Here is a 461373-nt window from a genome sequence, read left to right as displayed (position 1 = left end):
GATTATGATTATCAAAGAAAACTTGGAGCAATTCCTCATACGTAATAATCGCTGGATTATATTCGATATGCACCGCTTCAGCATGACCAGTAAGTTCTTTATAGACTTCTTCATAAGAAGGATCGATCGTACTTCCACCTGTAAATCCTACTGAAGTAGAAACGACACCGTTCAACTGCTGAAATAGTGCTTCTACTCCCCAAAAACATCCTGCTGCAAATACCGCTTTTTCCATTGTTTCCACTCCATTTCTCCAAGTGTTGTTGCTATCTTGAACAGCTTTCTCTGTATATACCTTCTCAAGTTCACTCAGAGTTAACATATAAAGCTGTTTGCCTTGTTCCTTATAGATACCTTTTCCTAGAAGATGGTTGATTATCATTTGTTTTTTGTCTGACGTTTTCTGCAATTCCATTCACTCCTTGAAGTAGATTGTCTGATGAGGAGTGCATATAAAAAAACCCTCATCTGTCCGAACAGAAGAGGGTTTGGATTTACCGATCGCCTCTTCTTATTTTCCGACTTTCGCCGCAGGAATTGGCACGGTGCTCCCGTATAACAATTATAGGAATCCGTTGCCGAGGTATCAAAGGGCCAGTCCCTCCACCTCTCTGAATAAGAAGATCCTTGAAAAGGATTATTAAGTTAATGACAATATTAAAGGTTGTAACAGTAGGTGTCAATAGAAAAGCTTGCATTAGTGTGCTAAACGAACAAAGAAATTAAAAAATACCCTATTGCTGATACGCTAGCACCGATCAGTGCAGGTTTAAGCTTAAATGAAGCATAAGCCATCGTGTTCAACTTAAGTATTTTTGCTATTGTATTCGTATTATCGCTAAGTGGTGACGAAAAAGCACCAAACGTTCCACTAGCAAACACAGCACCGATCACGAGTGGCAATGACGTTCCTGTAGTAGCACCGAGAGAAACTCCTAAAGGCATTAGAATTCCCCATGTCCCCCATGAAGAGCCAATAAAGTATGAAATGAATGACCCCACCAGGAATAACACCGGTGGCACGAATAATGCAGGAATCCAGTTTAAGTTCGTCGTTACAAACTGAGAAAATCCTAATGCTTCAGCAGAAGAAGCAAGTCCCCAAACGATCGTTAGTAATACGATGACGGACATCATATCGTTACCGCCTTCAATAAAGAACGTGACAAGGTTTTTTAATGAGAACCTCTGAAATAAATAAAATAGAAAGGTTAACAAAACGGTTGTCATTAAAGCGAAGACCATCGCATCGAGTACATCTGCTTCGATGAATGCTTCAACTGGGCTTTTGAACCCTTTCTCATACCCACTCCAATACGTGATCAAAAGCGTTAGGAAGATTACTCCTCCTAGTGGCAGCAAAAGGTTCATAGGTTTTGCTGGAAGATCTTTTGAAACGACAGGATGACAATCTTCCCATTTGTCATCAATTTCTTTCTCCATATTCCCTGCATCAGTAGCCGGGGTTTTCGTATGATGAAAGAAACTTAAATAAAATCCGATGATAAGAATCGATATTGAGAAGAAATTGTACGGAATGCTTTGCAAAAACAACCTGTAGCCATCTCCCTCAAGACCCTGTCCCCTTAAAGAAAGGTCGACAACAGAGGACATATAGCCAACGAACGCAGTCGCAATCGGCATTAGAACAATTACTGGAGTTGCTGTGGTTTCAATTACAAAGCCTAGTTCCTGAGGGGTCATCTTTACTTTCTTCAAGAGTGCTTTCATAATTGGCGCAACCGTTACGATTCGAAAGCTCGGAGCACTAAACGTACCGAGCGTTGATAACCATGTTAAAAATAACGCTCCCTTTTTTGAAGTGATTTTTCCAGAAGCGAATCGTACGAATCCTTTTATTCCACCAGTATATTTCATCATTCCGATGAGACCAGTAAACATGTACAAAAAGATGATGATTTTAATGTTGCTCTCATCTTTTAAACCACTCATAATAAATTGATAAAACTGCTCGAGTCCTTCTATAGGTTGAGGCTTATGTATAAACGAAGCTGTTAGTAACCCTGCTGTTAATCCAGGTATAACGAGTTTCGTCTTCATCGCTACGAGAATAACGACCAAGAACGGTACGATCGAAAGCCAATCCATTCATCACTCCCCCTTTCCGGTTAGTTTGTGCTCGGAAAAGGGTGCTATACAAAAAGCCGGAGTAAATTCTCCGGCTACGATTGACGAAGCAAATTTGTTTTTTTGAGTTGCGCGATCGAAGACGCGCCAATTCCAAACATAGCGGTTTGTAGTTCGAACTGAATTCGTTTCAGCTGGTCTGATAACGCTTCTTCACTGTCGTCTACTGCGCTATGAAGTAGTGCACGGCCAAACCCTGCAAGATCAGCCCCCAAAGCAATACTTTTGGCGGCATCAACACCGTTTTTAAGACCGCCACTTGCAATGATTGGCGCCTGTGGGAGTTCATTTCGAACTTCGATCAAACATTCAGCAGTAGCGTTCCCCCAGCTTTGAAACGCTTCAGCTGCTTGTTCTCTCATACTCTGATGTGATCGATAGCTCTCGACCTGAATCCACGATGTTCCACCTGCACCGGCTACATCAATAAAGCCTACTCCGCTTTCTACCAACCGTCTTGCAGTATTTCCATCGATTCCCATTCCTACTTCTTTAATCCCGACCGGAACATCGAGTGCCTTCGCAACACTTTCAATTTTAGGCAATAGTTCTTTAAAGTTCGTATCTCCTTCAGGCTGAAACACTTCTTGCAGCGGATTTACGTGAAGAATAAGACCATCTGCATCAACAAGTTCGATTGCTTTTTTACATTCATCAATAGTGAATCCATAGTTTAACTGAACGGCCCCAATATTTGCGAAGATGGGGATCGTAGGTGCATATTTCCTAACTTCGAAAGAATAAGCTGAACGGTCTTCTTGAATCGCTGCCCGCATTGATCCTACACCGAGAGCCCATCCTTCCGCTTCAGCAGTTTTCGCGAGGCGCTTGTTGATCTCCCATGCCCTTTTCGTACCACCAGTCATCGAACTGATCAAAAAAGGCGAAGATACCTTTTTACCGAGAAATGATGTTGAGAGATCGATCTCATCAAAAGCAATCTCAGGCAGAGCTTGGTGTTTAAATCTAAACTTCTCGAGTCCGGTTGTAATCCCTCGCCCTTCTACTTCTTCAGTAAGACATATATCAATATGTTCATTCTTTCGTTTTTCTGTAAGATCATGTTCCATAGGTTTCAACGGTAGACCTCCTGCGTTGTTCTTTTTTCTTCAATTTAGGTAAAAGTAGTCCAAGTCTGTTTCGATTGTACCGCTGAATCATGATGAAAGGGATATTTACAACGAGTGCATACCCGACCATAATCCAACCTACTAGAGGTGGGTTCCAGAGGAAAAATAATAGTGAAGGCGGTATTAACATCCAGTGGTTGATTTCCGCTCGTTTTGTTTCAACAATGAACTTGCATACGTAAGTAACCGTAAGCGCTTTAAGTTCTTTTTTTCGAAAACCCCCTCTGAACACGCCACCACCATCAGGTAAGATTGTTTTCCAATACCTGATTTTCAATCTCTCATATAAACTAGCTTCCCAGTTTTTTATACGATTCCTTCCTATGATGGACTCATAGAAGGAATCAGGGACTCTCAAACAGAAATAAGAGATACAAACATGTATGGCAAGCCACGCAAAAAAGTTTGTTACGATCAATCCGGCAATCGATAGATGAAATACTTGCATGGGCTACCCAACTTTCATTATTTGTTTACAGTCTTTCATTTAAGGTAATAGTTCAGTCATACGTTTTCGCAGAATGAACACACCGAGACTGTCATCTTACTTTCACAAAGGTTATACTTACACTATACAGCCGCATGTGGAAAAAGTCGACGTATAGACCTTATTTACACTGAGGAGGAGAAGAGTATGGGAAAAAAAGCAATTGTAATCGGTGCAGGACTAGGTGGACTATCTGCTGCCATTCGTTTAGCCGCAGATGGTCATGATGTAACGGTACTCGAAAAGAATGAAAGACCTGGCGGGAAACTTAACAAACGTTCTGGAAAAGGTTTTAACTTTGATACAGGACCCTCTATTCTCACAATGCCGTGGGTTTTAGAAAGATTATTTAAAAGTGCTGATCGAAATGTAAGTGATTATATGAGTATCACACGGATCGAGCCTCAGTGGAGAACGTTTTTTGAAGATGGTGCTGAGATCGATGTAACGAGTGATTTAGCAGTAATGCTTTCTGAGGTACATAAACAATCAGAGAAAGATTATTCAAACTTTCTTTCTTATTTAGATTATTGCAAGTCGATGTTTGACCTGAGCTTAAAAAGCTTTTATAGCAAGAGCCTTTCTGGAATACAAGATATGCAAAAGCTTCATTCGTTTAAGGACTTGCTCGCGATGGATCCAATGAAATCGATGAATCAGGCAACAGAAAAGTATTTAAAAGACAAGCATCTTCGTCAACTGTTCAACTTCTTTGTCATGTACATCGGGTCATCTCCATACCATTCTCCTGCAATTTTATCACAGCTAGTCTATGTGCAGCTTGGGCTTGGAATCTATTACGTCGAAGGTGGCATGTATAACATTGCCAAAGGGATGCTGAAGCTCCTAGAAGAGTTAGATGTTGATGTTGAAGTGAACACTGAGGTTACTCAAATCATGACAAAGGATAAGAAAGCTGTTGGAGTGAGATTAGCTAGTGGTCATATTATGGAAGCTGATTTAATCGTCAGTAACCTTGAAGGCATTCCAGCTCACGATACTTTATTGAAGCAAGAACCCGGTGCTGACAAAGTGAAGCAAGATTTGAAGAAGTACACTCCTACTGTATCAGGTCTCGTCCTTCTACTTGGAGTCAATAAGACGTTCGATCAGCTTCAACACCATAACTTCTTCTTTTCAGAAGATCCAAAGCGTGAGTTTCAGCAAATCTTCGATGAGGGTGTTCCGGCTGATGACCCAACAGTTTACATTGGTGTTTCTTCTAAATCGGATCCTACACAAGCACCCGAAGGGAAAGAAAATCTTTTCGTGTTGACTCATGTTCCTCCACTTCAGGACGGAGAGAGTTTTGAAGAATACCGAGGGAGATACCGAGAAACTGTTCTCGATAAGTTAGAACGAATGGGAATGGAAGGTCTCAGGGAATCGATTGAGTTTGAATATCAATTTATTCCTGAAGATATCCGTGAATTATACGGTTCAAACGGTGGTTCGATCTACGGTGTTGCGACTGATCGCAAAGTCAATGGCGGCTTCAAGATTCCTTCTAGAAGTTCACTTGTAGAGAACCTCTACTTTGTTGGTGGATCGACACACCCTGGTGGAGGCGTACCGATGGTAACATTATCTGGTCAGCTAACAGCTGATTTAATCGCTGAAGACCTTAAACTATCTGAAGAACAAACTGGCTAAGAAGGGATCTTCATTACATGCTCAAACTAGATAAAATCGTCTTTAATTTATTTCTATTTTGGTATGGATGTGGAATCATCCTCGTTGGATTCGACATCCTCCCCCCATTTCTTGAATGGGCAAATGCTTTCTTCCTCATTCTTTGTGGCGTGTTAGCATCATTTTATTTTGTTCGAACGTTCGGTAAAGTTCTAGGAAGTTCGATCAGCATTTTCATATTTATTCTGAGCATGGCAGCAGAATCACTTGGTGTTCATTACGGATGGATCTTTGGTCAATACAACTATTCAGGAGACTTTGGCTATAAAATCGCTGAAGTTCCGATTGGAATTGGATTTGCATGGGTGATGGTCGTAGCTGTTACCCATGTTCTTTCTGCTCAGTTTTTGAGGAAGATGAATGACTCACTCCTTAAATGGTTTGCATATTCACTAATAGGAGCACTTATTGCAGTTCTGATCGATTTGATTATCGATCCTGTTGCATACCTTGTAAAGGGTTATTGGGGGTGGGAAGGAGACAGCTTCTATTATCAAGTTCCGTTACAGAACTTTTCGGGCTGGTTTTTTGTTTCCTTGTTCTTTCATATCCTGCTATATCCCGTTTATAACAGGGTTTCCCCTCAATCTCAAGAAAGTTTCTTATTCTGGAAGCATCGTATGGTCGCCCTATTTGGGATGGTGATGGGCTTTTTTATCTTCCTAGGCCTTCTAGACCAACTCTGGTTAGCCGTAACGATTACTGGGTTACCTACTTATGCTTTCTTATATGCATATCGAAAAAGTATAAAGAACTTTGAGCTGTCTTCTTCTGAAAAGGTGATCGTCTGATGGTGATTAGTTATATTCTCATACTAGCGAGCTTCCTTCTATGGACCATAATAAATTCATTGTTCATGCCAAGTCTGCGAAACGAAAGACCAATCAGGGGTAAGGAGGAACTGGTTTCCGTCCTTATCCCTCTTCGTAATGAAGAAGAAAATGTAGTCGATCTTATCACGAATTTAAAAGCGCTCTCTTATCCCAACATCGAAATACTAGTATTAAATGATAACTCTGAGGATCATACATTACCTCTACTCACCGAACATACAAGACGTGATGATCGGTTCACGATACTTGAGGGTGAAGAACTTCCTCCTTCGTGGAATGGTAAAGTGTTTGCATGTCACCAATTAAGTGAACGAGCTAAAGGAAGGTACCTACTCTTTATCGATGCTGATATGCGACTACATAAGGACACGATTCAAGCATCGCTTGAAATGCTTAGGAGAACGAAAGCATCAATGTTATCTGGATTTCCAGCTTTTCCAGTATCATTATTATTAGAGAAATTGCTCGTACCTCTTCAGCATTTCGTCGTTAACTTCCACTTGCCTCTTTTACCAGCAAACCATACAACAAGACCAGCTTTCACTGCTGCTCATGGGGCATTTATTTTAGTCGATCACAAGGCTTACAAGCGTATCGGTGGACATCGTTCCATCCAAAACAGTTTAATCGACGACGTTCACCTATCGCGTACATTTAAGGTACATGGATACCGCTCCATTTTAGCGAATGTAACCAAATTTACAGCATGCTATATGTATCGTTCTAACAAAGATGTGTGGGAAGGGTTTACAAAAAACTTGTTTCCAGGACTCGGTCGGTCTCGTTTGCTCGTTAGTATTCTATTTCTCTTTTACGGCTGTTTTTACTTATTGCCTGCCGTACTGCTGATCATAGGGGTTGTAAGCTATTCGATAGGTGAGCCAATGTACTCTCTTTTCATTCCTTACATATTGATCACGCTACAAAAAGCCTGGGTGGATTGGAAAACCAATCAGTCCATTCTACTCTCATTCATGATGCCGATTAGTTCACTTGCATTTATGTGTCTTCTGATCAATTCGATGATGAAAGGGATAAAACAAAAAGGATATGTTTGGAAAGGAAGAACCTACTCATGAAACAAATTGCAATCGTAGGTGCAGGACTCGCAGGCCTTGCTGCATCGATTAAATTAGCAAGTGAAGGATACAAAGTTGATGTGTATGAAAAAAACGGGTACGCTGGCGGCAAGATGATGCCGGTATCGTTAGGAACATACCATTTCGATTTCGGTCCAAATACGATGACGATGCCTGAAATCTTTGATTCAGTATTTAAAGAAGCCGGTGTTGATCCAAGGAATTACTTTGATTGGATAAAAATTGAACGGCACACTAGAAACATTGATCATGATGGCAGTTCATTCATGATGAGTACAGTTCCACAAGATATGGTCGAGCAGTTTGAAAAGCTAGACTCATATGCAGCAAAAAACTATCAATCTTATCTTGAGGAAGTCGATCGATTATACCAACTATCAAAATCGTCATTTTTCCCAAGGATGTTTCTTTCATGGAAGGATTACTTGTCCCCTTCCCTTTTTCAATCCATGCTAAAGGTGAGACCATTAGAGAAGATGAATCATTTTCATGAACGATATTTTAAACACCCTCTTATTCTAAAAGCGTTCAATCGCTATGCAACTTATATAGGTTCATCACCTTTTTTATCACCTGCAACGTTTGCAATGATCGGATATTTAGAAATGGTACAAGGCGTTTATTATGTGAAAGGTGGAAACACCTCACTTGCACGGGGGATGGAAAAACTAGCATCAGAACTAGGGGTTACAATTCATTTGGAAACTCCAGTGAAGACTATTCATGTTAGTAATGGTCGAGCAGAAATGATCGAAACGGTTGATGGTAAGGTGCAAAAGATAGAAGAAGTCATCATCAACGGAGATCTATTAGAAGTTTACCCTTCTCTCGTCAAAGAGTCTGATCGACCATCTTTTCAAGATACAAGAATTCAAAGCGTATCCCCTTCTATTTCCGCCTTTGTTATAATGGTAGGTTTGTCTTCAAGACTTGATTTAGTACACCACCAAGTGTATTTCTCAGAAGACTACCAAAAAGAATTCGAAGAGTTGTTTAACGGGCAGTGGCCTGAAGATCCTACAGTTTATATTTCAAATTCTTCTCATTCAGATCCTAACGTTTCGCCTGATGGCGATAATCTTTTCATTCTTGTTAATGCACCGCCTCTTTCTAATCAGGATGAGATGCCTGAAGAAGCGTACAAAGAACGGATTTATGACAAACTTGAAAAACATGGGCTTCCCATTCGAAAACTAAAAGTTGTAGAGAAAGTTATCGGTCCATCTCAAATTAAGGACCGCTTTAATGCTTATCGAGGAGCTTTATACGGTATCTCCTCCAACACTCTCCGAAATAGCTTTTTACGTCCTTCAAACCGTTCAAAAGACATAAAGAACGTCTATTTCGCAGGAGGAAGCACTCACCCTGGTGGTGGATCTCCTATGGTTGTCATCAGCGGAAATAATGTTGCGAATCATATCATATCGAAACACGCAAAAAAAAGTTCCACAGTGTCTTACAACTAAAAAAGCATGGAAGCGCCGACGCTTCCATGCTTTTTTATCATTATGTAATATGGCTAAAGGGTATTTTTAAATTTTTCTGGGTTCTTCACATAGCTTTCTATTATAAAACCACAATCCGTACATAGGAGATGTTCTATCTCCGAACCTAAACTCAGTTTTCTTCTCATTGGAGTCATGACAGCATACCCTGAATGCTTTCCTTTTCCAAGATCTGTTCCACCACATTGTGGGCACGTTGTAGTAGGAATTTTACTCAATAAGATCCCCTCCTCATTATCCGATTTCCACTCACTGTACCTCCAATTTTATCACTGATGTAATCATAGGTACACATCGAAACATGTTATTGACTAAGTAGTCAATGAGGTGTATTCTGAAATTGACTTCAGAGTCAATTATGGTTTACAGGGGAGGAAAAGATATCATGGAAGCGGTTGAATTAAGAAACCTTTCAAAATTTTACAAGAAGAGCCGTGGAATTGAGGATGTATCACTTACGATTCATGAAGGAGAAATCTTTGGATTTATTGGTCCGAACGGCGCGGGTAAAAGTACAACGATTCGTACGCTATTGAATTTACTACAGCCGACAGGTGGAAACGCGACAATTTTCGGTAAAGATATCGTGTCTGAATCGAAGGAAATTAAGAAGATCGTAGGTTATCTTCCTTCAGAAGTCCATTATTACGATGATATGAAAGCAATCGATTTACTGCAGTATTCTGCTAAATTTCATCACTACAAAAATACGAATCGAATCTATGAACTTGCTGAAAAGCTTCAGTTGGACTTAAACAAGAAGATGGAGGATCTTTCTTTTGGTAATCGCAAAAAAGTTGGAATCATTCAAGCGATCCTCCATGAACCTAAACTTCTCATTCTTGACGAAGCTACCGGTGGCCTCGATCCACTGATGCAAAACACGTTTTTTGAATTGATTTCTAAAGAAAGGGAAAAAGGAGCAACGATCTTCTTTTCATCTCACATTCTGAGTGAAGTTCAAAAAATGTGCGATCGCGTAGCCATCATTAAAGATGGGAAGTTAGTTACTGTGGAGAAAGTTGAAACCTTAATCAAAAATAGTCTTAAGAAAATTAGTCTCACCATAGAGAATGGTGATGACGTTCAATTCCCTTTCGAAGGTGTCAAAGATAAACAAACTCATGATAAGAACACAACGTTCCTTTATCGTGGAGACATGAACGTGCTCTTAAACCATCTAGCAACTCTGGACATTATCGATGTGCTCATCCAAGAACCTTCTCTTGATGAAGTATTCATGCACTATTACGAATGAAAGGTGAGTGAACCAAATGATGATTTATAACCGTGAGATGAAGAAAAATATGAAGTCACTTTTGATTTGGTCCATCATTTTAGCTGGAATCATCTTGATGACGCTCAGTATCTATCCTCAGTTTACCCAAGATCAACAGACAATGAATGATTTGTTAAGTGCTTACCCAGATTCATTTAAACAAGCTTTTGGCATGGATCGACTAAATATTGGCTCACTACTCGGCTTCTACGGGATGCAAATTCATTTCATGACAACATTGTTTGGTAGTATTTTTGCAGTCATGCTTGCATCGAATATGATTGCTAAAGAAGAAAATGAGAAAACGGTTGAATTTTTACTATCAAAACCAATTTCAAGAACTCGAGTAATCGCCGAGAAGCTACTAGCTGTCTTGACGAATATTGTGATTCTCAATGTCGTTATTATGTTCGTTTGTATAGTCGGGTTTCAATTTGCAGATGAAGATGTTCCTATGAAAACATTCGGGCTATTGATTATTGGAACTTTACTTATGCACATCACGTTCGCAGCAATAGCCCTTTTATTATCAGCGATCATGAAGAAAGCGAGAACAATAACTTCTGTTTCGCTTGGTCTTGTATTAATTTCGTATTTTCTCAGTGTGGTGTCAGGTATTACAGATCGTTTGGAGTTCCTAACGTATTTTAGCCTATTTAAATACATTGACCCAGCAGATATTATTTCTAACGAATCGCTGAATTCCTTATATGTTGGCATTATGTTAATCGTTATCGGTTTAAGCATTTGGGGTACATTTAATTATTATCGTAAGAAAGATATCGCCATTTAGGAAAGGAGGAAATCAGTTTGTATTCAAACTTCGAAAAACTGACAGATGAAAAGAAAAAGCGAATTCTCACCATTTGTATCGAAGAGTTTGCCGATAATGGATATGAGAAAACGTCGACAGATACAATTACAGCACGTGCAGGCATTTCGAAAGGAATCTTGTATCATTATTTTAAAAACAAGAAAAACCTTTTCATCTATGTTGTCGACTATTGCCGAAAGCTGATTGGGGACAACATAATGGCCGAATTACAACATGTCGAGTCAGAGGATTTCTTTGACCGAGTAAAAGAGGTTGTCTTAATCAAAAAGCGAGTTCAATTCCATTTCTTAAAAGAAACGGAGCTTGTCACACAAACGCTCCTTAACCCACCTCAAGGTATGGAAGAGGAAATTCGATCCATGCTTCAGAAAAACATCGACGTGTATAGTGACCAATACCTTGAAAAGCTTATTGACCCAAGTCTTCTTAAGGAAAATACAACCCCAGATAAAGTGATCAATCTCACAATGACGATTCTAGAGCAAATCGCTCAAAAAAACCTAAAAGCATATCAAGAAAATGCAATGAGCTTTTCAGAAATACTTGAAAAAATTGAACCTGAGTTAGATGAATATATCGATATCATTAAATACGGAGCGTTGAAAGGAACCTAAAAAAATCGCGCGAGGCGCGATTTTTTTATTAAGCTTCGTTCAATCGAGAGATTTCCGTGGATTTACTATACGATAATGCGGCCGTTCCCATAACTTTAGCTGCGACTAACATCGCCCGTTCATCAATTGAAAAACGAGGATGGTGATGAGGGTATACTTGTTCTGCATCTTGGTTTAAAGCACCTGTAAAGAAAAAGGTACCCGGCACATGCTGCAAATAATAAGAGAAGTCTTCTCCACCCATTTGAGCTTCGTGTTCAGTTACTTCTTTTACATCAGGAACTAGTTTTGCATAGTTTTTCAACAGCTCTGTTTCCGCTTTATGGTTGATAAGTGCAGGATAGCCATGAACATAGTTAAGCTTATAGTCGACATCCGCCGCTATGCATGTCCCTCTAACTATCCTTTCAATCTCTTGTTCCATTAACTCTTTTACGTCCTTTTTGAATGTCCTCACCGTTCCTACTAGTTGAACAGTGTTTGCGATTACATTGAATGCGTTCCGTGCATCAAAGGTTCCAACTGATAGTACAGCAGATTCCAGGGGGTTCACTCTTCTTGATACTAACTGCTGCAAATTGACTACTAATTGCGAAGCGATCACGATACTGTCCTTTGTTAAATGTGGCTGTGCACCGTGACCGCCTCGTCCGATGATTTCAATCTCGAACCGGTCAGCTGCAGCCATAAACGGACCTTCTTTATACATGATCTTCCCAGTTTCCTCTGTCGCCCTCAGGTGTGTGCCGAACACGACATCTACCCCTTCTAGGCAACCATCTTCAATCATTGCGATTGCACCACCAGGCTGATATTCTTCTGCATGCTGATGAATAAAGACGATGGTCCCTTCTAACTCATTCTGTATCGCATTTAGCGCTTTTGCTAAACAAAGTAATGTAGCCGTATGTCCATCATGACCACAAGCGTGCATCACACCATCCACCTTCGATTTATATGGAACCTCATTTTCTTCCTGGATTGGCAGCGCATCAAAATCGGCTCTCAAAGCAACGGTTTTACCAGGCTTCGTTCCTTTTAACGTTGCAACTACTCCTCTACCACCAACGTGCTCTCTGACATCATGACCTAACTCACGATGATAGTTCGCTATGAATTTAGGAGTTTCAACTTCTTCGAACGAAAGCTCCGGGTATTGATGAAAATGTCTTCTTAGTTCTACCATTTCACTATATAAATCTTCTAGCTTATTAAATAGTTGATTCATAGAATTCTCCCTTCAAAATGAAATGATCTGTTATCTTTATAAACTAAAGTTTACCATCTTCAGAATAAAGAATATAACAAGCAAAAAAACCCTCACGTCTTCAGTGAGGGTTCTACCATCTAACTTCCACTTATTGCAGATAATAGTTCTTCTTTTTCGTCATCTGTCACATATGCGCGCTGATCAAATACATTGTAGTCTTTTTTTCGGATCGATTTCAGAATCGCTCGGTAGAAAAGTGCTGAACTTTTAACTGGGAGACGAGCGTCGAGAGGGTAAAGGTCGATCGTAGCAAAAGCATTCTCATAGTGATATTCCGCTCGAGCAGCTAGCTTTTCCCACAATTCAATAAATTCTGGTGTTACCTTTCGATTAAAAAGATCTGTCGATGATACACCGCTAGCGTTCATTTCATCAGTCGGAATATAAATACGATCTCGATCAAGATCTTCAGAAATGTCTCTTAAAATATTTGTAATCTGCATCCCAATGCCTAATGAAACCGCGCCATCTGAAAGTGAATCAACCTTTTTCGGTGCTAAGATCGGGAGAAGCATCAATCCAACGGTACTTGCAACGTGATAAGAATAATGTTCAAGTTCACTCAACGTTTTATATCGAGATTTATACAGGTCCATCTCCTGTCCGACGATCATATCTTGGAAAGGTTGATGGTCCATCTTGAATCTCTGAAAAACATCGTGGAGAGCAATCCACATAGGATCATTCAACAATCTTTCACCGTTTAAAAATCGAGCGAATTGAGCTCTAAATTCAGTTAATTCTCTCTCTGGATCAGTGCCTTCATCTACAATGTCATCGACTCTCCTACAAAAACTATAAACGGCCCAGACTGCTTTCTTTTTGTTTGAGGGTAACAAGGAAAAAGCTTTATAAAATGTTTTGGAATGATGTTTTATAATCGCTTCACAATGTTTATACGATTGCTCCAGCATTTTCACTCACACCCTTTCTATTTCTTTTACTAAGAGATCGGCACCTTGCATCACGATCGGAATTCCACCGCCTGGGTGTACAGATGCTCCAACTGCATATAGGTTTTTGTAATTTAATGGTTTAACCTGAGGACGAAATGCACCAGACTGTGTTAACGTTGGTGCTATTCCAAAACTGCCCCCTTCAAATAATCCATCCACTTCTGCATCTAGTGGGGTCCGAATTTCCATCCATTCGATTGCTTCCTTCAAATTTGGGAAGCCTCTTTCTTCTAGTACTCGGATGATTTCATTTGCTAACGAATCTTTTTCTTCCCAGCTAGTAGCAGTACCTGAAGGCACCGGGATTAGTGCATAGAGGACACCTTTACCTGGAGGGGCAAGAGAATGGTCTATCTTTGAAGGGTGGAACGTGTAGATCGCTGGATCCTTTGAAATCGATCGTTTTTTGAAGACATCTTTCATATGAGCTTTAAACTCATCCGTCATAAAAAATTGGTGGACATCGACTTCTTCATAGATTCGGTCGAGTCCAAAATAAAGGAGCAAGCATCCAGATGATGGTGTATACTTTTTCTTCGGTGGCTTCTCGGCTTTAATCAATTTGTGAATCATTGGAAAATCACCGTTAAAAACTACCTTATTATAATAAAATTCACCATCTAAGGCTCGAAATCCTTTACAATCGTTCTGATTTATTATCAACTCTTCAACTGCAGAACCGAATTTAACGGTAATCCCTTCTTTTTGGATATGTTTTTCTAATAGGGATATGAGGCTGGCATACCCACCTTTGATATACCAGATACCATGCTCATATTCACTAAAAGGTACTAGTGAATAGAGCGCTGGAGATCCAGATGGATCGCCACCGATGTATAACGTTTGTAGTGAGAATGCATCCTGTAAACGCTCGTCCTTAAAATATCTTGAAGCCTGCGAACGAACGTTTTGATGAGCTTTAAGTTCTAAAAGGAGCTTCATATTTTTAAAAGTAAAAAATTCTCTCTTATGAATAAAAGATTTTTCTAGAAAAGCTTTTTTTCCTTTATTAAATCTTACTCTCATATCATCTAGATAGCGTAAAAAGCCTTCTTCCTCTCCAGGAAACATCGTTCTAATTTCTTCTACCTGATTTTGAATATTACTCGTTTTGGTGAATGAAGAACCATCAGGATATATCATTCGATAAAGTGGATCGCAGCGGATCATTTCTACTTCTTCTCTATCAATTCCCGCTTTATTTAAAAACTCATAAATCATTTCTGGCAATAGTACGATCGTTGGGCCTTTGTCGATCTTGAAACCTTCCCTTTCAACAAAGGCGAGTCTACCACCGAGAACGTTAGCTCTTTCGTGTATCGTAACGTTGTGCCCTTTTCTGGCAAGCATGAGAGCAGACAACATGCCACCAATCCCGCCACCAATAATTCCTATGTTCATGTGCCGCTCCTTTCATGTGGCATGCTTTCTTGATGGAGAAGATTTGTCGTGATCCTTGCCGATTCCATAATCGTAGGAAGACCACTTCCTGGGTGTGTTCCACCACCTACAAGCCAACAGTGGTCGAACTCTTTAAACTGGTTTGGAGGTCTGAAGAACATCATCTGAGGAAGGTTATGAGCTAGATTAAACGTCGCACCTTTGTAAACGTTCATGTCGTACTCCCAATCAGTAGGCGTATACATTTCTTCTACCTCAATGTGATCTTCAAGATCGTTAAAGCCTGTTTTTTCTTTTATTTGATTTAATACTAACCTTCTGAAATCCTCTTTATGTTTTTCCCAATCTATTAAACTAAAGTTGTTAGGTACTGGAGCTAGAATATAGATAGAAGATTTCCCTTCAGGTGCCAACGTTTTATCCGTTACGCTAGCATTTTGAATATAAATAGAGGGATCTTCTGAAAGCATCTTTTGTTTAGTGATTTCCTCGACATTTTTCTTATAATCATCAGAAAATACAACTGTATGGTGAGATAAGTCATAAGATTTGTTAACACCTAGGTAAAGCATGAATGCTGAACAAGAATATTTCTTCCGTTCCATCTTTTTAGGTGAGTATCTTTTTCCTTTTCCTTCTGGAAATAAGTGATTTACGGCGTGTGCAAAATCAGCATTAATGATAACCTCGTCAGCATATTCCTTTCTTCCATCTGCAAGTTCAACACCCTGTACACTCGATCCATCGATAAGAATGCTTTTAACTGCTGTTCCGACATGAATGGAACCGCCTTCTTCTTCGATGACCCTAGCCATTGCTTTGCAAATTTGGTTCACGCCTCCGATCGGGTGAAAAATACCATATTCATGCTCCATATACGATAAAATGGTAAACGCTCCAGGGCACTCCCATGGTGACATACCAAGATATTTCGCTTGGAACGTAAACGAGAGTCGAAGACGCTCATCATCAAAATATGTGGACAAGCGTTCATATACGCTATCCGTTACGGTAAGCTTAGGTAAGGCTTTTAAAAACCGCCACCTTCCATAATCAAATAACGAATCGTGCTTGTTTTGTAAAATTGGCATAAGAGCCTCGAACTTCTCTTTTTCTTCTTTCATAAACCTTCTATACCCTTCACCGTTCCCAGGGAATAAGTTTTCGATTTGTTCGACCATTTCTTCCCTCTTACGTGTTGGGAAAAAAGAAACGTTACCGAATTTCAACTCATACATAGGATCAACTTCAACTAAATCAATATAGTCATGAACATTACGACCAGATTGTTCAAAGACTTCTTCTAGTATATGCGGCATATTAAGGAAGGTTGGACCTCTATCGAATACGTAACCCTGACGCTCGAATGAGGATGTACGTCCTCCTACAAATGATTGTTTCTCATATATCGTCACTGCATATCCTTTACTGGCTAATAACATTGCTGCAGTTAGTCCGCCTGGCCCAGCACCTATTACAATGACACTCTTGTTTTTACTCATGAAAACTTCCCCTTCCAGCTTATCCGCAAAAAGTCGTACAATAGTTATACAAACATTATACATTCCCGCGAAGTTTTGTTCAATTATTTAAATGATTCCTATTCACTTTCACAAAAAAATACATGCTCAAGTGTGAAACATCCATCTTCTGCTATCTTTAATATTCCAAAAGAATACTTTGGTTGTCTTCGCTTATAGGTTGGTGAGCCAGGATTAAAAACGATTTTCCCATCATATTCTTTATGAACAGGGATGTGTGAATGACCAAAGATGACGATGTCTACCCCATCACTTTGAAATAATTCGACGGCACGTTTCTCAGTTGTTTTACTACGCCCGTGTCCATGAGTAATCCCGATTCGCAGTGGTCCTTTCTCAATGATGCACTTTAAATCGAACTTTTCTTTGATCTTGTCATCATCAACGTTCCCATATACTCCTGAAATTGGAGCATACTGTACTAATTCTTCGTATACATCAATTGTTTGCCAGTCACCAGCGTGGATGATGAAGTCAGCATCTTCAAGCTCATTCACTAGCTTTAAAGGTAAGCTTTTCTTTCTTTTTGGTAGATGAGTATCTGCGATAATTACGATATTCATTACATTCGCTCCTTTGTCGACTATTCCTACATCCTACGAGAGGTGAATTATCTTGAAGCACACTGTTCTTGCTGGTGAGACTCTAACGAGCATCTCGGAAGATTACCGCGTCCCCCTTTGGAAAATACTACAAGTAAATACTTTGCCTGATCCTAACCTTATCTATCCAGGTCAAATCATCATGATTCCTGGGTATCCAGACCCTTCTACTATTCCCTATACGATTTATGTATCACTCTCTACCCGAAAACTATCACTATATAAAAATGGTGTCCTTGTTAAGGTATACCCTGTTGGTGTCGGTCGTATGCTTCATGAAACCCCAAAAGGTTTGTACATCATCATTAATAAAGCGCCTAATCCAGGTGGACCATATGGTACTATGTGGATGAGCATTTCAAAAAAACACTATGGGATACATGGTACCAACGACCCTTCATCAATAGGTAACTATGTATCTAGAGGATGTATCCGAATGTATAATGAAGACGTTGAAGAGCTTTCTAGAACGGTTCCGATTGGAACGCGAGTAGAAATAGGTACTTAAACGAAGAGACATCGTCGTTCTGACGATGTCTCTTCGTTTATTATACTTTTTCACTATAGTAATCGTATAGCAATCTGCCTGCATTTGCGATCGCTTCTCTTCCATATCGATTTTCAATCAGTCCAGCTGTTAAAAACGCGTAAAAAACAGGGCCATGCTGAGTGAATAATATCCCTACATCATGCTCGACGCCATCTAATTCGCCTGTTTTATGAGCGAGTTCCCCTTCTGAAAGATGAGTAATCTTTGAAGGAAATTTATCCTGAAATTGTTGTTTTGTTAATACTGATAATGCCCATTCTTTAGACTCATTTGATAGCATATTGCCAGATTGAATTGCCTGTAATAATGTCACTGTGTCGCTAGCACACATCAAATTGTCTTTTCCTAATTTCAGAGATTCATGATCCATCATCTTTCTCATCAATGTAGAATGGTAACACCCTAATTTTCTCATCGTATTGTTAATAGTGGAAATCCCTAATAGATCGATCAACTGATTTGTTGCTGTATTATCAGAGGAAATGATCATCAAGGTAATGAGATCGGATACCTTCCATCCATCTTTTATAGAAAGATGAGATAGCACCCCTGATCCCTGAACACGATTATGGTCCTCTACTTTAATCGGGTCGTCTAAATGAATCCGTCCATTTTCTACTTGATGTAATGCTTCAATCATTATAGGAATTTTTATGATACTAGCAGATGATACAGGCTGTTTGGATTGTAATGTAATATCGCCATCCGGACCTTTGATATAAATTGAATGATTACCTTCAAGACCGATGAAACAGTCTTTTACTTTGTTTGAGATCATACTGAAATCTAACATCAATTTCCCCAATATCTCCTAACACCACAGAGCTCCTCTTCGTAGATCGTTCCTTTTAAAGGTGTTATTTCGATAATGCGGCCTGTACTTGGAGAGTGAATCATCTTTCCATCACCATAATAAATCCCGACATGGTGAACGCTCCCTTTTCCTTTCTCATAAGCAAAGAATAATAAATCTCCCACATCCCAACTTCCATCTTGTACATGCTCACCTGACTTCATCTGATCATGAGCGTCTCTTGGGATGGTGCAACCGATTGAACGTGCCATGTTATAACTAAAACCTGAACAATCATAGCCATAAGAGGACATCCCTCCCCAGAGATAAAGAAGTCCAATAAATTTTTCTGCGTTTTTTACTAGCTCATCTCCATTTCCAACATCACCATTTACTTCAACTAATTCTGAGTGCTCCTTTTTGATCAAACTATCACCATCAGGTGTCCAAACTCTATATTCATCAGTCGTGCGATCAATTAAAGGAAGTCTAGTTTGATAGCTTAGATGCATCGTATCATCAGCTTGATTGGTTACCGCAGCACCATGTTTTATTATCGATACATATACTCCATCGCCATCATAAACTTCTTCCGAGAGTTGCTCAGTAGGAATCCAGCCAGGATAGCCTCTTGGATCCTTCGATGATGGCTGAGAAGGAACGATAACATGAGACCAGTCATTTTTTTCTTCTAAAATCAATACCTCATCCCCATAAAGGACCTGAGATTGAACTCGGTTTTCCTCGCAAAGTGCAAGGCTCGATGAATAGGAAAGTTGATCTAACCAGCCTTCTAGATCTACTGGGTTATGTATCGCTTTTTCATCCACGGTTCTAGCACTTTCCGGATTAGACCACAAAGTTGCTACTGTAACACTTACTGTTTTTCTAGTTAATTCCAATTTGTAATCCTCCTCTTTTAACTGAATGTATCCCTAATCCTGTGTATGAGTTAAATGTTATCATACTTTTGTTGTAGGCTACCCCTCCATCAACATTCTCTTCTTTAAACATTAGGGGAGCATCAAAATCGAAACGCGTAATATTTTTCTGACTTGCAGCAAAGTGAGCCGCTGCAGTAATTCCTAGTTTTGATTCGATCATGCTCCCAACCATACACTCTATTCCCGCGCTCTCCGCTATGGCATTTATCTTCAAAGCCTGATGGATTCCACCTGCTTTCATTAGCTTAATATTAATCAAGTCAGCTGCACGTAACGAAACTACCTGTAACGCATCTCGCGCTGAAAAGACGCTCTCATCAGCCATGATAGGAGTATTCACAGAATCCGTCACTCTTTTAAGCCCTTCGATGTCGTGGGCAGGGACAGGTTGTTCAACAAGGTCGAGATTAATTCCTTCTTGCTCTAATTTCGTTATTGCGTAAATCGCTTCTTTAGCTGTCCAGCCTTGATTGGCGTCTAATCTGATACTTGCCTTATTACCAGTGCGATTTTGTACCTCTTTCATCCTCTCTAAATCCCGTTCGATCGTATCCTTGCCTACTTTTACTTTTAAAATGTTAAAACCCTCACTAACATATTGAGAGGCATCTTCTCCCATCTCCTTAGGAGAATTCACGCTTACTGTGTAGTCTGTTTCGAGCAGATCTCGAAACCCGCCAAGGTATTGATAGAGAGGTAGATTGGACTGTTTCGCAAGAAGGTCATAAATAGCCATATCAACAGCAGCCTTTGCACTTGTATTTCTTACTAAAGACGTGTGCAAGACTTTAAAGATGGTCTCGTAAGAAGATAACTCTAATCCAATCAATTTAGGTGAAATATGATTGTTGATCGCTGAAATCACACTTTCCTTACTTTCCCCTGTGATCGCAACGGTAGGTGGTGCTTCTCCGAAGCCGATCTCATCTTCTGCAGTGACTTTCACAATGACAGATTCTGCCGTAGTAACCGTTCGAAGTGCTGTTTTAAAAGGTTTTTTTAATTGTGCACGTACAGCAAATGTTTCGATATTAGTTATTTTCATCATGATGCTCTCCTTGCTTTTGATTGTCTGCAATTTCATAAGAAAGAGCCTGGGCGCAAACGCACCCGGCTCTCTAAACTATTTGATATCTGCCGTTTTAAGCTCCATATAACCAACAGGGTGTCTAACGATCCCTGTTACATCTTCACTTTGTAAATAAACATGATTATAGAAGTGAATTGGGAAAATTGGCATTTCATCGAATAAAATCGCTTCTGCTTCGTGCATCAATTCAAATCGCTTTTCTTCATCTGTTTCATTCTTTGCTTGTTCGATCAAGCGATCAAATTCGTCATTGCTCCACCCAGTTCGATTCATAGAATGCCCAGTTTGGAAGCTTTCTAAGAAGTTAATTGGATCAGCGTAGTCAGCAAGGAACGAACTACGTGAGAACTGTAGTTTTAATGCTTTCTGCTCTGTTGAGAAGACGTTCCATTCCTGGTTCGCAAGCTCCACATCGACTCCTAGCGATTCTTTATACATTTGTTGAAGTGTTTCAGCAATCTTCTTATGAGAATCACTCGTATTATAAGTAAGTGTTACAGCAGGAAGTGTGTCGTACCCTTCTTCTTCCATTCCTTTTTCAAGCAGTTCTTTCGCTTTTGCTGCATCGGTAGAAACCAGATCTCCTCCGACTTCTCTAAAGTCTCCTCCTGATGGGTCTTCAAATCCGTATGCTACAAAGCCTTTAGCTGGTTTTTCTTGTCCTTTCGTTACGAATTCTACAATTTGCTGCTGATCGACAGCCATTGCGAATGCTTTACGAATGTTTGCATTTTGGAAAGGCTCCATTTCAGTATTAAAGCGATAGAAGTACGTTCCAGACTGGTCTTCTACTTGTGCTTTTCCTTCGTCGAATAACTGTTCACTCAAGTCTGCAGGTACGTCAGATGTATGAAGATCTCCTGTTTTATACATTTGATACTCTGTATTTGTATCATCTACCATCGCCCAATGAACTTCGTCAAGGTTTACACTTTCTGCGTCCCAATATTCTTCGTTCTTCTCGAAAACAAACTCCGTTTCATGAGTCCATTTTGAAAGTTTGAATGGACCATTACTTACATAGCTATCTGCTTCTGTATGCCATTCAGGGTTTTCTTCTACTGTCTCTTTATGAACAGGGAAGAAAGCAGGGTTAGAAATTAAAGTTGGAAAGAACCCAACAGGGCTAGTAAGTTGTACTTCAAGCGTTTTCTCATCAACAGCAGTTACCATCATATCTTCAGCGGAACCTTCGCCAGTATTGTAAGCTTCTGCTCCTTCAATAAAGTAAGCAAGAAAAGCAGCTGGTGATGCTGTATCTGGGTTAGCAAGTCGTTTCCACGCGAACTCGAAATCTTGTGCAGTTACAGGCTCCCCATTCGACCAACTTGCGTCTTCTCTAATGTTGAACGTATAGGTTTTTCCATCTTCTGAAACGTCCCACTCTTTTGCAGTAGCTGGTTGTGGCTCATCATTATCATCGAGCCTCGTCATACCCTCCATCAAGTTATTCAATGCATTCCATGATACACTATCAAATCCGATCGGTGGATCAAATGACGTAGGCTCTGCTCCATTGTTTAATTTAAGAATTTTTGAACTTTGTTCTTGGCTATCTCCTTCACTTCCACTATTCGAATTACTAGAGCTGTCTTGCGTTGTTGTACAGCCTACAATTCCAATAAGAAGAAGAAGCGAAAGAAACATGGTGACTATTTTTTTCATTTCGTTTCCCCCTAAACTAGTTTATAGAAAAGTCGCTCATAATGAGGACTCTACTATCCTATTATTTTCTTAGCTTTGGATCTAATGCATCCTGTAATCCATCTCCTAAAACGTTAAAAGCAAACATCGTTAATGAAATGAAAAATGCAGGAAAGAATAATCTCCACCAATGTCCTGACAGTATGGCCGATAGTCCGTCATTCGCCATGACTCCCCAGCTCGCAATTGGAGCTTGAACGCCAAGCCCGAGAAAACTCAGGAAGGCTTCGGCAAATATTGCTGTAGGAACAGTTAAGGTCATCTGTACAATGATCGGTCCCATTGTATTTGGAAGCAGGTTTTTTCTGATAACACGACCTGCACTAGCTCCAAACGTTCGAGATGCAAGAACATGTTCAGAGTTTTTTAACTGCAATACTTGTCCTCGAACGATCCTCGCCATACCGACCCATCCTGTAACGGTCAAAGCGACAATAATGGTAAATAATCCTGGTCCCATCACAACCATCAGTAGAATAACCATCAAGAGATAAGGAAGGCCATAAAGGATTTCAATGATTCTCATCATAAAATTATCTACACGTCCACCTTTATATCCTGAAAAGCCGCCGTAAGCTACACCTATAATGAAATCGATGAACGCAGCCATAAACCCTACAAACAACGATATTCTTGCACCATTCCATGTTCGTGTGAACATGTCCCTGCCAAGGTTGTCGGTGCCAAACCAATGTTCAGAAGATGGTGCCTGGTTCCCATTCGTAAGTACTTGATGGTCATACGAATATGGTGAGATGATCGGTCCAAATATGGCCATCAAAATTAATAGGATCAATACGATTAATCCTGCCATCGATAACTTATTTTGTCTTAAGCGAATCCATGCATCCTTCCAATAAGAGACAGACGGCTTCGCAATATGATCGACATCATATGAAGAGTTTTCAAGAGGCACGAACAAGTCGTCAGGTGTATATGGCGTACCTTTGTTTGTTTTTTCTGGTAACGACATCTCTAATTCCCCCTCTTGTGAAGCTTAATTCTAGGATCGAGAATGCCGTAAGCGATATCTACGATAAATAACATCATGATTAAAAACGCACTATAAAACACCGTTGTTCCCATGATAACTGGGTAGTCTCGATCATTAATCCCATTGATAAAGTATTTACCCATACCTGGAATTGCAAAAATTTTCTCGATAACAAAGCTTCCTGTCAGTACACCTGCGACTAGCGTACCTAAAATCGTGATGACAGGTAGTAGTGCATTCCTCATCGCATGCTTGATTACGATCTGATACGTTGACATTCCTTTTGCTTTTGCTGTTAGTATATAATCTTGATTCAAAACCTCTATCATGCTCGACCGGGTTAAACGAGCAATGATCGCCATCGGACCTGTAGCAAGCGCAACTGCAGGAAGCACCATATGCATCGGTGAAGACCAAGTGGCCACGGGGAAGATCTCCCAGTTTACAGCTAACTGTTGAATGAGTAATGTAGCCATTATAAAGTTTGGAACAGATATCCCTATAACTGCAAACGTCATTGCTATGTAATCGATCGTGCCATTATGCTTTAAAGCAGCAAATATCCCTAGAATCACTCCAGAAATAACTGCAATCGCTAATGACAGCATTCCTAACTCCGCTGAAACAGGGAATCCCCTACCAATCATCTCATTTACAGAAGTTGATGATTGTTTGATAGAAGGTCCGAAGTCTAACGTTGCAAGTGATTTTAAATAGATAAAGTATTGAACGAATACTGGTTCATTCAAATGGTAGTGTGCTTCAAGATTTCGTTGAACAGCTTCGCTAGTATTACGTTCCTGGTTAAACGGTGATCCAGGAATGGCATGCATTAAAAAGAATGTAATCGTCACGATAATCCACAGAGTAATTAGCATGGCGAATAATCGATTTGCAACGTATTTCGCCAATAAAATCCCTACTTTCTAACTAAATGTCGTTCTTGATGCTAGTTCTGTCATGACAAGCATAGCTTGGTAGGCTTCTAACATATCTTTTGCCTGGAACTTTACTGTTGTACCAGTTTCAATCTCAGCTCCTGGCATGATACTCGCCCATTCCGCCTGTCCATAATTCGTAAATTCGATACGGAAGATCGGTTTCTTTGGAGGAACTAAAGGATCTACTCGATGACGACTTTCGATGGCAGCAGTCGTTTGCTCCCTTAGTAGTTTGCCAGTTTTGTTGGGTGATGGAACGAATCCAGATGAACGCGAAATCGACTCTTTTACTGTAGCAGTGGTAACGTTTGAAATAAGCGCTTCTGCTTCTGCTGTCGCTCTGTCATCTCCAGCTACTAATAAAACAGGAACGCCGTAGTACCCAGCTACGAACGCATTCAACCCTAGTTCTCCAACGGTTATGTCATCAATATAGAAATTTTTCACTGCATGTATCATTGAATGAGACATGATTCCTTTTAATGATGCCCGAGCATGATAGCCTATGAATCCTGCCCCGTCATATGTATGGTCTAATCCTTCAACCATCGAAAACGGTTTTACATCTCCAGAAATAAGTTTTGCATCTTCATGTAGCTTTTCTACTAAAAGGTTGTTCATCTTGGAATGACTGTCGTTTACAATAACGTCTTCCACTCTACTTGCTAGAGCAGCCTCAACTACGTGGTTTGTTTCTTGCGTCATCAACTCTTGACCGCGACGATAGTTATGTTTCGATGAATCCACAAACGTATCATCTACGATCCCAGAAATCCCTTCCATATCGACTGATAAATATAGCTTCACTCTTTCCCTCCTTCCACTCAATTCTCAACTTTCTGAATAATTATATCATGAATTCTCAAAATTTACTAAAAAAGAAAAACCACCTGTTTCCAGGTGGTTATCATTATTCGATCTTCTCAGATAGCTCAGACCAACGTTCAATTTTTTCCTCTAATTCCATCGTTAACGCTTGCTCTTCTTTGTATAAGGTATCTACCTTTTCAAAGTCGCTGCCGGATTTAGTGATCTCTTCCTTTACGTTCTCAATTTTCGATTCGATTTCTTCAATCGTTTGTTGAATGGTCTCCCATTCTTTCTTTTCGTTATAGGACATCTTATTTTTCTTCGGTTTGTCCTCTTTCTCTACTACTTTCGTGCTAGCAACCTTCTTTTCTTCAGCTTCAAGCTCTTTTTCTCTTTTCTTCACATCTAAATAGTCAGTGTATGAACCATAATAATGATCGATCACACCGTCTCCTTCAAATACAAAAAGCTGTTCTGCAACTTTATCTAAAAAGTATCGATCGTGAGAAACCGTAATAACCGCGCCAGGAAAATCAGACAAATAATCCTCTAATACCGAAAGCGTTTGTACATCGAGGTCATTTGTTGGCTCATCTAAGAAAAGAACATTAGGCTCTTCCATCAAGATTCGAAGCAAGTAGAGTCTTCTTTTCTCTCCACCAGAAAGCCTGGATACATACGTCCACTGTAATTCGGGTGAAAAAAGGAAGCGTTCTAGCATTTGTGAGGCAGTAATACTTCCACCTTTTTGAAGGCGGATTTGTTCTCCTCCTTCTCGAATGTATTCAATCACTCTTAAAGATTCATCCAGCCCTTCATTTTGCTGGGTATAGAACCCAATCTTCACAGTTGTTCCAATATCGATTGTACCGCTATCTGGTTTTGTTCGTCCCGCAAGCATGTTTAACAAAGTCGTCTTTCCAGAGCCGTTCGCACCAATGATTCCGATGCGATCTTGAGGAAGAACAAGATAGCTAAAATCGTTTGTAATATAATGATCATCGAACATTTTAGTAACATCTTCTGCTTCGATAACTTTCTTTCCTAGGCGGCTAGAACCAATCGCCATTTCAACGTTACCGTCCGTCTTATGTTCTGGTGCTTCCTGCATCGTCTCAATTCGTTGCTTTCTCGCTTTTTGTTTCGTGGTTCTAGCTTTTGCCCCACGTTTTAACCATTCTAATTCGCTTTGTAACAATTTGTTTTGTTTATGAGCTTCTTTTTGTTCTCTTGCTTCTCGTAATGCTTTTTGTTCTAAGAATGTTTCGTAATTCCCTGCATATTCAAACAAACGTCCTTTATCAAGCTCAAAAATACGGTTCGTAACACGATTTAGGAAATATCGATCATGTGTTACTAACAGCAGTGTTCCTGCATATGTAGAAAGATATTGTTCTAACCACTCGACAGTATCATGGTCAATATGGTTCGTAGGTTCATCTAAAATCAGTAAATCTGCTGGTTGAATAAAAGCTTTTGCTAAAGCAACTCGTTTTTGTTGGCCACCAGATAGTGTATTCACTTTAGATTCAAATTTCGTTAATCCAAGCTTTGTAAGGATCGTCTTCGCTTTTGTACTAAAATCCCATGCATCCAATCGATCCATTTCCTCTTGAGCCGTAAGAAGACGCTCTTGATAACTTGTTTTATCAGGATTCTCTGTTACGTTTTGAAGTGCTACTTCATAATTCCTGACAGCATTAAACAATGGTACATCACTGTCAAAAACCGTTTCAAGGATTGTTTTTCCTTCATGAAATACTGGATCTTGTGGAAGATACTCCACTTGAAATGAATTTGCGTGATATATACTCCCACTGTCTGCTGATTCGAGCCCAGCTAAGATTTTAAGAAGCGATGATTTTCCCGTTCCATTTACGCCTATTAAACCAATCCTCTGTCGTTCTTCTAATGAAAAAGATATTTCATCGAAGAGAGTTTTTTCTCCATAAGATTTGGTAATATTCTCAGCCTGAAGCAAGCTCATGACACTCATCCTTTTCTCTCTATAGTCTGCTTTCTATTTTACCCTTTTTGTCTTTAGAAAGGAACTAATTCACAATAATCGGTGGATGTAGTGTGATTTGCTCATCACTCTCTCGTACTGTGTTTTGAAAGTGGCGGACAGTTATATTGCATAGCGAAAGGCTCTCGAGATTCTCTCGAAAGCCTATTTTTAATATTACTTACGCGTTCTTTTTTTGCTTCTTGTTTTTCTTATGTTTTTTGTTGTTGTTTTGGTCAGCAGAAAGTTCACTTGCAAACTCAGTTTCATGCTTATGAGCTTGTTTTGGATTTTTCATTCGTCTTCACCTCCACTATTAATAAGGTGTTCTGAATGTTATCATCTTATACTTAGTACGGTATGTGAAATTTTATAAAACAAAACCTCAGACACGGTCATCTTCTTTCGATCGTTCTAGCAACGATAGCTGAGGGTTAAGCGTCACATTTTCCTGCCCTTCTTTCCAATAAAGCTCTACCTCTTCACCGTTCAGAATAGCAGGAAATGCAATTAAACCACTTTCGATATCGATGATCTTAACTCCCAAACTAAGTAGGTTCCTAATAAACGTTTGAGCCTCTAATTCCATAAATTCCATTCTTGACTCTTTCTTAAATAAAATATCTTCATCTACTTTTGTCTTGTGACGATATAACAAGGTTTTCTTATGTTGCTCTAGCTGTTCATACTGTTCACCAAAAGATTGAGTCACGCTCTTTAGACCGGCCAGCTCTCGCCTTACTTTAGGGATCATCTCATTCGCTTCGTGCTCTGTAAAATATCTCTTGTTCATGTGAATTCTCCTCCATCCGATTATTCAATAGTATGTATTTACCCTTACTTGACATCTTTAAGCATAATTCGACGTATTTTTGCTTTTTGTTGTAAACCCTATAAATAGCTCTACAAATCCGCTATGATGGATAATGAGGGGAACATTATACAATAAGGAGGAATTTCTCTTGGCAAAAGTTACTGTACCAGATTATGGAACATTTGATGTTGAGGAAGGAACGAAGCTAACACTTGCACTTGAAGACAACGACGTACATATTCTTCATCGATGTGGTGGTAAAGCTAAATGCACAACGTGTCGCGTTGAAGTGCTAGATGGCGATTTTGGAGAACTTACTGATATCGAAAAAGAAGCTTTTAAAAGAAAGGGTGTAGAAGAGAACCTACGCCTCTCATGTCAAGTCCGAGTAAACGGCGATTGTGAAGTTAAGCCAGCTATGACAATCGAAAGCTCCGGCCTTGATGATCCAGGCCCTCGACCAGAGAAATAAAGAGTAAAACGCCGGTTCCTAGGAACCGGCGTTTTGCTTTTTTATCTTCTTTCATAAGTAACAAAATCATAATCGTAAGGATTCTTTTCATCCTTTTTATTTATATCTCTAGATTTCTCAATCCAATCCTCGCTCTTTAGGTCAGTAAAGTATGCATCGCCTTGAAATTCATGATGAATTTCTGTAATGTAAAGCCGATCTGCGTAAGGTAGGAGCTGACGATAAATCTCAGCACCTCCGATTACAAACCATTCCTTTTCGTTATCTTCTTCAGCCATTTTTAAAAATTCTTCGATAGAATGCAGGATTGTTACGTTTTCGATGGAAAGGTCACGCCTTGTAATCACGTAACTTTCTCTTCCTGGTAGAGGCTTCCCAATTGATTCAAACGTTTTCCTACCCATTACGATTGATTTTTGCAGCGTCATTTTTTTAAAGTATGCAAGATCAGCTGGTAGATGCCAAGGCAAATCATTGTTCTTACCGATCAAATGATTTTCATCCATTGCAAGTAAAAAAGAAATCATACAGATACCTCTCCCTTTATGTGTGGATGCGGATCATATTCTGTAAGTTCAAAGTCTTCAAAAGAAAAACCGAACAATGATTTAACTTCAGGATTAATTTTCATTTTAGGTAATGGTCTTGGTTCTCTTGTTAACTGTAATTCAACTTGCTCAAGGTGATTATTATAAATGTGAGCATCTCCTAATGTATGGACGAATTCTCCAGGCTCAAGATCGCATACCTGCGCCATCATCATCGTGAGTAAGGCGTAGGATGCGATGTTGAATGGCACGCCAAGGAAGACATCTGCCGAGCGCTGATAGAGCTGACATGAAAGTTTTCCATCAGCTACATAAAATTGAAAAAGACAATGACATGGAGGAAGCGCCATCTCATCCACTTGTGAAGGATTCCATGCTGTAACGATCATGCGTCTTGAATCAGGATTCGTTTTAATTTGATCGATTACGTTTTGAATTTGATCTACTGTTTCACCATCAGCTCCAGTCCAAGACCTCCACTGGTGACCGTATACAGGTCCTAGTTCTCCATCTTCATCCGCCCATTCGTTCCAAATGCGGACGCCATTATCTTGAAGATATTTTACATTGGTATCTCCTTTAATAAACCACAGTAATTCATGAATAATCGATCGTAAATGAAGCTTTTTCGTAGTTAACGCAGGAAAGCCTTCTTGCAAATCAAATCTCATCTGGTGACCAAAAACGCTAATAGTACCAGTACCTGTTCGATCAGACTTCTTTGTGCCGTTATGTAGTATTTCTTCGCATAATTGTAAGTATGTTTTCATCTATGCTTCCCTCCCAAACATTTGCTAATAGTTATTGTACCACTGGAACGTTCTCATTCACACATCATATGTTATATGAGAAATTAAGGAAAGGATGAATATGTGATGGGAAAAGGAGACAAACTTCCAAAGATTCTTCAGGACCCTAATCTTCAAAATTGGTTAAATACGTTCGATGACTTTTTTAAGGATCCATTTTCTAATTTACTTCCAAACCAGGCATTCCGTGTCGATCTATATGAAACGAATTCTGCTTTTATCGTTGAAGCTGAACTACCTGGTGTATCAAAAGAACAAATCAAAGTAGAGCCATTAGGAGATAGCATCCGTATTTCCATTGAATCAGACAGCTTTCAAGAAGAACGGAATGATAAACAAAAGTACTATAAACAGGAAAGAGCGTATTCGAGTACTAGCAGATTGATCAAACTGCCCTATTCCTTTTCAATGAAGAATGTGAAGGGGAAATATGAGAACGGTATCCTCGAAATCATGATACCTAAGAAAGACCGTATAAAAGATACCATAAACTATTTAGATATCGAATAAAAAACGGAGGGGAATCCCCTCCGTTTCTTAATTACATGCTCCAATCGATGAAAGCATTTCCTTCAAGGAATCTTTCACAATCCATCGCTGCCATACACCCAGTGCCTGCTGCTGTAATTGCCTGCCTGTAAGTAAAATCTTGCACGTCTCCACACGCGAATACACCTGGAAGGTTCGTACGAGTAGTTCCTGGTTCAACATTGATGTAGCCTTTGTCATCCATGTCTATTTTTCCTTCAAGAAAATCAGTGTTTGGCTTATGACCGATCGCTACAAAGATTCCATCTGTCTCAATCGTTTCTTCATTTCCTGAATCACTTTCTTTTACTCTAATACCGCTTACTTTCTTTCCATCTGAAACAACTTCAACAGGGGAGTAGTTAAGCTTCCATGTGATCTTTTCATTATTACGCGCTCTTTCTTGCATGATTTTTGATGCTCTAAGTTCGTTTCTTCGATGAAGAATTGTAACTTCCGAAGCGAACTTAGTAAGGAAAGTGGCTTCCTCCATCGCAGAGTCTCCTCCGCCAACAACAACAATCTTCTTATTTCTAAAGAAGAACCCATCACACGTAGCGCAAGTGCTTACACCTCTACCCATATTCTCGGATTCTCCTGGTATTCCAAGTAACTTTGCGGAAGCACCAGTCGAAATCAATACCGCATCTGCTTCTACATCACCAAGCGTATCGGTCTTTAAAGTATAAGGTCGTTTTGAAAAATCGATATCCTTAACCCAACCTCTTTCAATTCGAGCACCGAAGCGTAACGCTTGTTTCTTCATGTTTTCCATTAATTCTGGGCCAAGTATTCCATCTGCGAAGCCAGGAAAATTTTCTACATCTGTCGTTAAGGTCAACTGACCACCTGGCTCTGGTCCTTCAATAACGAGAGGCTCCATATTTGCTCTTGCTAAATAAATTGCAGCTGTTAAACCTGCTGGTCCCGTTCCTACGATTACTGGTTTATTCATAATGACCCTCCTCAATAAGCTTCATTATTTTATTTTTCCTTATTTTAAAGAAATAAACCCTCTATACGCATTTAGTATATCGTATTTACTGAATATTGCTTATTATTCTGCTCAGTTGCAAAAGGTTGTTCATTACCATTCCTTCTTGATAAAATGAACAAGTGTAGAACTTGCAATCAGCATTGAGGTGATAATAGCATGAATCCTATCGTTGAGTTTTGTATGAGTAACCTATCAAGCGGTTCACATAAAGCGATGGAAATACTTGAAAAAGACCATGATCTAGATGTATTAGAATATTCTTGTCTAGGACATTGTACGTTATGTAGTCAGGAGATGTATTGTCTCGTTAACGGAGAGCGCGTTACTGCTACATCTTCAGATGAACTCGTACGTAACGTATATCAATTTATTGAAGAAAATCCTATGTTTTAATTTAAGTTTGGTCTGGGCATAGTATTGAGTGACACCTAAAAGGAGGATTGCTCAATGAAAAGTCGCAATGGCTACGATCCCAAAACAGGGGCTCAGGGTACTAAAAGCGGTGAGGATGCTCTCCAAATGAATAAAAAAAGAGGCCCGCAACAAGCGCGCCCTAAAAAGAAGTAATACGGCGCTGCTCAACTGAGCAGCGTTTACTTATGCGATTCTAAAACGATACAAAAACCAGAAGTCTTCTATCGGCGACTCACCACTCGCAATGATATGATGCTCCCCTTCGTCATCAACTGTTATCCAATTCTCTTCATCATCCTGATAGGCAGGATAAAAATTTCCTTTTTTAAATAATTTCCGTTCATTTTCAGTACCTGTTAAAGGATCTTCTTCAAATACGTCTCTTATACACTGAACGAGTTCCATCTCTATTCATTCCCTTCCAATCAAACAGAAACACCCCGCATGCCTCATTACGAGAGCCATTTTGGCGGAGTGTTTTTATCCCAATAAATCTTCCCAACTTCATGATGCTCACTGAAATTATCTTTTTCGTCGTGATAATGAAAGTTAAACCAGTATCCATCCTGAGGTGGATGGTCTCTTCTCACATGAAACCTCATCAAGTCATTCCCTGTTTTCTCGTTGTACACGTGCATGATACGTTCACCATAACCACCAGATGGATTATCAGTCAAACGAAGTGAACGAACGAAATCTACATCTAATTCTTCGACTTTAGATGTAATCACCTCGTTTACTTTCGGAACGATCAAATTTATGTAATCAGACCCAACACGGTTAGCAATCGTGTCGCCAAACTTTCTTATTCCTAATTCTTCAGTTTGTAGTGAAGCATAGGTAATGAATTCTTCTACTACCTCAGATGACGAAGATCGTTCTGCAATCTCAGGCCAACGTAGAGGCTCAATCTCAACTTCTTCAAATGATAATTGAGGAGGCTCGTCCGTTTCAACCACGTGTGAAACGTCTTTTTGGTAGTTAGCTTCAGTCTTTTGTCCAGGTTTAAGATCTTGTAAATACTCTGTTGGTATAACTGTACCAAGCGTAATAACAGCAATGAATGCTACAAAAAGCTTTCTTGACCATAACGGAAAGCGCAATCGTCTACACCTGACTTTCTCAAATAAAAGATTTCTTACATTGTCCCATGAAGACGATGAAAATGCCAGATAATTTTTTAACTATTCTGTTACATGTTTTGAGCGCTTCGTTAAAAGCGCTCATCCACTCAACAAGTAAACATTTCAATGCGATTAAGATCTATTCCTGTATATACCCATCTTCTTCCCGTCCATCGAAATCCAGATACAGATCTTCTGCCAACAAAAACAGGCCAGAACCAGAAGCGATTTCCACCTTTCATCCATATATACGTGTAGCGGTATAAACATCCTCTAATTGCAAACGGATCTACGGCTTGTGTTCCTGCCTGTGCTGACATAGGCATCTGTGGTGTTGTTGATGGCGGACTAGAAGGTGGCTGCATCACTGGCTGCTGTTGACGAGGAGCCTCATAGGTATGAATGTGGTATTCGATGTGTTCATGCTCTTCACTATACATCATTTCCATCCCTTCTCACTTGATATAGACACTGTATGCCCTTCTTAGGTGAGAGGTTCATTTGGACAACAAAAAAAGCACCTCTTTGAGTGTGCTGTCGCTTCATAATCAAATAAAATTATTATAAGAAATGGTGACCCGTACGGGATTCCGACGCGTTAGCTAGTCCTGCTGATTTCTCTTCTTCGAGAGAACTTCTGCAGGGGAACCCTTGGGTGAGAAGCCCGTAAGCTTCTTTGAAATGGTGACCCGTACGGGATTCGAACCCGTGTTACCGCCGTGAAAGGGCGGTGTCTTAACCGCTTGACCAACGGGCCACTAAATTGGAGCGGGTGATGGGAATCGAACCCACGACATCAGCTTGGAAGGCTGAGGTTTTACCACTAAACTACACCCGCAAATGGCGGAGGAAGAGGGATTCGAACCCCCGCGGGCCGTTAAGCCCCTGTCGGTTTTCAAGACCGATCCCTTCAGCCAGACTTGGGTATTCCTCCAATATGGTGGAGCCTAGCGGGATCGAACCGCTGACCTCCTGCGTGCAAGGCAGGCGCTCTCCCAGCTGAGCTAAGGCCCCAAGTATGTATGGCGCGCCCGAGAGGAGTCGAACCCCTAACCTTCTGATCCGTAGTCAGACGCTCTATCCAATTGAGCTACGGGCGCATATCTATATGATTCTAATGGTGCGGGTGAAGGGACTCGAACCCCCACGTCGTAAGACACTAGATCCTAAGTCTAGCGCGTCTGCCAATTCCGCCACACCCGCGTGTGTGGTGCCGGCCAGAGGACTTGAACCCCCAACCTACTGATTACAAGTCAGTTGCTCTACCAATTGAGCTAGACCGGCGAAGTATTTTTATAGAGAAAAAATGGTGGAGGATGACGGGCTCGAACCGCCGACCCTCTGCTTGTAAGGCAGATGCTCTCCCAGCTGAGCTAATCCTCCAAATAAACAGCGACCTCTATATTATATAACTACTTGTCCATTCACGTCAACACTTTTTTTCAAGAACATTGTGTCGAAAAACGTTGTTTATGAGGACAAGATTTATATTATCAATTATCTTACTAGATTGCAATAGTTTTTTTACATAAAAAAAGCAAGGGATATAATCCCCCTGCTTATACTGATGTTTGAACAAGAGTTTTATTTTTCTTTGGAGGCGCACTGCGTTCAGGATATTTCTTGGCTACCACTTCAACATCTACCTTACGATACTCTCGAATATTAGAGGCTTCCCTTAGTAGCTGATCTTCAACATAGTGACGCTTTCGTTTCAATAAAACCCCTCCTCATACTTAGTAACCCCTAGTTACCCTCTTTAGACCAATCATAAACCTGGTCTTTATTACCATATATAAGCTGGTAATGATAGGTAGGATATAATGTATTCCTCTAGAGCACGTATTATGAACGGTCGATTGAAAAATGAAACTTGTTTATTTTTTCACCAGTAGCTTTTTCAAGGAACGTCACTTCTCCTTCGTTAGAGACCATCACGATCGTTTGTGCTCTAGTACCATACTTTTCAGATGTAATATAGATAGGTGACAAAAGTCTTTCCCATTCTAGCGGGATACCTGTGTTTGGAAGATCTTTATCTGGTGCCGGTTCAGCATGATCAAGTAGTTTGAACAGCTGATCAGAGTCAATCTCTTCTGTTTGGTCAAGATAATCTGATAGTTCTCTCTTGATTCGATCCACTTTGGGCCAGCTTGTATTCAACAGGTGATTACTTACAGCATGAATGCCTGACTCAACTTTCCTAACCTCATCCTCACGATTTGAATAGTAAAAGAACTCATTTGCACTACCCACAAACAAGTTGAAACCATTGTAGTGATCTCTTTGTTCCTGCACACTCTTTAAATAATCGTATGGATGAATAGACTGCGTGAGAAATTTGACTGGTAGTTCCCCTCTTGACCGCTCCTTTCGTTCTTCATTAGGCTCTCGATAATTTGTCAATGCAGCAATGTTACCCTCTGTCGTAACACCAAGCCATGTACCTTTTGCTCTTAGGTCTCTTCCAGCTAAAAGGTTAGTATAATCAGCCCAATAATGAGCCCTTTCAGTGGGTCGTTCGTAGAATTCATCTCGATTAGCAATTAAAATGAATGGATATTTTGGATTAACATCGATTGCAACTGCGATTAAACACATACGATTTCCGCCTTCCGATAAGCAGAGGAGCACAGTGTTAACCACTGTGCTCCTTCAACCCTTTATTGTATCAACTTAACCAGCACAAGATGATGAACAGTAACGTTGTTGTGAGTCCAAGCACTCATCACAAACGATGTGTAGTTTATCACACTCTACATTTGCGCAGTTAATGTAAGTGTCTGCATGTGTGCCGCAATGATAGCATGTTCCAACTACCTTAGCATCATCCGTTTGATTTACATCAACAGCTAAGCGATCGTCAAACACAAAACACTTACCATCAAAATATTTCCCCTGTACATCTGGGTCTTTGCCATATGTTACGATTCCACCATGAAGCTGAGATACATCATTAAAACCTTTTTTCTTCAAATACCCGGAAAACTTTTCACAACGAATCCCGCCTGTACAATAAGTGAGGACTTTTTTGTCCTTTTGATCTGATAAGTTCTCTTCGATCCACTCAGGTAATTCACGAAACGCTTTTATATTCGGTCGAATTGCATTTCTGAAGTGACCGATATCATATTCATAGTCATTTCTTGCATCAATAACAATAACATCATCTTGTTCGAGTGCATTCATAAACTCTTTTGGCTCGAGATAATTTCCCGTAAGCTCATTTGGATCGATATCCTCATCAAGACGGAGTGATACGATCTCATTTCTAGCTCGTACGTGCATTTTTTTAAACGTGTGAGCTTCCGCTTCATCGACCTTAAACTCAATGTCAGAAAAACGTGGATCGTTTCTTAACTCTTGCATGTATTGCTCAGTGTATTCTTTTGGTCCTGAGACGGTACCATTTATGCCTTCTTTACCTACGAGTATTCTACCTTTTAAGTCTAGAGACTTACAGAATTTCAAATGCTTTCTAGCAAAATACTCGGGATCTTCAATTTCTACATACTTATAATATAACAGCACTTGATATGCTGAAGCTTCTGATTGCAAGTCAAAAACCACCTTCTGCGTATTCTAAAATCAGTATTAAATCTTACCTGATTTATGATGTGATGTAAAGATGATCCTCACGATGTAAAGTAATCATCCTTTAGTTTTTCCAACTCGATTAAAGAAGCCTCTGCCCATCTCCCACCTTCGTGTTTTAGTTCATTAACTTGTGTGTCTACCGCTTCCTTTAAGGATTCGAGGTAACCCGGGATTTCTTCATCATAGTGGTTGATCGCGGAAATAGGGACAAGCGCTTTTTCGTATTGTGATAGCGCCTTACGCTGGTGAAATAATGGCACGTCGAGCTGCTTCGGGTTGTGCAGGTCCCCTTGTGTTGGGTGCTTGATGACCGCAAGAACCTTTACGACTGCTTTGGGAGATTTCACATCGACGATCTCTCCAATATATCTCCCTGTTTTATAACCTGCTGTAACGATTTCACCTTGTTTAAATGACTTTTTATCTGCCATGATGTCTTCACTCCTTCACCAATGCTTTTACAACCTGATGATATCACAAAATCCTCCAGGGTCTGGAGGATTTCATCTTGTGAATACATGTTTTCCAATTGTCTTAATGACATGTCTGCTTCGAATCCAATCATCAGTGGCTGTTTTTGGATTATAGTAAAACAAAGCCCCTGAGCTTGGATCTTCACCTTTTAATGCTTCATATGCTGCAAGGTACGCCTTTTTTCCAGGTTTCTTGCTATATTGACCGTCAGATACTGCTGTATATGCTCCACTCTGGAAGATAACTTCTTTGATCGAATTAGGAAACTTTGATGAACGAACACGGTTTAGCGTTACAGCCGCAACTGCCACTTTCCCTTCGAACGATTCTCCTCTAGCTTCACCGTTGATCAATCGTGCTAGCATTTCAACTTCTTTTACAGAGTATTTTTTTACTGATAATTGGTCACCTTTTACTTCTTTTACATCATTCATATTATTAATAGGTAGGTTCATTCGTAATGCTACCTGGTGCTTTGTTTCTGGATCAGGTTTTGTCTCTTTAGGAGTATCTAATGCTCGAGTAGGCAGTTTCGTTTCTGCTTTAACCGAAGTAACTGCTTCAACCTGATGTGATTGATAAGAGATCAGATTTATGAAAAGAGTCATAATCATTAACAATGATACATGTTTTTTCACTTCGCCTCACCCTTCCTATCTCTCAAAATCGTCACAGTTAGAAAGGTTAGAGCATATTCATCATCATTTCAATAGGAAATCGAAGGCCTTATTTCCAGAAAACCTTACAACATGAAACTTATTCCACCTTATTTAAGCTCACTATTTGCTAATACTTGCAACGTTAATTCGTCACTAGGTGGATTATGGAGTCCCGCTCGTACGTCTCTATATAAACGTTCAATCTTGTTCTTTTTCATTAAACTTCTACCACCGATTATCCTCATAGAAAGGTCGACTACGTCGATCGCCGCATTTACTGCTTGATGTTTCGCAGCGAATAGCTGTGACTGCATCTTCATTCGCTCTTCAGGATACTTATCCCATTGATCGGCAACAGAATATAGAAAATGGCGTGCACTCAATAGATTTAACGAAATTTGTCCAATCTTATCTTGAATATGAGGCACTTCACTTAATGGTTTATCCAAACTGTTCGGCTGATACGTATTTACAAATTCGATCGCTTCCTGCTTAGCTGCTTCAGCAATCCCAAGGTAAACCGCAGGTATATGCAACAGCCATCCAGGTGGTATCGCTTTCGTTTTCCGCTCTTTGTCATACACTTCTAATAATCGTTCTGCAGGGACATGAACATCTTTAAGAACAAGATCATCACTCCTCGTACCCCGCATGCCAATTACATCCCAAGTTTCTTCAATAGTAACTCCTTCATCTTTCATAGAAATGAGGAAATCGCAAGCTTCCTCACTGTCTTCCAAAGTCGCTTTTACAATCACCTGATCAAGATGAGTACTAAGTGTTGTAAAGGTCTTTCTACCTGTCAAACGATATCCTGAATCAACTCTCTTAGCAATCGTTACAGGTAGCCCTCCTCTCGTAGGGTCCCCTGTCTTTTCTTCTGTTTGAGCACGATTAATGATCGTTCCTTCCACAACATCTCTAGAAAGTCTTCCGAAGGTAATGTCGTTCCACGGTCGTCGGTCGTTTAGATCTTTCAAAATACCAAGATGCCAGCCGATCGAAAGTGCAGTTGCCCCCTCTCCTTTACCTAGCTCTTCTTGAATCAAAACAAGCTCATATAAAGAAAGGTCTTCTCCACCATATTGCTTTGGAACAGGTAGCGCTGAGTAACCAGATGTTCTGAACCGATCTAGAATCGATGTTGGAATATTCGCTTCTTCATCGATTTTCGATGCGAGTTCCTGTAACTCTACACTTAAATCCTGCGCTAAATGATGGAGTTTTTCTTCACGCTCATTACGAATAAATTTTTCTATCAAATTAGTCACCTTCCTTTAGTTGACTACTTATCACCGTTGAATTACGATAAAAGCAAATTAAGTTCTTATATTTAACAGTTCATCGATTCGATTTTGCTTGAAGCCGATAATTACTTCTTCATCGATCACGATTGTAGGCGTAGACATCGAATTATGAGTATTGATCAATTCATCACGAGCCCTTGCATTTTCTTTGATATTAAGCAGCTCATATTCTATTCCATTCACATCGAAATATTGTTTAACAAACTCACACGGCGGACAAGCAGGCTGCGTGTATACTTTTACATTCTTCATAGACGTCACTTCCCTAATAGAATCTTTTCCGTATAAAACATATCACCAGCGTTTCATACTTGCAACACATCTGTTCTTTAAAACGTTTGTTCCCGATCGATGAAGGGAATGATGCCGACAAGTAGTTGAAACTTTTTTTGAAGATAGAACGTATAAGGTATTACATGGTACCCAACTTTTCATTCTTTTGAAGGAGTGACATATATGAACAACTTATCTGAACAAAATGATAGACAACGAGAAAAAGCGGAAGAAATTATCCAGAGCTTTTATAATGAAGATGACTCTGATAAAATCCTACAATCTTTATCAGGATTAGGAGAAGATGCTCAGAGGAACGCAGGTCAATCCTTAGAAGCGTTAAAACGTCCCGTTAAAGGAATGATCGACCAACCAGATAATGATCTTCCTGAAAACCTCCATAAGCTACGGGAGCATGTATCTGAACTAGAGCCGACTTATTTAAAGAAAACTAAATTCAATAAGCTAATGAACAAAGTTCTTGGACGTAATGAAATCGAACAGTATGCAAAAAAGTATAAGACAGTGGAATCTCAAGTAGAGGTTATTGTTGAGTCATTATTAACAGGTAGAGACAAACTTCAAGAAGACAACTTGATGTTGAGAGAACTCAAAGATGTTGCACGTGAAAGAATCGGCGGGTTAGAAGAGCAGATGGAACTTGGACAGACATTGATGACGATGCTTGATGAAGAAGCTGCGAAAGATGAATGGAAGGAAAATCCTCTACCCATTCAAAAAGCTCAACAAAAAGTGGTCAGCCGCGTAAAGAACATGTCACAAGCTGTAATGGTATTAAGACAATCGATGGCTTCTGTTGATCTAATCATAGAAAATAACGAAAAGTTAGAAGAAGCGATTTTCAATGCTGTTACGATGACGAAAAACATCATCACAGTTACCGCTTCCATCCAGCTTGCACTTGGTAATCAGCAGAAAGTTATCTCTGCTGTTCAAAATGTGAATGAAGCAACAGAATCAATGCTGCTTCGAAATGCAGAAATGCTCAAACAGAACACTGAGGAAACGATTAAAACTCTTGAAAAACCTGCAATTGCGATCGAATCTTTCCGCAAAGCTTATAACGACGTATTCGAAGCGATCGATCTCACAGAAAAATCGAACGCTAGAATCATCGATAGTGGAAAACTCTTTATTACTGAGATGGAACAACTCAACAATGAAATGAAGCTTAAGCTTGACGGATCAACTGTAAAGCAAAAGCAGCTTTCTGAAGCTGCAGACCGTCTATAAGACTGGAGGTTATGAACGTGGGGCTACTAAACTCTCCTGAATATCAATGGGTGGAGAAATTTTTGCCTCCCAGATTTAAAACCGTGGAATCATCGTTATTACAAGACGTAGGTTCCTATGAATTTTTAAATTTTGCAGAGCAACTATTAGATGAATTTATTCATAAAATCTCAAACGATTCTCACAAACAAGAAAAGTGGAAGCGAACAGAAAAAGGATTTACTGTTTTCTTAAAGATAAAACGTAATCTTATTCTTTTTTCTGGATATGACAGCCAAAAAACTCGCTCTTCTACCCCAAAAAAATTCTTTATCCAATGGCAAAGACAAGTTAAGTCTTCGAGTGAACATGGTAAATGTAAACAGGGATTGATCTTAATCAATGATCGCGGACGTATCATCAAGCGAAGTGTCAAACGGTCCCCTTATTTTTCGGGCATCTTTCATCGTATTAAACAATTAGACCGAGCTCTATTAGGTCCAAAGTACGTAGCTCATGCCCCTCAAATCGATGCTACACTACAAGAAAATGTACAGTTGGTCGAACAGCTTTTGAAAGATCCATCTATCAAAGGGGTTATTTATTCAAGAGCAAACCGACTGTTAAATCTCATCAGTACAATGTTACCTGAATTAGACCTTCTTGATATCGAGGAAAGACACACTGTGAAACGAATGCTATCCACTGAAATCCCTGACCTTTTAGGAGGATATATCGGTTTATCTAAGGATAATAAAGAATTAAGACACGGTGATCTGTTTCAGGCGTTATGTAAAATGGAACTAACACTTCACCATCTGTTGGAAAAGTTAGAACAACTAAGATTATCTAAAGTCGACCACCTCTTAAAAGTTAACAAGATGAGGTACGATAACGAATAAAAGCTAGCTGTCAAAAAAAGACAGCTAGCTTTTATTATACTTCTTGCTCTATATTTTCTTTCATGATCGCTTGAATGCGTTCTGTTACTTCATCTTCTGTTAGACCGTGCTCTTCCACATAGCGATTGCGTGGAGATACTCGGCATTCATGAGAACACCCTCGCAAGTATTTATGCTCATTCTCTTCAGAAGTAATGATTTGCTTATTACAATCTGGATTTGCGCAGTTAACGTATCTCTCACAAGGCTCACCAGTGAAATGGTCTTTACCAACGATCACGTGCTCTTTTTGATTGATCGGAACAGAAATCCGCTCATCGAATACGTAACACTGACCGTTCCAGTATTCACCTTTCGTTTCCTCGTCTTTACCGTACGTGACGATGCCACCATCAAGCTGGTTCACATCTTCAAAGCCCTGATTGATCATCCATCCAGTGAATTTTTCACAACGAATACCACCAGTACAATAAGTTAGGATTTTCTTGTCTTTTTTATCAGCAAGATTTTCCTGCACCCACTCTGGTAAATCTCGGAAGTTCTTGATATCTGGATTGATCGCACCTTTGAAATGACCAAGCTCATACTCATAGTCATTACGAGTATCTAGGATAATGACGTCCTCATCCTGCATCGCTTCACGCCATTCTTTAGGGGATAAGTGCTTTCCACCTACTTTGGTAGGATTGTGGTTATCCTCTAATCGAAGAGTGACCAATTCAGGCCGTTCACGAACGTGCATCTTTTTAAACGCATGCTCATCTGCTTCATCTATCTTAAAGAAAAGATCAGAAAAACGTTCGTCAGCATGCATCATATCCATATAAGCTTGAGTTTGCTCAACTGTTCCAGAAAGCGTTCCATTGATGCCTTCTTCAGCAACGAGGATTCTACCCTTTAATTCATGTTCGTCACAAAACTCCTGGTGTTTCTCAACAAACTCTCCAGGATTATCGATTTGTACATATTTATAATACAATAATACGCGATAGTCTTTCTTGCTCATAATCGTATCTCCTTTATTTCACTGTTTCCATAACAGGCTCAACCTCTCCAAAATATTATTATAATAAATTCTCGCTAGAATGCAAATAGATGGTTTTGAATTACCATAAGGTTTCAGGGATGAGCACAGTAAGGAAGCTAAACGATTTCAATTGAAGGTTTTACAAATACCTTCACATTTCCTTTGATGGCGCGTGTGATCATGCACCCTTCTTCTGCTCGGTCTGCAATATCCATAATCTGTTCTCTTAGTGATTCATCAGGAGATTCCTTCAGATAGACAACTGGAAAATGGTGAATTGACTCAACATGTATTCTTCCTTCTTCACTTACAATTAATTTAGATGAAATTTGAATATCGTCAAAAGGAATCTTTTTTGCTTCAAGATAAAGTCCAAGCGTCATAAAATAACAAGCTGCAGAAGAGCTGAGCAATAGTTCATCAGGGTTCGTACCTTCATCTAAGCCCCCCATTGACGTTGGGATCGTAACACTTGCTGAAAGATTTTCAGAATGAATTTCACCTTTCCCAGTTCTCCCGCCTTTGTAGCTTCCCTTTAGCTCAAATACGTGTTCCATCCTACATACCTCCATCTAATTTTTTTTATAAGAAAACTCCACTCTTGGAATAGAGTGGAGATTGAGTTAACAATATTGCTCGAAAGCTCCTGTCAAGTTTTGCACGATGTCTTCAACTTCGTGATCTTCAATTTCTTCACGAGGAATGAAATGGAGAACCTGTCCATCTTTCATCAATGCCATGGATGGTGAAGAAGGTTCGTATCCTTCTAGATACTCTCTCATTTGGGCAGTTGCTTCACGATCTTGTCCGGCAAACACTGTCACAATATGATCTGGTTTCTTTTCATGTTCAATTGCTTCACGAGCTGCTGGTCGCGCTAAACCTGCCGCACAACCGCAGACAGAATTGATTACAACTAGTGTTGTACCTTTCGTGCCTGTTACAAATTCTGCAACATCTTCAGCAGTGGTTAGTTCTTTAAAACCTGCAGAAGTTAATTCGTCTCGCATCGGCTGAGCCATTTGTTTCATATATTCTTCATATGGATTCATGATGAGAACCTCCTCTTATTTCGATTTCCGTGCTTGCGTCATTTGGTGCCATACTGAGCCTTTTGCTTCTTCGCCACCTTGAATCCGTTCAAGCGCCATCCTTGCTTGCATCTTTACTTCAAACTCTGGATCTTCTGTTGCCTGTTCTAAAGCAGGTACTGCTGATTCATCGCCGACTTCGTATAAGAACATGGCAGCCCTCCAACGAACAAGCTTGTTTTTATCAGATAGGGCTTCCACCATTTCAGGTATTGCTTCTACATAACCTAAATCAGACATACAGTCTCCTGCAGTTCGTCTTACAGTCACAGACTTATCTTTTAACGCTTTAAATAGTAGCGGCAAGACGTCTTTTGATTCGATCATCCCAAGATAAACAGCAGCTAGTCTACGTATAGAAGCCTTTTCGTCTTGTAACGCTTTTTCTAATAAAGGAAGATCAGTAATCTCAGGATCTAGTCGATCTAGAGCAGCATATCTTTCCTTCCATTCTGGATGATCGAGCATTTCAAGCGTAACATGCTTTTTTTCTTGTTGTCGTGAATCAGGTTGTCCTGGTTCAAAAGCATCTTTCACAAGTGCCTCAAGTCTATTTTCATTATAAGTTGCAGATATTTCCTCAGTGACCTCAACGCCAACTTCTTCCGGAGAACCATAGCGAGGATTTTGCTCTTTCCACTCTCGTTCCATCACCATATTGTCAGAAGCTGAAGAAGCATCCATCGCCGCTTTCATAAATCGATCAGGAAGACCGAAACGTTGTTCTTCTTCACCATCGAGCAGCTTTACCTGCATAGGAATACCTCTAAACATTTGGATGAACACTTTTACTTCACCGAAATCATCTTCAACGGCTTCCTTCGTAGTGTTCGTTTCATTTGTTTCTTGTCCGAAAGCTTCTCTTGCTCCTGGTAAAATATCTTCCCAGGCAAACTTTGCATTTCGTTCCAAAGCAATAAAGTCCATTACATGATAAATTTCTTTAACACCAGGAACGTCCATTAGCTTTTGAATATAATCCGGAGCGTCAGTAAGGTCGCTCCCCTGCTTATACTGGCGCGTATCCCCAGCGGCTAATGATTCGTTCAGATTGATTTTCATCGAATTTGGACTCGGTGTTGGTTCGATCGATACGATCTTCATAGAACCTCCCCCTTCTTCAAGTGATTTTATCATAAGTAATTAACATGTACCATTAAGACCCATCACTCATTAAGTGTAACAACCGTGGCATTTTCTTTGTACTCGTCATAATAACTTAACACATCATCCACATATTCATCACTATGGTTGTACGCATACAGAGCGGTTTCTAACTTACCTTCGCTCGCTCCGTTAGCTGATAGATAGCTTGCGGCTGTGAATGCTGCATCAGTGATGTTGTATGGGTCTGCTTTACCATCGCCGTTTCCGTCTTTTCCATAGCCGCCGTATTTATTTATTAAGGCAGGATCCGTGATATCGATATTGTCACCTTCATTTAATTTTCCTAAGGCACTACCTTCATATTGCCAACCAAGCCACGTTCGCGGCATAAACTGATAATGTCCGATTGCCCCTTTTGGACTTTCTAGAGACTTCATCGTTGAAAATTTGGTTTCTACGCGATGCACCGCAGCAAGTAATTCCCATTGTATGTCATACTCTTCAGCAGCTTTTTTATACGTATCGACGTATTCTTCTGGAATATGAGACTTCGATAATTGAAAACGGAACGGTTCACTATTGCCTTGCAGAAAAAGCGCGATTATGACACTTGTTATAATCGTAGTTATTATCAATCGTGCAGGTCGTTTCAACGTTGCCCTCTTCCTTCCTATTTTCGTTCGTTGATGTCTGTAAATTCTTCGCTTGGAAGATGAATCCACTTCCCTAAATAACCGTGATCGTAAAGAGCCTTTATTAGGATTAATAGAATCGGCGAGAGAATCACTCCTGCAATTCCAAACAATGATAAAGAAATAATCATGAAGGACAAAATTGTGAACGCAGACACACCTAATGAATCACCAGTGATTTTCGGCTCCATAATCTGTCTAACAAGCATGACGACTCCTAATAAACCGATTAACCAAAATGCTAGTGTAGTCTGACCAACAATAAACAAATAAATCGCCCATGGTAAAAAGATTGCAGATACCCCTAGCAATGGAAGAATATCAAAAAACGCTGCTAACAATGCGATTGTAAACGCATTATCTACTCTTAATATCCATAGCCCGCAAAGAACAAGAACAAACGTGATCATGATTAGCTTTAGCTGAGCTTTAACATAAGCACCAATCCCACTAAGTACGTTTTCTTTTAAGAAATAATATGCTTTCTTAAATGTGTTAGGCGTGCGTTTGTTCGCGATCCGTTTCCACATTTCGATTTCAACACTCAAAAAATACGCAAGAACGATGCCGATCACAAAATTGATAATTAACGTAGGGATCGATGTCACAAAAGAAAAGATGCCATTAAGAAATCCAGTTAATAAAAAAGAAGCTTTCTCAACAACGGTAACGGAGTATTCCTGTGCTTTAAGTAAAACATCAGGTGGTAATGCATTCATCTGGAGCTGAGCCCATTCAACATAATTCATTACCTGCTCTTGAAAAATGTCTACATAGCTAGGAATCAATGAGATTAGGTTTTGTAATTGCACGACGAAAATGGCACCAGCAAGAAAGACTACACTTAATACGACTAAAACAAATAGCAGGGTCGAAATTGTTGTTGCTACTGTTTTCCCCAAACCTTTTCTATGTAAAAACCTAGCGAACGGTTCGATGATCAAGAAGATAACGTATCCAACAAAGATAGGAGCTGCAATATCAAACAAAAAGCTAAAAACAAACATGATTAAAAATACTGTTAAGACGATCAAACCAATATCGAAAGCAGTACGAGCATATTGTCTATAAAATGTTAACATTTCTTCACCTCTTGTCACTCTTATGACGTAAGCATATCTTTTTTACGCTCTCTTTTCCATAAAAAAAGGGCTTCAGTCTCTATTTTTTATGTGTGCAAATGAAATAATGGCCTGTCAGATGGTTTCCCGAAATAATAGCCTTGCCCAAGTGTAATCCCGATATCATTACAGAATTCAGCTTCTTCTTTTTGTTCGATTCCCTCAGCTAAAAGTTGGATTCCTTCTTCGTTTGCAAGTTTTGCAAGTTCGCGCAATGCATCCTGTTTACTCCTATTCCTATAACATTGATCGATAAATTGTCGATCGATCTTTGCGTAATCTGGCTTTAAGGCTAGTAAAATTTCCTTTGTTGCATACCCAGTCCCTAAATCATCAAGAGCGACTTTCATACCTTCTTGTTTATAAGAAGTAAAGATTTTCTTCAAATGGTCGATGCGTTGAATCTTTTCCGTTTCTACTACTTCAAACACAAGATCACCAGGATTTACGTTATAGTCTTCAACGGCTCGAAATGTCGTCTTCAAGCAGTGAGCAGGGTCATAAATAGAAGAAGGTAAAAAGTTAATAAATCTCTTGATTCCATTCGGAAGGAACTTTGAACTGATTTCAATCGCTTTGGTTCGAGCAGCGCTATCTAGAAAGGATTGTAAACCAGAGTTTCGAGCCATTTCGAAAAGTTTATAGGGCTGAAATGAGTAATCCTCATTAGTGGGTCTCAAGAGAAACTCATACGCAACGGTTTCGTTTCTTTCAAGTGATAAGATCGGCTGCATGTGTGCGGTAAACAGTCCTTCTTGCATGATCGTAATATAGTTCAAATTCTTCAACCGAACATTAAAATGTGGAAAAGCTACTGTTGGTTTCTTATCCATACGTGAAGATAATGTTGCACACCTAAATGTTTTTGTAGCGTTTGAACTAAATTGATCATCAATACGGTTACAGATGTCTTTCAATTCAGCAAGGTTGTTGTACGGCATGAAAAAGATTTCTCCTGACCGATTAAATAAATCGTTTAAACTCTCTAATAAAATAGGTGAAGGCGTTGTAATCTCCAAGATTCCTTTCGACAAGACGTCCGGTATAAATAGGCACTTTTCACAATACAAGTTTATCATCATCTCCTCATAAGAAAAGACAGGGGAGCGCCCCTGTCTTCCTAAGCTTTTACTCTACTTTAAGAGATTATCATATAGGTCTGAATATGTCTCAGCAGACTTTTCCCAAGAGTAATTCAATCGCATTGCTCGTTCAACGAGCTTTCTCCATGTAAGACTTTCATGATGATAGTAGTGTAATGCGAGTCGAATCGTACTTAGCATATCGTGAGCATTGTAATCAGCAAAACTGAAGCCATGCCCTTCACCCGTATATTTATTGTAAGGTTGTACCGTGTCTTTCAGTCCACCTGTTTCTCGAACGATCGGTAAACTTCCATAACGTAGTGCTATGAGCTGACTGATTCCACACGGTTCAAATTGAGAAGGCATGAGAAACAGATCTGATGCTGCATAAAGCTGTCTTGCAAAGTCATCGTTAAAATAAATGTTAGCTGAAAATCTACCTGGGTATCGATGCTCAGCTTCTCTAAGCATGTGCTCGTAGTGTTCATCTCCAGTTCCAAGAACGACAACCTGTACTTTTTCTTCCATGATCTCCGGAAGTACCCTGAAGAATAGATCCATTCCCTTTTGCTCAACAAGGCGAGTGATCATGGATATCATAGGAATACCTTCACCTTTTTGAAGACCAAGCTTTTCCTGAAGATCGACTTTGTTTTTTTCTTTTAGTAGAAATGATGCATGGTACGTATACTTTAACGCAGCATCTGTAGATGGATCATAAAGCTCGCTATCGATTCCGTTAATGATTCCTTTGAAATCATCTTCCCTCTTCCTTAAAATCCCATCTAGATATTCTCCAAAATAAGGCTGCTTGATTTCATCAGCATAAGAAGGACTTACAGTCGTAATATAGTCCGAATATGTAAGCCCGCCTTTCATAAAACTTACGTTACCGTGAAATTCTACACCCTCATTGGTGAAATGTAATTCACTCAAGTCCAAAAGATCATGAAGGATGTCTTTCGGAAATATCCCTTGATAGCGTAAATTATGAATCGTGTACACGGTCTTGATGCTTTCGTAGTGAGGATGATTACGGTAATGCGCTTTTTTCAATACCGGTACCATCCCAGTTTGCCAATCATGGCAATGGAGGATATCTGGTCGTTCATCCAAGTAAGGAATCGCTTCTAAGACCGCTCTACAGAAGAAAGAAAACCTCTCTCCGTCATCGTAATATCCATAGCTACCACTTCTTTTAAAGTAGTATTCATTGTCGATAAAGTAATACGTAATACCATTGTACCGTAGTGTTTCGATACCACAATATTGATGTCGCCATCCAACTGGTACCGTGATTGCTTCTTTTAGCTCAAGTTTTTCTTTAAACGATTCATTCATATCCTCATATTTCGGGAGGATGACAGATACGTTGATCCCTTGCTTTTGTAGTTCTTTCGGTAAAGCACCGATCACATCACCAAGGCCTCCCGTTTTAATAAACGGGTGGCCTTCGGATGCGGCAAACAATACATTCATGAATTGTTCCCTCCTGCTAAATAACTGTAGACTTTGCAATTACTCTCGGTTCATCTTCAGATGTCACTTTTTCATGTGGTGAGACGGATACATCCTTATCAAGGATAACGTTCTCAATAACAGCGCCCTCACCGATTTCACACTTCTGCATGATGATACTGTTACGAATAATCGCACCTTTTCCTACTCTGATTCCTCTAAATAAAATACTATTTTCGACTGTCCCTGAAATCGTGCAACCATTGGCAATCAAGGAATTAGCAACGGTTGAAGACTCATCATACTTAGCAGGTGCCTCATGCTTTACCTTCGTATAGATCGGACCTTTGTTGTAAAAGAGTTCCTGAGTTACATTTGGGTCAAGCAGTTCCATGCTATAGCGGTAATAGCTCTCAACATTATCGATAAATGTTACGTAGCCACCGAAATGACAGCCGTGAACATTGTAACGCTCTAAGTTACTCGCTATTGCCTCATTAACTGACTTGTATTTACCCGTCTTCATGCTCTCTTCAACGATTGAAATAAGAAGGGATGACTTCATCACGAAGGTATTCAGGTATACATCGTCCCCAGGTAGTGGCTCTACATCAAGATTTAGCTTTTCTACGCGATTTTCTTCATTCGTATAAAGAACGTTGTACGTATTGCCACTTACATACGGATCATCACATGGTTTATATACTAACGTAATATCCGCACCGTTTTCTTCGTGTTCATCGATCACGCTGTTAAAATCTACGTTCCATACTAACTTTCCATTCGTTACGACAACATAGTTTGAAAGACTACGCTTAAAGTATGATAGATTCTCATAAAATGAACGGATATCACCATTTTCAATTCGTTCCTCACTTGCTGGAGGCTGGAAGAACAATCCGCCTTGATGTCTATCTAAATCCCATTCTTTCCCTGACCCTAGATGATCTAGTAAAGAACGGTATTTCTCTCTTGTGAAAACAGCAACCGTATTAATACCTGCATTCGTCATGCTCGACAGTGAAAAATCGATCAATCGATATCGCCCTGCAAAAGGAACAGAGGCAAAGCTCCGATGACTTGTTAATTCGCTAAGATCATTCTTTTCATCGATTAAGTTAATGACACCTACTACTTTTCTCATCGTTAATCCTCCTGTTCTATTTTGGTACAGAGACTATTTCGCCGTCAGCAATCAAGGAGATAGATCCATCCTTATTTCCAAGCTCCATGCCATCTTCAATCACTGTACCACTCTCAATGATCGCATTCTCGATCTTAACATTCGCACCAATCTTCACATCTGGCATGATAATTGAATTTTTGATCGTCGTTCCAAGGCCAACGTGCACCCCGTAAAATAGTACTGAACGATACACATCGCCATACACTACGCATCCTTCGTTCACCAGTGAACGGCTCACGTTCGCCTTTGGAGCGATGTATTGTGGTGGCTGGTTTGGATTTACAGAATAAATTCTCCAAGATGGGTCATTTAGGATTAAATCTGGATCGTCATCTAACAGATCCATGTTAGCTTCCCATAGACTTTGAAGCGTTCCAACGTCTTTCCAGTACCCGCTAAACGAATACGCATAAAGGTCCTTTTCGTCTTCGATCATCGCAGGGATGATATCTTTACCGAAGTCGTTCGAAGAATTCGGATTTTGCTCATCTTCAGTCAAATACTTTTCTAACGCTTTCCAACTGAAAATGTAAACGCCCATAGATGCTAGATTTGTTTTTGGCTCGTCTGGTTTTTCTTGGAATTCAACAATGCGATCCTCGTCATCTGTATTCATGATTCCAAAGCGGTTTGCTTCATTCCAAGGTACTTCGAGCACCGCGATGGTAGCATCCGCTCCCTTTTCTTCATGATAATCTAGCATTTCAGAATAATCCATTCGGTAAATATGGTCACCTGAAATCACAAGAACGTATTCAGGATCATATTGACGAAGGTAATACATGTTCTGATAAATCGCGTTCGCTGTTCCTTTGTACCATTCTCCACCTTTTTGGCCTAGGAATGGAGGCAATACCGATACGCCTCCGTTCTTTCTATCAAGATCCCATGCACTTCCGATACCGATGTAAGAGTTGAGTATGTAAGGTTGATACTGTGTTAATACGCCAACGGTATCAATCCCTGAATTACTACAGTTACTTAACGTGAAATCAATGATTCTGTACTTACCACCAAACGGGACAGCAGGTTTAGCGAGGCGCGTTGTTAACTTTCCGAGTCTCGTCCCCTGTCCTCCAGCTAATAGCATCGCTACACAACGTTTTTTAGACATATCGATTTCTCCTTTCAAGGTTGCTTTTATTTTTTTTGCCGAGAACCACGATACCTAATGGTGGAATTTTAAGCTGAAGACTATATGGCTGATTGTGATATGGTTGTTTTTCACTAAGCAACTTGTCTGCATTAACCTGCCCGGATCCCCCATATTTTTTCTGATCGCTATTAAACATTTCTACGTAGTGTCCAGATGAAGGAACGCCAATTCGATAATCGTAGTAGACATTTGCAGAAAAATTACAAATAATGATGTCGCAATCACCCTTCGCCTTTCCTTTTCTCATGAAAGAGAGTACAGATTGTGAACTGTCATTCGCATCGATCCATTCAAATCCTTCTGGCTCATGGTCGATTCGCCATAACGCCCTTGATTCCAAGTAAAATCGGTTTAAGTCTTTCACATAACCATTCATTTTGTTATGAAGATCATAGTCAAACAACATCCAATCGAGTTCACTTAAATCTTTCCATTCATCAAACTGCCCGAACTCTCCTCCCATAAACAGTAGTTTTTTGCCTGGGTGAGACATCATATAGCCATAAAGCGTGCGAAGATTAGCAAATTTCTGCCAATAGTCGCCTGGCATTTTGTTCAGAAGTGATTTCTTTCCATGTACCACCTCATCATGAGATAGCGGCAGGAGATAGTTTTCAGAGAACGCATAGAAAAATGAAAATGTGAGTAGATTATGATGATGTTGTCGATCATCCATATGAAGTTCCATGTACTTTAAGGTATCGTTCATCCAGCCCATATTCCATTTATAATTAAACCCAAGACCACCTTCATGGACTGGGGCACTTACGAGTGGATAGTCTGTCGACTCCTCAGCCATCATTAAAGCATTTGGGAAGTGTTCAAAAATCGTTTTGTTTAATTTCTGAATGAATTCTTTAGCTGCATGATTTTCGCCTACCCCGCCAGCTCCCTCATGATGATATAAAATCATTTGAGAAACAGCATCTATTCTTAAACCATCGATATGATATAAATCAAACCAAAAAAATGCATTAGAAATTAGAAAGCTAACGATTTCGGGTTTACTATAATCAAAGTTATATGTTCCCCAATTCTTTCTCTCAGCAAGCTCTGGATCTGATGGTTCGAAAACTGGACCACCATCGAACTGCCCGAGACCATGAGCATCTTTACAGAAATGAGCAGGAACCCAGTCTAAGATAACTCCGATATCCTCTTGATGGCACCGATCAATGAATGCCTTCAAGTCGTCTGGCTCACCAAATCGACTTGTTACAGAGTAATAACCTGTGATCTGATATCCCCACGAACGGTCGAACGGATGCTCCATCACCGGCATGAGTTCAATATGAGTATACCCATGCTCTTTCACGTAAGGAATCAGTTCTTTCGTAAGGTCATCGTAAGAGTAATAAGAGCCATCCTGTTTTTTTCGCCAGGAACCTGGATGTACCTCGTAGATTGATATTGGAAGGTCATACGGCGGTGTTTTCTTCCTTTTATTCATCCATCTACTATCTCGCCAATCGTACTCATCGACTTTCTTTACGATTGATGCAGTTTTGGGCTTATGCTCTGAATAAAAAGCATACGGGTCGGATTTCATTAAAAGTGAGCCATCTTGTGAAGTAACGCCGTACTTATAAAGTTCACCTTCACGAAGACCTTCAATAAACGAAGACCACAAGCCAGATTCTTCAATCTTGGTCATTTCGTTCCTTGTTGCATCCCAATCGTTGAAATTTCCAACAACAGCTACTGATTTTGCGTGCGGCGCCCAAACGGTGAAACGTACCCCAATCTTGCCATCCTCTTCTGCTAGATGAGCACCCATCGATCGGTAAGCTTGAAATAAGTTCCCTTGATGAAATAAATACCGATCGTAATCTGTCGGCATCGAAACTGTCATTGCGACACCTCTCTCTCATGCTAATGGTAGCGATTTACTTATGTACTCCGCTACTGTTTTATCATTCGACAGCGTCATTCCAATTCCTTTTCAATTCATGTATTTTCATGAAAAAAAAGTTGAAATTAATATTGATTCGTCGAAATGTTTTTTCAATGTAAAGAAACCGTGGAATCCCCCACAGTTTCTTTACAATTACGATACATTCTCTTGTGATTGAGCCATTCTTTCTAATAGTTGGTATGTCATGGATACTGACCAAGCTAATGGTGTATTCTTATTCGGAACATCCGTTCCACCAATATATAACTCAGGTATCTTCCCGCTTTCTGGCGTAATCGTCATCGTCTTCTCGAAATATTCGTTCATCTTATCTACTTGACCGATTTGACCATAACAGAGACCTAGCCACGGAAATCCAAAACACCATTCTGCTTCACTGCCTCCATTATAGTATTGATCACCTTCGTAACGGAGAACGCCACGTTCCCTTTCAAGTCGTTCGGTAATGCGTTCTAAGATTTTTATGGCTGTTGATCTAGATACGACCCGCAGCGGATAGATCAATGATAAAAGCGAAAGGTCAACTTCCTTTGTAGCACTTTCTGCTGGAAGAAGACGATCAAGGGTTCTCTCTCCTTTTTGAATGAGCTCTTGCGGCACTTCGACTAACGTTCTTACTGCTTTTAATCCAGCTACACAGGCCCCGACACTTGAAGCATGAATCTCTACATTTTCTTCCCACATGCCATTATCAGGGTTTTTCCAATACTCGAGACATTCAAGGTAATTCACTAGCTTTTGAACGATACGATAGTCAACTTTATCACGTAATATTGGTTTTCCTACTTGTATTCCTTGGCCTATTCCAAACAGTAGTATGCCAATCGCATCGTTTTGAGCATGACCCCATTCGACAGGAATTTCCTCTAAGTCTTTTGAATATCTAGAATGAATGTATTCATGTAAATATACTGGCTTCTGTTCTGTATGGATATCTAGCTTCCATTCGTATTTTCTAAGTAATGAAAGAAGGGAATGATAGGCCTTCTCGTACCTTGTACATTTCGACGTTAAATAGGGCATTACAGTATAACAGACGTCTCGGATCCAGATATAATCATAATCATCAGATGTACTCGCAACGTATGCGCCATTCGGTAACCTCATACTTTCGAGTACGTTATGCAATTTATATTGGTTCATCCCACTCACCTGCTCCTTATTTTTTACTATAATTGTTACCCTATTCGACATTTTTTTAATCACAAAAAAACCGACCCCATTTTTAGGGTCAGTCGATTGTACTAGTTATCGCTGTGATTTCGTCATCAACAGGCTCTAGTCGATAAACATAATCGATGTATGTGAGCAAGTTGTCGCGTGCTTCTTTAACTTTAACGAATTCTGTTTCACGTATGAATGCATGTACGAATTTTTCAATTCGTTTTGCAAGGATATCGTCATCAGTTTTCATCATCAGAACGCTTAGATCGATACAAGCGCAGTGATGAGTGTAATAAAGAGCTTTGTCATAGTCGGTAATATCCAATGACTTGCCCCCTTTCTAGGAGCTTACCTATAGTATTTGCAGGGGCACTCTACATACACGAAGAAAAAGATAACAATGATTTCTTAAAGGACGAAGGTATAACCGTCCTTCTGCTCAACTTTCTTTTCTTTCAAAAGCTTACCCATCGCACGTTTAAAAGCAGCTTTACTTATGTTGAACTCACGCTTGATCGCTTCTGGGTCGCTTTTATCTGTAAAAGGCATCTTTCCTCCGCGATCCACCATATACTGATAAAGTTTGTCTGCATCTTCAAGTCGTGCTTCTTTCACCAAAGGACGAGTCGAGACATTGATCCTGCCGTCTTCTCTAACGAATGTAATACGGACCTGAACCCTTTCTCCAAGTCGCACACTTTGCTTCATTTCATCATTGTGAAGAAATGCAAGGTAACCGTCATCTGTGAAAACTGAAGCTCCTTCATCAGAAAAACGGTAAACGACACCTTCCGTTTCTTTATTTTTAAGATCCTCGCTAGCTTCTGTTGAAAGTTCTTTGATTTCTTCAAAGTTGCTTAAATCTGCAAACAGCCGATTCTTTTTATCGAGCTTAAGTCCACAGTACAACTCGTCTCCTACATCTGGCCATCTCGTGCGGTCTGTTGGCAAATCGTCCTTTGAAAGGAGCATGTCCTTTTGAATGCCAATGTCTACAAAAACACCTAGTCGAGGTTGCACACCGACCACTTTAAGGATTGAAAACGAATCGAGCGTAACGACAGGCATCGTCTCAGTCGCAGACAGCCTGCCTTCGTGGTCATGATAAAGAAAAACTTCTACTTCATTTCCTTCGTCATGTTGCTCTACCGCCTCATTCTTGTGCAGCAAGACATCTTCGTTCCCGTTCGTTAAAAAATATCCATATTCTTGTTTACGAGCTACTTTTAGCTTCGTTATTTCTCCAGCGTATAATTGTGTTGCCAACTTATTTCACAGCCTTTCATAATCCTTTACTTAGTATATCACTACACCAATATGTATTCTCTATTTATCATAAATCTTTTCATCCTGTAAATACTAACATGGACTTCAATCAAAGGAGAGGTGCACCATGTCAACTTACAGAAAACTTGAGGAAATGCTTAAAAATGCCGATGAGCTCGTTGAATATGCAGGTGAGCAGCTTGAAAAAGCTACTCAAGTCGCGCCAGGAATCACGGATAAAGAATACACAGAAACTCAGCAGCTTCTTGAGAAAATGGCGATCGATATCGATAAAATGATTCATAGTGCAACACCTGAACAACGCGATGCATTAACACGTGCGAGACAGCAAGTACAAGATCGTCAAAACGATTTCATCTTAGGCTTCGATACGTAAAGGTCTGCATTTCTGCAGACCTTTTACTTTTATTATCCTGAATACCCGAAGGAACCAAACTCACTTGCTAATTTCTCAGAATGCTTGCGACGTGCTTTTCTTGCTTCCATCCTTTCTTCTCCACCATCGTAAACAAATTTTTCTTCCTTCGTTTCTGGCAATGCTTCTGGTACCATCGTTGGTTTACCTTCTTCATTTAACGCTACGAACGTTAAAAACGATGTCGCACAAACTTTTTTCGCACCTGTGATGACATTCTCAGCGAAAATTTTCACCAATACCTCCATGGAGGTGTTGTGTGTCCAGCTGACATAAGACTCAAGACTAACGACTTCACCCTCACGGATTGGCTGAAGAAAATCGATCGAGTCCGCTGAAGCCGTCACTACAGCTGACCTAGCGTGCTTTGACGCAGAGATCGCAGCGATATCATCGATGTATGACATGAGTCTGCCACCAAAAAGAGTTCCGTGTGTATTTGTATCTGATGGAAGAACAAAGCTTGATTTCGTTGTTCTAGAAACGCGTATTAATTTTTTTGTTAACTGGGTATCTGACATTACAACATTCACCTTTTCTAAAACAGACCGACTGCTTGACCGTCTTCTGTTACATCCATATTTAACGCGGCAGGCTTCTTTGGAAGTCCTGGCATCGTCATTACATTCCCTGTTAGTGCTACGATAAAGCCAGCGCCGATCGATGGTCTAAATTCCCTCACATTAATGGAGAAACCCGTCGGTCGTCCGAGTAATGCGGCGTTATCAGACAAAGAATACTGAGTCTTCGCCATACATACTGGTAAGTGAGACCATCCATTTGCTTCAAACTCTTTTAGCTGCTTGAGAGCCTTAGGACCGAATTGTACCCCATCAGCACCATAAATCTCCTGAGCGATCATAGTAATTTTATCCTCGATAGGTGCATCTAGATCATAAAGTGGCGAGAAGTTGTTTTCGGAATGCTCGATTTGATCGATAACTGTTTTAGCAAGGACTTCTCCGCCTTTACCACCCTCTGCCCAAACATCAGTAAGAGCAACTGGCACATCATTTTCGTTACACCAATCGAGAAGCGCGTTCACTTCTAAATCAGTATCTGTCATGAACCGGTTGATCGCAACGACGAAAGGTACGCCGAATTTTCTTATAGAAGAAATATGCTGCTGTAAATTCGTTAAGCCTTCCTGTAGCGCAGCGACGTTTTCTTCTTTTAGGTTATCTTTTGGAACTCCACCGTGCATTTTTAACGCGCGGATTGTAGCAACGATAACGGTGGCTGCAGGATCGATATCGCCAGCTCTTGTTTTGATATCAAAGAACTTTTCTGCGCCTAAGTCCGCCCCGAACCCTGCTTCCGTCACGACATAGTCAGAAAGCTTTTGAGCCATTTTTGTCGCTGCTACACTGTTACAGCCATGAGCAATGTTCGCAAAAGGACCACCGTGTATTAATGCGGGGGTGTTTTCTAAAGTTTGAACGAGATTCGGATTCATAGCATTCTTAAGAAGGAGTGTTAATGCACCCTGCACCCCTAGGTCAGCTACTGTAATTGGAAGTTTTGAACGGTTGTAGCCGATAACGATTCGTCCGATTCTCTGCTTAAGGTCCGTTAAATCTGATGCTAAACAAAGGATCGCCATTAGTTCAGAAGCCACAGTGATATCGAACCCATCTTCTCGTGGAACACCCTGAGTTGGACCACCTAACCCGATCGTGACTTGTCTTAAAGCTCTGTCATTAAGATCCAAAACTCTTTTCCATGTTATTCGTCTAGTATCAAAATCGAGTTCATTACCTTGATGGATATGATTATCGATCATCGCTGACAGTGCGTTATGTGATGATGTGATCGCGTGAATGTCTCCTGTGAAATGAAGGTTGATATCTTCCATAGGCATTACTTGAGAATAACCTCCACCAGCAGCCCCTCCTTTAATTCCCATACTAGGACCAAGAGAAGGCTCTCGCATTGCAACGATTGCTTTCTCACCGATTCGGTTGAGCGCCTGAGCAAGTCCAACTGTAACGGTGCTTTTCCCTTCACCAGCCGGTGTAGGATTGATAGCCGTTACAAGGATCACTTTCCCAGATGGATTCTTGCTCAGCCTTTTCATGCTTGATAGTGAAATTTTTGCTTTGTAATGTCCATAAGGCTCCCATTCATCTTCCGTTAAGCCTAAGCCGCTTGCTATTTCGTTTATTCGTTTCATTTTTGCATCTTGTGCAATTTCAATATCACTCTTCATTCGAACTTCCGACTTCATCAAATCCCTCCATACCCTATACTATTTCCATATATATCTTAACTAAGTTTATTAATTACGTTAAGAATAATCAACTGGAGTCTTTGAAAGCTTGACACTTCTCTTAAAATACAGTATATTTTAAACAACCGTTTATATTGCTGATTATTTATTGAATTTAGTCAGACCTTCTCGATTGTGCATGACGTACATAAAGATCGTTGCTTGATTCACGAACACACAATGTAAATGGGGAAAATTAAGTTGCACGAAGAACGTGCTAAGTTTTTAGGAGGAACAAACATGCAAAACGGAAAAGTAAAATGGTTTAACGCTGAAAAAGGTTTTGGATTTATCGAAGTTGAAGGTGCTGACGATGTATTCGTACACTTCTCCGCTATCGAAGGCGAAGGCTTCAAAACTCTAGAAGAAGGTCAAGAAGTTTCTTTTGAAATCGTTGAAGGAAACCGCGGACCTCAAGCTGCTAACGTAAACAAGCTTTAATTAATATACGTTTGGAAGGGACTGATGAATACATCAGTCCCTTTTTAAGTTGAAACGATTAACGGTTATTCTTTTTGGTCATACTATTCCAGAACAATACGTAAAGGTGGGATAGTATGTCAGAACCGTATTCTGATCTTCAACAGATCGAAATGTCGATAAAGTCCGCTCAACACCTCGTTGGACAAGCTACTAAAAGCATGAACGACAATCAGTTGAAGGCCGCACAAGATGCGTTAAATCAAGCAAAACAACAATTTCAACAAGCAGTAGCACATAAAACAGGCGTAAACGAGAATTTCTTTGAGTTTTCCAGTGAACTCATTGAAAAATGCGATACGCAGCTAAGGGAAGCACAAGAATAAAAGCAGCCACTCGGCTGCTTTTTCTATGTTTAGTTATCATCAAGTTCGATCACACTGTCGATTTCAGTACCTTTTAAAGCTTGTACAGCGAGTCTATGCGATTCTTTATTTTCATTACGTGTAACGTGCTCATAAATTGGCTGCAGCCTTAATTCCTTCAACGTAGCTTCAATGCGATCCATCCATTTTGTTAGAAGCGGCTCATATACTGCCCATTCTCCTGAGAGCTGGCTGATCACTACTTTTGAATCTCCTTTGATCATGATCTCGGTATCATCGACTTTGATGTTCTTTAGCTCCTGTAAGCCAGTCCAAAGCGCTGCGTATTCAGCTTCATTGTTATTTTCCAGATAGCTAAGAGCTTTATTCACACGAATCCTTTTTTTCTTTCTTCCTTCAAAGAAATAAATGACAGCGCCACAGCCAGACTCTCTAGATTCCTTATCAAAGCTTCCATCAAAAAAAATCTCCACGGAAGAAAGGCTTTCTTCTTTTTTTGATGTGAATTTTTCAAATTCTTTCAGTGACCATTTCATTCCCCGAGTATCAAGGAAATAAAGGTCGATGGAACGTCCGGTTTTTTCAATATCTTTTGCCATTATTATCGCTTGATGTGCAGGTATCTCATCAGATGTCATCCATGCTTGAATTCCTCTAGGCGTCTTGTATTTCCACTTTACAATCACGTTCATCATTTAAACTCCTTATTCATGTAAGGTGCTTTCCGAGCTGCTTTAATTCATCACCCACAGAACATTCCGTAATACAAAAACGCTGGGCATGGCACTTGCCATAGTCATGTTGATTCACTCTTTTTAATAAACACCCATCGCAGTATGTATCTAGAATTAGCCCCACTTCCATCATAACTTCTTTTTTCTTCATTTCTTTCACTCCTACACTCGTCCCCTTCTATATCAAGTTTCTCCATTTACCTTAAATGTATGTCTTCCAGTGCTGTTGATGTATATGATAGAATACAAAAAGACTTGATCAGGGGGGAGGAAACAAAAGTGATTGAAGTTTATATAGATGGAGCAAGTGCTGGTAACCCAGGACCATCAGGTGCTGGAATCTTTATAAAAGGGGATGGAGAAGTCATTCGCTCTTCGGTTCCCCTTGGCACACTTTCCAACCATGAAGCAGAGTTTCAGGCGTTGATCGAAGCTCTACGCATTTGCCTTGAAAAGAAACATCGAATCATTTCGATTCGAACGGACTCTCAGCTTGTGAGTGATGCGATCGATCGAAGGCAAACGAAAAAGCGAACGTATGAAACTTACCTCTCCAGTGCCCTCGCATTGGTAGATGAATTTGATCTATGTTTTATTAAATGGATTCCTAGTTCTAAGAATAAAGTAGCAGATGAGCTTGCTAGAAAAGCCATCCAATTAAACACAGCAGGATAACCTATATTCTTATCCTCAATCCCAATGCATCTAGCTCCGTTTGTAACTTCTCATAATCCAGAGTCAGCTTAATATCATCAAACGAATGTTCAGCAAGGTCTGGTATTTGTTTTTCGATTTTTACGAGTTGAAGACTCAACATAGCTGATTCTTCTCCCTCTATTAACTTCTTTCGATATCTGTTATATTTTGCATCTAATGTTTCGATACTCGTATATACTCCTTGAACAGAGCCGTATTGTTGTACAAGTGGCAATGCTGCTTTATCTCCTACCCCAGCAACCCCAGGGATATTATCACTTTTGTCTCCTAATAATGCTTTCACATCGATCCACTGATCTGGCGTAATTCCATACTCCGTCCTAAAATGGTCTTCCGTGTACACCTTGTCTCCTTCTTTACGAATCGCGATAATTTGTGAAACGTTCTTATTCAGAAGCTGCAACAAGTCTCTATCATTGCTATAAATAAAACAGTCTCCCATTTCGTCGAGACTCCACCGATGAGAAAGAGTTCCCATCACATCGTCCGCCTCAAACCCTTCTACAGTTAATTGAGGAATTCCTGTTGCTTCAAAAAAATTCACTGCAGTTTGGTATTGCTGAATCAATGGTGGAGGAAGTTCACCTCGAGTACCCTTATATTCTTTGAAAAGCTCCCTACGCTTTGATTCATCTCGTTTGACGTCCCATGCAACTGCAAAGTGAGTTGGATTATAATCATTGATCAACGACATGATTTTTTGAAATTTCACCCTTAGCGCATTCGTATAAAGTCCTTCAGGTGTTTGTGTTAACTGATCTTCTGATTTCCCGTAAGCAGTCGCGAAATATCCTCTACTTAGTAAATTAAAACCATCTATCAAAATTAATCGGTTCATGAATTCGGTCATCCTTTCATTACATACCTTCCTTTATGGTAACATAAACCGTCTGCATGAACTTTTCCAATTTTTTAGTGATCTATCCTTCATGCGAAAAGAAACAGACTGCCGATAATCGGCAGTCTGCGTTGTACTTATTGTTGAGGATTCTTTAATTTTTGAGCTTCGATCTCTGCATATGACGGGATGTTCTGTTCCTTCTTGGCATTGTTGTTACGCTGAGCATTTGCATTTCCTTTTTTCTGACGACCCATGATGACACTCCTTTATTTATCATTACAATTAGTGTGTGTCAGAGTCGCCCATTTCTATTCAAGAATTAATGAAGCGCCTGCTTGTAGGAACGTAGAAACGTGACGTATTGTTCTGATGCTTCCTGAAATGCTTTTTCGTCTCGGCGATCAAGGGCTAAGTTGATCGTGTCTTGATAACGGTTTTTCTGGAAGGTAAAGACAGCTTCATCAAGGATTAATTGGGCGTACAATTCCAACTCAAACGTTTCTTGATCTTTCTTCTTTTTCATCGCTTTTTCTTTCATGTTGTCTCTATACGATTTATGATGGTTGTTCATGTTGCTCTCCCCCCTTAGAAGCTCTTTTTATTATTATACGAGGGAATCGTCAAAATATCAATATTTTTCAGAATATTCCGATTAAATTTCGTTTGTAGTTGGTCAACCTCTTCTATTGCTTGCTATTTAAGAGGATAACGATCGATGTCAAAGTAATTCTTTTTTAAAAGCCTCGGTTGATCCATCAATTCCTTAAAGGTAAATGATGAAGGAAGCTTGGAAGTATCGATCAACATCATTTGCTCTTCAACATCCCCAACAAGTTCATCAGTTTGGTAACACATCCCGCAATCAATACATTGAACAGAGGGTAAATCTTTTATTTCAACAGCACGGGAACCATCAGGGAGTTCCCAATACCCAGTGCCTAGAGTCTCGAAAGCTCCTTCTGTTTCACACCATTTACACCTCATGAACTTTCCTCCTCAGCCTCATCCTTCTTGTTGTACTTTGCTTGCTCAGCTTTAAACTTCTTTTCTTTCATTAAATCTCGCTTCTCTCTTTGATCTTTTAAAGAAGCATGATCTGGGTCTTCTCCATATTTACTTCTTCGGTTCAGCCTTTGCAGTCCTTCAGGTACAAGGTTGAATCGTTCATCCGTCATCAATGAACTTATTCCGATCGCTGGTTTCTTTTCCGTCTGGTAGATACTATTAAAATAAGAATCGGCCGTTCCAGGCGTATAGTTTTCTGGTTCTGGGTATGACGTGATCACGCCTTCGAAATTACGCAGGATAACCTTATTTGCACTTTGGGATATCATATAGTTCGGTTGAAGGGCGATCTTCCCTCCTCCACCTGGTGCATCCACTACAAACGTAGGTACTGCGTAACCTGATGTGTGCCCCCTCAATCCCTCGATGATTTCGAGTCCTTTTGATACAGGAGCTCTGAAATGTCCAATGCCTTCAGATAAATCACATTGATAAATATAGTATGGTCGAACCCTAATCTTGACTAGGTCATGCATCAGCTTCTTCATAATCGCCACACTATCGTTAATTCCTGCGAGAATAACAGCCTGATTTCCAACCGGCACGCCAGCATTTACGAGCATCTCACACGCTTTCTTTGATTCCTCGGTTATCTCAATACTCGTGTTGAAGTGAGTATTCAGCCAGACAGGGTGGTATTTCTTCAGAATGTTGCAAAGGTCCTCCGTTATTCTCTGCGGAAAAACAACAGGTGCTCTCGTACCGATTCGAATGATCTCTACGTGTGGTATCGCACGTAAATTTTTTAAGATGTATTCAAGAATTTTGTCATTGATTAACAGTCCATCTCCACCGGAGATAAGAACGTCTCTTACTTCTGGCGTTTGGGAAATGTAATTGATCGCTGCATCTAATTGTTTCTTCGGAACACCCATTCCGATTTGTCCTGAAAAACGTCTCCTCGTACAATATCTACAGTACATAGAGCACTGATTCGTAACAAGAAAAAGAACACGATCTGGATAACGATGGGTTAAGCCAGGAACTGGAGAGTCTTCATCTTCATGAAGTGGATCTTCAAGGTCGTATTTTGTTTTGTGCATTTCTTTTGAAATAGGGATCGACTGCATTCTCACTGGACACCTAGGGTCATCTGGATTCATTAAAGACGCGTAGTAGGGTGTGATATTCAACGGAATCGTTTTCGTTGCAATTCTAACTCCTTCTTCCTCATCAGGAGTAAGGTTAACGACTTTACGAAGGTCGTCAAGCGTTCGAATCGTATTTGTAAGCTGCCAGATCCAATCGTTCCATTGATCTTCCGTAACATCTTTCCAAAGTTCGATATCCTTCCAATGTCGTGCTGGCTTATAGAGTTGCATAAGCATCGTACATTCCCCCTTCTTGGAATCTACTGATATACTATGCAAGTTTGATGCCAGCTCCATTATTTCTTTAAAACTCTTTTAAGCTTACATTTATTACTGACCTTTTCTTACGCATAAATCATTTATGCTCAATTTTCGGCACCTTCGTATTTTGAGAGCTTGTATTGCAATGTTTGCCTAGGGATCTGTAGCTGCTTGGCTGCTTTTTGAATGTTTCCTCCTGCGCTTTCCATAGCCTTCTCGATCAACCGAACTTCTGTATGGCGTAGCACGTCCCTAAGTGATCCAGACGACTGCATAGGAGTCTCGCTTATTTGTATAGCAGGAAAATCCTCTATTAACAATTTGTCGGTCTCTGAGAAGTTCATCGCTGATTGGATAACATGCTCAAGCTCTCGAACATTACCTTGCCACTTCCGATCACACAGTAGCGATAAGGCTTCTTTTTCAATGCCTAGAACATGTTTGTTTAATTTATGATTATATTTTCGAATAAAATGATAGATTAAATCAGGAATATCTCCTCGCCTTTCTCTCAAAGGCGGAATCTTCAAATACACGACGTTTAATCTGTAAAACAAATCTTCTCGTAACCTTTTTTCTTTTAGGGCTAATTCAGGCTCTTCGTTTAACGCTGCGATGATCCGAACATCGACACGACGTGTTTTGACTGCTCCCACTCTCCTAATAACACCATCTTCAAGAACACGCAGCAATTTTGCTTGTATTTCTATTGGCATCGAATTGATCTCATCGAGAAACAACGTTCCTTTATCAGCTAACTCAAACAAACCAGGTCGTTCTTCAGCACCTGTAAACGTCCCTTTAGATGTACCGAACAAAATAGATTCTAGAATACTTGAAGGCAACGCTGCACAATTTTGAGCGATAAATGCACCTTTTCTTCCTGAAGCATTATGGATCGATTGAATAATTAGCTCTTTACCTGTACCTGTTTCCCCATACACGAGAACAGGCGATACTTGTTGTGCGGCCATCCGTGCCCATTTCTTCACTTTCAGAAACGTTTCATCTGATGTGATGATGTCTGTAAACGTGTATGACGTACCATTATCAAATTCCTTTGAAGTATTGTTCGTCAACTTAGCTTGGAGTTCCATCACTTTATCAGAAAGTTTCTTTATTCTACTGATATCCCGCGCAATTTCAACAGCACCTACTAGCTCATCGTTCACGATGATCGGAAGAGTGGTATTTATGGTAGAGACAAGACTTCCTCTTACATTTCTATATGTTTGATCTTTATTAAAGATCGGCTTCTTTGTTGAAAGAACATATGAAAGTGTGCTCGTTTCTTTAGAAAGTGAAGGGAATGCTTCAAGATAGTGTTTTCCTAAGACATCTTCAACATTCAATCCATCATGCTTCGCGGCGATTTCATTATAATAGATCGTCAAACCCTCACTATTAACAGCATGAATTCCTTCATCTATGCTTTCTAATATAGCTTGAAACATTCCATCCGTCATAGCGCTTTGTTTGACCATAATTTCCCCCTCCCGCCCATTTTCCGTCTACATCGCCAATTATTCGGCACTAACTCCAAGAGATTTACTCCATAGATTCATATCTTCCCAATCGGAATAAATCTTCACATTATTTGTGAGCCTTCCACCGTATTCATATCCAAGCTGGCAAAAGACTGCATTCATCCCAAACGACAAGCTCCTCGCGATCGAGTAGGCGTAGTAAATTTCTTCTTCTAACAGGGTGGATTCAAGGGCGTGAATCAGATGTCTCATCGTACCACCTTTTCGACTATCAGGTAACGTTGCACAATCTGTAATCTCGGCATTCTGGAACGTTCTGTTTACTTCTGCAGATGCCGCACTCGTTATTTTTTTATCATCTTCGACCAAATAAAAGATCGTGCCTTCCTTCATTACTTTTCGTATATACTCCGGTTGGTCCATCGGAGTTGGGTATACGTCGAATACCTTTTTATACAAGGTTGATAGCTTTTCTGCATCTTTCTCAGACGCTCGTCTCATGTTTGGTTTTTCAGAGAGAGGTGAAGGTGTTTTCGCAAAAACTCCATCGATAATTTTTTCTTCTTCTTCCCAGCGCTTCGAATTACGGCGCCAGCTTTGTTTATACTTCGTCATCACATGCATATCGACACCAGAAAAGTAGCGATTGATTGTTCCTTCGTATGAAAAACCCATGCTGATAAATGTTGAAAAGTCTCCTTCTTTCACTTTGACTATACATTTGGAGTAATCGTTTGTAAAAAGACGAAGCACATGAGCGATCACATGCTTTACATTTCCTGAGTAGTGTTCAATTCTAATACGTTCATTAAAAAGATCGTGATTACAATGAAATGCATAGTCAGTCCCTTTATAGTGCTGGTCCATCGCTAATTCTCTATGCTCTCCCATACCTTCCCCCACCTTTATTTCCTTTTTGTTTTTTTCGCTTTTTTCTTACCGAAATCCTCCACGATAAAAAGAATAAGAACGGTTCCCCGTTCTTATCAAGCTAAACGTCTTCATATTATTGGATGCTTACGCTAATAACCTACCTCACTGAAAGAATTGCTAACTATATCTTTTTATGTTTGGCCACACCATTCTATAATGGTATGAACGTAAATTTCTGCAACGAGCATCATTTTATCAATGTCTACATATTCATTCGAATAATGTGCAAGAGCTGTTTCTCCAGGACCAAAGATTAAAGAAGGGGTATCTGCCAGTTCAGTAAGTAGGCCTCCATCAGTCCCCCAAGGAGATGCTTCGATTTGTAATTCTTCGCCAGCGCTCTTCTTATAGTTACGCTGTAAGATAGCTAGCAATGGATGTTCAACAGGTACTTCTCCTGGGAGCCATCTAGCTCCAAACCACTCGAGTTCGACGGGATGCTTCTTTAACCATTCATCATCGATCGCGTTAAGCGCGCTCGCCATCTCTTCCTTGGCATCCTCTAAAGTCTCCCCTGGAATAACACCCATCCTTCCTTCGATCGTAATTTGATCAGGAACAGAAGACGGCCAGTCACCTCCTTTTATTGTTCCTAAATTGATCGGAACTGGAATCGGAATATCTTTATATAGTGGGTCGTTTATCTTTTGGTTGCGATTTCTTTCGAGAGCTTGAACCGCGTTGATGACAATCAAACTTTTCTCTAACGCTGAAACTCCTTCATATCGTGTTCCCCCGTGAGCTGATTGGCCGTTAATCCGCAATCGAAACCACATGGAACCCTGTTGCTTCGGAAACACTTTCAAATTAGTCGGTTCAGGAATGAGTGCAGCGTCTGCTTTATAGTCTCTTTGGATGGTTGAAAGGGTCCCTGTCCCACCGCTTTCCTCTTCTACGACGCTTTCGAAGATCAGGTCTCCTTTTAGAGAAACACCTAGTTCTTTCAGACATTTAAGAGCGAGTAACATGGAGGTGTTGCCCCCCTTCATGTCTGTCGAACCTCTTCCGTAAAGCTTTCCGTCTTTTACCTCACCGCTGTATGGATCACTAGTCCAGTCTTCTCTCTTACCAGGGGGCACAACATCAACGTGACCATTTAATATCAATGAACGTCCTCCACCCGTACCTTTTCTTACACCTACGACGTTCGGGCTATCTGAAAAGTCAGTACGGTTCGCACAAAAGAAAGGGTGAGATGTCGTTTCCTCCCCCGGAACAAACCGATCGACTTGTAACTCTAACTGCTTAAGTTCTGCTTCAACGATATCTTGTACATGCGCTTCGTTCCCTTGCACACTGTCACATGTAACAAGCTTTCGTAAGAGTTCTATTCCATACTCTTTGTTTCTCTCCATCCATTCCTTTACGTTTTTTCCCATGCTTCAATTCCTCCTGACGAGCTCGATTTCAATTTCCGCTTCAGTTGAATTAAGGATGTCTTCAACGGTGTATCCTGGCATAATTTCAATCAGCTTCAGTCCATCACTCTCGATCTTAAGGACAGCCCTTTCTGTTATGATCATGTTAGCTCCTTCCTTTACAGTAAGAGGAAGCGAACAGTTAGTAAGTATTTTGGGTTTGCCATCCTTTGTGGTATGACTCATCAGAACGATCACCTTTTTTGCTTTTTGAGCGAGGTCGATCGCTCCTCCCATACCTGGCACCCGCTTTCCTGGGACGATCCAGTTTGCAATATCACCTTTAACACTTACTTCTAATGCGCCAAGAATCGTAATATCGAGATGCCCCCTTCGAACCATCCCAAACGCTTCAGCACTATCGAAAAATGAAGCTCCTTTAATGATCGATACGGGATAGCCTCCCGCATTAGAAAGATTTCCGTCTTCATGTCCTTGTTCAGGACTTCCTCCCATTCCTAATATCCCGTTCTCCGTGTGGAGCATGACCCCTAAAGAATCCGGAATATAATCAGCTACGAGAGTAGGAATACCGATTCCAAGATTAACCATCATTCCGAATTCAATCTCTTCTGCTGCTCGCTTCGCGATCAACTTTCTTGTTTCAGCTCCCATACCCATTTCCAATCAACCCCCTTACTTTGTACGACATGATCCACGAAAACACCCTGTGTGATGATCTCTTCAGGGTGCAGCTGTCCAATATCCACAACTTCATCAGCTTCTGCTATCGTAATATTCCCTGCTGAAGCGACGAGGGGGTTGGTATTTCTAGCACTTTGATCATATATGAGGTTCCCATACCCATCGGCCTTTCTACACGAAACTATCGCTAAATCTGCTTGTAATGCAGGTTCAATCATAAATTCTCTTCCATTCACGGTAACTTTCTCTTTTCCTTCTTCAATCGACGTTCCTAGTCCAACGTCCACCAAGATTCCTCCGAGTCCCATGCCGCCTGCTCGAATTTTCTCAGCAAGGGTTCCTTGAGGGTAAAACGTTACCTCAAGGTCTCCGTTATGCATCTGCTTCCCAGCCTCTGGATTCGACCCTATATGCGAAGCGATCAACCTTTTCACACGCTTCTCAGTGACGAGCTTTCCTGGTCCGATCCAGGGAAACCCTGCATCGTTAGAAATCAATGTAATCCCCTTTATGCCAGAATCCAATATCCAATCGATCAAGGTTGGTGGAGAACCAACGCCTCCAAACCCACCACACATGATCGTCATTCCATCTTTCAAGAGGTCAAGATCATCTAGATGGCAGAGTTTACTCTTTCTCATTTTCTTCCTCCCCTTTATCAACTGATCGACCTTGCTTCATAAAGTCCTTGATCCATCAGTTCTTTCATCAAGCTCGTGAATCCTTTATGAAGTTTATCGAGTACCAACTCTATTTCTTTTTCGTTTATGATGAGGGGCGGTGCAACGAGTATCGCATCGCCTGCCGATCCGTTTAGTCCTCCTGCAGCAGTATAGACGAGTAACCCAGCATCGTAGCAATGACTGATCAACCTGTTGGTTATTTGATGTTCAAGTTGGAAGGGTTCTTTTGATATCGTATCTTTCACAAGCTCTATGCCAGTGAGTAGACCCTTTCCTCTTACATCTCCTATGATTGGGAAAAGGGATTTGAGCTTCACTAGACCTTTCATAAGAAGGTCACCTTGTTTTTCAACATTATTGATGACGTTATTACGTTCTAAATAGTCAAAGACCGCTAGACAAACTGCCGATGATAGGGGATTTGCGCTAAACGTATGACCACTCAGTACAATCTTCGACCCATTGTAGATCGTTTCGATGATTCGGTCTGATACTAACGTTCCTGCCATCGGTGTAAATCCTGCACTCATTCCCTTCCCTAATGCGATGATGTCAGGTTGAACACCCCAGTGTTCCATCGCATACATCTTTCCTGTTCTACCAAGTCCAGTCATCACTTCATCAGCAATAAATAAAATATCATAGCGATCACAAACTTTTTTCATCGCTTTAAAATAGTGATCAGGTGGTACAACTGCTCCTCCGGCTGCGCCGATCACTGGCTCACAAACAAATGCTGCGATCGTATCAGCACCGAGTCTCTGAATCGTTTGTTCAAATTCTGCCGCATAAAGCTCAGAGCAGTTCGGGCACTTCCCCTCAAACGTACACCGATAGCAATATGGCGGAGAGAGAGATGGGTAATGTTCTAGCATGGAAGAAAAGCGACTTCTACGTATCACATGTCCTGACATCGATAATGCCCCCATCGTAATCCCATGGTAGCTCATCCATCTTGATATTACCCTGTTCTTCGTAGGTCTCCCTTGCTCCTGCCAAAATTGAACGGCGATTTTCAGCGCTGTTTCCATCGCTTCAGATCCACTATTTACAAAGAAGATATAATTTAAATCCCCAGGTGCTGAGTCGCATAATTTTTCGGCTAATTCTTCCGCGGGACGACTAGTGAACTGTGAACGGTAAACAAACGAAACTTTCTCAGCTTGCTTGATCATCGCTTCAGTGATTTCCTTAACGCCATGACCTAAGTTCGCAGTAATGGCACCAGAAGAACCGTCTATAAACGTGTTGCCATCTTCGTCATACAAGTAAATTCCCTTACCGTGCGAAATGACCCCATAGTCCAATCCGAGAAGTGGTTTGATTAAATGAGTTCTATTCATAAAATCACTTCCCCTTTTTCTTTTTATTATTAGCCTATGATGAAAAACAAGAATTTTCTATCTACTTTTTATACAAAAAATTCTGACTTTATTGTACGATTTGGATAAGAGAATGGGGGGACATCCATGTCGATCACAGTATATGAAGCGCTTCAACTACCAGAGATGAAAGAAATAAAATTGATCGCAGGAAAACAGGGGCTTCACAATAACATTAAATGGATCACGATTGTAGAAGTGATGGAGGATGTTTCACGATTACATGAAGGTGAGTTTTTAATTACAACTGCGTATGGATGGCATGAAGCAGAAGGATTTTATACAGATTTAATCGATACGCTAGCGAGCAGGAAACTTTCAGCACTCGCCATTCATACTGGCTTCTATCTCGATGTGATTCCGACCAGTATGATCGCAGCCGCTAATCGTACAGGGCTACCTTTACTCGAGATACCTAGAACGATGAACTTTTCAACTGTGACGAGGAGTATTCTCGAACAGCTCGTTAACAAACAGCTTTCTATTCTCGCATATACGCAGCGAATACAAGAAGATTTAACTTCACTCGTTTTAAAAAATGTGGGACTCTCTGTCATCTCACGATCTCTATCGAAGCTTATCAACGGAAATGTGTTCTTATACGATAAAGACCAAAACCTATTAGCAAGTTCATCACTCGTTCATAGAAAAATTCACGTAGAAGAGACGGATCATATAAGAGGAGATGGACGGGTCATCGGTAAGATGGTGATTCAAAAAGAAGGTGAAATCACACCTTTAGACCGTCTGGCGTTAGAACAAGCTATTCCAATCTTTGCTATCGAATTTCAAAAACTACAAATTATTCATGATACGAAAGTTCAAATTCAAGCTGATTTCTTAGATATATTGCTTACAAAGAACTATGAAAGTGAAGAAGCCATCCTAAAGAAAAGCAATGAATTAGGATTTGACTTCAAAGGAAAGAATCGAATCGTCATCATTTCCTCACATAACCTTGAACACCTTGAAAAGTTCGTTCACGAACGGCTTATAACCAAGACAAAAGGCATTGCAAAAAGGAAAATCGATCACCTTATCCTTTTACTCACAGGAGATTTCACTGACTTCGATGCATTTCAAACACAGAGCTCTTCTTCAGGCATCAGCTCCTACGTTGTCGGAATTCATGATCTCGACAAGGCACTCAAAGAAGCTTATGCCGCTCATTTATTCTCAAAGTATAAAGGTAATCCAATCGTCAAGTATGAAGAACTTGGCGCATATCAAATGTTTATACAGCTAAAAGACAATGGCGTAGACCTCAATACGTACTACGAACCTCTATTGCTTCCTATTATCCATTATGATGAAAAACACCAGTCAGAACTTCTTAAAACACTTGAGACGTTTCTCGAAAACAATCTCGTCATCAATCGAACCGCAGAAAAACTTTTTATTCATCGCCATACATTAAACTATCGAATCAAACAGCTTGAGAAATTAACGGGAATCAACATTTATTCCTACGAGCTTCGCATACACATTCAAATTGCACTGTTAGCTTATCTAACCGACCGAATTCTTTCAAATTAAAGTCCGCACGCATTCAAGCGTGCGGACTTTTTAATTATCGTCAGAAAATTGGTTATCCACAGAATTCTGTGGGTAATTACTCACCGGTCATGATACCCCCTAAACTTTCAAAAATACCTATATGGGGTATATAGTTTTACCTGTTGATAAGTGTCAGAAAGCTTATCATACTAAGGTTTCCTCTATTTATCAACAGGTGAGAAAAAAAGGGATTGTGGAAAAAAAGATCGATTCAGTCCGTTTCGACGATACCAATAAAACTATGCTACAATTATGTTTATATTGTTCTCTGAAAGGAAGACGCGACTATGGAACACCTCCTCAACCCAAAAGTAAAATCAATTGAAATATCTGGTATAAGACAATTCTTTAATATGGTTGCTGATTATAAAGACATGATTTCACTCACGATCGGTCAGCCAGACTTTCATACTCCAGAGCACATTAAAGATGCTGCGAAAGTTGCGATCGATAACAATAAAACTACGTATACACACAATGCTGGTATGATTCAGTTACGGAAAGCAGTTGGACATTTTGTCCAATCAAAATACGGGTTATCTTATGATCCAAATCATGAGATCATTACAACTTCAGGAGCGAGTCAAGCAATAGACATAACGTTACGTACGATTTTAACGGAAGGCTCAGAAGTTCTATTACCTGGACCTGTGTACCCAGGATATGAACCGATCATTACACTCTGTGGAGCAACACCTGTTCATGTCGATACAAGACAAAATGACTTTAAGCTTACACGTGACTTAATTGAAAAATCTTTGACTCCAAAAACAACATGCATCATTCTTCCTTCGCCTTCGAATCCAACAGGCGTTGCTCTTTCTGAGCAAGAATTAGCTGATCTATCCGAGTTATTGAAAGATAAGGAGATTTTTGTTTTATCTGATGAAATTTATTCAGAGTTAGCATTTTCCGGAAAGCATACCTCGATCGCACAATTTGAAGGGATGCGAGATAAGACGATCGTCATCAACGGATTATCTAAATCGCACTCAATGACAGGGTGGCGAATCGGATTCCTATTCGCCCCAGAGAATATCGCAAAGCATATATTAAAGGTTCATCAGTACAACGTTTCGTGTGCTTCATCCGTATCACAGCATGCTGCATTAGAAGCTCTCGAGCATGGGGCAACTGATGCCATTCCAATGAGGACAGAATATGAAAATCGAATGAACTATGTGTTTAACAGACTTGTAGACATGGGCCTCTCTCCTGTTAAGCCTGATGGCGCTTTTTATATCCTGCCATCGATCGAACAATTTGGCATGTCTTCCTTTGACTTCGCGATGAAGCTTGCAAAGGAAGGAAACGTTGCTGTAGTTCCAGGAAGTGCGTTTTCAGCATATGGTGAAGGCTATGTGAGGATTTCCTTCGCGTACGATATGGAGATTTTAAAAGAAGGTATGGATCGTCTCGAGTCATTCCTCTCTAAGTTGTAAAATAAAAAAGCGAGTCCTGATTGTTGAATCAGGACTCGCTTTTTTTATGGTTTGATAGGATTGTCTTCGTAACTAATCCAGTCACTAAAACTGCCGGGATAAAGCTTTGCGTCAATTCCTGCATCGTGATAGGCCAGTAGGTTCACACAAGCGGTTACACCTGAGCCACAGTAGATGATCGGGGCATTATTTTCTTTCGTTACCCCTCCCCTACTCTCTTTGTCTTTCCACGTATGATCTGAATTTAAGTGGTTTTTCCAAAACAGGTTCGTCGCAGTTGGGATATGGCCAGCTCGATTATCGATCGGTTCATTTTGTCCTAAATACCTTTCTTCTGCTCTTGAATCGATAATTTTTTCTCCTCGCTTGATTGCGTCTCTTACCTCTTCCATCGTAACGATCATTTTCTCATCAAGTGTAATGTGATAAGAGGTACGCTCCACTTCCACTTCTTCTGATTCAAGTCTATATCCAGCATCTGCCCATGCTTTTATTCCACCATCGAGAACTGCTCGATTCGCATGACCAGCGTAGCCAAGTAGCCACCATAACCTTGAAGCCATAGCGCCCATCTGTCTGTCATAGGCAATTACGTTTGAGTTCTCGTTGATTCCAAGCTTTTCTAATGTAGCCTGTAGCTTGTCCCTGTTCGGGAGGGGGTGCCTACCGCCATGCTTTTTTACTGGTCCTGATAGATCCTTTTCTAGGTCAGCATAACGAGCACCAGGGATATGGCCATTAAGGTATGCGTTGTATCCACTTTCTTTGTCAGATAAATCATATTGGCAGTCTACTACTATAGTATCTTCATCACCGAGGTGTTTCTTTAACCAGTCAACTGATACAATATTGTTCATCTGTCTCCCTCCTCTACTTTGCTAGGTACTTAAGTTCGTTGATCTTACTTGCAAGCTGCTTTTTATCAATAGAGCTCATTTTCATTTCGATTTGAGACTCTACAAACTGATCTACACTCTTCTCAATGTTTTTTCTTACATTGATCACTTGCTGATCATAAAAGCGATGAGCCTTGCTCTCTAAACTGTCTTTAATACGTTCCACATATTGTTTCACCGGCTCATCTAGAAGAGCTGAGAGTTTTGTTTGAAGGTTTGCACTACCTTGTTGTTCAAAGAACTGCTTTGAACTTTTAAATTCTGACCGAGCAGTCTTCATTAGTTCTTCACTAGGAATCCATTTTTCTAAAGAAGCTGTGAATTCAGGAGTTTCCATCTCCTCAATTTTATCCATCTCACTTAAGAAATCTGGCAACTCTTTGTTGATCAAATTGAATAATTCTCGGTGATTTGATTTCAACTCATGTTGAATAAAATAGTCCATCCTTAACGAAGCTGCTCTCATTTCTTGAATCAGATCTTTTTCTAAGTCCCCAACTAGGTTGGTTATCGCTTTACCTAATCCCTCTTTTCTAGTAAGCATGGATGGGTTGAATGCTTCCTTGTAAAAATCACCAAACCGATAAAAAAGACGTTGAGGAATATAATGAATTAGCTCTTCAATTTCTTGTTTGATCTTACTTTCTGTAGACTTAACAGAATACTCATTTATCTTCTTGACCGCATTTGACTTCGCTGTTTTTAACCGCTCGATATCCTCTTCCTTCTCAACACTATTACTATCAAAATTCGTTAACCATGACTCAAGCATCACAATCATTCGGTTAAGCTCACTCCAGTTCGACTGGATTGCCATTTTCGATAGATCAGACTCAATGAACGTATAGAAACGATCTTCAAACCGTTTCACCCCGCCATTTTCTTGCAATACGTCCGGAAGTGTTGAAACGCCAGATTCATCGCTCATGGCAACTAAACTCGATACTGGAAATAACGTAGGCTGTCGTATCCCGTATTGACCAAGTTGGTCCTCAACATGTTCTTCAACAATCGAAAGTTCCTCACTATCTTTTGCAAGGTCTGCCGCATTCAACAAGAAGAACATCTTATCCATTTCAAAAACGTCTTTAACTCTACCGAGCTGGATGAGAAACTCTCTGTCAGCCTTTGAAAAGGCGTGATTATAATAGGTAACATAGAGAATTGCATCTGCTTCCTTGATGTATTGAAAAGCAACCCCTGTATGCCTCGCATTGATCGAGTCAGCCCCTGGCGTATCGACTAAAGTAATTCCTTTTCTAGTAAGAGCGTTATCATGGTATAAGGAGATGGAAGCGATAAAACAAGCTCTAGATTCGTTAACAACTAAATCTTTGTACTCTTCTATCGCAACAGTACGACGTTTTCCTAAGTATTCAAGCTGTGATTTACCTTCCAAAACCGCTCTTAAAAACAATGCATGTGGTTTTGTATCTGAAGATTCTCTCGCGAATATTTTTCCATTTTCAATCAAACGTAAACTATCTTCAATCGAGAAAGTTTTCTCACCGAAGAACGAAAGTGAATGCTGAATATCTTTTAGCAGTTCTTCCTCAGTTTTATAGAACACATCAGCTGTTTCGTGCACGTGTTCCGAGCTTACGGGACATACTCTGTTTAGAGTTGCCGTCGTAGGATTTGGAGATGAAGGAAGAACTCTTTCACCGATCAGCGCATTAGCAAATGAAGATTTACCAGCGCTAAATGCCCCAAAGAGAGCAACCGTGTACGATTTGTGCTCAAGCTTTTCTGCCCTCGACAGCAGTGAACGACGACTTTGAGTAAGTCCAGGAACGTCTTGAATGATCTCGGCAGCCTTATTCAGTGCGGTGACCGTTTCTTTACGAGACGGTAGTTCATCATGAGAGCTAGTATTCGCAATCGATTTCTTTCTCTCAACATGCGTTCTTTTTATAGATTGAGTCGAGTGATCAGGCTCTACATAAATGACCTCTTTGTTAGGATGCTCAAGAATCTCTTCCTTGTCGATTCTTTTAGCTTCTGAATCGCGCTTCCCTGTTAAAAGATCTTCCAATCCTTCTCTCGTTTTAGACGCTGTATCTACTAACTTAAAATATTCCATCGCTTTTTCTTTACCTACTGCATTAGAGAATTTTTCTTTCTCTTCTTCTTGGAAATTTTGTGCTTCTTTCTCTAACTTCTCTATTATAGCGTCTTTTTTTCGTTCTGATTGTACTTTGACCTGAGACTTCAAATTGTTTGAGATATTCTCTGTAAAATGTAGAACAGCCTCGCCCGTTGCCCCTGTGCCTTTTTCAGCTTCTTGCTTCACAATTGAGTAATCAACTGAAACGGCATAGTCAGCTAATTCATTCTTTTGAACCATCCCTGCCTCTTCTTCTAGTGAAAGTAGCAACTGTTGAAAGTGCCATTCTAGTTGAGACTTGACCTGTTCTTTTAGTTTCTCTACGAAAACGTCATACCGCTGTTCTCTTTCTTGCTCTGTTTTTTTATCGCGAAAAATGAGTCCGACTTTAAAGCCAGGCTGTATGGATTCGAGGTATCCCCTTCCTGCCTCTCTTACCTCATAAGGCATCAACATAGCACCTTTTGTAATGTTTGTTGCCTCTGAATCAAACGTTTCCTCCATTTGAGCGATTCTTTCTTTTTGTGATGCGATTGCTTTTGACATAGAAGACACAGCGTCGCTCACTTCATCATCTTCTGGATGAACCGACGTCACTTCGTTAATCAATGATTGAGCAGACTCGTATACGCTCAAAATCTTGTCTTCTTTTGATTTTTTAGCAAGCCCTTCGATATAAACCTTCAGTTGCTCAAACTGGTTATGTGGATGTGAACGGTCCCTGAGTGAGATGAAGAAGAAGGACTCTAACGTCATCCCCCATGCTTGAAAAGAAGAAGCTACAGACTTTTTAAACGCGCTAAAGGATAATTCTGATTCTTTATGCTTATCGATTTGATTCACGATTAATATAATTTTCTTTTTCTGTCGATGGAGCTCACGGATGAATTGATAGTTTACTTCCGATTGAACATGGTTGTAATCCATTACATAAAACACAACATCAGCTACATACATCGAATTTTCAGTCGCTAATCGGTGCGCTTCATCCGTTGAATCGATTCCTGGTGTATCAATTAGAATAACGTCCTCTTCAAGAAAAGACGACGGAGCACTCAATTCGACTTGAGCTACTTCATCACCGTTTAAGCAGTAGTTTTTTACTGTGTCAATATTGTAAGGTGCTTGAAAAATCATTCTTTTTCCATTAAAGAAATCTACGGCTGCCCCCTGCTCTCCACTTCTTACCCTTACTGTGTTTGCACTAGCAGGTATTGGACTCGATGGTAATAGATCTTGATCGAATAAAGAGTTGATTAAAGTAGACTTTCCGGCAGAGAAATGACCAGAAAATAAAAAGTGCTGCTCGCCACTCTCAATCTTCGCAATTAGCTGGTCGATCTTAGAAGCTTCTTTAGAATCTAACTCGTTTTTGATTAGTGCTAGCCGCTTTATCAGTAATTCTGTATTTCTTAGTTGTACTGTTTGCTGACTGTTTTTCATATCGTTCCGCTGCCTTTCGAAGTAGTGTCTCTATAAGGATAACGTTTTCAAAGGGTTTTTCCCAGTATTTATATATGAAAAAAAGCCGGGAATGGCCCCGGCTATGATAATTAAGAGTTTTTCTTTTTGTCGTTAAACTTACGGCGCTTTGCACCAGAACTACGGTCTTGACGGTAGTTTCCTTTACGTCCACCGCGGTCGTTGCGGTTACGACGGTCGCGGCCGCCGCCACCACCACCTCGGCCATGGCTTTTCTTCGCACGTAGAGGTGCGATGTCTGTAATTTTAACTGGCGTTGTATCTGGTTCTCTAGTTAGAAGCTTAAGAGCTGCAGATACAAGCGTTACTGGATCGTGATCGTCTAGAAGCTGCTCAGCTGAAGAACGATATCCACTGTGATCTTGTTCTTCAATCGTGCTTTGAAGCTGTTGAATAGCAGACTGCTGCTGTCCTTCCATCGCTTCAGCAAAGCTTGGGATCGAACGTTTTTGCATCGAGCGCTTCGTGATCTTTTCGATCGTCTTAAGGTGATCGTATTCACGATGCGTGATAAATGTTGAAGCAAGACCGGACTTACCAGCACGTCCTGTTCTACCGATACGGTGAACATAGCTTTCTGGGTCTTGAGGAATATCGAAGTTATAAACGTGTGTCACTCCGCTGATATCAAGACCACGAGCAGCTACGTCTGTTGCTACCATGATATCGATCGTACCGTCTTTAAACTGCTTGATTACCTGGTCACGCTTCCCTTGAGGAAGGTCACCATGGATGCCTTCTGCCATATAGCCACGTTTCTTAAGGCCTTCCGCTACTTCATCAACACGCTTTTTCGTTCTACCGAACACGATTGCGAGCTCAGGAGCCTGAATATCAAGAAGACGACAAAGTAGGTCGAACTTCTTCGGTTCACGAACATCGTAGTAATGCTGATCGATTTGAGGAACAGTCATTTCCTTTGATTTCGTTCTAACCGTCTCAGGGTTCGTCATGAACTTTTCTGCAAGGATCGCGATACGCTTAGGCATCGTCGCTGAGAAAAGAAGCGTTTGACGCTGTTCAGGAACACCTTTTAGAATTTTTTCGATATCTTCGATGAAGCCCATGTTAAGCATTTCATCTGCTTCGTCAAGGACAACGAAGGAAACGTCTTGAAGACGGATCGTCTTACGTTCCATGTGATCGATTAGGCGTCCTGGTGTTGCTACAACGAGCTGAGGGCGCTTTTTAAGGGCTTTGATCTGATGACCGATACTTTGACCACCGTAGATCGGAAGCGCACGTACACCCTTTGCTTGGCCGATACGATTCAATTCTTCAGCTACCTGTACAGCAAGCTCACGAGTAGGTGCAAGGACGATTCCTTGTACATGTGATAGCGATGTGTCGATCTTCTCGATCATAGGAATACCAAATGCTGCAGTTTTACCTGTCCCCGTTTGAGCCTGTCCGATCACATCTTTGTTCTGTAGTCCTAGAGGGATCGTACCAGCTTGAATTGGCGTCGTTTCTTCGAAGCCCATCTGATTTAAAGCTTCGAGTATTGTATTACTTAATCCAAGGTCTTGAAATTTTTTCAACGTATAAAAACTCCTTTTTACATTTAAATGCTATAAACTGGAGAATGCTCTCCACATCATTTTTAAAAAGAGCATTTTCCTTATGTTGGAAAATGCTCTAAACAAGCAATTCTTCATTCACATATAGCGCTAATTAACAGTACCACTATCGCATTAAAAATTCAACTGCGAGAAAAAAATATTTTACATTTATGAATTAGCATTCGGAAGTCGTTTTTTGAATTCCTTTTGCAGGAGAGCGGTTACATCCCCCATGGTTCCTGCTCCGATTCGATTGCCACTCACTTCGATAATAGGTCTAACTTCCTGTGTTGTACTCGAGATGAAAACTTCATCGCTTTCAAGTAGTTGTGACTTACTGAACGTTTTTTCAACAGTGGTGATCCCATAATCCTCGGCAGCACGTAAGATTGCTCTTCTCGTAATGCCATCAAGGATGAATTGATTAGCAGGGTGCGTGTAAAGAACGCTGTCCTTCACCATGAATACATTCGTAGAACTTCCCTCTGTCACGATTTCTCCTCTATGGAAGATTGCCTCATCAAAGCCTTGTTTTTTAGACTCTTCTTTTGCTAGAACATTTCCTAGCAAGTTTAAGCTTTTAATATCGCAGCGCAGCCATCTAATATCTTCTGTGAACATGGCCTTCCCAGGTGGAGGTGTTTCATTACTTTCATATTCTTTTGTATATGCCACTACCACAGGTTCAGCTTTTAAAGGGAATGGATGATTACGAGGTGCGACGCCTCGAGAAACTTGCATGTAGAGGTGTCCATTCGTAACGTTATTCCGTTCGACTAGCTCATTCACTCTCTTAGTAAACGTTGTTTGATCAAACGGCAGATCAATATGAATTTCCTTAGCACTTCTTACTAATCGCTCAAAATGACCTTCTAATTCAAAGAATCTACCATCATAGATTCGTATCACTTCATAGACACCGTCACCGAATTGATACCCTCTATCTTCTATATTAATAGAAGCGTTTTCTTTTGAGATAATTTCATCATTTAATAGAATCATGTTAATCCACTCCCGTCTAACATATATACCATTTCACCTTAACATATTCTTTGTGGTGAGAGTAGAAACACAATTTTTAATTTTAATACAAATTATCTATTTACAAATTGTGCCTATTAGACTAGTATTTGTATCTGTAGAGAACATTCTAAAATATCAGGAGGTTACACGGTATGAAAAAGGTTTTATCTCTAACAATGCTTCTGGTTCTAGTATTCGCAGCAGCTTGTAGCAACGGTAATAGTGCTAACGAAAATGCTTCTGAGAATAACGGCCAGAACAACGAGCAAGCTAGCTCTGAAGAAAATGGTGATCAAACTGATGTTAAAGGTGCATTACTTGACTTCCAAATGAACCTTACGGGTATGATCAATGAAAAAGATGCCCCGATCGCCGCTTTTGAAGCTGCTAAAGCGCAAGAAGAAAAGCCATCTGATGAAGAGCTTGCAACGATGAAAGAAGAAGCAAAAACTGCTGCAAACACGATTGCTGAAGATATTCGTGGCATGGAAATTCCTGCTGAACTTGAAGCTCACAAGAGTGACCTTGAAGCAGCTCTAGAAGATCTTGCAAAAGCATATGAAACAAAAGCATCAAACCTATCTGATGAAGCTGGTTATGTTTATGAAGAATCAGATAACCTATTCGCTTCAGCTGAAGAAAAGTTAGCAACAGTTTACGAAGACGCTGGACTTACAGCTCCAAGCATCTCTGCAGAAGTAGCTGACTAATATAAAAAACCGTTACTCTGTAACGGTTTTTTATATTGACTTCATAGAGATCAAAATCCATAGATCGTCATGCCACCATCTACAAACAATGTTTGCCCCGTCATATAATCTGAGGCTTCAGAGGACAAAAACACGGCAGCTCCGACGAGATCTTTCAACTCTCCTACTCGATTCATCGGTGTCCTAGATAAGATATCTTCAAGGTATTCCTTATTCTCAAGCAATTGATCCGTTAATGGTGTTCTGAAATACCAGGGACCGATCGCATTAACTGAAATACGATCTTCTGCCCACTCAAGCGCTAAATTCTTCGTCATTTGTATCATGCCTGCTTTTGTTGCAGCATATACGACACCCGTACGAAGAGCTACATGTCCGGCAACTGAGGAAACATTGATTATCTTTCCTCCTCCATTTTCTCTCATGATGGCTGCGCATGCTTGCGACATAAAAAACGCCCCTTGAAGGTTCGTTTGGAAAATCTTATTCCATTCATTCTCCGTTACATCGGAAGCTTTCGATCGGATGTTCATGCCAGCATTATTGATCAATACATTGATCTTCCCAGCTTCTTGATAGACTTCAGATACCGCTTCTTCAATTTCTTGTTTACTCGTTATATCTGTTTGAATCGGATAAGCCTTTCTCCCCTTATCTCTGATCAAACCTGCCGTTTCTTGAATATCAGAAGAGGTCCTTGCAAGGATTGCTACATCTGCACCTGCTTCAGCCGCACCGATCGCAACGGCTCTTCCAATCCCTTTTCCTCCTCCTGTTACCACTACTACTTGATCTGTCAATTCGAATGAAGGTAAATAATTCACAAAAGCCCACCCCTTGTAAAAATTGTGTCACATGAATTTCTTCTAGATATCGGGCGAACTTCCTGCAACCATTTAATTAACATAATGTTGTTATGGTAATCAAAACAAAAAGATTATGTATGGATAATATTTCCTTATGATATAATCAAATTAAAAGGGGGATAGCAGATGCGACAGGATACACTCGGAACTTCTTTACGTGAACTTCGAATGTACCTTGGGCTATCACAGGCCGATTTAGCAGATGGCATCTGTACTCAAGCATTGATCAGTCAAATTGAAAACAGTGACGTTTCACCTTCAGCAGAACTTCTCTATCACCTTGCATCTAGACTAGGAGTAGACATCAACTACTTTTTTAACATGATAGAAACGCCTCGCCTGGATTATGTGAACGAAGTATGTCGTCAGGTAAGGCGACACATTAAGAACCGTGAGTATCATACCGTCGCTGAAATCCTCTCGGATGAAGAAAACAATCCTCTCTTTTCTACGATTAAAAATCGTCAGTTCTTGTTGTGGCATAAAGCGATCTGCTGCTATTATATCGAGCATGATCCTCACAGTTCATTCCAGTTACTTAAGGATGCCCTTCTATTAACTGCAACCACCTCAAAAAATTTTTCTGAGCGAGAAATAGAAATATTAATCAGTATGGCAATTTTACATTGTGAAGAAAAAGAATGGGATCAAGCGCTTCCTTTGTATAAGAAAGCATTCTATCATGTTCGCTTTTACCCGATCATCAATGATGAGACGATCGAGATCAGACTTTACTATAATTATTCTAAAGCTCTCTCCTCGACCGGTGATTATGAAAAATCGCTATCGATCGCAAAAGATGGCGTGCAAATTTGTCGAGAGAAACAGCGGTTTTATTTATTTGGTGAGCTCACCTTTCAATGTGGAAAGCTACATCACCTTCTTGGGAACAAGGATCTTGCACAAGCATACTTGTCCACCTCATCCACCATTTTTCAGTTAGAAGAAAATACACCCTACAAAGAACACGTCGAGACGTTTGTTAAAAAGATTGGGTGTTAATCCTATTTATGCTTCGTTTTTTCAATTAAAATTACGATGAAGTTAAACAAAGATACAAAGAATAAACCAGCAGTGATGAATAACATTAGCTCTTCCATCATGCTACCTCCTTTCATATGAGGCTATGGACTATTCATCTTTCTACGATCGTATTTCAATTTTACAGGCACATGAAAGACCCCTTTTCATTAATTAATGACAGTATGGTAGATCGTCTTCATCCAGTTGAACCATCACTCCCTGGGCCACTTCATTTGAATGTACCGGAGCAATGGCATAGCCTCCAAATAGAACGATAGAAACAAGCAGCATTAACGGCCATCTTTTCATCACTTCACCCCCCTTTTGTTACACTTATATTACAACTTTGGGAAAAATTATGCGTTTGTCCTATTCTATGAGAAGTCACACAAAAAAAGCCTTATCCTAACAAGGATAAGGCTTTTGGATCATTTCGATAAACTTACTTATACTTTATGACGATTTAACGCTTCGATCACTTGTGAAACAGGCTCTTGATATCGCTCTCGACTCCAAGAATTATAAGATGGATGTGGTACTCCTTCGATAACCGTCCAGTTCTCACTCGAAACGTCCGCGAGACGGAAGAATTTTTGTGCGAATCGTCCACAAGGTACAAGAGTCACATCTTTTTCTATTAATGTAGAAAGCCGCTCTCTAAATTTTTCGAGTATGAACGACTGAACGATGTTGAGCTCTTCTTCTTTAAAAGCGTCTTTATGGTTATATTTACGAATCGTTTCTAGGCGGTCTAATAAATCCGTAGCCGATTTGATATCATTTTGATGATAAGGACGTTTTTGCATTGGGATGTTACATACGTTCAACAGCCCGATTGTGTCTAGTGAAGGCCGATTGACGTCATCCTCTTCATGCTTCTTTAACAATAATCCTAGCGGCTTGTTGTATTCCTCACCAAATAGCTTTTTTGCCATCGTAGCCCCTGAAGCTCCAGCTACAGGGACGCCATTTTTAACCTCCGCAACATGAGGTGATTCAAGGATGAAAATCAATTTAGACTTAGGTGAAATATATGGTTCAACGCCATAATGTTCAGCCAAACGATTATATTCTTCTTCATATTGTTTTAGCAAATAACCACTGCCTTTTTTCATTTCTTTTCAATTTCTCTTCATTCGACCGGTATATCATCCATGATATCATTTTGATTCAAGTGATATTGGATTTGACGTGCCATCAATTCATAGCCATCATCATTTGGATGAAACTGATCCTCAAAGAATAGATTTTCATCGACCGAATTGAAAAGTTCATACACAGGGACAAACGTTGTATTTTCATCTTTTTCTGCAGTCATTTGCGTTATGCCATTCCACCTCTGAACAATCTGATCAATTTCGGTAATCGACTGAAAACTTTCTAATAAAGGATTATAAAGACCAATAAATATAATCGGCGCATCACTGTTCAAAGAACGAATCCGCTTCATGATCTTATCAAGTCGATCGACATAAGAAGACTGCTCTCTTTGAAAATCTGCCATCTGTAAGTCTAAGAAATGTTCTTTAACGACTTTCATCAAATCGTTGCCACCGATACTCATTAAAATAACATCAGCTTCACTCACGGCATTTTCAACTTCTTCTTCAAAGAGTATCTTGTATAGTTTTGGTGTTCGTCTACCATGGACTGCGTAGTTTTGAACTGAAACACTTGAATCCGTATCACTCTCTATATTAGATGAAAGACGCCCGATATAGCCTTGACCAGTAGAATCTCCGCTTCCTTTTGTAAGCGAATCCCCTAGTCCAACCATTTTTATATCAGCATCTTCAATATCTTCAGATTCATTTTCATTTTTTGCTGTGGCCGTTTCCACTTCTTGTTGAGAATCAGCTTCCTCTTTTTCGATATCATTTCTCTCAGCGATAGAAGAAATGACAGTTTCATTTGGAACCTCATTTACGACCATCATCGAAGCTGCTTGTTTAAGTTCGTTTAACCGCTGACTCCTGTGCTCCATGATGGGCTTGATACTCAATAGGATGATGCCAGCGAAGGTGAGGAAAACGATCAGCCATATATTTTTCTTACTCAAGTTAAAGCCCTCCTCAATTCAATACCTTCTATACCCTTATTATATCTTTTTGTAACTACTAATTCTAACAGATGTATTCCTTTGCAAGTTAACATTACATCTTTATAATGAATATGTAACGTAGTGTAGTGTCAGGAGGAATATTTATGATGATAACGATTACCCAGCCAGCATTAAACTGGTTCAAACGCGAAATGGCATTAGAGAAAGGTGATTCCCTCCGCTTTTTTGTACGTGTTGGAGGATGCAGTACCGTTCAAGATGGTTTCTCGCTCGGAATGACCGTTGAAGCCCCAACTGAACCCGCTTTATCCACCGAAGAAGAAGGGATCACGTTCTTTGTTGAAGAAAAAGACATCTGGTTTTTTGAAGAGCTTGACTTCACTGTTAAATATAGCAGAAAAAAAGACGAAATCGTTTTTCAACACGGGAAATAGTGATCAAAAAACGCGAAAGCATTGAAGCTTTCGCGTTTTTAAATCAGCTTAAACCTTTCTAGATGGCTGATGAGTCCTTCGCTCTTAAGCACTCTCACTTGCTCATTCCCAAGTAAGTCAAAATGCGGGTATCCCTCTCGATCGTGAATCCATTCGCCTTTAAAGTTGTATTTCTTCCCCCACTCCACTAATTTAGCTATATCCCTACAGCCAGCCTTTGTTACAGTTTTGTATTGAGGAAATCGAGGATCGTACCAATAATGAGTGAGAAACGCAACTTCTCCATTCGCAACGTTTTGTTTCCATTCTTTTAACTCTGCTTTTGAAAGTCCAAATGCCATCGTTTTATAATCCCTTACTCAACGGTTTTTTCACTTTTTCATATTCTTCATGCCACTTCGGAAAACGTTTTTTGATCGAGATCGGTCGAAAAGATTCCTTCTTCACACAAGTATGTACAGATTTGCCTGTTACACAAATCGTATCGTCTTCCTTTGTCACTTCATATCCATAAACGACTCTAATCCCATCATAGTGTTCAACCCAGGTTTTGACTTGTACTTCATCTCCGTAACGCACAGGCCGTTTATAGCTTGCTTCAATATCAACGACAGGAGATAAAATCCCTTCTTCTTCCATATCAGCATATTTAAATCCAAGGTCATTTATTAGAGTAGTTCGTCCGAGCTCAAACCAGATCAAGTAGTTGGCATGATAAACAACGCCCATCTGATCCGTTTCAGCATAGCGGACAGTAATTGGTGTAGTTGATATAAACACTGGATATCCTCCTTAAATTATAGCTAACCATCTCTAGTTTATCACAATTGCACGTTACGTAATGAAAAAAGCCGAATGGAAATCGCCATTCAGCTCCAATCGGTACCCGATTACTTATGTTCTTCGTCCTTAATTTCATCTCTCATCGCATCGATGCTATCGGCACGACGCTCGTTTTTTGCTTGAATTTGCTGTTTTTGTTGATCACTATCGGTAAATTCAATCGATGCTTCTGCATCATGGATATTTTCAATCGTATCCTGTACCATTCTCTTCAACTTTTCAGCATTATCACGACGATCATCAGGTTTTGCTTTCATCATGTTGCCCTCCCTATTCATACAGTCCTGCAACTCAAAGTTGCCCTACTAGTATGTGTGAGAAAGGGTGGTACTATCCTGTTATCCTTTAGTTTTGCAAGCTTTGTGGAAGGGTTCCATAAAGGGCATTTTCGTAAGCTAGCATGTCTTTTCGCATTTCTGCACTGCAACCGTTTGAAAGTAAAATGTTTTCCGCTGCTTCGAATACTTGCCTCAACAACCGCATCGCCATTCGATAGTCGACGACTACGTTTTGCTTTATGTCTTTTTCATACTGTGAGAGTTCCAGCATAAGGCGATACGTACATTCTAATAGCCTCATCGGTACATCGTTTAACGTTTGAGCACTGCCTTTCTCTAAAAATTCTTCGAATTGCACATCATCTTCATCACATAGTAAGAAGTATGTTCGAGGTACATCTTCGAGGTCGTGCTCGATCCCTGAAATCGTTAACGTCATAACCGCTAGTCTTGAGGCGAATCCTCCAGTCAACGCGGCTGTTCCGCAACCATACGGAGGTCCGGATGCTTCAAACATTTTAAAGATTTCACTGCCTAATAAATCTTTTCTTTCCATGAACATCACCCACCTTACGAAACCTTTACCCTTTTTTTAATGAAAAAAATCGTCTAAACGGCTTCTTCAAAGATAATTGGGCTCATAAAGTCGATACTTTTTTGAGTGATATCGATGAAGTTCCGCCAATATTCTTTCACATTCTCATCGTATTTTCCTTGGTCAAAACTAATTTGTAACCATGACAATTCTTCAAGCAGCCTTATTGATGATCCTACCCAAATTTTTTGACCTTCGATTTGAAGTGTAAACGGTTCTTCAAACCGAAAAGGAAGATAAATCCCTGTATGGTTTGGATGAAGGATTAAATTTTGAAAAATCGTACCTTTAAAAAGCTTCGCATACGTTAATAACACACGGTCATTCTTCGCAGCAGCTTTTTTCAAGCTATGCAACGTTTTGCTTTCTCCTAATTCTAGGCTAGCGATCGCCTTTTCCCAATTTAACTCTTCACGGTAAGGTACCAAGTAACCCATCTGTTGCATCTTTATTTCTAATTCCTTTATAAGGAGTCCTGTTTCTAGTGCTTCTTTGGAACTAAAATTTGAAATTGGTTCAATTCTTGCTGTAATCGTCATAAAGATCCCCCCGAAAAAACATATCTACTGTAATCATTCGCTTTTCTTATTACCTTTAAGACGTTTTTACAAACTTTGTTATAAATTGTTATAAATGAAATAAACCAGAAAGATCACTCCTTCTGGTCTAGCAAACATTATTTCCCTTTAGGGGGAGCATAGTCTGGCTTTGGATTCCCTTTCGTTTGCATCTGCTTCCCTTTGTTTCCTTCTGCTTCTGGGTGAAGGGAAGATAAATGGTTAGGAGCAAAAGATTTCGGAAATCGCTTTGGATTACTCATAAAAGATCTCCTCCTTTACAGTTATGCTGTGCAATAAGAGGAGAATTATCAGGTTTTCGTATTAATTTTTTGCGTGTTTTTTTTCAAACTTGTCTTCAATACGCTCGATTGCTTCTTTGTCGTTCATGAGTTCCTGCTTATACTGAGAGACCAGTTCTTTGAAAGTAATCTTTTGTGTTTTTCTCATCATGTTCTCCTTTCGTAACGCATCGCTTTATTGCAAGTATTCCCGAATTCAGAATATTTAATACAAAAAACGCAATTTTTTTGTGAAATGATACAAAAAAAGACCGTCGAGCTTTACTCGACGGTCTAAAACTTTAATTAATTTGCTTGTAGCTTGTCACGAAGAACCATTTGTAGAATTCCACCGTGACGGTAGTAATCGATCTCTACTTCACTATCGAAACGAGCGACTACATTAAACGTCTTCTCATCACCTTCTGGAGAAATAGCCGTTACTTTAATTTCTTCACGAGGCTTAACATTTTCAGCAATTTCTACTGCGAATGTTTCTTTCCCAGTTAGGCCAAGAGAGTCTGCAGAATCTCCCTCTTTAAATTGAAGTGGTAATACACCCATCAATACGAGGTTACTTCTGTGAATTCTCTCGTAGCTCTCTGCGATGACTGTTTTAATACCAAGAAGGTTTGTTCCTTTTGCTGCCCAGTCACGAGAGCTTCCCATACCGTAGTCTTTACCTGCAAGAACAATTAGGTCAGTTCCGTCTTCTTTATACTTCATCGCTGCATCGTAGATTGGCATAACATCTTCTGTTTTCCAATACGTCGTCCAGCCACCCTCAGTGTCTGGTGCGATTTGGTTACGAATACGAATGTTTCCGAACGTTCCTCTCATCATGACTTCATGATTTCCTCGGCGAGAACCATAGGAGTTAAAGTCAATAGGACGAACACCTTTGTCCTGAAGATATTGACCTGCTGGCATATCCTTAGCGATGGCACCTGCTGGAGAAATGTGGTCCGTCGTTACTGAATCGCCAAACTTCGCGATGGCTCTCATGTTTTTGAGCTCGTGAATCGCTTCTGGATCTTTTGAAAGGTTCTCGAAGAAAGGAGGGTTTTGGATATAAGTTGACTCTTCGTCCCAGTTGTAAAGATCGCCTTCACTCGTGCTCAACTGATTCCAACGCTCGTTTTCTTCAAAAACAGTTTTGTATTGACGCTTAAACATTTCAGGAGTAACTGTTTCTGCTACGGCTTCTTTTACTTCTTCAGGAGATGGCCATAGGTCTTTCAAATACACGTCATTACCATCTTTGTCCTTACCGAATGATTCATTGTGAAGGTCAAAGTTTACACTTCCTGCAAGTGCGTAAGCAACGACTAGTGGTGGTGAAGCAAGATAGTTTGCTTTAACTAATGGATGAATACGACCTTCAAAGTTACGGTTACCAGAAAGAACAGATGTTACTGTTAGATCGCTCTTTGCTACCGCGTCTTCGATTTCTTCTTTAAGTGGACCTGAGTTACCGATACATGTTGTACAACCATAACCTACAAGATGGAATCCAAGATCTTTAAGATATGGCATTAGTCCAGACTTCTCGAGGTAATCGGTTACGACCTTAGATCCTGGAGCAAGACTTGTTTTAACATATTCAGGTACTTGGAGTCCTTTTTCGACTGCTTTCTTCGCAAGAAGTGCAGCACCAAGCATTACGGATGGATTCGACGTGTTCGTACAGCTTGTGATCGCAGCGATTGCAACCGCACCTGTTTTCATCGTTACTTCATTTCCATCATGGAATTTTACAGTTGCTTCTTTCTTAATTTCGTCCTTATCCATGCCTAGCCCCTGGTTACCTTGAGGAGCAACAAGCGCTTTATTGAACTCTTCTTTCATGCTAGAAAGAGGGATCAAATCTTGAGGACGTTTAGGTCCAGCTAAACTTGGCTCTACTGTAGAAAGGTCAAGTTCTACAACGCTAGAGAATTCAGGATCCTCTGATTCTGGCGTATAATAAAGACCGTTTGCTTTACAGTACTCACGCACAAGGTTGATGTGCTCTTCAGAGCGTCCTGTTAAGCGCATATACTCAAGAGCTTCTTCGTCTACAGGGAAAAAGCTACATGTTGACCCTTGTTCAGGAGCCATGTTTGAAATCGTCGCACGGTCTGCAAGCGGCATGCTAGATAGACCAGGACCGAAGAATTCAACAAACTTACCTACTACTTTCTTTTCACGAAGTAGCTGCGTAACTTTTAGCGCAAGGTCAGTTGCAGTCGTTCCACTTGCAAGTTCACCCGTTAGCTTCACACCGATAACTTCTGGTACTGGGAAATAGGAAGGCTGACCAAGCATTCCAGCTTCAGCTTCAATTCCACCTACACCCCAACCAAGAACACCTAGACCGTTGATCATCGTTGTATGTGAATCTGTTCCAAACAAAGTATCTGGATAAGCGACATTTTCACCGTCAAAGCTGTTTTCTTGTACAACATTTGCTACGTACTCCAAGTTAACTTGGTGAACGATTCCAGTTGCTGGTGGAACAGCGCGGTAGTTATCGAAGGAATCTTGCGCCCATTTAAGGAATTTATAACGCTCAAGGTTACGTTCGAATTCTTTATTCATGTTAAATTCTAATGCATCTTCAGAAGCATATTTATCAACTTGAACCGAGTGGTCAATAACAAGGTCAACCGGAATTTCAGGGTTGATCTTATCAGGATCTCCGCCCATATCAGCCATCGCTTTACGAAGTGACGCAAGGTCAACGACTGCTGGTACTCCAGTAAAATCCTGTAGAATAACGCGAGAAGGCTTAAACGGTACGTCGATATCAGTCTTTTGCTCGCTAGTTCCCCATTTAGCGAGGTTTTCAATGTGCTCCTCTTTAATTACCTTACCGTCGTACTGACGCAGCACGGATTCAAGTAAGATCTTAATCGTGTAAGGGAGCTTGCTAACATTTGCGATGCCTGCTTCTTCTAGCGCTTGTAAGCGGTAGAATGAATATGTTTTACCATTAGCATCGAACGTTGATTTCGAATTATAAAGTTCATGATTTGCCATATGTAGTTCCCTCCTTCAAATTGCATAACAAAGCGGTAGTTGCAAAAACGCTTTCAACTTCCCTTTATCCATATTAGTAGTTTTTCAAACATAAGTAAATAACAAGATTGTTATTATACTTCATAAGTTTACCTTATCACTACATATTTTGACGGCCTGAGGACAAAGTAACATCGTGGAGGTGAAAGCTGATGGGTAAGCGTAAAGCGAATGGCGTACGTCCTGGAATGAACGATGCTGATGCACAGGGGAACGGAGCGGGATCTGATAATGAATATGCTCACGAGCATCTATCCGCAGAACAGCGTGCGTTCAACAAAAAAACGAAGAAACGTCAATAGATGAAAAACCAAACCCGTCATCAGAAAATGACGGGTTTTCCGTTTAAACGTCTTTGTTCATTTCAGCTTGTATGGATTGTAAATCTTTCTGAAATTGAAGCAGCTGTTCACGCTGATGTTCTGACGCGTTCACTAGTGCTCCTTCAATTTGTGACATCGCTTCCCCTACTTCTTGTTGAAGATGTTTGAGGTCTTTTCCGTAATCACTGCTCGTATCGACGATTTCCTTGCTCGCGTCGATCGCCTGATCATATCCTTGTTGAGCTGCTTGAAATGCCTGCTGTTTGTCTTTGTTATATGGCATCGCTCGGCCTCCTTATCCAATGGTTTCACCATAGTTTTATCCAAAATAAGGCTTGCTATTCCGGTCGCATAAGATGAACCTCCATGCAGATACTAACCGTAAAGGAGGGATAAGCCATGACAGAAAGCAACACGTTTAAAGACATGCGTAAAAATGCCCCCAAAGGTCAAACTGGCCAACAAGAGCCAATGAAAGGCTCACATAAAGTTAAGAAACGTAATCAGACGAGACAAAAAAATGGTGAAGGGTTTTAACTTTTAGTTCTTATTCAAAAAAGGCGACCTATTCGTCGCCTTTTTTTGATGAGATCGAGCGTAATGCGTCGATGATATGCATTTCTTCATCCTTGCTTACCGTTCTGAGGTCCAGTAGGATTCGATCTTCTTTTAGCCTAGCAATCACCGGAACTTCTGATTCCCTCAAGGCTTTCTCAAGCTCGTTACTTGTAAGCAGGTCAGAGGTAATCGCAATTACGAACGTATCGAGGTTGACTTCAGGCATGGTACCACCGCCTACTTGAGAAACATCTTCTAGAATTTCGGTATGGTACCCCGTTGTTTTTTCATGTAAGGTTTCGATAAAGTCACGCGATCTTACGTTTATTTCCTCTTTTGATAGTAAGATATCCCTCACTGCAGGAATGTCCGTTTCTTCATTCATCAAGTGCTGCTGTAACGTACTTTCAAGCGCTGTTAAAGTAAATTTGTCCACTCGTAATACTCTTGCTAATTGATGCTTTTTCAGCTGATCGATGAGCGCCTTTTTACCAGCGATAATCCCTGCCTGCGGTCCACCAAGCAGCTTATCGCCACTAAACGACACAACGTCTGCGCCTTCTTTTAATACAGTCGGTACGGTAGGTTCTTCACCGATTCCATATTCATGATAATCAAAGATTGCACCGCTCCCTAAATCTTCGTAATAGATAACCTGATTACTTCTTGCAAAACTCGATAATGTTTTCCGCTCCACTTCTTCAGTAAACCCGACGATAGAAAAATTACTGCGGTGTACTTTCATAATCATGGACGTATTTTCAGAAACGGCCTCTTCATAATCATAAAGATGTGTTTTATTTGTTGTACCAACTTCTTTTAATAATGCTCCACTCTCTCTCATGATTGAAGACACACGAAACGATCCTCCGATTTCAACGAGCTCGCCTCTTGAAACAATCACTTCTTGTTCATTCGCTAAAGCACGTAGCACTAGGTAAACCGCCGCAGCATTATTATTAACGACAATGGCTGCTTCAGCTCCAGTAGCTTCACAAATCAAGCTTTCAGCGATATCGTGCCTAGAACCTCTCTTTCCTGTAGAAAGGTTATACTCCAAAGTCGAGTAGCTACGTGCAACGTTTGTTAGACCTGTTAGCGCACGTTCACTAAGGCGAGCACGGCCTAGATTCGTATGTAATACCACTCCTGTTGCATTGATTACTGGACGAAGATTTGGAGTAAGTTTTGCTAACGCGCTCTGTTCTAATTTCTCGATTATCTCTTTTTGAAATTCCTCTCTTGTCCTTGAACTACCAGAATAATTCTCATTAAGTAAATTACTACGAAGTTTATTAACCTCTTCCTGGATTAGGTGGGTTAGCCTTTCTTCTGGATAGACTCCAGCAAGGTCACTTCGTCTGAAAGCATGCTGTATTTGATGAATGGGAGGAAGCTCCCTAACTAGTGTTTTCAACGGTATCAACTCCTAATAATGAAGGAAAGACACCCTTCCTGGGGTGTCTACCTACTCCTTCATCTGTTCCATCTCTTTAATAAAGCGATCTAATTCAGGATATTCTCCTGTTTCATGCTTAGAATGAAGCTTGTTACCATTCACGGTAACCTCAAATGCGCCTTTAAATCCTGGTTTCATTTCAAGAGTAGCAATGTCATGGCGGAAATGATTGAAAAGTTCCTCCGCGAAACTCGCGGCTTTAGGTGCATAGTTTCACTGCATGCAGAATTCGATTGAAACAGTATACTTCAACTTGTGTTCCTCCTTTTTTTATTATGTTGTCCATACTATATCATTTCAAAAATCGAAACAAAAGAATTATACTTATGTGAGGAGGTGGTACGATGTCGAGTGAAGAACAAATTCGTCTTACGTCTCTCTCAACAAAAGGTGGTTGAGGATGTAAGCTTGGTCCTGAGGACCTGGCGCAAGTTTTGCGTCACTTACCTAATAAAAAGACAGATCCAAATTTACTAGTTGGAGTCGAAACCTCCGATGATGCAGGCGTGTATCGATTGACAGATGAAATCGCCATGATCCAAACTGTCGATTTCTTCACACCGATCGTAGATGATCCATATATGTTTGGTCAGATCGCAGCTGCGAACTCATTAAGTGACGTGTATGCGATGGGCGGTGTGCCGAAGACAGTATTGAACATTGTAGGCTTTCCAATTAAAAAACTCGCTCCTGAGATTTTGTCTTCTATTTTAAAAGGAGCTAGCGATAAAGTAGAAGAAGCAGGGGCCGTGATTGCTGGAGGTCACTCTATTGATGATCAAGAACCAAAATTCGGTTTGTCCGTGACTGGTATTGTACACCCTGACAAGTTCTATGCGAATGTTGGTGCAAAACCAGGTGATGCGATTGTCCTAACAAAACCGATTGGCGTAGGCATCCATACGACAGCAATCAAGCCACAAAAACTATCAAGCGAAAGGCTTGATATCGTCTCAGACACAATGGCAGAACTAAATAAAGTTGCCTCTGAAGAACTCGTTCATTTCGAACCGAATGCTGTGACAGATGTTACAGGATTTGGCTTACTCGGACATTGCTATGAAATGGCAACAGGAAGTAATGTCAGTATCGAAATTGATTTTGAAAAAGTACCAGTACTTGAAGGTACACACGAGTTAGCCGAACAAGGCTTCGTTCCTGGTGGCTCGAAAGCGAATCATCGCTGGATCTCTCAATCTGTTCAGTATACGAACCTAAGCGAACTAGAAGAGCTTATCTTATGTGACGCAGTTACGTCTGGCGGCCTTCTGATCAGTATGCCTGAAAGCCAAGCGCACGCATATGTAGAGCATATGAAAAACAAAGGAAAAAAGGCAGACGTCATTGGGAATGTTACAGAAAAACAATCATCATTCATTCATGCATATCGTTAAAAAAAAGCCGTAGGAATTGGATCCTACGGCTTTTTAACGTTCATACAACGCGTTCTCTATATCCTCTGTAAATTTCTCAGGCACATCATCAAAGACAACCCTGCCATCCTTTAATGCTATGATCCGAGTCGCATACCGAAGGGCAAGCTTTACACTATGGACATTCACGATCGTTAGTAGCTTTCGTTCTTCATGAATTTTTTTGATTAAAAGGAAAATCCGATCTGCAGTACCAGGATCTAAGCTAGCAACAGGTTCGTCCCCTAAGAACACGTATGGAGACTGCACAAGAGCTCTTGCAATACCGACTCGTTGTTTTTGTCCACCACTCAGCTGATCAGCGCGCTGGTTTTGAAACGGTAACAGTTCGACTTGTTCAAGCACCTCTTGTGCTTTCAATTTTTCTTCTTTAGAAAACAATCCGAGTACGTTTTGAAGTGTTGAGTGATAGCCAAATAAACCGGTATAAACGTTTTGCAAGACAGAAAGCCGGGGGATCAATTGATGTTGTTGAAAAATCATCCCCATATTTCTTCGAATCCTACGTAACCCTTCATCATCCAGTCGATCGTATGACTGGTTTTGATAAGAAACCGTACCTTTTGAAAGAGGCTCGAGCCCATTCAGTGTTCGGATTAAGGTAGACTTTCCTGCCCCTGTTTTGCCTAAAACACAAACAAACTCTCCTCTAGAAAATGTTAAAGACACACCCTCAATCGCGGCGGATTCTGTTTGACCATACGACACTGTACCGTCCGTAATTGTTAACAGTTCATTCTTACATAACATCTTGCCTCACCCGACTTCCTATAAAATCAACGGCAATCACAATCACCATGATGATGAGAACATCAACGGCTACAGTCGAATACTGAAAGGTTTTAAAATGAACAAATAACTGCTGTCCAATGCCTCCTCCGCCGACAAGGCCAAGAATTAATGATGTTCGAACCGCTACTTCAAATCGATAAAAGTAATGTGAAAGGACGTTCGGCCATATTTGCGGAAAAATCCCGAACAAAGCACGCGTAATTGTTGGCGCACCAACAGCTTTCATAGCTTCTTGTTGCCCCTTATCCGCCGCCTCGATCAATTCTCCAATCAACTTACTCAATACACTCGCGTTATGAAAGATGATCGCAAGTGTTGCAGCAAACGGCCCGGGACCAACAACTGTAAGGAACATCAAGCCTAGTACGATTTCAGGAATCGATCGAAAAAAGCTTAATAGTATCCGAGTGCCTTTATAGAATCTGCCCGCTGTATTTTTTGCAGCGAGGAGACTAAGCGGGAGAGCTATTAGTAGCCCAAGAAAACTTCCTAAGAAAGCCATCCCTAGTGTCACTAAACTTGCTTCTAACATTCGAGGAACAACCTCTAAATTGAGAGGAAACCAGTTTGAAAGAAAGTCAACCATGTTGGTTAATGCACGAAGTTTGCGTAGATCAAAGTCAGTTATACTAATACTCCATATCGTCGCAGCCGTGATCAGTATTACCCCTACTACGTGCTTCCAATTGAACCAAACCATCATTATTCTGTCATAAGCCCCTGTTTCACAGCGGCATCTCTTATACTTTCATAGTCCTCATTACGAGCTTCAGTAAATCCAGAAGCACCGAACGCATTTAAAATCGTCTCATTCTCGATCGATAAAAAGACCTCTTGCAATTTCTTTTTCGTTTCCTCATCTGTACCTTTCCCAACAGCCCATGGGTACTGAAATAGCTTGTCTGACTCCCAGATCACTTTTAGTTTTTCTTCGTCTATTTTTCCTGACTGGATCAGTTGATGGTAGATCGCGCTGTCGATTGCGCCCGCATCTACTTGCTTATTCTGAACGGCTAGTGCAGTGGCATCGTGTGATCCTGTGTACGTAACCGAACGAAATGAATGATTATCTTGATCTTGGAATACTTCTCTGTCTTGCAGTTCAATCGATGGGATCAATGAACCAGACGTCGAGTTAGGATCACCAAACGCAAAGCTTCGTTCATTACTTCTTTCTAAAAAGTTTTCTAGTGAGGTCCAGCTGTTCGAGCTGTGCGTGATCACGTAAGAGTGATAAAACGGTTCGCCATCGATAAGCTGGGTGACAATCGCTTCTGCCCCACTCTTTTCATGTGCGATCACATAAGTTAGTGGACCAAAGAACGCCATATCGATCTGTTCATAATTCATTGCTTCTACGACACCATTGTAGTCTGGAAATGTTGTAATCTCTACGTCCTGATCGAGCTCATCTGTAAGTACGTCTTGTAATTCATCCATCGCTTGATCGATTTCACCTTCTGTTTGAGCTGGAATAACCCCAATCGTAAATGAGTCGCTACCTTCTTTTTCATTCTCTTGATCGGTGCATCCAGCGATAACACTAGCTAGCAATACTATACTCAATAGTCGTTTCATCCGCCATCACTCCGATTTTCCTTGTTTACGTCGATCGAGCCATCTTCTTTCTTGTCCATCTCGTACGGTATAGCCTTTTTCATCGAGGCTTTCGAGGAAAGGAACGAGAAACTTCCGGCTCACACCTAGAACTTCCTTTGCAGTCTGCAGTGTGAAAGAGGTTGACGTTTCATTCTTCAACAAATCCTTTGAATTCTCCCACGCTGAGTGATGGATCATCAAATCTTTCGTTAGCTCCATCGCTACCGATTCCTCTACTAAATATTGCTTTAACTCGGCCTTTTCCTCTGATGGAATGCCTTCATTATCAATAAGCACATCGATTGGTGAAACGTTCATTCCCTGATCTCTCAGAGAAACTACGACATTCTCCATTCTCGTTTTCCAAGCTTTTGGAAAGGATGGGATAAAACTCTCTATCGAAAAATATGGTCCCTTTTGTATGACATTCTCCGTTTCAACTAACGTTCGTTCGATCAGCTTACCAGGGTACTTCGCCTTTAGTTCCTGAATCAATTCTGCCTTCGGTATGCCGGGTCTCATCGGATATTTATCATGATAATGCTGTAACCGCTCATCGATTTCAGAGCTAACGCTGTTAAGAATACCTTTGGTTGTAACATCCTCCTCAACAAAAACAAACTCAGGCGTCTTCTCTAGCTCTAAAAGAGTTTCATCATCCATACCAAGTGTTTGTTGAATCTCTTCTTTCGTAAGTAGCAGCTCTTTGTCAAGCAGCTGCTGAAGCTGTTCTGAAGGTGTCCCCATACTCATTCTCTCAAGCATTTCGACAGTCTCTTTACCAAATTTATACTTCTGTCCCATTACGTTTACAATCGATCCACCACCGATCGTTTCAACAGGTGATGGCCTTCGAATGATCACTCTGTCGCTTTTTTTCGCTAAGACGGGAGTTTGAAGACGTATCTGACATAAGACCTTTTCGTCCTCTTCGTACTCTAAAACATTCCGATCAAAAAATACGATCGTTCCCCTCACTTCAGCAGTTCCAATATGAACGGTAACGGTTGATCGTTGCTTTAATTCATAAGACATCGTTTTAGCCATCTTCAAACTAATGTCCACTGTAGACGTAGTATGATAATAATCGCTCGCTACAACAACTTGACCTCTATCAATATCATCGCGGTCAACGCCAGCAAGATTGATCGCAACCCTTTGTCCAGCATATGCCTTGCTTACTTTTTCATTATGAGACTGTATTTGTCTGACCCTTGCTTCGATCCCCTTTGGAACGATCGATACGGCTTGTCCATCTTGTAACTCTCCGTCAAAAATCGTCCCTCTCACGACAGTTCCATGTCCTTGCAGAGTAAAAACTTGGTCGATCGGCATGCGAAACGGTCCAACTTTATTTCTTGAAGGCACGTTCAATAGATAAGCATGGATGCTGTGTTTTAACGCCTCGATGCCTCTTCCAGACTTACTGTCAACTACATGAAAAGTAGCGTCCTCAAAGGCAGACCCAGATATGTATTCGATAATATCTTCTTTAACAAGTTCAATCATTTCGTCGTCAACAGCATCTGCTTTAGTAATAACGATGATTGAGCGTTCAATGCCAAGAAGCGATAAGATTTCTAAATGTTCCTTCGTTTGAGGCATCACACCCTCATCCGCTGCAATAACAGGTATTACTATATCGATCCCTGCTACACCAGCGATCATTTGCCTGACAAATCGTTCATGACCAGGTACATCGATAATTGATACTTTCATGTCATCTGATAATTCGAAAGGTGCAAATCCTGGCTCAATCGAAACATTCCGCTCTTTTTCTTCCTTGAGACGGTCTGTATCAACCCCTGTCAGCGCTCCAGTTAGCGTGGTTTTTCCGTGATCGATATGTCCCGCAAGACCTATTGTGTAATAATTCATTCTTCTCACCTGCCTAAATGAAGTCATCCTTCACTAACATTAATGAAATAATGTTCCCTACGCAACTGAAAGCCCTTCTACTTTAAAACCTTGAATATGCATCGATGTATGTTTATTCAACCATGTATAAGAAAAAAGTTATGCACATTTATCCACACCAGCATCTGTTATACTGATTAATTTACGCTGTACCAACCCTCATCCTGTTATAGTTCTCAATCAAGAACTGTACCACTCACTCTTAATGTCGAACAATGTCAGAAGATAGATTTCATCGAGGTTTGTCGTAATTTCTGGTTTCTGAAATGAATTAATTCTTAATCGTTCTTTTTCTTGCTAATTCGACATAACCTCACAAAATATCCAATTAAACGAAATCAAATCGTTCAAATTAGTTGATTCTATGAAACGTATGCTTTATCATTCTAATAGCAATGGGGCTGGTTGTACGTCTGGTGAGTGCCACGGTCTTCAAAACCGCTTGTGACCTGCGTGCCAGGTCAGCTGGGTTCGATTCCCAGACGGTCCCGCCAATTTTTATCACCTCAGTTCTCTAATGACGTTTCATTAGAGTTTTTTTATGCAATTTATCTCGTTTTTTCAACTACCGAATGAAATTGTACTGATTGTTTAGCCTATTCATTAAATACGTACAACGAGGTGAATAAAGTTATTATGAACTCTTCACATACACTACTCTTCCTCGTAGTCCTATTTAGTTTAATAGGACTACCCTACAATAAAACTCATGCCTTTCAACAGCCACATTCAGCTACACTAAATTTTATAAAATCAGAAACAAATAAAGACGAGAAATTAGAAGAAGCTTTCAGTAAAATCTTTCAATTACAGCCCGGTGATGTTAACTACTATTACAACCGGATCGATTTAAATGAGGATGGCACCCCTGAAACGTTCGTCTATTTGTCAGGACCTTCAGTTTGTGGAACTGGAGGCTGCAGCGCACTCATCTTCCAAAAGATCAATGAAGAATACAAGGTGCTTTCGCGATTCAGTCTAGTTAGAACTCCAATAATCATTAGTGAAACATCCACTAACGGCTGGAAGGATCTCATTATGTATGTAACAGGTGGTGGTATAGAGCCCAGTTATAAGAAGCTAACTTTTGCCGAAGGAACGTACCCTCTAAATCCATCGATACAACAAGATGTAGAAATCGATGAAGTGAAAGGCGTTGGAATAATAAGTGACAACATGTCAGAGGATACAGGAATCACCTATTAAGCTTTATTACTCTAGGAAAATGAAAGAAGTAAGAATGTTTCCCGACAATTCCTTTCAGACGACCTAAATTGTAGCCCCCACTCCCCTACTCCACTTGATTTATGCGTGTTTTGAGCGTATAATGTGACCGAGTTCAAAAGCATGAGAGGTGAATGCGATGGCAGGTTGGTTTCAGTATTTTATCGTCGGTTGGACAGTCGTGTTGATCTCGCTAATGGCGATCGGCGGTTTCTTCATGTTCCGAAAATTTTTAAAGCGTCTCCCTAAAGAAGATGGAAAATCCATACTGGATTGGGAAGACTATTACATCCAGCAAACAAAACACATGTGGAACAATGATCAAAAAAAGCTTTTAGAAGAATTGGTATCCCCTGTCCCAGAACTATTTCGCGATATTGCTAGAAATAAAATCGCTGGAAAGATCGGTGAACTTGCGTTGAAAGAGAACAGCAAGGAAATGACGCAAGACCTCATTATTAGAGGATATATCATTGCAACTCCAAAAAGAGATCATAAATGGCTTATCAAAAAATTACACGATAAACGGATCGATGTTACACCTTATCAGCATTTATTCCATTAAAAAACTCGTTTAGCATGATGCTAAACGAGTTTTTTATAATGTACTTTGATGTAATTTCGGGTTATGGCTTCTCTCTGTTTTACGAAACTGATAATACATAGCGACTCGCCACGGCACAATCATTCCAAAAGCAAGTATAAAAAACAGTGAGCTCGTTTGGAGGACAGGGATCGACTGACCGATTATGGTTTTAAAAGCGATCCTTACAACGAGTAATCCGAGCAAGATAAATACAAACGCTTTCGAACGTGTTAAATAAATCTTATTGTTTTTAATTTCAAATTTAGAAGTACGAATCAATAGTAACGAAAATGCCGCACCAACAAGAAGTGCTTCCATCGCTTCATATAATGGTACTCTAGCTTCTGGTAATACAAACATAAAAAAGCCTGTCGCCATAAAAAAAGGCGGTAGGATAATTTTCTTTATCGTTGCAGGTTTTTTCGAAGCCTTTAACCTGATCATAATCACACCTAGAGCCATCAATACTCCTACTACTGTACTGAAAATCAGCATATTTTCATCCCTCACCTATCAGGTTACTGCTTATCATTTCCATTGTATGTGTAAGAACAGAAAAAAACAAGCGCACATAAAAGAACAGGACAAGCGTCCTGTTCTTATCATTGCGTATTTTGTTTGGAAAGCTCCTCTTCACCTTCATCTGCAGCAATGTTCAAAATAATCGTCATCGTAACACCAACTACTGTAAAATACACCCCTAAATCAAACAAAATCGCCGTCGCCAAGTGAGTGTGCCCAAGGATTGGAAGCTCAAAGTAAGCGTCCGTATGGCTTAAAAAGGGTTGGCCGAAGAAAAACGAGCCGATTCCAGTTAAAACCGCTATCAACAATCCGATCGGAATAAAGTTTTTGAAGTCAAACCGAATGACGCGTTCCATCGTTTTAAATCCATAGGAGACATAAAGCAGCACTAACGCTCCAGAAGTCATTAATCCACCGATAAATCCGCCACCTGGCGCATTATGACCAGCGAAAAAGAGATAGATCGAGAACCCCATGATGATAAAGACGATGATCGTCGTTGTTGTTTTTAAAATAAGATCGTTGCTACGTTGCATCGAGTCGCATCCTTTCTAGTTAGAATCCTTGAAAACCGTTAAAGAGATTGTTAACAAGGAATGAAGTGAACATCGTCATGAAATTAAAGTATAGCAATACTCCCATAACGATCATTAAATATCCGCCTGCTTTCATAATGACTGTGCTGTTTCTCTTAATCCACTGTAACTTTCCGATAAAGAATGATAACAGGAAGAACGGAATGGAAAACCCTAGCGTATAGGCAACCATATAGAAGAGACCAGCTCCAGGGTTCGAAACCCCAAGTGCGATTACTGCTGCTAAAATCGGTCCAGTACATGGAGTCCAACCAGCAGCAAAGCCCATTCCGATCAACACAGATCCAATGAAGCCTGATGGACGATTCCGAATCGTTAACCGCCGATCTTTCAAAAGGAAAGAAGGTTTCCAAAATCCTACGACAACGAGTCCGAAAACTACAATTAAGATCGCCCCTACTTGTCTCAATAAGTCTTTATATTGAACAAACAAGTTTCCAATAAGTGAAGCAGACATCCCTAGAACGAGAAAAATAATTGAAAAGCCTAATAAGAAGAATACTGTATGTAGGATTGCTCTTCGCTGCATCATTCCCCGTTCTTCTTTTAAGTCATTTACCGATACCCCTGTAATGTATGAAATAAACGCCGGATAAAGCGGCAATACACAAGGAGAGATAAAGGACAGGAATCCCGCTCCAAAAGCTAAGAAAATATTTAAATCAGCCATAACCTAACTCCCGTTCTATGCACGCACTTAGCATGCGCATTCTGAAATCGTTTCAACCCCATTGTACCGGTTTTCACATTAAATTGTGTGAACATTACGTAACGATTTACTTTGCAAAGAATTCTTCAAGAGTTATTCCAGCTTCATGAACTTCTTTGGCAGCTTCTTTTCCTACATACCGTACATGCCAAGGCTCATATTGATACCCAGTAATGTCTTCTTTTCCTTTAAGGTACCTCACGACAAACCCGTATTTGTATGCATTTTCAGCTACCCATTCACCTTCAGGGGTACTCCCGAACTTCTCAGTTAACGCACCATTCAGTGAAGGTGTACTAATATCCATCGTTAATCCAGTCTGATGTTCACTCTGCCCTGCATGTGCACTTACCTGATTTGCTTTCTCGGCACCGTATCTTTCTGCGTTGTAAGCAAAAATCGCTTCCTGTCTTTCATAAGAACGGTAACCAGAGACAGCTTTGATTTGCATATCAGCTTCTTCTGCAGCTGCAAACATTTCTTCAAGCGCCTTTGCTGCTTCGTCTACCATCAGTCTCTTCGGATCTCCTTCATTTGCATAAAAAGGGACGTCAGGTTCTACAAGATTCTTCGGAACGAAATCAGCCGGCAAATTTCTATTTTTGTTTGCTACTACATAGATACTATCAGGATTTGTTACGACTTTTTTGCCATTTTCTTCAGTCACCGTTTCACCCATAGCTGGATACGCATTTTGTTGTGACTCATCAGGTTCGTTATTTGCACCATCATCTTTATTCGCATCTTCATTTGAAGAACCATTTTCTTCGTTCGCTTCACTATTGGTCTTGTTATCTTGATTTTTTTCTTCTTGATCAGGCTCAGTCTGCTCCGACTTTTCATCGTTCATCGTCTGATCACTCTGCTCATTCGATGAACAACCTGCCACAAGTGCGAGCGATAGCCCTGATACGAATACTAGCTTTCTTACCGTCATGTCAACACTTCCTAATAAAATATAGTCTATCTTATCATATCATCATCTAGAATATGCCCGTCAACCAAAACCTCTCCATATAAAAAGCACTCTGTTCCCAGAGTGCCAGTACATTATTTGTTATTATCCATTTGACTATTCATAGCCTTCATCATCTGATTAATCTTCTTCTGAGAAGGTTTTTGCCCCATTTGCATCATCATTACACGAAGCATATTTTCATTGATAGGGGGATTTTTCTTTAGATAATCCATCATATATTTGCGGGCAATAAAAAAGCCAAGCGCAGCCCCAGCAATTAATGCTAGAACGCCCACAAGCGTATACATCCACCACATGCTGTATTTCCTCCTTATTCTTTCTCTTCCATTAGTGTACTACAACCCTTCCTGATTATACAATAACGTCTACTAAAATAGTAGGGTTTGTTTAAACTAGCTTTTGTTTTTTAAGCGGGTTGAGCCACCCATATCGATTCGATTGATGATCGATGGCAAAGAAAGTAGGAGTGAGCTTTCTTAGCACCTCAAAGAAGATCGTCTCTGCTTCATATGTACCGTTCGAATATACGTTGATTTTCTTTTGGTTTACAAACAGAGAGCCGTCACTTTTCGATTGTAAAATCGTTAAACAATGCCCTCCATTTCGATATTCATAATTCCGAAACCCACCTAATTCTGAAACAAGATAGCGATTCACATCTATTACAGGGATAGACTCTGAAATAAATTCAATTTGTTTGTCTAGCAATTCTTTTGCTTCTTTCTGAAGCGTACGTTTTCTTTCATTAAATAGTTGATATAACAGGAGTTCTTTTCCACCATATTGGACGGCTACTTCTTGCTTGATCAAGTGCATCTCATAATGCCTCATATCGATTCCCCCTGTCTACCTTGTATAATAAACATAAGTATAAAGGAAATTCATTAAGATGATTGTCTATACCTGTAGTTCAGTTTCCACTAGTTTTGTCGAAACCAAAAAACCTGTACTATAACATCTATGTTATAGTACAGGTTTATGTTATGCCATGCTCGGTAGGTCGCAAAGAACGCCACCGCACTTCGCATCATAATCTAGTTTCATTCGATCAACGAACCATTCATCTCCTGGCTTCACGAAGTAAGTGATTCCCCCAACTTCTTTTTTGAAATCGTCTGTAGCAGGCTTATCAGACATTACTCCTAGTGAAAACCCACCGCTATCTCCACTCCCAGCGTACCTTACAAAAAGTCTTAAACAATCCCCATTATTAAGCTCCATTTCATTCTTGTAAAACTCAGCCGCTGAATCCGTTACAACAAACATCCTATCCATCCTCTCTCTTTGTAGTATAACACCTTGTTATAGTACAGTATAACGAATTTTCTAAAAATTGCAACCAAAAAAATAGCCTAATTTTGCGAAATGCAAAATTAGGCTATTTTTACTGAATCGGACCTCTATTTTTCTTACTCTCTTTTAATTTGTCAGGTGTAACGTCATCGCCCGTCTCATCAACTACCTTAATCGAATGAAGTTGGTTTTCAAAGGAAGAACGAAGACTTTGAAGATATTCTTGACGAAGATCTTTTTGTTCTTTTTTCTCTTGATCTGTTAGTTGAGACTCTTTTGATTTTCTAGAGAGCTCATTAATTCGCTTTATTTTATCCTGTGATAACATACAGAAATAACTCCTTTATAACATCTAATTACTTTTATCCTAACGTAAGTCGTTGCCACAGGCAAGTTTATAGCTTCTTCTCCAATTCGTCAACATGCTCCTTATAGCGCCTATGAACCGTTGCTTTTGATGCTTCATAACCAAACCCTTTTAACGTAGCGGCAATCTCGTGGAACGTTAACCCTCTATCACGTAAATTCACTATTTCTTCGATGGGAACAATCTTTCGTTCCCTTCCCCCGTGACGTCGGTCACTTAAATTCCGCTGAGGCTTATACCCCTCTCGTACCGCTTTCTCCATTCCTCGCTTTATTTTAAGGTTATGTAGTTTCCTCTGAAACTCCTCAACGATACTTACGATTTCAAGGACCATCGAATCAGCTTCAGATAGCTGTAGCTCACCGTTCTGGTTTACTGTATAAATCGTTCCGCCATACTTATGGACTGCATGAAGCAAGGCGATCTTAGCATTTCCTCTTCCTAATCTTGTTTCATCTTGAATAAGAAGAACGTCTGCTGAGCCTTCTTTCAACAAATCTAACACTTCTAAGATGCCATTTCGATCAATGTCATATCCACTGTGCTTTTCCTCGATCACTTTATGTACTGTAAAACCAGATTGAGCTGCAAATCTTTGCAGCTCTTCTTTTTGCCTGGCAAGTGATGATTCCTGTGTTTCTTTCTTTGTACTTACCCGACAGTATATGATTGCATTCATTACTTTTCCTTTACCCCCAGCGCTGTTGCATTTGCCTCAACAGGAATGATAAGTGTATCTCCTGCTACTATTCGATCTGCATCTATTTTGTTCGCTTCTTCCACCCAGCTGATAAAATTACGGTCAGACAGCTCATGTGCGTCACGATATTCTTCTGCGATTTCAAGAACAGTATCTCCCCGCTCTAATTCAATTTCAGTATAACGATCATACCCTTCAGCAGCTGCAGCTCTCAATGATACAAACACGAATATTAATACGGCCACAAAAGATATAATGACAAGAAAATCAACTCCAGACAAGCCTCTAGCTTGTTTTCTCATCCCAATCACCCCGAATACGAATATTTGTTCTGGTTTTAGTATAAACAGAACCTCTGTTCGTGTCAACTGAATTTTCGAACTTATGTTTGTATGCGAACAAAAATTCTGGTATACTACTAACAAATAGATAGATTGGAACGAGGTGCCAGAGATATGAAACTATCAAACCGTCAGCAGGATATTCTGGACTTTATTAAAGTCGAAGTGAAACAAAAGGGTTATCCACCCTCCGTTAGAGAAATTGGTGAAGCTGTAGGACTCGCTTCAAGCTCAACTGTCCACGGACACCTTGCAAGACTTGAGAAGAAAGGTTACATCCGACGCGACCCAACGAAACCAAGAGCAATCGAAGTACTCGGACTAGATGAAACGATCGATATTCCTCGTCCAGAAACGGTGAACATTCCGGTCATTGGTAAAGTAACTGCCGGCCAACCGATAACGGCGATCGAAAATGTTGAAGAGTATTTTCCTCTACCAGAACACTTTGTACAAGATGACGAGCACACGTTCATGCTAATCATCGAAGGTGACAGTATGATCGAAGCTGGCATTTATAACGGTGACATGGTAATTGTGAAACAACAGCCAACTGCGAACAATGGAGATATTGTTGTCGCGATGACGGAAGATAGCGAAGCTACGGTTAAGCGTTTCTTTAAAGAAAGCAACTACTTCCGCCTACAACCAGAGAATTCATCGATGGAGCCAATCATCCTTGATTCAGTTTCCATTCTAGGTAAAGTCATCGGTGTATTTCGTTCAATCCACTAGAAGCGCAAATTGCGCTTCTTATTTTTTTATTCTAAAAAACATGAATCCTTTCTTTATCTCTTATCGTATAATCAGGAAACAGCTAATTAGGAAAGGTGGAAAAACATGCTTAAGAAGTTTCTAGCAAGTGTCGGAGTAGGTGCTGCAAAGGTTGATACGCAGTTAGAGAAGGATTATTTCGTTCCGGGGGAAACCGTTAATGGTAAAGTTGTCATAAAGGGTGGTGAAATCGAGCAATCGATCGATGCGATTCATATCTTCCTTATGACAGAAGCTATCCGTGAAGTGGATGATAAAAAAGTAAGAGAAAAAGTAGCGCTAAAGAAATATAAGGTTGCTGATCAGGAGAAGATCTCAGAAGGTGAAACGAAAGAAATCCCGTTTTCCATTCAACTTCCATACGACACGCCAGCTTCACTCGGAAGGCTTCCAGTATGGTTTGAGACAGGGCTAGACATCCCGATGGCGCTTGATCCAAAAGATAGAGACCTAATTCAAGTTTCTCCACATCCACATGTAAAAAAAGTAATCGAAGCATTAGAAAGCTACCTGGGCTTCCATGTGAAAAAGGTGGAAATGGAGCAGTCTCGCTACGGCTATGTTCAAGAGTTTGAATTTACGCCTAGCGGGGAATATCGCGCTTACTTAGATGAACTCGAAGCGATCTTCTTTTTACACGATAACCATTTAGATGTCATGCTTGAAGTCGATCGCCGCGCTCGCGGACTCGGAGGATTGTTCGCAGAAGCTTTGGAAATGGACGAAAGCATCGCAAAAGTGACTTTAACGAACCAAGAACTGAACGATTCATCTGACGTTATCGCAAGGAAATTACAGCTGAAAATTGATCAATATAAAAAGTAATATTATAGATTCACAAAAAGCTGTCTCGGTTGTTTATCGAGACAGCTTTTTTGATTACGGAAAGTTCACGTTATTTTAATGGTATTACTACCTTTGTGATATTTCCTACTGTTTCATCGATTCCGTTATACAATTCCTTAAGCACTTCCAATGCTCTCTCGTTCGATTCAAACGTTCCTAACGTCTTTTTCCATTCGATGAAGAATCTTCTCTCTATGACCCCTTCGATCATGTTATTCTTTACAGTTATTTCTTTCACATTCACGAAGCTCTCAAGATTTTGAGTCATAACCCATATCATTCTCTTCTACCGCCTTCACATTATGATTCTTACTCTTTTTCTAAAATCTAGAACTGAAACTTTTTTTATAGTTATTACGTACTACAGTTACAAACCCTTGGAGGTGCGTAATGAAAGATACCTTTAAATTGATCCTAGTCGTAATCACAAGCATAGCTTTATGGGAGGGAATAAAGTACATATTCAATTCATTTGCTTAAATAGAAAAACAACTGCGTCTAGTAGTTGTTTTTCTTTCAAATCAGATAACCCCCTATTATTTTAAAGGCTGTCTATAGATTATAGGAGCATCAAAGCCTTCATCATCTACCAATTCAATAAGTGCAATTTCTTCAACTCTTCCTTCAATCGTTTGAATTCGTTTCATACAATAGTTAAATGCTTCAGAGAGTTTATCGGATGATAAGTTATTTGCCAACGTACAATGCGGTATCCATTGATCAGGTTCATAGTATGGATTGGCATTCGTACTAAACTCACTAAAAAAATCATGGTGATTTGAATGCAATTCTAATAGTTTTTTTGTATGTGTAGGTGATAGAAATAGGGTTTGATAATTTAAAAAGGATCCAATCGTATTGAATGTAATTTCGAAGCAACCTTTTGTTTCATAAAATGTTTTCATTCCTTCAATGAATGCCTCTTTATCTAATTCATAATAATGTCCCAATGTGAGATGAGGCCTCGCGTCTTTCACTTCTTCTGAGTAAAAAGAAATGGAGTTTTGCTTTAACTCTTCCCATATCGCTTTGATTTCTTGTTCTGTTTTTTTATCAAATAACGCTACAACCCAAAACATGAAATTAGCCACCTTTAACAACGTTTATCGTTCACTAAGTCTTCACGCTTTCTTTATGTTCGATAATCAACTCATAATACGTTAAGGTTTGATCACTAAGCTCAAACTCATTACCCCACGTGTCCTGTAAAAAAAGTTCCGCTATCGCATGCTTTCTCATGCCGCCTGCTGCGGCATCTCTTAACGAAATCACACTTTCATAGATAGATGTCATTACGTTAGTAATTCGCTTACAGTGCAGAGTCTGTCTCGCTTCATCCAACTTCTCTAATTGTGTTATTTTCTTCTCAAGCACTGAAATACCACTGTAAACAAGTTCTTTCCTACCTGCTTTCTGTGGAATTTGCTCTAACTCATGCTTCATTTTATCAATAAAGACCCGATGGACTTTGTGCTTTTTGATCAGCCTAAGCACCTCTAAACCAAGAATATTCGCTGTTCCTTCCCAAACCGTTAATACTTGAGCGTCTCGTAATAGTCTTGGTGTGACGAAGTCTTCTATGTACCCATTCCCCCCGTGCATTTCAATCGCTTCGTGCGCGAATCGAACTGCTTGCTCTGCGGATTCTTTTTTCACAAGAGCGATGAGCAACCGATTTAAGGCTTCGTCCTCTGTCGTCACATGTGATTGTTTATCCATCACACGGTCAAATAGCGAGATTGCAGAAAAAACGCTGCTGAGTTCAACCTCTTGTTTCACCTTTAACTTTACTAAACTTTCTTTTATCATTGGAAAATCTTTTAACTGCTTTCTAAACGCTTCACGCCTGTACGCATACTCCTTCGCTTCTAAATACGAACGCTGCATGATTCCTACTGAGGCGATCGCATTGCAAAGCCTTGAGAGGTTCAACGCTTCCATCATATAATAGAATCCCCTGCTCGCATCTCCAACTAGAAATCCTTTCGATCCTTCAAATACTACTTCAGCTGAAGGAACCGCTCTCACTCCTAGCTTATCTTTCAGCCTTCGTATATTTAAGTCATTTACTTTACCATCTTCTTTTTTCCACGGAACTAGAAAGAGGCTTAATCCCTTCGTTCCCTCAGGGGCACCTTCGAGTCTAGCAAGTATCATCGCTACACCGCACGTACCTGCATTACTAGCGAAGTATTTTTCTCCGTACAGCCTATAATGGTCCCCTTCTTTAATGGCTTTCGTTTCGTTCGCACCTACATCAGATCCTCCCTGTCGTTCCGTTAAAAATGTCGCTCCTTCATAAAGCTCGACGTCACCAGTAGAAAGAACATGTGGCAGGTATTTCTTCTTGAGCGCTTCACCTCCATAGTGATCGAGAAGATACGCAGTCGCCATCGTTAATGTGACAGGACAATAAAACCCTGGTTCTGACTGTGACAAAAGGTAGCCTTGCGCGAACGAATAAAGATAGTTCCCTTTCGTACCGAGGTCTGGAATCTCTTTATGTACGTATGCTACGATGCCACGATTATACGTCTCTTCAACCGTTTTCTTGTACCCTTCGTTCACCCATACTTCAGATATATCGTTGCCCATCTTATCGTACTTGATGAGCTTTGGCTGGCCTTCTCGGTCCGTATGTACTGCACGTTCATCGATTTCGGTCCCACAACGTTCTCCAAACTTGTGTAACTCTTTCTCAGCCCACTTATAAAAGTTGGGTTCTAAGTACTGCTCCAAAACAGATGATAGATTTGGATCTTCTTTATAAAAGTTCATAGCTGACCCCCCTTTTAATTTTAAATTTTCAGATAGTTCCATTCTACACTAACCTCTAGTTATGTTCCATAAAATGTTAAGTATAATAAAAAGCTACAGGAGGTCCTGTAGCTTTTTATTTCACTTCATAATGCAGTTGTGCAAACTGACCATACTGCTTAACGTCCGTTAACAATAAATCTTGCTCGATGTCAGATTCCTTGAACAGTGGTATCCCTTTTCCAATAAGAGAAGGTGCAATCGAAATGATAAACTCATCGACTAGTTTTTCCTCCATCAAGGTATGGATGATTTCTCCACCGCCTACTAGCCAAATCGTCTTGCCTTCTTGTTTCTTCAGCTCCCGTGTGAATGTTGAAATATCTTCGTTAATAAACGAGACATGCTCCGTATTTTCCTGTGATCTTTTTGTAAATACATAACTTTCAATGCCCTTGTAAGGATAGTTCCCTTTTTCCTGATCCATTACCCAATCGTACGTTCTTCTACCGATCAATACGGTATCCACACTTTCAAAGAACTCGGAGTAGCCAGCATCTCCTTCAATCTCTCCTCGAAACAGCCAGTCTAACGAATCATCGTTCGTTGCAATGTATCCATCTAGACTCGTTGCTATGTACACGACTACTTTTCTCACCCTCATTACCTCCCTTGGTAATACTGTCCATAAACTAGTTTACCTAATCTTTCAACGGAACGCTAACTAACAATCCAAAGAAAAAACTCCTAACCACTAGAAGGCGGTTAGGAGCTTTAAAAAATATTAGTAAGTCGTCATATACTGTTCGCGTTCCCAAGGGTGAACTTGCGTGCGGAACATATCCCACTCGATTTCTTTCGCTTCGATGAAGTGTTCAGAAGCGTGCTCACCAAGAGCGTTCATCATCACTTCGTCTTTCTTAAGCAATTCAAGTGCATCGTGAAGCGTTGCAGGAAGATCAGTGATGCCTTCTGCTACACGCTCATCTTTGTCCATCACGTAGATGTTACGCTCTGTTGGAGCTGGAGGCGTCATGTTGTTCTTGATACCGTCAAGACCAGCTGCAAGTAGTGCTGCCATCGCTAAGTACGGGTTCGCTGATGGATCAACGCTTCGAACTTCGATACGCGTGCTGATTCCGCGAGATGCAGGAACTCGGATAAGCGGGCTACGGTTACGAAGAGACCATGCAACGTAACAAGGTGCTTCGTATCCTGGAACAAGACGCTTGTAAGAGTTGACCGTTGGGTTTGTGATCGCTGTGAATGCTTCTGCGTGCTTCATCGTACCGGCGATGAATTGACGCGCTGTTTCACTTAGGCCAATTTCGTCGTTCGGATCGTAGAATGCGTTCTTTCCATCTTTGAATAATGACATGTTCGCATGCATTCCGGAACCGTTAACGCCGAATAGTGGCTTAGGCATGAACGTTGCATGTAGTCCGTGCTGTCGAGCGATCGTCTTTACAGCCAATTTAAACGTTTGAATGTTATCACACGTTGTGATTGCATCTGCGTATTTGAAATCAATTTCGTGCTGACCAGGTGCAACTTCGTGGTGAGACGCTTCGATCTCAAAGCCCATGTCTTCAAGCTCAAGCACGATATCACGACGGCAGTTTTCACCAAGGTCTGTTGGTGCAAGGTCAAAATAGCCACCTTTATCGTTTAGTTCGAGCGTAGGCTCACCGTTTTCATCCATTTTGAATAGGAAGAATTCCGGCTCAGGTCCGATATTGAAGTCAGAGAATCCAAGCTCTTCCATCTCTTTAAGTACACGTTTCAGAACGGAACGTGGATCGCCGTCGAAAGGAGTGCCGTCAGGGCTATAGATGTCACAGATCAAACGTGCAACTCTACCTTTTTCAGATGACCAAGGGAAAACGACCCAAGTATCTAGATCAGGATAAAGGTACATGTCCGATTCCTCGATACGTACGAACCCTTCGATAGAAGAACCATCGAACATCATTTTATTATCAAGAGCTTTTTCAAGCTGATCGACTGGGATCTCAACGTTTTTGATAATTCCTAGTAGATCTGTAAATTGTAAGCGAATAAATTTAACATTTTCCTCACTTGCGAGGCGCTTGATATCATCTGCTGTGTATTTGCTAGCCATGTAAATTAAATCCTCCTTAGAAATAAAAAGTTTAGAAATTGGGATAACCAAACCTGTGTTTTACAGACAACGGAAACAAAATCTTTCTGAATTCATAGAACATTCCCAATTGCCGATCCCTTTCTCACTTATACTATACTATACACTAGACCGTTTGTCGTCGTGACAGAGTATGTTAGATTATCTAACATACTTTTAGGGCGAATAAAAAGCAGGGGATTTCCCCTGCTTTAGCCGATCGATACGAGACCTCTTGTTAGAAGGTCATCAACTGCTCTCAATACACTAATTTTCACATGTTCATATGTTAACCCACCTTGAACATACGCCACATAAGGTGCTCTTAGTGGTCCGTCGGCAGACAGTTCGAGGCTAGCTCCTTGAATAAATGTTCCTGCAGCCATGATGACGTCGTCTTCATATCCTGGCATATAAGCAGGCTCTGGACGGACGTGCGCGTTTACTGGTGATGCTGCTTGAATCGCCTGGCAGAACGACACCATCCGCTCTCTGTCGTTAAACTGAACAGATTGAATCAAATCCGTTCGTTTACTATCAAAAGAAGGGCTCGTATTGAAGCCCGCGGATTCTAGCAGCGCAGAGCTATAAACGGCTCCTTTTACTGCTTGTCCTACAGTATGAGGAGCAAGGAATAGCCCCTGGTACATTTCCTGGAGCGAATATAGTGACGCTCCAACCTCTCTACCGATACCAGGCGAAGTTAACCGATAACCACAAAGTTCGATTAGGTCTTCTCTTCCGACTATGTATCCACCGGTTTTCACGATTCCTGCACCTGGATTTTTAATTAATGAACCTGCCATTAAATCTGCTCCGACATGACAAGGTTCACGTTCTTCAACGAATTCTCCGTAGCAGTTATCAACAAATACGATCACATCTTCTTTGATCGATTTAACAAATGAAATCATCTCACTGATTTCATCGATCGTGAATGAAGGGCGGTTCGCATATCCTTTTGAACGTTGGATACCGATCATTTTCGTTTGTTCTGTAATCGCAGCTTTAACAGCTTCATAGTCGATCGCATCATTCTTTAATGGGATAGCTTGATAGCCGATATGGAAGTCTTTTAAAGATCCGTGACCTTCCCCTCTTGTACCAACAATTTCTTCAAGTGTGTCATAAGGTGCTCCTGTAATATAAAGAAGCTCGTCTTTAGGACGCAATACCCCAAATAAGGCTGTCGATATTGCATGCGTACCAGAAACGATTTGAGGTCTAACAAGTCCTGCTGCTGCTCCAAAGACATCACCGTAAAGTTTCTCGAGTGTGTCTCTCCCATCATCATCATATCCATAGCCAGTTGATGGAGTGAAGTGGTAGTCGCTAATCTTATTGTTATGGAAGGCTTCAAGTACGCGGTATTGATTGCTTTCAACACGTTGATCGATTTCTTTCAGTATTGGGTAAATTCTTTCTTCTGCTTCAGTTGATAGCTGTTTCAATTTCTCTTGGTGTGTAAAGTGATTAAACATCGTTTCTTCTCCTAATCGTTGTTCCATTCTGTAGCAATACGTTGATAGAGGTGCGCTGGGGTGTAGCCTTTGCACCTGTAATGCTTATGATCTTCATCCCACTTTCGTTCTATGAGAATCGTATTTCTCTGAAGGAATGCGAGTTTATCTCCTTGATCTGCCTTTAGCGAGATCGAATAGTACTCCATTTGCTTTAACACTTGACTTTGAAGTGTCTCGTTCAGTTTACTTAGATCTTCTTTTTTCTTAGCTGAGATATGGATCTGCTCGTTCATGCTGCTTCTTACACCAGGTTCTGCGCGATCGATCTTGTTGAACACGGTGAGAACAGGGATATGAGAAGCGTCGAGCTCCTTCAGTAGATTGAGTACGATTTCTTCATGACGCTCCCGATCTGGATGAGATGCATCGATCACATGTAGGATCAAATCTGCTTCCTTTGCTTCTTCAAGCGTCGACTTAAAGGAAGCAACGAGCGTCGTAGGGAGGTCTTGAATAAATCCTACCGTGTCTGTAAGCAGTACGTTGTATCCATTCGGCAGCTTTAGCTGTCTTGTCATAGGATCGAGAGTAGCAAATAACTTATCTTCTTCATAAGAGTCAGCCTTGGTCAGTCCGTTAAAGATCGTAGACTTTCCAGCGTTCGTGTATCCGACAAGTGCAACTTGAAGGGTTTCATTACGCTTTCTGCGAAGCCTGTATTGCTCTCGATGCTTCACAGTATTGTCTAGCTGCTTCTTAAGGTCAGAGATTCGGTTTCTGATGTATCGGCGATCGGTTTCTAGCTTCGTTTCACCTGGTCCTCTTGTCCCAATTCCACCACCGAGTCGAGATAAAGAAGATCCCTGGCCAGCAAGTCGAGGCAGCATGTATTGCAGCTGTGCGAGCTCCACTTGCAGCATCCCTTCTCTCGACCTTGCTCTTTGAGCAAATATATCCAGTATAAGCTGCGTGCGATCGATCACTTTCGCTTCGAGCTGTTCTGAGAGATTACGAAGCTGACTTGGTGAAAGTTCACTATTAAATATAATGACGCCAGCTTCGTTCTCATCGATCAGGTGAGACAATTCTTCTACTTTTCCTTTCCCGATATAGGTTGCTGGATGGATGCGCTCTCTTTTCTGAGAAAGCGTTTCTAACACTACTCCTCCAGCCGTTTCTGTTAATGCAGCAAGTTCATCCATCGAATAGGCAAACTGCTCATCTGTTTGATCTGGAAGCTGACAGCCGATCAAGATTGCTGGTTCAGCTACTTCAATGCGGTCTTTTTTCAACGGTACGTTCCCTGCCTTTACTTATCAGTCTGCTCTCATCATACCAGATGGCCCTTTAATCTTCTATAGGGATGTCTTCTGGCAGGATTAGCTCGAGTGACGTTCGGTCGATCACTTCCGCTCCGAGGAGACGAACAGCCTGCTTTCGAATGGCTTTTTCGATAATATTACGAACAAATCTACCGTTACTAAAAGCTCCTGTCTCATCGATTCTCTTCATGATGAATGACTTTTTCAACTTCCATTCTGCTTCCTTAGAAAAACGATACTGACGCTCCGTTACCATCTTTCTTGCGATTTCTAACAATTCATCATTCGAATAGTCCGGAAAGTCGATCATAAGTGGAAAACGCGATGGCAGCCCAGGGTTGAGAGATAGGAAGTTATCCATTTCTTCAGAATAACCGGCAAGAATTAAAATAAAGTCCTCATGGTTATCTTCCATCGCTTTCACCAATGTATCGATCGCTTCTTTCCCAAAATCTTTCTCGCCACCACGTGCAAGGGAATAAGCTTCATCGATAAAAAGGATGCCTCCCTTCGCCTTCTTAACGAGCTCTCTTGTTTTCTGAGCGGTGTGTCCGATATATTCACCAACAAGATCCGCTCTTTCCACTTCGATCAAATGACCTTTCGATAGGACGTTCATTTCTAAGAAAAGGGTACCCAGTAACCTTGCGACTGTAGTCTTCCCTGTTCCGGGATTCCCTTTGAACATCATGTGAAGGGCTTGAGGATTTTGTTTCAAACCATTTTCTTGACGGCACTGGTTAACGAATAACCATGCATATACTTCTTTTAGCAGGTGCTTCACTTCTTTTAACCCGATAAGCTGTTCCATTTCTTTTTGAATCCGTTCAAGAGGAATATGCTTTCTCGCTGCTTCAGCAAGCGCAGAGTCAGCTGCTTCCAATTTCTCTTCAGCATGATGCAAAACAATATTAATCTGACTTTTTCGCTGAGTGATGGATTGCTGCAAGATGCTCACCTCGTTTTATTCTGACACGATAGTATACGCACCCGCCCAAAAAGCGTGACAAATGCCCAAAAGAAAAACACTCCTATTCGAGTGTTTTCCCTTGTATCATTCGATCCACAAACTTCTCTGGAATGGTTACTTTTTGGTCAGCAGAGTTCTTCTCGAACGATCTGTAATGATGAAGGTAGCGATCGTTTTCAGTGATGTCTAATTCGAGCACATTTCCGTCATCATGTTCGAGCTGCCTCACAAAAACGTCATCGTCCTTATACGTATACCTCTTGAACCCTATTCCAAGGTATGAAAATTCTTCAGACTTTACGCCAGAGAGGTCTTTGAAGACGGTAGAGAACCGCTGCTGAGGGATGACGTGTTTCCCCTTCCCTTCAGCTTTTGTAATGCTGAGCGCTTTATCAACTAATTTTTCGATCAGTTTATTCATATCACAGCCTCCGTTTACTTAATCTCAGGGAGGTTACGTACTTCACTCGCCATCTCACCGCCACATAACGGACAAGAAGGTGTGTCTGAGAAGGAATAATCTGCTCTCATCCAACCAGAACAGTCCCCACTTGAACATGACCACACATCAGTGTCAACTTCAGGAATTGGTTCTTGTTGCTGTTTTGAAAAAAAGGCCATTGCAACCGCTCCTTTATTGTTTAGTATTGTTAGCATTCCCAAAAAAACCAAAATCATGTAATTCATTTCACGTTGTTTGTTATAATGGAAAAAAGAAAGGGGTAACGCAATGGAACTATTTGAGCAACCGCTACCTGATTTTCTAGAGGAGTACCTTACCTCCCTTGAAAGAAAGGGACGCCGGGCGTCAACCATCCGGCGTTATCGGTATGACCTTGTCGACTTTACAACCTGGCTCAAAACATTTCATCGAAAAGTTGAATTTCAAAACTTTAGTGAGCTATCGACAGAACAGCTACAATCATACATTCGTTACTTACATTTAGAACGTCATTATTCTGAGCGAACTCTCAAACGAATCATGACAGTATTGAATCAAGTATACCGTTATTATATGTCATTAAATCGGACAAAGAACAATCCTATGAAAGAAGTTGTCCTCCCCACGAATGAAGAAAGTGGATTTAAGGAAGAAGATTTTGTGGGAGAAAGCGAAAGCGAGCGCTTATTAGAAACAATCGTTTCTCTTGCTGACTTAACTGAAAACCAATTAAAAGCACGTGAGTTCCTAATCGATCGAAACCTTATCATCGCACGTTTGTTTCTTAATTACGGCCTAAGCTTACAAGAGCTCTGCAAGTTATCCATGAAGCACGTAACTTTTGAACAAAACGAATTAGAAGTTAATTCAGCTTCAGGTAACAGGACGATCAAGCTCGATCCAGAACATAAGAAGATCTTATTCAGTTACTACCAAACGATACCTGCCCCTGTTCGTCCTCGGTTAAAAAGTGATGATCCCCTCTTCGTCGCATTTGATTTTCAACGTCAAACGTACCGATGGAGTTATGAAGTGGATCGACCGAAGCGACTGACAGAAATCGCCGTACAAAAGATGATCCGCTTAGAAGTACAGCGAGCAGGTATTCGAAAAGGAGTTTCGGCTCAGCACATGCGAAGGACGTGTGTGATCAAAGCGATTGAACAGGATGCTTCGATCGAACATCTACGGAGTAAGTTTGGACTGAAATCAGAGTTAACTCTCAAGAGATACTTCGATTATCTTGAAACTCACCAACCATCTTAGCTCTCATAAAGAAGTCCCTCGTCCTACCTAGAACGAGGGACCGGTATTACTTTTCAGAATCAAAATTTATTTCAACTGTACGCTGAGGAGCGAAAGTAGAAATCGCGTGTTTATAAATCAGCTGCTGCTTCCCATCGGACTCAAGAATGATCGTAAAGTTATCGAACCCTTTGATCGTCCCCTTAAGTTGGAATCCATTCAGTAGGTACACTGTTACAAAAACATTATCTTTGCGCAGCTGGTTCAGAAATTGATCCTGGATGTTAATCTGTTGCTTCATATTCAGTCCTCCTCTTTTTCTCTAAAGGCATTCAATATGTACAGTTCTAGTTATCTGCTAACTTTCCTGCAACAGAGTGTAATATTTTTCGTATTTTTTCTTCTCTATTCTCCGTCATATCAAACCAGTCGATGTCCATCTGATGTCGAAACCATGTTAGCTGACGCTTGGCGTACCTTCTTGAGTTTTGCTTTAGTTCATCGACAGCATCCTCGTAGGATACCTTTCCTTCAATGTACCGATAGATTTCCTTATAACCGATCGCTTGGATCGATTGACAGTTCCTCACGCCTTGATCGTAAAGGGTGCGCGCTTCGTCCAAAAGCCCCTCTTCCATCATTAGATCTACCCTCTTGTTGATTCTGTTATAAAGCGTGTCTCTTTCCATCGTCAACCCAATATTAACTAGATGATAAGGTGAGTGCTCAGGTTGAGAATCTTTCGAGGCGGACACTGGCTTTCCCGTCACATGATGGACTTCTAGCGCACGAATTACTCGCCGAATGTTGTTCGGATGAATCGACTCATAACTCTTCGGATCGATTTCTTTCAACCTCGAGTGAAAGGCAACTGGACCTTCCTCGTTTGCAATCTGCTCTAGCTTTCTCCTATACGCTTCATCTTCTTTCACTTCAGAAAACGAATATTGATGCGTAACAGCTTTCACATAGAGACCTGTCCCCCCAGCGATGATCGGAACTTTCCCTCTTTCATTAATTTCTCGAACAAGATTTGTCGCGAGTTCTTGAAATTCTGCCACTGAGAAGTTTTCTGTTGGCTCTTTTATATCGATCAGATGATGAGGGATGCCTTCCATTTCTGACTCCGTTACTTTGGCCGTCCCAATATCCATCCCTCTGTATATTTGCATCGAGTCACCGCTGATCACTTCTCCGTTCAACGCTTTCGCTAACTCGATGCTTGTTTTTGTTTTGCCCACTGCAGTAGGACCTAAAACCGTTACTAATTTTTGATCGTTAGTCATTACCTATTCACGTTCTTTCCACTGAGTTTGTTCTCATTTTCGACGTTACATCACTCGCTTAAACATTTTTTCCATCTCGTATGTGGAGTAATGAATGATGATCGGCCTTCCGTGAGGACACGTATACGGATCGATCGCTTTTCGAAGCGTTTCAAGAAGTGTAAACACTTCATCATCCCGTAAGTGACGATTCGCTTTAATCGACTTCTTACAAGACATCATGATGGCTGCTTCTTCTCTTAGCTTTTTCACATCGATCGCGCGATTGTCGATCACCTCTTGGACGAGTTCTTCGATCGTCTCCTGTTCAGCCCCGCTTGGAAACCATACAGGATGAGAGCTGACGAGATAGCTGTTGCGACCAAATGATTCTAAAAACACCCCAACAGTCTGAAGATCTTCAATTCGACTATCGATGATCGCACATTCTGAAGTCGTATATTCAAGCGTGATCGGTACGAGAAGTTCTTGTACTTCCGGATCGATCTCGCCGACCTTCTTACGGTAAAACTCATATTTGATTCGCTCTTGAGCAGCGTGCTGGTCGATGATGTAAAGACCGTTCTCATTTTGAGCGAGAATGTAAGTCCCATGCATTTGTCCGATTGGATAAAGCGGAGGGATTCGTGTTTCCTCACTCTTCTCCTTAACGTAGTCGATTGCACGTTCTAACTCATCGACTTTGCTTGTTTCCATAGTTTTTACGGGCGACTCATAGTTTGATAGTGACAGCTCTTCTTTTACACTAAAAGGTTCTACAAACGAATCGTTAGCCTCTTCAGTCGTAACTTTTTGAGGCGAAGGAGTTGCTTCTTCAATCGGACGCTTTTCAGGCACGTCCTGTTTTTCATGCTGAAAGTGAAAAGCCGGCTGCTCGCTCTCCTTTTCTTTCTGCTTCAATGGTTTTTGTTCTGGTATAAGCTCCGTTTTCTTGAATATTGCAGTGATTGCGTCTTCAATCGCTTTCGCGAGCTCTTGTTCTTTACTAATACGCGCTTCTAATTTCGATGGGTGCACGTTTACATCGATCAACGTTGGATTCATCTTGATATGAAGCACGACGATTGGATACCTTCCGATTGGAAGCAGCGTATGGTAGCCCTGCTGAATCCCCTTCGAAATCGGATAGTTCTTGATGTACCGACCATTGATGACGAGAGAGATGTATTGCCGCGAAGCGCGCGTTAGTTCTGGCTTTGCAACATACCCCGTCACGTTGAAATCAATCGTTTCTGTTTGTAACGGAAGCATTTTTCTAGCAGTATTGTAGCCGTAGATCGCTGCGATTACTTGTAACAACTCTCCACTGCCATTCGTAGACAACAGTTTTTTACCATTATGAAAGAACCTGAAAGCGATCTCTGGATGAGCCATCGCCTGTCTGTTTACAACATCTGCAACGTTCGCAAGCTCTGTGTGTACGGTCTTCATATGCTTCAATCGAGCGGGTGTATTGTAAAAAAGTCCTGAAATCGTCAGTTCAGTCCCTTTCCGACTATCTGTCGCCTTAAATTCGGTTACTTCTCCTGCTTCAATCTTCACATATGTGCCAGCACGCTCACCTGTCGATGTCTTTAACTCGAGATGAGAAACTGCAGCGATACTTGGGAGTGCTTCTCCTCGAAACCCTAACGTTTCAATCTGAAACAAATCTCGCTCATTTCGAATCTTGCTCGTAGCATGTCTAAAAAATGCAAGTTTACAATCCTCTTCGTCCATGCCCGTTCCGTTATCGACGATTCGGATCTTGGAGAGACCGCCTTCTTCGATTTCGATCCTGATTTCACTGCTTTCCGCATCGATCGCGTTCTCTACAAGCTCTTTCACAACTGAGGCTGGTCTTTCGACAACCTCACCTGCTGCTATTTTATTTGAAAGCTGATCATCAAGTTGAACGATCTTCCCCATTTTCCTCACCTTTCTTTCATTCCTACTTTAGCTGTTTCTTTAATTCATAGAGTGTGTTGATCGCATCCATCGGGGTCATTTCCATAATATCAACAGATTTTAGTTTCTTCAGTATCGCTTCTTCACCGGATGACTTAGAACGACCCTTCTTTACATTTAGTTCATCAAAGAAAGCGAGTTGTGCGTCTTCATCCACACTCGTCGCGGACTCTTGTTTTGGTTTTGCACTCGCTTCAGTCGTTTCTGTACTCGACTCGAACTCAGACAAGATCGTTTGAGCTCGCTTAATGAGTTGGTCTGGTAGGTTTGCAAGTTGAGCGACATGAATCCCATAACTCTTATCAGCCGAACCATCGTGTACACGGTGCAAAAATACGACGCGTCCTTGTTCTTCAACGGCCTTAACATGCACGTTCTTTACGCGCTGTAGCTCTTCTTCAAGGGATGTTAATTCATGATAATGTGTTGAAAACAGTGTTTTAGCTCGAACATGATCATGAATGTACTCGATGATGGACTGCGCGAGGGCCATTCCATCATACGTAGAAGTTCCACGACCAATTTCATCTAGTAGAATCAAGCTATTTTCTGTCGCTTTCGTGATCGCATAGTTCGCTTCAAGCATTTCCACCATAAATGTACTTTGACCTGCAGCAAGGTCGTCTGCTGCTCCAATTCTAGTGAAGATTTGATCAAAGATCGGAAGTACAGCAGATTCCGCAGGAACAAAACAGCCGATTTGACCAAGTAGAGAGATGAGCGCTAACTGCCTCATATACGTACTCTTACCGCTCATGTTTGGTCCTGTAATCAATAGGATTTCGCGATCTTCATTCATCATTACATCGTTAGCAACATACTCTCGCCCTTTTAGCATCTTTTCTACAACCGGATGGCGCCCCGCTTCGATCGCTACTTGTCGATCTTCAGAAAAGGACGGTTTTGTAAAACGATTTTCTTCACTAACGACTGCAAATGCTTGCAATACATCGAGTTCACTAATCTTCTTTGCTAGTTTTTGCAGTTCTGGAATATACTGTTTCACTTGTTCTCTTAGATTCGTGAATAAGTCATACTCCAAGTCAACAATTTTTTCTTCAGCTTCAAGTATAAGAGATTCTTTTTCTTTCAGTTCAGGAGTAATAAAACGCTCTGCGTTAGAAAGCGTCTGTTTCCTTTCATACCTTCCTTCAGGAAGATTCTGAAGGTTAGATCTCGTCACTTCGATATAATATCCAAAGACTTTATTGTAACCGATCTTAAGCGAACGAATGCCTGTTCGTTCTCTTTCTTGCATCTGCAAGGAAGCGATCCAATCCTTCCCATTTCTGCTCGCATCACGATAGCGATCGAGATCGCTATTATAACCGTCTCGAATCATCTGCCCTTCTTTTACTGAGAGAGGTGGGTTGTCTTCGATCGCTTCACTCAAAAGCTCAGTCAGCTCATCGCATGTTAAGATCTCATCTCCAAGCTCATTAGCATACGTATTATCAAGTTCTGTTACGGCTTGTTTGATCCCAGGGATTTTCTCTAATGATTTACGAAGCTGGACGAGGTCTCTCGCATTCAGGTTTCCAAATGCAACTTTACCAGCTAATCGCTCGAGGTCATAAACCCCCTGCAGCTGTTCACGAATCGTTTCACGTTCGAAAAACTGCTTCATCATCGTTTCAACAAGTTCCTGTCGCTTCACGATTTCACGATGCTGCAATAGCGGTCGTTCTACCCATTGTTTGAGAAGACGCCCTCCCATAGCCGTGACAGTACTATCTAAAAACCATACAAGAGAGCCTGTCCGTTTCTTGTCTCTGATCGTTTCAACGAGCTCTAGGTTTCGTTTTGAATTCACATCGAGCTTCATATACTGTGAAACGTGATAATGACGTAATGGCTGAAGATGATCCATCGAGCGTTTTTGAGTTCGAATCAAGTAATGCAACAACCGGCCAAATGCACTCAGTAGCTTGCTCTGATCGATGTGCTTAGAAAGTTCCTGAAACTGTTCTGGAATCGTAACGTTACCCTCGGTCGAAACGGTAAGAGACATTCTTTCACGGATCGCAGTTGCTAACGGACCATCTTCAGTTCCAAGAATCACCTCTTTTGGAGATAGATTCGAAAGCTCACCAAGTACTTCATGATGGTCACCAGTTAAGATCGTGGCCATGGTTTCACCTGTCGTTAAATCGTTCGCAGCTAGGGAATATGTGCTATCTTCAAATTCCGATATCGCCACTATGTAGTTGTTTTCCTTTTCTTTTATCAAACGATCTGACATGACTGTTCCTGGTGTAATAAGTTGAACGACTTCTCGTTTCACCACGCCTTTTGCATGCTTCGGGTTTTCAGTCTGTTCACATATCGCAATTTTAAATCCTTTTTCTACTAGTTGAGAAATATAGTTTTCTGCAGAATGATAAGGAACACCGCACATCGGGATACGGTCCTCTCCCCCGCCATCTCTACTCGTTAACGTTATTTCAAGCTCTTTCGATGCACGCGTCGCATCTTCAAAGAACATTTCATAAAAGTCACCTAATCTAAAAAATAAAAAGGCATCTTGGTACTCTGCCTTAATCCGTAAATATTGTTCGATCATAGGGGTATATCGAGCCATACTTCTTCTCCACCAATCTACATTTCTATTCAGCTAACAGTATATCACATCATTCTTCTACGCTTCTATGATAAAGAAGGTCGTGACTCGGCAAAAAAATAAAACCAGGAAGAAGAACCCCTTCTCCCTGGTACGACTATTCTTCAAGATCACCAATTAAAAAGTTCGGATCTAAATCTTCAAACTCTTCATCTTCTACTTCATATTCCCAATCGTCATCATCATCTTCACAGCCATCAGGATTCACGTAAACGCAAATTTTTGTTTCTCCAATGACTTCTACGAGAAACTCCCTTTCGACTTGAACGATAATTTTATTTCCGTTCGGTGCAATGGTAGCTTCAAGACAGTTCGGCTCTTGAATCGCTTTTGCAACCACTTCGTCCGTTTTGCAATCTTTATCCTTGTAGCGAAGAGGGATTTCTTCACGATATTTAACGTTTTCCGTTACGACTTCTGTTTTTGTGTTATGACTGTATGAGTACCAGATATTAATGTCATAAGAGCCTTCAACAATGACGCAATCATGGTGCTTTTTCGCCTTGAATTTGTTGTTGATGATCCAGCAACCAAGAATACTTGAAGGTTTGTGCTCTGGAGTAACTGTGTTTGTATCCTGAGTAAATTTACGCCCTTTTCCGCAAACAGCTTTGGCGAATATCTCTCTGTAATTATAATCCTCTGACATCGATCATACCTCCTCTTCCAATCTTCATTCTCATCCTATGCATGACAAATGACTAGTGTGCCTTTTTTTTATTAAGGCTGTTCCACTATCAGTCTATGACCCTTATGTACAATGCTTTACAACCTTTTGTAAAATTTCTAAAAAAAATACGGTGAATGAAATTAAAAACGGAATAGGAGCACGAATATCAGCATAACAAAGCATAAAAAAAAGCCGGGAAAACTCCCGACTTTTACTTACTACAACCAGATCCTTGTGCAGAGCCAGTCGTACCTTCTAGTACGTTACCACCAGTCGCTTCGATGATCTCATCTGTGACGGTGTTTGAGATTGTATTTGCGATAAGCTGAAGAAGATCATTCACATCTGACTGAGAACGTTTGAATTCCTGAACGACAGGAATTTCATCAAGCTGCTCCATCAGTTTGTCGATACGCTCGTCTTTTTCTTTCAACGCCTCATGCTTACCATAATGCTGAAGGTTAACCGCTTCTTTTTGTTCAAGCTTAATGCGAGCGATTAAACTTTGCACTTTCTTGTTTTCATTTATCTTTTCTTCTGCACGCTTGAAGAAATCAACTTCTTCCGTCTCAGATACGAGCTTAGCTAGCTCTTTTGCTTTTACGATCACTTCTTGTCTTGAAATCATTATGCTTTCACCTCTGCAGTATTTTCTATATATTCTCCGTCTAACGACCAGGTTTTTGCTTTCGTAATTTTCACTTGAACGAGCTCACCGATAAGAGACTTCGGTGCTCTGAAGTTAACTACTTTGTTTCTGCTCGTATAGCCCGATAGGACGTCAGGATTCTTTTTACTTTCACCTTCGACGAGCACTTCCACGATTTCCCCTTCGTAGGCTGCATTTTTCTTCGCTGCCATATCATTTACAAGGGCATTCAAACGCTGTAAACGCTCTTTCTTCACTTCCATCGGCACGTTATCCTTCATTTTTGCTGCTGGCGTACCATCTCGCTGTGAATAGATGAATGTATAAGCGCTATCAAACTCTACTTCCCTTACGAGTGACATCGTTTCTTCAAACTGTTCATCTGTTTCGTTTGGAAAGCCGACGATAATATCCGTCGTGAACGTTGCATTTGGCATCGCTTCCTTAATTTTATCAACAAGTTCTAAATACGTTTCTCTCGTATAACGACGGTTCATGAGCTTAAGAACATCATTGCTTCCGCTCTGAACAGGAAGATGAATGTGATCGAGCAGGTTACCGCCTTGTCCAAGAACTTCAACGAGACGATCGTCGAAATCTCTTGGATGACTTGTAGTAAATCGCACTCTTGGGATGTCGATCTTATGAATTTCATTCATTAGATCACCTAGGCCATATTCCATATCCTCAAGGTCTTTTCCGTACGCATTCACATTCTGTCCTAAAAGCGTCACTTCTTTATACCCTTTTGCTGCGAGGTGCCTTACTTCCTGAATAATGTCTTCAGGTCGGCGGCTTCGCTCCTTACCTCGGGTATAAGGCACGATGCAATATGTACAGAATTTATCGCAGCCATACATGATATTAACCCACGCTTTGATCTCACCTTTACGGGTTCTTGGAAGGTTCTCAATGATATCGCCTTCTTTGGACCACACTTCCATAACCATTTCTTTACCGAAGACGGCTTGCTCCATCAATTGCGGCAGTCTATGAATATTGTGCGTTCCGAAGATCAAATCTACGAACTGATGCTTTTGCATGATTCGATTGACGACCGACTCTTCTTGAGACATACAGCCACATACCCCGATGATCAAATTCGGATTCTCCATCTTAAGAGGTTTTAAGTGACCGAGCTCTCCAAACACTTTGTTTTCCGCGTTCTCTCGTATCGCGCACGTGTTTAGCAAGATAACATCAGCTTCTTCCACAACGGTCGTTGCTTCAAAGCCCATTCCCTCATAAATTCCAGCCATGATCTCAGTATCATGTTCGTTCATCTGACAACCATACGTTCGGATCAAGTACTTCTTATCTTGACCAAGGTTTCGTATATTCTCAGGAATCTCGAAGTCATAATGTACGTTAACGTTTTCTTTTCCGCGCTTTTTCGCATCTTTTAACGAAGGCGGCTGATAGGTAGTCTGAAAATACTTCGCAAAGTCCTCAGTCGTTTTCTCCGTTTTCTTTGGTGCTTGAATTTGCGACGACGCAAGCCGCTGTTGTTCGTTCATATGTTACGTCTCCTTTCCAGTCAAAGGATAACTCTGCTATGAAAAGGAGCATGTTGCTCCTAAACTTAGAAAAAACAGGCAATGCACATCGTGCTAGCCTATGTTCTTTATGTTTGATCCTTTAATGTTTAACGGTGGACATTACCTTATTATAAGGGGTTGTACGTATTTAAGCAATAAGACCGGATGATGAAAAGGCTGTATCGCTCTAGAATCTATTAAATTGTCGAACGAGTACCATTCTATACACCGTAAACACTTAACAGATAAAAAATCAGACTGCCGAGGTCGACAGTCTGAGTATGCTGCTTATTTTAAAATGCCTAATTCTTTTGCTGATTTTTCGAAAGCGTCTAACGCCTCTTGTAGCTCTTCTTTTGAATGCTGTGCAGTTACGATCGTTCTTACACGTGCTTTCCCTTTCTGCACTGTTGGGAATGCGATACCTTGTGCAAATACTCCATTCTCAAACAGCTTGTCAGAAAACTTATGTGTCAAGGCTTCGTCACCAATGATAACAGGAGTGACTGGCGTTTCACTGATCCCAGTATCGAAACCAAGCTTCTCTAGACCGTCTTTGAAGAATTTCGTATTGTCCCATAGCTTTTCGATCAGCTCAGGCTCTTCTACGAGAACATCGATCGCTGCAGAGCATGCTGCGGTTACAGCAGGTGGATGGGATGTGCTGAATAAGAATGGACGGCCTTTATGAATCAAGTAGTCACGAAGTGTTTTTGAGCTTGCGATATAGCCGCCTAACACCCCGATCGCCTTACTTAATGTTCCTACTTGAATATGAACGCGACCGTTAAGGTCAAAATGGTCGACTGTTCCACGGCCATTACGCCCAAGTACGCCGCTTGCGTGAGCGTCGTCAACCATTACGAGCGCATCGTATTTTTCACAAAGCTCTACGATTTCAGGAAGAGGCGCAATGTTACCATCCATTGAGAATACACCGTCTGTTACAACGAGACGAGTGCGGTATTCTTGCGTTTCTTTAAGAGCATTCTCTAAATCTTCCATATCCGTGTGCTTGTAAATACGACGACCAGCTTTCGTTAAGCGGATACCATCGATGATTGAAGCGTGATTAAGCTCATCAGAAATAACCACATCTTCTTTCGTCAAAATTGCTGATAGCACAGCCTGGTTTGTTGCGAACCCAGATTGCAGCACGAGAGCTGCCTCAGTGTGTTTAAATTCAGCAAGCTTTTGTTCAAATTCTTCATGCATCGATAGCGTTCCTGCGATGGTACGAACAGAACCTGTTCCCGCTCCGTATTTTTCGACAGCTTCGATTGCAGCTTGCTTCATTTTAGGATGATCTGTTAATCCAAGATAGTTATTAGAGGATAGCTGAATAACTTCTTTCCCTTTGATCGCAACACGAGATCCTTGTGCTGATTCTAGAGGGATCAAATTACGGAAAACACCCTCATCTTGCATTTGGTCAAGCTCTTCTTGGAGATATTCAAAACCTTTCATGTGACCTGCCTCCTTCTAATTATGTAAAAGCTCAACATGAGCTTTATGGATGTAATACTACCTTACCACATTTCCCTTCGAGCATTAATTCGAAGCCTTTCTCGAACTCTTCTAATGGGAAGTGATGCGTGATCATCGGCTCGACATCTACTTGTTCAGATTGTAGCAAACCTGACACCTGACGCCATGTTTCAAACATCTTTCTCCCTGTTATCCCTTGAACGGTAATACCTTTAAATACGATATCGTTTGTCACATCGATTTCAACTGGGCGTACAGGTAAACTCAATATGGAAACACGTCCGCCGTTCGTAACCATTTTAAAGCCCTGGTTCATCGCGATCGGGTGTCCTGACATTTCACATACAACGTCAACCCCATGACCATCTGTCAGCTCTTTTACTTTTTCAAGAGGATCTTCGTGACGAGAGTTCACAACAGTTGTTGCGCCCATCTTCGCAGCAAGATCTAGTCTGTAGTTATTAAGGTCGAAGGCAATAATCTGAGAAGCACCGGCAGCCTTCGCTACCCCAACTGCCATAATCCCAATCGGACCACAGCCGATGATGGCAACTGTTTTACCAGCAACATCACCTGCAAGAACAGTGTGTACAGCATTTCCCATCGGCTCCTGTACTGAAGCGACATCAAATGAAAGAGACTTAGGGTTCTTCCAAATATTTTGAGATGGTAGTGCCACATATTCTGCAAAGCAACCATTTGTATCTACACCGATGATCTTCGTATTCTCACAAATATGAAACTTGCCAGTTAAGCATTGTGGACACTGGTTACATACGATGTGCGTTTCAGCAGATACATGATCGCCAACCTCTACATTTGTTACTCGCTCTCCCTTTTCAACGACGACCCCAGCAAATTCGTGACCGAATACGTACGGAGGATTCACACGACTTTGAGACCACTCGTCCCAAGCATAGATATGTACGTCTGTTCCACAAATGGAAGTCGCTTTCACCTGTATAAGAACTTCATTTTCATCTATTTGTGGAATATCGACTGTTTGCAACTGCGCGCCTTTAGCTCGCTCGTGCTTTACAATCGCTTTCATCTTTCCTTCCACGACAAACACCTCTCTTTTTTCAAACCTTCTTACAATACTGTTACCACAATCATAGTACCACTTTTCCTATATATCGTAAAGGAAAAGTGTCCACCCTTCGCGGACACGTATAGTTTTATTTCTGGACTTTATTATCTCTTTAATAAACGAATAAAATCCCTCGTTTTTCAACGAGGGACGACCGATCATTACATGAATTCTGCCATTAATTCAGTGAACTTTTCTTCAGATAATGTCAGGTTTTGTTTGGACAGAGGTGATTCACTATAACCTGTCACTGATTCCTGATAGGATGGTTTCGTTGGATTATGATAGATCAACCCTTTTACAAGGCCATCATGCTCCATGAGGGTTTGCATCGCCAACATCCGATTCGTAGGATCATAGCCTTCAATATCTTTTAAACTGATCAAGTTTTCTTTGAACCAATCATACGTGTTGATCTTATTAAATGTTACGCAAGGGCTAAAGACGTTGATCAATGAGAATCCTTTATGCTGAATTCCTTGTTCGATAAGTGCTACTAAATCTTTTAGATCGGTTGAAAAGCTCTGCGCTACGAAGCCACAACCGCTCGATAGTGCTAATTCCATGATGGAGAGTGAAGATTCGATCGAGCCTGACGGTGTACTCTTCGTTTTAAACCCTTCAGCACTCGTAGGAGACGTTTGACCTTTTGTCAAACCATAGATCTGGTTATCCATGACAATATAGGTGATGTCAATATTCCGGCGCATCGCATGGATCGTGTGCCCCATTCCGATCGCAAACCCATCACCGTCCCCACCGGAAGCGATAACAGTCAAGTCTCTGTTTGCCATCTTAACACCTTGCGCGATCGGAAGGGAGCGACCGTGAATTCCGTGAAATCCGTAAGCGTTAATGTAGCCACTGATTCTTCCTGAACAGCCGATTCCTGACACAACTGCTAAATCATCTGGTTCAAGACCAACGTTCGCAGACGCACGCTGTATAGCCGCCTGAACAGAAAAGTCTCCACAGCCTGGACACCAGTTTGGCTTCACCTGATTTCGAAAGTCTTTAAATGTTGCCATCAGTTAACAGCTCCTTGCATTGTTGATGAATATCACCTGGTAAAAATGGATTACCATCATACTTTAGGAGACTTTCAATCTTATCAGCATATCCTACGTTCATCTTCACCAAGCTCGCTAGCTGACCCGTTGCGTTATGCTCGATGATCACAACCTTCTTAGCAGCTGCAAGCATCGGTCTCAGCTCATCCGATGGGAATGGGTGTACGAGTCGAATGTGCGCATGATTTACGTTGTACCCATCTTCTTCTAGGCGAGGGATGACCTCTTCGATCGAGCCTCTCGTAGAGTTAAAGCCTACCAATAGCACGTCAGGTTCTTTATGCTTCTCATCTTTATAGACAGGCGTGTCGAACATAAGTCCACTGACCTTACGAAGACGTTTTTCCATCTGATCTTTCCTGTTCTGAGGCACTTCAGAAGGTTTACCTGTCTCATCATGCTCTACACCCGTCACATGAAAGATTCCGTTCTTCGTGCCTGGAATGACGCGGGGTGACACACCGTCTTCCGTTACTTCAAAACGCTTGAAATACGACTTATCTTCTCTTTCAGGCAAATCATAATCCGCTAGTTTCCCTCTTCGGATTTGAATTCTTTGATAATCTAAAGGTTCCACCGTTTGTTTTCCTAGAGATAGTTGTAGGTCAGAGAGTAATATGACAGGGCACTGGTACTCTTCAGCGAGATTGAACGCTTCGATTGAATCATAGAAAGCTTCTTCTACTGTACTCGGTGCGATCACAATTTTAGGAATCTCTCCATGCGTACCATAGATCATCGCAAGGAGATCTGACTGTTCCTGCTTTGTAGGAAGACCGGTACTAGGCCCGCCACGCTGTGTATCGACGATGACGAGAGGCGTTTCTGTGATACCAGAAAGCCCGATTGACTCCATCATGAGCGATAGTCCAGGTCCAGCTGAAGCAGTTAGTGTCCTTACCCCTGCATAGTTTGAACCGATCGCCATCGTAGCAGCTGCGATCTCATCTTCTGTCTGAATAACCGTTCCGCCGAATTCCGGGAGCTTCTTGATTAAGTATTCCATGATCTCTGATGCTGGAGTGATCGGATAAGCAGCCATAAGCCTAGCACCACCAGCGATTGCACCAAGCGCGATCGCATCGTTCCCAATCATGAACATGCGATTCTTCCCATCAGCTTTCTTAAGAGAAAGCGTCTTAAGATTTGAGTCAGCTGTCTGTTTAAATGCTTCAGCTCCGCGCTGAATCGCTTCCATATTACTATTGACGACTTTTTCACCTTTTCTTCCAAAGATTTCATCGACAACTGCCTTATATGTCTCCGTATCGATCCCAAGAGCTGCGCTAGTTGCACCAATCGCTACCATATTCTTCATGAGTGAGGTACCGAGCTCTGTTGCAATTTCTGTAAACGGAACAATTACGAGTGTTGCTTTGCAATCATCTGGTTTAACAGGCTTGAACTTTGCATCTGCGATGATGATCCCATCTCCATGCAATTCGTGGCCGTTAACATCGATCGTTTCCTGATCAAATGCGATGAGCATGTCCAGGTCATCTGACACAGCGCGGACTTCCTTCGTGCTCACCCGTATCTTATTATTCGTATGTCCACCTTTAATACGGGAAGAAAAATGTCTATACCCGTACAAGTAATAACCCATACGATTAAGTGCTATCGCAAAAATTTCACCTGTGCTGTCGATACCTTCCCCCTGCTGTCCGCCAACTTTCCATGAAAGTTGTTCGATCATATTGCCCCACCCTTTCTAGTCTAGTGAGAGAATCACTTGCATATAGTACTAGTTCGAAATAGGAACGGTTTTCCCTGCTCTATCATATTTATATTGTTAATTTCTACCTTAAGAAGGGATTCGTTCTTGCAAGTTCCTCCATAAAAAGCCTTCCACTTCCTTATTCGAATATCGCATACGTAATTCCTCTATCAACTTTGGGTAATCTCCATAACTTCTTAAGTCTCTAGGTACTTGATCGATGCCATCAAAATCTGAACCAAGCGCAATATTAGCAACTCCACCGAGTGACACGATGTATTCGATATGATGTAAAATATCTGCGATGCTCGCATTCCGATCGTTTCGAAGGAACTTCGGTACAAACGTAACGCCTATGACTGCATCTTTCTTAATAAGAGCCTTTAGCTGCTGATCATCAAGGTTTCTCGGATGCGTACATATTTTCTTTACGTTTGAATGAGAAGCGATAATAAGATCTGTTTCCTCTAACACATCCCAAAATGCCTGTATCGATAAATGGGACACGTCTGTCCAAATACCATTTTCATTATGTAATCGAACGATACGCTTACCAAAATCAGTAAGCCCTCCACCGCGTGTTTCAAGAATCCCATCACAAGCGGCGTTTCCATAATTCCATGTCAGCCCTACTGAACGTACGCCAAGTCTAATGAGTGTCTTTAACCTCGTAATCTCTCTACCAATCGCGTCACAGCCTTCTAACGTGAGCATCGCGCCAATCTTACCAGAAGGTAATCGTCTCGCTTCTTCCCTTGAATAAACGGCTACAACGTCATCGTATGGTCTTATGATACGATCATAAAAAATATCGACCATCTCGAGCGCACAATCAAACTTTGCAGCATCTGGTACGCTTTCTGGTATATAAATCGCAAACAGCTGCAAACCGGCTCCCGCACTTCTCATTTGCTGTAAGTTCGTATGAAGGTCTGCTCCATCGAGAAATGAGAGTGAAGGATCATTCCACATCTTACTTAGTACATCACAATGTGCATCGTATATTTTCATAGATATCCTCCAATGCCTATGTATTTCTCTAAACCGTATAAAAAAACCTGTTTGTAAAAACAAACAGGTTATCTTAACGGAATCACTTATCGCGGTTCAACAATTAACTTGATAGCCGTTCGTTCCTCGCCATCAATTTGAATGTCGGTAAAAGCAGGGATACAAATGAGATCAACTCCGCTCGGTGCTACGAATCCTCTTGCAATTGCTACAGCTTTGACAGCTTGGTTAAGCGCTCCTGCTCCAATTGCTTGAATCTCAGCATTACCTCTCTCTCGCAGGACGCCAGCAAGTGCACCAGCTACAGAATTTGGATTGGATTTTGCTGAAACTTTTAAGATTTCCATTTTGAAAGCCCCTCCTTAATTTGAGCATCCATTACCACTCTAGACTATATTCCTTGCCATAAGCTTGTATTCCTGCTGATTCCGTTAATTTTTCAAGCTTTCAAACCTATTCGTAGAATGGATGATCTTCATTGATTGCAATTCGTTCGATAGCTTTAGCTGTTCCAGTTTTTGGGTCAACTGTTAAAAAGACCCCACTAAGTTGTTCCCGACCTTTGGTTACTTCAAACCTTACGGGCATCGTTGTTAGGAACTTTTTAATAACGGCTTCTCTCTCCATCCCAAGAATACCATCATACGGTCCCGTCATCCCAGCATCAGTCAAATAAGCTGTCCCTTGAGGTAAAATCCGTTCATCTGCAGTTTGAACGTGAGTGTGCGTTCCGATTACCGCAGACACTCTTCCATCTAAATACCAGCCCATCGCCAGCTTCTCGCTAGTTGTTTCAGCGTGAAAATCCACAAAGATAACGGACGTACGCTTTCTCATTTCCTCTACAAGTTCATCCGCTTTTGTAAATGGATCATCGATTGCAGGAAGAAACGTTCTTCCTTGTAGGTTGATGACGCCAACTTCCGTACCATTTATATTAACGATCGTAGAACCGTTTCCCGGTGTACCTTCCGGAAAGTTCGCTGGACGCACAAGCTTTGGCGCACGGTCGATAAACTCGAAGATTTCTCGATTATCCCACGTATGGTTTCCCATCGTGATGACTTGAGCTCCCGACTCTAGGAAATTACGGTAAATCTTCTCAGTAATTCCTCTTCCTCCAGCAGCGTTTTCACCGTTTACAATCGTAAAAGTCGGTTTGTACTTTCGTTTTAAACGAGGTAAATAGTGAGATACCATATCTCGCCCCGGCGATCCAACAACATCTCCAATAAATAATATCTTCATAATACAACTCCAATCTGTCTAGTCTTACTTAGTTTATCAAATGCTTCGTCGCTTTTTAAGCTTTATAGAAATAAATAAAGCGATGCACGAGGCATCGCTTTATTATTTCGCATACTCTACTGCCCTAGTTTCACGAATGACCGTGACTTTAATGTGTCCTGGGTAGTCGAGTTCATTTTCGATTTTTTTGGTAATTTCTCTTGCGAGTCTGTAGGATGTTACATCATCTACGATATCTGGCTTAACCATGATTCGAATCTCACGACCAGCCTGAATCGCAAATGACTTTTCAACACCGTCGAACGACTCAGAAATTTCTTCGAGTTTTTCAAGGCGTCGAATGTACGTTTCGAGTGTCTCTCGACGTGCACCTGGACGAGCTGCGGAAAGTGCATCCGCTGCTGCAACAAGTGTCGCGATAACCGAAGTAGCTTCCGTATCACCGTGGTGTGATGCAATCGCATTAATGACGACCGGATGCTCTTTATACTTCGTTGCAAGCTCAACGCCAATCTCAACGTGACTTCCTTCAACTTCATGATCGATCGCTTTACCTAAATCATGTAAGAGACCTGCACGTCTAGCTAACTGCACATCTTCTCCAAGTTCAGCTGCCATCAGTCCAGTTAAATACGCAACTTCCATAGAATGCTTCAATACGTTCTGTCCGTAACTTGTACGGAATTTCAAACGACCAAGAATTTTGATCAGATCTGGATGTAGCCCATGTACCCCAATTTCGAACGTGGACTGCTCTCCTACTTCTCGAATGTATTCATCCACTTCCCTGCGAGATTTCTCGACCATTTCTTCAATTCTCGCTGGGTGAATTCTACCATCCTGTACGAGTTTGTCCAGAGCATTTCGTGCGATCTCTCTTCGAATCGGATCAAAACCGGAAAGAATAACTGCTTCCGGCGTGTCATCGATGATAAGATCGATCCCAGTCAGCGTTTCAAGAGTTCGAATGTTTCGGCCTTCACGACCAATGATTCGACCTTTCATCTCATCATTTGGCAGGTTAACAACGGATACCGTCGTTTCTGCTACGTGATCTGCTGCACAGCGCTGAATCGCAAGGGAAAGGACCTCTCTTGCTTTCTTATCAGCTTCTTCTTTCGCATTGTACTCACGCTCTTTTACCATCTGCGCAAGTTCATGTTCGAGTTCCTGCTCACTTTCACGCATGATGATCTGCTTCGCTTCTTCCCTAGTTAAACCGGAAATCCGCTGCAGTTCACGCTGTTGCTCTTGAAGCATCTCCTCCACTTTGCTTTCCATCTCTTCAATATGTCGTTGTTTTTTGGCGAGAGCGTCCTCTCTTCTTTCGAGGGAATCCTCTTTTTTGTCTAGAGTCTCACTTTTTCGATCAAGGACCTCTTCTTTTTGAACCAAACGATTCTCTTGTTTTTGTAACTCATTTCTGCGTTCACGAATTTCACGCTCTGCTTCAACACGAAGATTATGATTCTCATCCTTCGCTTCGAGCAAAGCTTCCTTCTTCATAGCTTCCGCATCGTTTTTACCTTCTCTGATAATCCGTTGCGCTTCTAATTCTGCACTGGAGATCTTCGCTTCAGCAATCGTTTTGCGAACAAGAAATCCAACAACTGCTCCGACGATTACAGAGACAAGCACAGTGGAGATGATGATAAATATATCCATCGAACTCACCTCCTCCTGCTATTAACTTGTTGGTTTGCTGTCATGTTAGTTCTTAGTACCACTTGCAAGATTTCAATCCAGCACATTTCATGTGTTAAAGTAAAGTTATAATTTTGCTAGAAAATTATAATTATACACTTAATATTGTAGCTTTCACCATTCAGGTTGTCAAGAGAGTGTCAGAAGGTGAAATTGCTTTAAATCCCTCTTTGTTACTCATTTTTCCTTACCATTTAACAAGATAAGGTGATTCCTAGTATTGCCAACATTTCCTATGCTAGACGTTTTTACTAGTTTTCATAGGAACATCATCTATGATATGCACCTTTATCTAATAAGAAAGAGCCGATCGAATTCGATCGGCTCGGTTTATTTTACTCATCTTCAAGAAGTGAATCTTGTCCAGCAGCTGTTTCGTCCACCTGCTTATCAGCATCTAAGTTATGATGCGCGCGAACACGTGCATTGATTTCGTCTTGAATTGCAGGGTTTTCCTTCAAGAATTGCTTCGCATTCTCACGACCCTGTCCTAGACGTTCGCCTTCGAATGAGAACCATGCTCCACTCTTTTGAACGATCTCAAGGTTAGAACCAATATCAAGGATTTCACCTTGCATAGAGATTCCTTCACCATACATGATGTCCACTTCAGCTTGCTTAAATGGAGGTGCTACTTTGTTCTTTACAACTTTAATACGTGTTTTGTTTCCGACCATATCATTTCCTTGCTTGAGCGTTTCTGCACGACGAACTTCAAGACGTACAGAAGAGTAGAATTTAAGTGCTCTTCCACCTGGCGTTGTTTCAGGGTTACCAAACATAACCCCTACTTTTTCACGAATCTGGTTAATAAAGATAGCCGTTGTTTTCGACTTACTGATTGCTCCAGACAGCTTACGAAGCGCTTGAGACATCAAACGTGCTTGAAGACCAACGTGTGCATCTCCCATTTCCCCTTCGATCTCGGCTTTAGGAACTAGTGCTGCTACAGAGTCGACGACCACCATATCTACTGCTCCACTTCGCACAAGTGCTTCAGCGATTTCAAGCGCTTGCTCACCTGTATCCGGCTGTGAAAGCAATAGTTCATCTATATTAACGCCTAGCTTTTCTGCATATACCGGGTCAAGAGCGTGCTCTGCATCAATGAAAGCAGCCTGACCGCCACCGCGCTGAACTTCTGCGATCGCATGAAGTGCAACAGTCGTTTTACCTGAAGATTCAGGTCCGTAAACTTCGATAATACGACCTCTTGGATATCCACCTACACCAAGAGCAATATCTAGAGCAAGTGAACCACTGGATACTGTGGAAACACGCTGCTCAGCTTGTTCGCCAAGCTTCATGATCGATCCTTTACCGAATTGTTTTTCTATTTGTCTCAATGCCATATCTAAGGCAGCTTTGCGATCACTCACGAAAAATTCCTCCTCGTTATTAAACTATCACTATCATATCTCTTTTTAGACGATTTGCCAATAGAAAACCGAACATTTATTCGTCTTTTTTTATATCGACTTCTTCTACTTCGCCATTCTAGCTTACCATAGGTACTTTAAAAAGAAGAACGATCAGCTCTTGAGCTGATCGCCTGGCATTATACTCTGCTTTTTTGAGGTTTTGCAGGTTCAAGGTGGATTGATTTACCACTTACTCCGCCTGCTCGAAGTGCTTCGTATACGAACGGTGCTACGTCTTCAGGTACTTCAAAGAAAGAGAACTTTTCAAAGATATCGATTCTCCCAACAGTTGATGTGTTTACACCAGCAAGTGTTGAAAGCTCTTCAAGAAGCTTTTTCGGATGCAGGTCAATATTTCTTCCGACGTTTAAGAAGAAACGAACCATGCCGTTTTGTCCGCCTGTTTCACCGAAGTTGTACTCAGAAGGCGTCGTGTTTTGTTTCTCCTCGATGGCATTCTCAAGAAGTGACTGAACGACGCTATGTGCATCGTATTTAGAAAGAAGCAAATCTGCAATTTCACTAGCAGTCGAATCTTGTTTGAGTGACTTCATCTGCTTTTCAACAGATTTAACGATATTCTCAAGGTCGACCGTTTCATCTTGGAGTGGCTCTGCTGATAGGTTCAACTTGATCTTTGATTCGATCGACTGTAGAAAACGCATATCTTTAGGTGTGACTAACGTTAATGCAACACCTTTGTTTCCAGCTCGACCCGTACGCCCTATTCGGTGAACATAGCGCTCAGGATCTTCTGGAATGTCGTAGTTGATCACGTGACTAACGTGCGCTACGTCGATACCACGAGCTGCAATATCTGTCGCAACTAAGAAGTTAAGCTGCGAACGTCTAAACTGCTTCATAACACGTGTACGCTGCTGTTGTGTAAGGTCTCCGTGTAGCTCCTCTGCACGATAGCCGCGTTTTTTAAGAGACTCCGTCAGCTGAGAAGCGCCCTTTTTTGTTTTTGTGAAAATAATACCGAGACGAACTTGTTCATTTTCAATAACACGACAGAGCGTATCGAATTTCTCACTATCGAACGTTCGATAATAGACCTGCTCAACCGTATCTGCAGTCACATCACCTTTTGAAACGGAAATCGTAAGCGGATCCTTCAAGTACTTTCCTGAAAGCTTACGAATCGGTGCTGGGATCGTAGCTGAAAACAGTAAAGACTGGCGTTTGTCAGGTAGTTGCTTAAGAATCAATTCGATGTCGTCGATAAAGCCCATATCCAACATTTCATCGGCTTCATCTAGGATTGCTGTATGAACGTGGTCCGTTCGTAGCGTTTTTCGTTTCAAGTGGTCGAGCATACGCCCTGGTGTACCTACGACGATATTGACACCTTTTTTTAGAGCACGGATTTGATGGTAGATCGGTTCTCCACCATATACAGCCAGGACATTTAAACCTTTGTAACGAGAAATCTTCTGAAGTTCAAGCGCAACTTGAATTGCGAGCTCTCTTGTTGGCGTTAAGATGATCGCTTCCGGTCCGCCTCGCTTCGATACTTTCTCAACGAGAGGAATACCGAACGCAGCGGTCTTACCAGTTCCTGTTTGAGCCTGGCCAATCATGTCTCTACCTTCTAAAATTGGTTCAAGAGCCTTTTCCTGTATAGGAGTAGCCTCCTTGAACCCCATTTCTAGAACCGCTTTTCTTACTTCTGGTGATAAATCAAAGTCTTCAAAATTCTTCATACGTCCGTAATTCACCTTTCTAGCTTCAATAATGTATTAAATCCATATTTTACTGTTCGTTTTCGGATAGCATCTCGATTACCAGCAAGCTTTAAGCAAATGACTTCCTCACCACGAGGAGATGCCATTCCAATAAAAACAGTGCCGGCTTCCTTTCCTTCAATTGAGTCAGGTCCGGCCACGCCGGTGAAACTAATGCCGATGTCTGTGTTATACGTATTCTTGATACTTCTAGCAAGTTCGATCGCACATTCTTCACTAACAGCGCCGTGAGAAGAAAGCGTTTCAGATGAGACGCCCACCTTCTGTTTTACTTCGTTAGAGTAACACACAATTCCCCCATAAAAAAGCGATGAAGCTCCGGATATACTCGTGAACTCCTGACTGAACATACCTCCTGTGAGGCTTTCTGCAACAGCGATCGTCCAGTTTTGCTTTTGTAATAGAGAGAATGCTTCCAACGAGAGAGAGGTCTGATCGTACCCATAAAAATACTTACCAACTCTTTTCTGGATTTCTTTCTCTGTCTTTTCGATCAGCTTACTCGCTTCTTCTTCAGAAGCAGCTCTAGCAGTTAGTCTTAGCGTTACTTCCAAATCACCAGCTAACGGGGCAATTGTTGGATTCGTCTGTTGATCGATTAAATCTTCAAGCTCAGTCTCTAGGCTAGATTCCCCGATACCATAGAAACGGAGGACGCGAGAAATAATTCTCTCCTCCTGCTTCATTTCCTTCAACAAAAATGGTTCAGCGTAATTTGTGAACATCGGATAAAGTTCTTTAGGTGGTCCTGGGAACAGCATATATGTACACTCATTATTCGAGAATGCCATTCCAGGTGCCATCCCATTATCATTTGGAAGAACAGTAGACCCTTCGATGACAAGAGCCTGCTTACGGTTATTCTCTGACATGGTGAGACCAGTCTTCTTATAGTATGCTTCGATGTTATCCATTGCTTCCTGGTTATAAACGAGCTTTTTTGAAAGAGCATTCGCGATCGTTTCTTTCGTGAGATCGTCTTTCGTAGGACCTAGCCCTCCAGTGAATACCAATAAATCTGAACGCCCCTCAGCAACTTCGATCGCCTGTTTAAGACGAGTGCTATTATCCCCAACAGCAGTGTGGTAAAACACATTTATTCCAAGGTCTGCAAGACGCCTCGAAATAAACTGAGCATTCGTATTAGCGATTTGTCCTAATAATAATTCTGAGCCAATTCCAATAATCTCTGCATTCATAAGCTAACGCTCCTCCTCAAAACTTAAGCATAGTTCCTTTATATGTTGCGGGAGACAAAAAGGAACAGAAGAGTCTGTTCCTTTTTGACATCAACGAGACTTTAGTAGAATCTCTTTGTTCTTATTAAAATAATCCCATCCTGAATAAACTGTGATGACTAACGCAGCCCATAGGGAAATCGTTGCAAAAGGAAATCCTATCGCTTCAAACGGTATGTTATTGATCAACAGTGCTGAGATCGCTACGATTTGAATCCAAGTTTTGAGTTTACCGAGATTACTCGCAGCAAGAACCTCACCTTCAGATGCCGCAACGAGTCGAAGTCCTGTTACTGCAAATTCACGGCTCAAGATGAATACTACGATCCAAGCAGGAGCTGATCCGAGCTCTACTAGTGAAACAAAAGCAGATGTAACAAGTAACTTGTCAGCTAGCGGGTCAAGAAACTTCCCAAGATTCGTAACGAGATTATGCTTCCTCGCGATGTAACCATCCACCCAGTCGGTTACAGAAGCCACAATAAAAATAATGGCAGCGATAAGCTGAGAATTTGAAATGAGTGCACCTGCAATTTCGGTTTCTCCTAGCGGAAGTGGCGCTAATAAGAATAGAAGAAAAACAGGGATTAGAAATATTCGAGATACTGTAATTTTGTTAGGCAAGTTCACGTGTGTTCCTCCTAGAGATCATTTAGCAAAATCGTTATCTATTCTATCATTGTTCCCTAAGACCACAAAGGAAAACATATCCAGATCCTTTTTAAAAGAAGCAGGGGCCATCTCAAGAAAGATGACCCCCAAGCTGCTACTCTGCTTTTTTGTAATTAAAGGTAACATTCTGGACTACTGGTTCGTTAGGGATATCGATCTTCTCACCGTTTACAAGAACGGTAATGTTTGGCGAACTGCCGATTCGTAAGGAAGCAGAAGCTACGTTCGTTAAATCATGAGTGACCTTTTTATCTTTCTTAAGGCTTTCATAGATATATTTCTTATTATCTCCACCGATTAAGGCAACCCAGCTACTTCCTTTTGCTTCAACGGTAATCTCAAACTTCTCGGCATTTGTAATTTCATATGTTGAACTAGAAGCATTGCCTTCTGTTTTATTGATTTCCATTGCAGGAGCTGGCTCCTCTTCTGGCTCTTCTTTTTCTTCAGACTCTTTTTCCTCTTCGGCTGAAGGCTCTTCGTCAGCTGCTGGCTCTTCTTTCGAGTCATCCTTTGGCTCGTCTTTCACTTCATCAGATGCAGGAGCATTTCCACTATTTTCGTCGCTCGAGACCTGCTCTTCTGTTTGGTTCGACGCACCGTTTTGACTTGTTGTCGCATCATTTCCTTGAACGACAAACCATATGATACAGGCCACCCCTATAATCAATAAGATAACAAGAACGGAAGGAAATACGGATGACCACCTGTTTGGCTTACTTGGAACAGTCGGTCTCGTACGCCTAGGGGGAAGGTTTTCTGGTACATCTGAGTTTGATTTTGGTATTTCTGAGGCATACTCCTCCAGCAGTTCTTCACCGTGAAGGCCAACTGCTTCCGCATAGTTTTTAATGAATGCACGCGTATAAAAATTACCTGGAAGCAGTTCGTAGTTCCCTTCTTCTATTGCAAGAAGATAACGTTTTTGAATTTTTGTAATGGATTGAATTTCATCGAGCGATAAATCTTTATCGTTTCGAGCACTCTTCAATCGTTGACCTAGCTCTGTCAATGGAAAACACCTACCAATTAATTAAAGTCAAAACCACCCGAAAACCCAGAAGCTTGATTGTCGATAACTTGATATGTAATCTCTTGCTCTGGATCATCACGCAATTCAATTATATAATCAAAATCATTCATCGTATACTCTGTTTCTCTCACAAAAATATCTGGATGTTCTACAACCTTCGTTGCAGGTAATCTCATCATATCACGTAGCAATTGCCAATGCTTCTCAGAAGACCTCTTAGCAGATACGATTCCATCGATGATAAAAATATGGTCGCTATTCATCTCATCATCAGCTATTTGCTGACGTACCGTTTGCTTTAACATCGTGGACGAAAGAAAAACCCATCTTCTATTCGCACAAACGCTTGATGCTACGATCGATTCTGTTTTTCCAACTCGCGGCATACCTCTGATGCCAACGAGCTTATGGCCATCCTGCTTAAAGATTTCCGCAAGAAAATCAACGAGTAATCCTAACTCATCTCGAATAAATCGAAACGTCTTCTTATCATCTGCATCACGCTGTATGTATCGGCCATGACGGACAGCGAGTCGATCACGAAGCTTTGGCTCCCGTAGCTTGGTTACTGTAATGTTGTCCATCGTGTTCAAAATCGATTCTAACCGCTCGATCTGTTCAATTTGTTCAACGAGTAATAGCATCCCTCTTCGCTGATTGTCAACACCATTGATCGTGATGATATTAATCCCGAGCATACCTAATAATGATGCTATGTCACCGAGAAGACCCGGTCTATTTTTGTGTATTTCGTATTCCAAGTACCATTCCTTCTTCTCCATATAGCAACTCCTTACACCTACACATTTTCCTATGTTTATTTAATCATAAATGATTTTAGGTAAGGTTAAAAGAGATGATTCACTATTTTGTTTACTTTTCTTGTCTGCATTGGTAAATAAATAAAAAAAGAAGGGTGATAGCACCCCTCTCGCACTTATTATTTATTTTGACCTTGAACAAGTTTCACCATCATGTTGGCAATCGCATGCTGTTCTTCTTCATCAGCAACATGCCATAGATCAGCTAGTAACTGTTCTTCTTCATTCTTTGCTTTAACGCCATCAGCTAAATAACCGCCGATTTGGTATGCAACATCAGAGATTACTTCTTGAGAAAGTCCCTGCTGTTGACCTTGAGATAGGCGGTCATGCAGAAAACCCTTCCAGCTATCAAAGTTATCGAGTACAGACATCTTTGTCCCTCCTTTACTAGGTCATCACCTATATGTTGTCTAGAAGGGATTCCAATTATGCACTGATCTTTTTAAATCCAAGCTCCATCAACAGAAATAATTTGTCCACTTATATATGATGAGTTCGTGGAATCTAGAAACGTAATAACGCCTGCGACTTCTTCAGGTGTTCCCGCTCGACCTAAAGGAATCTCATCGATCAAATTTTGTTCATCCTCACTCGATAGAGAATCGTTCATACTTGTTGAAATGTACCCTGGAGCAACTGCATTCACACGAATTCCGCTTGGTCCGAGTTCTTTCGCAAAGCTTTTCACAAAGGCATTCAATCCACCTTTTACAGTGGAATACACCACTTCACAAGATGCACCGGTTGCCCCCCATACGGATGAGACGACGATGATACTTCCACTTTTTTGTTGCACCATCGATGATGAGTAATGTTTCGCAAGCTTGACCGAAGACGTTAACTGCAGCGTGATCATGTGATCGATGTCTTCATCATCCATATCTGTTAAAAGTCCAATAAAGCTTGATCCGGCATTTAAGATCAACGTATCGACTTTCTCAGCAATTCGATACACGTGATCTAGATCAGCATTATTAGATAAATCTGCTTGCACAGGAATAATATCTGCATTCGGATATTCAGCCATTAGTTCCTTAATAATTCTTTCGTTCGAATGAAAATGAGCATAAACGCGATAGCCCCTATGTACATACTCCATCATCGTAGCTCGCCCGATCCCCCCGCTTGCTCCAGTAATCAAAACGTTCTTCATCACTACTCTCCCTTTCTACGTTAAAAAAAGCACCGCGCGGGTGCTTTTTTTACTTCGGAACTACTTGACATACCGTAAATGACTCTTCTTTGAAATGGTTTTTCACGGCAGCTTCTACATCTTTCGCAGTCAATTCTTCAAGTACCGGAACAACTTCAAAAAGATCCATGTCGTTGAAGCGGTAACGTGTAAACTGATTTGCGATAAATTCTGGTGAGTTCAGAGCTCTTAAAAAGCTTCCGATCTTTTTCTTTCGTATACGCTCAAGCTGGCTCTCATCGATCGGATTCTTAGAAAAGTCTTGAACCATCTTATACAATCGATCGGCAAGTTCATCTGGAGAACTCGTGTTACTTCCCATTACTGAGAAACCGAACTTTTCTTCTTCTGTAAAATCATAAGAAAAGCTTTGGTCGATCAGTCCTTCATTATACAATGCTTCATAATTCTCAGAGCTTTGACCGAACATCAAATCGAGGGCAAGATTGATCGAAAGCTCATGCTTTAGAAGTTCTCTCCCTTGACGGCCAGGATTAGGTTCCTTAAATCCTACGAGGCACTTCGCCACTTGAACGGACATCGGCAGTACCTTCTTCTTCTCTGCCACGCTCTCAGGCTCATTATCAAAGAAACGCTCGATCGGTGGTTGATCACTGTATGATTTTGAAGCCTGGTTACTTTCCACAAACGTCATGATTTCTTCAGGATCAACGTTTCCAACGACAAAGAGCAGCATGTTAGAAGGGTGGTAGAACGTCTCATAACACGTATAAAGAGACTCTTTTGTAATCTTAGCGATCGAGTCAACCGTACCAGCGATATCAATTTTCACAGGATGCTTATGGAACATGTTTTCGATCACGCCAAAATATGCACGCCAGTCAGAGTTATCGTTGTACATTTCGATCTCTTGCCCGATAATGCCTTTTTCTTTCTCTACGCTTTTGTCGCTGAAATAAGGAGCTTGAACGAAATCGACAAGCGTCTCAAGATTCTGCATCACATTTTGGGTTGTTGAAAAAAGATAAGCCGTTCGCGTAAACGAAGTGAACGCATTTGAGGATGCACCTTGTTTACTGAAATCCTGAAAAACATCACGATCTTCTTTTTCAAATAGTTTATGCTCAAGAAAATGAGCGATTCCATCTGGAACTTTTACATCTTCAGAGCCATTTAATGGAACGAAATGGTTATCGACGGAACCGTATTTCGTCGTAAACGTGGCATATGTTTTATTAAACCCTTTCTTTGGGAGTACATACACATCAAGGCCGTTATCCATCGTTTGATGGTAAAGGGTTTCCTGTAGCTGATTAAATGGAATAGTTCTCATCTCTATGCCTCCTCCCCTTTTAAGAAATACACGGTGTCGAGCTTTACTTGAGCCGCTACCTTTTTAATATCTTCTTCAGTGACCGCATCGATTCCGTCCAGCCAATCTTCTAGCGATCGAAGCTTCTGAGAAACAACGCCATGATAAAGGAGCTCTACCATTCCTTTTGCGTCGTCTACTGTTTCGAGAAGCTGATTTCGAATCATTGTTTTCGTTTGCTTCATTTCACCATTATTAAAATCGCCATTCTGCATTGCAGTTAACTGTTCTTTGATGATGTCGACTGTTTTATTATAGTTCTTAAACTCAATACCAGACATGACGATAATCAAGCCTTTATGACTTTCATATCTTGATGCCGCGTAGTAAGCAAGGCTCTCTTTCTCTCGAACGTTTCTAAACAGTTTCGAATGAGAGAAGCCTCCAAACATTCCGTTAAACACTTGAAGTGCATAATAATCGTCATCTGCGTAACTAATCCCAGACCGAAAGCCCATGTGGAGCTTACCTTGCTTGATCTCCTGCTCTTCTTTCACTTCTTTTTCTTTCACTTCTAGCGATGCTTTTTCAGTAATGTCTGTTGAAGATTGCGTTCTTTCATTAAAAGGAAATAGATCCGTTACTAAATCCTTGATGGAAATTTCGTCTATATCTCCAACGATATAGAGATCAACTTCGTCTTCGTTACAAACTTTTTCGTAATACTCGAATAAGTTGTTCGCATCGATGCCATCAATTTGGTCTTTTACTCCATACACATGCAGACCAAAAGCCTCATTTGGGAACATTTCCTCTGTAAGTCTCATATTGGAATATCTCATCTTATCATCGTAGATCGATTGAATACGCTGTTTAAGCGTACGTTTTTCTTTATCGACGATTGAAGAATCAAAAGCCCCATCGACCTTCTTAGGGTTCATCACCACTTCTGCAAACAAACTAAGCGCTTTCTCTAGAAGTGGTTTATCCTCTGATAGGAACTTCTCATTGGCAAAATCCATTCTAAACGTCATGATATGGAAGTCGCCTTTCTTTGCTAAATCCACACCTAACGTTGCACCGTAAAGCTTTTCAAGCTCCGTACGAAGAGCCTTCGAGGACGGATAATTTTCCGTTCCACTTTGAAGCACATATGGCAGAAGTGCACGCTTCGTCACAGTATCTTCGCTTAACCGAGACTTAAACTGCAACACCACAGTGGTCGTCTTATACTTCTCAGTCTGAATCTTATGTAGCGTTAAACCGCCGCATGAGCTCTTCTCATGAGGGATAATTGCCATACAACTCACTCCTTTTCATCTCTCCATCGTTTTCCAACACAGGAAACCAATTCTTATTCCCTTTATACCATAGTATGTGTCAATGTGTAAGTAATTAACACTTGAAAAGCGGAAGTAGCCGTTTAGGACCGACAAGCGCTGGAGGCTTTATGAAAGAACACGCTTTTTGTGTTCATTATTCATATCAAACCAGGTCAACTTCACAACTACTCAACACGTTATTGTCCAAATTCTTCTTTTATTATCTAAAATCTATTTTTATTGTCCAAAATCGCGTTTTATTAGCCAAAATCATTTTTTATTGTCTAAACTAATATTTCTGATCAGTTTACTAGCTGCCATACAAAAAGAACCCTCCACAAATGTAGAGGGTTCTTACTTTCACCTAACGTTTACCTTTTTCATAAGGTTGACCGATTGCTTTTGGTGCATCTGCTCGTCCAACGAGTCCTGCTAGTGCGAGGATTGTTAAGACATATGGTGAGATGAGGAGGTAAACTTCAGGAATTTCTTTTAGCCCAGGAATTTGTTGCCCTGTAATACTCAGTGACTGAGCTAGTCCGAAGAATAAAGCTGCTCCCATTGCACCAAGAGGATGCCACTTACCGAATATCATCGCTGCAAGTGCCATGAACCCTTGGCCAGAAATCGTTGCATGACTGAAGTTACCTGCGATAGATGTTGCATAAACAGCTCCACCTAGCCCCGCAAATCCACCACTTAGCATCACGGCAACATAGCGCATTTTGGTTACGTTGATTCCCATCGTGTCTGCAGCCATCGGATGTTCCCCAACAGAACGTAAGCGCAAACCGAACGGCGTCTTATAGATCACCCACCAAACAAGAACAGCAAGAGCAATCGCGATGTAAGACGTATAGTAAGCATTTGAGAAAAATAGTGGTCCGATAAAAGGAATGTCACTTAAAAACGGTACATTCGTTTTATAGATACGTTCTTGAATGATAGGCGTCTGACCTGCATCAAAGATCTTCTTCACTAAAAAGATCGCAAGTCCTGCTGCTAGAAAGTTAAGTGCTACACCACTTACCACTTGGTCCGCTCGTAACGAAATACTTGCAACCGCATGGATTAGTGAAAACAGCGCTCCGATAATGATTGCGACGATCAGTGAGAACCAAGGTGAAGCTGCACCCATTCCCCACTGTTCCCCTAAGTATGTGAATAATGCTCCAGTAAATGCTCCCATTAGCATTAAGCCTTCCAAACCGATATTAACAACACCGGACCGTTCACTGAATACACCACCTAATGCGGTGAAGATCAGGGGAGCGGCTGAAAAGATAGCTGCAGGAATGACGATTTGTAGAATCTGCATCACATCCATTTAAATTTTCCCCCTTTTGTTCACCCTATTGCTGATCCAGTGAATGAGATAGCTTGATGCAACAAAGAAAATAATCATGGCAATAACAATTTCAACGAGCTGAGTTGGCACTTGTGCAACAGACTGCATGTTCAAAGCACCGATTTTCAATCCTCCGAACAAAGCAGCAGCTAACACGACACCTAGTGCACTATTGGCACCGAGCAATGAAACTGCGATCCCATCGAATCCTACTCCAGTAAAGGCTGGCATGATCGTCATATATCCATATGTTCCAAGTCCCTCCATCGCACCTGCAGCTCCTGCAAATGCACCTGAAACGACCATGGAAAGGATGATGTTACGACGCACGTTAATACCGGCATATTCTGATGCATACTTATTGAATCCTACAGCTCTTAGCTCGTAGCCTGTAGACGTTTTCCATAGTAAGAACCACATGATGATCGCACCAATAATCGCGACGATAATGCCATAATGTAGTCGCGAGAAGTCTGTGACACTTTCAAGAAATGCTGATTGAAGTGACGCAGATTGATGAATTTCTTCTGTTCTTTCCCCAGGTGCTAGAAGATAAGTACGAATGATGGCATTGACTACATGAAGCGCAACATAGTTCATCATAATCGTTGTGATTACTTCATGAACGTGATATTTTGCTTTTAATAAACCAGGCACAAATGCCCAGATTGCACCAGCCACTCCAGCTGCCAAAATCGCTAGCGGAATGTGAACGAATGGACTTAATCCTTCAAATTGAAGACCAACGTACACAGATGCTAACCATCCTACTAAAAGTTGCCCTTCAACACCGATGTTGAAAAGTCCAGTACGAAAAGCAAACGCAACTGCGATCCCTGAGAGGATCAGGGGCGTCATTTGACGAATCGTTTCTCCAAGAACATACGTATTTGAAAAGATTCCGTTAAAAAGGGCAGCATATGCTACGAAAGGGTTGTAACCGCTCACTAGCATAATGATTCCGCCGACGAATAAACCGAGCATTACCGATAGAAGCGGGACTGTTATTCCTGACCATTTCCCATTTAGTATTTTCAAGATGTCTCACCAGCCTTTTTCCGCTTTCCGCCGGCCATAAGTAACCCAAGTTCCTGTTCGGTCGTTTCTTCCGGCTTTACGATCGCAACGATTTTCCCTTCGTAGATGACAGCGATACGGTCACTTACGTTCATGATTTCATCAAGTTCGAACGAGATGAGGAGTACGGCCTTTCCTTTGTCTCGTTCCTCTATTAACTTCGAGTGGATAAATTCGATCGCGCCCACGTCTAGTCCACGAGTCGGCTGTGCTGCAATTAGGAGATTTGGACTACGGTCGATTTCCCTTGCGATAATCGCTTTTTGCTGATTCCCCCCCGACAATGCTCTCGCTGGTGTTGATTCACTAGGAGTACGAACATCATACTCACTGATCAACGACTTCGCTTTATTTACAATCGTAGAAAAGTTAAGGATTCCATTTTTCGAAAAAGGTCTTTTATAGTAGGTCTGAAGGACCATGTTTTCGCCAATTGAAAAATCCAATACAAGGCCATGCTTATGTCTATCTTGAGGGATATGACCAAGACCACTTTCAGTTACACGACGTGGTTTCCAGTTCGTGATGTCTTTTCCCTTTAGCATAACGTTGCCGGATTTTGTTTTTCTGAGGCCTGTAATCGCCTCGATCAGTTCAGATTGTCCATTTCCATCTACCCCAGCGATACCGACGATTTCTCCAGCTTTAATCGAGATGTTTAGCCCGTTCACAGCTGGCACGTTCCTGGCATCTTCTACGACGAGGTTTTGTACTTCTAAAACGCTTTCTTTTGGTTGTGAAGGTTGTTTTTCAACTGAGAAATTCACTTCTCTACCTACCATCATCGAAGCTAAATCGTCCGGGTTCGTTTCAGAAACGTCGACCGTTCCAATTCCTACACCACGCCTTATTACAGTACATCGATCGCATACTTCCATAATTTCTTTTAACTTATGAGTAATCAAGATGATCGATTTTCCTTCTGAAATCAATTTCTTCATGATCTCGATCAACTCTTTGATCTCCTGTGGTGTTAGAACTGCAGTGGGCTCATCAAAAATCAGGATATCCGCACCGCGATAAAGTGTTTTGAGGATTTCAACTCGCTGCTGCATACCAACGGAAATGTCTTCTATTTTTGCAGTAGGATCGACTGCAAGACCATATTGTTTTGAAATGGCTTCTACTTCTTTTTCAGCTTCTTTCAAGTTGACCTGCCCTTGCTTTGTTGGTTCGTTTCCTAGAATAATATTTTCAGTAACCGTAAACTTTTCTACAAGCATAAAGTGTTGGTGTACCATTCCGATCCCAAGCTCATTTGCTATGTTTGGATCTGTGATCTTAACCTTATCTCCCCGAACATAGATATCACCTTTTTCAGGCTGATAAAGTCCAAATAAAACGTTCATCAAAGTTGATTTTCCAGCACCGTTTTCACCAAGAAGAGCGTGTATTTCGCCTTTTTGCAGCTGAAGGGTGATATTATCATTCGCAACAATTCCAGGGAACTCCTTACGAATGTTTCTCATTTCAATAACATACTCCATACAGATTTCACTCCCTTATGCGCTAACATAAAACAAAGGCTAGCCTATGAAAGTACTAGCCTTCGACATGCTATTTTCAAGATGAGACTTTCTCCAGAACCGACGTTGTCAGGTCGATTCTCCTTATAGAGAGCTTTCGAACGCTTCGTATTCTTCGTCAGTTTTAGGTACTTCTAATTCGCCACTCTGGATCTTCTCTTTATACTCTTCTACTTTTTTCAATGCTTCTTCAGAAACGTTTTCTTGTGTTTCAGCGATACCTACACCGTCTTCTTCAAGACCAAACTCTGTTACTTTACCACCTGGGAAGTTATCTTCCATCGTTTGTTTTGAAACTTCCATAACTGCAGTATCAACACGCTTAACCATAGAAGTAAGCGTTACGTTCTCAGGCATACCTTCTTCATGCTGGTCACGGTCTACACCGATAACCCATACTTCTTCTCCGTTTTTCGCACGGTTCTTCGCTTCAGTGAACACGCCGTTTCCTGTTCCACCTGCAGCATGATAAATGATATCTGCACCTTTATCGTAAAGTGTTCCAGCAATTGCTTGTCCCTTCTCAGCTGCGTTAAAGTCACCAGCATACTGTTCGAAGATCTCAGCGTCAGGATTTACAGATTTAACTCCTGCTTTAAATCCACTCTCAAATTTCTTGATAAGCTCGGAATCTACTCCACCGATAAAGCCTACTTTATTTGATTTAGTTTGCATTCCAGCGATAACTCCAACTAGGAATGAACCTTGATGTTCTTTAAATGTAATACTTGCTACGTTCTCTAGAGGCTCGCCACTCTCGTTAACTGCTACACTATCTACTAAAGCTAGCTGAGATTCAGGCTTTTGCTGTGCAATCGCTTGAATATCTTGCTGCATTAAAAATCCAATTCCGAAGATCAAGTCATAGTTATCACGCACAAGACCTGATAGGTTCGGTTGATAATCACTCGCTGCAGTAGATTGTACGTACTTGTACCCTTTATCTTCTTCTAGTCCATTCTCTCCACCAAACTCTTGTAGGCCTTCCCAAGCTGATTGGTTAAAGGACTTATCATCTACACCGCCAGTATCTGTAACCATAGCAACTTTGAAGTTATTTTTGTCTCCTTCTCCGCTACCACCGCCAGCGTTCTCACCACTCGTGTCGTTCGAACCACACGCTGATAACAGCGTACCCGCAGCTAAAACAGCTGACATCATAAATCCATACTTCTTTCTCATCTTCTTAATCCCCCCAATGGTAATTAACTTAAGCCTAGCAAGCTAGGAACAAGTTTGTATCCGTTTTCATAGTGATCAAAATATTTTTGGATAAAATATCCTTGTATGAAAACGATTTGAAAAATAAGTCATTTTTCGACATAACTATACCATTATTAATAAGATAAATAAATAGTTTTTTGAAAAAAAGCTCGATTACTAATATTTAAAATCGGAGGTGAATTCTCCTCCTTCGCCGACTTTTTCGCAAAAAAAAGAAGCATAGTCCTTATGGACTGTGCTTCTCAGCTTGTCGAGAAACCTAAGTTATTATTCTGAGCTCCCAATGCCGTAGTCGATGACGATCGCATGCTTTCCGCGGACGAACGTCCAAGCCCGAGGTGAAACCCACACCCCGGTCTCGGCCGCCCGTTCTACCGCAGGAGTCCGCGATCGTCTCTCCTACTTGATAAGAATTAATTCAAAACGAACATTCCGTTCCAATGGTTTAGGAGAAGGATATTGCGATTCTGACCTTCCATTTATCCATCAATGTAATTTTTGAAAGGAAATATCGAATTCTCTCATTTCAACACAGCGCATTTCTCACCACTGTAAGAAGTATAGTACTTAACTAGACTGTGCTTCTTCTTCTTTACTTACAAGAACTTCTCTTGGTTTACTGCCTTCATACGGGCCAACCACTCCCCTTGCTTCCATCGCATCGATCAACCTAGCTGCTCTTGTATAACCAATTCTAAATCGACGTTGCAGCATCGACACAGATGCTGTTTGCATCTCTGTGATGAGCTGAACGGCATCATCGTACAAGTCATCTTCCACTTCAGGTTGGTCTTGTTCAGGCTTATCAGTTGGAATCATTTCTTCTTGATACTGAGCTTTTTGCTGCGCAATGACAAAATCGACAAGCTCCTCTACTTCTTCATCTGATAAGAATGCGCCTTGAACTCGTTTAGGTTTATTAGCGCCTACTGGTAGGAAAAGCATATCCCCTTTTCCGAGTAGCTTTTCGGCGCCGCCCATATCTAGGATCGTTCTAGAATCTGTTTGGGATGATACGCTAAACGCAATACGAGACGGGATATTTGCTTTGATTACGCCAGTGATAACGTCAACAGATGGTCGTTGTGTAGCGATGATCAAGTGGATACCAGCAGCACGGGCCATTTGTGCGAGCCTTGTAATCGCATCTTCCACATCACTCGAAGCAACCATCATCAAATCAGCTAACTCATCCACGATAACGACGATATAAGGCAACGTTGGTTGCTTTGATTCAGCAGTTTCGTTGTGGCGCTTGATGTAATTGTTGTACCCTTCGATGTTTCTCGTTCCACTATGTGAAAAGAGCTCATAGCGCCGCTCCATTTCACTCACTACTTTTTTCAACGCTTGTGAAGCTTTCTTTGGATCAGTAACAACAGGAGCGAGCAAGTGCGGAATCCCATTGTAAACATTTAGTTCGACCATTTTCGGGTCGATCATCATCATCTTCACTTCATGAGGTTTCGCTTTTAGCATGATGCTCGCAATGATTCCGTTAATACAAACACTCTTCCCACTCCCTGTCGCACCTGCGACGAGAAGGTGAGGCATGCGTGAAAGGTCTGAGATGACCGCTTCGCCAGAAATATCTCTTCCAAACCCAATCGCAACTTTAGAATCGTGAGACTGATACTCTTTAGACTCTAACACTTCACGGAGCGTCACCATCGCCACTTCTGAGTTTGGTACTTCGATTCCAATAGCAGACTTTCCTGGAATAGGAGCCTCTATACGTAGATCTCTCGCAGCTAAAGCTAATGCAAGATCGTCAGTGAGGTTTACAATTTTACTAACCTTTACACCAGTGTCTGGGTACACTTCATACTTCGTAACAGCTGGTCCAAGATGCACTTTCATTACCTTCGCTTTTACACCGAAGCTTTCAAACGTCTTCTCTAGTTTTCTAGCGTTTGCTGAGATTTGTTGACGCTCATTCTCTTGCGTGATTTTCTTCGGCGGTTGGAGTAGTGAAAGGGATGGTAATTTATAATCTTTGTTCTCAAGTTCTCCAACTGTGAGTGTTTGAAGAGGCTTATCCTCTTGAGGTTCTTTCCGTTCTGTTTTTACTTGTTCAGGCTTTGATTCGGTAGCCTCTTGCTGTGGCTCTTGGTTTGCGTAAGCACTTTCAGTAAATGTACGAATTTCTGGCTCAAAATCCCCTTCTTCATCAGATGAGAGATCGTACGTTTTTTGTTCTTCAGGTATTGCTTCTTCTTCTTTCTTAAGCGCTTCCTGACGTTCTTTCTTATCTTTTCGTGACTTTTTACTATCTGCTAGCAGCGTTTTTGCTTCATCGTACGTATTAAGGACAAAGGCTTTCACCCATTCGATCGCTTTTCCAAATACGTCGCTGAAAGACTTTCCTGTAATAAGAACGAAGGAAAGTAGTATCAAAAGAAATGCGATCACTTGTGTACCCGCAGCATCGAAAAGCCTATAACAGAATGCGAATAGAAGTGCACCGATCATGCCTCCACCAAGTGGCCCTGGATTAGCTGGGTCTGTTACGCCCATTTGGAAGAGTTCGTATGTATTGAGAATCACAGATGCATTTTCCCACTCTCCATTTCGAGACAATGTTTCAAATAGACCCACATGGCTTAACAGTAATAATGAGACGCTCAATAAATAAAATCCCGAGAGTCTTCTTGTCCAAAAGCTCGGCATTTTTCTTTTAACGATTAAGTAACAAGCAAATAGAACTAATCCAGCTACGATTAAGCCGTACCATTCTCCTGCGAAAAATCGGAACATATGATAGAACGCTCGACCAACAATCCCCATCTTTAATACACCTAGAATTGTGAATGCAAGAATAGTCAGTCCGATAAATTCCATTTTTACTTGTGATTGCCAGGCCTGTTTTTTCTTTGTTGTCGTCTTTTTTCTTTTTCGTCTTTTTGCCATATTCTCACCTCATTACAAGCCGTAGCTGGTGCGAAAAAGCAGCCGTTTCCGGCTGCTTTTTTTTCTCACCAATCTATTCCTAGTATACCACATGTTACCGTGGTGCTATAGGCTCTATTTTTGAGGCGGCGTTAACGTCAACATCTGCCCAGGCTGTGTCGATTCATCTAAAAAATCTTGAGGATCTGTACTCAGTACTTGAACGACCCGACATTCACTGTGTGAGGTACGTTCAACAACGAGCTGTACACCGTTCCAGTCGATTACCTGTTGCTGGTCGTAAGCACTTTGTTCAGCGGGAAACACCGCTTCATTCGGTAAAATCGTATAAAGGATCACTGTACGACTTCTCCTTCCTGTGTACCTTTATAGTCCTCAATCAAGCCGTTCAGCTTTCTCATCGCCTGTCCTACTGCTCCAACTTCATCGATCAACCCGTAATTCACCGCATCTTGACCGACTACATTTGTCCCGATATCCCTCGTCAGATTCCCTCTAGAAAACATAAGCTCTTTGAATTTATCTTCTGAAATGTTTGAGTGTCTTGTGACGAAGCTCACGACACGCTCTTGCATCTTATCTAAGTATTCAAACGTTTGTGGAACACCGATCACGAGACCTGTTAAACGGACTGGGTGAATGGTCATCGTTGCAGTTTCAGCGATAAATGAATAGTTTGCTGCTACTGCAATCGGAACGCCGATCGAATGCCCTCCTCCTAAAACAATCGATACACAAGGTTTAGATAAAGAAGCGATCATTTCTGAAATTGCGAGACCTGCTTCTACATCTCCACCTACCGTATTCAATAAAATTAAGACTCCTTCAATTTTTGGGCTTTGTTCGATTGCTACGATCTGGGGGATAAGGTGTTCATACTTTGTTGTTTTATTTTGTGGTGGGAGCTGAACATGACCCTCAATTTGACCGACTATTGTTAAACAATGGATATTCGAGTGCTCCATGCTCGGGACATTCGTCTGTCCTAACTGCTGGATTTTATCTACGAGAGTAGATTTCGACTGATCATCTTTCTTAGGATCAGGCTGAGTCGATGGATTCGGTGTTTCATTCTGTTCGAAATTCATACTGGGTTCTCCTTCCTCACTCTGGTATTAGTAGTATGAACGTCGACTTGTTATTCAATTCAAAAAGAAAAGCAGACGCATGGGCGTCTGCTCTTAACCTTTATTTGTTTATCACTGCTGCTAATGAAGAACGTTCTTCAGCTGTTAGAGGCAGCATCGGTAGACGAACGCTACCAACATCTAACCCCTTTAGCTGTAGTGCAGTTTTAACTGGAGAAGGACTTGGAGCTTTGAACAGCTCATTCATAATTGGAAGAATCTTTCTATGAATTGCGGCTGCTTCCTTTACTTCTCCTGCATGGTACGCTTTAATCATTTCTTGCATTTCATTCCCTAAAATGTGAGATGCGACAGAAACAACACCATCACCGCCTACTGAAACGATCGGAAGTGTAAGACCATCATCACCACTGTATACAGTAAATGAATCATCTGTACGGCTAATGATATCTGTGATTTGGTCGAGATCACCGCTAGCCTCTTTCACTGAAACGATGTTCTCAATTTTTGATAGCTCTACAATCGTATCAGCCGTCATGTTGACCACTGATCTTCCTGGGATATTGTAGATCATAACTGGAAGTTTTGTTGACTCTGCTACAGCTTTAAAATGCTCGTATAGGCCTTTTTGACCTGGTTTGCTGTAGTAAGGAGAAACGATCATAACAGCATCGACACCCGTATCTTCAGCTTTTTTCGTAAGTTCGATGGTGGCATGTGTGTTGTTACTTCCTGTTCCTGCGATAATTGGAATTCTTCCGTTAGAAGCTTTCACTGAATGCTTGAACAACGCGACCTTTTCTTCTGAAGAAAGCGTTGGTGATTCTCCAGTAGTCCCTGCTATTACGAGACCGTCTGAGCCGTTCTTAATCAGGTAATTGATCAACTGCTCTGTTTTGGTGAAATCCACGTATCCTTTACGATCGAATGGCGTCACCATTGCTGTAAGTACTTTTCCAAAATTCATTATTACCCACTCCTTGCTTCTGGGTTACCGCTGATCCATCATCGGTTCTACTTCTTCTGTACCTGGTTCTAAGTGTAGATAAAACGTTTCATGCAGTGCATTGACAGCTGCAGAAAGGTCGGTTTGTTTTACTAGAACCCAGATGGTGGTATGAGAATCTGCAGATTGTAGAATGTCAATGTTTTGCCCCGCTAATGCCTCGACGATTTTTGAGGTAACCCCTGGGACTCCGCTCATTCCTGCTCCTACTGCAGATACTTTAGCACAGTTTTCGATGACGACTGGATCGTAACCCATATCGTTTAACGTTTTTACTGCTTTTTCCGTCATTTCTTCCATGACAGTGTAGACGACTCCTGTTGGACTAATGTTGATGAAATCAACACTAATCCCTTCGATCGCCATTGCTTTAAACACTTTCGACTGTAAATCGTATTGCCCTTCTTTTGCAAATACTTTTATTTGTGAAACGCCATTCACATGGGCGATTCCTGTAATGAGCCGATCAACAACTTGCTCTCCTGCAGGATTACCCTTCATAGAAGTAACAAGCGTTCCTGTTGAAGATGAGTAAGTTGAACGGATCCTCATCGGAACCTTGGATTGCATCGCGATTTCAACTGCTCGAGGATGGATGACCTTTGCTCCTTGATATGCCATGTTGCACACTTCGTTGTATGTGACGATTGAAAGAGGACGTGCCTTCTCTACTAGTCGAGGGTCAGCTGTCATAATTCCTTCTACGTCAGTAAAGATATCTACCCATTCAGCTGAAAGAGCCGCTCCTAAAGCAGCAGCTGACGTATCGCTTCCTCCTCTACCGAGCGTCGTCACATCTCCTTTTTCTGTTATTCCTTGGAAGCCGGTAACGACAACAACGTCCATCGTATTTAACTCTTCAGATAAACGCTCTGTTCTCATCTCGAGAATTCGGGCTTTACTATGTTCACCGGTCGTGATGAATCCAGCCTGCCCTCCTGTATAAGCAGTAGCTTTCAATCCTTCTTCAAGAAGCATGTTAGAGAACACGACAGATGAAATACTTTCGCCACAAGATACGAGTAGATCATATTCTCTTGACGTTACTTTTCGATTACGATCACCTATCAGTCCAAGCAGCGTGTCCGTTGCATATGGGTCGCCGAATCGGCCCATTGCTGATACAACGACGACGACTTTGTATCCATCTTTAACTGCATCTTTTATATGATTTACTGCTCTATTTCTTCCGTCTTCACTTTTTAATGAAGTGCCACCAAACTTCTGGACGATGACTTTCATTTCGCACACCTTCTTCAGTCTATTTCAATATATTTAGGGCCGCAAGACTTTCAGCGATTTGCACCGAGTTCCACGCTGCCCCCTTCAGTAGATTATCAGAGACAATCCACATATGAAAGCCATTTTTTCGGTCTAGATCTTGTCTTATGCGTCCAACGAACACATCTGGTTTACCAACAGCATCGACAGGCATCGGATATACTTGATTCGTTGGATCATCTTGAAGGGTAACACCAGGCGCATTGCTCAATAGCTCCCTGATCTGCTCTACCGAAACATCCTCGCTCTCAAGCTCCACGTATACGGATTCAGCGTGACCTGTTTCAATCGGTAGGCGTACACATGTCGCAGCTACTTCAAGCTCAGCATCATGCATAATCTTCTTCGTCTCGTTTATCATTTTCATTTCTTCGAAAGTAAATCCATTTTCTTCAAACATATCTATTTGAGGAATTGCGTTAAACGCAATTGGATAGTGTTTCTTATCACCTTTTACTGGTAGGTACTCAGGAGTATGAGTCTGACCTTCTAATACGGCTTTCGATTGTTCTTTCATTTCCGTAACCGCATTTGCTCCTGCACCACTAACAGCTTGGTACGTTGATACGATAATCTTATTTAGGCCGTATGCTTGCTTTAAGGGCTCGAGTGCTGCGACCATCTGGATTGTCGAGCAATTAGGGTTTGCAATGATTCCCTTATGATCGTTTAAATCTCTTTCATTCACTTCTGGTACGACGAGAGGTACATCTTCGTTCATTCTGAATGCACTCGTGTTATCAACAACAATCGCACCATGCCTCACTGCAGCAGGTGCTAATTGTTTTGAGATACCGCCTCCTGCACTAAATAAAGCCAGATCGACGCCAATGAATGATTCAGGTTTTGCTTCTTGAACTGTCACTTCTTGGCCCTTAAAGGACACTTTCGTTCCAGCTGAACGTGATGATGAAAGGAGCGTTAAGGTCGAGATCGGAAAATCTCGTTCTTCTAGTGTTTTAATCATTTGTTGTCCGACTGCACCTGTTGCTCCAACTACTGCTACGTGAAATTGTTTAACGCTCATGTTAATAATTCTCCTTCCATATTCCAATCATTCAATACCCAGCACAACAGAAGGAGAAACCTACGTTTCTCCTCAAGATCTGGTGATTTTATTCTCTATTCTATCATAAACCTGTTTTAAAGAAAGAAAAACTGTTCTTTAATCTAAATAACGTTCGACTAAGACAGGCTGATATTGTTTTCCATTCATGGCATTCTCAATCGTTTCAGTTAGTGAGGTCATTCTTGCGACAAGGGAGTTTGGTTTCTTAACAGGATCATCTTGACCAAAAGGAATGAAATATATATTTTTAGTCGACATCAATCTTAGGATGTTAGTTCCATTCAGGCCGAGTCCATCATTGGTTGAGATCCCAAGAACAACGGGCTTTTCATTCCTTAATGTTGCTTTTGCTCCCATTAATACAGGAGAGTCTGTCATAGCATTCGCAAATTTACTGATGGAATTGCCCGTAATCGGAGCAATTACCATACAATCTAATGGAGTTCTAGGACCGAATGGCTCAGCTTTCACAATCGAATCCACCGCTTCATTACCGGTAATTTCTACAATTTTAGAAACCCAGTCTACTCCATCTCCAAAACGTGTATTTGTCGATGTTACAGTATGAGAAACAAAGGGCGTTACCTTTGCCCCTAACTGCACGAGTTCTTCTATCTGTGGAACAACAGCGTCGTACGTACAATGAGATCCTGTCAAACCAAATCCAATGTGTTTTCCTTTCAAACTCATGGATTCTTCTCCTCCCCTTCTTTAAGCTGTTCAATAAGCAGCTGCGTCAAAACTCCAGCTATGATTTTCCCAGCTGTTTTTGGAGCGACAATTCCCGGTAGTCCTGGAGCTAATAGCGCTTTGATCCCCCGTTTTTCTGCAAATCGAAAGTCTGTACCGCCTGGTTTGGATGCTAGATCGATAATCAGCGTATGAGACGGCATTTTGGAAATGACCTCTGACGTAACGATTTGAGCTGGAACGGTATTGATGCACACATCGATGTTTGCAACTTCAGTAGCGAGCGATGATAAATGGAACGGTTTTAACCCCATTTCCGTTATTCTCGCAAGGTGTTCGGGCTTTCTGGCTCCAACGCTGACGTTTGCACCGAGAGCATCGAATGATCGCGCTACTGACATTCCGACCCTTCCAAGTCCAAGTACAGCGATGTTCGATTGGTGGATCGTAATATCAGTATGCTGAATGACCATCATGATCGTTCCTTCTACAGTAGGAATCGAATTGTATATTGCAATATCATCTCGTTCGAATAATTTTACGAGTTTTCTTGACGCTTTCGTAGCCATCCCCTCGAGGTGGCTATTACTAATACCACTATAAACAACGCAGTGTGAAGGAGTTTTACTGAAGTGCTCTGCAGTCAATACGACTTTTTCATTAGAAAAAATACTATCGACTTCACCTTCCATATTGGTTCCGGCAACTGGAAGGACAATGGCATCGAGCTTTGTAAGGTCTACTTCATCGACCGAGCATTTTGTTGCTCCTGTGAATCCATGATCTAACTGATCAAAGCCGATTAAAAATAAATCAGCGTTCATCTCTGTTAACTTTCGAATGATTTCAAGCTGGCGGGCATCACCGCCGATTACTGCGATATGTTGATTCGTTAGCATCGTTCCTCCCCTTTCTTTTTCCACGTCTACCTACGGGGATTTATTGTAATTTCTCAACATTCTATGTGGTTGATGCCCGCTTGGTGAATTATCAATCTTGCTCAATTTTACCTTCATTTTTATTTTGAACAATGATCATATCTCGACCGATCGTTTGAATATTTTCCCAAGGTATCGATATCGCGTTTTCAGTCCGTTTTAGTCCACCCCATGATGTTTTTGGGATGATCAGCGCCTTCAAAGATCCGTTTGTTTCATCGAATAATAAATCTGTCTGTCCAAGTACGCCAAGCCTTTTCCCCTTTTCAACGTCCACAAGCTCTTTCCCACTCAACTGACTAAGTCTCATTCGAAGCCCTCCCTGAGCATTATCCTTACCATAGTCTATGTTTGAGGCGAATGTAGAAGACGTGATAAACGAGTCGATTTCGGATGATAGAAAAAAGCTGCCGAGTTAAACTCGACAGCTTCGAATCACTTCTCCATGCCTTTTGGAAACAATCCGTTCGGGCTGATTAAAGAAGAAGAGAAATCGTCTGTAAACGTTGCCTGAACCATGTTGTTCACTTTTTCGTGGTCAACGTTTTCAATGTTTTTGATGATATCATCAAGGGTGCGGTGTTGATTTAGCAGAAGTTCATTCTTACCGTTACGGCTCATTCTACTATTCGTACTTTCTAAGCTGAGCATCAAGTTACCTTTTAACTGTTCTTTACAGTTCTGAAGCTCTTTCGTCGTGATGCCTTCTTGTTTGAACTGAGAAAGCGTGTTCTGAATCGTTTCATAAAGACGATCTAGTTGATTTTGAGCTGTACCTGCATAAATGGTTAACAACCCGCTATCTTGGTATGCAGAGTGATAGGAGAACACAGAGTAAGCCAGACCCTGTTCTTCACGTACTTCTTGGAAAAGTCGACTACTCATGCTACCGCCTAACACATTGTTCATAACGATCAAGCTATAAATGTCGTCTGTTCCGAACGGAAGCCCTTTATACCCTAGACAAAGATGTGCCTGCTCTGTTTCTTTCTTTCTAGCGATATGACCAGGTTCAAACGTCGGTGCTTGAACTTCTGGTTTTCCTGCAGGTGTCTCCCAGTTCTCGAACGCTCTCTCTACTTTTTCCATGAACGATTTGTCCACATTACCAGCGATCGAGATTACGATGTTGTCAGGTGTGTAATGAGTTTGCATATACTCACGAAGCGTGTCGCCTGAGAACCCTTTTAACGTTTCTTCTGTACCTAGAATTGGCATCGCAAGTTCATGATCCCCGTAACTCGCCTGACTGAGAATATCATGTACGATGTCATCAGGGGTGTCTTCATACATCTTAATTTCCTCATAAACAACGTTTTTCTCTTTCGCGAGCTCTGATGCTTCAAACTGTGAATTGAAAAACATATCACTTAGCACGTCTAACGCATATTCAGAATGATCATCGAGAACCTTCGCATAATAGCACGTGTATTCTTTTGAGGTGAACGCGTTCACCTGTCCACCGATGCTATCGAAAGATTCAGCAATTTCCTTTGCGTTTCGCTTGTCAGTACCTTTAAAAAACATATGCTCAAGAAAGTGAGAAACTCCATTAAGTTCTTTAGGTTCAAAACGAGATCCAGTTCCGATCCAGATTCCTATAGCTACTGAACGAACGGTCGGAATATTTTCTAATACTACTCTTACTCCATTTTTACAAGTTACTTTGTTAATCAAGCTTGTTCCTCCTGTAATGTAACCTAGTCATTCTGTTCCAAAAACACTATATCATTAAAACAGATTGGAAACAATTTTATGGAATCTTCGAAACTCGTTTTGAATCCAAAACTTGAGAGACCGTACCTAAGTGATAGCCTCGATCTTTAATTCCCCTTATCATTGCTTCCAAGCTTTTCTCTGTTGGCTCAGTAGGGTGCATCAGAACTAAAGCGCCTGCATGAACCTTCTGTAGAACTCTCTGTGAAATCACATGAGGTGATGGTTTTTTCCAGTCCACCGTGTCAACACTCCACAGCACCGTTTGCATACCGAGCTTATGTGCAATTTCTACACTATTATAAGCGTAGCTTCCGCTAGGTGGTGCAAAAACGACGGGCTTTTGATCGATCGCTGCTTCGATCACTTTATTCGTATCTTCGAGCTCCTTTTGAATAGCAGCATCATTCATTTGCTTCAAATCTGGATGTGAATAAGCGTGATTCCCTATTTCATGCCCTTCTTCATGTATCATACGCACAAGATCCGAATTTTTCTTAGCCCAGGAACCATCAAGAAAAAATGTAGCATGCACTTTATGTTTCTTTAGATGCTTCAACATGTCTGGTAAAAATTCTTCTCCCCATGCGACGTTGATCATCAAGGCCACCATCGGTTTGTTTGGGTTCCCTTTGTAGACAGGTGCTGGTTTCAGGTCTTCTAGCTGGATTTCAGGTTCGATTTCTCTTTTAACTAACATCGCTTCGTCAAACTTCTTCCCTTGCATTTTTTCAAGAGATGCTTTTACTTCTACCTCTACTCCATTGTACCCAGGAATGCCTTTCCATACCCGATCAACGACGGCATTTACCGGCTTTATATCGTATTTTTCTTTCGCATCTAAAATCTCATTATGTAGTGAGTTGCTGCCACTCACCATGATCGCTTCTTCTTTTAGTGAAGTTAAATACATCGTTGTGTAGGGGTTTTGAATGGTTTCTGCTGTCATTGCCAGAATGATCACAAATACAACAATGTGTATCCAGGTTTTCTTCATCAACATGACCCCCTTTTGTACAAAGGTTATGTGAAAAAGGCAAGCCCTAGAACTAGTGTGAACAGAAACTAAATTGAAATAAAAAAAGAATTCGGCTGAGCCGAATTCTTAGCTTTGTTGACTTTGTTCTTCTCTTTCACGCGCTTCTTTCAATAATGCTTTGCGAGAAAGGTTAACGCGTCCTTGCTTGTCGATCTCTTTTACTTTAACCATTACTTCATCACCGATCGATACAACGTCTTCAACCTTGTTCGTACGCTCTTCAGCGAGCTCAGAAATATGAACGAGACCTTCTTTTCCTTGGAAGAGTTCAACAAACGCGCCGAACTTCTCAACACGCTTAACTTTACCAAGGTAAGTTGCGCCTACTTCTACTTCTCTTACAAGATCTTCGATGATCTTCTTCGCTTTTGCGTTCATTTCTTGATCAGTTGATGAGATGAAGATCGAACCATCTTGTTCGATATCGATCTTGACGTTTGTTTCCTCGATGATCTTGTTGATGATCTTCCCGCTTGGTCCGATCACGTCACGAATTTTATCTGGTTTAATAGACATCGTTAAGATCTTCGGAGCATATGCAGAAAGCTCAGTACGTGGCTCGCTGATCGCACTCATCATGTTCTCAAGGATATCTAAACGCCCTTTTCTAGCTTGTTCAAGTGCTTGACGAAGGATATCTTCGTTGATACCTGAAATCTTGATATCCATTTGAAGTGCCGTTACACCTTGCTTCGTTCCGGCAACTTTAAAGTCCATATCGCCTAGTGCGTCTTCCATGCCTTGAATATCAGTAAGTACGGTTACGTCTTCTCCGTCGCTTACTAATCCCATTGCAATTCCAGCGACAGGTGCTTTGATCGGTACACCCGCATCCATCATAGCAAGTGTGCTTGCGCAGATACTTGCTTGAGATGTAGAACCGTTCGATTCAAGAACTTCTGAAACAAGACGGATTGTGTATGGGAAGTCTTTTTCAGTTGGGATAGCAGGTTCAAGAGCACGCTCACCTAGCGCACCGTGTCCAATTTCACGACGACCAGGTCCTCTCATAGGTCCAGTTTCACCAACACTAAACTTAGGGAAGTTATAATGATGCATGAAACGTTTGGATTCTTCTGTCCCTAAACCATCTAAGATTTGAACATCACCGAGTGCTCCTAACGTACAAATACTTAGTGCTTGCGTTTGTCCTCTAGTGAACAATCCAGATCCGTGTGTTCTTGGAAGAATGCCAACTTCTGAGTTTAGTGGACGAATTTCATCCACACCACGTCCATCAGGTCTCACTTTATCCTTAAGGATCAAGCGACGAACTTCCTGTTTTACGAAGCTATTCATGATCGAACTTACTTCACTTTCAGGAACTTCTTCATTGTCTTCGTAAGCTTCGACAGCACGATTCATTACTTCATCGATCGCTTCTTGACGCGCATGCTTTTCAACTACTTTTACTGCCTCTTTAACGTCAGCTAGAAACTTTTCGCTAAGTTCAGCTTCAAGCGTTTCATCCGCTTTCTTCAGAACGACTTCACGCTTTTCTTTACCGCAAGCTTCAATGATTTCTTCTTGGAACGTAATCAGGCGTTTGATTTCCTGATGTCCGAATAGGATTGCTTCAAGCATCGTTTCTTCAGGAACTTCATCTGCACCTGCTTCTACCATGTTGATCGCTTCTTTTGTTCCTGCAACCGTTAAGTTGATATCACTTTCTTCAAGCTGCTCAACGCCAGGGTTTACGACAAACTCCCCGTTGATACGTCCAATTACAACGCCAGCGATCGGACCATCGAATGGTAGATCACTGATACCTAAACAAAGAGAAGAACCGAACATTGCTGCCATTTCAGAAGAGCAGTCTTGATCAACGCTCATTACAGTACTTACGACCTGAACCTCATTACGGAATCCATCTGGGAACAATGGACGAATCGGGCGGTCGATCAATCTGCTTGCTAAGATTGCCTTTTCACTAGGACGGCCTTCACGTTTAATGAAACCTCCTGGAATCTTACCAACTGCATATAGTCTTTCTTCATAGTTAACTGTAAGTGGGAAGAATGGAAGGTCCTTTGGTTCCTTCGAACCTGTTACTGTTGATAGTACAGCTGTATCGCCATAACGAATCATGGCTGCACCGCTCGCCTGTTTAGCCAATTGACCGATTTCTACAGTCAGCTGGCGGCCAGCCCACTCGATCGAAAACACTTGCTTATCTTGTGCCATTACTGTGAGAACTCCTCTCATCCTATAAAATCATTTCTTTTAGTATACATTATACCCTAACCTTTTATCTTCTAAAAAGAAAGGACGAAATCTATGTATTTTAAACCTAATAAAAAAGCGGGAAAGAATCCCGCTTTTTAACTCATTATCTACGTAGACCAAGTTCTTTGATTAGTTCACGGTAACGAGTAACGTCCTTGTTACGAAGGTACGTTAGTAGGTTACGACGTTTACCAACCATCTTTAGAAGACCGCGACGAGAGTGGTGGTCTTTCTTGTGGAAACGAAGATGACCGTTCAAATTGTTAATTTCCTCAGTTAGGACAGCGATTTGAACTTCTGGAGAACCAGTATCATTCTCGTGAGTTTTGAACTTAGTGATAAGCTCTTGCTTACGCTCTTGTGTGATTGCCATCCTTTTCACCTCCTTCAATTCTTAATCCCCTGTTACCGCGCAAACGTCGGAGAGTCGATTGCCCAGTAAAGGTTGTGTACATATCGTACAGATATTAGACTACATGTTTTTGTAGTAAAATGCAAGAGGAATCTATTCTAGGATTTTTCTTGCAAGATCTGCATCTTTCCCAATCTGTTCGATCAATGCGTCAACGGATGAAAATTTCACTTCACCACGTATCTTTTTATAAAACTCGACCGAAACTTCTTTTCCATACAAATCTTCTTCGAAATCAAAAACATGAACTTCTATTGAAGGTTTGTCTGGAGCATCATCATAAAAAGTAGGTTTATAGCCTATATTGCAAACGCCATTTCTCCACTGCCCATCGTGTTTCAGCCTTACAGCATATACACCCGTTGCAGGAACAAGGTATTCGTTATCAAGCTGGATGTTTGCTGTAGGAAATCCGATCGTCCTTCCTCGCTGATCACCTTTGATGACATTCCCAGAAATCACGTATCTACGACCTAAGACTTCTTCGATGTTTTCTACTGCGCCCTCTCGAATATAAGAGCGGATAAGAGTAGAGCTCACTTTTTCATCATCCTTTGACACTTTTTCAATAACCGTCTGGTCGAATTTATTTCGTGCATGGAATGGCATCGACTCCATCGTTCCTCTGCCTTTACTTCCATATGTAAAATCGAATCCAGCTACAACATGAACCACCGACAGATTGATGATGTAGTCATCAACGAATTGCTGTGGCGTCAATCCTGCAATGGTTGTATCGAACTTCACAATATATAGTACGTCGATTCCCATTTCGTCGATCAGGTCGATCTTCTCATCAAGCGGCGTAATCGCTTCAACTTGAGGGGACGACTTTCCAAGAACGACTGATGGATGCGGATAAAACGTCATGACTGAGGAAGCAACGCCTTTTTCCTCTGCGATTTTCTTCGCTGTAGATATCACCTTTTGATGACCTCGGTGAATGCCATCAAAATATCCGAGCGCCATGACGGATGGTTTATTCGATTCAATAAAATGCGGATGAGATAAATAAATTGTTTTCATAGCTTTCACCTTCTAACTTCATCTCGAGAACACTTTTTCAGGTTTCATAAGCCCTGGCTTATCTGGGTGTTTCTGATAAATGGCGATGGCATTACCTTCTTCACTATACATAACAAGTCGATCATCTGTCATCTCTTCAACTTCAGGCAGTACGGAACCATTTTGCAGCTTCGATTCCATCTCTTTGTCTACCGTAAGAGAAGGCATAGAAGAAAGGGCATATTCCAGGGGAAAAAGTCTTAACGTTTCTTCTTCTATCATCTGTGTAATCTCATCAAATGTCAAACATTCTTCGAGCTTAAATGGGCCAGAAGCAGTCCTGATTAATGATGACATATGAGCCGGATATCCTAAAGAAGCTCCGATATCGACAGCAAGCGTTCTGATATACGTTCCTTTACTACATACGACACGAACAGGGATATCCACTGTACCGTCCTTATAGACGATTTCTCCGGTTCGTTCGATTTCGTGTATCGTGACATGACGAGAAGGTCGTTCGACCACTTTTCCTTCAAATGCGTATTCGTACAGTCGCTTCCCATTCACTTTAACCGCTGAATACATCGGTGGAACTTGTTCGATTTCTCCTTTGAAGGCTTCTAGAGCAGATGCGATTTCTTCCGGTTCGAAATTGGTCGTTATGCTTTTTTCTTCAATTTTCTCCCCAGTTGCATCTTCAGTAGAAGTCGAATAGCCAAGAGTAATAACAGCTTCATATGTTTTAGAGAAATCCGTCATATATTGTGCAACCTTTGTTGCTCTTCCAATACAGAGGGGCAACACACCCGTAACTGCAGGATCGAGCGTTCCTGTGTGACCTACCTTCTTTGTCATAAGAATTTTGCGTACTTTGGCAACGCAGTCATGTGACGTCATCCCAGCAGGTTTCTTTAATGGTAAGATCCCTTCCATCACTTTTCCTCCTTTCTAAACATAGAGAAAGGATAGACATTCCTGCCTATCCTAACGTTCTCTATTCATCAGATTGATTTAAATCCGCAAGAAGTCTCTCTATTTTATTACCGTAATCGATGGATTCATCGAATTCGAAATAAATTTCAGGTGTTTTGCGAAGACGAATTCTCTTTCCGATTTCTGAGCGAATAAAACCTGTCGCTTTTGCAAGACCGTTAAGAGTAGCATCTTTCTTCTCTTCATCACCTAAAACAGTAATGAATACTGTTGCTTGTTGAAGGTCGTTTGTAACCTCAACAGCTGTTACTGTAACGAAACCTACACGAGGATCTTTTATCTTTCTGCTGATGATATCCCCAAGTTCTTTCTTCATCTGTTCACCTACGCGGTGCGCGCGAACATTGCTCATCGTTACACCTCATTTCTTCCTAAAGCCATTCATAAGTTGTTCGGGTAAGCTCAATGTCAGGATTTGAATCGATCAATGCGATAGCTCTCTGTAATTCTCGCTCACAGGCTGTCTTACATGAAGCAGTCGTTACAATCCCTATCACAGTTCGTTGCCACAAATCCTGATTATCAAGCTCAGAAACTGCTAAATTATAGTGCTTCAGCCGGCTTATCACCGACTGTAGCACTGATCTTTTCTGTTTAAGTGACTGCGCATCATAGATTATGCATTCGCACTCAATGTAGCCGATCACTTAGGTTTTACTTCCTCCATTACGAATGCTTCAATGATGTCGCCTTCCTTCACATCGTTGAACTTCGCAAGTGTAATACCACACTCATAGCCTTTAGCAACTTCTTTTGCATCATCTTTAAAACGCTTCAACGTATCGACTTCACCTTCGAAAACGACGATGCCGTCACGAATTACTCGTACGCCAGAGTTTCTAGTGATTTTACCTTCGATGACGTAAGAACCTGCGATCGTACCAACTTTAGAAACTTTGAACGTTTCACGAACTTCAGCTTGACCGATAACTTTTTCTTCATAAACAGGATCAAGCATCCCTTTCATAGCTGATTCGATTTCTTCAATCGCTGTATAAATTACACGGTGAAGACGAATGTCGACTTGCTCTGCATCTGCAACTTTCTTCGCATTGTTATCAGGACGTACACTGAAGCCGATAATGATCGCATTCGAAGCAGAAGCAAGGATGATATCAGATTCAGTGATCGCACCTACGCCTGTATGAATGATGTTGATCTTAACACCTTCAACTTCGATCTTCTTGAGAGAACCTGCAAGTGCTTCAACGGAACCTTGCACATCTGCTTTAATGATGATGTTGATGTCTTTCACATCACCTTGTTGAATCTTCTCAAATAGATCGTCAAGGTTCATCTTAGAAGATTCTTTACGCTGTGCTTCGATTTGTTGCTGAGCACGCGCTTCACCTACTTGGCGAGCCTGCTTTTCATCTTCAAATGCTACGAAGCGGTCTCCAGCTTGAGGAACATCACTAAGTCCAGTTATTTCAACCGGTGTAGATGGTTCAGCTGTTTTCACGCGTTTACCAAGATCGTTGACCATTGCACGCACACGTCCGAACGTATTACCAACAACGACAGGATCTCCTACTTTTAACGTACCTTCTTGTACGAGAAGTGTTGCAACTGCTCCACGACCTTTGTCTAGCTGAGCTTCAATAACAGATCCAGAAGCTAGCTTATCAGGGTTCGCTTTGAATTCTTCTACTTCAGAAACTAGAACGATCATTTCAAGGAGATCATCGATTCCTTCCCCTTTGATCGCAGAAAGATTAACAGTGATCGTGTCTCCACCCCATGCTTCTGGAACTAGCTCATACTCAGTAAGTTCCTGAAGGACACGGTCAGGGTTTGCACCTTCTTTATCCATCTTATTAACTGCGACGATAATTGGCACTTCTGCAGCTTTCGCATGGTTAATCGCTTCGACAGTCTGAGGCATAATACCGTCATCTGCCGCTACAACGATGATTGCGATATCTGTAACTTTCGCACCACGTGCACGCATTGTTGTAAATGCTGCGTGACCAGGTGTATCTAGGAAAGTGATTTTTTTGTCTTTGTTATCGATTTGGTAAGCACCGATGTGCTGTGTGATTCCACCAGCTTCACCTTGCGTTACTTTCGTATTACGGATGCTATCTAGTAGAGTTGTTTTACCATGGTCAACGTGACCCATGATTGTTACGACAGCAGGACGCTCTACAAGCTTCTCGCTATCATCTTCTTTTGTATAATTATCAAGGTCTGTAATTTCAAAGATTTCTTCTTCTTCTACTTTTACGCCGTAATCGTCACAAATAAGTTCCATTGTATCTTTATCGAGCTCTTGGTTGATTGTTGCCATTACACCAAGACCCATTAGTTTCTTGATGATTTCAGAAGCATCTTTACCAAGCTTCTCTGCAAGCTGTCCAACTGTTAATGAACCAATAAACGTTACCTTTTCAGGCAATCTTCTTGGAGCTGCAGTGTTCTTAGGTGGTTGTCCTTTGCCACGACGATTTGGGCGTCTGCCACCACGACGTGCATTGTTTGGTTTATTTGTGTTGCTCTTTTGGTTTGAGTTTGCTTTTGGGTTATTTCTGTTGTTTTTATTTTCCATACTGTTTTTGTCGCTTCCCTTTTTGGATTGTTTCGAATTGCTATTAAGCTTCTCCACTGTTGAATCATCGATCACTGACATATGATTCGTGACTTTTATATTCATGCTTTTTAACTTTTCGATAACATCCTTACTTGTTGTATTGTGTTCCTTTGCATATTCATAAATTCGCATCTTACTCATACGTTCACCCCCGAGTTATTGATCAAGAATAGCAAAAAGTTTCTTTGCAAATCCTTCATCAGTGACGGCTATCGTCACTCGCTGTGCTTTACCGATCGCATGCCCGAGTTCATAGCGTCCTGCTACAATACATAGTGGGATTCCATAAGTAGTTGCTTTATCTGTGATTTTCTTCTTTGTATTGTCGGATGCGTCATCCGCTAACAGTACGAGTCTCGCATGTTTTCGTCGGATTTCCTTAACTACTAATTCTTCACCCGATACGAGTTTGCCTGCACGTTGAGCAAGTCCCAGAAGTGATTCCCAATTTCCTCTCATGAACGTAGCTCTTCAAGATGGAGATAAACGTCATCTGTTACTTCTGCTTTAAGATGTGCAGAGAGTGCGTTCTTTTTTCTAGCTAGTTTAAAACACTCTTCACTATTGCAGAGGTATGCCCCACGGCCGTTCATCTTTCCAGTCGGGTCAATCGCTATTTCTCCTTCTTTAGACCTGACAACGCGTACTAGTTCTTTCTTTGGCTTCATTTCTTGACAGGCTACACACTTACGCATCGGAATCTTACGGTTTTTCACGATGGACACCTCTCCTGATCCTACTATTCGTTATCGTAGTCAGTTTCTTCCTCTTCGAAGAGCGGAGTGTCATCCTCAGTATAAATGCCTTCTTCTTCCGCTTCTGACTGACTTTTTATATCAATTTTCCAGCCTGTTAGTTTCGCAGCAAGACGTGCATTCTGACCACGTTTTCCAATTGCTAGAGATAGTTGATAATCAGGTACGATCACCTGAGTCATTTTATTTTCTTCATCAACATTCACTTTAAGTACTTTTGAAGGACTTAGAGCGTTCGCTACGTATTCAACGATATCTTCTGACCAGCGGACGATATCGATCTTCTCGCCTTTCAATTCGTTAACGATCGCCTGTACTCGCTGTCCACGCTGACCTACACAAGAGCCAACCGGATCGATTTCAGGATCTTCTGCATGTACAGAGATCTTTGAACGATCGCCTGCTTCGCGGGAAATCGACTTCACTTCCACTGTACCATCATAGATTTCTGGTACTTCAAGCTCGAAGAGACGCTTCAAAAGACCAGGATGTGTACGTGAAACCATCACCTGTGGTCCTTTTGTCGTTTTTTCAACTTTTGTCACATACACTTTTATTCTATCATGCGATTTGTATGTTTCGTTCGGCATTTGTTCGCCAGTTGGTAGAAGGGCTTCGATCCGACCGAGGTCTACATAGATGAAGCGGTGATCTTGACGCTGTACGATACCTGTCATGATATCGTCTTCACGCTCGATAAACTCACTAAAAATAATACCGCGTTCTGCTTCACGAACTCGCTGAGTGACAACCTGCTTCGCTGTCTGAGCGGCAATTCTACCGAAGTTACGAGGCGTTACTTCAATCTCAACAACATCTTCTACTTCATACTGTGGATCCATATCCTTCGCATCTGCAAGAGAGATCTCTAAGCGGGAGTCTTCAACTTCTTCCACAACATCTTTACGTGCGAACACACGAATCGACCCTGTATCCTGATTGAAGTCTACTCTTACATTTTGCGCTTGGTGGAAATTACGCTTATAAGCGGAGATCAACGCTGCTTCGATTGCCTCCACGATAATATCCTTACTGATGCCCTTCTCCTTTTCAAGAACGGTCAGTGCATCCAATAGATCACTACTATTCATTTTCATTCTCCCCTTTAATTAAAAAACAACTGCAAGCCTTGCGCTTGCCACTTTGTCATAAGGTACTTCTACCGTTATTGTTCTTGTTTTAACCTTCTGCTCGACGACAACCGTCTCACCATCAAAGTTTACAAGCTTTCCTTCAAAGCTCTTTTCGCCATCAATGGGTTCATAGGTTGTAATGTATACTTGCTTACCTACCACTTTTTCGAAATCGGAAGGTTTCTTAAGTGGACGCTCGGCACCTGGCGAAGATACTTCAAGGAAGTATGGTTGCTCGATCGGATCTTGCTTATCAAGTTGTTCACTTAATTTCTCGCTCACAACACCGCACTCCTCGATATCAACGCCCCGCGGAGAATCGATATAGACACGGAGAAACCAGTTCTTTCCCTCCTGTGTGAATTCTACATCTACAAGTTCCAGGTTCATTTCATCTGCTATTGGTTTTACTAGTTCTTCTGTAACCGTGATCACATGTTCAGTCATTGGTTGTCCTCCTTTCTGATCCTGTCAAGCAGGGTCCCAATCGAAAACGAAAGAGTGGGTTAGCCCCACTCTTTCGCTGCGTGTGTATTCACTAGTATTTCCACAATTACTATACCATACTCATTTAGCCAATTCAACAAAGAAGAGAACGTGTCTTCCTTTAGAAAAGACTGAGCTGATTAGCATCTGGCAGCCCTTCTAGACAGCCATGGTCGTCGAGATACTCTAGGACCGTTTTCGAAATCTTGCTTCGCTGTTGAAGATCTTCCTTCGAGAGGAATTCGCCATCCTCTTTTGAAGCTTCGATATTCAGTGCAGCGTTCGTGCCTACTCCAGGCAGTGAGTTGAAAGGAGGAATAAGAGAATCCCCATCTACGATAAACTCTGTTGCCTTCGATCTATAGAGATCAACTTTCTGCATACGAAGACCTCTCTCTGACATTTCAAGCGCAATCTCTAGGACGGTGAGTAGGTTCTTCTCTTTTGGAGAAGCATCGAGACCCTTCTCATTGATTTCTTCAATCCTCGATCGAATGGCATTTGATCCTTTTACCATCGTATCGATATCAAAGTCATCAGCTCTTACTGTGAAGTAAGCAGCATAGAAAAGAATAGGATGATGCACTTTGAAGTATGCGATTCTCACCGCCATAAGGACATATGCTGCCGCATGGGCTTTAGGGAACATGTATTTGATCTTCAAGCATGAATCGATATACCAATCAGGCACATCGTGTTTCTTCATTTCGTTGACCCATTCCTCTTGCAGACCTTTTCCTTTACGAACGAACTCCATGATCTTAAATGCAAGTGATGGTTCAAGCCCTTTATAGATCAAGTACACCATGATATCGTCACGACACCCGATCACTTCACTCAGTGAACATGTACCGGCCTGAATGAGCTCCTGTGCATTCCCAAGCCATACATCCGTGCCGTGTGATAGACCAGAGATCTGTACGAGTTCTGAGAACGTACTCGGTTTCGTGTCTTCAAGCATCTGTCGAACGAAGCGCGTTCCGAATTCAGGAATGCCGTACGTTCCAGTTTTACACATGATTTGATCTTGCGTAACACCGAGCGATTCTGTTCCACTGAATAGCTTCATCACTTCTCTGTCATCGGTCGGGATTGTCTTCGGGTCGATTCCACTTAAATCCTGCAGCATTCTGATAACAGTAGGATCATCGTGTCCTAGGATATCGAGCTTCAAGAGGTTATCGTGGATCGAATGGAAGTCGAAATGAGTTGTTTTCCAAGCCGAAGTTTTATCATCAGCCGGAAATTGAATCGGTGAAAAGTCGTAGATGTCCATGTAATCTGGTACTACGATGATTCCACCAGGGTGCTGACCTGATGTACGTTTCACGCCTGTACAGCCTGATACGAGCCGGTCGATTTCAGCACCTCTGAAATGGAGGTCGTTATCACCCATATACCCTTTCACATATCCATACGCCGTTTTTTCTGCGACAGTACCTATAGTTCCTGCTCGATAGACGTTGTCTTCCCCGAAGAGTTCTTTCGTATAATTGTGTGCTCTTGGCTGATATTCACCTGAGAAGTTCAAATCGATATCGGGTACTTTATCCCCCTTAAATCCTAGGAACGTTTCAAACGGAATATCATGTCCGTCTTTAATGAGCGGAACGCCGCACGTATCACACTCTTTATCAGGTAGGTCAAACCCTGAGCCTACGGAACCGTCATCAAAGAATTTGGATTCTTTACACGTCGGACATACGTAATGAGGCGGCAATGGGTTTACTTCTGTAATTTCTGTCATCGTTGCTACGAATGATGACCCGACTGACCCACGTGAGCCTACGAGGTATCCATCATCAAGTGATTTTTTAACTAGCTTTTGAGAGATTAAATAGATTACCGCAAAGCCATGACCGATAATACTTTTTAGCTCTTTTTCTAATCTTTCCTCAACGATCGTCGGTAGTTCATCACCATAAATACTTCTAGCACGATCATAGCTCATTTTTCTCATCTCTTCATCGGCACCTTCGATCTTAGGCGTGAAAAGATCATCCTTGATCGGCTTGATGTCATCGATAAGACTCGCGACATGCTGAGGTTTCTCAACCACGATTTCTTTTGCTTTCTCTGAACCAAGGAAATGGAAGCAGTCGAGCATTTCGTTCGTTGTTCTAAAATGAACTTGAGGCAACGTCTGTCTGTTCAATGGATTACCAGCTTGTGCTTTGATCAGTACCTTACGATAGATGTGATCTTGAGGGTCTAAATAATGCACATTCCCTGTCGCAACGACTGGCTTATCTAATTTCTCTCCAAGCTTTACGATATTTCCGATAACGTCTCTCAGTGCCATTTCATCTTGTACAAGCTCTTTTTCTATAAGATGCATGTAGTTCTGAGGCGGCTGAACTTCTAGATAGTCGTAAAACTTTGCAATCTCCTCAACCTCTTCAGGAGATTTTTGCATCATGCCTTCAAATACTTCACCTTTATCGCACCCTGATCCGATTAATAGACCTTCTCGATACTTCTCAAGCTTTGACCTTGGAATACGTGCTGTCCGATAAAAGTAGTCGAGATGGGAAAGTGATACAAGTTTGAAAAGGTTTTTTAGTCCTACATCGTTTTTAGCTAGAATGATCGTGTGAGATGGTCTTGTTCGCTGGAATCCTGTCTGTCCCATATTCTCATTAAGCTGATTATGGTTTGTAATCTCTCTTTCAAGCGCATCTTTTAAAAGTTTCCACATCAGATAGCCTGTCGCTTCAGCGTCATAGATCGCTCTATGGTGCTGCGTAAGGTTGATATCAAACTTCTTACAAAGCGTATTGAGTCGGTGGTTTCTCATTTCTGGAAACAGGAATCGCGCAAGCTCTAGCGTATCGATAACTGGATTTTTTGCTTCACCTAAGCCGATGTTACGGAACCCAACGTTCAGGAATCCCATATCGAAACTAGCGTTATGGGCAACGAGGATATCGTCGCCGATAAACTCATGAAAATCCTTTAAAACGTCTTCTATTTCAGGTGCATTCTCCACCATGTCATCTGTTATGCCAGTAAGTTCGATCGTAGTCGACGATAGCGGATGATGCGGATTTGCGAATCGCTCAAACTTATCGACGATCTCTCCGTCCTTTACCTTAACTGCGGCAAGCTCGATGATCTTATTATAAACTGCGGATAAACCTGTCGTCTCCACGTCAAATACGATATACGTACTTGATTCAAGATCTCGATCTGCTTCATTATATGCGATAGGAACACCGTCATCAACAAGATCAGCTTCTAATCCGTAAAGGATTTTGACTCCATTTTTCTTCCCTGCTGCGTATGCATCAGGGAACGACTGTACGTTGTTATGGTCCGTAATTGCAATAGCCGGGTGACCCCAGTTAGCAGCCTGACTGATCAGATCACCAACAGAACTCACAGCATCCATTTGACTCATCTGTGTATGTGCATGCAGTTCTACACGCTTCTCATCTTCAGGTGCTTCATCTTTACGAAGCTCCGGCGTTACTTGAGTGAGGTCGTTTCCAATCATGACGAGATCTCGAACGAACGTATCGTTTTGAATACCGCCTCTCACTTTTACCCAAATTCCTTTTCGAACCGCTTCAAGAATCGGCACATCTTCTTTGTCGCGAGAGAACATCTTCACTAAGATCGAATCCGTGTAATCTGTAATTTTAAATGTTAAGAGCGTACGACCACTTCGAAGCTCCTTCGTTTCTGCATCGAACACATAACCTTGAACAGCGATTCTTCGTTCTTCATCTTGAATGGTTTCGATCGGGACAGGATCTTCCTTGATTTTATAGCCGATAACGAGCGTATCAGGCGTCTGACCTTTGCTTTCAGCTGTATCAGCTTTTTGCTTTTCGATCAATGCTTCCATCATCTTGGAGTGGTCTTCTTGCTGCTTCTGCTCCATAAACTTATCGTAATCTTGCTTAGATTCTTTTACTTCGACTTCTAGCATGTATTTAGGAAAGCCAGCTGCTTCATAGCACTCTGCTAATGGGCCTGTTAGCTTCTTCTTTGCGATGGCTGCTTCCGTCTCGTTTCGAACATGAACGAGCAGCTTGTTTCCATTGATTCTCGGTGTTTGACTCTTCAATAGTGCCGTTAAGGAAGCGGAGTGGTCCTGCATGAGTTCCACTATGTTTTCCCAGTAGCTAGAAGCTAGCTCTTCAGTTGCTTCACCATCTGTCGTAATCGAAAAGTCAACTGTAGCGATATGCTTTAACCCATCGACCAATCGACTTCGAAATAGTTCATATATATGAAATGGTAGGATTGTAGGTAAATGAAAGTGGAAATGCCACTTCCTCGTTTCCTTGTATACTGTTAGTTTCGAGATATATCCTTCTTTAAAGAATTCTTCAAACTTATCCGGAAACGATATTTGCTGAAGGAGTAGCTGAAGTCGTTCCTTCCTTACCGTTAACTCCTGATCCATGTCATAACCCCCTTTTTTGACATCCTTTTGGGCAAACGAAAAAAAAGGTGGCAGGACCCAATAAAGGGCACCTGTCCACTATTTAACCCAATTGTTCAAAGAGCTTTTGTAGTTCTGAATTCAATTCATCTACAGCCACTTCGAATGATTCACCTGTATCTCTGCGTTTTACTTCAACGATGCCGTCTGCTGCCTTTTTACCAACAACAACGCGAAGCGGTACTCCGATTAAATCGGCATCCTTAAACTTCACTCCTGCTCGCTCTTTACGGTCGTCGTAAAGAACATCGTAACGCTCATTACGCAGCGTTTCATAGAGCCTGTCCGACAATTCTTTTTGATCATCATTTTTTACATTGACTGCAATAAGATGAACATGGAACGGCGTGACACCCATCGGCCAGTTGAGTCCGTTTTCGTCCGCATTTTGCTCTGCGATCGCTGCTAACGTACGAGAGATCCCGATTCCATAGCAACCCATGATGATCGGCTCAGCTTTTCCACCCTCGTTAAGATAATTCGCTCCCATCGCTTCGCTATATTTTGTACCTAATTTAAAGACTTGTCCAATTTCAATTCCTTCAGCAAAGACCACTTTGCCTTTTCCGTCTGGAGAAGGGTCGCCTTCTTGGATAAATCTTAAATCTTCATAGCGTTCGATGTTAAGGTCACGTTCAGGGTTCACATTATGATAAGGGTTACTACCATTAACGCTTCCGTTAACGATCGATTTGACCGCATTGTCAGCAATGACCGTGCCTTCGAATTCTCTTACATCGATCTCTTTATTTATTTTTTCTACAAGGTCTGTACCGAATAAGTTCTTCACTTTAATTTCATTAAGGTCATGGTCGCCTCTAACAAGAACGAGCAGCTCTTCATCGTTTACATTCAAAAGTGTTGCTTTCAGTTCACGATCAGGAGATGTTTCTTTTTCACCTTTAGCTAAAGCTTCTTCCGCTTCACTAGGCTTAACGTATTCGACTTTCACTTCTGCCATCTCGATGTTCGCTGCATAATCGGATTCATCGCTATACGCGATCGTATCTTCTCCAACGCTTGAGAGAGCCATAAACTCTTCTGTATCTTGTCCACCCATGGCCCCAGAATCTGCCACTACAGGACGGAAATTAAGTCCGAGTCTAGTAAAGATTTTGCTATAGGTTTTGTGCATAAGATCATACGCTTCATCTAATTGCTGTTCAGATGAATGGAAAGAATAAGCATCTTTCATGATGAACTCTCTACCTCTTAAAAGCCCAAAGCGAGGACGACGCTCATCTCGGTACTTTGTCTGAACTTGATAAAGAATAACCGGCATCTGCTTATAAGAGCTAAGCTCATCTCTGACAAGGCTCGTAATCAATTCTTCATGCGTTGCACCTAGTGCGAACGGTCTGTCATGACGATCTTTAAGCCTCATAAGCTCTGGTCCATAAACATCCCATCGACCTGTTTCTTGCCATAGTTCAGCTGGTTGAATAGCAGGCATAAGAAGCTCCTGTGCACCAGCCTCGTTCAATTCTTCTCGAACAACTTCTTCAATCTTCATCAATACTTTCTTACCTAAAGGAAGGTAAGAATAAATGCCTGCTGCATTCTGTCGTATAAAACCCGCTCGGACAAGCAGCTGATGACTTATTATCTCGGCATCAGCTGGGTTGTCTCTGAGGGTAGGATTAAAATAACTCGATTGTTTCATGACCTGCACCTCATTTCATTTAAAAGGACATCTGCCCCTACTTTCTTACAAAAAGAAACGTTGAATATCATTCCATGTTACAACGAGCATAAGTAACATGAGGAAAGAGAATCCAATAAAATGTACAAGACTTTCTTTTTGAGGGTCGATCGGCTTGCCTCTTAATGCTTCGACACCAATAAATAATAATCTTCCTCCATCTAGAGCAGGTAAAGGCAGGAGATTAAAGATTCCTAGGTTGATGCTTAGAAAAGCAGCCCATCTCATCAAAACGTACACACCTTTTGATGCCGCTTCTTCTGTATAGCTATAAATCCCAACTGGTCCAGAGAAAGCATCGATCGAAAGCTGACCTGTTACGAGCTGACCTAGACCTACAAAGATTGCTTTAGAGAATTCATAAGTAGATGTAAAACCAAAGGCAACTGAATCAAGGAAGTTCACTTGATATGCCGGTGCCACTCCGATTCGACCCACCGACTGATTCTCAGTCAACTCTTGCTTTTCGGGAGTTATTGAGAGTGATACTGCTTCTCCTTCACGATCCACGGTGAAACTTAGCTGGTTTTCTGCATTACCTTGAATGATCGAGGTCATTTTGTCCCAGCTCGTTATTTCAGTTCCGTTGATCTCAGTGATCACATCTCCATTCATCATACCTGCTTGCTCAGCGGGGCTTCCTTCAACAACCTCATTCACTTGATTCGTAGGTGTTCCTTGAAGCAAACCAAGTAGGAAGAAAATCACGATAGCAAGCAAAAAGTTCATGACTGGTCCAGCGAAAATAGCTAGGAAGCGATCCCAGAGAGACTTAGATCCGAATTGACGATCATATGGCGCAATCTGAAATTCAGATCCGTCCATCACGTAGTGTGACTGCTCATCAAGTGGATAGACGACCGCTGGTTCATCTTCACCTTCGTACCCTTTAATAAAAAGTTTGTGTTCTAAATCGGCTTCTTCAACCGTGATTTCTTTTAAGTTCGTATAAGCAGATTTCTGATTAATAACGATTTTTTCTATTTTGTTTTTGTTATTGAATAGCAAGCCTACGCGTTGACCGGGTTTTAATTCGATCATTTCCGGATCTTCTCCGGCCATTCGAACAAACCCACCAAGTGGCAATAGTCTTATCGTATATACCGTTTCACCTTTTTTAATCGTGAAAAGCTTCGGCCCAAATCCGATCGCGAATTCACGGCATAGAATTCCTGCACGTTTTGCAAGGAGCAAGTGACCCAGTTCATGGAAAAAGACCAGTGCTCCGAATATGATAATGATCGAAATCACAGTATTCATATCCACTTAACCACCTTTATTTAATTAATGACTGAACTCTCGATCGCGTATCAGAATCGATCTCAAGAATCTCTTCTAGCGATGCGTTCTGAATCGAATCGTGTTGTTCTAGCGCTTTTTCAACGAGCTCTTCAATCGTCAAGAAATCGATCTTGCTCTGGAGAAATGCAGCAACTGCCGTTTCGTTCGCAGCATTCAACACCGCTGGCATTGAGCCGCCGGTTCGACCAGCTTCATAAGCGAGTTTCAAACTACGGAAACGCTCGAAATCTACCTTTTCAAAGTGAAGCTTACCAACTTCCCATAAGTTTAACTTTTTTGCATTTCCCATTTCAAGCCGATCAGGATAGCTAAGTGCATATTGAATCGGAATTCTCATATCCGGAGTACCTAGATGAGCCATTACGCTTCCGTCTATGTACTCGACCATCGAGTGGATGATACTCTCTTTATGAAGCAGAACGTCGATCTGATCATAAGGAGTTCCAAATAACCAATGAGCTTCGATGACTTCTAGACCTTTGTTCATCATAGTCGCTGAATCAATCGTAATTTTTGCTCCCATTGACCAATTTGGATGATTTAGCGCATCTTCTACGCTGACACCTTGTAACTCTTTTCTTGTCTTGTCTCGAAAACTTCCTCCTGAAGCAGTAAGGATCAATCGGTCCATCTGATCGATCTTCTCTCCATTCAAACACTGAAATAGTGCTGAATGTTCGCTGTCTACAGGCAACAGAGCTGAGCCGTACTTTTTGGCTGCTTCCGTCACGAGATGTCCTGCAGTGACAAGTGTTTCTTTGTTTGCGATCGCAATCGTCTTACCTTGTTCGATTGCAGACAACGTTGGAGTAAGACCAATGCTTCCAAGAACCGCATTTACGAGGACGGTTGATTCCGGATGACACGCTACTTCAAGCAATCCTTCTTCCCCATAAACGATCTTCGTTTGTCTTGAAATACTTCTTCTCAAGCTTTCTGCGTCTTCCCTTAATTGAACCGATAGCAACTTAGGTTGGAATTCATCTACGATTTCAGCTGCTTTTTCGATGTTTCTACCTACTGAAACCGCAACGAGGGAAAACAACTCAGGGTGCATTCTTATGATATCAAGAGTCTGGGTACCAATGGACCCAGAAGCTCCCAGTAAGCTGATTTTTTTCAAACGATCTGTTCCTCCAATCCATTCTGTTGATCCAGTTGCACATTTATACCAGGTGTAGCAAATGTAGAATTGGGAGTACAAAGATCAGGCTATCAAACCGGTCTAATATCCCTCCGTGTCCTGGTAAAATGCTTCCAGAGTCTTTTACGCCATAATGACGTTTAAACGCCGACTCTACTAGATCACCAATCTGTCCAAAAACAGAGGTTAATACTGAGACGATAATCACGATAGAAATTGATTCATAGATCGGATAGATCATTTGAAACACAATTCCTACAATCAAAGCCATCCCTACTCCTCCGAGCGCACCTTCTACCGTTTTATTAGGAGATATATGCGGCCATAGCTTTTTCTTTCCTATTGCTCGACCAACAAAGTACGCTCCAGAGTCCGATGCCCATATTAAAAAGATGATGAAGAAGAGCTGGATCATGCCTTCTAAGCTTGTGTCTCCTAAATAACGCGTAGCTGTAAAATAATAAAAACCTAAACCGACATACAGTGACGCCATCAAAATAAAAGAACTTTCATCAAAACTATATTTATTCTTAGTAAGGACCGTCATTGCTAAAAGAATGAGCAGGCCGAAAAATAATAAGTCTATCTTTGTAAAAACAGAGGATGTGAGCGCAGCGATCCAATCTTCAGGCATGACTAGAATCCAGGTCCCGATAAGAGCCAGCAAACCAGGTAATGAAACGAGCGAGATCTTTTTCATCAACAATAGCTCGACCATTCCAACAGTAGCTACCAGCGTCATTAAAATAATAAAAGGCCAGTCCCCTACAATGATCATACCTAATAGTAATACGCCAAAAATCACACCAGTAATAATACGTTGCTTCATAACGCTAATGTCCTCCTACAATTAAACCCCGCCATAGCGGCGACCACGTCGCTGATACTCTTGTACAGCCTCAACAAAATGATGCTCTGTAAAGTCGGGCCATAGTACCTCTGTAAACCAGAGTTCAGTATAAGCTAGTTGCCATAGCATGAAATTGCTGAGACGAATTTCCCCGCTTGTCCGAATCAACAGGTCAGGATCTGGGTATTGGCTACTTAGAAGATAGGAGGAAATCTTTTCCTCGGATATCTCATCTTCAGACAGTATCCCCTTTTGTACGTCGCTTAATAACCGCTGCATCGCAGTCTTCATTTCATGACGACTTCCATAGTTCAATGCGAAATTCAAAATAAGTCCGGTATTGTCTTTCGTATCTTCGACTGCCTTCGAAATTGCTTTAAATGTATGAGAAGGCAATTGTTCTCGCTCCCCCATTATTCGAACTTGTACATTCTGCTCGATTAGTTCTGGCAGATGACTTAATAAAAACTGTTCAGGGAGCTTCATCAAGAAGTCTACTTCTTCTTTTGGCCGCTTCCAATTCTCGGTTGAGAAGGCGTATAGCGTTAAATAGTTAACACCGATGTCATTTGCTTTCCTGACGATTTTCTTAACTACTTTAACTCCTTCGCGATGCCCCGCCACTCGTGGCAGGCCACGCTTCTTCGCCCAGCGTCCATTGCCATCCATTATGATCGCAATATGCCTTGGAATATTAGCAGATGTGTTAATGTCTAAATGTTCTTCATCTTCATTCTTTCTCATCCAGTTTGAGAACTTCCCAAGCATTGCAAATCCTCCATTGTGTCACTTACTTAACAAAAAAACCCCCTGTGGGAAAAGAGGGTCCTTTTATTATCTTATTTTACCTGTTATTGAATTAGACTTCCATGATTTCTTTTTCTTTGTCTGATGCAATGCTATCTGCTTCAGCAACGAACTTATCAGTAAGCTTTTGTACTTCATCGGTTTTGCGGCGAAGCTCATCTTCTGTGATGTCGCCATCTTTTTCCTTCTTCTTTAACTCGTCGTTTGCATCACGACGGATGTTTCGGATAACGACCTTACCATCCTCAGCATACTTCTTAACGAATTTCACAAGCTCTTTACGACGCTCTTCAGTAAGGGCGGGGATCGTAATACGAATCACGTTTCCGTCGTTAGATGGAGTAAGACCAAGATCTGATTTCAAGATCGCTTTCTCGATATCACCGATCGCTGACTTGTCATAAGGCTGGATAAGAAGCATACGAGCTTCTGGAACAGAGATTCCTGCAAGTTGGTTTACAGGAGTCGGAGCGCCATAGTAGTCAACTTGGATTTTGTCGAGTAGAGAAGCGTTAGCTCTTCCTGCTCTTAGTGTAGCTAGCTCTTTTCTTAAGCTAGAAATTCCGTTCTTCATACGTTCTTCAGCGTTTTTCAAGATTTCTTCTGGCATCTTAATTTCTCCCCTTTACAACTGTTCCGATTTCTTCGCCACAAACGGCGCGCTTGATGTTACCTTCTTCCATAATGGAGAAGACGACAAGTGGAATATCATTATCCATACAAAGTGAAGAAGCAGTAGAATCCATTACTGCAAGACCTTCTTTAAGTACATCGAGATATGATAGAGTTTCATATTTTTTCGCTGTTGCGTCAACAGTAGGATCTGCTGAGTACACACCATCTACATTGTTTTTCGCCATTAAGATTACGTCAGCCTCGATCTCAGCTGCACGTAGTGCCGCAGTTGTATCTGTAGAGAAGTAAGGGTTCCCTGTACCTGCTGCAAAGATTACAACGCGTTTTTTCTCAAGATGGCGAATTGCTTTACGACGAATATAAGGTTCTGCTACCTCTTTCATCTCGATCGACGTCTGAACTCTCGTTTCAACGCCCAACGTCTCAAGGCTATCTTGCATCGCTAGAGAATTCATCACTGTTGCAAGCATACCCATATAATCTGCAGTAGCGCGGTCCATGCCCATCTCGCTACCGACTTTACCACGCCAGATATTGCCACCGCCTACAACGACTGCAACTTCTACACCCATTTCATGGATTTCTTTGATTTGGGATGCAATCGACTGAACGATGGAAGGTGATATACCAAGTCCTTCTCCACCTGATAATGCTTCACCGCTTAATTTTAACACAACGCGTTCATACTTGGCTCCGCTCATATTAACCCTCCAGCATGTTTATTCTATCCTTTTTCTTGAAAAATAGGGAACACATCGTGTTCCCTACCTGTATTACTTCTTCACTTGAGACATAACTTCTTCAGCGAAGTTATCTTCGCGTTTTTCCATGCCTTCTCCAACTTCATAGCGGATGAATCCTTTTACAGAACCACCTTTAGATTCAACGTACTTGCCAACCTTTTGGTCAGTATCTTTAACGAATGCTTGGTCAACTAGAGAAATTTCTTCGAAGAACTTGCCAAGACGGCCTTCTACCATCTTCTCAACGATCTTTTCAGGTTTTCCTTCGTTAAGAGCTTGTTGCTTTAGCACTTCACGCTCACGTTCAACTTCTTCAGCTGGGATCTCATCACGAGAAACGAAACGAGGGTTAACAGCTGCAGCGTGCATAGCAACGTCTTTTGCAACTTCTTCGTCAGTTGTTCCTTCTAGAAGAGTCAATACGCCGATGCGGCCACCCATGTGTAGGTAAGAACCGAATGCGTCAGCATCCGTTTTCTCAACGATTTGGAAGCGACGTAGAGAAATCTTTTCACCAATCTTAGCGATTGCATTGTTCAAGAATTCTGTAACAGTTTGTCCGTTTTCCATCTTGCTTTCAAGAGCTGCTTCTACAGACTCAGGGTTTGTCTTAAGAATGTGAGTAGCGATGTCGTTGATCAACACTTTGAAGTTATCGTTCTTCGCAACGAAGTCAGTTTCAGAGTTGATTTCAGCGATTACTGCTTTGTTACCTTCAACTGCGATAGCTGCAAGACCTTCTGCTGCCACGCGATCAGCTTTCTTAGCTGCTTTAGAGATCCCTTTTTCACGTAGCCAGTCGATTGCCTTGTCCATGTCACCGTCGTTTTCAGTTAGTGCCTTTTTGCAATCCATCATACCTGCGCCAGTTTGGTCGCGCAATTCTTTTACCATTTTAGCTGTTACTGCCATTAGAAATTCCTCCTTGGATTATGATATGTAAACATACTCTGTTGGTTAAAAAAAGGTGATAAAGGGGTAGAGTTCCCCTTTATCACCCCTTTGTGTTCTTATACAGATGTTTCTTCAGTTTCAACTGCTTCAGCTTCTGCCTCTTCTTCTTCTACTTTGCTAACTTCGATAACAGCGTCAGCCATTTTAGCAGTAAGAAGTTTAACAGCGCGGATCGCGTCGTCGTTACCAGGGATCACATAATCTACTTCATCAGGATCACAGTTAGTATCAACAATTGCAACGATCGGAATGTTAAGCTTACGCGCTTCCGCAATTGCAATACGCTCTTTACGAGGGTCGATAACAAACAATGCGTCCGGAATACCGTTCATATCCTTGATACCACCAAGGAATCTTTCTAGACGGTCCATTTCCTTCTTAAGAAGAATAACTTCTTTCTTAGGAAGTACATCGAACGTGCCATCTTCTTGCATCTTTTCAAGACTCTTAAGACGGTTGATACGCTTTTGAATTGTTTCAAAGTTCGTAAGCGTTCCACCCAACCAACGTTGGTTGATGTAGTATTGACCAGCACGGATCGCTTCATCTTTAACAGATTCTTGCGCCTGCTTTTTCGTTCCTACAAAAAGAACTTTACCGCCGTCTTGTGCGATTTCACGTACAAAGTTGAATGCTTCTTCAACTTTCTTCACTGTTTTTTGAAGGTCGATAATGTAGATACCGTTTCTTTCAGTGAAGATGTAAGGTTTCATTTTTGGGTTCCAACGACGAGTTTGGTGTCCGAAGTGTACCCCAGCTTCTAGAAGCTGTTTCATAGAGATAACTGCCATGATAAATCCTCCTAATGGTTTTTTAGCCTCCGCTTGCATCGCTTTCGGGAAAAACTGCGAACGCAGCACCATTTCCCAAATCAACAAGCGTGTGTGTTTAACACCGTTGATTAATATACCATATTGTTTTCTCTGCCGCAAGTTAGAAATCTAAAATTCCGCTTATGACCTAGTAAGTTCTTACTAATAAGCACTTTAAATACGAATGGTGAGGTTTTCACAAAGAAAAAAACTGCCGAGAAATCTCGGCAGTCGGTACATTCACGTAATACTATTGCGTCTTAAGTTTTGATAATTCAACGAGGAATTTATCATTAAGAACTTTAATATACGTTCCTTTCATACCTAGAGAACGAGATTCAATTACACCAGCACTTTCAAGCTTTCTAAGTGCGTTAACGATAACCGAACGCGTGATGCCTACTCTATCAGCAATTTTACTAGCAACTAGTAAACCTTCGTTACCTTCTAGTTCTTCGAAGATATGCTCGATCGCTTCGAGTTCACTATAAGATAGCGACGAAATCGCCATTTGAACGACCGCTTTGTTTCTAGCTTCTTCTTCAATTTCTTCTGCTTTCTCATGCAGAATCTCCATACCTACAACTGTAGCACCATATTCTGCAAGTAGAAGGTCGTCGTTAGAGAACGAATCGCTTAGACGAGAAAGAATCAGTGTTCCAAGACGCTCTCCTCCACCAACGATCGGTACGATCGTAGTTAAGCCTTTTTCAAATAGGTCACGGTTTTCAACTGGAAAAGCAGTGTACTCACTCGTAATATCAAGGTTAGAAGATGTTTCATTAATGTTAAATAGATTCTGAGTGTACTCCTCAGGGAATTGTCTTTCAGAGAACATTTTCTTCATGCGCTCATTTTCGATCTCCTGGTTAATCGCGATCCCTAACAGCTTTCCTCTACGGCTAACCACATATACGTTAGCAAGAATCACGTCACGAAGCGTTTCTGCCATGTCTGTGAAATTTACCGGTCCTTCTGATTTCTGTAGCATTCCATTAATCTTTCTTGTTTTCTCAAGTAAGTTCATCTTTTTGTCCTCCTGCATGTGTTATAAGATATATTGACTTAAGTCACGATTCTTAGCTATAGTCGCTAATTTTTCATCAACGTATTCTGGTGTGATCGTAATACTTTCCAAATTGATATCGGGCGCTTCGAAAGATAGATCTTCTAATAGTTTCTCGAGAATCGTGTGAAGTCTTCTAGCTCCGATATTATCTGTGTCCTGATTTACGTCTGCTGCAATTGTTGCAATTTTATAAATAGCATCGTCAGAGAATTCAACTTTAATACCTTCAGTTTCCAATAATGCTGTGTATTGCTTCACAAGTGCATTATCAGGTTCTGTTAAAATTCGTTTAAAGTCATCGACTGTCAAGCTCGATAACTCAACACGAATAGGGAACCTTCCCTGCAATTCTGGTATAAGGTCTGATGGTTTAGCCATATGGAAAGCACCAGCCGCAACGAATAAGATATGATCGGTTTTTACTGGACCATATTTCGTTGTTACCGTTGAACCTTCAACGATCGGTAAGACGTCACGCTGGACCCCTTCGCGTGAAACATCGGCGGATTGTTGACTCTTACCAGCTACCTTATCAATTTCATCAATAAAAATGATACCCGTTTGTTCTGTCTTCGAAACAGCATCCTGGGATACTTCATCCATATCGATTAACTTAGCAGCTTCATCTTGAGTCAAGACCTTCCTTGCTTCAGCTACGGAAAGCTTTCGCTTCTTTTTCTTCTTTGGCATGATGTTTCCTAGCATGTCTTGCATGTTCATTCCCATTTGCTCCATGCCGGAACCTTGGAACATATCCATCATCGATTGATTCTGCTCTTCTACTTCAACAGTAATCATTCTGTCTTCTAATTCACCAAGCGCTAGCTGATGCGCGATCTGTCTTCTCTTCGTAGCGATTGTTTGGTCTTCAGAAGTCTGTTGATCACTCGTGTCATCTTGCCCTTGATTACCAAAGAACATTTCGAGTGGGTTTTTGTACTGAGATTGTTTTTTTGCAGAAGGTACGAGCAGCTCAACGATTCGTTTATTTGCATTTTCCTCTGCTTTATCTTTTACCTGATCCATCCGCTCTTCCTTCACGATACGGATCGAGGTTTCAACGAGATCTCTTACCATCGATTCTACATCTCTACCTACATACCCTACTTCAGTAAACTTCGTTGCTTCAACTTTAATAAATGGCGCATTAACAAGCTTCGCAAGGCGTCTAGCTATCTCGGTCTTACCAACACCAGTAGGTCCGATCATCAAGATGTTTTTCGGATTCACTTCATCTCTTAACTTATCGCTTAGAAGGCCTCTGCGGTATCGATTTCTTAGCGCAACAGCTACGGCTTTCTTAGCATCGTTTTGACCTACAATATATTGGTCGAGTTTTTCTACGATTTGGCGAGGTGTTAACGGATTAGACATATGATCGCCTCCAAGGTTACAAAATTTATCTTATAAGGATTCTACGATTATCTGATCATTTGTATAAACACAAATTTCTGCAGCAATCTGCATCGAAGCTTTTGCGATTTCTTCAGCGCTTTTCCCTTCACTATATCGCTTCAGCGCCCTTCCTGCTGAGAGAGCATAATTGGACCCAGAACCGATTGAGAGAATGCCATCGTCAGGCTCGATCACTTCACCCGTTCCTGAGATGAGCAGCAACTGTTCCTTGTTCATTACGATCAGCATTGCTTCAAGTTTTCGTAACACACGGTCGCTTCTCCATTCTTTCGCAAGTTCGACCGCTGCTCTCTGGAGGTTACCTCCAAATTCTTCGAGCTTTCCTTCAAACTTTTCAAAAAGAGTAAACGCATCGGCCACAGAACCAGCAAAGCCTGCCACGACTTTCCCATGGAAAAGTCTTCTTACTTTTTTTGCAGTATGCTTCATAACAACTGCATTTCCGAACGTTACTTGGCCGTCGCCAGCCATTGCACATCCTCCATTATGTTGAATTGCAAATATAGTGGTTGCGTGAAAGTCTCCCATAAGTTCCTCCTCCCGAGCATTCAAGCTCTTGGATGATGGTTCATATATATATTTCGCAATCGATCGCCTGTCACATGGGTGTAGATTTGAGTCGTTGAAAGGTTCGCATGGCCTAACAGCTCTTGGACAGACCGAAGATCAGCCCCTTCATTCAACAGGTGAGTTGCAAAGGTATGCCTCATGACATGTGGACTGATATGTACATGCATCGAAGCTTCTTCAACAATACGATTTAAAATCGTTCTGACGCCACGAGCTGTTAACCTTGCACCTCGAAAGTTTAAGAAAAGAGCTCTCGTAGAGTCTTTGTCTTTCGGAATAAGCTGCCTTCTTCCATCGTCCATGTAATTTTTAATTGCATCGATTGCAAAACTCCCGATCGGGACATACCGCTCTTTACGACCTTTTCCAATTACAAAGATCGTTCCGATAGAAAAATCGATATCTTCTATATCAAGTGCTACACATTCACTCACACGAATGCCACAGCCATAAAGAACTTCGAGTAACGCTTTATCTCGCTGACCAAGTGCAGTCGTTACATCCGGAGCATCGAAGAGCTTATCTAACTCCTGTGTGTACAAAAACTGCGGAAGTCGCTTCTCTTGTTTAGGAAGTGAACTCATCGTAAACGGATTAACCTCTAAAACTTCCTCTCTTAAAAGAAAACGATAAAGGCTACGTAACGTTGATATTTTCCTAGCAGCCGTTTTTCTTGCAAATCCTTGCTCATGCAATTGAGTTAGGTAAATCCTAACATCTGCATAAGAAACAGCAGCAAAGACATCGAGAGTCTGCTGCTTCATGAAGTTCTGAAAATGTTCGATATCCTGCAAATAACTAGAGATCGTATGAGGTGAACAGTTCTTTTCAATCTGCAAATACTCTGAGAAAGACTGAACAAGCCTCTTTTGATTATTATCCATCCTTTATCACCTCAAAAGGCTTCTAAATCGTATCACAATTTAGAAGCCTAAGCAATAGAAATTTACAATATTTTTTTAAAATTCTGAATTGTTTCCAATGCGCGATTAGCGATTGCTTCATTGCGTTCTTTTTTGTTCTTAATCCTGTTCTCTAACGGTGGAAACAGACCAAAGTTAGCGTTCATCGGTTGGAAGTTGTCCGGGTTCGCAGTAGTGATATAGTTAGCTAAGCTTCCTAGAGCCGTTTGCTCAGGGAACACCACTGTTTCTTCTCCGTCCATCAATCTCGCAGCGTTAAATCCTGCAATGAGTCCTGCAGCTGCAGATTCTACATAACCTTCTACTCCAGTCATCTGACCAGCGAAGAATAAATCATCTCGATCTCTATATTGATAAGTTGGCTTCAGTAGATTCGGTGAGTTGATAAACGTGTTTCGGTGCATAACACCATAGCGTACGATATCAGCATTTTCTAGACCAGGAATCATTCGGATCACTTCTTTTTGAGGTCCCCACTTCAGATGAGTTTGAAAACCAACGATGTTATAAAGTGTCCCTGAGGAATTATCCTGTCGCAGCTGCACTACTGCGTAAGGACGCTTTCCTGTTTTAGGATCTTCAAGTCCAACTGGCTTGAGTGGACCGAACGTCATCGTTTTCTTCCCTCTTTGTGCCATGACTTCGATCGGCATACACCCTTCGAAAAAGATTTCTTTTTCAAATTCTTTCAAAGGTACCGTTTCTGCTGAAATGAGAGCTTCATAGAAACGGTTGAACTCTTCTTCAGTCATCGGACAGTTTAAATAAGCAGCCTCACCTTTATCATAACGAGACTTCTTGTACACTTTATCCATGTCGATGCTCTCCGTTTCGATTATCGGAGCTGCTGCATCATAGAAATACAAGTACTCTTCACCCGTTAGTGCTTTAAGCTGATCTGATAGATCTTTTGAAGTGAGTGGTCCAGTTGCAATAATTGCAGGACCTTCTGGAATCGTTGTGAATTCATCAGTAAAAACCGTTACGTTTGGATGTCCTTTTACATATTCCGTTACTTTCGCTGCAAATTCATGTCGGTCGACAGCTAATGCACCACCAGCAGGTACTGCACACTCATCCGCTGCTTTGATGATGACAGAATCCATCTCACGCATTTCTTCCTTCAATACACCAACGGCATTCGTTAATGTATTCGCACGAAGTGAGTTACTGCAAACGAGCTCAGCGAACTTATCCGTATGATGAGCAGGCGTTTGCTTTTTTGGTCTCATCTCATAAAGATGTACATTGATTCCTCGCTTGGCTAGCTGCCAGGCCGCTTCACTTCCAGCGAGCCCAGCACCAATCACCGTCACGTGATTACTCATTACAAAAACCCCTTACTAGTTTTCTTCTTCAACGAAATCACAGTTCACACACTTGATTTCTTTTTTCTTCTTCGTTTTCTTTTCGACAAGCATATCTCCACATTTTGGGCATGGACGCTTGATCGGCTTATCCCAAGAAAGGAAGTCGCATTCAGGAAAACGGTCGCATCCATAGAATAGACGATTCTTTTTGCTTTTTCGTTCTACGATGTTTCCTTCCTTACATTTCGGACAGTCGACACCGATCTCTTTCAAGATTGGTTTCGTGTTTCGGCAATCTGGGAAATTAGAGCACGCCATGAATTTTCCGTAGCGCCCCATTTTGATAACCATCGGCGATCCGCATTTTTCGCAGTCCTCACCGGCTGGCTCATCTTTTATCTCAACTTCCTTCATTTCCTCTTCTGCGACTTTCAATCGCTTATCGAAGTTCTGATAAAATTCATCGATTACAGAAATCCATTCTGCCCCTCCATCCTCAACTTTGTCAAGGTCATTTTCAAGAGCAGCTGTAAATTCGATGTTAATAATGTCTTCGAAGAACTCCAGAATGAGCTCTAGCACAATTTCACCTAGCTCAGTTGGAACGAATTTACGATCCTCTAACGCAACGTAGCCTCTTCGTTGAATCGTATCGAGAGTTGGTGCGTACGTTGAAGGTCTTCCTATACCTAGCTCTTCCATCGTTTTTACGAGTCGTGCCTCGGAATAACGTGGAGGTGGTTGAGTGAAGTGCTGAGTAGGATCGATTTCCGTCGAAGCTACATCCATTCCCTCTTCTAAATCAGGAAGCATCTTATCTTCTTCTTTTTTGTTATCGTCGTTCCCTTCTACATACACCTTCATAAAGCCTTTGAACTTTACTTTCGATCCTGTAGCTCGGAACGTAGCGCCATTATTATCGAGATCGACGCTCATCGTGTCCATGATCGCAGGAGCCATTTGACTCGCGACGAAACGCTCCCAAATCAATCGGTATAAACGAAGTTGGTCGCGCTTTAAATAGGCTTTCATTTCAGTTGGATTTCTCATCACAGAAGTAGGTCTTACAGCTTCGTGTGCATCTTGAGATTTACCAGATTGTTTCTTGGAAGGTTTTTTAGTCGATAAGTACTCTTGACCATACTTACCTTCGATGTATTCACTCGCTTCTGCTTTAGCAGTTTCAGAAATTCTCGTAGAATCCGTTCTCATATACGTGATTAAACCAACTGTACCCTGTTTCCCTAACTCGATTCCTTCGTATAGCTGCTGAGCGAGCATCATCGTCTTCTTAGCTCTGAAGTTAAGCTTTCTCGCAGCTTCCTGTTGAAGGGATGACGTCGTGAACGGTTGTGCAGGGTTTCGCTTCCGTTCCTTCTTTTGAACGGACTGTATACGGAACTGATCCCCTTCGATTCGATTCAATATGTTATCAACATCTTCACGAGATGAAAGGTCCGTTTTCTTTCCTTCTATACCGTAGAACCCAGCTTCAAACTGTTCGCCGTCTTTCTCAAAAGCAGCTTTAATCTTCCAATATTCTTCAGCCTGGAAGTTTTGTATTTCTTTTTCTCTTTCAACGATCAACCGAACCGCTACCGTTTGAACTCTTCCTGCGCTTAATCCTTTTTTCACTTTCTTCCAAAGTAAAGGGCTGATATTGTAACCAACGAGTCGGTCCAATACTCTTCGCGCTTGTTGAGCATCTACTAAGTCCATGTTGATTGCTCGAGGTCGTTTAAACGCATCTTTCACTGCATCTTTCGTAATTTCATTAAATACTACTCTGCATTCTTTGTCTTCATGAATTTTTAAGCTATGTGCTAAATGCCATGCAATCGCTTCCCCTTCGCGATCGGGGTCGGCCGCTAGATAAACTTTCTTTGCCTTCTTTGCAGCATCTTTAATTTCTTTAAGCACAGGCCCTTTCCCGCGTATTGTTATATATTTAGGAGCATAGTTGTTTTCTACATCAACGCCCATCTGACTTCTGGGTAAGTCGATCACATGACCCATCGATGCTTTCACCTTATACTTCTTTCCTAAATATTTTTCAATTGTTTTTGCTTTAGCGGGAGATTCAACAATAACTAGATAATCTGCCACAGTAAGTTTCCTCCCCCCATTGAGGTAATTTTAAAATCTTCACCATTATTAAATATTCAAAACTCTTTTGTCAAATAGTGCTAGCTACTTTTTCTTCAAATTCACTGTATTCAGCCAGTATATCTTCACCTTTTAATATAAGTTTTGCTCCCTGCTGAATCAATCGATTCGTACCTTCAGAACCCACGTCTGTCAACCTTCCAGGCAAACAAAAGACGTCGCGTCCCTGGTCGATCGCCTGGTCTGCTGTTATGAGAGAGCCACTTTTCTTTTTCGCTTCGACAACGAGGGTACCTTTTGATAAGCCGCTGATGATGCGGTTTCTCTCAGGGAACTGTTTTCGATCTGGAAAACGGTGAGGAGGGTACTCGGATAAAAGCAACCCTTCCTTCGCAATCGTTGCTGCAAGCTCTATGTTTTCTTTAGGATAAATATGTTTGAATCCAGAACCTAGTACTGCTATCGTTCCTGACTGGAGTGCAAGACGATGGGCGAGTGTATCGATCCCCCGCGCTAGTCCACTCACCACTGTCACATTATGTTGAAAGATCGGGTTTAAGACGATCTTCATCGTATCTTCAGCATGTGATGAAGGGTTTCTCGTTCCAACTACACTTAAGCAAGGAGTATTCAAAAGTTGAACCTTGCCCATGCAATAAACAACCCATGGTGCATCATAAATATGCTTTAGACTTTCTGGGTATGCTTCATCGAACCGTGTGATCACTTTCATTTCTCTAATCCCATTTGTTTTCCACGGTTTCGTTACATGCAGGTCCTGGTAAAACCGCGATGCGGACTGAAAATCAAGGTTAAAGTTCATTAAGTCAACAGCAGACATATCATATATGCTTTGAAGCGTGGGGTCAAATGTTAACAGTGATCGAATAACTTTCCAATTTGCGCCTTCACAGTGGTGTAGTTGGATCAATCGGCTTCTCAATGTCCTCACTACCATTCTCTCCAATCAAGGAATCTTTCATATTTTTATGTATAAGAGAAATAGCTCCCGACCGGGAGCTATTGCCTTTACGCTTTATGTGTTGTGCATTTCTCTAGTAAGTCTTTTTCCTTCAAAACCGAAATCAGTGTATCACCCATTACGGCAGGGGTAGGAGCAACTTTGATGCCCGCTGATTCCATCGTTTTGATCTTCTCTTCAGCAGTACCCTTACCGCCAGAAATGATCGCACCAGCATGGCCCATGCGCTTCCCTGGAGGTGCCGTTTGACCACCGATAAAGCCAACAACAGGCTTCGTCATGTTTGCTTTGACCCACTCTGCTGCTTCTTCTTCAGCTGTACCACCGATTTCTCCGATCATGATAACTGCATACGTATCTTCATCTTCATTGAATGCTTTCAATACATCGATAAAGTTCGTACCGTTAACCGGGTCACCACCGATACCTACTGCAGTAGATTGTCCGATACCTTGTTCAGATAGTTGGTGTACAGCTTCATACGTCAACGTACCAGAACGGGAGACAACACCGACGTGACCTTTTTTATGGATGTATCCAGGCATGATACCGATCTTGCACTCGTCAGGAGTGATGACCCCTGGACAGTTTGGTCCTACAAGACGGGTTTTCTTCCCTTCCATATAACGACTTACTTTTACCATATCGATTACAGGAATACCTTCAGTAATACAGATCGCGATATCGAGTTCAGCGTCGACAGCTTCCATGATCGCATCAGCTGCAAATGCAGGTGGAACATAGATTACTGACGCTGTAGCACCTGTTGATTTAACAGCTTGCTCAACCGTGTTGAAAACCGGAACGCCTTCGATCTCTGTTCCGCCTTTTCCAGGTGTCACTCCGCCGACAATCTTAGTACCATACTCTAGCATTTGCTGTGTATGAAATAATCCAACTGAACCGGTGATACCTTGAACGATAACTTTTGTATCTTTATTAATGTAAACGCTCATTCCTAGTCCCGCCTTTCTACTTAACTAATGAAACAATTTTTTCTGCGCCGTCAGCCATTGATTCTGCAGCCGTAATATTTAATCCTGAGTCTTTAAGGATTTGCTTTCCTAGATCTACGTTTGTACCTTCTAGTCGAACGACAAGTGGAATTTCAAGACCTACTTGTTTTGTTGCTTCGACTACACCTTCAGCGATTACGTCACACTTCATGATTCCGCCGAAGATGTTGACATAGATACCTTTAACATTTTGATCTGAAAGGATGATCTTGAACGCCTCAGTAACTTTCTCAGCTGTAGCACCGCCCCCAACGTCAAGGAAGTTAGCAGGGTCGCCGCCATAATGCTTGATAATATCCATCGTAGACATGGCAAGACCTGCACCATTGACCATACAACCGATATTTCCTTCTAATGCAATATAGCTGAGTTCGTATTTTGAAGCCTCAATTTCCTTCGTATCTTCTTCATCAAGATCACGCAGCTCAAGGATATCCTTATGACGATAAAGCGCATTTGGATCAAAGTTAAGCTTCGCATCTAGCGCCATCACGTTACCATCACCAGTTGTTACTAGTGGATTGATCTCAGCGATGGAAGCATCTTTTTCAATAAAGGCTTTGTAAAGACCAAGCATAAACTTCACTGTCTTATTTACCATCTCTTTAGGGATATTAATGTTAAACGCTAGTCTTCTAGCTTGATAGCCTTGAAGACCAACTGCAGGATCGATTACTTCTTTGAAGATTTTCTCTGGCGTTTTTTCAGCCACTTCTTCAATTTCAGTACCGCCTTCTTCAGAAGCCATCATTACGACGCGAGATGTCGCACGATCGACTACTAGACCTACATAGTATTCGTTTTTAATGTCGCAACCTTCTTCGATAAGTAAGCGCTTTACTTCCTTACCTTCAGGACCCGTTTGATGAGTAACGAGTGTTTTACCGAGGATCTCCTCAGCATATGTACGTACTTCGTCGAGGTTCTTTGCAATCTTAACCCCACCGGCTTTGCCTCGACCACCAGCATGGATTTGAGCTTTCACTACATAAACGTCGCTCTCTAGTTGTTTAGCAACGTCCACCGCTTCTTTTGCGGAGTAAGCAACTTGTCCATTTGGGACTGAGACCCCATAACTTCTTAGGACTTCTTTTCCCTGATACTCATGGATATTCATTCTCTTGTCCTCCTATCCTACTCAATCAAGTCATTGACGACGTTTTCATTGTATAGAAAATTCCCACCGCTTGTCTACCCTTTTACTAAAAGTACCTTTTCTTTACATTACTTAAGTAGGATAATTGCTCTTCCTTAAGCATTGCTCACAGCCATTCTTTAGCAGTTTAGTGCGTTCAAAACAAAAAACTGCCGAGGCATCCTCAGCAGTAGCTATTTTTATTTTCGATCTTCTTGTTCTTTTTCACCTGGAGATTTTTTCTCCTGCTCCCGCTTTTGATGATCCGTTACAGACAAATCCCTTGCTGCTGCAGGAGTGTAGACACCAAACTCCTCACCTGCTTCTTCATAATACGGGTCATTTTTTTCTGGATGCAATCGATCGTTCACTTGGCTCTTCTCCTTCTAAGTAGAATAACCATAGTATCATCAATTTACAGGGATTCATGCATCAAAGCATTCCTAAACGTTCTCTCACAGGAGCAAACGTTTTACGATGTTCATTTGTGACACCATGACGGTCTAATGCTGTCAAATGCTCTTTTGTTCCATAACCAACGTGTCTTTCGAAGCCATACTGAGGATACCGTAGCGCGACCTTCTCCATCATGCGGTCTCGCGTAACTTTTGCAACGATCGAAGCAGCAGCGATACTTACACTTCTAGCATCTCCTTTGATTAAAGATTCTTGTTGGATCGATAGCGGAAGCTCCATCGCATCCACTAGTAAGAAGTCAGGAGAAACCGATAGCGCTCGGACTGCTTTCTGCATTGCTTTTTTTGTTGCGTGATAGATGTTGAGTTCGTCTATTTCCTCTGCGGTTATGACGCCTACCCCAACAGAGACAGAGTTTTCAAGAATCGCATCGTATAGTTCTTCAAGCTTTGCTGTAGAAAGCTTCTTCGAGTCCTGGAGGCCATAGATGGGGTTCTCACTATCTAAAATAACCGCAGAAGCCACTACAGGCCCCGCTAACGGGCCTCTTCCTACTTCATCGACTCCTGCTATGGTCGTAAACCCAGATGCACTGTATCGCTTCTCAAACACGCTCATCTCTTTATGTAATTCTTTAACTTTTTCGATTTGCTCCTTTTTTCTCTGTTCTTTCGCTAAAAGTTCTTTTACACCTTTTCTGTCATCAGATTGAAATTCAGCCCACTCTTCCTCTGAGTACTTCTTTTCTAGAATCATCGTTTTGATTTCGCTGATTGTTTTTTTGGAATTGCCCACACATTTCCCTCTTTCTTCTTTTGAAAATAATAAAAAAAGGCAAGGCAATGCCTTACCTTTCCTCCTCTGGCGTCTCAAGAGTCAGATCGCCAAGCTTACCACTTCTAAGTTCTCTAAGTACTGTTTCAGCAGTTTTATCGTAATCGATCCAACCACCGCCTAATAAGAACCCACGTTTTTTACCGATTTCATCAAATAATTCAACGATATCTTCTGGAATGTTGTCTAACTTATAGCGTTCCATCAGCCTGTTAGGATAGTGTTCGCCTAGGAATTTCAGGGTGAAGACTGCGACATCTTGAAAATCCAAGATCTCGTCTTTGATCGCGCCGGTTGCAGCAAGCTTATAACCGGTTTTCTGATCTTCAAACTTCGGCCATAGAATTCCTGGCGTATCGAGAAGATCCATTTCTTTTCCTACTTTGATCCATTGCTGTTTCTTAGTGATGCCTGGTCGATCGCCCGTTTTCGCAATCTTTTTACCTGCGAGCTTGTTGATCAGAGTCGATTTCCCTACGTTAGGAATACCAAGAATGAGCGCACGAACAGCACGCGGCTTCATCCCCTTCTCTACCATACGATCGAGCTTTTCGCTGACAAGCTCTCGCGCTGCAGCAGGAATCGATTTCACGCCCTTACCCGTGTGAGAATCGATCGGCAGAGCTTTGTGCCCCTGACGCTGGAAATACTCCTTCCATTCTGCTGTTTTCTGATCGTCAGCCATATCAGATTTGTTTAACAGGATTAGCCTCGGTTTAGAAGAAACGATCTCGTCGATCATTGGATTTCGAGACGAAAGTGGAATTCTAGCATCCACAATTTCAATTACAACATCGATCATTTTTAGTTTTTCAGTTATTTCCCGACGGGCTTTGGCCATATGCCCAGGGAACCATTGAATCGTCATGCAATCTCCACCTATTCCATTACTTGAATATCTGTTAGAGGCCAAAACACGATGTTCGCCTCTCCAATCACTTTATCTTTAGAAACAAAGCCGATTGAACGGCTATCTTTACTATGTTGTCGATTATCCCCCATAACGAACAAGTGCCCCTCTGGTACAGTCGTTTCACCTGTTAATCCGCTGAGGTCAAAATCATACGTTAAATTACCCGAAAGTAAATCGTTCTTAGCTGTATCTAGATACGGTTCCTCCACAAGTTGACCGTTCACATATAGGTTGTCATCTTTATATTCGATTTTATCACCTGGTAACCCGATGACGCGCTTAATGTAATCTCTTCCTTCAACAGCTTCAAAAACAACGATATCGAAGCGCTCTGGCTCACCAATATTATAGCTTATCTTATTTACAATCATTCGATCACGATCATGAAGTGTCGGCATCATGCTTTCACCATCTACGACGATAGGTGCAAATATGAAATAACGAACAGCTCCAGCAAGTATAAAAGCGATCACTAATGCTTTTATCCAATCCCAAGAATCTTTTTTCTCTCCTGTTTTTTCACTGCTCATGTTCGTTCTCCTCCTATGATGGATAGTTCCGGAATCATTAATTCCCTTTAATACCCTCTCACAAACCTATGCAAAGTTCATTTTACCATAGTAAATAGGACACCGATATCCTATAGAATAGAAAAAAGGAGCCTGACAGCGCAAGCTCCTTTTTCATAGATACCATTATTATCGAATTTCTTTAATACGAGCGGCTTTACCACGAAGTGCACGCAAGTAGTATAGCTTAGCACGGCGAACTTTACCGCGACGAACTACCTCAAGCTTAGCAACTTTTGGTGAATGTACAGGGAATGTACGCTCAACTCCAGTTCCGTAAGAAATCTTACGTACTGTGAACGTTTCGCTAATTCCGCCACCACGTCGTTTAATCACAACACCTTCGAATACCTGAATACGCTCACGAGTGCCTTCGACAACTTTAACGTGAACTTTAACAGTATCCCCTGGTCGGAAATTCGGAAGATCCGACTTAAGCTGTTCTTTTGTGATTTCCTGGATTAACTTGTGCATCAAGTAACCCTCCTTCCACACAGATGCTCTTATAAATAATGGTGCATTACAGCGGAACATCGTAATTCATGACTAATGCCACAAAAAATATCATAGCATAGCAGATATTAGATTACAAGGGAGAATCAATCAGATTCTTCTTTTATTTCGTTAAGGATTTTCTGCTCTTCTTTCGAAAGCTCCTTAGACTCTAACAAGTCTGGTCTTCTTGTCCAGGTTCGTCTGAGCGATTCCTTTAAACGCCATTTTTCGATCGCAGCATGGTTTCCTGACAGAAGCACGTCAGGCACAGCATGCCCTTCGTACGATGACGGTCGTGTATAGTGAGGATGCTCAAGAAGCCCGCTGCTGAATGAGTCCATCGGTGCTGAGCTCTTATTGCCTAACACCCCAGGCAGCAACCTCGTTACACTGTCGATGACAACCATGCTCGCAAGTTCTCCCCCGGTCAATACAAAATCTCCAATCGAGATTTCATCTGTAATAAGGTGCTCTCTAATTCTTTCATCATAACCCTCGTAATGACCGCACACAAAGATAAGGTGGTCTTCAGCTGCCAATTCTTCAGCTTTTGACTGTGTAAACCTTTCTCCCTGTGGACACATCAATATAACGCGAGGTTTTTTTGAGGGATCCGCGAGTGATGAGACAGCATCGAACACGGGCTGTGGCGTTAAGACCATACCAGCACCGCCCCCATAAGGATAATCGTCTACATTCTTATGCTTATTCGTACTGTACTCTCTGAAATTCGTCACTTGATAAGAAACAGCACCACTTTCCTGTGCACGTTTTAAGATCGAGTGATTAAACACACCTGTAAACATCTCAGGGAACAACGATAGTACATCGATCTTCATGCTAATCACGAAGTCCTTCCATTAAATGAACGATCACTTCACCCTTCGATAAGTCTACGCTTTTGACTACCTGATTGATGTAAGGAAGTAGCAAATCCTTTCCTCCACTAGCTTGTTGTACAACCCACACATCGTTTGCTCCTGGAGAAAGAATTTCTTTCACCTTACCAAGGTATTCTCCTTCGTCTGAGTGAACTTCAAGACCAATGATGTCACGATAATAAAATTCGTCTGCTTCTAACGTGCCAAGCTGTTCCTCTGTAATTTTAAGAATTCCCTCTTTCATATACTCGACCTCATTCAAGGAATGTAACCCTTCAAACGTAAGCAGATCGAACTGCTTATGTTTTCGATGAGAGCGAACAACCAACTGAATCGGCTCTTGGTTTTCTTTAAACAAAAAGAGTTTATTCCCTTCAGCATAGCGTTCTTCAGGGAAGTCAGTCCTAGAAATGACCCTTACCTCACCTCGAACACCATGTGTATTCACTATTTTCCCAACGTTTAACCATTGTGTCATGTTGTAATTTCCTTTCGTTTGAACTATGGGGTTATGCTTTGCACGATCCCATCTTTAATAATGATTTTACCTTTTTGCTCAGCAGCTTTCCACTCATCGCCCACTTCAATACTTTGGATGGCATCCACTTCCCCTTCATGTAGTTCGCTTTCTGGTGGAAGCTGCTCGATTTGTTCAATCTTATATTCGAGAATCGATATTTGCTCATTTCGAGAATGCAATTCCTTCTCGAATTGCTCACTGATCCACTCTTTATCAGAGGGACGTTTCTTCTGCAACCGTTTCTTTTCAAATTGCAGTTGTTCTCGTTCTTGATCGAGGATCGCGATCTCTTGATCCCACTTATCTATATAAAAAGCTCGACTAGATTCTGTCAACAGCTGCTTCACTTCATATTTCTTTATGATATTCATTTCAGTTTGCCTCCATGGTATAGAGGGATTTGGTTGTAACTTATTAAAAGGTGACTATGTAAAAAAAACTTACACCTTTAAAACAACAAAAAAGAGGAGTACGACTCCCCTTATACGATTTCTAACTGTACACGCGTGCCCGATTGCACTGCTGCTGCATTCATTACTGTTCGGATGGATTTAGCTACCTTACCATTCTTTCCAATCACTTTTCCCGTATCATTCGTATGAACATGGAGTTTATAAGTGACTTCCTTGCTTCCAGGTAGTTCTTCAACCATTACCTCATCAGGATAATCGACAAGGGCTTTAACGATCGTTTCAACGAGTTCCTTCATTTATTACCCCACCTTTTTAAGATGATGGAAAAAAATACACCAAAGGAGGCTTTACGATAAAGCCTCCCCCACGGTGTCATATTACTTTTGGTTTTTTGCGTTGTGTAGCTTTTCCATAAGACCTTCTTTAGAGAAAAGGTTACGGACTGTATCGGAAGGCTTAGCGCCTTTTAGCATCCAATCAAGAGCTTTTTCCTCGTTAATTTTAACGTCAACAGGATTAGCAACCGGATTATAAGTTCCGATTTCCTCGATGAAACGTCCGTCACGAGGAGCACGAGAATCTGCAACAACTACGCGGTAATAAGGGTTTCTTTTAGCACCCATACGTTTTAGACGAATTTTAACTGCCATGTGTTTCACCTCCAAAAAATACTCACATAAATAAATATAATATCATAAATTGTCACTCTTGTAAAGAGGAAATTTATTTCGTTTTTATTGCATGAATGGGAAGTTCATGCCCTTGCCTTTTTTCTTGCCACCTTTAGACATGTTGGTCATCTGTTTCATCATTTTCTTCATCTCATCAAATTGTTTCAAGAGACGATTGACGTCTTGTACAGATGTTCCACTGCCTGTAGCAATCCTCTTCTTGCGGCTCGCATTGATCACATCAGGCTGCTCTTTTTCAAGAGTGGTCATCGATTGAATGATCGCTTCAACTCGACCGATTTGTTTTTCATCAACGCTGACGTTTTTCATCGCCTTCTTGTTCATCCCAGGAATCATATCCATCAATTCATCAAGAGGGCCCATGCTGCGAACCTGTCCAAGTTGATCAAGAAAATCATCGAACGTAAAGCTCATCGTTCTCATTTTCTTCTCGAGCTCTTTTGCTTTGTCTTCATCCACTGAAGTTTGTGCTTTTTCAATTAGAGAGAGCACATCCCCCATCCCTAATATGCGGGACGCCATCCTTTCCGGATGAAATGGTTCGAGCGCATCAAGCTTTTCACCCATACCAGCAAACTTGATCGGTTTGTCAGTGACTGACTTGATCGATAGCGCAGCCCCTCCGCGAGTGTCACCATCAAGCTTTGTTAGAACAACACCAGTAATATCTAGTGCATCGTTAAAGTTTTCGGCTACGTTCACAGCGTCTTGTCCAGTCATTGCGTCTACTACTAAGAAAATTTCATCAGGTGTTACTGCTTCTTTTACGTCCTTCAGTTCTTGCATGAGGTCTTCATCGATATGAAGACGACCGGCCGTATCGATCAGTACATAATCCAAATGCTCTTCTTTTGCTTTTTCGATCGCTTTCGTGGCGATTTCGACAGGGCTTACCTGATCTCCCATCGAGAATACAGGCATGCTGAGCTGTTTACCTAGGGTTTCTAGCTGATTGATCGCTGCTGGACGATAGATATCCGCCGCAACGAGTAAAGGTTTTCGATTGTGCTTCTTTCGTAAATGGTTCGCAAGCTTCCCGACAGTTGTCGTTTTACCCGCACCCTGTAGACCAGCCATCATAATAACAGTTGGCGGACGGTTTGATACTGCGATTTTGCTTTGCTCTCCGCCCATAAGTGCAGTCAGCTCTTCATTGACTACTTTAATGACTTGCTGACCCGGCGTCAGGCTTTTCATTACTTCTTGCCCTACAGCCCGCTCCTTAACTTTATTAATGAACTGCTTCACGACTTTAAAGTTAACATCCGCTTCAAGTAGAGCTAACCTTACTTCACGCATCATCTCTTTGACGTCTGCTTCAGTAACTTTCCCTTTGCCGCGAATTTTCTGCAGGGTACCTTGCAGTCGGTCGGCTAAACCTTCAAATGCCATGTTTGCCGCCTCCTAATCGAGTTTTTCAAGAGATTTAATCAAGGTTAGAGCTTTCGAGTTTGGATCCTCTTGCTTGAGCACTTCAGTAAGCTCTTCAAACAACTCTTGACGCTTGTTGTATCTCTCGAATAGCAATAGTTTTGCTTCGTATTCTTCTATCATTTGTTCCGTTCGCTTAATGTTATCATAGACAGCCTGACGGCTAACTTGAAATTCTTCTGCGATCTCACCAAGGGAGTAGTCATCCAAATAGTACAATGCCATGTAATTCCTTTGTTTCGGAGTTAAGAGCGACTGGTAAAAGTCGAATAACGCATTCATACGCATTGTTTTTTCGAGCAATGGTAGCACCCCCTCGTGTTAAGGCAATCACCTTTACGTTAAATATACTACTATGCGTAAAATCATTTGTCAAGATTTTTTCTTAACACAATCTTTTCGTGATTTACTCTTCTTTTTCAACGTCTTCTTCGATGATCGAAGAGAAGAGTCCATAAACGAACGTATCAGCGTCAAACTCCTGTAAATCATCCATTTGCTCACCGAGTCCAACTAGCTTAACAGGGATATCTAGCTCATGTCGAATGGCTAAAACGATACCGCCTTTTGCAGTCCCATCGAGTTTCGTAAGAGCGATTCCTGAAACATCAGTCGATTGACTGAACTGCTTCGCCTGGCTCATCGCATTTTGACCAGTCGTCGCATCAAGAACGAGGATGACTTCATGTGGCGCATTCGGGATTTCCCTTTGAATCACGCGCTTCACTTTTTCAAGTTCGTTCATTAAGTTCACTTTGTTCTGAAGACGCCCAGCTGTATCACAAAGCAGGATGTCTGCTTTTCTGGACTTAGCTGATTGTACCGCATCGAACACGACAGCTGCAGGATCAGAACCTGCCTGATGCTTCACGACATCGACTCCGACACGCTCACCCCACACATCTAACTGTTCGATGGCACCAGCTCTAAACGTGTCACCAGCGGCTAACAGAACCTTTTTGTTCTCTTGCTTAAACTTGTGAGCAAGCTTCCCGATCGTAGTGGTTTTACCTACTCCGTTAACGCCAACGAACAAGAATACCGTTAATTCATCTTCTTGAATGTTCAACGAATTATCTTCTTCTTTGTGAAGCAATTCAGCAAGCTTTTCAGAGATAACGCTCTGAAGCGCTTCTGTGTCCTTGATGTTCCTTGTTCTCGCTTCATCTTTTAGAACATCAATCAGGTCCATTACTGTTGCTACACCCACGTCTGCGCTGATTAGTAATTCTTCTAGCTCTTCGAAAAATTCCTCATCAACTTTACGATAGTTCTTTACAAGGTCGTTCATTTTTGTAGAAAACGATGTTCGTGTTTTCTCGAGTCCATCTCTAAATTTCTCAGTCACATTATCCGATTGCGTTGTAAACTTGTCCTTTAGCTTTTTGAAAAAGCTCATTGAAATCCCCCCAAATTCTTATTGCGATATTAATTGTTTTGATTCTTCTAGTCTAACTGACACGAGTCTTGAAACGCCTGATTCCTGCATGGTCACACCATAAAGAACATCAGACTCCTCCATCGTACCCTTACGGTGCGTAATAACGATGAACTGTGTCTTCTCACTGAATTGTTTCAAATACCTCGCAAACCTATTCACATTCGCATCATCGAGTGCGGCTTCAACTTCATCTAGGACACAGAAAGGCACTGGGCGCACTTTTAGAATAGCAAACAGAAGCGCAATCGCCGTAAATGCTCGTTCTCCACCCGAAAGAAGAGCAAGGTGCTGAAGCTTTTTGCCTGGAGGCTGTGCGAGAATATCGACCCCGGTTGATAAGAGATTCTCAGGATCTGTGAGAACGAGATCCGCTTTTCCTCCCCCAAATAGTTCTTTGAACACTTGTTGGAACTGAGTTCGAATTTTCGTAAACGTATCTTCAAAACGCTTCTTCATTTCTTGGTCCATTTCACCGATTACCGTATAAAGGGTATCTTTTGCCTGTAACAAATCTTTTTGCTGCTCTGTTAAGAACGTATAGCGCTCATTCACACGCTCAAACTCATCGATCGCACCAAGGTTAACCGTCCCTAATTCATCGATTTCAAGCTTGATCAGCTTTAACTTCTTCTTTGCTTCACTAGCTTCGATCGTAAGCACATGCTTCTCTTTCGCTGCTTCATACGTTAATCCATACTCTTCACTTAGCATCGTGAGACGGTTTTCAAGTTCTACATCTAAACGGTTCACTTGTACTTCTGCAGCTTGCAGTAACCCTGCTGTCTGCTTTTCCTCATTCGATACTGCTTCATGTTCAGTACCTATCACATCGATCGTTCGCTGATGATTTGTTTTCACTTCTCTTTCTTCTTGTAGTGAAGCTAACAAACCGTCTTTTTCTTCTCTTAATTTCTTGATATTTTCATCAAGCTTTTCTTCACCAGTTGAATTAGATGACATCGCTTCATTTAGTAAGGAATGCTCTTCCATCGTTTCATTCAACTGATTCGTCGTTTCCTTTTGTTCTGAAGAAAGGCGATCGAGCGTTTCTTTTTGGTTCTGGAAGGACTGCTGATGTTCAGCTACTTTCACTTTTAACTCAGTGATTTCTGATTGGATCGTTTCCTTCGACGTTTGCTGAGATTGCTTTTTAAGCGTTAGTGCTTCGATCTTCTCTTCTAGTTCCTCTGCTTGTTTTGAGATCGTTTCTAAACGGTTCGATAAGTAGTCACTCCTGCTTTCATGCGTTTCTACTTCTTCTTCGATCGCGTTCTTCTCACGGTCATATAGCTGAAGTCGTTCGTTCGTATTTCGCTCTTCACTTTCGATTCCTCTTATATCTCCTAGAAGTGACTGCTCTTCTAGCCGGAGGTTTTCACCGTGCTCTCTCATCGTTTCAAGCTCTAATTCGAGTCTCTCAAGCTCTGCTTTCTCACGCTGAATTTCTTTTTCTACACCTACCGTCTTCTTTTCCATCTCTGCAAGCTTTGTTTCTAGAACTTCCAGTTCACGCTGTCTACTAAGTAAAGAAGTAGACTTTTGCTTCACACTTCCTCCGCTCATCGAACCACCAGGGTTTACAACGTCACCTTCGAGCGTCACGATACGGTTCTTGTACTGAACGATTTTAGCTAGTTCGTTCGCGCCTTTTAAGTCGTTTGCTACAAGGACCGAGCCTAATAAGTTTTCTAGGACGTTACGATACCTCTCATCAAACTCGATTAAGTCTGATGCGACGCCAACAAATGCCTTGTGATTCTTCACGCGTTCATAATCATATCCCGAAACTTTCCTCGACCGAATAACAGTTATCGGAAGAAACGTTGCTCGTCCTGAACGATTTTTCTTTAAAAATGATATCGCTCCGCGTCCTGCTCGTTCATCACTTACGACAACGCTTTGCATCGCACCACCTAGAGCTGTTTCCAGTGCTGTCTCTACTTGTTTTGGTACCGTCACAAGCTCCGCGATCGCACCCTCTATTCCTTCAAGGTCATTCCTAGCCTTCAGCACTTCTTTAACACCTTGATAGAAACCAGCGTAATCTTCCTGCATTTCCTCAAGCATTTGTTTCTTAGAACGATATTGCTGAATATATTGATAAGCTTGGTAGAGCTTTGATTCTTTTTCTCCGAGAGCTTTTTTCTTTTCTTCTACGTCATGCTTACTTTTATAAAACGAAGAAACATGAGCTTCGAGCTTCTTTTTTGAAGCTTTGAGAGATTTAGTCAGCTCTTTCTTTTTATCTTCTACCTCCGTCCGCTGTTTGATGAACTTATGGTTGTCCTCATCCAGTCTCTTTTTACGCTGTGAAAGAACAGTTAGCTGATCTTGGATGTAGCGATTTTCATTACGGATCGATGCTTGTTCATTCAACAGCTCAAAGTAATCGGACTTCATTCGGTCTAATTCTTGTTCGATATCTTGCTCGACATCAGCAAGTAACTCAGTTTCTTTCTTCAGCTGATCTTTCAATTGAGCTAATTCTTTTTTCTGGCGCTCAAACCTGCTTCGATGCTGAGTGATTTCATTTTCATAGTAGTTTTTCTTTTCGTTTAAAAAGTTGATTCGTTCTTTGAGATTCTCTTTGTTTTGATGAGCATTCTTTTTTCGTTCTTTAAGAACTTCTCTTTTCCCTTCGAGCTTTTCAAGTTCTTCACTTGTCTCGAGTAAGGTTTGCTGGAAACGCTCAATATTGTTTTCAGCTATGAGCAATTCTTGCTTTGCGTTTTCGAGTTCTTCCTTCTTGACTCGTACCGAATCTGAGATGTCTAATTCTTTCTGTTTTAACTCATCGAACTCAGCAGATTTCTTTCTCCAAGCAGCGTGAAACTCTTCGATCTCGTGAACGGTTAGAGCTGCTTCGATCTTTTCTAACTCTTCCCTTTTCTCAAGATAGTCTTTCGCTATCGAAGCTTGGATACGTAAAGGCTCTACTTGATCTTCGAGTTCATACAGAATATCTTCCACGCGGTGAAGGTTGTCCGCTGTTTCTTTTAATCGTGCTTCCGCTTTATGTTTCCGCGTTTTATATTTAAGAACTCCTGCCGCTTCTTCAAAGATCTTTCTTCTTTCTTCAGACTTGCTGCTTAATATTTCCTCAATTCGTCCTTGTCCGATGATTGAGAACGATTCTTTACCAAGTCCTGAATCCATAAAAAGTTCAATAATGTCTTTCAGACGGCATGTTTGATTGTTTAATAAGTATTCGCTATCACCAGAGCGATACACTCTTCTCGTAACGCTTACTTCGTTGTATTCGATCGGAAGGTATTGGTCATGATTATCGAGGGTCAATGTTACTTCTGCAAGATTGACAGCTCTTCGTGACTCACTACCTGAGAAAATAATATCTTCCATCTTCGAGCCTCTGAGTGATCTTGCAGACTGTTCGCCTAGCACCCATCGGATCGCGTCATTTATATTACTTTTGCCGCTTCCGTTTGGACCGACAACTGATGTAACTCCTGGAACAAACTCTACTGAAATTTTATCGGCGAATGATTTAAAGCCGACTACATCTAATCGTTTGAGGAACATCAATTTTTCCCCCTCATCTGTTTCATATCTATGTATGCTATAAACTAACTGTCTTATTTTATCATAAATTCCTATAGCCTACGATACAATGCGTGATCCATGTTACAATAGGAAAAGCTCCTGAATTCTTCATCTAAAGACGGATTTGAGCGAGATTGTGTAAAAAGGCAGGTGGTACATAATGGATCTATCTAACAAAACAGAAGAAAACCTTACATTTATGGTTGAAGGCATTAAAGAAAAGCTTCAAGTAATTAACGCCGCCATGATCAAGCCAGAATCTTTTGACCTCTCTACTTACGATGATATTCATGAAATTTACACGATGGTCAATAAGAAAGAGTCGCTTACTCCGGGTGAAATGCAGGCTTTGCTTGCTGAACTAGGTAAGCTTCGCACAGCATAATGAGTTGATCATATACGTAAAAAGAATCCTGTTGATCAGGATTCTTTTTGATTACTTTCTTTTAAATTTAGAAGCGCTTGTTGTGCCGCCTTCTGTTCAGCTTCTTTTTTGGAACGTCCTACACCGATTCCAAGGTCAGCTCCGTTCAGCGTAACTTTGGACGCAAACTCGCGATTGTGCGCTGGCCCTTTTTCATCCGTGATGACATAATCAATGACCCCAAGGCTTTCACGCTGAATCACTTCTTGAAGCTGGCTTTTATAATCCATCACATGCGAAAAAGCACCGGCGTTAATCTTCGGATAGACAAACTTCTCTAGAAAGCCAAAAACCACTTCTATGCCTTGATCAAGATAGAGTGCACATATAAATGATTCGAACACATCGGCAAGAAGTGCTGGTCTTGCTCTTCCACCCGTCATTTCCTCACCCTTACCAAGAAGGACAAGATGCCCAAAATTGAGATCGTTAGCAAACTGCACGAGCGATGGCTCACATACGATGGCCGCTCGTAGTTTCGTTAGCTCTCCTTCACTCATATTCGGGTATTTTTCAAACAGGTACCGTGATATTGTAAGTTCAAGTACAGCATCACCAAGAAATTCTAGACGTTCATTATCCATCTGCGGATGCAGTCGATGCTCATTCACATATGATGAATGAGTAAATGCCTGGTAAAGAAGTTGCTCATTATTAAAAGAAACATCAATTTCTTTGAGAAACTGAGCGAACTTTTCTTTCGCAGTGTCCCCAACCACGAGTTGTCGTGAATGCTTAGGTTTAAAACGTCTTTTTGTTTTTTGTGTGTGTTTGTGTGATTTGGACATAAATACCTCCACGACTAATCAAAATCTTCTACATAGAAAGGGAATAAAGCCCCGCATCTACGGGGCTTAATCCACCAATTCAGGAAATTCCCGAATATTAATTTTGGCTATTTATGTAATCAATTACATCGCCAACTGTTACGATCTTCTCAGCGTCCTCGTCTGAGATTTCCATGTCAAACTCATCTTCAAGCTCCATAACTAATTCCACAACATCCAGGGAATCGGCACCAAGGTCATCTTTAAAAGAAGCTTCAGGTTTAACTTCAGACGCTTCGACTCCAAGACGATCAACGATGATTTTTGTTACACGCTCTAGTGTATCTGCCATTATACTCACCTCCCCTCAAGCTATTATAGGATATCTAAAAGAAAAAAACTAGATGTACAATTTTTCTCTTCTGTTACATCACCATTCCGCCATCGATGTGGAGGGTTTGACCGGTGATATAGTTTGCGTCATCAGAAGCAAGAAACTTTACTGCTTTTGCAATATCTTCAGCTGCGCCAAGTCTTCCAAGAGGAATCTGACCTTTCATTCCGCTCTTCACCTCTTCAGATAGTTCATCTGTCATATCTGTTTCGATGAACCCAGGTGCAAGAGCATTGACCGTAATATTACGGCTAGCAAGTTCTTTTGCAGTCGTTTTTGTTAAGCCAATTACGCCTGCTTTCGCGGCTACATAGTTCGCCTGGCCTGCATTTCCTGCAACACCAACGACTGATGCTACATTGATGATACGGCCATAGCGCTGTTTCATCATTTGGCGCGTCACAGATTTCGTACAGTTAAATACACCTTTGAGGTTCGTATTGATTACATCGTCCCACTCTTGCTCTTTCATACGCATCAATAGGTTATCTCTTGTTATCCCAGCGTTGTTAACCAAAACATCGAGACTACCGAACTCTGAGATGACTTCCTTAACCATTCCTTGTACTTCTTCCATATTACCAACGTTCGCCTGGATCGCAATGGCTTGACCGCCAGCAGCTTTGATTTCTTCAACAACCTCGTTCGCTTTCGCTTCACTACCCGCATAGTTAACAGCTACGTTCATCCCCTCTGAAGCAAGTTGAAGTGCGATAGCTCGTCCGATCCCGCGAGATCCGCCAGTAACGAGTGCCGATTTTTTCTCTGCCATGATTATTCCTCCCCTAGCTTTTCCATTAGTTGATCAAGTTGTTCAGGTGTACTTACTGCATGAACAAATGCACGACGGTTTACTTTCTTAACTAATCCTGAAAGAACATTTCCTGGTCCTACTTCAATAAATCGATCAACACCGAGATCCATCAGTTTACGAATCGTATCTTCAAATAGAACGGGTGAATAAATCTGTTGCAGCAAGTTGCTCTTGATTTCTTCAGCTGATGTAGAAGGTTCTGCTGATACGTTCGCGATCACTGGCACTGAAGCATCAGAAATCGTGATAGACTCTAAGATTGCAGACATCTTTTCCGCTGCCGGCTTCATTAAGCTTGAGTGAAATGGGCCGCTAACTTGTAGAGGGATTACCCTTCTCGCACCATTTTCCTTTGCGACTTCAGACGCTTTTTCAACTCCAGCTTTTGCTCCTGAAATGACGATTTGACCAGGGCTATTCAAGTTGGCTAGCTGAACAGTGTCAGTCGATTCAGACACATCATCCACTATTTTCTGAAGCTCGTCACGGTCCATGCCCATGATTGCTGCCATCGCCCCTTCACCTGCAGGAACAGCTTCTTCCATGTAAAGACCTCGATTTCTAACAGCATAGACAGCATCAGAAAACGACATAGCACCTGAAGCAACTAGTGCAGAGTATTCACCGAGACTATGTCCTGCGGTATAATCTGGCGTAATTCCTTTTTCTTTAAGCGCTTCTAAAACTGCTACACTCGTTGTTACAAGAGCTGGCTGCGTGTTCTCTGTTTTTGTAAGGGTTTCGATCGGCCCGTTCATGATTAGTTTCGTAAGGTCGTAGTCGAGACGGTTATCCGCTTCACTGAAAATCTTTTCTGAAGCAGAATAAACTTCGATAAAGTCTTTCCCCATTCCTACTGCTTGTGAACCTTGACCTGGAAATAAAAATGCTGTTTTTCCCATTACTGATCTCCTTCCTTCTTCTCTTCAAGAGAAGTTTTGATTTCAGTTACGACATTTCCTGTTACCATCATTCGAGCTTGTCTTATTGCACTGAAAACAGCCCGTCCGTTTGAGGAGCCATGAGCTTTAATAACTGGAGCACGTAAGCCAAACAATCCAGCTCCACCGTACTCAGAGTAATCTAGCTTGTTTTTCAAGTTTTTCAACTTTGGCTTCAGAACTCCAGCAGCTACCTTACTAGTGAAAGAACTTGTGAGCTCTTCTTTTAGCATTGTAAACATCGTAAGTGCGGTTCCCTCGATCGTTTTAAGCACTAAATTTCCGGAAAATCCGTCGCATACGACGACATCCGCTGCATTGCTCAATATATCTCGTGATTCAACGTTCCCAACAAAATTTAAACCACTTTCTTGTAACAAAGTGAATGCTTGTTTACTAAGTTCGTTCCCTTTCCCTTCTTCTGTACCGATGTTCAGTAAGCCGATGCGAGGAGAGTCGATTCCACGAACTTTCTCTGCATAAACAGCACCCATCTGTGCATATTGAAGCAAGTGCTCAGGCTTTGCGTCCATATTCGCACCAACATCAAGTAAAAGAAAACCTTTTTCATCGATCGTCGGAAGAGTTGGAGCAAGGCCTGGTCGTTCGATCCCCTCGATCCGTCCTACATAGAGCAAGCCGGCTGCCATGAGTGCTCCTGTATTTCCTGCAGAAATGCAGGCATCCGCTCTACCTTCTTTAACTTCGTTCACAGCGAGTACCATCGACGCTTTCTTCTTTCTTCTTGCTGCACGTACTGGCTGATCTTCTGACGATATGTATTCATCCGTATGTAGTACTGTTATTCGCTCTTTACTCCCAGATAGTAAGGGATTGATTTGATTTTCGTCTCCTACGATGGTTACTGAAAGATCTTTATACGTTTCTAAGGCTTCATAAACCCCATCGATGATCGCTTTAGGAGCGTTGTCCCCACCCATCGCATCTATTGCAAGTCTCATGTTAGTTCAGCTTCCTTTCAAGGTTTAGTAGAGCGATACATCACAAACTCACCCGAAAATACATTTTCATTCTGAACAAAGCTATTGACCTCGACCGTTGTTCTTCCTTTACTATTGTCGGTAACATTTGCTTTGGCTATCACTCGTTCGCCTTCCTTAACCTGTCTTGAAAAACGAATATTCGCTTTTGCAGTTAAGGCAAGCTCATCATTGATAATCGCAACTGCTAACGAATTCGCTTGTGCGAAAAGATGATGACCCCGAGCGATTTTATTTCTAGAAAAAACATGTTCTGGTCGGATATCTAGAATTGAAATCGCATTTTCATCTAATTGTAGGTCGATGACTTGACCGATCACTTCTTCCATCGGGAGAGCTTTCACCTCATCAAACTGCTGCTGGGCAACATACTTGATCCGCTCTCTTAATTCTGGAATAGATAGTTCAAGGCGATCTAATCTGATTGTTTGAATGCTCACGTTAAATTTATCTGCAAGTTCCTCATCGGTTATAAAAGGTGTTTTTTCGATTGTCTCTTTTAATAACGTTTGACGTTCTCTCTTACTCCTCTTCACTCTCTACCGCCGCCTATCTAGCATTAATAAACGGATAAAGAGGATCCTATGATCCTCTTTATCTCAGTCTTATGACTAGGTCCTAAAACGTAGTATATAATGTAAGCCGCGTTTTTGCAAGCTAATCAAGCTTCTCGCCACTTAATACCCCTTCTTTCGATAAATAGGTTCTAAGACGACGATAAGCGTTATCTTCCCAAAACGCCGTAGATTCAACGAGTGCTGAAGCATCTTGACGTGCTACTTCAAGAACGCGATAGTCGTGGACAAGATCGGCAACTTTGAACTCCGGCAAACCACTTTGCTTTCTTCCAAAGAAATCTCCTGGGCCACGAAGCTCGAGGTCACGCTGTGATAACACAAAGCCATCGTTCGACTCTGTCATAATCTGCATGCGCTCCTTCCCGACTTCTGATTTAGGATCAGCAAGTAAAATACAGTAAGACTGATCGCTCCCTCGTCCTACTCGACCTCGTAACTGGTGAAGCTGAGCTAACCCAAAACGCTCGGCATCATAAATGACCATGATCGTTGCGTTCGGTACGTTAACGCCGACCTCGACAACCGTTGTGGATACCAATAGCTGAACGTCATTACGGCTGTAGGCTTCCATTACGGCTTCCTTTTCATCAGAACTTAGTCTTCCATGCATCAATCCCACTTGATAATTAGGTAGTGCAGTTTGCATTTGAGCATGAACATCGATTGCATTTTGGACATCCAGTTTCTCTGACTCTTCAATAAGAGGACAGATGACGTACCCTTGACGGCCTTGATCAAGCTCTTTCGTCACAAAGTCGAGCACTCTTGAGAGCATATCCGGCTTAGCCCAATACGTCTCGATCGGTTTTCTGCCAGCCGGCATCTCATCGATCGTCGAAACATCCATATCACCGAATACAGAGATGGCAAGCGTTCGAGGGATCGGTGTCGCTGTCATGTAAAGGACATCCGGAGTCAAACCTTTTTCTTTTAGCACCCTTCTTTGCATAACACCAAAGCGGTGCTGCTCATCGGTAATAACTAAACCAAGATGCTTAAAAACAACTTCATCCTGAATGAGCGCATGAGTACCGATCAACAAATCGATCTCTCCACTTGCCAATCGTTCAAGAAGCTCTCTTCGCTTCTTCCCTTTTATCGAACCAGTTAACAGTTCTACGTTCAGCCTGTCTCCTAAAAGGTCTTCAAATGATTCAAAATGCTGCTCAGCAAGAATTTCTGTAGGTACCATTAAAGCACCTTGATTTCCTGAGAGGTACGTAGCAAAAAGTCCGATCGCTGCTACGACCGTTTTACCTGAACCTACGTCCCCTTGAAGCAACCGATTCATGCGATACGGGCTTTCCATGTCGTTTAAAATTTCTCCTACGACTCTATCTTGTGCTCCTGTTAGAGGAAAAGGAAGACTCTTAATAAATCCCTCCAGATCCTTTCTACTATAATGGTGAGAAGACCCCTTTGTATTTTCTCTCTCCCTCTTTCGGAACAGCTGCATCTTCAGCTGAAATTGCAGCAGCTCCTCGTACACAAACCTTCTTCTCGCCTGCTTTAAATGCTCGTGCGATTGTGGTGCATGCATCGTTTCGATGGCTTCTCTTCTATTCATAAGCTTGTACCGCTCTAACATTTGAGGGGGAAGCGTCTCTTCGATTTCACTTGCAAATTGTTTTAAAGCAAGCTGAATGTAGCGCTTGATCGCTTTCACTGTTATGTCTCCACCTACTGGATAAACAGGCTCGATCGTACCATCTGGGTTGTGAGGCGAGAAAGTAATCTCAGAAGCGGACAAGGTCATCTTATGTTGGTCCCATTTACCAGTTACGGTGACCGTCTGTCCGAGTGAGAACTGCTTTTTAAGAAAAGCACGATTAAAAAAAACGGCTGTAATGAGGAATCTTCCCACTAACAGCCTTACAGACAGTCTAGACTTTTTCTTTCCATAGTAGCGAACGGCAGGTTCACTGTGAACCTTTCCTTCAAGTGTAGCTCTCTCCTCATGCTTAACATCCGCTAAATCTTTCAGTTCATAGTCCTCATATCGAAAAGGAAAATATTCTACTAAGTCCGATATGCTATTGATTCCGATCGATGAAAGAGAAGCAGCTTTCTCATCACCTATTCCTTTGATTTTCGTGAGTTCAGTCACCTTCATTCACTCATTTCTTATCCAGGGATACTCCAAAGATCCTGGCTTCTAATTCTCGTCCAGTCGGTGTTGCTGCAAGACCTCCTTGCGCTGTTTCACGTAGGGCAGAAGGCATCGTTTGACCGATTTTATACATCGCATCGATCACTTCATCACAAGGAATTCGGCTCTTAATTCCTGCTAGTGACATATCTGCAGCTACAAGAGCATTGGATGCACCCATTGCATTCCTTTTAACACAAGGAACTTCTACAAGACCTGCAACAGGGTCGCATACTAATCCAAGCATATTTTTAAGCGCGATTGCAAAAGCGTGTGAAGACTGTTCAGGCGTTCCACCCATAAGTTCAACGATTGCAGCTGCAGCCATCCCTGTAGCTGAACCTACCTCCGCTTGACATCCACCTGCAGCCCCTGAAATGGAAGCATTGTTAGCAACAACGAAACCGAAAGCTCCTGATGTGAAGAGATAGTTCACCATTTGTTCTCTCGTTGGATTCACCTTTTCTCTGATTGCAAATAATGTTCCAGGAACAACTCCTGCTGATCCAGCTGTTGGCGTTGCGCAAATCGTACCCATCGCTGCATTGACTTCGTTTGTTGCCATCGCTTTACTAACTGCATCGAGCATCGTTTCACCAGAAAGAGATTTCCCTGATTTTAGGTAAGTTTGAAGCAGGACCGCATCTCCACCTGTTAAACCAGAGTGAGACCGAACGTCTTCTGTAATACCTCGCTCTACAGCTTGCTCCATTACCTCAAGGTTCCTTTCCATTTGACCAACGACTTGTTCACGCGTCGAACTTCTAACTTCCATTTCTTGTTCGATCATGATTTCTGAAATCGGCACATTTCTTGATTGTGCTAGCTCAACTAATTCTGCTACATTACGAAACATAGCGACTCCTCCTTTATATGTTATTCACTGATTTTTGCTACTTGAAGAATGTTCGGGAGTGATTCGACTTCATCGAGCACTACTTGAGGTATGTTTTGATCAACTTCTATCGTCATGAGGGCTTCTTTCCCCTTTTCTTTCCTCGAAACGTTCATGTGTCCAATATTGATTTCATGCTTCGCTAGTAAGTTCGATACTCCTGCGATCGCACCGAACCGATCATTGTGAACAACAAGGATAGCTGGACTGTTTCCAGACAGGCCAAGTGCAAAGCCATTTAATTCGATCACTTCCATTTTACCGCCACCGATTGAGATCCCTACTAGTTCCAGCTCACCTTTATCGTCTTTCAAGTGCACCCTAGCTGTGTTCGGATGATCAGTGACAGCATCTTCCTCAATGAACCTTACCTTTATCTTTTTCTCTTTCGCTATTGTAAGCGCATTCACAATTCGTTCATCAAACGTGTCAAAATCTAGGACACCACCCACTAACGCCACATCAGTTCCATGTCCTTTGTATGTTTTAGCAAATGACCCATACAAAGAAATCGTGATGCTTTGTGGCTCGCGACCAAATAGATGTCTAGCTACTCGTCCGATTCTTGCTGCACCTGCTGTATGTGAACTTGAAGGGCCGATCATTACTGGACCGATAATATCAAAGACACTGCGAAACTTCACATCGACTCCACCTTTCGTTATGTACACCTAATGAACACTATCGTTAATAGCAGAAAAAGAAAACCTGGCATGTGCCACGTTTCTTTTTCTGCTTTATTTAAATGCTACTCGACCGAAACAATATACGGATAGATCGGTTGCTTTCCTTCATGGAGTTCAACTTCTACTTCTTCGAACTGCTCTTCTATAAAGGAAACGAGCTTTTCTGCTTCTTCTTTGTCTGCATCTTCACCATAGATGATCGTGATGATCTCATCATCTTCGCCGATCATCGATTCTAATAGAGCTTTCGCTACATCGAATCGAGATGATTCAGAGACTACGATTTTTCCATCAGAAATCCCCATGAAATCATCTTTTGCGATCGAAACGCCATCGATTTGAGTGTCACGAACAGCAAATGTAACCTGACCTGATTTCACTTCAGACATGCTTGCTTTCATCGCCGAACCATTTTCCTCGATTTCTACCGAAGGATTAAATCCGAGTAAGCTAGCGATCCCTTGTGGAACAGTTTTAGAAGGAATGACAACAACATTCTCTTCAACTACGGATGCTGCTTGCTCTGCTGTCATGACGATGTTGCTGTTATTCGGAAGGATGATGATATTTTCGGCATTCACTTCCTCGATCGCTTTCACGATGTCCTCTGTGCTTGGGTTCATCGTTTGACCACCGGAGATCACGTAGCTCGCGCCCAAACTCTTGAATAGGTCAGCGATCCCATCACCCATCGAAACGGTAATAATACCGTATTTCTTCTTTTCAGCAGCTGCTGGCTTAGAAGCTTTTTCTTCGTTAAGAATCGTCGAATGCTGCTCACGCATATTCTCAATCTTAATTTTGATCAAACTTCCGAAATTCTGTGCATATGTCATGATATTACCAGGGTATTCAGTATGCATATGTACTTTGACAAGGTCGTCATCAGAAATCACGAGAAGTGAGTCCCCGTGCTTGTCTAGTTCATTTCGAAACGATTCTTCATCATATGGAGATTGTTTAAGCTTCGCGTCTTCAAGTTGAACCATGAATTCAGTACAATATCCAAATTCGATATCTTCTGTCTTCATATGTCCTTGTGCACCTTTATGGTGCTCAGCGCGAACCAATTCATCCATCTTTTCTTCTTCAAGTGACACATCAGGTGCTTCTTTGCCTTCAAGCACGGCAAGAAAGCCTTCATAGATCACGAGTAAACCTTGTCCACCGGAGTCTACAACCCCAACTTCTTTTAGAACTGGAAGTAGATCAGGCGTACGTTGAAGGGAGGCTTTCGCTTCCTTTACAACGATTTGCATAAGCTCGATCATATCTTCCGTTTGCTTTGCTGACTTTACAGCTTTCTTCGCAGCGTCTTTTGCTACAGTTAGAATCGTACCCTCAACAGGCTTCATAACAGCTTTATAAGCCGACTCTACGCCGTTGTCTAAAGCAGCAGCAAAGTCTACAGTTCCAATTTCACTCTTTGTATCGATCGCTTTAGAAAACCCTCTGAATAACTGTGAAAGAATTACTCCAGAGTTTCCTCGCGCACCCATTAATAGTCCTCGTGCAAATAGAGATGCAACGTCTCCTACTTTCTCTGAGCTGCTTTTCTTAACTTCGTTTGCACCTGAAGTAATGGTTAGGTTCATATTGGTTCCTGTATCTCCGTCTGGTACAGGGAATACGTTTAAGGCATCAACCATTTTTGCATTTTTAGATAGGTTGTTTGCACCTTCGATAACCATATGCGCAAACCGCTTACCGTCAATCCTCTTAATTGTCACAGACTGTTCCTCCTAACTCCACTTAAGGGTTCGTTACTCTGACCCCTTGTACGTAGATGTTTACAGAATCTACAGATAGTCCGAGCATTTGGTCAAGCTGGTACTTTACTTTTGTTTGAACGTTATGAGCAACTTCCGAAATTTTTGTACCATAGCTCACAATAATATACATATCGATATTGAGTTCTTCTTCTTCTCTGCGAACTACTATCCCTCTGCTAAAGTTATCTTTTCCCAACAATTCTGTAATACCGTCTTTAAGTTGCTTCTGAGAAGCCATACCTACGATACCATAACAATCTATCGCCGCGCCACCTGCAATTGCAGCTACTACCTCAGTAGAAATATCGATTTGTCCGTATTGGGTTTTCATTTCAATTGACATATTTGTTCCTCCCTTAGCGATTTGGGTGCTGACCAATGTTCCATTCTATCTTCATTACTAACTCTTGATGCTAAAATAAATTAAATACATCTCATTTAGAGCTAATAGTTATTTTACTACAATATTAGTGAATTTAAAAGTTCATCCTTGTAAAACACTCGTATCATCACTTTTAGCTGTTAAGTTTTTTTCTTGATAACCCTGTTGTTTGTCTTGCATTCACTATACCTACGTGATACTATAGTGGAGGATTTATCCTGCACTTCTTGTGCAATGTAGGACAGTAAGGAGGTTGAAATAATGGCTAAATGTGCAATCACTGGCAAAAAGACTGCGTTTGGTAACAAGCGTTCTCACGCGTTGAATACAACAAAACGTAAATTTGGTGCAAACCTTCAAAAGGTACGTATCATGGTTGATGGTAAACCGAAAAAAGTATATGTTTCTGCTCGTGCCCTTAAATCTGGGAAAGTAGAACGCGTATAATTGACACACGAAAAAGCACCCGTTAACGGGTGCTTTTTTTGTTAAAAGGCTACTGAATGATCATCCAACAAAATAGTGATCATTTACGCTCCAATCTGCGCTAATATGAAGGATTAAACCAATAATAATCACCTTGACGAGCTGAAAAGTTAGGTAGCATAATAGGTCGGAAAGTTTAACTTTGATTGATTGTATTCTAGTAGGAGTGAATACCTCTTGACTCCCGTGGTCCAACGGGCGTTCGAGACTCAGATTGGACGGCTCTTTGTCCGCTTTGAGGCTCGGACGTTCGTCCACAGGAAAGCAAGAGGTATTTAAACTCCTACGGCATAGGGACCACATCAACTAGATCCTTAACATGCTTACACAAAAAAGCACCCGGGATCAGGTGCTTTTTTTCGTGCTATTCATTTTTACGAAGAGATCCAAGAATCGCCCTTACAAACCCACCGAGAAACTTAGGTAGTTTAATCGTATAGAACTTCATACTTCCCCCTCCTCAAAAGTCAAAAATGGAGACCAGGATAAAACAATATGAGATCATAATATTCTTTACTATTATATTCGCCGAAAATAAAATATACCCTAATCCTGATGTTCGGCGTCCGAACTTCTTACCACCATAAGTATGCCTTCAGTAAATGAATAAGACCCATTTTCCTCGACCAATTCATTACTTATGCATAAACTCGATCCCCATTCCAACTTTTTATCAGTAAGAGGAAATTTAAAACCTTCTAACGTTAATCCCTTTACTTCGGGTGTGTACGATAAGAACGAAGCGTATGGATATCGCGCATCACTCTCTAAAGAATAATGGCCTGGTCCTTTTAACTGAAGACGATTCTGTCGATCTTCTAGCTTTACACTCACGCCACTCTTCAACCCTTTTATCAACATCTGCACGTTCATCCAGCTATGATCAAGTCTACCCCCTGTGACCCCATACATGATGATTTCACTCGGTCGTTGGTCGATCGCCCAGTCGAGTGCTAACTCAAGATCTGTATGATCTTTTTCTGATGGATACACATGAAATGAAAGGTTATGCGTTTCAATCCACTCTCTTTCTTCAGGCGTGACAGAGTCAAAATCCCCAAATCCCTGAGAAGGAGTGATGCCGTGCTTCAAGAGCGTATACACTCCCCGGTCAACACCTACCCATTGCACACCCCGCTTATCTTTTAGTAGATTTTGAGGCAAATCAGAAATTGGTCCACTTGCTACAAGATAGATAGCTTCATGTGTCATGGTCGATGAACCATCTTCGGAGAAGTCGATGAAAGCAGCGCTAACACAATAATTGAAACGGCTGCTGCAGGGAAGAGATAAGAAGCATTATATAAAAATGAGTACAGCGCGACAGGCGTACCTTCTGGCGCCATATCACCGAACCAAATAACACCCGAAGTAAAATGAGATACTAATCGGAACAACGCTCCGAGAAAACAGCCGATCGCAATCATCGTGATTCGTTTCTTTTTAGTAGCATCTTGTGAAACACTAAACAGTCCTGCTAAACCTACTACCATGAATCCAACCGGATAATCTAGTAAAAATTGTACTGGATGTACGTAAAACGGTGCGACTAGAAGCGGCTGTAGGATGCCCACTAATAAGCCAGTGACGATCCCAGGTCCGATCCCTCTCCGAAAGGCAATTAAGAAGATCGGTACCATCGCTAGTGAAACAGAACCCCCATTGGGCCATAAACGGATGGAAAACAAGTCCAAGATCACCCCGATACCTGCCATAAGGGCGATCTCAAGAAGTAAAACAAGGCGATTGTTATTCATAATCATCTACTCCTAAACAATAATTTCACTTTACAAAAAAACAGCGGGCGTGTCGCCCGGCTGTTTTAAGATTGACGAAGGCTCTCGATTGCTGATTTACGATCTTCCATATTGTAAACCGCTGATCCTGCCACAAGTACCGTAGCACCAGCTTCGATACATTTTCTAGCTGTCTCTTTGTTGACTCCGCCATCCACTTCGATTTCAGGCGATACACCCAAGTCATCCGCTAGTTTTTTTACTTCTGCAATTTTCGGAACCACTCTTTCGATGAAAGCCTGTCCACCAAACCCAGGATTCACGGTCATGAGGAGAACAAGGTCAACATCTTCGATCACATGCTTGATCGCATCGACTGGTGTTGCAGGATTGATGACGACGCCTGCTTTAACACCTTTGCTCTTGATCAACTGAATCGTACGATGTAAATGAGGACATGCCTCTGCGTGAACAGTCAGGATATCTGCCCCTGCATCTGCGAACTCTTCGATGTAGTGATCTGGGTTTTCAATCATAAGGTGCACGTCGAGCGGTAAGTTGGTAACGGGACGAAGAGCTCGAACGATTGGTGCTCCAATCGTAATGTTTGGTACGAAATGTCCGTCCATCACGTCTACGTGAATATAATCAGCTCCACACGCTTCAACATCCTTCACTTCTTCTCCAAGTTTTGCGAAGTCGCTTGAGAGGATTGATGGTGCAATCTTTATCATATTAATACCTCCGTTTTTGGTCCTTAATCTCTGTGAAGAACGATGAATAATGGTCGTATCTGTACGCCTTTATCTCACCTTCATCTACAGCTGCTTTAACCGCACATCCAGGTTCTTTCATGTGGGTGCAGCCTCTAAATTTACATTCGTTCGTTTTTTCTCTAATCTCAGGGAAGTAAAGCCATAAATCATCTGCCTCTATGCCCCTGAAATCAAGAGAACTAAAGCCGGGTGTATCAGCGACTAATCCAGATCCAAACGGAATCAATTCAACATGACGAGTCGTATGTTTTCCTCGACCCAAATGTGTTGAAATATCGCTAGTATCTAAGTCTAAATCCGGATTGATCGCATTGAGTAGTGAGGACTTCCCTACTCCTGATTGTCCTGCGAATACAGTGACATTATCATAGAAATGCTCCTCGATCTCAGATATTCCAGATAAACTCTGTGCAGAATTCATCAGTACTTCATACCCCACCTCACGATAGTCCTTGCCATAATTGTGTATGATTTCTTCTTCTGATTCTGAAACAAGATCCATTTTTGTGATGCAGATGACTGGCTTTATATCACTCGCTTCGATATGAACAAGAAACTTATCAAGCAGCTGCGTATTGAACGTAGGTTGAGTAGCTGAAAAAACGAGAAAAGCCTGATCGATATTAGCAATCGGTGGACGTACTAATTCATTCTCTCTATTCTTTACTTCTAGAATATAACCATCTGTTTTATTCTCCGCTTCATAGACAACGTTATCTCCAACTAAAGGGGTAATCTTTCGCTTTCTAAAATTCCCTCTGCCTCTGCATTGATAAATTTCTTTATTCACTTCATCCTGCACGTAATAAAAGCCACTTAAAGCTTTAATAATTCTTCCATCTGCCATGTAGGACTCCTTACTCGTTTTTTCCGTATTTTTGTTTTGCTTGATCATAGGTAATCGTCTTCGACTCAATTTCTTCACCATTATCAAAGACTTTATACGACGCATAGTCTCCTGGATCGATCGTCAGTTCAAACTCAAATTTGCTCGATTTGTCAATTTCTTCAACGATTTCACCGTTCTCTGTCTTAGAGTCACGATAGATGATCTCAATTGGATGCTTTTCCTTATCCTTAACGTCTACTTTTACTTCTTCAGTAAACACAATTCGTTCTTCTTCTGGCTCCGGTTCAGGTTCTGGTTCTGGACCTTTAGAGAGGGTTACAGTAATCGTTTGTCCCTTCTCGATGCTCGTGGCCGTATTAGGCGACTGATCCATCACGAGACCTTCCTGGACTGAATCGCTGAAAGCAGCTTCATTATAAGCAACCTTTAGACCTTCAGCGTTTGCGAACGCTTCGACTTCTTCTTTCGTTTTGTTCGTTAAGTCTGGTAATAAAACAGGCTCTGGTCCTTGACTGTACCAGATCACGATTCGATCTTCAGTAGGGAGAACCATCTTACCAGCTTCTGGACTCTGGTCATAGATTTCCCCCTTAGGTTCGTCACGATACTCTCCTTCGAACTTCACGTTTTCGAATCCTTTAGAATCAAGGTCTGCTTCCACTTCACTCTGTGTCTTACCTATGAAATTCGGAAGCTCCGTCTTTTCAGCACCTTTGCTTACATATAGGGTCACCCTACTATTCTCTTTAACCATCGACCCAGAACTTGGGTCTTGACTGATGACATCATCTTCCTCAACAGTCTCGTTAAACTGTTCTTCCTTCTCAACAGCAAGGTTGCTTTCAATCAAAGCGGTTCGAGCATCTTCATACGTCATTCCAGACACGTCAGGTACTTCAACGTCTGGTACGTAAAATAGATCGGGCATAAAAATGAATGCAAGTGCACCAGCACCACCTAATAAGAGTAAAATCAGGAAAACAATCGTTACGATTTTACCTGCTTTTTTCTTCTTTTTGTTTTTAGGAGATTTATCCTGTTTCTCATTGTCAGATTCCGTTTCAACTTCTGCTTTCTCAGGTTTACTCTCGGAAGCATCAGTTGGAACAACAGGACTAAGCACCTTCGTAGCTTCATCATCGTCTGAAGCTACAGGTGCATCATACACCTTAGTAGGATCTAGTGCGTTATCTAACGCATCATAGAGTTCCTGAGCATTCTCATAACGCTGGTGAGGTTCTTTCGCCATCGCTTTCAGAATAATTTGCTCAACATTTTTCGGTAAAGAGGTGTTGATCAAACTCGGCCTTGGAAAGCGATCCTGAAGATGCTTCAACGCAACCGAAACAGGAGAGTCGCCTGAGAACGGTAGCACGCCAGTCACAACTTCATAAAGGACAACGCCAAGAGAATAGATGTCTGAGCGCTCTGTCGCCGCTCCTCCACGCGCCTGTTCTGGTGAAAAATAATGGACGGATCCGAGTACAGAGTTCGTATGTGTAATCGTTGCAGATGTCATGGCCATCGCGATTCCAAAGTCTGTGACTTTTGCTTCGCCATATTCATTGATCAAAATATTATGAGGCTTAATGTCACGATGGATGATTTGATTTTCATGAGCGTGTTCGATCGCGGAAGCAATCTGCTTGATGATATCGATGGCTTCTACAATTGGAAGGGCTCCACGATCTCGAATGCTTTGCTTTAACGTTTTCCCTTCAACGTACTCCATTACGATGTAATGGTAATCTTCATCTTCACCAACATCAAAGATCGAGACGATATTAGGATGATCAAGACTCGTTGCGGATTCTGCTTCTCTTCTAAATCGCTTGATGAACTCATCATCCTTAGAGAATTCAGGTCTCAGTAACTTAACTGCTACGATTCGATCTAGAATTAAATCCGTAGCCTTATACACGATTGCCATACCACCATCACCGATGACCTCAAGCAATTTGTACCGGCCGTTAATATGCTTTCCTATCATTAGCTTTCACTTCCTGAAGACATAGAATGCTCTATGACTGCAACGGTGATGTTATCTTCCCCACCAGCTTCATTTGCGAGCATAACTAATTTCGTCGCTTTCTCTTGAAGTGAAATTTCTGAAGACAAGATCTCCTGCAGCGTTTCATCTGCCAGCTTGTTTGTTAAGCCATCCGTACAAAACAATGCAACTTCGCCCTCAGTCCATTCGAATGTATGGATATCGACTTTAACCTTTTCTTCTGTACCTAAAGCTCGCAGCAGTACGTGCTTTCTTGGATGGTCCTCCGCTTCTTCTTCAGATAATTGGCCGCTCTTCACAAGCTCGTTCACTAGCGAATGATCGCTCGTTTTCTGGTTGAATTCACCGTCTTGAATCAAATACGCTCGGCTATCCCCAACGTGTGCGATCGTAATAAATTCTTCTGTACAAATAGCGGCAACTAACGTTGTTCCCATACCAGCGTACTCTGTATTGTCGTTTGAATAAGACAGTATCGTTGCGTTCGCTTCTTTAATCGTATGTAATAGCCAGGCTTCCGCTCTTCCCGGACGAAAGCCAGCCTTCTCTTTTTTCCAGTTTGTTTGCAGGCATTCGACTGCCATGGAACTAGCAATATCTCCTGCTTTATGGCCTCCCATGCCATCTGCCACGATTACAAGGTACTCACCAAGATTATTTTGAATAGCACTGGTACTGTCTTCATTGTAAGCTCTGACCTGTCCGCGGTCTGTCAATGTTACAGCTTGCATGTGGTCACCCCGTCTCTATAATCCACTTTATCACATCTAACTATTTCTCTTTAACCAACGTTGCGATATAAAAGCCATCCGTGCCAAAGTAGTGCGGTAATAATTGAAGCTCTCCACCATTTATATAAGGCGAAACAACTTTTGGAAGGCGTTCATTCATAGTAGTATCCATCGAAAATTCAGGATGGTCTTCTAAGAATGCTCTGACGACATCCTGATTTTCCGCTTCTTCTATTGTACACGTACTATAAACCAATTTTCCACCAGGTTTTACAAGAGAAGCCTGTGAATCCAAAATTCCCCTTTGAACCGAAGTAATCCTCTCGATATCTTCAGGTTTTTTTGCCCACTTGATATCTGGCTTTCTTCGGAGAACCCCAAAACCTGTACAAGGAGCGTCAACTAAAATCCGGTCAAACGTGTTTTCTTCAAACTCGTCAGAAACTAGACGACTGTCGAGCGCTTTTGCTTCCACATTTAGAAGTCCTAAACGTTCTGCTTGTTTCTTAATCAACTTGATTTTATGGTCGTGAAGATCAAGAGATTGAACGTATCCTTCCCCTTGTAGGCGTTCAGCAATGTGAGTTGTCTTCCCACCTGGAGCTGCACAGGCATCAAGAACGGCGTGGCCAGGGTCGATGTCGAGTGCTCTTGCTACGAGCATCGAGCTCTCATCTTGTATCGTTACTTCGCCTCTTTTATAGACATCAGTTTCGATCAATTGACCTTTCACTACTTTGATGGCGTCTAGTGAAAGCTCCCCTTTCATCACCTCTAAGCCCGCTTCAGCTAGATGTGAAAGCACCTGGTCTACAGTCGTTTTCATCGTGTTGACCCTTGCAGTCACATATGGTGCCTGAAGATTTTCTTCACACATTGCTTCAGTTTCATCAAGTCCAAATTGCTCAGCCCAACGTTTTACCAGCCAATATGGATGGCTTTTTTCAATCGAAATCCTTTCAACGTCGTCCGTTATCGAACTAAAATCTTTGAGGCCTTTTCTCTGCACGTTCCGCAAAACGCCGTTAACCATTCCACTGATGCCTTTATGACCTCGTTTCTTTGCTATCTCAACCGCTTCATGAATGACAGCTCGATCAGGTACTCGATCGAGATACACCATTTGATAAAGCGATAGATGTAAGAGTGAGATTACCCAGGATTGAATCTTTTTCCGATTCGTTAAAAAGTCATCAAGATAGAAATCGAGCGTCTTTTGGCGCTGAATAGTTCCATAAACGATCTCGGTTAGTAGACCGATGTCTTTTCTTGATAACTTATGCTTATTAATGGTCTCGTTTAAGAGGAGATTGCTGTAAGCTTGGTTTTTGTTAATTTTCTCAAGTACATCTAGTGCCGCTGCCCTCACGTTAGTCATGTTGCTCACCAAATAAAGAGCCTTTTTCGAATGTACGTCCCTGTAAATACTGAGCAGCGCTCATCCGTTTCTTACCAGCAGGTTGAATCTCAGTAAGCTTGATTGCAGTAGAATTGCCAGTCGCAACGACCGGACCGTCCTGATCTGTATATAAAACGGTTCCAGGAGCAGCTTGTCCATTCGCTTCAACTTTCTCACCCCACCAAACTTTCATAACGTTGCCCTCATATTCTGTAAAGGCTACTGGCCAAGGATGAAGTCCTCGAATCTGGTTGTAAATCTCTTCTCCAGGTCTTGTCCAGTCGATTTTTTCTAAGTTACGTTTAATATTCGGGGCAAAAGTTGCTTCTTCATCGTTTTGTTTCTCTGGAGTGATGTTGCCTTTTACTAACTCAGGAATCGTTTCTTTTAAAAGCTTTGCACCGGACACACTAAGTTTGTCATGAAGAATACCAGTATGGTCGCGTTCTTCAATCGGTACGACCGATTGTGTAAGAATATCACCAGCATCTAATTTCTCAACCATATACATGATTGTGATGCCCGTTTCTTTATGTCCTTGTAGAATGGAGTAATGAATCGGCGCACCACCTCGAAGTTTTGGCAGTAAAGAGGCATGCACATTGATACACCCGTGTTTAGGCGCATCAAGAAGCTCCTTTGGAAGGATCTGACCAAATGCTGCCGTGACGATAAGATCTGGATTTAGATCTAAAATTTCTTTCAGCTGTTCAGGTTCTTTAACTTTTTCAGGCTGCAACACTGGCAATCCGTGTTTTTCAGCAGCGACTTTAACGGGTGGCGGTGTCATGACACGTTTTCTCCCTTTAGGGCGATCAGGTTGTGTGACAACGCCAGAAATGGTGTACCCTTCTTCAACCAACATATCCAATACAGGTACTGAGAAATCAGGTGTTCCCATAAATACGATGTTCATCTTATTCGTCACTTCCTTCCTCTTCTAAATCAACGTATCGAATCACTTTTTCAGTGAACAGAACGCCATGAAGGTGGTCGACCTCATGTTGGATGACCCTTGCAAAGAAGTCCTCTGCTTTTAACGTGAATTCCTTTCCATGGCGATCTTGCGCCTTAAGGACGATTCGAGTAGGTCGTTCTACTTCACCGAATAAACCTGGGAAGCTTAAGCACCCCTCTAGATCCACTTCAGCTCCAGTTGCTTTTTTTATAACAGGGTTAATGATTTCAAGTGGCTCTTCTTCACGAGTATCGATCACTGCAATTTGCTTTTCGATTCCGATTTGTGGCGCAGCTAGTCCAACACCTTCCGCATCATACATCGTGTCGAACATATCATCTAATAGTCGATGAAGATCGTTATCGAACGATTTTACCGTTTCACATTCTTTTTCTAGTACCTCATCAGGGTGTATTACAATTTTTCTTATAGACAAATTCATTCTTCCTTTCAAACGACATCTACATCATCATATAGGGCTGTGTGTCTATCGTGATCTGAAGCTTGCCGCGTGTCATTTCCTTCGCATAGTGCTTTTGTATTTCTTTTAAGCAGTGATGCAGTTTTGGTTCAGTTTTGTATTTTATCATGCATTGATAGCGATATCTATCTTTGATCCTTGGTATAGCTGATGCCACAGGTCCTAGCACAACACTTTCTTCTGAAAGGCTCGATTTCAGAAACTCAGAAATCTTTTCTGTTACATCGACCGTTTTTGTTAACTCCTCATGAGAGACGTTCACCATCGCTAGAAAATAAAATGGTGGATATCCGTACTGTTTTCTCATGATCATTTCGCGCTTGTAAAAAGCAAGGTAGTCATGCTGTGAAGCAAGCTCAATACTATAGTGTTCTGGGGTATACGATTGAACAACAACTTCTCCTGGTAAAACGTGACGTCCCGCTCGACCGCTTACTTGCGTTAGAAGTTGGAACGTCTTTTCTGATGCGCGAAAATCAGGGATATGAAGCATCGCATCTCCCGCTAAGACGCCAACGAGCGTGACATTCGGAAAGTCGAGTCCTTTTGCGATCATTTGTGTTCCTAACAAAATATCTGCTTTCCCTTCCCCAAAATGCGTGAGGAGTTTTTCATGTGAACCTTTTCGACGTGTCGTATCGACATCCATCCTCACCACACGAGCTTCAGGTAAGATCTTCGTAAGTTCCTCTTCAACACGCTGTGTCCCAGTTCCAAAGAAACGAATATGCTCACTTTCACATTCAGGGCAAGAAGACGGAAGCGGTTCTTCAAACCCACAATAATGACATCGCATCGTCCCATTGATCTTATGGTATGTGAGACTGATATCACAATGTGGACATTCCACTACAAAACCACAATCCCGGCACATTACAAAAGTCGAATACCCTCTTCTATTTAAAAACAGAACGCTTTGCTCTTTTTTCATCAGGCGATCTTGCAGTTTATCATAGAGCTCATTAGAAAACATCGAGCGATTTCCTGATCTCAGCTCTTCCCTCATATCGACGATCGACACCTCGGGCATCTGCTGATTATTGACGCGATGAAGAAGCTCGAGTAGTGTATAAACTCCCTTTGTTGCTCTTGCATAGGATTCTAACGAAGGAGTAGCACTCCCTAACACGATAGGACAATCATGATTTTCACCACGTTTAATCGCCACATCCCTGGCATGGTAGCGTGGATTTTCTTCTTGTTTGTAGCTTCCTTCGTGTTCCTCATCAATAATGATGATCCCAAGGTTTTTAAATGGAGCAAAAACAGCGGATCGTGCTCCGACCACCACTTTTACTTCACCACGATGGATCTTTCTCCACTCATCATACTTTTCGCCCCTTGATAGTCCGCTGTGCAACACTGCAACGTTCGACCCAAACCTACTCTTAAATCGGTTTACCATCTGTGGGGTAAGTGAGATCTCAGGGACTAACACGATTGCTTCTTTACCATCGTTCAATACTCTGTGGATGGATTGAAGGTAGATCTCAGTTTTACCGCTCCCCGTTACGCCGTGAATCAAAAAGGTACGGTGCTGGTTGTTTTCGATGCTATCTAAGATCGGAGTGATCGCTTGCTGCTGAAGGTCTGTTAATTCTAAGGGCGTTGATGGAGCAAAACTTCTCCCCTCATACGGATCTCGATATAACTCCAATTCTTCTTCTTTTAGTATTGACTTTGAAACGAGAGCTTTGATCGTTGATCGTGTCGTATCGAGCGTGCCCATCAACTCTTTGTACGAAACAGCACCTTGATGATCGATAAAATATTGAATGATTTCCTGTTGTTTTAAGGCTCGGTTACCCATTTTCTCTTTCTCGACCGTGAGCTCTTTACCACTTAGCTGAGCCGAAACAGCCAACTGTGTTTTAGGAGCAGTTTTTTCCTTTACGTCGTACCTTACTTCTAATTCATCATGTTTGATCGCACGGTTTAAATCTTTGTGAGTAAAATGAGACAAAAAATCTTCCCATCTCATTCCGTTCGTATTGCCGATTATCTTTCCCCATGGTGCTGTTTCATCAAACTGATTTCCTCGTACGACCGTCTTGGTCACATTTGCCTTCATCGCTGCTGGAAGCATCGCTTGAAAAGCAGAAACAGCATAGCATAGCGTTTTTTCTGTTAACCAAAATCCTAGATCAAGAAGCTCAGGTGTAAGTACAGGGGTTACATCTTTTATTTCGTCTAGTTCTTTTAGTTTATCAAGTTCTGAATCTTTCTCGATGCTGATCACAAACCCCTGTATCTTTCGAGGTCCAAATGGCACAACAATTCTCATGCCAGGCTCTAATACGTCTTGAAACGATTCTGGAATCGCATAATCAAACAGTCGATCCGTTTGATTAGCTGGTACATCGACAATTACCTTTGCAATCATCGAACATCCAGCCGTTTCGCTTCGTCAAGAATTTTATTTGCAACATCATGCTTCGATTGCAATGGGAGGTGAATGTGCTCTCCGTCTTTTCGAATCAACGTCATAATGTTCGTATCTTTATCGAATCCTGCTCCTTCACTCGTAATGTTGTTTGCACAGACGAGGTCAAGGTTTTTCTTCTCAAGTTTCTTCATGGCATATTCTTCAACTTTTTCTGACTCAGCCGCAAAACCAATCAGGATTTGATGCTCTTTCTTTTTTCCAATCGAGGCTAAAATATCCTTTGTCCGCTCCATTTCAATTACGATGGAGTCATTTGACTTTTTAACTTTTCCTTTCGATACAACGACCGGTCGATAATCTGCAACCGCAGCTGCCTTAATGATGATATCCGCTCGAACCGCTTCACTCATCGCGGCTTCATACATCTCTTCAGCCGTCAACACATCGATTCGGTTTACACGAGGAGGCGTTTCTAACTGCACTGGCCCAGCGATCAATGTCACTTCGGCCCCTCTCATTGCAGCCTGTTCAGCAAGTGCAAATCCCATCTTCCCAGAAGAATAATTTGTGAAATACCTTACTGGATCCACAGGTTCTCGAGTTGGACCGGCTGTAACCAATACTTTTTTACCAATCAAATCACGGGTATCTTCATTAAAATAGGTTTGTAAAGTTGATAAAATATCTTCTGGTTCGGCCATACGTCCTTTCCCTACATACCCGCATGCTAATAACCCTTCACCAGGTTCGAGGAAGTGACATCCGAATTCTTTTAATATGCTCATGTTTCGAAATACAGCAGGATGCTCATACATATGTACGTTCATAGCTGGTGCAACGAAGATCGGTGCCTGTGTTGCTAAGAGTGTTGTAGACATCATATCGTCTGCTATTCCATTTGCTAATTTTCCAATCATGTTCGCTGTTGCAGGCGCAATCAGCACGATGTCCGCCCAGTCGGCAAGATCGATGTGAGCGACTGAAGCTGGGTCTTTTTCTTCGAACGTATCTTGATAAACATCATTTCTAGACAACGTTTGAAAGGTGAGAGGTGTAACGAATTGTGATGCTGAATGCGTCATCAAAACTTTTACCTCTGCACCTTCTTGAAATAATTTGCTAGTAAGCGCTGCGGCTTTAAAAACGGCAATGCCGCCACTTACGCAAAGCATGATCTTCTTCCCTTTCAAACTCATTACGCTTCACCTTCCACCATTCTAGTTAACATAATAATGTTACGGTATATTAAAAAGGGCTACCATCTTTTATGAAAAAAATAACAACCTATTCTCATAGGTTGTTACTTCTACTAGTCGTGTATCATTCCATCAGCTAGCAATTTTCCGTCCATTACTTCTTCTAGCGCTTTTCCTACAGGCTTTTCGGACTTTGGGTGGTCTACATAAACATTCTCTGTTTGTTGAATAACACGAGCTCTTTTCGCTGAAAGTGTTACGAGCGTGTATTTTGAGTCAATTCTCTCCATTAATGAGTCGATTGATGGATATAGGATCATAGTTATACCTCCGATACGTTTTTATAATGATGTGCGATTCGATCACGTCTTAAATGCTCTGCAGTAATGATTGCTCTCATTCTTTCACATGCAAGCTCGACCTGATCATTTTCAACGATATAATCGTACTGGTCAATCAATTCGATTTCTTCTTTTGCAACGCCCATACGATTATCGATCACGTCGTCCGTTTCAGTTCCACGGTTGACGATTCGATTTCTGAGTTCAGTTAAACTCGGTGGCATTAAAAAGATGTAGGCACCTTCTGGGAAATGGTTTCTTACCTGCTTAGCACCTTGTACTTCGATTTCGAGTAAAACATCTCTTCCTGAATTAAGCGTTTCTTCTACATAATCGACGGGTGTTCCATAATAATTGTCTACGAACTGTGCGTATTCAAGTAGTTTATTATTTTCAATCATCTCTTCAAATTCTGAATGAGATTTAAAGAAATAGTCTACTCCGTCCACTTCCCCTTCACGCGGTTTACGAGTCGTTACAGAGATTGAATATTGCACTTCCTCCGCATCCTGCATGAAAGCTTTCCTTACTGTTCCTTTTCCAACACCTGAAGGGCCAGAAAGAACAATTAGTAATCCACGATCTTTATTCATACTAACCTCCACTTTCTAAATCCTACTCATCTGATAGTTCGTCTTTGTTGATCAGTCTTTGCGCTACAGTTTCTGGTTGTACCGCTGAAAGAATAACATGGTCACTATCAGAAATGATCACTGCACGGGTTCTCCGTCCATATGTTGCATCTACTAACATATTGCGATCTCTAGCTACCGTAATAATTCGCTTAATCGGTGCAGATTCTGGACTAACGATCGATACAATTCGGTTAGCGTTGACGATATTGCCAAAGCCTATGTTAATCAATTTAATACTCATTGTCTTTCCTCCCAGGAATCACGATTCTATTTTTACACAGTTTTTGTGAATTTAAACGATGAATACCGTGCAGGTTACTCGATATTCTGAACTTGTTCTCGAATCTTTTCCACTTCACTCTTTAGCTCGACAACATGATGACTAATCGTTTGATGAGTGGATTTAGAGCCGATCGTATTGAGTTCTCGGTTAATTTCCTGCACTAAAAAATCAAGCTTACGTCCGATTGCACCTTCTGTAGTAAGAATATCATGGAACTGAGTGAGATGACTACGAAGTCTTGTAATTTCTTCATCGACACTTGCCTTGTCAGCAAGTAGTGCCACTTCTGTTAAGATTCGTCCATCATCAACATCCTCTAGTTCTTTCAATTCAGCTAGTTTGTGCCGAATCCTTGTTTCATACGTGGTGGTGACTTCGGTACTCATCGAAGAGATCAGCTCTACTTTCTTCTCCATCTCATTTAGCTTCAAACGAATGTCTTGGTATAATGCGTCGCCTTCTGATTCTCTCATGGTAACCAATGATCTCACGGCTTCCTCAAGAGAATTTGCGATCCCTACACTATCCAGTTCAGTTTCCTGTTGTTGGACGTGAAACACATCCTCTAAGTGAAGCAACTGAGAAATAGAAAGGTCGTCATTCAACTCGTATCGTTCACCGGCTTGCTTTAGCAATGTTATGTATTGGTCGAGCAACTCCCAATCTGCCTGCAGTTTATTCGAAGTCATATCAGCACCTTCTAATTGAATAAATACATCTACTTTTCCGCGATGCACGTTTTGCTGCACGATCTTTTTAAACGTTGATTCGAATTGCAGGAGATTTTTAGGCATACGAAAGGATACATCGAAGTATCGATGATTTACAGATTTTATTTCGACAGTGATTTGAACACCGTTCCATTCGTTCGATGCTCTTCCATACCCTGTCATACTCTTAATCATTTTATCACTTCCAATAGCTATTCTATCCAATTGTACCACTTCATAATGCTGAAACAAAGTCATAACTTCGTCTCAAAGCTTTTTTAAATAGACTGTATTTTCAATCAAAAAACAGAGGATGTGATCACCCTCTGTTCAAACGGATATTTCTTTTGAAAAAGACTGAGCCAGCAAGGAGAAACGTCGGTATGCAAGAAAATACAAGAATCAGCATCCATTCTCTCATCGACAAATACGTAGTATGGAAGATCGGTTGCAGCGGCTCATAATAGATAACGGCGAGCAGAAGTCCAACAGAAGAGAGTACTGCGAAAACGAGTGCTTTGTTTTCAAATGGATTTCTATGAAATACAGAGAGTTCACTTCTACAGTCAAATACATGGATTAACTGTGCGAGTACAAGAGTAGAAAAGGCAACTGTTTGAGCTTTTACTAAATCATCAGGGTTTTCACCAAAGCAAATCATAAACGCCGCTAGGGTACACACCCCGATCATGATTCCCCTTGATATGATCTTCCATCCTAAACCTCTTGCAAATACACCTTCCTTCGGGTGGCGGGGGTTTCTCTTCATCACGTTTCCTTCAGCAGGATCAAGCCCAAGTGCCATTGCTGGCAAACCGTCCGTTACGAGGTTCACCCAAAGAATTTGGATAGGAACCAGTGGTAAAGGCAGAGCTAAAAGAATCGCAAATAACATCACGAGGATTTCTCCAACGTTAGAAGCCAGGAGGTATCGGATAAATTTACGAATGTTTTCGTAAATGTTTCTACCTTCTTCGACAGCTGCTCGAATGGTTGCAAAGTTATCGTCACTTAAAATAAGAGAAGACGCTTCTTTTGAGACATCAGTTCCTGTGAGCCCCATTGAAATCCCGATATTGGATGCTTTGATCGCAGGTGCATCGTTCACACCATCCCCTGTCATCGCTACGATATGACCTTTCCTCTGGAGTGCTTGCACGATCTTCAACTTATGTTCGGGAGAAACGCGCGCAAACACATAGATATCTTCTACAATACTTTCTAACTCCTCAACAGAGTAAGTCGAAAGCTTGCTACCTTCCATTACTTTACCGTCGTCGGGTAAAATCCCAAGGTTTCGGGCAATGGCCGTCGCCGTCGTCACGTGATCACCTGTTATCATTACGGTTTTGATCCCTGCTGTCTTACAGTCCTCGACTGCTTGCTTCACTTCTTCTCTAGGTGGATCGATCATCCCTTGTAACCCAACAAACGTGAGCCTAGACTCAGCCTGTACGCTATGTAGAAGCCGTTCTTCATTTTGGATCGGCTTATAAGCGACGGCAATTGTTCGGAGCGCATTGTTTCCAAATGAAGCAAGTTCTTCATTGATTTGCTTTTCATAACTCTTTCTTAACGGCGCCTGACGTTCGTTCCAAAGTACTGATCCGCATTGTTTTAATACAATATCAGGAGCACCTTTTGCAATGACGTACCGCTTCCCAGCTTGATCTTCTACGATCACACTCATCATTTTTCGGTTCGAATCAAATGGGAATTCCTGAATGATCGTGAATTCTTCTTCGCGTATTTCTTCCGTTAAACCTGCTTTCATTGCGGCTGCGACGAGCGCTCCTTCAGTTGGATCTCCATCAAGGTAATAGTCACCGTCTTGTTCGAGGACCCTCGCATTGCTACAAATAAGACCAAACGTCAGAAGCTGCTTTAATGATTTTTCGTCATCAGAATAAACTCTTGTGTCCCCTTTGAAGAAGTCTCCGTACGGAGAATAGCCTGAGCCCGTTACGTTCCATGTTTGTCCACCAGCCCATAGCTTCGTTACCATCATTTTGTTTTGCGTCAACGTGCCTGTCTTATCTGAACAGATGACTGTTGCGCAGCCAAGCGTTTCGACCGATGGTAGTTTTCGTACAATCGCTTTCCGTTTGATCATCTTCTGCATGCCGATCGCTAATGCGATCGTAACAATTGCCGGAAGACCTTCTGGGATTGCTGCGACGGCTAACGATACTCCTGCAAGGAACATGTCATAAACGTCTCGTCCTTGAAAAATACCTAGTAATACAACGATCGCGGTTAAAAATAGTGCTGCGGCAATTAATATTTTCCCAAGTTGTTCTAAGCGGTGCTGCAACGGGGTTTCAAGCGTATCCGCAGTTTGAATTAAGTGAGCGATCTTGCCCATCTCTGTATTCATACCTGTAGCTGTAACGATTCCGATGCCTTTTCCCTTTGTTACTAGCGTTCCCATGAACCCCATATTCAGTTGATCACCAGGGCCTGCCCCTTCCTCACGAATTGGCTCTGGGTGTTTATTAGAAGGAACCGATTCACCCGTTAATGCTGACTCTTCGATCTGAAGCTCTTGGCATTGAATGATGCGAAGATCTGCTCCAATTCGGTCACCGCTCTCAATTCGTACGATATCACCTACTACGGCATCCCGTGCTGGTATCGACACCCACGAAGAATCACGCAGCACTTTCATGTGTGGAGATGATAACTGTTTTAATGCCTGTAACGATTTTTCAGCTTTTCTTTCCTGCACAAAACCGAGTATCCCATTGACCAAGATAATAAGGATAATCGCAATGGCATCGAGGTATTCACCGAGAAGGCCAGAAATTAATGTTGCTGCAAGCAAGACGACGACCATGAAGTCTTTGAACTGCGATAGAAACAGTAACACGACCGATGGCCGCTCTGCCTCTTCTAGCTCATTAAGTCCGAACACCTTTTGTCTTTCAGCCGCATCCTCGGTGGTGATGCCCGTTTCAACATTCGTTTCTAGTTCTTCAGCCACCTCTGGTTCTGTCATGTTATACCAGCTCATGTTCAACACTCCGATCCTGCACAATGTCACTCTAATAGTCCATCTATATTCAGACAAGCTACAAAAAATGCTATACTATACAAGATGTCTATCGATAGAAATGTAGGTGAACAGTATGTCTTTTGACGGTATGGTTACAAGAGCCGTAGCGCATGAAACAAATGAAGTATTAAAAGGTGGTAGAGTAACAAAAATCTATCAGCCCTATTCGACCGATCTCATCCTCGTGGTGCGTTCAGGAGGGAAGAATCATCAGCTGTTATTATCAGCTAACCCATCTTATTCACGGGTTCATATTACAAAAGAATCTTATGCGAACCCAAAAGAACCACCGATGTTCTGCATGCTTTTAAGAAAACATCTAGAGGGAAGTATTATTGAGCAGATCCACCAGGTCGATAACGAAAGAATCCTTCATATTACCTTCAAGGCAAGAAATGATCTCGGTGATATGACTACTAGAACGATCGTTGCAGAAATTATGGGACGACATAGTAATGTGATGCTACTAAATGAAGATGGAATGATTTTGGATAGTATTAAACATCTGTCTCCTTCGGTTAACAGACATAGAACGGTAATGCCTGGGCAGGATTATGTAGCTCCACCAGAACAGCACAAAGCCTCACCGTTTAACTTAACTGAAGACGATTTTCTAAAAAGAATCGACTTTAACGCTGGAAAGTTAGGAAACCAACTTGTTCAATCCTTCTCAGGAATCTCGCCTCTCATCGCGAACGAAGTGATTCATCGAGCGGGATTAGCAACAAGATCTACTCTGCCAAAGGCATTTTGTACTTTATTTGAAGAACTAGAGAATCACAAGTACACGCCCCAGATGGTACTTTCTTCTAAAGAGCATTTTTCAGTTGTCTCTTTGACACACCTTAATGGTGAAAGCAAATCGTTCCACTCAGTAAGCGAACTTCTCGATCGCTTTTATTATGGGAAGGCAGACCGCGATCGCGTAAAGCAACAAACGAATGATCTTGAGCGCTTGCTTTCAAATGAGCGGAAAAAGAACGAGAAGAAAGTGAAGAAATTATCAAAGACGATTCAAGAAGCAAAATCTGCAGATAAATACCAGCTGCTTGGGGAGCTTTTGACCGCAAACATGCATATGGTGAAGCGTGGAGATGCCGAAGTTGAAGTCCAGAATTATTATGATGAAGAAGGCGGCACGGTGACGATCGAACTGAATCCTCAAAAATCACCTTCTGAAAATGCCCAGCAGTACTTTAAAAAGTACAATAAAGCCAAAAACTCTATCGAAGTACTTGAGGATCAAATCGTGAAGGCTCATGAGGAAATCGCATATCTTGAGCAACTTCTTCAGCAGCTTTCTTCAGCCTCTCCGAGAGATATCGAAGAAATTCGTGAAGAGCTTGAAGAAGAAGGCTATATAAAGAAGCGTTCTAGGAAACAAAAAAAGAAAAAGAGTTCCAAGCCTGAGTTAGATTCCTATGAATCAACGGATGGCACCGAAATACTCGTAGGAAAAAACAATAAACAAAATGAGTATTTAACAAATAAACTTGCAGCACGGAGCGAGACATGGCTTCATACGAAGGATATCCCCGGCTCTCACGTTGTGATCCGAAGCCGCGACTATTCTGAACAAACGCTGTTAGAAGCAGCGAACCTTGCAGCTTATTTTAGTAAAGCACGCGAGTCTGGCTCTGTACCTGTCGACTATACGGAAGTCCGACATGTAAAGAAACCAAATGGAGCGAAACCTGGCTTTGTCACATACGATCAACAAAACACACTCTATGTGACACCTGACGAAGATCTCGTATACAAAATGAAAAAATAGAAGCGTCACGCCGATTGGCGTGACGCTTTTCTATACGTTACAAACTTTGTTCGTTAACCGTTTCTAATGCCTTAACATCAATCTTCTTCATCTTCAGCATTTCCTTCATCACTTTCTCGGCTATAGGAGGATCTGATTGCAAAAGTTCCGTTAAACGCTCAGGTACGACTTGCCACGAAACCCCAAATTTGTCCTTCAACCAGCCGCATTGCTGTGCGGATTCATCTCCACCTTGAGACAACTTATCCCAGTAATAGTCCACTTCTTCTTGGGTAGCACATGTGACGATGAACGAAATTGCCTCGTTAAATGTAAAGTGCGGACCCCCATTAAGAGCAACAAACGTTTGTCCATCTAACGAAAATTCGATCGTCATCACACTTCCTTCTTCTTTCCTATGAATCTCCTCGCCCGCTTTCAGATAACGCGTAACTTTATGAATCTCTGACCGTTCGAATATACTCGTATAAAAGTTCACTGCTTCCTCTGCTTCGCAATCGAACCACAAGTTAGGAATGATCTTTTGAATAGTCGCCATACTACAATCCCCCTTAAGAATATGGATAAATAGGCTACGACACGTCAAGAAACCCTTCTCTGCAAATTCTCCAAGACCTGCTATTGATTCATATTAAAAGCCCAGAAAGAATACTGTACTGTATTCTTTCTGGGCTGCTCTACTTTTATAACTGTGCAACCGTAATGATTGCTAATCCATCCAATACCTCAATATGATCGACTTTCTTTGCCCCGAGTGTCTTTAACTTTTCGCTCAATTGCTCTGATGTATAGCGATGCCTTTTTGTAGAAACGTTCGACCATTTAAGGAGCGACGTTTGTTCGAATCCACTCATTCCATGTTTTTTTGCATAGGAAAAAGCAGAAACCTGGTCCATACGAAGGGAAGGATTCAACATTACGACTTTTCCTCCGGATTTTGTAACCCGAATCATTTCTTTCATTCCTTCTTCAGGCTCTGGTAACAGAAACATTACACACGTTGATAATGAGATGTCGAACAGATCATTTTCGAAAGAAAGGTCACAAGCATCTTCAACTGAAAAGTGTGTTTTGTCCAACCGATTTAAGAAGAAAAAGTTTTGTTTACTTGCCTTCAGCATCTCTGTCGATAGATCTACTCCTGTTAATAACGATGCCTCTTCTACACCTCGTAACAGCAGTCTTCCTGTACCACACCCTACATCGAGTACCGATTTTTCCTCCCATGAACCTGATGCAGCTTTCAACTCGTCATGGACTCCACCAAGCCACTTTGTTCGTGCCATATCATCGAAGAATGAAACGAGTGAATCGAATTCTTCTCCTTGCATTTTTCTCATAAGGACCCTCCAACTAATTAACGGAGAGATTTTTCAACTGCTCGATCCACTCTTCTGAAGAAGGATCGTCGCGCCAGTTCAGCAGTGATTGAACCTCTCTTTCCTTAATCATACCTGTTTCTGTTGCACATGTTAATAATTCGTCGAAATCCGTTAACGTGTGCCATTCGATTTGGTGTTGTGAAAAATGCGCTGCACCCTTTTTCATACCGTATGTGAAAATTGCAGCGACACCTAGCACGTCAGCCCCTGCATGCTTCAATTGAAGTGCCGCATCGATCGCGCTTCCTCCTGTTGAAATGAGGTCTTCAATCACCACTACTTTCTCACCTTTACTTACTTTACCTTCAATCACATTTCCTTTTCCATGACCCTTCGCGCTGCCTCTCACATAGACCATGGGTAGATTTAGCTTCTCGCTCACCCATGCAGCGTGTGGTATTCCAGCAGTCGCTGTTCCTGCAATCACATCCACATCTCGATAGCGTTCATTGATCAAGCTAACTAGACCCTCAGCTATCTCCTTTCTTACAGATGGATAAGACAACGTAAGCCTGTTATCACAATAGATTGGTGAACGCATTCCGGAAGACCACGTAAATGGATCGTTTGGCTTTAAGGTTACAGCTTCAATATCGAGTAATGCTTTAGCGATAGACTTCATGAAGACTCCCCCATTCCTTTTTTAACCGTTCATACGTTGCTAGAGGCTGTTTTGAGCCGGTGATACTTCGACCAACAACGATATAATCACTTCCTAGCGTTTTGGCTTTTGAAGGCGTGCACACACGATTTTGGTCGCCTGCAAGATCACCTTCTAATCGAATGCCTGGCGTTACGGTCAAAAACCTCTTACCGCAAGCTTCTTTGATGACAGGTACTTCCATCGCTGAACTAACTACCCCATCGAGTCCGCTTTCTTTCGATAGCTTAGCAAGCGAGACGACACTATCTTTCATGTTCATGGAGATGTTTAGCTGTTTTTTAATCATCTCTTCAGATGAACTCGTTAACTGCGTAACACCGATACATAACGGGCGTTTTCTCCCAGAAGGGGTACCCATTTCCAACCCTTCAACAGCCGCTTGCATCATCTTCCGGCCACCGCTTGCATGCACGTTGATAAGATCAACGTCGAGCGAAGCTAGTACCTTCATCGATTTACAAACTGTATTCGGAATATCATGTAATTTTAAATCTAGGAAAATTTTGTGACCCTGATTTTTCAAACGTTCGATCAATTTCGGTCCATAGTTGAAATAGGCTTCCATCCCAACCTTTACGAATAATTGCTCTTGCTTGAATTCTTCTAAAAACGTATCTAGCTCTTCTTTATTCGAGTAGTCTAGCGCGAGGATGATTGAAGTGTCCATTCGTTTTTCCAGCTCCTTCCGATTAATTCATCGATGCGGTAAACGCCTAGGTCATCTAGTAATGGTGGAAGATCTTCTATGATCGTCGGGCAACAGAAAGGATCAACAAAATTTGCTGTACCCACTGCAACTGCACTTGTCCCAGCTAAGAAATACTCGACAACGTCTTCAGCCGATTGTATGCCTCCCATTCCAATGATCGGAATCGACACTTCTTGACTGACTTGATGGATCATTCGAATAGCAACGGGCTTGATTGCGGGACCTGATAGTCCACCAGCTCCATTCGCAAGAATCGGCTTACCTGTCTTTAAATCGATTCTCATTCCTAGCAGCGTATTAATCATCGTAAGTCCATCAGCACCTGCCTTTTCAACAGCTTTTGCGATCGATACAATATCCGTAACATTTGGAGAAAGCTTGACGTACACAGGGACTCGAGACACGTTCTTAACTTCTTTTGTCACAGCGTATGCTGTCTCAGCGACAGTCCCGAATGCTAATCCACCTTCTTTCACATTCGGACACGAAATATTGAGTTCGAGTGCGTGGACGTTCTCTGCTTTAGATATTTTTTCTGATACAGTGATATAGTCTTCAATCGTTGACCCTGCAACGTTCGCGATCACAGGAACATCGTATTGTGAAAGCCATGGAAGTTCAGATTGTAAAACATCTTCTAATCCTGGATTTTGAAGTCCGATCGCATTCAGCATCCCAGAAGATGTCTCAGCGACTCGTGGTGTTGGGTTACCGAATCTGGGTTCTTGTGTCGTTGCCTTCACCATAATGGCGCCGAGCTTCTCAAGATTATAGAACTTACTGTATTCTCGGCCAAATCCAAAACATCCTGACGCTGGCATCACCGGGTTCTTTAACGAAAGCCCCGGTAACTCGATCGTCAATCGACTCATAAGACAACCTCCCCTGCTTCAAACACTGGCCCATCGCTGCAAACCTTCCGATAAGAAAGATTCGATCCATGAACATGACACACGCATGCTAAACAAGCACCAATTCCACAGCCCATCCTCTGTTCGAGGGATAGATACACCTTGCCTTTAAATCGATACGCTTCAAGAGCTTGAAGCATTGGGGATGGTCCACACGCAAAAAGATAATCGAATGAAAGATCAAGCTGACTCGTAACAAATCCACTTTCACCGTAGCTCCCATCTGCAGTCGTAATCGTGAGAGGTCCGAGCTCCTTAAATTCTTTCTCATAAAAAACACTTTCTTTGGATTGAAAGCCATTTATATGGTGAACTGACACGCCTCTTTCTCTTAATTTTTCTGAGAGGTAGTAAAGTGGCGGGACCCCTATTCCACCACCTACAAGTACCGCCGTTTGACCACTTTTAACTTCGTCCACTGGAAATCCATTTCCGAGAGGCCCCAGGATATCGATCATCGCTCCTGGCACCTCGTTCTTTAATAAGTTTGTTCCCTTTCCTTCAGCACGGTAGATCATCGTAAGAAGATGTTTCTCTGGATCAACGTGGCAGATGCTTATTGGACGTCTCAATAGCGGATCTGAACCAGCTCCAGCTTTCACATGAACGAATTGACCTGGTTTGAACTTTGCATCTATGCTTTCATGATAGAGGACTGCTTCATAGATGGACGCAGCGATCTTCCGCTGGTTCACAAGCTCCGTTTTCAACTGCCTCATGAATGAATCACTTCTTTTTGATGAAATTTAGGCATGCTGATGCTAGAGAACGTCATCGTTTCAAGGACACGAAGTAAGGCTCTTGCAGTATCTAACGATGTGAAACATACTACTCCGTTTTCAACAGATTCACGACGGATCCGGAAGCCGTCTCGTGCAGGTTGCTTCCCGCGCGTTAATGTATTGATGACGAACTGCGCTTGCCCTTCACGGATCACGTGTAACAAGTTTGGTTTTTCTGCTCCGATCTTATTGACTGTCGTAACAGGAATCCCAAGCTCACGAATAACGTCTGCTGTACCTTCAGTTGCAAGAATATGGTAGCCGATCGCATGGAATCGTTTAACAAGATCTACTCCCTCTTCTTTGTCTTTATCAGCGATCGTGAACAGGACGGATCCATGCGTCGGTATGTTCATCCCTGATGCAACAAGTCCTTTGTACAGTGCTTTTTCAAGAGTCGCGTCTCTACCCATTACTTCACCGGTCGATTTCATCTCTGGACCTAGCGTGATATCGACACGTCGAAGCTTCGCGAACGAGAATACTGGCACTTTTACAAACACTTCGTCTCGTTCCTCTCCGTAGCCAGTTTCATACCCTAACTGTGCTAGCGTTTGACCGAGGATCACCTTTGTTGCTAAGTTCGCCATCGGTACACCTGTAATCTTACTTAAAAATGGCACCGTACGACTCGATCTTGGATTCACTTCGAGAACATACACGTTGTTTTGTTGGATAACGAACTGAATGTTAAGCAAACCTACGATGTTTAATCCTCTCGCCAATTTGATCGTCTGATCGATAAGGGTTTGCTTGATTTCATCCGAAAGACTTTGTGGTGGATATACCGCGATCGAATCACCAGAATGGATGCCAGCTCGTTCAATGTGTTCCATAATTCCAGGGATATAAACGGTGTCACCATCAGAGATCGCGTCAACTTCAATTTCTTTCCCCATCAAGTAGCGATCGATCAGCACGGGATGCTGCGGATTCACTTTTACCGCGTTCTCCATATAGTGCAGAAGTTCGCTTTCTTTATAGACGATCTCCATTGCTCTTCCACCGAGTACGTAAGATGGACGAACCAGCACTGGATATCCAATTGTAGAAGCGACGGTCACTGCTTCATCGACTGAAGTGGCTGTTTTCCCTTCAGGTTGAGGGATGTCAAGCGTCTTCATGGTGACTTCGAACTTATCCCTGTCCTCTGCTTTATCCATATCTTCTAATCTTGTTCCTAAGATCTTAACCCCCCTCGCAGAAAGCTCATCTGCAAGGTTTATTGCGGTTTGACCTCCAAACTGAACGATAACACCCGTTGGTTTTTCAAGTTCAATTACGTGCATCACGTCTTCGACAGTTAACGGTTCGAAGTACAGTTTATCTGAGATACTGAAGTCAGTCGATACGGTTTCAGGGTTGTTGTTGATGATAATCGCTTCGTATCCCGCTTCACGGATCGCCCATACGCTGTGAACGGTCGCGTAATCGAATTCGATCCCTTGACCGATTCGGATTGGACCAGACCCTAGTACGAGTACGCTTTCTTTCGATGTTTTAGCAGATTCATTTTCTTCTTCATAAGTAGAATAGTAGTATGGCGTTTCAGATTCAAACTCACCTGCGCACGTGTCAACCATCTTATAGACTGGTACGATTCCTTCGCTCATACGTAACTTATAGATCGCTCTTTCTTCTTCATTCCATAATTGTGCGATGAAACGATCTGTAAATCCTTTTTCCTTTGCTTCTCGTAACAGCTCAATGCTCCCTTTATTTTCTGTAAGTGTTTGTTCGAGCGTTATCATCCCTTCTAACTTCGTGAGGAAATAGTAGTCGATCGCACTCCATTCGTGAATTTCTTGTATCGTTTTCCCTCTTCTTAGGGCTTCAGCTATTACAAAGATTCGTTCATCATCAGCATGTCTGATTCGTTCTTCCATTTCATCGTCACTGATCTCACTCATTGAAGGGATCAATAGATGATCGACGTTCGATTCAAGTGATCGCACGGCTTTCAACAGCGATTCTTCGATCGTTCTTCCGATCGCCATCACTTCGCCTGTTGCTTTCATCTGTGTTCCAAGCCGGCGATTTGCACTTTCAAACTTATCGAATGGCCACCTTGGAATTTTTGTAACGACATAATCGAGCGCTGGTTCGAAGCTTGAATACGTTTTTCCTGTTACAGGATTCTTCATCTCTGAAAGAGACAAGCCGACAGCGATTTTTGCAGCGAGCTTTGCGATTGGATAACCTGTCGCTTTTGAAGCTAATGCGGACGATCTACTAACCCGAGGGTTTACTTCGATGATGTAATATTGAAAGCTATATGGATCAAGAGCTAGTTGGATATTACATCCTCCTTCGATCTGAAGCGCACGGATTACTTTTAAGGCTACGTTTCTTAGCATCTGATAGTCGCGATCAGAAAGCGTTTGACTTGGAGCGACAACGATTGAATCTCCCGTATGAATGCCTACCGGATCGATGTTTTCCATATTACAAACGACGATCGCTTGATCCTGACCATCTCTCATCACTTCATACTCAACTTCCTTAAAGCCAGCGATGCTTTTTTCAACTAAACACTGCGTTACAGGACTATATTTCAGTCCGCTTGATACGATTTCTTCGAGTTCTTCATCGTTATGAACGATTCCTCCTCCAGTGCCTCCAAGCGTATACGCCGGTCGAACGATGACAGGATACCCGATTCGTTTCACAAATGTATAGGCTTCATCAAGGTTATGAACGATGTCACTTTCAGGAACAGGCTCGTTTAACTTCCTCATCAACTCCCTAAAGAGATCACGATCTTCAGCCTGTTGGATCGCATTCAGGCTCGTTCCTAAAAGTTCTACATTATATTCGGATAAGACGCCTGCTTCTGATAACTCCATTGCTAGGTTTAACCCTGTTTGTCCCCCAAGCGTTGCAAGAAGCGCGTCAGGACGCTCTTTTCTAATAATTTTACTAACGAATTCTAATGTGAGTGGCTCGATGTACACTTCATCTGCTATCGTCGCATCTGTCATGATCGTAGCTGGATTTGAATTTACTAGAATCACTTCGTAACCTTCTTCTTTCAATGCCTGACAAGCTTGTGTACCAGCATAATCAAACTCTGCTGCCTGACCGATGACGATCGGTCCAGAACCGATCACTAGAATCTTTTGAATATCCGTACGTTTAGGCATATGTTTTTTCCCCCTTATTTGCTGTGATCATCGAAATGAAGTCATCGAACAATTCGTTTGAATCTTCAGGTCCAGGTGATGCTTCTGGATGATACTGCACACTAAAAGCAGCATGCTGTTTATGCTTCACGCCTTCGATCGTGTCGTCATTGATGGCTTTATGAGTAACGACGAGTTCTGTATGAGCAAGCGTAGCAGCGGAAACCGTGTAGCCGTGATTTTGAGACGTGATCGCCACTTTTCCTGTGTTGATCTCCATAACAGGGTGGTTTGAACCTCTATGGCCGAATTTCATTTTTTCAGTATCTGCTCCACAAGCTAGCGCAAATAGCTGGTGACCAAGACATATTCCGAACAGTGGAATTTTACCAAGCACACCGTTGATCATCTCGATCGCTTCAGGCACATCCTTTGGATCTCCAGGTCCGTTACTGAGCATGATTCCATCTGGGTTCAACCTTAGGATTTCTTCTGCTGACGTATGGTAAGGAACTACGACAACATCACATTTTCTCTTCGTTAGTTCACGAAGGATGCCATGCTTCATTCCAAAATCAACTAGAACGATTCGGTATCCTCGGCCAGGACTAGCATATGGTGCTTTGATGGAGACTTGTTCAACCTGATTCCGCTTAAGTGGTGTGCTACTTAAGTCTTCAACGATTTTATTCGTATCCATGTCCATCGAACAAAGCTTCCCTTTCATCGTTCCGTTCGCACGAATGAGCTTTGTTAACTTCCTTGTGTCGATGCCTTCGAGGCCAGGGATGCCTTTGATCCTTAAAAGCTCATCGATCGTCATCTCATTTCGCCAATAGTTTGGCGCTTTCGTTGCTTCTTTTACGATCAAGCCGTGTACGGATGGATTGATCGATTCAAAATCATCTCGGTTAATCCCGTAGTTTCCAATTAGGGGGTACGTTAAGGTAACGATTTGCGCACAGTAGGATGGATCAGATAATATTTCCTGATAACCAGTCATGCCAGTGTTAAACACAACTTCTCCACTTTTTTCGATTTCACTTCCAAACGCTTTGCCAACAAAGATCGAACCATCTTCAAGTATCAACTGTCTTTTCATTCGTGATCGCTCCCTTTCTCAAAAACCTTTTTTCCATTTACAAGTGTCATCGCTGGCCATCCTTTGCATCTCCAGCCTTTGAACGGCGTATTTCTTCCTTTCGAAACAAACGTATCAGGGTCGATCTGCTCTTCTTTATTCAGATCGATCAGAGTAATATCTGCAGCCACCCCTTCTTTAAGAGTGCCATGCGGCAGACCAAAAGCTTCAGCAGGCTTAACGGTTAACCAATCAACAAGCTGTTTTAACGTAAACGTTCCTTTTTTAACGAAGTTCGTATATAAAAGCGGAAATGCGGTTTCGAGTCCAACGATCCCAAACGGTGCTTTTTCCATCGATGTTGCTTTTTCATCTTCAGCATGAGGCGCATGGTCCGTTGCAATGAAATCGATCGTGCCATCTAAAAGTCCTTCGATAAGTGCTTTCTGATCTTCCTTTGAACGAAGTGGCGGATTCATTTTGTAATTCGTATCGAGTCCTGGAATATCATCTTCACAAAGTAGTAAGTGATGTGGTGTTACTTCTGCAGTAACATGGATGCCTGCTCGCTTCGCATCACGCACGATGCGGACTGACTCTTTCGTACTGATATGACATACGTGATAGTGCGCTCCTGCTGCTTCCGCTAAGAGAACATCTCGAGCTATATGTACAGATTCACAAACGGAAGGAATACCGTTTAGATCATGTTGTTCTGAAAACGTTCCTTCATGAACGCATCCTTTATTTATTAATGTGTTTTCTTCACAGTGTGCTACGATTGATAGACCAGCTGATGCAGCGCGCTTCATCGCTTCTAACATCACGTTTGCATTTTGTACGCCTACTCCATCATCAGTTAGAGCGAAAGCCCCTGATGCTCGTAAGCCTTCAAAGTTTGTTAATTCCTCACCAAGCTGCCTCACTGTGATCGAACCATACGGCAGAACACGGACGCTTCCCTTTCCGATTCGCTTCATCAGGTCGGTCATCGTTGATGATTGGTCAGGCACAGGCCTTGTATTCGGCATCGCAGCAATCGTTGTGAATCCGCCTTTTGCAGCTGCTTTCGTTCCAGTTTCAATCGTCTCTTTATGCTCACCACCAGGTTCTCTTAGATGAACGTGCAGATCCACAAGGCCAGGTACAAGCAGCATTTCTTTCGCATCGAATTCATCATGGTCAGCTTCAATCGACTCTGATATCCTCTCAATCTTTCCTTCTTCTGAAATAAGAACGTCGCGTTTTTCAAGATTACCAGTTTCATTTACTAGCAAGGCATTTTTTATGATCATTACACATACATTCCTTTCTTATTGGAGTGAAGGACTCGGTTAAGGACCGCCATACGGACATAAACGCCGTTCTCCATTTGCTTAAAGATACGTGAACGGTCACATTCTACTAATGATGTATCGATTTCAACCCCTCGGTTTACTGGAGCAGGATGCATGATAATGCTGTTTCGCTTCATGTTCTTTTCACGTTCTACTGTAAGACCATGATCAGCGAGATAAGAGGAGTTTTCGTTCTGTTTATGATGGCGCTCATTTTGAATTCGAAGCAGCATCACTACGTCAGCTTCTCTTACTGCTTCATCCATCGTGATGTATGGATATGCTCCGATCGAATCATCGCGCCAAGCCTCTGGTCCTGAGAATGAGACGAGGGCACCAAGTCTCGTTAAGACATATGCATTGGACCTTGCCACACGACTATGCTTGATATCACCAGCGATAACAACTCGTAATCCCCTGAACGAACCGAACTCTTGCTTGATCGTCAATAGGTCTAGTAGTGATTGTGTAGGATGATGTCCACATCCATCTCCAGCATTAATGATCGATAGTGATGTTTTTTCTAATAAAGACTCGAAATATCTTTCTTTTGGGTGACGGATTACAGCTGCTTTTGCGCCTATTGCTTCTAACGTTTTAATCGTGTCATACAGGCTCTCACCTTTTTGCACACTCGATCCCGCAGCTTCAAAGTTTAACGTGTGGCATCCTAGTCGCTTTTGTGCGACTTCAAAACTAAAACGTGTTCTCGTCGATGGTTCAAAGAACAAATTCGCAACAAAAACAGTTGGAAACTCTATGGTTTCTTTACCTAACCGGAAGCGTTCTGCCATATGAAGAAGGTCTTCGATGTCACCCGGCTCGATCGATTGCATATCGAGTAAATGCTTCATCCTATCACTCCTCTATTTTTCTACATAAGGAACTTCACAAAAAAACACCCTGAACAGATTCAGGGTGTAGGAAAGTTGACGCGATAGATCTCGCGTCTTTTTCTCACCCTTTTAGGTCTCTCTGTACCTTTTTAAAGGATGTTACTATGCAGCTGTATGATCATTTTGCTCTTCAAACATATTCTCAATCGATTCCTGTGTAGTTCCACCAGGAAGAATAAGATTTAAAGCGATACCGATGATCGTCGCGAGCGCCATTCCTGCGATTTGTAAATCTTCGGTTACCTGGATAAACGCTCCTCCGACCCCAATGACCAAGATGACGGATGAGATAATCAAGTTTCGTTTCTCACCTAGATCGATGTTGTTATCGATCAACATTCTAAGACCAGATGAAGCGATGATCCCGAAGAGTAAGATCGAAACGCCACCCATTACCGCCGTCGGAATTGTAGAGATAAGAGCTGAGACCTTGCCGATAAAGCCAAAGATCAGTGCTAGAACTGCAGCTCCTCCGATAACAAACACGCTGAATACTCGAGTGATCGCAAGAACGCCTATATTTTCACCATATGTTGTATTTGGTGGACCGCCAAGCAATGAAGCGATGATCGTCGCCACTCCATCACCAAGAATCGATCGATGGAGACCTGGTGTTTTCAAGAAATTACGTCCCGCTACTTTACTTAATACCATCTGGTCGCCGATGTGCTCAGCGATTGTTACCGTTGCGATTGGAACCATGACGAAGAGAATTTCCCAAGAAAAGACTTGTGCTGGGTTATAATCCGCGAAAGGTATAATGAAGTCTGGTACCTCAAAAAACGATGCTTCTCTTACTGGACTGAAATCAACAAGACCTACAAAGTAAGCGAACGTATATCCTGAAACGATACCGATCAAGATTGGAATAAGGCTTAAAAATCCTCTTAGGAAGATCGATGCTAAAATCGTAACACCAAGCGTGACAAGAGCCACTGTGAAGTGAATGCCGCTATAAGCTTCCGTTTCAGGATTGTTCATCGCCATGCTGATGGCAGTACCTGCAAGGCCAAGACCGATTACCATGATGACAGGACCAACGACGATCGGAGGTAGCAGTCTCAAAAGCCAGTTTAAACCTGCCGCCCGAATCGCAAGGGCTACGATTCCGTAAACGATACCAGCGAAAAACGTCCCGATCATCGCCCCTTCAGGTCCCCCTAGTGATACAGCCGAAATGATAGGCGCGATGAATGCGAACGATGATCCTAGATATGCTGGGATCTTCCCTCTCGTAATCAGTAGATATGAGAGGGTTCCAAGACCACTAGATGCGAGTGCTACTGCTGGATCAAGTCCTACTAAGAACGGTACGAGTATCGTAGCACCGAACATTGCGAATAAGTGCTGAAGACTTAATGTTAACCACGTTGTTGTTTTTGGTACTTCTCGGATTCCTAATTCATGTTTCATCGTTATTTCCTCCTCGGATGTGCGTCCCGGCTAGAAGGAGGTATAAAAAAACTCCTTGCTTAGCCGCAAGGAGGTACACGCGTGTCCTGATCGAACAGCGTCTCCTCCCTTGGCTGTCTCTCTGGACTACCTTAAAGGGAGCACGTTATTGGTTTTTACTTAGCGTGTTTAATGCTTACTCTATCGAAATCATCTACTTCTGTTAGTGCAACCTCAATAATTTCTTCCTTCGAAGTTGGAACATTCTTGCCTACATAATCTGGTCGGATCGGAAGCTCTCTATGGCCGCGATCGACTAGAACAGCTAGCTGAATCTGAGAAGGTCTACCTAGATCCATCAAGGCGTCCATCGCTGCTCGAACAGTTCGCCCTGTGAAAAGAACATCATCGACTAGGATGACTTTTTGATCAGTAACAGCACTCTCAATACTTGTGCCTTTAATCTTCGGATCTTGATTTTCATGTTTCAATGAAAGGTCGTCACGGTACATCGTAATATCAATTTCTCCTACCGGTATACTCGAGCCTTCGATTTGTTCAATGCGCTCAGCTAAACGTTCTGCTAAGTAGATTCCTCTTGTTTTGATTCCAACGAGCATGGCATGTTGGATTCCTTTATTTCGTTCAATGATTTCATGAGCAATTCTTGTTAACGCTCTACGAATCGCTTGATCATCGAGTAAAACCCTCTTATCTTCCATTCGTCTCTTCCTTTCAGCTTAACTGCTTTGGTCCAACGTCATTAAAAAACCCTTTTGCCATGGAGGCAAAAGGGTTTTGGGCATACGAAACACACGTTACGTACATAGCCGTTTTTCCTTTGTAGCCTCACGGGACCATCGTTAAAGGATTGCTATATTGTCTACATGTAGTATGGCAGAGCCGTGAAAACCTGTCAACCGCTTTTTATCTTCTTAAACGGGTTAACAGTTTTTCCATATCTTCAGGTACTTCACGAGAAAACTCGAGCCACTCATCTGTGACAGGGTGTTTGAACCCTAATACACCAGCATGTAACGCTTGTCCATCAATTGGTAATGATTTTTTTCTTGGTCCATACTTAGGATCCCCCGCAACAGGATGATCGATGTATTTCATATGAACGCGAATCTGATGAGTACGGCCTGTTTCAAGCTGGCATTCTACGTACGTATAGTGATCATAACGCTCTAACACTTTAAAATGCGTAACTGCATCTCGGCTATGCTCATCTGTCACGGTCATCTTCTGGCGATCCTGCTTGTCTCGACCGATCGGAGCATCGATGGTACCAACATCGTGCTGAATGTTGCCGTGTACAATTGCTTTATAACGACGATTCACCGTTTTCGCTTGAAGCTGCTTAACGAGTGATTCATGTGCACGATCATTTTTAGCGACCATGAGCAGTCCAGAAGTGTCCTTATCGATTCGATGAACGATTCCTGGTCTAATCACGCCGTTGATTCCACTTAAATCACGAACTTGGTGCATCAAGCCGTTTACAAGCGTTCCGCTTGGATGACCCGGTGCAGGATGAACAACCATTCCTCTAGGTTTGTAGACGACTAAAACATCTTGATCTTCATATACGATATCTAAGTTAAGATCTTCAGGTACAACTTCGAGCGTTTCTGGTTCGGGTACGCTAACAACGATTTCATCGTTCTCCGAAACTTTGTAGTTTCCTTTCACAACTTCACCGTTTACCTGAACTTGTTCTTCTTTAATCCAGGTTTGAACCTGGCTACGAGACCATTCTTGATCGAATGTCGGTATTACTTTATCGATCCTCTGGCCTTTATTTTCAGTACTTACTGTAAAAACGAACTTTTCCATTACTTATCTCCTTCAGCTTGCTTACTTTCAAATATCGTTCCGATAAAGATGAGGATGACCCCTACAACGAGTGAAGCATCCGCAACATTGAAAATCGGAAAGTCATACGAGAAGATATACGTGTTAACAAAATCTACGACTTCTCCTCTAAAGACACGATCGATAAAATTCCCCACTGCACCGCCTAATATTAAAGCAAGGGTAACACTGACGAACTTGCTGTGTTTATATTGATTCATATAGTATAAAACAGCGACAATCACAATAACCGTAATAATGTAAAAGAAAATCATCTGACCTTGAAGGATGCCAAACGCAGCTCCTCTATTTCGATGTGAAGTCAGATAGAGAAAGTCGTTGATGAGTTTGATCGACTCTCCATATTCCATATTTTTAACAACAAGCCATTTGGTCCATTGATCTAGTATAACTATGCCAATGGCTATTAAATATTTCCACACGTGCGCTCCCCCGATCGAATGATACTTCCTATGAAAGTTTAGCACAGGATTCATTCCTGTACAATGTGAACGTTAACCGTAAGGGCTTTGCATGGTGCAAAGTGCTCAGGGTATCGGGAACGCAATAACAGTAGCTGAATTTCCGCTCCAGGATGCTTTCTGTGGGGCAGGGGATGAGTCTCCTCGTTCCACCCGTACCCCACGTCCCTTAGGAGTCGAGCATCCTTCCGCTGGAGTGATAAATGCGCTGACGCCCTTTCTGAGGATCTGAGCGGGAACCATAAGTTCTTTGCTCATGAATGAATCCCAAAAAAGTACCGTGGGAACTCAAATTAATGTTCATAAATAAATCAAGCGCTTTGCATACAGCAAAGCGCTTTTTACTATTAATAATGATTTTTTACAGTTTCAGCACAATCTACGCAAAGAGTAGGATACGTTTCATCTTGTCCTACAGTCTCTGTTACTCTCCAGCAACGTTCACACGTTTCGCCTTCTGCAGGGGAAACCATGATCGCTAGCTCTTCGTAATTCTTTGCTTCTGATGGAGCTTCAGACTTACTTCCTGCAACGGATGCTGCAGAAACGATCAAGAGCTTATCGAGGTTATCGATGCCACCAAGAAGTTCTTTTGCTTCACCATCCGCATAGATATGAAGCTGAGCTGTTAAGGACTTCCCGATTTTCTTTTCGTTACGTGCTTCTTCTAGTGCCTTTAGAACTTCATCACGTAGGTCCATCACATGATCCCACTTGCTTTCAAGTTCAGAAGTTCCTTCGAAGTTCTTCACTTCAGGCATGTCAGAAAGCTGAACGTACTCTTCCTTTTCACCTGGTACAAACTGCCATACTTCTTCAGCAGTATGTGGGATGATTGGTGATAGTAGCTTCGTCAATGCAACAGCCGTTTGATAAAGAACTGTTTGAATCGCTCGGCGCTTCGGATGGTCTTCATGCTCGATATATAGCGTATCTTTCGCGATATCAAGATAGAATGAGCTCATCTCTGTTGTAAAGAAGTTATGAATCGTATTGTAAACCGTTAAGAACTGATACTCATCATATGCTTTCTTTACTTTCGTCACAACGTTATTCAACTTCACGAGCATGTATTGATCGAGCTCACTAAGGTTTTCATAAGAAACGCTGTTCTTAGCTGGGTCAAAGCCTTCTAAGTTTCCGAGCATAAACCTAAACGTGTTACGGATCTTTCTATACACTTCTGCTACTTGCTTGAGAATCTCATTCGAGACACGAACATCAGCCTGGTAGTCAGCAGAAGATACCCATAAACGTAAGATGTCTGCACCGAGCTGCTTCATCACGTCGTTTGGAACCATTACGTTTCCAAGTGATTTACTCATCTTTTTACCTTCTCCGTCAAGAACAAACCCGTGACTCAGCACTGCTTTATAAGGTGCTTTACCCGTTACTGCGACAGAAGTAGAAAGAGAAGAGTTGAACCAGCCTCTGTACTGGTCTGATCCTTCTAGATATAAATCTGCAGGTCGCGCAAGGTCGCTGCGCTCTTCAAGCACTGCTTGATGAGAAGAACCAGAATCAAACCAAACGTCCATAATGTCCATTTCTTTACGGAACGTACCATTCGGGCTGTGTTCAGACGTAAACCCTTCTGGTAATAGCTCTTTCGCATCCCATTCAAACCAGATGTTCGAACCGTGCTGACGGAATAGCTCTGAGACATGCTCGATCGTTTCGTCTGTTAAGATCGGCTCATCGTTCTCACCATAAAAGACAGGGATTGGAACACCCCATGCACGCTGACGAGAAATACACCAATCTTCACGATCTTTCACCATGTTGTGGAGACGAAGCTCTCCCCAAGATGGGAACCATTCTACATCCGCTACGGCTTGCAGAAGCTCTGGGCGGAATTGCTTGATCGAAGCGAACCACTGCTCAGTTGCACGGAAGATGATCGGTTTCTTTGTACGCCAGTCGTGTGGATAGGAGTGTGTGAAGAATGAAAGCTTTACTAGAGCTCCAGCTTCTTCAAGCTTTTCAGTGATCGGCTTGTTTGCTTTATCATAGAACAACCCTTCAAAACCTGGCGCTTCATTCGTGAAGACACCCTTCTCATCTACTGGGCACAAGATGTCGAGCTTGTATTTTCTTCCGATCGCATAATCATCTTCACCGTGTCCAGGTGCTGTATGAACGCAACCAGTACCAGCATCAAGCGTGACATGATCACCAAGAATGACAAGGGACTCACGATCATATAGAGGATGCTGTGCTGTAACGTATTCAAGCTCGCTTCCTTTTACGCGATTTAGTTCATTCACTGTATTCCATTCAAACTCTTCTTTAAGTTGGTCAACTAATTCTGTAGCGACGATGTACTTACTTCCATCAGCTTCAACAACACTATACTCAAATGAAGCATTAAGTGCGATCCCAAGATTTGAAGGAATTGTCCAAGGGGTCGTCGTCCAGATGATGAACTTCTCATCTCCGTTTAGTACGCCTTTTCCATCCTTAACTTGGAAAGCAACATAGATGGATGGAGAGCGTTTGTCCTGGTATTCGATTTCAGCTTCAGCTAGCGCTGATTCTGAAGTAGGAGACCAGTAAACAGTTTTCTTATCTTTGTAGATATATCCACGCTTCGCCATTTCGCCAAACACTTTGATCTGCTGCGCTTCGTACCCTTTGTTCAGGGTGATATAAGGGTTATCCCAATCTCCACGAACGCCAAGGCGTTTGAACTGCTCACGCTGACGATCAACTTGCTTTAGCGCATATTCTTCACACTTCTTACGGAATTCAGCTACTGTTAACTTCTTTCGATCTACACCTTTTTTCGTAAGTGCTTGCTCGATTGGAAGACCGTGAGTATCCCAACCCGGAACATACGGTGCATGAAATCCGTTCATGGATTTGTAACGAACGATCATGTCTTTTAGTACTTTGTTTTCTGCGTGACCGATATGGATGTCTCCATTTGCATATGGAGGGCCATCATGCAAGACGAAAAGAGGACGATCCTTCGTTCTTTCCTGTACTTTCTCATAAAGGTTGTTTTCTTCCCATTCTTTTTGCATATCAGGTTCTTTGTTTGGCAGATTGCCGCGCATCGGGAACTTTGTTTTTGGCATCAATAGTGTTTCTTTAAAGCTCATGTCCTTCCTCCTTCAATATCGTACGCTGCATTTCCTTAATAACATAAAAAAACCTTCTCATCCCTATAGGGACGAGAAGGTTTTCCCGTGGTACCACCCAACTTAAGCACACAATGTGCTCACTTTGCATTCGTAACGTGAATGATACGCCGGGGCTTACTTTATGTTCAGCTCGGGACTCAGGGGTGATCTTCACCGGTTGCTTAACGCCAGGCTCACACCAACCCTAGCTCGCTTTGTTAAGTGTAACCAGCTACTCTTCCCATCGCAGTCGTTCTTAATCATTATTTTTTAAGAAACAGCTTAGACCATTTCTTATGTCTATGTGCTTTTGATTGAAGATGTTAATCCAGTTGTAGGACCAACTTCCATTAAAGTATATCAAAAGTATAGTGTATTCAATTTTAATAAGTCAAGAAAATGCGAAATAAATGTTAAAAGTTTACCTTATGCGTTTTCTTGAATATGCTCTTCTTCCTCATCAAAACGAGCAGCCAGCCCGTCCCAGTCCTCATTCGTCAGCATTTCGAGCTGCGCTTCGACAAGCATACGGAAACGTGTGCGGTAAACGGATGCTTGCTTTTTCAATTCTTCATTTTCGAGTGAGATCTTTCTCGCTTTAGCTAATGAATCGTTGATGATGCGGTCAGCGTTCTTTTCTGCTTCTTTTAGGATCAAACGGGATTCTTTCGTTGCGCTCTGCTTTACTTCCTCAGCCGTTTCTTGAGCGACAAGAATCGATTTGTTTAATGTTTCCTCAAGGTTTGAGAAGTGTCCTAGTCTTTCTTCTAGAAGTTTCACTCTCTCATTAAGCTCTTTCTTTTCTCTGATAACAGTTTCGTAATCTTTAATGACTTGATCTAGAAACTCATTTACCTCATCTTCATCATAACCGCGGAATCCGCGAGTAAATTCTTTGTTATGAATATCTAATGGTGTTAAAGGCAATTCAGCCACCTCCGGTTTGCTCTCTTTTATGTCCCAACTCGTAATTCGACAATCTCTTTGGACAATCCTTCTAAATCTGTCAAATTATTTTCTTTTGCTATACGTGATTCGCCATTTTTCTTTCTTTGTTTTACCATCGATTGAATTCACCTTACTTCTCCCCGAACCTCTTAAGGACAAATAATCTCCCGCTTTCACTTCTGTTGCGGGTTGATCGACGACTTTCCAATTAAGTTTAGCACGCTCATGTTCGATCATAGGAGATACCTTTGACCTAGATAGATTGTATATCTCTGCTAATACAGCATCGAGGCGAAGACTACTAACGGTACCCGATTGTTCCTCCCATCTTATAGGAGGAACGTTGATTTGTGATGGTGAAATCACCTCTGGTGTGATCGACGCTTTACCAGCTTGAGTTAAATTCATCTTAATATAATCCGCTACTTCTTTAGCTACGATAAGCTGTGCAAGACCATCTTGTACAAAAATGTCTCCAAACTTTTCCCGCTTTAATCCAAGTCCCATCAAAGCACCGAGCAGATCTGGGTGCGATAATGTAACGAATTTTGAGGGATATGTAATGTTTAATGCAGCTATGTCATAATCTTCAGCCTTTGCAGTTATATAAGGTGGAAGAAGCAGTGCACGCTGTCGTTCTGCTCCATCCACGCCTCCTGAAAAAGATACGCTCACATCGGGATGATTTCCAATTACTTGTGTAACGATATCCTGCTCTCGTGGATCTAAGAAATCAGTGAGTTTCGGCGAGTATCTGTCTTCAACTTCCCCTTGCCACTCTAACACACGATCAACAAACGTTCTTTCTTCAGGACGATAATGTTCGTATATCGACATGGAATTATAGGATCATTCCAAAGAGAGCAACGATTCCATACTGCGCAAACTGTAGTGCAAAAATAGCTACGATAGGAGAAATATCTAACATTCCACCGATAGGCGGGATAATTTTACGGAACGGCGCAAGATAAGGTTCTGCAATTCTTGCAATCATTTGTCCTATTGAGGATTCTCTAGCATTTGGAATCCAAGACATGAAGATATAAATGATTAATATCCATGAGTAAATCCGTAAAGCTTGTGCTAATAAATAAGCTATTTCCAAATTCTTCACCTTCCTTAGAAGCTAGTCTTCAAATATTTCATCGGTAATATTGCCGGAGATTTCAACATTATCCGGAGTACACATGAACGTGTCGGGACCGAGTTTCTGAATATCACCGCCAAGAGCATAAACCGTACCACTCAAGAAATCAACGATTCTCTTCGCTTGGTCATGAGGAATCTGTTGCAAATTCATTACGACAGATTTTCGGTTTTTTATATGATCAGCAATATCCTGAGCTTCAGCATACACTCTAGGTTCAACAAGTACAACTCTAGAGTTCTTGTGGATACTCTGAAGACTCACAACATTTTGATTGGATTGATTCGTCTGTTTCTGTTTATTCTGGTTCCGACTCACCCTAGAATTCTCCATCTCATCATCCTCAGCATACGTCGTATGAACATCATCCTCGAACTCGATTTGTTCATCATCGAGTTCAAAGAACTGCTTAAACTTAGTTTTAATTCCCATTCCCTGCACCTCCGGGAGAGTTAGTTTTGATATTAACCAACAAGTGACGATCCGATACGAACAAACGTTGCACCTTCTTCAACAGCAATCTCATAATCATTTGACATCCCCATCGAAAGCTCTCTGCATGGCGCGTAATCAAACGAACGCTCCTGGATGCTCGTTCTAAGTTCTCTAAGCTTTTTAAAGACAGATCTGATTTCGTCAGGATCCTTTATATGAGGTGCCATCGTCATCAAGCCTACTACTTCGATATTTGGATAGTTTTCTAGAGACTCTACAAACGGCATGACTTGTTCAACCGCCAACCCGTGTTTCGATTCTTCTCCAGAAACATTGACTTGTACAAAGCATTTCACTTTCTTTGTTGCTCTCTTATTGATCTCTTTTGCAAGAGAGCGTCGATCGAGGGAATGAATGTAATCTACGTGATCGATGACATCTTTGACCTTACGTGATTGCAACGTGCCGATGAAATGCCATATTGGCTGCTGTTCGAATGCTGCGACTTTTTCGACCAAGCCCTCTTGACGATTTTCCCCAAGATGAGTGATACCAGCTTCCACTGCTTCTTTAGCACGCTCTACACTAACGTATTTCGTAACTGCGATCACATTCACATCTTCTGCATTTCGATTCGATCGATGTGAAGCGGTTTCGATGTTAGAAATGATTTCTTCTAATTTCGTCTTTACTTCCACTTTCCTGTTAAACCTCCTCAAGACCAATGTAACCCATCATTCTTCCTGTTTTGCCATGTTCGCTTCGATGAGAGAAAAACAGGTCACTGCAGCTTGTACAATAGTCACTCACAAGAATGTTGTCTTCTAATACGCCTGCTTTTAACAATAAGTGTTTATTCACAGCTTTTAAATCCAGCTGATACGTACCTTCGTTATGTGTGAAGAATTGTTCAGAATCGGATGCCACCTCGATCACGTTTTCGACCACCCTGTCATCAACTTCATAACAGCATTTTCCGATCGATGGCCCTATTGCAGTTACGATATCTTTAGGGTCGATACCGTCATCTTGCCACCTTTGAATCATCTCTCCAGCAATATCTTTCGTTGTTCCTTTCCAGCCTGCGTGGGCTATTCCAACCCTTTTCGCGGAAGGGGAGTAAAAATATACGGGTACACAGTCGGCATAAAGTGCAGCCAACATCAAACCCTTTTCATCCGTATACATACCGTCCATACCACGTATCGCGGTTTCATGATCAAGCGTCCCGCGCCCTAAATCATTCGCAGTAACGTGAGCAATATCATTTCCATGGATTTGCTCTGCAACTACCCAATTCTCGAGCGGTGTGCCTATCGCCTTACTAAGTATTTTTCTATTAGTCAACACATCTACTGGATGGTCAGGCACATGATAACCGAGGTTTAGACTAGCGAACGGATCTTTACTTACACCGTTCAATCGAGTCGAAAACCCAGCTTTGACTTGACCTCCATCTCTTCCGAAACGAAGTGCCAGTGTAGTCATGTCAGAAGTATCTAAAAACAGTTCGTTTCCCACAGCTATATCCCTTCATTTCTATACAAGTTTACACTCTATTTTATCATAATATGTTGAGAAGAAGGGATATAGATTGTGAGATATTGGCTACTCATGACTCTTTTTGGAAAGATTCTGAATCTGATGAATCGTAATATTTAACTAATATAACATCGGAACCTATTTTTACGATGTTGCGCCAAGGAATCACGAGATCACTCTCACGCGCAAAAAAACCCATCATTTTTCCTTGACCCGGGATAACGATCGCTTCGATTTTACCTGTCGTCAAGTTTATTTCTAGATCGGCTATATGTCCAAGTTTTTTTCCGTTCGATACATTTACAACATCCTTAACTTGAAATTCAGAGATTTTTATCATCACACCTCCACCTTTCCATTTTATTATATGAAAAGTGGGCAATAGAAAAGACCTGTTTAACAGGTCTCGTTCTAACTTTGTATATTTTTATTCATTTGCTGGATTGCTGCTTTTTCAAGACGTGACACTTGAGCTTGAGAAATACCGATTTCATCTGCTACTTCCATCTGCGTTTTCCCTTGAAAGAAACGCATCTGGAGAATCATGTTCTCGCGTTGATTTAGTCTCATCATTGCTTCTTTCAATGCAATATCTTCTAGCCAATGAAAGTCCTTCTGCTTATCATCGCTAATTTGATCCATTACGAAAATCGGATCTCCACCATCATTGTAAATCGGCTCAAATAACGAGACAGGGTCTTGAATGGCATCAAGAGCGAAGACAACTTCTTCCTTCGTTACACCGAGTTCCTTGGCAATCTCAGTTGGATTCGGCTCTTTAGAGTTTTTCGTCATCAATTTGTCCCTGATCTGGAGGGATTTATAGGCAATATCTCGAAGCGACCTTGAAACCCTAATCGGGTTATTGTCCCTGAGATATCGTCGTATTTCACCGATAATCATCGGCACTGCATAAGTTGAGAATTTCACGTTTTGCGATAAATCGAAGTTATCAATGGATTTCATAAGACCAATACATCCGACCTGAAAGAGATCATCAACGTATTCACCACGATTGTTAAACCGTTGAATGACGCTCAAAACGAGACGTAAATTTCCATTTACTAGCTCTTCTCTTGCAGATATATCACCTTCCTGCATCTGTTTGAAAAGAACTCTCATCTTTTCATTTTTCAGAACCGGAAGTTTGGATGTATCTACTCCACAAATCTCGACTTTGTTTCGTGTCAACTCTTTCCCTCCTCATCGGAGATGCTGTCAAAGTAAAGTATCTCCGAGAGTGGGAAAATTATGCATTTATCATTTTAAGAATGTTAGACCATCTTGTTGAATTCTTTTCGAAGTCTTTTGATGATACGCTTTTCTAGCCTGGAGATGTAAGATTGAGAAATACCGAGAAGATCAGCAACATCTTTCTGTGTTTTTTCTTCATCACCAGCAAGACCGAACCTTAGTTCCATGATCTGCTTTTCTCGAGGGTTCAATGTTTCAAGAGCTTTCACAAGCAATTTCCTGTCTACTCTTGCATCGATTCCTTTCGTGATGATATCTTCATCAGTTCCCAATACATCTGATAAAAGCAGTTCGTTCCCATCCCAATCGACATTAAGAGGTTCATCGAATGAAACCTCTGAACGAATTTTGTTATTACGACGCAGAAACATTAGGATCTCATTTTCAATACACCTAGAAGCATATGTTGCTAACTTGATTTTCTTTTCAGGGTTGAAAGTATTAACAGCTTTGATCAACCCGATCGTTCCGATACTGATTAAGTCTTCAATATTAATCCCTGTGTTTTCAAACTTACGTGCGATATAAACAACGAGACGCAAGTTTCTTTCGATTAAGATCGATCGTGCAGCCTTGTCACCACCAGGTAATTTAATCAAAAGATGGGCTTCTTCTTCTTTCGTCAAAGGAGGCGGAAGTGCTTCACTTCCTCCTATGTAGTAGATTTCGTCAGGTTTAATTCCAAGTTTGATTAAGATTCTTTGCCACCAGAGTACAAATTTTATCTTTAATTTTCCCATGCAGTAAACCTCCTCAATCTGTTTGTTTCTTCTCTTTAAGAAGCATTTGCCTTTTCAGCTAGCATTTTTGGATGAAGGATGCAACTGTACTCTTTCTCCCCTGATAATGACTGAAAGCTGAGCCCTACGAGTACTTTTTTTACAATGATCGTTTCTTCATTCGTTGAAATTTCCACCGTGTCAGGCTTTATCGCACATAAAAATTGATGATCTTGTCCGACGGCTCGAAATGGAACGATCCTAAGGCGATGCTCCCACCTGTCCACCTCTCCCTCACTTTGAAAGTCAGTTACATTTTTCGCTTTTTTAAGAAAGTTCTCTGAAAAATGGTTTGCATGTATGGTCATATCGAGAATCATGACGGGAGCTCCTGATAATGGATCCTTGAGTTGATTCCCACTGTCGATAAGTGCTGGTGCAGTCACGATGACATCATCGATCGTGATTTTAACGCTGGCTATTTGGTCATAGTGAATTTTTTTCGTCTCGATATCACCTAGCCTTTTCTTAGAAAAAAACCATACAGCTGGAAAACCAACGAGCACAAATACCCAGCTGACAGGATCGCCAAATCCACTCCCCTGTGTAGCGATTGCGCCGTTATAAACACCTACTTCCTGTTTTAAAAAGTAGTGAGCACCAAGCATGCCTCCACCGATCATAAACGTGACAAAATAGAACAGCAGCCAACTTTGAATGAAGCTTCGAAACCTTGTAAACCCAAACGTTATGCTTACGATGATAAACGAATAAAATAATTTCACAATCGGATGAACCATAAACTCCAACCCAGGAATAAAAAGAAAAATGACATATAACGAAGCGAATAGAGCGCCAGCAGCAAGTCGTCTTTTACGAACATGACGCTTAAGCAGCAAACTGGTAAGCATCAATAGCATGTAGTCAAAGCAAACGTTCAACAGCCATATTACGTCCAGATATACAGCCACCTGCTGGCTCCTCCCTATCGAATTTGAATTCTAGTATAGACTAGTTTGGATTGAAAGACTGTCAAATCGTGCCGCGAATATCGAGGTTATTTTGCATAATTATCACTATTTTTGTCATCCGTTTAGCGCAAAAAAGTAGCCGTCCATCATTGGACGACTACAGTACGATCACCGTTGCAAAACATCATTCATTCGCTGTACCCCTGTGTTCGTAGGGAAAAGCTCTACACAATCATATCCCGTTAGATTCGCTTCCATTACGGCTTTTATTTTCTTAGCTGTTCCTATTGGAGTGAAGATTAACAATGTTGGACCTGCGCCACTAAGGGCTGCACCATAAGCTCCCCAATCGACAGCTAAACGCTGAACACGTTCAAGATCTGGGACAAAGTGTTTTCTGTAAGGTTGATGAAATAAATCTTCTTTCATCAATGCTCCTGCTTTTTGCCAATTATTGCTCACTGCAGCTGCTGTAAAAACATTTGCAACACTACTCGCCTTGACTGCTTCTTCAAACGACAGATTCTTTGGAAGAACTGAGCGTGAGTCTGTTGTTTTCAATTTTCGTTCTGGTATCAAGGCGACGAATTCAACATTTTCAACGTTTTGAACGACAGAATCAAGGTCACCTAGCCCTGATGCGATGACAAGTCCTCCATATATGGAAGCAGCGACATTGTCCGCATGCCCTTCAAACTCAGCAGCATACCTTACTTTTTCCTTTGAAGAAAGCGCAAGCCCCATTGTGATGTCTGCAATTTCCACACCAGCTACGATTGCTGCCGCACTACTTCCAAGCCCTCGTTCAAGGGGTAATTCACTCCTCATCGTTACGCGTTGCGGTTCTGGAGTTTTCTGTACCGACACTGCGATCGATTCAATCACTTTGTAAACCAAGTTCTCTTTACCTTGAGGAAACATTTCTTGAAAACCGATGTAGTAAAAAGCCCACTCAGACGAAGGTTCGAACGTTACATGAAGATAACGATTAATCGCAAGCCCGATCGAATCAAACCCCGGCCCAAGATTTGATGTACTTCCTGGAATTTTTAAAGAGACTGGTTGTTTCAATGACTAACACATCCCTTTAGCTCCTCGAGAAAACTTCCTTTATCAGCAGCAACCACCCGCGGTTTGACGAGAACCGTATCCATAGCTGTTGAAGGATCTTTTAGACCGTTTCCTGTTAATACAGCAACGACTGTGCTTCCTTGTTGTATTTCATTCGAAGTTACTTGTTTTAAAACACCAGCGATTGAAGCACATGATGCTGGTTCTGCAAATACCCCTTCTTTTTTAGCAAGAAGCTGATAAGCATTTAATATTTCTTCATCTGTAACACTGTCGATTTTACCATCTGATTCGACGACAGCGTCTTCAGCTAACTGCCAGCTAGCAGGATTGCCAATCCTGATCGCTGTAGCGATTGTTTCTGGGTTTTGTATAATTTTCTTTTTGACGATCGCTGCAGAACCCTCAGCTTCAAACCCTCTCATCTGAGGCTTTTTCTCTTCTCGAAGATATTCTTTGAATCCTTTCCAATAGGCTGAGATGTTTCCAGCGTTTCCTACTGGGATCGCTAGCACATCAGGTGATTTTCCAAGCTGATCACATACTTCAAAAGCGGCTGTCTTTTGTCCTTCCAAACGATATGGATTCACTGAATTAACGAGAGTGATCGGTTCCGTTTCGGCAATCGAACGAACCATGCGAAGGGCTTCATCAAAATTCCCGTCGATTTCAAAAATTTCTGCACCGTAAATCATTGCCTGAGCTAATTTTCCTAATGCTACCTTTCCTTTTGGAATCACGATGATACAACGTAACCCCGCTCTTGCTCCGTACGCAGCTGCAGCAGCTGCTGTATTTCCTGTCGAAGCACATATGATCGCATCGCTACCCTCTTCCTTTGCTTTCGCTACTGCCATCACCATGCCTCTATCTTTGAAAGACCCTGTTGGGTTCGCTCCTTCAATCTTAACGTGTAAGTTTACTCCAAGTTCTTCCGAAAGCGTATTTAATCTTAGTAGAGGTGTATTTCCCTCATTTAAACTTAATGAAGGAGTATCTTCAGTAATCGGTAAATAATTCTCATAGTGTTTTAACAACCCATTCCAGACTGACATCACATTCCCTCCACTCGATACCTGCTTTTCACCTCGACCACCACATCCAAATCATTCAGTTGACTATGAACGTCTTCGAATGCTTGATGATTCGTTTCATGAGTGATGATGACGAGCTCAGCAGTGCCATTATTAATCACTGGTTCTTGGATCAACTTTTCAAGACTGATCCCATGATCCTTAAATAAGTGTGAAATTTTCGAAAATGCACCCGCTTCATCTTTTACATACAATCTGATGAAGTACTTGCTCTTGATTTCATCATCTTTCTTCAGCTTACGTTCATGCTGAGGAAGAATGACACTCTTACCATTTACTCCAAGACGCATGTTTTTGATAACGGCGACAAGGTCAGATACAACCGCTGTAGCTGTCGGTAGTTGACCTGCACCAGGTCCATAGAACATCGTTTCTCCGACTGCCTCTCCATAGACGTAAACAGCATTGTACTCATCATTCACAGAAGCTAACGGATGGCGTGATGGCAACAGAGTTGGCTGAACAGAAAGTTCAATCGATCCGTTTTCTGAACTTGCGATCGATAATAGTTTGATAGTATACCCTAGTTTCTTACTATAGGAAATATCTTCAGCATCAACTTCAGTGATCCCTTTAATCTTGACGTCATCTAACCCTACTTTCATTGAAAATCCAAGAGTTCCGAGGATGACGACTTTACGAGCTGCATCTAGCCCCTCAACGTCTGCAGTTGGATCAGCTTCAGCAAAGCCAAGATCCTGTGCTTCTTTTAATACACTTTCATACGGCACATTGTTCTTAGTCATTTTTGTAAGGATATAGTTTGTCGTACCGTTCACAATCCCCATCAGCTTTGTGATTCGATCAGAGGATAAACCTTCTACTAAACTTCTAAGGATTGGAATTCCACCCGCAACACTAGCTTCATAGAAGAGGTCACTTTCATTTTCAACCGCAGCCGTTAATAACTCTCTTCCATGTAAAGCCATTAAATCCTTGTTTGCTGTTACAACATGTTTTTTATTTTTTAACGATGCAAGGATATACTCTTTCGCCTGGTCGATACCACCCATTACTTCGATCACGACATCGACTTCAGGATTATTGATCACTTCATTTGGATCTTGTGTTAACAACTCCTCGTTAACATCGACCCCTCTGTTCTTCTCAATATCTCGAACGAGAACCTTTCCTACCTTCACAACACAACCAACGCGCTGTTGAAGCTCTTCCTGATGGGACTCGATCATATGTACCACTCCACTACCAACAGTCCCAAGTCCTAACAGTCCTACCGAAACGCTCTCCTTCATATTCTCCACTCCCTTATGTCCTCCTGAAAAGGACGTTTGTTTTTATATAAGGGACATTATACGTGTCATCCTTCACAAACACAACCACATTTACAGAAAAATTTGAAATATTTAAAGAAAAGCGGAGGCGAGCGGTTAGAAACGAAGAAATTGGAGCGCTTTCAATTGAACACGTTCTTTGTGTTCGGTTGAAAGAGCGAAATTTCGTAGTTTCTGCGAGTCGTAGCTGGACATCTCGAAAAGCGAAGTTTCGCTTTTAGACACGGAGTCATTGGAGCGCTTACAAAAGAACACGGTCGTTGTGTTCATTTGTAAGAGCGAAATGACGTAGTGTCTGCGAAACGTAGCTGGACATCCGAAAAGCGAAGTTTCGCGTTTAGACACGGAAAGATTGGAGCGCTTTCAATAGAACACGTTCTTTGTGTTCAATTGAAAGAGCGAAATCTTGTAGTTTCTGCGAAACGTAGCTGGACATCTTGAAAAGCGGAGACGAGCGGTTAGAAACGAAGAAATTGGAGCGCTTTCATCTGAACACGCTTTTTGTGTTCATTTGAAAGAGCGAAATTTCGTAGTTTCTGCGAGTCGCAGCTAGACATCTCGAAAAGCGAAGTTTCGCGTTTAGAAACGGAATGATTAAAACGCTTTCAAACCCATCAAAAAAACCAGCTCAAAGATGAGCTGGTTTTAAACAATTATCTTCTACGCTTACGGTTACGCAAGAAAGTAGGGATATCTAGTGTGTCGTTAGATTCCTCTACGCGAGAACCAAACTTAGAAGGTTCTGGCTGCTGTACTTCTTCCTCTTCTTGTTTCGGCTGCTGAATTGGTGCACCCTGTTTAGACTGAGTAGAAGGGCGAGGAACAGATTTTTTCTTGTTTTCGTTCTCGTCGAATCCAGTTGCGATCACTGTTACAAGGATTTCGTCTTTCAGTTCTTCGTTAATTACTGAACCGAAAATCATGTTCACATTTTCATCTGAAGCAGAAGAAACGATGTCAGCTGCTTCGTTTACTTCATAAAGGCTAAGGTTAGATCCACCTGTAATATTCATCAGAACACCTTTAGCGCCATCGATTGACGTTTCAAGCAATGGACTGGAAATCGCTTTTTTCGCAGCTTCAGATGCACGGTTCTCACCAGTTGCGATCCCGATTCCCATCAATGCAGATCCTCTTTCAGTCATGATCGTTTTCACGTCTGCAAAGTCAAGGTTAATAAGACCTGGTACAGCGATTAAGTCTGAAATACCTTGTACACCTTGACGAAGTACGTTATCCGCTTCACGGAACGCTTCTAGCATCGGTGTGTTTTTGTCAACGATTTCAAGTAGACGGTCGTTAGGTATAACGATCAACGTATCGACCTTTTCTTTTAGCATCGCAATCCCGGATACCGCTTGAGTTGAACGCTTGCGACCTTCAAATGTAAATGGACGCGTAACGACCCCAACAGTTAGAGCGCCGAGTTCTTTTGCGATCTCAGCAATGACTGGAGCTGCTCCAGTTCCAGTTCCGCCTCCCATACCAGCTGTAACGAAGACCATATCTGCTCCACGAAGTGCTTCTTCGATCTGCTCTTTGCTTTCTTCAGCTGCTTTTTTACCGATCTCAGGGTTGGCACCTGCACCAAGACCTCTAGTCAATTTGCCACCAATTTGCATTTTCACTTCTGCTTTCGCAAGGTTCAAGGCTTGCGCATCTGTATTGACAGCAATAAATTCTACACCTTGAACTCCATTTTCAATCATTCGGTTAACAGCATTGCTTCCGCCACCGCCGACACCGATTACTTTTATTTGTGCTAATTGTTCCATATTCATATCAAACTCTAACATCTCAGGTCCTCCTAATCTTGTAATGCCCTTTATTCAACAAATAAATTAAAGAAGTTCTTAACTTTTTCTTTCATTCCTGGAGAAGACTTTTCCCCCGACTGAGGTTCAGGTTTGCTTTTACGCTTGGGCTTCACTTCATCCTCAGGGTTCAATGAAGCTGCAACTTCTTTGCCCTGAATCTTTACGTTTTTGTACGTAAATTGGATTAGACCAATGCCAGTTGTATATTGAGGTTCACGAACTCCAATATAGTCAGGAACTGCAACGCGCACATTATGTTGAAGTACGTCTCTTGCAAGCTCGAGTATACCATCCATTCCTACCATTCCTCCGGTAAGAACAAATCCACCAGGCAATTCGCGTATTCCCAAACGCCTAATCTCGTCTTCTATCAATTCTAACATCTCTTCAATACGAGGTTCTATAATATGTGCCAATTCGAACTGATTAAATTCTTGTTCTGCTGAACTTCCAATCGTAGACACAGTGAATGCCTCTTCTTCTGAAGCAAGATCAACAAAAGCATTACCATGCTTGATCTTAATTCGTTCAGCTTCTTCAGTCGTTGTTCTTAAACCAATCGAAATGTCTTTCGTTACGTTATCTCCCCCGATAGGAAGAACCGAAGTCGCTTTGAGAGATCCCTCTTCAAATATAGAAATCGTCGTCGAACCTGCTCCCATGTTCACTAGTGCTACCCCTAAGTTCTTCTCGTCCTTAGAGAGAGCCATCGCACCACATGCTAGCGGTTGAAGACAAATATCAGCAATTTCAAGGCCTGCTTTCTCAACACATCTCAATAAATTATGTAATACGGTTTTAGAACCTGTAATAATCGTGCCTTCCATTTCAAGACGAACACCAATCATCCCTCTAGGATCTGTGATGCCATCTAACCCATCCACCACAAATTGACCTGGGATCACATCGATGATCTCACGCTCAGGAGGTATAGAGACAACCTGTGCTGCATCAATTACTCTCGCAACGTCTTCGTCGTGAATCTCACGGTCTTCACTAGAAACAGCCACTACTCCATGACATGGCTGAAGCTGAACATGATTTCCATTAATTCCAACGATAACGGAGCGAATCGATAAACCTACCATTCTTTCTGCATTTTCTACTGCCTGTTTAATTGAACGAACAGTTTCATCTATATCCACAATCGATCCTTTACGAATTCCATCGGATGGCGCACTACCTACTCCAAGGATATTCAATGAATCGTTTGTCATCTGGCCAATGATCACTTTCACATTGGATGTACCGATGTCTAGACTCACATATACTTCGTTGCTGTTCATTCTCCTGGCACCTCCTTCGAATTGCTACCTATTTCAGGTATTTGTAAATTCTCTATAATAGGGTCGAATAAACCTCCAACACCTTTATATTCACAACATCTTCTGTTAGTAAACGTCTTTTTAACAGAAAGGTACTGATCGCTATAAGAATGCGATATAAGGACACTATTCCACAAAACCGTTAATTTCCCTTCTTTTGACCAATATTTTATAAGTTTTTTTAGTCGTTTTACTCAAAAAATATATTTGGTAGATTCTAAGTCTTTTGTTACTTTACAGAAAGAACATACGTATAAGTCTACACCAAGTAGAACATGGAGAAAAGACAAGGATTGAGCTACAAACAAAAAGCTTCAATACGCCCTTTTCTTTGATTCTAGAGAAGTAAAATTCTCTGAATCATAAAGGTTCGTACAAAAAAGCTCATCCCTGTCCATTAGGAAGATACTCATAGGTAATTTCTCGCTTATGATTCGGACTTTTCTTCAACGACTGTTTCATAAGGTTCGAGCCAGCTTCCTTCATTTAAAAATAGAACGCCTTTTGGTTTGTCCTTAAGTTCCTTAACGATCAATGGGTAATTGTTGATACGTTTTGCAAAACTTCTGATGCTTGTCCGAACTTCATACCCATCACTCATAAATAACGTGAGGTTGAATGCATTATTTTCTTTTGGTTCATAGTGAATCTCTGAAATTCGGTTGATCACGCTCATTTTCACTTTTGTTAACTCTCCTGCCATCTCTGACAGCTCTGTACTTTCATCCCATTGAAGAAGAATCGGCGCATTGACAGGAGTATCTCCCTTTCCTAATGCATCGAGGATCGTTCCGGTCTGAAGTATTGGAAAATAGTTCGTACCTTTTTTAAGATAGGCTACACGTTCATTCTCAGTTACTTCAATATTAACCGTAGCAGGAAATTGTCTTGTTACGTCTGCACTTGCTATTTCCTTTGAACTTTCAATTTGGGATGCTACTTCTTTTTTGTTGATGTTCCAAAAGCTAACACTTTGATCAAGACCACTCAACTTCTCAATCTCTTTCGTAGCGATAAAGTTATTACCTGAAACTTGAATCGTACGAATATGGCTCAGAGAAGACTGGAAGTAAATAATCAACAAAATTAAAAAGAAGAAGATTGATAAATAGACGATCAGTCTTCTGTTTGCACGCTGTTTTCGCTGCGCTTTTAATGTCGGAATCCGATCTTCTATCGTTACTACTTTACGATCTTCCATCCTTTTGCCCCCGTCTTGAAATGTAATTCTTCAAAGTGCTCAATTTCATATCATGGCAACCGCACGGCATGATAAAGAAATACTGCTTATTTTCACCATTATAGCATATTTTTAGGGCTTTTTATTCAGTCATGAAAAATGTTTTCTAAGTCAAATATCGACTAAATTAGCCTTTTGTTAAGTAAAAAAAGAATTTCAATATAAAAACGCTCCAATAACTGGAGCGTTTCATTCAATCACGATTCCTACCACTTCTTAAAGCTCGATTCCACTCTTTTGTCTTGCGCTACTTTTTCACTTCTAAAACTTTGCATACCGACTGATATTCAACAGGACTCCCATCGCTACTAACATAAGCGTCAATGAGGATCCCCCATAGCTTAGAAAAGGAAGCGTGATTCCAGTAACAGGCATTAAGCCAGTTACCACTCCGATGTTGATCATCACTTGAATTGCCACCATCCCGATGATCCCAACAGCGAGCAGGCTACCAAACAAGTCAGGTGCTCTAAGTGCAATTCGGATCCCTCTCCAAAGGAGGAGGGCAAACAATAAGATCACGAAGCTTCCACCAATAAAACCAAGCTCCTCAGAAAGAATAGCAAAGATGAAATCTGTTTGAGGCTCTGGTAAATAATAAAACTTTTGTCTACTTTGACCTAGACCTAGACCCATCAATCCACCTGGTCCGATTGCATAGAGGGATTGTATGATTTGAAATCCGCTACCGAGCGGATCACTCCACGGGTCGAGGTAAGAAGTGATACGAGCGATTCGGTAAGGTGCTGAGAGGATCAAGCCGACGAAGCCGGCTATCCCTAGTACCCCTAACCATGCAAAATGTGAAATCTTCGCACCTGAAATGAAGATCATGACGACACAGGTACCGACCATTACAGCACCTGTACCGAGATCAGGCTGAAGCATGATCATTGAAAATGCTACCAGTACAAGCCCTAACGAAGGCACGAGTCCTTTTTTAAATGAGGTAATACGTTTCTGGTTTTCTGAAAGATATTTTGCTAAAAACGCAATCATTGCTAACTTTGTAAATTCTGAAGGTTGGATCGAAAACGCACCAACACCCAACCAGCTTCTCGCTCCACCTCTTACTAATCCCACCCCTGGGATCAGGACGAGTATTAAGAGAAAGAAGCAGATAATAATTCCTAACTTCGACCACGTTCTCCACGTCCAATATTCCACATTCATCACGAAGAACATTGCAATGACGCCAACACCTGCAAAGAGAAGCTGTCTTTTTGCAAAGAAGAAGGCGTCATCGAATTTATAAGAAGCCCATACTGCACTAGCACTATAGACCATTACCAATCCGATTGCTAACAGAGCAAGTGTCACAGTTAAAAAGATCAGGTCTGGCGTTGATTTTGTTTTCGGCAATGAGTCCACACCCCGTTATCGTCGATTTACCCACCCTGCTCGGATAAGCATGACAACCTTTCTTTAGAGTTTATGCATTGCGTCAATAAAAATGTCTCCACGTTCTTCAAACGTTTTATATTGATCCCAACTTGCACATGCAGGTGATAATAAAATCACTTCTCCATCTGTTGAAAGATTGTAAGCTGTAGGAACAGCTTTTTCTACATTATCGACAACTGTTACGTTCTTCAATCCTGCTTTGTTTGCAGTATCTTGAAGTTTTGGTGCTGTTTCGCCAAATGTTATGAGATGTTTCACTTTTTCTTGAAAGTATGGAATAAGATCATCGAAATCGTTACCTCTATCGAGGCCCCCCGCTAACAAAACTACCGGTTGTTCGAACGAATCTAGTGCTTTTTTTGTTGCGATGGAGTTTGTTGCTTTAGAATCGTTGAAGAACTTTCGACCTTTTACTTCTCCAACGAACTGTAAACGGTGTTTAACGCCGTGAAAATTCGAAAGTTCTTCATGAATCTTTTCATTCGAAACCCCTGAGAGTTTCGCAACTGCAATTGCTGCTAGCGTATTTTCTATATTTTGTTTCATCGAAAGATCAGCGACCTCGATTACTTTCTCACCTTTAAACATGATATAACCATCAACGATTGTAACGCCGTCGACCTGCTTAGTTGCAGAAAACGGAATTAGCGTAGCGCTTGAGGCGTGAGCAAATTCTGTTACGAGAGGATCGTCAGCATTGTATACGGCGTAATCTTCTTCTTTCTGATTAGCAAATATACGAGCTTTGGCATTTGCGTACGCTTCTTTTGTACCATGGTAATCAAGGTGAGCTTCATAAATATTCAGGAGTACTGAAATGTGTGGATGAAACTCCTCCGTACCTTGTAACTGGAAACTAGAAAGCTCTGTTACGAGCGTTTGATCTGGCGTTGCTTTCGCTGCAACTTCGCAGACGACTGTCCCAATATTACCCGCGACGATGGGATTCGAGCTCGTCCCACTGAGCAACTCACCGATTAACGTCGTCGTCGTTGTTTTCCCGTTTGAACCCGTTATTGCGATGAAAGGTGCTTCAGAGATCTTCCCAGCCACCTCTACCTCAGTTATGATTGGAATACCTTGTTTTTCAGCTTCTTGCAAAAGCGGGTTATGGTATGGAATCCCTGGGTTTTTCACGATTAATTCAGTGCCCTCAAGCAATGACAGCGGATGTCCTCCTCCAACTACGTTAAAGCCATCCTTACTAAGTTCCAGTGCTTGTGGGTTGTTTGATACTTCTTCTCGATCATTTACCACTACATTAGCGCCAAGGGAGCGAAGTAGTTTTGCTGCGGCAAACCCACTTTTCGCAATCCCCATCACTAATACTGAACGACCATTGTAAAAATCTTTGTTTTTCATTACAACCACACCTCGAGATAAATTCCTAACGCTGCGCAAATTAATCCAACCGTCCAAAATGTAGCAACAACACGCCATTCTGTCCAACCAGAAAGTTCGTAGTGGTGATGAAGAGGACTCATCTTAAACACACGGTTACCGGTTGTTTTAAATGAAGCTACCTGAATGATGACCGATAAGGTCTCGATTACGAATACCCCACCGATGACAACTAAAAGTAACTCAAGCTTCGTCATAATCGCAACAGCTGCTAGCGCACCACCTAATGCTAGAGAGCCAGTATCACCCATGAACACTTTTGCAGGATGTGCATTAAAGACTAGAAATCCAAGTACTGCACCGACAACACTTACAGAGAAGATCGCTACATCGTACATATATGTAGCAGCAGCTAATATCGCGAATGCTCCAAACGCAATGGCCGAAGTTCCTGCAACGAGTCCATCTAGACCGTCTGTTAAGTTTACGGCATTTGAAGCACCGACTAGCATAACGAAAAGAAGTACAACATAACCGATGCCAAGGTCAAAGCTCAACTCTGTACCTGGAACGTGGATAGCTGTGTCAAATCCAATCGTACGTAATCCAAAATAAACAAGAATTGCGATGAAAACTTGACCAAGGAGCTTTTGTTTTGAAGTTAAACCAAGGTTTCGTTTCTTAACAACCTTGATAAAGTCATCTAAAAATCCAATCAAAGCATATCCGACGGTCACGAAGAGCAACAGCCAGATTTCCATAGAGATCTCATCGTACTTCAACGCGATCGCTACTGTACCAATAATGATTGCAAGGATGATAATAAGTCCGCCCATCGTTGGGGTACCTGACTTTTTCTGGTGAGACTTCGGTCCCTCGTCTCGTATACTTTGACCGAATTTCAGTCTCCTTAAGAATGGAATGAATACTGGAGAGACCAGTACTGCAATGATAAATGATGTTAATAAACTAAAGATTAATAAACGTTCAATCAATGTCCTGCCTCCTTAAAAATTACTTCCCTTTTGCCTTTATGATCGTCTCAAGCCCGAGGCCTCTCGAAGCTTTTAATAGAACTGCTGTCTCTTTATCAAGGCGGTCCTTTAAATATGATGAAGCCTCTTCTTTAGTGGCAAAGGAAACAGCAGGAACACTTACTGTTTCATTCGTTTTCATCTCTTCATAGATCCATTTACCTTTTTCACCAACAGTAACGACTTCTGTTATTGGATTTTTTATCGCAGTCGCGATATCTCGATGGAGCTTTTCTTCTTGAACACCTAGCTCATACATGTCTCCTAATACCGCAATCTTCTTTTTGTATCCTTCTAACTCGATCAGTGTATTGACCGCAGCTTTCATAGACGTTGGACTTGCGTTATAAGCATCATTAATAACCAATGCTCCGTTGCTAGTTTCATACGTCTCGAGCCTCATACCTGTTAGTTTCAAGTTGGAAAGTGATGACCTAATCGCATCGTCCGCTACACCTAGCTTTCTAGCAGCAGCAATACTAAAGAGCGCATTCTTTATATTATGCTTCCCTAACAAACGTATTTCGAACGGTTTATCTTCTTCTGCAAGGTAAAACGCAAAGCCTTTATCAAGTTGAGAGACTTCACTGATCTGAAAATCGTTACCGTCTTCATAACCACAAGAAATTGCACGGCTTTTAACAGGAGCTAATAGTGGTTCATCTCCATCGATGATAAGAGAGCCTTTTTCTTTTAAGCCATCGACGATTTCCATCTTAGCTTTCGCAATGTTTTCTCGACTTCCAAGCTGAAGAAGATGTGACTCACCAATGTTGGTGATAACGGCCACATCAGGGCGTGCGATTGAAGATAAAAGTGAGATCTCTCCTCTTGAACTCATACCCATTTCTAAAATAAGTACATCCGTATCTTCAGGCATCGAAAGGATCGTCATAGGAAGTCCCCAGTGGTTATTTAAATTCCCCTGCGTTTTATATGTTTTATAGTTTGGGCTAAGAACCGCTTCTAACATATCCTTAACAGTTGTTTTACCATTGCTGCCGGTTACTCCTACCACATAGGGTTTGTGAGCATTCAATACGGCTTTTGCTAAGTTTTGTAACCCTTCAGTCGTGTCTCTCACATAGTAGACAACGATTTGATTCTCTAGATCTTTTGGAAATGGCTTAGAGTCATCCCATAGCGTCCCTGTAGCACCGCTTTCGATGGCTTTATCGATGAAGCGATGCCCATCGTATACTTCTCCTACAATCGGGACAAACAGTTTGTTCGTGCAATCTTTTCGAGTATCTGTAGCAATGCCGTCAAACTGTAGCTCTTTATCGAGCGATGCTCTTGCAAAATCGCTTAGTAACGTTGAACGAAATTTCATGCTTTCTTCCCCTTTATTGCCTGACGTGCTACTTCACGATCATCAAAATCATGAACATGCTCTCCAATAATTTGATACGTTTCATGACCTTTTCCAGCGATCAATACAACGTCTCCTTCGGTTGCATGATCGATTGCATAAGCGATCGCTTCTGCCCTGTCAGTTATTCTTACGTAATGTCCATCTACACCGTCGACCATATCGTCTAATATTCGTTCGGGATCTTCGCTTCTTGGGTTGTCAGAAGTCAAAACGGACGTGTCAGCAATCTTTGTCGCAATCTTTGCCATAAGAGGACGCTTTGTACGATCTCTGTCTCCTCCACACCCAACAACAGCATAGACATTTCCTTTGGCCATTTCCCTCACTGTAGTAAGAACATTTTCTAGACTATCAGGTGTGTGGGCATAATCTACGATCACTGGGAAATTCTGACCCTCATCTACCAACTCGAAGCGACCTGGAACCCCTTGAATATCACCTAGACTCTTTAAGGTATCATCTAACGAAATGCCAGCTGCATGACAAGCGGCAATTGCAGCTAGCGCATTATACACACTAAACTTGCCTGTAAGTTTTATATTGACTTCTTTAACTCCTTCATGCGTGATGAGTCGGAATTCAGTCCCTGTTGCTGAGAACGAAATATCGACCGCTTTAACATCTGCTTCCTGATCGATGCCGTAAGTAAAAATATGAGCTGACGTCATTTTTTCATATTCTAGGCTAGCAGGATCATCTGCATTCAATATGGCTACTTTCTTTTGACCCGTATCATATGTATTGCCTAATTGAGAGAATAAAAGACCCTTTGCCTGGCGATATTCCTCCATCGTCCCATGATAATCTAAATGATCTTGCGTTAAGTTTGTAAACACAGCGATATCATAGTCACAGCCACGAACTCTTCCAAGCGTCAACGCATGAGAGGATACCTCCATCACAGCTGTGTTGACGCCATGATCTCTCATGTTTGCAAATTGCTTTTGCAAGAGAAGCGGTTCTGGAGTCGTGTTTTTGGTTTCAAACTCTTCATCACCAATTTTAATATTGATTGTACCGATCAATCCTGTTTTTTGATTCTGATCACGATGAACCTTCTCGATTAAATGTGAAACGGTCGTTTTTCCATTCGTTCCTGTTACTCCGATCAGGTTAAATGCTTGAGTAGGATTTTGATAGTAATGATTTGCTAGTTCTGCTAATGCACGATGTGTATCCTTTACTACGATTACAGGGACAGAAAGCTTCATTTCTTTTTGCGCGACAATTGCAGCTGCCCCCTTCTTTACAGCATCATCTGCAAAATCATGACCATCTACCGTATAACCAGGAATACATACGAAGAGACTTCCTTTAGTCACCGTACGATTGTCGCTTTCTATAGATGTAATTTCAGGATTTTCACTTCCAAGCTTTTTATATGTAAATAGTGCATGAAGTAGATCATCTAATCTCATCTTTGATCACCTTTCTAGTTTGCTGACTTTTTCAGAAAACAAGCCAAGAGCATATGCCTTGGCTTGTTTCATACTTATTGTACTCACAGAGTGGCTATTTGTCACCCATATAAAGTCTGATTTCAGAGCCTGCAGGTAATTTTACACCTGGATCTGGTGCTTGTGCAATAACCGTGTCTCCCTCACCACTTGCTTCAATCTTCAAATTGTACATTGCTTCCCTGATTTCTTCAGAAGTCATTCCTACGAGATTCGGCATCTCAATCGTCTCTTCGTCTAACCAAGTTTTTTCTTTCTCAATTTGATCTTCCCTTTTTGGAACGTCCATAACCGTCAAACTATCATTTATGATATTTCCAACAATTGGAGCTGCTACTACCCCACCAAATTGAACCGTTCCTTTCGGATTATCAATGGCTGTATAGACGACGATCTGCGGATCATCGGCAGGAGCAATTCCGATAAACGATACGATGTGGTTGTTCTTTAAGTATGCCCCATCCTTCGCTTTCTGAGCAGTTCCTGTCTTTCCACCAACTCTATAGCCCTCTACAAATGCATTTTTTCCAGTACCAAGTGCTACGACCGTTTCAAGAGCATGCCTTACTTCTTTTGACGTTTCTTCTGAAATGACTTGCCGCTTTACTTGAGGCGTATTTTTACTAATGACTGCACCGGTGTCAGGATCGATCCATTCTTTCGCAATATACGGTTCGTATAACGTCCCTCCATTGACGGCTGCCGAAACAGCAGTCACTTGTTGTATCGGTGTAACGGACACTCCCTGACCAAATGCAGTAGTTGCAAGTTCTAGTGGTCCAACATTCTCAACATCAAATAAAATACCACTCGCTTCACCTTGTAAGTCAATCCCTGTTTTCTCACCGAACCCAAACTTGTGAATATATGAAAATAGCTTTTCTTTACCAAGTCGTTCACCGAGCATTACGAAACCTGGGTTACAAGAGTTCTGTACACCTTCTAGGAACGTTTGGCTTCCGTGCCCGCCACTTTTCCAGCATTTCAACTTCCGTCCAGCTACTTCGATACTGCCTGGATCATGAAAGTGATCCTCTTCTAAATCGACCTTTCCCTCTTCGATTGCGGCTGCAAGTGTGATGATCTTAAACGTTGATCCTGGTTCATATGTGCTCCAAACAGGTTTGTTTTGGTTCCAAATGTCCGGTGAGAAATCTTGAAAATTTTCGGGGTCGAAGTCTGGCCTTGAGGACATTCCAAGAATTTCACCTGTGTTGGGATTCATTGCGATCGCTACTGCACCATCAGGATTATAGGTTGCCTCTGCGATATCAAGTTCTCGTTCAATGATCGTTTGCACTTTGGAATCGATCGTCAAACGCAAATCCAATCCATCGATCGGTTTTGTATAGTCATCAGCAAGCGAAGGCATTCTCTTACCTTTGGCATCCGCATAGTATTCGACCTGTCCCTGCTGACCACTCAATTCTTCATCATAGTAGAGTTCAATACCTGTAAGTCCCTGATTATCAATACCACTAAACCCAAGTACGTGTGATAAAAAAGCTCCGTTGGGATAATGCCTCTTATTGTCTTCAGCAATATAAACACCCGGTAAGTTCATCTTACGAATCTCATTTGCCTTTTCATTCGTCATCTTCTTGCCTTCTGGTCGAATCCATACCATCGATTGTTTTTGAGTAATCGTTTCGTACACTTTCTCTTTACTCGTATTCAAAGACGCTGCGATTGCTTCTGCAGTTGAAGCCGGATTTTGCACCTGTCTCGGCACGATCAGCACAGAAGGCGCGCTTATATTTGTCGCTAATGGTACACCGTTTCGATCGAGTATCTCTCCTCTATTCGGCTCGAAAGGGATGTTCCTGCTCCAAGAGTCTTTCGCTTTTTCACTGAGCCAGCTGCCCATGACCAGTTGAACGTAGCCGAGTCTTGTTACGATCACAGCGAATATAAACAAACCTACGAGTAGTGCGACTACTAACCTTCTACGTACAGTGACATTGGAAACGCGCATAAGCTCATCCTCCCTGATTATGCTCGTTTCACTATATGTTATTGATTAGTCTAATAGACCTGCTAGTCCGTTATCTCTTCCTCTGGCTCTTCCTCTTCTTCACCTTCAGGAGTAGGTGAAGGTTTTTTAAGCTCAGCAACGAGATAATCACCTTCTTTAACAGCAGCTCCTTTTGCTATTCCTTGCTTTGCTACGTAGCCAGCACCCATAATGTTCGGTTTAAGCTCCATCAGTTCAACGAGTTTCATCACATCTGTTAGTGACCACCCCGTTATATCTGGCATCGTTACTTTTCCATCCGTCCTTAATAGGATTCGCTCACCTTCAAGAACTTCTGATTCAGGATGAGGAGATTGTTTTACAATCTTCCCTGAACCCCCGAGTACGGTAACGTTAAAGCCTTGCGCTTTAAGGTCTTTTTCTACTTTGTCACTATCTTCTCCAGTGAAGTCTTCAATTTTCCTAACATCATCTGATTCTTCAGACGCCTGCCCTTCTGCCTCTTCTTCTAACGGATCGATGTTTAAATACTGAAGACTATTCTTCATCACTGTATTAAATACTGTCGCAACGGGGTCGCTCCCTAATTCAGGATATTCAAGATCTGGTCGATCGACTGCAACGTACACGAGAAGTTCTGGATCCTCAGCAGGAGCCATACCTAGAAATGAGAATATATTGTTTCCATATCCACTCATATACCCTTTGGCACCTTGTGAAATTTGGGCAGTACCTGTTTTACCAGCGATCGAATACCCTTCGATGTCATAAGGAGTACCTGTCCCCTCCGTTACAACCGTGCGAAGGATGTCTCTTGTTTTCTTAGCTGTTTCACTAGAAATCGGCTCACCCGCTACTTCTGGTTCGTGATTAAGTTTAACGTCCTTCGAGTCAGGGTCTACGATTTTTTCAATTACATATGGCTTCATCATCTTCCCGCCGTTAGCAACTGCAGTTGCAGCTTGAATCTGTTGAATCGGTGTTATCGTTGAACCTTGTCCAAAACCTGTAGAAATTCTTTCTAGATCTCCACGATAGATGATTCTTGAAGACCCTTCTCCAGGTAGATCTACTCCCGTTTTCTTATCGAAAGCAAATTTTGAAAGGTAGTCTCTGTACGTATCATATCCAAGTTTCTCCTTTACGAGAATGGACATGGCAACGTTAGATGATTTCTGAACACCTTCATCAAAACTAATTTTACCCCAACCTTTTCCATAGTTGTGGTCTGGAACCGTACCTCCAGGAACTGCGTATCTACCAGATTGATAGAGTTCATCTCCGTTGTAGACACCTTCCTCAATCGCAGCTGCAAGGGTGAAGACTTTCATCGTTGAACCAGGTTCGAATGGCGAAATAGCCATATTTGTATAATCTTTAATATTCTTTAGGTTAGGATCAAACGTAGGTCTCGTTCCTAAGGCTAGTATCTTACCAGTGTCTGGATCTGCTACAATCGCTGTCATACGTTCAGGATTATAGTTCTCTTGCACGTCATCCATCGCTCTTTCAACAAACAATTGAATTTTTTCGTCAATCGTTAAATAAACATCGTTGCCTCGTTTTGAAGGAGAGATGTGGTCGTTCCCATACGGAAGCTTGTACCCTTTTCGGTCCGTTTGATACGTCTCTTTTCCTTCTTGAGGTAGAAGATACTTATTTAATTGTTTCTCAAGACCAAGCAGACCCTCTTGAGTGCCATCATCATTTTCATTCGTGAACCCTAATACATGAGATGCGAACTCATCGTTTGGATATAACCTCGTTTTTGATGGGATAAACCCGATGCCTGGAAGATCGAGCTCTTCGATTTGTTCTTTCTCGGACAAACTAAGGTCTTTACCTTCTGATCCAAATTCGACTTGAAAGAGCCCTTCCTTCGATAGTCTCTCTTTGATCTCAGTTTCACTCATATCGAGGATACCAGCAAGTTCTTTAGCTGTTTTATCAACATCTTCCACGTGTTCTTCATAGCCTTCACTTAAGATTGCTCGAAGGGTGAAAGAGGGAATATCCATCGCTAGTGCTTTCTCACCAGTCCGATCATAGATCGTTCCGCGATCAGCGTGAAGAATTTTACTTTTTGTCCATTTTTCTTTCCCGAGTTCAGTTAAGTCGACCTTTTCACCATTTTCTCCTGACACCGCTTGGGTCCATTCAATGTAAAAAAATCGTCCAATAAAAGCAAAAAAGAGCAGGACGAAAAGTGCCATCAGTATCCCTGCTCCTCGATTAATATGTGGGTTCTTATTTGTTTCCTTCATTTCAGTGCAAACCTCCGAATTTATGATCCTCTGTTGATCACTTCTACGTTTTGATCATTCAGTTGCATGCCGAGTTTTTCTTCAGCAATATCAATAATTCGATCTGGTGCACTTAATTCTGTCACTTTCACCTGAAGCTCTTCATTTTGTTTCATTTGAGCCTGCTGCTTCGCTTCAATCTGTTGAATACTCGTATTGATATTATAGATAGAAGCATAATTGGAAATCATGATGATCGAAGCTGCTACAACTGCAATACTAAGCATCATCCAGAGCAGCTTTTCTCCTTTCGTGATTCTTCCACGTTGAATATAAACTGCTTTCTTTTGTACTTCAACTTGTTCTTTTTGTGAATGCTGCTGTTGATACTTATACGCCAGGTTACTCATTCTTTTCCCCCTAACACTTTCTGTAAGTTTTATTTATCTTTTATCTATCTTTTTTTATATCTATATTTTCTCTGCAATTCTAAGCTTGGCTGAGCGTGCACGTCGATTCCCTTCCTGCTCTTCTTCAGAAGGAATGATCGGCTTTCTTGTAATCAGCTTCATTTCAGGTTGGTACTCATCCGGTATGATCGGCATGCCTGGAGGTAACTCTGGCCCTGAAGCCGCTTCTTTCATCGTCGTCTTGCATATCCTGTCTTCGAGTGAATGGAAGGTGATCACACTGATCCGTCCTCCTGGGTTTAGGATCGACATCCCATCGATCAAAGCTTTCTCAAACACCTTAAGCTCATCGTTCACAGCGATTCTGATCGCTTGAAATATTCGCTTAGCAGGGTGTCCCCCTTTCCTTCTCGCAGGAGCAGGTATCGCATCCTTAATGATTTCTACGAGTTCGAACGTGGTTTCGATCGGCTTTTGCTCTCTAGCTTTTTCAATCTTGCGAGCGATTTGTTTCGAGAATTTTTCTTCTCCAAATTTAAAAAATATGGATACGAGACGTTCATATTCCCACTCATTCACCACTTCGTACGCCGTTAGATCAGAAGATTGATCCATCCTCATATCGAGCTTTGCATCGAACTGATAGCTGAATCCCCGTTCTCCTTTATCAAGCTGTGGAGACGAAACACCAAGATCAAAAAGAATGCCGTCTACTTTTTCTACTCCAAGATCGAAAAGGGCTTCTTTTATATAACTGAAATTACGTTCTACAACTGTGAGCTTGTCTTCATAGCCAGCCAACACCGTTTTCGCATTATCGATCGCCCATTGATCCTGGTCAAATGCATAAAGATGCCCTGTACTCAACTGGTCGAGTATCGCTTTAGAGTGACCTCCGCCACCAAGAGTACAGTCTACGTAAATCCCATCTTCTTTAATGTTTAGTGCATCGACTGCTTCTTCTTTTAAAACTGTAATATGTTCAAACATGTTTACACCTTAACCTTCACTGCATATTAACCTTTTACATATCAAAATCCATCATGCTTTCTGCAATCTCAGAAAAAGATTCTTCTGAGGCATTGAAGTAGTCTTCCCAAACTGGTTTGCTCCAAATCTCTAACCTGTTTGAAACTCCAATCACAACGCATTCCTTCTCTAGTTCAGCATATTGTCTAAGCGTCCCAGCAATGTTTACTCTGCCTTGCTTGTCCAATTGACATTCCGTCGCACCTGAGAAAAAGAATCTGGTGAAAGCACGAGCATCTTTCTTTGTAAAAGGGAGTGTTTTCATTTTTTCTTCAAGGGCTTCCCATTCTTTCATAGGATAACCAAAAATACATTTATCAAGCCCACGAGTGAGGACAAATGTGTCACCAAGTTCATCACGGAACTTTGCGGGAATGATCATTCTGCCTTTTTCATCAACAGTGTGCTGATATTCCCCCATGAACATTGGCTTTCCCCACCTTCCCCACTTTCTACCTTTAAGTTACCACAACTCCCCACTTTTCACCACTAGAAAATGTATTCGTGCACCAAAATAAAAATCCTGCTGTGATCAGCAGGATTTTTTAAGAAAATTTCATTGTTTTTTTACAAATACACAACTTTGTGTTTTTCGTATTGTGACAGTTCTAAGTTCATGAGACGTTCAATAAAATCAGGACCATGCCAGTTCAAGTAATACACAATGTTCCATTTTCTTTCCTGTGGAGCACCATTCGGTTTTAACGCAAGTCCAATCTCATCATATTTCATAAGCGTATGTTCATGTCGCTCTAGAATCGTTGCCTGCAATTTTTCTTTAAGAAGATCTAGCTGCCTTTGAATAAATTCCCCATTTTTGTTGGAATATCGCTCTAAACCTTTATCGACATTGGTCGTTAGTTGCCTCAGATCGTCATGGATAGCTTTTATCTTCTGGCCGGCACTTGAGAACGTTTCTTCTAATCCATACTGATCGAGGTTTTCTATATAGCGATTTCGATAAGACATGACACCGTCTTTTACAATGTCATCGATTGATAGTGAGAGCTCTGATGCATATTTTTGAATATGGCGTTCTACAAACGTAAACGTCATTCTCGGAACAATAACCGGCATTTTATAATCAAACACCTGAAATGCTGACTTCAACAATGCCCAATATGCAAGTTCCCCAGGTCCACCAACGAAGGCGAGAACAGGAAACATCGCATCTTGCATAATCGGCCTCGTCACGACATTATTACTCAGCTTATCTGGCTTTTCCTCCGCTAGCTGAAGTAATTCTTCTTCTGTGTATTCTACTTCACCAGCTTTCCCTCTGAACAGCGACCCTTCTCGTTCGAGTAAAACACGTTCACCTTTCACTTTCACAAATAAGTTCGCCTGATTTTCATCAAGATCAACTTCTACGGGGTAGTTACACTCATGTAGTGAGGCAGCTTGGTCAAGGACGCTCTTATTAATGCGTTCGTTGTCTTTAATTATGGTTTTAAACACACTTGATTGAAGACTCCGAAATGCCTCATTCCCTGAGTCGACCAAGACAAGACCGTACTTCGAGAAAAGGGCTGTGATCATATGACAAAAGTGATCGACGAACGTAACAGAACGATCTGTGATGTTTTCTAACCAGTTTAGAATGTCGTTCGTGTAATCCGTTTCACCAAACTCATGAAGAACGTGGTCCGTCCATTCTTTGATCGCTGCTTGATCGAGCTCAATATCTGAAAGCGCCTGTTTTCGATATTGCTTTTGAGGGACCGCTACTTTCGTTTCTTTCTCACTGAACGTATACACGTGGTTTACTTCATGAAAATCATGATCCTCACCTGCTATCCAAAATACCGGGATAACCGGAACGCCAAGTTGTTTTTCTTTTTCTTCAGCAAGTTTTATTACGGATATTGCCTTGTTTATCGTATAAAGCGGACCGGTCAGTACACCAGCCTGTTGACCGCCAACTACGGTCACAGCATCTTTTCTTTTCAGTCTCTCGATGTTTTTCAATGCCTTCTCATTTGGATGATAAACTCGATTAAACGCTTCGAGGTGATCTGCTAAGGCTGTACGTTCAAAATCACGCTCCATCAGTTCCTGGTAGCGCTCTTCATAAGACTCATTCGTTTGATATGTATAGTCAAAAAAAGCTGAGATGCTTTTTTTCCTCGCGATGTAATCGGTAGCAATTACATTTGTTCCCGGAAGGAAATTTTCGGTGAGTTTCATTGCTATTTCTTCCTTTCTCGACACAAATACGGTATTCCGCCTGCATAATCCTTAGTTAGTATATCAAACTGACCCCACTGCTACCAAAAAAAAAGCTTATGAGTTATACCGTAGCAATACGGTGCGCTAACCCAATAAGCAATAGTAGAACATATCCAGTTGAAAATACGAGAAAATTGAAGCGCCATGCTCCTTTCATCACTCTTTTAATACTGATATCTTCCTTTGTTTTCCAATGAAGAACAGTGAAACCAACCGCAATCATAATCATAAGAATAAAGATCACCCATAAAAAAGAGCGTTGAAAGAGCTCTACGCATATAAAATGGACGCTCAGAATAAAAAACAACGTGGATAGATCTGTTGCGAGCCGGATTGAATGTTTCTTCTTCTTCGTTACTTTTACAGTAAAAATATAGACGATGTACCAGGCTAGAAGCGGTACCGTCACAGCAGTTGCAACGATGCCAATCAGAACATCTCCCATTACAACCTCTCCCCCAATTTCAATTCCATCCCTTTGACCGCATCAAACACAAACCTTGTGTACGGAACATCGATTCCTTTTAATGAAGCTTCTCTTAACACAAACCCTGAAATTGCATCAATCTCTGTTCTTCGTCCAGCTTTAACATCTGCCAGCATCGAGGAAGTATTGGCTGCTGTAAGTTGACATACACCTTGCACTCTGTTCAAAGATTCTTCAAATTCAAGATTCAATACCGCGCTGGACTCTTTTATTAATTCTCTCAAGATCGCAAAATACCTAGGGTTTGTCATCAATTCACCGTTTAAAATTTTGAAGATGGCTGTTAGCGGATTAATTCCACAGTTTATAACAAGCTTCTCAGATAACAACTTATACCAGTCCTCTTCATGCTGAATCGATAATTTTTCATCGCACAAAGTGCTTAAGATGGACCGTCCTTCAGAATAGCTGCAAATCTTCAAACTGCCTTTACCTGTATGAATGACTGTAATGTCATCGATTTTTTTCGCTCCATGGTCAAGCGTACCTAACGCAACGTTCTTGTGTAGTGTATCAAGATAGCGAACGTGCCCCATTCCATTTTGAATAAATAAGAGTTCAGGCTTTGAACCTTTTTGATATGTATTCTTGATCATGTTGATCACTTCTTCAACTTGATAAGACTTTACGGCAACGACGACAATATCTGGATGATCAGGTAAAGAAGTTGAAGCGTCCACCTGATAAACAGATTCTACACCTTCACTTCTATAACAAATCCCTTTTTGACGGAGGAGATCCGCTTGCTCTTCTCGCCGTGTGACCATCGTTACCGTATGTCCAGATAAGGAAAATGAAGCACCAACAAGAAGACCAACTGCCCCAGCTCCGATAATCGTGATGTTCAATTGGATACACCTCTCCATTCTAATAGGCCGAATGCACTACGGCTAGTTTAGCATAGTTTTCCAACCTTTTTAATCAAAAAACGATGTGCTGTTTGATGAAACAATCAGGTGGGGTATTCCGTATGTATTGGTAAGAAACTGTTGAAGGGGTGGAAAATGATTGCGATCCATTAGGAAGTGTTTTGTGTTTTTCTTGTTAGCTGTCTTAGTGTTCACTATAGGGTGCTCTCCTATTGGTGGAGACGACTTAAGTGAAAACACTAGTAAGCAAAACGTTCGAACCGTGTTACAAAAGCAGTTTAATGGACCTGATAAAGAACAGGAAATGCTTATTACCTCCAACGACGGAGATTTAGAAACATACGCCACTATGCTATCCGAATACAATCAAGAACATTTCAAGCCCTATATGAACGAACGATTTTATGAAAATTATATAGTGAAAAACAACGGCTCATTGATGTTCTTACGCATGGCACATCCTAATCATGTACTGAAAGTTAAAGAATTAACGATCGAAGAAAATGAAGATAAAGACGCTTTTGATTTTACAGTAAACGTTACTACGGGTACTAATTCGAAAAGTAAGCCAGTGAGCGTTGAAGGTTCAGCTCAAACAAATGAAGACGGTAAGATCACGAGTATCCACTATCTCAACATAGAAGATATTCGTTCGAATTTAGATGAATAATTGTACCGCTTACTGCTCTAAAAAGAGCGTTTTAAAACTCACTTCATCTAAAGATCCCTTAACGGAAACGTTAAGGGATCTTTTACTTCTATTACACTGGATAAACAGGGTGTTTCTTATCAGGTGCACTCATCTCTTTTGACTCGTAGTAAGATAGTCGATCGACGAGCACTTCTCTTAGTTCATTACCAGGAACGATATCGTCAACGATCAATTCAGACGCAAGTCGGTAAATATCGATGTGCTCTTTATATTCCTGATGCTTTTCTTTCACATATTCGATACGTTCTTTTGGATCTTCGATCGCATTTATTTTATTAGCATAAACCGCGTTAACAGCTGCTTCTGGGCCCATCACCGCAATTTGAGCAGTCGGTAATGCGATACAGCAGTCCGGCTCGAAAGCTGGTCCCGCCATTGCATAAAGTCCTGCTCCGTATGCTTTTCGAACCACAACAGATATTTTCGGTACCGTTGCAGAGCTCATTGCGGCGATTAGTTTTGCACCATGCCTTATGATACCAGCACTCTCTACTTTTGTACCGATCATAAATCCTGGTACATCTGCAAGGAAAACGAGCGGAATATGGTACGCATCGCAGAGCTGAATAAACTTAGCGCCTTTATCAGCTGAATCTACAAATAAAACCCCACCCTTTACTTTTGGCTGATTCGCGATGAGACCAACAACTTTACCATCGATTCGAGCGAAACCAGTGATCAACTCAGGAGCGAACAATTTCTTCATTTCAAAGAAACTATCGCCATCTACTAGTGCATCGATCAAATCATACATATTAAAAGGTGCATTTTGGTTTTCTGGAACGATATCTGTAATCGATTTTTCTAGTGAAGGCAGCTTCCCTTCTAGTTCAGGCGTTCTTTTATGAAAGTTGCCTGGGAAGTAGCTTAAATACTTACGACCGAGTTGGATCGCATGCTCTTCATTATCTGCGAGCACATCGCCGCATCCGCTCTTGCTGCAGTGCATTTTCGCACCACCCATTTCCTCGAGCGACACTTTTTCACCGATTACCTTTTCAGCCATACGTGGCGAACCAAGGTACATAGACGCATTTTTATCTACCATCACCACGATGTCACAAAAAGCAGGTATGTAAGCCCCACCAGCAGCTGAAGGTCCAAACAACAAGCAGATTTGCGGAACCATGCCAGACATCTTCACTTGATTGTGAAAGATTCTGCCAGCTCCTCTTCGGTTTGGAAACATTTCTAGCTGATCAGTAATTCTTGCACCGGCTGAATCAACAAGATACAAGATCGGCACTTTAAGATTCATCGCTGTTTCTTGAATGCGAATGATCTTTTCTACTGTTCTCGCTCCCCAGGACCCTGCTTTAACGGTAGAGTCGTTCGCCATCACACATACTTTTTCACCGTTTACTTTCCCGATCGCAGTAACGACGCCGTCTGCAGGAAGGTCGCTCGCAAGGTTATTTGCAAATTTACCGTCTTCCGTGTACTGACCATTATCGAACAGTAAATTCAACCTGTCACGTACGAACATTTTGTTCGTTTCTTTCAGTTTCTGGTGGTACTTCTCTGCACCACCAGATTCTATTTCTTTCGATTTATTTTCTAGAAACTCTTCAAGATGATTCATGAGGAACCTCCTTCAATTCATTAGATTGAGCGCTCGTTCAGCAACGTGACCTACTTAATTGTAACGAGTACATCGCCTTCGTTTACAAAATCACCGATCGTTACTTTTACTTCTGCCACAGTTCCATCTTCAGTACCTTCAACAGGAATCTCCATCTTCATGGACTCCAACATTACAAGTTCTTGCCCAGACGTAACAGAGTCTCCCTCAGATACCATTACATTTAAGACTGTGCCTGCCATTGATGATTTAATTTCGTTCATAGTTGTCATTCCCCTTTTGTTGGTTATTTTTTGTGAGCTAGTTTTTTTGATAAGTATGCTGTTGTGTAGTGACCATTTTGAAAATCAGATTCTTGCAGTAAATTCTCAAACAAAGGTCCATTATGCTTAATCCCTTTAAGGTGGAATTTGCTAAAAAATGTTCTAGCAACCTCCAAAGCTTCCTTACGATTTTCGCCGCTCGCAATGATCTTTGCAATCATCGGATCGTAAAAAGGTGATACCGTCGATCCACTTTCGTAGCCTCCGTCAATTCTGATTCCAGCTACTTCTGGAAATTCAAGCGACTCGATCTTACCTGGTGAAGGCATGAATGTGTTCGGATCTTCAGCATATAAACGGAACTCGATACTATGACCGCTTGGAGAAATCTCTTCTTGTGCTAAAGGCAATGCTCTACCTTCAGCGATCAATAGCTGCCATTCAACAAGATCGACGCCGTTTGTTTCTTCCGTTATCGGATGTTCAACTTGTAATCTTGTATTCATCTCAAGGAAATAGAAGTTCTCTTCTCCGTCCATAACAAACTCGACTGTACCCGCATTCGTATAGTTAACTTGTTTAGCCGCATTGACCGCCGCTTCTCCGATCTTATTGCGCGTTTCAGCCGATATAAATGGAGAAGGCGTTTCCTCAACAACTTTTTGGTTCCTTCTTTGAATCGAGCAATCTCTTTCATAGAGGTGAACGATGTTTCCGTGGTGATCACCAACGATTTGGACTTCGATGTGACGTGCTTCATCGATAAACTTCTCTACAAACATTGCACCGTTGCCGAAATAAGCCTTTGCACGGTTCTGACTCGAGGAGAATGCTTTTTCTAAGTCACCATCATTCTCACACCGCTGCATCCCGATTCCACCACCACCAGCGGCAGCCTTAAGCATGACGGGATAACCTACTTCATTCGCATAAGCGATTGCCTTTTCTGCATCTTCGATTTCCGTGCTCCCAGGTACGACTGGTACACCTGCATCGATCATCGTTTTCCTTGCTGTGATCTTGTCACCCATCGCTTCCACAACGTCAGCTGATGGTCCAATGAACGTGATTCCTTTTTCCTCTATTCTTCTTGCGAATGAGGCGTTTTCTGATAAAAATCCATATCCTGGGTGAATGGCATCTACTTTCTCTTCCTCAGCAACTCGAATAATTTCATCTTGATTTAAATATGACTTTGCAGCTGGAGGATCTCCTATTTCATGCGCATGTGTCGCATTTCTTACATATGGCATATCCTTATCAGCACTAGAGTACACAGCGACCGTTTCGATTCCTAGTCTGCTGCATGTTCGAATAATGCGATCTGCAATTTCACCGCGATTTGCTATTAATATCTTTTTCACAATACCTCTCCCTTCCCAGCACAATATACAGGTTGAAAACCCTTACATTAATCATATCATTAATTCACCGTCACGTTTCAACAAATATTCAAATAATTCCTTTTATATTTTGTTTTTTGAAATGAAGAAAAGTTTCGTGTTTTCGGTTATAATTGAGAAAAGAACCTTTTCTTTTAGAAAAAGAGAGGAATTTGTAACTACGACGGAGGGGGCACCATGATGGTAGATTTAACAGTAAGACCACTTGTGATCAATTACAAAACTCTAGAAGAGTTCAAGAAATTTAAAGAGTATGGAATCCAAGAACTATCGATGATGGAAGACTTACAAGACAACATCATCGAAAATGATAGTGAATCACCGTTCTACGGCATCTATTTTGGCGACAAGCTAGTTGCTAGAATGAGCTTATATCGAATCGATGCGAAGTATGACAGATACTTCGATCCACCACAGGATTACTTGGAGCTCTGGAAGCTAGAGGTACTCCCTCAATACCATGATCGGGATTATGGATCAACACTTGTAAATTTCGCTAAAACATTTAACCTACCAGTAAAAACAAACGCAAGACAAGGTTCTAGTCAGTTTTGGGAGAAGATGGGCTTTGAAGCCGTTACGTACAATCCAGAACGTGACCGCGGTGAAAACCCGTATGTTTGGTATCCTGAAGGTGTTACAGAGCAGGATGTATAAAAAATAGGAACAGCCCACGACGGGCTGTTCCTATTTTTTTACTTTCTCTAGATTGCCATTAGAATCCATTTGAAACCGTATGTTCCCCTGATCCTCATCTTTAAAAACAACCATTTTCCTCGCTCGCTCCATAATCTCCAATAATGATTGATAGTCCTTTTGAACCATGACATATTCTTTTTCGATTTGTAAGAGCTGTTGTTTTAACTGTTCATTTTCCATTAATATTTCTTTATAAGACTCTTCTAACCCGCTCACACTAGTAATGCAAGACTTTGTTTGGACAAGGATTCTAATTGCTTCATCAATCATAGCAATACTATCTTGGTCGTGAGTCCCTTCTGATTCTTTTTTTGTCTCATTGTAAAGACCACTTCTTTTCTGTTCCTTACGGTGCTTTTTGGCAAGAACGATAGCAGATTCATATTGTTTCCGAATCAGCGAATTCCACCTGAAACCACAAGCTGCAGGCGTCCTTGATAGTTTTTTCCCTACTTCCTCAAACGCAGCAAGCTGTGTACTTGCTTCTCGTATATGCCTTAGGACGACTTCAGCTAGTAATACATCTTCATCCTTTGACCAAGCATCCTGACGAATGGGTACCAAACGCAATCCCCCCTAAAATAAACTTTTTACAGTCATCTTATGCGTCTGATAGAAGTAGTAGAATTTTAGAAGCTATAATTTTTCAGATTTCTTAGAAAGCGCTATCTTTTATTTAGAAATTTTTCTACTGCAAGGTGATGTTCTTCAGACTCCCATAAAGTAGCGCATGCAAGAATTTCCCTTTCGATTCGGCTTGTGATAGAGTTTCGATCCAATGAGTTTAACCAATGTTGTTTATACGTTTCCAATATTTGCGAGGAATGAGGTAAGAGATTTTCAATCACTCCTTGAGCTTCGTCTTTCCAATTCTCTTCTTTCATTATATAGGTTAGAAATCCTAGCTCCTTGGCTTCTTCAGGTGAGTAACGTTTTCCACTCATCAACATTTCCATAGCGACAGTTGAATTCAATCTTTCCATCGCATATACGGATCCACCCCAGCCAGTCGTTATTCCGATCGATCCTTGTATAAACCCAATCGTCACACCGCTACGAGCGATGCGATAATCACACGCAACCGCTAGTTCACACCCTCCACCGACTGCATGACCATTCAACAGTGCAACAGTTGGCTTTTTACAGAAAAACAACTGTTCAAGAACGTTTCCCATCTTTCGCAACATTGGGTACGCATCTTCTTTCGTCCGAAGGGAAACAAAAGAAGCGACGTCTCCACCACCACAAAATGCTCGATCTCCTGTGCCTGTAATGACAATATATGAAACCGATGGGTCCGATTCAGCATCACGAATCGCATTTTTCAACTCATCCATGACTTGATAATTGATCGCATTTCGTTGATTCGGTCGATTGATCGTTAGAACGGCTGCACGGTTAACTTTTTCAACTAATAGACTCACAGCGTCACCCCTACTTCTAAAATAAGGTATAAAAAAAACAGAGAGATTTCTCTCTCTGTTTCAAACGAGTTGAAAGCTTACTTGCTCACAACGTTTTCACCTTTGTAATTTCCACACTCTTTACATACACGGTGAGAAAGTTTGAATTCGCCACAGTTAGGGCATTTCACCATTCCTGGTACTTCAAGTTTATAATGAGTACGACGCTTGTTTTTACGTGTTTTAGAAGTTCTTCTAGCTGGTACTGCCATCGTTTCCACCTCCTTAAAAAGTTAAATAGTCTCTTAGAAGTTGTCCGGTCTATTTATCGTTCTTTTCATTAAAAAGATCTGCTAAACCGGCCAAACGAGGATCGATCTTCTCTTCCGTTTCCTCGTGTGTTACAACTTCCCATCCTTTGCCGGATTTGTTTTGCATTTCATCGGATTCCGAACTATGTTTTACAACACGAATAGGAATCTCCAAAAGTATATTTTCCTTAATATACGGAACTAAGTCAACCGTATTTCCCGAAACTTGATGAATTTCTTCATCATCTTCTTCATAATCGACCCCGTTTGTGTTCGGTTCGAGCACAAACGTTTCCATTGGATGAAGTACGAAAGGGAAATCAACATCTTCGAGCGTATTCGCACATGGAAGTACCATCTTGCCTTTTAGGGTAAGATGAAAGGTAACTTTATTACCGTGAAACGAAGTCTCACCGGTAACGTGCACGGGCGTGATTTCTCGAATCTGTGTTTCATCATTCTTAAGTTCCTCTACATTAACTAACTCGTCAATTGTAAGTCCTTTCTGTTTGAAGGACTTCAACTGATCTACTGACCATTTCATCTGTCTATCACCTCAAGGCAACAAAAGTATTATAGCTACAAAATAAGCAAATGTCAATATTTTTTCTTTACACCACTTTGTGAGAATCCAAATCTGGTATAATGTTTATCATACCAGAGAAAAAACCTTGAGTTCAACTCTTACATATGGACCGCCTTTCCATTAATAGATGAAAGGAGTTTTATGATGAAAACAGCTGGCGTTATCGTTGAGTACAATCCCTTCCATAATGGCCACCTCTACCATTTGGAAGAAACGAAGAAAACAACGGGTGCCGACATCGTCATTGCAGTGATGAGTGGGTCGTTTCTTCAAAGAGGTGAACCTGCACTAGTTGATAAATGGAGTAGAACGAGGATGGCACTAGAGAATGGAATCGATCTTGTGATCGAACTCCCCTATGTATACTCTACCCAAAAAGCGGAAGTTTTCGCAAAAGGTGCCGTTTCCCTGTTAACAGCCATCGGAGTAGATGAACTATGCTTTGGAAGCGAAGCGGGTCATATCGGGGACTTTGAGAAAACGATGTCCTTCATTAAAGAAAACGACAAACACTACAATGAAAAAATACAGCTTTTCATGAGCGAAGGAAATAGCTACCCAAAAGCAGCTTCTCTTGCCTTTCAGTCATTAAAAGACCATGAGAGCGTTCTAGATTTATCATTACCAAATAACATCCTTGGCTATCAGTACGTGAAAGCGATCGACGAACAAAAATCGCATATTCAAGCTCAGACCATTTTACGAACAAAAGCAGGTTACCATGAAGAGTCGTTTACAGATAAAAAGATCGCGAGTGCTACTGCTATACGAAAAGAACTACTAACTGAAGATGTCGGACCCCAAAATGTTAAAGCTTATGTCCCTGAACCTACATACCATGAACTGGATCGGTTCTATCGATCGCATAACAAGTTTCATGGCTGGCACCGACTTTATCCATTTCTTCGATACAAACTCTTAACAAGCTCTAAGAAAGAACTGAAGACGATTTACGAAGCTGAGGAAGGCCTCGAGAACCGCCTTGTTTCTGCTGCGAAGGCATCTAAAGATTTTATATCGTTCATGGAAGCTGTTAAAACAAAACGCTACACGTGGACCCGACTACAGAGATTTTCACTACATATTTTAACGAATACCGTAAAGGACGACATGAAGCCTGCTTTACACACAGATGCACCTTACCTTAGGTTGCTCGGGATGTCCGGCGCTGGTCGGATGTATTTAAATAAAGTGAAGTCATCGCTAACGGTTCCGTTAGTTGCAAATATCAACCAATTCGATCATCCTTTTTTAGATATTGAAAAAAAGGTGAGCGAAGTGTACGCGCTAGGTTTCGATGGAAGCGATCAAGAAACGTTCCTAAAAAAAGAATTTACCTCATCCCCTATAATGCTCTAGATCACGCTCACATAAGAAGCAAAAAAACCTGTCGAGCATTTCCTTTTCTCGACAGGTTTTTTACAATTTAAAAATTATTTCTTTTCTAGTTGTTTTAAATAATCTGAAGCATCCTTAAACGTTTCAACAGGTACAATCTTCATCTTTGTTTTAATATCCTCTGCTGCTTCTAACGCATCTTCATAATTTGAATGTGCGACAGGTGCAAAGAATATGTCGGCTCCTGAACCATCAGCCGCAACAACTTTTTGCTTTATACCCCCGATCGGACCTACTTCTCCTTCTTCTGTAATCGTCCCTGTTCCGGCGATTTTGTGACCTTTCGTCCAATCTGTTTTTGTAAGTTGGTTATAGATTTCAAGCGAGAACATCAGTCCTGCAGATGGGCCTCCGATCTGATCAGTGTTTATATCGATCGGTGGGTCCGTTTTAATCGTTTTCGCTGTAACAGGGCCTGTGATCCCTATCCCAACTTTTCCATCCTCTGTATTAAATTTCTCAGGAAAAGTATCAAACCCCACTTCGACATCACGCTCTTCTTCATCACGTTTAAATGTGATGACGACGGTATCAGATTCGCTGTATTTCGAAAGCATGTCTAAAAGTTGTTTCGTCTTTTCTATCTTCTCACCATCTACACCTGTAATGAGGTCTCCAGGCTCTAGCTTTCCATCAGCCGGCATCCCTTCAACGACTCCTGTTACGAGAACACCTTGATTGTTGATCGTGATCGAACGATCCGCTGCTTGATATGCTACGATCGTTGCGTTCGTTTGAGAACCAGCCATAACTTCAAGCTGACGTTCATGATATTCCTCATCTGACTCACCTTCACGCTTGATCATGTCTTCAGAGATCAATTCATGATACTGGTTGAACTGTGCCCAGATATACTGAATGATATTGGCTTCTCCAACCCGTACAGTGGTGAGCATAAACTCCCCTTCATCAGCGGAGCCTCCGTCCACTTTGATCACATCATCGAGCTCTCTTGCTTCCCCAGGAGTAGTGACATAGTACGGCAAATCAATAAACGTAAACGCTGCGACCAAAATGATGATCACAGCCCATACGATACTAAATCTCTTGGTAGTCCGGTTCATTTATTTTTCTCCTTCCACTCTTCCACCGCTGCATGATAAGCATCGAGGTGGCGAAAAGCTTCTTCCTCTCCAATTTTTATGATGTCCTGTAAATTCGTGAACGATCGTGAATGAAATGATTCAAGTCGTGGTTTAATCATCACATCTGCATTGATCTCGTGAAGGCGTACCATTTCGTTTTGCATGATGTCGATGCTTTGCATGATCACATCAAAGATCGAAGTGACGTCTGATTCCTTTTTTACATCAGAAACGTCTACTGCGATGACGAGATCAGCTCCCATCTCTCTTGCCACTGAAACAGGAACACGATCGATGACGCCACCATCTACAAGCAATCGATCTCCGATTTTTTCAGGTGTGAAAATTCCTGGGATTGCGATACTTGCACGAACGGCATCAGCAATTGATCCAGTACGATAGACAACCTTCTCCCCTTTAATTAAGTCTGTTGTCACGACAGCGAGAGGAGGGTCTAAATCTTCAAGCTGTTTCCCATGCGTCAGTGTTCGAATTAAATTCTTCACCTTGTTCCCTGTAATAAACCCCATTTTTGGCACAGTAAAATCGATATAGTATTTGCGTTTAAAAAGGGACGCCATCTTTACCATTGTCTCTACCTTATGCCCAGATCCATAGATCGCCCCAACGAGTGATCCCATACTGCTTCCTGCGATATAGTCTATCGGAACGCCTTGTTCAACAAGTACTTTAATAACACCTAAATGTGCAAAGCCTCTTGCTCCACCTGAGCCTAGAGCTAACCCAACTTTTGGACGGTCCATCATGAGATCCTCCCGTCTATACCTGCTTAATCATATGGTCTAATTGTTCCACAAATACGTATATTTTAACTAGCGGACATGTTTTCTTACACATTCATACATACAATACTGTCTCGATGGCCAGTACTGGGGGGATGCTTTAATGAACGCACAAGTGCTTAAAACAATAGTTCTCGCTTCTTCGATGACCATCATTGCACTTTCGATCATCCTCCTGCCGGAACATACGCTCAACGCTTCGAAAAGTGGTCTTTCCATGTGGTGGAACATTGTCTTTCCTTCATTATTACCCTTTTTCATCATATCTGAACTACTGATAGGAATCGGTGTCGTACGGTTTATCGGCATTTTATTAGAGCCGTTGATGCGTCCTCTCTTTCGCGTTCCAGGATCAGGTGCTTTCGTGTGGGCAATGGGAATTGCTTCAGGGTTCCCTGCCGGAGCGAAATACACAGCCCACCTTAGACAAAATAATGACATCACAGCGATCGAAGGAGAAAGACTCGTTTCGTTTACGAATTGTTCGAACCCATTATTTATTTTTGCGGCTGTAGCTGTCGGATTCTTCCATAATCCATCGCTCGGAATTCTACTAGCTGCTGCCCATTACATCGGAAATATCCTTGTCGGACTCGTAATGCGTTTCCATAGATCAGAGGATCGATTTACGAAAAGCTATGAGCGTTCCCCATTAGGAAGGCTCCCGAGAGCATTTAAAGCGTTACACGAAACACGCTTATACGACGACAGACCATTCGGAAAAATGATGGGAGACGCCGTTCATTCGTCGATCAAAACATTACTGATGGTAGGTGGGTTCATCATATTATTTTCTGTGATCAATGAACTTCTAAGCGTCATCGGATTTACTTCATTGGTTGCAGGCATCGTAAACGTTATTCTAATAACGCTACACATATCTCCAACCCTTGCTACTCCGCTTCTGTCAGGTTTATTTGAGATAACGCTAGGCAGTAGGTTGATTAGCGAAAGTAATGCTCACTTATTGCAGCAAACGATGATTGCGAGTTTTGTCCTTGCCTTCAATGGCTTTTCCGTTCAAGCCCAAGTCGCTAGTATTCTTGCAGATACTGATATTCGCTTCAAACCGTTTTTCTTTGCTAGGTTACTCCACGGCGTATTTGCGATGGGGTTGACCCTTTTACTCTGGAAGCCAATCTACATAGAATGGTTATCAGAAGGGACTAAAACGCTGCCGGTATTTCACACAGAAAACTCAAGCTCAATCATCGATATTGTATACGTTTTTTTCGAACGAACGGGGTCGTGGCTCACATTGTTTGCTCTTATTACCTTTATCTTCTTATCCATTCGCCGTATGAGAATTCAAGTTCAATAACGTACTTCTTCAGTAGAAAAAAGCCCCGTTACTCTAACGGGGATCCTGCATATTTTTCTCTTAACGCATCCTGAACAACCTCAGGTACAAGATCGGATACAGGTGCATGGTATTTTGCTATCTCTTTTACGATGCTCGAACTCAAGAAGGAATACTGATTGTTCGTCATCATAAAGAATGTTTCGATTTCGTCTTCTAACTTTCGATTAATTGAAGCGATCTTCATCTCATACTCAAAATCAGATACGGCACGTAGACCACGAAGGATCGTAGAAGCACCAACTTGTTTTGCATAATCGATCAATAAGCCTTGATACGAATCAACCGTTACATTCTCGATATCTTTTGTTACTTCTTTAATCAATTCCACCCGCTCTTCTACAGAAAACAATGTTGATTTACTTTGATTGTTAAGAACGACGACTTTGATATTGTCAAAAACTCTTGCACCTCGCTTGATGATATCAAGGTGGCCAAACGTAACAGGGTCAAAGCTACCTGGACATACTGCGATCTTACCCATGACTATTCCTCCCTCTCAACACCCGACTGGTTATATGTATAGATTGAAATGGTTGTTTTTCCACTGTAAGTTTCTTTTCTAGTAAGCGTTAAATCTGCAAGTTTTTCAGGAAGGTCTACTTCTTTAAGATGCTCAACAACTACCGTCGCATTCTCTTCAAGTAGTCCATAAGTCGATAACTTATCAAGGTCTTCCACGATCTTCTCCTTATGATACGGAGGATCTAGCAATACGAGGGAGAACGTTACTTCTCTCTTTAAGAGTGCTTTTAAAGCTCTTTTCGAATCGTTACGAAACACTTCAGCTGATTCTGTAAATCCTGTTTGATCAAGGTTCCACTTGATCGTTTCGATCGCTTTATTATCACGATCGACGAAGATGCATTTTTCTACTCCTCGGCTCAAGGCTTCGATTCCTAAAGCCCCACTTCCACCATATAGATCGAGCGCAAGTCCACCTTCAAAAAAAGGACCCACCATATTGTAAATGGCTTCTCTTACTTTATCAGTTGTAGGTCTTGTATTCATGCCTGGAACGGGCTTTATGTGCCTACCTTTACATGTTCCTGCTATAATTCTCATCTCGTTCACAACCTTATCGTTTCCATATTCCTACCTATCCTACCATAAAAAAACTGAAAGCTAAAATTAATGTATAAACGCATAGTGGATGGCGATACTAACTATAGCAGCATCTTACCAGGTTAATGATGCTGTCAACCGCGGAGAAGACTTACGTTTCCCCATAAGTTCTTCCTCCGGTTTCTCCTCTCCCATTTGCCTTAACCATTAGGTTTAAGGCACCCGCAGGAATGATTTCCTGCGGGTATTTTTGTGTGTCACCCCGGATCTAAATCTAGCGGTAAATCGATCGCTTGGATTCCATCCCAGTCGTGATGAATCCACTCACCAAACTCATCTTTTGATAAATTTGTATTCTGAATCACATACTCTTCTACTTCTGATAACGACGAGTTAGATAGGAAGTCAGCTTCTGCACTCGTTATCACACCATGAATGACCAGAGCTGCTAAAATATCAGCAATGATGATTCCTTGGATGAGGTTTTTATCGATGGTTTCTTCTTTAGCGTTTCTACCTTTCCAGTACATATAGAGCAGTATCCCTAGTACTGTCGCAAAGAGCAGAATCGATCCCATGGAAAAACCTCCTTTCTTCTCATTTTAATGGAAACGCTTCATCCTTTCCATCATTTAAATTTCATGCTACATTATGAGAGGATTTCAAAGACAAGGAAAGGAGCAACAAACATGATACAACGTTTCATAGAACTTGGAGAAGGTTATTCTGATATTTATGAGTTAGTTGAACTTGCAAGAACAAATTCCCACAGAGTTCACCGTCTTTTGTTACTACATACAACGAAACATGAGCGAAAGGTCGTCTCTCCCGTCGTCGTACTAAAGTCTGCTGGTGAAGGAAATCTTCAGCCTCTTTATATATGTCGTGAAGGCATACCTGCAAAAGATCCCTCTGTTAAACGCCTTGCGATGTTTGAAAAACTTAGCGATGAACTCTCTCTTCCGATCGTCCCTCTTGAGGTGAAGCCATCGGATGAGTTTAACGAAGTGGAGATCTACTATAATCACATTATCGGAATTCTTCGCATGAACAATCTGATTCCTCCAATGCAGTAAAAAAGCAGAAACCTGAAGAGGTTTCTGCTCAGCTTGTCGAGGAACCTATTACATTATTCGGTGCTCCCGATACCGTAGTCGATGACGAACGTCCAAGCCCGAGGTGAAAACCACACCCCGGTCTCGGCCGCCCGTACGACCGCTGGAGTCCGCGATCGTCTCTCCTACTTGATGAGAATATATCCAAAATGAACTTTCCGTCCAATAGTTTTACAAACAGATATTTCACTACCCATCAACATTTCCGGAGGGAGTCAAGAGGTATTCACGCCTACTATAATACATTTAATTCAAATGAAACTTTCCGACCCATTATGCTAAGAAATCTTTTAAGGATACTAAATGGTTTATAAAATTAATTAACCATCTTAAATGTAGGATTGGAGCGGAAGGATGCTCGACTCCTGCGGGATGAGCGGGACAGGTGAGCATCCTGGAGCGGAAACCCCCACTTTAAAAATTGAATGTAGTTATTAAAAAAGCAGAAACCATCAAAGGTTTCTGCTTTTTATGAAGGAACTTCAGTCGTTTGATAGACGGTTTGCTTTCTGTTTAAGATCGGTAGTACTCTACGCTTCACATAGACAACGCTTATTAATAATATGATACCAGCAAATATAAAGAGCCCTCTCGTACCGAATCCTGCAACGATCCACCCACCAGTAATTGGACCAAGAAGGTTACCAAGATAAATGGCACTATTCGAAAAGCTGTACGTTCGGCTCTCCATCCCAGCAGGTGATAACCGTTTTACAAGAGAGTTGACCGATGGCAATAGCCCTCCTATGCAAAGACCTAAAAGGAATCTCAACGCGATCAATTGCCATAGTTCTTGGACGAATGCCTGTGGAATCGAGAAGATCGCTGCACCGATGAGCGAATAATAAAGTACATATTGTGATCCTTTCTTATCTCCCATCTTTCCAAGCTTTGGAGAAGCTACCATGTTTGCGATGCCCATAACAGATGTTGCAATCCCAGCAAACAAAGCAACATTCTCACCTGAAGCGAGCTTTTGTACAAACAATGGAATCAACGGATTCATGCCAAGTAGAGCAAATTGGACAAGAAACCCTACGATGAATAATGACAGCATAGGAGAGTGAATCGTTACTCTCTTAAAATCTTGAATCGCATTACTTCTTTCAACTTTCGCTTCAGGATCTGGTTTGGTCTCTTCCTTAACAAGGAACAATACAACTACAGCGGCAAGTAGGATACATATCCCTGTTAAGTTAAAGATCATTCTGAACCCAAACGCTTCTGCCATAAGCCCACCAAAAAGCGGGCCGCATATTGCGCCTGCAACTGCACCAGAATTAAGTGTACCAAGGGCATAACCGACGTGTTGTTTTGGTGTGTTCGTAGCGACTAACGCGATCGATGCAGGAATAAATCCTGAAACAACACCATTTAGTAATCGTAATCCAAGCAATTCAAAGGGACCTGTGGCAAACCCGGTCAATATAATGACGACAGCCATACCGAATCCTGAACGAAGCACCATAAGCTTTCGTCCGTGTCGATCTGCCACACGTCCCCAGAATGGGGAAAATAAAAAAGCAGTTAAAAAGTTAGCACCGAAGATGACACCTGACCATATGCTAATTTGCTTCTCACCTTCAACTCCAAGCTCTTGGAGATAAAGAGGAAGAAAAGGCATAATCATCGTCATAGCGCCAAGGACTAGGAATTGACAAATGAACAATATCCAAACATTTCGTTTCCAGTTATTCATGGTTACACATCCTTTGACTTGACCATTATAAACTTCGACACCCGAAACAATCAATACATCTGCATTTTGTCAAAATAAAAAAGTCACCCAGAGGATGACTTTCTACAGACCCATTTTATAATCGTATTGTTTTGCCTTATCAGGTTTTGCATTTTGATATTCGGTGCGTACTTCAGGTCGTTTAGAAGGTTCAACACGCTTGACGAAGTGAAGAGATTGCAACCGCTCCTTCGTGCTTTCGAGCTGATCGTAGTTTATGTATAGCACGACATACTTCTGTTTTGAAGAAACGTAGTGAACATTTCCAAACCTTCTTAACTGCTTCGCGTGCTTTAGCGATTGAATATACACTGCTAAGCCAACTCGTTCTACAAACATAACGTGCTTCCCCTTTGCTTATAAATTCTTGTAATAAATCTAGCATGGATGAGTTCCATCCGCAAGATTGGACATTTTGATGTTAGGTTGGATACTCTATCACTATAGAAAGGATGCGATCATGTGAACCTTAATGAAACATGGAATTCATTTTTAGATCTCTTATCGAATGAAGAAAATATCACGTACGTTTATAAAGCAACCATCACAGGCATACCTTTCCTTTATATTACAACAAACCCTTCTGTCAGCAAAGGTACGATTGAAGAATCGATCAAACTATTAGCTGCAAAGGTTATGCGTGGTAAACGACTTCAGATGGAATATTCGTTCGTACGTAGTGACGACACCTTACTCGTCTATCGGGTTCGCTTCCTCGTTCCTCAAGAAAAGATGTTTTGTTGTGGAAACTTGTGCCCTGACTGTATTCGATTTAGAAATTGAAAAACCAGAGCAAATGCTCTGGTCAGCCACAACCGCAGCTACCGCCTGAACCGCAGCCGCCTCCACATGATTGATTATCAAAGAAAGGATTCCCTGATGGTACTTTAATGGAAGGAGACACTTCACCAGCTAGTAGCGTACACACTTCGACGAGTAAGTTCTCAAGGTTCGTTTCTGCTTTCTTAAACTCAGCGACCGTATCATGAAGATCCATGTCCCGCTTCGCTTCTCTAACCTTCACAGTAATCGTCATATAATCTGGATGATATCTACCGAAACGCTGAACTTCGTCGTAAAGTTCCTTCATCTCAGAAAAATGCTTGATCAAGCGCTGTGCCTCTCTATCTTTTTGAAGTGCTCTACGAGCTTCATTATACTCATGAGCAACTTCTGAATCTTTTATCGATAAGCCAAGGTCTTCTGCCTTGTCTAAAATCATTACACTATCGAGAGTAGCAATCATCATTACACCTCCGCTTTCATTCTACCACCTATGTGAAGCACATGACCAGTGTTGTCGTACAAATCCCTTCAAAGTTTCCTAATATTAGGTATTGACTTAACCTGTATTAAAATCTATAATTTTCTAGATTTATGTTTTTTCATCTTAGAAAGGAAGATAAAGAACAAGTGAACCTTCTTACATTCAACCCTTTCCGAACGTTAGGGATCCCAGGAGTTTCTTATATTAAACCAGATCATATGTTTAAAAGAATTGAAGACATCAGGGCATCAGATGTTTTGCTTTTTCCTGAAAACTGGCAAGTCAACTCTCTCGTCTATGGATTACAAAAGAACATTTTCCCTTCCATCCAATCCATTCAATTAGGCTTTGATAAAATAGAAATGACCAGAGCTTTTTGGTCACTCTCACAAGACCTCACACCATATACAGAAATCAGAGGTCGTTCTAAGGAATCAATACAACTCATATTAGATACGTTTCCTTTTCCATTCGTTGCGAAAGAAGCTCGTAGCTCGATGGGGAAAGGTGTATTTTTAATACAAAATGAAAAAGACTTTCTCACTTACTGTGAAAAAAATGAAGTATTATATGTACAGGAATATTTACCGATCGAAAAAGACTTAAGAGTGGTTTATGTAGGAGATTCAGTCATATCCGCTTATTGGCGGATTGGGGATAATTCATTTCATAATAATGTTGCTCAAGGAGGAAAACTTTCTTTCCATAGCATCCCATCTGAAGCGATCGAACTTGTAGAGAAAACAGCTAAAGCGCTAGGAATCAATCATGCTGGATTCGACTTAGTTCAGGCGAATGGTAAGTTTTATTTCTTAGAATTCAACTGTTTATTTGGAAACCATGCGCTCAACCATCAGGGGATTCGAGTAGAGAACATTATTTATGATTATGTGAAGAGTCAATTCAACCCGGTTGTACCACCAACAAACCCGTTCAAACAAATATCTTAACAATGATAAGCCTCATTACGAGGCTTATTTTATTGTTACTTTCAGTTCTTTTAAAGACAAGTAACGCCCTCCATCAGGCCTCATGATGTCTAATCTTAGCATGTGTTTCCCTTCTGGTAGGCCTTGTACGATAAATGCTGCTTTATGTTCTGTTTGATATTTCTTTCCGTTCAAATACACGTCAATATAACCTTTATGCTCACTAGTCTCTTTCCGAACATCAAACGTAAAATTAGGAATTAAGCATTCTACAAATACATTTGAACCTTTCACTTTATGATGCACCACAACCGTTTCAGACTCTTGGTGGTTTTGAGAAGGCTGTTGATACGACTGACCGAAACCAACGACTGGTATACAGCAAAGTACCATGAGTACTATAAAAAGTCCATGTTTCCCATAGTGCACAACAAAATTCAATCGAAACACACTCCTTTGTTTAGAGTGTGCCCAAGTTTAGTCTTTTCATGATAATAAAAAAAACGACCCTACTGATTTTGCTGGGTCATTAAGGCTAACATCGTGTTAACCATATTTAATTGGTTTTGAAACCGATCTACTTTTTGTGGAAACGTTTGACCAAAAAATTGTTTTGAAGCAACCTCACATTCCTTTAACGCATACGGTTCTCTACTAAGTCTGCGATACCAAACTGGCTGATTGCGGATGAAAAAAAGCAGATCGGGTCTTGTCGACAAATATGCTTGCACTTCTTCACGCATGTACGCTCCTCCTAATCATGGCGGAATGGAAACGGAGATTGGTGATGAATGTATGGTGGTGGCTTAGGCTTTGATTGAAATTGAGAAAGGACTTCCTGTATGGAATAGACAGCACCGCTAAATTGCTCGATATTCCTCTGTACCTCATCAAATTTCAGCCCTTTGATCATGTTGAGAACATTTCCAATCGTACCTTCAGTTTTTGATGTAGCCTTTTCCTCTGACTCGTTTTTTTCATCGCTTTCTGTATCTAGCCACATCTCGTCGTCTTCACCGAATAATGCCCATTCCTCAAAAAGATCCTGTAATGTTTTCTCACCACTTTTAACCTTTTTAATGACGTGAGGATGCGCTTTGACGAACGATTTAAATTCCTGAACTTTTGGGTTTGGCAGCTTTTTTGCTTCAGGCATATTCGTCCCCTCCCTTTCTTACACGACCTTACTACATCATAATTAGACTTTTCATAAATGTGCGCCTATTTTATTGGTCATGTGCTCCATTATTGATAAGATAAATAAGTACAGCATATCGAAATAGGAAGGGATGCCGAATGGACAAATTAGATCAACAACTTCAATCACAACTAAATGCGATGATTCAACATTCTGATAAAGAATCAAAAGAAGCTTTGCTCTCTTTATTAGAAGATGTTCAACGAAAACATGAAGGTCGATATAAAACATATTTGGCTGCTTTTATGGGAATCAGCAGTCGATTGATCGATGAGGATACATATGAAAGCATCATCCCTAACCGAAACCTCGTTCATAATCCGCTCAACATTACACATGGAGGAATTACGGCTTCTCTTATGGATATTGCTATGGGGTCTTTAGTGCATCAATCTCTGCCACCAGAGCAAGCAGCAGTTACATCAGAGATGAAAATCCATTTCCTGTCTAGTGGAACAGGAAATGAACTCAGATGCCAAGCACAAGCTATTTTCAAAAGCGATACGAGGTGGGTAGTGAAAGCGAATGTTTATAAAGACGATCAAAAGCTCGTTGCAATGGCCACTGGAACTTTCATCATCGTTTCTAAAAAGGCTTGATGAAGTTTTGGGTGTAGTACTCCCTAAATACACCGACACCTATTTCTGTGAACTCTTTATTTAACAGGGCTTCTCTGTGCCCCTTACTATTTAACCATCCAATCATCGCTGCACCTGCGTCAGGATAGCGAGCAGCGATATTTTCTCCAGCATAGCTATAGAGAACGTCTCCCTTTTTAAGTCGATCTGATAGTTCACCTTTCGAAGGAGATGTGTGTGAAAAATAACCGTTGTCATGCATGTCCTTACTATGACCTAATGCGACTGTCGAAACATCATCATTGTACGTGAGTGATGCTACCTCGAATTGATGACGGATGACGTTGGTCATGGCATACACTTGCTTTTCTCTCGCATCCTGTACTTGTACCCACTGTTCTTCTGATAGATCAGTAGGTTCTACCAACTGCCCTCGATAGGATACAGCATACGGTCTATGAACAGCTAACACTTGTGGGTTCGCGAGTCTTACAGCTACAAGTTTTCCATTAAACTTGTCAAAATAATATTGAGCGTACAGTTCATCGTTTATTTTTATTAGCGGTTTTAATGATTGTTCTTCACTCGTTAATTGAAAACGATAGACGCTTCCCTTTACGTTCATTGAAACTTCCTCTGATGGGGAACGGTCTTTAAATACCGTCTCTTTCTGCTCACCGATTGGATAATGTTCTCCTGCTTGAATATCTCCCATAAAAAAGACCGTTACAACCTTCTCTTCTTGTATACCTATTTGAAGGTAAGCTGACTTCGATTGTTCATAAATCCACCAATCATATCCATAAGAGCTTGGGTCGATTCGATCCGGCTCTCCAAGCTCCTGTTTAAGGGAGGACACACCTTCACCCATCCACGTTTCGACCCCATTAAGCTCGATGGGCTCTTCGTTCACAGGTTTATCAGGCACTGTTTCTTCTAAAACAAATTTTTCTTCGGTGATAAACTGATCGACTTTTGGAAGAACACGCTCCCATTCAATCTTATTGTAAGCATCAATCGTGACCACAACTAAAACGATCAATAATACGATGCGAACACCATTTTTTATCATCGTACCGCCTCCAATTTGTTGTAATCATTATGCCTCAAACGGTACCTCTTCCGCAATCTTATTGATTTGTGGTCGTCTGAAATATAAAAGAAGAGCCATTTCGGCTCTTCTTATGTTACGCGTTTATATGTTCTTTCAAATTAAAGTATGATACGAGTCCAACAAACTTTTCTTCTTCTACGATTGGAAGTTCAGTTAGACGATGTTCGTTCATAATTCTAGCTGCTTCTTCTGGCTTCATATTAGGAGATAGTGTCATCGGAGGATTCTCCATCACATCTTCAACCTTAGACCCAGGCTCTCCACTCACTGCGATCGCACGATCAGTCACGATTCCAACTAAACGACTGCTCTCATCGACTACAGGTACCATCGTAACGTGCTCGTCTTTCATAATTTTAGCTGCGTTACTCGTGCTATCTTCTTTCTTACAAGGTGTAACGTTTTTTGCAACCTCTGCTACTGAGACCATGCTTTTCTGCAAAGCAGCTCCAAGCTCGTCTCGAAGCATATCGAGCTTCTTATAGCATGTGTTCAAAATGTTTTTAGGAAACTCTTCGTCGTATTCAACACCGTGTGGGTAGTAATGCTTTCCAAGATAAGGCTTACCAAGCTTGATGACAGCATGTGCAGACTCTACTTCACCTTCGATTGCAACGCCAGGTACTCTTAAATAGTAAACATCACCATTTGTCATATCTTCAAATTTATAGTCATATGTAACTCGCTCATAATCCCACTGTCCTGCTAGTACTAAATCGTTTTCATGCATGATGTGGTCCAATATAGAAAATTGAACAATTGTGGACTCAAGTCCTGTCTTATCGAATTTCATTACTGTTTGCCTCCTTTAATAGTTCGCAACCCTTCCACACTTAATAATAGTATAACGGACTGCGTGGTTGCAACGTTTACTTAGCTCTAAGAATTATACCAGATTCTTTATTAGTCTCTCCACACTATTTAAACATTTAATACTTTTTTCAAAAATTTGATAGAAAATCGTGGTATTTTTCACCTTTCTGGTCACACTACCTATTGAAAGGAGATGAGATAATGAAGAGATATTTATCAGTTGCGATGTTCCTCGCACTCTTCTTAACTGCTGGAATCTTCACCCCGGATACTGCCTTTGGTCAAACTACATACACCGTAAAATCCGGAGATACGCTTTGGAAGATTTCTGTACGTTATCGAATTGGACTAAGTGAAATCATCAGCGCGAATCCTCATTTTGAAAATCCAGATTTAATCTACCCTGGAGACAGAGTAAACATCCCTACAGGTAACCCTTCGATCAACGAATCAAAGGATGTAGGACAACAGGTCATGGATTTAACGAACCAGGAGCGCTCTAAATACGGCTTAGCTCCTCTTAAGTGGGACTGGGAAGTTGCTCGAGTGGCGAGGTATAAGTCTGCAGATATGAGAGACAAGAACTATTTTTCTCATACCTCCCCGACTTACGGATCACCATTTCAAATGTTGAAAAATTTCGGGGTTTCTTATCGTAGTGCCGGTGAAAATATCGCCGCTGGTCAATCCACACCACAAGAAGTTGTAACAGCCTGGATGAATAGTGAAGGGCACCGTAAAAACATTTTGAACAAGGGTTATACGCACATCGGTGTAGGTTATGTGTCTGGCGGATCTTATGGTCACTATTGGACACAAATGTTCATCTCGAAATAAACACAACAAAAGCCCCTCATCAGATACTAGCATCAAAGCTCAGTATTTGTGAGGGGCTTTTTTATATTTCTTTATCATCTTCCATAATCAATGATGACACGACGATGTTGATGTCATTGACTTGAAAACCTGTCATTTGTTCTACCTCTTGTTTAATCCTTTCTTGAAGCGAAAAGCAAACTAGAGGTATGCACTCACCAAACTTTATTCCTATTTCAACCCGTAGTGAGAGCCCTTCATTTTCTTCGATCGTCTCGTCTGAATACGACTTACGCTTTCCTACGATTCGCCTCAACGTTCGCTTTACATTAGATTGAATTTGCTCGACACCCTCTGTCTCAGCAACAACTACACCGATGATAACATCGATCACCGTTTCAGAAATAGACAGGGTTCCGTATACTCCAGGTTTCTTCATGATGAAAACTTCCCCCTTTTCGTAAGTCTCTTCTTAATTATATGTGGGTGATGAAACAAATTATGCTCTATGAAAATTCATCTCTCTTACTGGTAAACGAGTCCCTTCCGTACTATAATAAGAGGAGATGGTAGGTCTAGAAAGGAGAACAAGATTGCCAAAGTTCCTCTCAAAACGCTTCTTATTAATCTTATTATTTATCGTAATCCTTGCATTGATTACATTCTGGATCTTGCCAGTATCGATTCCCTTAATACTAGCATTCATTACAGCACTTGCTTTAGATCCAGCCGTTCGTTTACTTGAGAAACGAACCAAATTAAAAAGGGTCCTCCCTGTTACGATCGTGTTTACTCTCTTCGTAATAATGATTTCACTAATCAGTTACTTCCTAGTGACCAAAGTCGTCACAGAAGGCATTGATATTGTTGAAAATTCTCCCATCTACATACAAAACATTACTCAAATGTGGGAGAGCGTAGAAGCAAATATGTATAGCGTATCTAAGAATTTCCCGCCTGAATTTGTTCAGGAATTCACTTTTCAAATTGAACAATTCCTAGAAAATTTAAAAGTGAAAATTAGTAGTATTGATTACCTGAAAATCATTACGGTTTTCGTAACAGGTATCCCTAATTACCTAGTCAGTATTCTTGTTTACCTTATCGCGCTATTTTTATTCTTAATGGAACTACCTAAATTAAAAAAACAAGCTTATTCATACCTTTCAGAGCAAACAGCTGAAAAGGTTCAATTCATGACAGGTCGTTTGTCATATGTGATCTTCGGCTTTTTCAAAGCTCAATTCTTAGTAAGTATTATTATCTTTGTCGTCAGTTTAATCGGTCTATTGATGATCGCGCCAAAAGTAGCTCTGTTGATGGCATTCATTATTTGGGTGATCGATTTCATTCCGATAATCGGGTCGATCGTTATTCTCGGTCCTTGGGCACTGTACTACTTCATATCAGGCGATATTACGATGGGTAGTCAATTGGCTATTCTCGCCATCGTTCTCCTCGTGATAAGACGTACAGTGGAACCGAAAGTAATGGGGCAACACATCGGTTTATCTCCATTATCCACTCTAATATCGATGTATATAGGACTTAAACTTCTTGGCATCATGGGCTTTATTATCGGTCCGATCATCCTCATCGCATTTAATTCTGCAAGAGAAGCTGGCTTGATTAAAATCAATATTAAATTATAGAAACGCGGGTCAACCGTGTTTCTTTTTTTATGCAAAAAAAGAAGCTGCTCATTCAATGAGCAGCTTCTTGCTATTACTTACCAGATCATTCCCATAAGCGCTACGACACACGTACCTGCAACGAATACTCCGAAGAATATTCCCCATGCTGGGTATTGGTGCCCTTTGTGGCTTAAGTGCATGAACATATACAGCTGGAATACCAATTGGATTCCTGCAAGGATCATGATAAAGATAACCGTAAATGAATCTGAAATCGCATCACTTGCAACTGCAACAAATGCAAGCATCGTGATAAAAATCATCATGATGAAAGAAACGATTTGCTGTTTAAATTCCTTTTCATGTGCAATCTTATGGTGAATATCAAGGTGACTCTGATCGTGTTCTGAAACGTGTTCAGTGCTCTCATGAGTACTCATTGAGTTAACCCACCTTTCCCATTAAGTAAACGACTGTAAAGATGAAGATCCATACAACGTCGATAAAGTGCCAATACAATGCAAACAGATAAAACTTAGGTGCAGTGTAAAGGTCCATTCCACGACGCATATTACGGAAGATCAAAAGAGCAATCCATACGATACCAGCAGTAACGTGCGCTCCGTGAGTTCCTACTAATGTATAGAACGCAGATCCCCAAGCACTACTTTGCATAGTATGCCCATACTCGTGTACATAGTGGTTAAATTCATAAATTTCAAGACCTAGGAACGCTAAGCCAAGTAAAGCAGTTACGACAAACCAACCAATCATACGCTTAAAATGATTTGTTTTCAATGCCATCGTTGCAAATACGGACGTTAAACTACTCGTTAGAAGTAGCATTGTGGCAATAAAAACGAGCGGAAGTTCAAATAGTTCATTTGATGTTACTCCACCGTTTGTTGCATTCCTTAGTCCTAAGTATACCCCAAAAAGCGAGGCGAAAAGCACAGTTTCGCCTCCAAGGAAAAACCAGAAGCCAAGAAATTTGTTTTTACCATCAAGTGTCGCCCGTTCTGGATTGGCAGGCAATTTGCTCATTTCTTCAGCTCTCATTTGCCTTTCCCCCCTTCAGCAGGCAGATCTTCTTTGTGAATATGATATCCATGGTAATCGATAACGGAACGTATGACCATACCAACAACCGTAAGTACAAGTCCACCGATCGCAATTACCCACATGGAATAGATTGCAGCTAAACCTGCGATGAACAATCCAAGTGACATGATGAATGGAAGGATCGATGCATCAGGCATATGAATATCATCGAGTGGTTCTGCAGGAACCATTTCTTTATTTCCAGCACGCTTTTCAAGCCACCAAGCGTCAAGACCGCGAATAAGTGGTGTTTGAGCAAAGTTGTATTCAGGAGCTGGAGAAGAAATAGCCCACTCTAGCGTTCTTCCATCCCATGGATCGTTTCCTGCTTTTTTACCTTTAACAGCAGTTTGGATGATATTCCAAACCATTATAATCGTTGCAATACCCATTAAAAATGCTCCGATGGACGCCGCGAAGTTTGCTTCATCAAGACTTTGTCCTGATAAGTATGTGTAAACTCGACGTGGCATACCCATTAGACCTAAGAAGTGCATTGGGAAGAATGTTAAATGGAATCCAACAAAGAATAACCAGAAATGAAGCTTTCCTAGGAATTCATTCAACATTGTTCCGAAAATCTTTGGCCACCAGTAGTAGAATCCAGCAAATAGACCAAAGACTACGCCCCCTACGATTACATAGTGGAAGTGAGCAACTACAAAGTAGCTATCGTGGTACTGGTAGTCAGCAGGTGGCACACTCAACATTACCCCTGTCATACCACCTAGAACGAATGAAGGAATAAATCCAACTGCGAATAGGTTTGCTGTTGGGAAGCTTACTTTTCCTCCCCACATCGTGAACAACCAGTTAAAGATCTTAACACCAGTTGGAACTGCGATTAACATCGTAGCAACCGCAAAGATTGAGTTAGCAATCGGTCCAAGTCCTACCGTGAACATGTGGTGAACCCAAACCATGAATCCTAAGAAACCGATCAATGCTGTCGCAAATACCATCGCGGAATAACCGAAAAGACGTTTGCGAGCAAAAGTAGCAATAATTTCAGAGAACATACCGAATACCGGTAGTACTAGAATATAAACTTCTGGGTGTCCGAAGATCCAGAAAAGATGTTCATAAATAATTGGGTTACCGCCTGCTTCAGCCGCGAAGAACTGAGTACCAAACAAACGATCGAACATAAGAAGTGCAAGACCGATTGTAAGTGCAGGGAAAGCAAATAGAATAAGACCAGATGTAATAAAGCTTGACCATGTAAATAGCGGCATACGCATAAATGTCATTCCTGGCGCACGCATGTTGATGATGGTTACAAGGAAGTTGATACCACCGATCAATGTACCGATACCAGAAATCTGTAGACCTAATACATAGAAGTCTACTCCATTACCAGGGCTCGTTGTTGATAATGGTGCATATCCTGTCCAACCCGCGTCAGGAGCGCCACCCATAAACCAACCAAGGTTAAGTAGAATTCCTCCGGCAGAAAATAGCCAAAAACCAAGTGAGTTCACGAATGGAAACGCAACATCCCTCGCCCCGATTTGGAGTGGAATGATCGCATTCATAAACCCGAAAATCAGCGGCATGGCCGCCAAGAAAATCATTGTTGTACCGTGCATCGTAAGAAGCTGATTAAATGTTGCAGCGCCTACGAAGTCAAATTCAGGATAAAGCAACTGCACCCGTAATAGGATTGCTTCTAGACCACCGAGGAGAAAGAAGAAAGCCCCGGAAACGAGATAGAGAATCCCGATTTTTTTGTGGTCAACGGTAGTAAGCCAATCCCAAATAGGATTTTTCTTTTTATAAGCATGTGCTGACACGAATTAAACCTCCTTATTTCCGTTGACTATTCTTCAACCTTTAAGCCATTGAGATATGCAACAAGTGCGTCGAGTTCTTCATCATTCAGCTGATCGCCAAATGCTGGCATATTGTTACCAGGCTTGTACTCGCCAGGTTGTGCAATCCACGCCTTGATGTTCTCATCTGTATGTTCAAGAATACCCGCGACCATTTCGCGATCGCCAAAGTTTGTTAAGCTTGGTCCGGTGTTACCACCTTCACCACCGACTGCGTGACAGCCGATACAGCTATTTGCGAAAATCTCTTCACCTTGTTGAGCTTGATCAGTAGCAGCTTGAGATGAAGCGTTCTGCATTTTCTCTGCCCAAGCATCAAAATCTTCTCTTTCTTGAGCGATAACTTTAAAGTCCATCAACGCATGTGATGGTCCACATAGCTCAGCACACTTTCCATAATATGTACCTGGTTCGTTAGCATTGAGCCACATTTTGTTCACAGTAGCTGTGTTCGTATCCATTTTACCTCCGAGTGTCGGTACCCAGAACGAATGGAGAACGTCTTTGGAAGCGAGTTCAAAATAGACTCTTTCACCAGTAGGCATGTATAGATCTTGGGATGTTTTGATTTCAAGATCAGGATACTCAAATTCCCACCAATATTGGTGTGCTGTAACTTTGATTACAAGTGCATCTTCAGGAGGGTTTTCCGTTCCTTCATCTAATGCAAACGTAGCCATAACTGTTGGAACAGCAAGGATTAAAAGTAAAATAATTGGGACAGTTGTCCATAAAATTTCAAGAACTACATTACCTTCTGTTTGCTCTGGAATCTCATTGTCATCTTCACCACGTCTTCTGAAGCGTAAAAGCACAATCGTATAAATAAGTGCTACTACAACGAAAACCCCAATCATGATGTAAAGACTCAACATCATGAGATTAAATTGCATTTCCGCCCCTTCCCCTTTAGGGAGCAAAGTAGTTAGTTGCTCATTACCGCAACCAGTAAGCGTTAACGCAATTACCGATAAGAGTGGTAAAAAACGCCAAACATTTTTCCAACGTTTCATTTGCACCTTAAACCTCACTTTCTTAATAGCTTTTACTCAAATTGAATTATAGGAAGACGAGGCGAGAAACTAGTTTCTCGCTTCGTCTGACCATACTTAAATCAGTACCTTATCTGTTAATATTCACTGCGATCATTACGATAAACAGAATCGTAATATAATTTAGTGAGTATACAAACATGATTCGTGCCCACTTGATATCATCTTTCATGAAAAAGCCTGCTACTCCAATAGCGAACCATCCAAAACCAAGGATCGATGCTACTGTGATGTAAACCGGACCGAAGCTATATAGTAATAGCGATACCGGTACAAGTGCAGCAGTGTACAGGACGATTTGACGCTTTGTCATTTTGAATCCTGCAACAACAGGAAGCATTGGAATTCCAGCATCACGATAATCGTCAACACGTTTCATAGCTAGTGCTAAGAAGTGCGGTGGCTGCCAAATAAACATGATTAGGAACATTCCCCATGCTATTGGGCTTAAGTTAGGATCGACTGCTGCCCAACCGATAAGAGGTGGTAAAGCACCTGAGAACGATCCTACAACCGTATTTAGAGAAGTTGTTCTCTTTGTCCACATTGTATAAAGGACGACATAGATAACGAGTCCGAGAAGCCCTAGTAGAGCCGCCATCGGTTCTATGATAAGAAGCATAATCGAACCTACGATCGATAGCCCAAGTCCTACAAATAGAACCTGATTCGCAGGAATCTTCCCTGTTACGGATGGACGCGTATTCGTTCTTGCCATTACTTGGTCGATATCACGGTCAATATAGTTATTTAAAGATGTTCCCCCGGCTACAACAAATGCTGTACCTAACATCGTTAAAATCAATACCATTGGGTTTGCGAACAGGTCAAAACCTGTAGCCACAGAAGCAACCCACAACCCTGTAAATGCTGTAATTAAATTATCAAAAACAATCCCAAGCTTTGTAAGTGTTAAGAAGTCTTTCCATGTTCCAGAAGGATTAGCCTCAGAAAGAGGACCTGGCTCCATCACTCGGCTTGATGCCTCGTAAGCAGTTCTAGTCTTACTCATACGATACACCTCCTTTACGTTCGGCCATAACGGCCTGTGCATCATTAATGTTAAACAATCCCAATTTGAGATCGTATAATCTCATTGTGTTGTTAGTCATCACGTCTACTCCCCCAGAATTACCTGCTATTCAAAAAGTGTTAAGCAATTTTCACAAGTTATCATGATAACACTTCAACAGCTATGGTAAGATAATGTTGGTTTTGTGAGAGGAAGCAGTACCCGCAATCCTTATCCATTATAAACGAATCTACTAGTTTTGTATACGTTGTTTAAAATTAGTTAAAAATGCTTTATTTTGTAGGTAGATAAGTGCCCGCTGCTCTTCTCACATTCATTGTACTATGTTTTAGAGCCAATTTGATAAGAAGGTGGTATTTGTGAATAAATTGTTGAAATTGTTCGGGATCATCACGTCACTTGGTATGCTGCTCGTCCTTTTGATGGGGGCTGTCGTTACCAAAACAGGTTCTGGGGATGGTTGCGGAAATTCATGGCCATTGTGCTATGGAAAAGTATTACCTGAAGCACCAGAACTCGAAACGATCATAGAATTAAGCCATCGATTTGTTTCAGCTATTTTAGGATTACTCGTTATCATACTTGCTGTATGGTGCTGGCGAAAGATCGGCTATATGAAAGAAACAAAGGTTCTTGCGATCGCTTCTGTGTTCCTCATTGTTTTTCAAGGTCTACTAGGAGCTGCTGCAGTTGTGTGGGGACAATCTGATATCGTTCTTGCTTCTCACTTCGGTTTTTCACTTGCAAGCTTTGCGAGTGTCGTCCTTCTAACCGTCCTTGTATTTGAAGCAGGTTCTACGAAAGTTCCTGACGTTCCAAAGAAGATCCGAATACATCTCTATGCGGTTACGATCTATTCTTTTGTCGTCGTGTATACGGGAGCTCTCGTTCGCCACACAGGATCAAGTATGGCATGCGCAAACGTACCTTTCTGTAATGACGGTCAACTCCTTGCCTTTTCAGGTCAACCGGGCATACAGATGTTACACCGTACTGCTGCGATGCTGATCTTTGTTTGGATTCTTTACATCATGATCATCGGATTAAAAGAAATGAAGAATGAAAAAACGATGAGGAAAGGCCTTATCCTCTCATTCGTCTTTGTATGCTTACAGGCACTAAGTGGTATCCTCGTGGTTGTCACAAAGCTTAATCTTTTCCTCGCTTTGTTCCATGGGTTATTCATTTCAGGATTGTTTACGGTTCTCCTCTATCTCGTTATGCTCTCGCTCAGAGGAGCTAGAAATTAAAAGAAGCTGCGCATCTCGCGCAGCTTCTTTGTATCTTGAAAAAATCCATAAAATTGAGGTCCCTATATCGTAGGAGCTTGAAGACCTCTTGCTTTCCTGTGGACGAACGCCCGAGCCTCAAAGCGGACAAGAGCGGTCCGCTTCAAGTCTCGAACGCCCGTTGGACCACGGGAGTCAAGAGGTCTTCACTCCTACTAAAATACTTTCTAATCAAATAAAACTTCCCGACCTATAACTTAAATAGAACCTAAATTAGAACTGCAAGGTGCTATTCTGCAGTTAGGGTCAAGTAAGACAGACTCACCGCTCACCCAAGAAAGATGAGCACCTTGGAACAATTCATTACCACTCTGTTTGCTGATAGCTCTATATCCTTTTAACAGTCTTTTAAGCTGCGCATCTCGCGCAGCTTTTTAGTTTATTGTAATTCGATCAACAGATCCCCTGATTCGATTCCTTCACCGTTTGAAACGTGAATGTGTTTGACCACACCACTCCTTGGAGCTTGAACAGTAGTCTCCATTTTCATCGCTTCAGTGATCATTAAGTGATCCCCTTTGTTGACCTTTTCGCCATTTTCTACAAGGACCTTTATTACTGTCCCTGGCATCGTTGCACCGATATGCTCAGGGTTATTTTTATCAACTTTTGGTTTGGCTGCAATTGAAGTTTTGATGTTTTCATCTTTAATGACCACTTCACGAGGTTGACCGTTTAATTCGAAATAAATCGTTCGCTTCCCTTCGAGGTTTGCCTCGCCAATCGATACAAGTTTAACGATGAGTGTTTTCCCTTGTTCGATTTCAACTTCGATGGACTCTCCTAATCTCATGCCATAAAGGAATGTCGGTGTATCCAAAACTGATACATCCCCGAACATGTCCTTCACATCTTCATATTCAAGAAATACTTTAGGATAAAGGGCATACGAAATTAAATCATGACTTGTGACTTGTCTATTTAATTTGTGATAGAGCGTTTCTTTGAGATCTGTAAAGTTTACTGGTTCTAAGAGCCCACCTGGACGTGCCGTAACTGGTTCTCTTCCCTTCAGGATGATTTGCTGAAGTTCTTTCGGAAAGCCTTGATACGGTTGGCCGAGATAACCTTGGAACAATTCGACGACTGAATCTGGAAAATCAAGGGACTCTCCTTTTTCATAAATATCATCTTCATTCAAATCGTTCTGGACCATATAAAGAGCCATATCGCCTACAACTTTTGATGATGGCGTTACTTTTACTATGTCACCAAACAGATTGTTAACTCTACTATACATTTCCTTAACTTCGTCCCAGCGTTCTCCAAGTCCTACTCCTTTCGCCTGTTGCTGAAGATTACTATACTGACCGCCTGGCATTTCATGCTGATAGACCTCAGTATGCGGAGCAGACATCCCACTTTCAAATCCGCTATAGTATTTTCTTGTATCTTCCCAATAGTGTGATAGCTCTTCTAACGCGTTGATATTGATGTCAGGCTGACGATCTGACCCTTCCATCGCGTAGTAGAGAGAGTTCGCACTAGGTTGTGAAGTGAGGCCCGCCATCGAGCTAACCGCAACGTCTACAATATCTACGCCTGCTTCAATCGCCTTCGCGTACGTATAAACGCCGTTCCCACTCGTATCGTGCGTATGAAGGTGGATGGGAATGGAAACTGTTTCTTTCAAGCTCGTAATTAGCTCATAAGCCGCTTGAGGTTTTAATAGACCTGCCATGTCTTTGATACCTAGAATATGGGCACCAGCATCTTCAAGCTCTTTTGCTAATTGCTTGTAATAGGCTAAGTCGTATTTGGTTTTTGTTGGATCAAGAATGTCTCCTGTATAGCAGATCGCAGCTTCAGCAATTTTGTTTGTTTTCCTAACGGCTTCGATCGCTTTTGTCATACCTTCGACCCAATTCAAGCTATCAAAGATTCGAAAGACATCGATTCCTGCGTCTGCAGACTTCTCTACAAACTCATTGATCAAGTTATCTGGGTAGTTCTTATATCCAACGGCATTAGACGCTCGAAGCAGCATTTGAAACATAACGTTTGGAACTTTTTCTCTAAGTTTAATCAAACGATCCCATGGATCTTCTTTTAAAAATCGGAGAGATACGTCAAACGTTGCTCCTCCCCACATCTCCATCGAGAAAAGTTCAGGTAACATTCTTGAAGTAGGTTCCGCAATATGTAATAGGTCAGAAGTACGCACTCGAGTTGCGAGCAGCGATTGATGACCATCCCTGAACGTCGTATCTGTTAATAAAGGTTTGTTCTGCTCTTTCACCCAGTTTACAACGCCTTCTGGACCTTGTTCATCCAGAATTTGCTTTGTCCCTTTCAACGTATCTTCACTATATGTTAAGTGAGGAACTCTACGTTTTGGATAGGCTGGCTTCTTCTTTTTGTCGAGCCCAGGGAAACCATTGACCGTAATCGTACCGATATACGAAAGCATTTTTGTTCCTCTGTCTTTACGTTTAGGAAAAACAAAAAGTTCAGGAGTCGTATCGATAAATGACGTATCATAAACACCAGATTTAAAATTCTCGTGTTTGATTACATTTTCAAGAAATGCGATGTTTGTTTTTATTCCTCTGATACGGAACTCTTTTAGATTCCGAACCATCTTGGCGGATGCATGCTCGAAGCTTAATGCCCACGTGGAAAGCTTAACAAGTAAAGAGTCATAGTATGGTGTGATCACCGCTCCTTGGTATGCGTTTCCTGCATCGAGTCGAACTCCAAAGCCACCGCCTGAGCGATAAGCCATCAACTTTCCTGTATCTGGCATGAAATTATTCTCAGGATCTTCAGTCGTTACACGACATTGAATCGCCACACCGTGACAATCGATTTCGTTTTGGAGTGGAATACCGAGACGGCTTCCGTGCAGCTCTTCCCCTTGAGCAATCATGATTTGGGATTGAACGATATCGATGCCTGTAATCATCTCAGTAATCGTATGTTCAACCTGTACTCTTGGGTTTACCTCAATAAAGTAAAAGTTACCCTGTTGATCGACTAGAAACTCTACTGTCCCTGCATTCACGTACTTGACGTTTTCCATCAATCGAACAGCTGCTTCACAAATGTCAGTACGGGTTTTCTCATCAAGTGAAACACTCGGTGCTACTTCGACGACTTTTTGATGACGTCTTTGCACAGAACAATCTCGTTCATAAAGATGAACCGTATTCCCATGTTTGTCACTTAATATTTGAACTTCGATATGTTTTGGATTCTCAACAAACTTTTCTACGTATATTTCATCTCGCCCAAAAGCAGCTTTTGCTTCTGATTTGGCTCTTTCGTAGGAATCAGCTAGAGCCTGTTCAGTGCGGACGATCCTCATACCTCGTCCACCACCACCAAGAGCAGCTTTGATCATCAATGGATAGCCGTGTTCTTCGGCAAATTGCCTCACTTCATCCAAGCCTTCTACAGGACCATCAGACCCCGGGATAACTGGAAGATCGGCTAACACAGCTTGCTTTCTAGCCTCTACTTTGTCTCCAAACATTCCAAGATGCTCAAGTTCAGGCCCGATAAAGATGATACCTTCTTCCTGACAACGTTCCGCGAAGTGAGTGTTCTCAGATAAGAAGCCATACCCTGGGTGTATTGCATCGATGTGATTTGTTTTTGCAATTTCGATGATGCCTTCAATATCGAGGTATGCATCGATCGGCTTTTTATCCTCGCCTACAAGGTACGCTTCATCAGCTTTGTATCGATGATACGCGCCACTATCTTCTTTCGAATAAATTGCGACAGTACGGATATCTAGTTCTGTGCATGCACGAAAAATACGAATTGCAATTTCGCCTCTGTTTGCGACGAGTATTTTATTGATTGCTTTCAAGTTCGTTCCTCCTCCGGCTTAACTACATTGAAACGGATTTATCATTTCGATAAAAGTCTGTTTTCTTTGATTTACGGATATTAACGAAGGCTGATACATTGATCAAGATACCAACTGACATCATTAATAAAATCAATGAAGAGCCTCCATAACTAATAAAAGGTAGAGGGACACCTGTTACTGGTAGCCAACCTGTAATGGCTCCAAGGTTCACTGCCGTTTGTACACCGATCATACCTGCTATACCTATCGCTAATAGGCTTCCGAACGTATCTTTGCATCGTATGCCTATGACGAAGCCTTTAAATACGATATACCCGAGGAGTCCGATGACGAATACAACGCCAAAGAGACCTAATTCTTCTGCAACGATCGCCATAATAAAGTCTGTATGAGGTTCTGGTAAGAATCCATATTTCTGGATACTTTGTCCAAAGCCTTGGCCAGTAATTCCACCAGAGGCAATCGCGATATAGGAGTTGATCAGATGAAATCCACTATCGGTTGGATCCGAAAATGGGTTATATGCTCCAGTGAACCTGGATAGCTGCTCTTCTGATAGAGTCAGCCAAGCTCCTGCAAATAGGACTATGCCTACTGCTATTAAACTTAATAAATGTTGCCACTTCATTCCAGAACATACGATTACGATTCCTGAAGTTAATGCAATGATCATCGCAGTACCGAGATCTGGTTGTGAAGCTACTAGCGCGAAAATCACGCCGATAACCATAATGGGAGGTAAAGCTCCACGTAAGAAGTTCGAAATATAGGCTTGTTTTTTCGAGTAAATAGCAGCTAGATAAATAATCAATCCCAACTTAACAAATTCAGAAGGCTGGAATCCTATTGGGCCTATATAAATCCAACTCTGCGCATTGTTGGTCGTCGAGCCAATTATCTTAACAAGTAATAACCCGAGAACCGATCCTCCCAATATCGGAATAATAAACTTTCGATAAGCTTTGTAAGGGAACAGCATCGTTCCTAATAAAACGAAAAATGACACTGCTAACCAGATGATTTGTCTGTTAAAGAAGTAAGCGCTATTGGTTTCATGTCTCATCACAGCCCAGACCATGCTTGCGCTGTAAACCATTACGAGGCCGAAACCACATAATAGAAGCACGCTGATGATGAGAGAATAATCGTAATGCTTAAACAGTTTTTTAATCATAGACGTCATCCTACCTATTTATTTACTCTGGAATTGAAGAACCGCACGAATTGAAACAGCTGACAGCAATGCGATTGAAGTATGTATAGCATTCGATGAGTTTTCAGCGAAACCTGCCTGTCCTATAGAAATTAAGACTTTTCTCGAAGTACTTTTAAGATCGTCCATCCATCCGACTCTTTTCCCAACAATTTAAAAGGAATCAAGTTTGTAAAGCAGAGCCAAAGATTGAAAAATAGTGTCCAGGCTAGGATGTGAAGGGGCAATGGAAGAGCCAGTGTGAGGAGCGCCGCACACAAATTGAATAGCGGCCCACATAGAGCGATGATGACTTTTCCGCGTGCATGGTCAGGCTGACTACTAATCGTCATACCGCCCGCAAAATAAAAGGCGTTAACAGCTAATTCTCCTCTTGCATGTTTCCAGGTAAATAATCGTGGTCCAACGCCGAGGTGAAGCTTTACACTTGACGACGTTAATACGTTTGCTGCAAGGGTATGACCTGCCTCATGTACGAGTAAACTGAGAGGGGAAATAACTAGAATCACCATGAGCAAATCATACATTCTTATCTACTCCTATTGTCTAATCTAGCCTTACACTCGTATTCTATCATATTTTTATCGTACGTTCTTAAAGCAAAACAAAAAGCTCAAACTATAAGAAGTATAGTTTGAGCTTTTAGCTATTACTTAATGCTAGCTTCATGAAGAGCTGAGAGCTGACGTTCGAGTGACTCCAGCAATTCTTTGCCATCGTCTTCGTTCACTAGCCCTAGTCGAACAGCGAAGTCTATTTCACGTGATAAACCAAACATTTGAGTATCAAGAACCTCTTCATAAAGAGGACATTGAGGCATTGTTAAATTTTCCATTTGAACTTCAATGAGTTTTAGGATCTTGTGCGCATCGGCCTTCAACAGCTCGTATGCTTTTTCACGATGTCCTGTTGCCATCCCAGTTGACAAAACTGATCCCTCCGTTCCCTTTCCCATTCCTCTTATAATCATAAAAGCTTACACAATAAATTGCAAGAAAAACCAGTATATTGTGTCCTAGAAAATACTCAATTCATATTGAGAAGAAAAGTTTTCAAGCAGCTTTATTCCAGCGATACTATTTCCTTTCGCATCTAACGGAGGGCTATATACACCGATTCCCATCTGATTAGGGACTAGACTTAGAATCCCACCCGACACGCCACTTTTTGCCGGTATGGCCACGTTAATCGCAAATTCACCAGAAGCATTATACATTCCGCATGTAACCATGAACGTTTTTACGATCCGTGCGATATACTTCGGAATGATCTTACGCTCTGTTTCTGGATCGCGTCCTTCATTTGCAAGGACCATTCCAATTCTCGCGAGGTCTTTACAATTTACTTCGATGGCACATTGCTTTGTATATGCTTCAAGAAGCATTTCCACATCATTATCAATCAAGCCATGCTGCTTCATAAAGTAACAAAGAGCTCTGTTTAGGTGAGCAGATTCAAACTCTGAATCGGCCACTTCATAGTTGATACCGATACTAGAATTGTTTGTCATATCATGTATAAGTTGCAGGATGCGCCCTACCTTCTCATGCGAAGTCTCACCGTGGATTAAATCGGTAACAACGAGGGCACCCGCATTGATCATTGGGTTTAAAGGCTTTGAAGGAACTTGAGACTCAAGCTTTGCGATTGAATTAAAAGGGTCTCCAGTCGGTTCTTTACCGACACGTGAAAAAACGTTATGTTCTCCAGCATCCATGATCGCAAGAGCTAACGTAAGAATTTTCGAGATACTCTGGAGGGTGAACGCTTCGCCAACGTCTCCAGCTGATAAACAACCACCTTCTTTGGAGAAGACAGCGATCGACAGTTTATCGGGATCTGCTTTTTCAAGGGCAGGTATATAATCAGCTACCTTCCCATCTTTAGTAAAAGGCTTACTGCGCCTGACGAGTTCGACTAGTTCTTGTTCTGTAGTACATTTCATTTTTCCGCCACCCCGCTTTGAAGAATAAATTATGTCACCATACTATTCCCCAAATGTGACAAAAGCAAGCATAACCGGTATACTTGTTTTGCAAAAGATTTAGATTGCGGGGTGCAGGATATGGAAACGATTATTCCAATCAAAGGGAAGGTCACTTATCCGATCACGCTTGATGCAAGCGTGTGGATTTTTGATGACAGAAAGATCGAACTCGAAGAATTTTTGAAATTCAACAATCGTTCTGATGAAAATGAGAACGATTACATCAAAGCTCAATCTGAGCGGTGGGAACAAGAACGTACAGGTATTAAACCACCTATCAATCAGAGCATTAAACGCTTTGAGAAAGAAAAAATATTGAATGGGAGCTATGTGATTCCTCTCGAACCGTTTCTATCAAACGCTGAGCCATTAACGGAAGGAAATCACGTTCAGCTAGAAACGACTGATGACGAACACATCGTCCTATCTATAGATGAAGCATTGAACGGCTTTCTTGGATTTGCAATGAACGGAAAGCCGCTTAAGGACGATGGTCCGGTGCATTTTTATCATGGTGACGGCGCAAACGCCGCAGAACCATTCAAAAACATTTGCGCCATTACGATTATTTAAAGAAGATCGGCCGCAAGCTGGGCTAACTGAGAACGTTCACCTTTCTCTAGCTTTACGTGTCCACTTAGCGGCTGGTCTTTAAATTTTTCTACAACGTAAGTCAGCCCATTCGTATACTCATCTAAATACGGATGATCAATTTGCTGAGGATCTCCAAGGAGTACAATCTTACTCCCTTCGCCTACCCTTGTTAAGATCGTTTTCACTTCATGCTTTGTAAGATTTTGCGCTTCATCAATAATAATGTATTGATCTGGTAAACTCCTACCACGTATATACGTCAGCGCCTCCACTTGAATAGATCCAATTCCTGCCAGTATCTTCTCCAACTCACCGGTTTTCTTAACATTAAACAAATACTCTAAATTATCATAGATCGGTTGCATCCACGGCTTCAGTTTTTCATCTTTTTCACCAGGAAGAAACCCGATATCTTTGCCCACTGGAACGATCGGCCTCGCGATAAACAGTTTTTTGTATTGATTTAAATCCTCCGTCTGCATTAACCCAGCCGCAATCGTAAGGAGGGTCTTACCAGTACCCGCCTTTCCTACTAGCGTCACAAGAGGGATGTCTTTTCTAACTAGTAAGTCAAGTGCCATTCTTTGCTGAACATTCCTCGGACCAATCCCCCACATATACTCTGTTTCCATAGCTGTTTTCTCAATCCGCTTCCCATTCTTGTCGACTTTACCGATTCCTGAAGATGAAGGGCTAGCAGGGTCTTTTAAAATGACATATTGATTTGGATACAGGTGTCTTCCCTTTAAAGATTTCATGTCGATATAGTGTCTTTCAAAGAAGCTGTTCAACAGTTCACTCTCTATATATCGTTCTTCATAGCCTGTGTAGATTTGGTTGAACTCGACGACGCGATCACTCAAAAAATCTTCTGCTTGAATGCCTAGCGCATCTGCCTTCACTCTGACAAGTGCATCTTTACTTACAAGTATGACGGATCGGCCAGATTTCTGTTTTCCTTCTTCCAAAAACAAATTGAGTGCTACTGCCAAAATTCGGTTATCATTCGTTTTTTCAACAAATTTATCTTGAAAATATTGAAAGGACCGATGATTGAGTTCAATTCTGAGAGTCCCTCCATTTTCTAAAGGAATAGATGAATGGAGCTTCCCTCTCTCTCTGAATCCATCGATCATACGTGAGATGTGTCTTGCATTTCTTCCTATTTCATCCATATACCGCTTTTTTGAATCGACTTCCTCCAAAACAACCGCTGGAATGACAATTTCATTCGTTTCAAATGAATAGATGGCATTTGGATCCTGTAATAAGACATTGGTATCCAGGACGTAAACCTTATCCAACGTTTCGCCTCCCGAGTGATTATAGTTGGTATGACTGGTAGCAAATGACAGTTTGGACTATCTACGTTTTGTATAATCTATGACCCGGTGAATAAAGTTAGACGGTTATTCAGAAAATAATTAGCAAAAGAAGTGAATGAAAGAATCGATCACATACTCGGAGGAATTATTATGAGAAGTAGCAAATGGTTATTGGTAGGGTTCATCCTTCTTGCAGCATGTCAGTCAAATGATGAACCCGTCGCTGAAAAGCAAGAAAAAGTTGAATATGTGAAGCAGTCAGTGCGGACGCCTGAAAACGAAAAGCGATCTGCAACGGAGATTGCAAAACACCTTGTGACGATTGCAAAACATGTTCCGGATGTTGAGGATGCTACGGCAGTTGTAACTGGAAAATACGCAGTCGTTGGAATCGATGTGAATGAGAAGCTAGACCGATCTCGTGTTAGCTCCATCAAATATACGGTGGCTGAAGCTCTCCAAAAAGATCCTTTCGGTGCAAATGCCATCGTCACCGCTGATGCCGATACCACCTATCGTTTAAGGAGAATGGCATCAGAAATTAGAAGAGGACACCCGGTAGGTGGAATCATGGAAGAGCTAGCTGATATCGTCGGTCGACTTGTCCCTGAAGTTCCTGGTGACATCAACAAATCTGAGCGTGAACCAACTAGAGCGAACGATAAACAGCTTCCTGCTAATGAAAAGCAACAGCTAAAAGAACAGCAAGAAAAACAAGATTTAGACAAGTAAAACCGGCCGAAAGCCGGTTTTATCACGTTACACCTGTTTTCTTCAATTCAGCCATAACAGAACGGTCCAGTTTTGCAGCGGCTTCAGGATCGTATGTTTTCTCATAAGCAGGTTCAACAGACATTTTTGCGCCATAAAACATGATATCCCGCACTTCTTTAATCGATAGGGTTACCTTTGCAAGCTTCAGTGGTACTGAATTCATCGGCTCTTCAGCGATGGTTGCAGTGCCTGAAATCGAATACGTACTTTCATTTCCAATCAACGTGATGGAAACCTGGTTATTCTCCTTAAGATTTTTAACGATTCTCGATTTAAGATCAACGGCAAAGACTACAGTGCCATTGTCTACAGCGTAAAGCCACGAAATCGCGCTCACATTCGGACCTTTTGTCTCATGATCGATTGTTGATAGGAGAACGTATTGTTCCTTCTTGAGTAATGCGAGTAGTTCACCTGAAAGTGTATTCTCTACCTTATTTGGCATCCTCATCCCTCCTTAAATAAAGTTCTAACTGCATTGTACTGCAAAACCTCTCCTCTTTCATGCTATACTAACAACATGAATGAGAGGTGTTAAACGTGCGTGTAAAATGTGTTCTATGTGATAAGATCGAAACTATTGATAGCGGCAGTCCACTCGCCAAAAAACTTCGCAACAGACCTATTCACACTTATATGTGCGACCCGTGCTATGATCGAATTGAAAGCCGCACAAATGAAAGAAAAGAAAGCGGCGATTTTAAACTTTACCACAAAGAGGAAACTGATGATGAGTGGTAAAATTAAAGAAGGACTGATCGCAGGTACAGTATCTGGCATCATCCTAGGATTATTACTGAAAGCAATTCAGTACAAAACGGGTGTCCTTGTGTATACCCTACTATTAAACATCGATTTCATACCGGTAATGGGAGATATTCAGTGGCCTGAAATGATTGAATTTATTTTCCACCTGATCATCTCATTAATCATCGGTATCGTTTACACAATCGGAAGCTATCGATACTTCTATAAACGTAAGGTAGCGCAATTACTCTTTTCCTACCTTCTCACGCTTCCAACTGTATTCCTGTACTTTCCTTTGACCTATTTAGCTGAGAAGCCAACTCCTCCTTTGACTGATATCGAAGCGATTTCGTATTGGACCTTGGGACACGCTGTGTATGCGGCCGTGCTTTTCGCTGTTTATCGGTTTAACGAAAAATGAATGTTGTAAGAAAGACGTGCTCTGAGCACGTCTTTTTGTTTATTGGTTATATTTAGGTTCGTTTTGAATCGATCGTAACAAAGCATCAATCAATTCAATTGGAAATCTCATATCCCTATTGTCATTTTCTTTTACAAAATGAACGATGTAATAGGGTTCTTCAACTTCAATATCCAATTCCGATACCCCGTGATCCTCTATCAATATCTCCTCAAAAAAAGCTCTTGTATCCTGGGCAGCATGATCGCTTTCTCTCTCATCGGCTACTTTTTTGATGCTTAGCCAATTATACATCGCATCCTGAAGGTTCACTGCTTCCCCCCGCTTGTTCTGACGTTAGCCCGCCTCGTTTTCGTTTTTCTTCGATTGATTGAGACGAACCTTATATATGATTAATACGACAGCAGCAGCTACTAATCCTTCCGCTACAGGAAGCCCAATTCCAAAAAAGGTAAGAGGGAAACAACCGACAATTAGCAGAATGTAAATAACAGCATTCTTAAGTATGGGTAATTTCTTCGCGAATCCTAGTCGATACACAACGATCGAAAGAATCACAATGATCGCATACAGCAAATAAAACCCTAATGTCATGTTCTCTTCTATTCCAACTAACTTTGCGAAGAATGATAAATCACCTGACGGTACCACTTCATTGTTCACATTTTACACCTCCAACATCTCCATAAAAAAAACGATTCAAAAGGGATGCCCCTTTTGAATCGCATTAGACACCCTTATTGTTGGGCTAATTTTTTCTTTTTCGCTACTCTTTCACGTTCATTCTTATCAAGGATCTTTTTACGAAGACGGATAGAGTCTGGTGTGATCTCGCAATACTCATCCTCATTTAGATACTCAAGAGCTTCTTCAAGAGTCAATACACGAGGTTTCTTCATCGAAACCGTTTGGTCTTTGTTTGCTGAACGCATGTTTGTCATCTGCTTTACCTTTACGATGTTTACAGTGATGTCGTTCTCACGAGTGTGCTCACCAACAATCATACCTTCATAAACTTCAGTACCAGGTTCAACGAAAATCGTACCACGATCTTCTACACCCATAATTCCGTATTCAGAAGCTTTTCCTTTTTCCATTGATACGAGAACACCTTGACGGCGTCCACCAACACGGCCGCTAATAAGAGGCATATAAGTTTCAAACGTGTGGTTCAAAATTCCATAACCGCGAGTTTGCGTAAGGAATTCAGTCGTGTAACCGATCAGTCCACGAGCTGGTACCATGAATTCTAAACGGACTTGGCCTGCTCCGTTGTTCACCATGTTAACCATTTCACCTTTACGCTCACCAAGAGACTCCATGACAGATCCAGTGTAGTCCTCAGGAACGTCGATTTGAACGCGTTCAACTGGCTCACTTGCAACACCATCGACTTCACGAACAATTACTTCTGGCTTAGAAACCTGAAGCTCGTACCCTTCACGACGCATGTTTTCAATCAAGATTGAAAGGTGAAGCTCACCGCGCCCTGACACGATCCACTCATCCGGAGAATCTGTATTTTCAACACGAAGACTTACGTCTGTTTCTAGCTGTGCTCTCAAACGCTCTTCGATTTTACGACTTGTAATATACTTACCTTCTTTACCAGCGAAAGGACTGTTGTTTACAAGGAACGTCATTTGAAGAGTAGGCTCGTCGATACGAAGAATAGGAAGTTGATCTTGGTGGTCATATGGACAAACCGTTTCACCTACGTTGATCTCTTCCATTCCTGAAACCGCCACAAGGTCTCCAGCTTTTGCTTCTTCAATTTCTACGCGCTTCAGTCCAATGAAACCAAATAGTTTGGTTACACGGAATTGTTTCACAGTTCCATCGATCTTCATCAATGCGACCTGCTGTCCAACTTTCATCGTTCCTCTGAAGATACGACCGATACCAATACGACCAAGGTAGTCGTTGTAATCAAGCAAAGTGATTTGGAACTGAAGAGGTTCGTCACTATTGTCTACAGGTCCTGGGATGTTATCAATGATTGTATCCATTAGGACTTTCATGTTGTCATCTTGCTTTTCAGCATCTAGACTAGCTGTTCCGTTGATTGCAGAAGCATATACAACAGGGAAATCAAGCTGATCTTCATCTGCGCCAAGATCGATAAATAGGTCGATCACTTCATCAACAACCTCTTCTGGTCTAGCAGCTGGGCGGTCAATCTTGTTCAAAACAACGATCGGCGTAAGTTTTTGCTCTAGTGCTTTCTTAAGCACGAAACGTGTTTGAGGCATACAGCCTTCATAAGCATCAACAACAAGTAGAACACCATCTACCATCTTCATGATACGCTCTACTTCACCACCGAAGTCTGCGTGTCCTGGAGTATCCATGATGTTGATTCGCTTATCTTCATAATTGATTGCAGTATTTTTAGCTAGGATTGTAATCCCGCGTTCTCTTTCAAGGTCATTCGAGTCCATCGCACGCTCATTTACTTGCTCATTGTCACGAAATGTACCAGATTGATGTAACATTTGATCAACTAGTGTCGTTTTACCGTGGTCAACGTGAGCGATAATCGCGATATTACGAATATCTTCTCTAATTTGCATTAAACTCTCTCCTCGTATTCTCGTCCTATCCATGACGATAATCTCAATAACTAGTCCATTATAACACAGTAATGGCGTTAGGAGAAATTTATGTCCTTTCAGGAATCTACTCTTTATTGTACACTATATGTATTAAGGAGGCGTCCGAATGAACAAGCATAACTTTCTATTACTATTAATGGCCATTTCAGCCGTGATTAGCATGTGCGCAATTGGCGTTTCAATAGCAGAACAAAGCGTAATCGGTATATTCCTGTCTTTAGTAGGTGTAGGATTTTTTATGGGAATGGGCTTCCGTATCAAACGAAAAGCGGAGCAATAGAAAAAAGAGTTGTCACTTCGACAACTCTTTTAGTTTGTTGAAAAACCAAACCTATTGTGGTCCCTATGCCTCAGGAGTTTGTATCCCTCTTGCTTTCCTGCGGACGAAATACCCGAGCCTCGAACGCCCAGGTACATCTCTTTTTCCTATGAATCAGGAAGAACCATAATCAAGTACTTCTTTCCGTCCTCTTCTTCTATCCCATATTGATCAAATCCACATTTTGAAAGAAAGAGACTCCATTCAATGTGCTCATATGGAAGACCAGCAAAGATTACGTTTTGCATCAGTTGCGTATGAGCTTCAATTACTGCTCTCCCAAACCCTTGTTTTCTGCAGCCAGGCTTAACCACAATCGTTCCGATCCAAGGTTTCATATTCGAATTAGCACACGGGTGTACACAGCTTATCGCTACTGGCTCATCGTTGTGCATCCATTTCGACCATTCACACCCAATCCCTGCATATGTTTGGATGTAAGAAACTAACTCTTCCTTTGTAGGTCGCCTCCCTATTTCGGTTACCAACCATGACGTATCAACCTTCGTCCATTGATGAAGTAGCTCTGCCTGGCCATCATCAAATGATTGCTTCGTCAACATTATGTTGAAGGTCTCTTAAGATAATAATTTTGATCGATCGCAGGCTGAATATAGTTTTCTTGAACCTGTCGGTGGAATGATTCGTTTCCAACGAAAAGCGTGGTTTTCTTTAGGATATCGATCGGTTGATTATCGACTGTCGTGCAGATGCCACCAACTTCTTCAATCAGGATTTTTCCTGCTGCAAAATCCCAGGGAGCAAGCCTTAATGAAACATACCCATCCAATCTACCTGCTGCTACATAAGCCATTTCGATCGCAGCGCTTCCATACGATCTCGTTCCTCTGATCTTTTTTAAGAGAGGTGAGAACGTTCGAGGATCGATTCGATGGTTCTCTGTCACCCATGTTGCATTGATTGCGAGAAGAGACTGGGATAAGTTTACTGATTTTAAGGGACTTTGCTTCTGATCATTTATAAACAACCCTTCTCCTTTTTTACAATGATAGAGCTCGTCCTTTGTCACATCGTATATTAATGCTACCTTTCCTACCCCGTCCTCATAAATTCCAATCGATATTGCAAAGTTGGTTTGTTGATGAACAAAATTCATCGTACCGTCGATGGGATCAAGGAACCATATCACTCCCTTTACATCTTCAATCTCGTCCCCAAATCCTTCTTCTCCCATGATGCGATGTTCAGGGTAGTGGTTGTTGATTTTTTCTATAAAAAATTTTTCTGTTTGTTTATCGATATCCGTAACCAGGTCGTTCGGGTTGCTTTTTGTATGAATGTTGAAGGAAGTCTTAAAAGAAGCAACAATTTCTCGACCAGCTTCACGAATCCATTTCTTCGCATCTTGATAAATGTTTTCCATGTTAGTCTGCTTTGTCATGACTCGAACTCCTTTTAGCTTTGTCTACTTCTTATTATGACAGGAAAAAAAGAAAAAACGAACCTTTTTGCAAGGTTCGCCTCCTTAAGCTTCGAGTCGAATCATTTCTTTCCTCAATTCTTCTAGCTTTACTTTGCACTTGAGAATTCCGTCCTTGTCACTTGCAATCATCGCATCGTGTAGTGTTGCCAACTCATAATCAATTTCCATCTTCAAAACCGGAATGCGCTTCTCTGCCTCGTTTCTCTGCAAAGACTGAATCACTTGTTTCATGGTAACCTACACCCCTCTCAAAATTTTCATCAAAGCAGTAGTCTGTGGCTCCCAAGGTACAAGACTGAATATTCTGACTTTTCTGCTTTCAGCTTACTTTATCTTATGCCTCGAAGGCTAAGTATGCAACCTCTTTATTTACTAGTATTTTCCCTCTTTCACCTATCTTTCAAACATTTTAGTGCGCATCGTTCGTCAACTTTCATACACTTTGTCGTTTTATGGTACACTATTTTCATAAAAAATTGACTTATTGGAGGAAATTATGTCATTTAACGGTTTTACATCAACTGATTTTAAAACGTTTGATATCGAAGGACTCGAACCTCGGATGGAAGCAATCCAACAACGCATTCAGCCTAAATTCGAAGAAATTAGTAATGAAGTGAAAAGCGACCTTGAAGCACTTGTAGGAAATGAAATGTATCTGCATATCGCAAGACACTTAAGAAGAACAAAAAACCCACCTGCTGACACTTGGATGGCTTTCGCTCATAACAACCGTGGCTATAAGAAACATCCACACTTTCAAATCGGACTTTTCGACGACCATGTATTTGTTTGGTTAGCTTATATTTATGAGCTTCCTGGAAAAAAAGACATGGCATCTATGTTGCTCTCAAACATCGACCGATTGAAAGAGACGATTCCATCTTCTTATATGGTCTCGACTGATCATACGAAGAAAACCGCGAGCAAGTCTATTCAAGAAGTAGATCTTGAAGAAGTGTTAACACGATTTAGAGACGTGAAAAAAGGCGAATTCTTAGTTGGAAGACATTTCAAGAGTGATGATCCTCTATTACAAGATGGGGAAACGTTCATTGAGACTGTTAAAAACACGTTCGAGACACTCGTGCCGATCTATCACCTATCGATGAAAGAAGAAATAACAAAGGAGGGGTAATCCCCCTCCCTTACTTATTCATCACTACCTTCTCCCGCTCAGTTTCTCTTGCTTCCTTAACGGTATGGTACGTTGAATAACCTGTATCTTTATCAAACTGCTTAAACATCTGTTTCTCCTCAGATTTAGAAGGAACAACTTCCTTGAAATCTGAATAGGTACTAATTACCTCTCCTTTACTAACTCCCTTGTCGTATGCTTTCTCAATGGTTTGAAAAAATTGTACGACCTTGATGACTTCCTGTTTACTCCAATCGATTGAAATTGGGTATTCTACGTTCATGTAATGACCCCTTTCTGTTCACTCCATTTTTCAACCACTTTACTCGCCTCTTCGTCAAATCGATCAAATAGCTCTGCAACTGTCGGCACATCGTGAATCGATCCGATCACTTGCCCTGCCCAGGCAAATCCATCTTCGTCTTTACCTTCATAGATAAAACGCTTATTCGCTTCACCGCTTATGTAATCTTTCAAACTTTCATAGCCTTCTTGCCTATTCTCGATTTCTTGGATTCGATCTGCAAATTGATTTCTAATCACTCTTGCAGGAGCACCGAGGCTTCTTTTAATAATAACAGTATCTGTTTCTTTACTCGATATGATTCTATCCTTATATGCTTTATGGGCATGTGTACATTCTTTTGTTGCAATAAATCTCGTTCCCATCTCGATGCCTTCTGCACCTAAAGATAGCGCAGCCATGAGGCCCCTTCCATCTCCAATACCCCCTGAAGCAATCACGGGGATCGTTAAAGCCTCGACAACCTGAGGAACAAGAACCATCGTGCTGGTATCGTCCTTTCCTAGATGACCTCCACCTTCTTGTCCAACTACCATAACTGCATCTGCGCCCAATTCTTCAGCTTTTACAGCTTGCCTTTTACCCGCCGTCAATACGAGGACCTTCGTATTCGTTCCTCTGACCATATCGAAGACTGGCTTAGGATTCCCTCCCGTAACTGATATAATATCGACCCCTTCATCAAGTGCAGCCTCGACCATATGTTCAAACGGTCTACCATGCTGCCCGATTGCAAAATTAACGCCGAATGGCTTTGATGTTTTTCGTTGCGTGAGGTTGATTTCCTTCCTTAATAATTCAGGAGTATCCATGGACATGGCGGTGAGCTGCCCAAGACCACCCGCGTTACTTACTGCTGAAGCAAGTTCATGATACGCTAAATATGCAAGACCTCCCTGAACGATCGGTCTTTCGATTCCTAGTAAATTCGTTATACGAGTATTCCACTTCATGATGATCTCCTCCCTTTTCTACATTGTTCTAGAATGTAGCTTAAAACCCTTTAATTACTAGTGGGGGAGGATACCTACCTAAAATAAAACTTGCAAATGTCGAGTGATGTGATTATACTCAGTTTGTTTATGGCATTATTAGTTAGAATTCCTTGTTTGTTTTTTCTCAAGGATTCCTTATAGAGTATAGATAAAGAGGTGCTTGCTTTGCAACAAAACGAAACACCATTATTTACTGGTTTATTGAACCATGCGAAAAAAAACCCCATTCAATTTCACATACCCGGCCATAAAAAAGGAACTGGTATGGATCCTGAATTTCGATCATTTATTGGAGATAACGCCCTTTCGATCGATTTGATCAACATCGGTCCTTTAGATGATCTCCATCACCCGCACGGTATGATTAAAGAGGCGCAAGAGCTTGCTGCTGATGCATTCGGTGCGGACGCAACATTTTTTTCTGTTCAAGGGACGAGTGGTGCAATCATGACGATGGTCATGTCTGTTTGTTCACCAGGTGAGAAAATCATCGTTCCGAGAAACGTGCATAAATCCGTTATGTCAGCAATTATTTTTTCAGGAGCTACACCTGTGTTTATCCATCCAGAAATCGATCCTAAGTTAGGAATCTCCCATGGCATAACCCCTGACGCTGTAAAGAAAGCACTTGCTCAGCATCCTGATGCAAAAGGTGTTCTGGTGATAAATCCTACCTACTTTGGTATTTCTGCGAATCTTGAAGAAATTGTTTCGATCGCCCATAGCTATGACGTACCTGTTCTCGTAGATGAAGCGCACGGGGTACACATTCACTTCCATGACCGCCTGCCATTATCTGCCATGCAAGCTGGTGCAGACATGGCAGCCACTAGTGTGCATAAATTAGGTGGATCAATGACGCAAAGTTCTGTTTTAAACGTAAAAGAGGGATTAGTATCAGCTAAACGTGTGCAGACGATCATCAGTATGCTTACGACTACTTCAACATCATACCTCTTACTCGCATCACTCGACGTCGCACGTAAGCGATTAGTTACAGATGGATATGAGCTCATCGATCAAGCAATTGAACTCGCTGAAAAAACGCGTGAGCAGATCAATGAAATCACACCGCTCTACTGTGTTGGAAAAGAGATTATTGGAACGAATGCAACGTATGATTATGATCCTACTAAGCTAATCATCTCTGTCCATGACCTTGGAATCACTGGTTACGAAGCTGAGATTTGGTTACGAAAAGAAGCGAACCTTGAAGTAGAACTCTCTGATCTATACAACATACTGTGTATTGTTACCCCAGGAGACAACGAAGAAACAACATCTGCACTCGTTTATACTTTAAAAGATATGGTCGAAGCATTTCAAGAAGCAATAGGGTCAAATCCTGAGATAGTTGCCGTTCACGTTCCTGATATACCAGTATTAGCCGTATCCCCTCGCGATGCGTTCTACGCTGACACAGAAGTCGTGCCGATTAAAGAATCAGCAGGCAGGGTCATCGCTGAATTTATTATGGTGTATCCGCCTGGTATTCCAATCTACATTCCAGGGGAAATTATTACTGAAGAAAACCTAACGTATATTGAAGAGAATATTGAAGCTGGCTTACCTGTTCAAGGTCCTGAAGATGATGAATTGAAGACATTACGAGTGATAAAAGAATACAAAGCAATCAAATAAAAGAAGAGATGGCGAATGCCACCTCTTTAGAGTGTAGAGGAAGTCTCTTAGTTGCAATTGGTGTAGTCACTATCTCCATTTATTAATCTAGTTGGATAATCGAACTCCAAGGTCCCCATTTTACTGTTAAACCATTGGGACGGAATGTTCGTTTTGGATAATTCTTATCAAGTAGGAGAGACGATCGCGGACTCCTGCGGTCGTACGGGCGGCCGAGACCGGGGTGTGGGTTTCACCTCGGGCTTGGACGTTCGTCCGCGGAAAGCATGCGATCGTCATCGACTACGGCTTTGGGAGAACCAAATATGTGCATAGGTTTATTCAACAAGCAGAAGAGGTGGCGAATGCCACCTCTTCTTTTATTTCTTATTTGCGGTCTTTCTTATTGCATTCTGGGCATCTGCTATACAAAGTACTCACTTTATCTTCAATTACATGATCGATTGTTTTTTCACACGTTTGGCATATGATAATTCCCATATCTAACACCCCTCAAAGTAAGTTTTGAAAACGCTTCCGTTTTGCTTATCTCAATAATAGTGTGTCACAATTGTTTTGTCAATACTATATTGTATATCACATTAATAAAGTTCGTTCCAATTTTTAGTGATATTAGGCGCAAACAATTTACATATGTTAGCTATGTAATAATTGTCAGAAAACGTTTTGGCAGGTACACTAGATTTACATGAGAGGGGGAATTGCGTTTGCCGCAGAGTGCCTATATTGCTCCTAAATCTAAGGAGGATCTTGATTTAAATGTAGTGAAATCGTTTCTATTCTATTATAAGGAGATCACTGAAAAAACGGGGAAACAGCTTTCTTGGGATTATGGAACTTCGGCATTTCCGTATAACATAATGGATCATGAGGAGAAGTGGTTTTATTTAAAAGGCACAACGGAAGAATACCGTGGAATCGTCGTCGGATTAACTGAAGACGCACTTCAAATCGTTTTACCAGATTATGCGACACATGGAGATAAAGCAAAAGCAAATGAACTAAGTAAATTCCTCGCGAAAAAAATGAACGGTGACCTAACGTTATTTAATGGTAGAAAGATGTATTCTACAAAAAAATAACCAGCCTGAGTGGCTGGTTTTTTTAATGCATCAGTTTAGTTCGATATCGATCGTTTCGGGATCAATCATGCTATATCCTTTGTCTCTTAAACCTTTTACGATATCAGCGAGACCTGCAGCAGTCCACTCTCGATCGTGCATCAACAGATTAGCACCGTCTTGAAGAAGAGGCGTATTTACCATGATATCTGTAATACCTTCTTTATTTTGATATTCTTTATTCCAATCATATCCATATGTCCAGTTCATCAAGAGCATCCCCTCTTCCTTCACTAATGCTTTTGAATATTCCGTGTTGGAACCAAATGGGGCTCTGAAAAACGTTGGACGCTCTCCGATTACTTCTTCAATGATATCACTAAGTTTCACGATTTCTTCACGCTGTTTTTCTTCTGATAATGACTTTAAATCTGCATGACTCATCGTGTGGTTTCCGATTTCAAATCCCATATCATGAATTTCTTTTACAATCGCCTTTTCTTCTTCCGTATCCATAAAATGACCATTAACGAAGAAGATAGCAGGTGCGTCGAGCTCCTTCAACGTCTTTGCCATGTCGAGCGCATGTTTGTCAGGTGCATCATCGATTGTTAGAAGAACAGCTTCTGATGGCGCATCATTAATTGGTTCAAGGCCCCAGAAAGCTGTGTTTAACTTATACTGCTTTACAACTTCTTCCTCTACCACTGGCTCATCTTCTTTTTCTTCATCATTATTTTTTTCACTATCTTCTTCTACTTCATTTTCTTCAGTTTGTTTTGCATCTTCCTCTGTTGCAACTTCTTTGTCTTTATTTTCTGCAGATTCTTCACCATTAGAATTTGCATCGGTCGAACATGCAGCAAGAAGAACCAACACGAGTACCGATAAGACTTGAATAGCTTTCTTCATTCTCTCCCTCTCCCCTTCTCCTAGTCTTTATCTATCATAAACGAATGTATAGGAAGTAGAAAGAGAAGAATGTCACATTTAACCAATCGTTCCTTATTGCAAATTCAATCATTATTCTGACTAATTTTCTGCCATGTCAAAATACTTTACAAGCAAAAAATCAACCCATATACTAGAGAACGTGCCTTTTTCTGTACGGTAAATTGGCGAGGCAAAATCAGGTGTCGTGGCTGATGCTCGAATATTTTTTTCATCCCGGGGGCAACATTTAGTACACATAGCTTTTATTTTTTTTTACATTACCCGGTAGATTTCGATGTTTGAATAACAATTTAAAAGTGTTGATTGAAAGGTGTGATTTACAATGAGTAAGCTTACGAGAGTATTTATGATCTCTGCAACTTTGACCCTTATCTTCATTATATGGGGTACATTCGCTCCAGAGTCTCTCGATTCTTCTACATCCTCACTTCAAACCTTTCTACAGGTTAAGTTTGGATGGTTCTATCTACTAGCAGCTTCTGCATTTCTTATCTTTGCGATCTACCTCATCTTTTCTAAATTCGGTAGAATTCGTCTAGGTAAAGATACTGACCGACCAGAGTACAGTACGCTTACCTGGTTCGCCATGTTGTTCTCTGCAGGAATGGGTATCGGTCTAGTATTCTGGGGTGTAGCTGAACCGATGTTTCACTACTATACACCACCAGCTGGCGCATCACCTGAGTCTGATGAAGCAGCAAGGCTTGCATTCCGCTATAGTTTCTTCCACTGGGGCTTGCACCCATGGGGAATTTACACAGTAGTTGCTCTTGCTCTTGCCTACTTTAAGTTCAGAAGAGGAGCACCAGGGGTTGTAAGTGCTGTATTCCATCCATTACTCGGTGACCGTGTATACGGACCACTTGGAAAGCTAATCGATGTAATCGCAGTTTTCGCTACAGTTTTTGGTGTAGCGACGTCATTAGGTTTCGGAGCATCTCAAATTGGCGGCGGAATTTCATATTTAACAGACGTTGAGAACTCATTTATGACACAATTAATCATTATCCTCGTCGTTACCGTTCTTTATATGATTTCTGCAACAACTGGTATTTCTCGCGGAATTAAGTATTTGAGTAATACAAACATCGTCCTTGCCATACTGCTGATGTTCTTCTTGCTATTCGCAGGACCTACAAACTTTATTATGGACCTATTCACTTCAACGTTAGGTTCTTATATTCAAAACCTACCTAGCATGAGTTTACGCATGCGTCCATTCGAAGGTTCATCTTGGATTCAAAGCTGGACGATCTTCTATTGGGCTTGGTGGATTGCATGGGCACCATTTGTTGGTACCTTTATCGCCCGTGTTTCTAAAGGTAGAACAATCCGTGAATTCGTTCTAGGCGTACTACTTGTACCAACAATCTTCGGTGGCCTTTGGTTCTCAGTATTCGGTGGTTCTGCGATTTCACTCGATATGGCAGGCACTGAAGTTTACGATATTATTAGTGACCAAGGAATGGAAGTTGCATTATTCGCGGTTCTAGAGCAATTCCCACTCGGTACATTTATGTCGATCATCGCTATTTTGCTTATCAGTACGTTCTTCATTACATCTGCAGACTCTGCTACGTTCGTTCTTGGTATGCAAACAACAAACGGCAGCTTGAACCCTTCAACTGGTGTTAAGCTTACATGGGGTGTCATTCAGTCGTCTGCTGCGGCAGTATTGCTATGGTCAGGTGGACTAGGTGCTCTTCAAACAGCATCTATCATTGCTGCCTTCCCATTTGCTATTATCATTATTGGGATGATCATATCGCTATTGAAAGCATTTAAGGAAGAAAAACTTCCAGCTCGCGCACCAAAAAAAGATGAATAACATCATCTAAAAACGTAAAAGAGTACGGATCCTAGAAGGGCCCGTACTCTTTTTTATACTAAAAACGATGTCTAGAGATAGTATGATTTAGAGATTCTCCAATCATTAGAAAAACTAGACGGTGTGATAAACCATTTCCATAATGGCAAACAACAATGTTGAGGCGAGCGTGATGAGAGCTACCGTTTTCACTTCAGGAATCAATCTAACTGTATACGTAATGATAAAATATAAAAACATGACGACCATGATCCCTTTAAAGAAAGGTCGATCTTGGGATGATAGGTGCAGAATGACGACTAAAGCACTCCATGAAGCTACGTGAAATAATAGAACAAACAACATTCTTCCCAAGTCCACTCACCTCCACTTTAGCTATATGCCCTTCGTACAAGCGGTATTCTTATAGTACACGCGATACTCTTTTTTTTACTACAAAAAAGCCCTGCGAATTCAGTAGGGCTTTTCTGACTATAGAGAAAGCTTTTATAGCTATCTACCAATGGTACAGTGAGGTTTCCGATTCAAAATTCTTCTCTGTTTTAAGGATAAATCAGTTATCATAATAAAAACCCTGGTGAGTTCACCAGGGTTTTCCTTCTATCTATTATGCGATGTGGATTGGTGTACCAATCGCTACCTCAGCAGCTTCCATCGTGATCTCACCAAGAGTTGGGTGAGCGTGGATTGTAAGAGCGATATCTTCAGCTGTCATTCCAGCTTCGATTGCAAGGCCAAGCTCTGCGATCATGTCAGAAGCATTAGGACCAGCAATTTGAGCACCGATTACAAGACCATCTTCTTTACGAGTGATAAGCTTCATGAAGCCTTCGCTATCGTTAAGAGATAGTGCACGGCCGTTAGCGCCGAATGGGAACTTAGATGCTTTCACATCGAAGCCTTCATCTTTTGCTTCTTGCTCTTTGTAACCAACTGAAGCTAGTTCTGGTTCACAGAATACAACTTCAGGAATTGCAAGATAGTCGATTTCAGCAGCTTCGCCACTAATTGCTTCAGCAGCAACTTTACCTTCGTAAGAAGCTTTGTGTGCAAGTGCTGGACCTTCAACAATATCACCGATTGCGTAGATATTATCGAAGTTTGTACGACACTGCTTGTCGATCTTAACAAGACCTTTTTCAGTCATTTCAATTCCGAGCTCTTCTAGACCAATTTCTTCAGTGTTTGGCTTACGTCCAACAGTTACAAGAACGTAGTCAGCATCGAATGTCTTCGTTTCGCCTTTGATTTCTGCTGTAACTGTAACACCTTCATCCGTTTCTTCAACGCCTTGAGCCATTGCTTCAGTAATGATATCTACATTACCTTTCTTCTTAAGACGACGAGATACGAGTGTGCTCATCTGTTTTTCGAATGTTGGAAGGATTTGCTTAGAACCTTCAAGGATCGTTACTTCTGTACCGAAGTTCGCATACACAGAACCAAGTTCGATTCCGATATAACCTCCGCCGATCACTACCATCTTCTTAGGTACTTCATCAAGTGCAAGAGCACCAGTTGATGAAATGACGCGTTTGCTCCATTTGAAGCTTGGAAGTTCAATCGGACGAGAACCTGTAGCAATAATACAGTTGTTGAACGTGTATGTTTGAGAGTTCTTATCATCCATAATACGAACAGTGTTCTTATCTACGAAGTAAACTTCTCCACTGATTACGTCCACTTTGTTCGCTTTCATCAGGCCTTCAACGCCACCAGTAAGCTTGTTAACAACTGAAGTTTTCCACTCTTGTACTTTCTTCATGTCTACTTTTACGTTTTCAGAAGTGATTCCGATATCTTCGGAATGCTTAGCATCTTCATATTTGTGTGAAGCATTGATTAGCGCTTTTGAAGGAATACACCCAACGTTTAGGCAAACACCGCCAAGAGTACCCTTGTCTGCGATTGCAACTTTTTGACCAAGCTGTGCAGCACGAATTGCTGCAACATAGCCTCCAGGTCCGGCTCCTACTACAAGTGTGTCTAGTTCGATTGGAAAATCTCCTACTACCATAATTTTACGCCTCCATCATTAAGAGTTGTGGATCGTTCAACAGACGTTTGATGTGGTTAAGTGCCAATTGAGCAGTAACACCATCAATCAATCTGTGGTCGTAACTGATTGATAGAGCAAGTACTGGAGCTGCAACGATTTCACCATCGATCACAACTGGCTTCTCTTCAATACGACCGATTCCAAGAATAGCAGCGTCAGGGTTGTTGATAATTGGCGTGAACCATTGTCCACCAGCAGAACCCAAGTTAGAAATTGTGCACGTGCTACCTTTCATATCATCCCCTGATAGTTTACCATCACGAGCTTTTTTAGCCAACTCATTAATTTCCGCAGAAACATTAAGAAGTGGTTTGCGATCTGCATCTTTCACGACAGGAACAACGAGTCCAGCGTCTGTATTTGCAGCGATTCCGATGTTGTAGTAATGCTTGTGTACGATTTCATCAGTAGAATCATCGATCGAAGCATTTAGCATTGGGAACTCGCGAAGAGCAGAAACAAGTGCTTTTACAACGTATGGAAGATACGTTAATTTAACATCTTTGTCTGCAGCGTACTGCTTAAACTTCTTACGGTGAGCTACAAGGTCGCTAACAACGACTTCGTCCATATGCGTTACGTGAGGAGCAGTGTGCTTCGAGTTAACCATCGCTTTAGCGATCGCTTTACGCATACCTTTCATCTTCTCACGAGTTTCAGGCTGAGCTGATGCTGCAGGTGCAGAAGTTGTTGTAGCTGCTGCCTCTTGCTCTTGACCCTTCGCTTCTGTTGTTTCTTCTTGCGCTTCAGGAGCTGCAGCTTCTTGACCGCCGCCACTTAGGTGGTTGTCGATATCCTCTTTAAGAACGCGGCCGTTCTTACCAGAACCAGATACTTTAGAAATCTTAACACCGTTTTCGCGAGCATACTTACGAACAGCTGGCATCGCGATTACGCGTTTAGTAGGGTCAGCGTCTTCTTCTTCAGAAGGAGTTGATTTTGTTTCAGAACTTTCATTTTTAGGAGCTTCTTCTTTCGGCTCTTCTTTTTCTTCCGCTTTAGGCTCTTCAGCAGCTTCTTCTTCTTCTGAACCATCGTCATAGCCTTCAGCATCGAAAGTGATGACAACGTCTCCAACGACTACTGTCGCTCCTTCTTCAGCGTGTACGTCTTTCACTGTGCCGTCTACAGGAGAAGGAATTTCAACAACAGCCTTGTCATTTTGTACTTCTGCAAGGATGTCGTCTTCTTTAACTTCGTCACCTTTTTTAACGAACCACTTTACGATTTCACCTTCATGGATACCTTCACCGATATCCGGCATTTTGAATTCATATGCCACAGGACTTCGCCTCCTATTTGTAAAAAATTTGCTTATATAAGGTGTGAAGCGAAGTGCGAATGCACTTCACTTCATTGTTTTCTATTAAAGTTAACTTAAATTAGAAGTTAACGACTTGTTTTGCTTTTTCAATGATATCAGAGTGATCTGGAAGCCATACATCCTCTGCGGCAGAGAACGCAAACACTGTATCAGGTGCTGTAACACGTAGTACAGGAGCTTCTAGGCTAAGGATTGCGCGGTCGTTAATTTCAGCAACGACGCTTGCAGCGATACCAGCTTGTTTTTGAGCTTCTTGTACAACGATCGCACGGTTTGTCTTCTCTACAGAAGCGATAATCGTGTCGATGTCTAGCGGGCTAACTGTACGAAGGTCGATTACTTCAGCGTTGATGCCTTCTTTTTCAAGCTCTTCTGCAGCTTTAAGAGAAGCCTGTACCATCGCACCGTACGTTACGATCGTGATATCAGAACCTTCACGCTTCACATCAGCCTTACCAATTTCAATCGTATATTCTTCCTCAGGTACTTCTTGACGGAAAGAACGATACAATTTCATATGCTCAAGGAAAATAACCGGATCGTTATCACGGATCGCAGAAATAAGAAGTCCTTTTGCATCGTAGGGGTTTGAAGGGATAACAACTTTAAGACCAGGCTGTTGAGCCATTAGTCCTTCAAGGCTATCTGCGTGAAGTTCAGGTGTCTTAACTCCGCCACCAAATGGAGAACGAACTGTGATCGGAGCATGGAACGAACCACCAGAACGGTAGCGTAGACGAGCCATTTGCCCAGAAATTGCATCCATTACTTCGTAAACGAAACCGAAGAATTGAATTTCTGGTACAGGTCTGAAGCCAGTAAGTGCAAGTCCGATCGACATACCGCCAATACCTGATTCTGCTAGTGGAGTATCGAATACACGATCCTCACCAAATTCTTTTTGAAGTCCTTCTGTCGCACGGAATACGCCGCCGTTTTGACCTACGTCTTCACCAAATACGAGTACGTTTTCGTCATTCTTTAATTCGATACGCATCGCATCAGTGATTGCTTGAATCATTGTCATTTGCGCCATAGCTTACTTCGACTCCTTTGCACTATATTCTTCATATTGCTCGCGAAGGTTATGAGGAAGCTCTTCGTACATGATTTCAATAAGATCTGTTACTTTTTGCTTCGGAGTTTTATCTGCTTGCTTGATGGCAGCTTTGATTTCTTCCTTCGCTTTCTCAACAACTTCATTTTCTTTCTCTTCGTTCCATAGATCTTTGCTTTCTAGATACTTACGGAAACGCACGATTGGGTCTTTCTTTTCCCACTCGCTATCAAGATCTTCTGAACGGTAACGAGTTGGATCATCACCAGCCATTGTATGTGGACCATAACGGTACGTCATCGTCTCGATAAGAGTTGGACCTTCACCATTGATTGCACGCTCACGAGCGTCAGTTACTGCTTTGTAGACAGCTAGAACGTCCATTCCATCTACCTGAACGCCATGAATTCCAACACCGACAGCTTTCTGAGCAATCGTCTTCGCAGCAGATTGCTTTTCAACTGGTACTGAAATTGCAAAGCGGTTGTTTTGAACAACAAAGATAGCAGGAGCGCCATAAGCACCAGCAAAGTTCATACCTTCATAGAAGTCACCTTGAGACGCACCGCCGTCACCTGTGTAAGTGATCGCTACGTTTTTCTTACCTTTTTTCTTAAGTCCAAGTGCAACACCAGCAGTCTGAGTGATTTGAGCTCCAATAATGATTTGCGGGCTCAGCATGTTCAGACCATCAGCCTGGTTTCCTACAAAGTGTCCACGAGAGAATAAGAATGCTTTATATAGAGGAAGTCCGTGCCAAATTAGCTGTGGAACATCACGGTATCCTGGAAGAATCCAGTCCTCTTTATCAAGTGCAAATTGGCTTCCAAGCTGAGAAGCTTCTTGTCCTGCAGTTGGTGCGTAGAATCCTAGACGTCCTTGACGGTTCAAAGAAATTGAACGCTGATCAAGAATACGTGTATAAACCATGCGGCGCATAAGTTCTTGAAGCTGCTCATCAGTTAGTTCTGGCATAGCCTCTTCATTAATGATCTCGCCGTTTTCATTTAAGATCTGGAACATTTCGAATTGGCCTTCAATGTTTTCGAGGGTTTTTGTCCCCATACCTTTCACCTCATCCTTTCATTCATAAAGAGATAAATTATTTAATTGCAAATGCAATTGTGAGTGGGTCGTTCAGTTTTCAGACATATCTAGCATGTCCATTTAGCCTTTATTAAATGACAGTTTGTCTCGATAAAATTTGTGCCACTAAAGACAACACTCAATTTCATACCCTTATTTCTTGAGAAATAATCCCTAGTACTATGTACTACTGCGTTTCGTGAGCTGTATCAGTAAAAATAAGGGAGTGTTTCTCTTCATGAGTAAGTTCGTTTTTCAGTTTACAATACAGTATCTATATAGTCAATTATTAGGTTTCAAAAATAAGCTTTCTCTCCTATATGAAAACCTGTTATAACTATGATTTTGAAACTGTATCAATACAAGGAGTTTTTATTAACTAATATATCCAAATGAAAAACCGCTCAAATATTTGAGCGGTTTAGTATTATTCTCCATAATTTACATTTAAATCTGCAGCTTTATAAAAAGCTTTCTTTGCTTCATTAAACTCTGTTGTATACGTATTAAACTTTTCTTTCTGTTCAGAGACTTTCGCGTATTGATCATTCACGCTTTTGATTTGCTCTTGAAGTTGCTCTAGCGTAAGTTCTTTATCTTGCAACATACTATAAAGCTTTTTATCTAATTCAATCGCTGCTTTGTATTCTTTATAAAGCGTTTGGTACGCTTCGTAGCGCTTATCCATCTTTTCGATGAGGGTTTTTGCGCTTTCTTGAACACTTTCATCTTCTAAGTCTTCACTTAATTCTTTCGTGTTCTCGAATTCTTCGTAAGCCTTATCGATACTTTCTTTCTCGTTGTTTAAGTATTCTAGTCTCTTTTCAGTCAGCGCTTCAGCTTCTTCTGAAAGAGATTTGATCTTATCGAACTCATCCATGCTAAGTGCAACGATTTCATCATAAAGCCCTTGCTCCTTTTTCTCGGCCTTAGCTAATGGTTCTTGCTGTTCTCTAAATTGATCTTCTAACGCTACTGCTTCTTCTAAATGGTTATACATCTTTTCCTCTGTACTCTCACCGAACTGACATCCAACAAGGATGAGAAAACAGAAAAAAAGAGAAATAATTCCTACTCGGTTCACTCTTGACAACAATAGTCCCCCCACATCTCCAATTAATACCAATGATTTCATATCTTTGATTACTATACCATATTCTATCAGGCAATAGAACAGTCGTTTTATCACAAATTTAAACTGAAGAAATTATTAGTCATTCCGTAAACGTTACGATTTATTTTATCGTATTGAGTGGTGTGCTAAACTGATAGTTAGATGATCTAGGTACCCATAAGTAAGTGACTTCAATATACTTATAACGTGAGAGTCCGTGAAGATAGGAGTGAACACATTTATGTTAACAATGAAAGATGTACGTAGAGAGGGAGATCCGATCCTTACACAAGTAGCAAAAGAAATCGAAATCCCCGCTAATGAAGAAGAAAAACAAACGCTTCAAGATATGCTTCAATTTTTAATCAATAGCCAGGATCCAGAAACAGCTTTAGAATATGAGCTTCGATCAGGGATCGGGATTGCCGCACCTCAAATAGGGATTAGCAAAAGGATGTTCGCCATCCATGTTACAGATCATAGAGGAACGTTATACAGCTACGGAATTATGAATCCTAAGATCATCAGTCATTCTGTAGAAAAAACATATTTAGAAGGCGGAGAAGGATGCCTTTCCGTTGACCGGGATATTCCGGGCGCTGTACCTCGCTATGCGAGGATAACCCTAAAAGGGATCGATCAAGAAGGCAACCCGCTTAAATTACGACTCAAGGGGCTCCCAGCCATCGTCGCGCAACACGAAATTGATCACCTTGATGGGATCATGTTTTACGATCGAATAAATGAAGAAGAAGCAAAGGAACTGTCACCACTTCGATAAAAAAAGGAATCGCGCAAGTGCGCGATTCCTTTTTTATTACCTTTTTACAAAAGTCCTGCTTTTATCAAGCCATTTCGGATTCCATCTTCATCTACAGGGTCCGTCACGAAGTCAGCAGCTTCTTTCGCTTCTTGATAACCATTACCCATCGCAATACCGGTTCCTGCGAATTTGAGCATCTCGATATCATTCAAAGCATCTCCGAAAGCAAATGTGTTTTCACGCTTAAACCCTAAGTGTGAAATCATCGCTTCGATTCCTCTAGCTTTTGAACCTCCAGGAGGAATAACGTCCATCGAAAAATCATGCCAGCGAATAAAATCAAAATTACCGTACGTTTCGCGATAGTTCGCTTCTTCTTCACTTTGACAGAAAAGGAGAGCTTGATAAATATCACGATCGTGGTAATACGTAGGATTAAAGCCTGGGTAATGCATTTTTAAATCGTCCATACTTTTCATAATATGAGGATGCTTGTCGTGATTACTCATCATCGCTTCATGGTCTAGAAATACCATAGGATGACCGTTTTCTTTTGCTACTTCCTCAAGTGAAAGGATTTCTTCCCTACTAAGCGGATTTGTTTGAACGATGTCTTCTTTGTGTTTTACATACTGCCCATTAAAGCTGATAAACGAATCGATTGCTAATTCTTCTCTAAGATCTGCAAACATAAACGGTGCTCTTCCTGTCGCAATCGCCACCGTTACACCCTTCTCTGTCAGTTCTTTTAACGCCGCTCTCGTAGAAGCTGGAACTTTTTTATCATGATCTAACAATGTACCATCTATATCGAAGAAAACAATCTTATCATTCATCATTTCTCTCACCTATCCTTTATGCCGACTTTTTTAAAAGTCTTCTCTCTGTTTTTGTAGTACGCCCTGATAAATAGACGCCTGTAAAGATAAACAATAGTCCAACGACCATCGTTACTGTCACCGCCTCATCAAGGTAAGCACTACCCCAGAACAAAGCAGTTACAGGAACCAAGTATGTCACTAGTGTCGCATACTCTGCGCTCCCCTTTTGAATCATATAAAAGAAGAGAAGATATGCGATGCCAGATCCAAACACCCCTAGTCCTATTAGCGATATAAGGATATCACGTTCCATGATTGGCGTAAATAATTGTACATCTCCCGTAGCGAACATCATAATCAATCCCCCTACTGTACCAACCGATAGCGTCATGATCGCCATAATATCCACGGGAACATCCGACAAGTTTTTCTTAGTAAACTGAGATGCAAAGCCATAGCAAGCCGTTGCAATGAGCATCGGTACGACTCCTACCCAATCTTCTTTAAAAAAAGACCCTAGATTGAATTCGATAAGAAATAAAATACCGATAAATCCGATAATAACCCCTGACCACTGTCTCAGCTTGAGAACTCTCGAAAAGAACAATGCACCTAGAATCCCAGTAAATAAAGGGGTCGTAGCGTTTAATGCTGCTGCTAAACTGCTAGAGATGCGTTCCTCACTGAATGCGATCAACCCCCATGGTATCAGTGCGTTCAACAAACCGACCAAAATTAAGCTTCCCCATGGGAGTCGTTTAAATAAGAAGCTAACCCGCCCTTTAACAATGAGATAGATGATGATCGCTACTGCACCGAACAAACATCTATAAAAGACGACGCCCATCGGTCCAACCACCGGAACGAGTATTTTGATAAACATAAATGACATTCCCCAGATCAAGCTAAGTGATAACAGGGCGAGTAACAGCCTCATGGATTCCCCTCCTCATGCATTTCGTATCATTCTATCTTACATGAACGGAGTCTTCTTGTCTCTCGATTCATTTCCAACTGTTACCTAACTATTTTTTTGACTGTTAACGAATAATAACAACACTAAAACAATAGGAAAGGAATGGATCAGATGTATACGAAAATGAAACGAAAAATCAAAAAATCATTAAAAACCTTCTTTTTCCCTCACTCTCCGACAGTACAAGAATAAGAATTTTTCCTTACATGGCGGGGTAAATCTCTAATTTTATGATGGAAAATCTATTTGAAACATGAAAAAGAAACCAATTTCCTATATAATAAACGGAGATGCACACAAATTGTCTTGGTTAAGGAGAGATTTAGAATGATCTATAAGGTTTACTATCAAGAAACAAAAAAGGAGGTTCCTGTAAGAGAGCGAACAAAGAGCCTGTACGTTGAGGCTAATTCTGAACGGGAAGTTCGCTATAAATTAAAGGAACGAAACTATAATATCGAATTCATTCAAACAGTAGAAGATGAATTTCTAGAATTCGAGCAAAAATCAGAGCACTTTGAATTGGAGAATGTATAAACTATGAAATTTGTTAAAAATCATCAAACAGCCGTTTTTGCACTCGGTGGACTAGGAGAAATCGGCAAAAACATGTACGGTATTCAGTTCCAGGATGAAATCATCCTGGTCGATGCAGGGGTTAAGTTCCCTGAAGAAGAGTTACTAGGAATCGATTACGTGATTCCAGATTATTCTTATCTTGTGAAAAACCAAGATAAGATTAAAGGACTTTTCATCACACATGGTCACGAAGACCATATCGGTGGTATTCCATACTTACTGCGTGAGATTAACGTCCCAATCTTTGGAGGCAAGCTTGCGCTAGGATTCATCCGAAACAAACTTGAAGAACACGGTCTTCTAAGAGGAGCGTCTCTTAACGAAATTACAGAAGATGACATCATCAAGTTTAGAAAAACATCTGTTGCGTTCTTTAGAACAACGCACAGTATTCCAGATTCCTTTGGAGTAGTCGTTAAAACACCACCTGGAAACATCGTTCATACAGGTGACTTCAAGTTTGACTTCACTCCAGTAGGTGAACCAGCTAACCTTACTAAGATGGCCGAGATCGGTAAAGAAGGCGTATTAGCACTTCTGTCTGACTCAACAAACAGTGAGGTTCCTGGCTTTACAATGTCTGAGAGTCGCGTCGGTGAGACGATTCAAGACATTTTTAGAAAAGTAGATGGCCGCGTTATTTTCGCAACGTTCGCATCAAACATCCACCGTCTTCAGCAAGTTGTTGAAGCTGCGGTTGAAAACGGACGTAAGGTCGCAGTATTTGGACGTAGTATGGAAGCAAACATTACGATCGGACAAGAACTCGGATACATTCGCGCGCCGAAAGATACGTTCATCGATGCGCATCAAATCAACAGACTTCCTGAAAATCAAGTAACGATTCTTTGTACAGGAAGTCAAGGTGAGCCAATGGCTGCGCTATCTCGTATCGCTAACGGTACGCATCGTCAAATCCAAATCATCCCTGGTGATACAGTTGTATTCTCCTCTTCGCCGATCCCTGGAAACCAGGTAAGCGTTTCGAGAATTATTAACCAGCTGTCTCGCGCAGGAGCTGAAGTCATCCATCACAAACTAAGTGATATTCATACTTCTGGACATGGTGGACAAGATGAGCAGAAATTGATGCTTCGCTTGATCAAGCCAAAATTCTTTATGCCGATCCACGGTGAATATAGAATGCTTAAGATGCATACGAAGCTTGCTCAGGACTGTGGCATTCCACAAGACCACTCATTCATCATGGACAATGGTGAAGTGCTTGCTCTTAGCGAAAATGAAGCATCGATCAGCGGTAAGATTCCATCAGGTTCTGTATATGTTGATGGAAAAGGAATCGGAGATATCGGTAACATCGTTCTTCGTGACCGTAAGATCTTATCTGAGGAAGGACTCGTTATCGTTGTTGTCAGCATCAACATGAAGGAATTCAAGATTCTTTCTGGCCCGGACATCATCTCTCGCGGCTTCGTATACATGAGAGAATCTGGTGACCTAATCAACGATGCACAAGATCTTCTATCGAAGCATCTTAATGGCGTTATGGAGAAACGTACGAGTCAGTGGTCTGAGATCAAGAATGAAATCACTGATACGCTTGCACCATTCCTTTACGAGAAAACAAAGCGTCGTCCAATGATCCTACCGATCATCATGGAGATCTAACTATACGATTAAAGACCGCCTGTCACTGCGATAGGCGGTCTTTTCTTTTTATAAGAAGCCATCATCATTAAGACATTGTGGTACAGATACAAGTCAATGAACACTCGTAAGCCAAGCTGTATTCGCTACATTCAAATTAAGGTGAAACAGCATATTCACAGTGATTGGAGCGTAAGGATGCTCGACTCCTGCGGGATGAGCGGGACAGGTGTGACCCCACAGGCGCGAGTTCCAGCGCCGAGGAGGCACACCGCCCGCCCCGCGGAAAGCGAGCATCCTGGAGCGGAAATCTCTCCCAACTACAATAAACAATTAGCTCACTACACACTAAAAAACCGCCCGTCGCAATGACAGGCGGCTTTTTTGATTAATCTCTATTAAGTAGCTGGCGCTCTAGACGGTTGATGTCTTGATCTGAGCCGATCACGATCAGAATATCGCCTTTGTAAATCTTTTGATCCGCTTGAGGAGAAACGATAATGTCATCTCCATTCTTGATCGCAACGATATTGGCACCGTACTTTGCTCGGATATCGAGCTCAATAATCGTTTTATTATCCATTCTTGAGTTTGCGATAAGTTCAACGATACTATGTTCATCTGAAAGCTCTAAATAGTCGAGAACACTATTTGAGATAATATTATGAGCAATCCTCATCCCCATATCTCTCTCTGGGTGAACGATCTTATCAGCACCGATCTTGTTCAGAACTTTTTCATGGTAATCATTTTGAGCTTTCACCGTAATATTACTTACCCCTAGTTCTTTCAAGATCAACGTTGTAAGGATACTTGATTGAATATTATCTCCGATCGCGACAATAACGTGATCAAAATTTCGTATACCTAGATTTTTTAATACGCTCTCATCCGTTGAATCTGCAATGACAGCGTGCGTTGCAACGGAGGAAAATTCATTTACTTTGTCTTCATCCATATCGATTGCGAGAACTTCCATTCCCTGTTGACTCAATGATTTGCATATACTACCGCCAAAACGGCCTAGTCCAATAACCGCAAATTGTTTTTTCAACGTACACTCCTCCTACTTATCTCGGAAAGAAACGTGACAGCGATCCGCTGCCACGTTGTTAACTCTATCCTATCACGTTGTACCACCGTGTCAATATGATCTCTTTACGACTTATTTCCTTTTACATACTCGGCATCAAAGAGGAATAGTCGCATTAATAAGATTAGAGAAGGAACGAGTAAGCATAGACCTGCTACGAACGCTATAACTAGGTATACACCCATCGTTTCATTCGTGTAGCCAGAGTAAATCGTAACGTAGTCGTATAAAATCCACGGGAGATGTGACACCCCGTAGCCAAAGAAGGCAAAAAAGAATTGCAGCATAACAAAGAGAAAGGCTGTTCCATAGCGTTTCTTATGAAAGATCAAGTATGTTGCAACTAAGAAGCAAAACAGAGATGCAATAAACATCCATGCATAGTCGAGCGTGCTCGCAAAATGCTCAGGGTTATGCTGCTGAAGCGCTACGAAGACGAGTATACTAGCTAAAATGGTTGGCGCGCTCCAAAAGAGAGCATATTTCCTTAGTAGCTCTAGAGCAGGCGTATCATTCGCTCTGCTTGCATAGAACGTAAGAAACGCTGCACTAATGAACAACACAGAAACAATCGCAAGTAACACGACAGACCAAGAATAAAAACTTGTAAAAAGTTCACCAGCGAGAAACGTAACGTTGCCATCCACTTCTTCTATGAAACCACCTTCAGACAAAGTGAGCGCTGTTGAAAGCGAGGCAGGAATCAATAACCCTGTCACACCATACAAAAAGGTATATACTCTACTCTTTTTAGCACCGTAGTTCCCAAACGCATAAAACGATCCTCTGATTGCTATGAGAATGATCGCAATGCTTCCAGGCACAAGCAGTGCTGTTCCGAAGTAATAAGCAGTGTCTGGGAAGAAACCGATCAGGCCTACAAAAAAGAATACGAAAAACACATTTGTAACTTCCCAAACCGGAGATAAATACCGACTGATGATACGGTTGATGATATGATCTCGGCCGGTTAGCTCACCGTAGTATGCAAAGAAACCTGCACCAAAATCGATTGAAGCAGTGATTAAATAACCATATAGAAAAACCCATAGCACCGTAATCCCAATAACCTGAATATCCAATTTGACACCCCCCTATCTAGATTTTGCGATTTCTTCTAGCTCATTTTCTGCTGGATTTGAATGGAACATCTTTCTGAGAACGATGACACAAAGCGTCCCGAGGACGATGTACAGCAATAAGAACAAGATAAGCATCAAGCCTACGTGATCAGACGTTGTTGCAGCGTGACCTGTTCGAAGAATGTCCCAAAGGATCCAAGGCTGACGTCCCACTTCTGAGAAAATCCATCCAAATTCAATAGCAAGCATCGAAAGTGGTCCTGCAAGGACAATAAGCCTTAGCAACAACCTATTACCTGGATTTAATCGTTTAATCCTAAGTGCGAGCATATAGAAGAATGTCAGAGCTGCTAAGAACATTCCGATCCCTACCATGCCATCAAACAGGTAATGGATAAACAGTGGCGGAATTTCATCTTCCGGTACTTGATCTAAGCCCATCACTTCAGCACTCGGATTACCATGTGCAAGGATACTTAAGAAGTTAGGTAATACAATACCGTATTTTACTTCTTCATTCTCTTCGTCTAAAATACCTCCAACAATTAAGTCTGCATTTCCTTTCGTTTCAAAATGCCACTCTACAGCTGCTAGTTTTTCAGGTTGGTATTCTGCAAGAAACTTCCCTGCGAAATCTCCTACCATTGCCGTTCCAATCGCAAAAATAAATCCTGCTGTCATCGTCAGTTTCAACGCTTTTTTGTAATACGTACCAGTCTTGCCCCTAAGCATCATAAATGCTGTGATCGCGGCGAGTACGATAGCCGATGTAAGGTATGCGGACATCACGACATGACCTACCTTAGTTGGCGTCGCAGGATTAAACATCGCAGCAAGCGGTTCAATATCAGTCAATACACCATCGACCATCGTAAAGCCTTGTGGAGCGTTCATAAACGCATTTACCGTAGAGATAAACACTGCCGACATGGTTGAACCGATTACGACTGGTATTGAAATTAACCAGTGATAGATTGGCTTTTTAAATCGATCCCATGTATATAAATAGATTCCTAGAAAGATTGCTTCAAAGAAAAACGCAAACGTTTCTAAGAATAAAGGCAAACTGATTACCTGACCGGCAAGCTGCATAAAGTTTGGCCAGAGTAAAGAAAGCTGTAAGCCAATCGCCGTTCCTGTCACAACCCCTACTGCTACCGTTACAACAAACCCTCTTGACCAGCGCCTTGCTAATAACGTGTAGTAAGGGTCATTGCGCTTAATCCCAATCCATTCTGCTATACTAATAAGCAAAGGCACACCAACACCGAGAGTTGCAAAGATTATATGAAACCCTAGTGTAAGGCTCGTTAAAAGCCTGCTGAGCATCGCCGAATCCATTTCCACCTACTTCATCCCCTTTTAAATCAACTCAAAGTCTCCTAAACAATCTTCCCTTATCAACTTGAACAAAAACTAACAAACATGTGAAGCTTTCTACAAATCTATTATGACTGAACGAAGACTTTGTGACAAGTATCACAATCTAAAATAAAAAAAGAAGCCCGAAAAGGGCTTCTTTTTTTATCCTGCATCCATCATATTAAACTGTGAACGAACTAATTCGTAGTAAGTTCCACCTTTACGCATCAATTCGTTATGATCTCCTTGCTCTAATATACGACCATGATCTAACACGATAATATTGTCCGCTCCACGGATGGTTGATAGTCTATGGGCAATCATAATCGCTGTTCTACCTTCTAGAACGACGTTTAATGCATTCTGTATCTTGAGCTCAGTTTCTGTGTCGATACTAGCCGTTGCTTCATCGAGTATCAAAATTCTTGGATCGGCTAATAACGCCCGGGCGAAAGATAACAACTGACGCTCACCCACTGAAAGTACGTTACCCCTCTCTTCAACTTCCGTTTCAAACCCATTGCTTAGCCGCTTGATAAACTGATCCGCTCCGACTGCTTCTGCTGCTTCGAGTACTTCTTCATCTGTTGCATCAGGTCGACCGAAACGAATGTTTTCCATAATCGTTCCAGAAAAGATAAACGTATCTTGAAGCACGACACTTACTTTTTGACGCAAACTATCCAATTTAACATCTCGTAAATCGACGCCATCGATTTTTACTGACCCTTTTGTAGGATCATAGAACCTACTGATCAGATTGGCGATCGTTGATTTACCAGAACCAGTGTGCCCAACAAGTGCAACTGTTTCTCCCGCTTTCATCCTTAAACTCATCTGGTGTAGTGCTTTTCTTTTCTCATCATAGGAGAATTCAACGTCTTCAAACGTGATTTCACCTTTCATTTCTTTAAATTCTCTTGCATCCTTTTTCTCTGGAACATTTGGCTTTTCATCTAAAAATTCAAAGATTCGCTCTGATGAAGCCATCGCTACGAGTAGCTGGTTATATACTTGACCTAATCTTGAGATCGGTTCCCAGAACATTCCTAAGTAAAAAGCAAACGTGACGAAGACACCATAATCGAGACCATTCTGAATTAAATAGACACCAAACCAAATCAGTATCGCTGTTCCAATCGCATTCGACATCTCTACGAAAGGTCGGAACATCGCACTTTTTTTCGTCGCATCCTTCCAGCTTGAGTACGTTTCATGGTTAACGCCTTCAAAGAAGTCCATGTTCTCTGTTTCCTGTGTATAAGACTGTGTGACTCGAATACCTTGAATGCTTTCGTTCAAGTGGGAGTTTAGCTTCGCTTGCTTCACCCTTACCTGTTGCCATGATCTCCTGATCCTTCTGCGTAGCCTTGTCGAGATCAAGAACATGAGCGGCAAGATAATCATGATTGCTAGCGTTAACTGTGGACTTAGAATAAACATGATCACGAGGATACCAAGTAACAAAACGATATCCATCAACAGGTTGATAACACCATTTGTAAAGAGTTCCTGCATCGAATTTACATCGTTGATGATCCTTACTAAGATAGACCCTGCCGAACGCTTGTCAAAGAATCCGTGCGAGAGCTTTTGTATGTGTTTGAATAACCCCTGCCTAATGTCATAGATAATGTATTGCCCGAGCTGATTCGTCCATTTGATACGATACGTGTTCGAAACCCATGAAATGATATATAACACAGCTATTCCAATGATGAGTTGAATCAATAGCGTTTCATCTTTATTTTTTATTGCATGATCGAAAAGCAATACCCCGATAAAGATCGGAACGATCAACCGCACTGCAGTTGAAATCAGCATCGTAATGATCGCTTTTGGTAGAAGGTTCTTCTTATATGGTTCCATGTATCCTAGGAGCCGCGACATCTGCTTCCAATTAAACTGTTTTTCGATAGCTGAATCCTGAGAATAGTGAAATCGTTGTCTACGATTCTGTTTCATTTCGCTTATTCACCCCTTTTCAAACCGTCTGTCTACTCATAATCTCTTTTTGATCTTGATACTGAATATCGTAGATACCTCGGTAGTATCCTTCGTTCTCAATCAGTTCATCATGCTTTCCGCGCTCAACGATTTCTCCTTTATTCAGTACAAGGATTTCATCAGCGTGCTTTAATGAAGAAATTCTATGCGCGATGATAAACGTCGTTCTTCCCTTCATCACTTCTTCGAATGCTTTTTGAATCTTAAACTCCGTTTGCATATCAACTGCACTCGTAGCATCATCGAGAATCAAAATACTTGGATCTGTCAAGATAGCTCGAGCGATTGCAATTCGTTGTTTTTGTCCTCCTGAAAGTCCCATTCCACGCTCTCCAAGAACCGTGTCATACCCTTCAGGCAATTCCATAATGAACTCATGTGCCTGTGCACGTTTCGCTGCATCTTGAATTTTCTCAAACGAAACATCGGGATCGCCGTAAGCAATATTATCGCGAATTGTTGATGAAAATAAGAATGTCTCTTGAAGAACTACACCAATATTTCTTCTAAGAGATTTGAACGTATAGTCATCGATCTTCTTACCATCGATCAAGATCTCTCCACTATCTGGTTCATAAAAACGTGCGATTAACTGCGTAACCGTTGTCTTTCCTGACCCCGTTGCACCTAATAAACCAATCGTTGTACCTTTTGGTGCATCGAAAGAAATATCCTTCAACGCCTCATCATCTTCAGAAGCATACTTGTGCGTCACATGCTTAAACTCAACATGACCTTCTAAACGACTCACTTCGATGGCACCTTCTTTATCAGATATATCTTCAGGTTCATCTAAAATTTCAAGTAGACGTTCACCTGAAGCTTTTGATTGAGAGAACGTGTTGATCACGAATCCTAAGTTCATGATCGGCCAGATGATGTACCAAACAAGACTAAAGAATGCAACGAGCTCTCCTGGTCGAAGCTGGTCTTGGAATACAAGATAGCCACCGTATGATAATAAGAACACTACACAAAGATTTCCGATAAACTCCATCATCGGGAAGAACTTCGCCCATATATTCGACGTCGTCAAGTAGTTGTCGCGATAATCCGTATTACTGTTTACGAACTTACCGATCTCGAAATCTTCTCTCGATAATGATTTGACCGTATTGATTCCGCTGATGTTTTCTTGTACCTTCGTATTTAACCTCGCCATCGATTTCCGGATTCCTCTAAATGCTGGGTGAACGTTTTTATCGAAGCGATAAACTGCGATACTGAGGAAAGGGAGCATTCCGAGCGTTACGAGTGCTAACGGAACAGAATAATTAAACATAACGATCAAACTAAATGTGATCAGTAGTAAAAAGTTGATCACTTGTGCGAATCCAAAAGAAAGGAAAAAGCGAAAACCTTCAACATCAGCAGTTAAGCGTGACATTAAATCCCCGGTCTTCGCATTGTCATAGTATCGAAAAGGTAAGTACTGAAGCTTTTTGTAAAGCTCTTCTCTTAGTCGATAGACTGCTGTTACTCCAAAGAGATCCCCTAAGTACTGATGAAAGAATGTAGCGATACCCTTAAACAACATAATGCCAATAAATCCGAACGCAAGATAAGGAACCCATTGATACTGCTGATTCAAGATAACATCATCGATCGTAAATTGCAGGACCATCGGGTATATCACCGTGATTCCGGTTACAAAAAACAATGAGAACACAGACCATAAGAACAATTTCTTATATGGCCAATAAAAATCTTTTAATCTCTTAAACGTATCCAACGCGACACCACCTTTGACTATAAATGAATTGTGAAATTAGTGACAATATACATAATATATCGGATTTCGAAATAAATAACCACCAATTAGAATCATTTAATAAAAAAAACTCCAAGATTCCCCTCTTGAAGTTTTATTACCACTACTAGCATACAAGTTGTTCATTTTATGAAGACAGATTGAGCATGACACTTAGTCCATTTCAAATGTTACATTACGCATAAGCTCTTCTTTTTATGACCGATTTTAGTATGATAGTCTCTAAATAAAAAACCTCCAGGATCACCTGGAGGTTTTAGGTTTGCTCTATATTATACGTTTAGCGTTTCTTGACCTGGCTTCCAGTTTGCTGGGCAAAGTCCACCAGTTTGAAGTGCTTGAAGCACGCGAAGTGTTTCGTCTACATCACGGCCGATGTTGTTGTGGTTAACAACTGCGTACTGAAGTTCACCTTCAGGGCTGATGATGAATAGTCCGCGAAGTGCTACACCTTCATCTTCAATAAATACGCCATATTCTTTAGATACTTTATGGTTCGTATCTGCAGCTAGTGGATAGTTTAGATCACCAAGACCATTTTCGTTACGGTCAGTGTTGATCCATGCTAAGTGTGTATGGATTGTATCAGTAGATACTCCGATAACTTCTGCATCTAGATCGTCGAACTCATCGTAACGGTCACTTAGTGCAGTGATTTCAGTTGGGCACACGAATGTGAAGTCCATTGGATAGAAGAAAAGAACTGTCCATTTATCGTTCTTCATGTTTTCTTCAAGACTTACTTTACCGAATTCTTTGTTGTTCATAACTGCTTCCATTTCGAAGCGAGGTGCTTGTTTACCTACCATGCGTTCTGCCATGTGTAAATCCCTCCTAGAAAATATCCTGCGGCTTTCGCCCACGTTTGTCATTATAGTACAACCATTTTTTATAGTCAATATTAAGTAATAATTAATTTAATATAATGAATAGACTTCGTACTTCCCTATATTGCCCGTGTATTCTATTTCATAAACGTTGACATGATAAGTATAACGAAATATTTTTCTTACGTCTTGTATAACACTTCACTTGAACCGTAGTGACATTTTTCGCTATACTTTGTCAGTAAGGTTTATACTTGTATTTTGCTAAAGGAGGAGAAACATGGATTTTATTGAGAATATCAGCTGGGCTGAATTGCTCGTTGATACTGGACTACTCATTCTACAACTTATCGCAATCTTTATCGTTTATGCGATTGTAAAATCATTAGGAACTCGATTTATTGAAAAGTCCTTCACGGAAGTAAGTACGAAAAAAAACATGAGTCAAAGCAGAGCAGACACACTAAAGAATTTAACGATGAGCGTTTTCGCTTATGTGTTAATCTTCATTGTTGTTGCAGTCGTATTTGATACGTTTGGATTCGATATCAAAGCCTTGATCGCTGGTGCTGGAATCATCGGTCTAGCAGTTGGTTTTGGTGCTCAAGGACTCGTTAGTGATGTCGTGACAGGATTCTTCATCTTACTTGAAAAGCAGATGGATGTTGGCGACTATGTAACTGCAGCTGGCTTCGGCGGAATCGTTGAAGAAGTTGGCCTTCGCACAACTCATATCCGTTCTTTTGACGGCACACTTAACTATGTTCCGAACCGTGAAATCAGCTCGCTAAGTAACCACTCTAGAGGGAACATGCGCGCTCTTGTTGATATTGGTATTTCTTACGATGATAATATTGACGAAGCGATTCGCATTCTTCAAGATGTGTGTGAAAAAGTTGCTGAGACAAACGATGCAATCGTTGAAGGACCAAACGTTCTTGGTGTTCAGAACCTTGGTGATTCTGATGTTGTCATCCGCGTTCTCTGTCAAACAAAGAATATGGAACAGTGGGGCGTAGAGCGTCAGCTGCGTAAAGAAATTAAAGAAGCATTCGATGCAAACGGAATCGAAATTCCGTTCCCACATCAAGTTTACGTTGAGAAGAAAGAACAGTAATCGTTTAAGTGTCACTTGCTCTGGGTAAAGTAATGGCAAATCGTTAAAGGAGCGTGACGTCATTGCCGTATGATTCGAAAAGTGATCTACCTGATCAAGTGAAAGATAACCTTCCGTCCCATGCACAAGATATCTTTAAGGAAGCTTTTAATTCTGCTTCAGAGCAATACGATAACGAGAAGACAGCTTTTAAAGTAGCTTGGAGTGCAGTGGAAGAGAAATACGAAAAGAACGATAATGGCAATTGGGTAAAAAAAGACGATTAACGAAAACCGCCCCCTTCTGGAAGGGGGCGGTTTTTTTATTGCTGGTATCTACTGTCGACTTGCTGACAAACTTGATCAGCTGTCATGCCATCAGCGTTGATGACACTTCCTTGTGTAGTAGCGTCCTGCATTCCCATAACGTTCTGATCCTGACCTGAGATCACACAGCAATCACAGCCATTTGCATCAGCTTCCTGCTTAAGGGAAACTACTTCATACCCTTTTGCTTGAAGTGCTTGTGCTACGTCAGAAAGCGTATCTTCTACAGCGATTCTTCTCATGCTATTCACTCCTTCCCCTATAATACATTGCCAGTACTAGAATTAGGATGAGCTATTTTCGATAAACTATTCACTTTTTGAACATAAAACCCATGTTTTCTATAGAGAGTTTCAAGCTCATAGAATTCATATGGTTATTATCAAATGCCTAGAGTAGCATTTGAACTCACTTTTCCTGCTACCGTTGCATACGATAGTAAATAGTCAACAATAGGACTAGCCTTAAAGGAGTTGAGCATTGATGGGCAATCATAAACGAGGAGACGTTATTAACAAGCTCGTCTCTCCCCCACTTCCTTTATACGATTCAAATTTCCCGATACTTTTCTTCTGGAGCCCAAAAGGAGGATGTACTTCACTTGCCAAATGGTACTTTTATCACCTAGGGCTACTAGAAGAGGCTACGAATTACGAATCCATTCATTTGTATAGAATGAACGAATTTGAAAAACAACCAAATCACACAAAGAAGATACAAAAGGCCCTAGCTAACGTTGATAAAGATGTATACAAGCTTGTACGTGACCCGTTTACTCGCGCGGTAAGCTCGTATTTTGCGACGATTACCAACGAAAGCATTATGAAGGTCATCGCACCCCATCTCAAAAATGGGATGTCGTTCAAACAGTTTTTGTATATTATCAGAAACATTGGCGTTACAAAAGGAGGAATCAATCTCCATATTGCACAACAATACACTGATGGAGAAGAGTTGCTAATAAAAAACTATATCCGACTTGAACACTTCATTAATGAGTTAAAAAAGATAGAAGAACACTATAGCCTTCCACGCTCTCCAATAGAATCGATCGTAAAGTCTCCTCATCACATAACGGATATGATGAAGAAGTTTGATGAGAAGTGCTTTGCTGACGTAAAGATGTCACTTTCATCCCTAAACAAACCGGTCCCAGACTATCAAAACTTTTATAATGAAGAAACTATCCAATTAGTAAAAGAAATTTACAAACAAGATTTTGTAAGTTATCAATACAGCCAGACGCTAAAAAAGGTGTAACGCACAAAAAAACGCCTCGAGGGTATCCTCGAGGCGGTTTTATTTATCGGAGCGTACGATCAATATAGTTTGTAAGAACGTCGAACGCGACGTCGATCGCACCTTCATCTGGCTTTAAAGTAGAGGAATGCAGTCCTGATTCTGAATCGACTCCAAGCCAGAACATAAACCCTGGTATTTCTCGTAAGAAATACCCAAAGTCTTCGCCGGTCATCGCTTCACGACACTCAATCATAGAAATATCGCTTAGCTCTCTTGTAACTTCCATAAACCTCTCGACCAGCTCCGCATTATTAAACACTTGATAGTAGTTCGAGCCATAATCGATTTTCGCTTCACATTCGAATGAAGCTTCGATTCCTTTGACGATGGATTCGATACGACTTTTCACAAGCGTCATAGAATCAGCCGAAAGCGATCTGATCGTCCCTTCAAGACGGGAGGTTTCAGCAATAATGTTTTGCTTCGTCCCCCCTTCAATCTTCCCAATCGTAACGACTGCAGAATCGAGAGGATCGATATTCCTTGCAACGATCGATTGAAGCTGTGTAACAAGATGACTGCCTGCAACGACCATATCACGTGAATGATGAGGATATGCAGCGTGTCCGCCCTTGCCGATCAAATCGATGAATAGCTCTGAAGTGTTTGCGAAAAGCAAACCTGGCTTCGTTGCGACCGTACCGACTGGATATTCTGGTGCAATATGAAGAGCTATCATTTCATCAGGCTTCCAAGCGTTAAATTCTTCTGAAGCTAACATTGGAAGAGCACCACCTGGTCCCTCTTCTGCTGGTTGGAAAATAAACAGCAGGTTATCCTTCACACGTTTTACAGCGTAGTGTTCAAGAAGGGATAACGCAATGGTCATATGAAAGTCATGACCACAAGCGTGCATGTACCCTTCATGCTCTGATTGAAACAGGTACCCAGTTTGCTCTTGAATAGGAAGGCCGTCTATATCGGTACGGTATCCCACCGTTTTAGTCGGGTTACTTCCTTTTACAAGTACTAAGATTCCTGTTTTCCAAGTTTTCACTTCAAGATGCTCTTCGGGCAGCTGTTCGATGAACTGAAGCAGATACTGCTGTGTTTTATATTCCTGAAATCCCATTTCAGGAATACGATGCAGATCTCGTCTTACTGCTCTTCTATTCATATGAAATCAGTCTGCTTTAAGCTGACGAAGCTCTTTTTTAATCTCAGTTTTAGAACGAGTTTGATCATCGATTTCTTTAAGTACTCGTGCTGGGGTACCACCTACGAGCGTATATTCAGGAACGTCTTCTGTAACGATCGATCCAGCTGCAATCACTGCGCCTTTCCCAACTTTTACGCCTTCAAGGACAACAGCGTTCGCTCCAACGACAACATCATCCTCAATAATAACTGGTGTTGCAGAAGGTGGCTCAATGACACCAGCAAGAACAGCACCTGCACCGATGTGGCAATTCTTACCAACAGTAGCACGTCCTCCAAGAACAACGTTCATATCGATCATTGTGCCCTCGCCGACAACAGAACCGATGTTGATCATAGCACCCATCATGATAACTGCGTTGTTCCCGATCTCAACTTGGTCACGAATGATTGCGCCAGGCTCGATTCGTGCTTGAATGCCCTTCAGGTCAAGCATTGGAATCGCAGAGTTTCTGCGATCGTTTTCTACAACGTAATCTTCGATGTTAGAAGCTTCGTTTTCAAGAACATGTTTGATTTCTTTCCATTCACCGAAAAGAACGCCAGTATCACCAGTAATAAACGTCTTCGTGTTACTACCGAAGTCGATACCGTCTAGCTTTCCTTTAATATGTACTTTTACAGGAGTTGATTTCTCACTGTTTTGAATAAAGCTAATAATTTCGTTTGCATCCATCATTTTCATGGTTATTCTTCCTCCTTGATTCCAAATAGCTACACGGCTTTGCCGCATGCTTTTCATTTTATCGTACATGATTGTTTTCGTGAAGTCTAATGATTTCCTATCCGTCGATGAGTTCGAGAAACTTCTCCACCTGTTTTAATTGAAGTGCAGTATCATTCGTCAATAACCATGTATCTCGTTTCAACGCGTTTCCTTCTTTATCTAAAAGAGGGATGCGATGATATTCACTCACATCTTCTGTAATCGAGATCGATGGTAGAATCGCATAGCCAATGCCGTTCAATGCCATCTGCTTGCACGTTTCGATTTGGTCTACAACAATCGTTTTCTTTGGTGGAGCAAACGATTGAGTTTGCCACCACTCCTGAATCTCTTGATAGTAAGTCGAATCACTCTTGAACTGTATGAACGGTTTCTCGGTTTGCTGAAGCTCTTCAATCGAACGAATCGCAGTGTCGACTAAATAGAGTTCATCAGACAATAAATAATGACTTCTCCCTCTCCAGTCTGGCTTGCCTCGAATGATTCCAACATGAATATCATCTTCATATAAATACTTTAAAATCTCACTGCTCCATCCTGTTACGAGCGAAATTTTCACACTAGGATAATTCTCAACGAACCTCTTCAATACAGAAGGAAGCCAGTACTGGCCTATAATCGATGCGACTGCTAGTTTTAACGTTCCGTGAACTTCAGAACTCAGCGAAGTTAATGCTTCATACACTTTTTCTTCTCTTCTGAGCGTATCATTGGCAAAATCGATGATGCGTTCTCCTGCAGGTGTTACTGTCAAGCCTTTTTGTGATCTTAGGAAGATCGGGACACCCCAAGCTTTTTCGATTGATTGCAGCCGCTGACTTAGTGCTGGTTGTGAAACGTATAGCCTCTCTGCGGCTCTTCTCATGTTCTTCTCCTCAGCAAGAATCGAAAGAACCTTGTATTCTGTACTCATCTCATCACTCTCCGACGTTTTGTCTACATATTTCTGATATTCGTAATCATAAGTTTTTCTTATGTATTATCATCATTATTATCTATTTTCATTATCACTCTAACAATAATATACTATGGAAGGAGATTCCAATATGAACGAAAAAGGGTGATTCATTATGGAATGGCTATGGTTATTTGGAATCGGACTCATCGCAACATTTATTGGAACATTATCTGGTAGCGGCGGCTTAATCAACTTGCCCGCTATGATCTTATTAGGGTTACCGATACATTCGATTATTTCTGCTAACAAATTTTCTAACATGTTAAGTTCATTTTCAAGCTTTTTCGTTTTATTAAGAAGAAAAGAGCTAGCGATGAAAGAGGCATTAAAAACAGGTCCTATTGCTTTAGTTGGAGGAATATTTGGTGGCTTGTTTGCTTCTTCCCTCTCCGATGAGGCTCTCCAGCTATTCGCAGGTTCTCTTCTCGTAGCTGCACTCGGGCTATCATTTTTGAAGAAAAAAAAGTCTAGTACAACGTTAAAACAAGTCCCGAAAAGAGCGCTTCCCTTTGTCGGAGTGATCGGGTGGTACGATGGATCATTTGGTCCTGGACAAGCGACGCTTCAAATGCATTTATTTAGACAGAGCGGGCTTTCGTATCTATTTTCAATCGGATTAACGCGTTTTAATACCTTTTTAAGCTGTACTGGCGCTGTTATCGTTTATTCTTTAAGTGGTCATCTAGATATGACGATTGCCATACCGTTGGCTGTCGGTTCCATTACTGGGGCTCAAATTTCAGTAAGAATAGCCGATAAGCTGTCGCTTTCACAGATCGACTGGCTTTTAAGAACGATGACGATCCTATTAATCTTCCAAGTATGCTACAGCATATTCACAAGTCAATTTTAAGGAGTGTTTTATATGAATATCGACTATCGAAGAGTTCATCACATACAAATCTGTATACCTGTAGGCATGGAGAATGAAGCAAGAACGTTTTATAAAGACGTTCTTGGATTTGTGGAAATTGAAAAACCTGAGGCATTGAAGAAAAACGGTGGGTTTTGGCTTAAGGGTGCAGGAATCGAAGTGCATATCGGTGTTGAAAAAGAAGTCCACCCTAGTAAACGACACCCTGCATTTGAAATAGGGAACATTGAAGAAGCACGTGCTAGACTACAACTCAACAATGTTCCGATTCAAGAAGAATCTCCAATCGATGGTTTCGATCGTTTTACTTTCTATGATCCCTTTAAAAATAGAATCGAGTTCATTCAGCCAAAATCCGTCTTATGATTGAGACGGATTTCTCTTGTTCGAGTGCTTTGGCATAAAGATCACAACTGCAAAACTAATAAGAGCTAATATGCCGATTCCGAAATAAACCCATTTTAGAGAAACGGTCAATCCGTTTTGCAAGATTGCTAGCGTATTAGCTTCAAGATTATTCCTCTTTTCTTCATCAAGAAGCATATTAGCTGAGTTGATATCAAGGTCGACTTCACGACTTTCAAGATAGTGCTTCAGGCGGCTATTCAAGATTCCTCCTAGTAATGCTGCACCCACTGCACTTCCAAGTGTTCGCATGAACACGTTAGAAGCTGTTGCGATTCCACGCTGCTTCCAGGCAACTGAGCTTTGAATCGCAACGATGAAGGTGGTCGATGTTAACCCCATACCAACCCCAATAAAAAACGAACCCGTTCCGGCGAAAAGTGGCCCGAGCTCAGGCGTCATCATCATGTAGATCGTTGCGCCAACGAGAAGAGAAATGCCACCTAAGACTGAAGTAATACGAAAGCCGATCTTAATGACGAGCTTACCTGCTATCGTAGATGCGATCGGCCACCCGATCGACATCGTCGTGAGGGTAAAGCCCGCTATGATTGGTGATCGCTCCATAACTCCTTGCACAAATGTTGGTAAGAAGCTCGAAACACCAATCAAAATGATACCTGTTGTGAATGTAACTGAATTTGCGAGGGTAATTAAGGGGTCTCTCCAAATCCCAAGCGGCATGATAGGTTCTTTTGCACGCGTTTCAATAAAAAAGAACAGCCCTATACTGAACGTTGTCAAAACGATCAGCCCGAGTATCGGCAATGAAGTCCATTCCCAGTAGGTACCACCTTGAATGAGCACGACCATCAGAGCACTAACTGAAACTAGTAGTACGAGCGCTCCTGGATAATCCACTGGCTTCTTCTCTTTACTGATGTTTTCATGTAGAAGCATAAGCACACCAATAAGAGACAATATCCCAAGTGGGATGTTCATCCAAAAAACCCAAGACCAATCGATATATGTAACGAATAGCCCACCGAGAGCAGGTCCGGCAATGGCTGAAACTCCCCATACACTAGCTAAATACCCTTGTATCTTTGCTCTTTCTTCCATTGAATACATGTCACCTACAATTGTAAGTGCGATAGGCTGAACAGCCCCAGCGCCGATTCCCTGAATCAAGCGAAAGAGAATGAGTGCTTCCATCGTCTCTGCAAAGCCACAAAGTATCGAACCGATTAAAAACACGATGACTCCGAAAGCGTAGATCGGCTTTCGCCCGAAAAGATCTGATAACTTTCCAAATAATAATACCGTAATAGCGGACATAAGTAAGTATGATGAAAATACCCAGCTAAACTTAGAAAAGCCACCAAGATCAGAAACGATTCCTGGCATCGCTGTTGAAACGATCGTTCCTTCTATTGCAGCCATGAACATCCCGATTACAATAGCTGAAAGTACGAGAGGCCGATTTGTTTCTTTCTTTTTCACACTGGTTCGAACTTTCTCGGTTAAACTCTTCATAATGACATCCCCACTAGTTACATCATTTACTAACATTTTACAAGTTATCTCTCGAGATGAAAATAGAAAAGCCCGGTATGTCCATACCGGGTTTTACGTTTATTATGATTATGATCGCTTGAATGAAGATTCATGAAGATACCTGTTAACAAACTTTAAAAGTGCTCTACGCGTTAAGATGCCTTTAAAGATGTTTTCATCATCCACTACACATAGGAAGGGATGATCGATCGAAAGCTTTAAGCCTTTGAAAAAACCTTCGTTTTCATTGATACATGGAATGTCAGTATTCATAACATCTTCTACAACATAGTCGCTTAACTTCTCAAACTCAATTCTTTCAATTCCAAGAATTGAATCCAAAATAAGCGGTTGACTGATTAATCCTTTCAGCCTGAACTGTGTATCAAGTACAGGTATGGAAGAATAACCAGACTTAATCAAGATGAGCATGGCGTGTTCCAATGGATTTGTTAATTGAACATGAGCCACTTTCTCAGCAGAGATAATCAAATCTTGTATTCCTGTTTCGTACAAATTTGGCAATTCCATATGCTTAGCCATATATAACTTCCCCTCAAGCATGATTCACCCTGTTAATCTTCTTCTATAATGAAGGGTCTTTGTTTATAGTAACATGAATCGTGATTGTCCGTTAACTGCAAACGCTTTAATGTTCATAGATCATTTTTCTAGTCATCCCACCATCGATCACCAAATTTTCTCCTGTGATAAAGTCATTATCTGGATGTGATAAATAGAGGCACGCTCTCGCAACATCTGATGGTTTTCCAACCCTTCCAGATGGATGCTGATTATGATCGATGTCTCTGAGCCCTTCATAATTTGAAACTTCAATCCAGCCCGGACTAATACTATTTACTGTGATGTGATGCTTCGCAAGAGAAATCGCCAGGGCATGCGTTAGAGCAACGATTCCTCCTTTACTAGCAGCATATGCTTCACTGCCTGGTTCAGACATAGACGCTCTTGTCGATGCAATGTTAATAATCGCTGCTTTACCGCTTTTTTTCATGATTCTTGTAGCAGCTTGAGAACAGAGGAATACACTTCTAAGATTTGTATCCAAAATCGTATCCCATTCACTTACATCAAGTTCTTCTAACGGTTTAAAAACAGAGACACCTGCATTATTGACCAACACATCGAGCCTGCCATAAACATGATCGACGTGATTCATCAAAGCTTCGATGGAAGCAGGGTCACTTACATCTGTACGAATAATTTCCCCTTCATTGCCCTCCATCATTCGTAACGTCTCTTCACACCCTTCAACATCTCTATCAGCTAAAATGACGATGCTTCCCTTTTCAGCATACTGAAGTGCAACGCCACGTCCTATTCCATGTGCTGCTCCAGTTACGACGACGACTTCTTTCATTTATAACGCTCCTTAAAACCAATTTTTCTTTTTAAAATACATCACCATAATTCCCGTAATAATGATCATGATGATCCAGACCGCAGGATAACCCCAAGAAAGACTTAGTTCCGGCATATGTGCAAAGTTCATTCCATATATTCCAGCTATGAATGTTAATGGAATGAAGATGGTCGACACGATCGTGAGTACTTTCATAATTTCATTCATCTTCATGCTTAACGTGGAATAATACACATCTAACAATCCATACAGCTGACCACGGGATGTTTCGACCATGTCATTTGCTTGGACGATGTGATCATGAATATCCTGCAAATAAAACGAAATCGAATCACTAATATAAGGAACTTTTCGGTTTATCAGTTTGTTAACAACTTCTCTAACCGGCCACACTGTCTTCTTTAATTGTAAAATTGTATTCTTATACTCATTGATGTCCTGTAAGGAATGGTTATCAGGATCCTCCATAATATTGCCTTCTAAATGTGCGATTCGATCATCCATGTCGTCCATAATGATTAAATACTGATCGAAAATCACGTCCATCAGAGAATAAAACAAGAAGTCAGCACCTGATTTCCTTATTTTCCCTTTGTTTTCTTTTAACATTAGTCTTACTGGATCGAACAGATCCCCTTTTTTTTCTTGAAATGTGATCACTGTATTCTTCAGTAATATAAAGCTAACTTGCTCGATATCTAGTTGATCTCGTTCAAGATTGAGCATTTTTACGATTGCAAGCAGGTGGTTTTCAAAGAAATCAATCTTTGGTCGGTGTTCCGTGTTGAGTATGTCTTCTGTTGTTAACGGATGTAGTCCGACTATCTTGCTGATTTTATCAATGATGTCTACATTATGTACCCCATTTACATTGACCCATGTAATCCTCTCAGATTCAATTTTTGGTTTAAGATCATCTAACGAAACGTTATGCATCTCATATATTTCATGTTCATCAAATTCAATCGTCGAAACAGTAACTTCTTCTTGCTGCTCCTCTCCTACATATACAAGTGAGCCTGGTGGCATCCCCTTTTTTTGTGTTCTGTTCCTCGTACGTGGTCGTTTGATCCTTCTTCTTAGTCCCACTGTCTTCACCTCACTTCTTTACTAAAATACCCAAAAGAAGAATGTCAGAAACCAACTAGCCTTTTGCACAAAAATAAAAACCCGCATTTGCGAGTTTAGCGTTCTCAAATCTCAATTCTCAATTTCACAAAACGGTACGTGACTACAGCGCCTTTTCTTTTTTTATGATTTCTCTGTAATCCTCCCATAAAAACTCCATGTCGTGTTTTGCAGAATCGACCTTAATCCCTCTCCAAATAACCGCCATAAATAACCCAAGACCTAAAAACATCGCAGCAAGTCCGAGAATCGTTTCAATCAAGTGATCCTCCCCCCTCTCCTATAACACATTGTATTCTTGTCCACCGTGCGAAATGTCAGAAAAGGCTGTAAATTACTTGATTCTTTTTGCAATCTAATGTATGGTACGAGAAAGGTAAATTTAGAGGAGGAGTTCCATTTTGGACCGTTCAAATGAAGAAATTAAACAGATCGAAGAAAAAGCCAAAGAAGAACAACGTCGAGCTGAAGAGGCGAAAAAAGTAGTAAAAGAAGCCCAAAAATCAGCTAATCCTCAGCGAGAGCATAGCGAATTCAAAAAATAGTTTATCAATAAAAAAGAGCCCTAGGTATGGTAGTTTTTTATCGCTCCCACCCCTAGGGCTTTTTTTCTATTGCTCTGTATTCAGTTCGATTAGGTTTCCATCAGGGTCCGCAACAAAAATCTGCGCGAATCCGCTTCTGCTCGTAGGATTTTCATAAAAAGGTACGCTTTTCTTCTTCAACCATTCTACGCAAGCACTATAGTCTTTAACCCGTAGAGCAAAGTGTCCTACTTTTGAATCGAGTTCGCTCGAATGTCTGAGAGAACTTGAAGATGGATACTCAATTAAGTGGAGCTGTTGATCTCCTATCGCATACCATGCTCCTATAAAGCCAAAATCAGGACGATCAATTTCCTCTAGGCATAATATATCCTTATAAAACTCGTTTGCTTTCTCGAGGTTCGTGACAGAAATGCTTACATGATGAATCGTTACCGCCTCAATCATAGGACCTCTCCTTTTTCACACGTCGTTCTTCTATTTCTTGCCGAGCTTGTTTGCTGTCGAATGGCAAGCCGATAACAAACCTAGTTCCGATATTATCCTTACTTGTAACAGTGATTGACCCACCGTGCTCTTCTATTACTTTGTAACTCACCATCAAACCAAGCCCCGTGCCTTTTTCGGCAGTGTTATAGTATGGTTCACCTAACTTGTGGATGATTTGATGTGGAATCCCAGTACCTTCATCAGCAACCTCAATCATGATGTCTTGGCCCTTTGAAAGCGTTACTAATAACGTTCCTCCACTCACCATGGATTCGATTCCATTTTCAATAATATTGTACAATGCTTGTCTTATATGAGATTTGATACATATACAATTTATATTAGTATTTGTTCTCGTGATGATATCAACATGATGTTCCATTGCCTTACTTGAAAGGCTAGAGGTGATACTACCTAGCAATTCGACCATATTTACTTCTTCGTAAGAAACCACTTCACGCTTAGATAATAGAAGGAATTCATTGACGAATTCTTCTACTTCTTTCATCTCAGTTCCCACTACGTTAAGAAGATCTTGATTGACAGAATCGTTCCCTTTAAGTAGCTGTAAAAACGCTTTGATCGATGATAGAGGATTACGGATTTCATGTGCGACTCCTGCCGCAAGTTCAGATAAGACATTGCTTGTTTCTGTCCTTTTAGCAATTTCTTCTGATCGTTTAATTTTTGTTACATCACGCACGATAACAAGGTGGTGGTTCGGATAGATATTGTAACTCACCGTAAAGCTATAAGTATGAACGCTTTCTGTTACGGGGTTCCATCGCTTGCCTTCACCATTCCGCCCATTAGCAGTATGATAGTCCCACGTAATATCACAGTCACCTCTAATATCATCGTAATGAGAACCAACCACAACTTCTTTTTCAAAGTTAGCCATTTCTTCGAAAGCGCGATTCACATCTTTAATCAGCCCATCATGATGGATAATCGCCATGCCGTCCATCGCCCCTTCAAATAGTCTCCGGAAGCGCTCTTCACTTTCCTTAATCTCCGCAATCATTGCTTTTGTTTCAGTAATGTCTCTATAGATAGTCATGTAGAGATCACCATGAATACTTTTCTTTGAAGTGAACTCTAAAAACTTCTTTTCTCCACCAGCTATCGTAAACTCTAACTCCGCACGAATTTCTCCCTTTTCTTCAAGCTCATGTTGAAACAATTTTCCTGTTGATACGCTTTTACCTTCTAGGAAATCGAAAATATTGTACTTGCTGATCGTTTCAGACGTTAAGTTAAACATCTTGCATGCAGCAGAGTTTGCATCGACGATCATGCGATCTTTATTCCAGATTAATATGCCATCGAGCGCATGCTCAAAAATACTATTGAATTTTTCTTTATTTTCCATTAATTCTTCGAATAAGGCACGTTCCGAAGATATATCTCGAATGATCGATAAATTTAAATCCTTGTACGCACTAGACGTTATCGAAAGTTCGATAAACTTCTGCTTGCCGTTCCCTAAAACAATTGGGAACTGGCTTCTAACATACCCGAACTTATTAAGGTCGGTCATCATCTTTTCAAATTCATCTTTACATTCAGGTGTAATATGATGACCAATCTTCATGTTTAAGATGTCTTCTCTTTCTAGTTCGAAAATGTCACAGCAAGCCTGATTAATTTCGACCAATCCATTATCCTGGTCAAATAACGTGATTCCATCTTTCGAAGAACTAAAAATATGAGATAGTTTTTTGCTCTTTTCAACTAACTCACTTCGAAGATCGCTTTCATTTTGAATCGAGTTTTCACTTGTACTTAGAAAAAACAAATCGTTTCGTCTCATAAGCGTTCCCCTTTTAGTATCTTTGCAACGATTATATCATGCTCATGTAAAGAGTCGTATAAATAAAAGAATACTCTCCTACGTATTGTGCAAAATATTGATGATACGACAAGGGGGATGATTATGAAATTACTTGTTTCGATATTACTTCTATTCAGCCTCATGTTACAACCAATCGATCGAACATACGCTATCCCTCCGTTCAACAACAAAGTACAGCTCACCCCTTGGAAAGAAGTAGAGAAAATCATTCCTAGAGAGTCAGTATTTTCGATTACGGATGTAGAGACGGGTAAGTCTTTTGACGTTCAGCGCAGGGCTGGAAGTGATCACGCGGATGTACAACCTTTAACACATAAAGATACTAAGATAATGAAAACGATTTATCGAAAATGGAGCTGGAAACGAAGAGCTGTCATCGTTACGATCGATGGGAAGCAGATCGCTGGATCAATGAACGGCATGCCTCATGGAGCTGGAGCTTTGCAAAATGGATTCAACGGTCATTTTTGTTTGCATTTCTTGAACAGTTCCACACATCGATCTTCAGAACCTGATCCAGCTCATCATCTTATGGTGTTAAAAGCAGCAGGTAAGATCGATGACTACCTCGGTAAAAAAGGTCCAGAAGAAATTGTTGATGTTGCGATGATCGCGATTAACAATACAGATAAAACGTTGTTAGAGAAGGTTGTTGTGAATGAGGACAGTAAGAAACTATTTAAGCTGTACATTACGAATTGGGATATCCAATCGATACAAAAAAATAAGGATAATCCATTCGTCCGTGAGCTAAGAACAAAAGTTGAAGTATACATTTCAGATGCAGGTACAATCACAACAGTAATAGGCCTCAATGCGAAACGAGATCCACTCACTAGCAAATGGAAGATCGATACAGAGCCTTTACTCAACATGATCGATTAAAAAGGAGAATGGTACATGGATCGTTATGAAAAAGCGTTTGAGACCTATCGGCAGCAAAATGTTGTAGAAAGAACCGGAACATACATCTCAGCAGTAAGAAAGAATGAAGATGGTGATCTTATCGCTTTTAAAACCAATAAGGGTGAGGAGTTAGATTATTTACAAGCACTTGAGGCTGCGAAGAGCGGTAAGTTAAGCGGCGTTGATGTTTTCCATAAATACGGTCGTGATATTATACGCAGTGAGCCAGACGGAATCAAAGAAAATAATTTCGATAATCTACCAGAGTTTTAACAAAAAAGCGCGACCTCGATGAGGTCGCGCTGGTTAGGTTATGTATGGTGATCCGTACTGGATTTGAACCAGTGACCCCTTGCCTGTCAAGCAAGTGCTCTCCCGCTGAGCTAACGGATCAGTTTTTAAGGACATTTATTAATATACAGTAATGAATAAAGAACTGTCAATACTTTCCGTGAATAAAAATTAGTGAAGTCCCATATTTGGGACTCCTCTACTATCAACCGATCCGCTCTTCTTGATCTCTCTTCTCACGTTCTTCTTCGTCCAATGCTTCCTCTCGGTCACGAAGTCTGTGAGCAAGGCGACTAGAAGCGTTTGAGGCAATGCTAGCCACTAGGTCATCTAAAAATGTATGAACCCCGTTACCAGACTTTGTATCGAGCTTTTCGATTATTCCAATCTTTTGTTTATCTAAATGGCCATAGGTCGTAACAGCAATACTTCCATATCCGAAGACCGCACCTAGCGCAATCGTTTCATCGACTCCGAACAACCCTTCGTCCATTTCGACGATCGACTGCAATGGCTCTGAAAGTTTCCCCTGTTCAGCAAGCTTATCGAGCTCGATGCCAACGAGTACAGCATGCTGAATTTCACGTTTCATCAGAACCGCTTCAACGCTCTCTATGCAGTCTTCCATCGATAGATCATCTACATAAGGAGATTGCATTTTATACACAATATCAGCAATATCCTGAATCGATACGCCACGCTCTTTAATTAGTGCTCTTGTTGCAGCTTCTACTTCACGACTATGTATCCTTTTCTTCATGTTAGTTCTCCTCTCTATGTCCCCAAAAAGCAAGTATGTTAGAATCATTATATCACTACGAAAAATTAGAATGTCAAATAAAACTATCTTTCACTACAGCACAGGAGGCATTGAAATGAACAGAGGAACATACCAGGACACTTCACTGTATAGCGAACATTTACAAGAAGAAATTCCACTTCAAATTTATTTGCCATATAACTATTCTCCACTCTATAAATATTCTTTTTTAATTGCGAATGATGGTAGCGATTACTTTAAGCTAGGTCGACTTGGTCGAACCGCAGATGAGCTGATCGAAAATGACGAAATCGAAGAACTGATCATCGTTGGGATTCCATACAAAAGCGTGGAAGATCGAAGACGAAAATATCACCCAGATGGCGAGCAAAGTGAAGCCTATCTCCGCTTCTTGGTCAATGAATTAGTACCGTTTCTCGATGAAGAATACGCAACCTTCCACTTAGGATATGGCCGCGCTTTAATAGGTGATTCGCTGGCTGCTACGGTTGCATTACGTGCTGGGCTGGAATATCCAAGAACGTTTGGGAAAGCGATTCTTCACTCACCTTACGTCGATGACGAATTGAAAGAGAAAGTCGCACATTTCAAAGACCCTGAACTTCTTTCGATCTATCATGTGATTGGAACTGAAGAAACAGAAGTACCTACGACCGATGGCCAGAAGAAAAATTTCATCGAACCGAACAGAGAATTGAGCAAAATCATTAAAGAAAAAGACTTCGACTATTTCTATGATGAATTCGAAGGTGGCCATCTTTGGAAACACTGGCAGCCGGATATGAAACGCGCGCTTCTTCATATGTTCAAGCTGTAACGACATTACCATTTCTTATTTTTGAATTTTTGGTATAATTAACAGTGGAAATGAATAAGTCACGTCCAGAGCAAATTTAATGGGAGGGATTATACTATGAAATACGGCATTGCAATATTCCCGTCAAAGAAACTACAAGACATCGCAAACTCCTACAGAAAACGTTACGATCCACATTATGCGCTTATCCCGCCACACCTGACGATAAGAGAAGCATTCGAAGCGACAGAGGAAGAGATTAAGGAGATCACACCAGAGCTTCACAGAATTTCTGATGAATCAAAACCTTTTACGATGAATGTTTATAAAATTGGATCGTTTCATCCAGTTAACAATGTAATTTATATGAAGGTAAAAGAAAATAACGTGTTAGATGACCTCTATCGTCAGCTTAACCCAGAGGAAGTCAGAACTGATCGTGAGTATAACTTTGTTCCTCATATTACGATTGCTCAAAAGCTTTCTGATGATGAACATTCAGATGTATACGGCAGCCTACGCATGATGGATGTTGATGAAGAGGAAACGATCGACCGTTTTCAACTTCTTTATCAACTTGAGAATGGCTCATGGACTGTTTATGAAACATTCCACCTCGGTAAAGTTCGCTGATGCTAATTAAAGTAGCGGAAACAAAGAAAGAGATGGAAGATGCTTACAGCGTCAGACATCGCGTCTTCGTACAGGAACAGAACGTTCCTGAAGATCTTGAGATCGACCAGCACGAAGATGAAGCTACACATCTTATAGCGTATGATGAGATCACACCTGTTGCTGCAGGGCGCTACCGTATAGTCGGTGACTTTGTAAAAGTCGAGCGAATTTGCGTTCTAAAGGAAGCAAGAGGAACTGGAATTGGCAGGCTCTTGATGAACGAGCTTGAAACTCAGGTTCGTAATATTCAAACAGCCGGACTCAAGCTCAATTCACAAGTATCAGCAATCCAATTTTATAAATCATTAGGCTATGAAGTGAAGTCAGAGGAATTTATGGATGCTGGCATCCCTCATGTAACGATGATTAAGGCACTATGACACCGGTTTAAAGCCGGTGTCTTTTTTTATTCTAAGCATCCTTGACGAAGGGTATTTTCTGAATGATTCGCACATGCTAAGAACGATGGCGTATTAGGAGGGAATGACAGAGATGGAATATGGGTCAATCTTTATAGAACTCATCGTAGGCTTTCTCGCACTACTCGTGTTAACCAAAATGCTCGGAAAGACACAGATTACTCAGATCACACCGTTTGATTTTATTTCCTCCCTCGTCCTCGGTGAATTAGTCGGAAATGCGATTTATGATAAAGAGATCACGTACGTAACGATTATTTACACTGTCACACTTTGGGGATTGCTTATCTACGTTATCGAATGGATTACTCAAAAGTTTAGAGGAACGAGGAAGCTTTTGGAAGGAAGTCCTTCGATCGTCATTCACCATGGCAGAATCAACCGAAAAAACCTTAAAAAGAATAAATTGGATTTGAACCAACTTCAGAACTTACTTAGACAAAAAGGTATTTTCTCTTTAAGAGAAGTTGAATTTGCTATTCTTGAAACGAATGGGAGTATAAGTGTTTTACAGAAATCAGAGTATTCACAGCCTACAAGGGGTGACTTTGATCTTCAACCTGTGAGAGAACATCTTTCAACGACTTTTATTTCAGATGGGAAAGTCGATTGGGGCAACTTAAAAGAAGCTGGATTTAATGAAGAATGGCTTAATAAGGTGCTTAAGAAGCATCATATCGATCATCCTGAAGAAGTCCTCATTCTTGAATGGAAACAAGATGAAGGCGTATTCCTGCATCCTGTTAGACAGGATACATAAAAAAAAGAGCAGATAATCATCTGCTCTTAAAACCATGAAAAGCCCCCTTGAGGTTGATCTTCATCTTCAGAAGCCTCATCTTTCCTCTCTTCATCGTCAGTTTCTACTTCTTCCGCAACTTCTTCAGAAGATCCAGGTCCAAAGAATCCCCATGGATCCCTTCTGTGGTCATCACGACGGTCTTCGTGATGATCGTGATCATGACGTTTCTTACCGTGGTCCTCGATGATCACTTCATCAGCTTTTATGATCACCTTTTCAACACGTATTACTTTTGGCTTTCGTTTTTTCTTAGACATTTCTTGCCCCCTCTTCATCTAAATGTGGTTTCACATTCCTATCGTATGCAACTGGAAGATCGTGAGAGTGGGCGAAAACTCATTTATTCTGATTCTTAATAGCTGATTGCGATTTGATTTGACGTTTTAATCTTATAATCTTGTTCATAAAAGTATACAAAACCCTCTACAATAAAAGGTTCATGAATCTCTGTTCTCAATGGTATTTGAAAATTCTCGATCCCTATTTTGTTGCCAGGAGAAATCGAAACATCACCAAGAGGAGCTACCCAGATCTCGCCTCTCTCTCTTGCTTTCGACATCCAGTCGCTATCCATGAACGTCCACTGTGTACCGTTTGTAGCCCCTCTCGTCTCAGCTTGCTCCACCGTTAGAATCTGACCTTTAATTATGGCTGTTTCTGCTGGACGAAATCGAAAACATACCACTGGGTTCTTAAGCGATGACATCCCATTGTTCGTAATCTGCAAGTCCCCTCTTATGATGAACGATTTTTTATCATTCACGATGATCGAGTAATTTAAGTAAGCTAAAGCGTTTAGTTTATCCGTACTTTCAGATGTTTCTGTATCCGTTACATCGCTTGGTGTTCGATATTTCATACGTCTTTCGTAATCTTTTATTTTTGTTTTGAATTGTTGTATTTGTACTTCTTTCTCATTGATATCATTTTGCATGGATGTTAGGAGCTTTTCGTAATTCTTGATCCGACCTTCTGAAACGGCTCCATGGTATTTCTTCTCTACAGCTTCTAGCTTCACTTTCAAGTCTGAAGTTTGCTTCTGTTCTATTACGATTTCAGCCTGGGCTTTCTCAAGCTCATTTGTTAATTTACTCCGCTCTTCCTCTAAGTCCTTGATCTTTTGATGAGCTTCATTTACGTCCTTCTCAAATTCTTTTATCTTCCCTTCTTTCGTTTCGAGTGACGCTCTTTTTGCATCGTTTTCGTATTGTAACTCCTCCATTTTAGTTTCGACCAAATGAAGATGATCTTTTACAAATATCAGTTCTTTTTCAAGTTCTAATGATTTTTCTTGAAAGTATTTTGTTCTAGTAATCAACCTAGAATAGCTTAACGTTTCATCCTGTTTCACTTGGCTCACTCCTCTCCCTATTATATGTATGAACCTCGGTCCCCTCTTCATAACAAAAAGGGAGAGATCTCTCTCCCCCTTCTTATCCTTCGATCTTAGTGATGTTTCTTGTACTTTATGTCGTCGAAATTAATGCAGTTGTCGATTGTTAAACCGCCAGTTTCAGCTGCAACGACTCCAGAGTTGAATACAGTATCTCCTCTACGGTCGTACAGATGCACTTCGAACTCATTTCCTTCATCTGTATCGACTACAGCTAGCTTGAATTCGCATCTGATGCCGTTTTTCATTCTTCCAGATCCATTGACCATGACCTTTACACCTTCGTCTCCGCAAGGAACGCAAACGAGTGAATCTTGATCGAATGACTCTGCCGCAAATGAAAAGTCCATCGTTCCATCTTCCATGTTTGAATCATTGAATGTAAATGACATATGGCTTCCAGTCATGCTGCAGTCTGGGCAAAGGTTGAGCTTCATCGAAACATTTCCTTCATACTCTTCATGTCCTGTTGAACCACTTGCCTCACCTGATACTGAGCAATCGCAGCTTGGTCGTGGGAAGATATCAGGACATTGTTCAGGGAACGTTACCGGAGGACACCACTCATCAACATCTTCTGGAGCGATAAGGTCATTATCACGAGGTGAACAGAACTTAGCAAGAACTTCTAGCTTCACCTCTGCTTCAACTTGAATATCTACACAGAAAATAACTTCTAGATCGAATGATTGAGGAACTGGACAATTTAGCAATACTGTTCCTGATGGAATGCGAGCAATGATCTTGGTGATACGGCAATAAAGATCAGTTCCGTCCGGATAACATAAAACGAAAGATTCTAGTACAGATGCATTACAGTTAGCTTCTGTAACAGTCTGACCGTTGCGATCGACGACTTTCACTTTCACGTCAGAAGTGAAAAGCAAGTCAACAAGTTGAGCGTCAGCATAACCTCCACCAGGTAATACGACGTTCACATCTCGTTTCTCTCCAACTTGCTCTACAAGAAACTCCTCACAGTGATCGCTATCAGCTAGCGGGAATAATGGTGGAGCCTCAGGTGTTTGTGCAACGATCCTTAACGGACGTCGACTAGGATCTTCCATTGCAGACTCTATCTGTTCTAACTGATCTTCAGAGAATTGAATGTTCTTTGAAACCATCAGTTGGTCCGTTACCCAGTCGTAAACTTTTTGAACGCGAATACATTCATCTTGCAAACTGTTCGTTGCAGTAGGAATCGTTCGGTTCGGTTTAGGCTTGTGACCCATATCGTTCATTCCTTTCTTCACATTATAGGTTGATTCACTACATATTATGGAATTAGGAGAGAAATGCAACAGTAAAGGCTGCCCAAATTTCTTTTATTGGTAATCTAGTTCTTATTCATTTTAATCCGTTGAAGGAGTGTTTTTATATGGAACAATTTTATTGGAAAGAGAGAGCGATCGCATCATTAACAAAGAAAGAACGAGAGCACCTTAACCTTCTCTTGCCATACTTTGGTCTATCCATCGATGCCCGCTCAACTAAAGCGTCAAGCGCATTCACCGGTAAAGTTGTGGGTATAGACGGGTTACCTGATGAATTGTTTGATTTACTTAAAAAAAGTTTGTCGCATACGGGAGTTAGGCTAACTACAAATCGTAATGAAGCTCTGGACCTACGAATCTTCGTTGAAGTACGTAGTAACGGCTCTCATCCAATTGCTCTCAGAGTAAATAATATGAACTACTATTTAAAGCCGCTACAGCTCACGACGACAAACGTTCAAGAGCATCTTCACAAACACTTATGGCTTCCAACATTAAGTGATACATTACGATTTCGATTTCAACCTTACGTTTCACAACAAATTCCTGAATGGCTTAGCTATGCGATTATTCAGTCGTTCTATAGAGAAGAGCTTCATCCAATCTCAGCGATCACGTTTCCTGAATACCAAACGATTATTAAGAAAGTCCTTCGCCCGATCAATCCTCATTATGCAAACTACCAATTGCACGAAACAGAAACAGACTGGCCAGACTTACCACCCGAACTTGCTTCTTCCACTACAAAGAAGCCTATAGAAGCAAAGAAAGGTTTGCTCGAGGAAAAGCCGAAATTAAGCCATCAGATCGAACCATTTAAAAACGTAAACGCTAATCAAGACGTCCAAACGTTTAATCCGTTTAAATTCCAAAATAGAGAAAACCGACGTTCTATTATAAATCCATTCCAAAAAAAGCGGTAAATGCCTATACTCCGTCCTCCTTTAATGAATAAACTAGATCAAACCATCGATCGTATTTTAATAGGAGGATGACAATGTTAAAGAAAGATATACAGGAATTATTTAATCAAGCGAAACGCCGTCCTCGCGGTAAATCGCAACCGCCAGCACCAAAGAAATCAGGCTGCAAATCATGCGGGAAAGTGACATGGAAACCTAATAGATAAGTAAAGCCACCGACCATGGTTTATGGAAGGTGGCTTTTATATGAGCGGCCAAAAAAAAGGGATCAAATAAAGCGTCGTGCACATGACGATGATTTTCACCGGTAAACCAGCTTTCATAAAATCGACGAACCGATACATACCTGCTTCATATACGATTAAATTCGTTTGATAGCCGAAAGGAGTTAAAAAGCTAGCTGAGGCAGCAATCGCGATCGCAATTGCATATGGTTCAACATTGAATCCTAGTTGTTCCGTCATATACAGTGCAATCGGAAAAACGAGAGCCGCTGCAGCGTTATTCGTAATCATCTCTGTAACGACCGAGGCTAGAACATAGATTGCGATGAGTAAAGGGAAAGGGCCATACTCACTCAATGGTAAAATAAATGTTTCTGTCATCATGAGAGCAGCACCAGACTTTTCGAGCGCCACCGCAATTCCTAGAGCAGATCCGATGATGCTTAACAGCGGCCAAGGTATCGATCGGAACGCTTCTTTAATTGTGATCACTCTTAGAAGGAGGAATAAGATACAGGTAATCATTGCACCGTGTGCCATTGAAATCCACTGCAAGCTTACACTTAGAAGCATGAAGAGAAACAAAACATAAATCAGGATTTCCTTCCCCGAAATTGTCAGTTTCTTCACCTGAGCTGGAAGTTCTTTTTCTTCATGGTGTATTTCCGGTAGTCGTCGATAGCCGTAAATACTCATGTAAAGAATGACTGCTATCGTGCTTGGTACACCGACTAGGGCTAACTCGAACATTGAAAACCCTTCATACCCATTTTGTACGAGCATGGAATGAATTAAAAGGTTCGTGGAAGTTCCAATCAATGTACACATTCCGCCTAAAATAGCTGCATAAGACACTGAGATGAGAAATTTTGATGGATACGAGTTTTTGGCGATCGACCACTTTTTAACGATTGGTGTGATGAGAAGAACGAGCGGTATATTGTTAAGGAAGCTAGACATAGTTGAAACGATCGCCATGATTTTCATCGTGCTTTTTGATTCGTTATCAGCTGACTTCGAAATCATACTTGTTAAAGTTTCCACAACGCTGGTCCTCTGAATGGCAGTGATGATTACGAATAATGCTCCTACTGTGATGACACTCTGGTTAATAAATCCTGATATGGCTTCCATAGGAGACAGCACTCCGATTAGAAGTAGTACGATAACAACAGAAACAAACGCAATATGAGCCCTTACCCACTCGAACATCAGAATGATAAACATGATGAAAATGATGCTAATCGTGATAAATCCATAAATGCTCATCATTGCAACTGACACACTCTCCTGGTAGAAATTCTTCTATGCTCGGCCATTTACGCTCTTCTTCCTTTGATTTCGTCTACAATTTTCCGATTCATGTTTCGAAGATGTCTTTTCCGAACGGTTTGAATTTCTTTTCGAATGGCTGCAGCATGTTTCTTCGTGCCCATTTCATCATGCACCCTATAGCGTACAAGAGGCTGATCTAAATACTCGAAGTCGTATCTTTGCACGATTCTTAACCACAAATCATAATCATGCGTGAAGGGAAGGCTTTCATCAAACACTCCGAGTTCTTCAAATAGTGACATCTTAAGCATCACCGTACATCCATTGATCGGGCAGTTCACTTTAATCTTTCTATAAAAGAGTAGATTCGTCGGAAAGTGAACGCCGATCGGGCCAGTGATGACAGCACTGGATTGATTCATCAGAACGTAAGACGAGTAGCTGACGGACGCATTCGTTCTTTTCATAAACTCAACTTGCTTTCGTACTTTATCGGCTTCATAACAATCATCTGAACTTAACCAGCAAAAATAATTCCCCGTAGCTGCTTTGATACCAGCGTTCAGCGCACTTGCAGTTCCACCGTTTTCTTTCTTTATATACGTGATCGAACGCAGATATTTCTTAACTTTATCTTCATGTTTCGTAGAACCATCGTTCACAACGATGATTTCAATATTTTCATAGGTTTGGTTCAGCGCACTCTGTATCGCCTGATCGACGTATGCGCAGTTATAGAATGGAATGATGATCGATACCTTTTCCAACGGTTTCCCCCCTGGATTTTCATAGTCATATTAAATTATGCAAATGCTTCCAATTTGTATTGGACATTCCTCTATTTTATGGAGTATGTATGCGATGAACTAAACCTCTTCTTATTGGAAGAGACCAACTTGTAGGTACTGCATAAGATGAAGGTGTGAAGGTATTAGAAAAAAGCAGAGAGGATTTTTGCTTTGACGAATAGAACCCCATTTTTTGCGAACTCCATTGCTAAGAGCGGCACACACTTAATGAAACAACTCCTCGAGGGACATCCAGAGCTAACGCACAAAGCATTCATCTTTCCTGGTCATCTTCATCAACTTGAGGAGCACAGAAAGACGCTCTCCTCACTTCCAATTAACGCATTTGCAAACGGACACCTTTTTCATTCCGATGAGTATGTAGCCCTTTTTAAAGAACTGGAACTAAAACAGCTCTTCTTGTACCGAGACCCTCGAGATATCGTTGTGTCTTATGGTTATTTCTTCATGCAATTTCCTGACCACCCCTATAGAAAGTATTTTCTAGATCATAAGTTGTCGATCAAAGAGAGATTTCTTATTTTCATAAACGGAGCGAATAATGACTTGATCAAGAGACCTAATATTAAAGACTGGTACCAGAAGTTTGCAGGGTGGTTGAATGAACCGAATGTTCTTCCAATCTCTTACGAATCGCTAGTTGAATCAAAAGAATCCCAGCAACAGCAATTAGAAAGGATAGTACGCTTCTTTCAGTTAGAACTTCACCAAGACGTAATAAAAACAAGAGTCAATCAGATGCAATCGAATGTGGATCCTAAAAAATCTGTCACATTTCGGAAAGGGCAATCAGGAAATTGGAGGCAAGAGTTTGATAAAGAGGTGAAGGACGCCTTTAAAGCGGTAGCAGGAGATCTTCTCATTCAATTAGGTTACGAGAAAGATAAGAGCTGGTAATGAAAAAAGGGGGACCTCTCCCCCAATAAGCAAGCGATTATTTCGTAAATGCGATCAATGCCTGTTCAAACAGATTCACACTTCCTTGCCATGTCCATTTCGCAGCTTCTTTCTGTCCCTCAACCATGAATTTGTTTCGAAGGTTCGGCTGCTGAATCAAGGTCGATACATCTCGAAACAAGTTATTTTCATGCCGGTAAGATAACAGGCAGTTCTCCCCGCTTCGGCAATAGTCCATGTTTCCACCAGAGTAAACCGTTGCAAGTGCCGCACCGCACTTCATTGCTTCTAATCCTGGAAGAGAGGCGGTGTCATAAGTAGACGAGCTTACGAATATGTCCGCTTGATTCAAGAATAGATTGAGCTGTTGATCATTTTGAGGAGTTAACGATTGGAACAGTTGATTTCCATGCACTTGCCTTAACCAACGTGATGAGTTTAATTCTGAAGGTGGTGTGATCAGATTGATTTTCAAATCCGGATACGTTTGTTTTAAACGAGTGAATACAGAGATCAAATACTCTTGCTCTCTATGCCAGGAATAGCCTCCTTCTGGAATTCGAAGGATGCCGCTTACCTCTAACTTCTTGTTGTTTCGGATGTTCATATTCCTGAACACATCACTAACTCCGACAGGTACAATCTTGCCTTCAATTCCATGATTTAAGTTGATGAGCTGTTTTTGCCAGTTTGAGAGAACAATAAGGTTCTTACTAATGTGGTAGCTTTTAAAAGACGCTTCATGATCATCTAGAAAAACCGGTTCATAGCAGAGGCTAATTCTAACATGAATTCCTTTTCCTTCCTGACTCGCTTGCTGACACACGTTCGTAAGTGTGTAGAAGTTTGAAACGATCACGTCGCTTACTGGGAAATCATCTGATTTGATCCCTGCACCCTTTGTCCTGATAACCGTTACTTTGTTCGGATATTCGATAACGCCGCCAGGAGGCATAACAAAAGAAACGTCATGCCCCTTGTTTGCCAAACCATTGGCTAGTTCAACCAACATCCTTTGTGCCCCTCCCTTACAGAGAGTCAATGCAGCAAATGTAATTTTCATAGCATTGTTTTCCTTTCACTCATTTTGTCTTACAGATCCTTTAAGCGATCAAAGCACTCCAAAAAACGCGTAAACTCTTTTCTGTTCCCCAGTGTTTGAAGTTCTTCATGCAACGCTGCAACTTGTTCTTCACACAGATATTTAGGAATCAATTGTGTTAACGGTTCATTAAAAGCACGTCGCTTTCCGACACCTCTCAACATCTCATGAAACACTTTCTTCGTTAGCGAAAACTCGTTCGGGTACGTTTCACATAGCTTGTGGTAATCTATCAATATTTGATTCACTTCATGCAAATTGAAAGGAACTGGTAAAAACGTAAGGCTGATGATCATACATTCGATCGACCGATACGTTTCTTGAAATCTGTAGTAGTTCTTTTTTGAATCGTCGGTATTATGAACTGAAACAGGATGTTCCTGGTGATAGCTGACAAGCTTTGGATCTGTAACGTATTTAGCCCCTTTTTTATACAATCTAAAGCCCATCTCGCAATCATCCCACCCATAGCCTGGGTATTCAGAGAACAGCCCTACCCGATCGATCATTCCTTTAGACACAGAAACATGTCCGGTTCCAAATAGCTGCCACGGGATACGATAGTTCTGCAATTGATAACCGTAATTGTTAATTAAAATACGTTTGTAAAATTCTTCGTAGTGTGTAGGCAAAGTCATGGATTGGTACGATTGATTTATGATATCTGCTCGTGTGATCAACGCTTTTCGTCCTTTGTTCACCTCGAACTCCTTAAACTTTTTTACAAGTGTTGGATTACATTTTGCTAGTTCATAACACTCTTCGATTTGTTCAGGTGTGAAGTCATTAAATAGTACAGAGTACAGTCGCTTTATAAATATGACGCCTGTTACGACCGCATTTTTAATTTCTTTGTGATAGGTGTAATGGATGTTCAAAAAATCCGGTCTCACTAGTATTTCTGCGTCAAGAAAGATAATAACTTTTCCTTTCGCTTCCATAAGACCTTTATTTCGTGCAGCCGCTCTTCCGATATTTCCTCCACAATCGATGTACTTCAGATCAAATGTAAACGAATGACGATTCATGATTTGAGCTGTTTCATCTGTAGAACCATCATCGATCAAAATCACCTCGACCTTAGATAAATCAAACGTTTGATTCTGGAGGGAGTAAAGCGTGAATAAATTTTGAGGGAATTTATTATAGGTCGGGATAATGATACTGATCTCTTTCTCAATGCCATGCATGGAATCACCTCGCTCATACCCTTCATGTTTCTAGAATTCTTCTTTGCTCTTCTATAATCAGTTCTTCGAGCACTCGTTCATACCGTTTTTTTAATGACATGATTTCATTTTGTTGTTCATCACTATGGACAACGGAACCCATCTTCCTATGCTTTCGATAGTATAGTAAGGTTTCTTCCATACTTTCGATGCGTGCATATCTTGCCATCCTCATCCACATATCATAATCCTGGGTGTATTTCAGCTTCGGGTTGAACATTCCAGTTTTCTCGAATAACGCTTTCTTAACCAATACCGTACTTCCATTGATTGGACAGCTATTTTGTAAATGCTTTAAAAAGGTTAGCCTTGTTTTTAACCTTGTCCCTACATTCTCTCTAAAAACGACATTGTTCTCATCGATCAAGCTAAAGTTTGTATAGACGAGATCCGCTCCTGAGCGCTTCATGTACGACACTTGTTTTGCTATCTTGTCTGGTAAAAACAGATCATCTGAGCTTAACCATGCGATGAACTCACCTGTAGCTAAACCGATTCCTCGATTAAGTGCAGTGGCTGTGCCTCCATTACGTTTATAAATGTATTTAACAAGAGGGAGATAAGGGTCGATCAGCTGTTTGTGCATGGAAGAACCATCGTCTACCACAATGATTTCTATGTCTTGATACGTTTGATTCAATGCACTTTCAATCGCTTGATTTACGTACTCACAGTTATAAAATGGAATGATGATACTAACTTTCGGACGATCACTCACTGGATCCCTCCTCACATATAAGTCGTTAACGTGTAAACTACCTTACCTCTCACTAGTTTATGATTGCGACGAAAAGCCGACTAGATACACACCCACAACTTTCCATAAACCAACTAAAAAACGGCACTTGTCTACCATGCCGTTTTCGATTACCAATCTGGAGTTTTTTCATATCCTAACGATGTTAAAAGGGTGCCACTCTCTTTTTTAAATAGACTCTTTAAATCAGAATCGAACTCGCCTTGCCAACCGCCTATCGTACCTTTTCGAAACGTTGGTGACGTAGAAGGATCGATGTTCTTAAGCATATTTCCTACCATCCAAGAACGCGATTTAGGAACAGAATCGTCTTTCCATAAAAATTTAACGAGATGATGAAGAACGAGAAGTCGACTTCGTTCTGATGAAATTAAGTCTTCAAACCTGATCGTAAAAACATTCGGACGGTCCTTCCATTTTGAAAAACTTGTATACCACTCTTCAATGTTCGGCTGATAAGGCTTTTGAGGCGTGATCGGTTGACCTCCTTCAATTAAGAACTTCATGCGATCACGATGGGTAAATCCTTCTTGGGTAAATGTTTCATATAGCGGATGGATTGGTAAAGCCGGAATAAAATACGCATAAGAAACAACAACGTCACGTGGGTCTCTCATGACAAATATCTTCTTCATGTTTAACTTCGTAAAAAACGCATCCCATTCATCGGTACAGAACAAATGACCATTCACAAACTCATTTTTTTCTAGATTCTCTGTTCTAGAAAGCTGTAGCTTCGGTTGATTATTGAAGTGACCAAACATCCCTTTATCAGGGAAGTGTTTCATTCCAGGGATGCCAAGCAGAATTTGCTTTAGCAAATGTGTGCCGCTCTTTGGAATTGAAATCATGATAAAAGGATCTAATTCATTTGATTTAGACAATGTCGTTCCTCACTTTCTCGTAGTAAAATTCTATGACTCATGCCTGCTCAAGGTTTCTATAGTACTCTAGAGAATCTTCTAGACTCTGGCGAAGGGAGTATGTCGGATTCCAACCAAGGTTATTAATGTTCGACACATCCATCGGATTAACAGTTCCATTCTCACCAAGTTTCTTGTCGATTACGAAATGAGATACCTCTGTCAACGTTTCAAGCTCCCTCACTACCTCTTGCAGTGCGACAAGTCTCCCAGCAGCAAGATCGTATGTTCGCGTTTTTTCTCCGGTATCGAATAACTTCTCATAAGCACGTACTGCATCACGGACGTCAAGGAAATCCCTTTTCACCTGTAGATTTGAAATAGAAAACGCCTCGGACGTACGGTTTCGTTCCATATCTACGATGTGTTTCGTAAGCAGTGCACATATCCCAGAAGAAGGTCCTGGACCTATTAAATTTGTTGGCTTAGCTAATACAACGTGAAGGTTATACAATTCTGCCAAGTGAAGAGCGACCTGGGACTGCATCGTTTTACTCAGTGCATAAGGGTGGCTCGGTTTTCCATTAGCAGGATCATATTGAAGTGCAGAGCCAACCATCACGACTTTTGTCGAAGGCTTCGTAGTTCGTATCGCATCGAGCAAATAAACCGTCGATAACACATTTGTTTCCAACGTACTCACGGGATTATCCCATGACGTCTGAACTGCGTTCACCCCTGCGAGATGGAGCACATAGGTTGGCTCTTCTTCTTTTATCAAACGATTAATAGCATCCTTGTCTGTTAAATCACACCGGATCGAACGCAAACCTTCTAAGCAAGTGTTTCGAACGACCGCAGTAACCTTCAGATCAGTCTTAAGAAAGTGTCTGCACGCATGCTGGCCGGTAAAACCAGACGCCCCCGTGATTAGAATGGAGTCATCACTCATCTTCCATCCAATCCTTAAGTTCCTTTATCATCGTTTCATAATTAGGTGGTGTATAAATAAAATCTTTCCGCGTATTTACGATCGTACGATCTAGCACCACTTCTTCATCAGGTGTGATACGTACGTCATCTTTATTAAATGCATCTTTGAACAAGTGTAGGAGCTCGTATTTCGATACCTTCTCACTAACGCATAAATGATAGAGTCCTGTGACGTTGTTCAATAGCAAACAATCGATCGCTTTCGCTAGCTCAAGCGTTGTTACGCCATTCCACATCATGTTCTTATACCCTTTTACTTCTCCTTTTTGCTGCATAAACCACAGTAGCAATCCGATCCCATCCTTCTTCAGTTCTGGACCGACGATCGACGTTCGGATCGTCAACGCACTGTCATCGTTCACTTCGCCCATCGCTTTTGTTTTTGCGTAAACAGACGTTCCATCTTTGGAATCAAACTCTGTATAATCACCCTTCTCACCTGAAAATACACAGTCTGTGCTGATATGAACTAGCTTCCCACCATACCGCTTTGTTAACTTTGCAAGCTGATGAGGGAGTAAGCTGTTGACTTGAAAAGCTTCTGTTTTATTTCGCTCGGCGTGCTGATTCAAGATTCCAATTGCGTTGATTACGATATCCGGTTTCATCTGGTCGATCAACTCCTCTACCTGGCTCGGTATGAGGACGTCTAAATAGATTCCACCACCATTGCTGTCCCGGCAAGTATAGGAGACATCCCAGCCGTCTTTTCGCTGGAAATAATCCACGATCATATGCCCGGCCATTCCTTTTCCACCTAAGACAAGTAGCTTCATGAGATGAATCCACCTTTTTGAAGGAGATTCTTCAACTCATCTCTCGACATCAAATTCTCGCTAGAATTATAGTTTTCTAGTTCTACTTGTTTAAAGTCAGCGTAATACTCTTGAAGCCCGTCTACCGTAATCGATGGTAAGATCACGAAGTATTCTTTGTCGTAATACACCGTGCTTTGACTTTCATACTCTGAAAATAATAGCTCGTGCAACTTTTCGCCTGGTCGAATGCCAAGGACCTCGATGTCTACATTTTCCTTACCAGACGCTTCGATCAGCACATCTGCAAGGTCTACAATCTTACATGTAGGCATCTTCATAACGAAAATCTCGCCACCCTTGCTTTCATACGTTGCTTTGAAAAGAAGCTTGATCGCATCTTCAAGCGTTAAGAAGAATCGTGTCATCCTCATATCTGTTATTCCGATTTTACCGTGTTCTTCTATCTGGTTCTTAAATACGTGGATAACACTGCCGTTCGTGCCTAACACGTTCCCACCACGCACGCATACGAACGTTGTATTCGATTTGAGTACATTCGCATGAATGATCAAACGCTCACCCATCGCTTTTGTAAATCCGTAAAAATTCGATGGATTCGCTGCTTTATCCGTTGAAATATAAATTACTTTTTCAACGTTATTAAGAATAGCCGCATCGATCACGTTTTGGGTACCGATGACATTTGTCTTCATCGCTTCTAAAGGCTGATCCTCACACACCGGAACATGCTTAAGAGCTGCTAGATGAAAAACAAAGTCTACCCCTTTCGTTGCCTCGATCAGACCGTCCTTTTCTTTAATATCTCCAATAATAAATTTAAGCTTTTTCTCTTGATGAAAAGCTCGTTTCATCGCGACTTGACTGGACTCATTTCTTGAGAAAACTCTTATTTCGCTCGGCTGTTTTTCAAGCAATTGCTTTACAAGTTCATTTCCCCATGATCCAGTTCCCCCAGTTACCAGTATCGTTTTATTGTGGAACAACATGTAGCCCTCCCATTAAAAATTTCACCACTTTATCTGAAACTGCATCATCTGCATAGCCTTCTGGAAGATCCCATTCCGAAGGTTGATTCACCATCACGTTCACTGCTCGCAGTATATTCATCGCATTTAAACCTGAAACAATGTTGCTTCCACATGCAACGGTTTCTGGACGTTCCGTTGTTTTTCGTATCGTTACTGTAGGAATATAGAACAAACAACATTCTTCCTGGACAGTACCACTATCTGTTAGAACACACTTTGCATTCTGTTCAAGCTTCACGAAGTCAAAAAATCCGAACGGTTCATGAAATTCGATGAGGGGATCTAATTCGATTCCATTCAATTGTGCCAAACGTGATCTTGTACGCGGGTGAACACTACAGATCATCCGTTTACCATGTGTTTTAACAACATGATTCATTCCTTGAAGGATTTCCTTAAGGTTCTCATCATGATCGACGTTTTCAGCTCGATGTGCCGTGACTAGGAAATAATCTTTTTTTATCAAGTTAAGATCCTCAAGAATCGAGCTTTCATTGATTTTAGTTTGATTATGTTTCAACACTTCATTGATCGGGTTTCCAGAAACATAAACCCGATTGGTCGCAATGCCTTCTCGCAAGAGGTTCTCTTTACTTTGAGGCGTATACGGAAGATTAAAAGTTGAGATCGCATCGATGACACGTCTGTTTTTCTCTTCAGGTACAGACCAATCAAAGCATCGGTTTCCAGCTTCCATGTGCACGACAGGAATCCCCATCCGCTCTGCTAAAATGGCACTTAGCGCACTGTTTGTATCTCCTAACACAAGAACCTTATCAGGCATTTCTTTTTTAAATATGATTTCAAGCTCTCGATACATGGTCGCGAGCTGTTCTCCAAGCGATTGTTGCTGATTGAATAACATATAATCAGGCTCTCTTATACCGAGCTCCTTAAAAAAGATGCTGCTGAGGGTTTTTGTGAAGTTTTGCCCTGTATGGATAAGTACATGCTTATCTGCTAGATGATCGAGCTTATCGATAATCAAGCTCAATCGTATGATTTCAGGTCTAGTACCTAAAACGGTAATGACTTTCATGGTTCCTTCCCCTCCTGCTAGATTTCTAGGACAGCTTACTGATAGGTTATGTAAGTTATTAACAGTTTGATATGGTTAGCACACTATATTTGTAAAAAAACGGATAATATTCCAGTAGTTCTGTTATGTTCACAAGCTATTTGAATGGAGAATTTTAACACAACAAAAAGACGCTGAAGTGAGCCCTTACCTTCGCGTCTTTTGTTTATCTATGATCACTTTTTCGATGTGTTCGATTAGCTCATCTGCTCGCTTCGATGTGGAATGGTTTGCAATCACCATCTGATGACCTGCTTTTGCTATTTGAAGACGTTCACTTTCGTGTTTCAAATAATACGCAGCTTTCTGAAGCACATTCTGTTCATTAACAGCCACAAAGGTTTTCCCATCAACGAATCCAAGATCGGTCAATTCTTTTGACGAAGAAGCTACCAGGAGACTATTGCATGCTGGCACTTCAAAATATTTTAGTACTGGATAATGGTAGATCGAGTCACACGTGAAAAACATCTTAGCGCGATTTAATTCCATTGCGTAAGCTTCCCCCGCTAAATGACCTTTGCCAATTCGTTTATACCCAGGATGTTCATAGTATTTAAAATTCGTAGTTGCCTTCAATTGGTTGTATATACTCGCACGCAGTGGATAAAAGCTTGGAAAGAGTGCACCAAGCATTAAATAGTCAGTACTTTTACCAAGCTTATAGTCTTTGAAGATCGATGTGTCCACATGATGAGGAAACCAAATGAACCGATCCTGGAATTCCGGGTACCATTTTAAAAACGCATCTCGATAGTGAGCAAAAATTACGGACACGTTTCCTTTTTCTATAAAACGCTTACGGTGCTGCTTTTTATAATGAAGGTCGTGCATGAAGATTCCCACCGGTATGTCTGTTTCATTTACTCCCCTTATAAAAGGGCAATAAGTAGGATGTAGATCGTTCATTAGAATGAAATCTGGACGTACTTGAATCCTAGCTAGAATGTCAGGTAACAATCCATGATCATGCCAAACGATGACGTTTGCTCGTTTTTGTAATTCTCTCACCAAATAATAACTGCTTCGCTCTACATGCTTTGATAAATCTTTTGTAATAAATAGGAACGTTCGTTTCCGGACCATCGATTCACACCCTTTCTTTCTAGCAGAATATAAAAAAGGTTTCACAGTTGTGAAACCTTCAAGAAAATTATAGTTCGAGTGAAACGATTTGATCTGTACATACAAGAACTTCATTAGCCTGTCCGGAAGTTCCTACAGGAGTAAAGATGACATAGTTAAAACCGATTTCCTTAATAACCACACCCGTAAGATCTGGTGTTCCACCCCCATTTTGGGTTTCAGTCACATGAACCATTGCAATGATTGTATTTGAGTTTTTGTACTGATATAGTTTTGAATTCAATACTCGCATACCATAACTCCTCTCAGTATAAATTCTAGGTTTATAAAACCTACTTTAATATAAATATGTATCCAAAAAATGGTTGTTTGGACAAATATCATTTTTATAAAAATAAATTATGTAATTCTTATGAACAAACAGTTAGATAACTATTTTGTAAAAAAATGGTTGTATTACTCATGCACTTTGTACCAAGTTCTAATACATTATTGTAAGCCTGAATTATGTCAGGTTGATCTTTTGATAAGGAGGAAACGATATGAGAAGAAGTCTTTTTGACGATTCATGTTGTGGTAGAGTTAGCCCAACTTCACATTGCAAAGGTTGTGTATGTGATGTATTACGACATATGGCTAACGGAAACAACTGCGACATTTGGGAAGATACCATGGCTGAAGTATATCTGCTACCTAAAGGTCAAACAGGTTATATGTATATGAGCGGTGAAGACAATCCTACACCATTTACTTTTATGGGATTCGTATCAAACAGCTGCTGTGCAAGATTTCGATATACTCCAGTAAACCCGGCGATGCCTCCTAGAACAGTTTACATTGATTGTAGCACTCTTGCAGGTATCTCACGAGTTTCACCAAACCGCCAATAATAGATTTTCTTCATCGATTAAGGTTGCTGAAAAGCAGCCTTTTTTTGATTACAAAAAAGCTTCTAATCAATAGAAGCTTTTCATCTTTTCACTCATGTTCGATAAATAGCCTGAATCAGCTTGATATACTCCTCTTCTTTCCCAATATCAAACCGTTCACCCGAAGAAATTCTGGCGAGACATCGCTCTTCTGTAAGAATATCCCGTATTGCATCTGTCAGTTGAATTTCGCCTCCTTTACCTGGATTCAGCTTATTCAACTTTTCATAGATGTTCTTGGTAAATATATACCGTCCTGTTACTGCGAGGTTTGAAGGAGCATTCGAAGCAGGTTTTTCTACGAGATCTGAAATCTCGTAAATGCCTTCAGACGTTTCCTTTCCTTTTATTACTCCATAATCTTTAAGGTGCTCTTCTGCTACCTCTTTCACTGCGATCACATTTGCTCGGCTCTTATTATATACCTCGATCAACTCAGATAGGGCTGGCGTTCCAAGGAAGATGTCATCTGGAAGTAGTACAGCAAACGGATCTTCACCGGTAAACGACTTTGCGAGAGAGATCGCATCACCTAACCCCTTTGCATGAGATTGTCTTACATATTGTATGGAGACATTTGGGACTTCCGTTTTCTTTAATAAGTGTGTTTTGTTTACACGTTCTAGAAACGCTTCGAGCTCTAAAGAGTGATCAAAGTAATCCATAATGAGGTTTTTCGTTCGAGAGATGATGATGAGTATTTCTTCAATGCCAGAAGCTACTGCTTCTTCTACTACATAGTGGATTGCCGGCTTACCGCAGATTGGGAACATTTCTTTTGGTATTACTTTTGTGATCGGTAGGCTTCTTGTACCATAGCCAGCTGCAGGAATCACTGCTTTCTTTATCATACGTGCTCCCCTTCCTCTGTTCTCTATTTTAATACTTTATTCAAGGGTTAAATCACAGTAACTTGTCTATTGAAAAACAGGCGAATAAGCACTACGGATGAATGCCTATTTATTACCAACTAATGCAATTTCATCACACCAACGCCTTCAAGCCTAATACGATATAAAGTAATGTGATTGTTATTGGAGGGAACACCGGATGGATATATGTATCGTTGGTGCAGGCTATGTTGGTCTAACGACAGCCGTTTTGCTTGCTGAACTCGGACACAACGTCCATTGCATCGATAAAGATATCGATAAGATCGAGAAATTAAACCAAGGAATTTGCCCTATACACGAGCCCGAGCTCGAGGATTTGATAAAAAAGAACACCAAGAATGGACGATTGATCTTCTCTGATGATCGTGAAGCATGTATGCTTCATTCTCCTACCATACTCATCGCTGTCGGTACCCCGCCGAAACCGAACGGCGATTCTGATTTAACAGCTTTTAAGAAAGTGTTCCAACACATCTCGCAAAAAATCTCCACACACAAAACGATCATTATTAAAAGCACCGTCCCTCCTGGTACAAATGAGTGGGCACACAACTACCTCATCGAGAAGGGAGTCGACCAAAACCTGTTCGATGTCGTCTCAAACCCTGAATTTTTAAGAGAGGGCTCTGCCATTTACGATTCGTTTCATCCGGATAAGATTGTGATCGGCTCACGATCTACAAAAGCAAGAAATCGGGTGAAAGAACTATACGCGCAGTTATCAGCTCCCGTTATCGAGACGACCTTAACAGGGGCAGAGATGATGAAATACGCATCGAACGCTTTTCTTGCTACAAAAATTTCATTTATTAATGAATTCGCAAAAGTGTGCGACAAGTACCATGTCGATGTTACTGACGTAGCCTCATCACTAGGGATTGATCCAAGAATCGGACCCCACTTTTTACAATCTGGACTTGGTTATGGCGGTTCGTGTTTTCCGAAAGACCTCGACGCACTTTGTTATGCAGCGAGAAAAAAGCGGATTTCAACTCATCTATTAAAGGCTGTAAAGCAAGTTAACAGTGAACAGGTAGATTACTACATCAGGAAGTTAGAAAAGAAATTACGAGGACTAGAAGGAAAGCGAATTTCCGTATGGGGGCTTTCTTTTAAACCTAACACGGATGATATACGAGATTCGCAATCGATAAAGCTCTGTGAAAAACTGATTAAAAGCGGGTGCTCAGTCTTTGCATTTGACCCACAAGCACATGCTGAAAACCTATTTATCCATCAAACGAACGATATGTATGATGCGCTATCAGGTTCCGACGCGTTGATCGTCGCAACCGACTGGGCACTATTCAAATCACCTGATTGGGATCGAGTGAGGAATGAATTGAAAGGAAGGATCGTATTGGATGGTCGGAACTTTCTTGATCCAGAAGAAGTAAAACATGCTGGGTTAACCTATCTTGGGGTTGGTCGAGCATGACGATTCTCGTAACGGGTGCTGCTGGCTTTGTTGGCTCGCACCTATGTGAGCTGCTTCTTAATACGTCCGAAACAAACGTGATTGGTATCGACCTCGACATCGAGGGAAATGAAACCAAGATGAGAAATATAAAACAGCTTCTCAAAAGGCCGAAATTCAAGCTCTACGACATTGACCTTTTAAAGCAAGACCTCTCACACCTGTTAAAAAATGTGGATGTGATCTACCACCTTGCTGGGATACCTGGTGTAAGATCAAGTTTCGGCAGCGACTTTGAACGCTATATTCTCAACAACGGCCTGGTCACTCAAAAACTACTAGAAGCAAGTCGAAATCAATCGATTACGAAATTCATCTATGTCTCCACCTCCTCAGTCTATGGAGAAAAGGTTGGAAAGGTTTCAGAAGATCTGACAACGGTTCCCCTCTCGCCCTACGGAGTTACAAAGCTCACTGGAGAGCAGCTTTGTCATATTTATCATCTCTATTTTGGGGTGCCTGTCGTCATTTTGCGTTACTTCACAGTGTATGGCCCTAGACAACGACCTGATATGGCATTCCATCGATTTATTAAACAAATGCTGCAAGATAAGCCAATTACAGTTTATGGAGACGGTCTTCAATCAAGAGATTTCACCTATGTGAGCGACTGTGTACAAGCGACCGCTGCTGTAAAAGATGCAGACAACGTCATTGGGGAAACGATCAACATAGGTGGAAAAGAACGCGCTACCGTCCTAGATGTGATTTCCATACTAGAAGAACTACTCTCTCGGAAAGCCAAGATCAATTTCGTACCGAAAGCAACAGGTGAGCCGATGCACACATGGGCTGATATTTCAAAAGCTGAAAACCTGTTAAACTATCGACCAAGCGTGTTACTAAAAGAAGGGTTAATGAATGAAATCATAGATTTAACCGAGTTATACGGTAGAAAGGATTGAGCATAGTGAATATCGCCTACGTTTGCACAGAAAAACTTCCATCTCCCGCTGTAAAAGGCGGGGCGATTCAAATGATGATCGATGGGGTGCTTCCTTACCTCACAGAACACCACTCTATGACCGTTTTCTCTGTTCAAGACCCAGAATTACCTGACTATGAAGAGGTTGATTCCGTTACGTATATACGAGTCCCTCGTGAAAATTACAGCGAAAATGTTGCAGAAGTACTAACTGAGATGACACCTTTTGACCTCATCCATGTTTTCAACAGACCGAAAGCTGTCATTCTGTATAAGAGCGTCATGCCAGAAAGCCAGATTGTGCTGAGTCTTCATAACGATATGTTTAAAGAACGAAAACTAAGTGATGAAGAAGGCATGAAAGCGATCGAAAGCGCATCTCAAATCATGACAGTGAGCAATTATATTAGAACTACGATATTAAATCGGTTTCCAGAAGCCGATGAGAAGATTCAAGTCGTCTATTCTGGTGTCGATCTAACTCAGTTTCAACCTTCGTGGACAGATGAGGGGAACAAGATCAAACAAAAGTTAAAACAGAAGTACCGGCTTACGAACCGAAAAGTAATCCTGTTCATCGGAAGACTCAGTAAAACAAAAGGACCACATCTTTTAATCAAAGCGATGCCTGCGATTTTAAAAGAACACCCTGATGCTGTACTCGTCATTTGTGGAGGAAAATGGTTTAGCGACAACCGTTTGAATGAATACGTCTCATACCTCTACAAACTTGCTAAACCGTTAGGAGAACATGTTCTCTTTACCAAATACATCCCTCACGAGGACATACCAAGAACCTTCTTACTCGGTGATGTTTTTGTCTGCAGTTCACAGTGGCAGGAGCCCCTCGCTCGCGTCCATTATGAAGCGATGGCAGCTGGTGTTCCACTCATCACAACGAAACGAGGAGGAAACGCTGAAGTTGTAACGCATCTGCACAATGGTCTTGTTGTAGGTGCATACCGGCAGCCCTCATCTTTCGCAAGGGCAGTTTGTGACTTGTTAAACCACCCTGAGAAAGCGATAGAATTGAGCTTAAACGGACGTAAAGTAGTAGAAGCGAATCATACGTTTCAACACGTCGCAAACCGCTTAGAACGCGTTTATCGTAAGGCCTGTCCTTTAGAAACCATTTTACCTGAAGCTGAAAAAACTGTATCACATGAACCAGTTGAGTATGGTGTCGATGTTGAGGAAGTTAAGGATCTTGAGAATGATTCTGTTACAATAACAGAACGTCCATCTAAGTCTGTACAAGAAACGAAGGAGACAAGATTTGAGGAACCTTGGATCTTCGATAGAACTTACAGACAAAAAAAGAAATAGAACCGGTCATGACCGGTTCTATTTCTTTTTATTCGTCTTCTTCGTCTTCTTCGTCAAACTCTTCTTCCTCTTCATCATCAAGGATTTGAGTATCTTCAATTGCTGCTTCCTCTTCTTCTTCCTCTTCTTCTTCTTCTACTTCCTCTTCTTCCTCTTCCTCTTCTTCTTCATCGTCGTCTAGGTCAAACTCAAATGAGAGCTCTTCTCCACTCACCATTTCGAACGCTAGTTCCACCTCTTCTACTTCTCCTCCTGCAAGCATTTCTTGCAGCTTTTTCAATACTTCTTCATGCTTATCGTGATGCGCCATCGTAATTCCCCTTTATCGTTAATTTGCTTTGTATTCTCGTTAAAGAATTCTTTATAGGGTATGAGGATTTTGATTTTTTGTATAGGACAAATGGTGCAATTTCTAGTCCACCGATGAACCTATTTTTCCCTTAAGCTGGTACCCAGATTGAAGAAGCCTTCGTTGGACTATCGATTACGCGGACTTTCTTTACACAATCATCATTGTCTTCGTCTTCGTCTTCGTCGTCTTCGTCGTCTTCGTCGTCATCGTCGTCATCGTCATCGTCTTCATCTTCATCTTCATCGTCATCGTCTTCATCTTCGTCTTCGTCTTCATTAATCACGTGTTCTTCTAATTTGACCTCTTCTTCATCCGGCAACTCATCTTCTACTTCTTCAATCTCTAGCTCATCGGTTACATCTTCAATCGTTTCCTCAACTTCCAGCACGTCTTCAACTTCTAACTCCTCATGATCTTCTACAATAGGTTCTTCACATCCACAATCTTCTTGGAAGAAAGATTGCTGATTCATAACTGGGCAACGATATCTGCTTTTACCTAAATTACGAGGTCGACCGATCGTTCTCACTCTAAGCGCATATTTCTCTTCAACTTCTCCATGTGTCTCTTGGACTACAGGTGTCTCTTCTGCTACCGGGGCTTCTTCAACGTTCGGTACAACTTCTTCTATCTCACTTAATTCCATAATCGATGCTTCTTCCGGTGGAGCACTACTATCTCCAGGCTCCTCACTAACACTTTCATTGCTAAGCTCTTCTGAAGAAACAAATGGAATGTTTACCGTTCCATCGCCTGGAGGCAATTCTTTCAAGTTTGTCGTTGGAATCGGAGGTGTATGAAGTGAAGATGTGGTGTCTACTTCTAACTCCGCTTGCCCATCAAGGATTTTTTCATATTCTGCATAACTCCACCCCATCGAACCAGGAGGAGAAAATCGAAACTCTTCAAGCTCTAACTTAGGAATCGCTTTCTGTTGTGAAACTTGTTCCATCGCTTATGACACCTCCTTTTATTCCTTTGAAAATTCCATCAAAATTCGATAGAAACTCTTCCTTTGAATTTTCTACAGCAATAATGTTCCGAATATGCATCAAATATTTTTCATCTGACCACGATCTTTTTTGACTGAGATAGTATTTATGAGCGATTGCACAGAATAAATGAGGAAACTTCAAATCTGTCCATAGGACCCGATATTGCCCTTCTGTTAGGGGATGGACCTGGTCATAATGGATGAGCATCTCCTCTGCTAGCTCATGATCCCAAACCGCGAGCTTTTTCATTACTTTATTCATCAGAATACGAATATCTCGAGATGGTAAATCAGCATTCACTGAATGAAGATCTCTCATGAAAGCAGCCCCATCTTTTTCAATCAAGCGAGCCATCGTGAAATCTTGCTGACAAAACATTTTCGACTCGAAGACTTCATTCGTCCATGAAGAAAAGTTTGGATTGTCTAGTTCAGCTAACGCTTCTTTTGCACGGTTGAGCATCAAATCGACCTGTTGTAAAAACAGGATCGAGAATTGATCCGTCGTATAGTCGTTCGCAAGCTTTTTATAGCCTTCTAACTCTTGGATCTTCCAGCGATATAACTTATGCCACTTATCTATTCGACTTCGCTTCTTACTTCCTTCAGGTTGAATGTATCCTTTCGATGCATTGTGGAATTGTCCGATAAACGCCATGGTTTTCTTCGTTTGTTCTTTATCGTAATACAGCATCGTCTCGCCTTCTACATCTTCATACAGAACGTAGGCGTGGTCTTCACCTGCAAGGATCAATCCATTGTTTCGAGTTCGAATCAACTTTGCGATTGGCATGCCTTTTTCTTGGAGATGCCAATGTGCACCTGCAATGTAAAGCATCCGATCAGGTCTGATAAACTCTTGCCTCAACATCATTGTTCCTTGCTTCGTATGCACACGCCATTTTGTGCGTCCTTGTCTACTGAAGATCAAATGGACCGCTGTCGGTTCAACCGGGTAATAACGGAGTACCTGGTTCAATTCAGCAAGATTGGCTGTTTCATGCACAAGAGAATAATCTCCGTCGTCAGCTAAATCTTCCATGTCTTCATTCAAATCATCGATCTCGTCACCATCTATGTCTTCGCTTACATCTTCAGCCTCTTCAGCATGCTCCATATCTTCTAACTCCTGCTCAAGTTCCTTTTCTTCCACGATCGTTTCCCTCTCTTCCTCTACCGTCTAGAAGCAGCTTCATAAACGGTTTTTAAGTTAGACGCTACTCGATTCCAGCCAAACTTTTCCTCGACATACGTACGGCCGAATTTACCGTAGCGATCTCGAGTTCCTTCACTTGAAAGGAACTTGCCAATCATTTCTGCATATGCAGTAGGCTCATCAAATTGATGGATCACATTCCCATTCTTTCCCTCCACAATGACTTCCGGATTTCCTCCACGGTCACTCGTTAATACAGGTAACCCAGCAGCCATCGCTTCGTAATGAACGCGTGCTAGTGGCTCTTGCCACTGTGAACAACACACGAAAACATCCGCCATCGAATAAAGTTTTGGAATGTCCTTCGGCTCAACAAACTTAATGAACGTAATGTTGTCTGGATACATGGCACCTAATGTATAAAGGTGCTTTACATAGTTGTTTACATCGTTCTCACCAAACCATTTAGATCCAATGAATACCATGTGTGCATCTGGATGTTGTTCGATAATTTTTGGCAGCGCATGAAGCAGAATATGAGGCCCTTTTACTTTACTCAGCCTTCCAACGAACAAGATGACCTTCTTATTTTCGATATTCAATTGAGACTTGATCGAATTTCGTAGTTCTCTACCTTTCGACGTCCATCTCGGGTGATAGGTGTTTAAGTCCACACCAGAATAAACCGTTTGCACTTTTCCTCGCGCTGAAGGAAAACGATCTGTGATCGTTCGCCCGATATAATCACTCACCGTAACGATTTTCGAAACGAGGGAGATACACGTCTCTCCTTCTTCGTCCTCCATCTTTCCTTGTGCGAACATTTCGTTATGGACGCTCAAGATAAACTTACTCGTAGGTGACGCCTTCTTTAATGGTTCGATCCAAGCTGGACGATTACAAACATGGATAACGTCGAACCTGTTATCACTGATCTCTTGGATAAGCCCTTCTAAATAATCTTCTTGATTGATGCGAATGTACTGCACTCCATTGCTTCTTTCTCTTGATTCCAAATTTGGATCATCAATCGATATGACAGTCACATCATGATGATTTGCTAGAAGTTTTGAAACGGCTTCTAAATAAATTTGAATCGCACCGCCCCGTATTGCTGGAACAGGCAACTTCTCTGTTGCGACTAAGGCAATTTTCATGTTCACCCTCCTTTAATTCTTTAAGACTCCGTATGCGAACGCCGTATGACGTTGATAAATTTTAGAACGTTAAGCAGAATACCACTTAAAATTCTGTTTATAAGCATGATACGGAGGAAAAGGAAGGTTGTGCGAAATCCTATACTTAAAACATAAAAAGGGCTTTACCACCTGTTAAATATACCTATTTTTGAATAGATTGGTCGAAAATGGTGACATGACTATCTCATTCTCCATAACGTATTAGGAACAGATATGATAGGTAGGTGAACTTATGGAAACTTGGCACAATAAAGATGGAGCCTCAGAAGAATTCAGAGGATCCAATCAGGTAGTGTTTCGCTCTTCAGACATTGCCGATGAAAGTGATGTTGAGGTAACCATCGACGCGCCCGTAAGCGATTCGTTTCACAGCATGGATTTAAGCAACCTTGTTGACCCGGAAGAGGAAGAAGCCGGTACAGAACTTACACCAGAAATGCAGGAAAAGCTAACGAAGCTTGCGGAACTTTTACTCCCTAATTGGGAATTTAACGTATTAAGTATCGAAGTCATACAAGGTGGCCAGATGGCTCTTGTATGGAAGTTTATGACTGACGAAGGACCTAAGTGTTTAAAGAGGATACATCGTCCGGAAAAGAAAGCACTCTTTTCCATTCATGCGCAGGATTATTTAGCAAAGAAGGGTATGCGCGTGCCTGGAATTATTCCGAACAAAGATGGCAGTCTTTATACGAAGCATGGTCCATTCCTGTTTGTTGTCTATGAATGGATTGAAGGAAGACCGTTTAACTTGACCGTTCCAGAAGACTTGCAGTGGATGATGAGAGGCCTTGGGGACTATCATACACAGTCAGTTGGCTATGTTCCTCCTCCAGCCACACCAATTTTCTCAAAACTTGGTAAATGGCCTAAGCACTACATTAAGAGATGCCAGCAGATGGAAACTTGGAAACTGATCGCAAAACGTTTTCCAGAAGACCCTTTTTGCCAGCTATATTTAGCAGAGATCGATCAATTCATCGTGAAAGGAAGAGAAATTCTAGACCAACTTCGTGCTTCTCATTATCCAGAATGGGTAGCGGCTTGTAAGAAGAAACCAAGTCTTTGTCACCAAGATTATGGAACTGGAAACACACTTCTTTCAGAAGAACAGATCTGGATCATTGACCTTGATACTACTACTTTCGACTTGCCGATTCGTGATTTGCGTAAGGTAATCATTCCCTTGATGGGTGATACGGGTGTATGGGACCATCAGCTGTTTGAACTGATGTTATCCGCTTATGAAGAAGTTGCACCGTTAACGCCAGAACAAAAGAATGTGATGTACATCGACATGCTATTCCCTTATGAACTTTACGAAACGGTCAGCGAGCGGTTTGGAAGAAAGAATGACATTATGCCAGAGGAATTGATGGCAGCGTTTGAATATGAAAAACGCAAAACAGAACAGCTTTCTCAGCTGCTATAAGAAAAACGCCCCGGCATTTGCCGAGGCGTTTCCATTATGTTGCGATGATGTTAAAGCCGCTATCAACATGAATCATCTCACCAGTGATACCACTTGAAAGATCACTCATTAAGAAGAGTGCTGTATTGCCTACGTCTTCTTTCGTTACAGTACGACGAAGCGGTGATTTTTCTTCGATTTCCTTTAAGACTGAGTTGAAGTCTCCGATTCCTTTTGCAGCAAGGGTACGAATTGGTCCAGCAGAAATGGCATTTACGCGGATACCATCTTTTCCAAGATCATTCGCAAGGTACTTCATGCTTGCGTCTAGCGATGCTTTTGCAACACCCATCACATTATAGTTGTTCACGACACGTTCTCCACCAAGATACGTCATCGTTAAGATGCTTCCACCTTCCGTCATTAACGGACGAGCAGCTTTGGATACAGCTGTAAGTGAGTATGAGCTGATGTTGTGAGCAAGCATAAAGCCTTCTCTCGTTGTTTCAAGATACTCTCCCTTTAGCTCTTCTGTTTTTGCGAACGCAATACAATGCGCTAGTCCGTGAATCACACCGACTTCTTCTTTGATCTTTGCAAAAGTCGACTCGATTTCATGATCGTCTGTAATGTCACAAGGTAAAATAACAGAATCATCACGATCAAGCGTAGCAGCAAGATCGCGTACGTTTTTCTCCAAACGGTCGCCAGCATATGTAAAAACAAGTCTTGCCCCAGCGTTACTTAGTGCTTGAGCGATTCCCCAAGCGATGCTGCGTTTATTCGCAACACCCATTACAACGTATGTACGATTTTCAAGAGACAGGTTCATATCCATGCTCCTCCTCGGTTTTTTTATTATTAGTTCTTAGCACCACGTGCTAATTATAACATGCTTTAAGGAACCTGTACCATGTTGAATTCATTACCCTTTACTCGTTTCAATATTTCTTTTTTCATACCCGCAATGAGGGCACACAAAGATGATGTTTTGATTCGATTGAGCTGTAATCGTATGTTCTAGTTCACTCTTCTTATGACAGGCTGGACACACAACTTCAAGTTCAGGATTCATATCTACTACCTCCTTCAACTGGTAGTAGTATCACCTCGAAAGAAGTTTCTATACGAAAAAACCCCCGGCATAAAGCCGAGAGCCTTTCCTAATAACTTAATAATGTTCTTACTTCTTCTACACTCTCACTGCTACCCGTTACGATCAAACGATCACCTATACGAAGCTCCGTGTCTCCGTGAGGTACGATCGAGTCTTTACCACGGAAGATACGAACGATGATCGTATCACCTAAGTAAGGGAAGTTACGGAGTGGCACGCCGTTATATTCAACATTGTTCATATTGATCTGGTAGAGCGCATTTTCTTCTTTCGTGAAGATATTGACGACTCCAGGTGATTCGATCAGAGCTTTGAGCAAAGCTTTTGTAGAAAAGAATACTGAGAACACATCGATGTTCAGATCACGTAATTGATCAGCAACTTCAGTTAATTCGATTCTGGCAATAACTCGTTCAGTTCCATACTCTCTTGCGAACACGGCGATATCTGCGTTTGTTTCATCGTCACCTGTTGAAATCAATAAGATATCTGCATCGAACACTTCACTGTTTCGGAGCGTATCGATACGATAATCAGAAAGTTCAGTAACACTGAAGTGACTACTTTGCTTATCTGAGTCCACCTTCTCTTGCTTCGTATGGTAAATCGCCGTTTGATAATTCGCAGGATTTAACTCTAAGGAAATTGGTAGCGTAATCTGATTTGCACCAATAATCGCAAGCTTTTTAGCATTGGATCGTTCTTCAGGTTTAGGCATAACTTTTCTAAACAAGATCGGTGCAACGATACAGCTGATGACGGCTACTAATATTAATGCAGATGACAATTGTTCATCGATGATATCGATTCGTTCCCCGATTTCTGCTGCTGCGATCACGAGAGAAAGCGTCGATGTTAATAGTATTCCACTCCCGAGGACCGTTTTGATGTCATACCATCTTTTTAGCACAAATACTGGAACAAGCTTTGAGATAAATAGTGCAAGTAGTAGTAATGGAATCAACACAAGTACTCTAGGGTCTTGGAACAATGACCAAACATCTAGCTCGACCCCTACCATCACAAAGAAGATTGGGATCAAGAAGCCATATCCAAATGAATCGAGCTTTTGTACAAGTTCAGTATTCGGTGATAGAAGCGATACGAGCGCTCCTGCCAAGAATGCACCAAGGATATTTTCCGCTCCAACCGTTTCTGAAATCCCAACGAGTACGATGATTAGTGTAAATACTGCTCTCGTTCCAATCTGGATCGTCCCTTTTGACATCGTTTCAATAAAGGAAAGATGTCTGAAATAAGCACCCATGAAATACAGAAGGATACCTGCTCCAAATAGAACTAACAACAGCCACATGTTTCCTTCTCCACCTGAATGAAGTGAAACAAAGATCGCTAACAAGATCATCGTAGCAAGGTCAGCGATAACGGCTATCAAAAGAATCGTTTGTCCAATGCTCGTTTTAAGCACATTTGCGTCTTTCAATGTTGGCACAACGACGCCAAGCGAGATCGTCGAGATGATTAACGTCATGAAAAAGGCATTGTCTGTATAGCCTAGAACGACGAATAATATGGATAATCCATACGACACAAGAAATACGAAGACGAAGACGATGAATGAAACCAGAACACGGTTCGGTTCGATTTTTCCAGTCGGCAGCTTCACTTTCTTCTTTTTACTGGCAAACACAGAGAAATCGATCTCAAGTCCACTTAAGAACATTAAGAAGATGAACCCAAGCGTTGAAAGTGTGTCTAGCCAGGTATCCGCTTCAACCAAATTGAACCCACTCTGTCCGATAATGATACCAGCGATAATTTCTGCTACTACCACAGGGAGAATGTTCAACTTAAATCTGTGTAGAATGAATGGAATTAAAAATGCAATAACAACTACAATAACTAAGGATGATACTGATGCGCCGTGTTCCATGTCTTTCCTCCTTCAAACCCCAACGATATCCTACTAAATGAGATAGCTCATAAATGCAGTAGCCATACCAAAGTAGATGAGAATACTGATAATATCGTTGATCGTCGTAATGAACGGCCCTGAGGCCACTGCAGGGTCAATGTTTAATTTATGCATAAGTAGTGGTACAAGCGCACCTGCAAGCGTTGCGACTATCAGAGTACATAATAGCGAAAATCCAACTAAAATTCCAAGAAAAAAGGTTCCCTGCCATAAGAAAATAATAATTGTCACAAGGATCCCACATGTTGCTCCGGTTATTAATCCTGTACCAGCTTCTCGTAAAATTAAGTTCCATTTACTATGTTCTTCAAAATCCCCTGTTGCAATCCCTCTAACCACAACTGCTAGTGCCTGTGTACCTGTATTTCCCGCCATCCCTGCAATCAACGGAATAAATACGGCAAGGAGAGCCACTTTATCGAGGGTCTCTTCAAATTGTCCGATCAAACTCGCTGTCATCATACCAAGAAACAATAAGATAACGAGCCAGGGCAATCGTTTTCGTGCTGAAGCGAATGGATTTCGATCAAGCGTCCCATCGTCTGAGATTGCGGCAAGCTTGGAATAGTCTTCTGAAGCTTCTTCTTCAATAACGTCAACGATATCATCGTGCGTGATAATTCCGAGTAGATGCTGTTGAAAATCAAGTACGGGTAGCGCGAGGAAGTCATAATCTCTCATCAACCTAGCCGCTTCTTCCTGGTCTTCTCCAACTGAAATCGATACGACACGTTCATTCATGATATCTTCGATCAAGACATCTTCTTCAGCTATGATCAAATCTCTTAAAGATATGACGCCTACCAGCCTTTTTTGCTGGTCCACTACGAATACATAGTAGATGGTTTCTGCCTCAGGGGCTTCCCGTCTAAGAATTTGCATCGCACGTTTAACCGTTTGGTGAGCTCGTATCGAAACAAATTCAGTTGTCATGATACTTCCGGCAGTCTTCTCTTCATAATGAAGCAATTCTTTGATCTCGTCAGCTGCATCATCGTCCATGATTGTTAAATAGCTTGCAATTTGTTCTGGGTTAAGCTCGTTTAAGACGTCAACAGCATCATCGGCATACATCTCAGCAAGCATTTCAGCAGCATATGGAGGTTCCATTTCAGAAATAAAATCTTCCTGCTCTTCTATTTCAAAGTTTTGAAAGATCTCTGCCATTTCTTTTGGAGACAAATACGTATATACCAATAGTCGAACGTCTTCTTCAACAGTAAGGAAGAATTTTGCCTGGTCATAAGGATGTATATCGAGAAATAGGTCACGAAATGCCTCTATTTTTTCTTCAGCTAAAGATTCGATAAGGGCATCGTAAATAAGTTGGATCTCTTGTTCTGGATGTGCCACCAAGCACTCCCTCCTTCCTACTCTTTACTAAGCGCGTCATGCGTTATCGTAATAAAATAGACATAAATTGCAAGTGAGGTCTTGTTTATTTCTTTAAGTAGCGTACAATCTCATTTATAATATAGTAAGTAAAATTACCTTCCTATCTTAGTCGGAACATAGTAATTTTGTCAAAACAAATTCCTTTTTCAGATTTGCAAAAAGAGTTTTTTCAGATAAGATAGGTGATGTGCTTTGAGCACGTCTCCAACGCTGTTCTTTAGAAAGGATTATATCATGAACAATGACAATCAAACACCTTGGCAGCAGATCGATTATACGCTTCTGTTCTTTATCTTTTTACTGATGTGTGTCAGTACAGTTGCCATTTATTCTGCACAAGCTTCACTTCCTGGAGAGTTAAAAAACGTAAACTTCGCTGGAAAACAGCTAACTTGGTATTTCATTGGAGCTTTTGTCTTATCACTCACGATGGTCATCGACTTCGATCGCTTCAAACAGCTCTCGTGGTACCTTTACGGTTTCGGTATTTTCCTTTTACTACTGCTCATGATCATGCCAGAATACATAGGGAGCTATCAGATTGCCCCGATTCGAAACGGAGCAAAAAGTTGGTTCGTATTACCTGGGCTTGGAAGCGTGCAGCCATCAGAGTTTATGAAGATCTTTATGATCATCACTATCAGTTCTTCTGTCGTGAAACACCATGAAAAATACGGAGAAAAAACGATTCAAACCGATTTGATCTTACTAGGTAAAATCTTTGCGATTGCAGCTCTTCCACTTGCAATCGTTATGAAACAGCCCGATCTCGGTACCGCGATGGTTTTCACCGCGATCGTCGTAAGTATCACACTCGTATCAGGCGTTCGATGGCGTTTGCTCGCATTGCTCACGTTATCGGGAGTTGCAGGTATTGCTGCTGTTGTATTTACATTCTTTAAATTCCCAACTTTTTTCAAAAGTTACATTCTAGATGAATACCAGCTTGCTCGTTTTTATGGCTGGCTCGCACCAGAAGAGTATACGGATGCAGGCTATCAAGCAACGAAAGCAATCCTAGCCATCGGATCAGGAAAGCTTGAAGGAAAAGGCTATGCAGATGGTACCGTCTACTTCCCTGAAGCCCATACCGACTTCATTTTTGCAGTGATCGGTGAAGAGTTTGGTTTCATTGGAGCGAGTATCACCATCTCGATTTTCTTCCTTCTCATTTACCGCATGATTCATACTGCATTAGAAAGCAATGAATCGTTCGGCAGCTATTTATGTGCCGGTGTAATCGGGATGTTGACTTTCCAAGTATTTCAAAATATCGGTATGACCGTACGATTATTACCGATTACTGGAATCCCTCTTCCTTTTGTAAGTTACGGAGGAAGTGCATTGCTCACATATATGATTGCAGTTGGACTTGTATTGAACGTTAGATCACGAACAAAAACATACATGTTTGAATAACCTGCCCAAGCGGCAGGTTATTTTTACATCACTTTCAAGAATGTGAACCATGAAAGTAGGGAATGGTTAATCGCATAAAGGAGGACGTACATTGTTCGATATTATTGGTGACATACACGGCTGTTATGACGAATTCGTATCTCTTACTCATCAGTTAGGCTACGAATGGAAGAACGAGACCCCTATTCATCCTGAAAACAGAAAGCTTGTCTTCCTCGGAGATCTAACGGATAGAGGTCCACAATCCCTAAACGTTATTGAAGTCGTTGCAAAGCTCGTTGAAAAACGAGAAGCCTATTATTGCCCCGGCAATCATTGTAATAAGCTCTACCGCTATATGATCGGTAGGAACGTCCAGCAAAAGCATGGGTTAGAAACAACCGTAGAGGAACTTTCTCAGCTATCAAGTGCAAAGAGAGAAGACATCATCGACAAGTTTACTACCCTCTATGAAGAGTCTCCTCTCTATTTAACACTCGATAATGGGAAGCTCATTGTGGCGCACGCAGGGCTGCCAGAAAAGTATATCGGCCAATCTGGAAAGAAGGTTAAAACCTTTGTCTTATATGGAGATGTGACGGGAGAAACTCACGCGAGCGGCATGCCAGTAAGAAGAGATTGGGCAGCTACTTATAAGGCCTCCCCTCTCATCGTGTATGGCCATACGCCGGTCGAGGAGCCACGATGGATCAACAGAACCGTCAACATCGATACAGGTTGCGTGTTTGGAGGTAAGTTAACTGCACTAAAATATCCTGAACTTACGACCGTTTCCGTTCCTTCTTCCTTACCACTTGTTAAAGAGAAGTTCCACGCATTTCCATAACATTTCTCATATCTTCTTCCAATTCAGCAGTAAACGTAAGTGTTTTTTCAAGAAAGGGGTGATAGAACGCAATGCTCTTACTATGAAGAGCTTGTCGGTCTATCACTCCTTTTTTTCCTCCGTAAAGATCATCTCCTAATAAAGGATGACCGATCGAAGACAAGTGAACTCGGATTTGATGTGTCCTTCCGGTTAATAACTTGATTTCAAGGAGGCTTTTTGTAGAACTCGCTCGAATCGTTCGATAGTGAGTAATGGCTCTCTGTCCATCCTCTCTTACAGCCCTCTCGATGATGCTGCCTTCTTTTCGACCAATCGGTTGATCGATCACACCCTCTTTTTGTTCAATCACGCCATGAATGATCGCATAATACGTTCGCTTCATCGTTTTGTTTTTTTGTTGACGTGAAAGAAGATCATGGGCGTAACGATGCTTTGCGAAGAGAACGAGACCTGATGTATCACGATCGAGTCGATTGACCGGGTGTACGGTTCGGTTTAAATCATGCTTTCGATAGTAAGCGAGAACGCCTTGAGCAAGCGAGCTTTCTGAGTGCCTTGACGGAATCGTAGGCAGGTTTGACGGCTTATTGATAAGTAAGAAGTGGTCATCTTCAAACGTAATCCTTAAATTCATCTCGATCGGTTTCATGCTCTCACTAATCTTTTCTTCTGGAAACGTTACTGAAACGCTATCTCCTGTATTCAAAGTCGTCCGTACGTTCCTTATTTCTCCATTCACACGGATGCTTCCACCTTTAAACTTTATATCCGTCAGCATGCTTCTTGAAAGGCTTTTCTCTCTTAACAGAAATTCTCTCACTAAAGTTCCGTCATGGCGTTCTTCTACCTTCCAGTTAAACTGTAAGGCGCTCATGATGCACAACCTCCTTCACTAGATAGAAAAGCAGTCCAGCTCTTTTGATGAACTGGACTGCTTTTGAACTTATTCATCATCGACGAACGATTCCTTAACGCGCTTCCAGAATGGGAAAGGTCTAAACCTAGCAAATCGAATCTTTTCTTCTGCAACACGATATTGAATCGATTTCACATCTTTTTGAAGTAAGAAAAGGTGGTCGACCGTAATCTGAAAATCCACGTCATTAACAGGTCTTAACAAACAAGTGTGATGCTGCGGCAAAACGAGCGGGGAGCCAACCGTTCGAAATACCCGATTATTGATCGATGCCATCTCGGAAAGCTGAATCGACGGCAGGGCTGGATGGATGATCGCTCCACCAAGCGCTTTGTTATAAGCTGTGCTTCCTGAAGGAGTCGAAATACAAAGGCCGTCTCCCCTGAATGTTTCGAAAAGATCTCCTTTAATATCAACGTTCATTACTAGAGAGCCCTCGACGCTTTTCACCGTACATTCGTTCAAAGCGAGATACCTATTTTCTTTCGAGCTATCAAGGTAACGAACCGTTACTTCAAGAAGAGGGTATTCAACGATTTGAAATGGCGTCCTCGCAATATGAATAACAAGTTTTTCAACTTCCTCAGGCACCCAATCTGCATAAAACCCAAGGTGTCCAGTATGTACACCGACAAATGCTGTATCGTCCAATCGATCTTGATAATGATGAAAAGCATGCAGCAACGTGCCATCGCCACCAACAGAGATCACGATATCAGGTTCTGCTTCATCGTACTCTAGATCAAAATCACGCAAATAGTTCTTTATGCGCTGCTGTAGCTGATTCGACGTTTGATCCCCTTTCGACTTTATAGCAAACTTCACTTTTGGCACCTCATCTACTTTAGTTTTCTTTCTCTTCCTTTTCTTTCTTTTGCATAAACACTTTTTGAGCTTCTTTTATTTCTCCCCTAATCTCCGACATTTCATCATCCAATCTTGAAGCAGCTTCTGCTGCTCGTTGAAGTCTCCTTTGGATGTTGCTCGGAATCTTCTTGTTATATTTGTAGTTAAGGGAGTGCTCGATCGTTGCCCAGAAGTTCATTGCGAGCGTACGGATCTGTATCTCAACGAGAAGCATCTGTTCACCGTGAATCGTTTGAACAGGGTAACGGACAACGACATGATAAGAGCGGTACCCGCTCTCTTTTTGATTCGTTACATAATCCCGCTCTTCCACGATTTCAAAATCTTTTCTGTTACGTAAATGCTGTATCACACGGTTAATATCTTCAACGAACTGACACATCACCCGTAACCCAGCGATATCATGCATCTCTTCCTGTAGCTTATTCGTTGGAATATCTTTTCTTTTCGCTTTGTCCATAATACTTGGAATCGGCTTTACTCTTCCTGTAACAAATTCCACAGGCGTATGATCATCCGCTTTTTCAAATTGATCTCTGATGCCTTTAAGCTTCACCTTCAGCTCGTTTACAGCCTGCTTATATGGCGCCAAAAACTCTTCCCAATTCATCCTACCACCACCAACGACAATGTCTATGAAGTAGCTGTTAGAAATACGCTCTCTACAGCTTCATTCATTTCATTTCCATAGTTAGAATTCCCTTTGATATTCTCAACTAAATAAGCGAGCTCTTCTTTTATTTCGACAAGCTCGAGCTTATCCCCTGTCTCATCAACAAGCAAAACAGGCAATTCTTTATCTAGAATACCTTTTAAAGAAGACCACACGTCCTTGTTAAAACGAATATATGTATACCCTTCATCACCATCTAGTAGATAAACAAATGAGAGGTTGTCTGAATCTACAAGCATATTCCCAGTTGCAGAATAACTAGTTAAATCCGCTTTCTCATCGATATAAAAGGTTGTATTCTCCTCTTTCATTTCTCCTCTTGTTACCTGGTATTGTAATGCCACAAATACCTCTCCTTCCTTGCAAATGCTTTATGTACCACCATACAGTTTATCACATCGAATGGGGTAATTTCAGTTGTGTTGTCCTAATCACCTACTTATGACATAATTTCGATAGATAAAGAAATTCCCTATTGGAGGCTCAACAAATGGCTCAAGAAATCGAGATCGAATTTAAAAATATGCTAACCGAACAAGAATATGACGCGTTATTAGCTTCTTATGAGTTATCACAGGGTGATATAAAAACACAAACAAACGACTATTTTGACTCACGGAAATTCATTCTACGGGATCAAGGTGCAGCACTACGTGTAAGGAAAAAGAATGACAAGCTTGTACTAACCTTGAAAGAGCCAGCACAAAAGGGGTTATTAGAGACGCATCAGATAATAACTGAAGAAACATTTCAGTCGATTAAAGAAACTGGACAATTACCAACAGGAGATGTGTACCAACAAGTAGTGAAGCTCGGTCTTACTGAGAACCTATTCCATCTCGGGTCATTAACGACTCATCGTGCAGAAGTGAAGCTTCCAACTGGCCTCCTCGTTCTAGATCACAGTGAATATCTCGGGTGTGAAGACTACGAATTGGAATTTGAAGTAACCGATTTTGAAGAAGGAGAACGTGCTTTCTACCAATTATTAGAGAAGCATGGGATCGAAATTAGAAAAGCTAAGAACAAAATACAGCGTTTTTTCATTGAAAAACAGAAGCAACTGTAGCGCTTCTGTTTTTTTATGGGAATCATTGCAAACCAGATTATTTGCTGTTACATATAGAGGTTGCTAAAATAAAACTGTAATAAGGTTCTAATTTCCAAAGGGGAAGAGCAATATGAAACAAAACATGTATGAATTAATTGGACGTTCAAAGTTAGATGAACTTGTGAACGCGTTCTATAACAGAGTTTCACAACATCCGAAACTTAAACCGATCTTTCCTGCTGACTTGGACGAGACAGCTCGAAAGCAAAAACAATTTTTAACACAATTTCTAGGAGGTCCTCCTCTATATTCTGAAGAACATGGGCATCCTATGTTAAGAGCAAGACATCTACCATTTGAAATCACACCAGAACGTGCTACAGCTTGGCTAACTTGTATGGAAGATGCGATGGACGAAGTTGAATTAGAGATCGATCTTAAAGAACATTTATTAAATAGACTCACATTCACAGCCCACCATATGGTCAACACGGGTAATCCGGAAGAGAAAGGAGAATCGAATTGACACCGAAAGAGACAGGTTCGTTTTGCGATTCTTACAATCCAAACGGAGATACCGACACTTGTTCAACGCTATCCCAGAAAAGCAAGCCGATCGAAATATACTCTTTCGTCGATCCGTTATGCCCTGATTGCTGGGGACTTGAACCCGTCATAAAAAAACTCCATCTTGAATATGGACATACATTTCGAATAAGGCATCTTGTGGGCGGAAATGTTGAAACGTTCAATTCCTTTAAAAGGAAAACAGAAGGCATCAAAACCCACGCAGATGTTGCGAAACGCTGGGAGCGAACTGCTACACGATCTGGCATGTCATGCGATGGGGATCTCTGGTTTGAAGATCCGATCGATACACCATACATCGCTTCGATCGCGATCAAAGCAGCAGAGCTTCAAGGAAAGCTGCAGGGTCTTCGATTCCTTCGTAAAATGAGAGAACTTCTCTTCATCGAAAAGCAAAACATGACAAAAGAAGAGAACCTCGTCAATGCAGCTAAAGATACTGGCCTAGATGTGGAAGAGTTTAAGAAAGACCTGCACTCTCAAGCATCGATCAGAGCTTTTCAATGTGATTTAAAGATATCAGCTGAAATGGAAGTGAATGAACTTCCAACACTCGTTTTCTTTAACGAAAACATCGAAGAGGAAGGTCTGAAGATTACGGGTCTTTACGATTACGAAGTGTACGTTAGCATTTTACATGAAATGCTGAAAAAAGAACCGGAACCTGAGCCTCTACCTTCCATCGAACATTTCTTGCAGCGCTATCAGTTCGTTGCGACGAAAGAGGTTGCAGTTGTTTATGATTTAAGCCTTGAAGAAGCAAATGCTGAAATGAAAAAACTCGCACTGAAACAAAAAGCCGCACAAGTACCAGTGAAACATGGTTGCTTCTGGCGATCGACTTCTCAATCTTAAGGAACGGGGAAAAATTCCCTCGTTCCTTTTTTACGGTCTAAAAACGAAAAGGTTTCATATTTATTTTATTGAGGAGGAGAAAGGATGTCTTATACTGTACTATTTGGGTTGATACTAGTGGCTTTGAGTTTTGGAGTTTTTCTTATGGGGCTTCTAAAGTTCATCCCTTCGATCGTAGGGATTCTTCTTCTGTTTTTTTCAATTTTATTTACAGTAAGCATGTTCAACAAGCGCAACCAATTTAAAGGCTTTCACTAAAAAACCCGCCTGTAGTTAGGCGGGTTGCTTTATTATGAGAAGAGCAGGTTTTCCATTTCATCTAGGATGGATTCAAACACATCTAACGCGTCGCTGATCGGTTTTGATGATGTCATATCTACCCCAGCTTTTTTCAATACTTCGATCGGATAGTCAGAGCTTCCGGCTTTTAAGAAATCAATATAACGTGAAACGGCTGGTTCGCCTTCATCAAGAATTTGTTTTGATAAAGATGCCGCTGCACTAAATCCTGTTGCATATTGGAATACATAATAGTTGTAATAGAAATGAGGAATCCTTGCCCATTCAAGTGCAATATCTTCGTCGATCACTAGGTTTTCACCGAAATACTTTTTGTTCAACTCATAATACAAGTTCGAAAGCAAGTCTGGAGTCAATGGTTCCCCTTCTTGAGCTTTCTTATGAATCAAGTGCTCGAATTCAGCAAACATCGTTTGACGGAACACCGTTCCACGGAATCCTTCAAGATAATGATTTAACAAATACAGCTTTTCTTGTTTATCTGCTGTATTCTTTAATAAGTAGTCATTCAGAAGAGATTCATTAGTGGTAGACGCCACTTCTGCTACAAAAATCGAATAATTAGCGTATGGATATGGCTGGTTCTCTCTTGTGTAATATGAATGCACGGAATGACCAAACTCATGTGCAAGCGTGAAAAGGTTGTTCACGTTATCTTGCCAGTTCATCAAAATGTATGGTCGCGTACCGTAGCTGCCTGATGAATAAGCTCCACTGCGCTTCCCAACGTTTTCTTGAACGTCTACCCAGCGATTTTCAAACCCTTCTTTTAAGATGTTTTCATATTCTTCGCCTAGTGGCGTTAACCCCTTCAGAATATAATCCTTCGCTTCCTCATACTTCACTTCCATCTTTACGTCTGGAACTAAAGGTGTATAGAGATCATACATATGGAGTTCATCTAATCCTAACGCTTTTTTACGAATATCTACGTAACGATGCAACAAGTCTAAGCGACTATTTACGGTTTCAACGAGATTATCATACACTTCTTCAGGAATATTGTTATTATCTAGTGCTGCTTGACGAGCAGAATCGTAGTTACGAACGGACGCATAGTAGTTATCTCGCTTGACCGTTCCACTCAGCGTGCTCGCGAATGTGTTTTTAAATTTATCATACGTGTCATAAACGGCTTTAAAGGCATCTTTCCTTACTCTACGGTCACTGCTTTCAAGGAAACGGATCAATCTACCGTGAGTGACTTCAACCTCATCACCGTTCTCATCTTCAATCGTAGGGAATTTCATATCTGCATTATTTAACATCCCAAACGTGTTGCTCGAACTATTCGTAACATCACTAATGCCAGCGAGAATCGCTTCTTCTTCTTTTGAAAGAACATGTGGACGCTGACGGTTAATTTCGTCGAGTGCTTGAGCATACAACTGAAGATCTTTATTTTCTTTCAAATAAGTTTGGATTTCCTTCTCAGGAATACTTAAGATTTCTGGTACTACGAACGCAAGAGCGCTGCTGACTTGTGTCGCAAGATTTGATGCTCGATCGTTCAACCCTTGATACGTTGAGTTTGTTGTATCTTGGTCGTACCTCATGTGTGCGTATGTAAAAAGCTTTCCTAGTTTTTTAGTGATTTCATCTTGTTTTTGTAGTCCTGCATAAAGCGTCTCAGCTGATTCACTCAGTTTTCCTTTAAACGTTTCCATCTCAGGTATAAGTGCTTTGATTTCTTTGAATTCTTCTTCCCATTTCTGATCATTCTCATAAATTGCTTCTAAATCCCACGTATCTTCTACAGGAATATCTTCACGTTTTGGCAATGCATTTTTTGTTTTGTTTTCCATCTATCATACACCTCCATCAAATTTTCACATTACATTAATTATCCTATCATATTTCTCTTATTATTCTTACATTTTCGCTCGACAATACTCGCATGTTAGCTAAGATTTGAAAGTACTCTTTCATCTGATTTTAAAGCGATTTCTACAGAATGATGCATAGTGGGTTGGTATAGTTTTTCATACCGATCTCCCCTGTCTTTGAGAACAGATAACGTGATGAGTTGCGAAAGGTAACCTTTCAGGGAGAGTTCTATACCTTCTTCGAATGATTGAGTCCGTACTTTAATAATTCCACGAGAAATGAGTTCTTTGAATGAAGTAGTAAGATGATGAAGTGTAAACGTTGAGTGGGGACGCAGGTTTTGAAGGAAAACTAAGGTAATCCAAGATTGCCATAAATACGCTGGAGTTTCGATCCAATAATTTGAGGATGAGGGGATGCCGGCTTCTGAAGGGAACAGTCTGAGTGTCCCTCCCTTTTTGTATAAAAGTTTCCTCATATAAAAATAAGCATAACTTTTTTCGCCATGAGGATTCATTCGCCAGATTCGTTTTTGTTTAAGCCAGATCCAATTGCGGTGAGAGTGAGAGAGTGTTGTTTCGTGAGGCTGAAAAAGAGAAGTAATCGAGGTGGTTTTAAGAGAGATTATGTGTGAAGTACAAACGATTTTTGTAGGAGTCAAACTATACTGTGGTACAACGAGGGAAAATCGTTTTTCAAGTGGACAGTAATAAAAGAGTGTTGGGGTATGGTTTATCATTTTGACAGCTGCCCACTCCATGGAACTTACCGAGTGGATAAAACGATATTTACTTTTGAGCCGACTCTTACCAAAGATCCACCATACGTCGAGCCCACTTCGATAATAACTGTCTGAGCGGTGATGTAAGAGTGTTTCTTCTATAGGAGAGCATTGGTACTCGATAGCAAGATTACGTGCCTTTAAAAAGAGATCTGGGCGTTTTCGGGCCTCTGGTAAGTAAGTCTCTACTTCAACGTCTGAGTACTCATTTCTTAACCAGCGGTAAAGCTGTTCTTTGCCCGAAAGATGATAGCTAGACTCAACTTCCCACGGATCGACACAAGGGGCATGGGCACGGTGGGCAAAATGCCAAACTTTTTTCTGACCGAGTCTCATAACGACTGATTCACTGCAACTTGGGCAGTAAAAGTCAGTAGTCTTACGAAGCTTTATCAGAGAATCTAACCCTTCTTCGTTCTCAGCAAAATTCAATATTGATCCAACGCTTGATACAGCTTTTAACATCTATTCACCTCAATTTTAGTTAGATGCGATAGTATTCTCTTCGCTCTCACAACTTTCCTCTATTTATAAAATAAAAAAAAGCCGATTTCCTATTGAAATCGGCAATGGTTTATAAGAGTGGGAAGTGAACACGGAGCTGTTCAAGAGCCTGTTCAGAGAGAATTTCCTTACCGTATTCTTGCATCCTGTGAACTGTTAGATCTGATTCATATCCGTACTCTAACAACTGGCTCAAGCGGTTATCCTGATCATCTTCGCTCAATGCTTCGTCAAAAACAACGTGGAGGTAATATCTGTCTTCGAAATTGTACAGCCCGTTTTCAACTCCATCTGCATCAAATCCATGAGCTAAAGAGATTACATCTTCAAAATCTTTAAATCCAATTGTGAAGGTGAGTTCTTCTTCTTCAAGCTGCTCTGCTTCCTCTGTCTCATGACTATTTTGAATCGTGAATTTGTCGTCTAAAATTTTATCAATATTCTCATCGATTGGAAGATCCAATTGTTTATCTTCAGAGATCGGTAATTCAAGTTTAGAGCCGTCGTTAGACATTTGCGCACGTGTAACGATGATTTCCAAACCTTTTTCTAAGGCCTGTACTTGTATCCAGAGCGGACCTTCCAGTGAAAATTGCTCTCGCTGATGCGCTTCATCCATCATTTCCCAGAACAGCTCTTCTCCTCTTTCTCGATCGTACCAAATTTCTTCTCGATCAAATCCTCTATTTTCAATGTCCCTATACGTGATAAAGAATTTTAATGTATTTGCGTTGACTCGTTCTATTTCCATCCGTTTTCTCTCCCTCCTGTTTGTTTAACCGGAAGGCTATTCCCTCTGGGATACTCCTTATTGTTTCATTCCCTCAAGCGATTAAACCAAACCGCTTTTCTCTTGTAATACCATTCTATGATAAAACTTCAAAGAATGGAAATAAAAAAACGTTTGTTTTTCACTCATATTACAGCATATACACGATATAAATATTTATGTGTATAGCTTGCCCCTGTATGCTCCTGTCATGATTGTAAAATTTAACTAAATCCGGGAGTTGGCGCCATTGTTCGAAACAGAAATCATCACTTCGATTTTGTTCATTATCGGTATCGATATCGTACTCGGAGGTGATAATGCAGTCGTCATTGCTCTTGCCTGTCGAAATTTGCCTGAATCCAACAGAGGTAAAGCAATTTTGATCGGTACAGCACTCGCTGTAGGTCTAAGAATAGCACTAACCATTGTTGCCGTCTATTTATTAACTCTTCCCTACTTGTTGATCATCGGAAGTCTATTCTTACTTCTTATATCACTCAAGCTTCTGAAGGATGATGAGAGTACAGAAACGATCGACTCTAAATTTTCCTTTTGGGGTGCGATCAGAACGATTGTCATCGCTGACCTAATCATGGGGCTTGATAATGTACTTGCTATTGCAGGAGCAGCGAACGGAAAACTTTATCTCGTCGTCTTCGGCTTACTGATCTCTATCCCCATCATCGTATGGGGAAGCAGAATGATCCTCCATGCCTTGAACCGCTTCCCTCTTCTCATTTACGTTGGAGCGGGAATACTCGCATTAACTGCAGGAAAAATGCTTACAAATGCTCCTGAACTTAAATCATTCTATTACACTTACCCGTCATTAGAATATCCAACACACTGGTTATTCTTATTAATAATTATCATCGGAGGTTGGTATTATAAAAGGAAAGCTAACAAAGCGGTTAACTAAAAAAACTTCTACAGGAATCTCCTGTAGAAGTTTTTATTAATTTACAAGACGCTGTGTAGCTTCTTGAAGTTGGAATGTGCGAACCTTACGTGGAAGGAATCGACGAATTTCATCTTCGTTATAACCCACCTGTAGACGCTTCTCATCTAGAATGATCGGACGACGAAGCAATCCAGGGTACTCACTAATGAGCTCAAACAATTCCTGAAGTGAAACGTTGTCTAAATTCAAGCCCAATTCCTGGAATGTTTTTGAGCGAGTTGATATAATTTCATCTGTTCCGTCCTCAGTCATACGAAGGATTTCTTTAACCTCTTCAATAGTGAGTGGTTCAGCAAATATATTTCTTTCAGTGAATGGAATGTCGTGCTCCTGTAGCCATGCTTTTGCTTTTCGACAAGATGTGCAGCTTGGAGATGTATAGAGTGTTACCATAAGGATTGGCTCCTTTCTATAAATAAACATTATTCTTTATTTAGAAACATTATCTTCTCACAATTTATATTATACTACACTGTGAAAAAAATAACTAGGGTGATGACAAAAGTTGCAATTAAGTTGTACAATTCTTATACATGTAAATCTGATTCTATCTTCTACTTCCCCCATCGTTGCCCTTCTAAACATAAATTGTTTCAAAATGTTTTATTTTATTTAAGCACCACACTTTTCCACATGATAGTATTCGTACAAGAGACACTACTTTTGAGGTGAACAATAATGAAGAAAGCGATTTATTTAGCAGGAGTGCTTGTACTTACAAGCGCATGTAGCACTCCTGAAATAACGAGTACCGAAACTAAAGATCAACCGATCCCTGTAGAGGTTGCAGACGTTAAGAAGACCGAATTATCTGATGAGCTTGAATTAACAGGACAAGCTATCCCTGGCACTACGATTCCCCTCGTAGCTCCTTCTCCTTTAGAAATCGTCGAACTGAACGTTAAAGTAGGTAGTTCAGTTGAAAAAGGAGATCTCATCGCAACATTGGATGATACGGCTGCAAGGCGAAACGTTGCCAACCTCTCAAATGCAGTCGACGAACTTGAAAAAGCAGTCGCTCAAGCAAAGCAGTTATCAAGTGAAGCAGAGAAAAATGCGAAAGAGTTAAAAGCAATGCAAGAAGAACTGAACGCATCGTTAGAGCGATCTCAAACGCTGCTTAACCAAATCGATACAGAAGAAGTAACTGCTTCAGACGTGTTGAAAGAAAGTTTAGAAGTCGCGATTAAACAAGCGGAGCTTTCACAAGCTGCAGCCTCACTCCCGTCTATGTCGGCTGGAAACGTTACTCAGCTAGAGTCTCAGCTTGCTGAAACACGCGCAAGTCTGAATCAGGCTAGAGATGTTCTTAACGCCACAACGATCGAATCACCGATCACAGGCGTTATCTCTCAAATCAACGCGGAGGAAAATGCCACTGCCGTTCCTAACTCTCCACTCGCTGTTGTGGTCAACATGGACCCAGTCGTCGCATCATTTCAAGTTAACAGCTTTCAGATCAGTAAACTTTCAAAAGGGCAAAAAGTCTCCATTACTTTCGATGGAATTGATGGTACCTTTTCTGGGGAACTTAGCGAAATTCCACCAACAGCAAATGAACAAACAGGCTCGTTTGTGATCGATATCGAACTTGAAAACAAAGACAATAAAATCAAAGGCGGCATGAAGGCGACAGCTTTTATTAAAACCGATGTGGTCGAAGATGCGCTCGTCGTACCGAAAGAATCGATCGTATATGGAGAAGACGACACATACGTCTTTGTCTCACAAGGAAAGAAAGTGAAAAAAGTTTCGGTTAAGTTAGGTGCAGAATCCAATGAGAATATCCAAATAACAGATGGGCTAACAACTGAAGATGATGTCGTTACGAATGGTAAAGACCGTCTATCCGAAACATCTGAAATACAGGTACAGAATTGAGTTGAAACGAAATGAATATTGCTAAACTTTCTGTTTTTCGTCCGATCGCTATGGGAATGGTCATCGTTTTCATTCTCATCATCGGTACGGTTTCCTTACGTAATATGCCTGTTGACCTTTTTCCTGATTTAACTTTCCCCGTTGCAGCCGTAACGGTTACATATGAAGGCGCAGGACCTGAAGAAGTAGAAAACCTACTCGCATCTCCTTTAGAAAACGTGATGGGTACACTTCCAAACGTTGAAAGCATCTCATCTATCTCACGAAACGGTGGCGCATTGATCTTGGTCTCGTTTGAATGGGGGACAGATATGGACTTTGCCACCCTCAATATGCGGGAGCAAATCGATGCTGTCCGGGACTCTCTTCCTTCAGATGTTCCGATTCCAAAAGTGTTACGGTTCAACCCTAGTGACATCCCTATCATGCAGTTAGGTGTTGCAGGATCTGAAGAAGAACTAACCGAGATCAAACAAACGATTGAAGATCAGATTAAGCCTGCACTCGATTCCGTACCTGGTGTTGCAGCCGTTACAATAGAAGGACAGTTAGAAAAAGAAATTCGACTTACAGCTGATCCAGACAGACTCAGTCAATATGGCGTTACGCTAACGAACCTTCAGCAGCTTATCGGTTCAGAAAACCTGAATATCCCAAGTGGTTCGATCGAAACTGAGAATAAAAACCTGCCACTTCGGGTTACCGGGGAATTTGAATCTGTTGATGACTTGAAAAATTTATCGGTTCCAACTGAAAATGGTCCGATCAAATTGAATCAACTCGTCACGATTGAAGAAACAATGAAGCCTTCCGCACAGGAAAGCTATTTAAACGGAGAACCAGCAATAGGGTTCTCTATACAGAAACAGTCTGGCTCTAACACCGTTCAAGTCGTTAGTCAGATCAATGAAAAGTTAGAGGAAATCGAGTCTTCCCTTCCTTCTGATATGGAGATCAAAACCGTTTTTGATCAGGCAAAATTTATTAACCAATCCATTCGTGCCGTTGTTTGGAACATCATTATCGGGAGTATTCTTGCAGCAGCTGTGCTCTATCTCTTCTTAAGAAACATACGAAGCACACTGATCATCGGCCTCTCGATTCCAATCTCCATCGTAGGCGCATTCATCTTGATGTATTTTTCAGGTCAAACGATTAACTTACTTACACTCGGTGGATTAGCCCTAGGGGTAGGTATGATGGTAGATAACTCGATCGTCATACTCGAGAATATTTACAGGTTAAGGCAAGAAGGAAAGTCGATTAAAGATGCAGCTGTAGAAGGTACGAAAGAAGTAGGAAGTGCGATCATAGCGTCAACAACCACCACTGTTGTCGTATTCTTACCGATTGTATTCGTTACTGGCCTTGCAGCACAGCTCTTTAAGCCTTTAGCACTCGCAGTGACGTTTTCTCTTCTTGCATCGTTGTTCACAGCATTGATCATCGTACCGTTACTATCGTCTCTCTTAATGAACCGAAACGCATCCAAATCAGGGTTTCAACTGAGATTTGAACGATTGAACGGATGGTACAAACGCTTGCTAGATAAGTCACTAAGACACCCAAAGAAAACAGTTGGCTTAACGATTGGCTTATTGGTCTTATCTGCTGCAGGAACACCGTTTATCGGCACAGAGTTCTTACCTGCTCAAGACCAAAGCTTCGTGAATATATCTGCAAAGCTACCAGCAGGAAGTTCACTAGATGCGACGACAAATGTGACAGAAGAAATCGATAACGTATTAGAAGACATACCAGAAGTAAAGCTTTCATACCTTACGGCTGGTGGTACAGATAATTTCAGCGTAGGAGCAGGCAGCCAAACGAACCGGGCCACATACAGTGTATTGCTCGTCCCGATCAGTGATCGAAACTCGTCTGACCTCGAAGTTGCTGAAAAAATTCGAACTCAGCTGAAAGACATTCCGAACGCAGAAATCATGGTATCGGCAAGTGATTCTGGCTTCAATGCGGATCCAATCGCAATCAACATCATCGGACCAGAACTAGATGTCTTGAAAGAATTATCAGAAGATGTGATCAAGAGTATCTCAGAAGTTGACGGCGTCAGGGAGCCCACTTCTAGCATCGAGTCGAACAACCCTGAAGTACAGATCTTGATCGATCGAGAAAAAGCGGCGAGCTATGGTGTCGGAAGCACTCAAATCTCAACTGCCGTTTCGAACGCAACTCAAGGGTTAGTAGCAAGTAACCTTGCGAGAGATGGGAAGCAACTCGATATTCGATTAACCGTGGAAGAAAAGTACACAGATTCCCTCGATTCGCTTTCGAGCTTATTGATCGAAACGCAAACAGGACAAAAGATTCCTCTATCTGCAGTGGCTGAGATCAATCGAGGATTGGGTCCATCAGAAATCACTAGAAGTGATCGTCTACGACAGGTCGAGATTACCGCAAGCCTCTTAAATCGAGATCTTGGCACCGTAACAGACGAGATACGAGAGAAGCTGGTCAAAGACGTGCCTCTTCCAAGCAACGCGTACAAAATTACGTTTGGTGGACAGGACGAACAGATGAACGATGCTTTCTTCAAGCTTTCAGGTGCCCTTGCGCTCGCAATCTTGCTCGTCTATATGGTAATGGCAGGTCAGTTTGAATCCTTCCTTTACCCGTTTATCATCATGTTCTCCGTTCCATTAACGGCTATCGGAATCATTGTAGGCTTACTCATTACTTTCCAGCCTCTAGGAGTCGGTTCACTCGTCGGTATGCTCATATTGACCGGTATCGTCGTAAACAACGCGATTGTACTAGTGGATTACATCAACCAGCTCCGCGCAACTGGAATGGACACGAAGTCAGCTATCCTAGAAGCTGGTCCTGTAAGACTACGACCGATTCTAATGACGGCTCTCACAACGATTCTTGGTCTTGTACCACTCTCTCTTGGGTTTGGAGAAGGTACTGAGATTCAACAACCAATGGCGATCGTCATCGTATTTGGATTAACCGTTGCAACGTTTATTACATTGATTTTCATTCCTGTTGTTTATTACTTGATCGATTTGAGAAAACAAAAACGACTTGATAAAAAACGAGAAGCAGCAGAATAATAAAAAAAGGAAAGCCACGTGGCTTTCCTTTTTCTTATGCAGACGTTTTTGTATTTGAGGCAGGTGACTTTGCAGGACGTGGATTCCATTTATTCACACGTTTTTTCAACATATCCTTCAGCATCTCACGCTTCTTTTTCTTTTTCTTATCCCGGTTTTTCATAGAAGCTTCCTCCTCGTTGAAAAACAGTCTTCTCAGTCCTCTACAAGCTCTTTGTCAACCTTCAAACTAAGTACTTCATCTACTGGCATGTACGATTCGCCGTATAATTGCTTGTCCTTATAAGTATGAATTTCTTGGTAGGTATGCTTCATCGCTTCAAATATTTCTTTCTCACCTGCTTCTTCAGGTGACCAGTACAGTATTTCCATTTCATTAATTTCGTTTGTTGCGAGTGAACGTCTCCGGTAACCGATCGATTTAGCGTGTTTAAACCCTTCACGTTTATAAAAACGCTGTCTTTTTTCTGTATCAGTATCTTCGTAATCTACAGGTTCAACTTCTAGAATAATCGGCTTATTCTTTTCTTTTAATCCATTGATCAGCTTTTTCCCAAGTCCCTGACCTCTGGCATCACCGGAAACAAAGATATAATCCACAAAGATGAAATCTGGCAAGTTGGCATACATTAGTACATGATTTGGCCCCTCATCCTTGATGTAAGTGTCGCTTTTCTCTTCAAGCAACAGGTCCATATGTTCCTTTGATTTCATTTCTTGAATAGGAAAATATTGCTTCAATTTCTCATACCAGTTCATTGATCTACTCCTTTTAGTAAATTGATCACTATTAGTATAACATATTTATACAATTGTGGCTGAGACTTGACAGGGCTTGCAAACAATAATATTCCCTCTTTTCAAAAAACTAAACATTCGCTAAACTGATAGAAACGGGACTTGGAGGGATTGAAATGCCTCTTTTGGTAGAGTTCACATTGTTCGCTTTGTCCATTATTGGATTAACCGCCTTCCTCGCAGTCATCATGCATGCATTCGGTACAAACTTTTCTAAACAGAGTAACTCATTCAGTCAGCACCTGAATAAAAGTAAGAGCACCTGGCGCGGAATCGAACGAGATAATCATTAAAATGAAACAAGACCGCCAACTGTGAGGCGGTCTTGTTTTTATGGTGTGTAATCAACGTTATTCGTATACGTGTTTCCTGCATTCCAAAGCAAGAATTCGTTTATATTGTTCTTTTTAAGTGCTTTTATTTGTGCTTCTACTTCAGCTTTACCATAATTTAAGTAATTTCCGCTTCCAAGGTAACTGGCAGTGAAGTCTTGAATCCATGGTCTGCTCGTAGGTGGTGTGTCTAATGCAGCTAGCACTTTATTCTCCACTTGAGCATACTCATCGATGAGCTTGAATGGCTCTAGGTCCGGTTTAGAAATACCGAAGTAAGGCCCCCAATGACTCGGATAAATCATGGATGAGATTACGTCAACGTTCTCAGAGATCTTCGAGAAGTTTTGCCCAATGCCAGGCGCTTCTGGAATCGTTGCAGAATAGCCAAAGATATCTACAGAAACATCCACTCCATAAGGCTCTAGCTTAGAGTTTGCGTATGCTACGAAGTCTGTAACTGCAGCAACTCGTTTCTGAACGTTTTCCATTTCGAGATCTTTGTAATCGCCCATTGTGTACGTAAGAGAAGTGTCACGCTTTTCGAACCCTTCTGGGAATCGAACATAATCAAACTGAATTTCCTTAAAGCCCATTTTCGCAGCTTCGATCGCGATCTCTACATTGTAATCCCATACCTCTTTACTGAATGGATTTACGAATGCTTCTCCTCTTCCATTCTTCCAAATAGTGTTTCCATCTTTATAGGAGAGCTCTGGACGTGCTTCTGCTAGTACACTATCTTTAAAAACTACTACTCTAGCAATCGGATAGATTTCATTCTTCTCTAGCTCTTCAAGTACCTTACGCGGTTCTTTCATGAAAGGTTTGCCGATATCCAACTTAGCTAGCGGAGAATCTTCCTTTGGTTCATATGTAAGATTACCAAAATCATCTTTAATATCGATTACCATCGAATTCAATTCGGTCGAATTTACAAAATCGATCAGCTTATCGAATTTTGCTCCACCGGCTGAATGTCCTGTAAGGTAAATACCTCTTACAGCATCAGGATATTCAAAACTTAATCCTGAATCATACACGAATCGAGGAAGCGTATCTGGAAGCTTCAACTCTTTCCCTTCAACTTTGATTCCATCATGATTTTTAGCTTCTAGAGCTGATTCTTCTGCGAGAGCTGGTTGTCCAATAACAGAAAAAATCAAAACAGTTGCCACTAGGTTTCTCAACCCAACTTTGAAAATACGCACAGCTTCTCTCTCCTTTATTGTTATGCCTCCTCTATTATAAGACGTTTATTAACACTTTGAAAGAACTTCCAGTAAATTTCACGAAGTCTTTTTTTGTCTTTTTAGTGAACGTTATCAGTTGCGTTCATTTTGAGTACATGGTATGATTTTTAGAAAACATTTAGGATAGCGAGGAGGCAGTTAACCATGAGAAACGTTACACTTACAAATATTTTTCAATTACCATTTGCTAGAAAGTACTTGAAAAGAGCTGGACTTGCTCATGCGGTTACAGTCGCTCAAAAGGCTTACGACCTTGCATGCCAGAAGGGAGTTAATGCAGATTTAGCTACAAAAGCTGCACTTCTACACGATATCGGACATTATACTTGGTATCGAAATGGAGAATGGGACTTTGAGCTTTATAAACAAAATGACATCCATGCGATTAAAGGCGCAGAACGTGCACACAAGATGCTCATTCGCTTAGGAGAAGATCCAGAGGCAGCAAAAGAAATTGCAGTTGCAATCTTGTTTCACACGGACTCCTACTTTAAGGGAACTGTACAACGTACTTCTCTTCAAGAAGTGGTCGCGATGGCTGATGAAGCTGATGAAGAACCAAACGGAAATCACCATTATAAAGTAATCTCAGAGGCAGAAGCTGCAGAACGTTTAGCAGAATTAGATGATTTGATCACTCAGGATTCTCGCCTTCAGCAAAGTGTTTAACTCATGTATGAACTTGGAAAGGAATCTTCACAATGCTCTCTTCTTTCTTCCTTTCCATCACCTTCCCTCCCCACTTCTTCATAAATTCTCCTTGTCTTTCGCCACTAGGTAGCTTCATAATTAAACTTGTCTTCCCTTGTTTTTTTGATGTGCGAACAACGAAATCGTATAGTGCCCACTTCTTTTCTTGATTACCAGCGAAGTAAAATTCAAACAGTTCAGCTTGATCATCCTTCATTTCAATCCAAATATAACCAACAGGGGCATCGTTTGCTTCAAGGATATAAATCATTGAATCATTAGATGGTTCACCTGAACTCGCTTCTTGATTATGGCTTCTTAATGATTGTAATGATTCATTATCGAACTCGGGATTATACGAATAAAAAATCATGTTGTTCCCCCTTTTATCTTTTACATAAGGAGTTTTAAACAATGGCAATAAGACTCATGCTGCTAATTTCTACACTAGTACTCATAACAGCGATTTTAATAGACTATTCTACTTCTTTGAACTTATCCCTTTTTATTCAAGCAATCCTTTTCGTAACAATTGCGATTTATCTCGTCTACATTGTAAAACACAAGATTAAAAACAAAAAATAAAAGGCTGCATTTCAAGTGAAATGCAGCCTTTTTCTAATTATACCGTTACGGTTTTCTTTAGTTTGTTGTACTCTTCTTCCGTACAAGCAACCCAGTGGCCTTCTGATACTTCACGAAGAATTCTTTCTTCACCGTTCTCAGGCAAATTCTTCTCTGGGTCGTACACCATACGCTGTCTTGAACGCTCATACTCTGGATCCGGTAGTGGAATCGCAGAAAGAAGCGATTGCGTATAAGAATGAAGAGGATTACGATAAAGCTCTTCACTCTCTGCCAACTCAACGATTTGTCCACGATACATTACACCGATCCGATCACTAATGTATTTAACCATGGAAAGATCGTGCGCGATGAAAAGGTATGTTAAGCCTTTTTCACGCTGAAGCTTTTTCATCAAGTTAACAACCTGTGCTTGAATCGAAACGTCAAGAGCTGAAATCGGCTCATCGGCAATGATAAATTCAGGATCTACTGCTAGTGCGCGAGCGATACCGATACGCTGTCTTTGTCCACCACTAAATTCGTGAGGGTAACGGTTAGCGTGCTCTTTGTTAAGACCTACTGTTTCAAGTAGCTCATGTACTTTATCCATTCTAGCTTGCTTTGATTCTGCTAGGTTATGAATATCGATTCCTTCTGCAATGATATCAGCAACTGTCATTCTTGGGTTAAGTGACGCGTAAGGATCTTGGAAGATCATCTGCATTTTACGATTGAATTTCTTCAGATCTTTGGCAGACTTTTTGCCGTGTACGTCTTCTCCCTTAAAGATAACTTCGCCGTCAGTTGCATCATATAGACGGATGATCGTACGTCCTGTTGTTGATTTACCACAACCAGACTCTCCAACAAGGCCGAACGTTTCACCTTTTTTAATATCAAATGTTAATCCATCAACAGCTTTCACTGTACTCTTACCGACTTTGAAATGCTGTTTTAGGTTTTTAATTTCGAGTAGTTTTTCTTGATTAGACATTTCTTTCACCATCTTTCGTGGCAATGATCGGCTCGTCTGGAGCCATGCCGCGTAGGCGTTTCTTAATCGCTGCTGGCGGTTCTACTTTTGGTGCTTTCTCATGCAACAACCACGTTGCTGCGTAATGAGTATCAGATACTTTGAAAAGAGGTGGCTCCATCTCAGTATCGATCTTCATCGCGTATGGGTTACGAGGAGCAAATGCATCTCCTTTCGGTGGATCTAGTAAGTCTGGAGGAGACCCAGGAATTGCGATCAATTCCTCTTCAGTAGCTTCTAGACTTGGCATGGAACCAAGAAGGCCCCATGTATACGGATGTTGAGGGTTGTAGAAGATTTCATCTACTGTACCTGTTTCAACGATTTTACCAGCATACATAACTGCTACGCGATCAGCGATGTTTGCTACAACGCCTAGATCGTGAGTGATAAAGATGATAGAAGTTCCCATCTTTTCTTGCAGATCTTTCAAAAGCTCAAGAATTTGAGCTTGAATCGTTACATCAAGTGCCGTAGTAGGCTCATCGGCAATAAGAACTCTTGGGTTACAAGCAAGTGCGATCGCGATAACAACACGCTGACGCATACCACCAGAGAATTGGTGAGGGTACTGTGTTACTCGACCCTCGGCATCTGGTATACCTACTAGCTTCAGTAACTCAATTGCACGTTCCTTTGCTTCAGATTTGTTCATGTTTTGGTGCTTGATCAAACCTTCCATGATCTGCTTACCTACTGTCATCGTAGGGTTAAGAGATGTCATTGGATCCTGGAAGATCATCGAAATTTCAGAACCGCGGATCTTTTGCATTTCCCTCTCAGAAAGCTTAGAAAGGTCACGGTCACCGAATTTAATTTCACCTTGCTTAATTCGTCCAGGAGGATCAGGAATCAATCGCATTACGGCTTTTGATGTTACGGACTTACCAGAGCCTGATTCTCCTACAATTGCTAATGTTTCACCTTTATTTAAATGGAAGTTTACTCCTCGAACTGCTTTGACTTCTCCAGCAAACGTATCAAAGGAGACATGCAGATCGTTTACGTCTAGAATTCTTTCCATCATAATCCCCCCTATTTACGTAGCTTTGGATCGAATGCATCTCGAAGCCCATCACCTACAAGGTTAAAGGCAATCATGATCAATGAAATGATGATCGATGGCCATAACACTAAGTGAGGATAAATCTGTAGGCTTGAGAAACCGTTGTTAATGATTGAACCTAGTGAAGCTTCTGGTGGTCTGATACCTAGACCGATAAAGCTTAAGAATGCTTCAAAGAATATTGCTCCAGGGATCGTAAACATCGTCGTGATGATAATCTGACCAAGTACGTTTGGAATCAAGTGCTTACCGATAACACGACCACTTGTCGCTCCAAGAGTACGTGAAGCTAGTACGAATTCTTGTGTTTTTAACTTTAGAACCTGTCCACGAACGATACGCGACATTCCGACCCACCCTGTTATCGATAGGGCAACGATGATCGAGAATATGCCAGGCTCAAATATTAGAATCGCTAAGATGATCAAAATCAAGTTTGGAATTCCTACAAGCACCTCGATGATACGCTGTAGAACGTTATCTACTCGTCCACCGTAATAAGCTGAGATACCTCCGTAAGCAACCCCAATTACAAAGTCAATGAATGCTGCCGCTGCAGCAATGAATAGTGAAATACGTGTACCTTGCCAAACACGAGTCCACTGGTCACGACCGAATTCATCCGTACCGAACCAGAAATATTCATTCTCATAGCCTTTCGCTTCATATTGATCAACGCCACGAATATCGACTCCATTTAATCCAAGGAACCCTACATTTTCTAACACGGGTACTTTAGCAGGCAACTTTGCTCTAGTTAGCTCCTGCGTACGATAGTCATGTTCGTTCATATAGGGCCCAAAGATAGCCAAGAAAGTGATTACAAAGATAATTACCAACCCAATGATTGCACCTGGGTTTTTCTTCAAACGTCTCCAAGCATCTTTCCAAAAGCCAGTACTCTCACCGGCAATCAATTCATTCTCAGAATCATCGATATTAGCGGGCTGAAACATGTCATCTGTAAGGTCGTGTAGTTTTTCTTGTTTCATACTCATTACTCTTTCCCTCCCGCTAAACGAATTCGAGGGTCAACAATTCCATATAAGATGTCAACCAACAAGATAACAAGGATAAATAACAAACTAAAGAACAATGTCGTTCCCATGATAATTGGGAAATCATTTGTCAAAATTGAGTTAACAAATTTCTCACCGAGACCAGGAATAACAAAAATCTTCTCAATAACGAGAGTACCTGTCATTAGACCTACAACCAGTGGTCCCATAATTGTAATGATAGGTATTGAAGCATTACGGATTGTATGTCTAATAACAACCGCTGTACTGCTCAAGCCCTTTGCTTTCGCTGTTACGATATAATCTTGCCCAAGAACCTCTAGCATCTCTGTTCTCATGAAACGAGCGATCGTCGCAACAACAATTGAAGCAATCGCAATTGTTGGCATGATGGTATATGCGAAGCCATCCCAGTATGCTACTGGTAGAAGCTGCCATTTAACACCTAACCAATACTGCATAAGGCCAGCGATAACAAAGCTTGGTATTGAGATACCGAGTACTGCTATAACCATTGTTCCATAATCTAAGAATGAATTATGTCTTAGTGCTGCGATTATGCCTAGGAATAATCCAATAATTGTACCAACAACTAACGACTGGAATCCTAAGTATGCTGAAGGCCCAATACGTTCACCAATGATAGTAGATACTTGACGGCCGTCCTGCTGGAAGGAGACACCAAGATCACCTTTGAATAAGTTTGTCATGTAAGTAAAGTACTGAACTGCTACAGGGTCATTAAGTCCATATTTTTCATTAAGCTGTACGATTTGTGCATCACTTAGCTTTTCCTGGTTATTAAAAGGTGTACCAGGGAGAAGCTTCATTAGGAAAAACGTTAGTGAAGCAATAATTAGAAAGGTAATTACCATTGAAACTACCCTTCCACCGATATAACGTCCCACTACAACCAACCTCCTCGAGAAATACCTGCTTTTTAATTATAAGTCGAAAAACAGTGAATAACCAGATATTATTTTTATCTTTCTGATAATTTAGCTATCATTCGACATTTTTTTTAATACAGGTAAAAAGAGAGTATATGTCAGGATGACATATACTCTCCTGAAAAGCTTTAATTATTTTTCAATCTTAATCCACTTGTAAGATGCGTCAGCACCGAATGGGTGTACATAGTAGTTCTTAACGTAATCCTTTTGAAGGATTGCAAGACCACGTTGGTAAGTAGGAACGATCGCAACGTCCTCTTCCATTAGTACAGTTTCAGCTTCTTGCATCATTTCCCAACGCTTAGCAGCGTCAGTTTCAGTTTTAGCGTTTGAAACTAGCTCATCATACTTCTCGCTTGAGTAAGCCATACGGTTGTAAGCACCGTCAGTTTCAAACATGTAAAGGAATGTCATTGGATCTGGATAGTCAGGACCCCAACCACCAGTTGAGATATCAAAGTCTCCGCTATCTTCAAGCTCAAGGAATTGCTTCCATGGCTGCTTGTTGATTGTAAGAGTAAGTCCGTCAAGCTTAGACTCATACTGCTCTTTTGCATATTCTGCAATCTTAGAAGCAAGCTCAGAGTCAGTTGTTAAGAATTCAAGTTCTACAGAATCCATACCAAGCTCTTCAAGTCCAGTTTTCCAAGCTTCTTTCGCTTCTTCTTCACCCATGTCAGCGTGGAAACCATCCGGAGCGTGATCACGGAAGTCGTCGCCATTTGGTCCGCTTACAAAGTCTGAAGGTACGAAGTATTTAGCAGCGATTGAACCGTTGTTAAGAAGAACGTTTACAAGTCCTTCACGGTCATACGCTAGGAATAGTGCTTTACGTACGTTTTTGTTAGCAAGAGCTTCGTTCTCCTGGTTCATACGAAGGAAGAACATAGTTGGCTCAAGGATAGTAGAGAAATCTTCTCTATCTTGGAACTGATCTACGAAGTCAGAGCTAAGACCAGCGCGGTCAATCTTACCAGTTTCATAAAGGTTAACTGCAGTAGCAACGTCTTGTACTACTTTTACAGAGATGTTTTCAAGACTTACAACATCTGCATCCCAGTATTCAGTGTTCTTCTTGTAGTTCCAGCCTTCACCGTGGTTCCACTCAGAGAATACGAATGGTCCGTTGTAAAGCATAGTGTCTGCTTCAAGAGCGTACTTGTCGCCTTGCTCTTCAGCAAAACCTTTAGGTTGTGGATAGAATGTTGCGAAAGTTAAAAGAGACTTGAAGTAAGGAGTCTTGCTTTCAACTGTGATTTCAAGAGTTTTTTCGTCAACAGCTTTAGCACCTAGTTCTTCAACCTTACCATACATAGGATCGCCTTCAGTAACGATAGCGTTACCGTTCTTGATTCCTGCAGTTCCAAACATGGAAGCGTAAGGAGAAAGAGTGTCTGGGTGTAGAGCTTTGTGCCAAGCGTAGATGAAGTCTTCTGCAGTTACTTGAGAACCGTCAGACCATTTTGCATCTTCGCGAAGTGTAAAAGTATAAACAGTTTCACCGTCTTTTTCTTCTACTTCTGGCTCATCAGCCGCAACACCAAGTGTTGGTTCATTGTTTTTGTCTAGGCGGTATAGGCCTTCAAAAACTTGGTTCATTGCTTTGAATGAAGTTGTATCTGTTGCCTGAGTAGTGTCCATTGAAGGAATTTCTGCACTATCAGTTAGATTCAGCTCTTGTTTAGCTGATTCAGATCCGCTGTCGTCTCCTCCAGCATTTCCATTACCTTCGTTTGAGCCGCCACCGCCGCAAGCGGATAGGAACATGCTCAAAACTAGCACAAGAGATAGGACAAGAGTCCATCTTGATTTCTTCATGCTGTGTGACCTCCCTTAAATTATGTAGCTATAAAAGCCATTTTCTTGTGAAACGAAATTCATCAAATTATCTAAATATTTGACTCGTTCCTTCCCACAACTCGTATTATACAAGTTTTCTAACTATTTTGCATATGTAATTTTAACGAGAATTTACAAAAACCGCGTCAGCATTACGTTTGCATAACAAAAGATAGTCCAAAAGACCTAGTATGTAATTGGGGGTTTTGGGTATATATTTGTACTTTTGCATGCTTCTGCATGAAAATCTAACTAGTGCCATGTATCTAAAAGTATGTAGTGCTTTAAAGTGAATAAACTATGCATGAAACATAATTTTCTAACAAATTACTTTTGTGTAATTAACTATAAGTTATTGTTCTTATCGTTTACATTTTTTATACTTATGAATGACAAACAAAGACGGGGGTTCCAATGAAATCACTATTAAAACGTTCTGTAGTATTAATCGTAATTGCTTTACTCGCTGCAGTCATCACTTCTATCCTATCCGATGATGGGTTTTCTTTCCAGGGTGCATCTGATATTTTATTTATGATATCTCTCGCAATGCTATTGATCGGTGCTGCACTACATGTCATACAAACTGGATTTTTTGATGGCATCGTTTATTCCTTCAAGAGGTTTTTAAGAACGACAACGAAACATCAAATGATTGAAGAGGATAATTCAGAGATTTCTTATAAGCTAGAATATGATAATCCCATCACTTACCCAGTACTAATTGCAGGCGGCTTTTGGATGATCATCACCATCATTTTCGCTGTTATTATCACAAGTAGTTGAATTGTTGCATGAGTAGGTATCGTTAAGATATACTTACTGTACGAATAGGATACGGAAAATAGCTATGACAAAGAGTAGTACATTCAGCTGTGATTTATAGAGAGCCTGTGGTTGGTGTAAACAGGCATCACACTGTTTGGAATGGACTTTTGAGCACCTTTACTGAATGGTTCAGTAGGTAAAGGCGTGAGCATTCACGTTATCACTAGGTTTAATGATTAAACCAACAAGTGATCCATTTATATGGATAAGCAGGGTGGCACCACGGTCCATTCGTCCCTAGCAATAAGGGATGAATGGGCCTTTTTTGTATTCTATCGATATAGAACTTTCTTTGGAGGGAAAACAATGAGCGTAATTTTTTCAGGTATACAACCGAGTGGAACATTAACAATTGGGAATTACCTTGGAGCAATGAAGCATTTCACAGAGTTACAAGAAGACAACGAATGTTACTTTTGTGTCGTTAACCAGCATGCGATTACAGTACCACAGGAAAAGAAAGCTTTAAAAACAAACACGAAGAGCTTGGCAGCTCTCTACCTAGCATCTGGAATCGATCCAGAAAAATCCACCTTATTCATTCAATCTGAAGTGCCAGCACACGCGCAGTTAGGCTGGATGTTACAATGCGTCTCTTATATAGGAGAACTAGAAAGAATGACGCAATTTAAAGACAAATCGTCTGGAAAAGATGCAGTTAGTGCTGGTCTACTCACGTATCCTCCACTTATGGCTGCTGACATTTTACTTTATGGAACAGAGATCGTACCGGTTGGCGACGATCAAAAGCAGCATATCGAGCTCACACGAAATCTCGCTGAACGATTTAACCGCAAGTATAACGATATCTTTGCAATGCCAGAACCACGCATTCCAAAAGTTGGCGCACGGATCATGTCTCTTCAAGATCCAACGAGAAAAATGAGTAAATCGGACGAAAATAAAAATGCATTCATCTCCATGTTGGATGAACCGAATACGATCATTAAGAAAATCAAGCGTGCTGTGACTGACTCTGATGGTGTCGTTCGATTCGATAAAGAAAATAAACCAGCCATTTCGAACCTGCTCACCATCTACTCCCTATGCTCAGGAAAATCGATCGAAGAAATCGAAACGATGTATGAAGGTAAAGGATACGGAGATTTCAAAGCAGAACTTGGTGAAGTCGTCGCTGAAACACTACGCCCAATCCAAGAACGCTATAACGACTTGATCAGTTCAGAAGAACTCGATAACATCCTCGACCTTGGTGCTGAAAAAGCTAACCGCAAAGCGAATAAAATGCTAGCAAAAGCGGAAAGAGCGATGGGATTAGAAAGAAAGCGGAAGTAGGCGGTTAGGTCCGAAACGCGCTGGAAGGATTATAGATGAACACGCTCTTTGTGTTCAACTATACTTCTGAAGCGACTCGAGAGCCTGGCCACCGCTGCTAGACACTAAAGGCGAAAGTGAGCGTTTAGAAACGGCGTTAACCGCTAAAAATCGCTTTTCGCGGATATAATTTCATTTTCGCGGATAAGTAGTACAGTATCGCGGATATATTTCAATTTCCGCGGATATTTGGAACCTTTTCGCGGATATCCATCATCTAGCAACTGAAACAGCCCTCTCCAAAACCCGGAGAGGGCTATTTTATTATCCAAAATTCACTTTTATTAGCTAAATTCTCAATTTATTGTCCAAAACAGCTAGTTTATTATCCAAAATCTCATTTTATTGTCTAACAGAAGACTCACATCTACGCAACCACCTCAGCATAACAACGAAACACAAAAAAGGCTGCCACCGTGGCAGCCTTTCGATTAATTCACATGTGTACCCTTCTCAAGCTCCCATATCTTTTCAAAGTAGGGTTGGCCTTTGATGATGCGTTCGCAGATCTGTTCATGCTTAGGCGACCAGCCTGCTTTTACTTCACGATAAAGCCCTTCCCAGGCCTCGTCCATTTCCATATGTTGAATCGACATGTATTTCTTTGGCTGGCATTCTGTTAACCAGTATCTGATTTCTGCTGAATTTCCAGTTGTGTAGAGCTGATCGAGTGCCATAAATAACAGCTGCTTCAGCTGTCGTTCTTTCCTGGTCAATCCTCTCATGACATCAGGACCTGGTGATAGAATGTGATGCTCTTTCACTGGGTTTTCTGCAGCAAACGGATAGATCGTTGCTTCTAAGTCCGCTACCATTTCGTAGACGGCTTTTTCTTGCCTTGGAATGACTCTGCTTTTTCGGATCGGGATTTTATATCCAAGCGTGTCAATGATGATTACGCCTCTACCGTCAGTTGCAAGAAAACAATATTCTAATGGAGATCGCTCGTTATTTTTACGAATGTAGCTCTTCTGAAATACGTCACTAAGTAGACTTTCAGGAAGCTCTGCTAGGTCGTTCTCGATGTAGTGATATAAAAGTGATTCTACTTTAATGACTGGGACTTGATCTAATAACTCAATAAAGTCGTCTTTTCTCCATTCGTGAAAATCACAAACGTTATATCCGTTTTCTTCACCTTCAAACCAATTCACCCACACATCTCGCAAATATAACATTCGGTTACCCCTCACTTCGCTACTGTTTGTAAAATCAGTATAGTCAGGAGCAAGTCAAAATATTCCATGATGAGCATATTCTTAAGAAAAGAGTTTTATGACAAAGAAATACCCCCGGTTTCCCGGAGGTATCTTGTTTATTTTACAAATTTCTTGAAGATCAATGTTGCATTGTGTCCACCAAATCCAAGCGAGTTATTTAAGATCGCTTGTACATCTGATTTGCGCGCTTTATTCGGCACATAATCGAGATCACAGTCTGGGTCTGGTGTTTCGTAATTGATTGTTGGAGGCAGGACGCCTTCTTCAATTGCCTTCGCACAGAAAATACTTTCTACTGCACCAGCAGCTCCCAATAAGTGACCCGTCATAGACTTCGTCGAACTTACTGCTAGCTTGTAAGCATGATCTCCAAACACCGATTTGATCGCTGCCGTTTCATACTTATCGTTGTATTCTGTGCTTGTACCGTGTGCGTTGATGTAATCGATGTCTTCTGGCTTTAAGCCGGCATCTTCAATCGCTTGCTTCATAGATCTAGCACCGCCTTCACCTTCTGGTGCAGGCTGTGTCACGTGATAAGCATCTCCAGTAGAACCGTATCCAACGATTTCACCGTAGATTTTTGCACCACGAGCTTCAGCAGATTCTAGGCTTTCGATTACGAGAATTCCGGCACCTTCTCCGATAACAAAACCGTTACGGTCCGCATCGAAAGGTCTGCTTGCTGAGCTAGGATCTGGGTTCGTTGATAAAGCCTTCATCGAACTGAATCCTGCAACGCTCATGTTCGTGATTGGTGCTTCAGATCCACCTGTGATCATAACGTCTGCATCACCACGCTGAATGACTTTAAACGCATCTCCGATGGAGTTCGTTCCAGATGCACAAGCCGTCACAGTACATGAGTTGATGCCTTTAGCGCCAAGCATAATCGATACTTGTCCTGATGCCATATCAGGAATCATCATCGGAACAAAGAATGGGCTAACGCGGCGTGCCCCTTTACTCATGAACGTACGGAACTGAGACTCGTACGTCTCCATTCCACCTATTCCTGAACCGATCCAAACGCCAACGCGTTCAGCATTATCGTCAGTGATCTTAAAGTTTGCATCTTCAACTGCCATTTGAGAAGCAGCTACAGCAAACTGTGTAAAACGGTCCATCTTTCTTGCTTCTTTTCTGTCCATGAACTGTTCTGGATCGAATTCAAGTGCTTCTGCTGAAACTTTCGCAGGAAATTCATTTACGTCCAAACGCTGTAGAGGGTTCACACCAGACACACCGTTTAACACGTTAGTCCACGTTTCAGAAACAGAATTCCCTAAAGGTGAAATCGTTCCTAAACCAGTAATTACTACTCTTCTATTCATTTCAAACAACTCTCCTTTTCCAAAACTACAAGTTCACTTACTTACCTAATTTAAGTGCTACAGCACCCCAGGTCAATCCACCGCCGAATCCAACGAGAACGACTACATCGTCATCCTTTACACGACCTTCTTGAATCGCTTCAGAAAGTGCGATCGGAATTGTTGAAGAAGACGTGTTTCCGTATTTCTTCACCGTTGTGGCCATGTTTTCCTCTGGTAATTCGAGCTTCTGACGAGCAGCTTCCATGATTCTGATGTTTGCCTGGTGAGGAATGAGGTAATCGACGTCTGCTTTTGTGAGACCTGCTTTGTCGATGACGTTAACTGCAGATTGTCCCATTTGCCTTACAGCAAACTTAAATACTTCTCTTCCGTTCATCTCCATAAATCCTTGTGGTTCTTGGTATAAGTACTTTGAGCCTGAACCATCTGAACCTAGTTCGAAGGATAAAATTCCTCTTCCTTCAGAAACAGGACCGATCACGGCAGCTCCTGCTCCATCACCGAATAGGACAGCCGTATTACGGTCTTCCCAGTTCGTAATTTTTGAGAGCTTTTCTACACCTACAACTAGAATATTCTTATATGTGTCATTATTAATAAATTGTGACGCTGTAATCATACCATACATAAATCCTGCACACGCAGCACTCACATCCATCGCTGCAGCTTTCGTTGCTCCTAGCTTATCTTGCAGAAGGCAGCCTACAGAAGGGAATGGAAAATCTGGTGTTACAGTAGCGACTAGAATAAGATCGAGATCTTCAGCTTTTATATTTGCATCTTCTAGAGCTTTAATAGATGCTTCATAAGCCATATCGGATGTACTCGTATTATCATCAGCAATTCTTCGCTCTTCAATTCCTGTTCTTGTGCGAATCCATTCATCTGATGTGTCCACCATTTTTTCTAGATCATGGTTCGTTAAAATACGTTCTGGTACATAATGGCCAATACCCATTAAACCTGCATTCATATTAATTGCTCCTTTATAGGAAATTTTCTAACCTGGATTACCACCAATCTTTAGTAGCTGGTACTAATTTTAATTGAAACTCACCGATTTGTCTATACTCTTGCTTGACCGTTTCAACACCAATCATAAGTTGCTACATAAAATAAACATATCGAATGAGTGAAGGAGGTCTATGGATGTATAATCCGTATCAACAGCCGTATCCCCATCAGTACTATCCTCAACAGCAAGCTCCCTATCAGTCGTTTCAACAACCTATGGCTCCAGGATACCAACCATACTATCCCCAGCAATCTCCTGCCCCTCAACATTTTTCTGGGTATCCCGGAGGCTCACCCTATCCAAGTCAACCTGGTTACCATAGTCAATTTGGATATCAAGGGCAACCGGGTTATCATGGACACCCCGGATTCCCTGGAGCACCGCCTTACCCTGGATATCCTGGAGGGCCTGGAGGATTTTTAAATAAGTATAAGAAACCTAACGGAAATTATGATATGCCTAAGATGATTAATTCTGCCAATCAGGTGATGAATACCTTCAAACAAGTTAGTCCGATGTTTAAACAGATGGGCTCCCTCATGAATTTATTTATTAAATAATGGAAAAGACGTGAATCATCACGTCTTTTCATGTTATTTAGAATACAACAGTAAACTTCCCACTGTTACGACTAGAAGGACACCGGAAATGACCATAAGACTAAAGCTTCCTATTAAGATACCCAATAATAGTCCAATCAGCGGGATGAACCAGATCCAATAAGATTTCTTGGTCATTTCGCTCTCTCCCTTATTCCTGTGCGTCCTGCTTGCCTAGCTCGTATGCATCTTCCATCGCCTTTAAGAATAGTTCGAGCAGCGGTTGCATCTTCTCTAGATCTAACTCGATATCCTGTTCGCTTAGAGACTGCTTCGCCTCTGGAAAATACTTCATTGCAATCTGCATAAATCTCATATTTTGTTCCAATACATTCACCCCTATTATTCTTTGGCCTCTTTAGGCTCGTTTCTATTATAACGACAAATAGGGTGTATTGAAATGCTCCCATTGTTCTCGCTGCCCCGAAACCATCTTAAGTACCATTGCAGCCTGTCCTCTATGGTAAGCTTCGTGATCGATGAGGTGGCTGATCACCCATTCGGGAGAATAGGCATGAACCTCACCGTTTATTTCAACCGGAGGACCAGGCTTACGGTAGTCAACATCCGATAAATTGTTATAAAATTTACGGCTCATCTCTCTCACTTCTGCGAGTCTTGCTAGAAACCAGGATAGCTCCTTATCCTCTGGTGCTGTGATCACCTGTTCTTCTTTAAAGTAAAACCGTTCCTTCTCATCCTTTGTTACTTCCTCACCCATCAGAGCATTCTTAACCCACCATAGTTCGATCTGTGCGATGTGAAGCAGGTAGCCAGCCACTGTTGGGAACTTTGAATAATGGTAATGAAGCTCTTGATCTTCAATTTTACTAACCATATAAAGCAGTTTCTCTCTCGTTTCTTTGAGAGCTTTCATACCGTGTGAAGAATCATGAACATCATAATTTCCTAGCGTTTTTTCCAACATTTCGATCGCCCCTTCCTACTCATTCAAGCTGCTGTGAATAATAATCTGGATAAAGTTGCTGTAATTTCTTAAAGTGATTGCGCTGCTCTTCTAGCCCTTTATCAATCGAGGTAAGGTTTGTGAACGAGAGCTTCTTGACACTTTCCTTATTCGACACAGTACAGGTTAATACTGAGCCTTTGCGTACATCCACTTTATCTCCTATTAACCATTCGACTCCTTTTTGCCATTCTCCTTCTCTTCCACTCGACAGATTGAATGTTTCAGAGCGTTCCTTCCTCTCAGCTGCTTTCACTAGGGCTTCACATACGTCTTTTACATAAAGGGCGTCAAAATGAAACCTTTCTCCTTCTAACAAAAACGAGTTCGTCAGTGCTCCGGTTTGCAAGTAATGTTGGAAAACATTGTGATCACGTTGCCACGGGCCATATACAAGAGGCAACCGTACCTTCTTTATGATTGTGGTTTCATCAGAGCAATCAAGGACGACTTCTTCAGCTGCCTTCAACTTCCCGATTACGGTAGATGGATTCAAAGGTGTGCGTTCTGTAATCCTCCCATAGCGTCTCCCGAATACTTCAAATGAAGACGTGTAAATCAGCCGCTTTCCGGAACACGCAGAGAGTAGTTTTTTTGTTGTGAACGTTCCATCTTCTAGAACTCGAGCAGATCGCTGCCCTTCAATATTAGAAGGAACACTCAAATGAAATACCGCATCGCAGTCACTCACTAACGCATCCAGCGAAGCGTCATCGATTCGTTCGTCCACAAACGTATAATTTGCGTTTCTACCGAAAAAAAGCTCCTTTTCGCTGTATTCAATTTTACGACTGTCGTCGACTTTTCCATCGACTGCCACAACCTCGATGCCTTCATTTAATAGTAATTCACTTAAGTGAAACCCAATGAATCCAAGTGCACCTGTAATAAGCACTTTCTTCATATACCTCATCCTCCAAACCTGAATAATTGACACGATCGGAACGCAGTCTAATAAAACCAACTCAAAATGGAAGGAAAATAGACTATGCAGCTTCACAACGGCAAACCACTTTGGCCAACATTACAACAACATAAAACACTCTTCTCTACGCTAAAATCTTCTATTTCATGCGATGTGTTGATTATCGGTGGCGGAATTGCGGGTACACTTATGGCTCGCATGCTTTCAGACTATCAATTAAAGACAGTTTTACTTGAGAAAAATGAAATAGGTTCTGGTAGTACTGCTGCTAATACTGGTTTACTGCAATTTTCGAATGATGAGTTACTTATTGACCTCATCGATTCCATTGGAGAAGAGAAAGCCGTATATTTTTATAAACTTTGCTTAAAAGCACTTGATGAACTCGATAAATACCACTCCTACTTACCGTCGCCTGCAGATTTCAATCGGGTCGACAGCCTTTACTATGCGAGTTCTGACCGACATGCAAAAAAGCTTACAAATGAATTCGAAGCATTACAGAAACATGGATTTGCTGCGGATTTTTTAGATCAACGAGCAATTGAGAGTCTCTATTCCTTTCGTGCACCTTGTGGCATCTATACGAAAAATGAAGTGGAGGTGGACCCGTATAAATTTGCTCGGTCCCTTGCAGTCCATTCGCATGATCTAGGCGTAGAGGTATATGAGCACACTGAAGTTCTTTCTCACCGATTTACTGACAATGAGCTTTACTTTGAAACGGAATATGGGCAAGTCACTGCAAAGCACGTCATCTATGCAACAGGTTATGCAACTCAAGAGTTTGCAAAAACAAAAGGCGCTCTACTTGAGCGCACTTATACAATTGCTACTGAACCTGTTGAAAGCTTTGATGGTTGGCACAATCGTTCTTTAATATGGGAGACCAATCGCCCTTACTACTATTTACGGACCACTGCAGACAGAAGGATTCTGATCGGAGGTCTCGATACCTCGATTAGTAAGGAAGATATGCTCGAAACGACTAGTACGAAGTTGTTAGATAAGCTTCATACGATGTTTCCTAACATCCAGACTTCGATCGCTTGTAAATGGAGCTCTGTCTTTGCATCTAGTAAAGATGGATTGCCATTTATTGGACAGCACCCAAAATACAAGGGCGTGTATTTTATGCTAGGATACGGTGGCAACGGAACCGTTTATAATATGGTGGCTGCTGAAATCTTGAAGGACCTCATTTTGTACAACTACCACCCTGCAATGGAGATCACTTCATTAAAACGGTAAGGTTAAAGACTACTTTCTTCCGACTGAAAGAACTGAACAATTTTTTTACCTAATGATTGATAACTATCACTTAACAATGTTAGTTGTATTGGAGAGCCAGCAGTTTCTTGCAACTGCTCATACTTTCTGATCTGTTCGAGCGAGTAGGGGCTATTGATGGAATGATGCCATATCTTAACTGGACAACGAGCGATCGCAATTTCTTTCCCATCTAGAGTTTCTAATACATCTTCACGCTCGACTCCATATGCAAGACCGATTTCTTTTATCAAACGTTTATAAAACAATTTGTGCTTTTGTTCTTGCAGAATGAGATCTTTCACATTTAAACACGGATTCAAGTAAGCGGCTGAACGGATACGGCTGCTTTTATTATGTTGAAAGGCGTTCGCTGCAAGTACTCCCATTCCTTCAGCTAAAATATGAATTTTCCCATTCAAAATTTCCTGTTTATGAACGAGCTTATAAATCCGCTCTGCTAATCTAACAGCTTTATCTGAACCCCAGTGGCGCCGATATAAATTGCTCGTATAAACGGTATAGCCTGCATTCAGGAGTTCTTCAACGACACTCGCTCTTGTATAGTTTTGAAGCCAAAAACTTGTATCGGCATCAACAAAATGTGAGACGTCTCCGAAAATGAACACGCCGAATCCGTTAGGCTTTTCAGGGACAAGAACGATCGTCCACTCCCCGTCTAATCGATAGACTCGTTTACGAATACACATACTCTCCCCTCGCCCTTTTACATCTTTCTGTATACACTATGCAGGATAAGCTTAGAAGAAAGGGAGATGTGCCTATTTTATAGTCTTTTTCTATGGAGTGAACCACTATTTTCAAACGATGCCCCCTTACAACATCGTATGCCATGCCGAATCGATTCATGATAGAGCTTATTTTTACAAAAATAAGGGTAAATGGTTTGTGGTGGTGATGATATGAAGAAATCTACAATAGTAGTATTTTTTGCTACATATGGATTGTTTAGCCTTTCGGGGTTCCTGTTTCCTTACGACGCAGACTGGTACACTAGTCTTGCGAAACCTGAATGGACGCCGAACGGAGCATTGATCGGTGGGATATGGGCAGTATTATTCGGTCTTATCTCCCTTTCCGTTGCCATCGTTTATCAGACGAACGGGTTTGGAAGACCAAATAGTGAATACCTTTCTCTCTTATCGATAAACTATTTATTGAACCAAGCGTTCAGCTTCTTTCAATTTCAACAGCATCAGCTGTTCACATCATTTCTCGATGCATTGTTTTTAGCTTTAACGTCCCTAGCTCTCATTTTTCTTGCCGGTAGACAGAAAAAGCTTGCAGGCTGGCTCCTCGTCCCGTATTTCTTATGGACGAGCTTTGCAACCTATCTTTCATGGGTTATTTATGTCATGAATCGTTAAAATTGATAGGTGTAGAAAGCCTGTCTTTATGGTATGATGTTCGGTAGAATACGTTTACAAATGGGGTGAAATACTGTGCGCTATATCTGGGCAATTATTTGGGGATTCCTGCTTAGCAACATGATCTTCTACGTACTTGCATCCATGCAGGGCGGCCAATTCAATTTTGCGGCTGCAATTATCTTTGGGCTTATCATCTCAGCAGCTTCGATCGTTTTAGGTGATGGACTCATCACTGATTCAGCTGAACAATAGAAACAAGCGCCTGCCTGGCGCTTGTTTTTTTAGTGGTGTGGTTTTGGCTCACGTGCCCACTTACGATTTTGATTCGAACATTGAGGGAAAGCCTCACCAGCTTTGAGTTCAATCTGTTTAGGGTCTTTTACCATCGTTCCGGTCTCACCTATTTCAATATATACACCATTGTTCGGAGCTTTTTGACCTGGCGTATATTGACGATTTTCTCCACCCATCTGACAGCCTCCTTCCTCTTATTCACACCGCCCCCTTTAACAGCATTCAACACCGAATAGTTTTTTATGTAGAAACAAGGTCTTTACAAAACTGGAAAGCCTGGTGTTTAATGGATACATGTGTCAGATAGACGTTTAATTATTGGAGGAAAGAAATCATGGAATTGTGGGTACTTCTAAAGTACGCATTACTTGGACTGCTTCAAGGTTTCACGGAACCGATTCCAATCTCTTCAAGCGGTCACTTAGTTATTGCAAAAGAATATTTCAACTTAGAAACAAAGGGATTAAGCTTTGAGGTTCTTATGAACTTCGCTTCTCTCATCGCAGTACTGATCATTTACCGACGTGACCTTATAAGGTTAACGACGAATGGCTTAAGTTACATGACGTCAAAGAACAAAGCCGCGAAAGACGACTTTATGTTCATCGTGTACTTAGTCATCGGTACGATTCCTGCTGCTGTACTCGGAATTCTGTTTGGTGACCTAATCGGTGAAAACTTAAGTCATTACAAAACAGTCGGCATCACTCTCTTGATCACTGGTGTTGCACTCTGGTTAATCAGAAACCTTCGTGGAGGAAAAGGCGATCAAGACCTCAACTTAAAGGATGCACTCATCGTAGGTTTCGCTCAAGCGATCGCACTCATTCCTGGAATAAGCCGCTCCGGCGCAACGATCGTTGCCGCTATGGGTGTTGGGATGAAGCAAGAGACTGCATTGCGTTTCTCCTTCTTGTTGTTCATTCCAGTTAGTGTAGGAACGATGGTCTTTGGGATCGGTGACATTCTAGCCGATCAGCGTCTACGTTTAGATGATCTTCTTATCCCGTACATCGTTGCATTCTTGCTTTCTTTAATCGCTTCTTATTTCTCCTTAAAATGGTTCATGAATATCATGGCAAGAGGAAACCTGATTTACTTTGCGATCTACTGCTTTATCGCAGGTGCACTTGTACTTATATTCTAAAATTAAAAAACACCCAATTCGGGTGTTTTTTTATTATCCTCCGCTAACTGGCGGAATAAATGCGATGACATCATTCTTCTCCATTAAACGGTTATCTTCTTCTTCATATTCCTCATTGACCGCTATCATCGTACGTTCAAGTTCTAAAGTAGGGTATTTCTCCTCTAAATAGGTTTTAACAGCGTGGATGTTCATCCCTTCACCATCGAACTCCAATTCATCTTTTCCTACTTTTTCTCGTTGATCTGCAAAAAACAATACCTTAATCATGACGTTCCTCCTCTGGTCGACCGGTTGGATAAGAGGTTTGTTCGAGCTGATCACCAATCCATTCTTCTCCATCGACCCAGTATTCTTTCTTCCAAATAGGTACGATTTCTTTAATGCGCTCGATCGCATATCGACTCGCTTCATAACTTTCCGCTCTATGCGGAGAAGCGACCGCGATGACAACGGCTATGTCGCTAATCGCAAGTTTACCTGTTCGGTGAACGATCGATGTTTTTACTCCCGGCCATTTATCAGAAATCTCACTCCCAATCCTACGGAGCTGCTTTTCTGCCATGGATGGATAAGCTTCATATTGTAAAGAGACGGTCTGTTTTTGACCAGTGAACTCACGAACAGTTCCAATAAACGTATTCACAGCACCTGACTCAGGGTTTATTACGCTTGAAACAACTTCATTCACGTCGATTTCTTGAGATGTGATTTTATAATACTCCATTTTGTAACTCCTCTAGTAAATGATCGATGCAGTGATTGATATCTTGCACGTGATAGCTTTGAATGTTAGATAATTGCGACCCCTGTGTGACGATAGCTTTTATCATAGAACCAACGAGCAGTTCTTCATCATGACGATCTCTTAGCATCACGACGCGTGGAAAGTGCTGGTGTTTGTATCCTTCGATCATGATGAGGTCGAGATCAAAAGAAGAATAGAGGGAAATGAGTTTTTCAAGCTCCCACTCCTTTTCGTTCGTAGCATTGATCGACAAAAGCCCATCGCCACTTACACCTGTAACAACTGCTCCTGCATGTCGGTGTCGGCCGGTGTCCTTTTTACGATCATATACGTCCGGCTTTCCATGACCGTGGTGCTTGATGACGCCTATCTTTAGTCCTCGGTTCGTAGCTTCTTTAATGAAGGTTTCTATAAAAAGCGTTTTACCACTATTTTGGTACCCAACGACTTGTAGAATCGCGGCACTCATGGATGGCTAGATCCTCCCTCTCGAAGATGGAGGATTTCGACTACATCTCCTGCTTTAAACCCTCGTGTCCCACCCGGAAGAACGGTAAGCGCGTTTGCTTCAGCAAGCGATGTGACGCTACCGGATTTATCTAAACCGGTGGGTGTCACATGGACGGTTCCTTCTACTTCTTCTGTATTACTGCGAACAAACCTTGTAAAAGGGTTCGGTTTTGGGAAATCCTTTTGTAGCAGTGCTTTGCTTCTCAGACGGTATGGTGTTTTTGAAAGAAGTGCTCGCTTAAGAATCGGTCTTACGAACAGTTCGAATCCTACGAAACAAGCTGAGGGATTCCCAGATAGTCCGAATAAAATCTTTCCATTCCACTCGGCAACCGTCGTCACGCTGCCGGGTCTCATACCAACTTTATTAAAGAGAACGGTTGCACCTAATTTTTCATAGATAGCAGGTAAATAATCATAGTCCCCAACTGATACTCCGCCTGTTGTTATAAGAATATCAACTTCTTCGAGAGCTCTTTTCACGGAAGAGAAACATTTCTCAAAATCATCTTCTAGCACCCCATAATATGTTGGTAGTCCGCCTGCAGCTTTGATCTGTCCTTCAACCATCGGGGCGTTGCTGTTTCTGATTTTTCCAGGCTGTAATGCTTCATTCGGATCAAGAAGCTCAGTACCTGTTGCATAAATCCCTACTTCAGGCTTTTTTACTACCGGTACGTCTCCATAACCGAACGTTGCGAGCAGTGCTTTAACACCAGGAGAGATCTCTGTTCCCCGTTCTAAAAGTACTTCTCCCTTCGATGCATCTTCACCTTGTTTAGAAATGTTATCGCCTTTGTTAACGTTTCGCTTTATGTAAATGTACGAGCCCTCTTCACGAACGAGTTCGAACATGATCACTGCTGTAGCACCGTTCGGTATCGGTGCACCGGTCATGATTCGAATCGCTTCGCCACGAGTAAGGGTTTTCTTGGCAACTGTTCCTGCACCGATCTCTTCGACCACTATTAATCGAACGGGATTTTCCTGACTCGCTTCAGTCGTATCCTCAGCTCGAATGGCAAAGCCATCGTAGGGAGAGCGATCGAACGGTGGCACATCATGATCTGCTTTTAAATCAACACCTAGACACCTTGCGTCACTTTCAGAAAGCGGTACTGTCTCAAGTTGACTTTCGTAAGATAACGCCATGACTTTTTCTATGGCATCTTGTACTGGTAGTGGTTTTCTTCTTTCAACCATCTTGATCTCCACTCCTTTATTATCAATTGATTTCATTGTAACAAAGAACTCATCCGATCATTGAAATAAACGTTGAATGATTGCCGATCAAACTGAATAGAGTGATAGTGATGCTACTTATATGTGAATGGAAAGGAGTGATGAATATGCCTGAGAGCCACTATATGGTTAAGCCCGGCGATACATTGTTGTCGATTGCCGATTCTCATAATCGGCCTGTGAGTGAAATTAAAGAACGAAACGGACTTACATCAAACATCATTTACGTCGGACAGATGCTACGGATTCCATCAGATTCAATACCGTATGAAGTTCAAAGAGGAGATACACTTTTAACAATCGCCGATCGATTCAGCGTTCCTGTCGACGAAATCAAGCAAGAAAACCAGCTACGAACCAATATCATTTATGTCGGACAGCAGCTCGACATTCCTGATGGACGCAGTCGCTCTTACCGATTGGACTATACGGTGAAAGCTGGGGATAGCCTCTACCAAATTGCAAACGAATTCGATACGACAGTAAAGAGCCTTCTTACATTAAATAATCTTGAAGTGGATTCGTTGACGATTGGCCAGAAGCTGAAGATTCCTATGTATACGGAAGTTGTTACTCGAACCGATCGCGCAAATGTAAGAACTGGACCTGGGAAAGGGTATAACGTCATTACTCAGATGCGTTCTGGCGCGAGACTTGCTGTTAACGGGATTCGTGACAACTGGTACAAAGTTGAGCTTTATGATGGCACGGAAGGTTGGATTTCTGATAGTGTCGTTGAGTTTAAAGTGTATGGCGATGATAAGCCAGTCTCTCGTATCATTGGCTACTATACACTTGAAGAAGGTCCTCAGCTCCCTTCTTCCTATAAATCGTTTGTGTCTCATCGACCTTCTCTATCTCAACTCGCGCTGTTTCTGTTTCGAATCAGTCAAGAAAACCCAACGAAGATAGAAAAGTTTGGTAAATTCACGGATAAAGAAATCGCTAAACTCGTCCAGCTCGCTCATGAGCAAAACATTAAGATCATGCCCGTCGTTCATAACCTTCTATATAAAAAGGGAGATACTGAACCGAGCAAAAAAGTGGTTCAGAAGCTCGTTTCCAGCGAAGAAAACAGAAGAGCTTTTGCGTTAAATCTCGTAAAGCTTGTGGAAAAATACAACTTTGATGGCGTTGACATCGATATAGAAGATGTGTACATCGAAGACTCAGAAAAGCTTTCTCTCCTCTTTAAAACGATTGGTGAAGAGATGAATAAAAAAGGCTACTTCTTCTCAGCAAGCGTCCCTTCACGTGCATCTGACGAACCGGCAAACCCATTCTCTGACCCGTTTGATTATGCGGAGATCGGCAGTGCTGTTGACCAATTTATCGTGATGCTCTATAACGAATTCGGATGGCCTGGAAGTCCTGCTGGACCCGCGGTAACTGCAGGATGGATGGATAAAGTGATGAAGTATGCGAAGACGAGAATTCCTCCAGAGAAACTTGTTGCCGCAGTTTCTGTATTTGGATTTGATTTTAATCTTGATAAAGATAAGAGCACTTATGTGACGTATGATATGGCAATGAAACTTAAGAAAAAATACAATGCAGAATTAAAGTTTGATGAAGAGCGGAAAACGCCTTACTTCACATATACGGACGATGAAGGGAATAAGCATGAGGTGTGGTTTGAAAACGAAGAAAGCATCAGGGCGAAGATTAATCTCGCAGACCAACTCGGCATTCAAGGAGTAGCGCTTTGGAGACTCGGTATGGAGGATCCGGCGATGTGGACGATGGTCAGCGATGAAGTGGTAGTAGAAAGAACAGAATAAAAAAAGGAAGAGGGAGAGCCCTCTTCCTTCTTCATGTACTCACGTAATGCCAAGTGCAATCTTAGCATAACGGGACATTTTATCTTTTGTCCAAGGTGGATTCCAAACGATATCAACCTCTGCGTCATTTACTTCTTCAACATCTGAAAGGCAACGTTTTACGTCGTTGACAATCGTACCTGCTAGGGGGCATCCCATTGCAGTCAGCGTCATCGTAACGTGTGCATTACCTTCTTCATCTAAATCTACATCGTAGACGAGACCTAGATTTACAATATCGATTCCAAGCTCAGGGTCAATTACGTTCTCAAGAGCTTCGAACAATTTATCTTTCGTTGCTTGATCTGCCATCTTCATTCTCCTTTCATACGTCATCCACATACTATTATAACAAACTGAGTTTTAACTTAAACCGAAAAGCACTTATTGCTACAAATGAGTTTTAAACCACTCCACTAATTCGAGGACAGCTTCACGCGTTACTTTGTGACCAGATGTTTCATCTTTTACAAATTTTAAATTTTGCTCGTTACCTTCGTAGTGCGTTTTAATCTGATGATAGAAATCATACGTAAGCGTGTAAGGCACTACTTTGTCCACTGTACTATGCCACATCAATAGCGGGCGACCGCGTAATGTTTCTTCTTTTAGAGAAAGGTCATATTCTTGCAGTCCTTCGATTTGTCTCTTCATCTCTTCTTCTGAAATCGGGAGACTAAACCCTTCTTCTTTCAAATAATGAATCTGTGCATTTGCTAACTTGAAGTAAGAAGGTGATCCCATTAATGAAACAGCTGCTTTGATCCAGGAGTACTGCGTCAAGGCACCAAAGGTAAGAATTCCTCCCATCGATGTACCTGACATGCCGATTCTCTCTTCTTGCACGAGGTTTCGGCTAATGAGATGCTGCCTTATGTAATCGAGTTCATTCAAACTTTGAATGACGATATCCCAAAATACATACTGCCGCTTTTCTTCTGATAGGTTTTTCTCACGTTCTCCGTGGTGGACTGCATCAGGAAGTACGACCCTGAACCCTTCCTCAGCTAACAAGTATGCAATGTGGAGATTGTGTTCTTTTGCACTTGTAAAACCGTGTTGAAACATCACGAGCGGTAGCTTCTCCTTAGAGAGATTCGCATCGACTACGTGTAAAACTGGGATATTTTCCATCAACTCATTTTGTATCGTAATCATGTACATAGCCCCTTTACCATTCGTCTCTATTAATCCTACCATTCAAGGAAAGTATTAGTAAATTTTTTGCTCCCTTTTCAAAATAAAAAACATGCAGGCAACTGCCTGCATGTTCAAAGCTATTTATAAACTTGTTTCTCGTTGCTCTCTTCCACCGATTTCATGTTTTCGAGCTTGTTATAGTATTGCGTAGGGAACTGTGATCCTTCGTACACCATCTTACTATCTCCACTATCGTATGCTTTATCTGGAGGCGTTGGATTTCCTGCTTTTTCAACAGGAAGGCCATCACTGAATTTTTTGGATACTTGATGGCGAATATCTTTGGCTTTCGTTTTCAACTTTGCTCTCTTCTCCTTATCTTTCAATAAGTAAGAAGAAATGCCGATTGTACTAGCTGCTGCGATACTTGAGATGAGTAACGTTTGTTTTTTCGTCATAATCGACTGCACCTCCAATAGAATGTTAATAATGGTTTACCCTCGTAATTCTATTCTCAAACGGGCATACCCTTCTTTTTAATTTATTGTAAATATTGTAATATAGTTAGACACTTGATTTGGAGCGATGTACAATATTCAGTATAGCCATGAAGGCTTTAACTAACGACACTTTTCAAAGGAGCTTCTATGACAACAAAACCGCATCTTATCGCCATTGATCTTGATGGAACGTTGTTAAACGGAGAAAAGAACATTTCCGAACGCTCAAAAGCGGCCATTCAGGAAGCACGAAACCTGGGACATCATGTTGCCATCGCAACGGGTAGACCATATCGAGCTAGTGCCCGCTATTACAATGAGCTATCACTTGATAGCCCGATGATTAACTTTAACGGTGCATTTGTTCATCATCCGCTCGATCGATCATTCGGTACGTATCATACACCGCTTGATCTAAAGACTGCGCATTCGATTATTTCTTCCTGTAATGAAATAAAAGTGAAAAATATTATGGCAGAAGTCATCGACGATGTTTATCTTCATCAGCATGATGATCAAATCATCCAAAATATGATAATGAATGAGTCCTCCATCGTTACTGGAGAGATTCATAAAAACCTAAATCATGATCCAACGTCTCTTTTGATCCTTCCACACGATGAGCAGCTCACGCAGCTTAGAGAAACGTTACAAACTCATCACGCAGAAGCGATTGAGCATCGTGTTTGGGGAGCGCCGTGGAAAGTGATTGAAATCGTACGTATTGGACTTAACAAAGCAGTTGGCTTAAAGCGACTTGCTGAACACTTCAATGTCCCTCAAGAGCGCGTCATCGCATTCGGTGATGAAGATAACGACCTTGAGATGATCGAATATGCTGGTACTGGCGTTGCCATGGGTAATGCCATCGACCCACTTAAAAATATTGCGAACGAAATTACCGTAACAAATGAAGAAGACGGGATTGCTCTCTATCTAGAAGAACGTCTCAACTTATCTTCACACCGTAAAGGACAGCTTTTATAAAAGCTGTTTTTTTCTGCTCTATATCAATAAATCACGGAGTTGATGACTGCATAATTACTACTAAAAGGACTCATCCTAGTGACAAAGGGAGGGATTTCTTTTGGGTAAGAACAGTAAACAAAAGCAAAGAATGGCAAGAGCAGGAGCAGATCGAGCGGTTGCACATGACGACCAGCGTGATCTGACGAGCATGAGCAGTCAGGAACGTAAAAAGGTAGAACAAGAACGTCTATCGGGTGGTGAGTAAATGGGCAATCGATACTTTCAGCTTGCTAGAGAGGCTGTTGAAAATGCTGAGCAGCTTGCTTCAAGCGGTCAACAAGGTCTCCAGCAGCAAATCGAAGTAGCGAAAAACAATTTATCTGCTGCTTTCCATCAATCGACATCAGCAGAAAAAGAACAGCTTACTGCATACCAACAAACCATTCAAGAACTTAGTCAAGAATCTTCCAACAAACCCTTTTAAATGTAAAAAACCCGGCTGGTGCCGGGTTTTCTTCGTTAAAATAATTTCAGTGCTCTCCTAAAAGAAGATCGAACGCCAAGTGCTCTATAGAGTTCTCTCGTTAAGAGCTTATACCCTTTTCTGTTTAACTGAACCCCATCTTTCTCATACAAGGATTCCTGCGCCTTGTGTTCTTTCATAATCGACCATAGATCGATGTGTTTCGTATTAAACTTTTGTGAAAGGGACTTAATCTTATCTGCATATCCTTCAATCTTATGATTGGTCACAGAAGCGTTTTCCTCTTCACGGATCGGTGAAGGCGATATCAGAATGACGCGCTCTCTCGGCAAATTGTTGAGCATATACCCGATGTTTTTCTCATATTCGAGAAGATTGCTTTCCTTGTTTATGCAAGCTTCCTGTGTTCCAAAAAAGATCGTAACAAAATCAGGCTGATAGCTTAATACATCTGTTTGAAATCGTGAAACTCCTTCTCGAGTCGTTGGAGAAGAGCCCGCATTGATCACGATCCATTCCTCTAAATCATTTCTTATGAGAGATGTAAGCCGTTCATTTCCTTTTTCATCAACTTCCCTTGCTGTTAAACAGTCCCCAAAACAGACGAGTACTGGCAATGATACCGCCCCTTTCTTTATTGAATTTTAATCTTACTCTCCTTCTTGTAGTCGTGCAGTTATGTATGAATCGTTGTCGATCATGCCTTCAATCGAAAACGATACGGCATTTGCGAAGATCGGTCCATCGTATACAAACGTATGAAATTCCCCGTTTTCACCGCAAGGATCAACTTCATCACTCAAACTAGAAAGAAAGGTGTGATCGAAGGGTCTCCCTATCCAAATGGGATCGATCTTCGTATGATCTACTGTAGTGATAACCGCTTTAAATCCACTCTCTATAAAACGTTCTGCTGTATCTATGGTTGAATTTCGCCATAAAGGGAACACCCCCATTAGGCCACTTTTCTTTAAAAGCTGTTCACGATAGCTTCGGATCTCTTCTACATATAGATCAGCGTATGCAATCCCTTCAATTCCCCTATCGATAAACCGCTCGAAGGATTGCGCCATGATCATTTCATACTGGTTGTTTGAACAATTATCTGGTAGATTTGTAATCGTTAGTGGAAGTTGTAGCGCTTCGGCCTGTTTCTTTAGTAAATTCACCGTTACCCCATGAAACGATATCATTTCTATTGGAGCAGTGATTGTGGTCCAAAGACCATCAAGATAGATCTTTTCATTTGTCATGATGTCATAAAGAGCTAATGCGCTATCTTTTCCAGAACTCCAAGAAAAAAGAAGATTCATTCGTCATTCTCCTTTCCTCTATATAGACGAATGAGAATGCCATAATGTTTCAATTATTTAGAAATTATTAGAAATAATATTAATTTACTTTAACAAGGGTTCTTCTATGAAAGAGTCGAAACAATTACACGGAGGTGGAGCGGGAATGAACGTTTACCAGTTGTCTAGCCAAGTCGAGGATGATGTGATCGAAAAAGTAGCGAAACTACTCATGAAGCAGATCACGCATGCCGATCGCGAAGGAAGTTATGAGAAATTAATCAAAGGGGCAAAACTTGCGATAAGCGAAGATACGGCTTCTCGAATCGTCGTTGCAGAAGATGATAACGAAATACTTGGCGTTGCGTTTTTTAATATGGGTGTGAGCGTCGCAAATGGTGGTCCTTACTTATGGTTGAATGAGTTATTCGTTGACCCAGAAGCAAGAAATCAGGGAATCGGTCGAAGGCTTTTGTTACATGTGATCTACTGGGCTGAACGTGAAGGAATCACAGGTATTGAGCTTGAAACCGGAATAAATAATGCTGTTACGAAGCATCTTTATAATTCGCTTGGGTTTCACGATATTATTTCTAAGCGATATGGTTTCACTTTCTCGTCATAATTGATTTATGCTGAGAGAGAAATTTGGTACACTAGTAGAAGTTAAGTAAAGGAGGATTACTATGCAATTACGAGTAGATCATACACCAAACCCAAATGCGATTAAAATCACAGCTGACAAGAATCTTTTTGAAGGTTCATCTAGCCATTCTTTCAAGAAAAATGATACTCCTGATCATCCAGTAGCTGCAGAACTACTGAAATTAGAAGGTGTCGACAATGTATTCGGCTATCAAGATTTCATTACGATCAACAAAATGCCTGAGGCAGAATGGGACAGCTTGCTCCCAGAAGTAAAAGAAATCATTTCGAATAACGCATAAAGAAATTCCCCGGGATGTCCCGGGGAATTTTTATTTAGTCGTCTTTTCGGAAAAACCCAAAAATACCTGCAGTATTGACAATATTCGTAAACGCATGAGGGTCGATATCATTGATGATATGTTCGAGATCGTATAATTCATAACGTGTAACGACCATCATAAGCATCTCTTTATCTTCGCCTCGATATGCTCCTTTTGCAGGGAGCTTCGTAATTCCTCGTACAAGTCGATCGTGAATCGCTTTTTGAAGCTCATTTCCTTTAGAAGTGACGATCATCGCAGTTAGTTTTTCATGGCGAGTATGGATGACATCGATTACACGAGAAGAAACATACAAGGTAACAAGCGTATAAAGTGCTTTTTCCCAACCATAAAGCATACCTGCAGTTAAAATGATCAATGCATTCAAACTAAAGAAGTAAGTACCGATCGGTCGGTCATTCATTCTAGAAAGAATCATAGCTACGATATCCATTCCTCCTGTCGAAGCACCCCACTTTAACGTGAAGCCGATTCCGATCGCGGCGAGTGCCCCTCCAAATACAGCGTTAAGAAGAATGTCTTCTGAGAGAGCTTGAACGGGTATAAGTTCAAGAAACAATGTAGTAAGGCCTACACTGATCAAACTGTATAGTGTAAAAGCTTTTCCTACCTTTTTCCAACCTAGAATGCCAACAGGAATATTTAATAAGAATAGCAAGATACCCGTTGAAATATGGATCGGCGTATAATCGTTCAACACGCTCGAAATCAACTGGGCAAGACCGGTAAAGCCACTAGCATATACGTTTGCTGGGATAAGAAATAGGTTCAGTGAAACTGCTCCTAGAATTGCTCCTAATAAGATAATAATTATTTTCTTTACTTCTTCCATGTTAACACCCTTTTCTGTAACTGCCTCTTCTTTGATGAAAAAGGACGATTGATTTATTTCATTAGCAAGATTTATTGTAAGGCTTTCGGCACACTTCGACAACATCAAATTTAAGGGTTTTTGAAATAAAGCCGAACAAGCTTTTGCTTTACGATATAATCATTGATTTTAAACGATTCTAGGGATAAACTTTAAGAAACTAGCCTGAAACAAAATTAAGAAAGGACGGTTCTTTATGAGTGTACAAATCATTACAGATAGTGCCTCTGATCTTCCAGAGGAGTTAGTGCAAAAGCACAACCTCGAAATCATGCCTCTCATTGTCATTTTAGAAGAGAAAGAGTATTTCGACCGGGAAGAGATCAAATCAAAAGAGCTATATACTGCGTTACGAGATGGAAAATTAGCGAAGACCTCTCAGATCCCTCCCGCTCGCATCAAAGAAACATTTACCAAGTTCGCAAAAGAAGGGCAACCGTTTATCTATATCGGCCTCTCCTCTGGTATATCTGGAACGTACCAATCTGCAGCCGTAATCAAGAATGAAGTCCAAGAAGAATACCCTG

Annotated in this window: 489 protein-coding genes, 10 tRNA genes, 3 pseudogenes, 1 riboswitch and 2 other annotated features (2 of these 505 running past the window's edge); of the genes and pseudogenes, 103 read left to right on the top strand and 399 right to left on the bottom strand. The window is 41.4% G+C overall.

Annotated elements, in window-relative coordinates; genetic code table 11:
• The 4 genes from msrA to ACXAHI_RS02740 all read right to left on the bottom strand — a co-directional run.
• Window positions 1-409, bottom strand: partial view of a peptide-methionine (S)-S-oxide reductase MsrA gene (msrA, locus tag ACXAHI_RS02755; RefSeq protein ID WP_474845747.1) — the 5' portion only. It extends 239 nt beyond the left edge of the window; only the first 409 of its 648 coding nucleotides appear in the window; the start codon lies at window positions 407-409; its stop codon lies beyond the left edge, outside the window.
• A gap of 99 nt (window positions 410-508) precedes the next feature.
• Window positions 509-622, bottom strand: a riboswitch (SAM riboswitch).
• An 83-nt stretch (window positions 623-705) separates the two neighbouring features.
• A complete protein-coding gene (locus tag ACXAHI_RS02750) occupies window positions 706-2109 on the bottom strand; it encodes a Na+/H+ antiporter NhaC family protein (RefSeq protein ID WP_474845745.1) in 1404 nt (467 codons plus the stop codon).
• Window positions 2110-2183: 74 nt separating this feature from the next.
• Entirely contained in the window at window positions 2184-3218 is a 1035-nt protein-coding gene (gene fni / locus ACXAHI_RS02745) for a type 2 isopentenyl-diphosphate Delta-isomerase (RefSeq protein WP_474848050.1), read from the bottom strand.
• The gene (locus ACXAHI_RS02740) at window positions 3208-3726 is read right to left on the bottom strand and encodes a glycosyl-4,4'-diaponeurosporenoate acyltransferase CrtO family protein (protein ID WP_474845743.1); all 519 of its coding nucleotides are present in this window, start codon (window positions 3724-3726) and stop codon (window positions 3208-3210) included. Before ACXAHI_RS02740 ends, fni begins: the two co-directional genes overlap by 11 nt.
• Before the next feature lie 186 nt (window positions 3727-3912).
• Between ACXAHI_RS02740 and ACXAHI_RS02735 the strand changes: the two genes are divergently transcribed.
• The 4 genes from ACXAHI_RS02735 to ACXAHI_RS02720 are packed head-to-tail and all read left to right on the top strand — an operon-like array spanning window position 3913 to window position 8856.
• The gene (locus ACXAHI_RS02735) at window positions 3913-5418 is read left to right on the top strand and encodes a phytoene desaturase family protein (RefSeq protein ID WP_474845742.1); all 1506 of its coding nucleotides are present in this window, start codon (window positions 3913-3915) and stop codon (window positions 5416-5418) included.
• Between the two features lie 17 nt (window positions 5419-5435).
• Window positions 5436-6248, top strand: a complete 813-nt coding sequence (locus tag ACXAHI_RS02730) for a carotenoid biosynthesis protein (protein ID WP_474845740.1) — start codon at window positions 5436-5438, stop codon at window positions 6246-6248.
• Complete coding sequence (locus ACXAHI_RS02725; RefSeq protein ID WP_474845738.1) at window positions 6248-7369, top strand: glycosyltransferase family 2 protein; 1122 nt, start codon at window positions 6248-6250, stop codon at window positions 7367-7369. Before ACXAHI_RS02730 ends, ACXAHI_RS02725 begins: the two co-directional genes overlap by 1 nt.
• Entirely contained in the window at window positions 7366-8856 is a 1491-nt protein-coding gene (locus ACXAHI_RS02720) for a phytoene desaturase family protein (RefSeq protein ID WP_474845736.1), read from the top strand. The genes ACXAHI_RS02725 and ACXAHI_RS02720 overlap by 4 nt, the downstream gene beginning before the upstream one ends.
• A 53-nt stretch (window positions 8857-8909) precedes the next feature.
• Here the strand turns inward: ACXAHI_RS02720 and ACXAHI_RS02715 are convergent, their stop codons facing one another.
• A complete protein-coding gene (locus ACXAHI_RS02715) occupies window positions 8910-9113 on the bottom strand; it encodes a transcription initiation factor TFIIIB (RefSeq protein WP_474845734.1) in 204 nt (67 codons plus the stop codon).
• Window positions 9114-9280: 167 nt separating this feature from the next.
• Between ACXAHI_RS02715 and ACXAHI_RS02710 the strand changes: the two genes are divergently transcribed.
• Genes ACXAHI_RS02710 through ACXAHI_RS02700 form a run of 3 tightly spaced genes read left to right on the top strand, consistent with a single transcriptional unit; the run spans window position 9281 to window position 11623 of the window.
• On the top strand, window positions 9281-10153 hold the full coding sequence (locus ACXAHI_RS02710; RefSeq protein ID WP_474845732.1) for an ABC transporter ATP-binding protein: 873 nt from the start codon (window positions 9281-9283) through the stop codon (window positions 10151-10153).
• A 16-nt stretch (window positions 10154-10169) separates the two neighbouring features.
• Window positions 10170-10967 (top strand): ABC transporter permease subunit, encoded by a 798-nt coding sequence (locus ACXAHI_RS02705; RefSeq protein ID WP_474845730.1) that lies wholly within the window; start codon window positions 10170-10172, stop codon window positions 10965-10967.
• 17 nt (window positions 10968-10984) lie between these two features.
• Window positions 10985-11623, top strand: coding sequence for a TetR/AcrR family transcriptional regulator (locus ACXAHI_RS02700; protein ID WP_474845729.1), 639 nt, complete (start codon window positions 10985-10987; stop codon window positions 11621-11623).
• 28 nt (window positions 11624-11651) lie between these two features.
• Here ACXAHI_RS02700 and ACXAHI_RS02695 read toward each other — a convergent pair whose 3' ends face one another.
• The 5 genes from ACXAHI_RS02695 to ACXAHI_RS02675 form a co-directional block, all read right to left on the bottom strand.
• Window positions 11652-12851 carry a M20 family metallopeptidase gene (locus ACXAHI_RS02695; RefSeq protein ID WP_474845727.1) on the bottom strand — a complete coding sequence of 400 codons (1200 nt, stop codon included), beginning with the start codon at window positions 12849-12851 and terminating at the stop codon, window positions 11652-11654.
• 119 nt (window positions 12852-12970) lie between these two features.
• A complete protein-coding gene (locus tag ACXAHI_RS02690) occupies window positions 12971-13807 on the bottom strand; it encodes a phytoene/squalene synthase family protein (RefSeq protein WP_474845725.1) in 837 nt (278 codons plus the stop codon).
• A 6-nt stretch (window positions 13808-13813) separates the two neighbouring features.
• A complete protein-coding gene (locus tag ACXAHI_RS02685; protein WP_474845723.1) occupies window positions 13814-15250 on the bottom strand; it encodes a phytoene desaturase family protein in 1437 nt (478 codons plus the stop codon).
• On the bottom strand, window positions 15247-16752 hold the full coding sequence (locus tag ACXAHI_RS02680; RefSeq protein WP_474845722.1) for a phytoene desaturase family protein: 1506 nt from the start codon (window positions 16750-16752) through the stop codon (window positions 15247-15249). The genes ACXAHI_RS02685 and ACXAHI_RS02680 overlap by 4 nt, the downstream gene beginning before the upstream one ends.
• A gap of 98 nt (window positions 16753-16850) precedes the next feature.
• On the bottom strand, window positions 16851-17354 hold the full coding sequence (locus ACXAHI_RS02675) for a metallophosphoesterase family protein (protein WP_474845720.1): 504 nt from the start codon (window positions 17352-17354) through the stop codon (window positions 16851-16853).
• 49 nt (window positions 17355-17403) lie between these two features.
• On the opposite strand from ACXAHI_RS02675, the gene ACXAHI_RS02670 reads away from it, so the two are divergent.
• A complete protein-coding gene (locus ACXAHI_RS02670) occupies window positions 17404-17901 on the top strand; it encodes a L,D-transpeptidase family protein (protein ID WP_474848049.1) in 498 nt (165 codons plus the stop codon).
• 40 nt (window positions 17902-17941) lie between these two features.
• On the opposite strand, the gene ACXAHI_RS02665 is transcribed toward ACXAHI_RS02670, so the two are convergent.
• The 9 genes from ACXAHI_RS02665 to ACXAHI_RS02625 all read right to left on the bottom strand — a co-directional run bounded on the left by ACXAHI_RS02665 (window position 17942) and on the right by ACXAHI_RS02625 (window position 28017).
• Window positions 17942-18736 carry a serine hydrolase gene (locus ACXAHI_RS02665; RefSeq protein WP_474845718.1) on the bottom strand — a complete coding sequence of 265 codons (795 nt, stop codon included), beginning with the start codon at window positions 18734-18736 and terminating at the stop codon, window positions 17942-17944.
• Entirely contained in the window at window positions 18736-19638 is a 903-nt protein-coding gene (locus ACXAHI_RS02660; RefSeq protein ID WP_474845717.1) for a C40 family peptidase, read from the bottom strand. The genes ACXAHI_RS02665 and ACXAHI_RS02660 overlap by 1 nt, the downstream gene beginning before the upstream one ends.
• Window positions 19625-20725: a dipeptide epimerase gene (locus tag ACXAHI_RS02655; RefSeq protein WP_474845715.1), complete on the bottom strand. Its 1101-nt coding sequence runs from the start codon at window positions 20723-20725 to the stop codon at window positions 19625-19627. Before ACXAHI_RS02655 ends, ACXAHI_RS02660 begins: the two co-directional genes overlap by 14 nt.
• A gap of 78 nt (window positions 20726-20803) precedes the next feature.
• Window positions 20804-22435: a peptide ABC transporter substrate-binding protein gene (locus ACXAHI_RS02650; protein WP_474845714.1), complete on the bottom strand. Its 1632-nt coding sequence runs from the start codon at window positions 22433-22435 to the stop codon at window positions 20804-20806.
• Window positions 22436-22496: 61 nt separating this feature from the next.
• Window positions 22497-23447: an ABC transporter permease gene (locus ACXAHI_RS02645; RefSeq protein ID WP_474845712.1), complete on the bottom strand. Its 951-nt coding sequence runs from the start codon at window positions 23445-23447 to the stop codon at window positions 22497-22499.
• Window positions 23448-23449: 2 nt separating this feature from the next.
• Complete coding sequence (locus tag ACXAHI_RS02640; protein WP_270182083.1) at window positions 23450-24379, bottom strand: ABC transporter permease; 930 nt, start codon at window positions 24377-24379, stop codon at window positions 23450-23452.
• Between the two features lie 15 nt (window positions 24380-24394).
• On the bottom strand, window positions 24395-25216 hold the full coding sequence (locus tag ACXAHI_RS02635) for a M55 family metallopeptidase (RefSeq protein WP_474845710.1): 822 nt from the start codon (window positions 25214-25216) through the stop codon (window positions 24395-24397).
• Between the two features lie 103 nt (window positions 25217-25319).
• Window positions 25320-27206, bottom strand: a complete 1887-nt coding sequence (locus ACXAHI_RS02630) for an ABC-F family ATP-binding cassette domain-containing protein (protein ID WP_474845708.1) — start codon at window positions 27204-27206, stop codon at window positions 25320-25322.
• Between the two features lie 403 nt (window positions 27207-27609).
• Window positions 27610-28017 (bottom strand): DUF2203 family protein, encoded by a 408-nt coding sequence (locus tag ACXAHI_RS02625; protein WP_474845706.1) that lies wholly within the window; start codon window positions 28015-28017, stop codon window positions 27610-27612.
• Window positions 28018-28186: 169 nt separating this feature from the next.
• Between ACXAHI_RS02625 and ACXAHI_RS02620 the strand changes: the two genes are divergently transcribed.
• Window positions 28187-28510: a 2Fe-2S iron-sulfur cluster-binding protein gene (locus ACXAHI_RS02620; RefSeq protein WP_270182079.1), complete on the top strand. Its 324-nt coding sequence runs from the start codon at window positions 28187-28189 to the stop codon at window positions 28508-28510.
• Between the two features lie 41 nt (window positions 28511-28551).
• On the opposite strand, the pseudogene ACXAHI_RS02615 reads toward ACXAHI_RS02620, so the two are convergent.
• Window positions 28552-29043 (bottom strand): annotated as a pseudogene (locus ACXAHI_RS02615) (dihydrofolate reductase); the annotation flags it as partial.
• Window positions 29034-29828, bottom strand: coding sequence for a thymidylate synthase (locus tag ACXAHI_RS02610; RefSeq protein WP_474845704.1), 795 nt, complete (start codon window positions 29826-29828; stop codon window positions 29034-29036). The pseudogene ACXAHI_RS02615 and the gene ACXAHI_RS02610, both read right to left, overlap by 10 nt.
• Window positions 29829-29933: 105 nt before the next feature.
• Between ACXAHI_RS02610 and ACXAHI_RS02605 the strand changes: the two genes are divergently transcribed.
• A complete protein-coding gene (locus tag ACXAHI_RS02605; protein WP_474845702.1) occupies window positions 29934-30377 on the top strand; it encodes an Hsp20/alpha crystallin family protein in 444 nt (147 codons plus the stop codon).
• A gap of 31 nt (window positions 30378-30408) precedes the next feature.
• Here the strand turns inward: ACXAHI_RS02605 and trxB are convergent, their stop codons facing one another.
• Window positions 30409-31350: a thioredoxin-disulfide reductase gene (trxB, locus tag ACXAHI_RS02600; RefSeq protein WP_474845700.1), complete on the bottom strand. Its 942-nt coding sequence runs from the start codon at window positions 31348-31350 to the stop codon at window positions 30409-30411.
• Window positions 31351-31548: 198 nt separating this feature from the next.
• Between trxB and ACXAHI_RS02595 the strand changes: the two genes are divergently transcribed.
• On the top strand, window positions 31549-31785 hold the full coding sequence (locus tag ACXAHI_RS02595; protein ID WP_263622934.1) for a YuzB family protein: 237 nt from the start codon (window positions 31549-31551) through the stop codon (window positions 31783-31785).
• Between the two features lie 204 nt (window positions 31786-31989).
• Here the strand turns inward: ACXAHI_RS02595 and ACXAHI_RS02590 are convergent, their stop codons facing one another.
• The 18 genes from ACXAHI_RS02590 to ACXAHI_RS02505 form a co-directional block, all read right to left on the bottom strand.
• Window positions 31990-32211, bottom strand: a complete 222-nt coding sequence (locus ACXAHI_RS02590; RefSeq protein WP_474845699.1) for a hypothetical protein — start codon at window positions 32209-32211, stop codon at window positions 31990-31992.
• A 47-nt stretch (window positions 32212-32258) separates the two neighbouring features.
• Entirely contained in the window at window positions 32259-32909 is a 651-nt protein-coding gene (locus tag ACXAHI_RS02585; protein ID WP_474845698.1) for a YpjP family protein, read from the bottom strand.
• 128 nt (window positions 32910-33037) lie between these two features.
• Entirely contained in the window at window positions 33038-33373 is a 336-nt protein-coding gene (locus ACXAHI_RS02580) for a transporter (RefSeq protein WP_474845696.1), read from the bottom strand.
• Window positions 33374-33612: 239 nt separating this feature from the next.
• Window positions 33613-33687, bottom strand: a tRNA-Glu gene (locus ACXAHI_RS02575).
• A gap of 7 nt (window positions 33688-33694) precedes the next feature.
• Window positions 33695-33768, bottom strand: a tRNA-Gly gene (locus tag ACXAHI_RS02570).
• 3 nt (window positions 33769-33771) lie between these two features.
• Window positions 33772-33864 (bottom strand) — tRNA-Ser (locus tag ACXAHI_RS02565).
• A gap of 4 nt (window positions 33865-33868) precedes the next feature.
• Window positions 33869-33944 (bottom strand) — tRNA-Ala (locus ACXAHI_RS02560).
• Between the two features lie 9 nt (window positions 33945-33953).
• Window positions 33954-34030, bottom strand: a tRNA-Arg gene (locus tag ACXAHI_RS02555).
• A gap of 18 nt (window positions 34031-34048) precedes the next feature.
• Window positions 34049-34133, bottom strand: a tRNA-Leu gene (locus tag ACXAHI_RS02550).
• A 5-nt stretch (window positions 34134-34138) separates the two neighbouring features.
• Window positions 34139-34214, bottom strand: a tRNA-Thr gene (locus ACXAHI_RS02545).
• A 23-nt stretch (window positions 34215-34237) separates the two neighbouring features.
• A tRNA-Val gene (locus ACXAHI_RS02540) sits at window positions 34238-34313 on the bottom strand.
• A gap of 176 nt (window positions 34314-34489) precedes the next feature.
• Complete coding sequence (locus ACXAHI_RS02535; RefSeq protein WP_474845694.1) at window positions 34490-34648, bottom strand: hypothetical protein; 159 nt, start codon at window positions 34646-34648, stop codon at window positions 34490-34492.
• A 127-nt stretch (window positions 34649-34775) separates the two neighbouring features.
• Window positions 34776-35531, bottom strand: a complete 756-nt coding sequence (locus ACXAHI_RS02530) for an NRDE family protein (RefSeq protein WP_474845692.1) — start codon at window positions 35529-35531, stop codon at window positions 34776-34778.
• Between the two features lie 75 nt (window positions 35532-35606).
• Window positions 35607-36488, bottom strand: a complete 882-nt coding sequence (gene trhO / locus ACXAHI_RS02525) for an oxygen-dependent tRNA uridine(34) hydroxylase TrhO (RefSeq protein WP_474845690.1) — start codon at window positions 36486-36488, stop codon at window positions 35607-35609.
• Between the two features lie 77 nt (window positions 36489-36565).
• Window positions 36566-36958, bottom strand: a complete 393-nt coding sequence (gene kapB / locus ACXAHI_RS02520; RefSeq protein ID WP_474845688.1) for a kinase-associated lipoprotein KapB — start codon at window positions 36956-36958, stop codon at window positions 36566-36568.
• A 72-nt stretch (window positions 36959-37030) separates the two neighbouring features.
• Window positions 37031-37639 (bottom strand): cell wall hydrolase, encoded by a 609-nt coding sequence (locus ACXAHI_RS02515; protein WP_474845686.1) that lies wholly within the window; start codon window positions 37637-37639, stop codon window positions 37031-37033.
• Between the two features lie 128 nt (window positions 37640-37767).
• Complete coding sequence (locus ACXAHI_RS02510) at window positions 37768-38922, bottom strand: acyl-CoA dehydrogenase family protein (protein ID WP_474845684.1); 1155 nt, start codon at window positions 38920-38922, stop codon at window positions 37768-37770.
• Window positions 38923-38979: 57 nt separating this feature from the next.
• Window positions 38980-39219 carry a glutaredoxin domain-containing protein gene (locus ACXAHI_RS02505; RefSeq protein ID WP_474845682.1) on the bottom strand — a complete coding sequence of 80 codons (240 nt, stop codon included), beginning with the start codon at window positions 39217-39219 and terminating at the stop codon, window positions 38980-38982.
• 204 nt (window positions 39220-39423) lie between these two features.
• Between ACXAHI_RS02505 and ACXAHI_RS02500 the strand changes: the two genes are divergently transcribed.
• Window positions 39424-40494, top strand: coding sequence for a toxic anion resistance protein (locus ACXAHI_RS02500; RefSeq protein ID WP_474845680.1), 1071 nt, complete (start codon window positions 39424-39426; stop codon window positions 40492-40494).
• Window positions 40495-40511: 17 nt separating this feature from the next.
• Window positions 40512-41375 carry a hypothetical protein gene (locus tag ACXAHI_RS02495; RefSeq protein WP_474845678.1) on the top strand — a complete coding sequence of 288 codons (864 nt, stop codon included), beginning with the start codon at window positions 40512-40514 and terminating at the stop codon, window positions 41373-41375.
• Window positions 41376-41409: 34 nt separating this feature from the next.
• Here the strand turns inward: ACXAHI_RS02495 and trhO (ACXAHI_RS02490) are convergent, their stop codons facing one another.
• The 14 genes from trhO (ACXAHI_RS02490) to ACXAHI_RS02425 all read right to left on the bottom strand — a co-directional run bounded on the left by trhO (ACXAHI_RS02490) (window position 41410) and on the right by ACXAHI_RS02425 (window position 55643).
• Complete coding sequence (trhO, locus tag ACXAHI_RS02490; RefSeq protein ID WP_474845676.1) at window positions 41410-42381, bottom strand: oxygen-dependent tRNA uridine(34) hydroxylase TrhO; 972 nt, start codon at window positions 42379-42381, stop codon at window positions 41410-41412.
• A 137-nt stretch (window positions 42382-42518) separates the two neighbouring features.
• A complete protein-coding gene (locus tag ACXAHI_RS02485; RefSeq protein WP_474845674.1) occupies window positions 42519-42959 on the bottom strand; it encodes an OsmC family protein in 441 nt (146 codons plus the stop codon).
• 66 nt (window positions 42960-43025) lie between these two features.
• Window positions 43026-43457, bottom strand: a complete 432-nt coding sequence (locus ACXAHI_RS02480) for a BrxA/BrxB family bacilliredoxin (RefSeq protein WP_474848047.1) — start codon at window positions 43455-43457, stop codon at window positions 43026-43028.
• Window positions 43458-43469: 12 nt separating this feature from the next.
• The gene (locus ACXAHI_RS02475) at window positions 43470-44597 is read right to left on the bottom strand and encodes a conserved virulence factor C family protein (RefSeq protein ID WP_474845672.1); all 1128 of its coding nucleotides are present in this window, start codon (window positions 44595-44597) and stop codon (window positions 43470-43472) included.
• A gap of 62 nt (window positions 44598-44659) precedes the next feature.
• Window positions 44660-45253 (bottom strand): lytic transglycosylase domain-containing protein, encoded by a 594-nt coding sequence (locus ACXAHI_RS02470; RefSeq protein ID WP_474845670.1) that lies wholly within the window; start codon window positions 45251-45253, stop codon window positions 44660-44662.
• A gap of 17 nt (window positions 45254-45270) precedes the next feature.
• Window positions 45271-46374 carry a sporulation integral membrane protein YtvI gene (ytvI, locus tag ACXAHI_RS02465; RefSeq protein WP_474845668.1) on the bottom strand — a complete coding sequence of 368 codons (1104 nt, stop codon included), beginning with the start codon at window positions 46372-46374 and terminating at the stop codon, window positions 45271-45273.
• An 86-nt stretch (window positions 46375-46460) separates the two neighbouring features.
• On the bottom strand, window positions 46461-47354 hold the full coding sequence (locus tag ACXAHI_RS02460) for an EAL domain-containing protein (protein ID WP_474845666.1): 894 nt from the start codon (window positions 47352-47354) through the stop codon (window positions 46461-46463).
• 192 nt (window positions 47355-47546) lie between these two features.
• A complete protein-coding gene (gene glgA, locus ACXAHI_RS02455; RefSeq protein WP_474845664.1) occupies window positions 47547-48977 on the bottom strand; it encodes a glycogen synthase GlgA in 1431 nt (476 codons plus the stop codon).
• Between the two features lie 16 nt (window positions 48978-48993).
• Window positions 48994-50100: a glucose-1-phosphate adenylyltransferase subunit GlgD gene (gene glgD / locus ACXAHI_RS02450; RefSeq protein WP_474845662.1), complete on the bottom strand. Its 1107-nt coding sequence runs from the start codon at window positions 50098-50100 to the stop codon at window positions 48994-48996.
• Window positions 50101-50116: 16 nt separating this feature from the next.
• Complete coding sequence (locus tag ACXAHI_RS02445; protein ID WP_474845660.1) at window positions 50117-51256, bottom strand: glucose-1-phosphate adenylyltransferase; 1140 nt, start codon at window positions 51254-51256, stop codon at window positions 50117-50119.
• Window positions 51249-53150: a 1,4-alpha-glucan branching protein GlgB gene (gene glgB, locus ACXAHI_RS02440; RefSeq protein ID WP_474845658.1), complete on the bottom strand. Its 1902-nt coding sequence runs from the start codon at window positions 53148-53150 to the stop codon at window positions 51249-51251. Before glgB ends, ACXAHI_RS02445 begins: the two co-directional genes overlap by 8 nt.
• A gap of 195 nt (window positions 53151-53345) precedes the next feature.
• Window positions 53346-54356: a glycoside hydrolase family 15 protein gene (locus ACXAHI_RS02435; RefSeq protein ID WP_474845656.1), complete on the bottom strand. Its 1011-nt coding sequence runs from the start codon at window positions 54354-54356 to the stop codon at window positions 53346-53348.
• An 88-nt stretch (window positions 54357-54444) separates the two neighbouring features.
• A complete protein-coding gene (locus ACXAHI_RS02430) occupies window positions 54445-54702 on the bottom strand; it encodes a YhdB family protein (RefSeq protein WP_474845654.1) in 258 nt (85 codons plus the stop codon).
• An 83-nt stretch (window positions 54703-54785) separates the two neighbouring features.
• Window positions 54786-55643 (bottom strand): CvfB family protein, encoded by an 858-nt coding sequence (locus tag ACXAHI_RS02425; protein WP_474845652.1) that lies wholly within the window; start codon window positions 55641-55643, stop codon window positions 54786-54788.
• 127 nt (window positions 55644-55770) lie between these two features.
• Here ACXAHI_RS02425 and ACXAHI_RS02420 point away from each other — a divergent pair, with 127 nt between their 5' ends.
• Window positions 55771-56040, top strand: a complete 270-nt coding sequence (locus ACXAHI_RS02420) for a DUF2524 family protein (RefSeq protein ID WP_474845650.1) — start codon at window positions 55771-55773, stop codon at window positions 56038-56040.
• Between the two features lie 32 nt (window positions 56041-56072).
• Here the strand turns inward: ACXAHI_RS02420 and ACXAHI_RS02415 are convergent, their stop codons facing one another.
• Together ACXAHI_RS02415 and ACXAHI_RS02410 are read right to left on the bottom strand one after the other, a co-directional pair.
• Window positions 56073-56600: an acyl-CoA thioesterase gene (locus ACXAHI_RS02415; protein ID WP_474845648.1), complete on the bottom strand. Its 528-nt coding sequence runs from the start codon at window positions 56598-56600 to the stop codon at window positions 56073-56075.
• Between the two features lie 17 nt (window positions 56601-56617).
• Window positions 56618-58306 carry a formate--tetrahydrofolate ligase gene (locus ACXAHI_RS02410; RefSeq protein ID WP_474845647.1) on the bottom strand — a complete coding sequence of 563 codons (1689 nt, stop codon included), beginning with the start codon at window positions 58304-58306 and terminating at the stop codon, window positions 56618-56620.
• A 282-nt stretch (window positions 58307-58588) separates the two neighbouring features.
• Here ACXAHI_RS02410 and cspD point away from each other — a divergent pair, with 282 nt between their 5' ends.
• Both cspD and ACXAHI_RS02400 read left to right on the top strand, forming a co-directional pair.
• Complete coding sequence (cspD, locus tag ACXAHI_RS02405; RefSeq protein ID WP_224882404.1) at window positions 58589-58789, top strand: cold-shock protein CspD; 201 nt, start codon at window positions 58589-58591, stop codon at window positions 58787-58789.
• A gap of 116 nt (window positions 58790-58905) precedes the next feature.
• Complete coding sequence (locus ACXAHI_RS02400) at window positions 58906-59154, top strand: DUF2564 family protein (protein WP_270181979.1); 249 nt, start codon at window positions 58906-58908, stop codon at window positions 59152-59154.
• 29 nt (window positions 59155-59183) lie between these two features.
• Here ACXAHI_RS02400 and ACXAHI_RS02395 read toward each other — a convergent pair whose 3' ends face one another.
• A complete protein-coding gene (locus ACXAHI_RS02395) occupies window positions 59184-59846 on the bottom strand; it encodes a reverse transcriptase-like protein (RefSeq protein WP_474845645.1) in 663 nt (220 codons plus the stop codon).
• Between the two features lie 16 nt (window positions 59847-59862).
• Window positions 59863-60039, bottom strand: a complete 177-nt coding sequence (locus ACXAHI_RS02390) for a zinc-finger domain-containing protein (protein ID WP_474845643.1) — start codon at window positions 60037-60039, stop codon at window positions 59863-59865.
• Window positions 60040-60167: 128 nt separating this feature from the next.
• Between ACXAHI_RS02390 and ACXAHI_RS02385 the strand changes: the two genes are divergently transcribed.
• A complete protein-coding gene (locus ACXAHI_RS02385) occupies window positions 60168-60563 on the top strand; it encodes a reverse transcriptase-like protein (protein WP_270181976.1) in 396 nt (131 codons plus the stop codon).
• 1 nt (window position 60564) lies between these two features.
• Here the strand turns inward: ACXAHI_RS02385 and ACXAHI_RS02380 are convergent, their stop codons facing one another.
• The 10 genes from ACXAHI_RS02380 to ACXAHI_RS02335 all read right to left on the bottom strand — a co-directional run bounded on the left by ACXAHI_RS02380 (window position 60565) and on the right by ACXAHI_RS02335 (window position 70372).
• Entirely contained in the window at window positions 60565-61443 is an 879-nt protein-coding gene (locus ACXAHI_RS02380) for a 5'-3' exonuclease (RefSeq protein WP_474845641.1), read from the bottom strand.
• Window positions 61444-61765: 322 nt separating this feature from the next.
• Complete coding sequence (locus ACXAHI_RS02375; RefSeq protein ID WP_270181974.1) at window positions 61766-62017, bottom strand: IDEAL domain-containing protein; 252 nt, start codon at window positions 62015-62017, stop codon at window positions 61766-61768.
• A 122-nt stretch (window positions 62018-62139) separates the two neighbouring features.
• A complete protein-coding gene (locus ACXAHI_RS02370; RefSeq protein WP_474845639.1) occupies window positions 62140-62430 on the bottom strand; it encodes a YokU family protein in 291 nt (96 codons plus the stop codon).
• The gene (gene kamA / locus ACXAHI_RS02365) at window positions 62427-63839 is read right to left on the bottom strand and encodes a lysine 2,3-aminomutase (protein WP_474845637.1); all 1413 of its coding nucleotides are present in this window, start codon (window positions 63837-63839) and stop codon (window positions 62427-62429) included. Before kamA ends, ACXAHI_RS02370 begins: the two co-directional genes overlap by 4 nt.
• Before the next feature lie 128 nt (window positions 63840-63967).
• Window positions 63968-65347 (bottom strand): sigma-54 interaction domain-containing protein, encoded by a 1380-nt coding sequence (locus ACXAHI_RS02360; RefSeq protein WP_474845635.1) that lies wholly within the window; start codon window positions 65345-65347, stop codon window positions 63968-63970.
• Between the two features lie 39 nt (window positions 65348-65386).
• Window positions 65387-66241, bottom strand: coding sequence for a putative beta-lysine N-acetyltransferase (ablB, locus tag ACXAHI_RS02355; protein WP_474845633.1), 855 nt, complete (start codon window positions 66239-66241; stop codon window positions 65387-65389).
• A 173-nt stretch (window positions 66242-66414) separates the two neighbouring features.
• Window positions 66415-67662, bottom strand: coding sequence for a peptidase (locus ACXAHI_RS02350; protein ID WP_474845631.1), 1248 nt, complete (start codon window positions 67660-67662; stop codon window positions 66415-66417).
• Between the two features lie 3 nt (window positions 67663-67665).
• Window positions 67666-68322 carry a 3-oxoacid CoA-transferase subunit B gene (locus ACXAHI_RS02345; protein WP_474845629.1) on the bottom strand — a complete coding sequence of 219 codons (657 nt, stop codon included), beginning with the start codon at window positions 68320-68322 and terminating at the stop codon, window positions 67666-67668.
• Window positions 68292-68987, bottom strand: coding sequence for a CoA transferase subunit A (locus ACXAHI_RS02340; protein WP_474845627.1), 696 nt, complete (start codon window positions 68985-68987; stop codon window positions 68292-68294). The genes ACXAHI_RS02345 and ACXAHI_RS02340 overlap by 31 nt, the downstream gene beginning before the upstream one ends.
• A gap of 17 nt (window positions 68988-69004) precedes the next feature.
• On the bottom strand, window positions 69005-70372 hold the full coding sequence (locus tag ACXAHI_RS02335; protein ID WP_474845625.1) for an aspartate aminotransferase family protein: 1368 nt from the start codon (window positions 70370-70372) through the stop codon (window positions 69005-69007).
• 126 nt (window positions 70373-70498) lie between these two features.
• Here ACXAHI_RS02335 and ACXAHI_RS02330 point away from each other — a divergent pair, with 126 nt between their 5' ends.
• Window positions 70499-71947: a PucR family transcriptional regulator gene (locus ACXAHI_RS02330; RefSeq protein WP_474845623.1), complete on the top strand. Its 1449-nt coding sequence runs from the start codon at window positions 70499-70501 to the stop codon at window positions 71945-71947.
• 308 nt (window positions 71948-72255) lie between these two features.
• Window positions 72256-73410, top strand: a complete 1155-nt coding sequence (locus tag ACXAHI_RS02325; RefSeq protein ID WP_474845622.1) for an aminotransferase A — start codon at window positions 72256-72258, stop codon at window positions 73408-73410.
• 44 nt (window positions 73411-73454) lie between these two features.
• Here ACXAHI_RS02325 and ACXAHI_RS02320 read toward each other — a convergent pair whose 3' ends face one another.
• From ACXAHI_RS02320 to dat, 4 genes are all read right to left on the bottom strand, one after another.
• Window positions 73455-74267: a sulfurtransferase gene (locus tag ACXAHI_RS02320; protein ID WP_474845620.1), complete on the bottom strand. Its 813-nt coding sequence runs from the start codon at window positions 74265-74267 to the stop codon at window positions 73455-73457.
• Between the two features lie 13 nt (window positions 74268-74280).
• Complete coding sequence (locus tag ACXAHI_RS02315; RefSeq protein ID WP_474845618.1) at window positions 74281-77856, bottom strand: dynamin family protein; 3576 nt, start codon at window positions 77854-77856, stop codon at window positions 74281-74283.
• 110 nt (window positions 77857-77966) lie between these two features.
• On the bottom strand, window positions 77967-79436 hold the full coding sequence (gene cshA, locus ACXAHI_RS02310; RefSeq protein WP_474845616.1) for a degradosome RNA helicase CshA: 1470 nt from the start codon (window positions 79434-79436) through the stop codon (window positions 77967-77969).
• A 189-nt stretch (window positions 79437-79625) separates the two neighbouring features.
• Window positions 79626-80459 (bottom strand): D-amino-acid transaminase, encoded by an 834-nt coding sequence (dat, locus tag ACXAHI_RS02305; protein ID WP_474845614.1) that lies wholly within the window; start codon window positions 80457-80459, stop codon window positions 79626-79628.
• Window positions 80460-80632: 173 nt separating this feature from the next.
• On the opposite strand from dat, the gene ACXAHI_RS02300 reads away from it, so the two are divergent.
• Window positions 80633-81190 (top strand): hypothetical protein, encoded by a 558-nt coding sequence (locus tag ACXAHI_RS02300; protein WP_474811989.1) that lies wholly within the window; start codon window positions 80633-80635, stop codon window positions 81188-81190.
• A 50-nt stretch (window positions 81191-81240) separates the two neighbouring features.
• Here the strand turns inward: ACXAHI_RS02300 and ACXAHI_RS02295 are convergent, their stop codons facing one another.
• Window positions 81241-82014 carry an SDR family NAD(P)-dependent oxidoreductase gene (locus tag ACXAHI_RS02295; RefSeq protein WP_474845612.1) on the bottom strand — a complete coding sequence of 258 codons (774 nt, stop codon included), beginning with the start codon at window positions 82012-82014 and terminating at the stop codon, window positions 81241-81243.
• A gap of 168 nt (window positions 82015-82182) precedes the next feature.
• Between ACXAHI_RS02295 and ACXAHI_RS02290 the strand changes: the two genes are divergently transcribed.
• Window positions 82183-83058, top strand: a complete 876-nt coding sequence (locus ACXAHI_RS02290; RefSeq protein WP_474845610.1) for a helix-turn-helix domain-containing protein — start codon at window positions 82183-82185, stop codon at window positions 83056-83058.
• A gap of 2 nt (window positions 83059-83060) precedes the next feature.
• Here ACXAHI_RS02290 and ACXAHI_RS02285 read toward each other — a convergent pair whose 3' ends face one another.
• From ACXAHI_RS02285 to ACXAHI_RS02270, 4 genes are all read right to left on the bottom strand, one after another.
• Window positions 83061-83156 carry a putative holin-like toxin gene (locus tag ACXAHI_RS02285; RefSeq protein ID WP_425545208.1) on the bottom strand — a complete coding sequence of 32 codons (96 nt, stop codon included), beginning with the start codon at window positions 83154-83156 and terminating at the stop codon, window positions 83061-83063.
• Window positions 83157-83250: 94 nt separating this feature from the next.
• Window positions 83251-83388, bottom strand: a complete 138-nt coding sequence (locus ACXAHI_RS02280) for a hypothetical protein (RefSeq protein WP_474845608.1) — start codon at window positions 83386-83388, stop codon at window positions 83251-83253.
• Between the two features lie 137 nt (window positions 83389-83525).
• Window positions 83526-84194, bottom strand: a complete 669-nt coding sequence (locus ACXAHI_RS02275) for a uracil-DNA glycosylase family protein (RefSeq protein ID WP_474845606.1) — start codon at window positions 84192-84194, stop codon at window positions 83526-83528.
• Window positions 84195-84211: 17 nt separating this feature from the next.
• Window positions 84212-85138, bottom strand: a complete 927-nt coding sequence (locus ACXAHI_RS02270) for an SGNH/GDSL hydrolase family protein (RefSeq protein WP_474845604.1) — start codon at window positions 85136-85138, stop codon at window positions 84212-84214.
• Window positions 85139-85284: 146 nt separating this feature from the next.
• On the opposite strand from ACXAHI_RS02270, the gene ACXAHI_RS02265 reads away from it, so the two are divergent.
• Entirely contained in the window at window positions 85285-85575 is a 291-nt protein-coding gene (locus tag ACXAHI_RS02265; RefSeq protein ID WP_474845602.1) for a HesB/YadR/YfhF family protein, read from the top strand.
• A 38-nt stretch (window positions 85576-85613) separates the two neighbouring features.
• On the opposite strand, the gene ACXAHI_RS02260 is transcribed toward ACXAHI_RS02265, so the two are convergent.
• From ACXAHI_RS02260 to acnA, 8 genes are all read right to left on the bottom strand, one after another.
• A complete protein-coding gene (locus ACXAHI_RS02260) occupies window positions 85614-85916 on the bottom strand; it encodes a hypothetical protein (protein WP_474845600.1) in 303 nt (100 codons plus the stop codon).
• A gap of 4 nt (window positions 85917-85920) precedes the next feature.
• Complete coding sequence (locus ACXAHI_RS02255; protein WP_474845598.1) at window positions 85921-86355, bottom strand: acyl-CoA thioesterase; 435 nt, start codon at window positions 86353-86355, stop codon at window positions 85921-85923.
• A gap of 110 nt (window positions 86356-86465) precedes the next feature.
• Window positions 86466-86678 carry a small acid-soluble spore protein Tlp gene (tlp, locus tag ACXAHI_RS02250; RefSeq protein WP_474845596.1) on the bottom strand — a complete coding sequence of 71 codons (213 nt, stop codon included), beginning with the start codon at window positions 86676-86678 and terminating at the stop codon, window positions 86466-86468.
• 85 nt (window positions 86679-86763) lie between these two features.
• Window positions 86764-87252, bottom strand: a complete 489-nt coding sequence (locus tag ACXAHI_RS02245; protein ID WP_474845594.1) for a hypothetical protein — start codon at window positions 87250-87252, stop codon at window positions 86764-86766.
• A 53-nt stretch (window positions 87253-87305) separates the two neighbouring features.
• Complete coding sequence (locus tag ACXAHI_RS02240; RefSeq protein ID WP_474845592.1) at window positions 87306-87830, bottom strand: hypothetical protein; 525 nt, start codon at window positions 87828-87830, stop codon at window positions 87306-87308.
• Between the two features lie 137 nt (window positions 87831-87967).
• Window positions 87968-88111 (bottom strand): small acid-soluble spore protein N, encoded by a 144-nt coding sequence (gene sspN, locus ACXAHI_RS02235; protein ID WP_270181948.1) that lies wholly within the window; start codon window positions 88109-88111, stop codon window positions 87968-87970.
• Between the two features lie 61 nt (window positions 88112-88172).
• Window positions 88173-88298, bottom strand: a complete 126-nt coding sequence (locus ACXAHI_RS02230) for an FbpB family small basic protein (protein ID WP_270181947.1) — start codon at window positions 88296-88298, stop codon at window positions 88173-88175.
• A 137-nt stretch (window positions 88299-88435) separates the two neighbouring features.
• Window positions 88436-91150: an aconitate hydratase AcnA gene (gene acnA / locus ACXAHI_RS02225; protein WP_474845590.1), complete on the bottom strand. Its 2715-nt coding sequence runs from the start codon at window positions 91148-91150 to the stop codon at window positions 88436-88438.
• A gap of 191 nt (window positions 91151-91341) precedes the next feature.
• Between acnA and sspO the strand changes: the two genes are divergently transcribed.
• The gene (gene sspO / locus ACXAHI_RS02220) at window positions 91342-91491 is read left to right on the top strand and encodes a small acid-soluble spore protein O (protein WP_224882338.1); all 150 of its coding nucleotides are present in this window, start codon (window positions 91342-91344) and stop codon (window positions 91489-91491) included.
• Between the two features lie 43 nt (window positions 91492-91534).
• Here sspO and ACXAHI_RS02215 read toward each other — a convergent pair whose 3' ends face one another.
• The gene (locus tag ACXAHI_RS02215; RefSeq protein WP_474845588.1) at window positions 91535-91795 is read right to left on the bottom strand and encodes a hypothetical protein; all 261 of its coding nucleotides are present in this window, start codon (window positions 91793-91795) and stop codon (window positions 91535-91537) included.
• A gap of 116 nt (window positions 91796-91911) precedes the next feature.
• Between ACXAHI_RS02215 and ACXAHI_RS02210 the strand changes: the two genes are divergently transcribed.
• Window positions 91912-92049 carry a small acid-soluble spore protein P gene (locus ACXAHI_RS02210; protein ID WP_224882334.1) on the top strand — a complete coding sequence of 46 codons (138 nt, stop codon included), beginning with the start codon at window positions 91912-91914 and terminating at the stop codon, window positions 92047-92049.
• A gap of 28 nt (window positions 92050-92077) precedes the next feature.
• Here the strand turns inward: ACXAHI_RS02210 and selA are convergent, their stop codons facing one another.
• Window positions 92078-93487 (bottom strand): L-seryl-tRNA(Sec) selenium transferase, encoded by a 1410-nt coding sequence (selA, locus tag ACXAHI_RS02205; protein ID WP_474845587.1) that lies wholly within the window; start codon window positions 93485-93487, stop codon window positions 92078-92080.
• Window positions 93488-93538: 51 nt separating this feature from the next.
• A pseudogene (locus ACXAHI_RS02200) lies at window positions 93539-93730 on the bottom strand (Rdx family protein); the annotation flags it as partial.
• A gap of 143 nt (window positions 93731-93873) precedes the next feature.
• Here ACXAHI_RS02200 and selD point away from each other — a divergent pair.
• The gene (gene selD / locus ACXAHI_RS02195) at window positions 93874-94923 is read left to right on the top strand and encodes a selenide, water dikinase SelD (protein WP_474845585.1); all 1050 of its coding nucleotides are present in this window, start codon (window positions 93874-93876) and stop codon (window positions 94921-94923) included.
• Between the two features lie 33 nt (window positions 94924-94956).
• On the opposite strand, the gene phnC is transcribed toward selD, so the two are convergent.
• From phnC to selB, 4 genes are read right to left on the bottom strand one after another with little or no spacing between them, the layout of a single operon-like run.
• Window positions 94957-95712 carry a phosphonate ABC transporter ATP-binding protein gene (phnC, locus tag ACXAHI_RS02190; protein WP_474845583.1) on the bottom strand — a complete coding sequence of 252 codons (756 nt, stop codon included), beginning with the start codon at window positions 95710-95712 and terminating at the stop codon, window positions 94957-94959.
• Complete coding sequence (gene phnE, locus ACXAHI_RS02185) at window positions 95702-96457, bottom strand: phosphonate ABC transporter, permease protein PhnE (protein WP_474845581.1); 756 nt, start codon at window positions 96455-96457, stop codon at window positions 95702-95704. The genes phnC and phnE overlap by 11 nt, the downstream gene beginning before the upstream one ends.
• Window positions 96457-97332, bottom strand: a complete 876-nt coding sequence (phnD, locus tag ACXAHI_RS02180) for a phosphate/phosphite/phosphonate ABC transporter substrate-binding protein (RefSeq protein ID WP_474845579.1) — start codon at window positions 97330-97332, stop codon at window positions 96457-96459. The genes phnE and phnD overlap by 1 nt, the downstream gene beginning before the upstream one ends.
• A 6-nt stretch (window positions 97333-97338) precedes the next feature.
• A complete protein-coding gene (gene selB, locus ACXAHI_RS02175; protein WP_474845577.1) occupies window positions 97339-99231 on the bottom strand; it encodes a selenocysteine-specific translation elongation factor in 1893 nt (630 codons plus the stop codon).
• Between the two features lie 436 nt (window positions 99232-99667).
• Here selB and ACXAHI_RS02170 point away from each other — a divergent pair.
• The 3 genes from ACXAHI_RS02170 (at window position 99668) to ACXAHI_RS02160 (ending at window position 101059) form a co-directional block, all read left to right on the top strand.
• A tRNA-Sec gene (locus ACXAHI_RS02170) sits at window positions 99668-99764 on the top strand.
• Window positions 99765-99906: 142 nt separating this feature from the next.
• Window positions 99907-100476, top strand: a complete 570-nt coding sequence (locus tag ACXAHI_RS02165; protein WP_474845575.1) for a hypothetical protein — start codon at window positions 99907-99909, stop codon at window positions 100474-100476.
• 157 nt (window positions 100477-100633) lie between these two features.
• On the top strand, window positions 100634-101059 hold the full coding sequence (locus ACXAHI_RS02160; RefSeq protein WP_474812024.1) for a DUF2621 domain-containing protein: 426 nt from the start codon (window positions 100634-100636) through the stop codon (window positions 101057-101059).
• Between the two features lie 33 nt (window positions 101060-101092).
• Here the strand turns inward: ACXAHI_RS02160 and ACXAHI_RS02155 are convergent, their stop codons facing one another.
• The 10 genes from ACXAHI_RS02155 to yneA all read right to left on the bottom strand — a co-directional run bounded on the left by ACXAHI_RS02155 (window position 101093) and on the right by yneA (window position 106551).
• Entirely contained in the window at window positions 101093-101575 is a 483-nt protein-coding gene (locus tag ACXAHI_RS02155) for a CcdC family protein (protein ID WP_474845573.1), read from the bottom strand.
• 107 nt (window positions 101576-101682) lie between these two features.
• Window positions 101683-102141: a Na(+)/H(+) antiporter subunit B gene (locus tag ACXAHI_RS02150; protein ID WP_474845571.1), complete on the bottom strand. Its 459-nt coding sequence runs from the start codon at window positions 102139-102141 to the stop codon at window positions 101683-101685.
• 19 nt (window positions 102142-102160) lie between these two features.
• Window positions 102161-102871: a cytochrome c biogenesis protein CcdA gene (locus ACXAHI_RS02145; protein ID WP_474845569.1), complete on the bottom strand. Its 711-nt coding sequence runs from the start codon at window positions 102869-102871 to the stop codon at window positions 102161-102163.
• Between the two features lie 106 nt (window positions 102872-102977).
• Window positions 102978-103847 carry a M15 family metallopeptidase gene (locus ACXAHI_RS02140; protein ID WP_474845567.1) on the bottom strand — a complete coding sequence of 290 codons (870 nt, stop codon included), beginning with the start codon at window positions 103845-103847 and terminating at the stop codon, window positions 102978-102980.
• A 113-nt stretch (window positions 103848-103960) separates the two neighbouring features.
• The gene (locus ACXAHI_RS02135; RefSeq protein WP_224882311.1) at window positions 103961-104185 is read right to left on the bottom strand and encodes a YneF family protein; all 225 of its coding nucleotides are present in this window, start codon (window positions 104183-104185) and stop codon (window positions 103961-103963) included.
• A gap of 91 nt (window positions 104186-104276) precedes the next feature.
• Complete coding sequence (gene sirA / locus ACXAHI_RS02130; RefSeq protein WP_474845565.1) at window positions 104277-104720, bottom strand: sporulation inhibitor of replication protein SirA; 444 nt, start codon at window positions 104718-104720, stop codon at window positions 104277-104279.
• 150 nt (window positions 104721-104870) lie between these two features.
• A complete protein-coding gene (locus tag ACXAHI_RS02125; RefSeq protein WP_270181931.1) occupies window positions 104871-105155 on the bottom strand; it encodes a HesB/YadR/YfhF family protein in 285 nt (94 codons plus the stop codon).
• 118 nt (window positions 105156-105273) lie between these two features.
• Window positions 105274-105510 carry a DUF896 domain-containing protein gene (locus ACXAHI_RS02120; protein WP_270181930.1) on the bottom strand — a complete coding sequence of 79 codons (237 nt, stop codon included), beginning with the start codon at window positions 105508-105510 and terminating at the stop codon, window positions 105274-105276.
• Between the two features lie 67 nt (window positions 105511-105577).
• A complete protein-coding gene (locus tag ACXAHI_RS02115; protein ID WP_474845563.1) occupies window positions 105578-106228 on the bottom strand; it encodes a YneB family resolvase-like protein in 651 nt (216 codons plus the stop codon).
• The gene (yneA, locus tag ACXAHI_RS02110) at window positions 106228-106551 is read right to left on the bottom strand and encodes a cell division suppressor protein YneA (protein ID WP_474845561.1); all 324 of its coding nucleotides are present in this window, start codon (window positions 106549-106551) and stop codon (window positions 106228-106230) included. The genes ACXAHI_RS02115 and yneA overlap by 1 nt, the downstream gene beginning before the upstream one ends.
• 153 nt (window positions 106552-106704) lie before the next feature.
• Between yneA and lexA the strand changes: the two genes are divergently transcribed.
• Window positions 106705-107325, top strand: coding sequence for a transcriptional repressor LexA (gene lexA, locus ACXAHI_RS02105; RefSeq protein ID WP_270181927.1), 621 nt, complete (start codon window positions 106705-106707; stop codon window positions 107323-107325).
• 105 nt (window positions 107326-107430) lie between these two features.
• Window positions 107431-108189 carry a sporulation protein gene (locus ACXAHI_RS02100; RefSeq protein WP_474845559.1) on the top strand — a complete coding sequence of 253 codons (759 nt, stop codon included), beginning with the start codon at window positions 107431-107433 and terminating at the stop codon, window positions 108187-108189.
• Between the two features lie 70 nt (window positions 108190-108259).
• Here the strand turns inward: ACXAHI_RS02100 and ACXAHI_RS02095 are convergent, their stop codons facing one another.
• The 10 genes from ACXAHI_RS02095 to ACXAHI_RS02050 form a co-directional block, all read right to left on the bottom strand.
• On the bottom strand, window positions 108260-108490 hold the full coding sequence (locus tag ACXAHI_RS02095; RefSeq protein ID WP_474845557.1) for a hypothetical protein: 231 nt from the start codon (window positions 108488-108490) through the stop codon (window positions 108260-108262).
• Between the two features lie 256 nt (window positions 108491-108746).
• Window positions 108747-109289 carry a 2'-5' RNA ligase family protein gene (locus tag ACXAHI_RS02090; RefSeq protein ID WP_474845555.1) on the bottom strand — a complete coding sequence of 181 codons (543 nt, stop codon included), beginning with the start codon at window positions 109287-109289 and terminating at the stop codon, window positions 108747-108749.
• Between the two features lie 34 nt (window positions 109290-109323).
• Entirely contained in the window at window positions 109324-110988 is a 1665-nt protein-coding gene (locus ACXAHI_RS02085; RefSeq protein ID WP_474845553.1) for an acyl-CoA dehydrogenase family protein, read from the bottom strand.
• 115 nt (window positions 110989-111103) lie between these two features.
• Entirely contained in the window at window positions 111104-111625 is a 522-nt protein-coding gene (locus ACXAHI_RS02080; protein ID WP_474845551.1) for a dihydrofolate reductase family protein, read from the bottom strand.
• Between the two features lie 126 nt (window positions 111626-111751).
• Window positions 111752-113089 (bottom strand): type I glutamate--ammonia ligase, encoded by a 1338-nt coding sequence (glnA, locus tag ACXAHI_RS02075; RefSeq protein WP_270181921.1) that lies wholly within the window; start codon window positions 113087-113089, stop codon window positions 111752-111754.
• Between the two features lie 230 nt (window positions 113090-113319).
• Window positions 113320-114588: a methionine gamma-lyase family protein gene (locus ACXAHI_RS02070; RefSeq protein ID WP_474845549.1), complete on the bottom strand. Its 1269-nt coding sequence runs from the start codon at window positions 114586-114588 to the stop codon at window positions 113320-113322.
• A gap of 11 nt (window positions 114589-114599) precedes the next feature.
• Entirely contained in the window at window positions 114600-115862 is a 1263-nt protein-coding gene (gene hflX, locus ACXAHI_RS02065) for a GTPase HflX (RefSeq protein ID WP_474812046.1), read from the bottom strand.
• 55 nt (window positions 115863-115917) lie between these two features.
• Window positions 115918-116844: a stage V sporulation protein K gene (gene spoVK / locus ACXAHI_RS02060; RefSeq protein WP_474848045.1), complete on the bottom strand. Its 927-nt coding sequence runs from the start codon at window positions 116842-116844 to the stop codon at window positions 115918-115920.
• Window positions 116845-116923: 79 nt separating this feature from the next.
• Window positions 116924-117283, bottom strand: coding sequence for a hypothetical protein (locus ACXAHI_RS02055; RefSeq protein ID WP_474845547.1), 360 nt, complete (start codon window positions 117281-117283; stop codon window positions 116924-116926).
• A 14-nt stretch (window positions 117284-117297) separates the two neighbouring features.
• A complete protein-coding gene (locus ACXAHI_RS02050) occupies window positions 117298-117483 on the bottom strand; it encodes a cold-shock protein (RefSeq protein WP_270181917.1) in 186 nt (61 codons plus the stop codon).
• Between the two features lie 109 nt (window positions 117484-117592).
• On the opposite strand from ACXAHI_RS02050, the gene ACXAHI_RS02045 reads away from it, so the two are divergent.
• Complete coding sequence (locus ACXAHI_RS02045; RefSeq protein WP_474845545.1) at window positions 117593-118570, top strand: tyrosine-type recombinase/integrase; 978 nt, start codon at window positions 117593-117595, stop codon at window positions 118568-118570.
• Window positions 118571-118616: 46 nt separating this feature from the next.
• Here ACXAHI_RS02045 and hfq read toward each other — a convergent pair whose 3' ends face one another.
• The 84 genes from hfq to smc all read right to left on the bottom strand — a co-directional run bounded on the left by hfq (window position 118617) and on the right by smc (window position 209901).
• Window positions 118617-118850, bottom strand: coding sequence for an RNA chaperone Hfq (hfq, locus tag ACXAHI_RS02040; RefSeq protein ID WP_224882269.1), 234 nt, complete (start codon window positions 118848-118850; stop codon window positions 118617-118619).
• A gap of 46 nt (window positions 118851-118896) precedes the next feature.
• The gene (miaA, locus tag ACXAHI_RS02035; protein ID WP_474845543.1) at window positions 118897-119835 is read right to left on the bottom strand and encodes a tRNA (adenosine(37)-N6)-dimethylallyltransferase MiaA; all 939 of its coding nucleotides are present in this window, start codon (window positions 119833-119835) and stop codon (window positions 118897-118899) included.
• Window positions 119836-119880: 45 nt separating this feature from the next.
• Window positions 119881-121743: a DNA mismatch repair endonuclease MutL gene (mutL, locus tag ACXAHI_RS02030; RefSeq protein ID WP_474845541.1), complete on the bottom strand. Its 1863-nt coding sequence runs from the start codon at window positions 121741-121743 to the stop codon at window positions 119881-119883.
• Between the two features lie 22 nt (window positions 121744-121765).
• Window positions 121766-124363 carry a DNA mismatch repair protein MutS gene (gene mutS, locus ACXAHI_RS02025; protein ID WP_474845539.1) on the bottom strand — a complete coding sequence of 866 codons (2598 nt, stop codon included), beginning with the start codon at window positions 124361-124363 and terminating at the stop codon, window positions 121766-121768.
• Window positions 124364-124499: 136 nt separating this feature from the next.
• Complete coding sequence (cotE, locus tag ACXAHI_RS02020; protein WP_224882245.1) at window positions 124500-125051, bottom strand: outer spore coat protein CotE; 552 nt, start codon at window positions 125049-125051, stop codon at window positions 124500-124502.
• A 232-nt stretch (window positions 125052-125283) separates the two neighbouring features.
• A complete protein-coding gene (locus ACXAHI_RS02015) occupies window positions 125284-125700 on the bottom strand; it encodes a YlbF/YmcA family competence regulator (RefSeq protein ID WP_270181912.1) in 417 nt (138 codons plus the stop codon).
• Window positions 125700-127238, bottom strand: a complete 1539-nt coding sequence (gene miaB, locus ACXAHI_RS02010) for a tRNA (N6-isopentenyl adenosine(37)-C2)-methylthiotransferase MiaB (protein WP_474845537.1) — start codon at window positions 127236-127238, stop codon at window positions 125700-125702. The genes ACXAHI_RS02015 and miaB overlap by 1 nt, the downstream gene beginning before the upstream one ends.
• 309 nt (window positions 127239-127547) lie before the next feature.
• On the bottom strand, window positions 127548-128726 hold the full coding sequence (locus ACXAHI_RS02005) for a glycine C-acetyltransferase (protein WP_474845535.1): 1179 nt from the start codon (window positions 128724-128726) through the stop codon (window positions 127548-127550).
• Window positions 128727-128769: 43 nt separating this feature from the next.
• Window positions 128770-129810, bottom strand: a complete 1041-nt coding sequence (tdh, locus tag ACXAHI_RS02000) for an L-threonine 3-dehydrogenase (protein WP_474845533.1) — start codon at window positions 129808-129810, stop codon at window positions 128770-128772.
• A gap of 188 nt (window positions 129811-129998) precedes the next feature.
• Entirely contained in the window at window positions 129999-130865 is an 867-nt protein-coding gene (locus ACXAHI_RS01995; RefSeq protein ID WP_474845531.1) for a 2-oxoacid:ferredoxin oxidoreductase subunit beta, read from the bottom strand.
• Complete coding sequence (locus ACXAHI_RS01990) at window positions 130852-132603, bottom strand: 2-oxoacid:acceptor oxidoreductase subunit alpha (protein ID WP_474845529.1); 1752 nt, start codon at window positions 132601-132603, stop codon at window positions 130852-130854. Before ACXAHI_RS01990 ends, ACXAHI_RS01995 begins: the two co-directional genes overlap by 14 nt.
• 108 nt (window positions 132604-132711) lie before the next feature.
• Complete coding sequence (locus ACXAHI_RS01985) at window positions 132712-133635, bottom strand: dipeptidase (protein WP_474845527.1); 924 nt, start codon at window positions 133633-133635, stop codon at window positions 132712-132714.
• Between the two features lie 86 nt (window positions 133636-133721).
• On the bottom strand, window positions 133722-133982 hold the full coding sequence (spoVS, locus tag ACXAHI_RS01980) for a stage V sporulation protein SpoVS (protein ID WP_066231967.1): 261 nt from the start codon (window positions 133980-133982) through the stop codon (window positions 133722-133724).
• 106 nt (window positions 133983-134088) lie between these two features.
• Window positions 134089-134883, bottom strand: a complete 795-nt coding sequence (locus ACXAHI_RS01975) for a TIGR00282 family metallophosphoesterase (RefSeq protein WP_270181905.1) — start codon at window positions 134881-134883, stop codon at window positions 134089-134091.
• 102 nt (window positions 134884-134985) lie between these two features.
• Complete coding sequence (gene rny / locus ACXAHI_RS01970) at window positions 134986-136548, bottom strand: ribonuclease Y (protein WP_270181904.1); 1563 nt, start codon at window positions 136546-136548, stop codon at window positions 134986-134988.
• Between the two features lie 374 nt (window positions 136549-136922).
• A complete protein-coding gene (gene recA, locus ACXAHI_RS01965; protein WP_270181903.1) occupies window positions 136923-137966 on the bottom strand; it encodes a recombinase RecA in 1044 nt (347 codons plus the stop codon).
• 179 nt (window positions 137967-138145) lie between these two features.
• Window positions 138146-139714 (bottom strand): DEAD/DEAH box helicase, encoded by a 1569-nt coding sequence (locus ACXAHI_RS01960; protein ID WP_270181902.1) that lies wholly within the window; start codon window positions 139712-139714, stop codon window positions 138146-138148.
• 11 nt (window positions 139715-139725) lie between these two features.
• Window positions 139726-140955, bottom strand: coding sequence for a competence/damage-inducible protein A (locus ACXAHI_RS01955; protein ID WP_474845525.1), 1230 nt, complete (start codon window positions 140953-140955; stop codon window positions 139726-139728).
• Window positions 140956-141045: 90 nt separating this feature from the next.
• A complete protein-coding gene (gene pgsA / locus ACXAHI_RS01950) occupies window positions 141046-141624 on the bottom strand; it encodes a CDP-diacylglycerol--glycerol-3-phosphate 3-phosphatidyltransferase (RefSeq protein ID WP_474845523.1) in 579 nt (192 codons plus the stop codon).
• 136 nt (window positions 141625-141760) lie between these two features.
• Window positions 141761-142678, bottom strand: a complete 918-nt coding sequence (locus tag ACXAHI_RS01945; protein ID WP_474845521.1) for a helix-turn-helix domain-containing protein — start codon at window positions 142676-142678, stop codon at window positions 141761-141763.
• A gap of 17 nt (window positions 142679-142695) precedes the next feature.
• Window positions 142696-143481, bottom strand: a complete 786-nt coding sequence (locus ACXAHI_RS01940) for a DUF3388 domain-containing protein (RefSeq protein WP_270181898.1) — start codon at window positions 143479-143481, stop codon at window positions 142696-142698.
• Window positions 143482-143639: 158 nt separating this feature from the next.
• Window positions 143640-143894 (bottom strand): DUF3243 family protein, encoded by a 255-nt coding sequence (locus tag ACXAHI_RS01935; RefSeq protein ID WP_474845519.1) that lies wholly within the window; start codon window positions 143892-143894, stop codon window positions 143640-143642.
• Window positions 143895-143965: 71 nt separating this feature from the next.
• Window positions 143966-144676 carry an elongation factor P 5-aminopentanone reductase gene (ymfI, locus tag ACXAHI_RS01930; protein ID WP_474845517.1) on the bottom strand — a complete coding sequence of 237 codons (711 nt, stop codon included), beginning with the start codon at window positions 144674-144676 and terminating at the stop codon, window positions 143966-143968.
• A 49-nt stretch (window positions 144677-144725) separates the two neighbouring features.
• Window positions 144726-146009: an EF-P 5-aminopentanol modification-associated protein YfmH gene (yfmH, locus tag ACXAHI_RS01925; protein ID WP_474845515.1), complete on the bottom strand. Its 1284-nt coding sequence runs from the start codon at window positions 146007-146009 to the stop codon at window positions 144726-144728.
• Between the two features lie 2 nt (window positions 146010-146011).
• Window positions 146012-147289: an EF-P 5-aminopentanol modification-associated protein YfmF gene (gene yfmF, locus ACXAHI_RS01920; protein ID WP_474845513.1), complete on the bottom strand. Its 1278-nt coding sequence runs from the start codon at window positions 147287-147289 to the stop codon at window positions 146012-146014.
• Window positions 147290-147674: 385 nt separating this feature from the next.
• Window positions 147675-148637, bottom strand: coding sequence for an ABC transporter permease (locus ACXAHI_RS01915; RefSeq protein WP_224882198.1), 963 nt, complete (start codon window positions 148635-148637; stop codon window positions 147675-147677).
• Window positions 148638-149690, bottom strand: coding sequence for an ABC transporter permease (locus tag ACXAHI_RS01910; RefSeq protein WP_474848043.1), 1053 nt, complete (start codon window positions 149688-149690; stop codon window positions 148638-148640).
• A 2-nt stretch (window positions 149691-149692) separates the two neighbouring features.
• Window positions 149693-151222: an ABC transporter ATP-binding protein gene (locus ACXAHI_RS01905; RefSeq protein WP_474845511.1), complete on the bottom strand. Its 1530-nt coding sequence runs from the start codon at window positions 151220-151222 to the stop codon at window positions 149693-149695.
• Window positions 151223-151345: 123 nt separating this feature from the next.
• Window positions 151346-152443 (bottom strand): BMP family lipoprotein, encoded by a 1098-nt coding sequence (locus tag ACXAHI_RS01900; protein ID WP_474845509.1) that lies wholly within the window; start codon window positions 152441-152443, stop codon window positions 151346-151348.
• Window positions 152444-153052: 609 nt separating this feature from the next.
• The gene (locus tag ACXAHI_RS01895; RefSeq protein ID WP_474845507.1) at window positions 153053-155395 is read right to left on the bottom strand and encodes an FtsK/SpoIIIE family DNA translocase; all 2343 of its coding nucleotides are present in this window, start codon (window positions 155393-155395) and stop codon (window positions 153053-153055) included.
• Between the two features lie 114 nt (window positions 155396-155509).
• Window positions 155510-155734 carry a YlzJ-like family protein gene (locus ACXAHI_RS01890; protein ID WP_474845505.1) on the bottom strand — a complete coding sequence of 75 codons (225 nt, stop codon included), beginning with the start codon at window positions 155732-155734 and terminating at the stop codon, window positions 155510-155512.
• Window positions 155731-156483 carry a ClpP family protease gene (locus ACXAHI_RS01885; RefSeq protein WP_474845503.1) on the bottom strand — a complete coding sequence of 251 codons (753 nt, stop codon included), beginning with the start codon at window positions 156481-156483 and terminating at the stop codon, window positions 155731-155733. Before ACXAHI_RS01885 ends, ACXAHI_RS01890 begins: the two co-directional genes overlap by 4 nt.
• Before the next feature lie 100 nt (window positions 156484-156583).
• Window positions 156584-157450 carry a 4-hydroxy-tetrahydrodipicolinate synthase gene (gene dapA / locus ACXAHI_RS01880; RefSeq protein ID WP_474845501.1) on the bottom strand — a complete coding sequence of 289 codons (867 nt, stop codon included), beginning with the start codon at window positions 157448-157450 and terminating at the stop codon, window positions 156584-156586.
• Between the two features lie 24 nt (window positions 157451-157474).
• A complete protein-coding gene (gene dapG, locus ACXAHI_RS01875; RefSeq protein WP_474845499.1) occupies window positions 157475-158731 on the bottom strand; it encodes an aspartate kinase in 1257 nt (418 codons plus the stop codon).
• A 19-nt stretch (window positions 158732-158750) separates the two neighbouring features.
• Entirely contained in the window at window positions 158751-159797 is a 1047-nt protein-coding gene (gene asd, locus ACXAHI_RS01870; RefSeq protein WP_474845497.1) for an aspartate-semialdehyde dehydrogenase, read from the bottom strand.
• Between the two features lie 138 nt (window positions 159798-159935).
• Window positions 159936-160529 carry a dipicolinate synthase subunit B gene (locus tag ACXAHI_RS01865; protein ID WP_474845495.1) on the bottom strand — a complete coding sequence of 198 codons (594 nt, stop codon included), beginning with the start codon at window positions 160527-160529 and terminating at the stop codon, window positions 159936-159938.
• Window positions 160526-161428 carry a dipicolinic acid synthetase subunit A gene (dpaA, locus tag ACXAHI_RS01860; RefSeq protein ID WP_474845493.1) on the bottom strand — a complete coding sequence of 301 codons (903 nt, stop codon included), beginning with the start codon at window positions 161426-161428 and terminating at the stop codon, window positions 160526-160528. Before dpaA ends, ACXAHI_RS01865 begins: the two co-directional genes overlap by 4 nt.
• 91 nt (window positions 161429-161519) lie before the next feature.
• On the bottom strand, window positions 161520-161777 hold the full coding sequence (locus tag ACXAHI_RS01855) for a YlmC/YmxH family sporulation protein (RefSeq protein WP_474845491.1): 258 nt from the start codon (window positions 161775-161777) through the stop codon (window positions 161520-161522).
• Window positions 161778-161902: 125 nt separating this feature from the next.
• Window positions 161903-163144, bottom strand: coding sequence for a M16 family metallopeptidase (locus ACXAHI_RS01850; protein WP_270181880.1), 1242 nt, complete (start codon window positions 163142-163144; stop codon window positions 161903-161905).
• 76 nt (window positions 163145-163220) lie between these two features.
• A complete protein-coding gene (locus ACXAHI_RS01845; protein WP_474845489.1) occupies window positions 163221-164180 on the bottom strand; it encodes a polysaccharide deacetylase family protein in 960 nt (319 codons plus the stop codon).
• A 108-nt stretch (window positions 164181-164288) separates the two neighbouring features.
• Complete coding sequence (locus ACXAHI_RS01840; RefSeq protein ID WP_474845487.1) at window positions 164289-166406, bottom strand: polyribonucleotide nucleotidyltransferase; 2118 nt, start codon at window positions 166404-166406, stop codon at window positions 164289-164291.
• Between the two features lie 145 nt (window positions 166407-166551).
• Window positions 166552-166821, bottom strand: coding sequence for a 30S ribosomal protein S15 (gene rpsO / locus ACXAHI_RS01835; protein WP_270181877.1), 270 nt, complete (start codon window positions 166819-166821; stop codon window positions 166552-166554).
• A gap of 132 nt (window positions 166822-166953) precedes the next feature.
• A complete protein-coding gene (gene ribF / locus ACXAHI_RS01830; protein WP_474845485.1) occupies window positions 166954-167886 on the bottom strand; it encodes a bifunctional riboflavin kinase/FAD synthetase in 933 nt (310 codons plus the stop codon).
• An 18-nt stretch (window positions 167887-167904) separates the two neighbouring features.
• On the bottom strand, window positions 167905-168804 hold the full coding sequence (gene truB / locus ACXAHI_RS01825) for a tRNA pseudouridine(55) synthase TruB (RefSeq protein ID WP_474845484.1): 900 nt from the start codon (window positions 168802-168804) through the stop codon (window positions 167905-167907).
• A 58-nt stretch (window positions 168805-168862) separates the two neighbouring features.
• Complete coding sequence (gene rbfA / locus ACXAHI_RS01820) at window positions 168863-169213, bottom strand: 30S ribosome-binding factor RbfA (RefSeq protein WP_270181874.1); 351 nt, start codon at window positions 169211-169213, stop codon at window positions 168863-168865.
• Between the two features lie 19 nt (window positions 169214-169232).
• Window positions 169233-169508: a DUF503 domain-containing protein gene (locus tag ACXAHI_RS01815; protein ID WP_474845482.1), complete on the bottom strand. Its 276-nt coding sequence runs from the start codon at window positions 169506-169508 to the stop codon at window positions 169233-169235.
• On the bottom strand, window positions 169505-171592 hold the full coding sequence (gene infB, locus ACXAHI_RS01810) for a translation initiation factor IF-2 (protein WP_474845480.1): 2088 nt from the start codon (window positions 171590-171592) through the stop codon (window positions 169505-169507). Before infB ends, ACXAHI_RS01815 begins: the two co-directional genes overlap by 4 nt.
• A gap of 15 nt (window positions 171593-171607) precedes the next feature.
• Window positions 171608-171910: a YlxQ family RNA-binding protein gene (locus ACXAHI_RS01805; protein ID WP_474845478.1), complete on the bottom strand. Its 303-nt coding sequence runs from the start codon at window positions 171908-171910 to the stop codon at window positions 171608-171610.
• On the bottom strand, window positions 171907-172167 hold the full coding sequence (gene rnpM, locus ACXAHI_RS01800; protein ID WP_270181870.1) for an RNase P modulator RnpM: 261 nt from the start codon (window positions 172165-172167) through the stop codon (window positions 171907-171909). The genes ACXAHI_RS01805 and rnpM overlap by 4 nt, the downstream gene beginning before the upstream one ends.
• Window positions 172168-172190: 23 nt before the next feature.
• Window positions 172191-173297 (bottom strand): transcription termination factor NusA, encoded by a 1107-nt coding sequence (gene nusA, locus ACXAHI_RS01795; RefSeq protein ID WP_270181869.1) that lies wholly within the window; start codon window positions 173295-173297, stop codon window positions 172191-172193.
• An 18-nt stretch (window positions 173298-173315) separates the two neighbouring features.
• Complete coding sequence (rimP, locus tag ACXAHI_RS01790; protein ID WP_270181868.1) at window positions 173316-173786, bottom strand: ribosome maturation factor RimP; 471 nt, start codon at window positions 173784-173786, stop codon at window positions 173316-173318.
• Window positions 173787-173946: 160 nt separating this feature from the next.
• Entirely contained in the window at window positions 173947-178239 is a 4293-nt protein-coding gene (locus ACXAHI_RS01785; protein WP_474845476.1) for a PolC-type DNA polymerase III, read from the bottom strand.
• 82 nt (window positions 178240-178321) lie between these two features.
• Window positions 178322-179941, bottom strand: coding sequence for a proline--tRNA ligase (locus tag ACXAHI_RS01780; protein ID WP_474845474.1), 1620 nt, complete (start codon window positions 179939-179941; stop codon window positions 178322-178324).
• Window positions 179942-179986: 45 nt separating this feature from the next.
• Window positions 179987-181240: an RIP metalloprotease RseP gene (gene rseP / locus ACXAHI_RS01775; RefSeq protein WP_474845472.1), complete on the bottom strand. Its 1254-nt coding sequence runs from the start codon at window positions 181238-181240 to the stop codon at window positions 179987-179989.
• Between the two features lie 16 nt (window positions 181241-181256).
• Entirely contained in the window at window positions 181257-182405 is a 1149-nt protein-coding gene (locus ACXAHI_RS01770; RefSeq protein ID WP_474845470.1) for a 1-deoxy-D-xylulose-5-phosphate reductoisomerase, read from the bottom strand.
• 43 nt (window positions 182406-182448) lie between these two features.
• Complete coding sequence (locus tag ACXAHI_RS01765) at window positions 182449-183255, bottom strand: phosphatidate cytidylyltransferase (RefSeq protein WP_474845468.1); 807 nt, start codon at window positions 183253-183255, stop codon at window positions 182449-182451.
• A gap of 21 nt (window positions 183256-183276) precedes the next feature.
• Window positions 183277-184044 carry an isoprenyl transferase gene (locus tag ACXAHI_RS01760; protein WP_404800816.1) on the bottom strand — a complete coding sequence of 256 codons (768 nt, stop codon included), beginning with the start codon at window positions 184042-184044 and terminating at the stop codon, window positions 183277-183279.
• Between the two features lie 91 nt (window positions 184045-184135).
• Window positions 184136-184657: a ribosome recycling factor gene (gene frr / locus ACXAHI_RS01755; RefSeq protein WP_442865188.1), complete on the bottom strand. Its 522-nt coding sequence runs from the start codon at window positions 184655-184657 to the stop codon at window positions 184136-184138.
• 37 nt (window positions 184658-184694) lie between these two features.
• Window positions 184695-185420, bottom strand: coding sequence for a UMP kinase (pyrH, locus tag ACXAHI_RS01750; protein ID WP_270181861.1), 726 nt, complete (start codon window positions 185418-185420; stop codon window positions 184695-184697).
• Between the two features lie 72 nt (window positions 185421-185492).
• Entirely contained in the window at window positions 185493-186374 is an 882-nt protein-coding gene (gene tsf / locus ACXAHI_RS01745; RefSeq protein WP_474845466.1) for a translation elongation factor Ts, read from the bottom strand.
• A 98-nt stretch (window positions 186375-186472) separates the two neighbouring features.
• Window positions 186473-187207: a 30S ribosomal protein S2 gene (gene rpsB / locus ACXAHI_RS01740; RefSeq protein WP_224882129.1), complete on the bottom strand. Its 735-nt coding sequence runs from the start codon at window positions 187205-187207 to the stop codon at window positions 186473-186475.
• 271 nt (window positions 187208-187478) lie between these two features.
• The gene (gene codY / locus ACXAHI_RS01735) at window positions 187479-188255 is read right to left on the bottom strand and encodes a GTP-sensing pleiotropic transcriptional regulator CodY (RefSeq protein WP_224882127.1); all 777 of its coding nucleotides are present in this window, start codon (window positions 188253-188255) and stop codon (window positions 187479-187481) included.
• Window positions 188256-188276: 21 nt separating this feature from the next.
• The gene (gene hslU / locus ACXAHI_RS01730; RefSeq protein ID WP_474845464.1) at window positions 188277-189671 is read right to left on the bottom strand and encodes an HslU--HslV peptidase ATPase subunit; all 1395 of its coding nucleotides are present in this window, start codon (window positions 189669-189671) and stop codon (window positions 188277-188279) included.
• A gap of 30 nt (window positions 189672-189701) precedes the next feature.
• Window positions 189702-190241 (bottom strand): ATP-dependent protease subunit HslV, encoded by a 540-nt coding sequence (gene hslV, locus ACXAHI_RS01725; protein WP_270181858.1) that lies wholly within the window; start codon window positions 190239-190241, stop codon window positions 189702-189704.
• Between the two features lie 20 nt (window positions 190242-190261).
• Entirely contained in the window at window positions 190262-191167 is a 906-nt protein-coding gene (gene xerC, locus ACXAHI_RS01720) for a tyrosine recombinase XerC (protein ID WP_474812094.1), read from the bottom strand.
• A 62-nt stretch (window positions 191168-191229) separates the two neighbouring features.
• Complete coding sequence (trmFO, locus tag ACXAHI_RS01715; RefSeq protein WP_474845462.1) at window positions 191230-192534, bottom strand: FADH(2)-oxidizing methylenetetrahydrofolate--tRNA-(uracil(54)-C(5))-methyltransferase TrmFO; 1305 nt, start codon at window positions 192532-192534, stop codon at window positions 191230-191232.
• Window positions 192535-192549: 15 nt separating this feature from the next.
• Entirely contained in the window at window positions 192550-194622 is a 2073-nt protein-coding gene (gene topA / locus ACXAHI_RS01710) for a type I DNA topoisomerase (RefSeq protein WP_474831756.1), read from the bottom strand.
• Between the two features lie 70 nt (window positions 194623-194692).
• Window positions 194693-195574 (bottom strand): DNA-processing protein DprA, encoded by an 882-nt coding sequence (dprA, locus tag ACXAHI_RS01705; protein WP_474845460.1) that lies wholly within the window; start codon window positions 195572-195574, stop codon window positions 194693-194695.
• Between the two features lie 77 nt (window positions 195575-195651).
• Complete coding sequence (gene sucD / locus ACXAHI_RS01700) at window positions 195652-196560, bottom strand: succinate--CoA ligase subunit alpha (protein ID WP_270181853.1); 909 nt, start codon at window positions 196558-196560, stop codon at window positions 195652-195654.
• Window positions 196561-196576: 16 nt separating this feature from the next.
• Window positions 196577-197737, bottom strand: a complete 1161-nt coding sequence (gene sucC, locus ACXAHI_RS01695) for an ADP-forming succinate--CoA ligase subunit beta (RefSeq protein WP_270181852.1) — start codon at window positions 197735-197737, stop codon at window positions 196577-196579.
• 218 nt (window positions 197738-197955) lie between these two features.
• Window positions 197956-198126 carry a hypothetical protein gene (locus tag ACXAHI_RS01690; protein ID WP_474845458.1) on the bottom strand — a complete coding sequence of 57 codons (171 nt, stop codon included), beginning with the start codon at window positions 198124-198126 and terminating at the stop codon, window positions 197956-197958.
• Between the two features lie 61 nt (window positions 198127-198187).
• Window positions 198188-198967: a ribonuclease HII gene (locus ACXAHI_RS01685; protein ID WP_474845456.1), complete on the bottom strand. Its 780-nt coding sequence runs from the start codon at window positions 198965-198967 to the stop codon at window positions 198188-198190.
• Between the two features lie 52 nt (window positions 198968-199019).
• Entirely contained in the window at window positions 199020-199874 is an 855-nt protein-coding gene (ylqF, locus tag ACXAHI_RS01680) for a ribosome biogenesis GTPase YlqF (RefSeq protein WP_474845454.1), read from the bottom strand.
• A gap of 11 nt (window positions 199875-199885) precedes the next feature.
• Window positions 199886-200449 (bottom strand): signal peptidase I, encoded by a 564-nt coding sequence (lepB, locus tag ACXAHI_RS01675; protein ID WP_474845452.1) that lies wholly within the window; start codon window positions 200447-200449, stop codon window positions 199886-199888.
• Window positions 200450-200617: 168 nt separating this feature from the next.
• Window positions 200618-200962 carry a 50S ribosomal protein L19 gene (gene rplS / locus ACXAHI_RS01670; RefSeq protein WP_224882090.1) on the bottom strand — a complete coding sequence of 115 codons (345 nt, stop codon included), beginning with the start codon at window positions 200960-200962 and terminating at the stop codon, window positions 200618-200620.
• Window positions 200963-201087: 125 nt separating this feature from the next.
• Window positions 201088-201822, bottom strand: a complete 735-nt coding sequence (trmD, locus tag ACXAHI_RS01665) for a tRNA (guanosine(37)-N1)-methyltransferase TrmD (RefSeq protein ID WP_270182065.1) — start codon at window positions 201820-201822, stop codon at window positions 201088-201090.
• A gap of 1 nt (window position 201823) precedes the next feature.
• Complete coding sequence (rimM, locus tag ACXAHI_RS01660; RefSeq protein WP_474845450.1) at window positions 201824-202342, bottom strand: ribosome maturation factor RimM; 519 nt, start codon at window positions 202340-202342, stop codon at window positions 201824-201826.
• Window positions 202343-202365: 23 nt separating this feature from the next.
• Window positions 202366-202755: a YlqD family protein gene (locus ACXAHI_RS01655; protein WP_270181847.1), complete on the bottom strand. Its 390-nt coding sequence runs from the start codon at window positions 202753-202755 to the stop codon at window positions 202366-202368.
• Window positions 202756-202865: 110 nt separating this feature from the next.
• Window positions 202866-203093 carry a KH domain-containing protein gene (locus ACXAHI_RS01650; protein ID WP_270181846.1) on the bottom strand — a complete coding sequence of 76 codons (228 nt, stop codon included), beginning with the start codon at window positions 203091-203093 and terminating at the stop codon, window positions 202866-202868.
• An 81-nt stretch (window positions 203094-203174) separates the two neighbouring features.
• Window positions 203175-203447, bottom strand: coding sequence for a 30S ribosomal protein S16 (rpsP, locus tag ACXAHI_RS01645; RefSeq protein WP_270181845.1), 273 nt, complete (start codon window positions 203445-203447; stop codon window positions 203175-203177).
• Between the two features lie 84 nt (window positions 203448-203531).
• Window positions 203532-204881, bottom strand: coding sequence for a signal recognition particle protein (gene ffh / locus ACXAHI_RS01640; protein ID WP_270181844.1), 1350 nt, complete (start codon window positions 204879-204881; stop codon window positions 203532-203534).
• A gap of 12 nt (window positions 204882-204893) precedes the next feature.
• On the bottom strand, window positions 204894-205223 hold the full coding sequence (locus ACXAHI_RS01635) for a putative DNA-binding protein (RefSeq protein ID WP_474812101.1): 330 nt from the start codon (window positions 205221-205223) through the stop codon (window positions 204894-204896).
• Window positions 205224-205326: 103 nt separating this feature from the next.
• On the bottom strand, window positions 205327-206319 hold the full coding sequence (gene ftsY, locus ACXAHI_RS01630; RefSeq protein ID WP_474812102.1) for a signal recognition particle-docking protein FtsY: 993 nt from the start codon (window positions 206317-206319) through the stop codon (window positions 205327-205329).
• 18 nt (window positions 206320-206337) lie between these two features.
• Window positions 206338-209901, bottom strand: a complete 3564-nt coding sequence (smc, locus tag ACXAHI_RS01625) for a chromosome segregation protein SMC (RefSeq protein WP_474845448.1) — start codon at window positions 209899-209901, stop codon at window positions 206338-206340.
• A 181-nt stretch (window positions 209902-210082) separates the two neighbouring features.
• On the opposite strand from smc, the gene ACXAHI_RS01620 reads away from it, so the two are divergent.
• Window positions 210083-210307, top strand: a complete 225-nt coding sequence (locus tag ACXAHI_RS01620; protein ID WP_474845446.1) for a DUF1128 domain-containing protein — start codon at window positions 210083-210085, stop codon at window positions 210305-210307.
• 35 nt (window positions 210308-210342) lie between these two features.
• Here ACXAHI_RS01620 and rnc read toward each other — a convergent pair whose 3' ends face one another.
• The 11 genes from rnc to ACXAHI_RS01565 all read right to left on the bottom strand — a co-directional run bounded on the left by rnc (window position 210343) and on the right by ACXAHI_RS01565 (window position 220686).
• Window positions 210343-211134 (bottom strand): ribonuclease III, encoded by a 792-nt coding sequence (rnc, locus tag ACXAHI_RS01615; protein WP_474845444.1) that lies wholly within the window; start codon window positions 211132-211134, stop codon window positions 210343-210345.
• Between the two features lie 97 nt (window positions 211135-211231).
• On the bottom strand, window positions 211232-211465 hold the full coding sequence (acpP, locus tag ACXAHI_RS01610; protein ID WP_270181839.1) for an acyl carrier protein: 234 nt from the start codon (window positions 211463-211465) through the stop codon (window positions 211232-211234).
• Window positions 211466-211538: 73 nt separating this feature from the next.
• Window positions 211539-212279 carry a 3-oxoacyl-[acyl-carrier-protein] reductase gene (fabG, locus tag ACXAHI_RS01605; protein ID WP_474845442.1) on the bottom strand — a complete coding sequence of 247 codons (741 nt, stop codon included), beginning with the start codon at window positions 212277-212279 and terminating at the stop codon, window positions 211539-211541.
• Between the two features lie 2 nt (window positions 212280-212281).
• On the bottom strand, window positions 212282-213223 hold the full coding sequence (gene fabD / locus ACXAHI_RS01600; protein WP_474845440.1) for an ACP S-malonyltransferase: 942 nt from the start codon (window positions 213221-213223) through the stop codon (window positions 212282-212284).
• On the bottom strand, window positions 213223-214224 hold the full coding sequence (plsX, locus tag ACXAHI_RS01595; protein WP_474845439.1) for a phosphate acyltransferase PlsX: 1002 nt from the start codon (window positions 214222-214224) through the stop codon (window positions 213223-213225). Before plsX ends, fabD begins: the two co-directional genes overlap by 1 nt.
• Before the next feature lie 17 nt (window positions 214225-214241).
• Window positions 214242-214799 (bottom strand): transcription factor FapR, encoded by a 558-nt coding sequence (fapR, locus tag ACXAHI_RS01590; RefSeq protein ID WP_474845437.1) that lies wholly within the window; start codon window positions 214797-214799, stop codon window positions 214242-214244.
• Window positions 214800-214920: 121 nt separating this feature from the next.
• Window positions 214921-216954, bottom strand: a complete 2034-nt coding sequence (gene recG, locus ACXAHI_RS01585) for an ATP-dependent DNA helicase RecG (RefSeq protein WP_474845436.1) — start codon at window positions 216952-216954, stop codon at window positions 214921-214923.
• A 4-nt stretch (window positions 216955-216958) separates the two neighbouring features.
• Window positions 216959-217846 (bottom strand): L-serine ammonia-lyase, iron-sulfur-dependent, subunit alpha, encoded by an 888-nt coding sequence (gene sdaAA / locus ACXAHI_RS01580; RefSeq protein ID WP_474845434.1) that lies wholly within the window; start codon window positions 217844-217846, stop codon window positions 216959-216961.
• Window positions 217847-217866: 20 nt separating this feature from the next.
• A complete protein-coding gene (gene sdaAB / locus ACXAHI_RS01575) occupies window positions 217867-218529 on the bottom strand; it encodes an L-serine ammonia-lyase, iron-sulfur-dependent subunit beta (RefSeq protein ID WP_474845432.1) in 663 nt (220 codons plus the stop codon).
• A gap of 104 nt (window positions 218530-218633) precedes the next feature.
• Complete coding sequence (locus tag ACXAHI_RS01570) at window positions 218634-220301, bottom strand: DAK2 domain-containing protein (protein WP_474845430.1); 1668 nt, start codon at window positions 220299-220301, stop codon at window positions 218634-218636.
• Window positions 220302-220323: 22 nt separating this feature from the next.
• Window positions 220324-220686 carry an Asp23/Gls24 family envelope stress response protein gene (locus tag ACXAHI_RS01565; RefSeq protein ID WP_224882043.1) on the bottom strand — a complete coding sequence of 121 codons (363 nt, stop codon included), beginning with the start codon at window positions 220684-220686 and terminating at the stop codon, window positions 220324-220326.
• A 297-nt stretch (window positions 220687-220983) separates the two neighbouring features.
• Between ACXAHI_RS01565 and rpmB the strand changes: the two genes are divergently transcribed.
• Entirely contained in the window at window positions 220984-221172 is a 189-nt protein-coding gene (rpmB, locus tag ACXAHI_RS01560) for a 50S ribosomal protein L28 (protein ID WP_224883001.1), read from the top strand.
• Window positions 221173-221575: 403 nt separating this feature from the next.
• Here rpmB and spoVM read toward each other — a convergent pair whose 3' ends face one another.
• From spoVM to ACXAHI_RS01475, 17 genes are all read right to left on the bottom strand, one after another.
• Window positions 221576-221659, bottom strand: coding sequence for a stage V sporulation protein SpoVM (gene spoVM / locus ACXAHI_RS01555; protein WP_224882999.1), 84 nt, complete (start codon window positions 221657-221659; stop codon window positions 221576-221578).
• 98 nt (window positions 221660-221757) lie between these two features.
• Complete coding sequence (locus tag ACXAHI_RS01550; RefSeq protein WP_474845429.1) at window positions 221758-222423, bottom strand: thiamine diphosphokinase; 666 nt, start codon at window positions 222421-222423, stop codon at window positions 221758-221760.
• The gene (thiT, locus tag ACXAHI_RS01545) at window positions 222420-222968 is read right to left on the bottom strand and encodes an energy-coupled thiamine transporter ThiT (protein WP_474845427.1); all 549 of its coding nucleotides are present in this window, start codon (window positions 222966-222968) and stop codon (window positions 222420-222422) included. The genes ACXAHI_RS01550 and thiT overlap by 4 nt, the downstream gene beginning before the upstream one ends.
• Before the next feature lie 65 nt (window positions 222969-223033).
• Complete coding sequence (gene rpe / locus ACXAHI_RS01540; protein ID WP_474845425.1) at window positions 223034-223681, bottom strand: ribulose-phosphate 3-epimerase; 648 nt, start codon at window positions 223679-223681, stop codon at window positions 223034-223036.
• Window position 223682: 1 nt separating this feature from the next.
• On the bottom strand, window positions 223683-224570 hold the full coding sequence (rsgA, locus tag ACXAHI_RS01535) for a ribosome small subunit-dependent GTPase A (protein ID WP_474845423.1): 888 nt from the start codon (window positions 224568-224570) through the stop codon (window positions 223683-223685).
• A 10-nt stretch (window positions 224571-224580) separates the two neighbouring features.
• A complete protein-coding gene (pknB, locus tag ACXAHI_RS01530; protein WP_474845421.1) occupies window positions 224581-226563 on the bottom strand; it encodes a Stk1 family PASTA domain-containing Ser/Thr kinase in 1983 nt (660 codons plus the stop codon).
• A complete protein-coding gene (locus ACXAHI_RS01525; protein WP_474845419.1) occupies window positions 226563-227315 on the bottom strand; it encodes a Stp1/IreP family PP2C-type Ser/Thr phosphatase in 753 nt (250 codons plus the stop codon). Before ACXAHI_RS01525 ends, pknB begins: the two co-directional genes overlap by 1 nt.
• 40 nt (window positions 227316-227355) lie before the next feature.
• Window positions 227356-228693 (bottom strand): 16S rRNA (cytosine(967)-C(5))-methyltransferase RsmB, encoded by a 1338-nt coding sequence (gene rsmB, locus ACXAHI_RS01520; protein ID WP_474845417.1) that lies wholly within the window; start codon window positions 228691-228693, stop codon window positions 227356-227358.
• Complete coding sequence (gene fmt / locus ACXAHI_RS01515; protein WP_474848041.1) at window positions 228686-229630, bottom strand: methionyl-tRNA formyltransferase; 945 nt, start codon at window positions 229628-229630, stop codon at window positions 228686-228688. The genes rsmB and fmt overlap by 8 nt, the downstream gene beginning before the upstream one ends.
• Window position 229631: 1 nt before the next feature.
• On the bottom strand, window positions 229632-230108 hold the full coding sequence (gene def / locus ACXAHI_RS01510; protein ID WP_474845415.1) for a peptide deformylase: 477 nt from the start codon (window positions 230106-230108) through the stop codon (window positions 229632-229634).
• Between the two features lie 25 nt (window positions 230109-230133).
• Window positions 230134-232536, bottom strand: a complete 2403-nt coding sequence (gene priA, locus ACXAHI_RS01505) for a primosomal protein N' (protein WP_474845413.1) — start codon at window positions 232534-232536, stop codon at window positions 230134-230136.
• Window positions 232533-233735 (bottom strand): bifunctional phosphopantothenoylcysteine decarboxylase/phosphopantothenate--cysteine ligase CoaBC, encoded by a 1203-nt coding sequence (gene coaBC / locus ACXAHI_RS01500; RefSeq protein ID WP_474845411.1) that lies wholly within the window; start codon window positions 233733-233735, stop codon window positions 232533-232535. The genes priA and coaBC overlap by 4 nt, the downstream gene beginning before the upstream one ends.
• A gap of 113 nt (window positions 233736-233848) precedes the next feature.
• Window positions 233849-234052 carry a DNA-directed RNA polymerase subunit omega gene (rpoZ, locus tag ACXAHI_RS01495; RefSeq protein WP_270182061.1) on the bottom strand — a complete coding sequence of 68 codons (204 nt, stop codon included), beginning with the start codon at window positions 234050-234052 and terminating at the stop codon, window positions 233849-233851.
• Between the two features lie 5 nt (window positions 234053-234057).
• A complete protein-coding gene (gene gmk, locus ACXAHI_RS01490; protein WP_474845410.1) occupies window positions 234058-234669 on the bottom strand; it encodes a guanylate kinase in 612 nt (203 codons plus the stop codon).
• A gap of 22 nt (window positions 234670-234691) precedes the next feature.
• Complete coding sequence (remA, locus tag ACXAHI_RS01485) at window positions 234692-234952, bottom strand: extracellular matrix/biofilm regulator RemA (RefSeq protein WP_224881992.1); 261 nt, start codon at window positions 234950-234952, stop codon at window positions 234692-234694.
• A gap of 74 nt (window positions 234953-235026) precedes the next feature.
• Window positions 235027-235899: a YicC/YloC family endoribonuclease gene (locus ACXAHI_RS01480; protein ID WP_474845408.1), complete on the bottom strand. Its 873-nt coding sequence runs from the start codon at window positions 235897-235899 to the stop codon at window positions 235027-235029.
• 124 nt (window positions 235900-236023) lie between these two features.
• Window positions 236024-238717 (bottom strand): calcium-translocating P-type ATPase, SERCA-type, encoded by a 2694-nt coding sequence (locus tag ACXAHI_RS01475; RefSeq protein ID WP_474845406.1) that lies wholly within the window; start codon window positions 238715-238717, stop codon window positions 236024-236026.
• Window positions 238718-238832: 115 nt separating this feature from the next.
• Here ACXAHI_RS01475 and ACXAHI_RS01470 point away from each other — a divergent pair, with 115 nt between their 5' ends.
• The gene (locus tag ACXAHI_RS01470; protein WP_474845404.1) at window positions 238833-240533 is read left to right on the top strand and encodes an Rqc2 family fibronectin-binding protein; all 1701 of its coding nucleotides are present in this window, start codon (window positions 238833-238835) and stop codon (window positions 240531-240533) included.
• A gap of 37 nt (window positions 240534-240570) precedes the next feature.
• Here ACXAHI_RS01470 and ACXAHI_RS01465 read toward each other — a convergent pair whose 3' ends face one another.
• From ACXAHI_RS01465 to ACXAHI_RS01250, 44 genes are all read right to left on the bottom strand, one after another.
• Window positions 240571-241071 carry a VOC family protein gene (locus ACXAHI_RS01465; protein ID WP_474845402.1) on the bottom strand — a complete coding sequence of 167 codons (501 nt, stop codon included), beginning with the start codon at window positions 241069-241071 and terminating at the stop codon, window positions 240571-240573.
• A 145-nt stretch (window positions 241072-241216) separates the two neighbouring features.
• Window positions 241217-241873 (bottom strand): class I SAM-dependent methyltransferase, encoded by a 657-nt coding sequence (locus tag ACXAHI_RS01460; RefSeq protein ID WP_474845400.1) that lies wholly within the window; start codon window positions 241871-241873, stop codon window positions 241217-241219.
• Between the two features lie 13 nt (window positions 241874-241886).
• On the bottom strand, window positions 241887-242537 hold the full coding sequence (pyrE, locus tag ACXAHI_RS01455; RefSeq protein ID WP_474845398.1) for an orotate phosphoribosyltransferase: 651 nt from the start codon (window positions 242535-242537) through the stop codon (window positions 241887-241889).
• Window positions 242521-243246 carry an orotidine-5'-phosphate decarboxylase gene (gene pyrF / locus ACXAHI_RS01450; protein ID WP_474845396.1) on the bottom strand — a complete coding sequence of 242 codons (726 nt, stop codon included), beginning with the start codon at window positions 243244-243246 and terminating at the stop codon, window positions 242521-242523. Before pyrF ends, pyrE begins: the two co-directional genes overlap by 17 nt.
• The gene (locus ACXAHI_RS01445; protein ID WP_474845394.1) at window positions 243219-244160 is read right to left on the bottom strand and encodes a dihydroorotate dehydrogenase; all 942 of its coding nucleotides are present in this window, start codon (window positions 244158-244160) and stop codon (window positions 243219-243221) included. Before ACXAHI_RS01445 ends, pyrF begins: the two co-directional genes overlap by 28 nt.
• Window positions 244157-244918: a dihydroorotate dehydrogenase electron transfer subunit gene (locus ACXAHI_RS01440; protein ID WP_474845392.1), complete on the bottom strand. Its 762-nt coding sequence runs from the start codon at window positions 244916-244918 to the stop codon at window positions 244157-244159. Before ACXAHI_RS01440 ends, ACXAHI_RS01445 begins: the two co-directional genes overlap by 4 nt.
• A complete protein-coding gene (gene carB, locus ACXAHI_RS01435; protein WP_474845390.1) occupies window positions 244915-248124 on the bottom strand; it encodes a carbamoyl-phosphate synthase large subunit in 3210 nt (1069 codons plus the stop codon). Before carB ends, ACXAHI_RS01440 begins: the two co-directional genes overlap by 4 nt.
• Window positions 248117-249205, bottom strand: coding sequence for a carbamoyl phosphate synthase small subunit (locus ACXAHI_RS01430; RefSeq protein ID WP_474845388.1), 1089 nt, complete (start codon window positions 249203-249205; stop codon window positions 248117-248119). The genes carB and ACXAHI_RS01430 overlap by 8 nt, the downstream gene beginning before the upstream one ends.
• Window positions 249202-250479 (bottom strand): dihydroorotase, encoded by a 1278-nt coding sequence (locus ACXAHI_RS01425; RefSeq protein WP_474845386.1) that lies wholly within the window; start codon window positions 250477-250479, stop codon window positions 249202-249204. The genes ACXAHI_RS01430 and ACXAHI_RS01425 overlap by 4 nt, the downstream gene beginning before the upstream one ends.
• Window positions 250479-251375, bottom strand: a complete 897-nt coding sequence (locus ACXAHI_RS01420) for an aspartate carbamoyltransferase catalytic subunit (RefSeq protein ID WP_474845384.1) — start codon at window positions 251373-251375, stop codon at window positions 250479-250481. The genes ACXAHI_RS01425 and ACXAHI_RS01420 overlap by 1 nt, the downstream gene beginning before the upstream one ends.
• A gap of 144 nt (window positions 251376-251519) precedes the next feature.
• Entirely contained in the window at window positions 251520-252830 is a 1311-nt protein-coding gene (locus tag ACXAHI_RS01415; protein WP_474845382.1) for a solute carrier family 23 protein, read from the bottom strand.
• A gap of 155 nt (window positions 252831-252985) precedes the next feature.
• Window positions 252986-253531: a bifunctional pyr operon transcriptional regulator/uracil phosphoribosyltransferase PyrR gene (pyrR, locus tag ACXAHI_RS01410; protein WP_270181805.1), complete on the bottom strand. Its 546-nt coding sequence runs from the start codon at window positions 253529-253531 to the stop codon at window positions 252986-252988.
• A gap of 205 nt (window positions 253532-253736) precedes the next feature.
• Complete coding sequence (locus ACXAHI_RS01405; protein ID WP_474845381.1) at window positions 253737-254648, bottom strand: RluA family pseudouridine synthase; 912 nt, start codon at window positions 254646-254648, stop codon at window positions 253737-253739.
• Window positions 254648-255109 carry a signal peptidase II gene (gene lspA / locus ACXAHI_RS01400; RefSeq protein ID WP_270182060.1) on the bottom strand — a complete coding sequence of 154 codons (462 nt, stop codon included), beginning with the start codon at window positions 255107-255109 and terminating at the stop codon, window positions 254648-254650. The genes ACXAHI_RS01405 and lspA overlap by 1 nt, the downstream gene beginning before the upstream one ends.
• A gap of 386 nt (window positions 255110-255495) precedes the next feature.
• Window positions 255496-258252 carry an isoleucine--tRNA ligase gene (gene ileS, locus ACXAHI_RS01395; RefSeq protein WP_474845380.1) on the bottom strand — a complete coding sequence of 919 codons (2757 nt, stop codon included), beginning with the start codon at window positions 258250-258252 and terminating at the stop codon, window positions 255496-255498.
• 64 nt (window positions 258253-258316) lie between these two features.
• Window positions 258317-258530: a binding site (T-box leader), on the bottom strand.
• Window positions 258531-258699: 169 nt separating this feature from the next.
• A complete protein-coding gene (locus ACXAHI_RS01390) occupies window positions 258700-259200 on the bottom strand; it encodes a DivIVA domain-containing protein (protein WP_474845379.1) in 501 nt (166 codons plus the stop codon).
• A gap of 84 nt (window positions 259201-259284) precedes the next feature.
• On the bottom strand, window positions 259285-260058 hold the full coding sequence (locus ACXAHI_RS01385) for a YlmH family RNA-binding protein (protein ID WP_474845378.1): 774 nt from the start codon (window positions 260056-260058) through the stop codon (window positions 259285-259287).
• Between the two features lie 4 nt (window positions 260059-260062).
• Window positions 260063-260326 (bottom strand): YggT family protein, encoded by a 264-nt coding sequence (locus tag ACXAHI_RS01380; protein WP_270182059.1) that lies wholly within the window; start codon window positions 260324-260326, stop codon window positions 260063-260065.
• A 21-nt stretch (window positions 260327-260347) separates the two neighbouring features.
• Complete coding sequence (locus tag ACXAHI_RS01375) at window positions 260348-260800, bottom strand: cell division protein SepF (RefSeq protein ID WP_474845376.1); 453 nt, start codon at window positions 260798-260800, stop codon at window positions 260348-260350.
• A gap of 32 nt (window positions 260801-260832) precedes the next feature.
• A complete protein-coding gene (locus ACXAHI_RS01370) occupies window positions 260833-261501 on the bottom strand; it encodes a YggS family pyridoxal phosphate-dependent enzyme (RefSeq protein ID WP_474845374.1) in 669 nt (222 codons plus the stop codon).
• A 7-nt stretch (window positions 261502-261508) separates the two neighbouring features.
• On the bottom strand, window positions 261509-262324 hold the full coding sequence (gene pgeF / locus ACXAHI_RS01365) for a peptidoglycan editing factor PgeF (RefSeq protein WP_474845373.1): 816 nt from the start codon (window positions 262322-262324) through the stop codon (window positions 261509-261511).
• 91 nt (window positions 262325-262415) lie between these two features.
• Complete coding sequence (locus tag ACXAHI_RS01360) at window positions 262416-262685, bottom strand: YlmC/YmxH family sporulation protein (RefSeq protein WP_224881928.1); 270 nt, start codon at window positions 262683-262685, stop codon at window positions 262416-262418.
• Between the two features lie 71 nt (window positions 262686-262756).
• A complete protein-coding gene (gene sigG / locus ACXAHI_RS01355) occupies window positions 262757-263536 on the bottom strand; it encodes an RNA polymerase sporulation sigma factor SigG (protein ID WP_270181797.1) in 780 nt (259 codons plus the stop codon).
• 83 nt (window positions 263537-263619) lie between these two features.
• Window positions 263620-264339, bottom strand: coding sequence for an RNA polymerase sporulation sigma factor SigE (gene sigE, locus ACXAHI_RS01350; protein ID WP_474845371.1), 720 nt, complete (start codon window positions 264337-264339; stop codon window positions 263620-263622).
• A 35-nt stretch (window positions 264340-264374) separates the two neighbouring features.
• Window positions 264375-265289 carry a sigma-E processing peptidase SpoIIGA gene (gene spoIIGA, locus ACXAHI_RS01345; protein WP_474845369.1) on the bottom strand — a complete coding sequence of 305 codons (915 nt, stop codon included), beginning with the start codon at window positions 265287-265289 and terminating at the stop codon, window positions 264375-264377.
• Window positions 265290-265457: 168 nt separating this feature from the next.
• Complete coding sequence (gene thrB, locus ACXAHI_RS01340; protein ID WP_474845367.1) at window positions 265458-266360, bottom strand: homoserine kinase; 903 nt, start codon at window positions 266358-266360, stop codon at window positions 265458-265460.
• Window positions 266357-267415: a threonine synthase gene (gene thrC / locus ACXAHI_RS01335; protein ID WP_474845365.1), complete on the bottom strand. Its 1059-nt coding sequence runs from the start codon at window positions 267413-267415 to the stop codon at window positions 266357-266359. Before thrC ends, thrB begins: the two co-directional genes overlap by 4 nt.
• Window positions 267415-268707, bottom strand: coding sequence for a homoserine dehydrogenase (locus tag ACXAHI_RS01330; protein WP_474848039.1), 1293 nt, complete (start codon window positions 268705-268707; stop codon window positions 267415-267417). Before ACXAHI_RS01330 ends, thrC begins: the two co-directional genes overlap by 1 nt.
• A gap of 692 nt (window positions 268708-269399) precedes the next feature.
• On the bottom strand, window positions 269400-270542 hold the full coding sequence (ftsZ, locus tag ACXAHI_RS01325; RefSeq protein WP_270181792.1) for a cell division protein FtsZ: 1143 nt from the start codon (window positions 270540-270542) through the stop codon (window positions 269400-269402).
• Window positions 270543-270571: 29 nt separating this feature from the next.
• A complete protein-coding gene (gene ftsA / locus ACXAHI_RS01320; RefSeq protein WP_270181791.1) occupies window positions 270572-271849 on the bottom strand; it encodes a cell division protein FtsA in 1278 nt (425 codons plus the stop codon).
• Between the two features lie 466 nt (window positions 271850-272315).
• Complete coding sequence (locus ACXAHI_RS01315) at window positions 272316-273089, bottom strand: cell division protein FtsQ/DivIB (RefSeq protein ID WP_474845363.1); 774 nt, start codon at window positions 273087-273089, stop codon at window positions 272316-272318.
• 300 nt (window positions 273090-273389) lie between these two features.
• On the bottom strand, window positions 273390-274490 hold the full coding sequence (gene spoVE, locus ACXAHI_RS01310; protein WP_474845361.1) for a stage V sporulation protein E: 1101 nt from the start codon (window positions 274488-274490) through the stop codon (window positions 273390-273392).
• A gap of 63 nt (window positions 274491-274553) precedes the next feature.
• Window positions 274554-275894 carry a UDP-N-acetylmuramoyl-L-alanine--D-glutamate ligase gene (gene murD / locus ACXAHI_RS01305; protein WP_474845359.1) on the bottom strand — a complete coding sequence of 447 codons (1341 nt, stop codon included), beginning with the start codon at window positions 275892-275894 and terminating at the stop codon, window positions 274554-274556.
• Window positions 275894-276868, bottom strand: a complete 975-nt coding sequence (gene mraY, locus ACXAHI_RS01300) for a phospho-N-acetylmuramoyl-pentapeptide-transferase (RefSeq protein WP_270181787.1) — start codon at window positions 276866-276868, stop codon at window positions 275894-275896. Before mraY ends, murD begins: the two co-directional genes overlap by 1 nt.
• A 19-nt stretch (window positions 276869-276887) precedes the next feature.
• Window positions 276888-278240 carry a UDP-N-acetylmuramoyl-tripeptide--D-alanyl-D-alanine ligase gene (locus ACXAHI_RS01295; RefSeq protein ID WP_474845358.1) on the bottom strand — a complete coding sequence of 451 codons (1353 nt, stop codon included), beginning with the start codon at window positions 278238-278240 and terminating at the stop codon, window positions 276888-276890.
• A complete protein-coding gene (locus tag ACXAHI_RS01290; protein ID WP_474845356.1) occupies window positions 278237-279700 on the bottom strand; it encodes a UDP-N-acetylmuramoyl-L-alanyl-D-glutamate--2,6-diaminopimelate ligase in 1464 nt (487 codons plus the stop codon). The genes ACXAHI_RS01295 and ACXAHI_RS01290 overlap by 4 nt, the downstream gene beginning before the upstream one ends.
• 94 nt (window positions 279701-279794) lie before the next feature.
• A complete protein-coding gene (locus tag ACXAHI_RS01285; RefSeq protein WP_474845355.1) occupies window positions 279795-281714 on the bottom strand; it encodes a stage V sporulation protein D in 1920 nt (639 codons plus the stop codon).
• A 62-nt stretch (window positions 281715-281776) separates the two neighbouring features.
• A complete protein-coding gene (locus ACXAHI_RS01280; RefSeq protein ID WP_474845353.1) occupies window positions 281777-283978 on the bottom strand; it encodes a penicillin-binding protein in 2202 nt (733 codons plus the stop codon).
• A gap of 20 nt (window positions 283979-283998) precedes the next feature.
• The gene (gene ftsL, locus ACXAHI_RS01275; RefSeq protein ID WP_270181782.1) at window positions 283999-284367 is read right to left on the bottom strand and encodes a cell division protein FtsL; all 369 of its coding nucleotides are present in this window, start codon (window positions 284365-284367) and stop codon (window positions 283999-284001) included.
• Window positions 284368-284427: 60 nt separating this feature from the next.
• On the bottom strand, window positions 284428-285357 hold the full coding sequence (gene rsmH, locus ACXAHI_RS01270) for a 16S rRNA (cytosine(1402)-N(4))-methyltransferase RsmH (RefSeq protein WP_474845351.1): 930 nt from the start codon (window positions 285355-285357) through the stop codon (window positions 284428-284430).
• A gap of 34 nt (window positions 285358-285391) precedes the next feature.
• Complete coding sequence (gene mraZ, locus ACXAHI_RS01265; protein WP_270181780.1) at window positions 285392-285823, bottom strand: division/cell wall cluster transcriptional repressor MraZ; 432 nt, start codon at window positions 285821-285823, stop codon at window positions 285392-285394.
• A 140-nt stretch (window positions 285824-285963) separates the two neighbouring features.
• The gene (gene bshC, locus ACXAHI_RS01260; RefSeq protein ID WP_474845349.1) at window positions 285964-287583 is read right to left on the bottom strand and encodes a bacillithiol biosynthesis cysteine-adding enzyme BshC; all 1620 of its coding nucleotides are present in this window, start codon (window positions 287581-287583) and stop codon (window positions 285964-285966) included.
• Between the two features lie 103 nt (window positions 287584-287686).
• Window positions 287687-288070 carry a DUF3397 domain-containing protein gene (locus ACXAHI_RS01255; protein ID WP_270181778.1) on the bottom strand — a complete coding sequence of 128 codons (384 nt, stop codon included), beginning with the start codon at window positions 288068-288070 and terminating at the stop codon, window positions 287687-287689.
• On the bottom strand, window positions 288070-288960 hold the full coding sequence (locus tag ACXAHI_RS01250) for a 2-dehydropantoate 2-reductase (protein ID WP_474845347.1): 891 nt from the start codon (window positions 288958-288960) through the stop codon (window positions 288070-288072). Before ACXAHI_RS01250 ends, ACXAHI_RS01255 begins: the two co-directional genes overlap by 1 nt.
• 184 nt (window positions 288961-289144) lie before the next feature.
• Between ACXAHI_RS01250 and ACXAHI_RS01245 the strand changes: the two genes are divergently transcribed.
• Window positions 289145-289651, top strand: coding sequence for a hypothetical protein (locus ACXAHI_RS01245; RefSeq protein ID WP_474845345.1), 507 nt, complete (start codon window positions 289145-289147; stop codon window positions 289649-289651).
• Between the two features lie 91 nt (window positions 289652-289742).
• Here ACXAHI_RS01245 and ACXAHI_RS01240 read toward each other — a convergent pair whose 3' ends face one another.
• From ACXAHI_RS01240 to ACXAHI_RS01230, 3 genes are read right to left on the bottom strand one after another with little or no spacing between them, the layout of a single operon-like run.
• The gene (locus tag ACXAHI_RS01240) at window positions 289743-291275 is read right to left on the bottom strand and encodes an acyl-CoA carboxylase subunit beta (protein ID WP_474845343.1); all 1533 of its coding nucleotides are present in this window, start codon (window positions 291273-291275) and stop codon (window positions 289743-289745) included.
• Window positions 291276-291325: 50 nt separating this feature from the next.
• Entirely contained in the window at window positions 291326-291538 is a 213-nt protein-coding gene (locus tag ACXAHI_RS01235; protein ID WP_270181774.1) for a biotin/lipoyl-binding carrier protein, read from the bottom strand.
• Window positions 291539-291561: 23 nt separating this feature from the next.
• Window positions 291562-292902, bottom strand: coding sequence for an acetyl-CoA carboxylase biotin carboxylase subunit (locus tag ACXAHI_RS01230; RefSeq protein ID WP_474845341.1), 1341 nt, complete (start codon window positions 292900-292902; stop codon window positions 291562-291564).
• A 219-nt stretch (window positions 292903-293121) separates the two neighbouring features.
• Here ACXAHI_RS01230 and ACXAHI_RS01225 point away from each other — a divergent pair, with 219 nt between their 5' ends.
• A complete protein-coding gene (locus tag ACXAHI_RS01225; RefSeq protein ID WP_270182057.1) occupies window positions 293122-293598 on the top strand; it encodes an N-acetyltransferase in 477 nt (158 codons plus the stop codon).
• 30 nt (window positions 293599-293628) lie between these two features.
• On the opposite strand, the gene ACXAHI_RS01220 is transcribed toward ACXAHI_RS01225, so the two are convergent.
• The 4 genes from ACXAHI_RS01220 to ACXAHI_RS01205 all read right to left on the bottom strand — a co-directional run bounded on the left by ACXAHI_RS01220 (window position 293629) and on the right by ACXAHI_RS01205 (window position 295898).
• Entirely contained in the window at window positions 293629-294204 is a 576-nt protein-coding gene (locus ACXAHI_RS01220) for an RsfA family transcriptional regulator (RefSeq protein WP_474845339.1), read from the bottom strand.
• A gap of 101 nt (window positions 294205-294305) precedes the next feature.
• Window positions 294306-295064, bottom strand: coding sequence for an enoyl-CoA hydratase/isomerase family protein (locus ACXAHI_RS01215; protein ID WP_474845337.1), 759 nt, complete (start codon window positions 295062-295064; stop codon window positions 294306-294308).
• A 77-nt stretch (window positions 295065-295141) separates the two neighbouring features.
• Window positions 295142-295315, bottom strand: a complete 174-nt coding sequence (gene rpmF, locus ACXAHI_RS01210) for a 50S ribosomal protein L32 (RefSeq protein WP_048309912.1) — start codon at window positions 295313-295315, stop codon at window positions 295142-295144.
• Window positions 295316-295364: 49 nt separating this feature from the next.
• A complete protein-coding gene (locus ACXAHI_RS01205; RefSeq protein ID WP_474845335.1) occupies window positions 295365-295898 on the bottom strand; it encodes a YceD family protein in 534 nt (177 codons plus the stop codon).
• A 186-nt stretch (window positions 295899-296084) separates the two neighbouring features.
• On the opposite strand from ACXAHI_RS01205, the gene ACXAHI_RS01200 reads away from it, so the two are divergent.
• Window positions 296085-297299 carry a nucleotidyltransferase gene (locus ACXAHI_RS01200; protein ID WP_474845333.1) on the top strand — a complete coding sequence of 405 codons (1215 nt, stop codon included), beginning with the start codon at window positions 296085-296087 and terminating at the stop codon, window positions 297297-297299.
• Between the two features lie 74 nt (window positions 297300-297373).
• On the opposite strand, the gene ACXAHI_RS01195 is transcribed toward ACXAHI_RS01200, so the two are convergent.
• Window positions 297374-298402: a SepM family pheromone-processing serine protease gene (locus tag ACXAHI_RS01195; RefSeq protein ID WP_474845331.1), complete on the bottom strand. Its 1029-nt coding sequence runs from the start codon at window positions 298400-298402 to the stop codon at window positions 297374-297376.
• Entirely contained in the window at window positions 298399-299187 is a 789-nt protein-coding gene (locus ACXAHI_RS01190) for a patatin-like phospholipase family protein (protein WP_474845330.1), read from the bottom strand. Before ACXAHI_RS01190 ends, ACXAHI_RS01195 begins: the two co-directional genes overlap by 4 nt.
• A 142-nt stretch (window positions 299188-299329) precedes the next feature.
• Here ACXAHI_RS01190 and ylbJ point away from each other — a divergent pair, with 142 nt between their 5' ends.
• On the top strand, window positions 299330-300547 hold the full coding sequence (ylbJ, locus tag ACXAHI_RS01185; RefSeq protein ID WP_474845328.1) for a sporulation integral membrane protein YlbJ: 1218 nt from the start codon (window positions 299330-299332) through the stop codon (window positions 300545-300547).
• Window positions 300548-300575: 28 nt separating this feature from the next.
• On the opposite strand, the gene coaD is transcribed toward ylbJ, so the two are convergent.
• The 3 genes from coaD to ACXAHI_RS01170 all read right to left on the bottom strand — a co-directional run bounded on the left by coaD (window position 300576) and on the right by ACXAHI_RS01170 (window position 302229).
• Window positions 300576-301070 carry a pantetheine-phosphate adenylyltransferase gene (gene coaD, locus ACXAHI_RS01180; protein WP_474845326.1) on the bottom strand — a complete coding sequence of 165 codons (495 nt, stop codon included), beginning with the start codon at window positions 301068-301070 and terminating at the stop codon, window positions 300576-300578.
• 2 nt (window positions 301071-301072) lie between these two features.
• Window positions 301073-301660 carry a 16S rRNA (guanine(966)-N(2))-methyltransferase RsmD gene (gene rsmD / locus ACXAHI_RS01175; protein WP_474845324.1) on the bottom strand — a complete coding sequence of 196 codons (588 nt, stop codon included), beginning with the start codon at window positions 301658-301660 and terminating at the stop codon, window positions 301073-301075.
• A 248-nt stretch (window positions 301661-301908) separates the two neighbouring features.
• Window positions 301909-302229, bottom strand: coding sequence for a hypothetical protein (locus ACXAHI_RS01170; RefSeq protein WP_474845322.1), 321 nt, complete (start codon window positions 302227-302229; stop codon window positions 301909-301911).
• Window positions 302230-302340: 111 nt separating this feature from the next.
• Here ACXAHI_RS01170 and ACXAHI_RS01165 point away from each other — a divergent pair, with 111 nt between their 5' ends.
• Window positions 302341-302727, top strand: coding sequence for a DUF7147 family protein (locus ACXAHI_RS01165; RefSeq protein WP_474845320.1), 387 nt, complete (start codon window positions 302341-302343; stop codon window positions 302725-302727).
• 508 nt (window positions 302728-303235) lie between these two features.
• Here ACXAHI_RS01165 and ACXAHI_RS01160 read toward each other — a convergent pair.
• Window positions 303236-304465, bottom strand: coding sequence for an MFS transporter (locus tag ACXAHI_RS01160; protein ID WP_474845318.1), 1230 nt, complete (start codon window positions 304463-304465; stop codon window positions 303236-303238).
• Between the two features lie 102 nt (window positions 304466-304567).
• On the bottom strand, window positions 304568-304843 hold the full coding sequence (locus ACXAHI_RS01155) for a YlbG family protein (RefSeq protein WP_224881816.1): 276 nt from the start codon (window positions 304841-304843) through the stop codon (window positions 304568-304570).
• A 123-nt stretch (window positions 304844-304966) separates the two neighbouring features.
• Between ACXAHI_RS01155 and ACXAHI_RS01150 the strand changes: the two genes are divergently transcribed.
• The gene (locus ACXAHI_RS01150; RefSeq protein WP_474845316.1) at window positions 304967-305287 is read left to right on the top strand and encodes a hypothetical protein; all 321 of its coding nucleotides are present in this window, start codon (window positions 304967-304969) and stop codon (window positions 305285-305287) included.
• A gap of 22 nt (window positions 305288-305309) precedes the next feature.
• Here the strand turns inward: ACXAHI_RS01150 and ACXAHI_RS01145 are convergent, their stop codons facing one another.
• On the bottom strand, window positions 305310-305753 hold the full coding sequence (locus tag ACXAHI_RS01145; protein WP_270181760.1) for a YlbF/YmcA family competence regulator: 444 nt from the start codon (window positions 305751-305753) through the stop codon (window positions 305310-305312).
• A gap of 164 nt (window positions 305754-305917) precedes the next feature.
• On the opposite strand from ACXAHI_RS01145, the gene ACXAHI_RS01140 reads away from it, so the two are divergent.
• Window positions 305918-306721: an ATP-grasp domain-containing protein gene (locus tag ACXAHI_RS01140; protein ID WP_474845313.1), complete on the top strand. Its 804-nt coding sequence runs from the start codon at window positions 305918-305920 to the stop codon at window positions 306719-306721.
• A gap of 24 nt (window positions 306722-306745) precedes the next feature.
• On the opposite strand, the gene ACXAHI_RS01135 is transcribed toward ACXAHI_RS01140, so the two are convergent.
• The 3 genes from ACXAHI_RS01135 to ylbD form a co-directional block, all read right to left on the bottom strand.
• Window positions 306746-307141 carry a hypothetical protein gene (locus ACXAHI_RS01135; protein ID WP_474845311.1) on the bottom strand — a complete coding sequence of 132 codons (396 nt, stop codon included), beginning with the start codon at window positions 307139-307141 and terminating at the stop codon, window positions 306746-306748.
• A gap of 68 nt (window positions 307142-307209) precedes the next feature.
• Window positions 307210-307443 carry a YlbE-like family protein gene (locus ACXAHI_RS01130; protein ID WP_270181757.1) on the bottom strand — a complete coding sequence of 78 codons (234 nt, stop codon included), beginning with the start codon at window positions 307441-307443 and terminating at the stop codon, window positions 307210-307212.
• An 11-nt stretch (window positions 307444-307454) separates the two neighbouring features.
• On the bottom strand, window positions 307455-307856 hold the full coding sequence (ylbD, locus tag ACXAHI_RS01125; protein WP_474812211.1) for a spore coat protein YlbD: 402 nt from the start codon (window positions 307854-307856) through the stop codon (window positions 307455-307457).
• Window positions 307857-307996: 140 nt separating this feature from the next.
• Here ylbD and ACXAHI_RS01120 point away from each other — a divergent pair, with 140 nt between their 5' ends.
• Window positions 307997-308497: a PaaI family thioesterase gene (locus ACXAHI_RS01120; protein WP_474845309.1), complete on the top strand. Its 501-nt coding sequence runs from the start codon at window positions 307997-307999 to the stop codon at window positions 308495-308497.
• On the opposite strand, the gene ACXAHI_RS01115 is transcribed toward ACXAHI_RS01120, so the two are convergent.
• The 3 genes and pseudogenes from ACXAHI_RS01115 to ACXAHI_RS01105 form a co-directional block, all read right to left on the bottom strand.
• Window positions 308484-309548 (bottom strand): CAP domain-containing protein, encoded by a 1065-nt coding sequence (locus tag ACXAHI_RS01115; RefSeq protein ID WP_474845307.1) that lies wholly within the window; start codon window positions 309546-309548, stop codon window positions 308484-308486. The two genes, ACXAHI_RS01120 and ACXAHI_RS01115, sit on opposite strands and share 14 nt — an antisense overlap.
• Window positions 309549-309663: 115 nt before the next feature.
• The gene (locus tag ACXAHI_RS01110) at window positions 309664-310020 is read right to left on the bottom strand and encodes a CBS domain-containing protein (protein WP_270182055.1); all 357 of its coding nucleotides are present in this window, start codon (window positions 310018-310020) and stop codon (window positions 309664-309666) included.
• A 21-nt stretch (window positions 310021-310041) separates the two neighbouring features.
• Window positions 310042-310383, bottom strand: a pseudogene (locus ACXAHI_RS01105) (YugN family protein); the annotation flags it as partial.
• Between the two features lie 221 nt (window positions 310384-310604).
• On the opposite strand from ACXAHI_RS01105, the gene safA reads away from it, so the two are divergent.
• A complete protein-coding gene (gene safA / locus ACXAHI_RS01100; RefSeq protein WP_474845306.1) occupies window positions 310605-311240 on the top strand; it encodes a SafA/ExsA family spore coat assembly protein in 636 nt (211 codons plus the stop codon).
• A 61-nt stretch (window positions 311241-311301) separates the two neighbouring features.
• Here safA and ACXAHI_RS01095 read toward each other — a convergent pair whose 3' ends face one another.
• Window positions 311302-311658 (bottom strand): Asp23/Gls24 family envelope stress response protein, encoded by a 357-nt coding sequence (locus ACXAHI_RS01095; RefSeq protein ID WP_474845304.1) that lies wholly within the window; start codon window positions 311656-311658, stop codon window positions 311302-311304.
• Between the two features lie 154 nt (window positions 311659-311812).
• Between ACXAHI_RS01095 and ytvI (ACXAHI_RS01090) the strand changes: the two genes are divergently transcribed.
• Window positions 311813-312871, top strand: coding sequence for a sporulation integral membrane protein YtvI (gene ytvI / locus ACXAHI_RS01090; RefSeq protein WP_474845302.1), 1059 nt, complete (start codon window positions 311813-311815; stop codon window positions 312869-312871).
• A 77-nt stretch (window positions 312872-312948) separates the two neighbouring features.
• Here the strand turns inward: ytvI (ACXAHI_RS01090) and ACXAHI_RS01085 are convergent, their stop codons facing one another.
• From ACXAHI_RS01085 to cyoE, 5 genes are all read right to left on the bottom strand, one after another.
• Window positions 312949-313293 (bottom strand): cytochrome C oxidase subunit IV family protein, encoded by a 345-nt coding sequence (locus ACXAHI_RS01085; protein WP_270181750.1) that lies wholly within the window; start codon window positions 313291-313293, stop codon window positions 312949-312951.
• A 4-nt stretch (window positions 313294-313297) separates the two neighbouring features.
• On the bottom strand, window positions 313298-313912 hold the full coding sequence (locus ACXAHI_RS01080; protein ID WP_474845300.1) for a cytochrome c oxidase subunit 3: 615 nt from the start codon (window positions 313910-313912) through the stop codon (window positions 313298-313300).
• Complete coding sequence (ctaD, locus tag ACXAHI_RS01075; protein ID WP_474845298.1) at window positions 313909-315747, bottom strand: cytochrome c oxidase subunit I; 1839 nt, start codon at window positions 315745-315747, stop codon at window positions 313909-313911. Before ctaD ends, ACXAHI_RS01080 begins: the two co-directional genes overlap by 4 nt.
• 26 nt (window positions 315748-315773) lie before the next feature.
• Window positions 315774-316799, bottom strand: coding sequence for a cytochrome c oxidase subunit II (gene coxB / locus ACXAHI_RS01070; protein WP_474845297.1), 1026 nt, complete (start codon window positions 316797-316799; stop codon window positions 315774-315776).
• A 109-nt stretch (window positions 316800-316908) separates the two neighbouring features.
• The gene (gene cyoE / locus ACXAHI_RS01065) at window positions 316909-317850 is read right to left on the bottom strand and encodes a heme o synthase (protein ID WP_474845295.1); all 942 of its coding nucleotides are present in this window, start codon (window positions 317848-317850) and stop codon (window positions 316909-316911) included.
• Between the two features lie 380 nt (window positions 317851-318230).
• On the opposite strand from cyoE, the gene ACXAHI_RS01060 reads away from it, so the two are divergent.
• The gene (locus ACXAHI_RS01060) at window positions 318231-319121 is read left to right on the top strand and encodes a COX15/CtaA family protein (protein WP_474845293.1); all 891 of its coding nucleotides are present in this window, start codon (window positions 318231-318233) and stop codon (window positions 319119-319121) included.
• Window positions 319122-319539: 418 nt separating this feature from the next.
• Here the strand turns inward: ACXAHI_RS01060 and pyc are convergent, their stop codons facing one another.
• The 5 genes from pyc to glsA form a co-directional block, all read right to left on the bottom strand.
• The gene (gene pyc, locus ACXAHI_RS01055; protein ID WP_474845291.1) at window positions 319540-322977 is read right to left on the bottom strand and encodes a pyruvate carboxylase; all 3438 of its coding nucleotides are present in this window, start codon (window positions 322975-322977) and stop codon (window positions 319540-319542) included.
• Between the two features lie 22 nt (window positions 322978-322999).
• Window positions 323000-324154, bottom strand: coding sequence for a putative lipid II flippase FtsW (ftsW, locus tag ACXAHI_RS01050; protein WP_474845289.1), 1155 nt, complete (start codon window positions 324152-324154; stop codon window positions 323000-323002).
• A gap of 131 nt (window positions 324155-324285) precedes the next feature.
• Window positions 324286-324720 (bottom strand): site-2 protease family protein, encoded by a 435-nt coding sequence (locus ACXAHI_RS01045; protein ID WP_474845287.1) that lies wholly within the window; start codon window positions 324718-324720, stop codon window positions 324286-324288.
• A gap of 122 nt (window positions 324721-324842) precedes the next feature.
• Window positions 324843-325109: an Fpa/YlaN family protein gene (locus ACXAHI_RS01040; RefSeq protein ID WP_442865187.1), complete on the bottom strand. Its 267-nt coding sequence runs from the start codon at window positions 325107-325109 to the stop codon at window positions 324843-324845.
• Between the two features lie 99 nt (window positions 325110-325208).
• Entirely contained in the window at window positions 325209-326138 is a 930-nt protein-coding gene (glsA, locus tag ACXAHI_RS01035) for a glutaminase A (RefSeq protein ID WP_474845285.1), read from the bottom strand.
• Between the two features lie 120 nt (window positions 326139-326258).
• On the opposite strand from glsA, the gene ACXAHI_RS01030 reads away from it, so the two are divergent.
• Window positions 326259-326753 carry a peptidyl-prolyl cis-trans isomerase gene (locus ACXAHI_RS01030; RefSeq protein WP_474845284.1) on the top strand — a complete coding sequence of 165 codons (495 nt, stop codon included), beginning with the start codon at window positions 326259-326261 and terminating at the stop codon, window positions 326751-326753.
• Here the strand turns inward: ACXAHI_RS01030 and ACXAHI_RS01025 are convergent.
• Complete coding sequence (locus ACXAHI_RS01025) at window positions 326750-328078, bottom strand: PhoH family protein (RefSeq protein ID WP_474845282.1); 1329 nt, start codon at window positions 328076-328078, stop codon at window positions 326750-326752. The genes ACXAHI_RS01030 and ACXAHI_RS01025 overlap by 4 nt on opposite strands.
• 171 nt (window positions 328079-328249) lie before the next feature.
• Here ACXAHI_RS01025 and ACXAHI_RS01020 point away from each other — a divergent pair, with 171 nt between their 5' ends.
• On the top strand, window positions 328250-328831 hold the full coding sequence (locus ACXAHI_RS01020; protein ID WP_474845280.1) for a YhcN/YlaJ family sporulation lipoprotein: 582 nt from the start codon (window positions 328250-328252) through the stop codon (window positions 328829-328831).
• A 22-nt stretch (window positions 328832-328853) separates the two neighbouring features.
• On the opposite strand, the gene ACXAHI_RS01015 is transcribed toward ACXAHI_RS01020, so the two are convergent.
• On the bottom strand, window positions 328854-329318 hold the full coding sequence (locus ACXAHI_RS01015) for a pyridoxamine 5'-phosphate oxidase family protein (RefSeq protein WP_474845278.1): 465 nt from the start codon (window positions 329316-329318) through the stop codon (window positions 328854-328856).
• A gap of 95 nt (window positions 329319-329413) precedes the next feature.
• Here ACXAHI_RS01015 and ACXAHI_RS01010 point away from each other — a divergent pair, with 95 nt between their 5' ends.
• Window positions 329414-329614 (top strand): YlaI family protein, encoded by a 201-nt coding sequence (locus ACXAHI_RS01010; protein ID WP_474845276.1) that lies wholly within the window; start codon window positions 329414-329416, stop codon window positions 329612-329614.
• On the top strand, window positions 329604-330041 hold the full coding sequence (locus tag ACXAHI_RS01005) for a hypothetical protein (protein WP_474845274.1): 438 nt from the start codon (window positions 329604-329606) through the stop codon (window positions 330039-330041). The genes ACXAHI_RS01010 and ACXAHI_RS01005 overlap by 11 nt, the downstream gene beginning before the upstream one ends.
• Window positions 330042-330080: 39 nt before the next feature.
• On the opposite strand, the gene ACXAHI_RS01000 is transcribed toward ACXAHI_RS01005, so the two are convergent.
• The 3 genes from ACXAHI_RS01000 to typA all read right to left on the bottom strand — a co-directional run bounded on the left by ACXAHI_RS01000 (window position 330081) and on the right by typA (window position 332614).
• Complete coding sequence (locus tag ACXAHI_RS01000) at window positions 330081-330353, bottom strand: hypothetical protein (RefSeq protein WP_474845273.1); 273 nt, start codon at window positions 330351-330353, stop codon at window positions 330081-330083.
• Between the two features lie 24 nt (window positions 330354-330377).
• On the bottom strand, window positions 330378-330635 hold the full coding sequence (locus ACXAHI_RS00995) for a YlaH-like family protein (RefSeq protein ID WP_270182054.1): 258 nt from the start codon (window positions 330633-330635) through the stop codon (window positions 330378-330380).
• Between the two features lie 143 nt (window positions 330636-330778).
• Complete coding sequence (gene typA, locus ACXAHI_RS00990) at window positions 330779-332614, bottom strand: translational GTPase TypA (protein WP_474845272.1); 1836 nt, start codon at window positions 332612-332614, stop codon at window positions 330779-330781.
• 148 nt (window positions 332615-332762) lie between these two features.
• Between typA and ACXAHI_RS00985 the strand changes: the two genes are divergently transcribed.
• Entirely contained in the window at window positions 332763-332936 is a 174-nt protein-coding gene (locus tag ACXAHI_RS00985; protein ID WP_474845270.1) for a DUF5325 family protein, read from the top strand.
• 146 nt (window positions 332937-333082) lie between these two features.
• On the opposite strand, the gene ACXAHI_RS00980 is transcribed toward ACXAHI_RS00985, so the two are convergent.
• From ACXAHI_RS00980 to ACXAHI_RS00970, 3 genes are all read right to left on the bottom strand, one after another.
• Window positions 333083-333538 (bottom strand): GNAT family N-acetyltransferase, encoded by a 456-nt coding sequence (locus tag ACXAHI_RS00980; protein ID WP_474845268.1) that lies wholly within the window; start codon window positions 333536-333538, stop codon window positions 333083-333085.
• Complete coding sequence (locus ACXAHI_RS00975; RefSeq protein ID WP_474845267.1) at window positions 333538-334377, bottom strand: inositol monophosphatase family protein; 840 nt, start codon at window positions 334375-334377, stop codon at window positions 333538-333540. Before ACXAHI_RS00975 ends, ACXAHI_RS00980 begins: the two co-directional genes overlap by 1 nt.
• Before the next feature lie 84 nt (window positions 334378-334461).
• The gene (locus ACXAHI_RS00970) at window positions 334462-334650 is read right to left on the bottom strand and encodes a hypothetical protein (protein WP_270181729.1); all 189 of its coding nucleotides are present in this window, start codon (window positions 334648-334650) and stop codon (window positions 334462-334464) included.
• A gap of 265 nt (window positions 334651-334915) precedes the next feature.
• Here ACXAHI_RS00970 and ACXAHI_RS00965 point away from each other — a divergent pair, with 265 nt between their 5' ends.
• Window positions 334916-335557, top strand: a complete 642-nt coding sequence (locus ACXAHI_RS00965; protein ID WP_474845265.1) for a YktB family protein — start codon at window positions 334916-334918, stop codon at window positions 335555-335557.
• A 10-nt stretch (window positions 335558-335567) separates the two neighbouring features.
• Here ACXAHI_RS00965 and ACXAHI_RS00960 read toward each other — a convergent pair whose 3' ends face one another.
• Both ACXAHI_RS00960 and ACXAHI_RS00955 read right to left on the bottom strand, forming a co-directional pair.
• A complete protein-coding gene (locus tag ACXAHI_RS00960; RefSeq protein WP_474845263.1) occupies window positions 335568-335840 on the bottom strand; it encodes a UPF0223 family protein in 273 nt (90 codons plus the stop codon).
• The gene (locus tag ACXAHI_RS00955; RefSeq protein WP_474845261.1) at window positions 335837-336814 is read right to left on the bottom strand and encodes an NAD(P)H-dependent flavin oxidoreductase; all 978 of its coding nucleotides are present in this window, start codon (window positions 336812-336814) and stop codon (window positions 335837-335839) included. The genes ACXAHI_RS00960 and ACXAHI_RS00955 overlap by 4 nt, the downstream gene beginning before the upstream one ends.
• A 207-nt stretch (window positions 336815-337021) precedes the next feature.
• Here ACXAHI_RS00955 and ACXAHI_RS00950 point away from each other — a divergent pair, with 207 nt between their 5' ends.
• A complete protein-coding gene (locus ACXAHI_RS00950; RefSeq protein ID WP_474845259.1) occupies window positions 337022-338497 on the top strand; it encodes an aminotransferase class I/II-fold pyridoxal phosphate-dependent enzyme in 1476 nt (491 codons plus the stop codon).
• 366 nt (window positions 338498-338863) lie between these two features.
• Here ACXAHI_RS00950 and ACXAHI_RS00945 read toward each other — a convergent pair whose 3' ends face one another.
• Window positions 338864-338977, bottom strand: a complete 114-nt coding sequence (locus ACXAHI_RS00945) for a GapA-binding peptide SR1P (protein WP_270181724.1) — start codon at window positions 338975-338977, stop codon at window positions 338864-338866.
• Between the two features lie 227 nt (window positions 338978-339204).
• On the opposite strand from ACXAHI_RS00945, the gene ACXAHI_RS00940 reads away from it, so the two are divergent.
• Window positions 339205-339579: a DUF1885 family protein gene (locus ACXAHI_RS00940; protein WP_474845257.1), complete on the top strand. Its 375-nt coding sequence runs from the start codon at window positions 339205-339207 to the stop codon at window positions 339577-339579.
• 30 nt (window positions 339580-339609) lie between these two features.
• Here the strand turns inward: ACXAHI_RS00940 and ACXAHI_RS00935 are convergent, their stop codons facing one another.
• Window positions 339610-340470, bottom strand: a complete 861-nt coding sequence (locus tag ACXAHI_RS00935) for a polysaccharide deacetylase family protein (protein WP_474845255.1) — start codon at window positions 340468-340470, stop codon at window positions 339610-339612.
• Between the two features lie 364 nt (window positions 340471-340834).
• On the opposite strand from ACXAHI_RS00935, the gene ACXAHI_RS00930 reads away from it, so the two are divergent.
• Window positions 340835-342340, top strand: a complete 1506-nt coding sequence (locus ACXAHI_RS00930; protein WP_474845254.1) for a glycine betaine uptake BCCT transporter — start codon at window positions 340835-340837, stop codon at window positions 342338-342340.
• 114 nt (window positions 342341-342454) lie between these two features.
• Here the strand turns inward: ACXAHI_RS00930 and ACXAHI_RS00925 are convergent, their stop codons facing one another.
• The 6 genes from ACXAHI_RS00925 to ACXAHI_RS00900 form a co-directional block, all read right to left on the bottom strand.
• Window positions 342455-342694, bottom strand: coding sequence for a hypothetical protein (locus tag ACXAHI_RS00925; protein WP_474845252.1), 240 nt, complete (start codon window positions 342692-342694; stop codon window positions 342455-342457).
• A gap of 253 nt (window positions 342695-342947) precedes the next feature.
• A complete protein-coding gene (gene lpdA, locus ACXAHI_RS00920) occupies window positions 342948-344357 on the bottom strand; it encodes a dihydrolipoyl dehydrogenase (protein WP_270181719.1) in 1410 nt (469 codons plus the stop codon).
• A 4-nt stretch (window positions 344358-344361) separates the two neighbouring features.
• Window positions 344362-345681, bottom strand: a complete 1320-nt coding sequence (locus ACXAHI_RS00915) for a dihydrolipoamide acetyltransferase family protein (RefSeq protein WP_474845250.1) — start codon at window positions 345679-345681, stop codon at window positions 344362-344364.
• Between the two features lie 100 nt (window positions 345682-345781).
• On the bottom strand, window positions 345782-346759 hold the full coding sequence (locus tag ACXAHI_RS00910) for an alpha-ketoacid dehydrogenase subunit beta (protein WP_474845248.1): 978 nt from the start codon (window positions 346757-346759) through the stop codon (window positions 345782-345784).
• A gap of 3 nt (window positions 346760-346762) precedes the next feature.
• On the bottom strand, window positions 346763-347845 hold the full coding sequence (pdhA, locus tag ACXAHI_RS00905; RefSeq protein ID WP_270181716.1) for a pyruvate dehydrogenase (acetyl-transferring) E1 component subunit alpha: 1083 nt from the start codon (window positions 347843-347845) through the stop codon (window positions 346763-346765).
• Between the two features lie 448 nt (window positions 347846-348293).
• On the bottom strand, window positions 348294-348950 hold the full coding sequence (locus ACXAHI_RS00900; protein WP_474848037.1) for a YkyA family protein: 657 nt from the start codon (window positions 348948-348950) through the stop codon (window positions 348294-348296).
• A 271-nt stretch (window positions 348951-349221) separates the two neighbouring features.
• Between ACXAHI_RS00900 and def (ACXAHI_RS00895) the strand changes: the two genes are divergently transcribed.
• Entirely contained in the window at window positions 349222-349761 is a 540-nt protein-coding gene (gene def / locus ACXAHI_RS00895) for a peptide deformylase (RefSeq protein WP_474845246.1), read from the top strand.
• Window positions 349762-349805: 44 nt separating this feature from the next.
• Here def (ACXAHI_RS00895) and ACXAHI_RS00890 read toward each other — a convergent pair whose 3' ends face one another.
• Together ACXAHI_RS00890 and ACXAHI_RS00885 are read right to left on the bottom strand one after the other, a co-directional pair.
• On the bottom strand, window positions 349806-350579 hold the full coding sequence (locus ACXAHI_RS00890) for a Cof-type HAD-IIB family hydrolase (RefSeq protein WP_474845244.1): 774 nt from the start codon (window positions 350577-350579) through the stop codon (window positions 349806-349808).
• Window positions 350580-350598: 19 nt separating this feature from the next.
• Window positions 350599-351501, bottom strand: a complete 903-nt coding sequence (locus tag ACXAHI_RS00885) for a DMT family transporter (RefSeq protein WP_474845242.1) — start codon at window positions 351499-351501, stop codon at window positions 350599-350601.
• A gap of 366 nt (window positions 351502-351867) precedes the next feature.
• Here ACXAHI_RS00885 and ACXAHI_RS00880 point away from each other — a divergent pair, with 366 nt between their 5' ends.
• Both ACXAHI_RS00880 and rnjA read left to right on the top strand, forming a co-directional pair.
• Window positions 351868-352077 (top strand): DNA-dependent RNA polymerase subunit epsilon, encoded by a 210-nt coding sequence (locus ACXAHI_RS00880; protein WP_224881676.1) that lies wholly within the window; start codon window positions 351868-351870, stop codon window positions 352075-352077.
• A 3-nt stretch (window positions 352078-352080) separates the two neighbouring features.
• Window positions 352081-353748 carry a ribonuclease J1 gene (rnjA, locus tag ACXAHI_RS00875; RefSeq protein ID WP_270181712.1) on the top strand — a complete coding sequence of 556 codons (1668 nt, stop codon included), beginning with the start codon at window positions 352081-352083 and terminating at the stop codon, window positions 353746-353748.
• A 367-nt stretch (window positions 353749-354115) separates the two neighbouring features.
• Here the strand turns inward: rnjA and ACXAHI_RS00870 are convergent, their stop codons facing one another.
• From ACXAHI_RS00870 to ACXAHI_RS00845, 6 genes are all read right to left on the bottom strand, one after another.
• A complete protein-coding gene (locus tag ACXAHI_RS00870; RefSeq protein ID WP_224881665.1) occupies window positions 354116-354781 on the bottom strand; it encodes a potassium channel family protein in 666 nt (221 codons plus the stop codon).
• A gap of 104 nt (window positions 354782-354885) precedes the next feature.
• The gene (locus tag ACXAHI_RS00865) at window positions 354886-355902 is read right to left on the bottom strand and encodes a cytochrome d ubiquinol oxidase subunit II (RefSeq protein ID WP_474845240.1); all 1017 of its coding nucleotides are present in this window, start codon (window positions 355900-355902) and stop codon (window positions 354886-354888) included.
• A 12-nt stretch (window positions 355903-355914) separates the two neighbouring features.
• Window positions 355915-357249: a cytochrome ubiquinol oxidase subunit I gene (locus tag ACXAHI_RS00860; protein WP_474845238.1), complete on the bottom strand. Its 1335-nt coding sequence runs from the start codon at window positions 357247-357249 to the stop codon at window positions 355915-355917.
• A 177-nt stretch (window positions 357250-357426) separates the two neighbouring features.
• Complete coding sequence (locus tag ACXAHI_RS00855; protein ID WP_474845236.1) at window positions 357427-359229, bottom strand: ABC transporter ATP-binding protein; 1803 nt, start codon at window positions 359227-359229, stop codon at window positions 357427-357429.
• 19 nt (window positions 359230-359248) lie between these two features.
• Window positions 359249-361003, bottom strand: a complete 1755-nt coding sequence (locus tag ACXAHI_RS00850; RefSeq protein ID WP_474845234.1) for an ABC transporter ATP-binding protein — start codon at window positions 361001-361003, stop codon at window positions 359249-359251.
• A 311-nt stretch (window positions 361004-361314) separates the two neighbouring features.
• Window positions 361315-361863, bottom strand: coding sequence for a peroxiredoxin (locus ACXAHI_RS00845; RefSeq protein ID WP_270181708.1), 549 nt, complete (start codon window positions 361861-361863; stop codon window positions 361315-361317).
• Window positions 361864-362149: 286 nt separating this feature from the next.
• On the opposite strand from ACXAHI_RS00845, the gene ACXAHI_RS00840 reads away from it, so the two are divergent.
• Together ACXAHI_RS00840 and ACXAHI_RS00835 are read left to right on the top strand one after the other, a co-directional pair.
• Window positions 362150-362986, top strand: a complete 837-nt coding sequence (locus tag ACXAHI_RS00840; RefSeq protein ID WP_474845232.1) for a mechanosensitive ion channel family protein — start codon at window positions 362150-362152, stop codon at window positions 362984-362986.
• A 62-nt stretch (window positions 362987-363048) separates the two neighbouring features.
• The gene (locus tag ACXAHI_RS00835; protein ID WP_270181706.1) at window positions 363049-363252 is read left to right on the top strand and encodes a ChaB family protein; all 204 of its coding nucleotides are present in this window, start codon (window positions 363049-363051) and stop codon (window positions 363250-363252) included.
• 35 nt (window positions 363253-363287) lie between these two features.
• Here the strand turns inward: ACXAHI_RS00835 and ACXAHI_RS00830 are convergent, their stop codons facing one another.
• The gene (locus ACXAHI_RS00830) at window positions 363288-363533 is read right to left on the bottom strand and encodes a YkuS family protein (RefSeq protein WP_474845230.1); all 246 of its coding nucleotides are present in this window, start codon (window positions 363531-363533) and stop codon (window positions 363288-363290) included.
• Between the two features lie 241 nt (window positions 363534-363774).
• Between ACXAHI_RS00830 and ACXAHI_RS00825 the strand changes: the two genes are divergently transcribed.
• Complete coding sequence (locus ACXAHI_RS00825) at window positions 363775-364551, top strand: sulfotransferase family 2 domain-containing protein (RefSeq protein ID WP_474845228.1); 777 nt, start codon at window positions 363775-363777, stop codon at window positions 364549-364551.
• A 43-nt stretch (window positions 364552-364594) separates the two neighbouring features.
• On the opposite strand, the gene ACXAHI_RS00820 is transcribed toward ACXAHI_RS00825, so the two are convergent.
• The 3 genes from ACXAHI_RS00820 to ACXAHI_RS00810 all read right to left on the bottom strand — a co-directional run bounded on the left by ACXAHI_RS00820 (window position 364595) and on the right by ACXAHI_RS00810 (window position 367391).
• Window positions 364595-365710 (bottom strand): N-acetyldiaminopimelate deacetylase, encoded by a 1116-nt coding sequence (locus ACXAHI_RS00820; protein ID WP_474845227.1) that lies wholly within the window; start codon window positions 365708-365710, stop codon window positions 364595-364597.
• A 6-nt stretch (window positions 365711-365716) separates the two neighbouring features.
• Window positions 365717-366436: a 2,3,4,5-tetrahydropyridine-2,6-dicarboxylate N-acetyltransferase gene (dapD, locus tag ACXAHI_RS00815; protein ID WP_474845225.1), complete on the bottom strand. Its 720-nt coding sequence runs from the start codon at window positions 366434-366436 to the stop codon at window positions 365717-365719.
• A 97-nt stretch (window positions 366437-366533) separates the two neighbouring features.
• On the bottom strand, window positions 366534-367391 hold the full coding sequence (locus ACXAHI_RS00810) for a LysR family transcriptional regulator (RefSeq protein ID WP_474845223.1): 858 nt from the start codon (window positions 367389-367391) through the stop codon (window positions 366534-366536).
• Between the two features lie 157 nt (window positions 367392-367548).
• Here ACXAHI_RS00810 and ACXAHI_RS00805 point away from each other — a divergent pair, with 157 nt between their 5' ends.
• Window positions 367549-368289, top strand: a complete 741-nt coding sequence (locus ACXAHI_RS00805; protein WP_474845221.1) for a sulfite exporter TauE/SafE family protein — start codon at window positions 367549-367551, stop codon at window positions 368287-368289.
• A gap of 12 nt (window positions 368290-368301) precedes the next feature.
• Window positions 368302-368676, top strand: coding sequence for a VOC family protein (locus ACXAHI_RS00800; protein ID WP_474845219.1), 375 nt, complete (start codon window positions 368302-368304; stop codon window positions 368674-368676).
• Here the strand turns inward: ACXAHI_RS00800 and ACXAHI_RS00795 are convergent.
• The 5 genes from ACXAHI_RS00795 to ACXAHI_RS00775 all read right to left on the bottom strand — a co-directional run bounded on the left by ACXAHI_RS00795 (window position 368671) and on the right by ACXAHI_RS00775 (window position 372986).
• Window positions 368671-370191 carry an MDR family MFS transporter gene (locus ACXAHI_RS00795; protein WP_474845217.1) on the bottom strand — a complete coding sequence of 507 codons (1521 nt, stop codon included), beginning with the start codon at window positions 370189-370191 and terminating at the stop codon, window positions 368671-368673. The genes ACXAHI_RS00800 and ACXAHI_RS00795 overlap by 6 nt on opposite strands.
• A gap of 108 nt (window positions 370192-370299) precedes the next feature.
• Window positions 370300-370755 carry a cyclic-di-AMP-binding protein CbpB gene (gene cbpB, locus ACXAHI_RS00790; protein WP_474845215.1) on the bottom strand — a complete coding sequence of 152 codons (456 nt, stop codon included), beginning with the start codon at window positions 370753-370755 and terminating at the stop codon, window positions 370300-370302.
• 106 nt (window positions 370756-370861) lie between these two features.
• A complete protein-coding gene (locus tag ACXAHI_RS00785; RefSeq protein WP_474845213.1) occupies window positions 370862-371593 on the bottom strand; it encodes an SDR family NAD(P)-dependent oxidoreductase in 732 nt (243 codons plus the stop codon).
• A gap of 12 nt (window positions 371594-371605) precedes the next feature.
• Complete coding sequence (gene corA / locus ACXAHI_RS00780) at window positions 371606-372685, bottom strand: magnesium/cobalt transporter CorA (RefSeq protein ID WP_474845212.1); 1080 nt, start codon at window positions 372683-372685, stop codon at window positions 371606-371608.
• 142 nt (window positions 372686-372827) lie between these two features.
• Entirely contained in the window at window positions 372828-372986 is a 159-nt protein-coding gene (locus ACXAHI_RS00775; RefSeq protein WP_474845210.1) for a hypothetical protein, read from the bottom strand.
• A gap of 139 nt (window positions 372987-373125) precedes the next feature.
• Here ACXAHI_RS00775 and ACXAHI_RS00770 point away from each other — a divergent pair, with 139 nt between their 5' ends.
• On the top strand, window positions 373126-373269 hold the full coding sequence (locus tag ACXAHI_RS00770) for a hypothetical protein (protein ID WP_474845208.1): 144 nt from the start codon (window positions 373126-373128) through the stop codon (window positions 373267-373269).
• 66 nt (window positions 373270-373335) lie between these two features.
• Here the strand turns inward: ACXAHI_RS00770 and ACXAHI_RS00765 are convergent, their stop codons facing one another.
• Both ACXAHI_RS00765 and ACXAHI_RS00760 read right to left on the bottom strand, forming a co-directional pair.
• Window positions 373336-373716 carry a VOC family protein gene (locus ACXAHI_RS00765; protein WP_474845206.1) on the bottom strand — a complete coding sequence of 127 codons (381 nt, stop codon included), beginning with the start codon at window positions 373714-373716 and terminating at the stop codon, window positions 373336-373338.
• A complete protein-coding gene (locus ACXAHI_RS00760) occupies window positions 373709-375571 on the bottom strand; it encodes a PAS domain S-box protein (protein WP_474845205.1) in 1863 nt (620 codons plus the stop codon). The genes ACXAHI_RS00765 and ACXAHI_RS00760 overlap by 8 nt, the downstream gene beginning before the upstream one ends.
• A gap of 123 nt (window positions 375572-375694) precedes the next feature.
• Here ACXAHI_RS00760 and ACXAHI_RS00755 point away from each other — a divergent pair, with 123 nt between their 5' ends.
• On the top strand, window positions 375695-376498 hold the full coding sequence (locus tag ACXAHI_RS00755) for a hypothetical protein (protein ID WP_474845203.1): 804 nt from the start codon (window positions 375695-375697) through the stop codon (window positions 376496-376498).
• 15 nt (window positions 376499-376513) lie between these two features.
• Window positions 376514-376792, top strand: coding sequence for a DUF3892 domain-containing protein (locus ACXAHI_RS00750; protein ID WP_474845201.1), 279 nt, complete (start codon window positions 376514-376516; stop codon window positions 376790-376792).
• A gap of 45 nt (window positions 376793-376837) precedes the next feature.
• Here the strand turns inward: ACXAHI_RS00750 and ACXAHI_RS00745 are convergent.
• Together ACXAHI_RS00745 and ACXAHI_RS00740 are read right to left on the bottom strand one after the other, a co-directional pair.
• Window positions 376838-376912, bottom strand: a tRNA-Val gene (locus ACXAHI_RS00745).
• A gap of 103 nt (window positions 376913-377015) precedes the next feature.
• Window positions 377016-377570: a phosphatidylglycerophosphatase A family protein gene (locus ACXAHI_RS00740; RefSeq protein ID WP_474845199.1), complete on the bottom strand. Its 555-nt coding sequence runs from the start codon at window positions 377568-377570 to the stop codon at window positions 377016-377018.
• 115 nt (window positions 377571-377685) lie between these two features.
• Here ACXAHI_RS00740 and ACXAHI_RS00735 point away from each other — a divergent pair, with 115 nt between their 5' ends.
• From ACXAHI_RS00735 to ACXAHI_RS00720, 4 genes are all read left to right on the top strand, one after another.
• Window positions 377686-378408: an alpha/beta hydrolase gene (locus ACXAHI_RS00735; RefSeq protein WP_474845197.1), complete on the top strand. Its 723-nt coding sequence runs from the start codon at window positions 377686-377688 to the stop codon at window positions 378406-378408.
• 96 nt (window positions 378409-378504) lie between these two features.
• Window positions 378505-379020 carry a YjcG family protein gene (locus tag ACXAHI_RS00730; RefSeq protein ID WP_474845195.1) on the top strand — a complete coding sequence of 172 codons (516 nt, stop codon included), beginning with the start codon at window positions 378505-378507 and terminating at the stop codon, window positions 379018-379020.
• On the top strand, window positions 379020-379442 hold the full coding sequence (locus tag ACXAHI_RS00725) for a GNAT family N-acetyltransferase (protein WP_474845193.1): 423 nt from the start codon (window positions 379020-379022) through the stop codon (window positions 379440-379442). The genes ACXAHI_RS00730 and ACXAHI_RS00725 overlap by 1 nt, the downstream gene beginning before the upstream one ends.
• Before the next feature lie 112 nt (window positions 379443-379554).
• Window positions 379555-380241 (top strand): DUF421 domain-containing protein, encoded by a 687-nt coding sequence (locus ACXAHI_RS00720; protein ID WP_474845191.1) that lies wholly within the window; start codon window positions 379555-379557, stop codon window positions 380239-380241.
• A gap of 26 nt (window positions 380242-380267) precedes the next feature.
• Here ACXAHI_RS00720 and ACXAHI_RS00715 read toward each other — a convergent pair whose 3' ends face one another.
• The 3 genes from ACXAHI_RS00715 to ACXAHI_RS00705 all read right to left on the bottom strand — a co-directional run bounded on the left by ACXAHI_RS00715 (window position 380268) and on the right by ACXAHI_RS00705 (window position 382908).
• Window positions 380268-380540 (bottom strand): hypothetical protein, encoded by a 273-nt coding sequence (locus ACXAHI_RS00715; protein ID WP_474845189.1) that lies wholly within the window; start codon window positions 380538-380540, stop codon window positions 380268-380270.
• Window positions 380541-380635: 95 nt separating this feature from the next.
• Window positions 380636-381634 carry a hypothetical protein gene (locus tag ACXAHI_RS00710; protein ID WP_474845187.1) on the bottom strand — a complete coding sequence of 333 codons (999 nt, stop codon included), beginning with the start codon at window positions 381632-381634 and terminating at the stop codon, window positions 380636-380638.
• A gap of 95 nt (window positions 381635-381729) precedes the next feature.
• Window positions 381730-382908: a BMQ_0737 family morphogenetic spore coat protein gene (locus ACXAHI_RS00705; RefSeq protein ID WP_474845185.1), complete on the bottom strand. Its 1179-nt coding sequence runs from the start codon at window positions 382906-382908 to the stop codon at window positions 381730-381732.
• A 146-nt stretch (window positions 382909-383054) separates the two neighbouring features.
• Here ACXAHI_RS00705 and ACXAHI_RS00700 point away from each other — a divergent pair, with 146 nt between their 5' ends.
• Window positions 383055-383873 (top strand): hypothetical protein, encoded by an 819-nt coding sequence (locus ACXAHI_RS00700; RefSeq protein ID WP_474845183.1) that lies wholly within the window; start codon window positions 383055-383057, stop codon window positions 383871-383873.
• Window positions 383874-383947: 74 nt separating this feature from the next.
• Window positions 383948-384079, top strand: coding sequence for a hypothetical protein (locus tag ACXAHI_RS00695; protein ID WP_270181679.1), 132 nt, complete (start codon window positions 383948-383950; stop codon window positions 384077-384079).
• 36 nt (window positions 384080-384115) lie between these two features.
• Here ACXAHI_RS00695 and ACXAHI_RS00690 read toward each other — a convergent pair whose 3' ends face one another.
• Window positions 384116-385369: an SLC13 family permease gene (locus ACXAHI_RS00690; RefSeq protein WP_474845181.1), complete on the bottom strand. Its 1254-nt coding sequence runs from the start codon at window positions 385367-385369 to the stop codon at window positions 384116-384118.
• A 47-nt stretch (window positions 385370-385416) separates the two neighbouring features.
• The gene (locus tag ACXAHI_RS00685; protein ID WP_474845179.1) at window positions 385417-386139 is read right to left on the bottom strand and encodes a glycosyltransferase; all 723 of its coding nucleotides are present in this window, start codon (window positions 386137-386139) and stop codon (window positions 385417-385419) included.
• Window positions 386140-386331: 192 nt separating this feature from the next.
• Here ACXAHI_RS00685 and ACXAHI_RS00680 point away from each other — a divergent pair, with 192 nt between their 5' ends.
• The gene (locus ACXAHI_RS00680) at window positions 386332-387078 is read left to right on the top strand and encodes a sulfotransferase domain-containing protein (protein ID WP_474845177.1); all 747 of its coding nucleotides are present in this window, start codon (window positions 386332-386334) and stop codon (window positions 387076-387078) included.
• 37 nt (window positions 387079-387115) lie between these two features.
• Here ACXAHI_RS00680 and ACXAHI_RS00675 read toward each other — a convergent pair whose 3' ends face one another.
• The 10 genes from ACXAHI_RS00675 to ACXAHI_RS00630 all read right to left on the bottom strand — a co-directional run bounded on the left by ACXAHI_RS00675 (window position 387116) and on the right by ACXAHI_RS00630 (window position 396285).
• The gene (locus ACXAHI_RS00675; RefSeq protein ID WP_474845175.1) at window positions 387116-388090 is read right to left on the bottom strand and encodes a glycosyltransferase; all 975 of its coding nucleotides are present in this window, start codon (window positions 388088-388090) and stop codon (window positions 387116-387118) included.
• Window positions 388091-388170: 80 nt separating this feature from the next.
• Window positions 388171-389370, bottom strand: coding sequence for a glycosyltransferase family 2 protein (locus ACXAHI_RS00670; RefSeq protein WP_474845173.1), 1200 nt, complete (start codon window positions 389368-389370; stop codon window positions 388171-388173).
• A 22-nt stretch (window positions 389371-389392) separates the two neighbouring features.
• Window positions 389393-390127: a glycosyltransferase gene (locus tag ACXAHI_RS00665; RefSeq protein ID WP_474845171.1), complete on the bottom strand. Its 735-nt coding sequence runs from the start codon at window positions 390125-390127 to the stop codon at window positions 389393-389395.
• 149 nt (window positions 390128-390276) lie between these two features.
• A complete protein-coding gene (locus ACXAHI_RS00660; protein WP_474845169.1) occupies window positions 390277-391050 on the bottom strand; it encodes a sulfotransferase domain-containing protein in 774 nt (257 codons plus the stop codon).
• Window positions 391051-391087: 37 nt separating this feature from the next.
• Window positions 391088-391981, bottom strand: coding sequence for an NAD-dependent epimerase/dehydratase family protein (locus ACXAHI_RS00655; RefSeq protein WP_474845167.1), 894 nt, complete (start codon window positions 391979-391981; stop codon window positions 391088-391090).
• A complete protein-coding gene (locus tag ACXAHI_RS00650; protein WP_474845165.1) occupies window positions 391974-392798 on the bottom strand; it encodes a dTDP-4-dehydrorhamnose reductase family protein in 825 nt (274 codons plus the stop codon). The genes ACXAHI_RS00655 and ACXAHI_RS00650 overlap by 8 nt, the downstream gene beginning before the upstream one ends.
• Window positions 392795-393784 (bottom strand): polysaccharide biosynthesis protein, encoded by a 990-nt coding sequence (locus tag ACXAHI_RS00645; protein ID WP_270182050.1) that lies wholly within the window; start codon window positions 393782-393784, stop codon window positions 392795-392797. The genes ACXAHI_RS00650 and ACXAHI_RS00645 overlap by 4 nt, the downstream gene beginning before the upstream one ends.
• Window positions 393771-394868, bottom strand: a complete 1098-nt coding sequence (wecB, locus tag ACXAHI_RS00640) for a non-hydrolyzing UDP-N-acetylglucosamine 2-epimerase (protein WP_474845163.1) — start codon at window positions 394866-394868, stop codon at window positions 393771-393773. Before wecB ends, ACXAHI_RS00645 begins: the two co-directional genes overlap by 14 nt.
• Before the next feature lie 186 nt (window positions 394869-395054).
• On the bottom strand, window positions 395055-395993 hold the full coding sequence (locus ACXAHI_RS00635; protein ID WP_474845161.1) for a glycosyltransferase family protein: 939 nt from the start codon (window positions 395991-395993) through the stop codon (window positions 395055-395057).
• A 67-nt stretch (window positions 395994-396060) separates the two neighbouring features.
• Window positions 396061-396285: a hypothetical protein gene (locus ACXAHI_RS00630; RefSeq protein WP_474845159.1), complete on the bottom strand. Its 225-nt coding sequence runs from the start codon at window positions 396283-396285 to the stop codon at window positions 396061-396063.
• A gap of 250 nt (window positions 396286-396535) precedes the next feature.
• Between ACXAHI_RS00630 and ACXAHI_RS00625 the strand changes: the two genes are divergently transcribed.
• On the top strand, window positions 396536-396883 hold the full coding sequence (locus ACXAHI_RS00625; protein WP_474845157.1) for a hypothetical protein: 348 nt from the start codon (window positions 396536-396538) through the stop codon (window positions 396881-396883).
• Between the two features lie 92 nt (window positions 396884-396975).
• Here ACXAHI_RS00625 and ACXAHI_RS00620 read toward each other — a convergent pair whose 3' ends face one another.
• Complete coding sequence (locus ACXAHI_RS00620; protein ID WP_474845155.1) at window positions 396976-397773, bottom strand: UTP--glucose-1-phosphate uridylyltransferase; 798 nt, start codon at window positions 397771-397773, stop codon at window positions 396976-396978.
• Between the two features lie 199 nt (window positions 397774-397972).
• On the opposite strand from ACXAHI_RS00620, the gene ACXAHI_RS00615 reads away from it, so the two are divergent.
• Genes ACXAHI_RS00615 through ACXAHI_RS00605 form a run of 3 tightly spaced genes read left to right on the top strand, consistent with a single transcriptional unit; the run spans window position 397973 to window position 401543 of the window.
• The gene (locus ACXAHI_RS00615) at window positions 397973-399253 is read left to right on the top strand and encodes a UDP-glucose dehydrogenase family protein (protein WP_474845153.1); all 1281 of its coding nucleotides are present in this window, start codon (window positions 397973-397975) and stop codon (window positions 399251-399253) included.
• Entirely contained in the window at window positions 399250-400197 is a 948-nt protein-coding gene (locus ACXAHI_RS00610) for an NAD-dependent epimerase/dehydratase family protein (RefSeq protein WP_474845151.1), read from the top strand. Before ACXAHI_RS00615 ends, ACXAHI_RS00610 begins: the two co-directional genes overlap by 4 nt.
• A gap of 5 nt (window positions 400198-400202) precedes the next feature.
• The gene (locus ACXAHI_RS00605) at window positions 400203-401543 is read left to right on the top strand and encodes a glycosyltransferase family 4 protein (protein ID WP_474845149.1); all 1341 of its coding nucleotides are present in this window, start codon (window positions 400203-400205) and stop codon (window positions 401541-401543) included.
• A gap of 28 nt (window positions 401544-401571) precedes the next feature.
• Here the strand turns inward: ACXAHI_RS00605 and ACXAHI_RS00600 are convergent, their stop codons facing one another.
• The 4 genes from ACXAHI_RS00600 to ACXAHI_RS00585 form a co-directional block, all read right to left on the bottom strand.
• Entirely contained in the window at window positions 401572-401853 is a 282-nt protein-coding gene (locus ACXAHI_RS00600; RefSeq protein WP_474845147.1) for a hypothetical protein, read from the bottom strand.
• 130 nt (window positions 401854-401983) lie between these two features.
• Window positions 401984-402847, bottom strand: a complete 864-nt coding sequence (locus ACXAHI_RS00595) for a hypothetical protein (protein ID WP_474845145.1) — start codon at window positions 402845-402847, stop codon at window positions 401984-401986.
• Entirely contained in the window at window positions 402813-403895 is a 1083-nt protein-coding gene (locus tag ACXAHI_RS00590) for a CotS family spore coat protein (protein WP_474848035.1), read from the bottom strand. The genes ACXAHI_RS00595 and ACXAHI_RS00590 overlap by 35 nt, the downstream gene beginning before the upstream one ends.
• A gap of 167 nt (window positions 403896-404062) precedes the next feature.
• Window positions 404063-405202, bottom strand: coding sequence for a glycosyltransferase family 4 protein (locus ACXAHI_RS00585; protein WP_474845143.1), 1140 nt, complete (start codon window positions 405200-405202; stop codon window positions 404063-404065).
• Window positions 405203-405617: 415 nt separating this feature from the next.
• On the opposite strand from ACXAHI_RS00585, the gene ACXAHI_RS00580 reads away from it, so the two are divergent.
• A complete protein-coding gene (locus ACXAHI_RS00580; RefSeq protein ID WP_474848033.1) occupies window positions 405618-406676 on the top strand; it encodes a CotS family spore coat protein in 1059 nt (352 codons plus the stop codon).
• A 34-nt stretch (window positions 406677-406710) separates the two neighbouring features.
• On the opposite strand, the gene fabI is transcribed toward ACXAHI_RS00580, so the two are convergent.
• From fabI to mgtE, 4 genes are all read right to left on the bottom strand, one after another.
• Window positions 406711-407487, bottom strand: a complete 777-nt coding sequence (gene fabI / locus ACXAHI_RS00575) for an enoyl-ACP reductase FabI (RefSeq protein WP_474845141.1) — start codon at window positions 407485-407487, stop codon at window positions 406711-406713.
• A gap of 93 nt (window positions 407488-407580) precedes the next feature.
• Window positions 407581-407730 carry a hypothetical protein gene (locus ACXAHI_RS00570; protein WP_270182071.1) on the bottom strand — a complete coding sequence of 50 codons (150 nt, stop codon included), beginning with the start codon at window positions 407728-407730 and terminating at the stop codon, window positions 407581-407583.
• 88 nt (window positions 407731-407818) lie between these two features.
• Complete coding sequence (locus tag ACXAHI_RS00565) at window positions 407819-409666, bottom strand: monovalent cation:proton antiporter family protein (protein WP_474845140.1); 1848 nt, start codon at window positions 409664-409666, stop codon at window positions 407819-407821.
• Window positions 409667-409699: 33 nt separating this feature from the next.
• On the bottom strand, window positions 409700-411040 hold the full coding sequence (gene mgtE / locus ACXAHI_RS00560; RefSeq protein WP_474848031.1) for a magnesium transporter: 1341 nt from the start codon (window positions 411038-411040) through the stop codon (window positions 409700-409702).
• A gap of 297 nt (window positions 411041-411337) precedes the next feature.
• Here mgtE and ACXAHI_RS00555 point away from each other — a divergent pair, with 297 nt between their 5' ends.
• Window positions 411338-412522, top strand: coding sequence for an FtsW/RodA/SpoVE family cell cycle protein (locus ACXAHI_RS00555; protein WP_474845138.1), 1185 nt, complete (start codon window positions 411338-411340; stop codon window positions 412520-412522).
• Window positions 412523-412613: 91 nt separating this feature from the next.
• The gene (gene prpE, locus ACXAHI_RS00550; RefSeq protein ID WP_474845136.1) at window positions 412614-413348 is read left to right on the top strand and encodes a bis(5'-nucleosyl)-tetraphosphatase PrpE; all 735 of its coding nucleotides are present in this window, start codon (window positions 412614-412616) and stop codon (window positions 413346-413348) included.
• On the opposite strand, the gene ACXAHI_RS00545 is transcribed toward prpE, so the two are convergent.
• The 4 genes from ACXAHI_RS00545 to ACXAHI_RS00530 form a co-directional block, all read right to left on the bottom strand.
• Complete coding sequence (locus tag ACXAHI_RS00545) at window positions 413320-414225, bottom strand: RluA family pseudouridine synthase (RefSeq protein ID WP_474845134.1); 906 nt, start codon at window positions 414223-414225, stop codon at window positions 413320-413322. The two genes, prpE and ACXAHI_RS00545, sit on opposite strands and share 29 nt — an antisense overlap.
• 69 nt (window positions 414226-414294) lie before the next feature.
• Window positions 414295-415092: an NAD kinase gene (locus tag ACXAHI_RS00540; RefSeq protein ID WP_270181651.1), complete on the bottom strand. Its 798-nt coding sequence runs from the start codon at window positions 415090-415092 to the stop codon at window positions 414295-414297.
• Between the two features lie 19 nt (window positions 415093-415111).
• Complete coding sequence (yjbM, locus tag ACXAHI_RS00535) at window positions 415112-415744, bottom strand: GTP diphosphokinase (protein WP_270181650.1); 633 nt, start codon at window positions 415742-415744, stop codon at window positions 415112-415114.
• A gap of 23 nt (window positions 415745-415767) precedes the next feature.
• A complete protein-coding gene (locus ACXAHI_RS00530) occupies window positions 415768-416151 on the bottom strand; it encodes a UPF0738 family protein (protein WP_474845132.1) in 384 nt (127 codons plus the stop codon).
• Between the two features lie 146 nt (window positions 416152-416297).
• Between ACXAHI_RS00530 and ACXAHI_RS00525 the strand changes: the two genes are divergently transcribed.
• The 4 genes from ACXAHI_RS00525 to ACXAHI_RS00510 all read left to right on the top strand — a co-directional run bounded on the left by ACXAHI_RS00525 (window position 416298) and on the right by ACXAHI_RS00510 (window position 418559).
• Window positions 416298-416876: a CYTH domain-containing protein gene (locus ACXAHI_RS00525; RefSeq protein ID WP_474845130.1), complete on the top strand. Its 579-nt coding sequence runs from the start codon at window positions 416298-416300 to the stop codon at window positions 416874-416876.
• A 112-nt stretch (window positions 416877-416988) separates the two neighbouring features.
• Window positions 416989-417384, top strand: coding sequence for a globin domain-containing protein (locus ACXAHI_RS00520; protein WP_474845128.1), 396 nt, complete (start codon window positions 416989-416991; stop codon window positions 417382-417384).
• Between the two features lie 89 nt (window positions 417385-417473).
• Window positions 417474-418301 (top strand): ClpXP adapter SpxH family protein, encoded by an 828-nt coding sequence (locus ACXAHI_RS00515; RefSeq protein WP_270182048.1) that lies wholly within the window; start codon window positions 417474-417476, stop codon window positions 418299-418301.
• A gap of 84 nt (window positions 418302-418385) precedes the next feature.
• Window positions 418386-418559: a hypothetical protein gene (locus ACXAHI_RS00510; RefSeq protein WP_270181646.1), complete on the top strand. Its 174-nt coding sequence runs from the start codon at window positions 418386-418388 to the stop codon at window positions 418557-418559.
• 32 nt (window positions 418560-418591) lie between these two features.
• Here the strand turns inward: ACXAHI_RS00510 and pepF are convergent, their stop codons facing one another.
• The 3 genes from pepF to mecA form a co-directional block, all read right to left on the bottom strand.
• Window positions 418592-420406 (bottom strand): oligoendopeptidase F, encoded by a 1815-nt coding sequence (gene pepF / locus ACXAHI_RS00505; protein WP_474845126.1) that lies wholly within the window; start codon window positions 420404-420406, stop codon window positions 418592-418594.
• A gap of 95 nt (window positions 420407-420501) precedes the next feature.
• The gene (locus tag ACXAHI_RS00500; protein WP_474845124.1) at window positions 420502-421674 is read right to left on the bottom strand and encodes a competence protein CoiA; all 1173 of its coding nucleotides are present in this window, start codon (window positions 421672-421674) and stop codon (window positions 420502-420504) included.
• Window positions 421675-421783: 109 nt separating this feature from the next.
• The gene (gene mecA / locus ACXAHI_RS00495) at window positions 421784-422464 is read right to left on the bottom strand and encodes an adaptor protein MecA (protein ID WP_474845122.1); all 681 of its coding nucleotides are present in this window, start codon (window positions 422462-422464) and stop codon (window positions 421784-421786) included.
• Window positions 422465-422732: 268 nt separating this feature from the next.
• Here mecA and ACXAHI_RS00490 point away from each other — a divergent pair, with 268 nt between their 5' ends.
• Window positions 422733-423404 carry a TerC family protein gene (locus ACXAHI_RS00490; protein ID WP_474845120.1) on the top strand — a complete coding sequence of 224 codons (672 nt, stop codon included), beginning with the start codon at window positions 422733-422735 and terminating at the stop codon, window positions 423402-423404.
• Window positions 423405-423440: 36 nt separating this feature from the next.
• Here ACXAHI_RS00490 and spxA read toward each other — a convergent pair whose 3' ends face one another.
• Window positions 423441-423839: a transcriptional regulator SpxA gene (gene spxA / locus ACXAHI_RS00485; RefSeq protein ID WP_474812350.1), complete on the bottom strand. Its 399-nt coding sequence runs from the start codon at window positions 423837-423839 to the stop codon at window positions 423441-423443.
• Between the two features lie 285 nt (window positions 423840-424124).
• Between spxA and ACXAHI_RS00480 the strand changes: the two genes are divergently transcribed.
• Together ACXAHI_RS00480 and ACXAHI_RS00475 are read left to right on the top strand one after the other, a co-directional pair.
• Window positions 424125-425327 carry an efflux RND transporter periplasmic adaptor subunit gene (locus ACXAHI_RS00480; RefSeq protein ID WP_474845118.1) on the top strand — a complete coding sequence of 401 codons (1203 nt, stop codon included), beginning with the start codon at window positions 424125-424127 and terminating at the stop codon, window positions 425325-425327.
• Window positions 425328-425338: 11 nt separating this feature from the next.
• Window positions 425339-428404, top strand: a complete 3066-nt coding sequence (locus ACXAHI_RS00475; protein WP_474845116.1) for an efflux RND transporter permease subunit — start codon at window positions 425339-425341, stop codon at window positions 428402-428404.
• A gap of 34 nt (window positions 428405-428438) precedes the next feature.
• Here ACXAHI_RS00475 and ACXAHI_RS00470 read toward each other — a convergent pair whose 3' ends face one another.
• Window positions 428439-428567, bottom strand: coding sequence for a hypothetical protein (locus tag ACXAHI_RS00470; RefSeq protein WP_270181639.1), 129 nt, complete (start codon window positions 428565-428567; stop codon window positions 428439-428441).
• A gap of 32 nt (window positions 428568-428599) precedes the next feature.
• Complete coding sequence (locus ACXAHI_RS00465; protein ID WP_270181638.1) at window positions 428600-429163, bottom strand: GNAT family N-acetyltransferase; 564 nt, start codon at window positions 429161-429163, stop codon at window positions 428600-428602.
• Between the two features lie 155 nt (window positions 429164-429318).
• Here ACXAHI_RS00465 and ACXAHI_RS00460 point away from each other — a divergent pair, with 155 nt between their 5' ends.
• A complete protein-coding gene (locus ACXAHI_RS00460; RefSeq protein ID WP_474845113.1) occupies window positions 429319-429495 on the top strand; it encodes a hypothetical protein in 177 nt (58 codons plus the stop codon).
• 38 nt (window positions 429496-429533) lie between these two features.
• Here ACXAHI_RS00460 and ACXAHI_RS00455 read toward each other — a convergent pair whose 3' ends face one another.
• Complete coding sequence (locus tag ACXAHI_RS00455; protein WP_474848029.1) at window positions 429534-430739, bottom strand: putative glycoside hydrolase; 1206 nt, start codon at window positions 430737-430739, stop codon at window positions 429534-429536.
• Between the two features lie 192 nt (window positions 430740-430931).
• Here ACXAHI_RS00455 and ACXAHI_RS00450 point away from each other — a divergent pair, with 192 nt between their 5' ends.
• A complete protein-coding gene (locus tag ACXAHI_RS00450) occupies window positions 430932-431456 on the top strand; it encodes an HD domain-containing protein (RefSeq protein ID WP_474845111.1) in 525 nt (174 codons plus the stop codon).
• 1 nt (window position 431457) lies between these two features.
• Here ACXAHI_RS00450 and ACXAHI_RS00445 read toward each other — a convergent pair whose 3' ends face one another.
• The gene (locus tag ACXAHI_RS00445) at window positions 431458-431850 is read right to left on the bottom strand and encodes a hypothetical protein (protein WP_474845109.1); all 393 of its coding nucleotides are present in this window, start codon (window positions 431848-431850) and stop codon (window positions 431458-431460) included.
• Between the two features lie 41 nt (window positions 431851-431891).
• On the opposite strand from ACXAHI_RS00445, the gene ACXAHI_RS00440 reads away from it, so the two are divergent.
• Entirely contained in the window at window positions 431892-432062 is a 171-nt protein-coding gene (locus tag ACXAHI_RS00440; RefSeq protein ID WP_474845108.1) for a hypothetical protein, read from the top strand.
• A 37-nt stretch (window positions 432063-432099) separates the two neighbouring features.
• Here the strand turns inward: ACXAHI_RS00440 and ACXAHI_RS00435 are convergent, their stop codons facing one another.
• The 5 genes from ACXAHI_RS00435 to ACXAHI_RS00415 form a co-directional block, all read right to left on the bottom strand.
• Entirely contained in the window at window positions 432100-433038 is a 939-nt protein-coding gene (locus ACXAHI_RS00435) for an ABC transporter ATP-binding protein (RefSeq protein ID WP_474845106.1), read from the bottom strand.
• Window positions 433031-434101, bottom strand: a complete 1071-nt coding sequence (locus ACXAHI_RS00430; protein WP_474845104.1) for an ABC transporter ATP-binding protein — start codon at window positions 434099-434101, stop codon at window positions 433031-433033. Before ACXAHI_RS00430 ends, ACXAHI_RS00435 begins: the two co-directional genes overlap by 8 nt.
• Window positions 434102-434112: 11 nt before the next feature.
• Window positions 434113-435135 carry an oligopeptide ABC transporter permease gene (opp3C, locus tag ACXAHI_RS00425; protein WP_474814817.1) on the bottom strand — a complete coding sequence of 341 codons (1023 nt, stop codon included), beginning with the start codon at window positions 435133-435135 and terminating at the stop codon, window positions 434113-434115.
• A 5-nt stretch (window positions 435136-435140) separates the two neighbouring features.
• Window positions 435141-436070, bottom strand: a complete 930-nt coding sequence (gene opp3b / locus ACXAHI_RS00420; protein ID WP_474845102.1) for an oligopeptide ABC transporter permease — start codon at window positions 436068-436070, stop codon at window positions 435141-435143.
• Between the two features lie 174 nt (window positions 436071-436244).
• Window positions 436245-437933, bottom strand: a complete 1689-nt coding sequence (locus ACXAHI_RS00415; protein ID WP_474845100.1) for a peptide ABC transporter substrate-binding protein — start codon at window positions 437931-437933, stop codon at window positions 436245-436247.
• Window positions 437934-438368: 435 nt separating this feature from the next.
• Here ACXAHI_RS00415 and ACXAHI_RS00410 point away from each other — a divergent pair, with 435 nt between their 5' ends.
• Both ACXAHI_RS00410 and trpS read left to right on the top strand, forming a co-directional pair.
• Window positions 438369-438740, top strand: coding sequence for a DUF3899 domain-containing protein (locus tag ACXAHI_RS00410; protein WP_474845098.1), 372 nt, complete (start codon window positions 438369-438371; stop codon window positions 438738-438740).
• Between the two features lie 55 nt (window positions 438741-438795).
• Window positions 438796-439024, top strand: a binding site (T-box leader).
• A gap of 64 nt (window positions 439025-439088) precedes the next feature.
• Window positions 439089-440078 carry a tryptophan--tRNA ligase gene (gene trpS / locus ACXAHI_RS00405; protein ID WP_474845097.1) on the top strand — a complete coding sequence of 330 codons (990 nt, stop codon included), beginning with the start codon at window positions 439089-439091 and terminating at the stop codon, window positions 440076-440078.
• 470 nt (window positions 440079-440548) lie between these two features.
• Here the strand turns inward: trpS and ACXAHI_RS00400 are convergent, their stop codons facing one another.
• From ACXAHI_RS00400 to ACXAHI_RS00390, 3 genes are all read right to left on the bottom strand, one after another.
• Window positions 440549-441295 carry a DUF3603 family protein gene (locus ACXAHI_RS00400; protein WP_474845095.1) on the bottom strand — a complete coding sequence of 249 codons (747 nt, stop codon included), beginning with the start codon at window positions 441293-441295 and terminating at the stop codon, window positions 440549-440551.
• A 137-nt stretch (window positions 441296-441432) separates the two neighbouring features.
• A complete protein-coding gene (gene fabF, locus ACXAHI_RS00395) occupies window positions 441433-442671 on the bottom strand; it encodes a beta-ketoacyl-ACP synthase II (RefSeq protein WP_474845093.1) in 1239 nt (412 codons plus the stop codon).
• Between the two features lie 37 nt (window positions 442672-442708).
• Window positions 442709-443647: a beta-ketoacyl-ACP synthase III gene (locus ACXAHI_RS00390; protein WP_474845091.1), complete on the bottom strand. Its 939-nt coding sequence runs from the start codon at window positions 443645-443647 to the stop codon at window positions 442709-442711.
• Window positions 443648-443823: 176 nt separating this feature from the next.
• Between ACXAHI_RS00390 and ACXAHI_RS00385 the strand changes: the two genes are divergently transcribed.
• Entirely contained in the window at window positions 443824-444249 is a 426-nt protein-coding gene (locus ACXAHI_RS00385) for a YppG family protein (RefSeq protein ID WP_474845089.1), read from the top strand.
• Window positions 444250-444282: 33 nt separating this feature from the next.
• Here ACXAHI_RS00385 and ACXAHI_RS00380 read toward each other — a convergent pair whose 3' ends face one another.
• The 4 genes from ACXAHI_RS00380 to ACXAHI_RS00365 are packed head-to-tail and all read right to left on the bottom strand — an operon-like array spanning window position 444283 to window position 446159.
• Window positions 444283-444426: a hypothetical protein gene (locus ACXAHI_RS00380; RefSeq protein WP_474845087.1), complete on the bottom strand. Its 144-nt coding sequence runs from the start codon at window positions 444424-444426 to the stop codon at window positions 444283-444285.
• A gap of 13 nt (window positions 444427-444439) precedes the next feature.
• Window positions 444440-444604, bottom strand: coding sequence for a ComZ family protein (locus ACXAHI_RS00375; protein ID WP_270182044.1), 165 nt, complete (start codon window positions 444602-444604; stop codon window positions 444440-444442).
• Window positions 444605-444661: 57 nt separating this feature from the next.
• The gene (locus ACXAHI_RS00370; protein ID WP_474831912.1) at window positions 444662-445216 is read right to left on the bottom strand and encodes a DinB family protein; all 555 of its coding nucleotides are present in this window, start codon (window positions 445214-445216) and stop codon (window positions 444662-444664) included.
• A 19-nt stretch (window positions 445217-445235) separates the two neighbouring features.
• Complete coding sequence (locus ACXAHI_RS00365) at window positions 445236-446159, bottom strand: NAD-dependent epimerase/dehydratase family protein (RefSeq protein ID WP_474845085.1); 924 nt, start codon at window positions 446157-446159, stop codon at window positions 445236-445238.
• A gap of 84 nt (window positions 446160-446243) precedes the next feature.
• On the opposite strand from ACXAHI_RS00365, the gene ACXAHI_RS00360 reads away from it, so the two are divergent.
• Window positions 446244-447431, top strand: a complete 1188-nt coding sequence (locus tag ACXAHI_RS00360) for an NAD(P)/FAD-dependent oxidoreductase (RefSeq protein WP_474845084.1) — start codon at window positions 446244-446246, stop codon at window positions 447429-447431.
• Window positions 447432-447433: 2 nt separating this feature from the next.
• Here ACXAHI_RS00360 and ACXAHI_RS00355 read toward each other — a convergent pair whose 3' ends face one another.
• Window positions 447434-448159, bottom strand: coding sequence for a hypothetical protein (locus ACXAHI_RS00355; RefSeq protein ID WP_474845082.1), 726 nt, complete (start codon window positions 448157-448159; stop codon window positions 447434-447436).
• A gap of 213 nt (window positions 448160-448372) precedes the next feature.
• Between ACXAHI_RS00355 and ACXAHI_RS00350 the strand changes: the two genes are divergently transcribed.
• A complete protein-coding gene (locus ACXAHI_RS00350; RefSeq protein WP_474845080.1) occupies window positions 448373-448837 on the top strand; it encodes a TspO/MBR family protein in 465 nt (154 codons plus the stop codon).
• A 75-nt stretch (window positions 448838-448912) separates the two neighbouring features.
• On the top strand, window positions 448913-449092 hold the full coding sequence (locus ACXAHI_RS00345; protein ID WP_270181619.1) for a YjzD family protein: 180 nt from the start codon (window positions 448913-448915) through the stop codon (window positions 449090-449092).
• A 29-nt stretch (window positions 449093-449121) separates the two neighbouring features.
• Here the strand turns inward: ACXAHI_RS00345 and ACXAHI_RS00340 are convergent, their stop codons facing one another.
• The gene (locus ACXAHI_RS00340) at window positions 449122-449310 is read right to left on the bottom strand and encodes a YjzC family protein (RefSeq protein WP_270181618.1); all 189 of its coding nucleotides are present in this window, start codon (window positions 449308-449310) and stop codon (window positions 449122-449124) included.
• A 158-nt stretch (window positions 449311-449468) separates the two neighbouring features.
• On the opposite strand from ACXAHI_RS00340, the gene ACXAHI_RS00335 reads away from it, so the two are divergent.
• Complete coding sequence (locus tag ACXAHI_RS00335; RefSeq protein ID WP_474845078.1) at window positions 449469-450281, top strand: undecaprenyl-diphosphate phosphatase; 813 nt, start codon at window positions 449469-449471, stop codon at window positions 450279-450281.
• A 33-nt stretch (window positions 450282-450314) separates the two neighbouring features.
• Here ACXAHI_RS00335 and moaD read toward each other — a convergent pair whose 3' ends face one another.
• From moaD to ACXAHI_RS00315, 4 genes are read right to left on the bottom strand one after another with little or no spacing between them, the layout of a single operon-like run.
• Entirely contained in the window at window positions 450315-450551 is a 237-nt protein-coding gene (moaD, locus tag ACXAHI_RS00330) for a molybdopterin converting factor subunit 1 (protein ID WP_474845076.1), read from the bottom strand.
• The gene (locus tag ACXAHI_RS00325) at window positions 450544-451008 is read right to left on the bottom strand and encodes a molybdenum cofactor biosynthesis protein MoaE (protein ID WP_474845074.1); all 465 of its coding nucleotides are present in this window, start codon (window positions 451006-451008) and stop codon (window positions 450544-450546) included. Before ACXAHI_RS00325 ends, moaD begins: the two co-directional genes overlap by 8 nt.
• Window positions 450995-451498, bottom strand: coding sequence for a molybdopterin-guanine dinucleotide biosynthesis protein B (gene mobB, locus ACXAHI_RS00320; RefSeq protein ID WP_474845073.1), 504 nt, complete (start codon window positions 451496-451498; stop codon window positions 450995-450997). Before mobB ends, ACXAHI_RS00325 begins: the two co-directional genes overlap by 14 nt.
• Window positions 451495-452742, bottom strand: coding sequence for a molybdopterin molybdotransferase MoeA (locus ACXAHI_RS00315; protein ID WP_474845071.1), 1248 nt, complete (start codon window positions 452740-452742; stop codon window positions 451495-451497). The genes mobB and ACXAHI_RS00315 overlap by 4 nt, the downstream gene beginning before the upstream one ends.
• A gap of 146 nt (window positions 452743-452888) precedes the next feature.
• Between ACXAHI_RS00315 and ACXAHI_RS00310 the strand changes: the two genes are divergently transcribed.
• On the top strand, window positions 452889-454562 hold the full coding sequence (locus tag ACXAHI_RS00310; protein ID WP_474845069.1) for a LysM peptidoglycan-binding domain-containing protein: 1674 nt from the start codon (window positions 452889-452891) through the stop codon (window positions 454560-454562).
• A gap of 39 nt (window positions 454563-454601) precedes the next feature.
• Here the strand turns inward: ACXAHI_RS00310 and ACXAHI_RS00305 are convergent, their stop codons facing one another.
• From ACXAHI_RS00305 to ACXAHI_RS00295, 3 genes are all read right to left on the bottom strand, one after another.
• On the bottom strand, window positions 454602-454913 hold the full coding sequence (locus ACXAHI_RS00305) for a metal-sulfur cluster assembly factor (protein ID WP_474845067.1): 312 nt from the start codon (window positions 454911-454913) through the stop codon (window positions 454602-454604).
• A gap of 78 nt (window positions 454914-454991) precedes the next feature.
• Window positions 454992-455759, bottom strand: coding sequence for an alpha/beta fold hydrolase (locus tag ACXAHI_RS00300; RefSeq protein ID WP_474845065.1), 768 nt, complete (start codon window positions 455757-455759; stop codon window positions 454992-454994).
• Window positions 455760-455878: 119 nt separating this feature from the next.
• Window positions 455879-456199: a hypothetical protein gene (locus tag ACXAHI_RS00295; protein ID WP_474845063.1), complete on the bottom strand. Its 321-nt coding sequence runs from the start codon at window positions 456197-456199 to the stop codon at window positions 455879-455881.
• Window positions 456200-456388: 189 nt separating this feature from the next.
• On the opposite strand from ACXAHI_RS00295, the gene ACXAHI_RS00290 reads away from it, so the two are divergent.
• The 3 genes from ACXAHI_RS00290 to ACXAHI_RS00280 all read left to right on the top strand — a co-directional run bounded on the left by ACXAHI_RS00290 (window position 456389) and on the right by ACXAHI_RS00280 (window position 457694).
• On the top strand, window positions 456389-457228 hold the full coding sequence (locus tag ACXAHI_RS00290) for a Cof-type HAD-IIB family hydrolase (protein WP_474845061.1): 840 nt from the start codon (window positions 456389-456391) through the stop codon (window positions 457226-457228).
• Window positions 457229-457328: 100 nt separating this feature from the next.
• A complete protein-coding gene (locus ACXAHI_RS00285) occupies window positions 457329-457475 on the top strand; it encodes a hypothetical protein (RefSeq protein WP_474812402.1) in 147 nt (48 codons plus the stop codon).
• Window positions 457476-457694 carry a DUF3813 domain-containing protein gene (locus ACXAHI_RS00280; RefSeq protein ID WP_270181608.1) on the top strand — a complete coding sequence of 73 codons (219 nt, stop codon included), beginning with the start codon at window positions 457476-457478 and terminating at the stop codon, window positions 457692-457694.
• Between the two features lie 35 nt (window positions 457695-457729).
• Here ACXAHI_RS00280 and ACXAHI_RS00275 read toward each other — a convergent pair whose 3' ends face one another.
• Entirely contained in the window at window positions 457730-458311 is a 582-nt protein-coding gene (locus tag ACXAHI_RS00275) for a GDSL-type esterase/lipase family protein (protein ID WP_474845059.1), read from the bottom strand.
• A gap of 33 nt (window positions 458312-458344) precedes the next feature.
• Window positions 458345-459007 (bottom strand): Dph6-related ATP pyrophosphatase, encoded by a 663-nt coding sequence (locus ACXAHI_RS00270; RefSeq protein WP_474845057.1) that lies wholly within the window; start codon window positions 459005-459007, stop codon window positions 458345-458347.
• A gap of 145 nt (window positions 459008-459152) precedes the next feature.
• Between ACXAHI_RS00270 and ACXAHI_RS00265 the strand changes: the two genes are divergently transcribed.
• Both ACXAHI_RS00265 and ACXAHI_RS00260 read left to right on the top strand, forming a co-directional pair.
• Complete coding sequence (locus ACXAHI_RS00265) at window positions 459153-459611, top strand: GNAT family N-acetyltransferase (protein WP_270181605.1); 459 nt, start codon at window positions 459153-459155, stop codon at window positions 459609-459611.
• A 61-nt stretch (window positions 459612-459672) separates the two neighbouring features.
• Complete coding sequence (locus ACXAHI_RS00260; RefSeq protein WP_474845055.1) at window positions 459673-459933, top strand: NifU N-terminal domain-containing protein; 261 nt, start codon at window positions 459673-459675, stop codon at window positions 459931-459933.
• 34 nt (window positions 459934-459967) lie between these two features.
• Here ACXAHI_RS00260 and ACXAHI_RS00255 read toward each other — a convergent pair whose 3' ends face one another.
• Complete coding sequence (locus ACXAHI_RS00255; RefSeq protein WP_474845054.1) at window positions 459968-460807, bottom strand: YitT family protein; 840 nt, start codon at window positions 460805-460807, stop codon at window positions 459968-459970.
• A gap of 235 nt (window positions 460808-461042) precedes the next feature.
• Between ACXAHI_RS00255 and ACXAHI_RS00250 the strand changes: the two genes are divergently transcribed.
• Window positions 461043-461373, top strand: partial view of a DegV family protein gene (locus ACXAHI_RS00250; RefSeq protein WP_474845052.1) — the 5' portion only. Its footprint extends 524 nt past the window's final position; only the first 331 of its 855 coding nucleotides appear in the window; it begins with the start codon at window positions 461043-461045; its stop codon lies off the right edge, out of view.

The sequence above is a fragment of the Anaerobacillus sp. ABD4_527 genome, assembly GCF_056160805.1.
This window is presented reverse-complemented; position numbering and strand designations above follow the sequence as displayed.

What these genes read in the sequence shown, in the direction of transcription:
- ACXAHI_RS02070 (WP_474845549.1), bottom strand. Translation starts at nt 114,588, where the DNA reads ATGTTTAATCACTTTACACACCAAGAGAAATTGAAACAGCTATCAACT.
- bshC (WP_474845349.1), bottom strand. Translation starts at nt 287,583, where the DNA reads ATGAAACTCACCGAAAATTTCCTTCCGGGAACAAATGTAATTGCTACC.
- ACXAHI_RS00470 (WP_270181639.1), bottom strand. Translation starts at nt 428,567, where the DNA reads ATGAAAAACCGGGATAAGAAAAAGAAAAAGAAGCGTGAGATGCTGAAG.
- sirA (WP_474845565.1), bottom strand. Translation starts at nt 104,720, where the DNA reads ATGAGGCATTATGAGATGCACTTGATCAAGCAAGAAGTAGCCGTCCAA.
- ACXAHI_RS02050 (WP_270181917.1), bottom strand. Translation starts at nt 117,483, where the DNA reads ATGGCCTTTTTTTCAAAACAGCAACAAGAACCAATTCCTGAAGTTGAC.
- ACXAHI_RS00700 (WP_474845183.1), top strand. Translation starts at nt 383,055, where the DNA reads ATGGAACAATTTTATTGGAAAGAGAGAGCGATCGCATCATTAACAAAG.
- ileS (WP_474845380.1), bottom strand. Translation starts at nt 258,252, where the DNA reads ATGAGCTTTAAAGAAACACTATTGATGCCAAAAACAAAGTTCCCGATG.
- nusA (WP_270181869.1), bottom strand. Translation starts at nt 173,297, where the DNA reads ATGAATAGTAGTGATCTATTGGATGCACTGACCGTTCTTGAAAAGGAG.
- ACXAHI_RS00360 (WP_474845084.1), top strand. Translation starts at nt 446,244, where the DNA reads ATGCAGCTTCACAACGGCAAACCACTTTGGCCAACATTACAACAACAT.
- ACXAHI_RS01915 (WP_224882198.1), bottom strand. Translation starts at nt 148,637, where the DNA reads ATGGATGTGATGCAGATTCTACAAATCGTCATTCCTGCAGCTATCTTT.
- ACXAHI_RS02675 (WP_474845720.1), bottom strand. Translation starts at nt 17,354, where the DNA reads ATGAATATCGTAATTATCGCAGATACTCATCTACCAAAAAGAAAGAAA.
- ftsZ (WP_270181792.1), bottom strand. Translation starts at nt 270,542, where the DNA reads ATGTTAGAGTTTGATATGAATATGGAACAATTAGCACAAATAAAAGTA.
- ylbD (WP_474812211.1), bottom strand. Translation starts at nt 307,856, where the DNA reads ATGCCTGAAGCAAAAAAGCTGCCAAACCCAAAAGTTCAGGAATTTAAA.
- ACXAHI_RS00270 (WP_474845057.1), bottom strand. Translation starts at nt 459,007, where the DNA reads ATGAATCTTCTTTTTTCTTGGAGTTCTGGAAAAGATAGCGCATTAGCT.
- ACXAHI_RS00750 (WP_474845201.1), top strand. Translation starts at nt 376,514, where the DNA reads ATGGATCGTTATGAAAAAGCGTTTGAGACCTATCGGCAGCAAAATGTT.
- ACXAHI_RS01200 (WP_474845333.1), top strand. Translation starts at nt 296,085, where the DNA reads ATGAAAACAGCTGGCGTTATCGTTGAGTACAATCCCTTCCATAATGGC.
- ACXAHI_RS02145 (WP_474845569.1), bottom strand. Translation starts at nt 102,871, where the DNA reads ATGGCTGATTTAAATATTTTCTTAGCTTTTGGAGCGGGATTCCTGTCC.
- ACXAHI_RS00795 (WP_474845217.1), bottom strand. Translation starts at nt 370,191, where the DNA reads ATGAAGAGTTTAACCGAGAAAGTTCGAACCAGTGTGAAAAAGAAAGAA.
- ACXAHI_RS00985 (WP_474845270.1), top strand. Translation starts at nt 332,763, where the DNA reads ATGAACAAGCATAACTTTCTATTACTATTAATGGCCATTTCAGCCGTG.
- ACXAHI_RS01115 (WP_474845307.1), bottom strand. Translation starts at nt 309,548, where the DNA reads ATGATAAAAAATGGTGTTCGCATCGTATTATTGATCGTTTTAGTTGTG.
- gmk (WP_474845410.1), bottom strand. Translation starts at nt 234,669, where the DNA reads ATGAATAAAGATCGTGGATTACTAATTGTTCTTTCTGGCCCTTCAGGT.
- mutL (WP_474845541.1), bottom strand. Translation starts at nt 121,743, where the DNA reads ATGGGGAAGATCGTTCAACTTGATGATCAGCTTTCAAATAAAATAGCA.
- ffh (WP_270181844.1), bottom strand. Translation starts at nt 204,881, where the DNA reads ATGGCATTTGAAGGTTTAGCCGACCGACTGCAAGGTACCCTGCAGAAA.
- mutS (WP_474845539.1), bottom strand. Translation starts at nt 124,363, where the DNA reads ATGGCTCGATATACCCCTATGATCGAACAATATTTACGGATTAAGGCA.
- ACXAHI_RS02395 (WP_474845645.1), bottom strand. Translation starts at nt 59,846, where the DNA reads ATGAACGTGATTGTAAAGTGGAAATACAAGACGCCTAGAGGAATTCAA.
- ACXAHI_RS00480 (WP_474845118.1), top strand. Translation starts at nt 424,125, where the DNA reads ATGAAGAAAGCGATTTATTTAGCAGGAGTGCTTGTACTTACAAGCGCA.
- ACXAHI_RS01905 (WP_474845511.1), bottom strand. Translation starts at nt 151,222, where the DNA reads ATGGAGTATGTTATTGAAATGAGAAACATTCGTAAGGAGTTCCCTGGA.
- glsA (WP_474845285.1), bottom strand. Translation starts at nt 326,138, where the DNA reads ATGAAATGTACTACAGAACAAGAACTAGTCGAACTCGTCAGGCGCAGT.
- ACXAHI_RS00500 (WP_474845124.1), bottom strand. Translation starts at nt 421,674, where the DNA reads ATGTTAAAAGCTGTATCAAGCGTTGGATCAATATTGAATTTTGCTGAG.
- ACXAHI_RS00325 (WP_474845074.1), bottom strand. Translation starts at nt 451,008, where the DNA reads ATGGAGTATTATAAAATCACATCTCAAGAAATCGACGTGAATGAAGTT.
- yfmH (WP_474845515.1), bottom strand. Translation starts at nt 146,009, where the DNA reads ATGAGAACTATTCCATTTAATCAGCTACAGGAAACCCTTTACCATCAA.
- ACXAHI_RS00655 (WP_474845167.1), bottom strand. Translation starts at nt 391,981, where the DNA reads ATGAGTGATGACTCCATTCTAATCACGGGGGCGTCTGGTTTTACCGGC.
- ACXAHI_RS01255 (WP_270181778.1), bottom strand. Translation starts at nt 288,070, where the DNA reads ATGGGAGATGTTCTGATTGGCATCGTTGCAACTGCTGTGACGGTACCG.
- ACXAHI_RS00820 (WP_474845227.1), bottom strand. Translation starts at nt 365,710, where the DNA reads ATGAATAGAAGAGCAGTAAGACGAGATCTGCATCGTATTCCTGAAATG.
- ACXAHI_RS00335 (WP_474845078.1), top strand. Translation starts at nt 449,469, where the DNA reads ATGGAATTGTGGGTACTTCTAAAGTACGCATTACTTGGACTGCTTCAA.
- rpsP (WP_270181845.1), bottom strand. Translation starts at nt 203,447, where the DNA reads ATGGCAGTTAAAATTCGTCTAAAACGTATGGGTGCTAAAAGAAACCCT.
- acpP (WP_270181839.1), bottom strand. Translation starts at nt 211,465, where the DNA reads ATGGCAGATACACTAGAGCGTGTAACAAAAATCATCGTTGATCGTCTT.
- ACXAHI_RS00430 (WP_474845104.1), bottom strand. Translation starts at nt 434,101, where the DNA reads ATGGAAAGAATTCTAGACGTAAACGATCTGCATGTCTCCTTTGATACG.
- ACXAHI_RS00995 (WP_270182054.1), bottom strand. Translation starts at nt 330,635, where the DNA reads ATGACATTAGGGTTTTATTTGCTGTATGCGATCATTGTGATTCTTTCG.
- ACXAHI_RS01480 (WP_474845408.1), bottom strand. Translation starts at nt 235,899, where the DNA reads ATGATTAAGAGTATGACAGGGTATGGAAGAGCATCGAACGAATGGAAC.
- opp3C (WP_474814817.1), bottom strand. Translation starts at nt 435,135, where the DNA reads ATGAAACAAGAAAAACTACACGACCTTACAGATGACATGTTTCAGCCC.
- ACXAHI_RS02400 (WP_270181979.1), top strand. Translation starts at nt 58,906, where the DNA reads ATGTCAGAACCGTATTCTGATCTTCAACAGATCGAAATGTCGATAAAG.
- ACXAHI_RS01290 (WP_474845356.1), bottom strand. Translation starts at nt 279,700, where the DNA reads ATGAGATTAGATGATCTACTTCATGCACTATTTACATATAAAAAGCTT.
- mecA (WP_474845122.1), bottom strand. Translation starts at nt 422,464, where the DNA reads ATGGAAATAGAACGAGTCAACGCAAATACATTAAAATTCTTTATCACG.
- ACXAHI_RS01205 (WP_474845335.1), bottom strand. Translation starts at nt 295,898, where the DNA reads ATGAAATGGTCAGTAGATCAGTTGAAGTCCTTCAAACAGAAAGGACTT.
- ACXAHI_RS00705 (WP_474845185.1), bottom strand. Translation starts at nt 382,908, where the DNA reads ATGGGTCACAAGCCTAAACCGAACCGAACGATTCCTACTGCAACGAAC.
- ACXAHI_RS02320 (WP_474845620.1), bottom strand. Translation starts at nt 74,267, where the DNA reads ATGAACAATATTGTATCAGTTGACTGGTTAAAGAAACACCTCGGTGAT.
- trpS (WP_474845097.1), top strand. Translation starts at nt 439,089, where the DNA reads ATGAGCGTAATTTTTTCAGGTATACAACCGAGTGGAACATTAACAATT.
- ftsY (WP_474812102.1), bottom strand. Translation starts at nt 206,319, where the DNA reads ATGAGCTTTTTCAAAAAGCTAAAGGACAAGTTTACAACGCAATCGGAT.
- ACXAHI_RS00465 (WP_270181638.1), bottom strand. Translation starts at nt 429,163, where the DNA reads ATGAACTGGTATGAGAAATTGAAGCAATATTTTCCTATTCAAGAAATG.
- ACXAHI_RS02125 (WP_270181931.1), bottom strand. Translation starts at nt 105,155, where the DNA reads ATGTTTGTTGTAACGGATTCAGCGGCTGAGTTTTACAAGAATGAAATG.
- pdhA (WP_270181716.1), bottom strand. Translation starts at nt 347,845, where the DNA reads ATGGGGACAAAAACCCTCGAAAACATTGAAGGCCAATTCGAAATGTTC.
- ACXAHI_RS00975 (WP_474845267.1), bottom strand. Translation starts at nt 334,377, where the DNA reads ATGACAAAGCAGACTAACATGGAAAACATTTATCAAGATGCGAAGAAA.
- ACXAHI_RS02085 (WP_474845553.1), bottom strand. Translation starts at nt 110,988, where the DNA reads ATGAACTTTTATAAAGAAGATCCAAATCTATCATCTGTTTTGGAGCAG.
- ACXAHI_RS02290 (WP_474845610.1), top strand. Translation starts at nt 82,183, where the DNA reads ATGCGACAGGATACACTCGGAACTTCTTTACGTGAACTTCGAATGTAC.
- ACXAHI_RS02375 (WP_270181974.1), bottom strand. Translation starts at nt 62,017, where the DNA reads ATGAACAACCATCATAAATCGTATAGAGACAACATGAAAGAAAAAGCG.
- ACXAHI_RS00805 (WP_474845221.1), top strand. Translation starts at nt 367,549, where the DNA reads ATGGAATGGCTATGGTTATTTGGAATCGGACTCATCGCAACATTTATT.
- ACXAHI_RS01425 (WP_474845386.1), bottom strand. Translation starts at nt 250,479, where the DNA reads ATGATCATAAAAAATGCCTTGCTAGTAAATGAAACTGGTAATCTTGAA.
- hfq (WP_224882269.1), bottom strand. Translation starts at nt 118,850, where the DNA reads ATGAAGCAACAGATTAACATCCAGGATCAATTTCTGAACCAGCTGCGC.
- typA (WP_474845272.1), bottom strand. Translation starts at nt 332,614, where the DNA reads ATGCAAATTAGAGAAGATATTCGTAATATCGCGATTATCGCTCACGTT.
- yneA (WP_474845561.1), bottom strand. Translation starts at nt 106,551, where the DNA reads ATGAGAAAACAAGCTAGAGGCTTGTCTGGAGTTGATTTTCTTGTCATT.
- ACXAHI_RS00305 (WP_474845067.1), bottom strand. Translation starts at nt 454,913, where the DNA reads ATGGCAGATCAAGCAACGAAAGATAAATTGTTCGAAGCTCTTGAGAAC.
- kapB (WP_474845688.1), bottom strand. Translation starts at nt 36,958, where the DNA reads ATGGCAGATAAAAAGTCATTTAAACAAGGTGAAATCGTTACAGCAGGT.
- rpmF (WP_048309912.1), bottom strand. Translation starts at nt 295,315, where the DNA reads ATGGCAGTACCAGCTAGAAGAACTTCTAAAACACGTAAAAACAAGCGT.
- ACXAHI_RS02115 (WP_474845563.1), bottom strand. Translation starts at nt 106,228, where the DNA reads ATGAATGCAATCATATACTGTCGGGTAAGTACAAAGAAAGAAACACAG.
- ACXAHI_RS01780 (WP_474845474.1), bottom strand. Translation starts at nt 179,941, where the DNA reads ATGAAACAATCGAGTTATTTTAATCCTACCCTCAGAGACAACCCAGCT.
- ACXAHI_RS02335 (WP_474845625.1), bottom strand. Translation starts at nt 70,372, where the DNA reads ATGAATAGAACTCATTTAATCAAACCACTTCTCGGATTGGACTATGGG.
- lepB (WP_474845452.1), bottom strand. Translation starts at nt 200,449, where the DNA reads ATGAGCAGTGAAAAAACAGGAGAGAAAAAAGATTCTTGGGATTGGATA.
- ACXAHI_RS00970 (WP_270181729.1), bottom strand. Translation starts at nt 334,650, where the DNA reads ATGAAACAAGTGATTCAGTCTTTGCAGAGAAACGAGGCAGAGAAGCGC.
- ACXAHI_RS02695 (WP_474845727.1), bottom strand. Translation starts at nt 12,851, where the DNA reads ATGAATCAACTATTTAATAAGCTAGAAGATTTATATAGTGAAATGGTA.
- ACXAHI_RS02340 (WP_474845627.1), bottom strand. Translation starts at nt 68,987, where the DNA reads ATGAGAAAGAGTAAACTCTGCCATCTAGATGATCTTGACCTCTTGAAA.
- ACXAHI_RS01760 (WP_404800816.1), bottom strand. Translation starts at nt 184,044, where the DNA reads ATGCTTGGGAAGTTCTCAAACTGGATGAGAAAGAATGAAGATGAAGAA.
- ACXAHI_RS00510 (WP_270181646.1), top strand. Translation starts at nt 418,386, where the DNA reads ATGTCTTATACTGTACTATTTGGGTTGATACTAGTGGCTTTGAGTTTT.
- ACXAHI_RS01885 (WP_474845503.1), bottom strand. Translation starts at nt 156,483, where the DNA reads ATGAATTTCGAACAGAATGAAACACCGAATCCATCGACTCAGCCTGAT.
- dapD (WP_474845225.1), bottom strand. Translation starts at nt 366,436, where the DNA reads ATGAAAATGATGGATGCAAACGAAATTATTAGCTTTATTCAAAACAGT.
- lpdA (WP_270181719.1), bottom strand. Translation starts at nt 344,357, where the DNA reads ATGGTAGTAGGAGATTTTCCAATCGAACTAGACACACTTGTAGTAGGA.
- ACXAHI_RS02160 (WP_474812024.1), top strand. Translation starts at nt 100,634, where the DNA reads ATGGCAGGTTGGTTTCAGTATTTTATCGTCGGTTGGACAGTCGTGTTG.
- ribF (WP_474845485.1), bottom strand. Translation starts at nt 167,886, where the DNA reads ATGAAAACAATTTATTTATCTCATCCGCATTTTATTGAATCGAATAAA.
- ACXAHI_RS02285 (WP_425545208.1), bottom strand. Translation starts at nt 83,156, where the DNA reads ATGGAAGAGCTAATGTTATTCATCACTGCTGGTTTATTCTTTGTATCT.
- ACXAHI_RS02265 (WP_474845602.1), top strand. Translation starts at nt 85,285, where the DNA reads ATGATGATAACGATTACCCAGCCAGCATTAAACTGGTTCAAACGCGAA.
- ACXAHI_RS01655 (WP_270181847.1), bottom strand. Translation starts at nt 202,755, where the DNA reads ATGAATATCATAAAGAAATATGAAGTGAAGCAGCTGTTGACAGAATCT.
- ACXAHI_RS00935 (WP_474845255.1), bottom strand. Translation starts at nt 340,470, where the DNA reads ATGAAGAAAGCTATTCAAGTCTTATCGGTACTCGTGTTGGTTCTTCTT.
- ACXAHI_RS00450 (WP_474845111.1), top strand. Translation starts at nt 430,932, where the DNA reads ATGAGAAACGTTACACTTACAAATATTTTTCAATTACCATTTGCTAGA.
- ACXAHI_RS00310 (WP_474845069.1), top strand. Translation starts at nt 452,889, where the DNA reads ATGCCTGAGAGCCACTATATGGTTAAGCCCGGCGATACATTGTTGTCG.
- ACXAHI_RS01525 (WP_474845419.1), bottom strand. Translation starts at nt 227,315, where the DNA reads ATGCAAGCTGTAACATTGACAGACCGCGGACAGGTCAGAGCTTACAAT.
- ylbJ (WP_474845328.1), top strand. Translation starts at nt 299,330, where the DNA reads ATGAACGCACAAGTGCTTAAAACAATAGTTCTCGCTTCTTCGATGACC.
- cbpB (WP_474845215.1), bottom strand. Translation starts at nt 370,755, where the DNA reads ATGGCTAAGCATATGGAATTGCCAAATTTGTACGAAACAGGAATACAA.
- ACXAHI_RS00785 (WP_474845213.1), bottom strand. Translation starts at nt 371,593, where the DNA reads ATGAAAGAAGTCGTCGTCGTAACTGGAGCAGCACATGGAATAGGACGT.
- ACXAHI_RS01785 (WP_474845476.1), bottom strand. Translation starts at nt 178,239, where the DNA reads ATGGATCAGGAGTTAACGGTAAGGAAGGAACGACTTCAGCTACTCCTT.
- ACXAHI_RS00890 (WP_474845244.1), bottom strand. Translation starts at nt 350,579, where the DNA reads ATGAATGATAAGATTGTTTTCTTCGATATAGATGGTACATTGTTAGAT.
- sigE (WP_474845371.1), bottom strand. Translation starts at nt 264,339, where the DNA reads ATGGGAAAATTAAAGATAAAATTTGTACTCTGGTGGCAAAGAATCTTA.
- ACXAHI_RS01330 (WP_474848039.1), bottom strand. Translation starts at nt 268,707, where the DNA reads ATGAAGGAGAGCGTTTCGGTAGGACTGTTAGGACTTGGGACTGTTGGT.
- ACXAHI_RS00630 (WP_474845159.1), bottom strand. Translation starts at nt 396,285, where the DNA reads ATGCGAGTATTGAATTCAAAACTATATCAGTACAAAAACTCAAATACA.
- ACXAHI_RS02370 (WP_474845639.1), bottom strand. Translation starts at nt 62,430, where the DNA reads ATGAGGTGTAAATGGTGTGAAACAGAAGGAGCTTTCGAGACTCTAGGC.
- ACXAHI_RS01420 (WP_474845384.1), bottom strand. Translation starts at nt 251,375, where the DNA reads ATGAAGCATTTACTCGATATGCAATCGATCGAGCCGGGTGACATCGAA.
- ACXAHI_RS01405 (WP_474845381.1), bottom strand. Translation starts at nt 254,648, where the DNA reads ATGGAAAAGTTCGTTTTTACAGTAAGTACTGAAAATAAAGGCCAGAGG.
- ACXAHI_RS00350 (WP_474845080.1), top strand. Translation starts at nt 448,373, where the DNA reads ATGAAGAAATCTACAATAGTAGTATTTTTTGCTACATATGGATTGTTT.
- ACXAHI_RS00755 (WP_474845203.1), top strand. Translation starts at nt 375,695, where the DNA reads ATGAAATTACTTGTTTCGATATTACTTCTATTCAGCCTCATGTTACAA.
- ACXAHI_RS02605 (WP_474845702.1), top strand. Translation starts at nt 29,934, where the DNA reads ATGGGAAAAGGAGACAAACTTCCAAAGATTCTTCAGGACCCTAATCTT.
- ACXAHI_RS00670 (WP_474845173.1), bottom strand. Translation starts at nt 389,370, where the DNA reads ATGCATGGCATTGAGAAAGAGATCAGTATCATTATCCCGACCTATAAT.
- ACXAHI_RS02415 (WP_474845648.1), bottom strand. Translation starts at nt 56,600, where the DNA reads ATGTCAGATACCCAGTTAACAAAAAAATTAATACGCGTTTCTAGAACA.
- dpaA (WP_474845493.1), bottom strand. Translation starts at nt 161,428, where the DNA reads ATGCTAACGAATCAACATATCGCAGTAATCGGCGGTGATGCCCGCCAG.
- ACXAHI_RS01940 (WP_270181898.1), bottom strand. Translation starts at nt 143,481, where the DNA reads ATGGAGAAGAAGGAATGGTACTTGGAATACGAAATACACAAAAATAGA.
- ACXAHI_RS02705 (WP_474845730.1), top strand. Translation starts at nt 10,170, where the DNA reads ATGATGATTTATAACCGTGAGATGAAGAAAAATATGAAGTCACTTTTG.
- dapG (WP_474845499.1), bottom strand. Translation starts at nt 158,731, where the DNA reads ATGAAAGTCATCGTCCAGAAGTTTGGTGGCACTTCATTAAAAAGTGAA.
- sspN (WP_270181948.1), bottom strand. Translation starts at nt 88,111, where the DNA reads ATGAGTAATCCAAAGCGATTTCCGAAATCTTTTGCTCCTAACCATTTA.
- ACXAHI_RS01040 (WP_442865187.1), bottom strand. Translation starts at nt 325,109, where the DNA reads ATGGCAACAGGACATCGTGAAAAAGCATACGAGCTGTTGAAGGCCGAT.
- ACXAHI_RS01285 (WP_474845355.1), bottom strand. Translation starts at nt 281,714, where the DNA reads ATGCGCGTTTCCAATGTCACTGTACGTAGAAGGTTAGTAGTCGCACTA.
- xerC (WP_474812094.1), bottom strand. Translation starts at nt 191,167, where the DNA reads ATGGATAATAATCAAAAGAGGCTTGTTCAGTCTTTCTCAGAGTATTTG.
- ACXAHI_RS00475 (WP_474845116.1), top strand. Translation starts at nt 425,339, where the DNA reads ATGAATATTGCTAAACTTTCTGTTTTTCGTCCGATCGCTATGGGAATG.
- ACXAHI_RS00740 (WP_474845199.1), bottom strand. Translation starts at nt 377,570, where the DNA reads ATGAAGAAAAGGATACATAGTCGTGAAGTAGAAGCTGCAACAAGAGCA.
- ACXAHI_RS00380 (WP_474845087.1), bottom strand. Translation starts at nt 444,426, where the DNA reads ATGACCAAGAAATCTTATTGGATCTGGTTCATCCCGCTGATTGGACTA.
- ACXAHI_RS02390 (WP_474845643.1), bottom strand. Translation starts at nt 60,039, where the DNA reads ATGAAGAAAAAAGAAGTTATGATGGAAGTGGGGCTAATTCTAGATACA.
- hslV (WP_270181858.1), bottom strand. Translation starts at nt 190,241, where the DNA reads ATGGGAGACTTTCACGCAACCACTATATTTGCAATTCAACATAATGGA.
- ACXAHI_RS00295 (WP_474845063.1), bottom strand. Translation starts at nt 456,199, where the DNA reads ATGACGAAAAAACAAACGTTACTCATCTCAAGTATCGCAGCAGCTAGT.
- ACXAHI_RS00840 (WP_474845232.1), top strand. Translation starts at nt 362,150, where the DNA reads ATGGATTTTATTGAGAATATCAGCTGGGCTGAATTGCTCGTTGATACT.
- pyrR (WP_270181805.1), bottom strand. Translation starts at nt 253,531, where the DNA reads ATGGAAGATAAGAGGGTTTTACTCGATGATCAAGCGATTCGTAGAGCG.
- mobB (WP_474845073.1), bottom strand. Translation starts at nt 451,498, where the DNA reads ATGAGTGCCGCGATTCTACAAGTCGTTGGGTACCAAAATAGTGGTAAA.
- ACXAHI_RS00825 (WP_474845228.1), top strand. Translation starts at nt 363,775, where the DNA reads ATGGGCAATCATAAACGAGGAGACGTTATTAACAAGCTCGTCTCTCCC.
- wecB (WP_474845163.1), bottom strand. Translation starts at nt 394,868, where the DNA reads ATGAAAGTCATTACCGTTTTAGGTACTAGACCTGAAATCATACGATTG.
- ACXAHI_RS01975 (WP_270181905.1), bottom strand. Translation starts at nt 134,883, where the DNA reads ATGAAGATATTATTTATTGGAGATGTTGTTGGATCGCCGGGGCGAGAT.
- def (WP_474845246.1), top strand. Translation starts at nt 349,222, where the DNA reads ATGTTAACAATGAAAGATGTACGTAGAGAGGGAGATCCGATCCTTACA.
- ACXAHI_RS00365 (WP_474845085.1), bottom strand. Translation starts at nt 446,159, where the DNA reads ATGAAGAAAGTGCTTATTACAGGTGCACTTGGATTCATTGGGTTTCAC.
- ACXAHI_RS02120 (WP_270181930.1), bottom strand. Translation starts at nt 105,510, where the DNA reads ATGTTATCACAGGATAAAATAAAGCGAATTAATGAGCTCTCTAGAAAA.
- ACXAHI_RS01085 (WP_270181750.1), bottom strand. Translation starts at nt 313,293, where the DNA reads ATGAGTACTCATGAGAGCACTGAACACGTTTCAGAACACGATCAGAGT.
- ACXAHI_RS00520 (WP_474845128.1), top strand. Translation starts at nt 416,989, where the DNA reads ATGAAACAAAACATGTATGAATTAATTGGACGTTCAAAGTTAGATGAA.
- ACXAHI_RS02580 (WP_474845696.1), bottom strand. Translation starts at nt 33,373, where the DNA reads ATGATGTATAGTGAAGAGCATGAACACATCGAATACCACATTCATACC.
- ACXAHI_RS02095 (WP_474845557.1), bottom strand. Translation starts at nt 108,490, where the DNA reads ATGATATGGGTTATGACTCAAAATCTTGAGAGCTTCGTGAATGTGAAA.
- ACXAHI_RS01475 (WP_474845406.1), bottom strand. Translation starts at nt 238,717, where the DNA reads ATGAGCTGGTATAACATGACAGAACCAGAGGTGGCTGAAGAACTAGAA.
- ACXAHI_RS00370 (WP_474831912.1), bottom strand. Translation starts at nt 445,216, where the DNA reads ATGTTGGAAAAAACGCTAGGAAATTATGATGTTCATGATTCTTCACAC.
- ACXAHI_RS02435 (WP_474845656.1), bottom strand. Translation starts at nt 54,356, where the DNA reads ATGAACCAATATAAATTGCATAACGTACTCGAAAGTATGAGGTTACCG.
- ACXAHI_RS02420 (WP_474845650.1), top strand. Translation starts at nt 55,771, where the DNA reads ATGTCAACTTACAGAAAACTTGAGGAAATGCTTAAAAATGCCGATGAG.
- ACXAHI_RS00255 (WP_474845054.1), bottom strand. Translation starts at nt 460,807, where the DNA reads ATGGAAGAAGTAAAGAAAATAATTATTATCTTATTAGGAGCAATTCTA.
- ACXAHI_RS02730 (WP_474845740.1), top strand. Translation starts at nt 5,436, where the DNA reads ATGCTCAAACTAGATAAAATCGTCTTTAATTTATTTCTATTTTGGTAT.
- trmFO (WP_474845462.1), bottom strand. Translation starts at nt 192,534, where the DNA reads ATGAGTAATCACGTGACGGTGATTGGTGCTGGGCTCGCTGGAAGTGAA.
- ACXAHI_RS00570 (WP_270182071.1), bottom strand. Translation starts at nt 407,730, where the DNA reads ATGAATCCTGAACTTGAAGTTGTGTGTCCAGCCTGTCATAAGAAGAGT.
- ACXAHI_RS01990 (WP_474845529.1), bottom strand. Translation starts at nt 132,603, where the DNA reads ATGATCGAACAACTTTCATGGAAAGTTGGCGGACAGCAGGGGGAAGGT.
- ACXAHI_RS01565 (WP_224882043.1), bottom strand. Translation starts at nt 220,686, where the DNA reads ATGTCAATTGAAATGAAAACCCAATACGGACAAATCGATATTTCTACT.
- ACXAHI_RS00800 (WP_474845219.1), top strand. Translation starts at nt 368,302, where the DNA reads ATGAATATCGACTATCGAAGAGTTCATCACATACAAATCTGTATACCT.
- ACXAHI_RS01020 (WP_474845280.1), top strand. Translation starts at nt 328,250, where the DNA reads ATGAGAAGTAGCAAATGGTTATTGGTAGGGTTCATCCTTCTTGCAGCA.
- rplS (WP_224882090.1), bottom strand. Translation starts at nt 200,962, where the DNA reads ATGCACAAGTTAATCCAGGAAATCACAAAAGAACAGCTTAAGTCGGAT.
- ACXAHI_RS02710 (WP_474845732.1), top strand. Translation starts at nt 9,281, where the DNA reads ATGGAAGCGGTTGAATTAAGAAACCTTTCAAAATTTTACAAGAAGAGC.
- ACXAHI_RS02750 (WP_474845745.1), bottom strand. Translation starts at nt 2,109, where the DNA reads ATGGATTGGCTTTCGATCGTACCGTTCTTGGTCGTTATTCTCGTAGCG.
- remA (WP_224881992.1), bottom strand. Translation starts at nt 234,952, where the DNA reads ATGAGTATTAAATTGATTAACATAGGCTTTGGCAATATCGTCAACGCT.
- codY (WP_224882127.1), bottom strand. Translation starts at nt 188,255, where the DNA reads ATGAACTTACTTGAGAAAACAAGAAAGATTAATGGAATGCTACAGAAA.
- spoVS (WP_066231967.1), bottom strand. Translation starts at nt 133,982, where the DNA reads ATGGAAATCTTAAAAGTTTCAGCAAAATCCAATCCAAATTCTGTAGCT.
- ACXAHI_RS01130 (WP_270181757.1), bottom strand. Translation starts at nt 307,443, where the DNA reads ATGCGTGAAGAAGTGCAAGCATATTTGTCGACAAGACCCGATCTGCTT.
- ACXAHI_RS02650 (WP_474845714.1), bottom strand. Translation starts at nt 22,435, where the DNA reads ATGAAAAAAATAGTCACCATGTTTCTTTCGCTTCTTCTTCTTATTGGA.
- ACXAHI_RS00855 (WP_474845236.1), bottom strand. Translation starts at nt 359,229, where the DNA reads ATGAAACAGAATCGTAGACAACGATTTCACTATTCTCAGGATTCAGCT.
- ACXAHI_RS02590 (WP_474845699.1), bottom strand. Translation starts at nt 32,211, where the DNA reads ATGGAACTCGTTCAGTGTATAAGAGACGTATTTGAAGAAGATCCTTTA.
- safA (WP_474845306.1), top strand. Translation starts at nt 310,605, where the DNA reads ATGAAGAGATATTTATCAGTTGCGATGTTCCTCGCACTCTTCTTAACT.
- ACXAHI_RS00580 (WP_474848033.1), top strand. Translation starts at nt 405,618, where the DNA reads ATGGATTTAAGCAACCTTGTTGACCCGGAAGAGGAAGAAGCCGGTACA.
- fabD (WP_474845440.1), bottom strand. Translation starts at nt 213,223, where the DNA reads ATGGGAAAAACAGCATTTTTATTTCCAGGTCAAGGTTCACAAGCAGTA.
- coxB (WP_474845297.1), bottom strand. Translation starts at nt 316,799, where the DNA reads ATGAAACGTTGGAAAAATGTTTGGCGTTTTTTACCACTCTTATCGGTA.
- ACXAHI_RS01015 (WP_474845278.1), bottom strand. Translation starts at nt 329,318, where the DNA reads ATGCCAAATAAGGTAGAGAATACACTTTCAGGTGAACTACTCGCATTA.
- ACXAHI_RS00260 (WP_474845055.1), top strand. Translation starts at nt 459,673, where the DNA reads ATGCAATTACGAGTAGATCATACACCAAACCCAAATGCGATTAAAATC.
- ACXAHI_RS00340 (WP_270181618.1), bottom strand. Translation starts at nt 449,310, where the DNA reads ATGGGTGGAGAAAATCGTCAATATACGCCAGGTCAAAAAGCTCCGAAC.
- ACXAHI_RS01385 (WP_474845378.1), bottom strand. Translation starts at nt 260,058, where the DNA reads ATGTCGATATACGAACATTATCGTCCTGAAGAAAGAACGTTTGTTGAT.
- ACXAHI_RS01110 (WP_270182055.1), bottom strand. Translation starts at nt 310,020, where the DNA reads ATGGTCTCAGTAGCAGAGGTTGCAAAAAACGTTACACCTTGTAAGAAA.
- ACXAHI_RS01805 (WP_474845478.1), bottom strand. Translation starts at nt 171,910, where the DNA reads ATGAGAGGAAATTGGGAATCACTTCTGGGACTTGCTCAACGTGCAGGC.
- ACXAHI_RS00980 (WP_474845268.1), bottom strand. Translation starts at nt 333,538, where the DNA reads ATGTTGACGAAGCAATCATTTGATGATGGCCAGGCAGAGCTACTTCAT.
- ACXAHI_RS00375 (WP_270182044.1), bottom strand. Translation starts at nt 444,604, where the DNA reads ATGAGATTTATGCAGATTGCAATGAAGTATTTTCCAGAGGCGAAGCAG.
- trxB (WP_474845700.1), bottom strand. Translation starts at nt 31,350, where the DNA reads ATGAATAAACCAGTAATCGTAGGAACGGGACCAGCAGGTTTAACAGCT.
- ACXAHI_RS01360 (WP_224881928.1), bottom strand. Translation starts at nt 262,685, where the DNA reads ATGATAAAAATCTCTGAATTTCAAGTTAAGGATGTTGTAAATGTATCG.
- ACXAHI_RS00410 (WP_474845098.1), top strand. Translation starts at nt 438,369, where the DNA reads ATGAAATCACTATTAAAACGTTCTGTAGTATTAATCGTAATTGCTTTA.
- ACXAHI_RS00615 (WP_474845153.1), top strand. Translation starts at nt 397,973, where the DNA reads ATGGATATATGTATCGTTGGTGCAGGCTATGTTGGTCTAACGACAGCC.
- ACXAHI_RS02330 (WP_474845623.1), top strand. Translation starts at nt 70,499, where the DNA reads ATGTCGATCACAGTATATGAAGCGCTTCAACTACCAGAGATGAAAGAA.
- dapA (WP_474845501.1), bottom strand. Translation starts at nt 157,450, where the DNA reads ATGAATTTTGGAAAAGTACTTACAGCAATGGTGACGCCATTCGATCGT.
- selB (WP_474845577.1), bottom strand. Translation starts at nt 99,231, where the DNA reads ATGAATTATTACACAATAGGTCTTGCGGGACATATCGATCACGGAAAA.
- ACXAHI_RS00290 (WP_474845061.1), top strand. Translation starts at nt 456,389, where the DNA reads ATGACAACAAAACCGCATCTTATCGCCATTGATCTTGATGGAACGTTG.
- ftsW (WP_474845289.1), bottom strand. Translation starts at nt 324,154, where the DNA reads ATGATTAAAAAACTGTTTAAGCATTACGATTATTCTCTCATCATCAGC.
- glgB (WP_474845658.1), bottom strand. Translation starts at nt 53,150, where the DNA reads ATGACAGTTTCGATGCCGACAGATTACGATCGGTATTTATTTCATCAA.
- ACXAHI_RS01375 (WP_474845376.1), bottom strand. Translation starts at nt 260,800, where the DNA reads ATGGGAATTAAAACTAAGTTTAAGCAGTTCTTTGAACTCGATGATGAA.
- sucC (WP_270181852.1), bottom strand. Translation starts at nt 197,737, where the DNA reads ATGAATATCCATGAGTATCAGGGAAAAGAAGTCCTAAGAAGTTATGGG.
- carB (WP_474845390.1), bottom strand. Translation starts at nt 248,124, where the DNA reads ATGCCTAAACGTACGGATATTCAAAAGATTCTAGTGATCGGTTCTGGA.
- ACXAHI_RS00955 (WP_474845261.1), bottom strand. Translation starts at nt 336,814, where the DNA reads ATGAAGTGGAATACTCGTATAACGAATTTACTAGGAATCGAAAGACCG.
- fmt (WP_474848041.1), bottom strand. Translation starts at nt 229,630, where the DNA reads ATGAACATCGTATTTATGGGAACACCTGATTTCTCAGTACCTGTATTG.
- cotE (WP_224882245.1), bottom strand. Translation starts at nt 125,051, where the DNA reads ATGTCAGAGGATTATAATTACAGAGAGATATTCGCCAAAGCTGTTTGC.
- ACXAHI_RS00525 (WP_474845130.1), top strand. Translation starts at nt 416,298, where the DNA reads ATGGCTCAAGAAATCGAGATCGAATTTAAAAATATGCTAACCGAACAA.
- hslU (WP_474845464.1), bottom strand. Translation starts at nt 189,671, where the DNA reads ATGTCTAATCCGTTAACACCTCGCCAAATCGTAGAAAAACTCGACCAA.
- ACXAHI_RS01470 (WP_474845404.1), top strand. Translation starts at nt 238,833, where the DNA reads ATGTCTTTTGACGGTATGGTTACAAGAGCCGTAGCGCATGAAACAAAT.
- miaB (WP_474845537.1), bottom strand. Translation starts at nt 127,238, where the DNA reads ATGAACGAACAACAGCGGCTTGCGTCGTCGCAAATTCAAGCACCAAAG.
- ACXAHI_RS02345 (WP_474845629.1), bottom strand. Translation starts at nt 68,322, where the DNA reads ATGGGTATGGGAGCTGAAACAAGAAAGTTGATCGCGAAGCGAGCAGCA.
- ACXAHI_RS01195 (WP_474845331.1), bottom strand. Translation starts at nt 298,402, where the DNA reads ATGAACCGGACTACCAAGAGATTTAGTATCGTATGGGCTGTGATCATC.
- ACXAHI_RS00460 (WP_474845113.1), top strand. Translation starts at nt 429,319, where the DNA reads ATGCCTCTTTTGGTAGAGTTCACATTGTTCGCTTTGTCCATTATTGGA.
- phnC (WP_474845583.1), bottom strand. Translation starts at nt 95,712, where the DNA reads ATGTTATGTAAGAATGAACTGTTAACAATTACGGACGGTACAGTGTCG.
- asd (WP_474845497.1), bottom strand. Translation starts at nt 159,797, where the DNA reads ATGAGCGTTAAACAATTTCACGTAGCAGTAGTTGGAGCAACAGGTGCA.
- ACXAHI_RS00765 (WP_474845206.1), bottom strand. Translation starts at nt 373,716, where the DNA reads ATGATTGAGGCGGTAACGATTCATCATGTAAGCATTTCTGTCACGAAC.
- ACXAHI_RS01855 (WP_474845491.1), bottom strand. Translation starts at nt 161,777, where the DNA reads ATGAGACTTAGTCAGTTGAGTGGGAAAGAGCTTGTGGACGTTGAAAAG.
- ACXAHI_RS02595 (WP_263622934.1), top strand. Translation starts at nt 31,549, where the DNA reads ATGAATCCTATCGTTGAGTTTTGTATGAGTAACCTATCAAGCGGTTCA.
- ACXAHI_RS02210 (WP_224882334.1), top strand. Translation starts at nt 91,912, where the DNA reads ATGACAGAAAGCAACACGTTTAAAGACATGCGTAAAAATGCCCCCAAA.
- ACXAHI_RS01295 (WP_474845358.1), bottom strand. Translation starts at nt 278,240, where the DNA reads ATGAAATTTCGTTCAACGTTACTAAGCGATTTTGCAAGAGCATCGCTC.
- ACXAHI_RS01620 (WP_474845446.1), top strand. Translation starts at nt 210,083, where the DNA reads ATGGATCTATCTAACAAAACAGAAGAAAACCTTACATTTATGGTTGAA.
- ftsA (WP_270181791.1), bottom strand. Translation starts at nt 271,849, where the DNA reads ATGAACAGCAACGAAGTATATGTGAGTCTAGACATCGGTACATCCAAT.
- ACXAHI_RS00880 (WP_224881676.1), top strand. Translation starts at nt 351,868, where the DNA reads ATGATCTATAAGGTTTACTATCAAGAAACAAAAAAGGAGGTTCCTGTA.
- ACXAHI_RS00845 (WP_270181708.1), bottom strand. Translation starts at nt 361,863, where the DNA reads ATGGCAGAACGCATGGTAGGTAAACAAGCACCTCGCTTCGAAATGGAA.
- rnjA (WP_270181712.1), top strand. Translation starts at nt 352,081, where the DNA reads ATGAAATTTGTTAAAAATCATCAAACAGCCGTTTTTGCACTCGGTGGA.
- ACXAHI_RS00650 (WP_474845165.1), bottom strand. Translation starts at nt 392,798, where the DNA reads ATGAAGCTACTTGTCTTAGGTGGAAAAGGAATGGCCGGGCATATGATC.
- ACXAHI_RS01430 (WP_474845388.1), bottom strand. Translation starts at nt 249,205, where the DNA reads ATGAAAAGACAGTTGATACTTGAAGATGGTTCGATCTTTGTTGGCAAA.
- smc (WP_474845448.1), bottom strand. Translation starts at nt 209,901, where the DNA reads ATGTTCCTCAAACGATTAGATGTAGTCGGCTTTAAATCATTCGCCGAT.
- thiT (WP_474845427.1), bottom strand. Translation starts at nt 222,968, where the DNA reads ATGAATAACAATCGCCTTGTTTTACTTCTTGAGATCGCCCTTATGGCA.
- ACXAHI_RS02725 (WP_474845738.1), top strand. Translation starts at nt 6,248, where the DNA reads ATGGTGATTAGTTATATTCTCATACTAGCGAGCTTCCTTCTATGGACC.
- ACXAHI_RS01900 (WP_474845509.1), bottom strand. Translation starts at nt 152,443, where the DNA reads ATGAGAAAGAAGTATGGATTTATGATGTCAGCTGTTTTAGCTGCGGGT.
- pyrH (WP_270181861.1), bottom strand. Translation starts at nt 185,420, where the DNA reads ATGAGCGGAGCCAAGTATGAACGCGTTGTGTTAAAATTAAGCGGTGAA.
- ACXAHI_RS02445 (WP_474845660.1), bottom strand. Translation starts at nt 51,256, where the DNA reads ATGTCTAAAAAACGTTGTGTAGCGATGCTATTAGCTGGAGGACAGGGG.
- ACXAHI_RS00910 (WP_474845248.1), bottom strand. Translation starts at nt 346,759, where the DNA reads ATGGCGCAAATGACAATGATTCAAGCAATCACTGATGCGATGCGTATC.
- ACXAHI_RS01460 (WP_474845400.1), bottom strand. Translation starts at nt 241,873, where the DNA reads ATGAGAAAAATGCAAGGAGAAGAATTCGATTCACTCGTTTCATTCTTC.
- ACXAHI_RS02740 (WP_474845743.1), bottom strand. Translation starts at nt 3,726, where the DNA reads ATGCAAGTATTTCATCTATCGATTGCCGGATTGATCGTAACAAACTTT.
- ACXAHI_RS00610 (WP_474845151.1), top strand. Translation starts at nt 399,250, where the DNA reads ATGACGATTCTCGTAACGGGTGCTGCTGGCTTTGTTGGCTCGCACCTA.
- thrC (WP_474845365.1), bottom strand. Translation starts at nt 267,415, where the DNA reads ATGTCAGTCTGGAATGGGTTGTTAAAACACTATGAGAATTATTTACCG.
- ACXAHI_RS02280 (WP_474845608.1), bottom strand. Translation starts at nt 83,388, where the DNA reads ATGAAAAGATGGCCGTTAATGCTGCTTGTTTCTATCGTTCTATTTGGA.
- ACXAHI_RS02215 (WP_474845588.1), bottom strand. Translation starts at nt 91,795, where the DNA reads ATGCCATATAACAAAGACAAACAGCAGGCATTTCAAGCAGCTCAACAA.
- ACXAHI_RS02165 (WP_474845575.1), top strand. Translation starts at nt 99,907, where the DNA reads ATGAACTCTTCACATACACTACTCTTCCTCGTAGTCCTATTTAGTTTA.
- ACXAHI_RS00585 (WP_474845143.1), bottom strand. Translation starts at nt 405,202, where the DNA reads ATGAAAATTGCCTTAGTCGCAACAGAGAAGTTGCCTGTTCCAGCAATA.
- rbfA (WP_270181874.1), bottom strand. Translation starts at nt 169,213, where the DNA reads ATGAGCAATGTTCGCGCGCACCGCGTAGGTGAACAGATGAAGAAAGAA.
- ACXAHI_RS02685 (WP_474845723.1), bottom strand. Translation starts at nt 15,250, where the DNA reads ATGAACATAGGAATTATTGGTGGCGGGATTGGTGGCATGTTGTCTGCT.
- ACXAHI_RS00675 (WP_474845175.1), bottom strand. Translation starts at nt 388,090, where the DNA reads ATGTTGGTTGAACTAGCCAATGGTTTGGCAAACAAGGGGCATGACGTT.
- cspD (WP_224882404.1), top strand. Translation starts at nt 58,589, where the DNA reads ATGCAAAACGGAAAAGTAAAATGGTTTAACGCTGAAAAAGGTTTTGGA.
- ACXAHI_RS01465 (WP_474845402.1), bottom strand. Translation starts at nt 241,071, where the DNA reads ATGGCGACTATTCAAAAGATCATTCCTAACTTGTGGTTCGATTGCGAA.
- ACXAHI_RS00635 (WP_474845161.1), bottom strand. Translation starts at nt 395,993, where the DNA reads ATGGTCCGGAAACGAACGTTCCTATTTATTACAAAAGATTTATCAAAG.
- ACXAHI_RS00695 (WP_270181679.1), top strand. Translation starts at nt 383,948, where the DNA reads ATGTTAAAGAAAGATATACAGGAATTATTTAATCAAGCGAAACGCCGT.
- ACXAHI_RS02665 (WP_474845718.1), bottom strand. Translation starts at nt 18,736, where the DNA reads ATGTTAGATTTCAGTATGATCTCAAACAAAGTAAAAGACTGTTTCATC.
- ACXAHI_RS01240 (WP_474845343.1), bottom strand. Translation starts at nt 291,275, where the DNA reads ATGAATCATCTTGAAGAGTTTCTAGAAAATAAATCGAAAGAAATAGAA.
- ACXAHI_RS01030 (WP_474845284.1), top strand. Translation starts at nt 326,259, where the DNA reads ATGGAAACGATTATTCCAATCAAAGGGAAGGTCACTTATCCGATCACG.
- ACXAHI_RS00830 (WP_474845230.1), bottom strand. Translation starts at nt 363,533, where the DNA reads ATGAGAAGAATCGCTGTAGAAGATACGCTTTCTGACGTAGCACAAGCA.
- yjbM (WP_270181650.1), bottom strand. Translation starts at nt 415,744, where the DNA reads ATGAATTGGGAAGAGTTTTTGGCGCCATATAAGCAGGCTGTAAACGAG.
- ACXAHI_RS00445 (WP_474845109.1), bottom strand. Translation starts at nt 431,850, where the DNA reads ATGATTTTTTATTCGTATAATCCCGAGTTCGATAATGAATCATTACAA.
- rsmB (WP_474845417.1), bottom strand. Translation starts at nt 228,693, where the DNA reads ATGACTAACGTGAGGGCAGCGGCACTAGATGTACTTGAGAAAATTAAC.
- ACXAHI_RS01280 (WP_474845353.1), bottom strand. Translation starts at nt 283,978, where the DNA reads ATGAAGGAAACAAATAAGAACCCACATATTAATCGAGGAGCAGGGATA.
- spoVM (WP_224882999.1), bottom strand. Translation starts at nt 221,659, where the DNA reads ATGAAGTTCTATACGATTAAACTACCTAAGTTTCTCGGTGGGTTTGTA.
- plsX (WP_474845439.1), bottom strand. Translation starts at nt 214,224, where the DNA reads ATGAGACTTGCAATAGATGCGATGGGTGGGGACAACGCTCCTAAAGCG.
- ACXAHI_RS00595 (WP_474845145.1), bottom strand. Translation starts at nt 402,847, where the DNA reads ATGGAACAAGTTTCACAACAGAAAGCGATTCCTAAGTTAGAGCTTGAA.
- ACXAHI_RS00715 (WP_474845189.1), bottom strand. Translation starts at nt 380,540, where the DNA reads ATGTCTAAGAAAAAACGAAAGCCAAAAGTAATACGTGTTGAAAAGGTG.
- ACXAHI_RS01045 (WP_474845287.1), bottom strand. Translation starts at nt 324,720, where the DNA reads ATGTATGATTTGCTCATGGTGATTCTAGTTATTTCCCCTCTCAGTTTA.
- ACXAHI_RS02625 (WP_474845706.1), bottom strand. Translation starts at nt 28,017, where the DNA reads ATGAACAAGAGATATTTTACAGAGCACGAAGCGAATGAGATGATCCCT.
- ACXAHI_RS01845 (WP_474845489.1), bottom strand. Translation starts at nt 164,180, where the DNA reads ATGAAGAAAACCTGGATACACATTGTTGTATTTGTGATCATTCTGGCA.
- ACXAHI_RS01440 (WP_474845392.1), bottom strand. Translation starts at nt 244,918, where the DNA reads ATGAGGCAGTTGAAAACGGAGCTTGTGAACCAGCGGAAGATCGCTGCG.
- ACXAHI_RS02245 (WP_474845594.1), bottom strand. Translation starts at nt 87,252, where the DNA reads ATGGAAAGAAAAGATTTATTAGGCAGTGAAATCTTTAAAATGTTTGAA.
- mraZ (WP_270181780.1), bottom strand. Translation starts at nt 285,823, where the DNA reads ATGTTCATGGGGGAATATCAGCACACTGTTGATGAAAAAGGCAGAATG.
- ACXAHI_RS02530 (WP_474845692.1), bottom strand. Translation starts at nt 35,531, where the DNA reads ATGTGTTTAATCGCAGTTGCAATCGATGTTAATCCAAAATATCCATTC.
- ACXAHI_RS01235 (WP_270181774.1), bottom strand. Translation starts at nt 291,538, where the DNA reads ATGAACGAAATTAAATCATCAATGGCAGGCACAGTCTTAAATGTAATG.
- cyoE (WP_474845295.1), bottom strand. Translation starts at nt 317,850, where the DNA reads ATGAGTAAGACTAGAACTGCTTACGAGGCATCAAGCCGAGTGATGGAG.
- ablB (WP_474845633.1), bottom strand. Translation starts at nt 66,241, where the DNA reads ATGGGAGAGCATAGAGAATTAGCGATGGACCAGCACTATAAAGGGACT.
- ACXAHI_RS01445 (WP_474845394.1), bottom strand. Translation starts at nt 244,160, where the DNA reads ATGAGTCGATTGACGATCGAGTTACCGGGGCTTTCGTTAAAGAACCCG.
- ACXAHI_RS02645 (WP_474845712.1), bottom strand. Translation starts at nt 23,447, where the DNA reads ATGTCGTTACCAGAAAAAACAAACAAAGGTACGCCATATACACCTGAC.
- ACXAHI_RS00315 (WP_474845071.1), bottom strand. Translation starts at nt 452,742, where the DNA reads ATGGTTGAAAGAAGAAAACCACTACCAGTACAAGATGCCATAGAAAAA.
- ACXAHI_RS02680 (WP_474845722.1), bottom strand. Translation starts at nt 16,752, where the DNA reads ATGAGTAAAAACAAGAGTGTCATTGTAATAGGTGCTGGGCCAGGCGGA.
- rsgA (WP_474845423.1), bottom strand. Translation starts at nt 224,570, where the DNA reads ATGGCAGATGGAAGAATTATTAAAGCTTTAAGTGGCTTTTATTACGTG.
- ACXAHI_RS00355 (WP_474845082.1), bottom strand. Translation starts at nt 448,159, where the DNA reads ATGTGTATTCGTAAACGAGTCTATCGATTAGACGGGGAGTGGACGATC.
- tsf (WP_474845466.1), bottom strand. Translation starts at nt 186,374, where the DNA reads ATGGCAGTAACAGCTAAAATGGTAAAAGAATTGCGCGACCAAACTGGC.
- ftsL (WP_270181782.1), bottom strand. Translation starts at nt 284,367, where the DNA reads ATGAGTAACCTGGCGTATAAGTATCAACAGCAGCATTCACAAAAAGAA.
- ymfI (WP_474845517.1), bottom strand. Translation starts at nt 144,676, where the DNA reads ATGAAGAACGTTTTGATTACTGGAGCAAGCGGGGGGATCGGGCGAGCT.
- ACXAHI_RS02655 (WP_474845715.1), bottom strand. Translation starts at nt 20,725, where the DNA reads ATGAAAATAACTAATATCGAAACATTTGCTGTACGTGCACAATTAAAA.
- glgD (WP_474845662.1), bottom strand. Translation starts at nt 50,100, where the DNA reads ATGAGAAAAGTAGTAGGTGTCATTAACTTAATCGATGAAAAGAATGAT.
- fni (WP_474848050.1), bottom strand. Translation starts at nt 3,218, where the DNA reads ATGGAACATGATCTTACAGAAAAACGAAAGAATGAACATATTGATATA.
- fabG (WP_474845442.1), bottom strand. Translation starts at nt 212,279, where the DNA reads ATGGCAGAGAAAAAATCGGCACTCGTTACTGGCGGATCTCGCGGGATC.
- pepF (WP_474845126.1), bottom strand. Translation starts at nt 420,406, where the DNA reads ATGGAAAACAAAACAAAAAATGCATTGCCAAAACGTGAAGATATTCCT.
- ACXAHI_RS01935 (WP_474845519.1), bottom strand. Translation starts at nt 143,894, where the DNA reads ATGTCTGTACTCGATAACTTTGATAGCTGGAAGGGTTTTCTGCATGAC.
- ACXAHI_RS00810 (WP_474845223.1), bottom strand. Translation starts at nt 367,391, where the DNA reads ATGAGTACAGAATACAAGGTTCTTTCGATTCTTGCTGAGGAGAAGAAC.
- ACXAHI_RS01765 (WP_474845468.1), bottom strand. Translation starts at nt 183,255, where the DNA reads ATGAAGCAACGTATTATTACTGGTGTGATTTTTGGCGTATTACTATTA.
- ACXAHI_RS01120 (WP_474845309.1), top strand. Translation starts at nt 307,997, where the DNA reads ATGGACAAATTAGATCAACAACTTCAATCACAACTAAATGCGATGATT.
- ACXAHI_RS00690 (WP_474845181.1), bottom strand. Translation starts at nt 385,369, where the DNA reads ATGATGAGCATTTATGGATTTATCACGATTAGCATCATTTTCATCATG.
- ACXAHI_RS02150 (WP_474845571.1), bottom strand. Translation starts at nt 102,141, where the DNA reads ATGCAACGTAGCAACGATCTTATTTTAAAAACAACAACGACGATCATC.
- tlp (WP_474845596.1), bottom strand. Translation starts at nt 86,678, where the DNA reads ATGATGAAAGCAAAACCTGATGATCGTCGTGATAATGCTGAAAAGTTG.
- ACXAHI_RS02505 (WP_474845682.1), bottom strand. Translation starts at nt 39,219, where the DNA reads ATGAAGAATGTAAAAGTATACACGCAGCCTGCTTGTCCGCCGTGTGAG.
- ACXAHI_RS02230 (WP_270181947.1), bottom strand. Translation starts at nt 88,298, where the DNA reads ATGAGAAAAACACAAAAGATTACTTTCAAAGAACTGGTCTCTCAGTAT.
- ACXAHI_RS01960 (WP_270181902.1), bottom strand. Translation starts at nt 139,714, where the DNA reads ATGAAGAATTTTGAAGACTTTGATTTATCACCAGAAGTAAGAAAAGCG.
- ACXAHI_RS02485 (WP_474845674.1), bottom strand. Translation starts at nt 42,959, where the DNA reads ATGGAACACGTATTTGAGCTAAAGGGAAGCTACAAAGGCGGGAGAACT.
- ACXAHI_RS02720 (WP_474845736.1), top strand. Translation starts at nt 7,366, where the DNA reads ATGAAACAAATTGCAATCGTAGGTGCAGGACTCGCAGGCCTTGCTGCA.
- ACXAHI_RS02460 (WP_474845666.1), bottom strand. Translation starts at nt 47,354, where the DNA reads ATGCCGTACAACAACCTTGCTGAATTGAAAGACATCTGTAACCGTATT.
- ACXAHI_RS00730 (WP_474845195.1), top strand. Translation starts at nt 378,505, where the DNA reads ATGAAATACGGCATTGCAATATTCCCGTCAAAGAAACTACAAGACATC.
- phnE (WP_474845581.1), bottom strand. Translation starts at nt 96,457, where the DNA reads ATGATGGTTTGGTTCAATTGGAAGCACGTAGTAGGGGTAATACTGATC.
- ACXAHI_RS00555 (WP_474845138.1), top strand. Translation starts at nt 411,338, where the DNA reads ATGAACAATGACAATCAAACACCTTGGCAGCAGATCGATTATACGCTT.
- ACXAHI_RS02325 (WP_474845622.1), top strand. Translation starts at nt 72,256, where the DNA reads ATGGAACACCTCCTCAACCCAAAAGTAAAATCAATTGAAATATCTGGT.
- trmD (WP_270182065.1), bottom strand. Translation starts at nt 201,822, where the DNA reads ATGAAGATCGATGTACTATCGTTGTTCCCTGAGATGTTTACAGGTGTG.
- rimM (WP_474845450.1), bottom strand. Translation starts at nt 202,342, where the DNA reads ATGACACAATGGTTAAACGTTGGGAAAATAGTGAATACACATGGTGTT.
- ACXAHI_RS01865 (WP_474845495.1), bottom strand. Translation starts at nt 160,529, where the DNA reads ATGAGTTTGAAAGGAAAACACATTGGATTTGGTTTGACAGGATCTCAT.
- ACXAHI_RS00390 (WP_474845091.1), bottom strand. Translation starts at nt 443,647, where the DNA reads ATGAATGCAGGTTTAATGGGTATTGGCCATTATGTACCAGAACGTATT.
- ACXAHI_RS01840 (WP_474845487.1), bottom strand. Translation starts at nt 166,406, where the DNA reads ATGGCACAAGATAAGCAAGTGTTTTCGATCGAGTGGGCTGGCCGCCAG.
- acnA (WP_474845590.1), bottom strand. Translation starts at nt 91,150, where the DNA reads ATGGCAAATCATGAACTTTATAATTCGAAATCAACGTTCGATGCTAAT.
- glnA (WP_270181921.1), bottom strand. Translation starts at nt 113,089, where the DNA reads ATGGCTAGCAAATACACAGCAGATGATATCAAGCGCCTCGCAAGTGAG.
- ACXAHI_RS02090 (WP_474845555.1), bottom strand. Translation starts at nt 109,289, where the DNA reads ATGTTTTGGGTTGTAGCGTTATTTGATAAAAAAACAGAACAAGAAATC.
- ACXAHI_RS01005 (WP_474845274.1), top strand. Translation starts at nt 329,604, where the DNA reads ATGAGTGGTAAAATTAAAGAAGGACTGATCGCAGGTACAGTATCTGGC.
- ACXAHI_RS01170 (WP_474845322.1), bottom strand. Translation starts at nt 302,229, where the DNA reads ATGGGATCGATTCTGCTCTTTGCGACAGTACTAGGGATACTGCTCTAT.
- pyrF (WP_474845396.1), bottom strand. Translation starts at nt 243,246, where the DNA reads ATGGACACTTCAATCATCCTCGCGCTAGACTACTCGAATAAAGAAGAG.
- ACXAHI_RS00415 (WP_474845100.1), bottom strand. Translation starts at nt 437,933, where the DNA reads ATGAAGAAATCAAGATGGACTCTTGTCCTATCTCTTGTGCTAGTTTTG.
- coaD (WP_474845326.1), bottom strand. Translation starts at nt 301,070, where the DNA reads ATGGGTAAGATCGCAGTATGTCCAGGTAGCTTTGACCCTGTTACGTTT.
- ACXAHI_RS00930 (WP_474845254.1), top strand. Translation starts at nt 340,835, where the DNA reads ATGAGTAAGCTTACGAGAGTATTTATGATCTCTGCAACTTTGACCCTT.
- ACXAHI_RS01155 (WP_224881816.1), bottom strand. Translation starts at nt 304,843, where the DNA reads ATGTTTGTAGAACGAGTTGGCTTAGCAGTGTATATTCAATCGCTAAAG.
- ACXAHI_RS00720 (WP_474845191.1), top strand. Translation starts at nt 379,555, where the DNA reads ATGGAATATGGGTCAATCTTTATAGAACTCATCGTAGGCTTTCTCGCA.
- fabI (WP_474845141.1), bottom strand. Translation starts at nt 407,487, where the DNA reads ATGAACCTGTCTCTTGAAAATCGTACATACGTTGTAATGGGTGTTGCG.
- frr (WP_442865188.1), bottom strand. Translation starts at nt 184,657, where the DNA reads ATGAAGAACGGAATTTCTAGCTTAAGAAAAGAGCTAGCTACACTAAGA.
- ACXAHI_RS00725 (WP_474845193.1), top strand. Translation starts at nt 379,020, where the DNA reads ATGCTAATTAAAGTAGCGGAAACAAAGAAAGAGATGGAAGATGCTTAC.
- ACXAHI_RS02015 (WP_270181912.1), bottom strand. Translation starts at nt 125,700, where the DNA reads ATGATTTCAAGACAAGAAGTGATCGTAAAAGCAAAAGAGCTAGCTAAG.
- ACXAHI_RS02410 (WP_474845647.1), bottom strand. Translation starts at nt 58,306, where the DNA reads ATGAAGTCGGAAGTTCGAATGAAGAGTGATATTGAAATTGCACAAGAT.
- ACXAHI_RS02240 (WP_474845592.1), bottom strand. Translation starts at nt 87,830, where the DNA reads ATGACGATTACAGCAAGAATTGAACCAATTTCAAATTTTAGTTCCAAA.
- ACXAHI_RS01955 (WP_474845525.1), bottom strand. Translation starts at nt 140,955, where the DNA reads ATGAATGCAGAGATTATTGGAATTGGCTCAGAATTATTATTAGGACAA.
- ACXAHI_RS00735 (WP_474845197.1), top strand. Translation starts at nt 377,686, where the DNA reads ATGAACAGAGGAACATACCAGGACACTTCACTGTATAGCGAACATTTA.
- pknB (WP_474845421.1), bottom strand. Translation starts at nt 226,563, where the DNA reads ATGATAGGAAAGCATATTAACGGCCGGTACAAATTGCTTGAGGTCATC.
- sucD (WP_270181853.1), bottom strand. Translation starts at nt 196,560, where the DNA reads ATGAGCGTTTACATTAATAAAGATACAAAAGTTATCGTTCAAGGTATC.
- ylqF (WP_474845454.1), bottom strand. Translation starts at nt 199,874, where the DNA reads ATGACGATTCAATGGTTCCCTGGGCATATGGCCAAAGCCCGTCGGGAA.
- ACXAHI_RS00440 (WP_474845108.1), top strand. Translation starts at nt 431,892, where the DNA reads ATGGCAATAAGACTCATGCTGCTAATTTCTACACTAGTACTCATAACA.
- ACXAHI_RS00545 (WP_474845134.1), bottom strand. Translation starts at nt 414,225, where the DNA reads ATGAGCGCCTTACAGTTTAACTGGAAGGTAGAAGAACGCCATGACGGA.
- ACXAHI_RS02260 (WP_474845600.1), bottom strand. Translation starts at nt 85,916, where the DNA reads ATGGCATTTGGACTTTCAAAAGCAGAGTTAAAAGAATGGAAACAAAAC.
- ACXAHI_RS01315 (WP_474845363.1), bottom strand. Translation starts at nt 273,089, where the DNA reads ATGGAAGATCGTAAAGTAGTAACGATAGAAGATCGGATTCCGACATTA.
- ACXAHI_RS01415 (WP_474845382.1), bottom strand. Translation starts at nt 252,830, where the DNA reads ATGAAACATGAATTAGGAATCCGAGAAGTACCAAAAACAACAACGTGG.
- ACXAHI_RS00965 (WP_474845265.1), top strand. Translation starts at nt 334,916, where the DNA reads ATGTCATTTAACGGTTTTACATCAACTGATTTTAAAACGTTTGATATC.
- ACXAHI_RS02500 (WP_474845680.1), top strand. Translation starts at nt 39,424, where the DNA reads ATGAACAACTTATCTGAACAAAATGATAGACAACGAGAAAAAGCGGAA.
- ACXAHI_RS02380 (WP_474845641.1), bottom strand. Translation starts at nt 61,443, where the DNA reads ATGAACCGATTAATTTTGATAGATGGTTTTAATTTACTAAGTAGAGGA.
- ACXAHI_RS00565 (WP_474845140.1), bottom strand. Translation starts at nt 409,666, where the DNA reads ATGGAACACGGCGCATCAGTATCATCCTTAGTTATTGTAGTTGTTATT.
- ACXAHI_RS02045 (WP_474845545.1), top strand. Translation starts at nt 117,593, where the DNA reads ATGGAACTATTTGAGCAACCGCTACCTGATTTTCTAGAGGAGTACCTT.
- trhO (WP_474845676.1), bottom strand. Translation starts at nt 42,381, where the DNA reads ATGAGCAAGAAAGACTATCGCGTATTATTGTATTATAAATATGTACAA.
- coaBC (WP_474845411.1), bottom strand. Translation starts at nt 233,735, where the DNA reads ATGAGTTTGAAAGGGAAGAAGATCATGCTTTGCGTAAGTGGCGGCATT.
- ACXAHI_RS00280 (WP_270181608.1), top strand. Translation starts at nt 457,476, where the DNA reads ATGGGCAATCGATACTTTCAGCTTGCTAGAGAGGCTGTTGAAAATGCT.
- ACXAHI_RS02360 (WP_474845635.1), bottom strand. Translation starts at nt 65,347, where the DNA reads ATGGTCAAACAAAGCGCTATGACGGATGGAATGTTTCAAGCTATATTA.
- ACXAHI_RS00265 (WP_270181605.1), top strand. Translation starts at nt 459,153, where the DNA reads ATGAACGTTTACCAGTTGTCTAGCCAAGTCGAGGATGATGTGATCGAA.
- ACXAHI_RS02055 (WP_474845547.1), bottom strand. Translation starts at nt 117,283, where the DNA reads ATGAATAAACTGATCGAAAAATTAGTTGATAAAGCGCTCAGCATTACA.
- ACXAHI_RS00760 (WP_474845205.1), bottom strand. Translation starts at nt 375,571, where the DNA reads ATGAGACGAAACGATTTGTTTTTTCTAAGTACAAGTGAAAACTCGATT.
- ACXAHI_RS02100 (WP_474845559.1), top strand. Translation starts at nt 107,431, where the DNA reads ATGCTTAAGAAGTTTCTAGCAAGTGTCGGAGTAGGTGCTGCAAAGGTT.
- murD (WP_474845359.1), bottom strand. Translation starts at nt 275,894, where the DNA reads ATGAAAAACAAAGATTTTTACAATGGTCGTTCAGTATTAGTGATGGGG.
- ACXAHI_RS00300 (WP_474845065.1), bottom strand. Translation starts at nt 455,759, where the DNA reads ATGATTACGATACAAAATGAGTTGATGGAAAATATCCCAGTTTTACAC.
- rnc (WP_474845444.1), bottom strand. Translation starts at nt 211,134, where the DNA reads ATGTCCAAATCACACAAACACACACAAAAAACAAAAAGACGTTTTAAA.
- ACXAHI_RS01650 (WP_270181846.1), bottom strand. Translation starts at nt 203,093, where the DNA reads ATGAAGGAACTCGTTGAAACGATCGTTAAAGCCCTTGTCGATTATCCT.
- ACXAHI_RS01080 (WP_474845300.1), bottom strand. Translation starts at nt 313,912, where the DNA reads ATGAGAGCTGAAGAAATGAGCAAATTGCCTGCCAATCCAGAACGGGCG.
- rpsO (WP_270181877.1), bottom strand. Translation starts at nt 166,821, where the DNA reads ATGGCAATCACACAAGAGCGTAAGCAAGAGCTTATCACTAAGTTCAAA.
- ACXAHI_RS00600 (WP_474845147.1), bottom strand. Translation starts at nt 401,853, where the DNA reads ATGGCGCATCACGATAAGCATGAAGAAGTATTGAAAAAGCTGCAAGAA.
- ACXAHI_RS02135 (WP_224882311.1), bottom strand. Translation starts at nt 104,185, where the DNA reads ATGTGGTGGATGTATACGCTTGTGGGCGTTCTAGCATTAATTGCTGGG.
- rny (WP_270181904.1), bottom strand. Translation starts at nt 136,548, where the DNA reads ATGGATATATTTATCATCATCTCCACTGTGCTTGTCTCTGTAATCGTC.
- moaD (WP_474845076.1), bottom strand. Translation starts at nt 450,551, where the DNA reads ATGATTAAGGTATTGTTTTTTGCAGATCAACGAGAAAAAGTAGGAAAA.
- miaA (WP_474845543.1), bottom strand. Translation starts at nt 119,835, where the DNA reads ATGACTAACGATCAAAAATTAGTAACGGTTTTAGGTCCTACTGCAGTG.
- sspO (WP_224882338.1), top strand. Translation starts at nt 91,342, where the DNA reads ATGGGTAAGCGTAAAGCGAATGGCGTACGTCCTGGAATGAACGATGCT.
- ACXAHI_RS01550 (WP_474845429.1), bottom strand. Translation starts at nt 222,423, where the DNA reads ATGACACATGAAGCTATCTATCTTGTAGCAAGTGGACCAATTTCTGAT.
- ACXAHI_RS01165 (WP_474845320.1), top strand. Translation starts at nt 302,341, where the DNA reads ATGATACAACGTTTCATAGAACTTGGAGAAGGTTATTCTGATATTTAT.
- rpe (WP_474845425.1), bottom strand. Translation starts at nt 223,681, where the DNA reads ATGATAAAGATTGCACCATCAATCCTCTCAAGCGACTTCGCAAAACTT.
- ACXAHI_RS02350 (WP_474845631.1), bottom strand. Translation starts at nt 67,662, where the DNA reads ATGGGAAAAAACGTAAAGGAATGGATGGAGAGAAACAAAGAGTATGGA.
- ACXAHI_RS01895 (WP_474845507.1), bottom strand. Translation starts at nt 155,395, where the DNA reads ATGGCAAAAAGACGAAAAAGAAAAAAGACGACAACAAAGAAAAAACAG.
- kamA (WP_474845637.1), bottom strand. Translation starts at nt 63,839, where the DNA reads ATGCTTATGCAACTCTATAAGCCAGCACGACATTGGAAGGATATCGAA.
- ytvI (WP_474845668.1), bottom strand. Translation starts at nt 46,374, where the DNA reads ATGTTAACATTTTATAGACAATATGCTCGTACTGCTTTCGATATTGGT.
- recG (WP_474845436.1), bottom strand. Translation starts at nt 216,954, where the DNA reads ATGAAGGTGACTGAACTCACGAAAATCAAAGGAATAGGTGATGAGAAA.
- ACXAHI_RS01995 (WP_474845531.1), bottom strand. Translation starts at nt 130,865, where the DNA reads ATGGCAACATTTAAAGACTTTCGAAATCAGGTGAAGCCAAACTGGTGT.
- ACXAHI_RS02690 (WP_474845725.1), bottom strand. Translation starts at nt 13,807, where the DNA reads ATGCTGGAGCAATCGTATAAACATTGTGAAGCGATTATAAAACATCAT.
- ACXAHI_RS02140 (WP_474845567.1), bottom strand. Translation starts at nt 103,847, where the DNA reads ATGACGGTAAGAAAGCTAGTATTCGTATCAGGGCTATCGCTCGCACTT.
- rsmH (WP_474845351.1), bottom strand. Translation starts at nt 285,357, where the DNA reads ATGTTTGAACATATTACAGTTTTAAAAGAAGAAGCAGTCGATGCACTA.
- ACXAHI_RS00960 (WP_474845263.1), bottom strand. Translation starts at nt 335,840, where the DNA reads ATGAACGTAGAATACCCAATTTCAATCGATTGGAGTAAACAGGAAGTC.
- ACXAHI_RS02610 (WP_474845704.1), bottom strand. Translation starts at nt 29,828, where the DNA reads ATGAAAACATACTTACAATTATGCGAAGAAATACTACATAACGGCACA.
- ACXAHI_RS01225 (WP_270182057.1), top strand. Translation starts at nt 293,122, where the DNA reads ATGGTAGATTTAACAGTAAGACCACTTGTGATCAATTACAAAACTCTA.
- ACXAHI_RS00385 (WP_474845089.1), top strand. Translation starts at nt 443,824, where the DNA reads ATGTATAATCCGTATCAACAGCCGTATCCCCATCAGTACTATCCTCAA.
- ACXAHI_RS02315 (WP_474845618.1), bottom strand. Translation starts at nt 77,856, where the DNA reads ATGAAAAACAGTCAGCAAACAGTACAACTAAGAAATACAGAATTACTG.
- ACXAHI_RS02735 (WP_474845742.1), top strand. Translation starts at nt 3,913, where the DNA reads ATGGGAAAAAAAGCAATTGTAATCGGTGCAGGACTAGGTGGACTATCT.
- rpsB (WP_224882129.1), bottom strand. Translation starts at nt 187,207, where the DNA reads ATGGCAGTTATCTCTATGAAACAGCTTCTAGAAGCTGGGGTACACTTC.
- dat (WP_474845614.1), bottom strand. Translation starts at nt 80,459, where the DNA reads ATGATTCTATTAAATGATGAAATTATCTCAAAAGAAAACGCTTCTATT.
- ACXAHI_RS02475 (WP_474845672.1), bottom strand. Translation starts at nt 44,597, where the DNA reads ATGAAGATCGTATCGATCGAACCAACACCGAGTCCAAATTCGATGAAA.
- yfmF (WP_474845513.1), bottom strand. Translation starts at nt 147,289, where the DNA reads ATGGCAATTATCCCTCATGAGAAGAGCTCATGCGGCGGTTTAACGCTA.
- sdaAA (WP_474845434.1), bottom strand. Translation starts at nt 217,846, where the DNA reads ATGTTTCGTAATGTAGCAGAATTAGTTGAGCTAGCACAATCAAGAAAT.
- glgA (WP_474845664.1), bottom strand. Translation starts at nt 48,977, where the DNA reads ATGAATGTATTGTTTGCCGCATCCGAAGGCCACCCGTTTATTAAAACG.
- infB (WP_474845480.1), bottom strand. Translation starts at nt 171,592, where the DNA reads ATGAGTAAGATGCGAATTTATGAATATGCAAAGGAACACAATACAACA.
- ACXAHI_RS02300 (WP_474811989.1), top strand. Translation starts at nt 80,633, where the DNA reads ATGAAAAAGGTTTTATCTCTAACAATGCTTCTGGTTCTAGTATTCGCA.
- rseP (WP_474845472.1), bottom strand. Translation starts at nt 181,240, where the DNA reads ATGAATACTGTGATTTCGATCATTATCATATTCGGAGCACTGGTCTTT.
- ACXAHI_RS00625 (WP_474845157.1), top strand. Translation starts at nt 396,536, where the DNA reads ATGAGAAGAAGTCTTTTTGACGATTCATGTTGTGGTAGAGTTAGCCCA.
- ACXAHI_RS00620 (WP_474845155.1), bottom strand. Translation starts at nt 397,773, where the DNA reads ATGATAAAGAAAGCAGTGATTCCTGCAGCTGGCTATGGTACAAGAAGC.
- ACXAHI_RS01985 (WP_474845527.1), bottom strand. Translation starts at nt 133,635, where the DNA reads ATGAAAATATACGATGCACATTGTGATGTACTAAGTAAGATGTGGAAT.
- ACXAHI_RS02630 (WP_474845708.1), bottom strand. Translation starts at nt 27,206, where the DNA reads ATGAGCTTGCTTCAGGCTGAGAATATTACCAAATCTTATGGAGAAAAA.
- fabF (WP_474845093.1), bottom strand. Translation starts at nt 442,671, where the DNA reads ATGAATAGAAGAGTAGTAATTACTGGTTTAGGAACGATTTCACCTTTA.
- ACXAHI_RS02155 (WP_474845573.1), bottom strand. Translation starts at nt 101,575, where the DNA reads ATGCTGATTTTCAGTACAGTAGTAGGAGTATTGATGGCTCTAGGTGTG.
- priA (WP_474845413.1), bottom strand. Translation starts at nt 232,536, where the DNA reads ATGATTGCAAAGGTAATTGTCGATGTACCAGCTAATCAAACGGATCGA.
- ACXAHI_RS01190 (WP_474845330.1), bottom strand. Translation starts at nt 299,187, where the DNA reads ATGGACCGTCCAAAAGTTGGGTTAGCTCTAGGCTCAGGTGGAGCAAGA.
- ACXAHI_RS01095 (WP_474845304.1), bottom strand. Translation starts at nt 311,658, where the DNA reads ATGAAGAAACCTGGAGTATACGGAACCCTGTCTATTTCTGAAACGGTG.
- pyrE (WP_474845398.1), bottom strand. Translation starts at nt 242,537, where the DNA reads ATGAAGTCTATCGCTAAAGCATTACTCGATATTGAAGCTGTAACCTTA.
- ACXAHI_RS00400 (WP_474845095.1), bottom strand. Translation starts at nt 441,295, where the DNA reads ATGTTATATTTGCGAGATGTGTGGGTGAATTGGTTTGAAGGTGAAGAA.
- ACXAHI_RS00885 (WP_474845242.1), bottom strand. Translation starts at nt 351,501, where the DNA reads ATGAGGCTGTTACTCGCCCTGTTATCACTTAGCTTGATCTGGGGAATG.
- lexA (WP_270181927.1), top strand. Translation starts at nt 106,705, where the DNA reads ATGAAACTATCAAACCGTCAGCAGGATATTCTGGACTTTATTAAAGTC.
- ACXAHI_RS02275 (WP_474845606.1), bottom strand. Translation starts at nt 84,194, where the DNA reads ATGAAAAAAGGCAGTGGTTATTTGCTAAAACAATATGAAGAAGAATAT.
- phnD (WP_474845579.1), bottom strand. Translation starts at nt 97,332, where the DNA reads ATGAAACGACTATTGAGTATAGTATTGCTAGCTAGTGTTATCGCTGGA.
- ACXAHI_RS01145 (WP_270181760.1), bottom strand. Translation starts at nt 305,753, where the DNA reads ATGATGATTGCTACTCTCGATAGTGTAATGATTTTAGACAAGGCAGAA.
- rimP (WP_270181868.1), bottom strand. Translation starts at nt 173,786, where the DNA reads ATGACTGAACATGTGATCACGGTTACAGAAGAACTAGTAAAACCAATA.
- spxA (WP_474812350.1), bottom strand. Translation starts at nt 423,839, where the DNA reads ATGGTAACACTCTATACATCTCCAAGCTGCACATCTTGTCGAAAAGCA.
- ACXAHI_RS01160 (WP_474845318.1), bottom strand. Translation starts at nt 304,465, where the DNA reads ATGAATAACTGGAAACGAAATGTTTGGATATTGTTCATTTGTCAATTC.
- ACXAHI_RS00435 (WP_474845106.1), bottom strand. Translation starts at nt 433,038, where the DNA reads ATGTCTAATCAAGAAAAACTACTCGAAATTAAAAACCTAAAACAGCAT.
- ACXAHI_RS00945 (WP_270181724.1), bottom strand. Translation starts at nt 338,977, where the DNA reads ATGGGAATTATCATATGCCAAACGTGTGAAAAAACAATCGATCATGTA.
- ACXAHI_RS02005 (WP_474845535.1), bottom strand. Translation starts at nt 128,726, where the DNA reads ATGAAAGGTTTTGAATATCTCCAAGAAGAGCTTGACCAAATGCAAGAT.